Here is a 460,118-nt window from a genome sequence, read left to right on the forward strand (position 1 = left end):
GCAGTCTGTCGTAGTCACACCGCACGAGTGCGCCGTCAGCTTCTGGCTGAAACAATACCATTTCGAGTTCCACCGCTTCGGGATGCTCCGGGTCCGAGGCTGGTGCAGCGAAAATCTGCCCCTCGGCCATACCCAGCAGCGCGAGGCCTCGGTGGGATTTGATCGACAGCCCCTGCTGCCGGTCCGTGTGCTGAGGGCTGAGGCAAAGCAGGTGCTCGCGTGCGCGCCCTCCATTGACACGATAGCGAACTAGGCTGCCCAGCGTTGCCAGTTCAGGTTCAATTGCTTCGACTTCAAGAACCAAGGCGTTCTGCAGCTTTTCCAGCAGTTGACGGAAATAGGCAGGTGAACCGAGCCCACCCTGAGTGGCTATCCCGGTGAGGATGGCATGGTCGCGCCTGCTCAGCAGGGGACGCGCGGATGTGATCATGTAGTGTCTCGATGTGCGCCATGGCTGCAACGACATTGCAGCGTACGGGAACAATGAATGAAACTGTCAGAATAAAGCGACCTGGGTCGGCTCTTGCGGGTGCAGGTAGCCGAGCCAGGCTAGAAGCCTATGAGCAGGCTCCCGCGCAACATTCTGAAAAGTACATTCGAGCACATGGGCGCCATACAACCATGTTGGCACCTAAAGTCAATCTTGCCGCGGCCCTTAGTACTTGCCTCTTCATGGGAGGAACGTTGGGGCACCTGCCACACACGTCCATCTTGCGATGGTCAAACATGGCTGTCGTACGCTTGCTTCGGCTCCGAATGGGGCGTCAGGCGGGGCCAATCTCGCGCAGGATGGGGCGCGTTGCTTCGGTTATGGGGGCCTCGACGGCTTTGAGCAGGGCGATGCGGTCGAACTGCTCCGGGGCTGCGGTCAAGGACTGACGCAAAGCGGCGCCGAACACCTTGCGCAGCTCGGTGCCGATATTGAACTTGCAGACATTGGTGTTGTGGGCGAGGAACTGACGCATCTGGCCGGGCACACCGGAGCCACCGTGGATGACCAGGGGCACGTTAGTGGCCGCTTGAATGGCGCGGACCGCGTCCACATCGATTGTTGCGGCCTGTTCGGTCTGCAGGTGCACATTGCCCACGGAGACCGCCATTGCGTCCACGCCGGTCTGGCTGGCGAAACGGGCGGCGTCGGCGGCGCTGGTGCGGGCCGAAGCCTCACCTGAGGCATAGCCGACAAAGCCGATTTCACCTTCGCATGAGACACCGGCGGCATGGGCCATTTCAGCAACGGCGCGGGTCTCGGCGATGTTCTGTTCCAGCGGAAGTCGCGATCCGTCAAACATCACCGAGGTAAATCCGCAGGCGATGGCGGCCTGGCATTCATCGAGTGCGGTGCCGTGATCGAGATGGGCGACAACCGGCACGCTGGCGACCTCTGCCAGCGCCTTGAACATCGCTGCCAGCACGGGCAGGGGCGTGTGCGCCCGACAACCCGGACCGGCCTGCAGGATCACAGGCAGGTTTTCCGCTTCAGCGGCACGGACATAGGCGCGGGCATCTTCCCATCCCAGCACCACAACACCTGCCAGGGCGTAACCCTTGTCGCGTGCGGGCAGCAGGACTTCACTGAGGGTGACAAGGCTCATTTGAATTTGGCGATCATGTCTTTGATGCCGGGGATGGTCTCGATCTGGGCGGCATGGGTGGGTTGGAAATACTGCACCAGCGAGCGCTGGCTCAGCCCGCCCAGAATGGTGAAGTAGTACATTTCATAACCCGGCAGCACCGCGCAGGGATGGTAGCCCTTGTCGAGGCAGATCGTTGAACCATCAACGATGTGATAGGCGTCGCCGGGCTTGTTGTCCTCGCGCTGCAGCATCTGCACGCCAGAGCCGGTATTGGGGCGGAAGCGGAAATTATAGGTTTCGTCATGTCGCGTTTCGAGCGGCAGTCGGTCGGTATCGTGCTTGTGCGAGGGGAAGCCGGACCAGCCGCCCTGACCAACGGTGTAGAGCTCGCTGACCAGAAGCCGGCCAACCCGATCATGGTAGCGCTGGCCAAGGATGTGCTTGATCTTGCGGTGGGTCTTGGTTTCGTCCGAGCCATATTGGACAAAGTCAATCTCGTCGCTGCGCACGGCAAAGGGGGTGAGCACCTCGTCAAAGCGCGCCCCGGCGATGAAGACTTCGGCGGTTTTAGAAGTGCAGACCAGCGTGGCGCGGGTGTGTGAAGGCACATAGACGCCCTCGGGCTCACCATCCCACACATCGACGCCCCGACCGCCAATGGCGTCGAACTGCATGCCTTCAACGCTGACATCGACCATGCCGGTGGCGGGCACGATGCAGGTTTCATAGCCCGGCACGACATATTCGAAGGCCTGACCGCGGACCAGCTTGACGATGTTGAAATAGGTCAGTGGAACGCAGGCATCATCAATGTCGACAATGGGTTTGTTCTGATTGTCATAGGGGGCAATGTGCATGGCGCTCTACTCTGTTTGGGTTGGGCCAGGATGGCTGGCGATGAAATCATCCAGTTCGGCGCTTGTCGGCATGGCCGGGGCACACCCTACCTTGGAGACGACAATAGCGGCGGCTGCAGAGCCGTAGAGCACGGCCTGATGAAGCGGCCAGTCGCGCGTCAGACCGGCCAAAAATCCGCCCATGAAGGCATCGCCAGCGCCGGTTGGTTTAAGCGCGGTGACGTGGAAAATGCCGGTTCGGGTTTCGCCATTGGGGGTGATGGTGATCGCGCCAAATTCGCCCATCTTGTACACGACGATGCGGCCCTGGCGCTCGGCCAGTTCGCGGGCAAATGCCAGCCCCTTGTGCTTGCCGCCAGCCATGAAGCCGAACTCGTCGTCATTGCCCACAATGATGTCGCACAGGGCGCTGGCGCGCGAATAGACATCGGCTGCCACCGCAGCGGAAGGCCAGGAATAGGGGCGGTAATCGACATCGAATATGACCGGCATCCCGGCAGCGCGAGCGCGTTCCATGGCGGCGAAGGTCGCGCTACGCGATGGCTCGCTTGCCAGGGCCGTGCCGGCGGAAGCAAAGGCATCAACGCTCTCGAAATCGACTTGCTCGACATCGGTCAGAGTGAGTTCGAAGTCGGCAGCACCATTGCGATAAATCACCGACTGGTGGTCCTCGATCCGGCTTTCCACCACAGCCAGTGAGTTGCGGGCTTCCCCGCCGACCGGGGTCACGTATTGGGCGTCGATACCATAGTGGGCCAACTGATTGATGCAAAACCGGCCAATGGCATCGTCGGAAACGCGGGTCAGCAGCGCGGCCTGCAAGCCGTGACGGGTCAGCGCCACGGCGATATTGGCCGCCGATCCACCGAGGGTAACAGCCATCTGTGTGGCGTCTTGGGTGCGGGTGCCGGGAGGATCGGGATAAAGGTCCATTCCAGCGCGACCCAGCACCAGGAATTTCTGGTGGGTACTGTTAATGAGGGTGGTCACCTCAAATTCCCTTGCGCTGGAGCAGTCGACCCGCTTCCTGTTCAAGATGGGCAGCACGCACGCTGTCATTGTCGGTGATGTGTGGCGTGCCCACTTCCCACCAGGCGTGGCCCTGTGTGGTCCAGCCCTCATAGGCATCGACCTTCATGCAGATGACATAGGTCGTCTTGCTGGCCTTGGCGCGCGCGAAGGCCGCTGCCAGATCGGTGGGGTTGGCGACGGTCTCGGCGACGGCTCCCATGGCGCGGGCATGGGCTTCGAAATCCACGGTGACGGGATTGGTCACCGTCGGGTTATCCGCGATCAGATTGTTGAACGAGGTGTTGCCGGTATTGTTCTGCAGCTTGTTGATGACGGCAAAGCCGCCATTGTCGAGCATCAGAATGATCAGTTTTTTCTCGCTCAGTACCGATGAATAGATGTCCGAGTTCATCAGCAGATAGGAGCCGTCGCCAACAAACACGATGGTGTCAGCCTCGGGCTCCTGCTCCATCTGCGCGATGCGGGCGCCCCAGCCACCAGCAATTTCGTAGCCCATGCAGGAAAAGCCGAACTCCACATCGACAGTGCCGATATCAAGGGTGCGCCAATTGGCGGTGACTTCTGCGGGCAGGCCGCCAGCGGCAACAACGACGCGATCACGGGTGCCGCAATGGGCGTTCACCACGCCGATAGCCTGTGCATAGGAAGCCGGCCGGTTACCAATGCGTACATTGTCGGCGACGTAGGCATTCCATTTGGTGCGCTCGTCCTTGGCGAAGGCCACCCACTCAGTGGGCGCGCTGTACTCTTCCAGGCTGTTGTCGAGCTCAGCCATGGCAAGCTTGGCATCGGCTACAACGGGCAGGGATTGGTGCTTGCCGGCATCATGGCGGGCGGCATTGAGCGCGATGATGCGGGCGTCCTTATCAAAGGCGGTCCACGACCCGGTGGTGAAATCCTGCAGCCGTGTGCCGATAGCGACGATAACGTCGGCCTTGCGGGCCACAGCATTGGCGCTATCGGAGCCGGTGACGCCGATTGGTCCAATATTGAGCGGGTGGGTTTCGAGCATATTGGCCCGGCCAGCAATGGTCTGCACCACCGGGATGGCATGGCGCTCTGCCAGGGCGGTGAGTTCTGACACTGCACGGGCATATTGCACGCCACCGCCAGCAATAATCATCGGGCGCTTGGCGGTTCTGAGCATTGCCACCGCGTCCGCCATTTCCTCAACATCGGGACCCTGACGGCGAATGCGATGGATCTTCTTTTCGAACAGGCTGGCCGGATAGTCATAAGCCCAGCCCTGAACGTCCTGCGGCAATCCGATAAACGCCGGCCCGCTATCGGCGGGGTCGAGCATGGTGGCCAAGGCCGATGGCAGCGACTGGATGATCTGCGCGGGGTGGGTAATCCGGTCCCAATAGCGGGACACTGATTTGAAGGCGTCGTTGACCCCCAGAGTGGGATTGTTGAAATGCTCCATCTGCTGCAACACCGGATCGGGCAGGCGGGTGATGAAGGTGTCACCGCACAGCAGCAACATGGGCAGACGGTTGGCGTGGGCCAGGGCCGCGGCGGTCAGCAGATTGGCGGTGCCGGGACCCGCCGAGGCGGTGCAGAACATGAAACGCTGGCGCAGATGCTGCTTGGTATAGGCGGCAGCCGCAAAGCCCATGCTCTGTTCGTTCTGGCCGCGATAGACCGGCAGCTCGGCGCGGTGGTCGTACAGAGCCTCGCCCAGACAGGTGACATTGCCGTGCCCGAAAATGGCAAAGCCGCCGCCACAGACACGCTGCTCGTGACCGTCAATGACGATGTACTGACTGGCCAGGTAGCGAATAATGGCCTGCGCGGTGGTCAGTCGAATGGTCTGGTCTGCGGAACTCATCGCGCCCTCGTCGGTCACTGTCAGTGCGCGCCACAGCGTTTGCCAGTTGACGCGATATCGGTGGTTAGAATACAAGTTTTGCAACCGGTTGCAAGCAAATTGCAGGTAAACACCAAACCGGATGAGGGGGTCTGGGATGACCGAAATTGGAATCGGCATTGTTGGTGGCGGCTATATGGGCAAGGCGCATGCCGTTGCCATGGCTGCAGTCGGCGCGGTGTTTGACACCGCCTTGCGGCCGCGGCTGGAGATGGTCTGTGCTGCCAGTCCGGCCAGCGCCGAGCGGTATCGCCGCGCCTTCGGCTTTGCCCGCGCCACCGCGGATTGGCCCACGCTGGTGGAAGATCCAATGGTCGAGGCCATCATGATCGCCTCACCACAGGAAACCCATCAGGCCATCGCTGAAGCGGCATTCGCACTGGGCAAGCCGGTGTTCTGTGAAAAGCCAATGGGCGCCAGCCTGGCCGAGAGCGCGTCGATGACCGCGGCCGCTGCGGCCAGCGGCGCGATCAATATGGTGGGATTCAACTATATCCGCACGCCAGCCTCGCAATTTGCCAGACGGCTGATCGCCGAAGGTCGCATCGGCACGCTCACCTGGTTCCGGGGCGAACATACCGAGGATTTTTATGCGGATCCGCAGGCGCCTGCGTCATGGCGCACGGAAGGCCAGGCCAATGGCACAATGGGCGATCTGGCGCCGCATATGATCAATGCAGCATTGGCGCTGATTGGTCCGATTGATGGCCTGATTGCAGAAGTGGAAACAGTGCATCAGAGCCGGCCTGGTCCCAAGGGGCCGGTGTCAGTGAGCAATGATGATCAGGCACAGATGATGTGTCGCTTCACCAATGGTGCCATGGGTCACATGTTCTTCAGCCGGATCGCGAGCGGTCGGAAGATGGGCTACGCCTATGAAGTGGTCGGGACCAAGGGGTCTATCCGGTTTGATCAGGAGGACCAGAACGCGCTCTGGCTCTATGACAGCGCCGACCGGGAGGCCGAACGAGGCTTTCGCAAGATCCTGATCGGGCCAAGCCATCCGGACTATCTGGCGTTTTGTCAGGGGCCGGGACACGGCACGGGCTATCAGGACCAGATCATCATCGAGGCGCGCGACTTTCTCAAGGCGATCGACACCGGCAAGCCGGTCTGGCCGACCTTTGCGGACGGGCTCGCCGTCAACCAAATCGTTGCGGCGGCGCATGTGTCGAGCGCGAACAAGAAATGGGTTTCTGTACCGGCGGACTGACGCCTGGGAGAGGTTTAGTCATGACTATCAAAATCGCCAATGCGCCCTGTTCCTGGGGCATTGAATTTGCCGATGGGGCGGGCAATCCGCCCTGGCGCAAGGTGCTGCAGGAATGCGCGGAAGCGGGCTATAAGGGCATTGAGCTGGGACCGGTCGGCTATATGCCCGAAGACCCTGCTGTACTGGGCGCGGCGCTTGATGAGTTCGGTCTGGAACTGGTGGGTGGGGTGGTCTTCCGACCCTTCCACGATCCGGCTGCATGGGATGAAGTGCAAGACGCAGCCGTTCGGACCTGCAAGGCGCTTTCGGCGCATGGGGCGCAGCATCTGGTGCTGATCGACTCGATCTCGCCGCGGCGTGCTCCCACCGCAGGTCGCGCTGGTGAGGCCGAGCAAATGGATGCGGCTGAATGGGTTGCCTACCGCGACAAGTTCGCAGCCATCGCGCGCATGGGGACGGAGGAATACGGGCTCACGGTTGGTATCCACGCCCATGCGGCGGGCTTTATGGATTTTGAACCAGAGCTTGAGCGCCTGCTCGATGAAGTCGACGAGAATATTCTCAAGATCTGCTTTGATACCGGGCATCATTCCTATGCCGGGTTTGACCCGGTGGCCTTTCTCAGGCGCCATATCGGACGGGTGTCCTATATGCACTTCAAGGATATCGACCCGGTGGTGAAGCGCGATGTCATCGCCAACCGCACGGGTTTTTACGATGCCTGCGGGCAAGGGATTTTCTGCAGTCTGGGGCAGGGGGATGTGGATTTTCCAGCTGTGCGTGACATCCTGTTGCAGAACAATTTTGATGGCTGGTGCACGGTGGAGCAGGATTGCGATCCGCTCGGTGACACGCTGCCCATCAAGGACGCTCAAGCCAATCGCCAATATCTGGAATCCATCGGGTTCAACTAGGGAATAGTTACATGAAGAAGCTGAACTGGGGCATGATTGGTGGCGGGCAAGGCAGCCAGATCGGCCCTGCCCACCGGCTGGGTTCGGGGCTGGACGGGGCGTTTTCCTTTGTCGCTGGCGCGCTCGATCACAATGCCGATGCCGGACGCGCCTATGCGCAGACCTTGGGTATCGCGCCTGATCGGGCTTATGGCGACTGGCGCGAAATGCTGGCCGGCGAGAGCGCGCGCGAAGACCGCGTTGATCTGGTCACCGTGGCGACGCCCAACGCGACGCATTACGAAATCACCAAGGCGTTTCTTGAAGCCGGTTTTCACGTGCTGTGCGAGAAGCCAATGACCATGACGGTGGCGGAGGGCGAAGATATCGTCCGCACTGCCGCCGCGTCGGGCAAAATCTGCGCGGTCAATTACGGCTATACCGGGTATTCGCTGGTGCGCCATATGCGGGCCATGGTGGCTCGCGGCGATCTGGGCAAGGTTCGGCTGGTGGTTGCCGAGTTCGCGCATGGCCATCACGCCAACGCCGCCGATGCCGACAATCCCCGGGTGCGCTGGCGCTATGATCCAGCGCAGGCTGGCGTTTCGGCGCAGTTTGCCGATTGCGGTATCCATGCGCTGCATATGGCGAGTTTCGTTACCGGCCAGGAAGTCGACAAGCTGTCGGCCGACTTTGCCTCGTGCATCGAGTCACGCGTTCTGGAAGACGACGCGATGGTCAATTTCCGCATGAATGGTGGTGCCGTGGGCCGGTTGTGGACATCGTCGGTGGCGATCGGCCGCCAGCACGGCCTGACCATCCAGGTGTTCGGCGAAACCGGCGGCTTGCACTGGGCGCAGGAGCAGCCCAATCAACTCTATTGGACGCCCCTTGGAGGTCGGGTGCAGATCATCGAGCGGGGCGAGGCCAATCTGTCCCCGGAGGCTGATCGCTCAAGCCGGGTCACTGTCGGGCACGCCGAGGGTATGCCGCTTGCTTTTGCCAATATTTACTCGGACCTGGCCGAGATGATCAGCGCGACCAAGGAGGGGCGTGCGGCCGATCCTGCCGCTTCACTGTGTCCACTGGCAGTGGATGGTTTGCGGTCCATGGCAGCTGTTCATGGGGCCGTTGTGTCGGCCAAGGGGCAGGGCGAGTGGGTTGATGCGCGGCCGCCCATGTTTCGCGATTAGGTGAACTTTCAAGTGCGGGGTCGCAAGGTCCCGCGCTCTACAATCCGACAGGCAAAGGTGCGCGCCTCGGGGCGTCGATCCGGGTTTGCCAGCAAGGACTCGATCAGCTCGATCGAGGAATTGACGATGTCTTCGACGGGCTGATGAATGGTGGTCAGGTTGACCGATTCCCAGCCGGCTATTTCCATATCGTTCAGGCCCAGTACGCCAATATCGTGGGGTACGCGCAGCCCAGCGTCGCGCATGGCGCTCAGAGCGCCCAGCGAGATGACGTCGTCGGCACAGAAATAGGCCTGTGCTGGTTTCTCTGCGAGCAGTTTGGTCATCGCTTCGCGTCCCGCGGGAAAGCTATAGGCCTTTGCGTAAGTGCAGGACGCCCTGACATTGGTGTGTTTGCGCAGCTCGGTGGCGAAACCCTGCCAGCGATCCCTGGTCGATGAGGCCGTCTCGGGACCGCCCAGAAAGCCTACATTTGTGTAGCCACGCGCCAGGAATTCCTGGGCGGCCATCTGGCCGCAATATTCATTGTCGATGCCCACGACATGAACTTCGGGCGATCCCGACTTCTGCCCGAAAGTGTGCACGACCGGTATTGCCGCAGCGCGGAACGCCTTGGCGAAATCCTGGGGCAGTGTGGACGATGCAACAATGACGCCGTCTACTGAGTATTGCCGCAGCATCTGTACAGAGTGTGCCGGGTCGGTCTCATTGGATAGGTTTACCAGCAGCGGCCTCAGGCCTCGTTCCTGGAGTCCCAGGGTGAACAGGTCGAACACCTGCAGGAAGAACGGGTTCTTGAAGTTGCTGACCACCAGACCGATGAGCTTGGTGCGGCGGGTGGTCAGGCTGCGCGCCAGAAAATTTGGGCTGTAGCCAAGTTCGGCGGCGGCCTTCTCAACCTTGATGCGCATCTTCTTGGAGACCGACGCGCCTTCGGTGAAGCAACGCGAGACGGCCGAACGGGAAACCCCGGCGCGTTCAGCCACGTCCTTGAGCGTCGGTATCATTGCGTCATCTCCACACGAACTAAGCCCACGCTACTTACAGCAAAACTCCCGACGGGTTCAGTATCGATAGTATGAGAAATTTTGCAACCGATTGCAAATACGGTTCCGGTGTGTATTACTGATTAACAGAAGGTGGAGAAACGCTGCCTTCCCTGGACGGAACGCCGAAGAAAATTCTGGGAGGAATTTATGAAGTCGATGTTTAAGGCCCTCGCGCTGACGGCCCTGGTTGCGGTTGCCCCACTCGCCTCAGCGACTGTGGCGCAAGCCGAAGGTGAGAAGTACATTCTGGTCAGCCATGCACCGGACTCCGATAGCTGGTGGAATACAATCAAAAATGGCGTGGCGCTTGCGGGCGAGCAGATGGGTGTTGAGGTCGAGTACCGCAATCCGCCAACAGGCGATCTTGGCGACATGGCCCGGATCATCGATCAGGCCGCTGCCTCAGGGCCCAACGGGATCATCACCACACTGGCCGATTATGACGTGCTCAGTGGCCCCATCCGTGCCGCGGTCGATCAGGGCATCAATGTCATCATCATTAATTCAGGCTCTGCAGAACAGGCACGCGAAGTTGGCGCGCTGATGTTTGTGGGGCAGCCTGAGTACGATGCGGGCTATGCTGCCGGTCTGCGTGCCAAGGGCGATGGTGTTGAGAGTTTCGTCTGTGTGAACCACGTGATCTCCAACGCTGCGGTGGCTGAGCGCTGCCGTGGATTTGCTGATGGTCTTGGTATTGATCTGGGCGAGTCGATGATCGACGTTGGCCAGGATCCAGCTGAAATCAAGAACCGCGTGATGGCCTACCTTTCGGCCAATCCCGGCGTTGATGCGATCATCACGCTTGGCCCAACCTCGGCTGATCCGACAATCCTGGCGCTTGAAGAAAACGGCATGGCTGGCGAAATCTACTTCGGTACTTTCGATCTGGGCACCGAAATCGTCAACGCCATCAAGTCCGGCGTTATCGAGTGGGGTATCGACCAGCAGCCCTTCCTGCAGGCCTACCTGCCAGTGGTGATCATGACCAATTATGATCGGTATGGCGTTCTGCCAGGCAATAACATCAATTCGGGCCCCGGTTTTGTCACCAAGGACGGCCTCGAAATGGTTGAAAAGTACGCTGGTGAGTACCGCTAGCTATCGAGATGGGGCGGCTATTGATTAGCCGCCCTTTTCATATTGGGGAGGGTTAGCATGTCGGATCCGGTACAATCTGGTTCAGACGACGAACGCGTCAAATCTACGTCGCCTTTGCGCAAGGCACTGCTGAGGCCTGAACTGGGCGCCATATTTGGCACCATGGTGGTATTCGCTATGTTTGCCTTGCTGGCTTCCGATTCAGGGATGTTCTCGGCGGCGGGCATTTTGAACTGGTCCACCGTGTCAGCGCAGTTTGCCATTATCGCGGTAGGCGCCTGCCTGCTGATGATTGCGGGTGAGTTTGACCTGTCGATTGGCTCGATGATCGGTTTTGCCGGCATGTCGATCGCGCTGTTGGCTGTCACCTTTGGTTGGCCCATGTGGGCCGCGATCCTGGTGACATTCGGGGTCTGTCTGGCTATTGGCGCGCTGAACGGTTTCATCGTGGTCAAGACAGGGCTGCCCAGTTTCATCGTTACGCTGGCGCTGTTGTTCATTCTGCGTGGCTTTACGATTTTCGTGCCACAGACGCTCGAGCGTAAAACCATCATTGGTGGCATTCGCGAGGCGGCGGAGGGCGATTGGGTTGCCTCGCTGTTTGGGGGTAAAATCCTGCAGCCGCTCTTCTCGTGGATGGGCGATAATGGCTGGATCGAGGTCTATGACCGCGGGATCAATGCCGGAAAACCCATTGTGGACGGGATTCCCGCACTGGTTGTGTGGGCCCTGGTGTTGATCGTGTTTGCTCATGTGCTGCTGACTCGCACCCGTTTCGGCAACTGGATCTACGCTTCTGGCGGTGACGCCCGGGCGGCCAGCTATGTTGGTGTGCCGGTCAATCGCGTCAAAATCCTGATGTTCGTTTTCACGGCCTTCTGCGCCACCGTGCTGGCAACGTGTCAGGTCATGGAGTTCGGTTCTGCGGGCGCCGACCGCGGGGTGCTCAAGGAGTTCGAGGCGATTATTTCAGTGGTGATCGGCGGCGCTTTGCTGACCGGCGGCTATGGCTCGATTATCGGGGCAGGGCTTGGCGCGCTGATTTTTGGCGTCGTGCAGCAGGGATTGTTTTTTGCTGGCGTCGAAAGTTCGCTGTTCCGGGTGTTCCTGGGCCTTATTCTTCTGCTGGCTGTGGTGTTGAACACCTATATCCGCCGCCTGATTACCGGGGAGCGCTAGGATGACCAAACCCGTTATCGAGATGAAGAATATCGAGAAGCACTTTGGCCAGATTATCGCTCTGGCCGGGGTCTCGCTTGAGGTGATGGCCGGCGAATGTCATTGCCTGCTTGGGGACAATGGGGCCGGCAAGTCGACCTTCATCAAGACCATGTCTGGAGTGCACAAGCCAACCAAGGGCGAGATCCTGCTCGATGGTGCGCCGATGAACTTCACCACGCCACGCGATGCCATCGATGCCGGCATCGCCACTGTGTATCAGGATCTTGCGATGATCCCGCTGATGTCGATCAGCCGCAACTTCTTCATGGGCAACGAGCCCCTGACGGGGCGGGGGCCTTTCAAGTTCTTCGACCATGATCTGGCCAATGAGGTCACCATGAGCGAAATGCGCAAGATGGGCATCAATCTGCGCGGGCCGGATCAGGCGGTGGGGACGCTTTCGGGTGGCGAGCGCCAGACCGTAGCAATCGCGCGCGCGGTATATTTCGGCGCCCGGGTGCTGATCCTCGACGAACCGACCTCGGCGCTGGGTGTGCGGCAGACCTCCAATGTGCTGGCGACCATCGACAAGGTGCGCAAGAAGGGCGTGGCTGTGGTGTTCATCACCCATAATGTGCGCCACGCGATGGCCGTTGGGGACCGGTTCACCGTCCTCAACCGCGGCAAGACGCTCGGCACCGCGCCGCGGGGTGAAATCAGCTCCGAGGAGTTGCAGGACCTGATGGCTGGTGGGCAGGAACTGGCTGTGCTCGAAGGTTCATTGAGCGGCACTGTCTGAGCTGCAAGGCACGCACTACGAATAGCGATGGGTCCCACACCGTTCAGCGATGGTGTGGGGCCTTTTTGTTGGGTGGTGAGAAGGTATCAAGAGGTCCGCAGCACGGCTCTCGGTGCTGCAATTGGAGGGGCGTTCAAAGCGAATGTGACCTCAACCATCTGATCGCAAACATCAAAATCGGTGCCGGATCCGGAGGGAGTGCCGAAATGCAGTGTCGGCCGTGAATGCGCGTTTGGTTTCTTAATGGTGATAATGCGCGGCATATTTGGTTTCGATTGACACTCGATTTGGTTTCGTATTAGCTCGGATTGTGCTCGAGATGACTGGATAACCAGCGCCGGGCGGCCGGGAGGAATTAATGGTTTGCACTTGCGCCCATGGCGTATTTGCCGATGGTGACGCCGTTGTCGGGTGTTCCAGTCCGGCGCGGCCAAGGCCGGCTGTATCGCCCAATGTCAGGGTCTTCACATTTCGCATTGCGGCTGTCGTCAAGTCCGCTGCTCAGGCGTATGGTTTGATTGATCTACCCGACCCCGCACGCTTGGCACCTTTTGGCGCTGCGGCGAACGCCGTGTCGGAACTTGCTGCAGACCACGGTGATCCTGGCCAGCATTTTGGACCCGATCTCAGTGCAGATGACATGCGTTCCGCGGTTGCCCGGGGATGGGCGCAGATCCGCGAAACGATTGTAAGCCGCCTCCGGCCTGGCACATCGGACACGATGGGCTGCGCCGCGTAACTCGACTGCTACCTGGCACTGATTGGCGTTTGCGACGCCGGCCTAGCTGGTTGGAAAGGATCAAGAGCTTGCTCGAACTCGACAGCATTACCAAGGTGGTCGGCGCACAGACCCATATCAGCGATGTGTCGCTAAAGCTTGAGCGCGGGACGCTGAACGTGCTGCTGGGCCCGACATTGTCGGGCAAGACCAGCTTGATGCGCCTGATGGCAGGGTTGGACAAGCCTACACATGGCCGACTGAGCTTTGACGGTGTCGATGTGACGGGGGTGCCACCACAGAAGCGTGACATCGCCATGGTGTTTCAGCAGTTCATCAACTACCCCACCATGACGGTCTATGAGAATATTGCCTCGCCGATGCGCGTGGCCGGGGCCGACAAAAAGGCGATCGACGAAGCGGTACAGAGCGCCGCCGAACTGATGAAGCTGACACCCTACCTGCAGCGGACACCGTTGAACCTGTCGGGTGGTCAGCAACAGCGCTGCGCGCTGGCGCGTGCCATTGTCAAGAATGCCGGTCTGGTGCTGCTTGATGAGCCACTTGCCAATCTCGATTACAAATTGCGCGAAGAACTGCGCGCGGAACTGCCGCGCATCTTTGCTGAGGCTGGCACGATCTTCGTCTACGCTACGACCGAACCATCGGAGGCGCTCTTGCTGGGCGGCAATACGGCCACCCTGTCGGAGGGGCGTATCACCCAGTTCGGCAAGACCATCGATGTTTTCCGGCAGCCGCGTGACCTGATCACAGCGAAGACCTTTTCCGACCCGCCGCTCAATATCATTACCATGCGCAAGGCGGGCACGTCGTTTCAGATTGAGGGGGGCTTCGGCTTTGCCGTGCCGCCGCATCTGGTGAGCATCCCTGATGGTACCTACACGATTGGCTTCCAGCCACATCATTTATCGCTGACCCCCGCCAATGCCGCATCGGTGGCAATCAAGGCCAGTGTGACGGCCATGGAAATTACCGGATCAGAGAGCTTTGTGCATTTGCGCTATGCCGATGCGCGCTGGGTCATGCTGACCTCGGGTGTCCATGACTTTGATGTCGATTCACAGATTGAAGTCTTTCTGGACCCGCAATTGCTGCTGGTCTTCGACGAGCAGGGGCGTTCCGTGACCACCAGCCAACCAGACGCTACAGGGGAGGCATGCAATGGCACGAATTGATCTCGACCATATCCGCCACTCCTATCTCCCCAACCCCAAAAACGATGCCGACTTTGCGCTCAAGGAAGTCCATCACCAATGGGATGATGGCGGCGCCTACGCCCTGCTCGGTCCCTCAGGGTGTGGCAAGACCAGCCTGCTGAACATTATTTCGGGGCTGGTTCACCCCTCGCGCGGCCGTATTCTGTTCGACGGCAAGGATGTGACGGCGCTGACGCCTGAACAACGCAACATCGCTCAGGTTTTCCAGTTCCCCGTGATCTACGACACCATGACGGTGTACGATAATCTGGCGTTTCCGTTGCGAAACCGGCGGTTCGCCGAGGACGATATCAAGCGCAAGGTCACCGAGACGCTTGAGATGATCGATCTGTCTGATCTGGCGCATCGGAAGGCGCGCGGCCTGACCGCTGATCAGAAGCAGAAAATCTCGCTGGGCCGTGGTCTGGTGCGCTCTGACGTCAACGCCATCCTGTTCGATGAACCACTCACGGTGATCGATCCGCACATGAAATGGGTGCTGCGCAGCCAGCTCAAGCAGCTGCACAAGCGCTTTGGCCACACCATGGTCTATGTCACCCACGATCAGACCGAGGCGCTGACCTTCGCTGACAAGGTGATGGTGATGTATGAAGGAGTTATCGTGCAAATCGGCACGCCGTCGGAACTGTTCGAGCGCCCAAGCCATACCTTTGTTGGTTATTTCATCGGCTCGCCCGGCATGAATGTGTTTCCGGTAGCCTTGGACGGCGCCGTGGCGCGCCTTGGCAATCAGAGCGTTGATCTGCCCGGCTCAGCCAGGGTCGAAGCGGGTGCAAAGACCGAACTCGGTGTTCGACCGGAGTATGTCCAAGTTGGGCGCCAAGGGCTGCCGATCACGATTCATGCGGTGGAGGATATCGGTCGCCACAAGATCGTGCGGGCCCGGCTCGACGGTCTCGATCTGGCCGCCATAGTTCCTGAACACGGTGAGATCCCTGCTGATCCACACATCACCTTCGATCCGAAGGGCATCAATATCTACGCCAATTCCTGGCGCCAGGAATTGAGGGGCTGATCATGGAAAGAAGCTGGAACAACAGAGCCTGGTTTCTGGTGCTGCCGATGCTGGTGCTGGTGGCATTCTCGGCGATCATTCCGCTGATGACGGTGGTCAACTATTCGGTGCAGGACACTTTCGGCAATAACCAGTTCTTCTGGGCGGGGCTGGAGTGGTTTGAGGAAGTGCTGCACTCGGATCGCTTCTGGAATGCGCTGGGGCGCAATCTGATTTTTTCCGGTCTGATCCTGGCCATTGAAGTGCCGCTGGGCATCCTGATTGCGCTCAACATGCCCAAAAAGGGTCTGGGGGTGACGGTCTGTCTGGTGCTGATGTCGCTGCCATTGCTGATCCCGTGGAACGTGGTGGGGACCATCTGGCAGGTATTCGGCCGTGTCGATATTGGCTTGCTTGGCCATACGCTGGCTGGGCTGGGTATCGACTACAACTATGTGCAGGACCCTTTTGATGCCTGGGTAACGGTGGTGCTGATGGACGTCTGGCACTGGACCAGCCTTGTCGTACTGCTTTGCTATGCCGGTCTGGTCTCGATCCCGGATGCCTATTACCAAGCAGCCAAAATTGATGGCGCCTCGCGCTGGTCGGTCTTCCGGTTCATTCAACTGCCCAAGATGCAACGCGTGCTGCTGATCGCCGTGCTGCTGCGCTTCATGGATTCGTTCATGATCTACACCGAGCCCTTCGTGGTGACGGGCGGCGGGCCGGGCAATTCGACGACCTTCCTGTCCATTGATCTGGTGAAGATAGCAATTGGGCAGTTTGACCTTGGCCCTGCTGCCGCGATGTCGCTGATCTACTTCATGATCGTGCTGCTGATGAGCTGGGTGTTCTACACCGTCATGACCAATCTGGGGCAGGGAGACGACCGATGAGTGATCCTGCAATGGGCGCTGCCGCCCCGATGAGCAATGCTGCCTTGGACCAAACGCAACAGGGTGGTGGCGTTATCAGTCGCCGTCCGCGGACAGTCAGCTATTCCTGGCTGATCCCCACCATCTACATCGTGTTTCTGCTGCTGCCGATCTACTGGCTGGTCAATATGAGTTTCAAGACCAATCAGGAAATCACTGCATCCTTCACCTTGTTTCCCAACGAGTTCACCTGGCACAATTACGCCGTGATCTTCACCGATCCGTCCTGGTATTCGGGCTATATCAACTCGATCATCTATGTGGCGCTCAATACGGTGATTTCCTTGCTGGTGGCGCTGCCGGCGGCCTATGCCTTCTCGCGCTACCGCTTTTTGGGCGACAAGCACCTGTTCTTCTGGCTGCTGACCAACCGCATGGCCCCGCCTGCGGTGTTCGCGCTGCCGTTCTTCCAGTTGTATTCATCGTTCGGTCTGATCGACACCCATATCGCGGTGGCGCTGGCGCACTGCCTGTTCAATGTGCCTTTGGCGATCTGGATCCTTGAGGGCTTCATGTCGGGCGTGCCTAAGGAAATCGACGAGACCGCCTATATTGACGGCTACTCGTTCCCGCGTTTCTTCATCAAGATTTTCATGCCGCTGATTGCTTCGGGCATCGGTGTGGTGGCTTTCTTCTGCTTCATGTTCTCCTGGGTCGAACTGCTGCTGGCCCGCACGCTGACCACCACGGACGCCAAGCCGATTTCAGCGATCATGACTCGAACGGTTTCGGCCTCGGGGATGGATTGGGGGGTGCTGGCAGCAGCCGGGGTTCTGACCATCATCCCGGGTGCTTTGGTCATCTATTTCGTACGCAACTACATCGCCAAGGGCTTTGCCCTCGGGCGGGTTTAGGAGGGCGCTATGGACTTCTCATGGATGGCCTGGACCTGGCCGACGGCGTTGTTCTTTTTCACCATTTTTGCGCTGCTGGTCGGTATGGCCATCTGGGAATATCGCGTTCCCGGCGGCAGCCCTCGCGTGGGCATTCTCAGGTTCGAAACAACGCGCGGTGATCGCCTGTTCGTGTCGCTGCTGGGCAGTGCCTTTATCAATCTCGCATGGCTTGGGCTGATCGGGCCCAACCTGTGGTGGAGTCTCGCCGTGTCGGTGGTCTACGCGATCTGCGTGTTCCGCTTTGTCTAGGCGAGGGGATGGGGGGCGGCCCCGCATGGTGGCCGCTTTCAGACGAAAATCAAAAGACTAGGGAGGACTACAATGCGACTGAACTTGCTTACATCGACTGCAACGCTCGCCCTGATGCTTGCAGGCACACCGGCTTATGCCGGCATGGCGGAGGCGGAGGCATTCCTTGACGCTGAAATCGGCGAGATGTCGACGCTGTCACGCGCCGACCAGGAAGCCGAAATGCAGTGGTTCATCGACGCCGCAGCGCCATTCGCAGGAATGGAAGTCAAGGTGGCCTCGGAAACCCTGACTACGCACGAATACGAGTCCAAGACGCTGGCACAGGCGTTCTTCGATATCACCGGTATCAAGGTCACCCATGACCTGATCGGCGAAGGCGACGTTGTCGAAAAGCTGCAAACCCAGATGCAGTCGGGCGAGAACATCTATGACGCCTATATCAATGACAGCGATCTGATCGGCACCCACTGGCGCTATCAGCAGGTCCGCAATCTGACTGACTGGATGGCTGGTGAGGGCGCTGCCGTTACCAATCCTGGTCTGGACCTCGAGGACTTCATCGGTTCCTCGTTTACGACGGCACCTGATGGAAAACTCTACCAGTTGCCCGATCAGCAGTTTGCCAATCTGTACTGGTTCCGTGCTGACTGGTTCGCCGATGAAGCCAACAAGTCGGAATTCAAGGCCAAGTATGGCTACGATCTGGGCGTTCCGGTGAACTGGTCGGCATATGAAGATATCGCCGAGTTTTTCACCGGTCGCGAAATCGACGGCGTGGAAGTCTATGGCCACATGGACTACGGCAAAAAGGATCCTTCGCTGGGCTGGCGCTTCACCGATGCCTGGCTCTCCATGGCCGGCAATGGCGACAAGGGCATTCCCAACGGCCTGCCCGTCGACGAATGGGGCATCAAGGTCAACGATAAATCCCAGCCTGTTGGGTCTTGCGTCGCCCGTGGTGGTGACACCAATGGACCGGCAGCTGTCTATTCGATCCAGAAGTATCTCGACTGGCTGAAGGCTTATGCGCCACCAGAAGCGCAGGGCATGACGTTCGGTGAATCCGGCCCCGTGCCATCGCAGGGCAATATTGCCCAGCAGATCTTCTGGTACACCGCCTTCACCGCCGACATGGTCAAGCCCGGCCTGCCAGTGATGAACGAAGACGGCACGCCCAAATGGCGTATGGCGCCTTCGCCACACGGCGTTTACTGGAAAGACGGCATGAAGCTTGGCTATCAGGACGTGGGGTCCTGGACACTGATGAAGTCGACCCCGGTTGACCGCGCCTCGGCTGCCTGGCTGTACGCGCAGTTCGTGACCTCCAAGACCGTGGACGTCAAGAAAAGCCATGTTGGCCTGACTTTCGCTCGCGAAAGCACGATCCGTGACCAGAGCTTTACCGATCGCGCTCCACAACTTGGTGGTCTGGTCGAATTCTATCGCTCGCCTGCCCGTGTGCAGTGGTCCCCAACCGGTACCAACGTTCCTGACTATCCAAAGCTGGCTCAGCTCTGGTGGCAGGCGATTGGTGATGCTGCAGCAGGCGCAAAGACACCTCAGGAAGCCATGGACTCGCTGTGTGAAGAGCAGGAGAAGGTGATGTCGCGCCTCGAACGCGCTGGCATTCAGGGCGAATTCGGCCCCGTGCTCGCTGAAGAGCATGATCTGGCCTACTGGAATGCCGATGCAGTCGCCAACGGCAATCTGGCGCCACAGCTGGCAATCGCTGATGAAAAAGAGCAGGGCATGACCGTCAATTACGACGATCTGCTCAAGAGCTGGGCTGACGCTCAGCAGTAACCGCACGTCTCTCCCAACAGAGGCAGGCGTCGGACCGGGTAATGCCTGGCCCGGCGCCATTTCTTTGGTCTCAATAGGATTGAAGAGGCTGCGAGGAGCTCTTGGCCTCTATCATTGGTTTTCAAAACCGCGAGACGTTTGATGCAGGTCAAAAGCCTTGCTTCAGTCTCTTCTAGGCTTCTGATCGGTCGGCAGTGCGTCGATCCAGTTCGGGAGTTGTCGAGTGCCAACCAAAACCGCTGAGATCGAATCCATACTGCGTCAGGCCAAGCCGCAACACAGATGGGTCTGGCCGACCGTGATTGTGGTTGGGCTGGCTGCGGTTGCTGGCGGGGCATGGATTTGGTGGCAGGGCGCAGTTGGCGAGAGCGCGCCGTCATATGTGACGCAGGTCATCGATAGTGGCGACGTGACTGTCACGGTCACTGCCACCGGTTCGGTGGAGCCCACAAACACGGTGCAGATATCGACAGAATTGTCTGGCACGGTTCGATCGGTCAATTTTGACTTCAACGACATCGTCAAATCCGGCGATGTGCTGGCCCAGCTTGATACGGCAACCCTTGAGGCCAACCTTACCCGTGCACGGGCCAATGTTGACGCTGCACAGGCCCGGGTGGCCGAAGCCCGGGCAACGCTTGATGAGACCGATCAGGCCTATGAACGCTCGCTGCAACTGGCCGACAAGGGCGTAGCGTCCGATCAGGTGCTGCTGAGCGCCAAATCCAATTTCGCCCGTGCAACTGCTGCACTGCAAAGTGCGGCTGCCAATGTCGCGATTGCGCAGGCCGACCTGGCGCTTAACGAAGCCAACCTGACCAAAGCCTGCATCTGCGCTCCCATTGACGGGATCATTCTTGATCGCAATGTCGAAGTTGGCCAGATTTTGGCAGCGTCTTTCTCCGCCCCAACACTGTTCACGCTGGCCGAAGACCTCTCGCGCATGCAGTTGCAGGTCGACATCGACGAGGCCGATATTGGGCTGGTGTCCGAAGGCGATCGGGCCAGCTTTACGGTCGAGGCATTTCAGAACATGTCGTTCCCGGCCGAGATTGCCGAACTGCGCTTTGCGCCACTGACCGTCAACGGCGTGGTGACCTACAAGGCCATTCTAGCTGTCGACAATTCTGATCTCCTATTGCGCCCCGGCATGACGGCAACGGCCTCTATCATTGTGGCGGAGTCCGCAGGTGTGTTGCGGGTGCCCAATGCGGCATTGCGGTTCACCCCAGACACACCAATAACACCACCTTTGGAGCCAGCAGGGCAGCGAACGGTGTGGGTTCTGCGCGGTGATCAAGCGGTGCCCGTTCTTATGCAGCCCGGCAGTAGTGATGGCAGCTTTACGGTCGTTCTGGATGGCGAGCTTGGCATTGGCGATCGGGTGATCGTTGATGCGGGCCCGGCCTGATGCCTGCCCCCACTGAGATGCCGCACGCCCCGGACGTGGCTGAGACCCTTATTGAACTGCGCGGGATCACCAAGGTCTTTGGCACTGGTGAGGCCGAGGTGCATGCCTTGCGCGGCATTGATCTGACCATTGCTCGGGGGGAGTTTGCCGCCATTATGGGCCCAAGCGGCTCGGGCAAGTCGACAGCCATGAACATAATCGGTTGCCTCGATAGCCCAAGCGCGGGCAGCTATCTGTTCGGTGGCGTTGACGTCGGCTGTATCGGACGCAATCAGAGTGCGCTGCTGCGGCGCAATTTCCTCGGATTTGTGTTCCAGGGCTATAATCTGTTGGCGCGCACGTCAGCCCTCGACAATGTGGAACTGCCGCTCATCTATCAGGGTATTGCTGCAGGCCAGCGACGACGCATGGCGCTCGAAGCGCTGGCAAGGGTCGGTTTGAGCGGGCGCGAACATCACGACCCATCGCAGTTGTCTGGCGGTCAGCAGCAAAGAGTGGCCATAGCGCGCGCCATAGTCAGCCGGCCCGATGTGGTGCTGGCGGACGAACCGACCGGCAATCTTGATACGGCAATGGCGGGCGACATCATGGAGTTGCTGGTCGCGCTCAATCGAGACGAAGGAATCACCATTGTCATGGTGACCCACGAGCCGGACATGGCGGCGTACGCCGATCGGCTAATTAGCTTTCGCGACGGTCGTATCGAGTCCGATGTGGTGACCAAGGGGCGTCTCAATGATACTTGAAACCGGTCGATTGGCCATTCAGGCGATCTTTCGCAATGCCCTGCGCTCATCGCTTACCGTGCTGGGCGTGGTGATTGGTGTGGCGGCGGTCATTGCCATGGTGACACTGGGGCAGGGCACCACCGCCAGGGTCGCCACAGAAGTCGCCCAGCTGGGCAGCAATCTGTTGATGGTCATGCCGGGTCAAGAGGCCGGTGGGCCCGCCTCCGGCGGCGGTAGCGCGGCCAGCTTCACCATTCGCGATGTGGACGCGGTTGCTGATCAAATTCCGGGCGCACTGACAGCCGCTCCCTTTGCCTCACGCACGATGACACTGGTTTTTGGAGCGCAAAATCACAGCTCTGCGGTGACGGGTACCGATAACCGCTATTTCATCGCCCGCGACTGGCCCATTGAATACGGACGGGATTTCTATGAAAGCGAGCTGCAGGCCGGTAGTGCCGCATGCGTCATTGGCGACACGACCCGCAGCCTGTTCTTTGGAACAGGTGACCCGATCGGGGAGACTATTCGCGTCGGCCAGATTTCCTGCCGGATCATTGGCGTGCTCGTGTCACGTGGCAGTTCGAGCTTCGGCTCTGATCAGGATGATATCGTCATCATGCCGCTGCGCACCTTTCAGCGCCGCATTGCCGGCAATGCCGACGTGAACATGATCTATGTCGCGGTGCGGGAGGGGTTCTCGACCGCCAAGGTCATTCGCGACATTGAGCTACTGATGCGCGAGCGTCGTCAGATCGCCACGGGCGAAGAAGACGACTTTAATGTTTTCGACATGGAGCAGGTCGCTTCCATGCTATCGACCGTGACTGGCATTTTGACGGGTCTTCTGGCCGCGGTGGCCGGCGTCAGTCTTCTGGTGGGCGGTATCGGCATCATGAACATCATGCTGGTTTCGGTGACCGAGCGCACCAAGGAGATCGGCATTCGACTGGCGATTGGCGCCTCAGAGCGCCAGATCTTGATGCAGTTCCTCGTCGAGGCGATCGTGTTGTCGCTGTTCGGTGGCATTATTGGCATTGGTCTGGGCCTGGCTCTGGCGGCCATTGCCGGCAGTTTTCTCGATGTGCCGTTCATCATCGACCCGCTCGTGGTGTTTGGCGCCTTTGCTTTCTCTGCAGCCATTGGTGTGATCTTTGGATATTTCCCGGCCCGACAGGCTGCGCGTCTCAACCCCATAGAAGCACTCCGTCGGGAATGAGGTCGCCCTGAAAGCGCGCCGCCTAACGTTGCTGCAGCGGGTGGGCGCGGATTACTTAGGTGGGTCCTGACGGGGCTCATCGTCCTCGTAGAGAATACGTTGGGCGGCGCCGTCGAGGTCGTCATATTGGCCATCGCGCAAGGTCCACAGGAAGATTGCCAGACCGGCAGCCCCCAGTACGATCGAAACGGGTATGAGAAAGAAGAAATCGCTCATGTCAGTGCTGACGCAGGACGGCTCGACACGATGGGCGGCCGCTTGAACTGCGGGTAACCGCGCCAGCCAAGACGCAGCGCGTTCAGTACCACCACGATCGACGAAAGCGACATGGCGATTGCGGCGAGGAAGGGGGTGACCAGACCGGCCAGAGCGACGGGCAGGGCGACCACGTTGTAGAGAACCGAAAGCGCCAGATTCTGTTGCACCAGCTTGCCCGCGTCACGGGCAATCGCCAGTGCCAGTGGGATGGCGCTGAGATCATCATGCAGGAAGACGAAATCCGCCGCACTACGTCCGACATCGGCAGCACTGGACGGTGCCATTGAGGCGTGAGCCGCAGTGAGAGCTGGGGCATCATTGAGGCCGTCGCCCACCATCAGTACCCTGCGTCCCTGCGCAGCCAGCGCTGCAATAATTTGGGTCTTGCCGCCGGGCAGTATATCGCTGGCGAAGCGGGGAATGCCCAGCGCTGTGGCGACGCTTGCCACTGGCGCCGTGCGGTCGCCCGAAACGATCTCAAGCTGCAGGCCCCGACCCTGCAATGCAGCGACGGCATCTATGGCCCGCGGGCGAAGGGTCTCGGTGAAATTGAAGTTGTGCACGGCAAAACCATTGCAGCTCAGGACTGTACCGCTGATCTCTGTGTTGTCCGCTATGGCCCATTCGGCGCGACCGAGGCGAAAGGTGTCGCCATTCAAGGTGCCTTTGATGCCCGAGCCGGGGTGCTCGGTCACATTGTCAAAGACAATGCCGGACGATACCTTTTTGCCGGCCTGGGCGATTGCCTGAGAGAAAGGATGCCGGGAATAGCTGGCCAGGGCTGCGGCGCGGCCAAGTAGAGCTGGTTCGATATGTGCCGGATCCTGCAATTGGGGCGTGCCCAGGGTCAGGGTGCCGGTCTTGTCGAAAATGATGGTGTCGATTTCCGCCAGCCGTTCAAGGGCCGAGCCATCCTTGACCATGATGCCAGCATCGAACAGGCGGCGGGCGGCCACGACCTGCACCATGGGCACGGCCAGACCGAGCGCGCAGGGGCAGGTGATGATCAGCACGGCAATGGCCACAGTAACAGCGTTATGCAGATCGCCATTGATGACCATCCAACCCACAAAAGCAGCCAATGCCGCAAGGTGCACCACGGGCGAGTAGAATTCGGCTGCGCGGTCAGCAATGCGCCGATAGCGGTTGCGCCCGCTCTCGGCGGCTTCCATCAGTCGGACCATCTGCGCGAGCGTGGAATCCTGTTCGGCGGCTTGGGCCCGAAGGGTGAGGGGGCCGGTCAGATTGAGCGTTCCCGCTTCAAGCAGGAGGCCTTCCGATGCGGCGACAGGCAGGCTTTCCCCATTGATCAGGCTGCGGTCGAGGTCCGAGCGACCGCTCAGGACGACAGCATCGACGGGGACGCGTTCGCCTGCGGCCAGCAGGATGGTCATGCCGGGGATGATCTCGCGCAGAGGCAGGTATTCGCGGTTGCCGTCTTGAGTGAGGACCAACGCGCCGCGCGGCGCCAGCTTGATCAGGCCCTTGACCGCATTGCGAGCGCGCTCGCGCATGACGTGATCAAGCGTGCGGCCAATAAGCAGGAAGAAGATCAGCGAGACCGCGGCGTCGTAATAGACCTGATCGCCCTGAAAGATGGTGTCATAAAAGCTCAGGGCGAACGCCAAGGTGATGCCGATGGTGATGGGCACGTCCATATTGGTGCGGCCATGTCGAACAGCGTTCCAAGCCGAGACATAGAAGATACGGCCTGAATAGAGCATGGCAGGCAGGGCCAGAGCCGCGCAGATCCAGTGCAGCACGTCGCGGGTAGCATCATCGGCGCCAGCCCAGACCGAACCGGATAGCATCATGATGTTCATCGAAACAAAGGCTGATACCGCCAAAGCGCGCAACAGGCCAGGCAGGGTGCGGTCTGCCTGCTCTTCCTGGGTTTCAAACAGATTAGCGGGGTACCCCAAATCGGCCAGTGTCCTGACCATGGGTGGTGGTGCGGCGGTATCGCGCCAGCGCACGGCCACGCGTTTGGTCGACAGGTTGACCCGGGCCGAGACGATGCCCTCGATGCCGCTCAGGGCTTTTTCGATGCTGCGAATGCAGCCGCCACAATGGATCGAGGGCACGGACAAATCGGTCTGGCGCAGGCCATCGCCGATATCGCGACTGGCCAGGCGCAGTTCGTTATCGCCCGGGCCAGGCTGAGTGGGTCCCGCGACAGCCTCGATGAACTCTGGCGGCGGCAGGCAACACGTCATGTTTTTAGTCCCGCACGGCTGCGTAAGCGTGCCAGGTGGCATGGCCCAGCAGTGGGAAGATGATTATCAAGCCAATCAGGGCGGTGCCAAGGCCAACGGCCGTCAGTGCGAGCACGATTGCGCCCCACAGCAGCGCTGCAGGCAGGTTGTTCCAGACAAAGGACATGGACAGGCCCATCGCCGAGAAGGCGTCCAGACGCCGGTCCAGCATCATGGGGATGGAAAAGGCGCTGATCGCAAATGCAAAGGCAGCAAAAAGGCCGCCGATTGCCGTACCGACCAGCAGCATGGCAATGCCGGTAGGGGTGGTGAACAGCGTGTTGATGATCTGGTCAAAGCCGGGGAACGGGCGCACGCCGAAAAACAGGGCATAGAGGAGCACTGCGGCGCGCACCCAGATCAACATCAGCATGAGCAAAATAGTGCCGACATAGAGCAGGTGCGTTCCGCCACCGCGGCGGGGGAAGACCATTGCCCAGAAGGAGACCTTTTCGCCGGCTTCAATACGGCGGCTTTTTTCATAGAGCCCTGTCGCGAGCAGTGGCCCGACCACGAGAAATCCAGCCAGGGCAGGAAACAGGATCTGGGCCCAGCCAAAGTTGACCATGGCGCCAATCACCAGCAGGGAGAGCAGCGCGATACCAAGGCCATAGAGCAGGCTGGGAAGGGGCTGTGTCCACAGATCACGCCAGCCCAGAGAGAGCCATTTAAGGGCGTCGGTCGCGGGTAGATGGCGATTATGATCGACGGCCTTGGGCAGCGCCGGGACGGTATCGGGAATGGGGAGCAGTGTCTTGGCCATGATGCGATCCGATATTGGCTGTCTCAGCAAGCTGACTTGGCGGCGCGATAAGTGCCGTTTTCACCAGCGTCCTGAAGATGGGTGATGCAGTCGGGCTGCGAGGAAAAAGCCACGTAGACCAGGTGCGCATTGGCGGCCAGCAGGACGCCGATGAGCACAAAGGCCACGGCCACCATCATGCGGCGTGTGTCGCTCGGACGAGTGTCGACGCCCTTTAGGTGACCGGGCACAGTCATTGCGCGTTGGCCCGCAGATCGAGGACATAAAGCGTCAGCAGCTTGATGTCGGCGGGCGTCAGGCGCCCCTCCCAGGATGGCATGACGCCTGCGCGGCCGGCAAAGACCGAGTGGCGGATGGCAGCGCGGTCGCTACCATATATCCAGAAAGCGTCTGTCAGATTGGGGGCCCCGGTATCAGTGAGGCCCTTGGCCGTCTCGCCATGACAGGCGGCACAATTTTCAGCAAAAATGGTCGCGCCCGTTGCCAGGAGTTCTGGATCGGTTGCCGCTGCCAGATCGGGCTGTGACAAGGCCTGCACATAGGTCACGACCGTGTTGATGTCTTCGCTTTCGAGCATCTGGTCGCGTCCAAACGCCAGCATCTGGGCATAGCGCGTGTCGTCGCTGGAGCCATTGATGCCCACGCGAATGGTTTCGGCGATGATCTCTGGATCGTCGCCCCACATGGTGGGGGCCTGGGTCAGATTGGGGAAGCCGGGATTGCCAGTTGCGCTGGTGCCGTGACAGGCGGCGCAGTTGTCGCCAAACAGCGTATTGCCCGTCTCGCGTACAATGGTCATCAGGGCTGGATCAGCCTGAATTGCAGCATAGTCCCCAGACACAATTCGATCCGTCCAGGTTGCCCTGTCCATTTGTGCCTGCTGCACCACCTCGGCTACTTCTGCCTTCTGGTCAACGCCCAGAAGGCCGCGGAAATAGCCATTTATGCCAGGCCAGCTAGGATTGAGGATGGTCCAGATGACAGCAAAACAGACCGCGATCGTCAGAACGATATAGAGAATTTTGGGAACGGGTGTGTTGAGTTCCTTGATGCCATTCCATTCATGCCCGGTGGTCATCTGCCCCGAGATCTTGTCGCGTTCACCTACCGCCATGGCCGGTCCTCCTCTTCAAGGATCGGCATTTTGGCAGCTTCATCAAACCCCTTCTTGTTGGACGGCCAATAGGTCCACACCAGTGCAATAATGCTCAGGGCGACGAGGTAAAACAGGCCGAACGACTTGGAAAAGCCGACGATTGTCTCGTGATCGAAGGGCATCTATTCGGCCTCCGCCTGGTTGGGTTGGTGAGCGGCATTGGTCAGGTTGCCGAGGATCTGGAGATAGGCCACCAGCGCATCCATTTCGGTGAGACGTTCGGGAACGCCATCAAAAGTGCGAACATTGGTGGCGTCGCCATAGCGTTCAAAAACGCCATCGCCTTCTGGCGTATCGGGATTGGCCTGTCCAAAAGCGTCCAGGCTGGCGTTGACGATCTGTTCGTCGCTATAGGGTACCCCCACGGTACGTAGCGCGGTCAGGTGTTCACCCAGATCGTCGGTGCGCAACGAGTTGCGCAGCAGCCAGCGATAAGCCGGCATCTTGGATTCAGGCACCACGTCACGTGGGTTGTTCAGATGAAGGGTCTGCCAGTCATCTGAGTACTTGTTGCCCACGCGGGCAAGGTCAGGACCTGTACGCTTGGAGCCCCAGAGCATGGGATGGTCGTAGCTGCTCTCCACGGCCAGCGAATAAGGTCCGTAGCGTTCCACTTCATCGCGCAGGGTTCGGATCATCTGGCTGTGGCAGGCATAGCAGCCTTCGCGGATGTAGATGTTGCGCCCCGCCACTTCGAGCGGTGTGTAGACGCGCATGTCGGGCGCCTCTTCGACGGTCTCGTCGATAGAAAACAGGGGGGCGATCTCGATCAGGCCGCCAATCGATGCGACGATGACGATGAAAACAACAAGCCCAATGGCGCTGCGTTCTAGATTGTAGTGAAGGCCGAACATCAGGCTATTCTCCGGCTTGCAGTGCAGGGGTTTCGAGATCGATGGTGTCGGCCTCCGTCGCGGGCATGCGGATTGTCATGACCACGTTGTAGAGCGCGACCAGGGCGCCAAGCAGAAACAGCAGGCCACCGAAAGCACGCGCGATATAGTAGGGGTGCATCTCCACCAGGCTGTCGATGAACGAGTAGCTCAGCGTACCGCTCTCGGTGTAGGTGCGCCACATCAGGCCCTGGATGACGCCCGAGTTCCACATCGCGAAGACGTAGATAACCGTGCCCGACAGGGCGAGCCAGAAATGCACTTCGACCAGCTTGTTGGAGTACAGGCTCGGTTTCTTCCACATTGATGGCACCAGGGCATAGAGCGAGCCGAAGGTGATCATCGCGACCCAGCCGAGCGCGCCAGCGTGAACGTGGCCAATGGTCCAATCGGTATAGTGCGAGAGTGAGTTCACCGCACGAATGGCCATGAACGAGCCTTCGAAAGTGGTAATGCCGTAAAAGATGGCCGCCAGCGCCATGAAGCGCAGAACAGCGTCATCGCGCACCTTGTGCCAAGCGCCGTTCAGCGTGAGCAGGGCGTTACCGGCGGAAGCCCAGGATGGGACCAGCAATACCAGCGAGAAGGCCATGCCCAGCGTCTGCACCCAATGGGGCAGGGCTGTGTAGTGCAGGTGGTGCGAACCAGCCCACATATACATGAAGGTGATGCCCCAGAAGCTGATGATCGACATGCGATAGGAAAAGATGGGCCGGCCGGCCCGCTTGGGCAGATAGTAGTACATCATGCCCAGAAAGCCGGCAGTGAGGAAGAAGGCCACGGCGTTATGGCCATACCACCACTGGGTCATGGCGTCCTGAACGCCGGAGAACAGCGAGTAGGATTTGGCACTGCCAAACGAGACCGGTACAGCCAGATTGTTGACGATATGCAGAATGGCCACGACCAGAATGAAGGCCATGTAATACCAGTTTGCCACATAGATATGGGGCTCCTTGCGGCGGGCCAGTGTGCGCATATAGATCAGGAAATAGACGACCCAGACGACAACCAGCCAGATATCGGCGTACCATTCGGGCTCGGCATATTCCTTGGACTGCGTAAGGCCCATGAGATAGCCGCTGGCAGCGATCACGCAGAACAGATTATAGCCGAGCAGCACAAACCAGGGACTGATCTGATCGGGCAGGCGAGCACGGGTGGTGCGCTGCAACACATGAAATGAGGTGGCGATCAGGGCATTGCCGCCAAAGCCGAAAATGACGCCGCTGGTATGGACCGGACGCAGGCGGCCAAAGCTGGCCCAGGCTGCGTCGAATGTCATGTCTGGCCAAGCCAGCAGGGACGCGACCCAGAAGCCTACGCCCATGCCCACAACGCCCCACAACAGGGTCAGGATGATACCGACGCGCGTTGGTGCGTCGTAATACTCATTGAGACGGTCACCGCTGGGTTCGGGCGCGTCCTTGCCGCTCATCACGATAAAGAACCCAATTAGCCCAGCTGCCATTACGATCCACCCGTGGATGCCAATCAGGTCGTCACGACCTGCCACTGCCATTGCCAGCCCGACAATGCCCAGCCCTCCCAGGATGAGCATTGCCCAGAGCCGTTCGGCTCGTGTCAGATCTGCAATCATTATTGTTGTGCCCCAACGTCGGATACAGGCAAGTTTGCCCAGTTAGGTCCAACCCCTAGCGAAAAAAATACGGGCGTCTTTGATCTGGCGCAAAGACGGCGTCCTTCATGGGGAGTGAGCGTCGAATACATGTGGCGTTGCACGGACTTATTTGCGCGCCGACAAAGTTGCCCGTTCAGCCTGCGGTTAGCTTAAGGCCGAGGGAGAGCCGCCAAATCTGGATGAGGAGGATACGCTGTGGATGATCTTGAGCTCGATGTGCGCCCGATTCTTGCCAGTGGCGGAGAGCCGTTCGGCGCCATAATGAGTGCAGTAAATCAGTTGATCGGTGGCCAGAAACTCAAGCTGATTGCGGGGTTTCGACCCGACCCCTTGTTCAAGGTTATGGCTGAAAAGGGCTTTTCGGCGACCAGCACGCCGCTGGACAGTGGCGACTGGCAGGTCGTGTTCACGCCGATGCCGGTTTCAAATCCTGCCAGACCCGAAACCTGGCCTAATCCCATGGATTATCTGGACTGCAGTGGTTTGGAACTCGTCCCGGCGCAGCAGAGCGTTGAGGTCGCACTGGCTTTACGTAGCGAGGGCGACGTGTTGTTCGCACTGTTCTCCGAAGAACCGCTGGCGCTGTATGCGCGGTTGAAATCGAACGGGCACGCCTGGGTGGGGGATTTTGACGATACCGGAGAGGCGTATCGTTTGATGATACGCTGTGGACATGGCTGAGCGGGTTCAGCCACGCTCGCGTCGTTGCCGCGACAGCACAGGGCCATATTCGAAGACGTAAAGCCCGAAGGCGAAGATCCAGCCCATACCAGCGACTGTGAGCAGTTCCATGTGTGCGGCTGGCCAAAAACTGGTCATTGGACGTGAAACTGCTGCGATCAGTAGTGCGGCATAGCTTACGATCGTGGTTGGCGACGCTGCCAGCGGCAAGCCGGTATGCCCCCGTGTTGCGCGGGTCATAATAGCCAATGTCATAACCCCAATAACCCCGACCGTGAAAACATGAAGTGCTGCGACGGGCTCAAACCAGCCGAGTTGGGCCAAGGCAATCAAGCCAAAGCCGAACGGTACGAAACCGTAGCCAAGATGCAGAATCAGTACGAGCTTTTCGTCCCAGACCTGCCAGCCGCGCCAACGCAACAGCCGTGCCAGATGTAACAGTGCCGCTGCGCCGCACGCCAGCGCGGACCACATCGTTTCCGGCATCAGGACCCATAGTGTCAATGCTGCCAGACTCACCAGCAAGACCAGGGCATCAAAGCGGTTATAGGAGACGGGCAGGCGGTCAACATGGTGTTTGGACAGCCAGTTCCGGGTGAAGCTGGGAACAACCCGCCCACCCATGATCGATACCAGCATCACATAGGCGCTGACCGCCAGACGGTTGGCCAGGCCAACGTCGCCACCGGTGGCAATCAGCGTGTGGAAGCCGATATTGGCCAGCGCCAAGGCCGCGATGCCGCCGAGAATTTTGAGATCCTTCCACTTTTTTCCGGCAATGATCTCGCGCGCACAGATCGCCAGCAACATGGGGAGGAAGCTGGCTTCAATCAGCAGCGATGGCAGCAGTCCCAGGGCATCGGGCGCCAGCATGGTGAGGCGACCTGCGCACCACAGGGCGAACAGAAACGCCAGCGGCGTGCCAGATACCGGCAGGCGAGCGGTCCAGTTGGGCACGGCGGTGAGCAAAAATCCGGCCAGCGCCGCTGAGCTGTATCCAAACAGCATTTCATGGGCATGCCAGTAAGCGCCGCCATAGCTGCCGCCAATTTCCCAGCTCGCTATCAGAGCGCCGATCCAAAGGGCCATGGCGGCAATCGCCCAGATGCCAGCCGCCAGAAAGAAGGGTCGGAATCCGTAGGAGAATAGCACTGGACCGGTGCGGGCAATGCCGCGGGGAATCGGTTGGCGTTTGCTTGCCGACGGATTGCTGCCTGCCATATTAAATCTCCATCGAACCAATTGGCTCAACAGGCGTCTAGTGGCTCAGCGCACCGGCGTCATTGCGATGGCGCAATCAGCGCTGTTTAGTCGGTGCTGCCTTCGGCCAAAAGACGCAGTGCCGTGGCGTCGCGGACCAGCAGCTTCTGTCGTCCACCCTGGACCAGCCCCTTGGTTTCCCATGCGCTCAGAATTCGGGACACGGTGTGCAGGGTGGTGCCGGTCATCTCAGCGATGTCCTGGCGGGAGATGGGGAAGTCAATACGGATGCCGGCACTCTCGATCTTGCCGGCCTGTTTGATCAATCGAAGCACGGCGTGTGCGACGCGGCGTTCGACTTCTTCGGTCGCCATTTCGCGAATACGCGTATGGGCTTCCTGCAGGCGCTCGCCGATGGTCCGCATGGCGTTGACCGCCAGATGCGGGTTCTTTTCGACGAAGAGATCCCACACCTCCGTTGGCCAGCAGATAACCACGCTTTCAGCCGCTGCTGTGGGTGTGCCGGGATAATCCTGCCGTTGCAGGGCCTTGGCAAAGCCGAAGATATCGCCGGGGTGAACAACCCGGACGATGATCTGCTGCCCGTCGGCGGTGACCTGGGTCACCTTGAGGCGTCCGTGCAGCAGCAGGAAAAAGTGTGTTGCGGCAGCGCCCTGTTCGAAGACTGCTTCGCCAATGGCAAACCGGTGGAGTGAGGCTTGCGCCAGCAGGTCGTCAAGCTCGCTGTCGCTGAGCTTGTTGAACAGTGGCAGGGCGCGCACCAAACTTCGGTCTATTCCGGCCAAGATCACCGTCCCATCGTGTCGTTGGCTTTGCCTATCACGATTGACGGCTTTGGGGAGTACAGCGAAATCAGATGTGCAGCATGGTCCGCAGTTGCTCGGTCCAGCTGGGACGGCGCACGAGGCGGAAGCCGAAGTTGGCAGGCGGGGTGCCAACCGAGCATCCACCGCTCTTGGCGTCGCGCACAAATACACTCATTGGTGCACGGTGCTGGCCATCCAATACGCGGATTGAGCAGGCCGGCGTCTCAGTCAGGATAATGCCGGCCGCATCGATTTGCACACGGCGGTGGCAGGTCTGGGTCCATTCCCACACATTGCCAGCGATGTCGGCAACGCCGTGTTCGTTCGTGCCAAAGCTACCCAGCGGCAGTGGCATACGGCCGCTGGCGGTTTTCCGTTTGGCTTCCAGTTCATAATCAGCCAGCCAGCGCAGTGCTGGATTGGCGCTGTCGTCGACGCCGAGGGCCTCGTCGGGCCGGTTAGCACCGGCCGCGAATGCCCATTCCCGATCCGTCGGGAGGGTCCAGGTCTGACCGGTCTGGCGAGACAACCATGCCGCATAGCGGATAGCGTCCTCATAGTTGACACCCGTCACCGGGATATCGCCTTGACCGACATTTTGCGGTGCCGCCGGCGCACAAGCGCCCTGGGTGACGCAACGTGCGTAATCGGCATCGCTGACCTGGAACTGCATGATGGTGAGGGGCGCGGGCAAGCGGGTTTTCAGCAGTGGCGCGTCAATCGCGTTGCCCTCGCGGACAAAGCTGCCGTCAGGGCGATAGATGAAATCTGCCGGGGCTAGCGTAGCGATCGCCGGACCAGCCATGGCAGCAGATCGGCCAGTCATATCTGGCAGGTTCAGTTGCAGGCCTATCAGCACCACGCCGACGAGTAGCAACCCTGCGGGCAATGCCATGGAATTGGCGATGGCGGTCAAGGGGCGGGGCAGGGCGAGCATTGTGGCGCTCCAGGTGGGGGTGTGATGCGGCACACCAATGGCGCCGCACCCATGTTTGGGTATTTCAGATCAGATTGGGCTGGGGGCCATGACACCGGTCATCAGGTCGTCATCCCATTCGCCGGTCACCTTGAAGTGGCCTGCAGCGCCCAGTTCGAACGCCTCGATCAGGTTGTGGTTGACGTAGGCGTAGATGCCGGGTTGCAGGAAGGTGTAGAGGGCGACGCCCGCAGCACCGCCAGCGACGAACCAGGTCTCGAGGCCGACGTCAGGCTGATTGCCGAACTTGCCACCGGGCCAGACAAAGTCGCCGTGGCCACCAATCAGGTGCGGGCGGGTGTCTCGGTTGGCCTGGGAATGGACCACGAGTACGCGTTCACCCACAGCGGCCGTCATGGCATTCTCGCCCGTCAGCGCGCCGACCTTGCCATTAAACACAACATGGCTGGGTTTAAGTGTGCGCATCACCTCAAGAGTGTCAGCATAACCGTCACCAATGCTCTCGTAGGTGATGTAATTGCCGTCTGTGTCCTTGGGGACATAGAAGTCCTGCTCGCCGACATAGTAGACGCGGTCGTAGCCAAGGGCATTGCCCTTGCCGTCATTCAGGCCCTCGCGTGGCAGCACCATGATGGCGCCGTTCATGCCGGCGGTGACATGCCAGGGGACCATGCCGGAAGGCGCGCAATGGTAGACGAAGGCGCCGGTCTTGGTCGCCTTGAAGCGCAACACAGCCTTTTCGCCAGGGTTTACCTCGGTCAGTTGGGCGCCGCCCAGCGCGCCCGTGGCGGCGTGGAAGTCGATATTGTGCGCCATCAGATTGGTGTCGGGATTGATCAGCGTCAGTTCGACGTAATCACCTTCGTGAACAACCATTAGCGGCCCTGGAACCGTGCCATTGAACGTCATCGCCCAGATGGTGGTGCCATCTTCATCGACTTCGTGCACTTTTTCTTCGATCACCATGGTGAATTCGACGATCTTGGGACCGCCTGTAGCCACCTGTTCATGCGTATGCACGAAGGGTGGTGCCACCAGCTCGACCTTTACCCGTTCCAGCGTGGACACATCAACGACCGGCGCCATTGCTGCTTCAGCGGTCGCAGGCAATACTGTGGCAAGCTGAACTGCGGCGCCTATTGCTGTGGCGCCAACAAGTAGATTGCGGCGCGAAATCCCATTATTGCTTGTCATGATACTTTCCTTAATTCCGGGCTCGGCCTGTCAGTGCCGGTACGGTTTCGGGATAGGCCCAATAACATTGCCTCTCTTTGATCAAGCGCAAATTAAGATCATATTTTCGGCCGCGGAATTTTTATAATTATTTGATTTGGGACAAAGATAGACGAAGGGCTTGCGCCTAGAAGGTCGCCAACGGGACCGCTCTGGCCCCATTTCTCAAGGAGACCGAAGATGAGCAATGTCCTCAAAGCCCTGATCGCAGCCGCCGCAATTGCCGGCTTCGCGGTTGTGCCAGCCATCGCTGCCGATTTCGAGATGCATATGCTCAACAAGGGGGATGCTGGCGCAATGGTATTTGAACCTGCTTTTGTTCAGATCCAGCCCGGCGATACCGTGACATTTGTACCCACTGACAAGGGGCACAACGCCGAAACTATCAAGGACATGATCCCTGAGGGTGCAGAGACCTTCAAGAGCAAGATCAATGAGACCCTTACCGTCACTTTTGATGTTGCCGGTGCCTATGGCATCAAGTGCACACCACACTACGCAATGGGCATGGTCGGTATGATCATGGTCGGTGACGACCTGGCCAATCTGGACGCCGTCAAGGCCGTCAAGGTTCCCAGGAAGGTTGGGGAACGCTTCGATGCCGTTTATGCCGAACTTGGCCTGTAGGCCACACCGCATCAACACAAAGCCCGCAGGGTCACCTGCGGGCTTTTTTGTCTCCGGCTAGCCCGTCACCGGCCGCAGCGATCTCGGTACTATCAGACCAACGAAGCTAGACGTATTGGCGCCAGTTATGCTGTTCCTTGAAGCCGAGGACGTCACGGATCTTGCGATTGGAGATCGGTGCTTCTGTTGTACCCATCGGCCGGGTAACCGGGGTATTTGGTGCCCATTTGGCAAGGAACTCTGCGGTCGGCTGATCAGCCGTGATCTCGTCGTTCACCGCATTGAATACCTGATAGCCGAGGCCATCCTTTTTCACGCAGAGATCAACGATCTGGCCCAGATCACGGGCATCGATATAGCTCCAGGCATTGCGTTTGCGCGAAGCCGGGTTGGCGATGAAGTCGGGGAACATAGCGTATTCATGTGGCTCGATCACATTGCCGATACGCAGGGCATAGATGTCGATACCGCTGCGCATGGCGAAGGCGCGTGCCGTCTTTTCATTGACCACCTTGGACAGGCCGTAGCTGTCCATTGGATCGCTGTCATAATCTTCCTCAAGCGGGAAGCTGTGATAGTCCTTGTCGCCCTCGGCAAAGCACACCCCATAGGTGGTCTCGCTGGATGCGATGATGACCTTCCTGATCCCCAGCTTTACCGCCGCTTCGATGACGTTATAGGTCGAGATAACGTTGGCACTGAAGGTGGTGTTGTCCGGGCGTAGCAGCACGCGCGGCACCGCTGCAAAGTGGACGAGGGCGTCAACTGGTGCTGGGCCGGCGCCGGTGGTGAAGCCATCGAAATCAAAGTGCATCGAGAATGCGTTGAAGGCCTGTCCACTCTCAGTCAGGTCTGCGGTCAACGTGTTTACGCCGGGATGGTCCAGCGGCACCAGATCGACGTTGAGAACGCTGTGGCCCTGATCGAGCAGGTAGGGCACGACATGGCGCCCGGCCTTGCCGCTGCCGCCGGTGAAGACAATTCGCTTGCTCATGATTGCAGTCCTTCAGTGAGAGTTAGCGCGCCGACCAGATAGGGCTGGCGCTAAAATCCGAGGTTCTGGCGCCAGGCCAGGCCGGCGAGCGTGTCGCCCGCGGGGCGATATTCGAGGCCGACGAAACCGTCATAGCCACTGGCATCGAGGTGACGCAGGATGCGGCCGTCATCGAGCTCCCCGCTGCCTGGTTCGTGGCGGTCGGGAACGGCAGAAATTTGCACGTGCCCGATCATGCCGATCAATGCGTCGATGCTGCGGATGATGTCGCCGTGCAAGATCTGCCGGTGATAAATATCGTATTGCAGTTCGAGATTGGGCAGACCGAGTTCAGTGACGAGGTCGGCCGCAAAGCCAAAATCACTGAGAAAATATCCCGGCATGTCGCGCGCATTGATTGGCTCGATGACCATGGTCAAGCCATGCTCAGCCGCGCGCTGACAGGCATGCGTAGTGTTTTCGCGGTAGGTCGCGACCGCTTGAGGATCCGTCCTGTCGGCTAGCCCGCTCATCATGTGAAGGCGATGGGGGCGCAGGACGCTGGCATAGCGTAACGCGGCGCTTACCGATTGTTCGAAGTCGTTTCTACGCGCGGGCAGGGCCGCCATACCGCGGTCGCCAGCCTCCCAATCGCCTGGCGGCAGGTTGAAAAGGGCGAGTTGAAGACTATTGCGCTCCAGCTGTTCAGCAATCTGGTCTGGCTCATGGGCGTAGGGAAACAGGAACTCGACCGCTGAGAAACCAGCCGCCGCGGCTGCGGCGAAGCGGTCCAGAAACTCAAGTTCATTGAACATCATCGACAAATTGGCGGCGAGTTTGACCATTGCCTAGTGCTCCTTGGTCTGAGGAAGTTTGATGCCGGTTATCTGGGCGATGAGGCGGGCGGGCGATGCGTCATCATCGCGGCCCATGCCCGCAGCGGCGGTGGCCAGAAAGAGTTGCAGTGCGGAAGCGGCAATCGGCAGGGGAAATGTCTCCGTTCGTCCGATATCGCTGACGATGCCAAGATCCTTGGTGAAGATGTTAACGGCGCTTTTGGGTGCGTAGTCACCTTCGAGGATGTGTGGAACGCGGTTCTCGAACATCCACGAATTGCCAGCAGAGGCGGTGATAACCTCATAGACCTTGTCGATATCCAGGCCGAGTTTGCTGGCAAAGGTGATGGCTTCGCACGCGGCGGCGATGTGGACCCCCGCGAGCAGTTGGTTGACGATCTTGAAGGAGGCGCCGATGCCGGGCGCTTCGCCGAGTTCGTAGACCTTGCCAGCCATGGCATCGAGTGCGGGCCGCGCAACGGCGAACGCGTGCGGAGATCCCGATGCCATGAAGGTCAGTTCGCCCGTGCCGGCGCGCGCAGCGCCCCACTCATGGGGGCGTCGAGGTAGTGGATGTCGCGTTGACTGCATCGTTCTGCCAGGGCGCGAACCGCGTCAGGAGCCATGGTAGCGCAGGAAATCACCACGCCGCCCGGCACCATCGCCGGCACAATGCCGTTGTCGCCAAACAGCACTGCTTCGGTCTGCGCTGCGTTGACCACAACAACCACCGCGATTTGTGCGCCTTTGGCCGCATCGGCTGGACTGGTACAGGCCCGAGCGCCCAAGTCACCGAGTGCGGCGGTCGCCGATGCGGTAACGTCATAGCCACTCACCGTATGGCCAGATGCCAGCAGCGATTTGGCCATGCCAAGTCCCATGGACCCAAGTCCGATCATCGCCACAGCGAGGCTGGTTGTTTCTGTCATTGGAGGGCTCCGCGTGATTATGGTGCGCTGGAGTATTCGGTCGTTTCAGAGATTGCGATCCCCGGAAATGCCAATTATGTTAGCGCTGTCATGTTGCTTGATCATGGCTACTGTCGGATAGGAGTCAATGAAGTCAGATCAGCCCAAGTTGACGTCGTCGGTAGGCAAACGACTGGCGCAGCGGCGTCAGGGTGTCACGCTCGCGGACGTTGCGCGCATAGCAAAGGTCAGCGAAATCACGGTGTCGCGGGTTTTGCGGCGTCAAGGTGCCATTGCCGAGTCGACGCGTGAGCGGGTCTTGGATGCGGTTCAACATGTCGGCTATGTGCCCAACCGGCTGGCAGGAGGACTGGCATCTTCGGGATCGAAGCTGGTGGGCGTAATCGTGCCGTCGCTGACCAATATAGTGTTTCCCGAGGTGCTGGACGGTATTCGGTCGGCGCTGGCCGATACCGGGTTTCAGGCCGTTATCGGCGTGAGCGACTATGATTTGAACACCGAGGAAGAACTGGTGGCGTCCTTGTTGGCCTGGCGCCCCGAGGCGATGGTCATTGCTGGCGTCGAGCACACGCCCGTGGCGCGGGCCATGCTTGAGGGCAGCGGCGTGCGGATTGCCGAAATCATGGAAATTGACAGCCAGCCCATCGATCTGGCGGTTGGCCATTCGCATCGGCAGGCCGGCTATGACACGGGCCGGTATCTGATCGACAAGGGGTATCGCCGCTTTGGCTATGTCGGTCACGACTGGACAGCGGATCGGCGCGCGCAGCTTCGCCATGATGGCCTGGTCATGGCGCTCGCCGAGGCTGGCCTCGAGCTGATTGACCGATCTCTGCACGATGGACCGAGTTCGACAGCATCTGGCCGTAGCGTGCTGGCCGCACTTCTGTCGCGCCAGAGCGCGCTTGATGTCGTGGTATTTTCCAATGACGACATGGCCACGGGTGGCGTGTTTCACTGTCTGAGCGCGGGCATTGTTCCCAAGGTCGATCTTGGCCTGTTTGGCTTTAACGGCCTCGATATTGGCCAAGCGCTGCCCACACCGTTGTCGACACTGCGGTCAAACCGTTTTCTGACGGGCAGGACGGCGATCGAAATGCTGCTCAGGCAACGTGATCGACCTATGCAGCCGGAGATCATCGATACCGGCTACCAAATCCTTCCCGGCGCCACAGCTTGAGGGCCACATGACCAATTCCATCCTGCTCGGCGCGATTGCCGACGATCTGACCGGGGCCACCGATCTGTCGCTGATGCTGGCGCGCAACGGCATGAAGACCGTGCAGGTGATCGGTGTTCCTCAAGAGGGCGCTGATTTCGGTGATGCCGAGGCTGTCGTGGTGGCGTTGAAGTCTCGGACGATTCCGGCTGATCAGGCTGTTGCCATGGCGCTGGCGTCAGCTTTGGTGCTGCGTGCCGCTGGCACCGAACAGTTCCTGTTCAAATATTGCTCGACCTTCGATTCGACAGATGCGGGCAATATTGGCCCGGTCGCCGAAGCGCTGATGGAACTCCTCGATGTGCCCATTGCAATCGCTTGCCCGGCTTTTCCCGCGGCCGGGCGATCGGTTTACCAGGGGCACCTGTTTGTCGGATCGTCGCTGCTCTCGGACAGTGCGATGCGAGATCATCCTTTGACTCCCATGCGCGATCCCAATCTGGTGCGGGTGCTGCAAGCCCAGTGCGCGGCCCGCGTTGGACTTCTGCCACTCGATATCGTTTCGGCCGGGGCCGAGGTGATCAATGCGGTCCTGCACAAGGCGCAGCAAGCTGGCTTCCGTCTGATGATCGCCGATGCGGTTCGGGATGCAGACCTTCGGGGTCTCGGCAAGGCGCTGGCCGGAGCCAGGCTGATCACCGGTGGGTCTGGTATCGCCATGGGATTGCCTGAGAACTTCCGCTTGCAGGGGCGGATTGGTAGTGCGGCGGTACCAGAGAAAATGGCAGCCCCTGCTGGCAAGTCGGTCATTCTTGCGGGCTCCTGCTCGGAGGCAACGCGAGGGCAGGTAGACGAGGCGATCGCGGCTGGTCGCCCAGCCCTGAAGATCGTGCCAGCTGATGTGGCAGCTGGTAGCCAAACGGTTTCCGATGTCGCCAACTGGGTGCTGGCCAATACCGGTGCCGGGCCCGCGCTGGTTTACTCCAGCGACGAGCCTGATGCGGTGCGCGCGGTTCAGGATAAACTCGGCAAAGACGAGGCCGGGCTGCTGGTTGAGCATCTCTTGGCCAACCTTGCTGTCATTCTGCGCGATAACGGCTTTTCACGATTCATCGTGGCCGGGGGCGAGACTTCAGGCGCGGTTGTTGCCGCGCTGGGGGTGTCCAGCTTACGGATTGGTCCGGAGATCGCGCCAGGGGTGCCGTGGACCCGTAGCGTTGGTGGGCCCGATCTGGCGCTGGCGCTGAAGTCGGGCAATTTCGGCGCGCCTGACTTTTTTCAGACGGCCTGGGACTTGCTCCAGGACTGAGCTCTCAATTCAACGCGAACAATGGCGCTGCACAAGCAGCGGGAAAGGACAATCCAATGTCTGAGGAGACAATCGAGCGCGAGGCCGTGGGCTTTATCGGGCTAGGCATGATGGGGCACGGCATTGCCAAAAATATCGTCGAAAATGGCCATCCTTTGTCGGTCATCGCGCACCGCAATCGCAAGCCGGTCGAGGACCTTGTCGGGCGCGGCGCTGTTGAGGTGACCTCATTGGGTGAGTTGGCTAGGCAATCGAATGTGGTCTTCTTGTGTGTAACCGGTTCGCCGGAGGTTGAGGCTGCCGTGCGCGGGCCGGACGGACTGTTGAACAATCTGCGGCCTGGTTCGGTCGTGGTGGACTGTTCCAGTTCTGATCCGACATCGACTGCCATGCTCGCGGCAGAGTTGAAGGCCAAAGGGATCGATTTTGCTGATGCGCCGCTGAGCCGGACGCCGAAAGAGGCCTGGGAGGGTACGCTCGACACCATGGTGGGGGCGGATGATGCGGTGTTCGCTCGGTTGCAGCCAATCCTGGATACCTGGGCGGGCAAGATCGTGCATATCGGTGGGGTTGGTGACGGCCATCGAATGAAGCTGCTCAACAACTTCATTTCGCTTGGCTATGGAGCCATCTATGCCGAGGCTCTGGCACTTGCCGAGCGGGTGGGCATTTCGGCCGAGCGTGTTGATAGCGTGATCAGCGGGGGGCGCATGGATTGTGGCTTCTACCAGACCTTCATGCGCTACACGCTTGAGGGAGATCGCGATGCCCACAAGTTCAGCCTGGCCAATGCCTTCAAGGATTTACGTTATCTGGAATCGATGGCCAATGGGGCAGGTCTGGTCAACCCAGTGGGCAATGCAGTGAAGAATTCCTATGCCGCAGCCGTGGCAGCAGATGGTGCCGGCGACTACGTGCCCATGCTGCCCGCCTATATCGACAGGCTAAATGGCGGCAAGTCCAAATAGGGACGACCCGAAGCCCCCGATCGGGGCTTCGGTCAGCAAAGATGCTGGTCAGGGATTGGTAAAGTCGAACGGGGGCGCCCGCGTTCGACTTTAGCCGATATACCAGATCATACGCGGGTCGTCGGGAGCTCGCTGATAGTTGAATGCGTCATCGACCAGTCGCGCCATGTCGTAGCGCGGATGCCAGCCCAGAAGTTGCCGCGCCTTGGCATTATCGAGCCAGTTGGAATGAAACGGCGTCTCTATTGTCACGCTGGTCAGGTTGCGCGTCTGTTTCAGGTGCTCGGCCACGGCGCCATAATCAACCGGTTGGTTCATCGCAATGTTGAACAGGTTCTGGCGACTTGCGGGATCGTCGAGCGCAGCGAGCATGGCATTCACCAGATCAGTCACATGGATGAAGTTGCGCTTTAAGGTTGCGCCGGCGCTATCGAGCAGAATTGGAACCTTGCTGGTGGTGGCGTACTCAGTTCGTTGCGCGGACGTCAGCAATTGGTCCCAATCGGGACCGCCGAACTGTTGGTCAAAATCCAGGACATGGCGGAAATCATCCTTTTCCATGATCCAGGGTGCCCGCAGGCAGCAGCCATTAATGCCGTACTGGACGTAGTACTGCTCCAGCATCACTTCTTCGAGCACTTTGGATAGGGCGTAGACGCCGGGGTAGGGCTTGCGGGGCGAGTTTTCCGTAATGGGGGAGTCGTAGCTGTTGATGATGTGGCCGACGACGCAATCGCCCCCAATCAACATGAACTGACGCGCCGTGGGGCTCTGACGATAGCTTTCCAGCATCCAGAACATGCCTTTGACCGACACATCCATGGCGGACAGAGGGTCTTCCTTGACGGTTGCCATGTGGATGACATGGGTCACACCAGCCATGGCCTGCTCGACAGCCTCGCGGTCAGCGATAGAGCCGCGCACCGATTCGAGACGGTCGCGCGCGGACAGGGTGCGATTGTGGCATAGGGCGCGGATGCGCAGGTCAGGCCAGCGGGGGTCTGCAAGCAACTGATCAAGAAGTACGCGGCCGACCTTGCCTGTCGCGCCGGTTACCAGAACGAGCATTGCGATAGTCCCTTGATTATACGCGCGCATTTCGCGCGGGTTCTGTCGTCATCGGGCAATGCTAACGCATGAAACGCAAAAGAACGACCGTGTTGTTGATGGTTCTTTAGGCGTGACCTGTCCGACGCTTTCCCCGGAATTGCGGGCCTGAACGGACATCTGTCTGCATAATTCCCCTTGCCAATCACAACGTAGTTGATAACGTTATGACGTAATTGATCGGGTAGCGTCAAAAATGGCGACCGGTCTATGGGAGGAGAAATCGATGACTGTATCCATCAGAATTCCGTCTTCTATCCGTCGCCGTGCCATCCTGGCTGGCGCGACCGCTGCGCTGCTTGCAAGCGTGGCACCGCACGTTGCATTGGCGCAGGACCTCAGTGGGGAATTGTCCATTCTGCAGTGGCAAACCGGCACCGATGGCAAGATGTGGCAGGAGATCGGTGAGAAGTTCACCGAAATGCATCCAGGCGTGACCATTCGCGAATTTCTGCCGGCTGGTACCCAGGGTGATCCGCGCGCCGGCATTCGTACCGCAATCATGAGCGGCGAGGTGGTCGACGTGATCATCAATACCTGGCCGGCCTTCCGGGCAGAACTGGTTGACGCCGGCATTTTGCGTCCGATCGATGATGAGTGGGCGCAGTTTGGCTGGGACGACAAGCTGAACCAGTCGTGGCGTGATCTGGGGTCGATTGATGGCACCACCTATGGCCTGACCTACACGTACGGTGATCGCTCGGGGATCTGGTACAAGACCGCGCATATGGAGAAGGCGGGTATTACTCCACCAAAGACCTGGGATGAGTTCCTCGCCAGCTTCGAAAAGCTCAATGCGGCAGGCTATGGAACCGCTGTTGCAGTGCCTGCCAAGTTTTGGGCACACGCAGAGTGGTTTGAATCGCTTCTGCTGCGCACGGCAGGGGTCGAGACTGCCGCGCAACTGGCCGCACACGAGATCGCCTGGACCGATCCCAAGGTAAAGGGTGCGCTGGTCAAATTCGCCGAGATGCTCAATGCGGGTTGTTGCGGTGATCCAGCGGTAATGTTCGCCAATGATCTGGGTGAGTCCTACGCGCAGATATTCCGCGCCGATGAGGCCAACTACATGCTGATCGGTATGTGGACCAATTCGCTGCTGAAGAACGATTACGGCCTAACCGAAGGCGAGGACTACTCACTGCTGCAGTTCCCGGCTCTGGGCATGGGCTTTGACGACACCTCCAGTGTCGACACCAAAGAGCTCAACGTGACGACCAATGGTAGCAATCCCGAGGCCGCTAACGCCTTCCTCGACTTTATCGTTAGTGCAGAAGCGTCCAATATCATGGCCAGCTATGGCTATGCGTCGCCGAGCAAGGCAGCCGATGCTTCTCTATTGGGGCCGGTACAGCAGATTGCGACCGAAGCGGTCGCGCAATCCAAGGTTCAGTTTGTGCTTGGCGATTTGCTGCCGGGTGACCTGGTCGATGAATATCGGGTCCAGTTGCAGAAGTTCCTGGCCGATCCGTCTGAAGCCAATATTGACGCGGTGTTGACCGCTATCGAAGCCAAGGCAATGGAAGCCTACTGATGGCACAACCCGTCGCTCCTTTTGCGCCAGTCGCGACGGACAAGGGTTCCTCCCCCTGGGTGGTGGGCAGCGCGAGCTGCTTGCCACCCGCGGGTGGCGGCTCAAGGACACGCCTGCGGCCTGGTTGCTGATCGCGCCGGTGTTGATCCTGTTCGGTATCGCGGTGGTTTATCCGCTGATCGAGACCATCCGCCTGTCGTTCTTTGACATCAAAGGGCTGGGCAAGCCGAAATATACCGAATTTGGCAATTACATCAGGCTGTTCTCCGACCCGGGGTTCCGCAGTACGCTGACGACAACGCTTATATTCACTGTTGGAACCGCCGCGATCTCGGTGACGCTGGGCTGGATTCTGGCAATGCTTTGCGCCTTCGCGCCCCGCGAGACACTGCCATTTCGCGTCATGATTTTTGTGACCTTTGGTATATCCGAGGCGGTCTCGGGCTATATCTGGATCAATATCCTGCGGCCCGACTCGGCGGGACTGCTCAACAGCGTCATCGGCATTTTCTCGCCGGGCTTTACCCATCCGTGGTTGGGGGACGCCAATACTGCTCTGGCATCACTCATATTTGTTGTCGCCTGGAGCGGTGTGGGGCTGCCGCTCATGCTGTGTTTTGCCGCGGTGCAATCGATCCCAAAAAGCGTATTGGAGGCCGCCTATATGGATGGTGCCAAGCCGCTGTCAATCATGCGCCACATCATGGTGCCGCTGTCGCTCCCGGGCGTGCGGGTGGCTATTTTCATCAACCTTCTTGGCGCCTTGCGCGCCTTTGACATCATTTATGTGCTGACTGGTGGCGGACCTGTTCGTGCCACTGAGACGGTGGGCTTTTTTATGTACCGGGAGTCCATGACGCAGTTCAAACTTGGCTACGGCGCTGCGGCGACCGTGGTGTTGCTGGTTGCCGTGTTGATCGTTTCAACGCCGGCCATCATGCAGCGTACGGCAGGTGCGAAATGAACGGTCGAGTTCCGTATGGGATCGTTGCGCTGGTTGGCGTATTCGCCGTCATCTGGCTGATCCCTGTGGTGGGCATTGTCGTCACGTCGATCCGACCGCCGTCCGAGATTACCTTGGGTTGGTGGCGGCTGGATGAGGTCAGTTTCACTCTGAGCGCGTGGATCCGGGTGTGGGAGGAGTACCCACTGGCCAATGCCTTCTGGTTTACGGCACTCTTGGCCGGAATTGCGACGATCAGTACGATGCTGCTGACGCCGGCGGCGGCCTATGCATTCCACTTTCTCAAGTTTCCATTCCGCCGCCTTTTGCTGGTGCTGATCATCAATGCCTTCGTCCTGCCGCAGCAGGTGGTGATCATTCCGTTATTCCAGTTGTGGCGGGACCTCGGGCTGATCGACAATATCGCCGCCGTGCTGATCCCTTATGTCGGGCTGAGCTTTGCCTGGTCGATCTTCCTCGTGAAGAACTTCCTTGAGGACTTTCCCAAGGAACTTATCGAGGCAGCCCGGATCGACGGTTGCGGCGCAATCTCTTCGCTACTGCATGTGGTGCTGCCCAATGCCCGCAGCCCGATCTTTGCGGTGGGTATTCTGCAGTTTCTTTGGACCTGGAATGCGCTGCTGCTGCCCATGCTGTTCCTGCGCAGCAATGTGCCGCTGCCGGTACTGCTGACCAAGGTGGCAGGTACCTATGAGTCCAATTGGGATCTGCGCTCGGTCGCCGCGATTGTCACCACCATCGTTCCATTGCTGGTCTTCATGATTTTTCAGCGTCAGTTCGCAGCCGGGTCGCAAACCCGTAGCGGCGCCAAGGAGTAGTTATGCCCACACGTACCAATAAGCCGCTGCGATACCGCCAGATCCATCTTGATTTCCACACTTCGGAGCACATTCCCGGCATCGGTTCGGCATTCGATGCGGAGGACTTCGTTTCGACCTTCAAGGCTGCTCATGTTGACTCGGTGACCATCTTCGCCAAGTGCCATCATGGCTGGTCCTATTACCCCACAAAGGTGGGCGAACAGCACCCGCAGCTGACGCGCGATCTGATGGGTGACATGGTCACGGCCCTGGTCGCGGCAGATATCGAGTGCCCGATCTACATCTCGGTGCAATGGGATGAGCGGAACGCGCGGCTACACCCCGAATGGCGCGCGCGCTCAGCGACCAAGAACCGCTTTGATCCCAGCCAGCTAGAGGCGGGCTGGCACACATTGTGCCTGAACCACAAGGCGTATCGAGACGAGTTGCTCGAGCAGGCGCGCGAGGTGGCGCGAAACTATCAGACGCCCGGTCTGTTCTTCGACATCGTGCTGACGCCCGATTGCGTTTGCGAGCAATGTCTGGAGACAATGGACGAGCAGGGGCTTGATGCCACCAAACACGCTGACCGCCTCAAAAAGGATGAGTGGGTCAATGAGGTGTTTCGCAGCGAGATGAGTGCGGCGCTTCGCGAGGAGTTTCCCGGGCTGCGCGTCTTCTACAATTGTGGTCACATCCACAAGCAGGGACCGCAGCGCTTTGAGCCTTACAGCCATCTTGAACTGGAGAGCCTTCCGACCGGTGGCTGGGGGTATGACCACTTTCCCTCCAGTGCGCGCTATGCGGCGACGCTTGGGCTCGATTTCCTCGCCCATACCGGGAAGTTCCACACATCGTGGGGCGAGTTTGGCGGCTTCAAGCATCCAGACGCGCTTGAATATGAGACGGCGCAGATGGTGGCGCTTGGCTCCAAGTGTCTTGTGGGCGACCAGTTGCATCCCAACGGGGCGATCAACCCTGATACCTACGCGTCGATCGCCCCGGCCTATGCGCGGATCGAAAAGCTGGAGCCGTTTCTAGACGGGGCCAAGCAGATATCGGAAGTGGCCATCCTGTCGGCCGAGTACTTCCATCCGGTTGGCGACCGCAACAACCATGCTGACGATGGCGCAGCGCAGATGTTGCTTGAGCTGAAACGGCCTTTTGATGTGATTGATCCAAGCGCGGATTTTGGCAGTTATCGGGTGATCATCCTGCCTGACACGGTCCCGGTGGATAGCGTGCTGGCTCACCGGCTTGATGGCTATCTAAAGCAAGGCGGCAAGCTGCTACTGTCAGGGTGTTCGGCTCTTGGTGCCGATGGCGAATTCGCTGTGCCGACAGGCGTACGTAGTGGTGGCGTAGTTGGTTTCGAGCCGTCCTATCTCAGGGCTGGCAAGGCGCTTGATGCAAGTATGACCGAAACGCCGTTCGTCGTTTATGGGACCGCACAGGAGATCGAGTCTCAAGGAGCTCAGGTGCTGGCCGATGTTGTTCGCCCCTATTTCAACCGCACCTATCAGCACTTCTCATCTCACGCCCATGCGCCGGATGATCCGGATGCCAAGCCGCTTGGTGCGGGTGTGACGCTGCATAATGGCGTGGGCTATGTGGCCTATCCAATCTTCTCGATCTACCACGCCATGGGGCAGCCACTGTACAAATATGTCGTGCGTGGGCTTCTGGACAAGTTGCTGCCAGACCCCGCATTGCTGACCGACTTGCCATCGGCGGGGCGGGCCACACTGGTGCGGCAGGTCGAGCACGGACGGCACATGGTGCACTTGCTTTACGGTCCCCCCCAGGTGCGGGGCAAGGCCGTCCCCACCGATGAGGGGAGCCGCGTCATGGAGATGATCGAGGATATTCCAGCCATTGGACCGGTCTCGGTCCGCGTGCGCCTGCAAGAACGGCCAGGTCGCGCCTACGAAGCACTATCCGGTGCTGAGTTGCCCATCACGGATTTCGGCGACGGGTACTATGGCGTGTCCGTGGACAAGCTGAGAATCCATACCGCGGTTGTGTTTGAGGATCGCGCCTAGAGCGACTTTGGTTTGGCTTGCGGCAGTGACAGGCAGGCTAAACCATGACTATGCAGAAAGAAGGCGCCCGACTGCACGAGTATGGGGGCATTCATGCGGAACCAGTAGAGTTATGACAGAGATCAGCACCAAGCCCCGACCCGCCACCATTGTCGACGTCGCCCGCGAGGCTGGCGTGGCGGTTGGTACGGTGTCGCGCTACATTAATGGCTTGCCAATCCGGGGCGGCAATCGCGAGCGGATAGCCAAGGTCATCGATGATCTGGGCTATCGGCGGAATAGTGCTGCAGCCTCGATAAAGACCAAGACCACCCACATCGTTGGTATGCTGGTCCCCGCAGTCAGTGAGTTCCACGCGGCTTTGCTGGACCAACTGGCGCGCCGTATGCGCCAGACTGGGCGAGCCGTTGTGTGTTTCTGCCACGATACCGAGCCAGAGGCCATTGTTGATGGTCTGGAGTTCTTTGCGGGTCACCGTGTCGACGCGGTGGTGATGGATGGCAATGAAGAATTGCGGCAGCGCCTGGCGCCGTACATTGAGCAGGGCATGCTCGTGGTTCTGTACGACAATGACCTGCCAAACCTGGCGGCTGACCGGGTGTTTGTGGACAATCGCCGGAGCAGCAGACGGCTGGTGGACCACCTGCTGGACCTGGGTCACGAGCGCGTTGCCATTATTCACGGCAATTTGCGCGACTCCGTCGGACGCGATCGCCTTGAAGGCTATCGAGACGCGCTCAAGGCCCATGGCGTGCGGGAGTACCCCGAACTGGTGATGGACGGGGGCTGGAGCGACCAGCGCGGCTATACCAGCATGGGCGATTTGATGAGCCTGTCTGAGCCCCCAACGGCCGTGTTTGGCGCCAATTACAATATGAGCATTGGCGCACTGCGCTGGTTGCGCGAGCACGACATGACCATTCCCGATGATATTTCGCTGGTGAGCTTTGACGACGTTCCGGCGTTCTCGGTGCACCAGCCCGGCATTACGGCGGTCGGGCAGCCGGTTGAGAAAATCGCGGAGTCCATCGTGTCTGTTCTGGCCGAGCGGCTGGGCCAAAATGATCCGCTGGGCAAGCGAACAGTGCGCATTGATGCAAACATCATACTGAGAGGCTCGACCCGCCGTTTGAGGCGTTAGCGAGCCGCCCGAGGAGGCAAGAGAATGGCCGATGTGGTCCTGAGCAATGTCGACAAGTCCTACGGTGCCCTCGAGGTGATCGGGGGGCTCAATCTGAGCATAGAGGACGGCTCATTCACCGTATTTGTCGGACCCTCAGGCTGCGGGAAATCCACGCTGTTGCGGATGATTGCCGGTTTGGAGCCAATTTCAGGCGGTGAGGTGCAGATTGGTGGTCGACGGGTCAATGAGGCCGAGCCGATCGAGCGTGGCGTTGCGATGGTGTTTCAGAACTATGCGCTCTATCCGCATATGAGCGTGGAACAGAATATAGGGTTTTCCCTGCGGATGGCTGGGCTCAACCGGTCACAGATAGCAACCCGGGTGGCCGCAGCAGCGGCGAGCCTGCAGCTCGAGCCATTGATGAAGCGCAAGCCGGCAGAATTATCCGGCGGCCAGCGGCAGCGTGTGGCGATCGGGCGGGCGATTGTACGCAATCCCGAAGTATTCCTGTTCGACGAGCCATTGAGCAATCTGGACGCTGAACTGCGCGTCTCCATGCGCGTTGAGATCGCCAAGCTGCACCGGCAGTTGGGATCAACCATGATCTACGTGACCCATGACCAGACCGAGGCCATGACACTTGCGGACAAGATCGTGGTGATGCGGGCGGGAAAGATCGAGCAGGAAGGCACCCCCGAGGCCCTCTACGAGGATCCGGTGAACATGTTTGTCGCCGGGTTCATTGGATCGCCGCGGATGAATTTCCTGCCGGGTACGGCAGGAGATGGCCAGGTGACGCTGGCAGACGGCACGTGCTTTGCCGTTGCCGGGCTGGCAGCAAAGGGCCCGGTTACGCTCGGGATCCGGCCAGAGCATTTTGTCGTCGCGCAGGGCGGCGAAACGCCCATGGAAATGGTTGTTGACGTGGTCGAGAACCTCGGTGGGACCCGGTTTCTTTATGGTGCGCTAGCCTCGGGGGAAGCCCTGGTCATTGAGGCCCGTGATCAGGCCGGCATTCGCTCGGGGGACAAGGTGGCCATTGGCGTCCAACCCGACAGAGCCTTTGCCTTTGACGGTGACGGCAATCGGCTACGCGCAAACAGCTAAAGACCATTGGAGACTATGATGAGTGATCTTGAGCTCTGGTACAAAACACCAGCGGCGGAGTGGACCGATGCCTTACCCCTGGGCAATGGCCGCCTGGGCGCCATGGTATTTGGCGGCGTTCCGCGCGACGAGTTCCAGCTCAATGAGGACACGCTGTGGAGCGGCGGGCCATATCAGCCAGTCAATCAGGACGCACGGGCTCATCTGGACACTGTTCGGGCGCACATATTTGCTGGCCGATACGCGCAAGCGCAGTCCTTGGCCAACCAGCACCTGATGGGACGTCCCTATCTGGAAATGTCCTATCAGCCGGCGGGCCATCTCTATCTGGATGTGGCCCACGATGCGCTGTTTGAGAATTACCGGCGCTCGCTGGATCTCGACACGGCAGTGACGCGCACGGTCTACCAATCGGGCGGCGTGGCATTCAGGCGTGATGCCTTCGTATCGGCGGCCGATGGGCTATTGGTTGTGCGGATCTCCGCTGATGCACCGGGAGCCGTCAATGTAGGTGTGGAATTGACCAGCCCACAACATGGGATCTCGTCGGCTGACCCGGATGGTAGTGTGCGGTTCGCCGGGCATAACCGAAGCGAACATGGCGTTGATGGCGCTTTGCGGTTTGCGATGCGAGCCAAGGTGCAAGCGGAGGGTGGCACAAAGTCAGTGGTCGGCGCTCAATTGCGCGTAAGCGATGCAGATTCCGTGTTGATCCTGCTCGACATCGCCACCAGCTTTGTGCGCTACGACGACGTCTCGGGTGATCCTGAGATGTCGATTGATGCCCGCATGGATGCCGCGGGAGGTAAGAGCTTCGATACGTTGCTCATGGCCCATATTGCCGAGCACCAGTGCCTGTTCCGGCGCATGGGCATAGATCTGGGGCGCACTGAATCCGCCGACCTGCCGACCAATGAACGTATTGCCGGTTTTGCTGAAGGGGACGATCCCGCTCTGGCGTCGCTCTACGTCCAGTATGGCCGGTATTTGATGATTACCAGCAGTCGCCCCGGAACCCAGCCGTCAACCTTGCAGGGTATCTGGAACCAGGAAACCCGGCCGCCCTGGGGCAGCAAATACACCACCAATATCAACCTGCAGATGAACTACTGGTTGCCCGATCGCGCCAATCTGGCGGCGTGTTTTGAGCCGGTACTGGCGTTGCTGGAGGATCTTGCAGTCACCGGGCAGGTGATGGCGCAGAGCCATTACGGGGCGCGTGGCTGGGTACTGCACCACAATACTGATTTGTGGCGGGCGACGGGACCGGTCGATGGTGCTCAGTGGGGGCTGTGGCCAACAGGCGGCGCGTGGATTTGCGCGCAGGCCTGGGAGCATGTCGCCTATGAGGGCTTTCCAGCTGAATTGGTAACGCGCCTGTATCCAATTCTTAAAGGCGCCGCTGAATTTTTCGTCGACACGCTTGTCGAGCTGCCGGGCACCAGTCACCTCGTGACCAATCCTTCGCTGTCGCCTGAAAATGTCCATCCGATGGGCGCGTCGATCTGTGCAGGACCCGCAATGGACGGTCAGATCTTGCGCGATCTTTTCGACGCAACAATCGCAGCAGCGGGGCGGCTTGGCGTTGATCGGGAGTTGGTCGAGACCCTTGGAGCGACACGTGACAGGCTACCGGAAGACCGGATCGGTGCGGCAGGGCAATTGCAGGAGTGGCTGGAGGATTGGGATATGGATGTGCCCGAGATTCACCATCGCCACGTCTCCCACCTTTACGGGCTATATCCGAGCCACCAGATCACTGCGGAAGAGACCCCCGCACTGTTTGACGCCGCGCGGCGGTCGCTGGAAATCCGAGGCGACGATGCCACGGGCTGGGGGATCGGCTGGCGGATCAATCTGTGGGCGCGCCTGCGCGATGGTGACCAGGCTCATGATGTGTTGCGGCGACTGTTGCATCCCGAGCGCAGCTATACCAATCTGTTTGACGCGCATCCTCCGTTTCAGATCGATGGCAATTTTGGTGGAGCCGCCGGTATTCTCGAGATGATCGTGCAATCATCCAAGAAGGGCATCCGGCTTCTGCCCGCTTTGCCGAGTTGCTGGCCTGCGGGAAGTCTTCAGGGTATGCGGGTTTATGGTGGCATCGAGCTTGATATGGCCTGGTCGCGGGGCAAGGTCACAGCGCTCTGTTTGACGTCGCAAGCTGACCGGGACGTGGTTGTCGCCGTTGGCGACGCGATGCAGACCTTCAAGCTGGCGGCGGGTGTCTCAACTGATTGCGTGATTGCAGGATAACGCCGGAGCGCGACTACTGCACCGTTGCAGTCGGCTGGCCTGTGACAATGATTGACGCAGATCAATAGGCGCCTGCTACGGCGGTCTATGCTGTGCCTGCACAACGGCATCGGTTTGAACTGCGCTGATTGGCTCGGGACTGTCGATGCTGCCATGATCAATGCACCGAATTGGTGCTTGGTCGTGTTGCAGGAAAAGGTCCGCAACGTTTGAACAAGCCATCTGCCCATGAGCGCGTATCTGAAGCAAACACCGGCGTGGTCACCGCCGTGCGTGGTAGCGTGGTGGATGTGCGGTTCGACGACCGCTTGCCCGGGATTCATTCGGTCTTGCGCATCGCGGCCACCCAGCCTGTTGTTCTTGAAGTTCTCGCGCAGCGCGACGCCCACCATGTGCGATGTATTGCTCTGACGCCCACACAGGGGCTGGCGCGGGGCATGAGCGTTGCTGACAGCGGCGGTCCCTTGCTCGCACCGGTCGGTAGGTCGGTTCTGTCGCGCATGTTTGACGTGCTGGGCAATGCGATTGACCGCAAACCCGCACCTGACGATGTGACCTGGCGATCCGTGCACAATGCACCGCCGCCGCTTTTGCAGCGGATCACCAAGGCTGAAGTCTTTGAGACCGGGATCAAGGTGATCGACGTTCTCGCGCCGCTGGAACGCGGTGGTAAGGCCGGGCTGTTTGGTGGGGCAGGGGTCGGCAAGACGGTGCTGCTGACCGAAATCATCCACAACATGATCGGCCATCACGATGGCGTCAGCATTTTCTGCGGCATCGGCGAACGCTCCCGAGAGGGCGAGGATCTCTATCGGGAAATGGAGCAGGCTGGCGTTCTGGCCAATATGGTGATGCTGTTCGGGCAAATGAACGAACCGCCAGGCGCGCGTTTTCGGATTGGGCATGCTGCGCTGACCATGGCGGAGTACTTCCGCGACGACGAGCATCGCGACGTGCTCTTGCTGATCGACAACATATTCCGGTTTATCCAGGCGGGCTCGGAAGTGTCTGGATTGATGGGGCAGATGCCGTCGCGTCTTGGCTATCAGCCCACCATGGGGACTGAGTTGTCTGGACTTGAGGAGCGTATCGCCAATACAGCGAGCGGTGCCATTACCTCGATCCAGGCTGTCTACGTACCCGCCGATGATTTCACGGACCCTGCTGCCGTTCATACTTTTTCACATCTCTCAGCGTCGCTGGCGCTATCGCGCAAGCGGGCTAGTGAAGGGCTGTTTCCGGCGGTCGATCCCCTGCAATCGAATTCGAAGATGGCAACGCCGGGTATTCTGGGAGAGCGGCATTTCCAGCTCGCGCAGGCAATCCGGCGGACATTGGCGCAATATGCCGAGCTCAAGGACATCATTGCCATGCTGGGGCTGGAGCAGCTCTCGCCGGATGATCGCAAGATTGTTGCGCGGGCGCGTCGGCTGGAACGGTTCCTGACCCAACCTTTCTTCACCACTGAACAATTCACGGGCATCAAAGGCCGGCTCGTATCGCGCGCCGATGCTCTCGATGGCTGCGAGCGCATTCTGAACGACGAGTTCAAGGATTACCCCGAAAGCGCGCTGTACATGATCGGCGCTATCGATGAGGCCAAGGAGAAGTCCCCCGCCTCGACAGAGACTGCAGGGGGGATGCATGCGACTTAAAATCCTGCTGCCATTTGGAGTATTCGCCGATCTTGAAGCCGTTGAGCGCATCGTGGTCACGACAACGGCCGGTTCACTGGGCATTCTTCCCAACCGGCTGGACTGCGCTGCGGCCATTGTGCCGGGCATCGTGGAGTACCAAACTGCCGCCGACGGCGTCCGTTATGCCGCGCTTGATGAGGGCGTGATGATCAAGACCGGTCGCGAAGTGGTCATTTCCGTACGCCGCGCCTTTGCCGGTGATGGTCTTGATCGGCTGCAGGCGCAATTGGAGCGCGAGTTCCTGACCCAAACGGGTGCTGAACAGGAAGCCCGCGCCGTCTTGGCCAAGCTTGAGAGCGGGTTCCTGCACCGGTTTGTGGACGTCCGCCATGAATGACCCTGACCGGGACAAAGGCTCGGGGCCGACAGGATTTGTCGATCGTGTCGGGCGACAGGCCAGACGTCGCCTGAAAGTCCAGCGTGATGGCGAGCAGAACGTCTGGTTTGGCCTGGGCATGATGGGTTTGATCGGTTGGTCGATCGTGGTGCCAACCCTGCTTGGTGCCTTGTTAGGCCAGTGGCTGGACAGCCAGAGCGTGGGGGGCCGGTCATGGACGCTGGCCTTGCTGGTCGCCGGGCTGGTGCTGGGCTGCTTGAACGCGTGGCACTGGGTATCCAACCAAGACAGAACGATGCGCGAGGAGGACCACAATGACCATGAGTGATGCAGCGCCTGCAATTCTGTCGGCTTTGGCCGGCGCAGCATTGGGCGCGGTGTTCTTTATCGGGCTATGGTGGACAGTGCGGCAGCTGTTGACGGCGTCACAACCAGCCTTGCTGATGCTGGCAAGCATGCTGGGTCGGACGGGTCTGGTTTTGGGCGGGTTCTATCTGGTTGCCGACGGTTCCTGGCAACGTCTGTTGTTTTGCCTGGCGGGGTTTGTCGTGGCTCGCATGGTGGCGACACGATTACTGCCAGTGGAAACGCCGGCCAACGCAGCGGGGCACCGCGATGCGGCTTAGTCCCGACGAACTGGTGCTCTGGACCGTGGCGGGCGTCAACATCAATGCGACGCTGGTTTGTACCTGGGCTCTCATGGCGGTGCTGGCCCTGGGCTCGTTTGTCGTGACCCGAACGCTGACGACAGGCGAAGAACGGTCAAACTGGCAGAACCTGCTCGAAATTCTGGTCACGGGAATTCTGGATCAGATCCGGGAAATCGGACTGGAGCACCCGCGCAAGTACCTGCCTTTTCTGGGCACGTTGTTCCTGTTCATTGCGGCATCGAGCCTGTCGAGTATCGTTCCGATGTTCGAGCCGCCAACGGGATCCCTGTCGACGACCTTTGCGCTGGCATTGTGCGTGTTTCTCGCCGTGCCGCTCTATGGCATTTCCGCGCGCGGTCTGGGGGGATACCTCAAATCCTATATCGAGCCGACGGTGATCATGTTGCCGTTTAACGCCATCAGTGAAGTATCGCGCACCCTGGCACTGGCGGTGCGCCTGTTCGGCAACATGATGAGTGGGGCGATGATCGTCGGCATTCTGATCAGCATCACCCCTTTGCTGTTCCCCATTGTCATGACGGCGCTGGGACTGCTCACCGGCATGGTCCAGGCGTACATCTTCAGCATCCTGGCCGCGGTCTATATCGCAGCCGCCGCCAACCAACCTCAATCGTCAAAACAGCCACCGCCCGTCGCATCAAACGCGGTCTAGGCGCACAGGAACGAAAGGACTTTCCATGGACTATCTCGGTCTCGTCGCCATTGTCTCGATTGCCGTCGCAGGGATCACCACAGGGTTTGGAACCATGGCGCCTGCGCTGGCGGAAGGCCGCGCTGTCGCTACGGCGATGACGGCACTCGCCCAGCAACCCGATGCATCCCCGACCATTACCCGAACCCTGTTCGTTGGCCTGGCCATGATCGAGTCGACAGCCATCTACTGTTTCGTGGTTTCCATGATCTTGGTCTTTGCCAATCCGTTCTGGAATTATGCGCTGGCGATGGCTGCCGCCCAGGCAGCGGGGAACTAGCCGATGGAGATCGACTGGTTCACCATTTGTGCACAGATAGTCAACTTTCTGGTCCTGGTGTGGTTGCTTAAGCGGTTCCTCTACCAGCCCGTGCTCAACGCCATTGATCAACGCGAAAAGCGGATCGCAGCGGCCTTGGACGATGCAGCGTCAAGCAAGGCCGAGGCCGCCATTGAACGGGACGCGCTACAGGCCAAGAGTGCCGAGCTTGAGAATCAGCGGGCAGGCCTTCTCGCGCAGGCTGTCGCGGATGCGGATGCAGAGCGCACGCGCTTGTCCAACGCTGCTCGGGCCGAGGTTGAGGCCACCAAGAAGCAGCAACGTTCTGCTCTGGTTCTGGACGCTGCAAACCTGAGCGCGGAGATAGCCCGGCGAGCGCAGAACGAGGTATTTGCCATTACGCGCAAGGCTCTGGCGGATTTGGCGGACGAGACGCTGGAGGCACAACTGACCGGCCTTTTCGTCCGCAAGCTAGAGGCCCTCGACAAGGCCGAAACGGCGACCGTGGCACAAATGCTTACATCAACTCGGGCGCCAGCGGTGATCCGATCCGCCTTCGCGCTTACGAGCGCTCAGAAGGCCAGGATCGGCAAGGCATTCTCGGCAGCACTAGGTATAGACGCACAACTTGAGTTCGAGATCGACGCGGATCTGATCAGCGGCATTGAACTGGTCGGTGGTGGGCAAAAGCTGGCCTGGAGCGTGGCTGACTATCTCAAAACGCTGGAGAAGAGTGTCGGTGATTTGATGGGCCGCGATGCCCTGGGGACTGGAGGGGCGGCATGACGCTGCGTGCTCAAGCCTCCCCGTCAATTGATGTGTCAGCTGCCTTTGCCGCGCTGGCGGATGCGCGGAAGCACTTCGTTCCGGATTTTTCGGCTCGCGAGATTGGGCGCATTATGCGGGTTTCAACCGGCATCGCATCAGTTTCCGGCCTGTTCAGCGTCGGCGCTGAAGAGATGCTGGCGTTTTCCGGCGGGGCTTTTGGCATTGCCTTCAATGTCGACGAGACCGAAATCGGCGTTGTGCTGCTGGACGATTATGCGCACCTGCATGCCGGCGATATGGTCGAACGCACGGGGCGGGTGATGGATGTCGCCGTTGGATCGGGCCTGTTGGGCCGGGTGATCGATCCACTGGGCCGTGCTGTCGACGGTCTGGGGCCGGTCATCGCGGACAAGCGTCTGCCCATTGAACGGCCTGCTGCGGCCATTATGGACCGGGCGCCGGTGTCGGAGCCCTTGCAGTCGGGTCTGAAGGTGATCGACGCGCTCATTCCCATCGGACGTGGGCAGCGCGAACTGATCCTGGGTGATCGGCAGACTGGCAAGACCGCGATCGCCATCGACACCATTCTCAACCAGGCCGGCAAGGATGTGGTCTGCGTCTATTGCGCCATTGGTCAGCGCGCCGCCGGGGTCGCCGCGGTGATCCAGGAGCTGCGTGCCCATGGCGCCATGGAGTATACAACCGTTGTGGTTGCAGAGGGCAACTCACCACCCGGGCAAATCTACATCGCGCCCTATGCCGCAACCAGTATTGCCGAGCATTTCATGGAGCAGGGCCGGGATGTGCTGATCGTCTATGACGACCTAACGCAACACGCGCGCGCCTACCGTGAACTGTCTTTGCTATTGCGGCGCCCGCCGGGTCGTGAAGCCTTCCCTGGTGACATCTTCTATATTCATGCCCGGCTACTGGAACGCGCGACGCACCTGCGAGAGGGCCTTGGCGGCGGCTCGCTGACGGCGCTGCCCATTATCGAGACTGAAGCGCAAAATATTGCCGCGTATGTCCCAACCAACCTGATCTCCATCACTGACGGCCAGATCTACCTGTCGCCGTCTTTGTTCGAACTCGGTGTGCTGCCTGCGGTGGATGTGGGGCGGTCGGTGTCACGTGTTGGTGGCAAAGCGCAGCGTGCGGCCTTCAGGGCGGTCTCGGGTGATCTCAAGCTGGCTTATGCCCAGTTTGAGGAACTGGAGAGTTTCGCGCGCTTTGGCGCACGTCTGGACGCTGATACGCAAAAGACGATCGAGCACGGCGAACGCATTCGCGCCTGTCTCAAGCAGAATGAACTCAGTCCGGAGACAGTGCCGCAACAACTGACCATTCTACTCGCTTTGGCGGCCGGCTTGCTTGATGCGGTGACTGTTGCCTCCATGGTCGAGGCGCAAGATGCGCTGCGGGAAGCTGCGCGAGACATGCCGGCGGATGTGGTCGCGCGACTGGAAACGGCATCGCGCCTGAGCGCCGAAGACCGGGCAATTATCGTAGAGTTGGCGCGCACAGCTTTGCACAACTGGTCCGGGTCGCGCCTGGTCGGTTCGGTGCAATGAGCTCGACGATTGCAGGGCTGCGCAGGACGATCGACAGTGCCCAGGACCTGCACGCCGTTGTGCGCACCATGAAGGCGCTCGCCGCGTCCAGCATCATTGAATACGAGCAGTCGGTGCATGCGCTCGATGATTATTACCGGACAGTTCAACTGGGGCTGGGAGTTTGCATCCGCAATGGGGGCGACGCGGTGTTGCCATTGAAGCACCATCAGGGCGTTGCCGCTGTTGTGGTTTTTGGCTCGGATCAGGGATTGGTCGGTCGCTTCAATGACGTTGTCGCTCATCAGGCGATTTCGTCATTCGGTAATAGCCCGCATACGCGGTTCTGGGCTGTCGGAGAGCGGGCTTCCGAGCCGCTAAAGGATGCGGGCCTGACGGTGGATAGGCTGTTTGGGGTACCTGTGTCGGTCAGCGCAATTGGGTTGCTGGTTACAGAAATACTGGGGCACTACGAGGCAGCGTTCAGCCGTGGCGAGATCAATCAGTTGCATGTCGCCTATAACAAGGCCGGGTCGGGTGTGGCCTTCGCACCATTGGCCGAGAAGGTGCTGCCGCTTGATGAAAACTGGCGTAAGACGGTTAGCGCCTGTCCATGGCCATCGGGTACCTTGCCCGAAGAAATCGGCACAGGCCCCGCAACGTTAAGCGCTTTCGTGCGCGAATTTCTGTTCGTTTCGCTCTTTCGGGCCTGCGCGGCTTCGCTGGCGAGCGAAAATGCCAGTCGGCTTGCGGCGATGCAGCGTGCCGACAAGAATATCGACAGCTTGCTGGGTGAGCTCACCAGCCAGTTTCATCGAATGCGGCAGGATGGCATCGATGAAGAATTGTTCGACGTCGTCGCAGGCTATGAGGCGCTGAACGAGAGTTAGCCGCGCAGCGCCCGAGGGTCGACTAGCCGTGCATGCGATCAGCGCCATTGAAATAGGTGCGCGCGGCAGCCACGATCTGGGGATCAGTGGGATGGTCCATCGGCTGGTTGTCCCACACATTGGCCGCAATGGCCGGATGAGATTTTTCGAGAAAACGCATCAGTTCGATGCGGGCCTGTCCCGGGCCAGCGAGCAGAATGGCCCGCGCGCCCACCAGCGTATCGGCAATATCGGTCATGAAGGCAGGTTCGAGCGCGGTTTTTCCCAGTCCTAGGTGGTCTGCCTTTCGATGCACGTGATGGTTGGGGACGCCATTGTGCACGGCATCCTTTTCAACGTCCTGGGTGGTGAGATGGAAGATTTTGGCTTCCTGGTGATCGATCCAGACGGCTGCGTGATAGGTCATTGGTATTCCTTGAGGTGTTCAGTGGGTCGTCAGGATCGGCAGTCGCGTATGCTCGAGAATGGAGCGGGTTGCGCCGCCTAGAACCAGTTCGCGCACACGGCTGTGGCCATAAGCGCCCATCACCAGCATGTCTGCGCCGGCTGCCAGCGCGGCAGCCTGCAATGTCTCGCCCACCGGGACGGTGCCGCGTGAGCGAGTCAGCAAGCGGGAGGCGATGCCGTGGTGACCCAGCCAATGGCTAAGAGCCATGGCGCTTTTGCCCTCGATTGCCTTGTCATCATCTACAACGACGATGCTGACATCCTTTGCGGCCTTGAGGAACGGCATGGCATCGCGAACAGCGCGCGCGGCGGCGCGACCGCCATCCCATGCGATGCAGACGCCAAATACTGCATCTGTGGCAGGCACCTCGATGTCGGGCACGATCAGGGCGGGGCCGCCATTGGCAAAGACCAGATCGATGACCATGGCTTCCTGCTGGTCACTGCCGGGCGCGGCAAGAATGGTGAGATCGTTGGTGCGGGAGGGAACGATCCAGTTGTCGATCAGGTCCTCGGGGCGACACCGAATTCGCTGAATGGATATTGGTTTTGCCAGTTCGTCGGCCTGTTGCTTGAGCCATTGCGCCATCACGCCAGCGGTTGTCTTGCTGTCGGCTTCGGCGCGTTCTGACATGGCGGTCACATTGATTGCCATATCCGCCAGAACATTGCTGACGGGCGCGATATCGACCTCGTGCACCGAAGCGCAAAAACGTGCGTCGATCCGTGCAGCGATTGCCATCCCCAAAGAGATTGCCTGCCGGGGCGTGGCATCTGGAAAGGTCGCTATTGGTAGAAAGCAATCGTAGCTCATGATGAAGTCGCTCCTCGTCCTTGATGGCAAGAGTATGGACCGTAGCGGCGTTGCGGCTGTTGACCGGGATCAATTTGAGCGCCGAATGCGCCGCGGGGAATTGTCCTCAAGTTGCGCGAGATCAAGAACAAGGGCGTGTGGGCATGATCTGAGTTGGCATCGGAATTAGGACGAAGCTGCGTGGTTGTCATTGCGCCCGCAATCGACCTTCAGGTCCCTCAAGGAGATTTTGCTATGCCTTATGATTTCAAGGACAAAGTTGCTGTCGTCACCGGGGCGGCTTCGGGTATCGGTGAAGCGATTGCGCAGCTTTTAGCGGCATCAGGCGCCAAAGTGCTGGTGGCCGACCTAAATGAGGATGGCGCCCGCAGCGTGGCTGAGTCGATCACCGCAAAGGGTGGTGTGGCCAAGGGTATTGCGGTCGATGTGAGTGATGCTGTCGAGGTGGAAGCCATGGTGGCAGCGGCGCAGCGCGAGTTTGGTGCGCTGCATCTGGCGGTCAATAATGCAGGCATCTCCGGTGCAGCGGCGACAACGGGCGAGTATCCGCTCGACAGTTGGCACAAGGTTATCGCGACCAATCTGAACAGCGTGTTTTATGGCTTGCGATACCAGATCTCGGCCATCATTGCGTCGGGTGGCGGCTCCATCGTCAACATGGCCTCAATCCTCGGATCGGTCGCCTTCGCGACCGCGCCAGCGTATGTCGCGGCCAAGCATGGCGTCGTCGGGCTGACCAAGACTGCCGCCATCGAATATGCAAAGCACGGCATTCGCATCAACTCGATCGGCCCTGCATTTATCGACACCCCATTGTTGAGCAATCATCTCGATGCCGCGACACTGACCGCTATCGCCGGAATGCACCCGGTTGGTCGGCTGGGCACCTCCGCCGAAGTTGCCGCATTGACTGCGTTCCTGTTGTCCGAGGACGCCTCCTTTATCACCGGCAGCTATCATCTGGTGGATGGCGGTTACACCGCGCAGTAGCGGGAGCGACCTGATCATGACCAAAGCACCACTGTACCGCATTGAGCTCGAACTTGCCCGCGAACCGGGTCACCCGCAGGGCGATCAGGCGCATAGCTATCGCCTGTATTTTCCGCTCACACCGGAGGGACACATCGATCCCTCCGCCTATCGCGACACGCCTGACTGGTGTCGCGTGGTCCGGCGCAGGCCGGGCGAGGAAGAGGCTCGTGGGCGCATTGTTCGGGGCCCCAACAATAGCTGGGTCTTCGATTACGTCGAGGAGACCACGACCGATGATGAGGTCGGGTTCAGGCTCGCAGAGGAACGCTTCGTGTTGGGCGAGTACATATCGATCCGCGAGGATGACGGCAAAATGCACGTATTTCGTGTTATTTCCGTTCGACCGGACTGATCGTCTGTTGCCGACGTTCAGTCGTACCCCCACCAGAGTAGCGCCGGATTTTTTGATGACGAACACGAGCCTGAACCATGCCTTGGCCCCTCGATCCGTCGCCCTGATCGGGGCGTCTAAACGCCCCGGTTCGCTCGGTGCGCTGGTGCTGTGCAATATCGTGACTGGCGGCTTTAGCGGCGCGGTCTATCCGGTCAATCCAAAATATACCGAACTGGGCGGCTTGCCGTGTGTGGCGCGGGTGGGGGACCTGCCTGCGGTCCCCGACCTGTGTGTCATCGCAACGCCGGCGCACACGATTCCGGATTTGATTGCCGAAATCGGCGCTGCCGGCGGACGCTCCGTGGTCATCATTACAGCGGGTATCGGCAAGGAGGATGATTTGCGCGAGCGCATGTTGGCAGCAGCTGCCGAACATGGCGTCAGGATCATTGGACCCAATACCATTGGACTGCTGGCGCCTCTGGTCGGGCTTAACGCGAGTTTCACCCATATTCCCGCCCGTCCGGGATCGCTAGCACTACTGTCGCAATCCGGCGCGATCATTTCCTCGGTCATTGACTGGGCGGAGGCCGAGGGCATCGGTTTTTCCCAGATCGTGTCGCTGGGTGACATGGCCGATCTTGATGTCAGCGACTTTCTGAGTGTGCTGGCGGAAGACGCCAATACGTCGGCGATTTTGATGTATCTGGAGTCCATTCCCGACGCGTCCAGGTTTATGGCGGCGGCGCAAGCGGCCGCGCGACGCAAGCCGGTCATCGCGATAAGACCAGGGCGCCACGAGGCGGCCGCGCGTGCTGCCCAAACCCATACCGGGGCTCTGGCCGGCGCGGACAGTGTGGTGGATGCCGCGCTGCGTCGTGCGGGGGTCATACGCGTGCAGCATCTTGAGGACCTGTTCTCAGCGGCCGAAATCTGTGCGCGCTTTGCGCCATTGGAGCGCGGTCGGGTTGGTATTGTAACCAATGGCGGTGGGGCTGGCGTACTGGCAATTGACGAGTTGATCGATCGTGGGTGCGAGATTGCCGAGCTGTCGCAAGAAACGCTATCGACCCTGGAACAGGTCCTGCCGGCCAATTGGTCGCGCGCCAACCCGGTGGATATTATCGGGGATGCCAAAGCAGAGCGCTACGTTGCGGCTCTGCGCGCAGTTGCTGCGGATCCTGGGGTCGACGTGGTCCTGGCGATGAATTGCCCGACGGCGCTCGCTGCGCCCAGCGATGCCGCGCAAGGCGTGGTATCGGTGGTTGAGCACGGCCTGATCAATGGCAAGCCGGTGTTGGCAACATGGCTCGGAGAGCACGCTGCTGCCGGTGCCCGCAACCTACTCAACGGGGCAGGCGTGGCCACTGTGAACACACCTTCAAAAGCCGCTGATGCCGTTGAAATGCTGACCCGATGGCACCGCGCCAGCCTGTTGCTGCAGCGCGTTTCGACAGATTTGGTTGGTTCGGATGATCGGGCCAGCGCGGCCGCCGTTTTGGAGGGAGCTGCGAGACAGTGCCGCAGCATGCTGACTGAACCCGAAGCCAAAACCGTTCTGGCGGCCTATGGCATTGCCGTGCCGCACACCATGACAGTGCTGCGTGTCGACGATGTTGGGGAGGCGGCGACGCAGTTGCTGGCTGGCGGTGGGCAGGTTGCCGTCAAAATGCTGTCCTCCACGCTGACCCACAAGTCTGATCTGGGCGGTGTCGTCCTCGGTCTTGCTTCTGCAAAGGAGGCCGTTGCTGCTGCGCAGGAAATTGCCGACAGGCTTGCCGATCTCGGGGTTGGCGCTGAACTGGAAGGATTCAGCGTTCAGGAGATGATCGTCCGGCCCCGCGCCGAGGAGCTTTTGATCGGTATTACCACAGATCCGGTATTCGGACCGGCGCTGATGTTCGGGGCAGGGGGTGTTTCGGTCGAGGTGGTGCGCGATACCACCATGGAGCTGCTACCGGTGGACCGTGCACTGGCTGCGGACATGATTGATCGCACACGCGTCAGTGCTTTGCTGGCGGGCTATCGCGACAGGCCGGCGGTGGATCGCGATGCGATTGTCCTTGTGCTGATGGCTGTGTCGCGGCTGGTCACGGATTTTCCGCAGATCAATGCGATCGATATCAATCCGGTGCTGGCCGATGCAGACGGCGCTGTCGCACTCGATGCCCGGATCGAGCTCAACCTCGACGCCGATCCACCACGCTGATTTTCCAGTGGGCCGCTGAGTTGATTTGGGTCAAGGCGTCGCGGGCACATCTGCTGCATGGTTCCGATATCGACAGATAGCGGGACGGGACGCATGAATTTCCTTGGGTTGACCGCAGGCTACAGTTTTATCACCTCAAGCAATCGCTCTTGGTCACCACTCATCTTGCTGCCCGGGTGTGGGCATGGGTGAGGCACAGCGAGACCACTTTCTGCTTGCGATCAATGCTGGTTCGTCGAGCCTGAAGTTCGCCGTCTTTCGGCAGACAGACCTTGTCCAAACGGCCGGTGGCGCAGTCAATCGTATTGGACAGTCTGATAGCCGGCTGACAATTGATGGAGGTGACATTGGTCCCGTACCATCAGCCACCCATGCTGAAGCGGTTGAACACGCGCTGGCCTGGATAGACCGGGCCTTTGGCATTGGGTCCCTGGTGGCCATCGGGCATCGCATTGTGCATGGCGGTGCCGCCTACCGTGAACATTGTGTGGTCGATGAAGCCGTCATTGCCGAGCTTGAACGCATCGTCGACTACGCACCCGAGCATTTGCCGTCAGAGATTGCGATTGTCAGGCTGTGTCGCGCGCGGTTCCCGAACGTGCCGCAAATTGCGTGTTTTGATACCGTTTTCCATCGGGACATGCCGCTTGTCGCCAGACAATTATCAATACCGCGTCGGTTCACTGAAGTCGGCGTTGAACGGTATGGTTTTCATGGGCTTTCTTGTAGCTACGTGCTTGAGGTTTTGAACAGGCTCGACCCTGATCGCGCACGAGGCCGGGTCGTTCTGGCCCATATCGGCAATGGGGTCAGCCTGAGCGCAGTGCGTGCTGGCCGCAGCATTGATACAACGATGGGGTTTACGCCTGCAGCGGGCGTTCCCATGGGAACCCGTAGCGGTGACATCGACCCTGGACTGGTCCGCTATCTGACCAAGACGGAGCGGCTGGACGCAGACGCATTCGACCATCTGGTCAATCACCAATCGGGCCTGCTCGGCATGTCGGAAATCAGCGCCGATGTGCGCATCCTGCTGGACGCAGAGACGCAGGATAGCCGGGCAGCAAAGGCGCTTGGTGTCTATTGCTATCGCATTCGGCAAGCCATTGGCGCTCTCGCTGCAAGCCTCGGCGGTCTTGATGCGCTCGTCTTTACAGGCGGTGTTGGGGAGAATGCTGCTGTTATTCGCGAGCGCGTCTGTGCCGAGCTTGAGTTTCTTGGAATCGCGCTCGATCCCACCAGCAACCAGGCCAATGCCATCACCATTTCGACCGATACTGCCCGTGTCGGCGTACACGTTATTCCGACGGACGAGGAAGCGGTTATCGCCGCGGCCGTTATCCGATTGCTCAAGCAGGAGACTTTCGCGTCATGACCAACCCACTCTCAGCTGACCTGCTAGCCCGTATGGACGCCTACTGGCGCGCTGCAAACTACCTTTCGGTGGGACAGATCTATCTGCGCGACAATCCACTGCTGCGCGAGAAACTGACGCTGGATCACGTCAAGCCACGGCTGCTTGGGCACTGGGGGACGACCCCAGGACTGAATTTTATCTATGCCCATCTCAATCGCGTCATCAAGGAGCGCGATCTGGATATGATTTACGTAACCGGGCCAGGGCACGGTGGCCCAGGGCTGGTAGCCAACACCTATCTTGAGGGCACCTATAGCGAGTTCTATCCCGAGATTGGGGAGGATGAGGCTGGCCTTACCACGCTGGTCCGGCAGTTTTCCTGGCCCGGTGGCATTCCCAGTCATGTGGCTGCGGAAACGCCCGGGTCGATCAATGAGGGAGGCGAGCTGGGTTATTCACTGATGCATGCCTATGGGGCGGCGTTTGACAACCCGGAGTTGATCGTGACCTGCGTCGTGGGTGACGGGGAAGCAGAGACCGGTGCTCTTGCGACCAGTTGGCATTCCAACAAGTTTCTCAACCCGGCGCGTGATGGCGCAGTGCTGCCAATTCTGCACCTGAACGGCTACAAGATCGCCAGTCCCACCATACTTGCCCGGATCAGCCATGACGAACTTGATGCGTTACTGCGTGGTTACGGGTATGCGCCCCATTTCGTGGAGGGCCACGATCCCGAGCTGATGCATCAGGCCATGGCATCGGCCATGGATAAGGTGATGGACGAGATTGCGGCCATTCAGCTCGCAGCACGCAGCGGGGTGGAGGTGCCGCGGCCGGCCTGGCCGATGATTGTGTTGCGCTCGCCCAAGGGCTGGACCGGACCCAAGGAAGTGGATGGTAATCCAACCGAGGACTCCTGGCGTTCCCATCAGGTTCCTCTGTCCAAGCTTGCCGAGGTTCCCGGCCATCTCAAAGTGCTTGAGGACTGGCTACTCAGCTATCGCGCTGAAGAACTTTTTGATGATGCAGGTAAGCTCCTCCCTGAATTGGCCGCGTTGGCGCCGAGCGGCAACCGCCGCATGGGCGCCAATCCGCATGCCAATGGCGGACTGCTGCTCAAGGATCTCAAGCTACCTGATTTCCGCGATTATGCGCTTGATGTGTCATCGCCTGGAGCTGTTGAGGGCGAGTCGACACGCGTCGCCGGGGCGTTTCTGCGCGATGTCTTGAAGCTCAACGATGGCGCGCAGAATTTTCGGGTATTCGGTCCCGATGAGACGCAGTCAAACCGGCTCGGGGCTGTGTTTGAAGTGACCGACCGGGTCTTCATGGGAGACCTGATCGAGACGGACCGACAGATTTCACCGGATGGCCGCGTAATGGAAGTGCTCAGCGAGCACCTCTGTCAGGGATGGCTGGAGGGATATCTGGTTACGGGCCGGCACGGATTTTTCTCGTGCTACGAGGCTTTTATCCATGTGGTGGATCTGATGTTCAATCAGCACGCCAAATGGCTCAACGTCTCCAAGAGCGTGCCGTGGCGTAAACCGATTGCCTCGTTGACCTATCTGTTGACGTCGCATGTATGGCGTCAGGACCATAACGGGTTCAGCCATCAGGATCCGGGCTTCATCGATCACGTCATGAACAAGAAGGCTGGTGTGGTGCGGGTCTATATGCCGCCCGACGCCAATACGCTGCTATCGGTCGTCGATCATTGTCTGCGCAGTCGTGACTACATTAATGTGATCGTGGCGGGAAAGCAGCCCGAGCCGCAATGGCTGGACGGCCCTGCTGCTGAGGCGCATTGCGCTGCCGGACTGGGCGTCTGGGAATGGGCCTCAAATTGCGGCACTGAAGAACCCGATGCCGTTGTGGCATGTGCCGGGGATGTGCCGACGATGGAAGCGCTGGCGGCGGTAGCGCTACTGCGAGAGCAAGCGCCCGATATCAAGCTGCGCTTCGTCAATGTGGTTGATCTGATGGCGCTGCAGCCACCCAGCATCCATCCGCATGGCATTGATGATGCAGCGTTTGATGCCATGTTTACAACCGACAAGCCGGTGATTTTCGTTCATCACGGCTATCCAGCCCTGATCCACCGACTGACTTATCGGCGGAGCAATCATGACAATTTCCACGTCCATGGATTTCAGGAGGAGGGGACGACCACCACACCTTTTGACATGGCTGTGCTCAACCAGATTGACCGGTTTCATGTCGCCAAGGACGTGATTGACCGGGTGCCGCGTCTGGCAGACCGACGTGAGGCATTTGCGGATCTGGTTGCCAGCAGGCTTGCGGAACACAACGACTATATTCGTGAGAACGGCGAGGACTTACCGGAAATCCGCAACTGGGTCTGGCCTGGTTAGAGGGCAGTGACCGGAGCCGGCATCGTTCATAACAACGTGATGCGGGTGATCTGAGGTAACCAAACGGCCATATAATGCGAACTGAGGAGCAGATAGCTCCAACAAAGGTACACTCATGTCCAGAACTCTTGCCCTATCAGCCAGTCGCCAGAACGGGTGGCGGGTCACCGTCGCCTCCTTGCTGCTGCTGCCCGCCATGGCATTGGGGTTTTTCAATCAGCCTGTTGCCGCACAGGAAGCGCCCGTCGTGATCCCTGCACCGGCGCTCGATCTGACTGAAACAGGCAGCAGCGCAACCGCGATTTTCGCTGGCGGGTGTTTTTGGGGTGTTCAGGGCGTGTTTCAGCACGTCAATGGCGTCACCATGGCGGTGTCTGGCTATTCCGGCGGCGCTGCTGAGACGGCAACTTATGAGCTCACCGGTAGCGGAACGACCGGTCACGCTGAAGCCGTTCAGGTGAACTATGACCCCGCCATCATCAGCTATGGCGAACTGCTGCAGATCTATTTCTCGGTGGCACACAATCCTACCCAGCTCAATTATCAGGGGCCAGACCGCGGGACGCAATATCGTTCGACGATCTTCGCGGTGAACGATGAGCAGGCCGAAACGGCCAAGGCCTATATTGAACAGCTTGATGCCGCAGATCGCTTTGAGGGGCCGATCGTGACCACCATTGAGCCGTTTGAGGCGTTCTATGCTGCTGAGCAGTATCACCAGGACTTTCTGACGCTGAACCCGTCATGGCCCTATATCGTGGTTCATGACCTTCCCAAGATCGCTGCGCTCGAGGCGATCTTTCCCGATTCCTTCAGGGAAGACCCCGTGCTCGTCGGAAGTCTCTAGCCGAAGCTGGTAGCCACAGGCGGCTAAAGTCGCCTGTGACACATATGCAACGCTGAACGGTGCTGTTGCGTACAGAGCGGAACGGGTTCGAAAAGGGCGCGTTCTGGCTGCAACGCTTCAATACCTGCAAGGAGAACGGCAATGCGCATGTTCAACACTATCGCTATCACCGCACTGGCCACCTCGCTCAGCCTGGGCACGGCAATTGGTGCCGATCTGATCACCGTGCCGACCAGCAGTACCGCTGACATCCCCGTCTACGAGGACGCCGGCTTTGACTGGAATGGCTTTTACGGCGGCCTCTATGGCGTTGCGCAGAACAGTGAAGTTGCCGGCACGCAATATGGCCTGGGTGTTCAGGCTGGCGTGAACGCGCAGTTTGATTTCTACCTGCTTGGCGCTGAAGTTGCCGTGCATGGCCTGACCGGCGATGCGGGAAACACCAGCTATGGTCAGCTTCTGGGCCGTGCCGGCCTGGTGGTGACTGACGACGTGGTTGTCTACGCGGCCGGCGGTTATGGAATCGATCTGGGCGTGCCCGAAGAAGATGACGCTCTTCTGGGTGGCGGTCTGGAGGTCGCGCTGACCGACAATGTGTCGATCGACGCACAATATCTCCGGAGTTTTCCGCTGAGCGGTGATAACGCCAAAGACCAGATTTCAGTGGGGGCCAATTTCCACTTCTAGCCTAGAAACCCTGGGTTTTCAGCCCGCAGTTAAAGGTCCGAAATCCAAACAGCTCCGCCTTGGCGGGGCTGTTTTTGTTGGTGGGGTGGCGCAATTATGGCGAAGGTGTGGCTTGACGGAGCGACTCAGTCATGAACACATGTGCGCCACTTCGTCGCCCTCTTCTGCAGGGTGATTGGTGGGATTTGTATCAAATTGGGCCAAATGCGCGACATTGGCGCAACACCTCCCCCCAAATGGTCATGGAATGTTATCCGCACCGCCTAATTTCGATAGGCGGAGGCTTGCCACGCGCGTTGTGCTGATGCATCTAACGGTGGACTACGGTTAACTCTATGGGAGTGCAAGATATGTTTGTACGTTCGCTTTCTCTCGGTGTGGCTGCTGCCGCGCTGCTCGCTGGTGGTGCTCAGGCCGCCGATCTGATCATCCCAACGACCCCAATGCCGATCTATGAGTCGGCTGGTTTCAGCTGGGAAGGTCTCTATGCAGGCGTTAACGCTGGTGGCGTGTTCACCAACGCAAACGGTCTGACCAATCTGCAGGCTAGCACCTCGCAGTTTTCGGTTGGTGGTGCTGTCGGCGTGAACTTCATCGCCTATGACCCAATCCTGCTCGGCCTCGAAGTTCAGGGCGACTACGTGTTCCAGGACGGCGATGACGCCGGCATGTTCCTGGCACTGGCTCGCGTTGGCGCAGTCGTGACCGATCAGGTCATGGTCTACGCTGCTGGCGGTGTTGGCATGACCAGCCGTTCGGGCACCACTGAAAACATCTATGCCATCGGTGGTGGTGTTGAAGTTGCAGTGACCGAATCTGTGTCGGTTCGTGGTGAAGTTCTGGGTCTCGGCGATTTCTCGAGCGCCGCTGGCGACCAGTTCTTTGACGGTGCCAAGGCAACCGTCGGCGTGTTCTACCACTTCTAAGATTTGCAATCGGGAAGGGCGGTTCGCCGCCCTCCTGACCTAGCGTCTTGCAAACCCAATTCGGCGAACCGCTCTGCGGTTCGCCGTTTTGCTTTGCAGCGGGGTCTCGCTTCTGGCGCGGCCCTTTTTTGTGCGCTGTGGCCCGCGAATCTTGCAGCGCGATTCTGATGTTGCGGGGCGCAGGCCGTTTGATGGTCCGATCATTTGACCGCGAATGCTGCGACGCACATAGGCAGTGAGCGACGCTCAGGCCCGTGGAGCCGGGGTATGATATATGAATATTTTTGTCATATTTTCTTTCCCTTGAAACACGATAGGCAAAGGTCTAAGCCCAACCCATCATCTGTCGCGTCGGTTCGCTGGCCCCAATTGCCTGTGATGCTCACGTGACGCCGGTCGCCCGACCGGACTAGAAAACAGGCTGCCGCATGACTGATTTGCTCAGCGATTATCTGCCCATCATCATTTTCCTTGGCTTGTCTGCCGTTATCGGCCTCGCCTTGTTGGTGGTTCCTTTTCTCGTCGCCGTGAAGAACCCAGATCCGGAGAAGGTGTCTGCCTTCGAGGCCGGCTTCGATGCGTTCGACGACGCGCGCATGAAGTTCGATGTCCGATTCTATCTGGTGTCGATCCTGTTCATCATTTTCGATCTCGAAGTGGCGTTCCTGTTCCCTTGGGCAGTTGCGTTTCAGGATGTGGGTTGGTTCGGCTTCTGGTCGATGATGATCTTCCTGGGCGTGCTGACGGTCGGCTTTATCTATGAATGGCGGAAAGGGGCCCTGGAATGGGATTGAGCGATAACGAAACGCTTGTCGCGCCGCGCCCGACGGGCCTGATCGATCCGCGGACCCAGCAGGTTGCTGGTGCCAATGATCCATTCTTCACCGATGTGACGGACGAACTGGCTGACAAGGGTTTTCTTGTCTCCACTGTGTCGCAGCTGGTGACATGGGCGCGCACTGGTTCGCTGATGTGGATGCAGACGGGTCTGGCTTGCTGCGCCGTTGAAATGATGCAGATGTCGATGCCACGCTACGATATCGAGCGCTTTGGTACGGCGCCGCGCGCATCGCCACGCCAGTCAGACGTATTGATCGTCGCCGGCACGCTGACCAACAAGATGGCGCCAGCTCTGCGCAAGGTCTACGACCAGATGCCTGAGCCGCGCTATGTCATTTCGATGGGTAGCTGCGCCAATGGTGGCGGCTATTACCACTATTCCTATTCGGTGGTTCGCGGTTGTGACCGTGTGCTGCCGGTAGACGTCTATGTCCCTGGCTGCCCTCCGACGGCTGAAGCGCTTCTGTACGGCATTTTGCTGTTGCAGAAAAAGATTCGCCGTACCGGCACCATCGAACGTTAGGACCGCTGAATATGGATGAAGCCATTCAGGTTGATCCGCTTGTGGACCTTGGCCAGCATATCGCTGGTGCATTGGGTGATGCGGTTGTTGATCAGAAGGTCACCTTTGGCGAGCTGACGCTTACGGTCGATCGCGAGTCGATTGTCGCTGTCGCGACGTTCCTGCGCGACGACCCGAAGTGTCGCTTTGTCAGCTTTGTGGATGTCTGCGGCGCTGACTACCCGGAGCGCGATGAGCGATTTGACGTCGTCTACCATTTCATGAGCCCTTATCTGAACCATCGGGTGAGGGTGAAGCTGAGTACCGATGACGTTACACCTGTGCCGAGCATTACCGGTGTGTTCCGCGGTGCTGACTGGTTCGAACGCGAGACTTACGATCTCTACGGCGTGCTGTTCTCGGGTCATAACGATCTGCGACGCATTCTGACCGATTATGGTTTTGACGGCCATCCGCTGCGCAAGGACTTCCCGGTCTCGGGCTTTGTGCAGGTGCGCTACGACGAAGAGCGCAAGCGCGTGGTCTATGAGCCCGTGCAATTGATGCAGGAATTCCGCACCTTTGACTATTTGTCGCCCTGGGAAGGTACCGATTATGTGCTGCCCGGTGACGAGAAGGCCAAGCAATGACCGTTGAAGCCAATGTTCGCAATTTCACCATCAATTTTGGCCCGGTCCATCCGTCTGCCCATGGTGTGCTGCGCCTCATTCTCGAACTCGACGGTGAAGTCGTCGAGCGCGTAGATCCGCATATCGGTCTGCTGCACCGCGGTACTGAAAAGCTGATTGAGTCAAAGACCTATCTGCAGGCTGTTCCGTATTTCGATCGTCTGGACTATGTGGCCCCGATGAACCAGGAGCATGCATTTGCTCTGGCCGTCGAGAAGCTGCTGGGCTTGGAAGTGCCGCGCCGTGGCCAGTTGATCCGGGTGCTGTATTCGGAGATCGGTCGTCTGCTGGCGCATCTGATGAACGTGACCACACAGGCCATGGACGTTGGTGCGTTGACACCGCCGGTCTGGGGCTTTGAGTGGCGCGAAAAGCTGATGATCTTTTATGAGCGTGCTTCGGGCGCGCGCATGCATGCTGCTTATTTCCGTCCCGGTGGTGTACATCAGGATCTGCCACACGCTCTGGTCGATGATATCGACACGTTCTGCGACGAGTTCCTGGTTTTCGTGAAAGACCTCGATACGCTGCTGACTGACAACCGCATCTTCAAGCAGCGCAATGTCGACATCGGCGTTGTGAAGCTGGAAGACGCCTGGAACTGGGGATTCTCCGGCGTGATGGTGCGTGGTTCCGGCGCGGCTTGGGATTTGCGCAAGAGCCAGCCCTATGAATGCTATGACGAGATGGAATTCGATATTCCAATCGGTAAGAACGGCGACTGCTATGACCGCTATCTGATCCGTATGGAAGAGATGCGTCAGTCAGCCAAGATCATGAAGCAGTGTGTGGTCAAGCTGAATGCTGCTGATGGCAAGGGTCCGGTGTCGTCGCTGGATGGCAAGGTTGTGCCGCCCAAGCGCGCCGAAATGAAGCAGTCGATGGAAGCGCTGATCCATCACTTCAAGCTCTATACCGAAGGCTACAAGGTTCCCGCTGGCGAGGTATATGCCTGTGTGGAAGCGCCAAAGGGTGAGTTTGGTGTGTATCTGGTCAGCGATGGCACCAACAAGCCATACCGTTGCAAGATCCGCGCGCCGGGTTTTGCGCATTTGTCGGCCATGGATTTCCTCTGTCGCGGCCACATGCTGGCTGACGTCTCGGCAATCCTTGGCTCGCTCGATATCGTGTTCGGAGAGGTTGATCGCTGATGGTTTCGCGTCGCCTGGCTGACGAGTCGGTTCAACCGACGTCGTTCGCATTTAGTGCTGAGAACGCCAAATGGGCGGAATGGAAGATCGGTTTGTACCCGACCGGCCGTCAGCAGTCTGCCGTTATCCCGCTATTGATGCGGGCGCAGGATCAGGATGGCTGGGTCAGCCGCGCTACGATCGAAACGATCGCGGACATGCTTGGCATGGCCTACATTCGTGTTCTGGAAGTGGCAACGTTCTATACCCAGTTTCAGTTGCAGCCCGTTGGTACGCGCGCCCACATTCAGGTATGCGGCACCACGCCGTGTATGCTGCGTGGCGCAGGCGATCTGATTGCGATCTGCAAAAGCAAGATCCATCACGACCCGCACCATCTCAATGCTGATGGCACCATGAGCTGGGAAGAGGTCGAGTGTGCTGGTGCGTGCGTGAATGCGCCGATGGTCACGATCTATCATGACACCTACGAAGATCTGACGGGCGAGCGCTTCGAAGAGATCGTGGACGCTTTTGCTGCAGGCAAGGGTGACACGATCAAGCCGGGTCCCCAGATTGAGCGTTTGCATTCCGCGGCCGAAGGTGGACAGACCACACTGCTGGTGAAGCCGACTGCTAAACGTGAAAAGTTCATTCCGCCAGCTGCGCCGGAAGACGCTGCCGCTGCTGCGCCGGCCGCCAAGCCGACAACTGCTGCCAAGCCCAAGGACGTGACTGCAGAGTCTGCGCCTGCCATCAAGGGTACGCCCGATGCGGCCAAGGTCTCGCAGGGCAAGGCAGAAGCCGAACGCAAGGCTGCCGATGCGGCTGCAAATGCCAATGGCAAACCGAACAACGCCATGCGTCCCAAGGCGACTGGTGCAGAATCCGATGCGGGCAAGGTTGATGGGGGCAGGGCTGCAACCAAGACGCCGAAGCCACGTCAAGCTGATGCTGCAGAGGCGCCAGCCAAGAAGAGCCGCACGATCATTGCGCCCAAGGCCAATCCGGCCGAGGTCAATCCAGTGGCCGAGAAGGGTGGCGCTGCGCCGCTGTTCAGCGCGCCTGCTGGTAGTGCCGATGATCTCAAGCTGATCTCTGGTGTTGGACCGGTGCTAGAGCGCAAACTCAATGCGCTGGGCATCACCAAGTGGAGCCAGGTCGCGGCGTTCAGCGCTGATGATGTGGCCAAGGTAGATGACGCGCTCAGCTTCAAGGGTCGTATCACCCGTGATGACTGGATCAAGCAAGCTGCCGCTCTGGCCAAAGGCGGTGAGGCAGAATATGCCCGCGTCTTCGGCAAGAAGCCGCGATAGGAGTGTGAAGAGTGCTCGCTGATAAAGATCGCATTTTCACCAATCTGTACGGTCAACACGACTGGACGCTGGCTGGCGCGCGCGAACGCGGCGCCTGGGTCGGCACCAAGGAATTCATTGATTCCGGCCGTGACTGGATTACCAATGAAGTCAAAGCTTCTGGCCTGCGCGGCCGCGGAGGTGCGGGTTTCCCACTGCGTTGAAGTGGACCTTTATGCCCAAGGTCAGCGATGGCCGGCCGCATTACCTTCTGGTCAATGCCGATGAGTCCGAGCCTGGTACCTGCAAGGATCGCGATATCCTACGGCATGATCCGCACCATCTGGTCGAGGGTTGCCTGCTGGCGGCCCGCGCGATGGATGCGCATCTGGCCTTTATCTACGTGCGTGGTGAGTTCATCCGTGAGCGCCAGCATCTGGAACGCGCCGTCGAGGAGGCCTATGAGGCCAAGTTGATCGGCAAGGATAATATCCACGGCTGGGATCTGGACATCATCGTCCATCACGGCGCCGGCGCTTACATCTGCGGCGAAGAAACCGCGTTGATGGAGTCGCTGGAAGGCAAGAAGGGTCAACCCCGTCTCAAGCCGCCATTCCCGGCTGGCATGGGTGTCTACGGCAATCCCACGACCGTGAACAACGTCGAGTCGATCGCGGTTGTACCCGAAATTCTGCGCCGCTCGGGCGCCTGGTTCTCCTCGATTGGTCGTGCCAACAATACTGGTACCAAGCTGATGTGCGTGTCAGGCCATGTGAATCGGCCGGCGACTTTCGAAGAGGCCATGGGCGAAAGCTTCAAGGACATCATCGAGAAGCATTGCGGCGGTATTCGTGGTGGCTGGGACAATCTGCTTGCGGTTATTCCGGGTGGTGCGTCGGTGCCATGTGTGCCCGGCGAGCGTATTCAGGACGCCATTGTCGATTTTGATGGTTTGAAGGAAGCCGGCTCATCGCTGGGCACCGCGGCTATCATCGTGATGGACAAGCAGACCGACATCATCAAGGCCATCTGGCGCCTGTCGGCTTTCTACAAGCATGAGAGCTGTGGGCAGTGCACGCCATGCCGTGAAGGCACAGGCTGGATGATGCGCGTGATGGAGCGCATGGTCGAAGGCCGCGCCCAGAAGCGCGAAATCGACATGCTGTTCGAAGTGACCAAGCAGATTGAAGGTCACACTATCTGTGCTTTGGGCGACGCCGCTGCGTGGCCGATCCAGGGCCTGATCCGCAATTTCCGTCATGTGATCGAAGAGCGGATCGACCAGTATACATATTCATCCACCAGCGACGGCGCCGTGCCGTCGATCGCGGCGGAGTAGGGCTGATGGCAAGTATCAAAGTTGACGGCCAGCTCGTCGAAGTTCCTGACTACTACACGCTGATGCAGGCGGCCGAAGCCGCTGGCGCGGAAATTCCGCGCTTCTGTTATCACGACCGCCTGTCGGTCGCCGGTAACTGCCGCATGTGTCTGGTCGAAGTGAAGGGTGGTCCGCCAAAGCCGACCGCCAGTTGCGCCATGGCGGTCAAGGACATGCGTCCGGGCCCCAATGGCGAGCCGCCTGAAATGTTCACCAACACGCCAATGGTCAAAAAGGCCCGTGAAGGCGTGATGGAGTTCCTGCTGATCAACCACCCGCTGGATTGCCCGATCTGCGATCAGGGCGGCGAGTGCGATCTGCAGGACCAGGCCATGGCCTATGGCGTGGACAAGAACCGGTTTGCGGAAAACAAGCGCGCCGTCGAAGACAAGTATATTGGCCCACTGGTCAAGACCTCGATGAACCGCTGCATTCACTGCACGCGCTGTGTTCGGTTCACTACCGAAGTGGCCGGCATTGCCGAAATGGGCCTGCTGGGTCGCGGTGAAGACGCCGAGATCACCACCTATCTCGAACAAGCGCTTAGCAGTGAGTTGCAGGGTAATGTGATTGATCTGTGCCCGGTGGGCGCACTGACCTCCAAGCCCTACGCGTTCAATGCGCGCCCCTGGGAATTGACCAAGACGGAATCCATCGACGTGATGGATGCTGTTGGCTCCAACATCCGCGTTGATAGCCGCGGTCGCGAAGTGATGCGCATCCTGCCGCGCGTCAATGAGGCGATCAATGAGGAGTGGATTTCTGACAAGACCCGCTTTGTGTGGGATGGGCTCAAGAGCCAGCGTCTGGATCGCCCCTATGTTCGCAAGGGTGGCAAGCTCAAGGCTGCCAGCTGGGATGAAGCACTCGCTACTGTTGCGGCACGCGTCAAGAAGGCCGGCAGCAAGGTTGGCGCGATCGCCGGTGATCTGGCGGCTGTCGAAGAGATGTACGCGCTCAAGAGCCTGCTGGCTTCAGTTGGCTCAGGCATGACTGACGTGCGGCCGGCAATGTCGGGGATTGATCCTTCGATGCCGCGTTCGGCCTACATGTTCAACCCGACTATTGCCGGGATCGAGCAGGCTGATGCGATTGTCATCATTGGTGCCAATCCCCGTCTTGAGGCGTCGTTGGTCAATGCGCGTATTCGCAAGACCTGGCGCGCGACCGGCCTGCCAATCGCCCTGATCGGTGAAGCGGCAGACCTGACTTATGAATACACCCATTTGGGTGCGGGCTTTGAAACGCTGGCCGATCTGGCCGCGGGCAAGGGCCACTTCGCCGAGATCCTGGGCAATGCCAAACGGCCGCTGATCATCGTCGGTGAAGGCGCAGTCTCGCATGCTTCGCTTGGCAAGCAGGTTGGCCGTGACACCATTGCGCTGGCCGCCAAGCTGGCGACTGCTGGCAAGGACGTCGAAGCGGACTGGAATGGCTTTGCGCTGTTGCACAATGCTGCCAGCCGCGTCGGCGGTCTCGATATTGGCTTCGTGCCGCATGATGGCGGCGTCTGCTCGGCAGACCAGATCGCGCTGGCCGGTAAGGGCGAGCTTGATGTGCTGTTTATGCTGGGCGCTGATGAGTATGACATGTCGGAAACCGGCAAGGCTTTCGTGGTCTATATCGGAACCCATGGTGACGCTGGTGCGCACCGTGCTGACGTGATCCTGCCGGCGGCGACCTACACCGAGAAATCGGGGACTTACGTGAACACCGAAGGGCGGGTTCAGGTGACCAACCGTGCGGTGTTCCCGCCGGGTGATGCCAAGGAAGACTGGGCCATTATCCGCGCCCTGTCGGGTGCCATGGGCAAGCCGTTGCCGTTCAATTCGCTGACCCAGTTGCGTGCAGCCATCTACGCTGAATTCCCGCATCTGGCGCGTATCGATCAGATCGCACCTGGCGCGGTTGCCGATGTGGCCAAGCTAGCCAAGGCCGTTATCAAGACCAAGTCGGCGCCGTTCGGTTCGGTGATCTCTGAGTTTTATCTCAGCAATCCAATCGCTCGCGCTTCGGCGGTCATGGGTGAATGCGCAGCTACCGCAGCCGGTCTCCGGCAGGCCGCGGAGTAGGGGAGCACAATGGACTTTTTCTCGCTGCTCTCGACTATCTGCTCGGTATCCCGCCCTTGGGCTGGGGTGTGCATGTCGGTTTTGTCTACAAGGCATTGCTGCTGCTGGTGAGCTTGCTGGTCTTTACCGCGTTCATCCTGCTGGCTGACCGCAAGATCTGGGCTGCCGTGCAGTTGCGCCGCGGTCCCAATGTGGTGGGGCCGTTTGGTCTGCTGCAGAGCTTCGCCGATCTGATCAAGTTCGCGCTCAAGGAACCTGTCATTCCGGGCGGTGCGGACAAGATCCTGTTCCTGCTCGCGCCCTTGCTGACGGCCACGCTGGCTTTGACCGGCTGGGTTGTTGTGCCCGTGGGTGAAGGCCTGGCGATTGCCGATATCAATCTTGGCATCCTGTATCTGCTGGCGATCTCATCGCTGGGCGTTTACGGCGTCATCATTGGTGGATGGGCCTCGAACTCGAAGTATCCGTTTCTTGGGTCGCTGCGTGCGGCGGCTCAGATGGTGTCCTATGAAGTGTCCATTGGCCTGGTGATCATCACTGTGCTGCTGTGCGTGGGTTCGCTGAACCTGACCGACATCGTGATCGCCCAGAAGGAAATGGGGCTGGCCAATATGATCGGCCTGCCGCAGCTGACGTTCCTGAACTGGTTCTGGCTGCCGCTGTTTCCAATGTTCGTGATCTTCTTTATTTCGGCGCTGGCTGAGACCAACCGCCCTCCATTCGATCTGGCCGAAGGCGAGTCCGAGCTGGTGGCCGGTTTCATGACCGAGTATTCGGCTACGCCATACATGCTGTTCATGCTGGGTGAGTACATCTCGATCCTGCTGATGTGCGCCATGACCACCATCCTGTTCCTGGGTGGTTGGACGGCACCAATTGATCTGCCACCGTTCACCTGGATTCCGGGTGTGGTGTGGTTCGTGATCAAGGTAAGCTTGGTGTTCTTCATGTTCGCCATGGCCAAGGCAATCGTGCCGCGCTACCGCTATGACCAGTTGATGCGCATTGGCTGGAAGCTGTTCCTGCCGCTGTCGCTGCTGATGGTCGTTATTGTTGCTTTCGTTCTTCAGCTCACCGGCTGGGGCTGGCATGGAGGGATGGCTTGATGCGCGTCGCCCAGTTTTTTAACACGCTGCTGCTCACCGAACTGGTGAAGGCCTTTGGCCTGACGATGCGGTATTTCTTTTCGCCCAAGCCAACCATCAACTACCCCTTCGAAAAGGGGCATGTGAGCCCCCGTTTTCGTGGTGAGCATGCATTGCGTCGCTATCCCAATGGCGAAGAGCGTTGCATTGCGTGCAAGCTGTGCGAGGCGATCTGCCCGGCACAGGCCATCACCATCGAAGCGGGCCCACGCCAGAATGACGGTACCCGTCGTACCATCCGGTACGATATCGACATGGTGAAATGCATCTATTGCGGCTTCTGTCAGGAAGCTTGTCCGGTTGATGCCATCGTCGAAGGGCCGAACTTCGAGTTTGCGACTGAAACGCGTGAAGAGCTGTATTTCTCCAAAGAAAAGCTGCTCGCCAATGGCGATCGTTGGGAGCGAGAAATCGCTGCCAATCTGTCCGCCGACGCACCGTATCGCTGAGAGGGAAGACGATGACGCTTCCACTATTCTTCTTCTATCTGTTCGCAGCCATCGCTGTGGCGTCGGCGTTCATGGTCATTTCGGCCAAGAACCCGGTGCATGCCGTGCTGTTCCTGATTTTGACGTTCTTCAACGCGTCGGGCCTGTTCATGCTCGCCGGGGCCGAGTTCCTGGCACTGATCCTGATCGTGGTTTATGTCGGCGCTGTGGCGGTGCTGTTCCTGTTCGTGGTGATGATGCTCGACGTGGACTTCGCCTCGTTGCGGCAGGGCTTCCTGCAATACGCGCCTGTCGGGGTGGTGGTCGGCGTGATCCTGCTCCTCGAACTGCTGCTGCTGGCGGGCAGCTTCGTGGTGTCGCCGGAGGTGACCAGTTCGGCTGTACTGCCAATGGATGGCGGCGTGGACAATATCCGGGCTATCGGCCAGGTGCTGTACACGCGTTACGTCTTCCTGTTCCAAGGTGCGGCCGCCGTGCTGCTGGTGGCGATGATCGGCGCGATCGTGCTGACCCTGCGTCACAAGAGCAACGTCAAAAGGCAGGACCCGATCAAGCAGGTCGGCCGCCGTCCATCGGAAACGCTGGAAGTCGTCAAAGTCAAAAGTGGTCAAGGGCTGTAGGGGGCAAATATGGGCACCGGTATCGAGCTTGGTCACTATCTGACCGTTGGCGCCATTCTGTTCACGCTTGGCGTGTTCGGCATCTTCATCAACCGCAAGAACATCATCGTCATTCTGATGTCGGTTGAATTGATCCTGCTGGCAGTGAATTTGAATTTCGTCGCGTTCAGCGCGCAGCTAAATGACCTTCAGGGTCAGATCTTTGCGCTGCTGATCCTGACTGTGGCTGCTGCCGAAGCGGCCATCGGGCTGGCCATTCTGGTCATTTTCTATCGCAACCGTGGTTCGATCGCGGTTGAAGACGTCAACATGATGAAGGGCTAAGAACCACCGCTATGATCCAAGCGATTGTTTTCCTGCCCCTTATCGGCGCGCTAATTGCCGGTCTGTTGGGGCGTACCATCGGCCACCGGAACAGTGAGTACATCACCACCGGTCTGCTGATTCTGTCAGCTGTTCTGAGCTGGGTTGTATTCCTGCCCGTCGCCTTTGGCGGCGGTCTCGCGGGTGCCGAAGTTGACGGTCATACCGCTGTCCTCAAGATCGAGCTGATGCGCTGGATCCAGGTCGGCGATATGGACCTGCGCTGGGTGCTGCGCGTTGATACGCTGACGGCCATCATGCTGGTGGTGGTCAATACGGTCTCGGCCTTGGTGCATGTCTATTCGATCGGCTACATGGCCGACGACCCACATCGCAGCCGGTTCTTTGCCTATCTCTCGCTGTTCACCTTCGCCATGCTGATGCTGGTGACGGCTGACAACTTCCTGCAGATGTTCTTCGGCTGGGAAGGTGTGGGTCTGGCGTCCTATCTACTGATTGGTTTCTGGTACACAAAGCCATCCGCCACTGCGGCGGCAATGAAGGCCTTTGTGGTCAACCGCGTTGGTGACTTCGGCTTTGCCCTGGGCATTTTCGGCGCCTTCATGGTGCTGGGTCATATTGACTTCGACGGGGCGTTCCACGCGGCTGAAGGTTTTGCCACAACTGGCCTGCCAGTTATGCAGTTCCTAGGCTGGCAGCTCGATGCCATGACCGTGGTTTGCCTGCTGTTGTTCATGGGTGCCATGGGCAAGTCGGCGCAGTTCCTGCTGCACACCTGGCTGCCGGACGCCATGGAAGGCCCGACACCGGTGTCGGCGCTGATCCATGCGGCTACCATGGTGACAGCTGGTGTGTTCATGGTGGCGCGTCTGTCGCCACTGTTTGAAACATCGCCTGCGGCCATGACCTTTGTGCTGGTGATCGGTGCCATTACGGCGTTCTTTGCGGCGACGGTTGGTCTGGTTCAGAACGACATCAAACGCGTTATCGCCTATTCTACCTGTTCGCAGCTGGGCTATATGTTCGTTGCGCTCGGGGCAGGGGCCTACTCGGCCGGCGTATTCCACCTGTTCACGCATGCCTTCTTCAAGGCCTTGTTGTTCCTGGGAGCTGGCGCGGTCATCCACGCCATGCATCACGAGCAGGACATGCGGAATATGGGTGGCCTGCGCCACAAGATCCCGGTGACCTATGCCATGATGCTGATCGGCACGCTGGCCCTGACTGGTGTTGGTATCCCCGGTAGCGAGTGGTTGGGTTTTGCCGGCTTCTTCTCCAAGGATTCCATTATCGAAGCGGCTTATGTCGTGGGCGGTAATACCGGCATGTTCGCCTTCTGGATGCTTGTGATCGCAGCACTGTTCACGAGCTTCTATTCGTGGCGGCTGATCCACCTGACCTTCCACGGCGCGCCACGTCCAGCTGCTCATGGTCATGATGATCATGCAGCGCATGACGATCACGGTTCGGCCTATGATCACGCCCATGAAGCACCCAATGTGATGCTGGTGCCACTCTATGTGCTGGGCGCCGGTGCTGTGCTGGCGGGTGCGGTGTTCTATTCGATGTTCTTCCACGATGTGGGCCATATCGAACACTTCTTTGCCGGTGCCGTTGTTGTCGACCACGAGATCATCGAGGCCGCCCATCACGTGCCGGTCTGGGTCAAGTGGAGCGCGACGATTGCCATGATCCTCGGCTTTGTCGCCGCCTACTGGATGTATATCCGTCGTCCGGAAATGCCTGCTCGACTGGCCGGCACCAATCCGGGGCTCTACAAGTTCCTGCTCAACAAGTGGTACTTCGACGAACTTTACGACACGATCTTCGTCAAGCCAGCCTTGTGGATCGGACGCGCCTTCTGGAAGGGTTTCGATGACTGGCTGATCGATGACAAGATTACCGAAGGCCTTGGCCGCCGGGTGCAGAACGTGACCGGTTGGGTCACCAAGCTTCAGTCCGGCTATCTCTACCACTATGCATTCGCCATGCTGATCGGCATTGCGGCACTGCTGACCTGGGCCATTGTGGCCGGGGGACTGATCTGATGAACTTCGACAATACCATCCTCACAGTCCTTACCTGGTTGCCGCTTGTCGGCGCTGCGGTGATCCTGTTCATGCCTCGGACGGCTCTTGAGGCCATTCGCTGGACGACCTTTGCGGTCACGGCCCTTGTGCTGGTGCTGTCGCTGATAATGTGGCAGGCATTTGATCCATCCAATGCCGGTTTCCAGTTCGTTGTAAACTACGCCTGGATTGGCGATACGATTGGGTATCGCGTCGGCGTGGACGGCATTTCGGTGTTGTTCGTGGTGCTCACCGCGCTGCTGATGCCATTTGCCATTCTCGCCAGCTGGACTGTCGAGAAGCGCGTCAAGGAATACATGATCGTCTTCCTGATCCTGGAGACGCTGATGGTCGGTGTGTTCACCACGCTCGATCTGGCGATGTTCTATGTGTTCTTTGAAGGCACGCTGCTGCCGATGTTCCTGATCATCGGTATCTGGGGGGTACTGCCCGCATCCAGGCCAGCTACAAGTTCTTCTTCTACACCTTTACCGGCTCGGTGCTGATGCTGCTGGCCATCATGGCCATGTACTGGAATGGCGGCACTACCGACATTACCAAGCTGCTGACCCACGAGTTCCCGTTGTCATGGCAGCCTTGGCTGTGGTGGGCGTTCTTCGCTTCGCTGGCCGTAAAAATGCCAATGTGGCCGTTCCATCGCTGGTTGCCTGAGGCGCACGTGCAGGCGCCGACGGCTGGTTCGGTGATCCTGGCGGCAATTCTGCTTAAGCTGGGTGGCTACGGCTTCCTGCGCTTCAGCCTGCCCATGTTCCCCGATGCTTCGGCTCAGTTTGCCAACATCATTTTCTTCCTGTCCGTTGCTGCCATCATCGTGACCTCGCTGGTTGCCCTGGTGCAGACAGACATGAAGAAGCTGATCGCCTATTCCTCTGTGGCGCATATGGGTTTTGTCACCATGGGTATCTTTGCGGGCAATGCCCTGGGTATTCAGGGTGCGATGTTCCAGATGATCTCGCACGGTATCGTGTCGGGGGCGCTGTTCCTGTGTGTCGGCGTGATCTACGACCGCATGCATACCCGTGACATCGAAGCCTATGGTGGTCTGGTTGAACGCATGCCGCGCTATGCCCTGGCGTTCATGGTCTTCACCATGGCCAATGTGGGTCTGCCGGGTACGTCGGGTTTCGTTGGTGAATTCCTCACCATGATGGGCGTGTTCCAGGTCAATACCTGGGTGGCGTTTGGCGCAGCCTTTGGCGTGATCTTTTCGGCCTGCTACGCGCTGTGGCTCTATCGCCGGGTGATCTTCGGCGCGCTGACCAAGGAAAGCCTGAAGGGTATTCTTGATCTGGATCTGCGCGAAAAGGTCATGCTCTACCCGCTGATCGTGCTGACCATCGTGTTTGGTTTCTACCCGGCGCCGATTCTGGATACGACTGCCGCTGCGGTCGATAATCTGGTGTCGCATTATGCCGTATCGGTTGGGCTTGATCCTGCCGTATCGCTGGCCGACGCACAGGCGCCACTTGTTTATGCCGAACCGGTTGCTGGCGCGGAAGCGCCTGCTGCCGAGCCTGCTGCTCACTAGGAGAGTCCCGTGAACTCAGACGTTATCGATTTCGCGAGCCTGGCTCCCGCTTATCCGGAAATGCTGCTGGCCATTGGTGCCGTGGTATTGCTGATGCTGGGCGTGACCATCAACAAGGAGCGTTCGCTCCTGGTCTCTTATGGCGCCGTGCTGCTTCTGCTCGTCGTTGGTGCGCTGGTGATGTTTGCGCCGGCGGATGGCGTGTTGTTCAACGGCGTTTTCGTCGCTGACAGCTTTGCGCGCTACATGAAGGTGCTGGTGCTTGGCGGCTCGGCGTTCTCGCTTTTGCTGGCCCTGCCGCGGGCAGAAGAGAATGGCACGCACAAGTTTGAATACGCCGTTCTTGTCCTGCTCGCCACGCTGGGCATGATGATGATGGTGTCGGCCAACGACCTGATGAGCCTCTATGTCGGCCTGGAGCTACAATCGCTATCGCTCTATGTGCTGGCGGCCATCAAGCGCGACGACAGCAAGGCAACAGAGGCCGGGCTGAAGTACTTTGTGCTCGGTGCGTTGTCCTCGGGCATGCTGCTATATGGCGCTTCCTTGGTTTACGGCTTTACCGGCCACACCAATCTGCAGGAAATCGTCCTGGCCGTTGCTGAAGAAGGTCGCTCTATCGGGCTGATCTTTGGTCTGGTGTTCCTGTTGGCAGGCGTTGCGTTCAAGATTTCCGCCGTGCCGTTCCACATGTGGACGCCGGACGTCTATGAGGGTGCACCAACGCCGGTAACAGCGTTCTTTGCGACCGCACCCAAGGTTGCCGCCATGACGCTTATGGTGCGCCTGACCATGGATACCTTCCAGGGTATTACGCAGGATTGGCAGCAGATCGTCATCTTCCTCTCGATTGCCTCGATGGTGTTGGCGGCCTTTGCCGCTATCGGTCAGAAGTCGATTAAGCGCCTGATCGCCTATTCCTCGATTGGTCACGTGGGTTTCGCGCTGGTTGGTCTGTCGTCGGGCACACAGGTGGGTGTTGAGGGTGTGGCGATCTACATGGCGATCTATGTGGCCATGACGATTGGGCTGTTTGCCTGCATCCTGGCGCTGCGTTCAGATGGCAGCTATGTCGAGAACATCAGTGATTTTGCTGGCGTGGCGCAGAAGCGTCCGTTTGTTGCGGCAGTGATGGCCGTGGTGATGTTCTCGCTGATCGGTATGCCGCCACTGGCCGGTTTTTTTGCCAAATGGCATGCCTTCCTGGCCGCCATTGACGCCCAGCTCTACGTGCTGGCGGTGATTGGTGTTCTGGCCTCGGCTGTCAGTGCGTTCTACTACCTGCGCATCGTCAAGGTGATGTATTTCGACGAGCCAACCCGCGAGTTCGAAGCTGTGCCGATGGAGCTTAATGTCATCATGGCGGTGAGTGGCTTCTTCGTGGTCACCTACTACTTCACAATTGGTGCCCCGCTGGCCAATTTTGCCCATGTTGCGGCTGGAAGCCTGTTCTAGGTGAACGACTTCTCGCTCGGGCCCAAGGCACGCGCAGCCGGCTATCGGCTGCGCGGCTTTGACAGCGTGGGTTCGACGAACACCGAAGCGCTGGAAGCGGCAGCAGCAGGAGATCCTGGCGGCATCTGGTTTGCTGCTCGTCAGCAGTTGTCGGGCAGGGGCCGACGGGGGCGCCAGTGGGAGAGCGCCTATGGCAATCTCGCTGCCACGCTGTTGATTGTACCCGATTGCGACCCCACATTATCGGCAACGCTGGGTTTTGTGGCTGGCGTTTCCCTCAATCGGGCCCTGTCGTCGATCCTGCCGCAGGGGCTGGTTCGAATTGGCATAGACGGCGCGGATGGGCAGGACGGCCAGTCGCGTATTGCCCTCAAATGGCCAAACGACGTGCTGGCGGATGGTGCCAAGCTGGCCGGTATTCTTCTCGAAGCCAATAAATTGCCAGATGGCCGGCAGGCCATTGCTATTGGTCTGGGTGTCAATGTGGTTGCCGCGCCGCAAGGCTTGCCCTATCCCGCAACCAGCCTGAATGATTTGGGTGTCTCTCGGGACGCCAATGAAGTCTTTGAGGCGCTGAGTGATTCCTGGACAGAAACCTTTGGTCTGTGGAATGACGGTCGCGGTATCGGTGATGTTCTCAAGCAGTGGCGCGCATCGGCGGCCGGCATCGGGGCTCCCGTTGCGGTGACGCAGAATGGCGATGTTCTGCGGGGCATATTTGAATCTATCGACGACGTGGGGCGCTTGATCGTCCGCGCCGAGGATGATCGTCGGATCGCGATTACAGCGGGCGACGTGCATTTTGGGGCAACGGCCAGCGCCCGAAGCTGACCATTAATCGCACAGGCGACCGGCGACCAAAGATCGTGACGGCGTTGTGCTCGAAAGGACTGAACTGACCCATGGCTAAAACCCAAAGGGATGAACTTGTCTTCGTGCCGCTTGGCGGCGTCGGCGAGATCGGCATGAATATGGGCGCGTACGGCTTTGGGCCGGAAAAGTCGCGCAAGTGGATCGTGGTCGATTGCGGCGTGACTTTTGGTGGCCCGGATCTGCCCGGCATTGAGTTGATCATGGCCAATCCCGAATTTCTCGAGGAACGCGCTGATGACGTGCTGGGTCTGATTCTGACCCATAGCCACGAAGATCACTATGGTGCTGTGCTCGATTTGTGGCCCGGCTTTGAAAAGCCGGTTTTTGCCACCCGCTTCACGGGTGCAATGCTGGCAGCAAAGCGGGCTGGTGACGGCATTGTCGAAAATGTCGATCTCAAGATCATGACGCCGGGTCAGCCTTTTGACCTTGGCCCATTCACGATCGAGGCCATCAATGTTGCGCACTCGATTCCTGAATCGAATGCCCTGCTGATTTCAACGCCCATTGGCCGCGTGCTGCATACGGGTGACTGGAAGCTGGATCCAACCCCGGTCGGCAATGCGCCTACCGATGTGGAGCGGCTCAAGAAGATTGGCGAGGACACTTCCACACCACTCGCGCTGATCTGCGACTCGACCAATGCGCTCAAGGACGGCGAGAGCCCCAGCGAGGCTGAAGTTGCAGCCAATCTGGCGGCGATGATTGCCGAAGCGCCCAATCGCGTTGCGGTAACAACCTTCGCCTCCAATGTGGGCCGGGTGATCTCGATTGTGCGCGCAGCCGAAAAGGCTGGCCGTCAGGTGGTGATGTCGGGTCGTTCGCTGCACCGGATCATGGGCATTGCCCGTGAACTGGGAATGCTCGAGGGCCTGCCGCCGTTGCTTGATCAGGATGCCTACCGTTCGATTGCCCGCAACAAGATCGTGCTGATCTGCACGGGCAGTCAGGGCGAGGCCCGTGCGGCGATCGCGCGCATTGCGCGTGGTGATCACCCCGTAATCGCGCTGGCGTCTGGTGACCGGATGATTTTCTCGTCCTGGGCCATTCCCGGCAATGAGCGTGAAGTCATCGATATCCAGAATCAGCTGATTGATCAGGGCGTTGAGGTAATCACGGCCAATGATGGGCTGGTTCATGTGACGGGCCACCCACGGCGTGATGAAGTGCGGCAGCTCTATAGCTGGGTGAAGCCCGATGTTCTGGTGCCGGTGCATGGCGAGGCCGTGCATCTGCAGGCCCATGCCAAGCTTGGTCGCGAGTCGGGCATCGCCAAGGTGTGCGAAGCGCGTAATGGCGACATGGTACGCCTGTTCCCCGACACCACGCTGATGCCAGCCGAAGTGCGTACCGGCGAACTTTATCTTGATGGGCTGGTACTGTGCACGCCTGAAGAGTCTGGTGTGAAGGGTCGCCGGCGCCTGTCGTTTGGTGGCCATGTCGTGGTCAGCCTGTGCGTCAATGGCGGCGGGCAGGTGGTCTCGGGTCCCGATCTGGTGATCGATGGCCTGCCGGAAACGGAAGACGAGTCGTTGAGTGATCTGGTCGAGGACACCATTGCTGGCGTTCTCAAGTCGATGCCGCCCAAGCGCCGCAGCGATACCGAAGTGCTCAATTCCGCGTTGTTCAAGGCGATCCGCAACGAGGTCAACGCCTATTGGGGCCGCAAGCCCAATGTGTCGGTGTTCGTGCACCGCGTCTAAGACCGAAATTGTCGCGGCCGGTGCCCAATGGCCGCGACATCATTCCAGCTTTCGCCTGCGGGGTCGGATGGAGTAGGGCTAGAGCAGCATTTTGCTCGCCAACACTTTCCGGGGACATCTCATGCAGATTGGTTCGATGATCGCCGTGTTCTTTGTGCTGTGGTGGATCAGCTTCGTGGCTGTGCTCCCCATAGGCAATAAGAGCTTTCATGAAGCAGGCGAGAAGATCGTCGCCGGCGGTGATCCGGGTGCGCCTATCGCGCCGCGCCTGTGGCGCAAGGTGCTGATGGCCACGGGCCTGGCGATCGTTTTGACCCTGCTGCTGATCTGGGGCCTGTCCAATGAAACGCTGCATCACTACTGGAATCGCTAGGGGTCAGTAGCGCTGAGCGACGCGGTCAGTTTGGCTGACATTAAAGGCCAAGTTTTCTGGATATCTCGGGACAACAAAAAAGCGGGGCACCAGGGCCCCGCTGAATAAGTTTGTTCGACAATACGCTGGTCTTAGGCTCGCTGTTAAAGCGCGCAGCCAACGCTCCTCCCTTGACGTTGTCGACGTCCGGCGGTTTGTAACCACCTGTGCTTTATTGAGACGGACCCTAACAAGGGATTGGGTGGCTGTCACGTAGATTCTGCATGCCTTCCATGCTTGCATCGGATGGACGAGTAGGATTTGAGTGGGCATCAACAAAAGCCTTGAGTCGACGGACATTTCGGGAGTTCACATGCGCCTGTCTCGCTATTTTTTGCCGGTGCTGCGCGACGTCCCCAAGGACGCTGAAATCGCTTCGCATCGCCTGATGCTTCGAGCCGGTATGATCCGTCAGCAGGCTTCGGGTCTCTATTCCTGGCTGCCTTTGGGCTACAAGGTCCTGATGAAGGTGCAGAAGATCATCGAGGAGGAGCAGAATCGCTCCGGCGCAGTGCAATTGCTGATGCCAACTATCCAGTCGGCTGATCTGTGGCGCGAAAGCGGGCGCTATGAGGCCTATGGCAAGGAAATGCTGCGTATCGAGGATCGCCATGAGCGCGAATTCCTCTACGGCCCGACCAACGAGGAGATGATCACCGACATCTTCCGCAGCTATGTGAAGTCCTACAAGGACCTGCCGCTGAACCTCTACCATATCCAGTGGAAGTTCCGTGATGAGGTACGTCCACGCTTTGGCACCATGCGCAGCCGCGAATTCTTGATGAAGGACGCCTATTCGTTCGACCTGAGCAAGGAAGATGCGGTCAAGGCGTATGAGCGCATGTTCGTGGCTTATCTGCGAACCTATGCCCGCATGGGGCTGACCGCGATCCCCATGCGCGCCGATACAGGCCCAATTGGTGGTGATCTCAGCCATGAGTTTATCGTTCTGGCCGATACGGGCGAGAGTGCGGTATTCTGCGACAAGCGGTTGCTCGACAAGCCTATTCCGCCGCAGGACACGGACTTCCAGGGTGATCTGAAGCCTATCTTTGAAGACTGGACCTCACACTATGCCGCGACCGAGGAAATGGTCGACATGGGCGAGTATGAGGCCACCGTTTCCGAAGAAAACCGGGTTTCGGCGCGTGGCATTGAAGTTGGTCATATTTTCTACTTCGGCACGAAGTACTCCGAGCCGATGAAGGCGACTGTGACCGGTCCCGATGGCAAGGAAATTACCGTGCATATGGGCTCGTACGGGATTGGGCCGACCCGCCTGGTGCCAGCAATCATTGAAGCGTTCCACGATGATGATGGCATTGTCTGGCCGGTGTCGGTTGCGCCTTTCGAGGCCGTGTTGATCAACCTCAAGGCTGGCGATGATGCCTGCAATGCGGCATGTGATACCCTTTACGCCGATCTGAACGCGGCTGGCCTGGACATGCTCTATGATGATCGTGACCAGGGGGCAGGCGCCAAGTTCACCACGGCTGACCTGATCGGTATTCCCTATCAGATCATCATCGGGCCACGCGGACTCAAGAACGGCGAAGCCGAGATCAAGCATCGCAAGACCGGTGAGCGCGAGACACTGCCGATCAGCGAGGCGGTCGCCCGCCTCAAGAGCTTGATCGAACCTCAGAGAAAGACTGACATTTGACCGACACGGCGCAGCCTGCACTGAACAAGGGCACGCGCGCCTTTTCGCGCTTTGAATGGATGGTGGCCGGGCGCTATCTGCGTGCCCGGCGCAAGGAGGCGTTCATTTCGGTGATCGCCAGCCTGACCATGGTCGGTGTGGCGATCGGCGTGGCGACGTTGATCGTGGTGATGTCGGTCATGAATGGCTTCCGAGCCGAATTGCTAACCAAGATCCTGGGCCTGAACGGCCATTTCACCGCATTTCCGATTGAACGCGAATTCACCGACTACAAGGAGACCATCGCTGCGCTGGAGCAGATCGACGGTGTGAGCTTCGCGGTCTATTTCGTTGAAGGTCAGGTACTGGCGTCCGGTCGGGGGAGTTCGACGGGTGTTACCGTGCGGGGTATGGACGCGGAAAACCTTGAGAAGCTCGAACTGCTGTATGATTCAGCGGAGCAGGGCGGTTGGGATGAGTGGGACACCTCGAACGGCGTCGCGATCGGTTACCGGTTGGCGCAGACGCTGGGCGTATCGCTGGGCGATCAGGTCCAGATCATCAATCCAGATGGGGCGATGACGCCGTTTGGCTCGACGCCACAGATCAGAAGCTATCCGGTCAATGTGATCTTTGATCTGGGCATGGTCGAGTTCGACAGCTTTTTCATGTACATGCCGCTGGAGCCGGCTCAGACCTACTTCAAGAAGTTTGAAGAAGTGCTCAAGCCGGGTATGGGCCCGCTGGATCCATTGGCGAGTGATGCCGAAATTGATGCCGCCTATGAGCGGATCAATCAGGTCTCGGCGGCCGAAATCTTTATCGATGATCCGGACAATGTCACCGAGATGCGGCAGCGGCTGCAATCTGACCCGTCGACGCGACCGTTGGTGCTGACAGACTGGCAGCAACGCAATGAGACCTTCTTCTCGGCGCTGCAGGTCGAGCGGGTGGTGATGTTCACGATCCTGTCGATGATCATCCTGGTGGCGGCGTTCAACATCATTTCCAGCCTCATCATGCTGGTAAAAGACAAGAGTTCCGATATTGCCGTGCTGCGGACCATGGGAGCGACGCGCGGGGCGATCATGCGCATTTTCTCCATCACCGGGACCACCATCGGGGTTATCGGCACGCTGACTGGCGTGGTGCTGGGCCTTATAGTCGCCGCCAATGCGGAACCCCTGCGCGCCTTCATTTCCAACACGCTGGGCGTGGCGATCTTCCCGCCCGAGGTGTTCTTCCTGTCCTCGCTACCCTCCAAGACAGACCCGGTGGAAGTTGCCGTGGTCGTGGGGCTCGCGCTGGGATTGAGTTTCCTGGCGACGCTATATCCCGCCTGGCGAGCGGCCCAATATGATCCGGTAGAGGCATTGCGCTATGAGTAAGCCACATCTGGTTCTGACCGATGTCCATCGCCATTACGGCCAGGGCGACAAGACGGTGCGGGTTCTCGAAGCTGCCAATCTGAGCGTGGCGAGCGGTGAGCTCGTTGCGCTTGTCGCGCCGTCGGGTGCGGGCAAGTCGACCCTGCTGCACCTCTCAGGACTGCTGGAGAGCCCTCAGAGCGGCGAAGTGGAACTGATGGGGATCAAGACCAGCCATCTGGGCGATCGCGGTCGTACGCAGCTGCGTCGCTCCACAGTGGGTTATGTCTATCAGTTCCATCATCTGCTGCCCGAGTTCACGGCGCTGGAGAATGTTTCCATGCCGCAATTGATCGCCGGCAAGTCCCCGGCCGAGGCCGACAAGCGCTCCATGGAATTGCTGGAGCTGCTGGGGATTGCCGCGCGGGCCAGTCACCGTCCGGCGGAGTTGTCCGGCGGCGAGCAGCAACGTGTGGCCATTGCCCGCGCCGCGGCCAATCATCCCAAGGTTATTCTTGCCGATGAGCCTACGGGCAATCTTGATCCGGAAACCAGCGATATCGTCTTCGGGGCGCTGGCTGATTTGATCAAGAATGAGGGCGCAGCGGCGCTGATCGCCACGCACAACCACGATCTGGCGCGACGTGCCGATCGGATCGTCACACTCAAAGGTGGATTGGTGGTCGATCACACGCTGTGATCGCTGCCTGCCTGCTATAGATGGGCCGCGATGGCCTTGGCGTGTTCTGCCAGTTCGGCATTGTCAGCCTGGCCACGGCCATGGGCGCCCAATGGCACGCCTTCAAACACCGGTATGACGTGGAAATGCAGATGGAACACCGTTTGCCCGGCCGGCGCTTCGTTGAACTGGGCGACGCGCACGCCATCGGCACTGAATGCGGCCTTGGCGGCGTTGGCGATGCGCTGAACCAGCGGCATGAGCGCTGACAGGGTTGCCGGGTCGGCGTCCAGCAAATTGCGCGATGCGGTCTTGGGGATGATCAGCGTATGGCCGCGTGACTGGGGAAATATGTCCATCATCACCAGTGCCGTATCGTCTTCGAACACCTTGTGGGACGGGATCTCGCCAGCGATGATCTTGGCGAAGATGTTGGATGGATCATAGGTCATGGGTTCACTCCGCCGGCTGGGCAATATCCGGCTGGCCCTTTTGAAAGAAACGGAAGCGGAAATAGTTCAACACGGCCAGACCGGTGAAGGTGACCGGCACATAGCGAAAACCGCGGCGAATGAAGAACAGGGCAATGCTGGCTGCGGTAGCAGCGCTCATGGCGCCTTTGCCCATCGCGGAGGTGAAGGACGATGGCACTATGTGCCGATAGATCAGCGCATCTGAGCGATAGAAATCTAGCGCCTTGGCGGCAAAGGCCCGCTTTGAAGCGGCATAGGCCTTGAGTTCATCCAGCCCCATATCGCCATGAAACTCGACCTCAGAACCCAGCGCCCAGACTTCGGGCGGCGCCAGGCGGGTCTTGCCGATGTCGGTAAAGAGGTTGGTCAGATCGCGGAAGGTGACGAAGTTGGCGTTCCAGCAATCATCGGTCTTGGCACCATGGGCCAGCACCAGCACATCGGCGGCTTCGAGCTTGGCGCGCATGGCGGTGTAGTCGCCTGCGGTGAAATCAACGCCGGACTTTGCCGTCTCGACGATCCCGCCAGCCCGCGCGAGTTTTTCGATCATCGCCGATCCAAAGGCGCCGCTGGCACCGGTGACGAGGAATTTGCGCCCCCTGATCTGGCAGGTTGTGCCGGCGATCAGGTCAAAGACGTTGGCGAAGGACGAGAAGAAATTGTGCGGGTAGACGTGGTGCATGGCGTGGTAGTTATTATCCACCCAGAGCAGGCCCTGTTGTGCGCCGACCCGGTCCATTGACATGTGGTTGTAGTCCAGACCTTCCTCACGCAGGGTCATCACCAGCATGACCGTACGGATGGCGGCGACCAGGGCGATTGGCGGCCAGGGCATTATTGGCAGAAAGATCAGCGTACCGGCCATCGAGGTGAGGTATTCGGGCAGGATGTGATACCAGATATTGGCCCGCGCATAGGCCGGGTTGATCTGCATGTCGAGGCCGAGAAACTTGTGATGGACCCAGTGCCAGGACGAGAATTTGCGCAGCAGGGGAACTGAAGAATTCTCCCACTTGTGCAACGTCCAGTGCAGCGCATCAAACAGCGCGGTCGAGACCACGAAGACAAGAGCGGCCTGCAGCAGAAAAACCAGAATATCCCAGATCATGGTTACCTACATAGTGCCCGCGGGCGTCGGGGAAAGTGGCGATTGCCCTGATGCCGCATCAGCGGTCGGTCCGCTCGCCTTTGCGAAACGGGGTGAACTGGTCGAGCATGTCCTGATTGCGTTCTACGGCCCGGCGCTCTTGCTCAAGATAATCGGCAACAGCGGACCGCAAGCCGGGGTGAGCAAGCCAGTGCACTGAATAGGTGGTGGACGGCGCATAGCCACGGGCCAGCTTGTGTTCGCCCTGCGCGCCAGCTTCGACAACTGCCAGCTTATGGGCGATGGCGTAATCGATGGCCTGATAGTAGCAGAGCTCGAAGTGCAAAAACGGCACGTCGCGGGTGCAGCCCCAGTTACGGCCGAAGATGCGATCCTTGCCCACAAAATTGATGGCGCCTGCGATCGGCTCGTCGCCGTCATAGGCCAGCATCAAGACGATTGAGTCGGACATAGTGGCGCTGATGCGCGAGAAAAATTCGCGGTTGAGGTAGGGGCGGCCCCATTTACGGGCGCCGGTATCCTCATAGAAATCGTAGAAGGCGTCCCAGTGGTGTTCCTGCAGGTCACTGCCCGAGAGCCACTTGATGGTTAGACCATCGATCAGCGCATCACGGCGTTCGCGCCGTATGGTCTTGCGCTTGCGCGAGGAGAGCGTTTCAAGGAAATCGTCAAAGCTGGCATAGCCGTCATTGTGCCAGTGGAACTGGGTGTCGACCCGTTTGAGCCAGCCATCAGCCTCGATCTCACTGGCTTCAGCTTCAGGCACAAAGGTGGCGTGTACTGACGAAGCATCGCGCTGCAGCGCGAGCTGCTGGGCGGTTGAGAGCAGCGCTGCACGGATGTCAGGGCTACCCGATGGCACCAACAGTTTGGGGGCCGTGGCGGGTGTGAATGGCACCGAGCATTGCAGCTTTGGATAGTAGCTGCCGCCAGCGCGCTCAAGGGCATCGGCCCAACCATGGTCGAATACATATTCGCCCATGGAGTGCGACTTGAGAAACAGCGGCATCAGGCCGACCGGCTGCTCGTTCGCGTCGGTTAGCACAATGTGCTGGGGCTGCCAGCCGGTGCGTGCCGTGGCACAGCCCGATTCTTCGAGCGCAAGAAAGAAGGCGTGGTCTAGGAAGGGGTTATCGACCTTGCCCTCAGTTGAGGGGGCAAGCGCGTTCCACACGGCCGCCGGGATGCTGGCAGTCGAGGGATGGATGGTGGCCGTGTAACCGCTATCGGGCAATGTCGGGATTGAAACCTTCGAAGACGATCTGATCCATATGGGGCCGAGCGGCCGCCGCTTCAACCTTGGACCGAATTGTCCACGCCGTCACGGGCTTTCCCAGTGCTCGCCAGAACTTGATCGCGGGCAGCTCCAGCGCCAGATGATGGCAAGAAATGAAATCGAACTGGGTTTCGTGCCAGTGCAGCAGATGACGCAGGGTGTAGCGCTGCTCATCGCTCAACTGGCTGGTTTCGGCGTCGTCAGGATAGGCATAGGTGATGATGCCGCGTGGCCCACCGAATCCACACTCGCGGATGGCGGTAAGCAGCGCCGGATCAAATGATTCGATGGTCACCGGACCCGCGTAGTCGGCCAGGCTTTCTGCAACGCTGCGTGCCAGCAACTGGGTACTGGTAGCATCGCGTTGCTGCTTGAGCTCGATCTGCAGCAGCGTGCGGCCGCTGATCTGGGCGAGGAAGTTGGTGAAGCGTTGCGGCTTGTCGCCCGCAGCGCTGCCCAGCAGGGCTGTGCCGGTGACCTGATCAGTGCTGGCGTCGGCGATCGGGCCAGGCAGGCCAATCAGGCGTTCCATCGCATCGTCGTGGAACACGACCGGCACGCTATCGCGGGTCAACTGGACATCGCACTCAATGGCGAAATCGCCGGCAATTGCAGCCTCAAAGGCTGATGCACTGTTTTCGATGATGCCCGCGGCCTTGTCATGCAGGCCGCGGTGCGCGATTGGGCGGGGAAACAGGGTGTCGGTCATACTGGCTCTCGTCGAATATTGAGTGCCCCAAGTGACACCAGAGTGTGACGAGCGTGTAACGCCCTAGACCTCGACTACCGCTTCGATTTCTACCGCTGCGCCGAAGGGCAGGGAGGCGACGCCGAAAGCGGCCCGGGCGTGCTTGCCCTTGTCGCCCAGAACGGCGACCAGCATGTTGGAGCAGCCATTGGCTACCAGGTGCTGTTCAGTAAATTCGGGGGTCGATGCCACCAGAACCGTAATCTTGACGATACGCTTGATGTCTTCGAGCGGTACGCCGGCGCCGTGGACGATCTGCGACAGGATGTTGAGTGCAGCTAGTTCGGCGGCGTTGCCGCCCTGAACCACATTCATGTTGTCGCCGAGCAGACCGGTCACCACGCCAGTTTCATTGGCCGAGAGCTGACCGGACACATAAAGCATGTTGCCGCTGCGATTGACCGGGACATAGCTGGCAACGGGCGCCTTGGGGGCGGGCAGCTCGTAGCCAAATTCGCGGAGTTTTTCGATCGGGCTGGTCATTTGGTCTTGCCTTCGGTTTGATCGTCTTCTGGGTCCGTCGGCGGCGCCGGCGGATGTTTGTAAAGTTTGCCGCGTACAACGGCCTCGCGGCCAAAGCGGGAGCGGACACGGTCCATGGCGCGTTCTGCCGCTGCCTTGCGAGCCACAGCCGGTTCCAGCAAATCAGCGGGATCGCTGCCATCGGCGGCATCGATACCCGAAACGCCGATTCCAATCAGCCGAAAAGCTGTGCCATCAATCTCGCGTTCGAGCAGGGACAACCCTGTTTGATAAATGACATTGGCAAGTTGGGTGGGGATCATCAAGTGCCGCGCACGGGTGCGCAAGCGGAAACCCGCCGATTTCAGCTTTAGGGTGACAGTATCCCCCACCACATTCTTGGCCTTGAGCCGTTCCGACAGGCGCTCGGTGACCTTGAGCAATTCGGTGGACAGCGCGTCCAGCGAAGCCATGTCGGTGTTGAAAGTGGTTTCGGAGGAGATGGTCTTCATTTCGCCACTGGTCGAAATGCGGCGGCTATCCTCGCCGCGGGATAGCCGGGCCAAACGTGCGCCGGTCTCGCCATAGCGACGCATCAGGCGTTCCGGGGATACGTTCTGGAGCTGGCCGATGGTCACCAGCCCGTCCTTGCGCAGATTTTCGGTGAGTACCTTGCCCACACCATAGATCAGGCTGATGGGCTTGGGCGCGAGGAAGGCTACCGTCTCAGCGGCGCCGATAACGGCAAAGCCGCGTGGCTTGTCGAGATCGGAGGCGACCTTGGCGAGAAATTTGTTGTGGCTGAGGCCCACGGAGATGGAGACACCGATTTCGGTGGCTACAGTGCGGGCAAACCGGGCCAGCACCACGGCTGGTGGCGCCTTGTGCAATGATTGGGTGCCCGCCATGTCGAGAAAGGCTTCGTCGATCGAGATTGGCTCGACCAACGGAGTCAGGGCATCCATGTGGGCGCGGATCTGCCGACTGACGTCGACATATTTGGCCATGTTGGGCTTAATGATGACCGCGTCGGGACACAGTTCGCGCGCCTTGAACATTGGCATGGCGGAGCGGACGCCCGACTGGCGGGCGATATAGCAGCAGGTCGAGACGACGCCACGGGTACCACCACCGATAATCAGCGGCTTGTCGCGCAGGCTGGGATCATCGCGCTTTTCGACCGAGGCATAAAAGGCATCGCAGTCGACATGGGCGGTGCTGAGCGAAAACAGTTCATCGTGGCAGCGCAGGCGCGGCGAGCCGCAGGCCGGACAACGCGTTGGCGCGCTCTCCAGTGTGCCATGCTCAAGGCAGTCCCGACAAAGCCAATCGAGCGCCAATCAATACTCCGTCCGGTTGATCTGGTGAAAGACGCGCATGAAGTCTTCGGGTGAAATGGCAGAGTTTGCGCATAGAGCGAGTAGAATCGGTTCGTTTGATGCAAAATACTCAACAAGGCCGCGCTGCAGGGCCGGTGTGCCCACGGCATTGCGCAGGGCATCGGGGTCCATGCCGGCGTTCTGCATGAAGGCCAGCAGTTCCTCGGGGTGTTCGGCCAGATAGCCCAGGCAGGTATCGGCGAGGGAGGCCAGAGACGACTCGACATTCTCGGAACGGGGCAAGACAGGCTCTTTTTGATGATTTGTAAGCGTTTGGATGGTAGCTGAAGAGAGCGGCAAAGCGAAGTGCCGCCAGCGCCTTAGCGGCGCGAGGAAGGATCAATGCCCAAGACAGTGATGATCGTTGAAGACAATGAGCTCAATATGAAGCTCTTCAATGATCTGCTTGAATCGCGTGGATATGCCGTCATCCAGACCCGCAATGGTATGGAAGCGCTTGATCTTGCGCGTGCGCACCACCCTGATTTGATCCTGATGGACATCCAGTTACCCGAAGTTTCCGGGCTGGTGGTGACCAAATGGCTCAAGGATGATGATGAGCTGGCTCACATTCCCGTCATCGCCGTGACTGCATTTGCCATGAAGGGCGATGAAGAGCGGATTTTGCAGGGTGGTTGTGAGGGATACATCAGCAAGCCGATCTCCGTGCCTCACTTTCTGGAAACTATTGCCCGCTACATTGGCCCGGCCTGATCACCAGCAAGCGGCGTATGCTTGTGAGTGATCAGCCCGCTCGACGCTGATGGTGGACGCCATTGGCCGGCGAACTGGTTTCCGGGGCTGATAGTGACCGCACGCGTTCTGATCGTTGACGACATCCCAACCAATGTCCGCCTTCTTGAGGCGCGACTGAGTGCCGAATATTATGATGTCGTGACGGCGTCGTCGGGCCGTGAGGCCCTGGCGATCTGCGATCAGCAGGACATTGATATCGTCCTGCTCGACGTGATGATGCCCGAAATGGACGGCTTTGAGGTCTGCCAGCGGCTCAAGGGCAATCCCAAGACCCAACACCTTCCCGTTCTGATGATCACCGCGCTCGACCAGGCTTCAGACCGGGTGCGCGGGCTTGAGGTGGGAGCCGACGATTTTCTCACCAAGCCTGTCGATGATGTGCAGCTGATGGCGCGCGTCAAAAGCCTGGTGCGGCTGAAGAGCCTCACAGACGAATTGCGGGCCCGGGCGATGACCGGCCAGCAGATTGCCATCGAAGACGCATTGCGCGCGATGGACAAGATCAACACGACCGGCGGCGCCATTCTGGTAATCGATACCGATGAGCGGCACGCCGAGCGTATCAAGAGTTATCTCACGCCTGAACACGACGTAGATATCCTGACTAACCCTGCCGATGCAGTGTTCCAGGTCACGGGTGCGCAATATGAATTGGCGCTGGTGTCGATGTCGCTGAGCGATTTTGATCCGCTGCGGGTGTGCTCTCAGATGCGCACGCTCGAGCATACGCGCAATCTGCCGATTATTCTGATCGCCGATGATGCGGATAAGCCCAAAGTGGTGCGGGCGCTGGATCTGGGCGTCAATGATTTCATCTCGCGGCCCGTCGAGCGCAACGAGCTTGCCGCCCGGGTGCGTACGCAAATCCGGCGTCAGCGCTATGCGCTCGAGCTGCGACAGAGCGTCAATAACACCATGGCGCTGGCCGTTACCGACGACATGACCGGGCTCTATAATCGCCGCTATTTTGATCGCCATCTGGGTGTGATGCTGGGCAAGGCGCAGGAGCTCAAGCGCGATATGGCGCTCATGATTCTGGACATTGACCACTTCAAATCGGTCAATGACAGCCATGGCCATGACATTGGCGATGCGGTGCTCAAGGAGTTCTCTGTTCGCTTGAAGAGAAACATCCGTGGCGTTGATCTTGCTTGCAGATTCGGCGGCGAGGAATTTGTCGTGCTGATGCCGGATATCGATATCCGCCAGGCTGAAGCCGTGGCGGAGCGGGTACGGCAGTCGATTTCTGACCGTGGTTTCGAAGTGGGTTCGGCGCGGCCGCTATCGGTGACGGTGTCGGCCGGGGTCGCGCTCAATGAGAGCGCTGCGGATACCCCTGAGTCGCTGATCAAGCGGGCCGATGTGGCGCTGTATCGCGCCAAGCGTGAAGGTCGCAATCGGGTGGTCTTCGACGCCGCCTAGGCGATCGCTGCAATTGGACCTATTAGGGTTATCTGTTATAATTAACAAACGGTTGCCGGGCTGAGAGGCCCGGTTTTCCTTGTGTTTTAAAGGCTTGAGAGTAGGTTGCCTTCAACACCAGCACGGCGCTCCCCAGGGGCGCGGCTGATGGTTCCCTACGGCTCGTCTCAGGTCCGCCGCAACTCCTGAGCCCCGTAGGGCGGTTGGTCCGGACGCGGACAGAGTGGCCTCTTCGACATGCCGCTCCGGACCAGCCACTCCTCACTCAAAAGATACCGCACATGGCCACTACTGGCTAGCAGACTGTTCACGTTGAGCGTGGTGGTTGGCCCATAGCTGTGACTAACGGGTACAAAAAAGCCCCGCATCGGAGATGCAGGGCTTTTGATTGGTCGTCGAACAGGCGCCAGATTACTTGATCTTGGCTTCCTTGAACTCGACGTGCTTGCGCACTACGGGGTCGTACTTGTTGTACGACAGCTTCTCGGTCTGCGTGCGGGCGTTCTTTTTGGTGACGTAGAAGAAGCCAGTATCAGCTGTCGACACGAGCTTGATCTTGACGGAAGCAGCTTTGGCCATGTTGTAGTCCTTCACAAAGCGAAAGGCGCCGTGGATTCCCCGGCGCCGGAATTTGGGCGCAACCTACGGATTTGCCGCAGATTGTCAAGCCAGCTCGCGCGATTCAGGCGCGGATGGTTCAGTCAGTCTGGCCGGTGCCAAAGCCATACATGCCATTGGCCCATTGCAGGCCGACAATGGCGCCCTTGATCGAGGGCAGCAGCGCCAGAGGCAGGATCACCGCCAGCGGGATCATGGTGTAGAGGTAGGTCAGTGGATTGACGTGCCAGACCATGTCCATGTGCAGCATGATGCCGACCAGCAGATGGCCCACGATCATGATGGCAATATAGGGCGGGAAGTCGTCTGCACGGTGCAGATCGAGCTGTTCGCCACAGGTGTCGCAGTGATCGGCGACCTTGAGATAGGCCCGGAACATCTTGCCCTGACCGCAATGAGGGCACTTGCACAGGGCGCCGCGCCACATGGCCTGACCAACCGAACGCTGCGGGATTGCCTTTGTCTTGCCGACTGCCATCACATCACCTCTTCTTGCGCCCCTTGGGGCCGTAAGACTTAGATGGGCGCTTCTTGGTGCGTCTGACAGATGACGGATTGACGCGTTCGCCTTCCGAAAGCAGTTCGAAGCGCAAGGCGCCGGCAACCGGGGCGGCTTCAAGCAGGCGGACGGTGACGCGATCGCCCAAGGTGAACTTCTCCCCGGTGCGTTCGCCGATCATCGACTGGCGCTCTTCGACATAGCGGTAGAAGTCCTTGCCCAGGGTCGACGCCGGGATGAAGCCGTCGGCGCCAGTCTCGAACAGGCGCACGAACAGGCCCGAACGGGTGACGCCGGAAATGCGGCCCTCAAAGCGTGCGCCAATCTTGGTCGCCAGGAACTGGGCCAGCAGGCGGTCGGCAGTTTCGCGTTCGGCCCGCATGGCCCGGCGCTCGGTCGCCGAGATGTGCTGAGCGATTCCAGGCAGATGCAGCATTTCGCTTTCGCTGAGTCCATCGCTGCCCAGGTTCAGGGCGGCGATCAGCGCGCGGTGCACGATCAGATCGGCATATCGGCGAATGGGCGAGGTGAAGTGGGCGTAGCGGTCGAGGTTGAGACCGAAATGGCCGTAGTTCTCTGCACTGTATTCTGCCTGCGCCTGGCTGCGCAGCACCATCTCGCTGACCTGCTCGACATTGCCGGCCTTGCGCGACTGGGCGAGGATGCCGTTGAAATCGGCGGCGCGGACGCTGTCGGACTTCTTGACCGCGATATCGAGTGAGCCAAGGAAGTCACGCAGGGCCTGCAGCTTTTCCGAGGATGGCTCGTCATGCACGCGATAGAGCAGGACAGTCTTCTTCTGTTCCAGCGTTTCAGCGGCCGCGACATTGGCGGCGATCATCATTTCCTCAATGAGGCGATGCGCGTCGAGCCGTTCGGGCACGCGGATGTCGCTGACCATGCCGTTGGCATCGAGCACGATCTTGCGCTCGGGCAGATCGAGGTCGAGGGGGCCGCGATGGTCACGGGCCTTGGACATGGCGGCATAGGCGGCGTAGAGGGGCCGCAGAATGGTGTCGAGCAGCGGGCCGGTCTGGTCATCAGGGTGGCCATCAATGGCTGACTGGGCCTGCTGGTAGCTCAATTTGGCGGCCGAGCGCATCAGGATGCGATGGAAGCTGTGGCTGCGCTTGCGGCCGTCGGCGCCAAAGATCATGCGGGCGGCCAGCGCCGCGCGCGGCACGCCCTGTTTCAACGAACACAGTTCATTGGAAATGCCCTCTGGCAGCATAGGCACCACGCGGTCGGGGAAATAGACCGAATTGCCACGGACATAGGCTTCACGGTCCAGCACCGAACCGGGTTGGACATAGGCGGCGACGTCGGCAATGGCGACGGTGACGATATGGCCATCGGGATTGGCCGGATCGGTGTCGGGCTGGGCATAGACAGCGTCGTCGTGATCCTTGGCGTCGGCGGGATCGATGGTGATCAACGGCACGTCGCGCCAGTCTTCCCGACCCTTGAGAGTAGCTTCCCTGGCCTCTTCTGCCGCGCGGATCACCGATTGGGGGAAGCGATAGGGAATCTCGAGATTGTGGATGGCGATCAGGCTGACCGCCCCTTCGGACATGGGATTGCCGATGACTGCGGTAACCTTGGCGCGCGGGATCATCAGGCGGCCGGAAAGCTTGACCTCGACTTCGACCAGATCGCCGTCTGCCGCATCGAGCAGATCACCCTGCGGGATCCGCATTTCCTTCTGCTTGCGATCAACCGGGATCAGGCGGGCGCCATCATCGTCCATGCGCACAATGCCGATCTGGCCGCGGCGTGGCTTGTCGAGGATCTTCATCGCCTTGGCGGTGTAGACGGGAACCTCGGCGTCACCGGCATCAATGCGGGCCAGAATTCGATCACCGGGTGCCGGGGCGACACGGGCATCGCGACCGCCCAGAACGGAGACGCGGGGCTTTTCGCCTTCTTCCTCGTTCCACTGAGCCGGATAGGCGTGCAGATCGTCGGGGTCAGCGTCGGTGGGGATGTCGAGCACGGTGACGTGGGGCAGGGCAGCGGTGCGGCGGAGCGCCTTGCGGGTGCGGGTGATGACACCCTCGCCCTCAAGTTCAGCCAGCATGGCCTTGAACGGGCGGCGCATGTCGCCACGAATGCCGAACACCTTGGCCAGATCGCGCTTGCCCTTGATGTCGGTCTGCTGCGCCAGAGCCTCAAGCAATTGCTCACGTGTGGGCAGGGCATCAGCCGCTGGTTTGCGCGTGCGTTTGGGACCGGAGAGATTTTTGGGTTTTGAGATTGGAGGCCTGGCCATTTGGTCGTTTCTAAAGAGGTCCCGGATAGATACGGCAATCTGCGCCGGATTGCCAATTTGCATTGCGAACGCATGGTTGGCGGGATCGTTGCGGGTTGCGTGTCGACGAGATGCAGCCCGGCTCAATCGTGTTTGCATCCTGATGCACGCGGCGCGATGATCGGGGGCTGGTTCAACGGCGGGAGGGCCTGACCAGTATCCTATTGCAGGTTCAGGGGAGGATGCCGTGCAGGAACTGACAATGAGTGTGAACTGGATCGCCGTAATTGTGGGGGCGGTACTGGCCTTCGGTCTGGGCAGCGTGTGGTTTTCGCCGATGATGTTCGGCAAGAGCTGGTCGCGCGGGGTCAAGATGGACGCTGGCGCGCCGACAGGTATGGGGCCCGCGCTGGTGCTGCAGGCGCTGGGTACTTTTGGCTTCGCCTGGGTGGTGGGCATTACCGCAGCTGCCGGCCATTTGCTGACGGTCCTGCTGATCGCGGCCAGTATGGCGTTATTGCAGGCCGGCACGGCGGCGTTTTCCCAGCACGGTCGCGGCGCGGTGCTGGCCGAGGCAGGCTATGTGATCACCATCGCGATCATCATGATCGGGGTGCATGCCGTTGTGTAGCAGGGGGCGCGCATGGCGGGCGGCGCGTCGGGCGCACCTGCCGCGCGCCGCGGGTGCTGCCAAGATGGGCGATAGTGTGGGACGCTGCGCACCTGTTGTTGCGATTCCCTTCCTGGATATTTCATGCCCAGCATTCCCTTTTTCGACGGCCATAACGATACGCTGCTCAAGCTGCTGGAGGCCGAGGGCGATCCGACACAGCTGTTCATGGATGGCATGGACAAGGCCGATATCGATCTTCCGCGCGCCAGGGCCGCAGGCATGGCGGGTGGGTTCTTCGCGATCTTTCCACCGCCGCTGAAGGGCAATCTGGGGTCTGTGGTGGCTGGTGCGGGCAATAATCGCGGCGGCCTGCCGGCCGAACTGGGACTGGCGGATGCACAAGCGGTGACACTGGACATGGCGTCGATCCTGATGCGGATCGAGCGCGCCGGTGGCGTGGCCATCTGTCGTGATGCAGCGGCGGTGCGTGCGGCCATTGCGCAGGGCACGCTGGCCAGCGTGCTGCACATTGAGGGTGCCGAGGCCATCGATACCGACTTCAGGGCGCTGGACGTGCTCTATGCGGCCGGGTTGCGCTCAATCGGGCTGGTATGGAGCCGGGCCAACGCCTTTGGTACCGGCGTGCCGTTCCGCTATCCGTCTGACGCCGACATTGGTCCCGGGCTCAGCGATGCGGGCAAGGCTTTGGTGCGCGAGTGCAATGACCGGGGGATCATGATCGATCTGTCCCATCTCAATGCCGCCGGGTTCCGTGACGTGGCAACCATTAGCGACAAGCCGCTGGTGGCCACGCACTCCAATGTGCATGCGATCAGCGCTCATGCCCGCAATCTGGTGGACTGGCAGCTGGCCGCGATTGCCGAGAGCCAGGGCGTTGTGGGGCTGAATTTTGCCACCGGGTTTTTGCGGCCGGACGGCAAGATGCGCGTCGACACCGAGATCGAGGTGATGGTGCGCCACATTGATGCGCTGGTTGAAGCGCTGGGTGAGGATGGTGTGGCGCTGGGTTCGGATTTTGATGGTGCCATGGTGCCAGCGCCGATTGGCGATGTGACCGGGGTGCCCAAGCTGCTGCAGGCGCTGCTCGACAAGGGCTATGGCGAGGCGCTGGTGCGCAAGATCGCGCTGGAGAACTGGCTGAGCATGATCGATCGCTGCATCGGGTAAAAGCCCCGCCAGCCTCCCCCTGAGCGGGGAGGCACAGCGCGGTGTGGTTCCCGATGCTGGCCACTGTGCGAGCAGCAGCGTTACGGGGCGCCGTGTCAGCGCCCCATGGTGCCTAGAACGGCACGTCTTCGTCGGAGACGGTCTTTTTGGCCGGCGCTTTTTTGGCAGCGGGCTTCTTTGCTGCGGCTGTTTTGGCTGGCGCCTTCTTGGCTGCAGGCTTTTTGGCGGCTGCCTTTTTGGCCGGCGCCTTCTTGACCTTCTTGCCGGTAGCTTCGGCGCGCGCCGCGATCCACTCGACAGCCTGCTCAAGCGTTACCGCTTCGGGCTGGATGTCCTTGGGGATGGTGGCGTTGATCTTGCCCTGATTGACATAGGGGCCATAGCGTCCGGCGCGGACGGTGATGGGGCCATTGTCGTGCTCGAAGGTCTGGATGGCCGCCACTGTGCCGCCGCGCTTGAAGCCGCCAGCGGCTTTTGGGCCAGCAGGTCGACGGCGCGGTTGAGGCCGACGGTGAAGACTTCCTCGACATCGGGCAGGTTGGCGTATTTGCCATCGCACAGGATGAACGGGCCATAGCGGCCAAGGCCCGCCGTGATGGGCAGACCGGATTCGGGATGCAGGCCGACATCGCGGGGCAGGGAGAGCAGCTTGAGAGCGCTTTCGAGCGTCGTGGCAGCAGCGTCCCAACCCTTGGGAATGGAGCTGCGCTTGGCTTCCTTGCCGCCGGCATCACCAAGCTGGACATAGGGGCCGAAGCGCCCGGTCTTGAGGAAGACCTCCTCGCCGGATTCCGGGTCGGTGCCGAGCACGCCGTCACCAGCGGCGGCTTCGGGCGACTGCCCGCTGGCCGCGTCGGAGAGCTGCATGGTGTGCTTGCACTCGGGATAGTTCGAGCAACCGATAAAGGCGCCAAACTTGCCCAGCTTGAGCGAGAGCTGACCTTCACCACAGGTGGGGCAGCGACGCGGATCGGAGCCATCTTCCTTGGGTGGGAAGATGCGGCTGGCCAGGGCGTCATTGAGGACGTCGAGCACCTCTGAAACGCGCAGATCCTTGATCTCGGTGGTGGCGGCGGTGAAATCCTTCCAGAAATCACGCAGCACCTGCTTGTATTCCAGGTGGCCGGCCGAGATTTCGTCGAGCTGTTCCTCGAGGCCGGCGGTGAAGCCGTATTCGACATAGCGATTGAAGAAGTTCTCGAGGAAGGCGGTGACGATGCGGCCGCGATCTTCGGGGTGCAGCGCCTTGCCCTCAAGCCGGACATAGTCGCGGTCCTTGAGCGTGGTCAGCGTGGCCGCATAGGTGGAAGGACGGCCAATGCCGAGCTCTTCCATCTTCTTGATCAGGCTCGCTTCGGTATAGCGGCTGGGCGGCTGGGTGAAGTGCTGCTCGATATCCACAGCCTGCAGGTCGGGCTTGTCACCCACGGCCAGTGGTGGCAGTTCGCGGCTATCCTCGTCTTCGGTGTCCTCGTCCGATTTGACCTCGACACCATAGAGCTTGAGGAAACCGGGGAAGCTGACGACCGACCCGACGGCGCGCAGTTCGACAGCGCGGCCGGGCACGTTGACGGCGATATCGACCGTGGTGCGATCGATCTCGGCCGATTTCATCTGGCTGGCCAGGGTGCGGCGCCAGATCAGGCCGTAAAGCTTGGCCTGGTCGGCATCAAGGCTGAGGTTTTCGGGCCGCTTGAACATGTCGGTGGGCCGGATGGCCTCATGGGCCTCCTGGGCATTTTTCGCCTTGGTCTGGTAGATGCGGGCCTTTTCGGGCAGGTATTCCTCGCCAAAATACTTGCCGATGACCGAGCGGGCCATGGCGATGCCCTCGGGGGCCATCTGCACCGCGTCGGTACGCATATAGGTGATCAGACCGTCCTCGTAGAGCCGCTGGGCAATCTGCATGGTGCGGCTGGGCGACAGGCTGAGGCGCGATGAGGCGTCCTGCTGCAGGCTCGATGTGGTGAACGGCGCATAGGGATTGCGCTTGGTCGGTTTCTTGTCGACGGCTGAGACGTTGAACTGGCCGGCCTCGATGAGCTTTTTGAGTTCAGCGGCATTCTCGCCATTCTGGATGGCGAGCTTGTCGGTCTTTTTGCCATCAACCGAGAGCAGGCGCGCCAGAAAGCTCTTGCCGGCCTGGGCCAGCTTGGCTTCGACGGACCAATACTCATCGGGCTTGAACTTTTCGATCTCGGATTCGCGGTCAGAGACCAGACGCAGGGCAACCGATTGCACGCGGCCGGCCGAACGGGAGCCGGGCAGCTTGCGCCAGAGGATGGGCGAGAGCGTAAAGCCCACCAGGTAATCGAGGGCGCGGCGGGCCAGATAGGCATCGACCAGTGGCATGTCGATTTCGCGCGGCACCTGCATGGCCGCCAGAATGGCGTCCTTGGTGATGGCGTTGAACAGCACGCGGCGGACGGTGACGTCCTTCTTGATGGCCTTTTTCTGCCGCAGGACATCGAGCACGTGCCAGGAAATGGCTTCGCCTTCGCGATCCGGGTCAGTCGCCAGGATCAGTTCGTCGGCGCCCTTGAGCGCGTTGGCGATATCGGCAATGCGCTTCTTGGAGGCCGTGTCGACCTCCCAGGACATGGCGAAATCTTCGTCCGGACGCACCGATCCGTCCTTGGCCGGCAAATCGCGGACATGGCCGAAGGAGGCCAGGACATGATAGTCCGAACCCAGATATTTGTTGATTGTCTTGGCTTTAGCCGGACTTTCAACGACAACGACCTTCATGACGAACCTGTTCCGCAACCGCTTTAAGAGAAATGGCGCAACATGGTGAACCCTCGATGGACTGTCAACGGGCTGTAATTGGCTGGCCCGCGCCTCCCCTTCGGGGAGAGATATCTTGCATGGATAGCCGGACGGGTGCAGACTTGGGTTGTGCGCAGTTCTGCGCTCGACCCATTTCCATTGTGACCGACATCGTTGTGGCTGCGCCGTTCGCGCCGCTTTTGGTTGTCCGTCGGGTCGATTCATGAGGAGATTTGATTATGGAATACCGCAAACTCGGTAATAGCGGTGCCGTTGTGTCGGCCTATGCGCTGGGCACAATGACCTTTGGCGCGGAGTCCGACGAGGCCACCTCGTTTCAGCTGATGGATGATTATGTCGCCGCTGGCGGCAATTTCATCGATACCGCCAATGTGTACAGCGCCGGCGTTTCGGAGGAAATCGTCGGGCGCTGGCTCAAGAGCAAGCCAGGCGTGCTGCGTGATCTGGTGATCACCACCAAGGGGCGTTTTCCCATGGGGCAGGGGCCAAACCATCTCGGCCTGTCGCGCAAGAGTCTCAATGAAGCGCTGGATGCCTCGCTCAAGCGGCTCGGTGTCGAGCATATCGATCTCTATCAGATGCACGCCTGGGACGCGCTGACGCCAATCGAGGAAACGCTGCGCTTTCTCGATGACGCGATCGGTAACGGCAAGATTGCCTATTATGGCTTTTCCAACTTCCTGGGCTGGCAGATGACCAAGGCGGTGTGGACGGCCAAGGCCAATGGCTTTGCGCCGCCGGTAACGCTGCAGCCACAATATAATCTGCTGGTGCGCGACATCGAGCATGAGGTGGTGCCCGCCGCGCTCGATGCCAATATCGGGCTTCTGCCGTGGTCGCCACTGGGTGGTGGCTGGCTGAGCGGCAAGTACAAGCGCGACCAGATGCCGACCGGGGCAACGCGGCTGGGCGAAAATCCCAAGCGTGGCATGGAGGCGTTCGAGAAGCGCAACTCCAATCTGATGACCTGGGAGGTGATTGGCGCGGTTGAGGACATCGCCAAGGCACGCGGCGCCAGCATGGCGCAGGTGGCACTGGCCTGGGTCTGTGCCCGTCCGGCGGTCACGTCGGTGATTCTGGGGGCGCGCACCACCGCGCAGCTCAAGGATAATCTGGGTGCTGCCGATCTGGTGCTGAGCAGCGATGAGATGGCCACGCTGACCGCGGCAAGCCAGCCGGAAATGAGTGACTATCCATACGGGACCGGCGGCATTGATCAGCGCCATCGCAAGATTGGCGGCGGTCGCTAAAGGTCTGATTGGGAGGGGGCACCCCTCCCATCTTCCCCTGGATGAAGGAGGTCACCGCGTGGTCGGGGCTGGATCTGCTAGTGCCGCAATGCCACCAATTGGCCGCTCGACCATTCGATCTGGTCGGCCAGGTCGAGTTCGAGCAGCAGCATCTGCATAGTGGCGGCCGATATGCCGACCTGTCGGACCAGTTCATCGACGTCGATCGGGGTGACGCTGAGAGCGGCGAGCAGTCGGGTCTTGTCGTCGTCGCTGGGCGGCGGGGCATCGGGGACGCTGTCGGGCTCCCAATCGCGGTCGAACAGGGCATTGCGCGACGGATCGGCGCTGCCCAGGGTTTCGAGAATATCAGCGGCGCCCGTGATCAGTTTGGCGCCTTGCTGGATCAGCGCATTGCCACCTTCAGCGCGGGGATCGAGTGGCGAGCCGGGTACGGCGAAGACGTCGCGGTTTTGCTCGAGGGCCAGTCGGGCGGTGATCAATGAACCACTGCGCTTGGCCGCTTCAACCACGACCACCCCCAGCGACAATCCCGAAACCAGACGGTTACGCCTGGGGAAGTCGCGGGCGCGTGGCTCCCAGCCCAGCGGCATTTCAGTGAGCAGGGCGCCGCCATTGTCAAGAATGTCGTGGGCCAGAGGGATGTTCTCGGTGGGGTAGATCTTGTCGAAACCACCGGCAAGGACGGCGATGGTGCCGCTGAGCAGCGTTGCCTTGTGCGCCGCTGCATCGATGCCGCGGGCCAGACCCGAAACAATGGTATAGCCCGCTTCGCCCAGATCCGTCGCCAGCAGGCGGGTCATCTTGACCCCGGCCGCCGAGGCATTGCGCGCCCCGACAATGCCCACCGTGCGGCGCCAGTCGAGATTGGGGCCACTGGCCATGGTGATCAGCGGCGGTGCGGCCGGGATATAGTGGAGCAGGGGTGGATAATCGGCATCGCTGCTGGTGACGAGGCGGGCGCCGTAACGTGACAGACCGGCGATCTCATCTTCAGCTTCGGACTGGCTGGTAATACGGACCGGTCTGCCGGTGCGGCGCGTCAGGGACGGCAGGGCCTCAAGGGCGGCCTGTGCCGAGCCGAAGCGGTTGAGCAATCGGCGGAAGGTGGCCGGGCCAATGTTTTCGGTACGTAGCAGACGCAACCAGGCAAGGCGCGTGACCGGATCAAGTGCAGCAACACCCTGATCCGGCGGCACGGATCAGGCCTTCTTTTTCTCAGAGCCGATCCTGGGCTCGGTACCCGCAATCAGCCGAGCAATGTTTTCGCGGTGCTGGAAGAACAGCAGCAGGGCCATCACGGCCGCAGCACCGGCCAGGTATTCGTTGACCACGACATAGGCAAAGATTGGCGCCGTGGCTCCTGCTGTCAGGGCAGCCAGAGACGAGAATTTCCGCGCCACCGCGATGAACAGCCAGACCGCGCAGAAGATCAGCCCGACAGGCCAGCTCAGCGCCAGCAGTGAACCAATGAAGACGGCGACGCCCTTGCCGCCCTTGAAGTTGAGCCAGACGGGAAAGCAATGGCCCAGAAAGGCGCCAATGCCCGCGATCATGGCTGCTTCTTCGCCCCACAGGCCGCGCGCAAGCAGAACGGGCACGGCGGCCTTGGAGGCGTCGAGCACCAGAGTGGCAAAAGCGATCCAGCGATTGCCGGTGCGCAGCACATTAGTGGCGCCGATATTGCCCGAGCCGATGTCGCGAATGTCGCCCAGCCCGGCCGAACGAGTGAGCAGCAGACCAAAGGGAATGGAGCCAAACAGATAGCCCAGAACGACAGCATAGAGCAGCGGGAGAACGTCAATCGACATCGGGGCTTGGTATCCTTTGTGGCGTTTAGGCGCGAAAATACCCTCCTCCCAACCTCTCCCGCAAGGGGGCGGTGCAGTTGGGTGGGGATGACGGACCGGTGGTCGTTGGTGTTTGGGGCTAGTCGATGTGGGTGTGGACGGTCTCGCCAGCGACGATAGTGCGCATGACCTTGCCCGCCAGACGCGCGCCTTCGAAGCTGGTATTGCGCGACTTGGAGCGGATGTCGGTCTCGCTGACCTGCCAGGGATAATCGAGATCGAACAGGATCAGATCGGCGGGTGCGCCCTTGGCAATGCGGCCTGATGGCAGACCCAGAATGTCAGCGGGGCGGCTGGTCATGGCGCGCAGTACGGTCAGCAGGTCGACATCGCCGGAATGAACCAGACGCAGGGCCGCAGCCAGCAGGGTCTCCAAGCCAATGGCCCCGTCGGAGGCTTCGGCGAAAGGCTGGCGCTTTACCTCGGTATCCTGGGGATCGTGATCGGAATGGATGGTGTCGATGGTGCCGTCGCGCAGGGCCTGGATCATGGCCTGGCGATCATCTTCTGAGCGCAGCGGCGTGGAGAGTTTGAAGAAGGTGCGATAGCGGCCAATGTCGTTTTCGTTGAGCGCCAGATTGTTGATCGAGATGCCAGCCGTAACGGCCCTGTTGCGCTTCTTGGCCGCTGCCACCAGTTCGACCGCGGCCGCGCAGGAGATCTGGGCGGCGTGGTACTTGACGCCCGTCAGTGCGGCCAGTTGCAGATCGCGGGCCAGCGGGATCGTCTCGGCTTCGCGCGGAATACCCTTTAGCCCCAGAATGGTGGCAAACAGGCCCTCGTTCATCACGCCGGTACCGGTCAGATCGGTGTCGGAGACGTGGTGGACGAATGTCAGACCGTAATTTGCGGCGTAGCTCATGGCCGTGCGCAGCATGGAGGGCGACTGGATGGAATGGCGACCATCGGTGAGGCAGACCGCACCGGCTTCCTTGAGCAGGCCATATTCGGTCATCTCAGTGCCGTTGAGACCCTTGGTGATCGCGCCTGCAGGCAGCACATTGACCTTTGAAGTGGCCCTGGCGCGGCGGATCAGGAAGTCCACCAGCGCGCCATCATCCACCACGGGCGTGGTATCGGGCATCATCACGAAGCTGGTAATGCCCCCGGCTGCAGCGGCTTCGCCAGCCGATTGCAGGGTTTCGCGATACTCCTTGCCCGGCTCGCCCGTGAAGACGCGCATGTCGATCAGGCCGGGCGCCAGTACCAGACCCTTGGCATTGATCACCTCGGCACCGTCTGGAACGCCAATAGGCGCGCCGATGGCAAGTTCGGCAATAATGCCATCTTCGATCAGCACAGCGCCGAGATGATCGGTGCCGGTTGCCGGATCGACGATGCGGGCGTTCTCGATGAGTGTGGCGCGGGTCATGACGCGTCTCCCGACGACAGCAGGGCATCGAGCACGGCCATGCGCACAGCTACGCCCATTTCGACCTGATCGGTAATGACCGAAGCCGGGCCATCGGCAATGGCTGGATCAATCTCGACGCCACGATTCATGGGACCGGGATGCATGACGATGGCATCGGGCTTGGCGTGGCTGAGCTTTTCGGCATCGAGCCCATAGAAATGGTAATATTCGCGGACCGAGGGGATCATGCGGCCCTGGGCGCGTTCGTGCTGCAGGCGCAGCATCATGACAACGTCGGCGCCAGCCAGACCCTCGCGCATGTCGGTGAAAACCTCGGTAGCGAGGTTTTCGATGCCGGCGGGCAGCAGGTTGCGCGGAGCAATGACGCGGGTGCGCACATTGAGCGCGCCAAGCAAAAGCAGGTTTGAGCGCACCACGCGCGAATTGGCAATATCGCCACAGATGGCGACGGTCAGGCCCGAAATGCGGCCCTTGTGATTGCGGATAGTCAGGGCATCAAGCAGCGCCTGGGTGGGGTGCTCATGGGCCCCGTCACCGGCATTGATAACGGCGCAGCCAACCTTCTGGCTCAGTAGCTCGACCGCCCCGGCCGCCGAATGGCGCACGACGATAACGTCGGGACGCATGGCGTTGAGCGTGGCTGCGGTATCGATCAGGGTTTCGCCCTTGGAGACCGAGCTGGTCTTGACCGACATGTTCATGACCAGGGCGCCGAGGCGTTTGCCGGCGATCTCGAAGGAGGCCTGGGTGCGCGTGGAGGGCTCGAAGAACAGGTTGATCTGGGTCTTGCCCGAGAGCGTGGGGTGGGTTTTCCGTTCCTGGCGGGAAATCGGCACCATGGCTTCGGCGCGATCGAGCAGCTGAATGATCTCATGCTGCTGCAGATCGGCTATCGAGAGCAGATGGCGCTGACTGAAAGGAGGAAAATCACCGGTGGCACCGGCGGATGAATTCGAGGCTGTGCTGGCGCGAGCTTGGGCCATGCGCTCCCATTCCCTATGATTTGCAGCGGTCTAGCCGAGGGAAAGCGGAGGGGCAAGGCCCAAGCGGGGAATATCAACGGCTGGGGCGTGCCGTTGGGAGCGGTGTTGGCGCTGGCCGCGACCGTGTCTGCCACCAGATCAGAGACAATCCGACAAGACCCAGGCCCAGCTCAACGGCGCCTGCGACGATGAACCCGTCATGGGGCAGCCCATCGACGGCAAAGCCCAGCAGCCGCGACAACCCGTAGCTCAAATTGAACAGGCTGCCGAGCCAGATGGCCGGCTGTTGAAAATCGGTTCGGATAACGCCCAGTGTACAAAAGCCTGCCAGGCCCAGCATGAACAGGCCGGGCGCTCGCAACTCGTTGAGCAGGTCTACCTTGCCGCTCAGGTCCAGACCATAACCGGCATAGAAGTTGACGGGCATGAACAGGATCATGGCCCCCAGGGCCAGAGTCAGGACGGCAATGACCGTGAGGTAGAGGCGGATGGCGCTTGTGATCTTCATGCTGCGCGGTGCCAGATGCCCGAAGCGGCGGTCGCCGTGACGTAATCCGCGAAGTCGCGCGGCGGTCGGCCCAGAGCGCGCTGCACACCATCGGCAAGCGATTCGTTGCGGCCATCAAAGACTTCCTGGCAAAGCCTGGTCAGCAGATCGGCATAGCGCTGACCCAGCTCAGGCAGCAGGGCAGCGTGGAACTGCTCAAGCGTGATGGGCAGGTATTGCAGTTCGATCCCGGCGGTTGCTGCGATGACGGCGGCGGCCTCGGCGAAGGTGAGCAGGCGCGGGCCGGTGATTTCATAGCGCTGGTTGGCGTGGCGCGGATCGGTCAGGGCTGCCACGGCGACATCGGCGACATCATCGGCATCGATGAAGGGTTCGCGACGGTCGCCGGCGGGCATGGCAATCGTGCCAGAGAGGACGGAAGGCAGCAGAGTGCCTTCGCTGAAATTCTGGAAGAACCAGCTGGCGCGGACAATGGTGGTCTCGATGGGGGCTGCCATGAGGATGTCTTCGCTGCGCAGGGCATTGGTCTCGCCGCGGCCCGAGAGCAGGACGAGGCGTTTCAGGCCTGCGGCGACTGCCAGATCGGTAAAAGCCTGAATGGCTTGGGGGGCGCCGTCTTCAGCCAGGTCGGGGACATAGCTGACAAAAGCTGTTTCGGCACCGGCAAGCGTGGCGGCCCAGGTGGTGCGGTCGTCCCAGTCAAAGGCCGGAGTGGATCTGCGCGAGGCGGGGCGAACGGGATAGCCGGCCTGGGTCAGGCGGGCGGCGACGCGACTGCCGATCTTGCCGGTAGCGCCGATGACGAGGATGGGGATGCTGGACATACTGAAAATCCTTGGGTGTTTGCGATGTCCAGAAGATGATCGGATGCAGCGGGACTAACAATGACTATTTGTCGCTCTGAATATGCGGGTCGTCCAGAAGTGTGGACGTTTTGCTGCTTTTGGGCTAATCGTCCTGCATGAGTGATGTGCATTTCCAACCGCCGCCATTGACCGATCCGCTGGGTGAGGTGCTGCATATGCTGCGCCTGACCGGGACATTGTATTGCCGTGCCGAGATGACGGCGCCGTGGGGTATCGAGATGCCCCAGCTGCCTGGGGCGATGCTGTTCATGATCGTCACTTCGGGGCGGGGCTGGCTGCGCATGCGCGATATGCCGCCGCAAATGCTGGAGCAGGGCAGCATGGTGTTGCTGCCGCATGGCACGAGCGTGGAGCTGGCCAGTTCGCCGGGCGCTGCAACCACGCCGCTGTTCGATATTCCCTCGACCAAGGTCAGTGAGCGCTATGAATTGATGCAATGGGGCGGCGGCGGTGCGCTGATGCGGGCGACCACCGGGGTGGTGCAGTTTGATCATGTGGCGGCGCAGCGCCTGATTTCGCTGTTGCCACCGGTGATCCGGGTGGATGCTTGGGATGAGGACGTCGATAGCTGGATGCAGAGCACGCTGCGGCTGATCGCGCGCGAAGCGGCGGCATTGCGACCCGGTGGCGAGACCGTGATGACGCGCCTGGCCGATATCATGGTGATTCAGGCGCTGCGGCGCTGGCTGGATACGGCCCCAGAGGCCAATCTGGGCTGGCTGGCAGCGTTGCGCGACCCGCAGATCGGGCGCGCGCTGGCGCAGATCCATCGCGGCGCAGCAGAAGACATCAGCGTGGCGGGGCTGGCCGATATCGCCGGCATGTCACGCTCGGCGTTTTCGGCGCGGTTTACCGACATGGTGGGGCAGCCGGCCATGCAGTATGTCACGCAATGGCGGCTGCATCTGGCGCGTGCGGCATTGCTTGAGAGCGGGCAGCCGGTCGGGGTGATCGGCGCGCGGGCAGGCTATAATTCGGAGGCCGCGTTTGGGCGGGCGTTCAAGCAGTTCTTCGGGGTGTCGCCGGGCGCGGCGCGGCGCGAGGCGATTGCACGCTAGTCGTGGCGCAGACGATCCAGCGCACCCTGCAGGATGTAACTGGCGGCCAGTTTATCGACGACCTCGGCGCGGCGGTCGCGGCGCATATCGGCCTCGATCATCATGCGGGTGACGGCGCTGGTCGAGAGGCGCTCATCCCAGAAGGCGATGGGCAGGGTAATGCGTTGGGCCAGGCTGCGGGCAAAGGCGCGGGTCGACTGCACGCGCGGACCTTCGGAGCCGTCCATATTGAGGGGCAGGCCCAGAATGATGGCGACAATGGTGTTCTCGGCAATGAGTTCGTCGAGCCGGATGGCGTCGACAGTGAACTTGGTGCGCTTGATGGTTTCGAGCGGGGTAGCCGAGTAGCGCATGCCGTCCGAGACAGCCACGCCAATGGTCTTGGTGCCCAGGTCGAGGCCCAGAATCTTGCCCCGGGGGAATCGCCGCCAGTGGATTGGCGTATTCTTCGGTCATGTCGTGCTCGCTTGCCACAATGGTGGTGTCCTATAGGGTGCGGCGGCATTTGGCGACTGGAAAGCGGCGATGAAACTCACCTGGTTCGGCGGCACGACCGCCCGCATTCACATTGGCGGCGTGATTCTGGTGATCGACGCCGCCGGGGCACCGGCACAGATTGTCGCTAGCGAACTGGTCTCGGGCGCCGACTGCGTCGTGGAGAATTTCGGCGCTGGGCTTGAGGCGGTCGATAGCGCCCAATGGCGGCCCCGCAAGGCGCAGCGTCCGCTGGATGAAGAAGCCACAGAGCCCGCGGTGGCGTGCTGGCAGGCGGGACCGGGGGCTCTCCTGGTCGAGGCACCCGGGGAGCCGGTGCTGTTGCTGATCAAGGGCCCTGTGCCCGAACTGGGCCGCTGGGCCGATGGGGCCGTGGTGGTGTTGTTTGGCGATGGGGAAGCCTTGAGCGGTGCCGGGCAGACGGTGCTGGCGGGGCGCGGGCTGCGCCTATTGGCGCTGGCCGGTGACGAGGCGGCACTGGATCAGGCAATAGGGGCGTTACGCGATGTGTTGGACGGTGCGGCCCTGCTGGCGCTGGAAGCCGGGTTGGCCGTAGAAATCTGATCCGACGCATCAGCCATTTTCATTGTCTTTTGTGCCGCACGGTTGTTATTGAAGCGGCAAATACGATCCTTGTGGAGTTAGCTATGTCCGTCGACGCCAAGACCGTTAAGCGCATTGGGAGCCTGGCGCGCATCCGCATTGAAGACGATGAGGTTGGCGCCTATCAGGAAGAGCTCAATGCGATCCTGGGTTTCGTCGAGCAGCTGAGCGAAGTCGATGTTGAGGGTGTGGCCCCGATGACCTCGGTAATGCCGATGACATTGCGCCTGCGCGACGATGTGGTCAGCGACGGCGAGTACCCCGAAAAGATCGTCGCCAATGCGCCACTGAGCGAAGACAATTTCTTCATGGTGCCCAAGGTGATCGAATAGATGAGCATCAGCATCGCCCTTGAGACGGCGTTGCAGGATGACGTGCGCGGGCTTGTGGCCCAGCTCAATGAGCATCTGCTGCCGCTGTCACCGCCCGAATTCCAGTTCAAGATGAGCGTGGAACAGATGTCGGGTGTCGATACCAGCGTTTTTGTGGCGCGCGATGAGGCCGGCACGGCAGTAGGCATGGGGGCTCTGAAGGTGCACTCGTGCGCACTGGGTGAGGTCAAACGCATGTTCACCCTGCCAGAAGTGCGCGGCCAGCGTGTGGGTTCGGCCCTGTTGGCGGCCATTATCGCGCTGGCGCGCGACAAGGAGCTGGCCACGGTGATGCTGGAAACCGGAACCGGCCCAGGTTTCGATGGTGCGCACCGACTTTACGAGCGCAGCGGCTTTGTGGCTCGCGGCCCGTTTCTGGACTATCCTGACAGCGAATGGTCGGCGTTTTTTGAAATGCCGCTGACCGTGGCGCAACCGGCCTAAGCCGACCTGACGACGACCAATTCATCCGGCGCGATTGCGCCGAACCGCTACGACCTTTCTGAGCGAGATCCGTTTTGACTGACCTGACCAAACTGAGCCTGGCCGCCGCCCGCAAGGGCCTCGTCGACAAGAGCTTCACCTCGAGCGAATTGACCGGGGCGTATCTGGGCGCGATCGATAAGGCCAATCCCAGCCTGAACGCCTATGTGGCGGTCACGGGTGAGCAGGCGCTCGAGATGGCCAAGGCCAGCGACGAGAAGCTGGCCAAGGGGCAGGGCGGCACGCTTGAAGGCATTCCGCTGGGCATCAAGGACCTGTTCGCCACCAAGGGTGTGCACACCCAGGCTGCCAGCCACATTCTGGATGGCTTCAAGCCGGAATACGAGATCGACCGTGACAGCCAATCTGTGGCGCGACGGCGCGGTGATGCTGGGCAAGCTGAACATGGATGAGTTCGCCATGGGCTCGTCCAACGAAACCAGCTATTACGGCAATGTGATCAACCCGTTCCGCGCCGAAGGCAGCAATGCCAATCTGGTGCCTGGTGGGTCTTCGGGTGGTTCGGCTGCGGCCGTGGCTGCCTGGCTGTGCGCTGGTGCGACGGCGACTGATACCGGCGGTTCGATCCGCCAGCCCGCAGCCTTTACCGGCACGGTCGGTATCAAGCCGACCTATGGCCGTTGCTCGCGTTGGGGCACGGTGGCGTTTGCTTCCTCGCTCGATCAGGCCGGCCCGATTGCCCGCTCGGTTGAAGATGCGGCGCTGATGATGACCTCGATGTCCGGTTTCGACGCCAAGGATCTCGACCAGTGTGGATATGGCCGTGCCTGATTTTGCCGCTGCCGTTGAGCGTGGCGTAAAGGGTCTGACCATTGGCGTGCCGCGCGAATACCGCCTTGAAGGCATGCCCGCCGAGATCGAAAAGCTGTGGCAGCAGGGCCTGGACTGGCTCAAGGCAGAGGGTGCCACGGTCAAGGATATCAGCCTGCCGCACACCAAGTATGCCCTGCCAGCCTATTACATCGTGGCACCCGCCGAGGCGTCGTCCAATCTGGCGCGCTATGACGGCGTCAAGTATGGCCTGCGCGTTACCGGCAAAGACATTACCGACATGTATGAGCTGACCCGCGCTGCCGGGTTTGGCCGCGAGGTGAAGCGCCGCATCATGATTGGCACCTATGTGCTGTCCGCCGGCTATTTCGACGCCTATTACGTCAAGGCGCAGCAGGTCCGCACGCTGATCAAGAAAGACTTTGAAGACGCCTTCCACGCTGGTGTCGACGCCATTCTGACCCCAGCCACACCCTCTGCCGCGTTCGGCATTGGCGATGAGGCGATGGCCAATGATCCGGTCAAGATGTACCTCAACGACATCTTCACGGTGACGGTGAACATGGCTGGTCTGCCCGGCATTGCCGTGCCGGCGGGCAAGGATGGTCAGGGGCTGCCACTGGGTCTTCAGCTGATCGGCAAGCCGTTTGATGAAGAGACGCTGTTTGCCACGGCGCGGGTCATCGAACGCAGCGCCGATATGGATTTCTCCCCCAAGCCCTGGTGGTAGGCCGCAAAGGCGCTACTTGATCGTGGGGCTGTTCCACCTTATCTGGCGCAGATGCACAAACTGAAACTGGTAGTGACGCCGCCGCGTGCGGCGTCGGGGCCAACAAGAGTATCTCCGATGGCCACTGACGTTTTCACGACCCAGGACTGGTCCGAACCACCCAAGGATCTCTCCATGCCGCTGCAGGCGCTGTGGTGGCTCAAAAAGGGCGAGTTGCGGGTTGGACCCGAGTGGGAACAGGCGCACAATATTGTCCAGGCGATGGAAGGGGTGCAGGCGTTCGACTGGGTGCATGCCCTGATGCACTGGATTGAAGCCGATATGGGCAATGCCGACTACTGGTATCGCCGGGCTGGCAAGAAGCGTGCGACCGCGAGCGTGGCCAGCGAGTGGGAACACATCGCAGCGGTGCTCAGCGATATCACGAAGCACTAAAGCGCAGCTTGCCGCGCAGGATCAGCGCGCCGGTGACGATATACCAGAGCGTTTGTGGCCAGGCGGCCAGCCGTTCGACAGTGCCGCGCCCCCCAGATAGATCTCCGCCACATAAAGCACGAAGCCGAGCAGGGCCAGAACGCCTGTGGTCAGGCTATAGATGGCGAATGCACGGTGCGTCTGCCAGACGACCTTGGCCATCAGCATGAAGCCGAAGCAGGCCAGCCCCAGCGCCAGGGCAGCGCCAATCACATGCATCGCCGGGATGGTGTCGAGCGGGAAGGCGCCCGCCAGCATGGTGCCGTCGCCGCCCAGCGCGAGCAGCCATAATGCAGCAATCTTGAGTTTTGTCTGGGGCCAGAGATCGCGGGTGAACCAGACGCCGAGCACGACCAGTACACCGTTGAGCGCCATGCCCAGATTGAACACCAGGCTGAGCGGAGAGCAGACCGGCATGATGCCGTCAGGCGCCGGATTGAGATAGGTGCCGCATCTGGTGACGCCGAGCAGGCTGATGTCGTTGGTGAGCATGGAATAGCCCGGCCACGCCGCCTGGGCGACGAACTGGGCAATGAAGAACTCGACGGTGAGCAGCCAGAAAATGGCGCCTAGGCGAGATCTGGCCGGGCATGAGGGTCTCCGTGTTGTGCGGAGTGGGCCGGGCCGCACGGGCAAAGTCAAATCACGAGCTTGATGGAGGGCACCCAGAGCGGCCCTCGGAACTGGTCCGAGGGCTCTTTGGTAACGCTGAGGCTACCGGTTGTCATATTCACTGCGGACCAGTTCCAGGCCGCGTCGGGTGATTCGGTAGGGCTGCCCATTGCAGGATTTGATGGCCTTCCTGGCCTTGAGTTTTTTGAACAGCAGCATGGTGCAGGTGTTCATCAACCAGCCTTCGCGGTTGAACATTTCTAGGCCTACTGTCTTGCCAGCCTGGTTGCGGGTGAGCGCAATACAGCCACCCTGAGCGAGGGCATGGAGCACCCGCTGTTCGTCTCTTGAGATATCCATTGAACGTCTGTCGCCAAATGGCGCGGCAGTACAGCCACGCATAAACGCTATCAGCGGCCGGCATCACGCTCGGCGGCTGACTGGTTCATTTATGCCTCGTCACAACTGGACGAGGCTTTAGCGGGCTTCAGACTGAGTAGACATGCGAGTTTGATATAGGAGCAGGCTTATTTTGCACAAGTAGGGCGGTTGAAATCATCGCCCGGTCGGTGCAAACCAGCAACAGCCCAAGAGGACTGGAACCTGCCGTGACCACTCAAGCCGCCCCTGCCGACTGCCAGACCAAGGACGATGTCCGCGCCGAAATCGACCGGATCGACGGTCTGTTGCTGAACCTGTTTGCCGAGCGGCACCGCTATGTGACGCGGATGGCCGAGATCAAGACGGATCCCCATGAGGCGCGTGATCCAGCGCGCATCGAGGCGGTGATCGGTAAAATCCGCGAGCGCAGTTTGGCTCTTGATCTTGATGAAGATCAGGCCGAACTTGTATGGCGGACCCTGATCGACTGGAACATCAATTACGAGAAGGGCATCATCGCGGCGCGGCGCCGCGGATAGCGGAGGTCACCATGCCAGGCATCACCATTCGCAAAGCGGACAGCGCGGATGCCAGGAGACTAGCCGATATTGCCTTTCAGGCCTGGGAACACGGGATTTACCCACTGCTTGCGGCGCAGCCGGGGCTGCGCGAATCCGAAAAGTACCGGCTGACCCAGGTGGTGGCCGAAACGATCAGCCGGATCATCGTGGCCGAGGTTGACGGGATCGTGGTGGGCTGGTGCTCGCGGGCGGCGCGGCGAAGCTACATTCCCTATCTGTTCGTAATGCCCGAATTGCAGCGCAACGGGCTGGGCTCGGCGCTGCTGCGGCGCATGGAATCAATGCTCGAGCTGGCTGGCGCCGAGCGGGTCCATCTGGAGACCCCAGCGGACAATGTACCGGCGGTGCGGTTTTACGAAAAGCAGGGCTACCGCATTCTGGCGCTGCGCTCGGATGGTCGCGACGCACATGAGCCGTTCATGAGCGTGCATCTGGAAAAGCGGCTGCTGCCCTTTGATGGTGACCTGGGACACGAGGATTAGCGCAGCCAAAGGCGCTCAAACCATTGCATCAACACGGCTCAGGCTCTATGCGTTTGGCATCGTTTCGCCTTGCCTCGCAGGATGCTCAATTGACCCTCATCGACACGCGCACGCCCAATCCCAAGAGCTTCATTGCCGGTTCGACCGGTGACTGGGAAGTCATCATCGGTATGGAAGTGCACGCGCAGGTCACTTCCGAGAGCAAGCTGTTCTCCGGTTCGTCGACGGCCTTTGGCAATCCGGCAAACGCCAATGTCTCGTTTGTGGACGCGGGCATGCCGGGCATGTTGCCCACCATTAACATCGAATGCGTGCGTCAGGCCGTGCGTACCGGGTTGGGCCTGAAGGCCAAGATCAACAAGCGCAGCGTGTTTGACCGCAAGAACTATTTCTATCCCGACCAGCCGCCGGGTTACCAGATCTCGCAGTACAAGGATCCGATTGTCGGCGAGGGCGTGGTGGCGCTCGACATGAATGGCGATCAGGTCGAGATCGGTATCGAGCGCGTGCATCTGGAAACCGATGCGGGCAAGTTGCTGCATGACCAGCACCCCAATATGAGCTTTGTCGATCTCAATCGTGCCGGCGTGGCGCTGATGGAGATCGTCAGCAAGCCCGATTTGCGGTCGTCCGAGGAAGCCAAGGAATATCTGGCCAAGCTGCGCTCAATCTTGCGCTATCTGGGCACCTGCGACGGCAATATGGAGCAGGGCTCGATGCGCGCCGACGTCAATGTCTCGGTGCGCCGCCCGGGCGGTGAATTCGGCACGCGCTGCGAGATCAAGAATGTGAACTCGATCCGTTTTGCCGGCCAGGCCATCGAGTTCGAGGCGCGGCGCCAGATCGATATTCTTGAAGATGGCGGCACCATCGACCAGGAAACGCGGCTGTATGACCCCAAGGCGGGCGAGACGCGCTCAATGCGCTCCAAGGAAGATGCGCAGGACTATCGCTACTTCCCCGATCCTGACCTGCTGCCGCTTGAATTCGACGATGCGTTCGTGTCGGCGCTGGCCGATGGCCTTCCCGAGCTGCCAGACGAGAAAAAGGCGCGTTTCATCAGCGATTTCGGCGTGACGCCCTATGATGCGATGGTGCTGACGCTCGACCGCGAAACGGCGGATTACTTCGAGTCGGTTGTGGCCTTTGGTGGCGCCAAGCGCGATGGTAAGGCCGTAGCCAATATGCTCAATGCCGACGTCGCCGCGTTTGCCAACAGCCAGGGCCTGGCGATCTGGGAGACCCATTTGCAGCCCAGCCAGATTGCAGGGATTGTTGATCTGATGGCGGCAGGGACGATTTCGTCCAAGGGCGCCAAGGACCTGCTGCAGGTGATCATCGCCGAGGAGCCCGAGGGTGAGCCAGCCGAGATCGTCGAGCGTCGCGGCATGAAGCAGGTGACCGATATGGGCGCCATTGAAGCGATCGTGGATGAGATCATTGCCGCCAATCCCGAGCAGGTCGAAAAAGTCAAAGCCAAGCCGACCATGATTGGCTGGTTTGTCGGTCAGGCGATGAAGGCCTCGGGCGGCAAGGCGAACCCGCAGGCACTCAATGAGCTGATGAAGAACAAGCTCGGCATCGAATAGCGCCAGGCGCAGCAGATACGAAAGCGGCCAGTGGAAACACTGGCCGCTTTTTTTCTCAGGGATTGGGATCGTGGCCCGGTTCGGGCGGCAGCTCGGGCTGGATGGTGGGCTGCGGCTCCTCGACCGGCGAGGCCACGGGCAGCTCGCGCGGCTGCGGCGGTACCGGATCGACCGGCTGCGGCTGAGGCGGCTCGGGCTGCGGGGTGACCTCCGGGGTCGTGGTAGGATCGATATCGGGGGTCTGATCGGGGTCGGACTGGGTCATCAAGATGCTCCTTTGGACAAGGAACGTGTGATGGCCCGGCTTGTTCCGATCAAGTGGCGACGCGGCGCCAGAGTTTGCCGATGCGGCCATCGATCAGCAGCAGGCCGGTAAAGATGACGAACATGCCCAGAATCTGGATGGGCAGGACCGTTTCGCGCAGCACTGTCACGCCCAGAATTACCGCCGAGATGGGGGCGATGAAAGTGGTCGTGGCGAAATTGGTCGGGCCGACGCGCGGCAGGATGCGATACATGACCTGGAAGGTGAAGGCTGTCGACATCAGGCCGATGGCAATGGCCGCCAGCCAGGTTTCGGGGCGCACCATGACGGGCGTGCCCTCGGTGATGAAGGCGACCGGAATGGATACTGCAGCGGCGCCAGTGAGCGCGATGGAGGCCAGCGCCGTGGGTTCTATGGCCTTGAAGCTGCGGGTGATGTTGAGCGAGAGCGCGTAGCACAGCGTGGCCAGCAGGCAGGCGCCAATAGCCCACAGGCGCGAATCGCCGCCCGTGGAGAGGGCGGGCCAGGCCAGAATGAAGGCCCCGGCAAAGCCGACGGTGACGCCGGCCATCTTGATGCGTGAGGCCTTTTCGCCGCCGAGCCAGAAATGGCTGACGATGACGGTGACCAGCGGGGTCAGCGCATTGATGATGGCGGCAACACCACTGGCGAGATTGGCCTGGGCGAGCGGGAACAGGGCGAAGGGAATGGCGTAGGCCAAAATGCCCAGCCCACCCAGCTTGATCCAGAGCATGGGATCGCGGGGGATGGGCTTGCGCCGCAGCAGCAGGAAGACCCAGCAGCCAATGGCGCCAATGCCAACGCGGAACGAGGTGACCCAGATGGGGCCGATTTCGCGGATCAGCACCGCATTGAAGATGAACGAGCAGCCCCAGATGGCGCCGAGCATTATGATCAAGAACCAGTCACGGCGTTCCATTGCGGTCTCCTTCGCGGGGGCACGCTATGCCCGCAGGGAACAAAGGTCGAACCGATTTTGACGATACAGCCATCAATTTTGGTGATGGGTCCGCCGGGGCGGGATGGCTCAGGACAGCGCGGCGATCTGGCCGGAAGCGAGCAGCCGCAGCGCTTCGGGGTAAATGCGGTGCTCCTGGAACAGTACGCGCGCTGCAAGGCTGTCGGGGGTGTCACCGGGCAAAACGGGCACTTCGGCCTGCAGGATGGGCGCGCCTTCGTCGAGACCGGGGGTGACGAAGTGGACAGTGCAGCCATGGGTGGCGGCCCCATCGGCAAGGGCCCGTGCGTGGGTGTCCAGACCCTTATAGAGCGGCAGCAGCGAAGGGTGGATGTTGATCATCCGACCGGCCCAGTGATTGACGAAGTCCGCGCCCAGAATGCGCATGAACCCGGCCAGACAGACATAGTCGACGTCCCAGCTTTCCAGCGTCTGGGTCATGACGTCTTCGAACATGTCGCGGCTGGGAAATTTGCTCTGCGCCAGCGAGGCCGTGGCGATGCCGTGTTCGGCTGCGGTCACCAGACCTGGCGCGGCGGCGCGGTTGGACAGCACACCGACGATTTCGGCGGGGTAATCGGGGGCCTGAGCGGCGGCAATCAGGGCGGACATGTTGGAGCCGCGGCCCGAGATCAGAATGCCGACGCGCTTGCGGGTCACAGCGAGAGCGCACCTTCGAAGGTCACGGGCTCATCCGTGCGGTCGGTAAGCTTGCCAACCACCGCAGCGATTTCGCCAGCAGCGTTGAGATGGGCGACCAAATTGTCGGCATCGGCGGGGTCAACCGCCACCAGCATGCCGACGCCGCAATTGAAGGTGCGCAGCATTTCGTGCTGATCGACACCGCCGACCTTGCTGAGCCAGCCAAAGACCTTTGGCACGGTGATGGCGCTCAGGTCGACATGGGCGGCGAGATGGTCGGGCAGCACGCGGGGGATGTTGTCGATGAAGCCGCCGCCGGTGATGTGGGCCAGTGCCTTGATGCCCAGACCGGCCTTGAGGGCCGAGAGCAGGGACTTCACATAAATGCGGGTCGGGGTCAGCAAGCCTTCCGACAGCGGGGTGCCCGGTGCGAACGGCGCATCAGCGCTCCAGTCGAGGCCGGAAAGGTCGACGATCTTGCGGACCAGCGAATAGCCATTGGAATGGACGCCCGAGGAGGCGATGGCGACCAGCGTATCGCCAGCGGCAATGTCGGGGCGGGGCAGCAGGGTGCCACGCTCGGCGGCGCCAACGGCAAAGCCCGCCAGATCATAATCCTTGCCCGAATACATGCCAGGCATTTCAGCGGTTTCGCCGCCGATCAGCGCGCAGCCGGACAGGCGGCAGCCCTCGGCGATGCCCGAGACGATGGCGGTGCCCTGTTCGACGTCCAGCTTGCCGGTGGCGAAGTAGTCCAGGAAGAACAGCGGCTCTGCGCCCTGCACGATAATGTCGTTGACGCACATGGCCACCAGGTCCTGCCCGATGGTGGAATGGTTGCCCGTATCAATGGCGATCTTGAGCTTGGTGCCGACGCCGTCATTGGCTGCAACCAGCACCGGATCGGTGAAGCCGGCGGCCTTGAGATCGAACAAACCACCAAATCCACCGATCTCGCCGTCGGCGCCCGGGCGACGCGTGGAGCGTACCGCTGGCTTGATGGCTTCGACCAGTGCATTGCCGGCATCGATGTCGACGCCTGCCTGCTTGTAAGAAAGTCCGTTTGATGTCAGGTTTTGCTTGTCAGACATGGACTTCGGACCTCTATGGGGAAAGCGTGCGCAAAGCCGTCACCGGATGAGCAAGGCGGTTGCCAACTCCGGAGCCGGAAGTTAGACGGCCTGATAGCTTCTCCACCACAGCGACGCAAGGGCCGCACATCACCATGACCCTGAGAAATCAAGTCCTGATCTGGATTGCCTTCCTTGTTGTGCTGATCCTGCTGTTGTGGTTGTTCCGCGGGATCATGCTGCCATTTGTAGTTGGCGCGGCGCTGGCTTATCTGCTCAACCCGCTGGTCAATCAACTGCAGCGCTGGCATTTCAGCCGCGGCTGGGCCACGGCCGTCGTGCTGCTCAGCGTGATCACCATATTTGTCGGCCTGTTCTTCATGTTCGTGCCGCTGGTCGGCCAGCAGATCATTGGCCTGCTGCAGCGCCTGCCGGGCTATGTTTCGGATCTGCAGGGCCTGATTACCGAATGGTCGCCCTCGATCAATGAGTGGCTGGGTCCCGAGCGCGCTGCGCAGTTCCAGACCTCGATCAATGATCTGGCGCGCCAGGCGCTGGGCTTTATCGCGACGCTGCCAGCCGAGCTGGTCAATATCGGCTATACCGGCGCCGCCGTGATCGGCGTGACCATCCTGACCCCTGTGGTGGCGTTCTATCTGCTGCTGGAGTGGGAGGGCATGGTGCGTGGGCTTCAGGGCCTGCTGCCACGGGACCACAAGCCGGAGATCAATGGCATTCTGAGCGATATCGACAAGTCGATGGCCGGGGTGATCCGCGGACAGGGCGGTGTGTTGCTGATTGACGCGGTCTATTATGCGACGGCGCTGAGCCTGATCGGCCTGAATTTCGGGTTGGCCGTGGGGTTGATTAGCGGCTTGCTGAGTTTTGTGCCGTTCATGGGATTTGCCTTTGGCTTCTCGCTGTCGATCGGCATCGCCCTGGTGCAGTTCTGGCCCAATTACTGGATGGTAGTGGCCGTTGCGGCCATTTTCATGGTCTGGCAGTTCATCGAGGGCAACATCCTATATCCCAAGCTGGTTGGCTCGAGCATCAACATCAATCCGGTGTGGCTGATGTTTGCCTTGCTGGCCTTTGGCGCGCTGTTTGGCTTTGTTGGCCTGTTGCTGGCGGTGCCGTTGGCGGCAATTGTGGGTGTGCTGGTGCGCTATGGCGTGAGCAAGTACAAGGCCAGCAGCCTTTATCTGGGGCATAATGGCGGGCTGATCGTGCCCGAGCACAATGGTGACACCAATGACACCACCAGTGCTCCCTGAAGGCGCCGGAACGACCCGTCAGCTGGCCCTGGAGCTCGACCACACCCCAGCGCAAGGCGAAGCTGACTTTCTGGTCGGTGAAGGCAATAGTCTGGCCCATAGCCGCATCATGGCATTTCCCGAATGGTCCGAGCCGGTAACGCTGCTGGTGGGACCCGCCAAATCGGGCAAATCGCATCTGGCGCGTATCTTTGCCGACCGCAGCGGCGCGCGCGTGGCGGGAGTGGACGACCTGCAGGCCTTGGCGACCCAAGGCGGCCGCGATCCGCTGATCGTCGAGGATGTGGACCGGCTCGGTTATGACGAGGCGGGACTGTTTCACCTGCTCAACCAATCGCTGCGCGATGGGCGACCGATCCTGCTTACCGCGCGTGAAGAGGTTGCGCAGTGGCCGCTGGCGACCGATGATGTGCGCTCGCGGGCCCGGCGGGCCACGGCATTCACGCTGGAGATGACGGACGACATCCAATTGTCACAGATGTTCGTGAAGTTGTTCGGGGATCGCCAGATCAAGGTCGATCCCAAGATAATCGGCTATCTGGTGGCGCGCATGGAGCGTTCCGCCGAAGAAGCCGTGCTTCTTGCCGATCTGATGGATAGGCTCGCCTTGGCAAAGGGCAGCGCCATTACCCGCAGTATCGCCGCCGATGCACTCGATCGCCGCAGCGCCGAAAATGGCGAGATGCGCGATGAACAGGACTGGGATATCGAAGCCGATGAATGACATGAGCGAGTTTTCCGACACTGACGGTTCAGCGCCTGACAGCGAGGCGCTGCGCACGAGCCCGGCGCGGTTCGTCAATCGCGAGGTCAGCTGGCTGCAGTTCAACATGCGGGTGCTCGAAGAGGCGGGCAATGTGCATCACCCGTTGCTGGAGCGGCTGCGCTTTGTGTCGATATCGGCCAACAATCTCGATGAATTCTACATGGTGCGTGTGGCGGGGCTGAAGGGCCAGCTGCGGGCAGGGCTGTCCAAGCAGAGCGCCGATGGGCTGACGCCCGGCGAGCAGCTGGAGGAAATTGCCACGCTGGCGCAGCATCTGCAGCTGGAACAGCAGGATCACTGGCAGGAGCTGCGCGAGGAACTGTTCGCGCAAAATGTGGTGATTCACGAGCAGGATGATCTGACGCCTGATCAGGTGAGCTATCTCGAAAAGCTGTTCCGCGAAGAGATATTTCCCGTCCTGACCCCGATTGCCGTCGATCCGGCTCATCCGTTCCCGTTCATCCCCAATCTGGGTCTGGCGCTGGCGTTTGAACTCAAGCGACCCGATAGCGATCAGCCTTTGACCGCGCTGGTGCGTATTCCAGGCAATCTGGATCGCTTCATCAACCTGCCGGGCAGCCTGGTATCGGAGGGGCGCAGCGAGGTCGTGACCATCGACACGCTGGTCAAGCTTTTCTTCCACAAGATGTTCCCCGGCCATACCGTGGCCGGTTCGGGCGCCTTCCGGGTGATCCGCGACAGCGAAATCGAAATCGACGACGAGGCAGCCGATCTGGTGGTGGAATTTGAGAGCGCGCTGCGGCAGCGGCGGCGCGGTCAGGTGATCCGCATGGAGATCGAAAGCTCGACGCCCCGGGCCCTGAAACGACAGATTGGCGAGCAGCTCGGCGTCAAGGAAGTCGACGTGTTCGAGGTGCAGGGTTTTCTGGGACTGGCCGATGCGAGCAAGGTCTGCGATGTGGACCGGCCTGATCTGAAGTTCACGCCCTATCACGCGCGCTTTCCCGAGCGGATCCGCGACTATAATGGCGACAGTTTCGCCGCCATTCGCGCCAAGGACATTCTGGTGCACCACCCGTTCGAAAGCTTCGACGTGGTGGCGCAGTTCCTGATGCAGGCGGCGCGTGACCCCGATGTGGTGGCGATCAAGCAGACGCTGTATCGCACCTCGGCGGACAGCCCGATCATCAAGGCGTTGGTGCTGGCGGCTGAAGCGGGCAAGTCGGTGACCTGTCTTGTCGAGCTCAAGGCGCGGTTTGATGAAGAGGCCAATATTCGCTGGGCGCGCGATCTGGAGCGGGCCGGGGCACAGGTGGTGTTCGGCTTTATCGAGCTCAAGACCCACGCCAAGCTGAGCCAGGTAGTGCGGCGCGAAAAGGGCAAGCTGGTCAGCTATTGCCATATCGGCACCGGCAATTATCACCCGATCACCGCCAAGATTTATACCGATCTGAGCTATTTCACGATCGATCCGGCGATCACGCGGGACGTGGCACGGGTGTTCAATTTCATCACCGGTTATGCCCGGCCGACCGAGCTTGAGACCATTGCGGTGTCGCCGGTCAATCTGCGCCAGCAATTGCTCGACGATATCGATCACGAGATCGAGCTGGCCCGTGGCGGGCAGGCTGCCAGCATTCTGCTCAAGATGAACTCGCTGGTGGATCCGCAGATTATTGACGGGCTCTACAATGCCAGCCAGGCCGGGGTGAAGGTGGATCTGATCGTGCGCGGCATCTGCTGCCTGCGGCCGGGTATTCCGGGGTTCTCGGATAATATCCGGGTCAAATCGGTCGTGGGCCGGTTCCTTGAACACAGCCGCATCTATTGCTTTGGCAATGGTGAGCCGATGCCCAATCCGCGCGCCAAGGTCTATATTTCCTCAGCCGATCTGATGGGCCGCAATCTCGATGGCCGGGTCGAGGTGATGGTGCCGATTCTCAACAACACCGTGCATAAGCAAATCCTCGATCGAATTCTGGTTGCCTATCTGCGCGACAACCAGCAGAGCTGGGAAGTGCTGCCCGATGGCAGTTCGCATCGCGTGCGTGTGGGTGAGGGCGAAGAGCCGTTCAATGCGCATGACTACTTCATGACCAATCCTTCGCTGTCCGGACGCGGCAGTGCCGGCATGGTCGAGGCAGATGAGGACTAGGCTTGAACAAGTTCTGGGGCGTTGATGCCGACCCGACAGCACAAGGCCGGATCAAGGGCGCCAAGCCCGTGGCGGTGCTCGATATCGGCTCCAACTCAGTTCGTCTGGTCGTTTATGAGCGCCATGCACGCGCGCTGACGCCGCTTTACAACGAAAAATCCGCCTGCGCCCTGGGGCGCGGGGTTGGTCAGACGGGCCGACTGGCCGATGCCAATATGGCGCAGGCGCTGAACGCGATTAAGCGGTTTGCGCTGGTCAGCCGGATGATGCGGGTGGGCAAGGTGTTCATCCTGGCCACATCAGCGGTGCGTGATGCGGCCAACCGCGAAGAATTTGTCAGCACGGTCGAAGCGCTGATGGAAAGCGAAGTGCAGGTGCTCAGCGGCGAGCAGGAGGCCCACTACGCGGCGCTTGGCGCGGTAGCGGGCATTTCCAATTTTGCCGGTACGGTTGGTGATCTGGGCGGGGGAGCCTTGAGCTCTCCAACATCCTCAACGGCAATGATACCGATGGGCAGTCGTTCGAGCTGGGCGTGATCCGCCTGCAGGACGACAGCAATGGCTCGCCCAGCAAGGCGGCAAGCATTGTGCGGGAGCGGCTCAAGGATTCGGTGCTGTCCAAGGCCAGCAAGGGGACCTCGTTTGCGGCCATTGGTGGCACCTGGCGTGCGCTGGCCAAGTTGCATCAGATCGTGCGCAAATATCCGCTGCACATGGTGCAGCACTACGTGGTTTCGGCCGAGGAAATGCTGGAATTCTGCGGCGAGATTGTCGGCGCCAGCTCGCTCAAGGGCTATGAGGGGGCCGATCAGGTCAGCTCGTCGCGGCGCGAACTGGTGCCGTTCGGTGCCGCCGTGCTGGCCGAAGTGCTCAAGGCCGGCCAGTTCAAGGATGTGGTGTTTTCAGCGCTGGGTGTGCGTGAGGGCTATCTCTACGGCATGCTGGACAAGCGCGAGCAGGCGATTGATCCGCTGATCCAGGGGGCCGAGGAGCTTTCGGTACTGCGCTCGCGCTCGCCGGCCCATGCCAATGACCTGATCGAGTTCACCGGCCAGTTTCTGGCCGTAACCGGTGTGCAGGAAAGCAGCGAGGAAGCGCGGTTGCGCACAGTGGCGTGCCTGCTGGCTGATATTGGCTGGCGCGCGCATCCCGATTATCGCGGCTCGCAGAGCATTGATGCTGTGGCCTATGGCTCGCTGAGCGGTGTGGATCATCCCGGTCGGGCGTTCCTGGCCCAGATCATCGCCATTCGCTATGACGGCCCCAAGAGCAAGGCCGCGGCATCGCTGGTAAAGCTGGGCAGTGCCGAGCTGACGCAGCGGGCGCGGGTTATCGGAACGTTGTTCCGGGTCGCCTATCCGATGACGGCGGCCATGCCGGGCGTGTTGCCGCGCATCCGGTTCGAGCTGGATGATGATGCACTTTGGCTGGTGCTGCCGAGCGATCTCGCCTTTCTGGACGGCGAGCATCTGCAGAACCGGCTTGAAACCTTCGCTGGTGTGGCGGGCTTCAAGACAGCCAGGATCGTGGTGCGCTAGGGCCTATTCGGCGGCAGCGGATTGCTTGGGTTCTTTGACTTCGATCTCGACAATACCCTTGCGGGTTGCCACCAGACCGATGCGGCCGTGCTTGATGGCCAGCGCCTTTTCACCAAACAGCTTGCGGCGCCAGCCTTTGAGGGCGGGCACGTCGGCCTCGTCATCGAGGACCAGTGCGTCGATTTCGTCTGAGGTGGCAATGATGCGGGCGGCGACGCCATTCTGCTCGGCCACGGCCTTGAGCAGAACGCGCACCAGATCACCGACAGCACCCTTGGGCGAGGGGCCGCGATAGCGCTCGGGCATGCTGGGCAGCTCGGACTTGGGAATGTCCTCGACCTGCTTGAGCAGGGCCATGATGTCGCCAGCGGCCGAACTGCGGCCAAAACCGCGCGGCACCATGCGCAGGCGCTCAAAAGCATCGGGGGTAAGTGGGCGCTGCATGGCCAGTTCGAACAGCACATCGTCCTTGAGCACGCGGCTGCGCGGCTGATCGGTATCCTGTGCGCGCTGCTCGCGCCAGGCAGCCAGCTTTTTCAGCGCTGCCAGATCGCGGGGGCGGTTGATCTTCATCTTGAGGCGCACCCAGGCCTGTTCAGGCTGGACGACATAGGTGTCGATGCTGCGCAGGACGCCCATTTCATCTTCCACCCAGTCGCCGCGCCGTGTGGCTGCTACCTGCTTACGCAGTTCGCGATAGATGTCGCGCAAATGGGTGACGTCGGCGATGGCGTATAGGCGCTGCTTTTCCGAGAGCGGACGGGCCGACCAGTCGGTGAAGCGGCTGGATTTGTCGAGTTCGACACTGGTGATGGAGCGCACCAGATTGTCATAGGAGACACTGTCGCCAAATCCGCAGACGCTGGCCGCCACCTGGGTGTCGAAGATATTGGCAGGGACCTGACCCGTGGCCTTGACGAAAATCTCGACATCCTGCCGGGCGGCATGGAAAACCTTGGTCACATCGGGATTAGCCAGCAAATCATAAAACGGGCTGAGATCGAAATCCGGCGCGAGTGGATCAATCAGTACGGCCTCGTCATCGGTCGCGACCTGGATGAGACAGAGTTTTGGCCAGTAAGTGGTTTCCCGGAGGAACTCTGTATCTACCGTCACAAAATCGAACTTGGCAGCGCGCTCGCAAAAATCGGCGAGCACATCTGTTGATACTATGAGGTCCATACGAGCGTCCGTCTCAAATTCGTCACCAATGGTAGTAGCAGGTGCGACAGATGCACTCCATACCGGATTTGTTAAGTGGTTGACGCCACTTGGGTGGATGGGAGGCCAATCGCGCCGTCAGGACCCGTTCAACTTGACAATTGGGGGCTCCCATGCGCTTTTCCGCCCCAAGATTCCGGCCTTTTTGCAGAGCTTTTTCACATGACCTCACATCGCTACCGCTCGCACACCTGCGGGGCCCTGACTGCCAAGGATGCGGGCGAGACCGTCCGTTTGAGCGGCTGGGTCCATCGTATCCGCGACCATGGCGGATTGCTGTTCATCGACTTGCGCGACCATTACGGTCTCACCCAGTGCGTCATCGACCCCGATTCGCCGGCCTTTGCGGCTGCCGAGCAGGTGCGTTCGGAATGGGTCATCCGCATTGATGGCGAGGTCAAGCTGCGCGCCGATGCTGCAGTGAACCCAAACCTGCCCACTGGCACGATCGAGATCTTCATCCGCGAGATCGAAGTGCTCTCGGCTGCCAAGGAACTCCCGCTGCCGGTGTTTGGCGAGCAGGAATATCCTGAAGATGTGCGGCTGACCTATCGTTTCGTGGATTTGCGCCGCGAAAAGCTGCATGCCAATATCGTCAAGCGCACCAAGATCATCAGCGCCATGCGTAACCGCATGGGTGAAGCCGGGTTTGGCGAGTATTCGACGCCAATCCTGACGGCCTCATCGCCCGAAGGCGCCCGTGACTTCCTGGTGCCAAGCCGCATCCATCCGGGCAAGTTCTTCGCGCTGCCGCAGGCACCCCAGCAGTACAAGCAGTTGCTGATGGTGGCGGGCTTTGACCGCTACTTCCAGATTGCGCCGTGCTTCCGTGATGAAGATCCGCGCGCTGACCGCCTGCCAGGCGAGTTCTATCAGCTCGACATGGAAATGAGCTTCGTCACCCAGGAAGACGTCTGGGATACCATGACGCCGATCATGTCCGGCATCTTTGAAGAGTTTGCCAATGGCAAGCGCGTCACCAAGGACTGGCCGCGCATTCCCTATGATACCGCGATCCGCAAGTATGGTTCGGATAAGCCCGATCTGCGCAACCCGATCGAAATGCAGGCTGTTACCGAGCACTTCGCCGGTTCGGGCTTCAAGGTGTTCGCCGGTCAGATCGAAGCCGACGACAAGGTGGAAGTCTGGGCCATCCCGGCCAAGAACAAGGCTGGCAATGAGCCGATTGGGCGTGCGTTCTGCGATCGCATGAATGCCTGGGCCCAGGGCGAAGGTCAGCCTGGCCTTGGCTATATCTTCTTCAAGGACGGGCAGGGCAGTGGTCCGATCGCCAAGAATATCGGCGAAGAGCGCACCGCAGCCCTTAAGGCCGAGCTTGGGCTTGATGACGGCGATGCGGTGTTCTTCGTTTGCGGTCGCCCTGCCAAGTTCTACAAGTTTGCAGGCGACGCGCGCACCAAGGTCGGCACCGATCTCGATGTGATCGATACCGAACAGTTTGCGCTGTGCTGGATCGTGGACTTCCCATTCTACGAGTGGGACGAAGAGAACAAGCGCGTCGACTTCGCGCATAACCCGTTCTCGATGCCTCAGGGCGGCATTGACGCGCTGAACAACCAGGACCCGCTGACAATCAAGGCCTATCAGTATGATGCGGTCTGCAATGGCTACGAGATCGCCTCAGGGTCGATCCGTAACCAGCTGCCAGACACCATGGTCAAGGCGTTCGAGCTGACCGGCAAGAGCCGGGCCGAGGTCGAAGAGCAGTTTGGCGGGCTTTATCGGGCATTCCAGTATGGCGCACCGCCGCATGGTGGCGCGGCCTTTGGTGTGGACCGTGTGGTGATGCTGCTGTGTGGCGTGCAGAACCTGCGTGAGATCACGGCGTTCCCGATGAACCAGCAGGCCGAAGACCTGTTGATGGGCGCGCCAAGCGCGGCGCCAGCGTCGCAATTGCGCGAGTTGAGCATCCGGCTGAACGTGCAAGACAAGAAGTAGCGCTGGAGCCTATTGCCAGTCTGGGCGGTCGCTGTTCGCAGCGGCCGCCTTTTTGTTGGGTGCTGCAACAGAAGGTTTCCGGGAATTAACCAGCGTTAATGATCCGTTAAATGCTGGCGGTTACCGATGAGGGGTCACTTAGCCGGCTCGGATTCGCCAATTGAAATCTCGATACTCCCATATCCTGATGTTGCTGGGCGCCATTTTGGCGTTCCTGCCCATTGTGGCAGTGGATTATCTGCTGGACGCTTATGTGCGCGTTCGCGAAAGAGATAATGCGTTTCAATATGTTGGGACGATAACCTCACAAATTGCTGTCGGATCGCACGACGCCATCGCCTCGCTGCGGACGATTTTGGCGGACAGCCCCTCGCTGTGCACGCCGACGTTTGTTGCCAATGTGCAGGTGGCGATCGAAAACAGTCTCAATATGAAGCAGGTCTTGGTCGAGAATGCCGACGGCGTGCAGTATTGCGACGCGTTCGGGCGCAATGTTTCGTTCTCGCCACTCTCCAAGGCGCTGCCGGTCCCGGGCCGCACCGAGACCATTACGCTGGTCCAGTTCGGTGAAATGGACATGCCGGCGCTCAAGATCACCCAGTCGTTTGGTGAGTTGCGGCGGGTATCGGCGTTTGTGCCGCTCTTGGGCCAGACCAAGGGTTCGCTATCCGAGGGGATTGATGCAGGCGGGATGCTGCGGGTCTCGCTGACCGATGGCACCTCAATCATGACGATTGGCGATCCGACCGGGTTTGACCGGCGGACCGAGTCGACCGAGTTCATCTTTGCCCAAGGCTTTGCCGGGGAGATGCCGCTCAAGGTGGAATATGCCATGCCGTTCGCCATGGCGCGCGCGGGATATGCCGATCTCGATGTCAGCTTCACCATCGTGGCCTGCCTGATGAGCGCGGCATTTCTGATTCTGGCGCTGAACTATGTTCGACGCTCGCGGGTGCCAGCATTTGATCTGGAGCGCGCCATCGCGCGCGGTGAGATCAAGCCGTACTACCAGCCGGTGATCAATCTGCGAACCGGGGGGCTGGTTGGCTGCGAGGTGCTGTGTCGCTGGGAGAAGAAGAACGGCGAGATTGTGCCGCCCGGTGCCTTTATCGATTATGCCGAGGTAACGGGTCTGGCTATTCCCATGACGCTGTCGCTGATGCAGCAGGTCAAGTATGACCTGAGTGATCTGTGCACGCTGATGCCGGACATGAAGGTGGCGATCAATCTGTTTGAAGGCCACTTCCGTGACGACAGCATTGTTGCGGACGTGCAAGGAATATTCGGCAATTCGCCGGTCAATTTCCGCCAGCTGGTGTTTGAAATCACCGAGCGCCATCCGCTGGCCAATTCAGGTGTCGCCAATAGCGTGATCGCCGGTCTGCACGCGATGGGCTGCAAGCTGGCCATGGATGACGCCGGCACGGGCCATTCCAATCTGGCCTATCTGGGCACGCTGGGTATCGACGTGATCAAGATCGACCGGATCTTTGTCGACATGATCAAGCCCGGCACCACGCAGGTGCCCGTACTGGACGGTCTGATTGCCATGGCCAAGGATCTTGATTGCGAGATCGTGGCTGAAGGCGTGGAAACCGAAGCGCAGGCGCTATACCTGCGGGCGCGCGGCGTGGTGCAGGCCCAGGGTTTCATTTTTGCCCCGGCGCTGAAAAATTCGGCATTCAAGGAACTGGCCATGGCGCTGCATGCCAATATGGCCGAAACCACCCAGATTGAAGCGGTTGTCGCCAGCGCGGCGTAAAGCTGCGACCATAGTTGCAGGCATTGGCGGACTTAGCCCCTTTTCTTCGATGGCAATTGGTGGCACCAACACGGTCATGTACCGGTGCATTGGCTTGTCTTAAGTGAATGCTGAAGAGGAGATCTTAGGTGTCCACTGACGTCAACGAACAGCGGAAAGCCCTGCGCGACGCGGCGCTGCACTTCCATGAATTCCCCAAGCCCGGCAAGCTCGAGATCCAGCCAACCAAGCCGCTAGGCAACCAGCGCGATCTGGCGCTGGCCTATTCGCCTGGCGTGGCAGCGCCATGCGAAGAGATTGCTGCCAACCCCGACGCCGTGGCGCGCTATACCTCGCGACAGAATCTGGTGGCGGTGATTTCCAACGGTACGGCTGTTCTGGGACTGGGCAATATCGGTGCGCTGGCTTCCAAGCCAGTGATGGAAGGCAAGGCGGTTCTGTTCAAGAAGTTCGCCGGCATTGACGTGTTCGACCTGGAAATCGACGAGACCGATCCGCAGAAATTCATCGACGCCGTGGCGCCGCTCTGGCCGACCTTTGGCGGCATCAACCTGGAAGACATCCGCGCGCCCGATTGCTTTGAAATCGAAGAGACGCTGCGCGAGCGGATGCCGATCCCGGTGTTCCATGATGACCAGCACGGTACCGCGATCATCGTGGGTGCTGCTGTGCTCAACGGGCTGGAGCTCAAGGGCAAGAAGATCGAGGACGTCAAAATCTGCGCGTCCGGGGCAGGGGCTGCTGCCATTGCCTGCCTCAATGTGCTGGTGGCGCTCGGCGCCAAGTACGAAAACATCTGGGTCGCCGACAAGGACGGCCTGGTGACGCACAAGCGCAATGACATCAATGACAAGTGGCGGGGCCAGTTCCGCCGGGTCAGCGAGGCAACCAGCCTGGCCGAGGTGATCGAAGGCGCCGACGTGTTCCTGGGGCTGTCGGCCGCGGGTGCGCTCAAGCCCGAAATGCTGGCCAAGATGGCGCCCAAGCCACTGGTGCTGGCGCTGGCCAATCCGAACCCCGAAATCCTGCCAGATCTGGCCAAGGCCACACGGCCTGATGCCATGGTCTGCACGGGGCGGTCTGACTTCCCCAATCAGGTCAATAACGTGCTGTGCTTCCCCTTCATTTTCCGTGGGGCGCTCGATGTGGCTGCGACCACGATCAATGAGGAAATGAAGCTGGCGGCCGTACGGGCGATCGCCAAGCTGGCGCGCGAGCCCGGCCTGGAAGTATCTCCGTCGGGAGCGCCGGCGGTTTATGGTCCCGATCACATCATTCCCAATCCATTCGATCAGCGCCTGATTCTGCGCATTGCGCCGGCCGTGGCACGGGCTGCGATGGAAACGGGTGTGGCCAAGAACCCGATTACGGACTGGCCCGCCTATATGGATAGCCTGAACCGGTTCGTGTTCCGGTCGGGCTTGGTGATGAAGCCGATCATTGATCGCAGCCATGGCCAGAACAAGCGTATCGCCTTTGCTGATGGCGAGGACGAGCGCGTGCTGCGGGCTACCCAGGTTCTGCTCGAAGAGCGCATTGCCCGACCGATCCTGATTGGCCGTCCCTCGGTGATCGAGGCGCGTATCGAGCGGTTTGGTCTGGGCCTGAAGCCCGGTCAGGACTTTGAGGTGATCAACCCCGAGGACGATCCCCGCTATCGCGACTATGTCAGCCTGTTCCACTCGCTGGTGGGTCGGGACGGGGTGACGCCGGATACGGCGCGACAGGTGGTCCGCACCAATCCGACAGTGATCGGCGCGCTGGCCGTACGGCGCGGCGAGGCCGATGGGCTGATCTGCGGGCTGCAGGGCCGGTTCATTCGCCATGTCCGTGACATCCGCTCGGTGATCGGTCTGCAGGACGGCGTCAGTGATGTTTCGGCGCTATCAATGTTGATCATGCCGCGTGGCGCGTTCTTCCTGGCAGACACCTACGTCAATATTGATCCGTCACCTGATGAGATCGTGGGGGTGGCCTTGCAGGCGCGCAATCACCTCAAGCGCTTCAACATCGAAGCCAAGGTGGCGTTGCTGAGCTATTCGAACTTTGGTTCGCGTGATGGCGACAGCGCCTACAAAATGCGTGAGGTCTACAAGAAGCTCAAGGTGATCGCGCCCGAGATGATTGTGGAAGGCGAGATGCAGGGCGATCTGGCGCTGAACCAGGATCTGCGCGAGCGCTATGTGCCGGATTCGGTGCTGAGCGGCGAAGCCAATCTGTTGATCTTCCCCAATCTGGACGCTGCCAATCTGTCGATGACGCTGCTCAAGGAAATGAACAATGCACTGTCGGTCGGGCCGATCCTGATGGGGCCGAAATCGCCGGCGCATATTCTGGCGCCCTCGACCACCAGCCGCGGCATCGTCAACATGGCCGCCATTGCCGCGACCGAAGCGATGGGGTCTGACGCGTGATCCGGCACACGGTGGCGTTCACGCTCAAGCACGCCGCGGGATCGGCCGAGGAGGCCGCGTTTCTGGGTGACGCCAAGACTATTCTGGCGGCTATTCCCGGCGTGCAGAATTTCGAGCAGTTGCGTCAGATCAGCCCGAAGACCGATTTCGCCTTTGGTTTTGCGATGCGGTTTGCTGATGAGGCGGCCTATAACGCCTATAATGACCACCCCGATCACACTGCTTTCGTGCGCGATCGCTGGCTGGTTGAAGTCGAGCGTTTCATGGAACTCGACTACCTGTCGCTCTAACCTTCGAACGGGGAGGGATTTTCCCGACTTCTATTGCAGCGCCATTTTTGGTGTTTTGTCCGGGGAAGCACGTGATGCGTGTTTACAGACAAACAATATCAAGAGGTGCGTTGTGTTGGGAAAAATGTACGAGAGCCTTGTGGGTCGCGGGACCAATGCCGGTGCGGGCGTTGCCTGGCTGCGAGAGCGGCCATTTCTGGTGATCATGGTGCTGGCAGCCCTGTGCTGGCTGTTCGTAGCCGCCGTACTGGTGGGCGTATTCCCGTCGGGTCTGTAACGACTTGACTGCGCCGACTGCGTGCTGCGACGCATTTGTCGGTTCGCAACGGGGCGTTAAGCCCTTGTCGGGCAAAGTGGGAGCGTTCAATTCTGGTTCGCCCCTTATGTCCACCACTCGCCTCAAACGCCCTGCCATCTGGCGCCCACTTGCCTTGACCGTCGCGCTGCTGGGGTTTCAGGGTTATCTGGGCTTCTCGGCCATTGGCGGGCAGTTCGGTATTGAGAACCGTGCCGAGATCCTGCTCGATATCGATCAGCTCAAGGCGAAGTCCTCGGCGCTGCAGGCCGAAATCGATGATTACCGCCACCGCGCCACACTGATGGACCCGCGGCGCCTTGATCCCGACATCGTCACGGAAAGGGCACGTTCCCTGCTCAATATGGCGAATGTGGACGATATTATCGTCATGGTTGATCCGCGCAGCGGTAAACCCATTTCCAGTAAATTCCAAGAATTAGCCACAGACGAGTTAACAGCTATAATCGAAGCGGATTCAACGCTTTAGGCTTTTCTGTGGGTGATGCAAGAGCATTGCTTTTTCTCGCTCGCTTGCGTTAGGGTGCGCATCTGTGGCCAAACTGGCCGAAGCGGCAATTTCATTCCGATGCGGAGCGTTCTCTATGGCGCGTAAAGCTGTGGCTACCAAAGCCAAGACGCAATCCAATGTCCCCCAGTTCACGCCAGAGCAGGAGCTCGAAGCGTATCGCGAGATGCTGCTGATCCGGCGTTTTGAAGAGAAGGCCGGCCAGATGTATGGCATGGGCCTGATCGGTGGGTTCTGTCACCTCTATATCGGCCAGGAAGCTGTGGTCACCGGTATCACCATGGCCTCCGAAAAGGGCAAGGATGCTCAGATCACCGGCTATCGTGACCACGGACACATGCTGGTGATGGGTCTTGATCCCAAGGGTGTGATGGCTGAGCTGACCGGTCGCCAGGGCGGACTGTCGCGCGGCAAGGGCGGCTCGATGCACATGTTCTCCAATGAACATCGCTTTTATGGCGGTAACGGCATTGTGGGTGCGCAGGTTTCGCTGGGCACCGGGCTGGCCTTTGCGGCCAAGTACCGTGGCGACAATTCGGTGTCGCTGGCCTATTTCGGCGACGGCGCGGCCAATCAGGGCCAGGTCTATGAGAGCTTCAACATGGCCAAGCTGTGGAAGCTGCCGGTCGTGTTCATCATCGAAAACAACAAATATGCCATGGGCACATCGATCGAGCGCGCTGCGGCGGCGACCGATTTCTCCATGCGCGGCGCGTCGTTCGATATTCCGGGCGAGCAGGTGGACGGCATGGATGTGCGCATGGTGCATGATGCTGCCCAGCGCGCCATCGAATATGCCCGGTCGGGCAAGGGTCCGTACATTCTCGAGATGCTGACCTATCGCTATCGTGGTCACTCAATGTCCGATCCGGCGAAATATCGCACCAAGGACGAAGTGACCAAGTACCGGCAGGAACGCGATCCCATCGAGCAGGTGAAGGCTCGCCTGCTCGAATCGGGTGCGCAGACCGAAGAATCGCTCAAGGCGATCGAGGTCGAGATCCGGGCCATTGTGACCGAGGCTGCCGAGTTCGCGACCAATGATGCCGAGCCCGATCCCGCGGAACTGTGGACTGATATCACTATCAGCGCCTAAGGGACCAAAAGATGAGCGTGCTGCTTGGTGTCATTGCAGTCTTTGCCATTCTGTCACTATTGGTGGCGATCTGGCAGGCCGTGATGATGGTGCAGCAGGCGCCCGTGGGTGAGCGTTTGGGTTCATTCATGGTGCTGGGGTGGTGGAAGTTCGCTGCCGTGCAGGCCAAGGCTGGTCCGGCTGCGGCAAGCAATGTCGAGATCTACAAGCGTGCCGCCATCGCCTTTCTTGTTTTCATCGTGCTGGGTGTGATGCTCAGCGGATGGGCGGTCAATCAGGGTTCAGGAGCGCAGGCTTCCATCACGTCCCGGCTGATCAACGATCCGCGGATCAATCCCGCCGAATACGCCTTCAATACTGACCTTCGCCGTGTGGCCATGCCCGGCGTTCCTCTTTCGGAGAGCTGATATGCCTCAAATCCTGATGCCCGCGCTGTCGCCCACGATGGAAGAGGGAAAACTCTCCAAATGGCTGGTCAAGGTCGGTGATACCGTCGCGCCCGGCGATGTGCTGGCTGAGATCGAGACCGACAAGGCGACTATGGAAGTCGAGTCGGTCGATAGCGGCGTCGTCAAGGAATTGATGATCGAGGAAGGCACTGAAGGCGTAAAGGTCAATACACCGATCGCTCTGGTGCTCGGTGAAGGCGAAGAGGCCGGGGAAACAACGCCCAAGGTCGCTGAACAGACAGCGTCGGCTGATCCCAAGGCCGAGAGCGCCGCCAGCGAACAGGCCAGCGTGCCCGCTGAAGCCAAGGCGCCGGCTGCGGCCGAAGCCCCCAAGTTCGTGGCCCAAGATGATCCCGATTTGCCCGAAGGCGTCGAGATGGTCGAGATGACCGTGCGCCAGGCGCTGAACGAGGCGATGGCCGAAGAGCTGCGCCGCGACAAGGACGTGTTCGTGATGGGTGAGGAGGTCGCTGAATATCAGGGCGCCTACAAGATCACCCAGAACCTGCTGCAGGAATTCGGTCCTGAGCGCGTTATTGACACGCCGATTACCGAGCACGGCTTTGCCGGTCTGGCTGTTGGTGCGGCGTTTGCCGGTCTTAAGCCAATCGTTGAATTCATGACCTGGAACTTTGCCATGCAGGCAATCGACCAGATCATCAACTCGGCTGCCAAGCAGCTTTACATGTCGGGCGGTCAGGTGACCGCGCCCATGGTGTTCCGTGGTCCCAATGGTGTGGCATCGCGTGTTGGCGCGCAGCATAGCCAGGACTATTCGAGCTGGTATGCGCATGTGCCCGGTCTGACAGTGATCGCGCCCTATAGCGCGGCTGATGCCAAGGGCCTGCTCAAGGCGGCCATTCGCTCGCCCAATCCGGTGATCTTCCTCGAAAACGAGATTTTGTACGGTTCAACCGGACTGGTGCCCAAGGTCGATGACTTCGTATTGCCAATCGGCAAGGCGCGCATTGCCCGCAAGGGTGCCGATGTGACCATCGTATCGTTCTCCATGGGTATGCGTTATGCGACCCAGGCCACCGAGAAGCTGGTGGCGGCTGGTGTCGATGTCGAATTGATCGACCTGCGCACGCTGCGGCCGCTGGACAGTGATACGGTCATCGAGTCGGTCAAGAAGACCGGCCGTCTGGTGACGGTTGAAGAGGGCTGGCCACAGGGTGGCATCGGCGCCGAGCTGTCTGCGCGGGTGATGGAACAGGCGTTTGACTATCTGGATGCGCCCGTGATGCGCGTGACCGGCAAGGATGTGCCGATGCCCTATGCTGCCAACCTCGAAAAGCTGGCGCTGCCCAATGTCGATGAAGTCATCGCGGCGGTGAACGCCGTCACCTACCGTTCGTAAGGAGATTTGGGATGCCGATTGATATCACCATGCCGGCGCTCTCTCCCACGATGGAAGAGGGCAAGCTTGCCAAGTGGCACGTCAAGGAGGGCGACAGCGTCTCCTCGGGTGACGTGATCGCCGAAATTGAGACCGACAAGGCCACCATGGAAGTCGAGGCCGTCGATGAGGGTAAGATCGGCAAGATCATGGTTGCCGAAGGCACTGACAATGTGAAGGTCAATGCCGTGATTGCTGTGCTGTTGCAGGAAGGCGAAAGCGCCGACGACATGGCTGCTGCGCCCAAGGCCGAGGCTCCCAAGGCTGAAACGCCGAAAGCTGAAGCCCCCAAGGCGGCAGAACCTGCCAAGGATGCCGGCACGATCATGCGGGCAGATGCGGCTACCCAGACCGCGCCCACGGCCAAGGCCGACCCTGCGCCGGCTCCCGCCAAGCCGGCTGGTGGCAAGGTGTTCGCCTCGCCGCTGGCGCGCCGTCTGGCCAAGGAAGCGGGGATTGATGTTGCCGCCGTTTCCGGCACCGGTCCCAAAGGTCGCGTGGTCAAAACGGACGTGGAAGCGGCCAAGTCGGGCAAGACCCCGCTCAAGGCTGCCGCGTCCGCTGCTGGCGCTTCGGTTGGTGCGGCTGCACCTGCCGGTGGCATGAGCAAGGAACAGGTTATCGCGCTGTATGAAGAGGGCAGTTACGAACTGGTGCCCAATGATGGTATGCGCAAGGTCGTTGCTGCGCGCCTGACCGAATCCAAGCAGACCGTGCCGCACTTCTACCTGACGCTGGATTGCCGGATTGACGCGCTGCTCGACGCGCGGGCGCAGATCAATGCACAGGCGCCCAAGAGCAAGGAAGGCAAGCCTGCCTACAAGCTCTCGGTCAATGACTTCGTGATGAAGGCGTGGGCCGTCGCGCTGCAGCGCGTGCCGCTGGCCAATGCGACCTGGGCTGGCGACAGCATTTTGTATCACAAGCGCAGCGACGTTGCGGTTGCCGTGGCGGTGCCCGGTGGGCTGTTCACGCCCGTGGTCAAGAGCTGCGATACGCTCAGCCTGCGCGAGATTTCCGACAAGGTGAAAGACCTTGCAACGCGCGCGAAGTCCAAGAAGCTGGCGCCGCATGAATATCAGGGCGGGGCTTCCTCGGTGTCCAATCTGGGCATGTTCGGGATCACCAATTTTGCGGCAGTGATCAATCCGCCCCATGGTACGATCCTGGCCGTGGGCGTTGGCGAAGAACGCGTTTTCCCCGACAAGGGTGAGATCAAGATCGGCAACTTCATGACGGTGACGCTGAGCTGCGATCACCGCGCGGTTGACGGGGCTCTGGGCGCTGAACTGCTCGGCGTGTTCAAGGGGCTGATCGAAAACCCCGTCATGATGCTGGCCTAGGGGCAGGGACATGAAAACCATTCTGGCCTATGGCGACAGCCTGACTTTCGGGGCCAATCCGACTGGTGGTCCGCGGCACGCTTTTACGGATCGCTGGCCCAGCGCGCTTGAAGCCGGCCTTGCCGGCAAGGCGCGGGTGATCGCCGAAGGCCTTGGTGGTCGCACGACGGCGTCGGATGACTGGTACGCCAATGCGGACCGCAATGGCGCCCGCATTCTGCCCACGCTGCTGGAAAGCCACAGTCCGCTGGACCTGGTGATCATCATGCTGGGGACCAATGACCTCAAGCCTGCCATTTGCGGCTCGGCGCTAGAAGCCTCGTTTGGCATGCGCCGGCTGGTGCATGTTGTGCGTGGTCACTACGCGGGCAAGGGCGAAACGGCCCCCAAGATCATGCTGGTGGCGCCACCGCTGGTTTGCGAGAGCGAGAACGCCGACATGATGGGTCACTTCGGTGGCTATACGCACGGGCTCGAACAATCGAGCCAGTTTGCGGCCCATTATGCGCGGCGGGCCGAAGAGCTTGATACCGGCTTTTTTGACGCTTCGACGGTGGCCGTTGCCGATCCTGAAGACGGCGTTCATCTGGACGCAAAGAATACGCGGGCGATCGGCGAGGCCCTGGTGCCTGTCGTTACATCCATGTTGGGTCTCTGACCCGCTTCATCGACTATTCTGGAGGCCCAAATGGCTGACCAATACGACCTTCTCGTTATCGGCGCCGGTCCCGGCGGTTATGTTGCCGCGATCCGTGGCGCGCAGCTGGGCATGAAGGTGGGCATTATCGAGCGCGAGCATATGGCTGGCATCTGCTCGAACTGGGGCTGTATCCCGACCAAGGCGCTGCTGCGCTCTGCCGAAGTCTATGGCCATATGAGCCATGCCAAGGATTACGGGCTGACCGCCGAGAAATTCGGCTTCGATATTGACGGTGTGGTCAAGCGTTCGCGCGCCATTGCGGCGCAGATGAACAATGGCGTGCAGTTCCTGATGAAGAAGAACAAGATCGACATCATCTGGGGCGAGGCCGAAATCACCAAGCCTGGTGAGGTCAAAGTCGCGCCGACCAAGAAGAAGATCGTCGAGCCGCAGGGCCCTGTGCCCAAGAATGCGCTGGGCGAAGGCACCTACAAGGCCAAGAACATCATTATCGCAACCGGTGCGCGGCCCCGCGTGCTGCCCGGTATCGAGCCTGATGGCGACAAGATCTGGACCTATTTCGAAGCCATGAAGCCCGCCGCGATGCCCAAATCGCTGGTGGTGATGGGTTCGGGCGCCATTGGCGTGGAGTTTGCCTCGTTCTACCGCTCGATGGGCGCCGAGGTGACCATCATTGAATTGCTGCCGCAGATCATGCCGGTCGAAGACGCCGAAATTTCTGCCCTGGCCCGCAAGCGGCTGGAAAAGCGCGGCATCAAGATCATGACCGAGGCCAAGGTTGCCAAGGTTGAAAAGACCAAGGATGGCGTGATTGCCCATGTCGAGCTGAAATCAGGCGAGAAGCAGCAAATTGCTGGCGACAAGCTGATCTCGGCGATTGGCGTGATGTGCAATATCGAGGGTATCGGCCTGGAGAAGGTCGGGGTCAAAACCGAGCGCGGCGCCATTGTTATCGACGGCTACGGCAAGACCAATGTCGATGGCATCTGGGCGATTGGCGATGTGGCCGGTCCACCCATGCTGGCGCACAAGGCCGAGCATGAGGCCGTGATTACAGTCGAAAAGATCGCCGGCATGAAGGTGCACGGGCTCAACAAGCTGCTGGTGCCTGGTTGTACCTATTGCGAGCCGCAAGTGGCCAGCGTCGGTCTGACCGAAGCCAAGGCCAAGGAAGCCGGTCGTGAGATCAAGGTTGGCCGCTTCCCGTTCATCGGCAATGGCAAGGCGATTGCGCTGGGCGAGCCTGACGGGCTGGTCAAGACGATCTTTGATGCCAAGACCGGCGAATTGCTGGGTGCCCACATGATCGGTGCCGAAGTGACCGAGTTGATCCAGGGCTTTGTGGTGGCGATGAACCTCGAGACCACCGAGGAAGAACTGATGCACACCATCTTCCCGCATCCCACGCTGAGCGAGACGATGAAGGAAAGTGTGCTGGATGCCTATGGTCGCGCGCTGAACATGTAGCGCCCGACGTTTTCCACTGCCTATCCACAGGTTTTCAGAAAGTTATCCACATGGTCAAAGCGATACAAATCGGTCTGGGACACTGGGGATTCAGCTGGACCAAGGACGTTATCCCCAATGTTCCCACTGTTGAGATGGTGGGGTATGTGGATTCTAATCCTGACGCCACCAATCGGGTACAGGACGAACTGGGGATCGACGCCAAGAGCTGCTTTTTGAGCCTGGACGATGCGGTCGCGGCAGTTGATGCGGATCTGGCGATCTGCACGCTGCGGACCGAAGCGCACTATCCGGTGGTCAAGCAGGCCCTGGAACTGGGGCTCAATGTGCTCGTGGAGAAGCCGTTCGCCTCGACCATCGCCCAGGCAAAGGAACTGGTGGCATTGGCCAAAGCCAAGGGCCGGGTGCTGATGGTCAGCCAGAACTATCGCTTCCAGTCTGCACCCATCGCCGTGGCCGAGCTGATCGGGGCGCAGAAGTTCGGGCCGGTCAATCTGGTGTCGATCGACTTCAGGCGCCATGCGCCCAGCCAGGGCTATCGCTACTGGGATATGCCTGATCCGCTGCTGGCGGACATGTCGATCCATCACTTCGATCTGATGCGCATGGTGCTCGGTGACGAGCCCAAGCGCGTATCGTGCCGCACCTGGAACCCGCCCGCCAGCCCGTTCGGGCATCATCCGATCGGGGTGGCGACGCTGGAATTCGAAAAGGGGACGATCGTTTCCTATCGGGGGTCGTGGATGAGCAGCGGGCCGGTGACACCGTGGTCGGGGGAGTGGACCATGGATTGCTCTGATGGCGAGATCATCTGGAGCTCGCGCGATCATTTCATGGGCAAGGCGGGGCCGGACCGGCTGGCGCTGCGCGAACGGGATGGTGATGCGGTGCCCGTGGCACTGGCCGATGTTGCGCTGGCAGACCGCATGGGGACGCTGGGAGCGATCGCCAAGACCATCGAGACGGGTGCTGCGCCGGCGCGGTTCAGCTCGGGCGAGGACAATCTGCATTCGCTGGCGCTGGTGCAGGCGACCATCCAGTCGGCCGCACGTGGCGGCGAATGGATTGAAATCGCCGACGTCATGGCCTCGGCGTAGCGCAGGTAAACATCTGGGAAGCCTTGAAGCAGGGCAGGCGAGACGCAATATCTCACCGACAACTTCAGGGGGACTGAATATGGCACTACCGGAACGACAAACCACAGGCGGCGGCTTTACAATGGGTCAGAACAATAATCGATCGGCGCTGATGTTTATCGGCATCGGCCTGCTGGCAGGGTTTCTGGCCAGTCTGATCGTTGGTGGCGGCGGGCTGATCACCTATCTGGTGAGCGGTGTGGTCGGTTCCTTCGTGGGGGGATATCTGTTCAACGCGCTGCGGATCAATCTTGGTATCCGCAACGAACTGCTGCGGCAGATCGTGACCTCAACGGTCGGCGCCATCATAGTCGTGCTGCTGGCACGGCTGATTGCTTAGAAGTCAGGACATCCCTTGGTCACACTGATCGACAATTCCGCGCTCAAGCCACGCCACCCCGAAAAGGCCAACAGGCCTGACAGCGTGGTGCTGCGCAAGCCGGACTGGATCCGCGTCAAGGCGCCGGGTTCGCCGGTTTACAAGGAGACCCAGCAGATCGTGCGTGAGCACGGGCTGGTGACGGTGTGCGAGGAGGCCGGCTGCCCCAATATTGGCGAGTGCTGGAGCAAGAAGCACGCGACCATGATGATCATGGGCGAAATCTGCACGCGCGCCTGCGCCTTCTGCAATGTGCGTACCGGCATGCCCGGTCCGCTCGATGCCAGTGAGCCGGAAAAGGTCGCCAGTGCGGTCGAAAAGCTTGGGCTTGAGCATGTGGTGATCACCTCGGTGGACCGGGATGACCTGGCCGATGGCGGGGCGCAGCACTTTGCCGACGTGATCCTGGCGATCCGGGCCCGTAATCCCAAGACCACTATTGAAATCCTGACACCGGACTTCCTGCGCAAGGATGGTGCGCTCGAAGTGGTGGTGGCGGCCAAGCCAGACGTGTTCAACCACAATCTGGAAACCGTTCCCTCGAAATATCTCAAGGTGCGCCCTGGCGCGCGCTATTTCCACTCAATCCGTCTGCTGCAGCGGGTCAAGGAACTCGACCCCACCATGTTCACCAAATCGGGCATCATGGTCGGGCTGGGCGAGGAGCGGAATGAAGTGCTGCAACTGATGGATGATTTGCGCTCTGCAGAGGTGGATTTCCTGACCATCGGCCAGTATCTGCAGCCCACCAAAAAGCATACGCCGCTGATCCGCTTTGTGACGCCGGACGAGTTCAAGTCCTATGCGACGGTGGCGACGGCCAAGGGGTTCTCGCTGGTTTCATCGAGCCCGCTGACCCGCTCTTCGCATCATGCCGGTGAAGACTTTGCCGCGCTCAAGGCGGCCCGGATGGCAAAGCTGGGTCACTGATGAAACGCTTCTTCGAGCGGCATGTGCCGCATCTGCCGCAGCGCATGTTTCAGATCGTGTCAGATCTGCCGGACTATCCGCGCTTCATCCCCAACTGCAAGGCGATGGACGTGCGGCCAGATCCGGCAGCGGGATCGCCCAATGTGCAACTGGCCAAGATGACGTTGAATTTCGGACCTATCACCCAGGCCTATACCAGCCGGGTGACCAGCGATCCCGAGGCACTGACCATTTCGGCCAAGGCCGTCGATGGCCCGTTTTCCTATCTCGATAGTGTCTGGCGCTTTGAGGCCGAGGGCATGGGCACGCGGGTGCGCTTCGAAATCGACTTCAAGATATCCAATCCCTTCGTGGCAGCCGTGGCCGAGCCGGCCTTTGCGGCCAAGCAGGAAGAGATCATGCAGGCGTTCTGCGACGAGGCAGACCGGCGCTTCGGGAACTAGCCCCGAGCGCGGCTGGGCCCGTTTAGTCCTGCGTTCCGGTGAGAACCTCGACCACCAGATCAAGTGCGGCATTGACGCTGGCCTGGCGAATTTCGGCGCGTCCGAGATCGCCAAAACGGTGTTCGATGACCACGGTGGCCAGTTCGGACGAGACCGCCACATAGACCAGACCGACCGGCTTCTTTTCAGAGCCACCATCGGGGCCGGCAATGCCGGTGACCGCGACGGCGAAATCGGCGTGGGCGGTGTTGCGGGCGCCGTCGGCCATGGCACGGGCGACCTGGTTGCTGACAGCGCCATAGTCACGGATCAGGCGGGCCTGCACATGGATCATGCGGGCCTTGGCGTCATTGGCGTAGGTAATGTATCCGCCAAAGAACGCCTTTGAGGCGCCGGGCACATCGGTGAGCGCGGCGGCGACAAGGCCGCCAGTGCAGCTTTCGGCCGTCACAATGGACTTTTTGGCGGCCGTGAGCAGTTCGATGACCTGCTGTGCAGGGTCAGTGGGTGTTGCGGCTGTTTTGGTTGTCATCAGTCAACCCTCGGCACTTCAATGCTTGCGCTTGCCATAGCCACGATACCTTCCTCCCGCCCGGTGAACCCGAGCTTCTCGCTTGTCGTTGCCTTGACCGCGATCCGCGATGACGCGATCCCAAGTGTTTCGGCAATGACAGTGCGCATTGCCGGCACGTGTGGCGCGATCTTGGGTCCTTCGCAGACAATTGTCACGTCGAGATTGACGATGCGGCCGCTGGCCTTGGCGACCAGTTCGCCAGCGTGCTTGAGGAACAAGGTGGAGGCTGCGCCTTTCCACTGCATATCGGAGGGTGGAAAGTGCACGCCGATATCGCCAGCGCCGATGGCGCCATAAATGGCGTCCGTCAAGGCATGCAGGGCGACGTCTGAATCGGAGTGGCCGTTAAGCTTGAACTTGTAGGGAATGCGGACGCCGCCGAGCCAGACATGGTCGCCGGGTTCAAATGAGTGCACGTCAAAGCCGGTGCCGATGCGGGTTTCCATAGCGAGGTCTCCAGTCAGAATACGTTCGGCGTGGGCGAAGTCGTCGGGGTGGGTAATCTTGATATTGCTGCGCTCGCCGGCGACCATGGCGACACGCAGGCCGGCCCATTCGGCAATCTCGGCATCGTCGGTAAACTGGCGCGGCACGGTGGCGGCGCGCATATGGGCCGAAAAGATCTGGCCGAAACGGAAGCCCTGCGGGGTCTGCGCGGCAAAGAGCTGGTTGCGGTCTTCGGTCGTGCTGACCTGAGTGCCATCAAGCGAGCGCTTTATGGTGTCGGTGACGGGCAAGGTGGGCAGGGCACCCTCAGACTGGCTGAGCGCGGCAATGACATCACCAATCAGCCTTGCGCTGGCAAAGGGGCGTGCAGCGTCCTGAATCAGCACCAGATCAGGCCGGGCTGGCGCCAAGGCCTTGAGCCCGGCCAGTACCGAGGCCTGTCGCGATGCCCCGCCGACTACGGGAGGCAATAAACGGTCATCCTTAAGGCCAAGCGCGGCATAGCGGTCACCATGATCGGGATGGATGATGGTGACGATCTTGGTGACTTCCGGCACCGCGAGAAAGGCCGCAATGGTGCGGGTCAGGACCGGTTTGCCGCCAATGGTGCGATATTGTTTGGGATCGGGGATGCCGGTCGCTGCGGCGCGTTCGCCCTTGCCGGCAGCCACGATGATAACGGCAATTGTTTTTGGACGCATGGCGGGCAGAAACTCGGACAAGAAGCAGTCACATTAAGGTGGTCTAGCGTCGGTGGTCCTATGCGGCAAGTGCAGGGCTGCTGAACGCTGGCAATGCCCAGATAAGGGATTGCGCGGGCATGGGTTTTGACTATTGTGCGGGCATATTTGTAACGATGATCATTTCTGGGGCAGTGTTTTGTCGGTAGATGCCTGCAAGTTGAGCATCGGCGGCCATTCGGTCCGCAATAATGCTTTTCTCGCGCCCATGGCCGGGATCACTGACCGGTCATTCCGCAAGATGGCCGAGCGCTATGGCGCGGGTATGGTGGTGTCGGAAATGATCGCCAGCAATGCGCTGGCCACCGGCAACAAGGATATGGCGCGCCGCCTGGGCAAGCCGGAAAAGCTGCCGCATATGGTGCAACTCGCCGGTTGTGAAGCCGAGTGGATGCGCCGGGGCGCCAAGCTGGCCCAGGATGCCGGGGCCGATATCATCGACATCAACTTCGGCTGCCCATCCAAACGGGTGACCAATGGCTTTGCCGGGTCTGCCCTGATGCGGGTGCCCGATCACGCCATGACGCTGGTGGACGCCGTGGTTTCAGCAACGCCATTGCCGGTCACGGTCAAGATGCGACTGGGATGGGACGATGACAGTCTCAACGCGGCCGAGATGGCCCGCCGGGCGGTCGATGCTGGCGTGCAGATGATTTCGGTGCATGGGCGCACCCGACAGCAATTCTACAAGGGACAGGCGCGCTGGGAACTGGTGCGGGCCGTTGTAGAGGTCGTGAACGTGCCTGTGGTGGTCAATGGCGACATTACCGACCCTGATGCGGCGCAGGAGGCCCTGCGGCTGTCTGGTGCGGCAGCGGTCATGCTGGGACGCGGCGCTCAGGGACAACCCTGGCGGGTGGGGGCTATTGGCGCCCGGTTGAGTGGACACGATGTGCCCGAGCAGCCTCGGGGTGAGGTGCTGACGGCGCTGATCTGCGAGCAATATGAAGACATGCTGAGCGAGTATGGCACTGGCGTGGGACTGCGGGCTGCGCGCAAGCATCTGGGCTGGTATCTCGATGCCGCCGGGATCGTGCTGGACAAGCCCAGCCGCACAGCCTTCCTCAACAATGAGACCCCCGCGGAGGTTCTGACCATGATCCGCGAGATTTTTTCGGGCGACTGGAAGGCCGCAGCATGAGTTCTGAACAAGCGAAACAAGCTGCAGCATCCGTACCATCGGCTGCGGTCATTCAGGCGCTGCCGCAGCCCATTATCGTGTGTGACGATAATCGACAGATTGTCTTCGTGAATTATGCCGCAGAGGCGTTCTTTGGCGCTTCGCTGAGTGTGCTGACGCGGCAGCGGCTCGATGATCTGATCGCCTTTGGCTCGCCGATCATCAGCCTGGTTGAGACGGTGGCATTGCGCCGGGCGCCAATGACCGAATACCGCGTCCGTGTCGGTTCCTCGCGCTTTGGCGATGAGCGGATTGCCGATGTGTTCGCCAGTCCGCTTTCGGACAGTGATGGCCGGGTCGCCCTGCTGATTCAGGAACGCACCATGGCCGACAAGATCGATCGGCAGATGGTGTCGCGGGGCGCGGCGCGCTCGGTGACGGGGCTGGCGTCGATGCTGGCGCATGAAATCAAGAACCCGCTATCGGGTATCCGAGGCGCAGCGCAACTGCTCGAGCAGACCGTGAGTAGCGACGAAATTCCGCTGGCGCGCCTGATCCGCGAAGAGACCGACCGGATCGTGCATCTGATTGATCGGGTGGAAGTGTTTGGCGACGAGCGGCCGATGGAGCGCGAGCCGATCAATATCCACGTCATTCTGGATCGGGTGAAGCTGCTGGCGCGCAATGGCGTTGCGCGCGGAATTTCGTTCTCCGAAGAGTATGATCCATCGTTGCCACCGGTGTTCGGCAATCGTGATCAACTGATCCAGGTCTTCCTCAATCTGGTGAAGAATGCCTCGGAATCCCTTGATCGTACACAGAATCCCGAGATCAAGTTCTCTACTGCATTTCGTCCGGGCATCCGTATCAGCGTTATGGGCGTGTCGGAACGCATTTCACTGCCGCTCGAGATTGTCATCGAAGACAATGGGCCGGGCGTGCCAGCTGACATCCTGCCGTTCCTGTTTGATCCGTTCGTGACAACCAAGCAGAACGGGTCGGGGCTTGGGCTGGCGCTGGTGGCCAAGATCGTCGGTGACCATGGCGGCGTGATCGATTGCGATAGCCGGCCGGGTCGGACCAAATTTCGTATTCTGCTTCCCGTTGCGAGCGGGGCCTTTCAAGTTCCAGAAGAAGAGGGAATGGCACCATGAGCCATGTCGTCCTGCTCGCCGATGACGATGCCGCCATCCGCATGGTGCTCAACCAGGCGCTGACACGTGCCGGCTATGAGGTGCGCCCCACGGGCAATATCTCGACCATGTGGAACTGGGTCAGCCGTGGTGAAGGTGACATTCTGATCACCGACGTGGCGATGCCCGATGGCAACGCCTTTGAGGTGATGCCCAAGATCAAGAAGCTGCGCCCCGATCTGCCGATGATCGTGATGAGCGCGCAGAACACCTTCATGACCGCCATTCGGGCGTCTGAGGTAGGGGCCTATGAATATCTGCCAAAGCCATTCGACATTACCGAAGTGCTTTCGGTGGTGGCGCGGGCACTGGCCGATGCGAAGAAGCCGACCAAGGCCGAACGTCATGCCGATGAAGCCGGTGAAACCATGCCGCTGGTGGGTCGCTCCACCGCGATGCAGGACATTTATCGTGCGCTGGCGCGGCTGATGCAGACCGATCTGACGGTGATGATCACCGGCGAGAGCGGCACGGGCAAGGAACTGGTGGCGCGGGCGCTGCATGATTTCGGCAAGCGCCGGAACGGGCCGTTTGTGGCCATCAATATGGCAGCCATTCCGCGCGACCTGATCGAAGCAGAACTGTTCGGGCACGAGAAGGGTGCCTTTACCGGTGCCAATACACGCTCTTCGGGGCGTTTTGAGCAGGCGGAGGGGGCACGCTGTTCCTCGACGAAATCGGCGACATGCCGATGGATGCCCAGACCCGTCTGCTGCGCGTGCTGCAGGAAGGCGAATACACGATGGTCGGCGGGCGCAGCTCAATCAAGACCAATGTGCGCATCGTGGCAGCGACCCATCGTGATCTGAGCCAGATGATCCGCCAGGGCCTGTTCCGCGAAGATCTGTACTATCGCCTCAATGTGGTGCCGATCCGGTTGCCACCGCTGCGCGAACGCATTGACGATGTCGGTGATCTGGCGCTGCACTTCCTCAAGGTTGCGCAGCGCGAGGGCGAGCCGGTGAAGTCGATTTCGCCCGAGGCCATCAAGCTGATGCAGAACTATTCCTGGCCGGGCAATGTGCGCGAGCTGGAGAATCTGGTTCGGCGGCTCTCGGCGCTGTACGCCGATGAAAGCATTTCAGCCGAGATCGTGCAGAACGAACTCAATATTGCCGATCGTCCGACGGCCACAGGGTCCTCGGGACCGGTGGATGTGTCGATGGCCGTGGAAACCCATGTGGGTGATGTGCTGCGCGAATATGAGCCCAATCTGCCGCCGCCCGGCCTTTATCAGCGGGTGATTGACCGGGTCGAGGCGCCGTTGATCGCCATGGCGCTCAATGCCTGTGGGGGCAACCAGATCAAGGCGGCGGACCTGCTCGGGCTCAACCGCAATACGCTGCGCAAGAAGATCCGCACGCACAGCATCGAGATCGTCAAGCACAGCCGCCGCAATTAGCGCGGGTGGCCCGGCGCTGGCAACAGTGCCGGACCCGTTGTGATCAAGACCGGATGAAGGCCAGCATGTCAGGGTTGATGATATCGGCATGGACGGTCATCAGTCCGTGTGGATAGCCCGGATAGACCTTGAGTTCGGCACCGCTGACCAGCTTTGCTGACAGGTGTGCCGAGTTGCCGATCGGCACGATCTGGTCGTCATCACCATGCACAATCAGTGTCGGGACGCTGATAGCCTTGAGGTCGTCGGTAAAGTCGGTTTCTGAAAAGGCCTTGATGCCGTCATAGTGCGCCTTGGCGCCGCCCATCATGCCCTGTCGCCACCAATTGCGGGCCAAGGCTGTATCCACAACCGCATCAGGCCGGTTGAAGCCATAGAACGGGCCGCTGGCCAGATCGTCGTAGAACTTGCTGCGATTGGCGGCCAGTTGCGCCCGCAGGCCGTCAAAGACTTCCATGGGCAGGCCGTCGGGATAGGAGTCGGTCTTGACCATGATGGGTGGGACAGCGGCGAGCATGATGAGCTTGGCAACGCGCCCATTGCCGCGTCTGGCCACATAGGCTGCAGCTTCACCGCCTCCGGTCGAGTGACCGATATGGACGGCGTTGCGCAGGTTCAGTTTTTCCGTCAGTGCGGCAATATCGGCCACATAGTGTTCCATGTCGTGGCCATCCGATACTTGTGTAGACCGCCCATGGCCGCGACGGTCATGGGCAATGACCCGATATCCCTGGCTGTGAAAATACAGCATCTGGGTATCCCAGTCGTCGGACGAGAGCGGCCAGCCATGGTGGAATACGATGGGCTGTGCGTCGCGCGGACCCCAATCCTTGTAGAAAAGTTCGACGCCGTCTGGAGTGGTTATGAAGCTATTGGTCATTGCAAAAGGCTCCTTGAAAACGGCACAACGCCGTTGATGCAGGGCCCGTCAGTGACGGAAGCAAGATACGCGGGATCAAGGGATTGGGGCCGGGCGTGGTACCAAAGACAGAACAGACCCAGAGGCCAGCAAAACTCAAGTCACGTGCGGCTTGCTCTCCCCGTTATGCTGTTTCAAATCAAACGCCTGACGGGCCATGGCAGGTATTGTGTAGCAGCTTTGGGGCGACGGAATTGTGGCAGTTTCAGCGGGGCTGATCTGCCCAAGGTGAGTGGCTCGATGGCGGGGGACCGGTCGCTACGCATTCGTTCAGTCAGAGTGGCTTGTGGTCAGTGTCACATTTTGGCAACATTTATCTTGAAGGGTCCGCCGAATTGCGTCAGGCTCGCGGCTTGCGGCGGATATGGAGTGCCCCCGGCATTAATGAGTGACATAGCCACGATCGAAGACGAGCCAGAGCGCATCTCACACGATGCCGGCAAGAGTGCGCGCGCGCCATTGTTCAACATGCGGAACAATCGGCCCCTTCGCGTGCTGGGCTTTGTCGTGGTCGTTGCATCGGTGCTGATGTCCTCGATCTCGTTCCTGATCCTGTCGGGCACCACCAATATCGAGCCATCGACCACAGTGTGGACGGTAATCTGGATTGTCACCGGCGTGCTGGTGCTGCTGGTGATCGCACTGGTGGTCACCGAAGCGGCGTTGCTGTTCCAGGCGCGCATGCGCAAGCAGGCCGGCGCGGGGATGCAGATCCGCATGGTGACGATGTTTGCCCTGGTCGCGGCCATTCCTGCGGCAATCGTTGCCGTGGTGGCGACAATCGCACTCAATCAGGGGCTGGATCAGTGGTTCAGCGAGCGCACACGCGCCATGGTTGAGAGCTCGCGGCTGGTCGCTCGCTCCTACATGCTCGAACACGCTCAGGTGCTGCGCGATGATATCATCTGGACGGCGACCGAGCTGGAACAGGCCAAGGATACCTACGACAGTGATCCTGAGCGGTTTCAGCGTATTCTGACCGCGCTGGCCGTGACCCGGTCATTGCCCTTTACCTCGCTGGTAAACGGGCAGGGGGAGACCCTGGCCCGGGCGCAGATCGCGGTGCAGGGGGCCTATCCCAAATTGCCCGAGGGGATCACGGTCGGGCTGGTCGAGGGCATCCCGGCGGCCATTGCGCCGGGGCGGGTCAATCTGGTCGGCTCTGTGATCAAGCTGCGTGGCTATGACGACACGTTCCTGTTCGTGGCGCGACCGGTCGAAGCCGAAGTGCTCGAATATATGCGGCTGACCGACGAGAACATCACCGAGTACCGGCAATACGCCTCGAACCGGCTGGTGTTTCAGATCACCTTCACCATCATGTATGTCGGTCTGGCCGTGGTGCTGCTGCTGGCAGCACTGTGGATCGGTATTGCGCTCGCCAACCGGTTTGTTGATCCCATTCGAAACCTGATGATTGCCTCGACACGGGTGCGTGGTGGTGATCTTGATGTGCAGGTGCCGGTGCAGGAAGGCAAGGGCGATCTGCGTGATTTGTCCAACGGTTTCAACCTCATGACGCTGCAGCTTAAACATCAGCGTGATGCACTTCTGGCTGCCAATGAAATGAACGAGAAGCGGCGACAGTTCACCGAAGCCGTGGTGGAAGGTGTGTCGGCGGGCATTATCGGACTGGACCCGTTTGGTACGGTGACGCTGGTCAATGCCCGGGCCTGCGAGATGCTGGAGCGCGACGAAATCGGGCTGATGGGGGAGCGGATCGAAGTGGCAATGCCGCAGCTGGCGCCCATTCTGGAGCGGGCGCGTTCGGCGCGGCGTGGTCAGGTACGCGACCAGATTCATCTGGGCAATGAAACCGACCGCCGCACCTATCAGGTGCAGCTGACCCGCGAGGGTTCGATTACCGAGTCCAAGGGCTATGTGTTGACCTTTGACGACATTACCGATCTTGAGTCAGCGCAGCGCACCAGTGCCTGGGCCGACGTGGCGCGGCGCATTGCACACGAGATCAAGAACCCGCTGACTCCCATTCAGCTATCGGCCGAACGCCTGCGGCGCCGCTATGGCTCCAAGCTGGAGGATGATCGCGAGGTGTTCGACAAATGCATCAACACCATTGTGCGGCAGGTGGGCGATATCGGACGTATGGTCGACGAGTTCTCGGCCTTTGCGCGCATGCCTGAAGCGGCGCCGGAGATCTCGGATTTGTCCGATATCGTGCGCCAGGCGGTGTTCCTGGAAAGCGTGCGGCTGCCCGAGATCACCATTGAAACCACGCTGCCCGAAGAGGCGATTCATGCCTGGTGCGATAACCGGCTGATTTCGCAGACGCTGACCAATCTGATCAAAAATGCCGTGGAGGCATTCGAGATGGTTGATCGCAGCGAGGATCTGCAGCCCAGGATTCTTGTGGACGGGCATATTGAAGGCAATCATGCCCGGGTTTCAGTGTCCGATAATGGCAAGGGCTGGCCCAAGGAAAACCGGCAACGGCTGCTTGAGCCCTATATGACCACCCGCGAAAAGGGCACCGGTCTGGGTCTGGCGATCGTTGCCCGGATCATCGAGCAGCATGGCGGCATCGTCGAGCTGGTTGACGCCGAACCCGATGCAACCGGGCGCATCGGCGCCTGCGTTACGTTCACACTGCCTTTGCAGTCTCCCATCAAGACGTCAGCGGCAGAGGAGGGGGCTGAGTCGCCCGCTCAATCTGCCCAACAGGAGGAGTCGCTCATTTCAGCGGCTGATCAGAAGTAATGGCACTCGATATTTTGATCATCGACGACGAAGACGATATCCGCGATCTGATCGCCGGCATTCTGGAGGATGAGGGTTTTGAGGCGCGGCAGGCGCACGATGCCGATAGCGGGCTGAATGAAATTGCCCGTCGCCGGCCCAGCCTGGTGTTTCTCGACATCTGGATGCAGGGGTCGCGGCTCGACGGGTTGCAGCTGCTTGATGTGTTTCAGAGCCAGCACCCCGACATGCCGGTGGTGATGATATCGGGCCATGGCAATGTGGAGACCGCCGTGTCGGCGATCCGGCGCGGCGCGTATGACTACATTGAAAAGCCGTTCAAGATTGATCGCCTGTTGCACATTACCCAGCGTGCCATGGAGGCGACGCGCCTGCGTACCGAAGTGGCCGAACTCAAGGAGCGGTCGGCCACCAAGAGCGCCGACATGGTGGGAACGTCCACGGCGCTGCAGAACGTCAAAGGCATTATTGAGAAATCGGCGCCGACCAATTCGCGGATATTCATTTCCGGCCCATCGGGAGCGGGCAAGGGACTGGTAGCGCGGCTGATCCATCACCGTAGTCCGCGCGCTGAATCGCCGTTTATCGAGATCAATGCGTCGCTCTATGCACCCGAGGAAGTGCCGGTCGTGCTGTTCGGGCGCGAAACGCGCGACAAGAGCGGCATTCTTAATGTCGAGGTCGGTGCACTGGAGCGGGCACATGGCGGCACGCTGTATTTGTCTGAGGTGACGACACTGCCAGCCCAGACGCAGGCAGCACTACTGCGCACGCTGGTGGAAAACCGGTTCAACCGGGTGGGCGGTACCCAGGCCGTGCCGATTGACGTGCGGATCATCGCCTCAAGTTCGCAGAACGTCGCGGCGCAGGTGGAAAGCGGAGAATTCCGCTCCGATCTGTTCCATCGCCTGTCGATCGTGCCATTGCCGCTGATCCCGCTCAAGGAGCGTCGCGAGGACGTGCCACCGCTGGTCAATGTGTTCATCGAACAGGTGGCGCGGATGCACAATCTGCAGCGTCTGGTGGTGGGTGATGATGCGATGGCCGTGTTGCAGGCCCAGGAATGGCCCGGCAATGCGCGGCAATTGCGCAATTCCATCGAGCGGTTGCTGATCCTGATGAAGGACCAGCAACCTGAGGATGGCGTGATTACCGCCGCCATGCTGCCATCGGATATTGGCGAGGTGCTGCCAACCGTCGGCGATACCGATGCCTCGGCCCATCTGATGAGCCTGCCCTTGCGTGAGGCCCGCGAAGTGTTCGAACGGCAATATCTGCTGGCGCAGATTGAACGGTTCGGGGGCAATATCTCCAAAACTGCCGAATTTGTGGGGATGGAGCGCAGTGCTTTGCACCGCAAGATCAAGTCGCTGGGTCTCTAGACAAGGCCCAATTTTTAGACCCGGCCATGCAGTTGGTCGGGTAGGCACGAAAATGCATCTGTGCCATAGTGCTTAATGTGTGGTGAATGCACACCGGTGCGGACTGGGCGGCAGTTCGATTGCCGGTAGGCGAGCAAGCGCAACGACAACAGCGACAAGTAATGCCGCGAATTAGAGGCCTCAATGCCCAGCGAAAAGCAGCAAAACCTGCAGGATTCCTTTCTCAATCACGTGCGCAAGCAGAAGGTGCCAGTCACGATTTTCCTCGTGAATGGCGTCAAATTGCAGGGCGTGATTACCTGGTTCGACAATTTCTGCCTGCTGCTGCGCCGTGATGCGCAGTCGCAGTTGGTCTACAAGCATGCTATCTCGACGATTATGCCGGGGGCACCGATCCAACTGTTCGATCCCGAGCAGAACCAAGACAGCGACTAACGAGTTTTCATGAGCGAATTCGACGATGAAGGGGCCGTCCAGAAGGGCGGCCCAAAGGCGTTTATTGACCAGCGAGACCAGCCATTCCGGGTGGGTATTGTTGTGCCGGATGTGCGCGGGCATTTTTCGCAGCACTCCATTGAAGCGCGACAGGCCGAATTTGAGGGACTGGCCGGGGCCATCGGCCTGGATGTTCAGTTCTCCGAAGTGGTCAAGGTGCGCGAGATCAAGCCGGCGACATTTATCGGTGGCGGTCACACCGAAACGCTGGCCGGCAAGGTCAAGGAAGACAAGATTGACCTGTTGCTGATCGATGCGCAGCTGACTGCCATTCAGCAGCGCAATCTGGAGAAGGAAACCGCGGCCAAGGTGCTGGACCGGACCGGGTTGATCCTTGAAATCTTTGGCGACCGGGCCGCCACGCGTGAAGGCGTGTTGCAGGTCGAGTTGGCGCATCTGAACTATCAGAAGGGTCGTCTGGTACGGTCCTGGACCCACCTTGAACGCCAGCGCGGCAGTGGCGGCAGCGGCTTTATGGGGGGGCCGGGTGAAACCCAGATTGAAAGCGATCGACGCCAGATCATGGATCGTATCGTGCTGCTTGAAGACCGGCTGGAGAAGGTCAAAAAGACCCGCATGCAGCAGCGTTCACAGCGCGAAGGCACACCGATCGTGGCGCTGGTGGGCTACACCAATGCTGGTAAATCGAGCCTTTTCAACGCAATGACGCGCTCGGAAGTGTTTGCCAAGGACCTGCTGTTCGCGACGCTGGACACCACGGTGCGCAAGCTGGCGCTGCCGCATGGGCGCGAGATCATGCTAAGTGACACGGTGGGCTTTGTGGCAGACCTGCCAACCGATCTGGTGGCCGCTTTCCGCGCGACGCTGGAAGAGGTGATCGACGCCGATGTGATCCTGCACGCGCGCGACATAGCCAACCCGGACCATCTGGCGCAGGCGCAGGACGTTATCAGTGTGCTGGGCGATCTGGGCGTGCTGGCCGAAACCACGCCGATCATTGAGGTGTGGAACAAGATCGACCTGTTGGGGCAGGGCGGTCTGGCGCTCGAAGACGCACTGGCCAGTATTGCGCCGGCCAGCAAGGTTGCCGCCGTTGTGCCGGTTTCCGCGCTAACCGGGCAGGGGCTTGATGCGCTGGCGTTGGCGGTCGAGACGGCACTGGGCGAAAAAAGCCGCAGCTATCACGTGCATGTGCCGCATAGCGCCGGTGGCGATATTGGCTGGCTGCATTCGCATACCGAAGTGATTTCGCGCGACGAACCCACCGAGCAAGGCACCGGATTCATGGTGCGGGTCGAGCCACGCCACAAGACGGCGTTCCTGGAACGCTTCAACGGCCGGATCGACAGCTCAGACGCCTAGAGCTTGTCGGCGGCGCGGATTTCATTCCAGTAGCCGTCCAGACGGTCGAGCCCGGCATCCTTGGGGTCAATGCCATCTTCACGGCAGCGCTGCTCGACGTGATGAAAGCGGCGGGTGAACTTGAAGTTGGCGTCGCGCAGGGCGCCCTCGGCATCGACACCGGCCTGACGGGCCAGATTGGCGACAGCAAACAGCAGGTCGCCAATTTCCTCGTGCACCGCCGCCTGATCCTGGCTCTGGTGCGCTTCGCTCACTTCGGCCAGTTCCTCGGCGACCTTGGCCTGCACGGACGCGAAATCGGGCCAGTCAAAGCCCACTTTGGCCGCGCGCTTGGTCAGCTTTTCGGCACGGGCCAAAGCCGGCAGGACATGGGGCACATCGTCAAGAAGGGAAGGGGTGATATCACCCTTGCGGGCCGCTTTGGCGGCGCGCTCCTCGACCTTGATGGCTTCCCAGCGACCTTTGGCCATTTCAGCGCCCTGAGCGGCGTCTTCCCCAAACACGTGTGGATGGCGACGGATCAGTTTCTGGGTGATGCCGAAGATGACGTCACCAATGTCGAAATGGCCAGCCTCGGTGGCCATCTGGGCGTGGTAGATCGGCTGCAACAGCAAGTCGCCCAGTTCCTCGCGCAGATCATCATAATCTTCGCGCTCGATAGCGTCTGAAACCTCATAGGCTTCCTCGATCGTATAATGGCGAATGCTGGAGAAATCCTGCTCCAGATCCCATGGGCAGCCACCATCGGGGTTGCGCAGGGCGGCCATGATTTCGATCAGGCGTGAGATGTCGCGTGAGGGCTGCATGGGGACGCTTTCACTGGCGTTGGAATCACAACGCGACGGTAACGCGTCGAGGACGGTGATGTCGCCAATCTTGCCGGGTGGTGCGAGCGAAAATTGCCGCTGTGCAGTTGCTAAGCCTGATTGTTTCGCCACGACTCCCGGTTTTCAGTGCCTGCGTGCTGACATGCAAATTGCTCAGTTGCTCACAGGTTCCAACCCGCTATGACCACGCTGACACCGGCAAAGAATGTCGGGCGTTCGATGCACGGCAGGCAAAGATCCAGTCCGTAGCGCCGCGCTGTCGCGTCTAATCGGACAGTTCCGTACGGGCACAGTTAGGTGATGGGGTCGGTGGCGTCACCGGGGCCAACAATTCGGCCTGAGCGCAAGACTAGTAACAGGTGACCGGGCGTGCGTGTATACCGGGCACACAATTCAGATACCCGGTATTCGCATAATATATATTATGGAACTTACGCGGATTTGGAAACGGGCCAGAAGGCAGCAATTTGCGTGGCTTTTTATCAGTTCGTGCCAAAATGTACGAATCCGATGGACAGATTTGACCGTTTGGTCAAAACTCGCTGCCACGACATGACCAGCCATGGCTGCCAAGGAGGACGATGTGCGTTTCGGATACAAGGCTTCTGCTGAGCAATTCGCGCCCAACACGTTGCTGAAATTCGCCATCGAGGCCGAGCAAGCCGGGTTCGACTCGGTGTTTGTCAGCGATCACTTTCAGCCCTGGAAGCATACCGACGGGCATGCGCCGTTCGCGCCCGCCTGGATGGCCGCAGTGCTGGCCAAGACCGAACGGATCATATTGGGCACGTCGGTGCTGACACCGACATTCCGCCTGCATCCGTCGGTTGTGGCGCATGCCTTTGGTACGTTGGGTTCGATGTTTCCCGGCCGGGTCATTCTGGGCGTCGGTACCGGCGAGTCGCTCAACGAGGTGCCATCGACCGGCATGGTTTGGCCCGAACTCAAGGAACGGTCGGCCCGTATGCGCGAAGCCGTGGCCTTGATCCGACAGCTGTGGAGCGAGGATCGCGTGACGTTCGAGGGCGAATACTACAAGACGCAGAACGCCACGATCTATGACAAGCCCGACGAAATGGTGCCGATCTATCTAGCCGCTGGCGGGCCGCTGAACGCGAAATACGCTGGTCGCGCCGGCGATGGTTTCATCTGTACATCGGGCAAAGGCGAAGAGCTTTACGTCGACAAATTGCTGCCCAATGTGGCGCTTGGCCGCGAAGAATCCGCGTTGGCTGACAAGCCTTTCGAGCGGATGATTGAAGTGAAAGTCTCGTTCGATACTGATCCTGAGGCGGCGCTGGAGAACACGCGTGGCTGGGCGGCGCTATCGCTGACGGCGGAGGAAAAACACTCGATCGAAGATCCTGCGGAAATGGAGCGGCTCGCGTCCGAACTGCCGATTGAGCGTATTGCGAAGCGCTGGATCGTCTCGAGCGATCCGGATGAGCATGTGCGCGCCATCAAGACCTATATGGATTATGGCTTTGACCATCTGGTATTCCATGCACCAGGTGATGATCAGAGCCGCTTCCTGGCGCTCTATGCCAAGGAAATTCTGCCGCGCTTGCGCGCATTGGCGCCAGCTGGGCAGTAGCCCCCTGCCCTCGATACGGGAAGATGCGATGAGTTTGCCGCGATTTACGGTATGGGGCGTTACCGGTGTCCCCGAAATTGGTGCGGGTGATGATTTGGTCAGCCACATCCTGCAGGCCGTCGCCGCGCAGGAAGTGGACGATCCAGAGGCAGCACTGCGCGATGGCGATATTCTCGTGGTGACCAGCAAGATCGTTTCCAAGGCGGAAGGTCGGCAATTTCCTGCCGCGGATCGCGAGAAGGTCATTGCGCAGGATACGGTGCGCGTCGTGGCCGAACGCGTGCATCCCGGTGGCGTGACGCAGATCGTCGAGACCCGTCATGGCCTGATAATGGCTGCTGCAGGCGTGGATACGTCCAATGTGCCTGATGGAATTGCCCTGCGGCTGCCAGAGGATCCCGATGCTTCGGCACGGGCGATGTGTGCTGGCCTACGGGAGCGCCTGGGGATCACGCTTGGCGTCATCATCACCGACACCATGGGGCGGCCTTGGCGCGTCGGTCAGACCGATGTGGCTATTGGCGCTGCTGGCGTGATGGTTACAGATGACATGCGCGGCGGCGTCGATGCCAATGGGCGTCCGTTGCAGGTGACCATTACAGTGTTGGCTGATGAACTGGCCGGCGCCACCGATCTGGTCAAGGGCAAGGCCACAGGCATTCCCATTGCCGTGGTGCGCGGTTTGGGTCGTCTGGTCACCGATGTCGATGCGCCTGGCGCCCGTACGCTGGTGCGTTCGGTCGATGATGACATGTTCCGCTTTGGCTCTGCCGAGGCTTATCGCCTGGGTTATGAAGCCGCGCTGGCCGAGCTGCGCGATGGCGGCCAGACCACCTCAAAACGCGTCAAACAACGGCAGGATTAAAGCCATGCGTGCCTCTTTCTATCTCGCGGCATTTGCCGCCGTGTCGCTGTCTGCCGCGCCAGTGCTGGCCCAGACCAGCTATCCCTTGAGCATCGAGAACTGCGGCGTGTCCGTCGTGTTCGACGCAGCGCCCAAGCGCGTGGTGACGATCAAGTCGACAGCCACTGAAATGTTGCTGGCCCTTGGTCTGGGCAACAGGATTGTCGGCGTGGGTTTTCAGGATGGTCCGGTGCCACAGGCCTGGGCGGTCGGCGCTGGGGCGCTGCCGGTGCTGGCTGAAAAGCTGCCATCGCAGGAAGTGGTGCTCGAAGTGGAGCCCGACCTCATCTATGGCGGCTGGGAAAGCAATTTTGCGGCGGACGGCGCTGGCGAACGGGCCAGCCTGGCCAGCCTGGGTGTCGCCAGTTATGTCTCGCCGGCTGCCTGTCGCTCGATCAAGCCGGCCAAGCTGAGCTTTGACGGCCTGTTTGCCGATATCGCCGAGATGGGCGCAATATTTGATGCGTCTTCGGCAGCAGACGCGCTGATTGCCGAACAGCAGGCAGCACTCGCCGCCATCCCCGCCGACGATCGTGGGCTGAGCGTGCTGTGGTATTCGTCAGGCACCAAGGCGCCCTATGTCGGGGCGGGCAGCAATGCGCCGGCCATGATGATGGCAGCGCTGGGACTGAACAATATCATGGGTGATGTCGACGAAGGCTGGGTTTCGGCCAGCTGGGAAGCCATTGTCGATGCCAATCCCGACGTGATCATCCTGGTTGATGCGGCGTGGAATTCGGTGGATCAGAAGAAGCAATTGCTCGCCGAGAATCCGATTACCAGTCAGCTCGATGCGGTCATTCACGAGCGGTACCTTGTGGTGCCGTTCCCGGCCTCCGAGGCCGGGGTGCGCAATGTCGGGGCAACAGCCGATATGGCGGCGCAACTGGCGGCGTTGTCCATCTCGCAATGAGTTTGACCCGCGGCCCTCGGATAGCGCTTGGCGCCGGGCTGTGGGCGCTATTGCTGGCGAGCGTGGTATTGGCGGTGACCTTTGGGCCCGCCGATATAGCGCCGCAGGAGGTCTGGCAGACCATTGGGCATCATATCGGCTTGCCGATGGAGAGCCCGGTGACGCGGCTGCGCGATGCGATCATCTGGGAATTGCGGCTGCCACGCGTACTGGTTGCCGCCGGGATTGGCGCGGGGCTGGCGCTATGTGGCGCCATCATGCAGGCGCTGACCCGCAATCCGCTGGCGGATCCCTATCTGCTGGGCCTTTCGTCCGGTGCCTCGTTCGGGGCCGTGGTGTTTTTGCTAGCCGGGGCGGCCTTGCTGATGCCGATCGGGGCGTTTCTGGGTGCCGGGGCCGCCATGGCGCTGACGTTGCTGATCACAAGGCTTCTCGGTGGCGCCACGCCGTCGCGGGCCATTCTGGCCGGCATTGCCATTTCGGCACTGGCGGCAGCAGGAACATCCTTTTTGATCTTCTGGTCGGCGACGGGTGATTCCTATCGTGAAATCCTGAGCTGGTTGATGGGGTCGCTCAGTGGCACTGGTTGGGGTGATGCGGGCATCGTGCTGAGCGCCGTCGTTTTCCTCGGTGTGCCGATGCTGGTGAGTGGCCGCTCGCTTGATGCCTTTGCCTTTGGTGACGCGGCGGCGGCGACGCTGGGAATCGATGTGGCCCAGTTGCGCTGGGTGCTGCTGGGTGCCACGGCGCTGCTGACCGGTGCGCTCGTTGCCATTGGTGGCGCGATCGGTTTTGTGGGCCTGATCATTCCTCATGTGGTGCGCCTGGGGACAGGTTCGCGCCATCGGGTGCTGTTGCCTGTGACCATGCTGGTGGGTGCCATCTTCATGGTGTGGACCGATACCGCAGCGCGCAGCCTGTTCTCGCCGCGTGAATTGCCAGTGGGGATCATCACCGCTCTACTGGGCGCGCCGATCTTTCTGCTCGTACTGTTGCGCTATCGGCGGGTGACATGAGCGCGGGGCTGGCGTTCAGCGAAGTGGTGGTGCGCGCCGGGCAAAGCACGCTGCTTGATGGCGTCAGCTGTGCAGCGCGCGCAGGCCGATTGACCGGTCTGATTGGCCCCAATGGCGCCGGGAAATCGACATTAATGCGGGCGGCTCTGGGGCTCGTTGCCATGGATAGCGGGTCAATTCGCTTTGGTGACGCTGATCTGCCTGCCATGCCGCGGCGGGATCGCGCGCAAATGAGCGCGTTCGTCGAACAGAGCGGCGCGAGCGAGGTGCATCTGAGCGCCCGCGAAGTGGTGATGCTGGGCCGCATTCCGTTTCAATCGGTCTGGCAATCAACGGCAGGCCCGCAGGATGATGCCGCAGTCGATGTGGCGCTGGCTGCCGTGGGCATGACCGGCTTTGCCGAGCGGCAGTACCAGACGCTTTCGGGTGGCGAACAACAGCGTCTGCAGGTGGCGCGAGCCTTGGCCCAGCAGCCGCAATTGCTGATTCTGGATGAGCCCACCAATCACCTCGATGTGCATGCGCAATTGAGCATTCTCAACCTGCTGCGGCAGCGGGCGCAGGCCGGCGCGACGGTTTTGCTGGCTTTGCATGATCTCAATCTGGCGGCAGCGTTCTGTGACGAGCTGGTGGTCCTCCATCACGGCCGGCAAGTGGCTCAGGGTTCACCCCAGGCGGTGTTGACCCCTGCCCTGCTGGCCGATGTCTATGCCGTCAAGGCGAGCGTTCTGGCGCATCCGCATTCAGGACGGCCCATGATTGCCTATGATCTGCCATCTGATTGAGGGACGTTGCGCAAATGCGATTGACATTAGCGTCGGCCCCGACCAAAATTTTGATCAGCTGGTCAAATTTCTGATCGATCGATAGTCGGAGGGCTCTATGGAATTCGGAATCACCTTCAAGGGTTTCATTGAACCCGAACGGGCGCGTTACCTGGTGCGCGCTGCTGAATATGCTGGCTTCACCTATTGCTGGTTCTACGATTCACACATTCTGTGGCGCGACTGTTACGCCGCCATTGCCATGTGCATGGAACACACTACCGATATGCGGTTTGGTCCCCTGGTGACCAATCCCGATGTGCGCGACTGGTCGGTGGCCGCGTCGCTGTTCGGTTCGCTGTCCAAGCAGAGTGGCGGACGCTTTGATCTGGCTGTTGGTCGCGGCGACAGTTCGCGCCGGGTGATGGGCAAAAAGCCAGCCAAGCTGGCCCGTGTTGCCGAATTTATCGAAAAGACCCGCGCCATGGTTCGCGGCGAGGCTGTCACCTATGATGACATCCCCGAGCCTGTCCAGTTCCCGTGGGCCGTTGGTCACGACATGCCGAGCTGGATTGCCGCCTATGGTCCGCTGGCGTTGAAAACTGCCGGTGAACATGCCGATGGCGTGGTGCTGCAGCTGGCAGATCCCGGGCTATGCAAATGGTTCACGGACCAGTGTCTGGATGCGGGCAAGGCCGCAGGCAAGGATATGAGCAATTACCGCTCCATGGCTGCTGCCCCCGCTTATTTCGGCGACAAGGCCCGCGCTATCGAGGCCACAAAGTGGTTCCCCGCCATGGTGGGCAATCACGTGGCTGATATTGTCGAGAAATATGGCGCCGACAGCGATCAGGTGCCAGCCAGCCTGACCAGCTATATCGAAAAGCGTCGCGGCTACGACTATTCCAAGCATGGTCAGGCCGATAACCCGTTCCTGGATTTCATCACGCCTGACGTGGTGGAGAACTTCTGTGTGCTGGGCGAGCCCGAGGAGCACATTGCCAAGATGCATGCGCTCAAGGCTGCGGGCATCACGCAATTCAACATCTATCTCGATAGTGGCGACGAGGAAGAGATCATTGCCGGCTATGGCCGACACGTGATCCCGGCGTTTCGCTAACAGGCGGACCGCTTAGCGATTGAGGATGGTGCCGGTTACGACGTCAATTCTCATGCCATCGAACGCCGGCGTTATGTGCGCCGGCGTTTCCGCGTCGAGCCGGGCATAGTCGAGGTCGATATGCATATCGGTCAACACGGCCTGGCGCGGCGCAAAGCGCTCGATCCAGTCCAGCGTTTCGGGCAGGCTGAGATGGCTGGGGTGCGGCGTGGGCCGCAAGGCATCCACGATCCACAGATCAAGACCGGTCAGGGCAGCGTGGGAGGCATCTGGAAAGCCGGACAGATCGCAGGAATAGGCAAGTCCAGCAATGCGGAAGCCGAGCGAGTTGATATTGCCGTGCTCCTGCTCAAAGGCGGAAATATCAAGAGTACCGCCCGGACCATCGATGCTCAGATGCTGGCCTGCCACGATTTCATGGGCATTGAGAATGGGCGGATAGTCGCTGCCCTTGGGGCTGGAAAAGCAATAGCCAAAGGCTTCGCGAATACGGTCGCCCGCCGCCTGCGTGAAATAGACATCGACCCGGCGACGATTGTGCAGCGCCAGAACGCGCAGATCATCAATGCCATGGGTGTGGTCGGCATGTTCGTGGGTATAAAGCACGGCATCAACGCTATCGACGCCGGCATCAAGCAATTGTTCGCGCAGATCGCATCCGGTGTCGATCAATACACGCGTGGGCACCTCGCTGCCATCGGTCCAACCCTCGATCAGCAGCGAGCAGCGCCGACGCCGGTTGCGGGGTTCGTCAGGGTCGCAGGCGCCCCAGACATTGCCAATGCGCGGCACGCCGCCCGATGAGCCGCAGCCCAGAATGGTCGCAATGATCCGTTGCGCGGCCGGCATGAGTCAGGCCAGTCCGGTTTTTGAGAATAGACGCGCGAAATTGGCGGTCGTCTCGGCGCCGAGTTGTTCAAGGCTGACACCGCGCACCTCGGCAACCTTTTCTGCTGTGTGACGGACAAAGCTGGGCTCGTTGGATTGGCCGCGATGCGGAATGGGCGCCAGATAGGGAGCATCGGTTTCGACCAGATAGCGATCAGCTGGCACGAATTTGGCGACGTCACGAATTTCTTCGGCGTTCTTGAAGGTGATGATGCCCGAGAAGGAGATATAGCCACCCAGATCCAGCGCGGTTCGGGCGAGATCCGTGCCGGCGGTAAAGCAGTGCAGCAGGAAGGGGAATGCCCCCTGCCCGCTTTCGTCCTTGAGGATCGCCGCCATGTCGTCGTCGCACTTGCGGCTGTGGATAACCAGTGGAAGACCGGTAATGCGCGCAGCGGCAATATGACGACGCAGCCCGGTGGCCTGAGCCTGGCGCGGGGCGTTGTCATAGAAGTAGTCCAGGCCGGCCTCCCCGATGGCAACGCAGCGTGGGTGGGCCGAAAGCCGCACCAGATCGTCGGTCTGGATGTGCAGCTCTTCATCGGCGTGGTGCGGGTGGGTGCCGACGGAGCACCAGACATTGTCGAAGCGTTCGGCCAGCGCGGTGTATGTGGAGAACTTTTCCACATGTGTGGATATCGTCACCATTTCGGTGACGCCGGCGGCGGCGGCACGCGCCATCACACCGTCGATGTCATTGGTCAGGGCTTCGAAGTCCAGATGGCAGTGGCTGTCGATCAACATGGCCTAGTCTGCCTTGCGCTCGATGCGGGCAAAAACGCCCTGCGGTGCCGGCAGTTCGGTGCCAGGCTGCAGCTTGTTGTGCTCCAGCGCATGGGCCAGCAGGCGCTCGCCCTGGGGCACCATCAACTGGTCGAGCAGGCGCTCGGCCGAAGCCGGCACGAAGGCAAGCATGGGAATGGTCAGGCGGCGTACGGTGTCGGCCGTGACGTAGAGTACCGTGGCCATGCGCTCTGGATCCGTCTTCTTGAGAGCCCAGGGTTCCTGGCCGGCAAAGTAGTTATTGGCCGAGCTCAACGCCGCGACGATGGCGCCGCTCGCCTCATGCACCAATTGCTCGTCCATGGCCTTGCGGGCCTGTTCGATGGCGGCGTCGACTTCCTGGATCAGCTCAAGATCGGCCGGGGTCATGTCACCGAAGCTGGGGACCTTGGCGTCGCAATTCTTGTTGATCATCGACAGCGAGCGCTGCGCCAGATTGCCCAGATTGTTGGCAAGGTCGGCATTGACGCGGTTCACCAGCTTGTCGCGGCTATAGTCGCCATCCTGACCGAAGGAGACTTCGCGCAGCAGGAAATAACGCAGCGCGTCCGGGCCAAACTCCTCGATCAGCGCGAAAGGATCGATCACATTGCCCAGTGACTTGCTCATCTTCTGGCCGTCCACGGTAAGGAAGCCATGGGCAAAGACGCGATGGGGGACGTCGATGCCGGCGCTCATCAGGAAAGCGGGCCAGTAGACCGTGTGGAAGCGGATGATGTCCTTGCCGATCACATGCAGATCGGCGGGCCAGAACTTCCTGAACAGTTCGGCTGCTTCATCGGGGAAGCCCAGACCACTGATATAATTGGTCAGCGCATCGACCCAGACATACATGACGTGGCCGGGGGCATCGGGCACCGGAATGCCCCAGTCAAAGGTGGTGCGCGAGATCGAGAGATCCTTCAGCCCGCCTTTGACGAAGGAAATGATCTCGTTGCGGCGCTCTTTGGGCGCGATGAAATCGGGGTTGGCCTCATAGAGTGCCAGCAACTTGTCCTGATAGGCGGACAGGCGGAAGAAATAGGTCGGCTCCTCGACCCATTCGACCTGGGCGCCCGAGGGGGCAAAGCGCTTGCCATCCTTCTCGGTCAGTTCGTCTTCGTCGAAATAGGCCTCGTCCCGCACGGAGTACCAGCCCTTGTAGGTGGACTGGAAGATGTCGCCATTGTGGGATGCTGCCATCTTTTGCCAGATGGCCTGGCTGGACTGGTGGTGGCGCTCTTCGGTAGTGCGGATGAAGTCGTCATTGGAGACGTTGAGCTCACCGGCCAGTTTCTTGAACTCGGCAGCATTTCGATCCGCCAGTTCGCGCGGCGTGATGTCCTGCGCAGCGGCCGTCTGGACCATCTTGATGCCATGCTCGTCGGTGCCGGTCAGGAAATAGACCTCACGGCCTTCAAGCCGCTTGAAACGGGCAATCGCGTCGGTCGCAATCATCTCGTAGGCGTGGCCGATATGGGGCACGCCATTGGGATAGGAAATCGCGGTCGTGACGTAAAAGGGCTTTGAGGTCATTGGGTCTCGGCAGAAATGGGGATGGTCGTGGACACATGCTTCCTGATCGCATCGAAGATGGCGATGAGGGTCTGTTTCATGTCCAGATTGATCGCATCAGCATCGGCTAACAGGCTGTGGGCCTTGTCCCATAGCTCGTTGGCCGAGGCAAGGCGCATCCGCGCACCGGGCTGCATGGCGGCGTTGCGGGCTTCATCGGCAATCCAGTCGTCGAGCATTTCGCGGGCGAAGGACAGTTCGGGACTTTGCGCATCGGCGCCCAGCGCTTCGGCCAGTTTGAAAGCGACGCCGGGCGCATGTTCGCCTGGATTGCTCAGCCAGGTTTGCAGCGCCCCCAGTGCAGAATCCTTGCCCAGAGCCAGGGTTTCAAAGGCACGCCGCGGGCGTCCCCCTGACAGGGCGATGGCGCGATCAAGCTCATCGACGGCCAGCGTGGCGTCGTGTTCACTCAGGATGGCGCGCACTTCGTCGGCGGCGACGGGTCTGAGCGCCAGATTGTGGCAGCGCGACTTGATCGTGGGCAGCAATTGGCCGGGGCGGTGCGACACCAGCAGGAAGGTGGTGTCGGCCGGTGGTTCCTCAAGCGTCTTGAGCAGCGCATTGGCGGCTGACGGGTTGCAGTCATCAATGCTGTCGATGATGGCGACGCGGTGCCCTGCCCGACCCCGGGTGTGATGCAGGCTATCGCGCAGGCTACGAATGTCCTCGACGCGGATGACAGTGAAGTAGCTCTTGGCGTCCTTGGGCCGGCGCCGCAGCAGGAAGATATTGGGGTGCGATAGCGCGGCGACCTGTTCCTCGACGCGATGGGCTGGCTCGTCGCCCGTGGCCGTCAGAATGGCGGCAGCGAGTTCGAAGGCGAAAGTTGCCTTGCCGATACCCATGGGGCCGTGCAGCAGAATGGCACCGGGCAGACGGCGATCGGTGATCTGGCTGGTAATGGCGGTACGGGCGGCATCATGGCCGCGGGCCTTCTGGCGGCGCTCGGGGGCCAGAACGTCATCAAGGGCATTGGGGTCCGTCACGCCTGCGACCCGGCGAGCAGTTCGGGAAAGCGCTGGCTGACGGCTTCCCAGATAGCGGTCTCAAGGGCTTCTTCATTCTGGGCGGCGGAAATGACGATGCAGCGATCCGGGTTGGCCCTGGCGATAGCGAGGAAACCGTCGCGCAGGCGAATGTGCCAGTCGAGCTCTTCCTTTTCGAAGCGATCGCCGGTCAGTGCCAGTCCGTCCTCGACTGCGCGTTCGGCAACCCGCTTGAAGGCAGCTTTGGGATCCATGTCGAGCACGATGGTCAGATCGGGTGCGTGACCGTCGAGTGCCAGGCTTTCAAGGGCCGCAATGAGCTTGTCGTCCACGCCACCGGTCAGGCCCTGATAGGCGCGGGTGGAATCGTGGAAGCGATCGGACAACACCCAGACACCATTGGCCAGATTGGGGGCGATCAGTTGGTTGACGTGATCCAGCCGGGCAGCCGCAAACAGCACAGCTTCGGCCCCTGCCCCCAGCTTTCCGAGCGTCCCTGCAGAATGAAGGAGCGGATGGCCTCGGCCTTGGGCGTACCGCCCGGCTCGCGGGTGCGCACGGCCTGCACAGAATGCTGTTGCAGATTTTGCAGCAGGCGCTTGACCTGCGTGGACTTGCCGACGCCTTCACCACCCTCAAAGGTGATGAAGCGGGCACGATTGGCTTTGGGCGATTCGAGCATGATGAGCGTTGTATCCGAGTCTCAGAGCCAGCCAAGAGCCAGTTGTCGCAATGCATCGGCCGCCTTGCGGGTGATGCCGCCTTCCAGCACGGTTTCAGCCGCGTAGAGAGGCGCGACCTGAACCAGCCGGTCGTCACAGAACACGCGCAGTTCAGCGATCTGGTCGCCGGCCAGCACGGGGGGCGCAATGGTGCATTGTACTGCACTTCGGCGCTGAGGCATTTGCGCGAGCCGCGCGGCAAGTAAAGCGCTACCTCGCCGTTACCGATCAGGCCGACACTGCCGCTTTCTCCGCCATAGACACTGGCATAGGCGACAATCGCACCGTCGGCATAAGCGGCGACGCGTTCAAAGGCGCGGGCGCCCCAGGTAATCAGCTTGCGACCTTCTTCGGCGCGTTGGGACATCGAGGTCAGGCCATGAATGACGCCAATGAGGCGGCGGCCGCCCTCTTTGGTGGAGATGACAGAGCCGTAGCCGGCTGCTTCGGTATGACCGGTCTTGAGACCATCCACGCCAATACCCAGTTCAACCAGCGAGTTGCGATTGCCCTGCTTGATGCCGTTCCACTCCATATCCGGTTCGGAGAAGTAGTGGTAATATTGGGGGTATTCGCGGATCAGATAGCGGGCCAGATCGGCCAGGTCACGTGCGGTTACGCGCATGTCGGGATCGGGCAAGCCGGTAGGATTGGTGAAATAGGAGCCCGTCAGGCCGATATCCTCGGCCAACTCGTTCATCATCGCGGCAAAGCTGGCTTCCGAGCCGGCAATGCCTTCGGCCAGAATGATGGCGGCGTCGTTGCCCGACTGGATGATCACCGAACGGATCAGGTTCTCGACCGAAATCTTGGAATTGAGTTCGGCGAACATGGTCGAGCCGCCCGAAGAGGCGCCGCCAGTGCGCCAGGCGTGTTCTGAGACGAAAAACTCATCGGAAAAACTGAGGCGGCCGGTGCGGATCTGGTCAAAGACCACCGCTATGGTCATCAGCTTGGCCATGCTGGCCGGCTCCATGGGCAGGTCAGCATCCTTCTGGAAGATGACGGTGCCGGTCTCATGGTCCATCAGAACGGCAAATTTGGCCTTGGTGTCGAAAGTGGCCTGCGCCCAAACCGGGGCCGCCATTGCCAGCAGCACTGCCAGTATATATCCGAGCCGTTTCACGCGCGCCTATCCCTCCATTGTCGGCCAATTTGCCGACAAATAGAACTAATAGAGACTTATGTCGTTCAGGCCAAGTTGCCGCGCCATATCAAGGGCATCAACTTTGGAAACACCGGGTTTGAGATGGGTCAGGACGAGCCGGGTTGCGTCCCGGCCATTAATGGTGACGGGCTCTTCGTCGACGGCGCCTAGCAAGGCGAACTGCTCGGCCAGCGCGATGGCATTGTTGCGATCAGCAAAGACACCAAGGCCCATCTTGATCTGACGGGCATCGACATCGACCGACTGAACCCATTCGTCGAGCGCTGTCGAGCGGGTTGCCATGGCCGTTGCCGCGGCGTGTGCGGTGCCGATGGCGATATCCTGCTCCTGCGGTGTAGTGTCTGCATAGGAGAACAGGCCGCCAATGAAATTGCCGGCAATATCGGCAAGGCTATTGGTGTTGTCGGCATAGGCGTAGCGGGTATTGCTGCTGCCGCCGAAATCGGCGGGGCCGGAATAGCTGGCCACCAGCATGCGGGTATCGTCACCCTCAAGCGGCGCGCGGCCGACATATTCGGCACGAATCTGGGCGTGGCCATTGTTCACATAGCCAAGCATTTCCGCGGCACGATGCGAGAGATCCATGATGCGACCGGCGACATAGGGGCCGCGATCATTGACGCGAACGATGACCGAGCGACCGTTTTCCTGATTGGTAACACGGACATAGCTGGGCAGCGGCAGCGTTGGATGCGCGCCCGTTATGGCGTTGGCCGAGAAGATTTCACCATTCGCCGTGCGGCGTCCATGGAAGTCAGAACCATACCAGGACGCTTCGCCACTATCGGCGTAGCTGGGGTTTTCCTGGGGCACATAGACCTTGCCGCGCACCGTATAGGGCTTGCCGACCTGATAGCGACCGCCACCCTTGGGCGGATTGGGGTTGGAGGTGACTCGTGGCGAGGCGTTGACGCCATATTCCTTGGAAGTGAAGGCCGAGCGCTTCACGGTGGCGCCCAGATCGCCCATACCGCAAGCCGCGATCATCGGCGCGATCAGGGTCGCCAGAGCGACAAGGCGGATGGCATGGCGCCAGGGTGTCGTCACGGTATGCATACTCATAGGCTGACCTTACTGCGAATGCCGATGGTAACGTGACCAGAGGGCAAGGTCGCGCAAAGAACAGTTTTCTGGTTTAGGGGAGGTTAAGGACAACAGACTGTTAGCATTGAGCATCGCATTTAGATGCAATGTGCGAATGACAGGCCTGGCGCGCATTCAGCCGCCCCTGACCTTGCGCTTTCGATGATATAAAGATATCTTTATGTCAATTCTGACGACCGTATGAACCGAGGTGAACGGCGATGAGCCTTTCCGAGCAGCAGCCCCCTATTCCCGACTGGAACGAAGTGCGCACCGCGTTGGCCGATGCCATGCGTGAGCGCATCCTGATTCTGGATGGCGCGATGGGCACGATGCTGCAGCGCCGCAAGTTCACCGAGGAGAACTTCCGGGGCGAGCGGTTCAAGGACTGGGATCTGCCATTGCAGGGCAATAATGACCTGCTGGTGATCACCGAGGCGCAGGCAGTCGAGGATATCCATCTCGAATATTATCTGGCCGGTGCCGATATCGTTGAGACCAATACGTTCTCGGCGACCTCGGTGGCGCAGGCGGATTATGGTTGCGAAGACGCGGTCTATGACATCAATTTCCAGGGTGTGGCGGTTGCCCGGCGGGCTGCGTTGCGGGCTGAGGCGGAAGATGGCCGGCGGCGTTTCGTGGCTGGTGCCCTGGGGCCAACCAACAAGACCTCGTCCATGTCGACGGACGTCAACAGCCCCGGCCACCGCTCGATCACCTTTGATGAACTGGTTGTGGCCTATGGCGAAGCCATTCGCGGTCTGGTTGATGCGGGCGCCGATCTGCTGCTGTTCGAGACGATTACCGATACGCTGAACACCAAGGCGGGCATTTTTGCGGCGCAGCGGCTGTTTGAAGAGCGCGGCATTGATGTGCCGATCATGATCTCGGGCACGATCACCGATCTGTCGGGGCGGACGCTGTCGGGTCAGACGCCGTCGGCATTCTGGTATTCGGTGCGCCATGCCAATCCGATCACCATCGGGCTGAACTGTGCCCTGGGCGCTGATCTGATGCGCGACCATATTGCGGAGCTGTCAGGCGTCGCCGACACTTTCATCTGCGCCTACCCCAATGCCGGCTTGCCCAATGAATTTGGCGGCTATGACGAAACACCCGAGATGATGGCAAGCCAGCTGGATCAGTTCGCCAGCGAAGGTCTGCTCAATATCGTGGGCGGTTGCTGTGGTTCGACGCCCGATCATATCCGGGCCATCGCCGAGACGGTCAGCAAGTATCAGCCGCGTGTGGTGCCCGAGATCGAGACCAGGCTGCGGCTGGCCGGACTTGAGCCCTTTACGCTGACTGCCGAAATTCCATTCGTGAATGTGGGTGAGCGCACCAATGTCACCGGCTCGGCCCGGTTCCGCAAACTGATCACGGCGGGCGATTATCACGCGGCACTCGAAGTGGCGCGCGATCAGGTGGCCAATGGTGCCCAGATCATCGACATCAACATGGATGAAGGGTTGATCGACTCCAAGCAGGTGATGATCGAGTATCTCAACCTGCTGGCAGCCGAGCCCGACATCGCCAAGGTGCCGTTGATGATCGACAGCTCCAAATGGGAGGTGATCGAGGCGGGCCTGAAGTGCGTCCAGGGCAAGGCACTGGTCAATTCGATCTCAATGAAGGAAGGCGAAGAGGCCTTCCTCAAGTCAGCCCGGCTGGTGCGGGCCTATGGCGCCGCCGTTGTGGTGATGGCGTTTGACGAACAGGGTCAGGCCGACACGTTCGAGCGCAAGGTCGAAATCTGTACCCGTGCCTACAAGCTGCTGACTGAAGAGGTGGGCTTTCCGCCCGAAGACATCGTGTTCGACCCCAATGTGTTCGCCGTGGCGACGGGCATTGAAGAGCATAATGGCTATGGCGTGGCCTTTATCGAAGCGACCAAGCAGATCACCGAGACCCTGCCCCATGTCCATATTTCGGGCGGCATCTCCAATCTGAGCTTCTCGTTCCGCGGCAATGAGCCGGTGCGCGAGGCCATGCACGCGGTGTTCCTGTATTATGCCATCCAGAACGGCATGGACATGGGCATCGTCAATGCCGGTCAGCTGGCCGTGTACGAGTCGATCGATCCCGAACTGCGCGAGGCCTGCGAGGACGTGATCCTCAATCGCCGCGATGACGGCACGGATCGTCTGCTGGAGATTGCCGAGCGCTATCGCGGTACCGCCGGCAAGGAAGCGGCCGCCAAGGATATGAGCTGGCGCGAAAAACCGGTCGAAGACCGCATTGCGCATGCGCTGGTCAACGGCATTACCGAATTTATCGACGCCGATACCGAAGAAGCGCGCCAGAAGGCCGCTCGGCCGCTGCACGTTATTGAAGGCCCGCTCATGGCGGGCATGGGCATTGTGGGTGACCTGTTCGGCTCGGGCAAAATGTTCCTGCCCCAGGTGGTCAAGTCAGCCCGCGTGATGAAGCAGGCCGTGGCACTGCTGCTGCCCTATATGGAAGCCGAAAAGAACGCCGACGGCAATGCCACGGGCCGCAAGAGCGCGGGCAAGGTGCTGATGGCGACGGTGAAGGGCGATGTGCACGATATTGGCAAGAACATCGTGGGCGTGGTGCTCAGCTGCAATAATTACGAAATCATCGATCTGGGCGTGATGGTCCCCACCGCCAAGATCCTGCAGACGGCCAAGGACGAGAACGTCGATATTATCGGCCTGTCCGGGCTGATCACGCCGTCGCTGGACGAGATGGTGCATGTGGCCGCCGAGATGGAGCGCGAAGGGTTCGACATTCCGCTGCTGATTGGTGGGGCGACCACCAGCCGCGTGCACACGGCAGTCAAGATCCACCCGCGCTATGAGCGGGGCCAGGCGGTGCATGTCAACGACGCCAGCCGCGCCGTTGGGGTGGTGGGCAATCTGCTCTCGGCCGACACCAAGGTGGCGTTTATCGACGACATAAAGGCCCAGTACGCCAAGGCTGCGGCGGCGCATTTGCGCGCCGAGGAAGACAAGAAGCGTCTGCCCCTGACCACCGCGCGCGCCAATGCTTTCAAGCCTGACTGGGAAGGCTATGAGCCCCCCAAGCCGAGCTTTTTGGGCACCAAGGTGTTCGCGGATTTTGATCTGGCGGAACTGGCTGAATACATTGACTGGACGCCGTTCTTCCAGACCTGGGAGCTCAAGGGACGTTATCCGGCCATTCTGCAGGACGAACGCCAGGGCGAAGCCGCGCGGGCGCTGTTTGACGATGCGCAGCGCATGCTCAAGCAGATCATTGACGAGAAATGGTTCGTGCCACGCGCCGTTGTGGGGCTGTGGCCAGCCAATGCGGTGGGCGACGATATCCGCCTGTTCACCGATGAAGGCCGCAAGGAAGAGTTGGCAACCCTGTTCACCCTGCGCCAGCAGTTGAGCAAGCGCGATGGCAAGCCCAATATGGCGCTGAGCGATTTCGTGGCACCGGTTGATAGCGGCAAGGCCGACTATATGGGCGCCTTCGTGGTCACCGCCGGGCTTGAAGAAGTGGCAATTGCCGAGCGGTTCGAGAAGCAGAACGACGATTATTCGTCCATTCTGGTCAAGGCGCTCGCGGATCGCTTTGCCGAGGCACTGGCTGAAATGATGCATGCGCGGGTGCGGCGCGAGCTGTGGGGTTATGCTGCCGACGAAACGCAGACCCCCGAAGAGCTGGCACAGGAAACCTATCGCGGCATTCGCCCGGCGCCGGGCTATCCAGCCCAGCCCGATCACACAGAAAAGACCACGTTGTTCAAGCTGCTGGACGCTGAAAAGAATGCCGGCGTCACGCTGACGGAGAGCTTTTCGATGTGGCCCGGCTCGTCGGTGTCAGGCTTTTACTACGCGCATCCCGATGCCTATTACTTCGGCGTGGCCAAGGTGGAACGCGATCAGGTGCTCGATTATGCCGCCCGCAAGGGCATGCCGGTCGAAGAGGTCGAACGCTGGCTCGGGCCGATCCTGAACTACATTCCCGGCCCGGCTATCGTGGCGGCGGAGTAAGCATGGCCAGGGTTGAACCCATCCCGGTGACCGTCGTGACCAAGGCAGGGCAGTTGCTGGCGCTGGACGCCGATACCGCCCTGCTCCGCCTGCCTGCCAATAGCGGGCATGGCCACCCCGATGGACAGCATTGCGTGGCCTGCGCGACGCGTACCGATGTGCGCGCGATGCTCTATGATCTGCTTGAAAGCGCCAAGCGGGGGCTGCGACCGGCCTTCACGCGGGTAGTCGTCGACGCCAGCGCAGTGCCGGATCCCGCCGTTGTCGTGGCGGCGCTGACCGGCAAGCTACCGGCACAGGCGCTGCGCGATCATACCGTGGCGCGGCTGTTCTATCTGGCGGATGCGGCCTAGCGTCTCTTTCCCCGGCTGACGCCCTCGCCTATCGTGGGCAAAATAGCGTTGGGAGATCGATCATGGCCAAACCATCCATTGCGCTGGCGCTGGGCAGCGGCGCAGCGCGCGGCTGGGCCCATATTGGCGTGCTCGATGTGCTGACCGAGGCTGGCATCAAACCCGACATTGTCTGTGGCACCTCAATGGGCGCGCTGGTCGGTTCGGTCTATGCCAGCGGACGGTTGGACGCGCTGCGCGACTGGGCCATGGGTGCCGACTGGCGTGCCGTGGCGGCGATGATCGATGTGGGGCTGCTGGCCGGCGGGCTGGTGGATGGCGTTCACATCGTGAAGTGGCTGACCGGGCTGGGCCTGCCCGACAAGATCGAAGACCTCAAACTCCCCTTTGCGGCAGTGGCGACCGATATCAGCACGGGCCGGGAAATCTGGCTGCAATCGGGGTCGCTGGCGACGGCGGTGCGCGCCTCTATCGGCATGCCCGGCCTGTTCAGCCCCACCAAGCTGGACGGGCGCTGGTTGTCCGATGGCGGGCTGGTCAACCCGATCCCGGTCTCGGTGTGCCGGGCCATGGGCGCCGACTTCATCATTGCGGTCAATCTGAATGAGGACCTGTTGGGGCGTCGTCTGGTGATGGAAGCCGATCCAGCGGCCGATGATGCCAACAGGTCGGACACGGTGGCCAAGCCTGAAAGCCTGATGGAATTGATCGCGTCTATCCCCACCTCGGTGCAGTCGAAAATGTCGTCGCTGAGCTTTTTCGGGACGGGTAGCCCGACACCGGGTTATTTCGACGTGCTGACCAATGCCATCGACATCATGCAGGACCACATCACCCGCTCACGGCTGGCGGGCGAGCCGCCGCACGCCATGGTCATGCCGCGGGTGGCCGATATCGGGCTGATGGATTTCCACCGGGCGGGCGAATCGATCGCCGAGGGCCGTGCAGCGGCCGAACAGGTGCTGCCGGTCATCGAAGCCAAGCTGAAGGGCCGCAGCCGGCTCTAGCCGATCGTGAAGCGGCGCAGCGGGGTGTCGGCGCGCAGATAGAGCGGATGCTTGGGTGAACCGTCGGCATTGGTGCCAAAGCACCAGAGATCGGTGCCGTCGGCCTGAAGTGCCGCCACCAGTGCCCTGCCCGCTGGTGCCAGCGCCTTGTTGAGCTTGCCGTGACACAGCACCACCAGGGCCGCGTCCGCCGCGACCTGACGGATGGTGGGCAGGTTGTCTGGCGACACGGCCTCGACGCCCGGCGCCAGCAGCATTTTGGGATCGGTGGCGCGATAGTCGCCGACATTGGCCTTGACCATGGCGGCATAGCCTTCGCGCTGGGTGAAGCTCCACTCGCGGGCGCAGGTGGGATCATTGACCTCGGCGTCGGCGGTGCTGGGGTTCATGCCGATGAACAATACGTAACGATCAGGGAACGCATCGCCGGTCCAGCGCCGCATTAGCTGGCGATAGCGGCCGTCGGCGCTGAAGCGCGCATCGCCGCGCACGCCCGGCATCAATGCCAGGCGCACCTTGCCGCCGGGATCGTGACTGGCTGCACTCACCGGACGGACCTTACGCGGTCAGATCGCTGGGGGGCACCAGACCATTGATCAACGAGGCCGTGGTGACGGTATTGGCCAGCAGGCAGGCAATGGTCATGGGGCCAACGCCACCCGGGACCGGGGTAATGGCACCGGCGACTTCCGACGCCTGTGCGAAATCAACGTCGCCGAGCAGGCGTGTCTTGCCCTCGCCGCGCTCGGGGGCGTCGATGCGGTTGATGCCAACATCGATCACGGTGGCCCCCGGCTTGATCCAGTCACCCTTGATCATTTCGGGACGGCCGACAGCGGCGATGACAATATCGCCCTGGCGCACGATGGATGGCAGATCCTGGGTGCGTGAATGGGCCATGGTGACGGTGCAGTTCTCGCGCAGCAGCAATTGGGCAATGGGCTTGCCCACCAGATTGGAGCGACCCACCACCACGGCGTGCTTGCCCGAGAGGTCACCCAACTGGTCGCGCAGCAGCATCAGGCAACCCAATGGGGTGCAGGAGACCGGGCCCGGCAGGCCAATCGCCAGCTTGCCGACACTGGCGGGGGTGAAGCAGTCGACGTCCTTGGCGGGATCGATGGTTTCGATGATCTTCTTGGAATCGATATGATCGGGCACCGGCAATTGCACGAGGATGCCGTGGATGGCGGGATCGGCATTGAGCTTTTGCACCAGCGCCAGCACCTCGGCCTCGCTGACGGTTTCGGGCAGTTCGTATTTTTCCGAATGCATGCCCACGGCGACAGTCTGCTTGGCCTTCTGGGCGACATAGACCTGGCTGCCCGGATCGTGACCAACAATGACCACGGCCAGACCCGGGGTGATGCCGTGTTCGGTCTTGAGGCGTTCCACATGGTCGGCAATGCGACCGCGCAGACCTTCGGCGAAGCTCTTACCGTCGATGATCTTGGCTGCCATGTGACACCTCCATAGGGTTCAATCAGTGTTGGGATCGGCCGGTTGGACCGTTGGGCGCAGCAATAGGAAATGCGGAGACGCTCGTCTATGGTTTTGCCAGCAAAATGGGAGGGAGCCAGCCATGCCGGAACAGAAGACCAGACCGCATAGTGGTGACGTCGACGCCTTCATTGCACAGGTGCCCGATGCGACCAAGCGCGCCGATAGCGAAACGCTGATCGCCATGATGGGTGAGGTGACGGGCGAACCGCCCGTGCTGTGGGGTACCATGGTGGGGTTTGGCCAGTATCACTATCGCTATGCCAGCGGACACGAGGGAGACACGTTTCTGATCGGTTTTGCCCCGCGCAAGGCTGCGTTCAGCCTTTATCTGATGGGCTGTTCCGAAGACGCCGATGCGGCGGAAATCACCGCATTGCTGGCCCGGCTGGGCAAGCACCGTATGGCCAAGGCGTGCTTGTACGTCAAGCGGCTCGCCGATATCGACCTGAGTGTACTGGAAGAGTTGGCGCGGCGGTCGGTGGTGGCAACCAAAGCGCGTTATGTTGAGCATTGAAAGGGCCACCGGAACATCTCTGTCCTGGTGGCCCTTGGGAATGCCGGCCTACCGCACTGTTGAGGGCTTGGGGGACAAGCGGCCAACGCGGCACTCCTGGCTCACCGGTTGCATGGGTCGTTTGCTATGCCAGTGAACTGATCCTCAAGATGGTGCGCAATTGCGGCGAGAAAAGTGGCAATCACTCCGATGTGAAAAGACCGCGATGTCAGGGCTGGAGTTGAAGCGGCGTCGAGAAGCTGTCATCAGGAAAGGCTAATCGTTGCCGGATGCGCAACACGATTCCGCCGACGGGGGTTCAATCCGGAGCCCGCGAGATGAAAGAGCAAGAAAATGACCATCAGCCCACCACGTGCCGAAACGCGATCCTTCACCGATCCTGAGAAGGCGTGGGCCTATCTGGCCGAGCTCTATCACCGCAATACCGGCTTTATCCGCGAGCATCTGGCGGCGCTGACCAAGGGAACCGTGCCGGCCAAGCGGGTGCGGGCCTGCTATCCGCAGATTGAGGTGCGTTCGACAAGCTACAGCCGCAGCGAGAGCACCCTGCCCTATGGCTTCCTGCATACGCCGGGCATCTATCGCACCACGGTCACGGCACCGGACCTGTTCCGCACCTATTTTATCGAGCAGTTCACGGTGATCCTGAAAAACCATGGCGGCACGATCGATATTGGCGAGTCGGACACCCCGATCCCGCTGCACTTTGCCGTGCCGGCCAATGAACGGATCGATGGCGAAGCGCTCAATGCGCTCAACATTCCGCTGCGCGATGTGTTCGATGCGCCCGATCTGGGCAATACCGATGACGAAATCGCCAATGGCACCTTCGTGCCGCCGCGCGGCGGACCCTATCCGCTGGCAGCGTTTACGGCGCCGCGCGTCGACTATTCTCTGTTCCGGCTCAGCCACTACACCGGCACCGATGCCAGCCATTTTCAGAACTTCGTGATCTTCACCAATTACGCGTTCTACATCGATGAGTTCTGCCGCGTCGCCAAGCAGTACCTGGCTGACGGGCATACGCATTACGAGAGCTTTATCGAGCCGGGCAATGTGGTCACGGACAATGCGCTGACGGGCGGCAAGGTCGAGGGCACCTCGCCGGCGCGTGCACCGCAAATGCCGGCCTATCACCTGACCGCGGCCAATGGCCGGGGCATCACCATGGTCAATATCGGCGTGGGGCCGTCCAACGCCAAGACGATCACCGACCACATTGCGGTGCTGCGGCCCCATGCCTGGATCATGCTGGGCCATTGCGCGGGCCTGCGCAATTCGCAGGAGCTGGGCGATTACGTGCTGGCGCACGCCTATGTGCGTGAAGATCACGTGCTCGACGCTGATCTGCCACTGTCGGTGCCGATCCCGGCGCTGGCCGAAGTGCAGGTTGCCCTTGAGCAGGCGGTGCACGAGATCACCGAGACCGAGGGCATCGAGACCAAGAAGATCATGCGCACCGGCACAGTGGCGACGTTTGATAATCGCAACTGGGAACTGCGCGATCAGGCCGAGATCACCCAGCGGCTGAGCCAGTCGCGTGCCGTCGCGCTGGACATGGAATCGGCGACCATCGCCGCCAATGGTTTCCGCTTCCGCGTGCCCTATGGCACCCTGCTCTGCGTCTCCGACAAGCCGTTGCATGGTGAGCTCAAACTGCCCGGCATGGCCTCGGACTTCTACCGCACCCAGATCAACCGGCATCTGCAGATTGGCCTGCGCGCCATGGAAATCCTGCGTGATCAGCCGGCAGAGCGCTTGCATTCACGCAAGCTGCGCAGCTTTGCCGAGACCGCGTTCCAGTAAGGGCGCGGTTACGGTTGCTGGGTCGCGTCGTCCTGAAAAACGGATTCGATGGGTTCTCCGAGCAGACGCGCGATCTTGAAGGCCAGAGGGAGCGACGGGTCAAACCTGCCGCTCTCTATGGCGATGATGGACTGCCGGGATACGTCGAGCTTTTCTCCCATCACCGCCTGCGACCAGCCCTGCGCCGTGCGCAACTCCTTGAGGCGGTTCCTCAAAGTGGGGCTCCTTCGCGGCGCGAGAAGACCATCGCCGCACAGGAATAGGCTATCCAGTAGATCGGGTTGAGCCAGAACATGGGTAGCGTGGGGGCGTCGACATAACGTTCGAGATAGCCCCAGCTTGATACCAGGATCAGGATGACGGCCAGGCCGACGAAGATCGCCTTGATCTGAATGCTGCGCAAGAACTCATCTATTTCAGTGACAAAACGCCAATGTGCCCAGAGGGTTGTCAGCAAAGCAGCAATCGGGACCAGGCTTGCGGCCCACAGGATTGGCGCGGCCAGTTCAAGGTTTCTGTTGCTCCAGTCGATCAGCAGGCTGAACAGCAGGAACAGCGCCATGGCACTCATCATCACCGTGAGAAAGCGTCTGTTGGCTTGCTTGTACATCATGGTCATCCCCGTGACTTGTAAAGTGTGCTTTACATAGGCGCGGTTCGAAATTGTGTCAAGCGTGCTTTACAATTCGAGATTTGCGACGAGGTTTTGGCGCTTCGCGTGGAAGGCATCGCGTTCGCGATGCCAGTGATCGAAGTGACCGTCCAGCTGTAGGCGCGCGGCGACGGCAGGGCCGACCATGGCTGTCGCGAATGTCGGGGCGCCCATGTCATGCAGCACGGCTGCAACCCAATCGAGAAGCGCGGTATCGGTGGCGACGCCATAAGCCTGGCAGAATGCCTTGAGACGACGGGAGCCTTCAGCGAGATCGCGCATGGCAGGGGCGCGCATATCCCCTGCTCCGAACGAGAGCGGCACCATCCAGTAGGCGGCGTAGGCCAGATCACGCAGGCGCGGCCCAGGTCCCACCAGATCGAAATCGATGGCGGCGATGGGCATGCCGTCGGCAAAGACCAGATTGTAGGGCGCAAAGTCGTTGTGGCTGATGACCTCGTGTCGGGTCGGATCGGGATGGCGATAGGCCCACACATCGTCCGGTCCGGAGACAAAATCAGCTGTCGCATCATGATAGGCGCGCAGCAGTCTGGCGCCTGCGAGTAGCGGCGGATCTTCAGTCCAGAGGTGCGCGGTGTCGTTTACGGCGCCGGCAATGAAGGAGAGCGTTTCGCGGCCCTGTGCATCAATGCCGCGGAAGCGTGGGGCGCCAGTGAAGCCCTTGGCCTCCAGATGGCGCAGCAGCCGGTGAATGGCGGGGCTGGCGGGCGTCTGTGCGCGTCGGACGGTATCGCCGACGCGCACGACAGATTGGTTGACGTTGCCGCCGGTAAGGGCGACCTCGTCATCGTTCATACTAGCGGCCCTTGACGACCGAATAGCCGGCATATTTGGCCGAAGAGCCAAGCTGCTCTTCGATGCGGATCAGCTGGTTGTACTTGGCCAGACGATCCGAACGGCTCAGCGAGCCGGTCTTGATCTGACCGCAGTTCAGCGCGACCGCCAGATCGGCAATGGTGGAGTCTTCGGTTTCGCCCGAACGATGTGACATCACCGAGGTGTAACCGGCGCGGTGCGCGGTATCGACGGCGTTGAGGGTTTCCGAGAGCGAGCCGATCTGGTTGACCTTGACCAGGATGGAGTTGGCAACGCCCATCTTGATGCCCGATACGAGGCGCTCGGTATTGGTCACGAACAGATCGTCACCGACCAGCTGCACCTTGTCGCCAATGGCGTCGGTCAGGGCTTTCCAGCCTTCCCAGTCGTCTTCGCCCATGCCGTCTTCGATGGTGATGATCGGGTAGCGGGCAGCCAGATCGGCCAGGAAGCGGACATTTTCTTCCGAGGAGAGCGACTTGCCCTCGCCGACCATCTCGTACTTGCCGTTCTTGAAGTATTCGGTTGCCGCGCAATCGAGGCCGAGGAACACGTCCTCACCGGGCTTGTAGCCGGCTTTTTCGATCGAGCGCATGATGAAGCCGAGGGCTTCGTCAGCCGATTTCAGATTGGGTGCGAAGCCGCCTTCGTCGCCAACGGAGGTGTTGAAGCCTTCGGCAGAGAGACCCTTTTTGAGGGTGTGGAAGATTTCCGAACCGATGCGGACGGCATCAGCCAGGTTTTCCGCGCCCACGGGCAGGATCATGAATTCCTGCATGTCGATGGGGTTGTCGGCATGCTCGCCCCCATTGATGATGTTCATCATCGGCACGGGCAGCACATGGGCGTTCGGGCCACCGATATAGCGATAAAAGGGCAGCTCGCTCGATTCAGCAGCGGCCTTGGCCACGGCCAGCGATACGCCCAGAATGGCGTTGGCGCCCAGGCGCGACTTGTTGGGGGTGCCATCAAGGTCGATCATGGCCTGGTCGACGGCCAGTTGATCAAGCGCATCCATGCCCTGGATTTCGTCGAAGATGGCGGTGTTGACGTTCTCGACGGCCTGGGTCACGCCCTTGCCGGAGTACTTCTTGCCACCATCGCGCAGCTCGACGGCTTCATGGGCACCGGTAGACGCGCCCGAGGGCACAGCGGCGCGGCCGAAGCTGCCGTCGTCAAGCACCACATCAACTTCTACCGTGGGGTTGCCGCGGCTGTCATAGATCTGGCGGCCGTTGACGTGGATGATTGAAGACATGGAAAGCCCTTCTTGTATGGGTTCGCTCGATTGGTGGCTCTCTGTTAGCCCTCAGCTATGACAAGGAAAAGAGGGCAGCCGGAAAAAATGCGACTTTAGTCGGTGTTTGGGCGGCAGTTTGGCGCATATCCGATTGTCTGACCGTCGGATTATCGTTAATACCATTTGCAACACATGGAGGAGCCGGAATGGCCAAATCGTTCATCAAGCAGGTGGCACATGCCTGTATCTTCGCCCACGATCTTGCGGCCACCGAGGCTTTCTATCGCGACGTGCTGGGTATCCCGACCGCCTTTACCTTCATGCGGGCTGAAGAACGGATCGGCTATTACCTCGATCTGGGCGCCCGAACCTTCATCGAGGTGTTCAGCAAGGCCAATTCCAGTTTCGACGAGACCAATCAGATCAACCATATCTGCCTCGAGACCGAAGATATGGACGGGTTACTGGCCCATGTGCGCAGCCAGGGTGTGACCATCACCGACAAGAAGCGCGGCGTGGACGGGACCTGGCAGGCCTGGATGGCCGACCCCAATGGCGTCAAGCTGGAGATCTTCGAATACACCGCTGACAGCCTGCAGTTCAAACCGCATGGCAGCGTGTGCGCGGTGAACTGGTAACGGCTAGCTGACCTGCGTGGTGACCTGTCCATCGCTTATGAGCCAGGTCACCGCTTCCTGCACGGCCTCGAGCGAGGTGTAGCGCGGGGCGTAGCCGAGCAATCGCCTGCCCTTCTCGATCGAGCAATTGGGCGAGCGGGCAATATGCTCGCGCGTGGCATGAGCCTCGTCGGGATTCTGATCGGCGGCCCATTGAGCAAAGGGGGCGAAGTCCAGATTGGGCTCGTGACCGAACCAGCGATACATGGCTTCGGCATAGCCGCGCAGGGTCAATGCCCCTGAAGAGACCGCGTGGAAGCTCTCGCCCATCGATGCGGCATGATTGTCCATGGCGCCCAAAATCACCTGGGCAACATCATCGGCATGGACGTGGTGGACGGTTTCAAGCCCGAAATTGGGCAGGCTCAGTGTCTGGTTGGCGGCGATGGCGGAAAACACCGCCGGATTGAAATGGCCAGCCGGATTGAGCGGCGCCCAGCCCGGACCGACGATATGGCCGGGATGAACGATGCTGACGGGGAAATTGCGCCGATGGGCGCGGCGCAACAGGTCAGCCTCGATATCGGCCTTTTGTACCCCGTAGTCACCGAAGGGATATTTGACCGCTGATTCCGGCGTGGGCACGACCGCAGCGGTCCCGTGGGTCCAGATGGTGCCGACATGGATGAAATGGCTGACATTGTGCTCCAGTGCATCAGCAAGCTGGTCGCTGCTGGCGCGGGTGAAACAGATCAGGTCGATGACGATATCGGCATTCAGATTGGCAATGGTGGTGCCGAAATTGCCCTTGGCCTCTTCGGCCTGCCGGTCGATCTGCAAGGTCTCGACATGGGACCAGACCGCATTGGCCTGATAGGGCCTGGCGACGCCGCGACTGACAGCGATGACCTGATGGCCTGCCATGGCAAGACGCGGCACCAGATAGGTGCCGATGTGACCGGTGGCGCCAATAACGACAACCTTGCTCATGGTATTCTCCCTAGTCTTCGTCGTCGCGCTTGTGGCCGTCAATGCGCTTGTCGGCCAGCGCCTGTTCGGCGGCGGTCAGTTGTTTTTCGGCCTTGGTGCGGCCGAACTTGATGCGGTTCTGCTCGGCCTGTTCGGCCTTGTCAGCCCGGGCGCGTTGCTTACGTACCTTTTGCAGATTGATGATCTCGGCCATTGGTGTCTCCACGGGTTCGACACCCTTGGCTAACATGGCGTCCGCCAGGGCGCCAAATACTCAGAGCGGCACATGTGGCCGCGGCAATGCCAGATAGATGCTGTCGCACCATTGCTCGCCCAGCAGGAACGTGTTGGCAGCCCGACCGGTTTCAACAAAACCCAGGCGCGCCAGGACATGTAGCGAGGCGGCATTGCGCGGATCGACATCGGCCTGCAGATCGGACGTGTCGGTGACAGCGAAGATGTGGCTGATCACTGCGCGGGCGGCCTCGGTGGCGATCCCCTGCCCCCAGAAATCGGGATGGAGGATGAAACCGAAATCGGGCGGGCGCCAGCTGCCCACTTCGCCTACAATCCGGTCATCAAGCAGGATGAGGAACTGATGGCCTTCCGACTGGTTGTTGGCGATCATCCGCTCGAGCCAGGGCCGGGTCACCTCGATGCTGGCGTGCGGCAGCGTAGACCAAAACCGCATGGCGGCGGGGTTGGACATGATCTCGAACAGCGGCCCGAGATCATCCCGTGTTGGGTGACGAAGCGTGAGGCGCTCCGTCTGCAGTTCCATCAGACCAGGCGGCTCTGATCCATGGCTGCCGCGATGAAGCTGGCGAACAATGGATGGGGCTCAAACGGCTTGGACTTCAGTTCGGGGTGGAACTGCACGCCAATGAACCAGGGATGGTCGGTGCGCTCGACAATTTCGGGCAGCTTGCCATCGGGCGAAACGCCGGAGAACAGCAGGCCATTCTTTTCGAGCAGCTTGCGGTAATCCATGTTCACCTCGTAGCGGTGACGATGGCGCTCGGAAATGCGCGTGGTGCCATAGATGTCGGCGACGCGGCTGCCACGGGTGAGCTGCGCGGGATAGGCGCCCAGACGCATGGTACCGCCCAGATCGCCTTCGGTGGCGCGCTTTTCGGTGTCATTACCCTTCACCCATTCGGTCATGATGCCGACGATGGGCTCCTTGGTGGGGCCGAATTCGGTCGAGGATGCGTTCTTGATGCCAGCGGTGTTGCGGGCAGCCTCAACACAGGCCATCTGCATGCCGAAGCAGATGCCGAAATACGGGACATCCTTGACGCGGGCAAAGCGGGCCGCTTCGATCTTGCCGGCCGAACCGCGCTCGCCAAAGCCGCCGGGCACCAGAATGCCGTGGACGTGCTCGAGATAGGGTGCCGGATCGTCGCGCTCGAAGACCTCGGAATCGATCCACTGCAGGTTGACCTTGACCTTGTTGGCAATGCCACCGTGGTTGAGGGCTTCGGACAGCGACTTATAGGCGTCCTTGAGGCCGGTATACTTGCCCACGATGGCGATGTTCACTTCGCCTTCGGGGTTGTGCAGACGGGCCGAAACTTCTTCCCAGGCCTTGAGCTGTGGCTCAGGCGCGTCCTTGATGCCAAAGGTGGCCAGGATTTCGCGATCAAGGCCCTCATGGTGATAGGCCAGCGGCACATCATAGATCGAGCTGACGTCGAGCCCCTGGATAACGGCGCTTTCACGCACGTTACAGAACAGCGACAGCTTCTTCTTTTCGCCTTCGGGGATCGGCCGATCGCAGCGCACCAGCAGCACGTCGGGTGCGATGCCGATCGAGCGCAGTTCCTTGACCGAGTGCTGGGTTGGCTTGGTCTTAAGCTCGCCCGCCGAGGGAATGTAGGGCATCAGCGTCAGATGCAGATAGCAGGTGTCGCCGCGCGGCAGATCATTGCCCAGCTGACGGATGGCTTCAAAGAATGGCAGGCCTTCAATGTCGCCAACCGTGCCGCCGATCTCGACCAGCACGAAGTCAAAATCCTCATTGCCCTCAAGCACGAAGTTCTTGATGGCGTCGGTCACATGGGGAATGACCTGCACGGTGGCGCCGAGATATTCGCCTTTGCGCTCACGCGCCAGAATGTCGGAATAGATGCGGCCGGTGGTGATGTTGTCGCGCTTGTTGGCCGCACGACCGGTGAAGCGCTCATAGTGCCCCAGATCCAGATCGGTTTCGGCACCATCGTCGGTGACAAAGACTTCGCCGTGCTGGGTGGGCGACATCGTGCCCGGATCGATGTTGAGATAGGGGTCAAGCTTGCGCAGGCGAACCTTGTAGCCGCGCGCTTGCAGGACCGCGCCGAGCGCTGCCGATGCAAGACCTTTACCCAATGAGGAGACCACGCCTCCGGTGATGAATACGTACCGAGCCATGGGCGCTCACCTTAATCACATCAGCATCGATTCGTAGAGGCCACGTGCGGCTCTACACAAAAGAAGAAGGGGATGTTGCCATCCCCCTCAATCGTCGTGCCTTGCGGCAGTTAGTTCGTCGCCGGAGCTGCCGGCGTTTCGGCAGGTGCATCGGGCACCGGCAAGCTGGAATTGCTGTCGGTCGCAGCGGCAGGTTCTGCCGGCGCAGTCTCGGCAGCAGGGGCCGCTGGCGTTGTTTCAGTGGTCGGCACTGGCAGATCGCTGGTGTCGTCACCCTGCAGCGAATTGAGCGCATCGAGCACACTGCCCGGAGCTTCTTCGCCGTCAGTGGTCACTGCACGGTCCAGAATGCTGGAGGTGCCGCGATCAAGTTCGCTCAGTACCGTCAGGCCAATCGCTGTTGCAAAGAACAGGGCCGCCAGGATGGCCGTAGTGCGGGTCAGCAGATTCGCCGAGCCGCGGGCCGTCATCAGGCCGCCGCCGCCGCCACCACCGCCAATGCCCAGCGCGCCGCCCTCGGAACGCTGCAGCAGGATAACTGCAATCAGCGCCAGAACGATCAGCAGATAGGCCACAATCAGGACATTCGCCATGGTGTCTCAGTCTATTGGTCTGTCAAAAGATGGCGCGTCATACACGCCTGCGTCCGCAAATGCCAGAGGCCGGGCGGAATTTCCGACCAGCCCTTGGCGCTCACGGCGTCATACGGCGGAGATAATGGTGTAGAAGTCTTTTGCCAAGAGGCTGGCGCCACCAACGAGCCCACCATTGACGTTTTCCACGGCCAGGATTTCGCGGGCGTTCTGCGGCTTGAGCGAACCACCATAGAGAATGCGAATGGATGGGCCCTTTTCGGCGAAGCGCGCCGTGAGTTTTTCGCGGATCGCGGCGTGCATGCTGGCAATGTCTTCAATGGTCGGGGTGCGACCGGTGCCGATGGCCCAGATGGGTTCATAGGCAATGATGACTTCATGCTGGCTGGCGGCCTCGGGGATCGAGCCGGCAAGCTGAGCGGCCACGACGTTTTCCGCGTCGCCGCTGTCACGCTGGGATTCGGTTTCGCCGACGCAGATGATCGGCTTGAGGCCTGCACCGATGGCGGCTTCGGCCTTGGCACAGACCTGGGCGTCGGTTTCGCCATGGTCGGCGCGGCGCTCGGAATGACCGACGATGACATATTGTGCACCAGCGTCAGCCAGCATGCCGGCGGAGATATCGCCGGTATGGGCGCCGTGGGATTCGGTGTGGCAATCCTGACCACCGGCCAGAATGCCCGCTGTGGCGCCTTGATGGACCACTTCGGACAGGATTGTTGCGGGTGGGCAGATCACCACCAGCGCGCGGGGCGCTTCACCGGTGGTCAGCATGCCGGCAAGGGCTGTCAGCTCGTCCAGCGAGCCACGCAATCCGTTCATTTTCCAGTTGCCTGCGATAAGCGGCGAGATTGTCGTGGTCACTGTTTGCTACTCCTGCCTCTTGCACCGGAACGGGCTTTGCCCTAACCCCGGCTGTCAAAATGGATTACTAATGCCCTGCCGCCATTGCGGTAAAGGCCCAAGTCTCTGAAACGGAACGTCCGATATGCTCGATAGTTTGCGCGGTTTTGCAAAATCCTGGCCCGGAAAGATCATGGGGGCGTTCCTTCTGGTTGGTGTAGCCGGATTCGGCATCAACAATGTGATCACTGATCTGGGCACCAATACGGTGGCCCGCGTCGGCGACGCGGAGATCAATTCGCGGACCTTCCTGCGCGCCTATCAGCGTCAGATCAATCAGGTAGCACAGCAGCTCGGTTCGGTGCCAACTGCCGAGCAGGCCGTCAATCTGGGTATTCCCTCAATGGTGCTGCAGGATCTGGCGCAGGATGCGGCGCTCGATCAGATGGCGAGCACGTTCGGTCTGGGCGTTTCGGAGGATAAGCTCAGCGAAATGCTGCGGGCTGATCCTTCCTTCCAGGGCACGCTGGGCACGTTCGATCCAAACGCCTTTACCCAGGTATTGCGCCAGAGCGGGCTGACGGAAGCTGAATATTTCCAGGATCAGGGCGATGCTGCGCGTCGCCAGCAGCTGATTTTGAGCCTGTTTGGTGACACTACCCTGCCCGAGACTGCCTCCAAGCTGATCAATCGCTATGTGGGTGATCAGCGTACGATCGATTTCTTCGTGCTGGGTGACACCAATATCGAAACGCCGGCAACGCCGAGCGAAGAGGAACTGGCAGCCTATCTCGAAGAGAACCAGGTCGAGTTCCGCACTGTTGAGACACGCACCGTTCAGATGCTGCGCCTGTCGCCAGCCGATCTGGCAGCAACCAAGACCATTGCAGCGGACGCCATTGCCGCCGAATATGAGCGCACCAAGGACGGGTTGACCAAGCCAGAGCGCCGCACAATCGAACAGGTCGTGCTTAATGACGAACAGGTCGCCGCGTTTGAAGCTGGTCAAGCCGCTGGCACACCGTTTGAAACGCTGCTGGCCGATAATGGCCTGAGCGCAACCGGTCTGGGCACACTGGCCGAGAGCGAAATTAATGACGGCAATCTGGCCCGTGCCGCCTATGGCGTCAGCGAAGGTGGCTTTGCCATCATCGATGGCGTGACGGGCAAGCGTGCGGTGCATGTTTCGGCCATCGAGCCGGGCGGCGTGCCGAGCCTGGATGAAGTCAGCGAGCAGATTGCACAGGGTCTGGCGCGTACCCAGGCCCGCAACGAGATCGCCGATGTGCAGGATCAGGTGGAAGAGCTGCGCGCAGCGTTCCGTCCGCTGACCGAAATTGCGGATCGCTTTGGCCTTGATCTCTATCAGGCTGATGTGACCGCCAGCGGTACCGAGTTGAACATCCTGCCGGATCTTGCCAGTGAAGATGCCGGGCGTATCAGCCAGGCCATCTTCAAGGCCGAGGAAGGTCAACTGACAGCGGCCATTCCACTGGCTGGCAGTGGCAACCTCTACTTCGACCTGACGGCGATTGAGCCGGCGCGGGACCAGACACTGGATGAAGTCCGCGATGCGGTCGCCGCTGCCGTGACCGCGCAGCGCACCAATGACGCCCTGCTGGCGGCCCGTGCTGATGCCGTGGCCAAGCTTGATGCCGGGACGCCGCTTGCCGATGTTGCGGCCAGCTACAATGTGTTCCCTCAGCTGAGCTCGCCGTTTACGCGATTTGGTGCTGCCGATGGCAGCGTCGACAGCGTGGTGGCCGCCGCAGCCTTTGCCGGCGGTGCCGAGCATCATGGTTCGGCGTTGAACCAGTCGGGCGAGCATATCGTGTTCCAGGTGGTCGCTGCGACCCCCGCCGAAGGCCCGCTCGACCCCGGTGCCCAGGCAAGCCTTGAGAACGAGGCGCGTATCGGCATCTATGGCGACTTCGTCACAGCCATCCGCGATGATGCCGGCCTGCGGATCAATCAGCAGGCCCTGCAGCAGACGCTGGCTCTCACTTCCGGCCTGTAAATCAGGCCGGATCAACTCGAAACTGGACATATCACGATGGGCGACGACGATTTTCAGCGCTTCTCTGAGCAATACAATGCCGGGAAATCGCAGATCGTCTGGCGGCGCATCGTGGCCGACCTCGAAACGCCGATTGGCACCTATCTCAAGCTCGCCGAGGGCCGCAAGAACACGTTTCTGCTGGAATCCGTGCAGGACGCGGCCGTGCGTGGGCGCTACTCGATCATTGGTACCCAGCCCGATGTGATCCTCAAGGTTGAGGCCGGGGCGGCCACGATGAACCGGAGCGCGCAGCTCGACGAGACCAGCTTTGAGCCGGTTGACGCGCTGCCCCTGGACGCCTTGCGCGAGCTGGTCGCAGGCAGCCAGATCGACATGCCCAAGGGATTGCCGCCGCAGTCGGCCGGCGTCTATGGTTATCTGGGCTATGAGATGGTGCGCTATATGGAAGTGCTGCCCGACAGCAATCCAGACCATCTGCAGACGCCTGAAGCTGTGTTGATGCGCCCATCGCTGCTGGCGATCTTCGACACGCTCAAGGATGAGCTGTATCTGACCGCGCCGGTCTATGTGCGTGACGGTGTTTCGGCCCGTCAGGCTCATGAAGCGGCCCAGGCGCGGATCGACGACGCGATTGCGCGTCTGGGTCGGGCCATGCCCGCCACCCCTGCCCTGCCCGATCTGGAAAGCATTGCGGTCACCAGCAATACCAGTCGCGATGAATATTTCGCCATGGTGGCGCGGGCCAAGGAATACATCACGGCCGGCGATATCTTTCAGGTGGTGTTGAGCCAGCGTTTTTCGGCCGACTTCAACCTGCCGCCCACAGCGCTGTATCGCGCCCTGCGTCGGACCAATCCCAGCCCCTATATGTACTTCCTGGATTTCGGCGATTTCGCTGTCGCCGGATCGAGCCCGGAAATTCTGGTCCGGGTGCAGGATGGCGAGGTCACCATTCGCCCGATCGCGGGGACGCGCAAGCGTGGCGCAACGCCGAGCAAGGACGCGGAGATGGCGGCCGAGCTGATGAGCGACCCCAAGGAGCTGGCCGAGCATCTGATGCTGCTTGATCTGGGCCGCAATGATGTGGGGCGCGTGGCCAAGATCGGCACGGTCAAGGTCACCGACAAGTTCTTCCTCGAATACTATTCGCACGTCATGCACATCGTCTCCAATGTGGTGGGCGAGCTCGACCCGCAATACGATTTCGTTGACGCCCTGTCGGCGGGCTTTCCGGCGGGTACGGTATCGGGGGCGCCCAAGGTGCGCGCGATGGAGATCATTGACGAGCTGGAGAAATCCAGGCGCGGTATCTATGGCGGTTGCGTGGGCTATTTTGGTGCCGATGGCACCATGGACACGTGTATCGTGCTGCGCACGGCGATCCTGAAAGATGGCAAGCTGCATGTGCAGTCCGGCGCCGGTATTGTTGCCGATAGCCAGCCAGCGCTTGAGCAGATGGAATGCGAAAACAAGGCGCGGGCCCTTTTCAGCGCGGCAGAGGAAGCGCTACGCTATGCTGGCGAGGCAAGGATCGGACAATGATGCGGCAGGTATTTGACAGGCAGCGATGGCGGGGCGGCTTCTGACCGTGGCGCCCGATGGGGCCGCCGGAAGTTGACAAAAACCTGCCAGGAACCAGACCATGACCCGCACTCTCGTCATCGATAATTACGACAGCTTTACCTACAATCTCGTCCATTTTCTGGGCGAGCTGGGCGCCGATGTTTCGGTGGTCCGTAACGACAAGATTACCCTTGAAGACATCGCCGCGCGGGCGCCCGACGCCATTGTGCTGTCGCCAGGCCCCTGCACGCCCAATGAAGCCGGCATCTGTCTGGCCGTGATTGAGCGCTTCCAGGCCGAAATTCCGATGCTGGGTGTCTGTCTGGGGCATCAGGCTATTGGCCAGGCCATGGGTGGACAGGTGATCCGCGCGCCGCATCTGGTGCATGGCAAGACCTCAAAAATCAATCATACCGGCAAGGGCCTGTTCCGCGGGCTCAATGCGGGGTTTGAGGCTACGCGCTATCACTCGCTGACGGTGCGGCCGGAAACCCTGCCCGATGTGCTCGAGGTCACCGCGACCACCGAGGATGGTCTGATCATGGGCATGCAACACAAGACGTTGCCCGTTCATGGCGTGCAGTTCCATCCCGAGAGCATTGCCTCGGAAAATGGTCATGCCTTGCTGCAGAACTTCCTGAACATCGCCCGCGACTTCAACCAGAAGAGGGCCGCGTGATGGATATCAAGACCGCACTGAGCCAGATTGCCGAGCGCAAAAACCTGACGGGCGAAGAGATGCGCGATGTGATGCGCGTGATCATGGCTGGCGAGGCCACACCAAGCCAGATCGGCGCCTTTTTGATGGGCATGCGGATCAAGGGCGAGACCGTTGGCGAAATCGCCGCGGCGGTGTCGATCCTGCGCGAGCAGATGGTGCCCGTCGAGGCGCCCGCCGATGCCATCGACATTGTCGGCACGGGCGGCGACGGCATGGGCACGCTGAACATTTCGACCGCCGCTGCCATCGTGGTGGCTGCAGCCGGTGTGCCAGTGGCCAAGCATGGTAATCGCGCGCTGTCGTCCAAATCGGGTTCGTCGCAGGCGCTCGAAGCGCTGGGCGTCAAACTTGACCTCGAGCCCTCTGGCATTTCGCGCTGCATCAACCAGGCCGGCATCGGCTTCATGTTCGCGCCCAGTCACCATCCGGCAATGCGCCATGTGGGGCCATCGCGCGCCGAAATGGGCGTGCGCACCATGTTCAACCTGCTCGGTCCGCAGTCCAACCCGGCCGGTGTGCGCCGTTACATGCTGGGCGTTTACGCGCGCGAATGGGTCGAGCCCGTCGCCGCGGCGCTATTGGCCAACCGCGCCATCAAGGCCTGGGTGGTGCATGGCAGCGACGGGCTGGACGAGATTACGGTGACGGGCCCCAGCTTTGTCGCCCAGATTGCCAATGGCGATCTGCGCAGCTTTGAAGTGAGCCCGGAACAGGCCGGCCTGAAACAGCACGATCCCAAGGATCTGCTGGGTGGCGATCCCGAATACAATGCCCAGGCCATCCACGCCCTGTTTGACGGGCAGAGCGGCGCCTATCGCGATATCGTGCTGCTCAATGCCGGCGCGGCGCTGATTGTGGCCGACAAGGTGGCCGATCTGCGCGAAGGTGCAGCGGCGGCGGCCGAGCTGATTGACAGCGGCAAGGCCAAGGACACACTGACCCGCCTGGTGGCGGTATCGAATGGACGCGATGCATGACCGATATTCTCAAACAGATCGAAGCCTATAAGCGCGAGGAAATCGCCGCTGCCAAATCCATGCGGCCCTGGGCCGAAGTGGTGGCCCAGGCACATGATCAGGCGCCGACGCGCGGCTTTATCAAGGCGATCAAGGCCAAGCGGGCCAAGGATGAATATGCGCTGATCGCCGAAGTGAAGAAGGCCAGTCCGTCAAAGGGCCTGATCCGGGAGAACTTCAACCCGACCGAAATCGCCCTGGCTTATGAAGCAGCCGGCGCCGCGTGCCTGTCGGTGCTGACCGACCGGCCCAGCTTTCAGGGCTCGCCGCGCTTTCTCAAGGAAGCCCGCGCGGCGGTCAAACTGCCCGTGCTGCGCAAGGATTTTCTGTTCGAGACCTATCAGGTGGCCGAGGCGCGCGCCTGGGGGGCGGACTGCATTCTGATCATTCTGGCCGCCGTGGGCGATGATGTAGCTCGCTACCTGCTCGATGCCGCCGAAGAGTGGAAGATGGATGCGCTGGTGGAAGTGCATGACCAGCTTGAGCTTGATCGGGCGGTGGCGCTGGGCGCCGAGTTCATCGGCATCAACAATCGCAATCTGCGCACCTTCGAGACGACGCTGGAAACCTCGGTCAATCTGGCCGTTGGCGTGCCCAAGGGGACGCTACTGGTCAGCGAAAGCGGTATCGTCAATCACGAACACCTGCTCAAGCTCGACCATGAAGCCGGTATCGGCAGCTTTCTGGTTGGCGAGAGCCTGATGCGCCAGGACGATGTGACCGCGGCAACCAGAGCGCTATTGCATGGCGCCGCGCAGGCTACGCCCTGATGGCCGACGGGCTCACCCATCTCAATGCCCGGGGCGAAGCCCATATTGTCGATATCGCCGACAAGCCCGCAACAAGGCGGCGCGCCGTGGCACAGGCCCGTATTGTCGGGCAGCCGCAGACGATTGCCACCATTATGGGCGGCAGCCTCAAAAAGGGTGATGCGCTGGCGGTAGCGCGGATTGCCGGTATCATGGCGGCCAAAAAGACCGCCGAGCTGATCCCGTTGTGCCACCCCATCCCGCTGACCAAGGTCAGCGTGGAGATTGCCGAACATGGCGAAGATGCCATCCTGATTGTGGCGACGGCTGAAACCACCGGCCAGACCGGGGTCGAGATGGAAGCATTGGTGGCTGCCTCCACGGCGGCGCTGACATTGTATGACATGGCCAAGGCGATTGATCGCGCCATGGTGGTGACCGATATCTGCCTGATGGAAAAATCGGGCGGCAAGTCCGGGGATTTCGTGCGCGCATGAGCCTGCTCCCCGTCGAAGAGGCCATTGCGGCCATTCTCAAGCGCGTGCCGACGCCGGTCGGCGAAACCGTGTCGCTGGATGCGGCGGCGGGTCGGGTCTTGCTCGAACCGGTCAAGGCCCGCCATGACCAGCCGCCCTTCAATGCCAGCGCCATGGATGGCTATGCCGTCGGTGCCGCTGACATCATGGAAGGTCACAGCCTCAAGGTCGTGGGGACCTCGCAGGCCGGGGCCAGTTATGCCGGACGTCTGGGCCCGCACGAAGCGGTCAGGATTTTTACCGGTGCGCCGGTGCCCGAAGGGGCCGATGCCGTCATCATGCAGGAACAGGCCCAGCTCGACGGCGATCAGGTTTCGTTCAGCATCGAGCCCTTGCCGGGGCGCAATATCCGGGCCCTGGGCAATGACTTCACCACAGGCCAGACGCTGATCGAGGCTGGCGTCCGACTGACCCCGATGCAGATTGCCGTGGCCGCGGCAGCCAATACCCCGACGCTGACCGTGGCGCGACGGCCGCGTATTGCGCTGCTGGCGACGGGTGATGAACTCGCCCTGCCCGGCGCGGCGCTGGGGCCTGACCAGATCATTGCTTCCAACAGCTTCGGGCTGGCGCCCATGCTGGCCCCCTATGCCCATACCATGACCGATCACGGCATTGCCCGCGATGACCGGGAAGCCCTGCGCGACAAGCTCAGCGCCATTCTGGCCGATGCACCGGACGTGCTGATCACGACCGGGGGCGCCAGCGTTGGCGACCACGATATCGTGCAGGAAATTCTCGTTGAACTGGGCGTGACGCTGGATTTCTGGCGCATCAATATGCGCCCGGGGAAGCCCCTGATGTTCGGCACGATCGGCAAGACGCTGGTATTTGGCCTGCCGGGCAATCCGGTTTCGGCGATGGTCACGGCGATTGTTTTCATCAAACCGGCGCTGCGACACTGGCTGGGCCTGACGCCGCAGACGCCCTGGCACCTGCCACTGGCTGCCGCGACCCCAGCCAATACGGCGCGACGGCATTTCATGCGGGCACAGTTGCAGCAGACCCCCAATGGTCCAATGGCGCTGCCAATTTCCCAGACCGATAGTGGGCATACTTCATCCATGGCGCTGGCTGACCTGTTGATTGTGCAGCCCGAACAGGCCCCTGGACAGGCGGCGGGCACGCTGGTCGAAACCATTGTGGTCGACGCCTTCTAGGTTTCGGGCCGCCCCATTTGCAGGAAAATCGTCGGGGATATTGCAGAACATAACTGGAACACATATAGTCGTTCTGTCTATGTTCCGATTCTCACCCCGAGGGGCCTATGCTGACGCGCAAACAACACGAGCTGTTGATGTTCATCCATGAACGGATGAAGGAAAGCGGCATTCCGCCATCGTTCGACGAGATGAAGGATGCCCTCGATCTGGCGTCCAAGTCGGGCATTCACCGGCTGATCACTGCGCTGGAAGAGCGCGGTTTCATCCGCCGCCTGCCCAATCGGGCCCGGGCGCTGGAAGTCGTTAAGCTGCCGGATTCGATGAACCCGTCGCTTGGCGGCCGTAAGGCGCGCTTTGAGCCATCGGTGATCGAAGGCAATCTTGGCAAGGTGGCGAGCCCGCCATCGCGTGTCGCCGCCGATGATGATGGCGTGCGCTCAATTTCCATCCCGGTGATGGGCCGAATTGCAGCGGGTACGCCGATCGAGGCCATTCAGAGCCATTCCCACACCATTATGGTGCCGCCTGAAATGCTGGGCAGCGGCGAGCATTACGCACTGGAAGTGCGCGGTGACTCGATGATCGATGCCGGCATTTTTGATGGCGACACGGTATTGATCAAGAAGCAGGATGCGGCCAGCACCGGCGAGATCATCGTGGCGCTGGTGGACGATGAGGAAGCGACGCTCAAGCGCTTGCGCCGCAAGGGCAATACGGTGGCACTTGAAGCCGCCAACCCGGCTTATGAAACCCGCATTTTCCCGCCTGACCGGGTCAAGGTTCAGGGCCGGCTTGTCGGGTTGCTGCGTAAATATTGATGGGGGCGGCGACGCCCGAAGCGTTGATCGCGGCCTATGGCGAGGCGATCAACACGCATCGCTTCGCGGTCGTCGCGCCCTTGATCGCCCAGGATGCCAGTTTCTGGTTCAATGATGGCTCTCATCTTGGCATTGCAGCGATACGCGATGCCTTTGAAGCCACTTGGGCACGGCTGGTTGACGAACGCTACTGGCTGGAAGACCTGATCTGGATCGTAAAAGGGCAGGATATCGCGGCCTGTCGCTATCGGTTCTGCTACACGGCGGTTGTGAACGGAGATGTTCAATCTGGTGCCGGTCGCGGCACCTGCATTGTCGAGCGGCGCGTGCAGGGCTGGGTCATCGTTCACGAGCATCTGAGCGCCTTGGCCTAGCGGCGAGCGGTGCGTGACTTCGGGAGTCACGGGCGATCAATGCCGGTATTGGCGTTCAGGCCGGACCGGTGGTCTTGATGCGCAATGTGGTGACCCACTTGTCAGGATCGGGTTCCTGCTCCGGGTCGGTCTCGTAGATTTCCAGACGACAGGCAAAGTGATGACCGTCGGACTGGGTTGCGCTATCCCATTCAATGCCCCGCTCCTTGGCCCAGCCGATCAGCATGGCTGTGGCATCATACAGATCGTCATAGGGGCCGGTATGGGTGGTCCAGACGTAATGCCCCGCCGGTAGTTGCGAGAATTTGACGGTGTCGTCACCCGCTGCCGCGCGGTCCACCGGGACCCCGGCTTCCACTTCAAGCGTTCTGGCCATATCGATGCGGTTATATTTGTAGAATGGCGCGCCGGTCGGCGTAATGCCATTGGCGGATAGCCAGGAAAATAGCGCCGGAAAGCCCTCATTTGCGGGCTGCGCCATTTCGGCCATCGATACGGTAAAGCTGATATAGGCGTAGGTCTGGACCGGCAGGTCCTGGAAACGTGGAACAGTCAGCATAAGGCGCTCCTCCCGCAATATCATGCAGTCGCGCAGTTCAGCCGCCTGCATCAATGCCGGTGACATTAGAATGGCGCGCGTCAGCGGGCCAGTACCATTGAGAGAATCAATCGCGCGCGTCTGGCGGCGGTACGTCGGTGCTGGTGCGGCACTCGATCAGCCACACATCATAGACCGCGTGATCGACGGCGTTGAGCGCTGGGCTGTCGGCGAACATCCAGCCGGTAAAGATGCGCTTGGATGTGCCGGTCAGGCTGCGCTGATCGACTTCGAGAAAGGCCGATGTCCGCTGGGTCTCGGTGGCAGCGCGATTGTAGCAGGCGCGCGGGGTGATCTCGAGCGCGCCGAACAGCACGGTTTCATCGATATAGACGTCGAAGCGGGTGATGCGGCCGGTGATCTTGTCGAGCCCGGCAAAGGTCGCCACCGGATTGGCAATGGGCTGGGCCGATACGGGCGCTGCAACGCCAAAGACGCCCAGCGCCGCGAGCGGCGCCAGGGTCATCATCATGCGGGCAAGAGTTTTGAGATGGCGCAAGGCGCCGTCCTTATTCTGGCGACCAGGCGTCGTAGTCACCGGTCACGCGGGGGCGTTCGCCCTTGTTGAGCAGGCTGCCATCGGGACGATAGGCGGCTGCCGTGCCGGTCAGGTTCTGCTGATGGGGCAGCTCCCAGCTCTTGGCGACATAGTTGGCCTTGGTTGGCACGATGTCGGTGCGATAGTGCATCCAGCCGTGCCAGCCCTGACCAATGGTCGAGGCGTCAGCGGGGCCGGCATAGGTCACATAGCGCCGATCAGCCTTGCGATCCTGGAAATAGCGATTGCCGAATTCGTCGCTGCCGACATAGTCGCCGAAGCGCCAGATCCACAGACGGGTGCCCCAGGTCTGACCACCCCACCAGGAGAAGATTTCGCTCAGGAACTGCTTGATACCGGATTTAGCCAATTGTCGATTCCGCCGTCGATAGCTGCGAGTGCGCCGGGTGTAACATGCGTGGTCAGATCAGCCTAGTGTTTGGCGGGTTTTTCGCGCGCTGTTTTCGTGCCTCGCTCACCCTTCTATAGGAGGGGCATCGGGGCCAGCTTTGCAGTGAGTGCCACCCTGCCCTGCACACAGCATCTGGTAGTGGGTCACAGGCAGATCACCACAAGCACTGGTAGTGGGCGCATTGTGGATTTCGCGTAATTTTTCTGCGCTTGACAGCTTTGTGACGGTTTGATTCGACGGTGTTGGTGGCATGGTTAGCCCATTGTAAACACCCGCCTGGCGGAGAATTTAGCCGTGGAATCTCGGCACTTTAGCGGGGCTTGTTCGGCTCACATATGCGCCGTTCACGTGATGCTCCAGCCTGCATAAAAGGGGGCGGCCAAGTCCGCGTTTTCCTTGCAGTTTGTCCCCACTATCCACATAATGAGCCTACTAGTGGTTGTCTGAACCACCCCTCCAACCACTAGACCTTGTGATTTCTTGCGTTGACGCATCGTTTGAATCGGCAGATGTTTTGGACAGGCCGACAACACACCATGTCGTCGGCTCAAGACCCCTGCTCAAAGCACTGGCATCAGACCGGCGCCATACAGGGGCACAGGCAAGTTTTTCGAGCCCGGCCACGGGCTCGGTTGGTGACGCGTCAAAACAGATTTGGGTGAGAAGCCGGGTTTTTCGGCTCGCGGGCATTTGTGTGCCCGTTACATTGGGGACTAAGACGACTATGCGCATTGAACGCCGGTTTACCAAAGCCAATGAAGACCGCTACGCCGGTCTCGAATTCCGCTCGGCCACGAGCGAGATTCGCAACCCGGATGGCTCGGTCGTCTTCAAGCTCGAAGATATCGCCATCCCCAAGAGCTGGAGCCAGGTTGCGGCTGACATCATTGCTCAGAAATACTTCCGCAAGGCCGGCGTCGCCAAGGCCCTCAAGAAGGTTGAAGAGAACTCCGTGCCGTCCTGGCTGTGGCGCTCCGTCCCCGACGAAGCTGCGCTCGCCAAGCTGCCGGAAGATGAGCGCTATGGTTCGGAAATGGACAGCCGCCAGGTGTTTGATCGCCTGGCTGGCACCTGGACCTATTGGGGCTGGAAGGGCGGCTATTTCGACAGTGAAGAAGATGCGCGCACCTTCTTTGACGAACTGGCCTATATGCTGGCCAGCCAGCGCGTGGCGCCTAACAGCCCGCAATGGTTCAATACCGGTCTGCACTGGGCCTATGGCATTGATGGTCCGGGCCAGGGTCACTTCTATGTGGACCCCTTCACCCACAAGCTGGTGAGCTCCAAGAGCTCGTATGAACATCCCCAGCCCCATGCCTGCTTCATCCAGTCGGTCAATGACGATCTGGTCAATGAAAACGGCATCATGGATCTGTGGGTGCGTGAAGCGCGCCTGTTCAAATATGGTTCGGGCACCGGCACCAATTTCTCGGCCCTGCGCGGTTCGGGCGAAAAGCTCTCGGGCGGCGGCAAGTCCAGCGGTCTGATGAGCTTCCTCAAGATTGGTGACCGGGCGGCCGGCGCCATCAAGTCGGGCGGCACCACCCGTCGCGCCGCCAAGATGGTGGTGCTGGATATCGATCACCCCGATGTCGAGGAATACATCAACTGGAAGGTCAAGGAAGAGCAGAAGGTTGCCGCTCTGGTGACCGGCTCCAAGGTCGTCTCCAAGCACCTCAAGGCCATCATGAAGGCTGCCGTCAACTGCGAAGGCAGCGGCGATGACTGCTTTGATGTGGCGATGAACCCCGCGCTCAAGCGCGAAGTGCGCGCTGCCAAGAAGGCTCTGGTGCCCGAGAACTACATCTTCCGGGTCATCCAGTTCGCCAAGCAGGGCTATACCGATATCGAATTCCCGGTCTACGACACCGATTGGGACAGCGAAGCCTACCTGACCGTTTCGGGCCAGAACTCGAACAATTCGGTGCGGGTGAGCGACGAGTTCCTGCGCGCCGTTGAAGGCGATAGCGACTGGGATCTCAAGGCACGCCAGTCCGGCGTTGTCACCAAGACCCTCAAAGCCCGCGATCTGTGGGAACAGGTGGGCTATGCCGCCTGGGCCTCGGCCGATCCCGGCATTCAGTACCACACCACCATCAATGAGTGGCACACCAGCCCCGAGGCCGGTCCGATCAATGCATCGAACCCCTGCTCGGAATACATGTTCCTTGATGACACCGCCTGCAATCTGGCATCGGTGAACCTGCTGCCCTATCGCAACCAGGATGGCTCGTTCAACACCGCTGCCTATGAGCACACCGTGCGTCTGTGGACCGTGGTGCTGGAAATCTCGGTGATGATGGCGCAGTTCCCATCCAAGGCGATTGCCGAACGGTCGTTCGAATACCGCACGCTGGGTATCGGTTACGCCAATATTGGCGGCTTCCTGATGACCTCGGGCATTCCCTATGACTCCAAGGAAGGCCGCGCCATTGCCGGTGCTGTCACCGCCATCATGACCGGCGTGAGCTATGCGACCTCGGCCGAAATGGCCAAGGAGCTGGGACCGTTCAAGGATTACAAGCGCAATTCCAAGCACATGCTGCGCGTCATCCGCAATCACCGCAATGCCGCCCACGGCAATGCCGAAGGCTATGAAAAGCTCTCGATCACCCCCGTGCCGCTCGATCATGCTTCGCTGATCGACAGCGAATTGAGCGAACGCGCCAAGATCGCCTGGGACAACGCGCTCAAGCTGGGCGAAAAGCACGGCTACCGTAACGCCCAGGTTTCGGTTATCGCCCCGACCGGCACGATCGGTCTGGTGATGGATTGCGACACCACCGGCATCGAGCCAGACTTTGCGCTGGTCAAGTTCAAGAAGCTCGCCGGTGGCGGTTACTTCAAGATCATCAACCGCGCCGTGCCACCTGCCCTGCGCACGCTGGGCTATTCGGAAGCCGATATTGCCGAGATGGAGGCCTATGCGGTCGGCCATGGCAATCTCAACCAGGCACCGGGCGTCAATCCATCCACGCTCAAGGCCAAGGGCTTTACCGATGAGAAGATCGCCGCGCTGAACGCTGCGACCGCATCGGCCTTCGACATCAAGTTCATCTTCAACCAGTGGACACTGGGTGCGGACTTCCTCAAGACGCTGGGCGTCACCGATGAGCAGCTGGGCGATTTCTCGTTCGACCTGCTCAGCTTCCTGGGCTTTTCCAAGAAGGATATCGAGGCGGCCAATATCCACGTCTGTGGCGCGATGACCCTGGAAGGTGCCCCGCACCTCAAGGCCGAGCATCTGCCCGTGTTCGATTGCGCTGCGCCTTGCGGCAAGATCGGCAAGCGCTCGCTGTCGATTGAATCGCACATCCTGATGATGGCCGCCGCACAGCCTTTCATCTCGGGCGCGATTTCCAAGACCATCAACATGCCAAACGACGCGACCGTCGAGGACGCCAAGCAGGCCTATATGCTGTCCTGGCGCCTGGCCTTGAAGGCCAATGCGCTCTATCGCGATGGCTCCAAGCTCAGCCAGCCGCTCAATTCATCCGTGCTGGCTGCGGCCGACGAGGATGAAGACGAGGATGCTGCCGAGGAAATGGCGGCGATGTCGTCTGCCGCCCGCGTGCCGCAGGTTGCCGAAAAGATCGTCGAGCGCATCGTTGAAACGGTCATTCGTGACCGCGAAAAGATGCCTGATCGCCGCAAGGGTTACACCCAGAAGGCCGTCGTTGGTGGCCATAAGGTCTATCTGCGCACCGGCGAATATGATGATGGCCGTCTGGGCGAAATCTTCATCGACATGCACAAGGAAGGCGCAGCCTTCCGCGCGATGATGAACAATTTCGCCATCGCCATCTCGCTGGGCCTGCAATATGGCGTGCCGCTGGACGAGTATGTGGAGGCCTTCACCTTCACCCGCTTCGAGCCTGCCGGCATGGTCATGGGCAATGACCGGATCAAGAACGCCACCTCGATCCTGGATTACGTGTTCCGCGAACTGGCCGTGTCCTATCTCGATCGGGACGATCTGGCCCACGTCAATCCCGAAAGCCCGACCTCGCTGGGCAAGGGAGCCGACGAAGACAAGGCAACCGGGCGTCCCGCTGCCAACACCCCGGCCCCCATGCCTGCCGACAAGTTCGTGTCGCGAGGCATGACCCGTGGTCGCGTCAGCAATAAGAGCCTGATGATCGTTTCGGGCGACCATCACCTGAACCCGGTTCAGGCGATGCAGACCTCAACGGTCACCGCGCTCAAGGCGGCAACGGCGCTCAAGCCCGACAGCCAGGTAGCCCCCGCGGCCTTCCCGGCCGCCGAACTGAGCCCCCTGCCCAGCCCGCCACCGAGCAAGGATACCGGCCTGCTGCGCGCCGAAGCCCAGATGAAGGGCTATACCGGCGACCAGTGTACCGAGTGCCATAATTTTACAATGGTCCGGAACGGCACGTGCTTGAAGTGCGATACTTGCGGGACGACGACTGGGTGTAGTTAGTATAGTCTCGCAGAAATAGTTGTGTCGCCCGCCATTGTTTTGGCATTTTGGCGGAATGTCTTGGCACTATTGAGAGCATAATATTGGCACCTAAAATAGAAAAGCCCGGGAAACCGGGCTTTTTGCATATGATGGGCAGCGTCGGCGTGAGACCAAACTGGAAAGGCTTCGGCACCACCATCACACGGGCTATTTCTGAAGCTAGTTTTGAACGACTGTTTTGGGGCCGTGAGTCGTCGTGCAGCTTTTGCCGGCCGCCCGACGATAGCCGACACTCGGAGTGCTTCGTGCCCAACGGCTAAAATGGGGCCGATTGCGGACTGTCCGCCTTTGGGGGCTGCATTAAGGGAAGCAGCTATAGAGCACGCGGCCGGTCCAACGGCTTATTGGGGCCGGAAGCCGTCCATCCCGCCCACCTCTTCGCTTACCGGAGATGGGCCATGACAGCTAACGAGGCCAGTTTTTCTGGCCCAGCACTGCATCCTTGAGCTCGCTCCAGGCACGTGTCTTCAATGACCTTCCGACAACGCGAGCTGGGAGGCAGGTCATTTCGCTGAGCGGAGGGCAATGACGAGCAGGGCAACTCCGGCGAGCGAGCCGAAAACCATGACGCCAATGCCCGAGAAGATCCAGAAAACGTCCATCTCTTGGCTCCTTGTTTGTGGGGCGAGAACGCCCGGGGCAAGACCGGGTATCCGTCCGCTGCTGCGCGGCTAAGACTGCACCTGGGCGACGGCCGCGCGGGCGTGCACCGAAATGAACCTCCGGTGCACCCGCCCGCCCATGATCGTTAGCCACAGGCACGTGGCGATCTCCGCGAGCGCTGCAGGGATCACGGCTAACGGCGAGACCATCGGCTCGAGCTCAGGGGCGAGGAAGACCACGAACAGGTCGGTCCAGTAGCCGGCGAGCGCCAGCATCATCACGATACCGAGCAGCTTCGGCACGAAGCCTGAGCGGTAGAACAGTAGACCGATGGTGAAGCACCATGCGCCAAAGAAGATGCCGTTCGCGGTGTAGCCGTAGGCATGCAGGTTGAGCAGGAACTGGATGAGGTCCTGCACCTGCTCCGGCGGGAAGGACGGCAGCGCACCGTTGACGAGGAGCAGCACGCCGAAGTGATAGACGACGTTGGCGCCCATCCACGGCAGTCGCAACAGGTTTAGAAAGAGTGCGAGCAGCGCGAGGTTCTTGTCGACCTGCTTCAGGAGCACCCAGAAGGCGAGACCGAGGAAGGCGTCGAGCAGCAGCACGATAAGATCGGCGATACCTGCCAGCGCGTAGGTGGTCTGGTCGGCCGTAATTGCCGACATCGTGGCCGCCGCGTCGCCCTGTACGACCATGCCGGTCCTCACGGAGAATTCGGCGAAGCCGGCGAGGATAGCCACGCCAAGATAGGCGAGACCGGCCGCACGGGCCCAATTAAAGCGCGTCGTTTCATTGGCAGTGTTGGTCATGGAACTCTCCGATTTGGCAAGGCGGTGACGGTCGCCGGCCGCAACCAGCGGCCGGTGGGATGACGGTGGGCAAAGGCGCGAGCGCCTTCGCGTGAGATTGGAACGGAGGCGCTAGGCGGCAGCGCGTACCGGGAGGGGCATGGCGACGTTGACCACGACCGCGCCCACCTTGTGCCGCTCGGAAACCCGCCGATACGCGTCGGCAATGCCAGTCAGCGGCTCGATGCTGTCGATCACCGAGCGGACGACGCCGCTCTCGACGAGGTCAGCGAGGACAGCCAGGTCCGCGGCGCTGTCGCCGTTGACGCCGATTACGATCCTGCGGCCCTGCGGGTCGGTACGCATCGAGCGAAGGATGTCCGGAACACCAAACTCAAGCGGCACGAAAAGTCCACCAGGTGACAGGACGCGCGCGGCCTCGCGGAAGCTCGATACCCCCGCGGTATCAAAGATGACGTCGTAGGTTTCTTTGCCGCGTGTGAAGTCGACTCGCTTGTAATCGATGATGTGGTCAGCCCCCAGCGACCTGACCAACTCCACATTGTCGGTGCTAGTGAGCGCAGTAACCTCCGCACCGAGGTGCTTGGCAATTTGTACGCCGAACACGCCAACCCCGCCCGATGCGCCTGTGACCAGCACCTTTTGGCCGGACTGAACCTTGGCGAAATCGCGCAGGAAGACCAGGGCCGAGAGGCCACCGAAGGGCAGCGCCGCCGCTTCGCCATAGCCAAGGGTTTCCGGTTTCTTGACGATGGTTTTGTCCTCGGCAATGGCGATGTACTCGGCGTGTGCGCCGGCCCCAACAACGCCGAAGACCTCGTCGCCCATCTTGAAGCGTGTGACCGAAGCGCCGACCGCAACGACACGGCCCGAAAAGCTACCGCCCTGGATCGGATTGCGTGGGCGGAAAAGGCCGAAGATCATCCGCGCCGGAATCTGCAGCACGCCGCCGGCATTCATTTCGACCATGCGCCAAGCGCCGGTCGAGACCGACGTGGCGTAGACTTTGACGAGGACCTCTTCGTCATTGATTTCAGGGCGCGCTACCTCGGCGATGTGCACCACCTTCTCTGCCGGTCCGTAGTCCTTGTTCACTGCAGCTTTCATTGTAATTTCCTCGATCCACGTGGTTGCTGTTTGAATGAGGGAGTTCTAGGCGTCCCTGTTCCCATTAGAAATTGACTGAATTCTTTCTTTTGGTATGCGTATCCGTATGGATTGGCGGTCAGTAAAGTTCGACTGGAACAGGGCGCGCGCATTCCTCGTCACGGCCGAGGAAGGCTCGCTCTCTGCCGCGGCGCGGGCGCTCGGCATGACCCAGCCGACGCTCGGCCGCCAAGTCGACGCATTGGAGGAAGAGCTCGGGGTGGTGCTCTTCGAACGGGCAGGACGGGGGCTGGTCCTGACGCCATCCGGGCTGGAACTGCTCGATCAGGTCCGCAGGATGGGCGAAGCAGCGACCGGCGTGTCGCTGACCGCTTCGGGGCAGACGCAGTCGGTTGAGGGAAGCATTCGCATCACCGCCAGCGAGATCGAGGCGCTGACCCTCCTGCCGCCGATTATCGCCAAGCTTCGTTGTGAAGCTCCCGGCATCAACATCGAGGTCCTCGGTTCCAATGTCGCGGCCGACCTGCGGCGGCGCGAGGCTGACATCGCCATCCGCAGCTTCCGTCCGACCGAGCCCGAACTGATTGCGAAGAAGATTAGCGAAAGTACCGCCCGGCTCTTCGCCTCTAGTGACTACTTAGACAGGCTGGGCCGTCCGGTAACGCTGGAGAAGGTCAACGGCGCCGACTTCATCGGCTACGAACCGCCGGATACATTTGTTCACAGCCTCAATGAGATGGTCGGCCTGTCCGTGAGCCGGACCAACCTGAAGGTGATCAGCCCGAGTACGGCGATGCACTGGGAGCTGGTGAAACTCGGGGTCGGCCTGTCCGTCATTCCTGATCGGCTGGGAGACGCGGAACATGGGGTCGAACGGGTGCTGGACGGGGTTGCCAAGCCGCTCGTCTTTCCGACCTGGCTGACGACGCACCGCGAACTCAACACCTCGCGGCGCGTGCGTTTCGTGTTTGACTTTCTTGCCGACGAGTTGGCAGTTCCGGCGGCGACTTCTACCCCCGCGAAGAAGCCTCGCCGCTGACGTCGAGCACCACGATGCCGGTCTTGGCGCCGCTTTCGACATAGCGATGCGCATCGATCGCGTCTTCGAGAGGAAAGGCCTTGTCGACAACAACCTTGAGCTTGCGGTCGGCTATCTGTTGTTTGAGGAAGTCGAGGTCCTCGACCGGTTCGCCTGCGAGCTGAAACAGCACTTTCACGCGTCCGCGACGGTTCTCGACCAGCCCCCTCAGCATCTGGCGCGTGTGCGGATTGCCCAAGAAGTAGCGTCCTCCATCATTGAGTGCGGTGACACTTGGTCCAAATGGGCTGAGCCCGACAACGTCTATGATCGCGTCATAGCATTCGCCGGTTCGCCAGAAGTCGGTCGACTCGTAGTCAATGACCTTGTCGGCGCCGAGGTCGCTGAGCATCTGATGCTTGCTCACCCTGTCGACCGCGGTCACCTCAGCGCCCGCCTCCTTGGAGAGTTGCGTTGCGAACATGCCGATCGAGCCGCCAGCGCCGTTGATCAAGACCTTCTCGCCCGGCTGCGGATCGCACTTGCGGACGAAGTGCAGGCCGTTGAGACCGCCGGTCGGAATTCCCGCTGCTTCGGCATAGCTCAGCGTCGGCGGAATGGTGGTCAGGCTGCCAGCCTCCGGTATGGTCGCATACTCGGCATAAGCCCCCATACCGAACCCTGTTGGACCGAAAACCCGGTCCCCCACCTTGAAGCACGTGACGCCTTCGCCAAGCGCCTCGACAACACCTGCCACCTCCATGCCGAGCACCGGCTGCCGCGGCCGGGTGATGCCAATCGCCAGACGTGCCGGTACCCAAACCCAGCTGACCATCTTGAAGGCGCGGACCTCGCAGTCGCCCAGCGTTATGCCCGCAGCGTGGACCCGAACTAGCACCTGGCCCGGCTTTGGTTCTGGCTTGGGCACGTCCCGAAGCTCAAGGACATCGGGCGGGCCGTAGCGCGTACAGTAAACAGCTCTCATCACTCCCCACCATAGCGAAGGCGATCTCGATGACAACCACGACGGGGCCGGCCCATCTTGGCGCAAGACAGCGGAAAGCCTTAAATGTGTAGGGTTCCCAGCAGTTTTGATGCGGGAGAGAGGCCAACCAAACCGACCGCTTTCAGAAATTCGAAAAGCCTGCCCGAAGGGCAGAAATGGGGCGCCTTTCAGCCTGGCCGCTGTCGACCCCTTTTTGGTCATTGATGCTCACTTAGCCATTGGCTAAAAGCGGACATGGGAACAAAATCCAGCGCTCAAGACGCCAGCGCATATGAAGCATTGGACCGGCTCCTCTTTCGCGAGTGGGATCCTATCGGCGTTTACGCGATCGACGGGCCAGAGGATGAGTACCGGGCTTATCTGCCCGAGTTTTGGAACTTGGTGTCATCGGGGGTCGACGTGACGCTGGTCGCTGACTATCTCGGCCGAATTGAGAGGGATCGCATAACGCTGGAAACGTCCCACGAGCATCGGCTCGACATATGCCGGAAGGCCGCAGCCTTGGTGGCGGCGTGGCGAATTCAGGTTCGAAGCTAGAAGGCCAGTGCTGTCTAAGTAGCCCATCTTCTTTCCATCCCAATGTTTGCTGGCAAAAAAACGACCCCGTTTCTGCCGGTCGTGGTCCGACCGAAAGATCCAAATAGCAGCCGTTCGTCAGTGCTAAGGGCTCCGCCGACGCTTGATCATAAACGCTTTAGTGGCAGCAATCAGAACAAAAAACAGACTGGCCGCAACGACGATCCCGGTGATTGGCCCAATTCCAATATCGTGTCCGGACGGGCACGCATCCCCGCAATTCAGGGTCGACCAAAAATCGACCCAAAGTCCTATAAGGCACACGGCGCCAGGCAAGAGCACGAGTAAGAACAGCAGCCAGTTGCGAGCGGACAGAAGAAAGCCTGATGCGACTAGGGTGCCAGATGCCCAGAAATAGATGTTTTCCACGTGGCGGCCTCTCTGGCATGGGACACTCTGGGCCTAGCCGGCTAGAGCCCAACTTCAAAGTCGTATCTTGCAGGTGCGGCAGCTAACGCTTCGTGTGAACCAAAACCAGACCGTCTCCTTCCCACCCCATTATTGCCATTCCCGACCTCTCGGCGGAACGACCGCTTTCAGGAAATCGAAAAGCCTGCCCGAACGGCAGAAATGGGGCGCTTTTCAGCCTGGCCGCTGTCGACCCCATTTCGGTCGAGAAACAGAACTCAGCGAAAGCCTGAAAGCGGACATCGCTATCGCAGAGTAAGCCGCGAAAACAGCTTCGCATTCCGCGATCACATTCCTTGCGATACCGACAGTCTTTCACACTTCGGAAACCATATTTCGAGATCGTAAAGTCAACGATTTGTGAGATTCTTTATGTTCCGACTAACTCTCTTGAGCTTGTTTTCGGTATCGTTGGCCATGGCACTCCCGGTTGCGGCGGCGCCTATGCCCGTGTTGCCACCTTTGCCTCCGTTGCCAACTGATTTTATTCCGGTCAGCGACGATCGTGACGGTTTCTACTCGGGCATATTGGGGGGCAGCACCCTCAGTCCAGATGAAATGATGGACGGCAATTTTGGCCTTCTTGCAGGACACACGACTTCTCTGGGCAGCCTGCGCCTGAACATCGAGACATTGGCCACGGCGGGCCTGCGGGGGCGCTTCACAATCGAAGCTGGTGGATATGCAGGCTTCGCTTTCAACGACACCATTTCCGCATTTGGTGGTTTGAGTTTGGGCCACGATACCTCCACCGGTCTGTATGCCTCCACGGGAGCTGCGATCGAACTTGCCGCTGGGGAGGCGACAGCTATGCGGATCGACTATCGCTATAATTTTGATCTCTCTGGCGAGCCAAACTCGCAACGACTGCTCACCGGGATATTGTGGAGATATTGATGCCGATCTTAAGGCTTTAATATCTCTAGCAATGTCAAAAAACACAAAGCGTCAGATCTGTAATAGCAATTGGAGGCACCGCAATGCGGTCCGCTAAAACCTGTGCCTTCTTGGCTGTGTTGGCGCTCGGCACAACATCAGTATGCGCTGATGACTGGACCGCCGTGCGGTTGCGTGGCGGTGTATTCGTTTTGACGGACGGGGCTTGGGAGCAACTGCAGCGGGGCAGTGTCGTTTCGGATGACCGGGTAATCAAGAGTGCGCCAAATAGTCGTGCTACATTTGTGCGTGGCGCCGAAACTATCGAAATTGGTCCGGAAAGCACCGTCCAGATTGCTGATGCCCCTGGCTTCACGACAGTGTTCAATCATGCGGGTTCAGTTGGCGTAGATGCAGAAGCGCGCAACGTCCAACATTTCTCAGTGCAGACCCCGTTCCTCGCGGCAGTGGTCAAAGGTACTGCCTTTACCGTGCAATCCGACGCTAACGCTTCGACCGTCGCTGTGTTTAGAGGCGTGGTCGAGGTTGAGGATGGCGATAGTGGGGGTGGTGATAGCGGTGGTAATGGCGCTGTAAGCGTCCAAGCCGGCCAGCAGGTGTCCACTGGCGCTGGGAAAATCAGCTCTGCAACTATTGAGCCGGTCGCCGCTACCGCGCCTCCGCCACCAGCTCCCGCCGCTCAGCAACCAGTTATTACAGCGAAACCTACTTCAGGCGGCGGAACACAGCAGTCGGTTGCTGCTAGCTCGAACACTCCAGTTTCACCAGTCGCGAGCGGGGCTTCGCCGACAAGCGGTGCTGGAAACGATGCCAAGCCCGAGAAAGAGCCGAAGCCCGAGAAAGAGCCGAAGCCTGAGAAGGAACCGAAGCCCGATAAGGAACCGAAGCCCGAAAAGGAACCGAAGCCCGATAAGGAACCGAAGCCCGAAAAGGAACCGAAGTAGAATTACGAGCGGAGTTTCGATCCATCAAGTCAGTGCGGCATGAGATGCTTGGCGGTGAGTGTCCGTTTGGCAAGAGTTATATCCGAAAGCAGCCAGTCCGCTCTCCACCCCGAATGTGCCGATCTGCAGTCGCCCCTGTTGCACTCGTCAGATAAACTAGGAGTGAAGCACAAGGCCGATGATCGCATCCTGTTGTATGCGGTGTCACTAGCAGCGGATGTCCGCAGCCACTCAACTGGAGGGAGTTTCGGCTTGCAAGTCAAAATCTGTATTCAGGCCCTGTGGATCACGCGGCGTCTTTTTTTGACCATTTTGATTTTTGGTCTGTTTGGAACGACAACGGTTATTGCTGAGAATTTCGACATTCAAAGGAGCTACCTGGATGTTGCTTTTACATCGGAATTTGAAGGTATAGAGTTAAGCGTAGATCGCCTAAAGAAGCGCATTGTTGGCCGACCAATAAGCGTACTCACAGTGCCCTTGGCGCCTGCTCCGATCGAAGAAACGTTGGCTGCGGTGAGAGCCGTGACATCTGTTTTGGACGAACACTCGCCGCTATTGGAATTGGTGTTCGTTGAGCCCAGTCGATATAAGTCTATTTTATCTCTTTCCGCAGAAGACGCCGATGAGTTTTTCGACGATTCAATCACAGTTTACGTCGGTCCACGTCACGAGATTGTTGAATCAGTTCGAAAGTTGGGCGAAAAGGCATTCGCGACTTTTGGTAGCTTTGCTCAGAATGCGCCGTTAAATCGCTCTTGTTTCGGTCTCGCCTATGGCCACGGGAATGGAGAGTACTTCATCGGGAAGGCTTTCGTTTTCATAGAGTACTCCAGTAGCGATCGGCTATATGCTTGTCTCTACGAAGAGATCATGCAGACATTTGGTATTCCTGGAGATCTTGTTTTCGGATCTTACTCTATATTCAACGATGACGACGTTTATTCAATTCCGACAGAACTCGATTGGGCGATGTGGGACCTGCACAACAATATAAAATTGCAAGCTGGCATGAGTCAGTCTGAGGTAATCGGCAAATTGGGAGCAATACTAGGCACTGGACAGCCAAATGAATGAATTGGACGGTCACGAGCAGCGCTTGCGGGCTCCCGCCTGTCCCTGAGATTACCGCCAGTATTGTGAATGCGTGTTCGATGTCAACGTGAGGGGATGTTCAACAATCGACCCCCATTGCGGCCCTTGGACATTGGTCGTCAGGCTCCCAAAAGCGGACTTGCTTGCCGACCTTTAGGGCTGAAACAGTAGGTCGTAAGCCTCGACGTGGTGTGGAAACAATTCGTCGTATGGAGGTGAACTGATCCCCAGCACCTCGACCTCGCAAGTATGTTTATCTTTGAGGTCGTAGCGGATACAGACGCCGGCACATTGGAGCACGACGCCTTGGGAGGTCCTCGCCGCGAGCCTATTCCATATCTGCACGCGGTCTCCATCGGTGATGTCCGGGGGAACTGTGCGGACGAACGCGTCGAAACCTTCGGCGGGAGTGAAGCGGCCGAAGGCGACGCCCATTGGTGGATCACCTTGCTCTAATTCGGAATACCCAAGGATCTGACCATCCGAAATGATCGCGAACATTGAATTTCCTTCCGTTTGTCGACGCCCAAGCAAGCGCAGCGAGCCCTTATCGACGGCAGCTTGATCACCATGGTAGCTAAAAGCAGCCAGTCTGCAATCCACCCCCTTTCGGACGCCGGCAAGACAACGACCGGACCGTCCGCTTTCAGGAAATCGAAAAGCCCGCCCTAACGGCTGAAATGGGGCGCGAAGCTGCCCCACTGAAGTCATGTTGTATAGCTGTCGAGGTCCAAACCTATTGGTTGCCTTCCCCTGCGCCTAATTCCCACAGCAATGCGCGGCAAGTTTGCTCTCGTTCATCGGCACACTCGGCTTCCCGTCGTGCTTCTGGAATCTTTCGAAACCCATCGAGATCGCGCTGCAATTTCGCTATTAGCCGGTGACGTTCCGCCATCTTGGGACCGGTATCAGGCGGCCGACTGGCTGGCGCGCTTATGTGGGGAGCATTTTCGATCGCCTGGCGGATGCGTTGGCTAATGAGCGAGAAAATACCAACCACAAGCATGGCTCGTTCGGCATCCGTTCGGCCCAGCTCAGCTGGTAAACTCAGTTTGAAATCCTGGACCGTCTGATCACGGCGCAAGCGGAAACTGGTGTGAAATTCAACCTGGCCGTTCTCGCTCCACAACTGAACTTTTAGGTCACGCGCATAGTGCCGAAATCGCTCTGACAGCTCCGCGGTCATTCGATCGACCTGTGCCTTCATGGCCGTCTCTCCTCGAAGACTTGTCCCTCAAATCCCCCCGCCACTGGCGCTGGTATTCTGTCAGCAGGGTAAGGAGATCAAAATGCCAAAAGGGCGAGATAGCAAGCGCGTGGCGTCGCAGTTCCTGAACGGCCTCGCTGTCGCGGTCTTCAGCGTGGGTTTGCTCGGCCCACTAGTCCAAGGAGACACGGACACTACCAGTCTCATGTTGGCTATCGTGGTTGCAGTGGCATTGCACGGGCTCGCGCAGTTCATCAGTTGGCGCTGAGTTGGATTGAGACCTGAGAAGCTCATTTGCCGCGCACTGCTATGTGCTGCGCTGCACCTTGGTGGCATCGATTGAGCTCACTATTCTGCCCGGGCAATAGAATGTCTTCCGCTATGATCTCTACAATCAGTCACGATGAGCCTGCATGACAGTTTACCAGTGGACCACCGATGATGATGAGGTGGCATTTGATGCCATCACAGTTGGCATTGGGGCGCCGCCAAGGGGCTTTGATCCGGTGGAGCTGACAGCAAGCGTCTATTGGCCAGATTGGATTACCCAAGGCGATAAAGTCAGAGGTTCGATGGAAGGCCCCTACTCTATCGACGATGCCCTTCGCCGCGCAGAATCCCTGCGCACAATCTGGGCATTCAAGCGTGTTGTGATCGCCATTGAAGAGCGCGAACTCTGGCAGCCCGAATGGGGCGAGCTGGCCGAATTTGAAGGTTTTGACTGATGTGCAATCTCTACTCCCACACCAGTAATCGGCAGGCGATCATCGACTTCGTCAAAGAGGTCAACCGCATCCACGACAGTGTTGGCAATCTCGAACCTCAGCCGGGCATCTTTCCAGACTATGCAGCGCCCATCGTGCGCAATACCGCCATTGGCCGCGAGCTGGCCAAGGTTCGCTGGGGCATGCCTTCCAGCCAGTTCGCCTTGATGCAGAGCGCCAAGAAGCGCGCGGCAAAGCTTGAAGATAAAGGGCAAGTGGTGGACTTCGCCGAATTGCTCAAGCTCGAGCCAGATAGCGGCACAACCAATGTGCGCAACATCTTTGATCCGGTCAAAGGCCGCTGGAACCAGCACTGGAACCGCTGGATGGGTGTCGAGAACAGATGCGTCGTGCCCTTCACATCGTTCTCAGAGTTCGATGGCACCATGAATGATGGCAAGAAGCGGGGCGACACCTGGTTTGCCCTGGATGAAAGCCGGCCACTGGCCTTCTTTGCAGGCATCTGGGTCGAAGGGTGGACCAGTGTGCGCAAGGTCAAAACCGGAGTCGAAACAGCGGACTATTTCGGTTTCTTGACCTCAGAGCCCAACGACGTTGTCGGGGCCATCCACCCCAAGGCCATGCCGGTTATTCTGACCAAACCTGAAGAGGTCGAGATATGGCTGTCGGCGCCCAAGGATGAAGCCATCCAGCTGCAACGCCCCCTGCCCGATGGCGTACTCGATATCGTGGCTGTTGGCGTCAAACAGGACGGCGCCTAAAGGTCATCCTCAGGCACATACCATCTCAGCCCGAACATTCGGCCACCACAGCATGGTGCATTGAGCTTGGCTGCCAACCTGTTGATCTCGAAATTGTAGCCCAGCACCGCTACCAGCGTTGGAAGGTCAAGCTCGGCCTCTACCCCACAGGGCTTTGCCTGCTTGAGGCCTTGATGGTGCCGCTGGCACTCGATGAAGCCACGCCATTTCTCATGCATGGCCTTGCCAATTGTTGGCGGAATGCGGCCCTGCGGCTCATCAAGACGGATCTGGCATCGATCGTTCGCATAGTTGATCGAATTGATATCTGGCGGGTTCAAGGCTTTGCGGCATTTGCCGAGCCTGCCAATTGCCCTGAGCGTGTCAGGTCCGGTGACATCGCCCACCATGCCCAACAGTCTGTCAGCCCGATATGCGCCACGGCGGCTACATTCATCGCAGCGCACGCGGATCACTCTTTGGCCCATTTTGGACAGGGTCACAGGTTGTGACGACATCGATCGAGATTGACTCCAACAGGCAGCAGTTCCTATTTTGTTCTCATTCTTCGCGACAAGAGTCGAGAGGGATCCGTGTCAATGTGATGGGAGAACTGACATGCTGACGGTTCAGAAGCCGGATATCAAACCAACCAGCCTGATCGTGCTGCTGGCATTTATCCGCGACGAAGAAGGCGAGTTGCAAACCGCTTTCGAGCCCCGAGAGGTGCCGTCAGAAGACAAGGCCAAGATGGATGCGCGACGGATGGCAGCACTGGGCACCTATGCTGGTGTGATTGCCTGGTCTCGGACAGCGGACCTGGTCAATGGTGTGTTCGGAGATCCGGTTGTGATCTTTCAGGACGGCGACGTTCCTGACTTGGAGTGACCACTTCAAACTGCCACCATGTGTGGCTTGAGACAATGGCACCCCTGCCCCTTGGTTAGCCCCGCTCACACGCCCAGCCATCGCCATCACGATCCAACTGGTACACGTCGGGCCCAACCACGCGAACTGGCCCACTGACATATGCTGGCCCGTTTCCCGATCCACCTGCACAATCGACGTCACTGGCTATTGGCACGCATTTGCCTTCATAGCTGGGGTGACATTCCTGCCCGACAGAGTGGCTGACCAGTACCAGTTGGACTGCCAGACATCCTAAGCCAAAAACGCGTAACCCATTACTGACCATACCCATCCCCCTTCACTAGGCCGACAATGCTGTGGCTTAGCTATTTTTCAAGTATACGAGCAGTTTAAGAATTTGAAACTGGTCTGCCGCTACTTGGTGAACGAGTATCAGTTGCCCGATGAGGAGAACGGCCAGTATGTCGCGACAGAAACCATGGATAGCTGGTTGCATTCTTGCCATTTCCGCGTTGGTGCCCTCGATTGCTTCTGCACAGTCCTATTCCAATCTGGAGATGTGCGGAAACAGACCAAACACAGCGCACAAGACCTGTGTCGTGGATGGCGACACCCTCTGGCTCGATGGCGAGAACATTCGTCTGAAAGACTTCGACACACCCGAGCCGCAAACGCAGATCTGTGGTGGCGGACGCGAAGTCGCACTGGCAATAAGAGCGAGCTCAAGGCTTCTTGATCTGCTCAACCACAATGATTGGACAATCGAGCGCTTCGGACTGGACAGCACCAGAAGCAAGCGCAGACTTGCGACCATCCGTATCAACGGTAGAGATGTCGGAGACATCTTGATCAGCGAGGGCTTGGCACGTCGTTGGCCTGACGGAGACGAATTCTGGTGTTGATAGTGTTTTGGAAGGTTGGAAAATTCAAACGTGCGACCTAGTTGCTATAAGCGCTAGGTCTGAATTGGGGTGGTTTGCGGACAGGCAGCTTTTAAGCGAGCAATGGCCGAAAGCGGAAACAATCTTGAAGGTTCAAGCCCGGCCGGTTTCGGACCGTCCGGTCGAGGCTGAGCGGTAGTCGGAGGAGGATTCTCAGCGTTCGGACCCAGGAATTTGGCAAAACTCTCGATCTGCAATGTAAAACGATCGTTTTACATTGGCTCGATGGTCGTTTATACCGATGTCCATGGATAAGACCGATGCGCTGACTTTCGCCGCCGAACGGCTCTTCGACAGAAACGGCTATACTGCGACAGGAATGGACAGGCTGACGCAGGCTGCCGGTATGTCGAGCCGGACGCTCTACAAACATGTCGGTAGCAAGGCGGCGCTCATGGGCCGGGTCCTCGCGACGCGCGACCGTCGGTTCATGGAAAGCATAGAGGTGAAAAGCGTCGATGCGCTTTTCTCCGCGATTGGGGACTGGGTGCGGGCAGAGGGGGCGCGGGGATGCCTGTTCCTACGCTCACTGGCCGAAACCGGAGGCGAGACGCCCGAAATCGCTGCGGCTGTCACCGCGCACAAGACGGCCTTCCGAAGACGGATCCATGAGATCGTCGCCGTGGACCTCGGCCACGACGACCAGGTTCTTGCCGAACAGATCCTGGTTCTGGCCGAGGGAGCGACGCACGCTGCGGTGTATCGCGGCGTAGCGGCCGTATCATCTGCCCGCTCCGCCGCGTGTCTTCTGGTGGAGGCGCGACGATGAGCCCGGCGCTTCGGATCGGCGCGACCGGTTTTGGCCTGATTGCGCTGTGCTACGGCTTCGCACGGTTCGCATTTGGCCTATTCCTGCCGCAGATCGACGCCGAGCTGAATCTTGGCCCATCCCTGAGCGGCGTGATCTCGGGAGGGTCGTTTGCGGGCTACTGTATTGCCATCATCGCTGCGGCCGCCCTGACCGAGTGGTTCGGCGCGCGCACCGTGGCGATGGCGGCGGCGACGATGGCCGCGATCGGCATGGCGGGGATCGCGCTGGCGCCGTCGCCCACACTCTTGGCTGTAGCCGTAATTGTGGCTGGGACCAGCACGGGTCTCGCCTCTCCGCCTATGGCGGCTGCCGTGGCTGCTGCCGTGCGCCCCGACCGGCAGGATGCGACAAATACGATTATCAATGCGGGAACGAGCGCGGGCGTCGCCCTTTCCGGCCCGATCGCCCTTGCCGTGAACGGGCAATGGCGCACGACATTCGCGGTCTTCGCGGGAATGGCGATCGCTCTTGCGATTGGCGCCGCTCTCGCTCTGCCTCCCTCGCGCGACAGCCGTCCCTCAGGCGGTCTGCCGAGGATCACAGGGCCGCTCGGGCGTCTCATCGTCGCCACGTTTCTGGCCGGTGTGGCAAGCACCGCGATATGGTCTTTCGGCGGGCAGCTCGTATCGCGAAGCCTGGGTTGGGGAACAACCGAAACCGCTATCTTGTGGAGCTGCATTGGCGCGGGCGGCATCGCAGGGGCGTGGGCGGGCAGCCTCATGTCACGCTTCGGTCTGAGGCGCGTCCACCTCCTGTTCTGCGGTATCCTGGCGGCTACAATCGTCGCGGTCGGGTCCGGCTTGGCAATCGCCGGCGTAGTATTGGCGGGCGGAGCGCTTTTCGGCGCGGCTTACGTGATGCTGACCGGCGTTTATCTCGTCTGGGGTGTCCGTGCCCTGCCAGACCGACCTGCTACCGGCTTGACGATTGGCTTCTTGACGCTCGCCATCGGCCAGACCGTCGGCGCGCCAATCTTTGGCCTGCTGATGGGTGGCCCTGGTATGCAAACCGCGATTATTGCCTATGCCGCCTTCGCGCTGTTGGCAGGGGTGGTCCGACCCGGGTTCGCCTCCGGTCGAGCATGAGCGCGCCGCGGCCATCAACCAATCGGCGGTGTTCCGCATAGTCTGCTTTTGCGACGATATTCCAGGTGGATGAACGACCGTAAAGGGGTCGGTTTCAGACGGGCAGCAAAGGGGACTGAGAGCCTCTGCGCAGATACGTCGGAAAGCGGACGCTAGCCTTTGAGCTATTGCGGTGCGGCCTCAGATTTACCGCGCGAGGGGTCAGCCATTGACCCCATTCAGCACGGCGCAAACCATTGTGCTGCCTTCGTATAGTCCGGACCGCATCAGACCACGGAATTGAGCGCTCTCAGAGCTGTTCAGACGCTCGGACTCCGCCTGAAATACCCAATCCCGGAATACGCGGTTCTTCTCCGAATTGTCCATGCCCTCGGATATCAGGGCAAAGCTCTTCAATACCACATCCGCCGCCAACTGCTTGACGGGGGCCGTGGTCCAGTTCACCCGAGCCTGTGGCGGAAGGCACTGATGCAAACCGGCCACCAGGTGGTTTCTGGCATCCTCCGGGTGCCGTTCAGCTATCCCGACAAATGCCTTTGCGAAGCTCTCGGCCATAATATCGGCCGTTTCGGCAGCGTCGAACGACCTTCCCTTTAAGAGCTTAGCGCTTTCCTCTAACCATGTGACATTGTCCGCTGCGTTGGAGGGGAGCTTTGAATTAGAGCTTGGCGAAGACTGGAACACAAAAAAACCAGCAGCGACTAAAAGGGCCGCAAGTCCGCCGAATGCCCACGTGACCATACCAGTGCGGTGAGGGGCAGACGCTTGCGATTGCAATATCGGGGCTGCGTTTCGCTTGCCAAATGTTGCCCTAGTGCTGGACATATCGAATCCCTTCTCAATCTGCAAAAGGGCTTAATACCTGTCGATTGATGTTCCGTTTATCGTAACCGGCGAAATGCAGCTTTCATTGCGGCGGCCCTATTATCTTTCACTCCAACGCCGCCTGGTATTTGGACGATGATGGCAGGGGCCGAACGGCAGATATGGGGTCGGCTGCTGCCGGGCAGAAACGCGCCCCATTCAGGACGTTCCTCAAGCATTTGCGATCGCACAAAAGCGGACATTGCCGGACCGAGAGCTGAATGAACAGATCGGTGTGGTTAACAGCCTGTCCGCTCTTCAGCGGACAATCCGAAAGCAGTTCTAAATCGCATGCGCCTTTGCCAATGGGCAGACCGCCAAGGGGCGCACCGAGTAGCTCACAGCACGCGCCGATGTTCTAGTCTGAGCGGACACCTAGTGGGCTGGCCGGTCCAAAATTGGTATGGAACGGCTATGCGAAGGGCGCTTTTGTCAGGATCGAAGCGCCCTGAACGATGATTGTGCACCAACGCTTCGCCCGAGTGACCGCGTTGTACAGAAGGCGGCGCTTCTGGTCAGCGTCGCCTGCAACCGAAAATGGCCAAAGGACGATAACGCCATCGAACTCGCGGTTTTTCGCTTGGTGCACGGTCATCGCCGCGAAGCGCCGTGGGGCATTTCCTCCCTGCTGACGGCGAAGCGTCACAAAGCGCCCGATTACCTCTTCTATCTCCACCCTAGTGAATCCAACACGCCCCACAGCACTAATCTGTCGAAGCACCCAATGCCTAGCGTGTTTGACCGGCCCAACGTTAGGCATTGCCTGCAGCGCGAGAAAAGTCTCGAGCGCTGTTGCCTCGTCGCTCATCTCCAAGCCGGCGAGGATGACCCGCTTGTCATCGTCATCAGACCCCTCCCAGACGACGGAGTAAGGGCCATTCCCCTGATTTGACGCTGTGGACACGACGCGGTCAACAACCTGTTGGGCGAATCCTCCCGATCTCGACGGGGTTATAATGGCGACATTTTGTGTGTTATAGTTCCAGCCGATTGCATTGCTTGCCAATGTGGAAGCGAGAGGGACACTCTTCCCATCAAAAATCTTGAAGTGTTGACCCGAGTTCACCGGAGGTTGGCCGCTTCGGATGGCCGTCGCTGCGTTCAAAAGTCCTCCGACATTGGTGCGCCTCACCTGCGTCAAAACATCTGGTTCTGCTGCCTCGTTAATCCAGGTCACCAAGGGATTCGGCCGCAAATCCGATGAAAGACATTGGAACTCATCAGCGGCCACGAAGACATCGGTGGTTGCGGTCAATGCCTTGAGTATTCTCAACCGCTCCGGGTGCAAATCTTGCCCTTCATCGACCAGGATGACTGGGAAGCTGGCCGCCACCCACGATGCTACCCCATCCTGTTCCAACAAGGCTCCTGCGGCATCGCAAACGGCATCAAACTCACTCTCCGCCAAATCAGGAATGTTGAGCGCAGTTGCAAGGCCTCGCCATCGCCTAACCAGCCGCCAAGCAAACCCATCGACTGTGCTGCACTCAAACCTCCCGTTCAGTCCCGGAACTGAGGCCAGCCTGTCCGCCAAGCGTCGCCTTGCTCCATGCATGAAGGTTAAGGCTAAGACACGTTGCCCAACCGCTAGCTGAGGATTGCTGAGCCTGTCGGCTAGCAACGCCATCAGCCGATAGGTCTTGCCACACCCGGCAGCTCCTTCTAGAGCCGAAAGGGTCACGGTTGGAAAATCCACACAGCTTGATTGTTCGGATCCTGAGCAAACCGGGCGGTGGGCTGCCTCCGTTGAACGATTACAAGACCTTCGAGCAGGTCGAGCGCTCTCGCCCTGCAGGCATTGATCGACCCGATCGCATCGACGACCGCTTCATAGCTGCTTATATCAGTTTTGAGGCCGCCCGCCGGTCTGTCTGGCGACTTGAGGCGCTGGACGAGATCTGCGCATGTCGCAGGCGGGTTTTCCATGACTATGTCAGCGATGCAAGCTTCCGGATTGGCGTCGACGACCCAGCCGATGGCATCTTCTATGGTCCATTCGTTCGGCCATCGGATTATGACGCCAGAGTTTGGCTGGCCAGCATCACATAGCTTCTGCACATACTCTAGGCCGGCGGCATCACCATCGACCAGGGCGGCGATTTTGGGGTGAAGTTCCCGAAGCGCCTCGACCGTTGCAACGACAGCGCTATCGTGGGTTGGAACAATGCCGACATAAGACCCGAAGCTGCAGTTCTGCGGCGCCTGCCATGCCTGATGCAGATCAACCGCTTTAGACAAAAGCCCAAGCAATTCAAAATCCATCCGGCCCTCAGGAACCAGAACAAATTCGTGCATTATGGCTGCTATGGTGTCGACCCTATTGACCTGGAAAAGCTTCCTTATGCTGTTCGGGGTATTCGCCGGCATCGTCGTAGCGCGCAATGGCACTGTGGTTAGCACCCCATTGTCGTTTCGCACGATCTGAACGCCGGCAGGATCGGACAGCGCCGCCACCATGGGAGAGTGGGTGGTGACGAAGGTCTGCGTGGAAAGGGACTGGATGCGGCTTACAAGCCGCCTCTGCATCGCCGGCGGCACATGCAGTTCCGGCTCCTCAAGGGCCATCCAGAAACCTTCATGGTTTTCACTGCGGATCCGGCCAAACTGCAACAGAAGCAACAAATGCTGCAGCGACAGCATTCCGCTGCCATGGCGTCTGGCTGGAAGGGGCAGTGCCATGTCCTCCCTTGCGTAGTGTGGTATGACCGCCTCCAGGAGACCGTCGCTGTCGGTAGAGGTGACACGAAGATGAAGGCGAGGCATACCCCTGAAAAATCCCTGCAGTTCCTCGTTCAGCCGGGCAACAATTGGGGAGAGGTTCTCGTCGTTTTCGAGTGATGCTTCTGGCTGACGCAGACGATCGCGCTCACCGAGAACTGACGCTGAAGGTTGACCGCCACCCGCCGCCACTACCCGACGGAAGAGCTCAGATCCGAAAGAAAGGGTCCTGTCCCATGTTCTAGAAGCAGGAACGAGGAACAGGCCAATTTCGCGGACGAGGTGACCTGGAAATGCGATGGCGACGTCGTCGGTGAACACGTCCCCTACCCCATCGTCATCATGGAAATATCGAGCTGTTTCGACCTCAAGGCTGTGCCGGTCAAATCTAGCCGTAAACGCCACTTGGCAGGCAAGGCGCCATTGCGGATCGGCCCTCTGCGGGTGGACGCTGTCGTCGACAGAGTTCCACCACTTCGGGATACCCCTGCCATCACGAAACCAATCCAGATGCTGAGCAGGATCGTCACCGGTAAAGTCCACAAGCGTGGCGATCAACCGGATTCTGTCAGGCGCTTCTGGATTACTCCCAAAGAAGTCGTGTTCCGTTAGGGCGCGAACCATTCGATCGCGACCAAATAGAAGCGCCAACGCCTCAAGGATTGTCGTCTTTCCCGCATTGTTTGCGCCGACAAAGACCGTGTGGTTTGCAAAAGAAACTGCCCCCTCGCGAATACCGCGAAAGTTCTCAATCCTTAATGTAGCGATTCGCATCTTGTCCTGCCCCCGGAACGAGGCTACGAGAGGCTGGGGTTGTTGTGCAATGCCTTGTGGGGGGCAATTACGATGGATTTTGGCGGCAGCTTGGGGGAAGTCTGGCGTCAGGGAAAAATCCCTGTCGTGCTGCGTCGAACGGGCCCCGGCGAACGACTGCGGCTAAGAATACCATTGGCTCTTTCGCCCGGCTATTCGTGGCTCGAAAAGCTGGGCCGGCACCATCCAATGTGGTCTGGAGCTCCCACCTATTACTGGGAGGTTCCAAAGTCGTGGTTTGATGACTTTGTCGACGCGGCCCTCAGGTCGTTCGGCAAGGTCTATATTATCCAACCCTATCGGGAGCATGAAGTCTGTGCTTACAATTGCCGTCATGCGAAAGGGCATGAATGTCAGTGCTCGTGCATGGGCGCAAACCATGGATCGGAACACGACGAAGGCTGGTTCGACGTTACGGAGGCCTTTGCCGTTAAAGCTGGCGAGCGGCAATTGGCCTGCCGCCTGCTGCAGGCCAAACGTAGCTGACGACCCATTCACCCTCGAGAGTACCTCACATGCCGTATAGAAGTGACCTTGCAAGTTTTCATTTTGGCAAATGCTGCCAAATGATCGCGGGCTGAGGACGATGGGCTGGTTCGGATTTTCTTGAGCAATGTCGAGATCTAGAGAATTTTTGCAGTTACTCAAGAACGATCCCACGCGGATCTATGTCATTCACTATTCATCGCAATCGCTGTACGACGCCGAGGTCGGTGCGCTCTCCCCAAGGATCACCTCCGTTGTCGTTAGGCATTACGTCAGCGGCCAGACGGTCAGTTTCGCCACACACACTGTTGCCGAGACGCTCGGCATTGGCCTCGATGAGGTCGAGGAGAAGTATGACCAGATCGAAGGCACGATGCTCTCCCAATTCTATGAATTTGTCAGAGATCGGCGGTCCATGGTCTGGGTACATTGGAACATGCGAAACATCACCTTTGGCTTCGAGCACCTAGAGCATCGATATCGAGTCCTCACGGGCAACGAGCCACCGAGCATTCCGGTCGAAGTCCGCCATAACCTTAACGATCTGCTGAAGGATCGTTATGGATCTGATTACGCTCCTGACCCGCGCATGACATCGCTCATGGAACTGAATGGGCCACGCGTGCAAGGGTTTCTAACTGGCGCCGAAGAGTCCGAGGCTTTTAAGGCAAAGGACTTCATCCGCATGAATGCCTCCACAATTGCCAAGGTGGGGTTCTTCAGTTTCGTTATCACCAGGATGAAAGAGGGCAAGCTCAGGACCGCAGGCCATAGGCTGTTAAACTTCTTTGACAGGCTTCTCGACGGTCGGCCGGCTAGGTTGATCGCTGCCCTCGCGGCGGTGGTCGGAATTTTGGTCGGAATAGTCCAGGCTGGCTTGTGGTTAGTAAACCTTCTGAGCAAGGGTGCAATCGGTTAATTGAAGGTGGGTATGAGAATAGGTTGGTAGGTCGCCGTGCGGCGGGAAAAGCCATACAACCTCTCATAAAGTGCCGCTTAGCCGACTACTGGCCAAACCGCAGACTAAGACAGCTTACGGCTCAACCGCCCCAAATGCCGTCAGTCCGCTTCCGGCCCCATTCTTGCTATTGCCCGGACTCCGATAAACGGCTGAATGGGAGCCTGGAGCGGAAGATGAGCTTTTGACCAAGCGCTGCCAAAAGCAGACATGAGATTGTTACCCCTCGGTATCTCATGATGGCCCGTTACCTGGCAGATAGGTTTTGGCGACTCCATGCGAGAACCGGACAAGTTAACCCGAATTCTGACCTGCGATGGAGCGAAACGCGCTGTTCCGCATTACAGGCATGCATTCGGAGAGCACTGATGCAGAAAGCAGGCAAAGGTCCCTGGGTTGACCCTCTTTTCCAACAAAAGGTGCGGCACACAGCATACTTTCTATGGGAGCAGGACGGGAAACCCAATGGCCAGGAACAACAGTACTGGTTTGGAGCTCTCGAGCGGCGCCTTAGGGTAAGGGAAGCAGATGTAATGCTTCAAAGGCCTCCTCTGGCTTTGCCAGGAGGCCAATTCTAATGTCGCATTGGAGTGTAAAGCAAATAGGCGCGCAGTGGCGGGCTAGGTTATGGTCGCCTTCTGCTAACGCTGTATCCATTGCGGTCGGCAAAGGGCGGCCAATGCGCATGGATCGCGGCGACGACGGTTTCTGGGAAACCGCATTCTCTGCTGAAGAAGGTGAACACTACAGCTTCATCGTTGATGAAATCCGCTATCCGGATCCAGCCAGCCGCCTGCAAGTCTCAGACGTCCATGGGCCTTCACGCCTAGTTTCGGGCGCGGATTTCGAATGGGCACCTTCATGGAAAGCGCGTCCCTTCAACGAATATGTCCTATATGAACTGCACATAGGCACATTCACCCCGGCCGGAACATTCCGCGCCGCGGCCGACAAGATGGGCGAGTTGGCAAAACTCGGTTTCACCGCAATCGAGATCATGCCGGTCAGTCAGTTTTCCGGGTCGCGAGGCTGGGGTTACGACGGAGTACTGCCCTTTGCGCCACATCCAATCTATGGCTCGCCCAACGATCTGAGGCATCTCGTCAACACTGCTCAGCACAATGGGATATGCGTCGTTCTCGACTTGGTCATGAACCACTTCGGTCCAGATGGCGCCTATCTCCACACGATCACACCGGAATTCTTCGACCCCGACCGGCACACACCGTGGGGTGCCGCCATCGACTTTTCGCGAAAAGCGGTGCGTCAGTTCTGGATCGACTGCGCACTTATGTGGTTGGAGGAGTACCGGCTCGATGGGCTGCGGCTCGATGCCGTCCATCAGATCCGGGGTGAAGGGGCAGCCAAGTTCTTGATGGAAGTGGGCGAAGCTGTTCGGAAACAGGACCTGGGCAGGCCTCTTCATCTCATTGTGGAGGATGAACGCAACGAGCCCACGCTGCGCGGATCAGGGCTGTATGCGGCCAGCTGGAATGATGATTTTCATCATGCGGTGCATACAAGCCTGACAGGCGAGAGCCAGGATTACTATGTCTCCTTTGCACAAGACCCGATTGGAGATCTGGCCCGTGCGCTGGAGCGTGGCCATATCGAGGAAGGCCAGCCGCGAGAGGGGCGCGACACGCCACGCGGTTCGGACTGCGCCTACTTGCCGGTCACCAGCTTCATCAATGCCATCCAGACCCATGATCAGGTCGGCAACCGCGCCAAGGGCGAACGGCTCCTGACGCTGGCCGACGAAAACGCCGTAAAGACGGCGTATGCCTTGTTGCTCACGGCTCCCTATACGCCCATGATATTCATGGGAGAGGAACGCGGGTCGTTGTCCCCATTCCAGTTCTTCGCTGACTACGAAGGCGACTTCGCTGACGCCCTGCGCAATGGCCGCGTCGGGGAATTTGCAGGTATCGCCGCGCTTGGGGAGGCGGTGCCCGACCCGATAGATCCAGCGACCTTCCAACGCTCCCGGCTGGATTGGTCCTCATCTCCTGCTGCTGACGCCTGGCTGCGGCTCACTCAGCAGGTCCTCGCATTTCGTAAGGCTTGTATATTTCCCCTGACCGCCACCTTGCGCCAGCACAGTACGGCTCATGTCGTCGGCGAAAAGGCCTTGACTGCACACTGGGAGTTTGAGGCGGGCGAGTTGATCATCGATCTCAATTTTGGAGAAATAGGCCAGCATGCGCCAAGGGCGCGCGAGCCTGACTTTGCGCTCTTCGATCTACAGCGCGATCCCTACGCCCTTGCCGCCTGGAGCAAACTGACATGATGCAGTAAGCCCCCACCTCCACATACCGGGTACAGAAATGGGAGGGCGTCGATTTCGACAATCTTGCCCGCAGCTCGACTACGTAGCCGGGCTGGGTATGTCTCATCTTTAACTGTTGCATCTCCGGATCGGCATGCAGGACGACCGATCTGATTGGGAACGTGACGCCGGTTCAGGCATTGGCCTTTTCACTGAGAAAAGAGGCCCATCATGACAGACCGTTTCACCATGCAGGATCCAAGGCACCAGTATCCCGCTCCCCCATTTCCCCGTCAGCAGCAATCGCCGCCAGGCTTGGTCAGCCAGATGAAGCCGAGGCCCGATCACGGCGAAGAAAGTTATGCCGGGTTCGGGCGCTTGCTGGGCCGCAAGGCGCTCATCACTGGCGGTGACTCAGGAATTGGCCGCGCTGCGGCCATCGCATATGCACGCGAAGGTGCCGATGTGGCGATCAACTTCCTGCCCGCCGAGATTGAGGATGCCAGTGACGTCATGGGTTATATCGAAAAAGCGGGCACAAAAGCCGTAGCGCTGCCGGGTGATATTTCTCAGGAGCAGACCTGCAAAGACATTGTAGCCCGAGCCGTGGAAGAACTGGACGGGCTTGATATTCTGGTCATTAACGCTGCCCGGCAGCAAGCCCGCAATTCCGTTGCTGAAGTCAGCAGCGAAGATTTCGATCTGACCATGAAAACCAACCTTTATGCCATGCATTGGCTTACTCAGGCCGCTCTTCCGCATTTGCCGCCTGGCGCAGCTATCATCAATACCGCCTCTATTCAGGCGTTCGAACCGTCTGCGCACCTACTTGATTATGCAACATCGAAGGCCGGTATTGTTGCCTATACGAAGGCGCTTTCCGCCCAGGTTATGGAAAGAGGCATCCGCGCTAATGCAGTGGCACCCGGACCGTTCTGGACTGTGTTGCAGCCAAGCGGCGGACAATTCCCAGAGAAGGTCGGGAACTTCGGCGAGGGCAGCGCCTTTGGTCGGCCCGGGCAACCAGTTGAACTGTCTGCGATCTACGTGCTGCTCGCTTCCCAAGAAGGCAGCTACATCACAGGTGAGGTATTCGGCGCAACCGGCGGCAAGGGAGTGGTCTAGGAGGGTCGTATGAACATGGAAATAACCGGTGAACAGCTGCGGGCCGATATCGATCCGGGGCGCACCGGCGACAAGGTATTTCATTCCGACCTGGTCGCGGCGCCGCTGGGAACTGATGCCGAGTTGGGTGGCGCTTTTGGATTTTGACCCATGCTAGTTGATCGGGTCGATCACATTTCCACCTCTACCGGAACTGCTATTCGTTAAAAAAACTTGACGCAGAGCCACCGTAGCGGTCCGCACTTGGCGCGCTCCGCGCCCATCTCGGGCCGCTGCTTTTTTTCAGATTTCAGAAGGAAACCAGGATGTTTCATCATCGATCGAAATTGCAATGCCCCAGCTCCAATTACGCTTTAGCCCCAGTTTTGTGAAAGCCCTATTGGGGCCCTTGAACACGCGAACGGAAACCGGAGGGCTGCAAAAGCGTTATTTGGCGTGAGGCCCCAATGCCTAGAGACTTGGTGTGAATGGGGAGACCACAATTGTCTACCAGCGTCGCTTCCGGGAGCTGTTCGCTAGATCCGACTGTGCATTTGCTGGGACGTCATAGGGCTTTGTTAGGCAACCAGCCCTACCCGAATAATTTGCGTCAGCCCTTATCTCACTCGCGGCACAGACCATCATTCGGGGGGCGGTCCACCCGTTGTTTTTGACAACCAGAGTCGCGGATAATGGAACAACCAGCACAAGGGATTGATCTGATCCGGATTTTCGTGGGCGACCAGGGAGCCTGGATTTACCTCGAAATCCTGTTCCGTACCTTGATTGTCTATGGCTATGGCCTGCTGCTTTTGCGCTGGCTGGGTAGCAGGACCATCGGGCAGTTGTCGACCGTCGAATTCCTTCTGGTGATCGCGCTGGGCTCGGCCGTTGGCGATCCCATGTTCCAGCCCGATGTGCCGCTACTCCATGCCATGGCGGTAATCACCATTGTCGTGCTGGCCAACCGCGGCCTGGATATGCTGATCGCGCGATATAAGCGCGTCGAACGGCTGGTGGATGGCAAGCCGCGCCAAATTGTTGACCAGGGCGTGCTGAGCGAAGTCACGGGCGATGCTGAACTGGGCGCCAGCGAGATTTTCCAGAAATTGCGGCAAGCCGGGGTCAAGCAACTGGGCGAAGTGAGCAGCGCCTTCGTTGAGCCCAATGGTGCCATGAGCATTTTTCAGCATGACGGCACGCCCCTCTGGGGCCTGCCCATTGTACCGCCATGGGAAATCGTGGCGCCGCAGGTGATCGCAGCTGATCACCTCGTGGATCACCAGATGCATCTATCCTGCTGTCGCTGCGGGACCACAATTGCGGTGGGCGTCGGCCAGGGCCCCGGCACCTGCCTGCGTTGCGGGCATGACCGCTGGACACCGGCAACGCGCTGACAGCACCAATCGAGCCAGTTGAAGGCAAGCCCTCCCACGGGGCACCGATTTCGATGCAGCCACCGGTCTTTGATCCAGGAGTCGCGCTATGCTCATCTCAGGATGACGGCCTTCACCACCACCAAGAATTGCCAATAGAACGGTGTCAAACCGACACCACCCCGGACATGGTCCGGGGGTGGTGATGCACGGATGCAGGCCAGCAAGGCCGGAAGCCGGCCTTACCGTTCCGATTGGTGCTATCTGGCGAGATCTTCGGGCAGCGCGTAGGCGATGTAGTAATCCCCGATCGGGGTATCCATAAAGTCGTGACCACCGGCATTGATCACCACGATCTGGCGACCCCGGGCCTTATAGGTCATCGGCGTTGCCTGCCCCCCGGCCGGCAGAGCGACCTGCCAGACCTCTTCGCCGGTCCGGATATCGATTGCGCGGAAGATGTCGTCGGTGGCTGCCCCAATGAAAAACAGGCCCGACGCCGCGATGACGCCTCCGCCATTGGTCGGCGTGCAGATATCGATCGGCAACATGGACGGAATGCCGAAGGGGCCATTCTTGCGGGCCGAGCCAAAGGGGCGATCCCAAAGCACTTCGCGGGTTTTCGCCGCTACTCCGACCCCAGTTCGCAATCACGTCCAACCGTTCTCAAGACGCCCGGACCAACTCCGCGCCCAATTGGTCGATGTTTACCTGGTGCACTAGAGGCCAAATGCCCACGGCTCTCATTACACCCTTGGCGTGGTTGGATGGATCTGACATCGATTGTCTGGAATTGTGTCAGACTGTTTCAGGGAAGCGGCTTGAGTACCAACAGTTTGAGAGCTGCCCTGCGCGAGCACACCGCGGAAAGCCATGCCCGCCTCGACGCGGCAATCGGCCCATTCCACGATATCGAGAGCTATCGATCCTTCGTCCTGAACAGCTATCTGTTTCGCAGCCTTGTCGAGCCTGAGTGCGACGCGGTTGCCGCCTGGCCGGTATTGCCTCTCGTAGCGGCGATGCAAGCGGATATGGATGATTTGAAGATTGCATCGGCTCCTCAGCCTCTTGCCCCGATTGCACTGCCCGACTGGTCGACCAAATTGGGGGCGCTTTATGTTCTCGAAGGCTCCGGCGTGGGAGCGCGATTGCTTTTCCGGCGCGCGCAAACCCTTGGCCTCAGCGCCGAATTCGGTGCACGGCACCTTGCCATCCAGGTTGAAGACATGCACCGTTGGCCCGCATTCCTAGCGATTTTGGAGGCAGCCGACACCGAACCAGCCTTCGACCGGTCGGCTGCCTTGGCGAGCGCGCAAGTGCTCTTTGAAAGAGCACTGGAAATCTATCGGAGTTAGTGTTGGACGAGACGAACCAAATGGACCTGACCAGCTGTGATCTGGAGCCCATCCACATCCCGGGTTCAATTCAGCCTCACGGCATCATGCTTATTTCCGATCCGCGCTCAGGTCAGGTCGTAGGCTGCGCCGGTGAGCTGGCCGACCCTTCAGAAATTCTGGGCCGCACGCTTGAAGAGCTGGTCGGGATCGACTGTCAGGTGGTGCAGGATTCATTGCCCGGAACGGGCATTCAGGTTCTTGGCGAGCTCGTGTTCGCCAACTCATCATGGGATGCGGTGGCCTATGCCAGTGGGGCGCACATTATTGTCGAGCTGACCGGCAAAGCCGATGGTCACACACCGGACGGCGCGTTTCTCGCTGAGCTTGATGCGCTTGAAGCCCAACTGGACCGGGCGACCTCGCTACTTGATTTGGCCAATGAAGCGTCGCGCGTGTTTCAGCGCCTGACTGGCTATGGAAGGGTGATGGTCTATCGGTTCGTCGACGATGAGGCCGGAGTTGTCGTGGGCGAGAGCATCGCTGACAATTCGCCCAGCTTCATGCGCCACCACTTCCCCGCCACTGACATTCCCAAACAGGCGCGTGACCTCTACGTCCGCAACAAGGTCCGGGTCATTGCTGATGTGCATTATCAGCCCTCGCCAGTCGTCAGCGCCAGTTCTGATCTGCAAACGATCGATATGAGTGACTCGACAATTCGGAGCGTCTCTCCGGTTCATATTCAGTATCTCAAGAATATGGGCGTGGCGGCGTCAGCCTCAATGTCTATCGTCAAGGATGGCATATTGTGGGGGCTGGTGGCCTGCCATCACCACCAGCCGCGGCCGCTGCCGCTCAACATCCGCCTGGCCTGCCAGAACATGGCCTCCAATCTGGCGCGGGTGATCAAGGCGCGCGAAGATAGCGAGCTCTATCGCGAGCGCATCGCATTGCGCGCGCAGGAGGACAGAATCCTCCGACTGGTCGGCGAGGACAGCAACCTGAGCCAGTTCTTTGCCCGAACCGGACGGGATCTGGCTGAACTGCTCAATGCCCATGGCTTTGCGGTGCTGCAGGGCGACAAGCTGGTGCAGTTTGGCAGCTGCCCCGCGACCGACGATATCCACGCCATCAGCGACTATGTCCGCGCGATCAGTTCGAGCCAGCCTGTGGTGACCCGTCAACTATCTGCAAAATTTCCTCCGGCCATGGCCTTTAAGGACAAGGCCAGTGGATTGATTGCGGTCAAAATGGCCACCGATGTGCCAACTGTGCTGATGTGGTTCCGCGCCGAAGTCCTGCAGACCATCAAGTGGGCAGGCAATCCGCACAAGGAGGGCGCGCAGGACCCCAACACGGTACTCACGCCCCGCGCATCCTTTGACGAATGGTCCGAACAGGTCAGCGGCAAGTCGGAAGACTGGAACCTGGCACAGATCGAATCTGCAGGGCGCGTTGTGCGTTCGCTGCACGAGGCCCGCAACAATAGCCGGATCCGCCTGCTCAATAGCGAACTGAGCCGCTCGCTCAATGACAATGTCAGCCTGATGCAGCAGAAGGACGTGCTGTTGAGAGAGGTTAATCACCGGGTTCAGAACAGCCTGTCGCTGGTGGCCACCTTTCTTCGCATGCAGGGGCGCGGCGCTTCCCAGGAGGTCAAATCCAGCCTTGAACAGGCTGAGCATCGACTGATGGCCGTTTCACTTGCCCACCGGCGGCTCTATCAGGACGATAGCGTCGAAATCATCGATCTGTCCCGATATATCGGGGAACTGGTTGCTGAGCTCCTGGCCACCATGGACAGCGAATGGGGGCCCCATCTCCACCTTGATCTGGCCCCGGTATTGATCAAGACCGACGACGCCGTTACCGTCGGGCTGGTGGTCAATGAGCTTTTCACCAACCTTGCCAAATACGCCTATGACGGGCGCCCCGGGTCGGCGACGATCAAGATCGAACAGATTAGATCAAACCTGCGGGTGACCATTTCTGATTCCGGCAAGGGCATCTCCGGCCCGGTCAATGGAACCGGCTTTGGCACCAGAATGCTGAGTGCACTGGTGAGCAATTTGAAGGGCAGTATCGAGTTCGAAGACAATTCTCCAGGTACCCGGGCTGTCGTCGTCGCTCCGATACAAAGCCGTGGGTACGAGGCGTAATGTTGTAAGTTTTTCTGACCCTGGGGAGGTGTCCGGTCCCAACATTTGTTCCGGCCTTTTGTGGCCGTTCAAACTCCGTCTGTGAAACGGCAGCCAGCTTGTTAGCTACAGCTCGCTAGGTTGAGCAATGGGCGCAATCACTTAAGGCATTTTAGCGCAGCGCTCTAACGTCAGCTTTCGTCGTTCAGGTCCTAAAAGCCGCCGGTCCGCTATCGGCCCCAGATCAGACACCTAGCAATGCCAATTCTTGCGGACTGCTGGTCAATGGAGAATTTGAGAACATTCGCTGTCCAACCGGCTCTGTTGAGCATTTCGTTCGCTCCGATCTAGTTCACCCACGTTGTCGAGCAATATCGAGCTAGCTCTGTTCAGAGCAGACTCAATCCGTCTCCGGACAGCCGCTGTGATCGCAGGTGACAGCGCAGACCTCTCGTCGATGTCGCCTAGATAGACGGTTCCCATTTCGCCAAATCCAGTCTTCAACTCCAGCTCTCTTGCAACGGCAGTTGCAGTGGCTAGATCGGATTCCGAGTTCCCCGTCCCGAATAACGACACATCACCGAACACGATTTCCTCCGCGGCTCGTCCAGCCAGAATGACTGTGAGGACGTCGTTGCAAACTTGTTCGGTCGGAAGTCGTTCGCTGGATAGCCCGTTGCCCAACAGGCTTCGCAGGTTTTGGTGTCGATGGCCCGGCATCATGTCTGCGAGCCCCAGGACCTGAGCGACAATTTTTTGACCATTCCGGTAAGCGGCAATCCGACGGCGATCGTTAGGTGGCATTCCTTCGAACGGGTCTTTGATCTGGGCGTTTAGATCTCCAGCTGAGAACATCCTCCCTGCCCTGCGTGCCCCGGCTTTGGCTGCTCGAACTAACATTTCGATATCCGCGCCCGACTGGCCGACGAGGCGCTCGGCTAAATCTGGAAGTTCAGGGACAGGAATACTGAGACCTACATAGCGCTGCAAAATCTGGGCAATCGCTTCAGCGTCAGGCAATTCAATGCGGATGACCTGATCAAGGCGGCCCGACCGCAGTAAGGCCGGATCAATTCGTTCGACATGATTAGTGGCGCCTACGATCACAACGCCCTCGGTTAGAAGAGCCTTTGTGACGAGCTCCAGCATCCGATTGACTAGTTGTATCCAGTACTCGCTGTAGTGGCCCCCAACGGCATTTCGGCTCGATATGCCATCCAGTTCATCGATGAACAGCACACATGGCGCTTGAGCAATCGCCTGGTCGAAAATCGCCTGCATGCCTTTTAGGGCGCCGGACAAATGATCTCGACCATTCCATTCCGCCACGCTGGTCGCAACTAGCGGTATGCGCAAGGTGGCAGCGAGCACAGATGCAAACGAGGTCTTGCCAGTTCCCGGCGGGCCAGTGAGCACGACTGCCCGGTGGTCCACATCGCCCCAGGTTATAAGACCCTTCCGCCAATCAGTCATGTCAGCGCTGAGCTCGAGACCCCAGGTTTTGGCTTCGCCGTATCCTGCAAGATCGTCGAGCAATATCGCACTGGCAGGCTGTACTACACGGCGAGCACGAACTGATTTCTCTAGCCCTGCAAGACAGTCGGCTGCGCCCCTACCGAGACGAATATGTGAGACCAAGTCCTCTATCGTCAGCTCCTCTGCCAAAGTAAAATTGCCAAGCTGAGATGGGACTTCATTGTGTGAAGCCTCAAAGAGCAATTGCAGCATTTGGTTGGTCAGCTTTGGCAGGGTCAGATCTAGATCTACGCCGGTAAAAATTGCTGGCGTGTCCCCATCAAAGCGGCGGGGTGTGAGACTGCCTGGAGCCAGCGCACTGGCCTGTACACCGTTGTCGCAGACGGCGGTTACATTTCCGCCGAGATGCGTGCCGCGGTGTCAGAGGCACGGGCTACATTCGAAAACCCAATCGCCGGCGCTGCATGGTTGCGGCCGATAGTCGAGCGGATCTTCCGCACCGTAGCCACGCGGCTGATGGCTCGTCTCAAAGGGAAGACATTCTCCGATATCATAAAGCGCGGTGATTATGACAGCGAAGGCAACGCGTCGCTCACGGTCGATGAACTTGCATGGATACTAGTGACCTGGGTGGTCGATATCTACCACCAAACCGAGCATGAAGGGCTCGGCGGACTCACTCCAGCGCAGGCGTGGACTAATGCCGAAGACAAGTTCGGCATCCGCCCTTGGCGCGATAGCCACGGTCGGCGCACCGCATTCGGCGTCCGATTGGAGCGCGCTGTTACCCCCCAAGGTGTAGAGGTTCTTGGAAACTATTATCGCGATGATAGCCCGGAGGGTCTGCGTCTCCTGCGAAAAATGCGGAACACTGATCTTGCAACTGTGATGGTGGACGTGGCCAATCTCGGCGCCATCTCGATCGTCATTGATGAAATCGCTTATGCCTTGCCTGCCCGCGATAAAACACTGGAAGGCACGCGCGCGGTTGATTGGATCGAGACGACCAAGGTCCTGCGACAGCAGTACGCTGCCAACTCTATAGTGCCGCGGTCAATAGCTTATCGGGCACTGGGCCGGATCATCGAGAAAAACGATGCGGCCGCAGAACGTGCAACTGTTGTGTCGACGGTCTATTCGACGACCGACCTGGACTACTTCGAGCAGGGCCTATTCAAGCGGATCCGTTACGCCGATCCTGTGCCGAACGAGGCTTCATTGCCCATTGGGGAGACAGTTCAGGCTATCGAGCAGGACGACACGTTGCCGACGGGATCTGGCCCGCTTTCTGCCGAAGGCGACGCGGACAGGCATCCCGCCGTCCAGTCGCCTCCCAAACGCAAATCCAAATGGTCAACCTCGAAGTAAAGCCATGTCTTTCTCGTACTCCCCTCTCCCCTACTACCCTGAAGTTCGTGTCAATGAAGTCGTCGACCGCATGCAGCCCGTTAGGACCATGCACGTTCGCACAGATATTGACGCCCGCATCGAACAGCACCTGTCCACGTTGCTGGCCAACCGCGCCCAAAACCTGCGGGAGCCGGGCAGTCGAGAGAAGATGGGGCTGGTGATTTATGGGGACTCGGGTGCCGGAAAGTCGCGTCTGATTGACCGACATGTCGTCCCGCACCCGAAGCTTCACAACGCAACCAAGTCAGACAAGCAATTTATAAGTCTGCGGTTGAAAAGCCCAGTACGACTTCGGTCCGCGGGATTTCAGACCGTCCGCGCCCTAGGCTACAAGACCGTCAACTTCAACGAAAAGAGGGACTATTGGCCTACCGCCGACAGCATGATCCACGAGCTCGGGACCATCGCCATTCACTACGACGAAGTCCATGACATCTTCATTTCCGCTACTGCGAATGACGCTCGCCAGATCCTGTCGACGATGAAGGGGCTCATGGACCGCCCCGATCATCCCGTGATCCTGATTTTGACCGGAACCTACGAGCTCAAGCGTCGAATGAAGTCGGCCGAGACGAACCGCCGTTTTCTTCCGATTACCATCCCTCCTGTCGACGTCGAGACTGATCTGGACGCAGTCATCGAACAGGTGAACGCATTCTGCGACAAGGCCGGACTGTACAACGGTTTGGAAGATGAGGACTACCTGCGCCTTGTACACTCCGCTGACTACCAGTTGGGTTTGACCTTCGCTCGCGCCATGGACGGCATCGAAGAGGCTATGTTGGCTGGTGAAGACTCTCTCCGACGCATGAACCTCGCACATGCCTACCACCGGAATATGGATCGGGAGGAGGAGCTGAACGTGTTCGTCGTCGACAATTTTCGCATGCTGCGGCCCACCATGCACGAGGACGAACCGGAGGTCGACGAAGAGATCAGGCCCAAGCGCAAGGCACCGAAAAGGAGAAGACAAATTACTAGTCGCCTTGCCCTAATCGTCGATCACCGCCCCGATCAGAGCTTGACCTCGTTCGTGTCGTCACTTTCGCGCCGTAATTTCTGCGCTAACGCGCGAGCTTTCGCCCACGACATGGACATACCGTTCTCCGATATCAGAGATGGTACCGACCTCGCCCTGGCCTCGCTTGCTGCTCTGACAGACGTGGCCCCAGAACAGCTCGCGCACTCCGCTCTTCGGCGGACAGCCGGGCGCAACTTCACACTGGCCGGGCAGGAACTGACGGGCCCTGCTCTGCGACGCCATTCAGCGGTAGTATGCCCGTGTTGCCTTATCCAGGACGCGGAGACCGGCCGCTTCGGAAATGGGCTGGATATGTATCAGCGTTCGGCATGGGAGGTGGTGCATATCAGGACGTGCTCGCTCCACTCCGTTCCGCTTCTCGACCTGAAGGCGGCGGCCAACAACCACTGCGCTTTCGATTTTTTGTCCCAGTTGGATGGCCGTTTCGATCAGATTGAGACGGCGGCTAAGCGTGTCGCGCATCGAAAGGCGTCCGACTACGAAGCCTATCTACTGGAGAGGATAGCGGGGGAGCACAAGACGATGAACGGCTGGTTGGACACCCTGCCTTTTTGGCTCGCTGCAAAGCTGTGCGAGGTGATCGGTGTGCTTATATTGTTCGGTCGCACGCCCAGCCTTAGGTCGCTAACCGAACACGACTGGGCGCAGGCGGGGTCGGCGGGCTTTGACATCGTTAAGTACGGTGTCGACGCCCTGACCGACTTCCTCACCCATCTGCAGTTAAGCTCAAATTTCACCGGCGGAGCCGGTCCCAAAAATGGTATGGTCGCCTATATGAGTGGCTCGCCTCGACAGAGAGCGATCTCGATTTGGAGCCGGTCAGAAGTGTCGTCCGGGCGCATATCGTGGCCACGGCGCCCGTCGCCCCCGGTGAAGTAGTCCTGGGACAATTTGTCACCGAGCGACGCGTGCATTCCGTTTTCAGTGCCTCTCGAGCGTTTGGAATACACGCTTTGACCATCCGCAAGATACTTGCGGCCGCGGCGTTGTTACCTGCGAACCATCAGACGGTGGCGGACAATCAGCTGACTTTCGCTGTCGAAGCCGCTGAACAGCTACTCAAGGACATCGCAGACGGAATTCCGGCCAAGGACATCGTCGACTACCTTTCCATGACAAGAACACAGGTGAAGACTATGAAACGCGTGTTCTTTCGCCCCATTCTTGAACATCCAGGAATCGAACCCCTCTATAGAAAGACCGATCTCGACCGGTTCATGGCACGCCTGCTGGAGGGTGCCGTTGAAGTGAAAAGTGGATCCCTTGAGCAAGGCCAGCTCTCCAGGATGTCCATAGCGAACGCGACCGCTCGCGCGAACTGCAAGGTGCAAGACGTAGTCCAGCTGGTCCTCGAACGTCGCCTAAGCTGGACAGGACGTGATGCTTCGCTCACCGGATTTGCAAGTGTTATGGTCGATTTGGAAGAACTGAAGTCATTGGTTCGTCTAAACCCACTCGATGGTGTTCCGACGAGGGCATTCGCTGATTCATTTGGCCTTACAGATCGCGCTGCGACCCAGTTGATCGCCAACGGACTTATTTCTGGCACGCAAGCAATAAATCCGATCAATCGATGCCCTGTAACAATAGTTACGACAGCGGTCGATAACGAACTCCGCAAGGAGTTTGTTTCCTTGCGTGATCTTGCCAGAGAGAAAAATCTAAACTCTAGGCGACTTCGCCGGGAGCTGGAGGAGAATGAGGTCTTCCCGGTTCCAGATTGGCTGGAGTGCGGTGCAATCGTGTACCGCCGAGAACATCTGGTTCGATAACAAACTTGAACTATCAATTCCCAGCGCCCCGGGGTTTCCCGGGGCATTTTTTTGTCCACGGCAACGTTTGTTCGTCCAACTGGCGCTATAGGACCAAAACTGTGGTAATTCCAGACCCAAGATTGTGATCTCGTCAATACCAGCCGTTCTGACGTATTGCAAAAGGCGCACTCATATAAATCAAAGGGTTAGCGCCCTATTCAACACCTGAACTATGGCGAACGGCACAATAGTAATAATCATCGAACTAATGGCCGCCTTCAGCGGCCATTAGTCTTTCGGGTATTAAATTCCATGGCTCAAAAAATATTTCATGTATTTGTTAGCTCTACATATTCCGATCTCACAGAAGAGCGCAAGAAAATAAGCGAGGCTATAGCCAAGGCGGGGTATGTCCCGGAAGGGATGGAACTATTCCCCGCCTCTAGCCAGAAACAATTTGAGTTTATTAAGAGAGTAATTGATCGGCGCGACTACTACGTAGTTGTTATTGGCGGCAGATATGGCAGTCTTGCTGACGATTCTGTTAGCTATACTGAAAAGGAATACGAATACGCTCAGAAAAAAGGGATACCCGCGCTAGCATTTCTTCATAAGCACCCGGACGCAATATCCGCTTCAAAGACAGATAGCAGTAATCCGGATCATGTGGCTAAGCTCGCTGCATTTCGCACCAAGCTGAGTGCGAGCGCTATGGTGGATTTTTGGGACAACTCCGCAGATTTGGCCACGAGCGTTGTTATTGCGTTAGGCCAAGAGGCCACGCTTAATCCAGGTTTGGGATGGGTGCGAGGAGATCAGGCGGTCGATCCCAAAATTTTCGAGGATCTGGCGTCGGCGCGAGCCCGAGTGGAATACCTACAAACTCAGCTCGCCAATTCCGTATCAGAAGAAGTCAACTTCCCGAGAAACATTGCCTCTATTGAATCCGAAATTGAAGTGGAATATTCGGTAGATCACTTTGAGCGACAGAAAGAAGGTGAGGAATACAAGGCAGTAAGTACGGAGGACGGAATCACTACAACTTCATCGTGGAAAGAAGTGTTTCTTCTGCTACAAAGCTACATCCACAAGAAATTTAATGAGCGGAGGCTAGCCATAGAGCTTCCTGAGCAATTGGCTATCTCCCACGGCATTGATCACCTGAGTGACTCATTTCCAGCGTTCAATATTTATTCACTAGTATCGCCGACAAAAGAGCAATTCCGCCATCAGTTTGAGGCCCTCGGATTGATATATGCGGATTATGTTGTATCGACTAATTCGGCTGGAGTGGACACTTCAGATTACATATGGATGCTGACTGAAAAAGGTCGTCGATTTGTGGCGCAATCTTTGGCAGAGAAGTCTCCATATTAGCGGTTCAAGCGAGCGTTAGCTGTCCGTGCGCGTGGATAAACCTCAGGATGGACCCCGGCCTGCGCCGGGGTGACACCGTGGGTGCGGAAATAGCCGCGTCATAGCCCCACATCAGCTGAGAGATCGCGCCAGTCCGGGTTCATGGCTTCGATCAGCCGGTCCTTCCAGGGACGGTGCCAATCCTTGATGCGCTTTTCGCGGGTGATGGCGGCCTCAGGATCGTCATGCACCTCGTACCAGACCAGCTTGTCGCAGTCGTAGCGGTCGGTGAAGCTACCCTTGAAGACATGGTTCTTGTGCTGCCAGACACGGCCTGCGGGATCACTGGTCACGCCGGTATAGATCGTGCCGTGCTTGCGATTGGCCATGATGTAGACGAGAAAAACCTTGTCCATGCGACTGAGAATGGCTTTGTCGCTGAGAACCTTCAACACTCTCGGTGTCATTCCGGCGCAGGCCGGAATCCATCCTGAGAGAGCCCAACGTTCATAATGCGTGGAAAGACCTCAGGACGGCGCCAGCCGGAACCTGTCTTCGGGCGCGAAGCGAGGCGGCGGTCGGAACTTCACCGTGTGCGGGGATCCACTGCTCCCGCAAACTTATCCCCGCCCCCACTGCCCCATGCCATCATGTCCCCGTTCCCACCAGTCACCGGTTCCAACGCAGGATCGGGTGGGCGGTCCGGGGGATGGGGGCGCCTGTCCAGTGGGGCAAGCGGCAGTCGCGTCTGAAATACCGGCGCAGGCTGAACCGACCCTCGCGCAAAACCGGTTCGTGACGGGCGGCCCTTGGCTCCCCACCACACACTACCCCTTGGCCGGGTCAACGGCCGCCCGTTACCCGTGTACCCGCGAGGCCAATCCGGCCGGGCGGCGCATCGTCATGCGGATTTGCCTGTGCCTTCTGCCAGTCGCCGAATTTGCGCGTCCAAGCCGGGCGTCAGCCAAACCGTCCCGCAGCCTGCGGTAAGCTTGACGCGTCTGCCGTGCCGGTAACGGCCAGGCCCTACCAGTTGGTGAAGGAGCCGTCGCGGCGGCGCAGATGGGGGGCTTCGCTGAAGGCAAAGCTCTGTCTGGCTACAAGGGCCTCATTGACCTCCACGCCCAGGCCGGGGGTGTCGGGGACGATATAGACGGCCCGGTTCAGCTCGGGTTTGACGGGGAAGAATGCGGAATCGTCAAAACCGAGATGGGTCTCGGCAGGCGAGGCGCGGGTTTCCAGCCAGGCAAAATTGGCGACACAGGCCGAGAAGTGAATGGTGGCGGCAGTGCAGATGGGCCCCAGCGGGTTGTGCGGCATCATGTCGACATAGTGCGCCTCGCTCCAGCCGGCGATCTTCATCGCCTCGGTCAGCCCACCCACATTGCAGACATCGAGCCGGTTGAACTGGTGGATGTCGCGCTCGATGAAGGGCAGGAACTGCCACTTGCTGGAGAATTCCTCGCCGATGGCGAAGGGAATATCGGTCAGGCGCCGCAGGGCTTCATAGGCGGCGGGGCTTTCGTCGCGGATCGGTTCTTCGAGGAAATCCAGCGTGCCGCGCGGCATTTTCTGGCAGAAGCTGGCAGCCTCGGCGACACTGAGCCGGTGGTGATAATCAATGCCGAGCACGATGTCCGGGCCCAGCACTTCGCGTGCCCTGGTGCACCACTTGGCTGAGGGCGCGATGTGTTCGCGCGGCTCGTAGATGTCCTTGTTTTCATGGCCTGAAGGCGATAGCCGCATCGCGGTCCAGCCAGCATCAACCAGCATCTGGGCCTGTTCGATCATGGCCGGTCCGGGCTCGCCAAACGTGCTGGCAAAGGTCGGGATATGATGGCGCTGCTTGCCGCCCAGCAGCTGATGGACCGGCACGCCAAGGGCCTTGCCCTTGATGTCGTAGAGCGCGATGTCGATCGCCGAAATGGCCGCGGTGAGCACGCGGCCGCCTTCAAAATACTGGCTGCGGTACATTTCCTGCCACAGGGCGCCGATGGCAAAGGGATCCCTCCCGATCAGGAATTCGGCAAAGTGCTCAATAGCGCCAACGACGGCCTTTTCCCGGCTCGAGAGCCCGCTCTCGCCCCAGCCGTAAATGCCCTCATCGGTCTCGACCTTGACCAGCAGCTGGTTGCGCACCCCGACCTTGACGGCATAGCACACGATATTGGTGATCTTCATTCTGGGCGTCCTTGCCGGTCGGTGATTGTCCTGCGCGGTTTGAGCATAAACCCGATGTTGGCTGCGGCCAAAGCCTGGCGCAGAACCCAGGCGAAAGACGACAGCGCCCGGCCGATGGGATACCGGTCGGGCGCAGGAGGGGTGATCCGTGTTGTGGCTATCGGAGCCGGACGACGAGCACCCCGCGTGGCGGCAGCGTGACGCTGGAACCCTCAAGCACCGTCCCCTCATCGATCCAGCTTGGCGTATCGAAACCGGCAGGCGCCTTGTCGCCGATAGTGACGCTGCTGGTCTGGGGCACGCGGGTGTGGTTTATCATCCACAGATAGCTGCCGGTGGCGTCGTCATGCAGGCGTGCCTGCACCGCATTATTGCCCAGCGTGACATGCTGGGTCTTGCCCAACCAGGCAAAGACCGCCGCGAAATACTCACGATTGGCGTCAGTCGAGGTACGGAAATAGGTGATGGAGGGATTGCTGCCCACCAGCAGGGTCTTACCTGTGCCCGCCTGATGCTCGACAATGGCGAGGCGCCCATCGGTAAAGCGCGCGCGCTCCACACCGCCGGCCAGTTCATAGGCCTGCAGGAAGCCGCCCCCGGTGACCGTGTTGCCATCGAGATCGAAGGCCACGCGGTCGCCAATATCGGGCATGAACTCGACCTCGGTTTCGCGGGCGCCAAAGATGGCGTCGAGCCCGTTATTGGGCTGCACGGTGCCGACCTTGCCGCGATCACCGAAATAGCCCGGGCAGGCTTCGCTGATCAGCTTGCCGCCGGCCTTCACCCATGCTGCCAGACGTGCTGCATTCTCCGAGTTCAGCGAGATCGGGTATGGCGCGTAGATGGCGTCATAGTGCGCAATGTCGTCGATATGAACCCAGTCGGCCTGAATGCCATTGTCGAAGAACCCGCGATAGGCACCCCACATGGCATCCCCATAGGTGGTAGGCTGATGCCTGTGGTTGAGCAGGTAATCCCAGGCCTGGGCCTCCGGAATGACCAGAATGCCGATATCACCCTTGCGCGGCCGCGCCTTGAACACGGCGGCCTGCTCGGGGGCATTGGCCCATTTGGCCATGCCGCTGGCCATGTCGGAGCGCGGTGTGCGCGAGCCGTCCATGCCGTAGGAGCCGAAGGCGCCAAACAGCGACCCATCGAGCAGGGGGCGATAGCGCAGGTTGAGTACGCCCGTGGCCCCGGCGGCAAACGACGTCATGGTCCAGACCTTGATATCGTCAGGCTCGGCGACGCGCCCATCATCCTTGTCGCGGCCAAGTACCTGTGGCTGCATCCATAGCGGGCCACCCTGGCGCTCGGCATGCCAGAACGGCTTGCCCCGCGATGCGGCGCGGGTCAGGTCGGCGCCAAAGAAGTTGCGCCATGGCTGGTTGCCCTTGCGCGCTGGGATCCAGGTCATGCCATAGAGCTCGACCTTGGAGGCGGCGAGCCAGTCATCGCAGCCGCCAGAAATCATGTTGGGGATGGCGCCGGCAATGCCATGGGCGGCGATCAGGCAATCGGGATCAATGCTCCGCACCAGATCGATGCGCCACTGCATCTGTTCGTAGAAATTGTCGCGCTTGAAGGTCACCCAGTCCAGGCTTTCGGGATAGGGACCAATCTCTACCGGTGGCTCGACATCGAGCCAGTCAGCGTGGCTGTAGCGGTACCAGGCCTGGCTGAGGGTTTCGAGATCGCCATACTTGGCCTTGAGCCAGTCGCGAAACGCCTGCTTGGTGAACTCGGAATAATCCACCAGTGGCGAGTAATTGCACTCGTTCCAGACGTCATAGCCGAGCAGGCCCTTGTGCCCCTTGTAGCGGGTCACCAGCGCCTTGAGGAAGTTGCCGGCGGCTTCCTTGACCTCGGGGCAGTTGAGGGTCAATGCCCCTGCCCCGCCGCCATTATTGGCGAAGCCGCCAGTGGCTGACGACTGGCCCATGGTCGAGGGCAGCGGCGTGCCGTCGCCGCGCAGCTGGCGTGCATGGGCAAATTTGCGCATCGCCCAGTCCGGCACACTGTGGATCAGTTCGGCGATAATGGTCTTGATGCCGTTCTCGGCCGCCAGATCGAGCTGGCGGTCGAATTCGGCCCAGTCATATTGGCCCGGCTTGCGCTCAATGGCGCTCCACATGAACCAGTGACGGAAGACATTCAGGCCATCCTGGCTGGCGACCCCGTAATCGCGCTCCCAATCCTCGCGGGGTGGGTTGGACTTGCGGAAATATACCGCCCCAAATGGGACTTGAGGGACATCTTTCAACGACATTTCTTGGCTCCTTGAGGCAAAGTTCAAGCGTTCGGCAAAACGGGGTTTTGCCGTCAGGAATGGATTGGGTCGCGATACGTTGGTCGGCTAGCCGGTCTGGCCGGCCAGGGCTTCCAGGGTCAGGATCAGGGCGGAGTGGTCCTTGTCGCCATCGCCGCGGGCGATCGCTGAATTCATCAATTGCTGGGTTGTCGCGGTGTTGGGTAGCGCCAGGTTCAGCGCCTTGGCGCCGTCAACGGCCAAACCCAGATCCTTGCGATGCAGGCGAATACGGAAACCGGGATCGAATGTGCGGTTGATCATGCGTTCGCCATGCACCTCGAGAATGCGCGAGGCGGCAAAGCCTCCCATCAACGCTTCGCGGACCTTGGCCGGATCGGCTCCAGCTGCCTTGGCGAAGGTCATGGCCTCGCTGACCGCGGCGATGGTCAGGCCGACGATGATCTGGTTGGCGACCTTGCAGGTCTGGCCAGCGCCAACGTCACCGACGAGCGTAATGTTCTTGCCCATCAGTTCGAGCAGCGGCCGCGCGCGTTCAAAAGCAGCTGTCGTGCCGCCGCACATGATGGTCAGCGCGGCGTTCTTGGCGCCAACTTCGCCACCGGAGACCGGAGCGTCGAGGTAGTCACACCCCAGATCGGCAAGCCTGGCGGCAAAGGCCTGGGTTTGGACAGGCGAGATCGAACTCATGTCGATCACCAGCTTGCCCTTGCTCAGACCTTCGGCGACGCCATTGGGTCCGAACAGGACAGCGTCGACGTCCGGGGTGTCGGGTAGCATCAGGATGATGATATCCGCGGCCTGGGCAACAGCCCTGGCACTGTCGAGCGGAGTGCCGCCCTGCTCCACCAGATGTTGGCAAACCGGCTTGACCCGATTGAGGAAGACGCTGTGCCCGGCGGCAATCAGGTGGCCCGCCATGGGGGATCCCATGACACCAAGGCCGATAAATCCGATGTTCATTTTGACGTCCTCACAGATAAGGTTTCATCCAGCCCAGACCGGCACTGGTGCCAGCCAGAGGCTTGTATTCGCAGCCGATCCAGCCGGCATAGCCGAGCTTTTCGAGGGTCGCGAAGATGATTGGATAGTTGATCTCGCCAGTTCCGGGTTCGTTGCGGCCGGGATTGTCAGCGATCTGGATATGGGCGATCCGCTCACGCAGCCGCTCATAGGTGGCCAGCAGGTCACCCTGCATCACCTGGGTGTGGTAGATGTCATATTGCAGGAACAGATTGTCGGATCCCACGGCCTCGAAGACGGCTTCGGCATGATCGGTCGTGGAAACAAAAAAGCCCGGAATGTCCCGCAAGTTGATGGGTTCAAGCAGTAACTTGATGCCTGCATCAGCCAGTCTGGGTGCGGCATAGGCGAGATTTTTCACCAGCGTATCCTGCAGCACACCATGGTCAACGCCTTTGGGTGCAATTCCCGCCAGGCAGTTGATCCTGCTGCAGTTCAGTGCCTTGCCATATTCAATTGCCGTAGCAATCCCAGCCTGAAATTCCTCGATGCGATCTGGCAGGCAACCAATGCCATGTTCGCCACCCGCCCAGTCGCCCGCAGGCAGGTTGAACAGCGCCTGTTCAAGCTTGTGCTTGACCAGTTGTGCGGCAATGGCCTGGGGATCTTCTGCGTAAGGACCGACATATTCGACAGCGCCGAAGCCGTCGCGGGCGGCTGCCTCGAAGCGGTCGAGAAACGGCAGGTCGGCGTAGAGAAACGATAGATTGGCAGCAAAACGTGGCACTGGATTATCCCTGTTTGTTGAACCGCGTGCGGTGCATCATGCGCTTATGACGCGGGTTCGGGTTGGGCACGGCAGAGATCAGGCTCTGCGTGTAAGGTTGTTGCGGTGTGGTGCAGATCTGCTCGGTGTCGCCCAGCTCGACAATCTTGCCGCGGTGCATAACGGCGACCCGGTCGCAGAAATAGCGGACCACCGAGATGTCGTGCGAGATGAAGATGAAGCTCAGCGACAGCCGCTGTTGGATCTGCAGCAACAGATCAAGGATCTGGGCGCGGATCGAGACATCGAGTGCCGCCGTCGCCTCATCGGCGATGATTACCTTGGGATCCAGAGCCAGAGCGCGGGCAATGCCAATACGCTGACGCTGGCCGCCGGAGAAGGCGTGCGGATAGCGCTCCATGGTCAGCGGATCGAGCCCCACCAGTTCGAGCAGTTCGGCAACCCGATCATCGAGCTCTGCGCCATGCATGGTGCCACTGACGATGAGGGGATCGGCAACGATCTGGCGCACCGTCATGCGCGGATTGAGCGAGGCAAAAGGATCCTGAAAAATCAGGCGAACATCGCGATGGAAGTCTCTCAGGCCGCCCTTGTCGAGCGAAGTCACCTCAAGCGCATCGGCGCCGTCATTGCGGTGATAGAGCACCGAGCCCGATGTGGGTTCGACAGTCCGCAAAATGAGACGGCCAAGCGTTGTCTTGCCCGATCCGCTTTCGCCTACGATGCCGAGATTTTCCCCAGGCATCAGGTCAAAGCTGACCTCGTCCACCGCCTTGAGCGCATAGCTGTTTGAGCCCAGCCAGCCGGTGGTGGCTCCATAGACCTTGGTTAGGTCGCGTACCTGCAGCACGGGGGTAACGCCATCACGCGCAGGCTTGGCGGCGCGCTGCAGGTGCCCCTGTTCGAGCTTGACCGTCGCGGCCAGCAGCCGCTTGGTATAGGGATGCTGGGCGTCGTGGAAAATGTCGTCTACCCCGCCCTGCTCGACAATGCGCCCATAATGCATGACGGCCACAGCATCGGCCACTTCGGCGACGACCCCCATATCATGGGTGATCAGCAGCATGGCCATACCGCGGCTGACCTGCAGTCGGCGGATCAGATCCAGGATTTCAGCCTGGGTGGTCACATCCAGTGCTGTGGTGGGCTCGTCTGCGATCAGGATTTCCGGATCGGCTGCCAGCGCCATCGCGATCATCGCCCGCTGGCGCATGCCCCCGGAAAACTCGAACGTATAGCGGTCCACCATTTTGTCGGGGTCGGGAATTTCCACCTGGCGCAGCAGCGCGATGGCTTCATCGCGGGCTTCCTGCTTGCTCATGCGTCGATGCAGTTGCACCGCCTCAATGATCTGAGAGCCAATGGTGTGGACGGGCGAAAGCGAGCTCATCGGCTCCTGAAAGATCAGACCGATGCGGCCGCCGCGAATGTGCAGCAGTTCACGGCTGCGTTCATTGAGCGGCGCGATATCGATTTCCGCTTCCTTGCCACGCAGCAGGATCTTGCCGCTGGTGATCGACCCATTGCGATCGAGAATGCGCAGCAGCGCCCGTGCCGTGACGCTCTTGCCAGATCCACTTTCACCGACCAGACACAGGGTCTGACCACGGCGCAGCACGAAGCTGACATCGCGCACGGCGTGCAGAATATTGGTGCGCAGACGGAAGTCGAGGCTGAGGTTCTCAACCGACAGGACAATATCGGCATCCTCGGTGGAGATGTTGGCGTGCGGCTGTTGAAGCGTATCTTGCATGGTCATCAGCCTCAGCTTTCGTACGGATCGGCGGCATCACGCATGCCATCACCGAGGAAGTTGAAGGACAGCACCGCGATCACCACGGCACCGGCGGGCCAGATCAGCAGCCAGGGCGCAGTGGCAATCGTGCGCACGTTCTGGGCGTCCTGCAGCAACACGCCCCAGGAGACGACCGGCGCCTTGAGCCCGATGCCAAGGAAACTCAACGCCGTCTCGGCGACGATCATCGTTGGTAGTGCCAGGGTGACCACAGCCAGGATGTGGCTGGTCAGTGATGGCAGGATGTGGCGGAATATCAGGCGACGTTCACGCGAACCATCCAGACGCGCGGCAGTAACGAAGTCTTCGCTGCGCAGCGCGAAGAACCGTCCACGGACCTCTCGCGCCAGCCCGGTCCAGCCAAACAGCAACACGATAAGGGTGATGATGAAGTACACTTGAAGAGGCGACCACGTGATGGGGATCGCTGCCGCCAGCCCCAGCCATAATGGAATGGTTGGCATGGAGCTGATGATCTCGATGCCCCGCTGAATGGTCATGTCCACCCAGCCGCCATAAAAGCCTGACAGGCTGCCCAGGGTGACACCAAAACAAAGGCTCACCAGCACGCCGACCAGGCCGATCGACATCGATATACGGGTGCCATAGATCAGACGGCTCAGCAGATCACGGCCCAGCTTGTCGCTGCCCATCAGATACATGGTGTCGGTGGCCTTGAGCGGCCCCATCAGGTGCAGATCTGCCGGGATCAGACCCCAGAGCTTATATTCCGGGCCGCGCACGAAGAATCCGATGGGCACGATCAGCGTGTCATCGACCACGAAAGTCCGGCGCAGCGATTCTGGATCCACACTCTGGGTGTACCCTTTGACATGTGGCAGGAAACGGCTTGAGCCATCCTCGGCCGGTGCGAACAGCGAAATCGACTGCGGTGGCGCGTAGGTGAACTGCGGCCGCGATGCCTCGGGCAAGGCGGGCGCCAGAAACTCGGCGAACAGCCCGATAAAGTAGAGCATCAGGATAAGGCTGCCGGCAAAGACCGCCACCTTGTTGCGGCGAAACTTGTGCCAGATCAGGGTCCATTGGCCTGCGGCCGCCATGTTCTCGGGTGCGGTGCCGGTTGCCAGTGCGCTGGTGGCCGGGGCGCTTTCGAGATCATCGGTGATAAAGCTGTGCGCGGTCATCAGTTGAACCTTATTCTTGGGTCAAGCAGGGCCAGAAGAATGTCCGAGATCAGCATGCCCACCAGGGTAAGCGCGCCCATCAGCAGGATGAAACTGCCGGCCAGATACATGTCCTGCGACACCAGGGCGCGCAGCAGCAGCGGCCCGGCGGTTGGCAGATTGAGCACGATGGCGGTGATGGTGACCCCGGAGATCAGCTCGGGCAGCACCCAGCCAATCGCGGAAACAAAGGGGTTGAGCGCGATACGCAGCGGGTATTTCAGCACGACCTTGTATTCGGGCAGCCCCTTGGCCTTGGCCGTCACGACATAGGGCTTGTTCAACTCGTCAGTGAGATTGGCGCGCAGGATGCGGATCAGCGCCGCGGTGCCGGAGGTGCCGATCACGATGACCGGGATCCAAAGATGGGCCAGCAGGTCAAGAAACTTGGGCATCGACCAAGCCGCGTCGATGAATTCCTGCGATTGCAGGCCGCCAACATTCTGCCCCAGATACTTGTAGGACACATACATCAGCGTCAGGGCCAGAATGAAGTTGGGAATGGCCAGGCCAATGAACCCGAACAGCGTGGCGACGTGATCGCCCACGGAGTGACGGCGCATGGCTGAAAAGATGCCGATGGGCAGTGCCACGGCCCACACGAACAGCAGCGCGGCAACCGATATGGCCAGGGTCGAGCCCATACGTTCCCAGATCAGTTCCGAAACCGGCCGGTTCCAGTCGAAGGAATAGCCAAAATCGCCACGGAACAGGATGCCACTGATCCATTTGCCATACTGGACCCAGATCGGGTCATCGAAGCCATAGACAGCGCGCAACTGCGCGATCTGGGCGGGGTCGACATTCTCGCCATTCTCGCTCATGCGGGCGATCAGCGAGGTAAGATAATCGCCCGGCGGCAGCTGGATGATCATGAAGGCGATCATCGAGATGCCGAACAGGGTCGGGATCATGTAGAGCAGTCGCTTGATGATGTATTTCAGCATTTGTGTCCGGCCCAAGCCGCTCCTATGCCCAAACGACGTGTACGACTTCGAGCAGGTCAATATCGGGGACCGTAATGGTCACCCGTCCCTGGCTCACCGTTGCAGCCGCTGTGGTGCCGCGCACCAGCAAATGCGCACTCGCCAACTGTCTGCCCGTCGGAATTGCAATGCTCACGGTCTGCTCGCCCACGGGGTAGAACTCGCGGATCGGGCCCTTCATCATCATCGGATTGGTCAGATTGAACAGCAGCACAGCGCGTTCATCGGCATTGTCGCGGATGGCGACGTCCAGCACGGAGGCCCCGCTCAGTTCCACCTCGGGCCGACCACCGAGTGCCCAGCGCACCGCATTGGTCATCATGCGGCTATGGTCGAGAGCCTGTACGTCGTGAAAGATCGCGCCGATATTCCACGGAATGAACACGGTGCGGCCGCCACTATCATGCTCGCGCACGACCATAGCAGCGCCCTGGGGCTCCTGACGCGGGTAGACTTCTTCCATCGGCAGGTCAGGAAAGTCGGGCACGTAGAGCACAGGCGCTGTGGCGCCCGAGATGGGCTCAACCGCCATCAGATGCGTGCCGCCAATGATCCGCTCGGCCCCGTCAAAACCTGCATTGATCGGGTGATCTCCCGCAAAGGAGACATAGGTGTTCTTGACCGGTCCCCGCATGGCGTTGAGGCGGTTCGCGCCCAGCACGTCACCCAGACCAAGGGCATTGCGCGGCTCGTTATTGGCATTGCGGGTGGCGGTCTCGTTAGCCGCCACCAGACTGCCACCGCGGGCCACATAGTCTGCCAGCATGGCGCATTGCGCATCTGACAGGCAGACCGCATTGGCCAGAATGATGACCTTGAACTTGTCCAGCATAGCCGGCGTCATCGCCTGATCGGAGACCAGTTCAAACGGTAGCTTGGCTTCGACCAGAGCCTGATAAAACCCCAGATCATCGGCCTCGGCGGCGCGGCGCGTATCCTGGCCGTGATGCCGCAACGTGGTTGCGGGATCGAGCAATGCGATCTGGGAGGTGGGCGTCAGTTTGGCCAACACCGGTTCGAGCCGGGCATGCAGTCCAAAACTGTCGGCGACCGGCTGGATCCAGCGCTGGTCAGGCACCACGCCATTGAACTTGGTGAACCAGGGCAACATGCCGTGGGTTGCGCCATTGGTGATCCATGACTGGATTTCGGGTCCCGTGGTCACTGAATCCTTCCAGCGATGTTCTTCTTCGGGGCCAATCGAGGTGATCAGGATGGCAGGACGCTCGCGGAACGTGGCGCGCATGCGCTTGCCGTTGCGACCGGCCATCCAGATCGATTCCGTGCCCCGGCGCCCCTGATCGTCGACCACCAGGAATGGGCAGTGCTTTTCGATCAGACCGAGATCGAACTCGGTCAGCGAGACGCCGCCCATATTGGGAATGAAACTGGCATTGGGGCGGATGGATTTGACCAGATCGTCCCAATCGACAACCAGTTGCGTCAACACCTGGCGGCGCCACGCGGTCCACCCCATCCAGGCCGGATCGTCCAGGCTTGAGGTTCGCGGCAGGTCCAGGCCGGTCGCAGTCTTGAAACGGGTGGTGCAGCTATCACAGTAACACACGCCATGGCCCTGCCAGCGATTGGCGAACACGGCGTCAATGTCATAGTTCTCGACAATCTCGCGGATCACCTGCGGCATGAATTTCTGGTTGTAATCGCCATAGGCGCAGGTCACCCAGACATCGGGAAAGGCCCAGTGGCGGCGCTTGTTGCCGTCGCGATCGACGGCGATCCATTCGGGGTGCGCGTCGGCGGCATCCTGATGGATGGCATGTGGGTCCACGCGCGCCATGACGTGCATGTTCAGGCTGCGCGCGCCCTCGACCAGTGCGCCAAAGGGGTCGCTATCGCCGATAAACTTGGAGACATAGTGATAAGGCACCTTGCTGGGGTAGTAGGCGACATATCCACCAGCGCTCAGACAGGTCGCGTTGGACTGGGTGCGCTTGAAAATATCGATCCACTGATCGGGGTCGTATTTGACCGGATCATCTTCAGCCAGCGTCAACTGCGTCCAGCGCGTTGCGGAACGATACCAGTCGGGCTGGCGGAGATGAGAATTGGTCGGCGTTGCAAGAGCGTCCATGCCAGCCTCTGAATGCGAGATACAGGGAGCCCGCGCTGACCCTTGCGGGCCAGCGGGGAAATCATCGTCAAAGCGTCGTTCAGGACTTGAAGAACTGCTCGGGCCGGGTTGGCCCCGGGGTTGGCCAGCCGAACGAATTGGGCATGGTCTTGGTCACGTTGACCATGTCGTTCTTGACCACGCCGTAGCCGTCCGGTGGCAGGCTGACGCCGAACACCAGGAACTGGTCTGCAGCGTTTTCCAGCAGTTCTGACATCAGGGCGTTCTGCTTTTCCGGATTACCTGTCGCCAGCAATTGGCGGTACAGGTCCTGCTGCGCCTTGATCTCGGCAGTCGGTTCGATTGCCTGCGGATTGGTCGGCTCGGTGTAGTAGAGGTTCCAGCCCGGCGCGTAGAGCGCATTGGAATTGAACGGCACGAAGTAGCGGGCATCGAGCATGGCCGCGACGCCGCCATTGGCACCGAACTGATGACAGGTAGCATCAAACTCACGGCCGTTGCGGACGCGCGTTTCCCAGAGCGAGCGATCCATGGTGCGGACCTGGGCATCGATGCCAACGGCCTGAAACATCGGAATGGCCAGTTGCAGCATGTCGGTGAAGGTCGTGCGGCTCTGGTCGATCTCGAAGATGATCGAGAGACGCCGACCTTCGGCATCCAGTCGATAGCCACTGTCGTCCTTCTCGGGCACCAGCGTGTCGAGCAACGCGTTGGCTGCGTCCGGATCATACTCGGTGTGCTGGGTCGCCAGCCGCTCATTGTAGAGCGGATCATCGGGGTTGATGCTTGGCTGGGCCGGAGATCCCTGCCCCACAAACACCGCGTCGATCAGCGCCTGGCGATCCACGGCCACCGACATCGCCTCGCGGAAGGCGCGGGTATTGAACAGCGCATTCTTGGTGGCGTCGGTGTGGTTCAGGTTGAGCTGGAACACCATGACATTGGCGGCGGTTTCCTTGAGCGTATAGAAGCCGTAATCGCCGCTTTCCTGCCCATCAAACAGCACCGGCTTGTTGGTCGGTGTGGCGATGTACTGGTCCATCATGTCGATCTCGCCCTGCAGGGTCTTGAGCAGCAGGACTTCTGGGTCGGCGACCATCTGGTACACGACGCGATCAAAATAAGGCAGTTGCGTGCCCGCAGTATCGATCTTGAAATAATAGGGGTTGCGAACAGCGATCGCCTGCTCGGTATTCTGACCCGGCGCGGATTGCCAGGTCCAGGCCATCAGCGTGGGACGCTCGGAATTGGCGAAGAAGGTATTGTCGTCATCCAGACCGTTTTCGCGCTGGAACAGAGCAATCCAGCTTTCCAGGCCGGCTTCCTTGGCCAGCTGGTCGGCATCGGGATTGTACTTGATGTGGAACTTCTCGAGGTAGTGGCGCGGTGCCTGCGTGGTGTGATCATCACGGGCCCAGGCCATACGCTGGACAAAGAAGCCGTTGGGGCCCTTGAACGTCACCTTGAAGTTGAAATCGTCGATGATCGTCAGCTTGCCAAACTCGCCATCCACTTTCCAGAAACTTGATCCGCCCTTGGAGACGTCGGTGTCGGTCAGGATGTCGTCATACCAGAACTGAATATCTGCGGTGGTATAGGGCGCGCCGTCTGACCACTTCAGCCCCTTGCGGAGGCGGAAGCTATATTCGGTTGAATCATCGTTGACCTCATAGCCCTCGGCCACATTAGGCGTCAGACCGGACCAATCGGGCGTGAAGCGGATCAGTGGCTCATAGCCTTGATAGCGCACGATCATCGACAGCGAACCGCCGCCAACCAGAGCATGGCGCCAGTCGCCGCCCTGTTTGCCGGGGCGCTCGGTCGGGGTGATGACCAGGGGATTTTCAGGCAGACGCTGGTCAATGGGTGGCAATGCGCCGCTATCAACCTGGGCCTGCAATGACGGGGATTCTACTGCCTCCTGAGCGCGGATCAGTCCAGGGACTGCCATCGCACCCACAAAGGCGGAACTGGCAGCGACAAACGCGCGTCGGCTTATTCTAACCATATCGAACTCCTCCTCAGCCGCGCTGTTTTGTAACATGTTAGCGGCTAGCTGCAGGCTTGCGTATAGCTTTTGTTAGGTAAAGCGTTATGTGCAAAAAAATTGCCGAATGTGCGTAAGTTGGTCAGCCATACTGCCTTACCCGCCAGACATAAACACACCTTTAGTGCCAACTATTGCGGTTTCATATAAACCATTCTACCTAACGTTATGTCGCTGATAGGTGAGCGAGGAGCAGACGATGGCCAAAATCACGCTGTCCAAAATTGCTGCGGTGTCCGGGCTGTCCAAGTTCGCTGTTTCGCGGGCACTTGCCGGAAAATCCGGCGTTAGCGAGGACACCAGAAAGCGCGTCGAGCAGATTGCCGCTGAGCTTGGCTATCAGAAGGCCACGCCCAAGGGCGAAGCCCCGACCATTGGCGTGATCTTCCACGATGCTGATCTGATCAACAGCGAACTGCATCTACTGGTTCAAAACGGCGTTCAGGCTGAGGCACACCGACTGGGCTACCGTACCAGCATGCGCTGGACACATGATCCCGCCGAGATGGAAACGCTGATCGCCAGTTGCAGCGGCGCCATCCTGGTCGGCACCCATGATCGCCAATGTCTGGATCGGGCCTACGCTGTTGGTAAGCCGCTGGTCCGTACCGGTTGGCTGGATGCGCTCGAACAGGTCGACCAGGTTTGCTCGACGGACCATGAAGCGGGCTCCGCAGTGGCGCTGTATCTGCTTGGACTGGGGCACCGTTCGGTGGCCTATGTTCAGGGCACCCCGGGCTATCGGGGCCGCGTTGAGCGCCACTATGGCGCCCGGGAAGTGTTCGAGCGACATGGTGACGTCGAGTTCACCAACCTAAAGTTCGATGCCGAGAACCGCTTCTCTGAAGTGCTCGCGGCGCTGCATGAGCAGGGAACCGTGCCCACCGCCTTTTTCTGCGCGCATGACGGACTGGCGGTGACCGTCATTTCCGAACTGCTGCGTCTTGGCTACCACATTCCCGACGATGTCTCGGTAATAGGCTTTGGTGACAATTCCGCTGCCCAGCAGATTTCTCCAGCGCTGACGACCGTGAAAGTCCATGGCTACAGCATCGGCACCGCAAGTGTGCGGATGATTGATGACCGGGTTGTCGGGCGATTGCCTCCTGCCCCGGTCCGGTTGCAGATTGCCAATGCCATTGTTGAGCGCCAGTCGGCGGGTGTCGCCAATCCCAGCCGCGCGCTCCATAGAATGGGACGTCGCCAGAGGCAGTGACTGACAGTGGTCGTCTCTAAGCCTGTTGCTCATGGTCCTGGGTGCCGGAGCGAACCCACAAACTTATCCCCGCCCCCGAAATTCCATGCCATCATGTCCGCGTTCCCACCAGTCACCGGTTCCAACGCAGGATCGGGTGGGAGGTCCGGGGGATGGGGGCGCCTGTCCAGTGGGGCAAGCGGCAGTCGCGTCTGAAATACCGACGCAGGCTGAACCGACCCTCGCGCAAAACCGGTTCGTGACGGGCGGCCCTTGGCTCCCCACCACACACTACTCCTGGCCGGGTCAACGGCCGCCCGTTACCCGTGTACCCGCGAGGCCAATCCGGCCGGGCGGCGCATCGTCATGCCTGCTATCGGGGCTCCTGCCGATTTCGGGCATAGCACCGCGTGCCGGCAAATTCGGGCAGCCAGTGCGCGCGCCGGACCGTCCACAGTTCATAGTCTGGCGTGAACTGTTCGGGGTCATCGAGCGCGCCCAGATGCACCTCAACCTCATCATCGCTGCGCGCGAAGACCGAGGAGCCACATTGGGGGCAGAAGTGACGGCCCTGATAGTCCCGCGTCTCGCCGCTGATGGTCACCGCGTGGGCCGGAAAGATCGCGGCTGCAAAGAACAGCGCGCCGTGATGCTTGCGGCAGTCCATGCAATGGCAAAGCCCCACTCGGTCCGGCTGGCCGCGCGCCACCAGCCGCACTGCGCCACACAGACATCCACCGCTGAGCTGATCCATAGAGGCCTCCCTTGGTGACGCGTTTTGGCTAGGCTGAACCGCGCCGGACGATCTCAAAGCCGATATCGTGCACTGCCTGCAGTGGCTCAGCCGAGCGGAAACGATCGACCAGGGCGTTGGCAGCCACCTGCCCCAGCACCTGACGATCAATGCGGATGCTGGTCAGGCCCGGCTCGGTGCTGGCGGCAAACTCCTGATCGCCAAACCCGATCACGGCCAGATCTTCGGGGATTTTCAGCCCGCGTTTATTGGCTTCGATCAGCACGCCCTGGGCGAACTGGTCCGAACTGCAGAACACCACCGAGCGGGGTGGCAGCCCCTGCTCCAGCAATTGGATCAGGGCATCGCGACCAAGGCCAAGCGAGGCGGAAATATCGTATTCGACACGGCCCACACTCGTACCGGTCCGCTTGGCAAAGCGGCTGGCAAAGGCATCGCGTCGGCGTACGGCGCGCTCATCGCCCGCAGTGATGGTGGTCGCGTTGAGATAGCCCGCATCAACGGCGTAGTCGGCCGCGGCCAGTCCGGCTTCGGCATGGGAAAACCCGACGCAGCAATCGATCGGCGTATCGGAAATGTCCCAGACCTCGACCACCGGAATGCCCGCATTATGCAGCATGCGGCGCGCGCCGGCGCTGTGGTGCTTGCCGGTCAGCAGAATGGCGTCGGGCCGGCGCGAGAGATGGGTGGCAATGGCCTGCTCCTCACGGCCCAGATCAAACCCGGTTTCGGACAGCATGATCTGATAGCCGTGCCCCCACATGATATTGGAGAAGGCGTGGAGCATGCTCGAATAGACAATATTGGTCACCGAGGGCACCAGCGCCGCAATCAGATTGCTCTTGCTCGACGCCAGGGCGCCGGCCACCGCATTGGGCACATAGCCGGTGCGCTCGATCGCATCATGGATGCGTTGCAGCGTTTCGGGCGAGACCTTTTCGGGCGCCGAAAGCGCGCGCGACACGGTCACCTGTGAGACGCCGGCCAACCGGCCGACTTCGGCCATGGTGACACCACCCCCTGAGGGGCGACGGGTGTTTGAACTGTCCTTGGAGCGAATTCCCATGTCAGTTCAATACCCTGCAAAACCGGCAACGGGAAGCGGGCTTGGCCTCAGATCGTGTCCCTGTTCCGGCGCGCCATGAGGATGGACAGGCCAATCGAGGTAGCGATCAGCACCCAGAGCACCATGGCGATCCAGCTCTTGGTGAAAAAGATGGTCAAATCACCGAACGATTCGAGGCTTTTGACGAAGTAGATTTCGGCCGATGGTCCCAGAATGAAGCCGATAATAAAGGGGGCGATCTCGAGCCGCAATTTGGTGGCAAGCCAACCAAACAGCCCGAAGATCAGAAGCGTCCAGACATCGAACATGATGCCGTAATTGATGGTGTAGGCGCCGATCACGCACATCATCAGGATGACCGGAAACAGGATGTGTTTGGGGACCGCCACCACCAGCGCAAACCAGCGGATGGCAAAATACATCATCAGGAACATGGCAATGTTGGCGATCACCATGGCCACAATCATGGCGTCCCAGGTGGGACCATTATTGCCGATGAAAAGCGGGCCCACCTGAATGCCCTGCAGTGCGAAGGCGCCAATCAGTAAGGCTGTAGTGGAATCGCCGGGGATGCCCAGCGATAGCAGCGGCACCAGTGCGCCGCCGGTCAGCCCATTATTGCCGGCTTCGGATGCCATGATGCCGGCCGGCTCGCCCTTGCCGAAGCGCTCGGGGTGCCGGGATGTCGTCTTGGCCGCCGTATAAGCCAGAATGGAGGCCGCCGAGCCGCCCACGCCGGGCAGGATGCCGACAAAAGTGCCGATGCCCGAGGACCGCAGCAGATTGCCGATCTGGCCCTTGAAGACAGAGAAGGAGAAGCGCGATGAGGCCCCCACCTCTATCTCGCTGAGCGACATGCCCTTGCGCATGCCCTTTTCGGCCTCGCTGAGAATGGTCGCCAGACCGAACAGTGCGATGAGCACGGGCAGCAGCGAGAAGCCGCCTTCCAGCCAGTAATCGAGCCCGGGCGGGATGAGGCGGAAATGGCCGTTGCCACCATCGGTGACGTCATAGACCCCGATCAGGCTGACGAAGATGCCCAGAAAGCCCGAGAAAATGCCCAGCAGCATATTGCTCGACAGCGCCGCCATCACCGTCAGGGCGAACAGGATGATCAGGAATTTTTCGACATAGGAAAACTTGATGGCGAAATCGGCCAGGGCCGGCGCAAAGAAATAGAGTGCGGCCAGCGACACCAGACCGCCCACCAGCGACGCCACGATGCCGATGCGCATGGCTTTCTCGCCCTCGCCGCGCTGGGCCATGGGGTAGCCGTCAAAACAGGTGGTGATCGATGAGGGGGTGCCGGGAATACCCAGCAGGACGGCCGGGACCAGCCCGCCGGAGATACCGCCGACATAAAGCCCCAGCAGCAACGCCAGGCCATTCTCGAGCCCCAGCGAATAGGTGAGCGGCAGGCAGATTGCCACCGCCATGGTGGCGGTCATGCCGGGAATGGCGCCGAAAATGATGCCCACCAACGTGCCGCCAACGGCCAGCGAAACAAAGAGCGGGGTGATGAATTCGAGGACTTCCATGGTCGCAATCCTCCGCGCTCAAGGCAGGGTCAGGTAGAAGATTTCGGTAAACAGCCACCACACCAGCACCGGGCCGAGTATGGCGACGATGGCGACGGGAATGAATTTGGCCAGCGTGCGCTGCTGCATGAAGAGCAGCCCGGTCAGCGCCAGAAACGGCACCGAGCACAGCAGGAACCCCAGACCGGTATTGGGCCAGAAGTCGCCGACCGGCACCATCAGTGAGAAGTAGAGGATGGTCAGCCCCAGCGTGCCGAAAAACCGCAGCTTGTCCATTTGCGCAAACGTTTCGCGCCACATGGTGCCTGACGCCAGGATGTCCCGCCGCTGCGTGACGAGAATGGCCAGGCCCAGGATCACCAGGATGATCCCGATCAGCGTGGGAAAGATCATGTGGGAGGTCGGAAAATCGACCGTGACGCGGGTCAGTTCACCCATTGTGGTGGTCCATCTCTGGTAAACGGAACTGCGCCCCGGCCGCGAACGGCCGAGGCAAGGTAATGGGCGCTATTCAGCCTTGAGCTGATCGACAATACCACTGATGCGATCGCGCTTGGCGCTGAGATGAGCCAGGGCCGCTTCACGGGCCTGGAAGTTCGGGATGAAGAAAGCCGCGGCCTGCTTCTGCTGGATCGAGCCTTCCGCATAGATTTCAGCCAGAGCGGCGTCGATGGTGTCCATCAGGGCCGGATCCATGTCCTTGTTGTAGAGCAGGAAGAACTCCTTATCGAAGGCGAAGTCCTCGCTGCCATCGAGCGTCACGCTGGTGGCCGGGCTGGCGAACTGCATGAAGTCGTCGCGCGTCGTGTCGCCCATACCGGCCTCGGGGGCCTGCTCAAGCGTCGCGGGGCGTGCGGTGATCCAGACAAAGCGCATCGCCTTGGCATCGTCGGCGGGCAATTGGGTGAACTGCTCATTGGCCTGGATCGAGCCATTGATCACATCGGCCAGCCCATCCCACATGGCCTGGTTCTTGTCGGCCTGTGAGCCAGTATTGACTGCTACGACATTGGCTTCTGAGCCCGGGGCGTTGACCCGGGCGGCGTTCTGCATCGCCGTGAAGCCGATTTCCGAGACACCGCCGGGCTGAATGGCAACGCGTACGGGCGTGCCCGCTTCAGCAGCGGCCAGAATGTCTTCCATGGTCTGGTATGGCGAATTGGCCGGCACGAGGAAGGCATTGCCGGGATTGATCGCGACGGTCGGCCCAATCACGTAATTGGCGAATGGATCATCATTACCCGGGACGCCATAGACGTGGGACAGATAGATCTGGTCATGGTGCAGCATGATGGTTGTGCCACGGCTATCGCGGTCAAGGGCCTTGAGCCCTTCACTGGTGCCTACCGGATCAACCTTGATGTTGACGCCTAGGTGTTCAGCCAGCGCTTCGGCCACAATTGCCGAGTTCTGATAGGTGTCGCCGCCCGTTGAGGTGGAGCCAATGACCATGCGGATATTGCGGGGCAAGTCCTGGGCCGAAGCGGTTAGCGGTGAAGCGGCCAGCGCCACGGTGCCCAAGGCCGCCAGAAGTGTTCTGCGGTTCAGTGTCATAGTGTCCTCCCATTGCCGCTTAGCGGCGTTCGCGAAAGTGGCGGACCTTCTCCCCGTCCGGCCACATCGATCCACATACGTAATGTATGCGCATTCATTCTGATGCATCATTCTTTCGGCCCTTGTCAACCGCACAACATGCGATTGGAACGTAATGCTCAAACTCACTCGCGAACGTGTTGACACTATCAGATGCATGCGCATACATCTGCGGCATTGAATTGGAGGAACGTCATGACCGAAGGTACCCGCAAAGACGCGGCATCGCTGCGCTCAGCGCGCTGGCTCGCGCCCGACGACCTGCGCAGCTTTGGACACCGTTCACGCTTGATGCAGCTGGGGTTTTCCGAGGAAGATTTTGCCGGAAAGCCGGTGATCGGCATTCTCAACACCTGGTCCGAGCTCAATTCCTGCCACAGCCACTTTCCGCAGCGGGTCGTGGACGTCAAGCGCGGCATTGCGCAGGCCGGTGGCTTTGCCGTGGAACTGCCTACCCTGTCGGTCGATGAGAGCTTCACCAAACCCACCTCCATGCTTTACCGCAATCTGCTGGCCATGGAGACCGAGGAAATGATCCGCTCGCACCCGCTGGACGGTGTGGTGCTGATGGGTGGTTGTGACAAGACCACCCCGGGATTGGTAATGGGTGCAATCACCGCTGGCGTGCCCATGATCTATCTGCCAGCGGGCCCGATGCTGCGCGGGCATTATGCCGGCACTGTTCTGGGCTCGGGCTCAGACGCGTGGAAATACTGGGACGAGCGTCGTGCCGGCAATGTCAGCGACGAGCAGTGGCGTGGCCTGCAGGGCGGCATCGCTCGTTCAGCGGGCGTTTGCATGACGATGGGCACAGCCTCAACGATGACGGCGATTACCGACGCAATGGGGATCACGCTGCCCGGAGCCTCGTCGATTCCTGCGGTGGATTCGGCCCATTCGCGCATGTCGGCCAGTTGCGGTCGCCGGATCGTTGACATGGTCTGGGAAGATCTGACCCCGGACAAGATTGTCACCGACGCCGCCCTGCGCAATGCCGCCATCGTCGCCATGGCTACAGGGTGCTCCACCAATGCGGTGGTGCATCTGATTGCGATGGCGCGCCGCGCTGGTGTTGCTCTGGGTCTGGACGATCTTGACGCGCTGGGCCGGGTGACACCGCTGCTGGCCAATGTCCGTCCATCGGGCAAGGACTATCTGATGGAGGACTTCTACTTCGCTGGTGGGCTGCTGGCCTTGATGAAGCAGATCCAGGATAGGCTCGACACCGCGTGTCTGACAGTGAACGGCAAGACGCTGGGCGAAAATCTCGAAGGCGCCGAGGTCTATAATGACGACGTCATTCGTCCGCTCTCCAACCCCGTATATCACGAAGGCTCGCTGGCGGTGCTGCGCGGCAATCTGTGCCCCGATGGCGCGGTGATCAAACCCGCCGCATGCGACCCGAAATACTACCAGCACGAAGGCCCCGCGCTGGTTTTTGACAGCTATCCGGAGATGAAGAAGGCGGTGGATGACGAAACGCTCGACATCACCCCAGACCACGTCATGGTGTTGCGCAATGCCGGGCCACAGGGTGGTCCGGGAATGCCCGAATGGGGCATGCTGCCGATCCCCAAGGCCCTGATCAAAAAGGGGTTCCGCGATATGTTGCGGATATCGGATGCGCGTATGTCGGGCACCTCCTACGGCGCGTGCGTGCTGCATGTGGCACCGGAATCCTTTGTTGGGGGCCCGCTCGCACTGCTCAAGACGGGCGACATGATCCGCTTGGATCTGGTCAATCGACGGCTGGATATGCTGGTGGCCGAGGATGAACTTGAGCGCCGCCGCGCCGCCTGGACGCCACCCGCGCCGCTGTTTGAACGGGGTTGGGGCTGGATGTACTCCAAGCATGTCACGCAGGCCGACAAGGGCTGTGACTTCGATTTTCTTGAACGCGATTTCGGCGCTGCTGCCGGCGAACCCGACATCTACTAGAACAAGGTCCATATCATGACGTTGACTCTCGACCAGGCCCTGACCGGCATTTCCGGCATTCTCGTCACCCCCTATGACGCCGCGGGTGAGGTGGCCCCTGCCCGGCTGGCCCCAATTCTTGATCGTGCGCTGGGCGCAGGCCTGCATATGCCGGTGGTCAACGGCAATACGGGCGAGTTCTATGCCCTGACAACCGATGAAGCCTCGGTCATGGTGCGCGAAGTTGCTGAGTTGGTTGACGGGCGGGCGCCGCTGCTGGCAGGGATCGGACGCGGCATTCGGGATGCCATGGCGCTGGCAAAAGTGTCCGCACAGGCGGGCGCAGCAGCTCTGATGGTACACCAGCCACCGGATCCCTTTGTCGCGCCCCGCGGTACCGTGGATTATCTCAAGGGGATAGCCGACGCGTCGGGTGGCCTGCCGATGATGCTCTATCTGCGCAACGACGCCATTGGGACCAAGGCGATCACCGAGCTTTGCGCCATACCGGGCGTCAAAGGCGTCAAATGGGCCACCCCAAATCCGCTCAAACTGGCCGAGGCCAAGGCAGCGTGCGACCCCTCCATCGTCTGGGTTGGCGGACTTGCCGAGGTCTGGGCACCAGCGCTGTACGCTGTTGGTGCACGCGGCTTTACCTCTGGACTGATCAATGTCTGGCCTGAACGCTCACTCGCCATTCATGCTGCGCTTGAGGCCGGGGATTACGGACTGGCCAATGAACTTATCGCTGGCATGAAAGCCTTCGAGGATATTCGCGCGCAGGAAATGAACGGCACCAATGTGACCGGGGTCAAGGCAGCTCTGTTGGCACTGGGACGCGACTGCGGACCAACACGCCCACCCTCGGCCTGGCCGCTAACCAATGCGCAGCAAACCCAGCTCGACGCCTTTATTGCCCAGAACAAGCTGACCTAAGGATACCTGCAAGATGGATGAGACACTGCGCGACAAGCTCGCGACCATATCCGTGGCGACGCTGGCCACAGCCCTGTACAAGCGCGGCCTGCGCAACCAGGTCATTCAGGACGTGCACCCTGTGCAGCGCAAGCGGCGCAATATGGTCGGCCCCGCCTTTACGCTACGCTATATTCCGGCCCGCGAAGATCGCAATCAGTTGGTCGAATTCCGCAATCCCGAGCATCCGCAGCGTGTCGCCGTCGAGACCTGTCCTGCCGGCCATGTGCTGGTGATGGACAGCCGCAAGGATCCCCGCGCTGCCTCCGCCGGCGATATCCTGGTCACGCGCATGATGGTGCGCGGCGTTGCCGGGGTGGTCACCGATGGCGGTTTCCGCGATGCGGCGACTATTGGTGAGTTGGACATCGCGGCCTATCACAATCGCCCATCGAGTCCGACAAACCTGACGCTGCATGAAGCACTGGACCTCAATATCCCCATCGGATGCGGCGACGTTGCTGTGTTTCCCGGCGATATCGTCGTCGGCGACGACGATTCCGTGATCGTCATCCCCCAGGCCATTGCCGAGGAAGTCGCTGATGAGGCTGTCGAGATGACTGCCTACGAGGACTTTGTCGTCGAAAAGGTCAAGAATGGCACGCCGATCATTGGTCTCTATCCCCGGACGCAGGAACATTTCGCCGAAGAGTTCGCCATCTGGCGCAAGCGCGTGAAGCGCTGAGGCGTAGCGACATCGGGGTCGCCCCCGGTCAGTTGCATATGCAGAAGCGACGTCTGCTTTCTCTATATTGATGCGGAAACACGGCTCGCTGGCGCGAAGGCGCCAAGGCCCTGGGTCGCGAAGCCATCGGCGCTGGCGGTTATCAATATAGCGTCCAAGGCATTGGCGGCGCAGAGCCGTGGAGCATCGGTCTCGCCGGCTACCATCAGGGCCGTGGCCCAGGCATCGGCGAGGACGCAATCGGGGGCACGAACGGTAACCGACAGCAAACCGTTTTCGACTGGCTGTCCTTTGCCTGGATCAATGGTGTGACTGAGCCAGCGCCCCGCCACGAGGCGACGATGCCGGTAATTGCCCGAGGTGGCCAGCGATCCATTGTGCAGCAATATGCGGGAGACGATCTCCCGTTTATTGGCCACCGGGGCCTCCAACGCGATGGACCAGGGTTGCCCATCGCCGCGATAACCGCCGGCCTGCAGTTCACCATCTATCGAAACCAGATAGTTGGCTACGCCATGGTCTTCCATGCACCGCGCCATCAGATCCACCGCAAAGCCCTTGGCGATGCCGGAAAGATCAAAGCTGACCGGCGCGAGGCGCCGGGCGCGCAGGCCTCGCATGTCGAGTTCGAGCTGCGATTTGAAGCGCGGGTTGCCAATTCTGGTTTGGTCGCCCGTCTCCCCCGAGGGACCGAAGCCCCAGGCATTGGTAGCGTCCAGCACGGCCATATCGAAGCGTCCGGCTGATTGCTGGCGTACGCCCTCACCAAGCGCCAGAACATTGGCCAGAGCGTCAGGGATCGCATGCCAGTGTCCGACAGGCGCAGCGTTGAGGCGCATCAGATCGGAGCGTGGTTTCCAGGTCGACATCTGGGTATCAACAAGATCACAGGCTGCAGCCAGGGCTGCCTGCAGCGCTGCCGGTTCTACGCCACTAGGTGGATAGGCGATGGCAGACCACCGCGTTCCCATAGCTGGCCCGTTCAGCGCCACTCGGGGTTGCGTTGCAGTAGCCGCATTCATGCTAATAGACATCTTCGGCATATCGACCCGCACTTTGCAGACGCTCCACGCTTAGGTCGAGGGGCGCGAGCACATTGTCGAGCGAGGCACGTACGCCGTCCCCCATGGCTGCGCTGCCACACACCATGAAGCGTGCGCCTTGCCGCACCAGACTACGCAACTGCTCGGCCTCATCCAGCAGGCGATGCTGGACGTATCGCCCGCCCATTACGCGGGAGAATACCGCAAATAGACAAGTCAGACGGCCGGCGTCCAATTGCGCTTGCAGTTCCTCGCGATAGAGGAAATCAGAGGACGGGTCGCGCCCGCCAGAGAACAGATAAACCGGCCGGTGGCGACTATTTGCTCTAACGAAACCAACTAGCGGCGCCACGCCGGCGCCTGCACCGATCAGGATCAAGGGTTGGCGTCCGGTATCCGGGCGGAAATCCGGATTTGGGCGGACAAACGCCTCAACACTATCGCCGGGGCGCAATCCAAACAGGTAGTCTGAGCACACCCCGCCCTGCAGCTTGCGCACGCAGATTTCCAGAATGCCATCGGCAGAGCGCGAGGCGATGGAATAATAGCGCGGGATCGGGTCCGTGGGCGGCATGATCCCGGCCAGATCGCCAGCGAAAAAGCCATCCAGTCCAAGGCGGCTTTTGAGGGCCTGCGTCCAACTCGATGCCGCAGGAATCGCGAAGCGCAGCAAGACCGTGGGGGCCTGAACCTCAATGCCGTAGTCGTGCCGTTCGATCAGTTTGTAGGACTGGGTTTTCGGTTGGGTCGGCTGATGCAGCAACTCCAGCGTCTCCCCCATGGCGGCGCCCAGTCTGCGACCATTGGCCAAAGGCCTGAGCAGACTGGCGGTCAATGGGTTCAAAGCCCGTGAGCGGCTTGAGCCCGCGCGCCGCCATGGCATGCTCCACCGTCTCGGCATAGGCGCAAAAGTGCCTGAACTTTCGATCACCAAAGCCCAATACGGCGTAGCCGATACCGGTGCCTTGCAAACTGGCGAGCCGCTCAATGAACCGACTGGCATTGGCCGGGGCTGTGCCATTGCCATAAGTGGCGGCAAGCACCAGTACCCGGCTAGCGCTGGGATAGGACACGCGCAGGCCGTTCATGGGCGCCACATGCACGGCATGCCCGTTCTTTGCCAGTGCTGTCCGCAGGGTGGCGGCAAATGACCAGGTGGTATTGCTCTCGCTGCCCACCAGGATCACCGTGTCGGCCTTGCGCCATCCAGCGTCGCCGGGCATGCGTGGCATGCTGGTGCGGCGGCGCAGCCAGATCAGCGTGCCTGTGATCATCAGTACCGGCACGGCCAGGCTGGCTAGGCCAAGCAGCACACCGAGCCACCAATACCCCTGCCCCGTGTGCAGCGTATAGATTGCCTCGTAAAGCGTCTGCATCGGTGCATTGGGGGTGAAGTCTAGCAGTGCGCCGCTGGCCTGATCCACGTAACCCGTGCCAGCGCTGGTGGTCACTGTGAACACATCCTGGGTGTCATCTGCCATTGGCAAAATTATCGAGCGCAGGTCGCTGATCGGTACAGCCTGCAAAGCGGAAAGGCTGGCAATTGGGGCTGGCATCTCGCCGCTGCCGTAGGGCGGAAATCCGAAGCCTTGCCCGCCGTCGCTGACTATGCCGAACGTGACCAATGTCAAGTAGACGCCAGTCATTGCCGATAGTAGCAGGCAGATGACGGTCAGGCGCACCAGTTCGACGTGTAAACGCTGCGAGAGCGTGCCGCGAGCGGTTGCGAAGAGTTGCTTCCAGCCACCCATGCGGTTGATCAGCAGCGCTATGCCGCTGGTAGCCAGAATGACCATGGCGACCGCAGCCACACCGGCAACCACACGACCGCCATCGCCCAGAAACAGCGAACGATGCAGCTCTGTGAAGAAAGTGAAAAGTGCCGAGTGCTCGACCGGGCCCATACTTGCACCGGTAACGGGATCGATACCAATGCCAAGATTGGCTACATAGGCTGTCACTGCACCCGACGCTGAGCGAACGACGCTCTCGGTCTGGGGGTGATGCGCCAATACACGATCAACGAGCGTGGCGACACTCATCTCGTTTCCCGCCGGCGCGAAGACGCGCTCGACCAGAGGCTGCAGCGACAGGACTGCACCCGTGGTGGCCATGAAACTGACCACCAGTGCGGCGAGCAGCCCGGGAATGGAGTGGAGACGGCGGAGCATGGCAAAAACCTCGCGCTACATGTTGACGCTTGCAGAGCCAATGAAGCCCTGGCCGGACAGGGCATTGCCGGACTGACCGCTATCGAGGGCGAGCACCACATCGTCGGCGGCTGATCCCTGATGTTCCACCGCGCTGTCGATATGGATGGTGTACCCGGCGTCGATCAACGCATCGGCCAGGGACAGATTGATGGAAAAGCTTTTGCCGCTGCCGATGCTGGCACCGGTGATGCCATCCAGGCTCAGTGTTGCGTCCCGCGCAGCGAGGCGCGCCCAACCGCTGAGATCACGATAGTATCTGGACTTGCGCCCGGCCACGTAGAGGGTGGCGTCATAGCTGCCATCGGGCTTTGCCAGATATACGGCCAAATAGGCCTCGGGCCCGCGATAACTGCTCATCTGTCCCTGAATGGTGACGTCGCGAGCATAGGCCGCCACAGGCGCGACGAGTGCGGTGCCGAGCAGGAGGATGGCGAGAAATCTCTTCATGGCATTGGCCTGTGTTGAGTGACTGCACACCAAATGCCATGCCAAGCTGACGCCAGACTGAAGCCATAGTCCGCCCGCGTTCAGCCCCGTGTAAGGTTTGGGGTATTGATGTGGCGACCAAGCTCGGGGCAGACATGCGCATATTGTTAGTTGAAGACGACCACGTGCTAGGTGCGGCCATTCGCGACCACCTGACGTCTGGCGGTCACGGCGTGGACTGGGTGCAGCGGCTCGATGATGCGCAATCAGCTCTCGATACCGTCAGCTATGAATTGATGCTGCTCGATCTCAACCTGCCCGATGGGCGGGGGCTTGACCTGCTTCGGCGCTTGCGGCGCGGCGGCGACCTGTTGCCGGTCATCATCACCACGGCGCAGGATCAGATCGCCGTGCGGATTGAGGGGCTTAATTCGGGGGCTGACGACTATCTGGTCAAGCCGTTCGACCTCAGTGAGATGATGGCACGCATTGCCGCTGTTGCTCGGCGCTACGGTGGACAGACTGCGACGCAACTGGTTCTGGGTGATGTTGAAATCGATCAGGCACGGCGCGTGGTACTGGTGCGGGGAGAGAGTGTGGCCCTGAGCGCGCGCGAATGGGCGGTGCTGGAACGTTTGGTCAGTCGCCCTGGCGCCATTGTGAGCAAGGCAGAGATTGAGGAATCGCTCTATGCCTTCGGCGCAGAAATCGAAAGCAATGCCGTGGAAGTCTATGTAAGCCGCCTTCGCAAGAAGCTCGGGCGTGATCTGGTTCAGACCATTCGTGGGCTGGGCTATCAGGTGTCGGTATGAAGCGGCGCTCTCTGACCTGGCAATTGGCGATTGGGCTGTCCCTGATGACGGGGCTGCTGTGGCTGGGCGCTGCTGCAATCTCGGCGACGGTCATGCACCATGCGGTCAATGAGGCTTACGACTACGCGCTGCGTGAATCCGCAGATCGCTTGTTGCCGCTAGCCCTGCACGATCTGCGCGAGCCCGGGGAACGCCGACGTCCCGTGGAAGCGGTGGACGAGGATGGCGGCGACTTCAGCTACATCATCCGCAACCGCGCAGGCGCAATCGTGCTCAATGATGGCGATCTGCCCGATGACATCCTTCCGCCCGTGGGCGAACATGGCTATTTCGACACAAGAGCGGGTCGCATCTATGCAAATGCCGACCGCCGTTCCGGCGTTGGCATTGTGGTGCTGGAAGGTGAGAGCGAACGCAGTGAAGCGCTGATGGACGGCACCTTTGGTCTGATTGTCCCGCTAGCGGGGCTGCTGCCGCTGGTCATATTGGGTGTCTGGTTTGCGCTACGTCTGGCACTGACCCCGCTAGAGCGGTTGCGCCGCGATCTTTCCGAGCGTGGCCGGCACAATCTCGAACCCCTCGATCCCGATAGCTATCCGCCCGAGCTGGCGCCGATCGTGGCTGAAACTGCAAACCTGCTGCACAGACTGCAAAAGGCGCTCGACGCGGAACGGGCATTTGCAGCAAGCAGCGCCCATGAATTGCGCACGCCGATCGCCGGAGCCCTGGCGCAAACCCAGGTCCTGGCCCAGGAGTTGCGCGACCATCCCGCTGCCCTTCGGACGGCTGAGATCGAGCGGGCGCTGCGCCGTTTGAGTTCGCTAGCGGAGCGGCTGCTGCAATTTGCGCGGCTTGAGGCGGGCTTCGCCCGCAGCGATATCCATGTATCGCTGCTGCCGATTATCACGTTGATCACCCGGGACTTCCAGGCCATGGGCACGCCGCTTTCGCTGGAAGTTGCTCCTGGTGCCGACCCCACTGGCTTGGTCAATGCCGATGCCTTCGCGTTGGTGCTGCGCAATATGATCGACAACGCCGTGCGTCATGGCACACCGGACAGCGAGATCAGCGTTATCGTCGCCAAAGATGGCACGATCAGTGTCATCAACGCGGGACCGGTTGTCGCCCCCGAGACGCTGTCCAGTCTGGGACGACCGTTCACACGTGGGCACACAGCAGCGTCAGGGGCAGGTATCGGGCTGTCGATTGTCTGCTCGGTCATCGAGCAGACCGGCGGCTCTCTTTCATTGGCTTCACCGGCGATCGGTGCGGTAGATGGCTTTGAGGCCCGCATTCGGTTTGACCAGCAAAACCGCGTCTGAGCGGGATGCCGACCCGACCAGAAACTACAGTCTTTGCAGCAGCGGAATTTCCTGAAAGCGGCTCTGTTTTTGCGATTTTCCGAATGTGCTGGTAAATAATGGTTCGCAAATTGGTCAGGCTTAGAAATGATAGGCAATGCCAATTATTGACCCGTTATATTCACTCGCTGGCTTTGTGGTTGGGTCAATAGTTGGGGTGACCGGTGTTGGCGGCGGCTCATTGATGACGCCCTTGCTCATCCTGTTGTTTGGCGTTCATCCAACGACAGCCATCGGCACAGATCTGTTGTTTGCGGCCGCAACCAAGACTGCCGGATCGACCATTCATGGGTTACGCAGATCCATAGATTGGGGTGTGCTCGCATTATTGGCCTTGGGCAGTATCCCTGGGGCCTTGGTCAGTGTTTGGGCACTTTCTTCAAGTGACTTGGATATGGAGGGGCGAGCGCGCTGGCTCTCGACAGTTCTCGGCATCATGCTTTTGATCACCGCGGCGACTATTCTCTTTCGCGACCGACTACTCTCTGTTGGACAAAGCGGCAAAGCCCGACCCCGACATGAGCGAGTTTTCAGCACCATAATATTTGGCTTCGTGATTGGCGTGCTGGTCTCAATTGCTTCAATTGGTGCGGGCGCTATCGGGGTAGCGGTGCTGATGATAATCTACCCACGAATGCCAATCTTGCGCATCGTCGCCACTGATATCGCTCACGCGGTCCCTCTGACCCTGGTGGCAGGTATTGGACACTGGGCAATTGGCAATGTCGATTGGTCGATGCTGGTCTCCCTATTGGTGGGGTCAATCCCAGGCATTCTGATCGCCAGTCATTTTGCGCACAAAATTCCTGACCTCGTCATAAGATGGACATTGAGTACCGTCTTGGCGGTGGTTGGGTGCAAACTCCTTTTCAGTTAGCTCTGTTGTGAACGATACCGTTGGCGCGCTTTACTTTTCATGCTGTAAGCTAGGGAGTGCTGTTTTGGCATTTCTACGGGAGCTCGAAGAATTCAACACTTTGTCGCAAAGAGCGCGATGTTCTTGGCCGTCTCTGCTGTATGCATCTCGACGGCCATTGGCGGCGCATGGGCCATGTATCGAGAAGTTCAGCCCATGGGGCTGGGGTTTTCATCGCTTGAACGAGTGGTCTCAATGCAGGATGCACACTCTTTGCAGGGCTTATCCATCGCCAGTAAAAATCAGGCACTACTCGATTGCGCCAACACGCTAAAAGCGCTGCGATCGTTGGCCATGCGCTATCGCTCCCCTGAAGAACGGGCGCAGATTGCACCTAAATGCCGATCGATGGCTGACGACATTGTAGAGCGTGCGCCCAGCAATGCGTATGGCTGGTATGTTGGTGCGCTGGCCAGCGCAGAGCTTCTGGATTGGGATGGTTTTAACAAGCGTCTTGAGATGTCATGGCGAGTAGGGGCAACTGAGCAATGGATCGGTGAACTACGTGTTGCATTGGCCGAAGACAATTTTTCTCGGCTAAATGATGCGATGATGGCCGCCAACGATGCCGACTTACATATGTTAGTGCTTAGTAATCGCGGCGTTCGCACAATTGCTCAACGCTATGTATCTAATCCCGAATTCCGAGAGCGCATTACGCAGATCGTTGAGACCATGCCCGCACAGAACCAGACCAGGTTTGTCAACAATGTTCGGCGGTATGCCAATGCAAGTGGGCGCGGCAGATGAGCCAGATCGAAATCAGTTCTGCCAATGCCACAGAAAAAGGCGAGCGGGCGACTACGCGATTGAGCCGGCTTAACGAAGTGACTTTTTGGGTCATGCTTGGTGTTGTGGCGCTTGCTCCAATTCCCTTCGGAAGTGCGAGGGGCTTCTTTTGGGGACTTTTGGCCTTTATTATCGGAACATGGGCGCTGATTTACACAATCGGCGTGGTCGCAATTCGGCAAGGCCTAAGGATCGGCTTTGAGCGATTTGGACTACAGGTGTTGCTCATGGGTATTTTTTGTTTGTGGCTGGTTGTCCAAATCCTGCCGCTTGACCTTGTTCCGCTACAATTAAGAGATGGGGTGTCTGTGCCCCTATCCACCATCAGCGTCGCGCCGGATGCAACGTCCCTTATGTTGGTCCGGCAACTAACTTACGGGCTATTTTTTGTCCTTGTCTTGCAGGCGTGTGCCAACGAAACACGGCGAAGCCTGATGTTTGATGTGCTCTTGGTGATCACGGTTGCCTACGGGGTTTTTGGCCTGGTCAGCCTTCAGTCAGGTGACACAATCCTGGGGCTCGAAAAGTGGGCCTATCAGGGCTATGCCACCAGCACATTCGTCAACCGCAATTCCTTTGCGACGTTCCTGGCAATGGGCGGCGCGCTCGCGGCTGCACGAATAGGGAAATTGATCGCAGATGCATCTTTGCATCACGTCAATGATGGCCGACCGCGCAATGTGCGCAGCAATTTAATAATGTACGGTCTGGCCTATCTCTTTTTGGTAACGGTCGTGCTGTCGACTGGCTCACGCATGGGCTTGTTTGTAACGATCATTGGGGGAGCCATCAGCGCAACGATAGCGGTGCGGCGGTCCAAGCGTCTGGCGCATCTTGCGCTTGCCATTCCAACCGCTCTGGCAATCGTCGTCCTGGCATTTGTGTTCTATGGCTCGCGGGTAGTAGAGCGACTTGGCGGTTTGGAATCCAGTGCAGACGTCAGATCAGACCTATATTGGCAAATTTTGGAGATGGTGCGCGAAAGACCTTTTTGGGGCTATGGCGGGGGCACCTTTGAACTTGCCTTCCCTATTGTTCATCAGGCTCCAGTCAGCTCGGATGTGGTGTGGTCCATGGCCCACAATTCCTATTTGGCCCTATGGGTAGAAGCTGGTCTGATATTTGGCTCGCTCCCAATCATTGCGATCGGCGCGATTGCCATAAAGATAATTACGGCAGTAATTCGCAGGCGTGGAAACCTGGAAACACAGGCAATTGCATTGGGCGTCATAGCTATCGGGGCTATTCATTCGTTGGTTGATTTCAGCCTGGAAATCCCGGCCAATACATTCGTTTTTTTGGCCCTTCTGGCAGCGGGAACCGCATCTACCGTCAATCTTAAAGTGACCAAATAGCAGGCCCAAGTGCACGGTTTTTTGCAGTCTATTTTTGGGACGAAGCCACATTGTCCGCCTCGTCAACATCTTTCTGCCCCAACATTACCGAGCGCTATCTACGCTATTGGTGATGTGCATGGTTGCCTTGCGCTGCTGCATCTTCTGCATAAACGTATTTTGGCGGACTGTGCCGATATTCCAGGTGAAAAATGGCTTGTGTATCTGGGGGACTATGTCGACCGTGGACCCAATTCAGCTGGCGTGTTGGATGAACTGCTATCGCCCCTACCCTCTGACGTTCGAAAGATAACTTTGGCAGGAAACCACGAAATTATGATGCTGGAGTTTCTCGACAATCCCGCTCCCAAGAGCCGTTGGCTGCAGTTCGGGGGCACTGAAACACTCGCTTCATATGGTATTGATGCCAACGCATTAATGGCCCGTTCTAAAAAAGACCGACAGAGCCTTCTTGCAAGTCATATTCCCACTGAACATGTCGAGCTCATGCGCACACTGCCTCTTACGTTGTCGGTTCCCGGGACAGTATTTGTGCATGCTGGTCTTCGGCCTGGTGTTCCCGTACATCAGCAATCTGAAGATGACGCACTCTGGATCCGTGAGCAATTTCTGACTGCCCCGGCGGTCGAAGGGCGCACAGTTGTGCATGGGCACACTCCAGGGGCTGACCCCGTTGTTGAGCCAGGCCGCATCTGCGTAGATACTGGTGCTTTCGCAACTGGCGTTCTTACCGCTGCAAAGTTAACCCCTACCGAACCCATCCGATTTATACGTACCTGATGGGTTAGGATTGGGCGTGTAACTGTGTTTGTGCATGGCACTTGGCGTTTAAACCATTCCAATCTACAGGGTGTGTAATGTCCGCCGAAATCGCGTCTAAGAAGTTGGGACCTAAGTGAATGGAAGAATCTGAGATCGACCTTCGCGGCTTGCTGGGCGTGCTTCGTCGTCAGCTTCGCCTGATCCTTGTCACTCTGGTCGCAGTGGTTGCAGCAGCAGTCATTGGCGCGTTTGCGTTGACGCCTGTGTTTTCCGCTTCGGCACTTATTCTTGTTGATCCAAGTGGTAAAAATCTACTGGACCCTCAATCCGAATTCTCCAGCGCCGGTGCAGATAGCGCACGTATAGACAGTGAAGTGGAAATACTGCGTTCGGACAGTATTCTTTTGCGTGTAGTTTCATCTCAGCAGCTTGTCGCTGACAGTGAATTTGGTCCCTCTCTGGGCTGGCGTGAGCGCCTAATGGCTTTCTTGCGTCTTTCAGATCAGCAGCTGCCAACAGGGGAAGATGCTCTCAATGGCACGCTATCCAAACTTCGCAACGCAGTGCAAGTGCAGCGGCGTGGACTGACATACCTGATCTCAGTGCAGGCAAAGTCTACAAATCCCGAGACTTCCGCGCGCCTCGCTAACGCTCTGGCCGATGCGTATATCTCGGAGCAGCTGAACTCTAAGATCGGTAGCGTCTTAGCATCTCGAGACATCTTGAACGCCAGGGTGAATCAAGCCCGCGCGGCAATCGTGGATTCCGAGAGCTCGTTCGACGGTTTCATCGAAGGCAATATTGATCGGATCAGCAAAGAGAGTGGGTCCGCAAATCTCGCCCAGATTCAACGCGAAATTGAAGCGTTGTCTGCAGCTCGGCAGAACGACTCTGCGTTGGCCGCTGCTGCTCGGGCAAGCCTTGAACAAGAGGATTTCCAAACTCTGGTCGCAACACTGCAGTCTGATGCACTATCCAGTCTGCAAGCCCAACGCGAACAGCTTAGCGCTACATTAGCTAATGCAGATTCAGATTCGCCCGCCGCTGCTGACTTGCGCAACCAACTCGCTCAGATCAACGAAAGCCTCCTAAATGAAGCACGCTCTCAGGTAGATAACCTGCAAAGCACTGTATCGCTTTCTGAGCAACGAGAAGAATCTCTTCGCCAAGACCTGCGAAGTCAGGTGCTTAGGACAAATCTGTCTGCAGACGTATTGACTGAAATCTATAGTTTGCAGCAAAGCTCCGAAATAGCTCGCGCCCAGTACCAAACGTTGCTGTCTCGTGTTCAAGATCTGGACACCCAAGCCAATCTCCAAGTTGCAGACAGCCGTATTGTGTCCCCTGCTCTCTCACCCCAATCGCCTGCGTTCCCCAATCGCAGGCTGATTATTGTCTTGGCTGGTCTGTTCGGTCTGGGCCTCGGTGTCGCCTTGGCCTTCTTGTATGAAAACTTGATTGGTGGCTTTACAAGCGAAGAGCAAATCGAAGCAGTCCTTAAAACCCGATTTGCATCAGCAGTGCCGCTTCAGAACAACAAGGGTGACAATCAGAGCTATGCAGATCTGCTGATTGACAAGCCACTTTCCATCTACGCTGAATCGATCAGGCGAATTCGGCTCACACTTGACAAACCTGGTGCGCGAGCACTGGGCATCCGCAACGGCACTCAATCCAAACACGCCAAATGTCAGGTGGTCATGGTCAGCTCAGCGGCGCCGAATGACGGCAAAAGCACAGTGGCACTGGCCTTGGCTCGCTCCTATAGCCTCACCGGACAAAGCACACTTTTGATTGACTGCGACCTTCGCAAGCCCAGTCTCCATCGCCATCTAAATCTTAGCCCATCAAAAGGCTTACAGGAGTTTTTGGGCTCATCGGACGAAGACAATCAAGTCATCAAAGAAATTATGGCCACTGACCCGCTACTGCCAAGCCTTAACGTGATCCTGGGCGACCGGCAGAACCAGCTGCCGACCGACCAATTGCTGGCGGGCGTCACATTCGGACGATTGATTGAGGCCGCACGCAAAACATTTGATGTCGTGATCATCGACACCCCACCAGTTGGTCCGGTAGTGGATGGGCTTTATATCGCCCCATTTGCTGACGTCATTGTCTTTGTGGCGCGATGGGCTGCGACTTCCCAGACAGACGCAAAGAGAGCGATCGAAAGCTTGCGCGCTTCAAAAAACCCGGAGACGGAAATTGTAGCTGTGCTTAATCAGCAAAATGAATCCAGATCCAGCTACAAGCAAAAATACGGGCAGTATTACACTGCCGCATACTAACGACGCGTTGCCCTAGCTTCTGGCCAACTAGAGACCCGCAATACTGGGTACGTACGCCGCCATTGTGACGTTGGCATGGTGAGTCCTGTGTTTGGGTGGGTTTGGTGCTGCATATGACGGTCAGCGGTGCCCGATAGGTTCGCGGACTGATATCGGGGAGACTCATGCCGTAGCGGCGGACATTTCTTGGAAAACGAGGCGCTCGAAGTTGTGGCTAGATTGGTCAGGGTGAGTTTCGCTTCGGCCCGCGTGATGCCAATTGTGCGGATGAACGGCAGAATGGGTTCTTTTGATGGGCGGGACGTGCTCCGTCCTTGCCCAGATCCCAGTCGTGGCGGCATTGGCCAGCGCCGGTTGCTATTGGCATCGCCATGCCCTTGGATGCGGCTGGTAAGCGTATGCTGGGCCAGCCAAGCTTTCTTGCTCTTTGAGAGGAAAGCGCTTCCTGTCGAAATCTCGCTGCCCGTGTTCTGATGGTCAACGGTCTATCGCAGCATCCGGCCATCTGGATAGGTTGCCGAAGTCACTGCTGCAGTCCGGATCCAGCTACAGCGCCTGTCGACGCAGCTTTGGCTTTAGTAGCCGAACCCTGAGAAGGAGGTTACGGGCTGCTGTCTGATCGATATCGTATCGTGTCACCATTTTTTCAGAGTCTATCGCGCGCTGGTGTCCTTCTACGCTGCCCTGGCTGGTTCGCTCAGCCAAGTCTGCTGCCCCGTTCTGCCGGCTTTGATGGCGTTCCGCTCGCCATCGTATTGCGCTGCGTGGGTGTAGAACCAGTCAGGCGGCCACAACTGCCCAGACATTGGGATGCACCCCTCCTTGTGCAGTTGCCAGCGGACGGCTTTCGTCGCGTTTGAGCCCTGCTGTCTCGATAATGCTATTGCAAATTTGGCGGGCGGTACTCCCATCAGGTGTTTGGTCCCCAGCGAAAATCCCAGTAACCGTATCAAATTCGAGTGGCCCTAGATTTTGCCCTCTATGCAGGCACCTACCAGGTTGAGCGGGACCTGCAGGATCAGACTCTTCAACATGTCCCCCGGATCAACAGGCGGTCTGCGCACTCGTTGCCGTCAACATTACCAAGCGCTTTGACTGACCTGGACCTGAAATACAACAAATCCGCTGTCGGCTACAACCTCGAGCGGATCGCCAATATGGCTCAAGGCTGCAAAGATGATCGTGCAGCCCGAAAAGTGAATGCGGATCCATTATGGCGTTGCACGGCCGGGCAACACATATGCGTTTTGACTACAGCAACGGCGCGACGGATTTTGCGGTTTTCCCGCTCAGCTACCAGTTCCGCGCAGAAACTCCTGGACCACAGTCTTGGCAATAATGCGCAAGTCCAGCAAGGCGGAAAAGTTTTGGATATAGGCAAGATCATGGTCAACGCGAGCCCGGGCTAAGGCAGGATCGGATGCGTCGCCCCTATATCCATTTGCCTGTGCCCAGCCCGTTATCCCTGGCTTCATAGCAAGACGATAATCGTAGTATGAGACCAAATTCCGATAGGTTTGATTGGAAGACATCATATTGGGAACATGCGGCCGAGGTCCCACGATTGACATGTCCCCCCTTATTACGTTGATCAGTTGTGGCAGCTCATCAATGCTCGTGCTCCGCAAGAACCTACCCACTTTTGTAATGCGTGGATCGCCTGATCGCGTGTGATTGATACCTGTCTCGTCGCATTCGTCTATGCGCATCGAGCGGAATTTAAACGCCGTAAAGGAGCTGCCATCCAGGCCTTCTCGTGGCTGCTTAAAGAAAACTGGTCCCCGGCTTTCGAGGCGAATAGCAACAGCAACAAGCAAGAAGAGGGGGGTAAGCAAAGCCAAACCGAGCACGGACGCGAACAGGTCAATTGCCCGTTTGATCAGCAGTTGAAAACCATAGGTCGGGTTTTCAACATGTGGCACCGGGATATCGCACCTCATCGCGAGCGGCAGCCCACTATGAAGGGTAATTCTGTATTCATCAGCAAATTTTACTGGATGCAAGGCTACGGCAGAAAAATGCGGCACTGCTACCTGATCACTAGATTTGATCGACTGGGCAATGTTTGCGAATTCGTGATTGCCCATAATACCCACCTAAAAATCTATAAGCTCTACTTTTGGCACCACACAAGAATAGCTAATTTAGAATGTACGGCAATATTGAAAATCCGCAGAGCTGCAATGGGGGTTAATTTCAGCTCCAGCGACCGGTAAATTTGCACAAATTCTCTATAACTACCGATAAAAAAACATCTGCAATGAGTGATACCAGTTACATTGATTAGCAGCTGCCGTGGAATGCAAAGAATTCCGGTCTTATTATCCATTCTGCTCGACTTCTAGATCGCACGATCGTCGGTGCTCCGATCATATGGTCTAGCGGAGTGCCTCCAGCTCGCCGTGCGACACGTCAGATACCTCTGACGCGTGCGCTTGCATCGATCTACCTAAAATGGGCTGGCTGCATTGCCCAGAGCGCCAGAGTCTGGCAGCAAGAGTTCAAACAGCGCATCGATTTCAGCCTGAAAATCCTCATCTGCAGCGTTAGCGGCAAAAACTTCCAAGCGAAGGGCGATAAATGACGCATTGGCCACTTCCAGATCGACAGCCGAAGCAAGGGCGCCCGCATAAGCATTGATAGCTGTTTCGCAGGTCGGCACCGTTCCCGCTGGAAGCGTGCACGATGCAAACACAGTCGAGTAAAGGCCTTCATAGCCTGCAACGGGGGCAGCGGTCGAAGTTGACATGGCTGCCATACCGAACACACCAGCCGCCGCAATAGTCGTGATCAGCTTACGCATCTGACATTCCTGTAGTTACACCGCGCACAAACTGCTGGTGTTACTCGCTAATAGCTGTGGAGCCGAATTCGGTCAAGTCGATGTTGAGGCCTTGTTTACCGTAAGGTGGCGAGCAGGTTCGGAAGCGCAATTACCTATTGCCCGCAGATTACCAGAAACAGCCCTTCCCGGTAGTTTACCTCGTTGTAGCGCACTTAAGCTGCAGGACAGACAAGCGCTCACTGCATAGATGAGGTCGGAATTTCACTTCGTTTTGAATGGCGGAAACCTGAGGATCAGACAATCCAGTCGAGAACCGATGCACGTCGTTGCTTTGCTACCCAACGAAAAATGGCCAGCATTGATCGTAGGGAAAAGAACAAAGGCGACGCCCTCCCCTTCCTCCCCCGCTAACCACAACATGATTCAATAATGCTCGATTATTGCGCGGCTCCGTTTTTCGGTAATACTTGGCGCAACATAGTTCATGTTTATCAGCACGGAGAGATACCTTTGTCCAAACGCGTCAGAACGGCCGTATTTCCGGTAGCCGGTCTCGGAACCCGATTCCTGCCCGCCACCAAGGCAATGCCCAAGGAGATGCTGACCGTTGTGGACCGACCGCTCATTCAATACGCGGTCGATGAAGCGCGCGAAGCGGGCATTGAGCATTTTGTCTTTGTTACCGGCCGCAATAAGGGCGTGATCGAAGACCATTTCGACCGCCAGTTCGAGCTCGAAACCACGCTGGAAGCGCGTGGCAAGACCGAGGCTCTCGACGAGCTCCGCAAGGATTTGCCTTCGGCCGGCCACAGCAGCTTCACCCGCCAGCAGGAACCGCTGGGTCTGGGCCACGCTGTCTGGTGCGCCCGCGAAATCGTCGGCAATAACCCCTTTGCCCTGCTGCTGCCCGACATGATTTTCCGCGCGCAGCCCGGTGTCCTGCGCCAGATGATCGACGCCTATGAGGACGAACAGAACGGCGGCAATGTTATTGGCGTGGAGGAGTGCGCGTGGGAAGACGTATCCTCCTACGGCGTAGTCGTGCGCGGGGAGGGCCCCGATACCGGCTTCACCATCAATGGCATGGTCGAAAAGCCCAAGCGTGAAGAGGCGCCATCGAACCTGTTTATTTCGGGTCGCTATATTCTGCAGCCGGAAATCTTTAACCTGCTGGCCGACCAGGCCAAGGGCGCTGGCGGAGAAATCCAGCTGACCGACGCCATGCAGGTGCTGATGCAGGAGCAGCGTTTCACCGGGGTAAAATACGAAGGCAAGGTCTTCGACTGCGGTTCAAAGCTGGGTTTTTTGACGGCCAATGTGCTGTTCGCCCTAGACCGGGACGATATCCGCGACGGCTTCATCAAGGAACTGCGCAATCTCAATCTGGGCGATCAAATAGCTGAACATTGAGGCACCTCAGCGTTGGAGCCGTTCGGACATCCGAGCAACGCCAACGCGGGCACACAAGCTCGACTTGCTCATGGATCCATGGTCATCGGTATTCATCCAATCCAAAACCTGAGTGCTCAGGTGGAATAATGGATCACGCGATAAAGGCGGGTAAATTGGTTGGCGATATAGATCGCCGCTGGCATCAGAACTCTCGATGCTGCCGCTCTGAACACAAGGTCATTTTAGAGAAATACTCAGGTGATGCCGCTCAAAGCCGAATATCGAAACCACTGGCACCGCGCAGATGGTTCTACCTGGCGTGTGAGCAATCAAAGTCTACATCTGGATATCGCTCTTTGCGCATCCTGGGCTCTTTGGTAAGTACCTGTGCATCAATGAATATGGGCCGTGGAACACATGACCAGCCTCAAATTTGGCACCAGTGGATTGCGAGGCCTGGCTACAGACCTCATCGGAACAGAGGCGCGACGCTATACGACTGCGTTCTTGCGCCATCTGGACCAGATTGGCGAAGCTGCTGATACTTTGTATCTTGGTCGAGACCTGCGTTCGAGCAGTTCAACCATACTTGCAGACTGCGCAAATGCCGCATCAGCCTTGGGTATTGAAGTTGTTGATTGTGGCGTATTGCCAGCGCCCGCACTTGCCTTACATGCTATGGCGGCAGGCTCCCCAAGCCTCATGATTACTGGCAGTCATATTCCTGCTGATCGCAACGGGCTGAAGTTTTACCGTGCCGCCCGAGAGATCAGCAAGGAGGACGAAACCGGTATTATACGGCAATTAGGGGACTTTCGATTTTCTGACATTTCCGCATCCACGCTGGATAATACCGCTGCGGCTTTTGATCGCTATCTGAATAGATACAACGGATTGTTGCGCGCTGACGCGTTGAAGGGCTGGCGAGTTGGCGTTTACGAGCACTCGAGCGCGGGAAGAGAAGCTTTAGCAAAAGTCTTTGCGGCTTATGGTGCCGAGATCGTTAGGCTCGGGCGCGTCGACGACTTTGTGGCCGTTGACACTGAGGCATTTACCGATGCGGTATTTGCCCCCTTAACAGGTTGGCTCGAGCAACACCGCCTTGATGCGATTATATCTGCAGACGGGGACGCGGATCGACCACTCTTGATGGACAATCAGGGGGAGTTCGTTCGTGGCGATGTTTTGGGACTGTTGGCGGCTCAGTTCTTTAAAGCTGACACAGTGGTAACGCCAGTCACCTCCAACACCGCCATCGAAGCGAGTGCCCTGTTCCCAACTGTGATCCGTACAAAAGTAGGTTCACCCTTCGTCATCGAAGGGATGGAGAAAGCGTTGGCGAGCGGCGGACACCGTGTCTTTGGCTTCGAAGCCAATGGAGGGACGCTGTTGGGAAATGATCTTGCCACTGACGGCGAAACCCAACTGACCGCCCTTATGACGCGTGACGCCATCTTGCCATTGATTGGGGTTTTTGCTTTGGCAGCAGAACAATCATGCTCAATCTCAGACTTGGTCAAACAATTGCCATTGCGCGTCGCACTGAGTGGGCGATTGGAAAATTTCTCAAGCCAAAAGAGCAGCGCGTTGTTGGAGAAGTTGATGGTTCCACAGTCAGCAACAGCTTTTTTTGCAGCGCGTGGATCAATCGTGCGGATGGAAGCGATCGATGGACTTCAGTTCTTCCTCTCAGACGACACCATGGTCCACTACCGCGCTTCGGGCAACGCACCAGAGTTACGATGCTACGTCGAGGCCAGCACATCCGCCCAAGCTGATAGCGCCCTGCAGTGGGGGTTGGATGCAGCAAGAATAGGAATAGCGCAGTAAATCGAGAAGATGTTGATCGCTAATGGATCGTCTGCTCTTCACCCCCCTCTCGTGCTGTTCACACTATGACGCTTTTTGAGGCCTGAATTTCCCGCCAGCCTACAAGCGAAATCCACTAACTTTGCTTTTAGCCTTGATGCTATTCTCAGGCTCTAACGGCCGCGTTGCCCGGTAAGAGGCTGCCTAAAACATGAAATCATGAGCAAAGACTAGCCGAAGAGTTTTCCAAACGGCCGTTCCCTTCCATGTTGGTCTATCCATTTCCGCTTAACCAGGCATGCAGCTGGTCGGCCAGGATTGTGGGTTCGTGTTCGGCGCCGTGCAGGATCAGTTCGGGCTGGCTGGGTTCTTCGAACGGGCTGTCAATGCCGGTGAAATTGGCGATCTCCCCGGCGCGGGCGCGCTTGTACAGTCCCTTGGGATCGCGCGCTTCGCACACCTCGATGGGCGTGTCGACATAGACCTCGACAAAGTCGATATCGCCGGCAATCTCGCGCGCCAGCCGCCGCTCATTGCGGAACGGCGAGATGAACGAGACCAGCACGATCAGGCCGGCATCGGCCATCAGCCGGGCCACTTCGGCCACGCGGCGGATGTTTTCCACGCGCGCCGCTTCGGTAAAGCCCAGATCCCGGTTCAGCCCGTGCCGCACATTGTCGCCATCCAGAATATAGGCGTGGCGGCCTTCGGCGGTCAGCCGCTTTTCCAGCAGATTGGCGATCGAGGACTTGCCCGAACCTGACAGTCCGGTAAACCAGACGATGCGGGCGGTCTGCCCCTTCATGGCAGCGCGCACATCGCGGTTCACATCGAACGACTGATAGGTCAGGTTCTGCGCCCGGCGCAGACCAAAATCGATGGTCCCGGCCCCCAGCGTCGCATTGGTCAGCCGGTCCACCAGAATGAACCCGCCGGTCAACCCATTGCTGGCATAGCTGTCAAAGGCGATGGGCTTGTCCGTGGCAATGGTCAGCGTGGCCACTTCATTGAGGTCGACCTTGGTCGCTGCGGTCTGCTCGAGCGTGTTCACATTGGTGCGGAATTTGAGATCGGTAATGGTGGCCGGCACCATTTGCGCGCCCACCTTGAGCAGATAGGAGCGCCCCACAAACGCCGATTCCTCGGCCATCCACACCACGCGGGCCTGGAACTGGTTGGAATATTCCGGCGTCTCGCCGGGACGCGACAGCACATCGCCGCGCGAGATATCGACCTCGCGATCAAGCACCAGCGTCACCGCCTGCCCCGCCTGGGCATGGTCCAGATCACCATCCATGGTAACGATGCGACTGACCACGGCCGGTTTGCGCGAGGAGGCAATCAGCACCTCATCGCCCACGGCAATGGCGCCTGACGCCACCGTTCCCGAAAAGCCGCGGAAATCCAGATTGGGCCGGTTGACCCATTGCACCGGAAAGCGGAACTGCTGGGCGCTGCGGTCTTCGCTGACATCAATGGCTTCAAGATAGGGCACCAGCGCTGCGCCATCATACCAGGGCGTGCGCGGGCTTTGGCTCAGCATGTTGTCGCCGCGCAGCGCCGAGACCGGAATGGCCTCCAGCGTCTTGAACCCCAGCGGCGCGGCAAAGGCGCGATATTCAGCAACAATACGGTCAAACACGCCCTGATCGTAATCGACCAGATCGATCTTGTTGACCACCAGCACCACATGCTTGACCCCGATCAGCGACAGGATGAAGCTGTGTCGGCGGGTCTGGGTCAGCACGCCCTTGCGCGCATCGATCAGCACCAGCGCCAGATCGGCATTGGACGCCCCGGTCGCCATATTGCGGGTATATTGCTCATGGCCCGGCGTATCGGCGACGATGAACTTGCGCTTGTCGGTGGAAAAGAACCGATAGGCCACGTCAATGGTGATGCCCTGCTCGCGCTCGGCGGTCAGCCCGTCCACCAGCAGCGAGAAATCGATCCCCTCATCGCCCACATGGCGGTTATGGCTTTCCTTTTTCAGGCTCGCCAACTGGTCATCCAGGATCAGCTGGCTGTCATAGAGCAGCCGCCCGATCAGCGTGGACTTGCCATCGTCTACGCTGCCGCAGGTCAGAAAGCGCAGCATCGACTTGTCGGTCTGCTGGCGCAGCCACAGGGCGATATCGGTATCGGGTGTCACTGAGATATCCATCAGAAATACCCTTCCTGCTTCTTCTTTTCCATCGAACCCACGCTGTCGCTGTCGATCAGCCGCCCTTCGCGCTCCGAGGTCCGGCTGGCCTGCATCTCCATGATGATCGAGGCCAGATCGGCCGCATCGGAGCGGATAGCCCCGGTCAGCGGATAGCAGCCCAGCGTGCGGAACCGCACCATTTCCATGCGCGCAGTCTCGCCCGGCTCCAGTGGCATGCGCGCGTCATCGACCATGATCAGCGTGCCCGAGCGCTCCACCACAGGGCGGGGCTTGGCAAAATACAGCGAGGGCAGTTCGATCCCCTCGGCATAGATATAGGTCCACACGTCCAGCTCGGTCCAGTTGCTGATCGGGAACACCCGCATGCTCTCGCCGGGGTTCAGCCGCGTGTTGAACACCCGCCACAGCTCGGGCCGCTGGTTCTTGGGGTCCCAGGCATGGCTGGCATTGCGGTGCGAGAAGATGCGCTCCTTGGCCCGGCTCTTCTCCTCGTCGCGCCGCGCCCCGCCAATCGCGGCATCATACTGCCCGGCGTTGAGCGCCTGACGCAGCGCCTGGGTCTTCATGATGTCGGTATAGCGCGAGGAGCCATGCTCGAACGGATTGATATTGGCCGCCAGACCCTCGGGATTGGTATGGCTGATCAGCTCGAAGCCATGCTTGTCCGCCATCGCATCGCGAAACGCGATCATCTCGGCGAACTTCCAGGTGGTGTTCACATGCAGCAGCGGAAACGGGATCTTGGAGGGATAAAACGCCTTGCGCGCCAGATGCAGCAGAACGCTGGAATCCTTACCGATCGAATACATCATCACCGGCCGCTCAAAGCTGGCGGCAACCTCCCGCAAAATCTCAATGCTCTCAGCCTCGAGAGACTGCAAATGGGTTAGTGCACCAGTTAGCAACGCTATCAACTCCAATCGACAGGCCGCCACGAGTAGCCTGAACACGGCCAGTTGGTAGGCTGCATGGATTTTTCGATCAAGGCGAAATGGCCTGAAAGCGACGCCGCTTTGGGCCGAAAGGCACAATAAACTCAACGACTTGCGTTACCCGCCATTGAACACTGCGAGCAATTCGTACATGCGCAGGAAAGTGCGTGCGAACACCGCTGAGGAGAAAAAAGTTTATGGAACCAGCTTCAACCTCGGTTGGCCTGCCTCCGCTCAATTCCGTTCTCATCGGCGAGCCATGCACCAGATGCAAATCTGCCTATTCAGACAGTTTCACAGCGCGTTGGGGCATTAATCAGTATTGTGTTTTTCGGCACGCCCGACTTCAATAAAATTACTTTGAATGGTAATTGACGCCGCATCTAATTGTTAATTGAGCCGGGGATTTAATTGATGTCGGATTTGATCGTTCCAGTCATTCTGGCGGGTGGACAGGGCACTCGGCTCTGGCCGATGTCTCGAGCTGCACGCCCAAAACAGTTCCTGTCTCTGGTCGGCGACGTCAGCTTGTTCCAGCAGACGCTGCAGCGCGTCAACGACCAGTCGGTCTACGCACCGCCGGTGGTAATTACCAATGCAGACTACCGATTCATTGTAGCGGAACAGGCCGCAGAACTCGAACTGGCACTGCACGCTACACTTCTCGAGCCGCTCGCACGCAATACCGCCGTCGCCATTGCCGCGGCCGCGGCCTTTGTGAGTGCCAGCTTTGGCCCAGAAGCAATCATGCTCGTCTTACCCTCTGACCATGATGTGTCCATTGATGAAGGCTACCGCCACGCCATTCAGCATGCGGCACACGCTGCCCGAAACGGCAGTTTGGTCACATTTGGCCTTGTGCCTACACATGCTGAGACTGGCTACGGCTATATCAAAGCAAATGCTTCCCCGGGTGACGGCGCGAAACCAATTGATGCTTTTGTCGAGAAGCCTGACCTAAAGCGTGCCCAGCAAATGCTAGCAGAAGGCGGATACTTCTGGAATTCAGGGATGTTCATGCTCGGCGCGGGCGCCTTTATGCGCGAATGCGCAAGTCTGGCCCCTGAAACTTTCTCTGCAGCTGAGGCCTCTGTGACAACGGCCAAATCTGATCTGGATTTCGTACGTCTTGACGAGGCAAGCTTTTCACAAGCTCCCAACATATCGGTTGACTACGCCATCTTTGAGAAGACCAAGCTTGCGATGGTGACACCAGTCAACTTCGGCTGGTCTGACTTGGGCAGTTGGGATGCAGTTTGGAAAGCCAGTTCGAAAGATGCCAACAACAATGCAAGTCAGGGCAACGTTACGATGAATGACGTTTCCAACTCACTCGTTGTAACCGACCACGCACATGTGGCTGTTGATGGCCTGGACAATGTCGCTGTCATAGCAAGCAATGACGCTATCTATGTTGGAAAGTTGTCGGAGGCACAGAAGGTCGGAGCAATGGTCAAAGTGCTTCGCGCCGACAAAAAAACATCAGGTCTCACAGAAATCCATAAGACAGCATACCGCCCTTGGGGTGGGTATTCCTCAATATTGGCGGGCGATCGTTTCCAGGTCAAACGGCTCTTCGTTAAACCAGGTAAAAAACTGAGCCTGCAGAAGCATCATCATCGTGCAGAACATTGGATTGTGGTTCGAGGCACAGCCGATGTGACAATCGACGGAGTGGTTACAACACTAAGTGAAAACCAGTCGATCTACTTACCACTTGGCTGTACCCACCGGCTTGCTAACCCTGGAAAGATCGAACTCGAGTTGATCGAAGTGCAGACGGGGTCCTACCTGGGTGAAGACGACATCATTCGCATTGAGGACGAGTTTGGTCGTGCTTGAGCGCATCGCTGCAGTATCGACGACAGCCAAGTATTCTTAGGGCAATAATGCTCGCCCTGCCCCATTGCAGGGCAAGCACTTCGATGCTAAACGACGGCCCGTGCCGATATAGCTCAGTTGGTAGAGCACCTGATTTGTAATCAGGGGGTCACGGGTTCGAACCCTGTTGTCGGCACCACAAGTCCCTACATTTTGGTTTTCTTGCCTGCATCATGCCGGCGGTGGTATTTGCGCGTCTGTCACCGCAGATAGGTAGCAGTTTCACCGATAGTGCACGGATCCTGTGTCACGGCCTCAAATCATGCTTTTTGCGATCTTGATTGTGAATGACTGTATTCTAACTGATAGCCTTAGCGTGGCGGCTGCGTGCAGACACCAAGTTCGCCGAATTTGCGCCAGTAGCCTTGGGAGAGGCTGGCTGTAACGAACAGAACGTCGACGGCATCAGTGGAGAGGAGAGTAAGCGGTGACCATCAAATTTGAGCCGTCAGAACTGCCCGGTTGGCCGGCGGCGATGAGCCAGCAAATGGCCGCTTCTTACTGCGGCCTCTCAGTAGGAACCTTCGCTTCTGTGTGCCCCGTCGTCCCGATCTCGATAACAGCGTCCAAGGCAGGCCAAAGGTATCTCAAGTTGCGCTTGGATGAATGGCTTTTATCGCTCGATATCAACGAGCCCAGTCCAAATGCGGGAATTGAGCGCACGAGCCGCGTTCGCCAAGTGAGAACCCAAGCCCGAAGAATACTGAGGACGCGGGGCGCCAACTACTAGGGTGCAGTTAGCTTGGCAGAATGTCGGTCAGCTGCTCCCTCAAACCCAGCAATCTATGCAATTTACTCGCACGAAATGCGGTGCATGACGTCGGGCGGGCCTTACACCAAGATAAATCGGCGCAACGTGGTCCAGCAATGGTAAGCTTAATTTGCAAGTTTAGTTGATCGCCAGATGGTTGGGCATATGTTCGCGTCATGGACAATCAACTCACAAATTGGGCCAGCCTGCTCACTCTCACCGTCGCTGCCGCGGCAATTCTGTTTACGGCAGCTATCTTGGCGATCACCAAACGAAACAAGCAACAGTCCCAAACGATGATTGAGCCCGAGCACAGCCTTGTCCGTCCACAGCAGGCATCTAATGCCAACCCAGAGGTCGTTGCACGTTTCATACAGGCCTTTAACGAAAACTCCTGACAAGCATTACGCTTTGTCGCTGCTGCCAAAGGATTTTGACCGCCGCCCGTGCGAATATCACTTTCACAAATTGTGAAAGCTAATGGTCCACTCACAAACGCCCAACGACAAATCTGGGCAGTCGAACACGCTGAACCTGACGCCAAAAACCGCACTCGTTGGCTGCTCATTACCATACAACGCCTATTCGCTTGCTCCTGGTCAGCGCCACAAAGCCCCGAAACCAGCCCGATGGGCATCCTTGTGCCCCCAATAGGCCTATGAAAGACGCAGTTTCAATGCGCCATGGGCATCCCTAAAAGCTGGGGTCATAGTTGAAATAGAGCGGATTTGAGAGGGCGACCATATTCTGGCTCTGGGCCATGGAGTTTGGAACTTCGGGGTATGGGGCCTGCGGGCCTTCGATTTCCACGCGGTAGTAATTCCGTTCTCCGGTCGCCGGCGTATCGATAAACTGCCCCGAACGCATATCGGCATCGGTGATGAAGCTACCGAAATCGTCGCGATTTTTGATCACCCGCACCTTGTAACAGGCACCCGCAATGCCGCCGCCAACCAGCCGCACTTCAAACGTCACTGGCCGCCCGGTGGGTTTGAGGTTATCGCCCATCATCATGTCCATCACGCCGTCGCCATCATGATCGGCCCAGAGTTCGACACGCGGATTATAGGGGTTGGAGCTGACTGAAGCCCGCCCTGCAACCAAAGCCTCGAGCAGCGCCTGCTTGCTGCGTGACTTGGCAAAGACCCAGGTAGTTGGGGTCCCGACATAATTGCCAGTGGCTTCAATGCTCAGCGGGGTAATCTGTTCAGGGGTGTCGGGGACACCATGATGGCTATCGCTACCGCCGCGCGCGCCCAGCATCCGCCCTGACTTCAGCATGTCGTCCCAGATCCGCACGCCGGGCACATTCTTGGGCCAGACGCTGGTGTTCCATATCTCCACAGAGTCGGCGAGATCGAAAGAGTAGCCGTAGTGGTTCTTGGTGCTGGGATGGTTCGCCGACATGTGGATCCCCAGCTCCTGCTTGAGCTTGAGGATGTTCCAGTCACGGTCATCGCGGTGATCGAAAACGCGTTGGTGATCATAGGGCTCAGCGGAAAGAATATTGATGTGCCCGCGGCAGGCGGTGAGTTCGGCACCGTAGAACAGCAGGACGGTGTCGGATCTGAATTCGGGATCTGCCCAAGTATGCTGCGCGACGGCGCCCTGCACATGAACGTCGTGATCCGTGATCGCCAAATAGTCAAAACCCATCTTCTCGGCAAAGCCGATGATCTTGGCTTGAGGATTGTTCGAGGAATCCTTGCTGTGGCGCGAGTGCATGTGCCAGTCGCCCTTGAGCCAGACACCATCGATGTGACTGGCCAGCGGCGGCAAGGTTTCTGGAATGGGCGGGATCATGGCGCATCCGCCATGGTCAGGCGCAGGGTCACGATCTGAAACGGCGCCAAGCGTAACCGGACGGTTTCACTTTCGATGGACACAGGCTCAGGCGCGCGCTCGAGCAGATTGACGATCTCGACCGATTGCGTCCCGATTGGCAGGTGAACAACAGCCTCGCCCTGCCGGCCATGGGTTTCCCATAGACGGGCGATGATGGCGTCGCCAGTCTCGCTTTTCTTGATGGCTTCAAGGGTAACGCCAGAACCATCGACCTGAACAAGTGGCTGCATGTTGCTGGTAGCTTCAGCGCTACCGGCGACAAGCCTGAGTGGCAGATTGTAGGCCTCGGCTCGGGCCGGTATGTCGCTCGCCAGCAGGCCGTGATGCACGAACAGCGCATAGCTAAAGCGGTGTTCACCCTGATCGGCCTGGGCCCAGGGATAGGTGGGTGACTTCAACAGGGTCAGGCGCACCGTGCTGCCGCGAACGTCATAGCCATATTTGCAGTCATTGAAGAAAGCGACGCCGAAGTCAGGTTCGGACATATCCATCCAGCGATGCATCACGGCTTCAAAGCGCGCCTGATCCCAGGATGTATTGCGATGGGTGGGACGACGCACATGCCCAAACTGGATTTCGGCGGTGCTTTCGCGCGCCACCAGATCGAGTGGGAATGCGGACTTTATCAGGGTGTCGTGTTCATGCCAGTCGATGAAATTTTCAATATCAAGACGTTCGCTGCCGCTTTCCAGCGCCACGATCTGCACAATTCGGGAGGCTTCATAGTGCCATTCAAGACGTAGCGCTGCGCGGTAGGGACCGGTCTCGACGATTTCCAATGAAACCAGATTGTCGATCTCCCAGATCTGATCCTCAAAGCTCTCATCGATGTCCCAGGCGTCATATTCGACCGGGGTATCGCGAAAGGCCTGCAGCCGGTTAGCGGGGCTGCCAGCGATGATGGTCTCACGCTGACAACGCTTGTCGAACAGCGACACGATGCGGCCCTTGTCGTCCAAACGGACCGAAATCAGCGCGTTTTCCAGATGTCGTTCCGACACACTCAAGTCAGTCAGCCCGGCGGCGGCCGTGCCCGGCACGAGCCCGACCGGAGTAACACTGGTGGGCGCCAGACCTTGAACCGGCACGCCCTGGCTGATGCTGCCATCGGCATGGCAGATGCGCTGAGTAGCGCGCTGTTGACCGTCTAGGGTTACCAGCTGCGGCTGATCAGCGGCTATCTCAAGCAGCCCGTCGCGCGGCCGACCCAGCACGTTGAAAATGCCATGCTTGTCCTGTCGGGTCAGGCGCGCCGTCAGGTCGGTTCGCATTGCCTCTGCCTGGCTGAAGAAGCGGGCATAGTCGCGATCGCTATCCTCGAACACGGCGCCGATGGAGGTGCCGGGCAAAATGTCGTGGAACTGGTTGAGCAGAACGATGCGCCACAAATCGTGCAGTTCCGCAGCCGGGTATGGCCGGTCCAGATTTCGCTCCGCCAGCACAGCGAGCACTTCGAGTTCGCGCAGGGCCTGTTCGGCCAAACGGTTATAGCGCTTGTTCTTGGCAACCGAAGTCAGTGTGCCACGATGGTATTCGAGATAAAGTTCGCCCACCCATGTAGGAAAATCATCGGGATGCGCATTCATGCGGGCGAGCAGGCGCTCGAAATAGGGGCGCATGGGTTCGTGCCGGACGGCCGGGCAGCCCGGAATACCCTTCTCCATACGCCGGATGTTCTCCAGCATTTCGCGTGTAGGGCCGCCGCCCCCGTCCCCATGGCCGTAAACCAGGAACAGTTCGCTGTTGAGATCCTGCTGGCTGTGGCGCCGCCACGTGCCCATCACATGGGTGGGCTTGAGGTCCGGGCAGTAGGTAGTGCCAAAACCATTGGCCGTGTAGGGCTGCGTCGTCAGGAAATAAGCGGCAACGGTGCTGCCATCAATGCCTTCCCAGTGGAACGTCTCATTGGGCATGCGGTTGGTGTCATTCCAGCTCAGCTTATGGGTGACAAAAACATCTACATCGGAGAGTTTCATCATCTGCGGCAGCGCTGCTGAATAGCCGAATGTATCGGGAAGCCAGAAGATCCTGGGCGTCACGCCAAAGGTCTGCTCGTGATAGGCCACCCCATGCAGGATATGCCGGGCAAAAGACTCGCCATTGGTGATGTTGGCGTCGGGCTCCAGCCACAGCGCGCCCTCGATCTCAAAGCGCCCGCCCTTTACCTGCGCCTGCAGCCGTTCGAACAGCTCGGGATAATCCTCTGACAGATAGTCGAGCAGGACGCCCTGATTGTACATGAACTGGTAGTCGGGATATTGCTCCATCAGCGCCAGTGCGGTCGCCATGGAGCGTGCCATTTTCTGCCGCGTTTCGCGAATACGCCAAAGCCAGGCGACATCGATATGGGTGTGGCCGGTCACGGTGACAGTCGGCTTGTTCTCAAAATCATCGGCCTCATAGATGGCCTTGGCCAACTGTTCGGCCTGCCGCAACGACGCTGTAAACCGCGCTGCATCGCCGGGGCGGAAATCAATCGCCTTGAGCGCGTCGTCAATCGTGTTGAGGATGAAGTGTCGCCGCGCGTCATCGGCGGCAAGCAGCCGCGCCACATTGAGTGGGACGCTGAGGTCGTAGAACACCTGTTCAACCAGCGGGTCGTGCAGCATCAATGACATGGCCATGCCATGCTGGCGCCGGTCTTCGATCGTGCCGGCTTCAAGCAGGATGTCGAAGCGCTCTCCAGGTTTACCCTCTGTCGTCAGCAGCAATTCGCGGTGATTGCCATCGGCGCCCTGGGCGATCTTGCCGTTAACGCGGACCAGGCATTGGGGATCAGAACGACCGCGGGTGTTGCCGAACTGTGCATCCACCTTGAGGTAGACACGGCGATCCCTGGCCGCGTCCGGCAGTTCGACCGACGTCGCGAACCAGAAGTAGCTCTCCGGCTCACCCCAGACCAGAGACGGCTCGACCTGCTCCCAGGCGTTCGGAGCCTGGGTAACAATCTCCGCCCGCTCTTCGGGCAGACCGCGCCGGAACCGTAGCGGCAGGGCCACATCCATGGGGGAGAAAATCTTCTGCTGCAGACGGCTCAGGAGGTGGTCGAGTTTCTCGATACGCATCAGACTATTCCTGAACACGAAGTTGGGTGACGGCAATTTCTGGCTCAACGCCGGAATTGGGCGAGGTCTGAGCGACTTGATCGATCAACAGACCCTGTTGCCAGTCAAGCACCAGTTCTGAAACCGAGGGGCGTCGCAGCACAAGAACATCGGCCCCATCAAAGGTCAGCTGACATTGCTCAACATAGCGGGTGAAAACCTGCAGCGACTGGCCTTGAGCAACAATAATGGCCCAGCCATGCTGCGCGCCATGGCAGCGATATTCAACGCCCTGCCCCGGCCCCGCTTCGATCGCTTCAAGCGGCCCGGTTGCCTTGTAGGCGACAAGACCCTCGCCGCCCTGCAGGATTAGCGTATCGCCCGACAGCGTGTGGGTCAGCCCGGAACGTGCGGCGTACACATGGGAGAACTGCAACCGTTCGCCTTGCCCTAGGCGATAGTGGACCAGAGCAACGTTTTCATGCTGTCCGACACGTGGCAGAGCGCCATTGCCTGCCCAGTAAGACGGGCGCTGCTGCCCCCACGGATCGTCTTCACCGGGGTGGTTTAGCCAGCTGCGGGCCATGGGGTGGCTGGCAAAGCGCAGATCGAGCACGTGCTGCTGGTGGCCATAGCCGCCTGCGTTGGCGCCGCTATTGGTCGAGAGCTGGATGTGTCTGGTCTTGTAGAGGTTAAGCAAGGCCGCTGGCCCATAGCCCTGGAAATAGCGCGCACTGACAACTTGCCCCTGCGCAGGCTCGACGTAGGTGGCAATGCTCGAGGGCGGCTGATATCGGCTGGCAGCGAACAACGGCAGCGAGGCCACGCCCTTGTTGAGCCAGCCCTGCCCGAACGCGACGGCCGCAAACGGCGCCAACTCCGTCAATGGCCCGGCGCGCAACTCCTTGTCGTAAGCGCGTCCCATTGACCCTGCCGGGACCCCGGCGAGGGTGTGCAGGGCTATCATGGTGAAGATGCGGTCACTAAGCGCCGATGCGCGCGCGGCGATTGACGCGGGACCCAACTCAGCAAGCGTCAGCAGACCGATGAAGTCGACTGGATAATAGGCGGCCGAATTCCACTCGGCCAATCCATCGTCTTCGACTGCGTCGAACCATAAATTCAGCCGTTCCGTGGCCAAGGCGGCTTGCTCTGCGCCCTTCCGCCCCGAAGTGACAAAGACCTCTTCAGGGAAACTCTGACCAGCAAGGAGCTGTGCAACATGGAAGCACAAGGCGTGGTTCTCGCTCCAGAACCACATCGCATCATTGCCGGGCTCGTCGACCCAATAGCGGAATTGAGTGAAGGTGAGGCGGATCCGCTCCGCAAGATCGCCGGGCAAGGCCGACCCATGTCGTATCCAGGCCCATAACAGCGGCACCGCGACGAAGTCGGAACAGTCGCGCCGCTCCTCCATGGACAGCAGTGTCTCTTCGATAATGGGACGGATCCGCGGGTCGTCGACCCGGCCCGTCTCCAGCAGCGCAACCGCGGTGCCCATCCGCATTTCGCCAAAGCGAACCGCATGTTCCAGCGCCTGCTGCTTGCGGCTAGCCAGATCACCTGCAAGTTTTTTGGGCGTCGCATCGTGCAGGACTGCGCAGCCAATGCTGCGGTCCACATTACTGTCACCTGCAGTAAAGGTCACCGCCAGATCGTGATAGCCCTGAGGAAGGTCGCCTCCCTTGCACAATGTCAGTTCGGTGGCGCCTGCGGGTAAGTGAAAGCTCTGATCAAGGAATGTTGCTCGGGTATGCGAGGTGGACGCCAGTCGAGCGTGAATGTCTACGGCGATAGCCACCGGCGTATCAAAAACCAGTGTGACCTCGTCGGTGGCTTCGACCACGTCGCCGCGTGTCCTCACCTGGCTAGACAATGCCTTGAGTGCTTCAACATCGGCGCCCAGCTTGGCGCCGGGCAGGAAGACATCAAGCGCGACGCTGTCGAGCAGCACCAGTTCGAAGAACCAGTTGGTGTCGCGCTCGGCCATATCCTCCGTCAGGACAATGACTTCGCTACCAGCTGCCCTGATCGGCAGGTGAACAACGGTCTGCTGGTCAGTATTGCGGGTGAACGGTTCAAACCGTCCTGCCAGCTCGCCGTCAACCCAGATGTGCACCCCGCCGCGCGTGTGCAAGCGGAATGAGCAATAGCGATTTTGTGGCGCTGCGATGCGGGTACGGCACCAACGCGCAAGCCTGGTGGGGCGATGACGGAACTGGCTGAACTCTACCCGTCGGTTATTGCCTGGCAGGTACAGCGCCTCGACCGGCCAGTCGGTCCGCAAAACAACTGCGCGGCTCGCCACGTCTTTCCAGGTCGCAGCGCGGCACGGAAGGTCCCCTACGTCGACGAAGCCGTTGACGTACTTGTAGTTTTGCGGGTCGTTTGCGGGCGCCGGCTCGCCGGGGAAATAGTGCGCCTCGACCGGAGAAAGTTCCCAGGCAGTGAGGCTGTCGCCTCGAGCGATGGACAGCAATGGCGTCGACATGGGTAGGCCTTGGTCTAGGTGTCAGTCCGACGATGGGGTCGGTTCGCGGAACCGCAGCAGCGGCTCCAGTTGATCGATCAGGCCCGGCAATTGTGCCGGGGAGGTAACCCTGTAATCGGGCACCTCATCGCGGTCAGCGGGTGTATGTGCCCGAAGGGTCGACCATGACATAAAAATCGAGGTGATCCCCAAGGCGTTGGCGCCCTTGATATCGCGCGACAGGTTGTTGCCGACCATCACGCAGCGCCAGGCGTCTGCCCGTGTCAGTCCCGCGGCCGTCAACGCAGCGTCGAACATGCGCGCATCGGGCTTGAGGACCCCGACATCCTCGGAAATTACGTGAGCGTCGAACAGGCCCCACAAATCGTGCTGGGTCAGCAGATTGACGAAGGTCTGTCTGGGGCCATCCGCTACAAGTACCAGCTTGTGCCCGGCTGCCTTCAGCGCCTGCACCATATCGCTCGCGCCGGGAATAAGGTCGCCACTGAGTACTACATCACTGCCGGCCGTTTTAACTTCGCTGCGCTCATCGACCAGCGTGTCGCCACAATCGAGAAAAATGGCGCCAAAATGAATATTGCTGGCGGCAAGTCCGGCCATGATCTGCTTGATACGTTGGGGGATTAGATCGGCCAATTGCGACCATGACATCAGTTCAGGCCGGCTTTGCACCGGGACATAATCATGGCTGGGCACGAATGCATCATGGCGCATTTTCAGGCGAGCCAGCCGGTGATCGCGCTCACTGGCCTGATATAGGCCGCTCTTGGCAAAGGGGTTGCCGAGGTGAACCCCCTCAAGGCCGGCAAGTGCCCCGCAGAGCGCCGACAGTTGCTGGCGATCCACCACGGGCATCTGCCGGGCCATGGCCCAATGGGCATGCTTGCCGGCCTCGACATAAACCACCGGACGACCGTCCAGCATTTCGGCCTGCCCTGCCCCGGCATCCATGATCAATCGGCCGCCATGTGAGGATGCCTCGACCTTGGCAATTGCCCCATCGAGGCCGACATGCACCCAGACATGCTCCAGATCATAGAGATGGCCAATGTCCCAGTCGTAATAGATGGCGTATTCGATTGCCAAAGCACCGTCAGGTTCAACGCGAAATTTTGACGATGGCGAAGCTTCTGGTGCGCGAAACACCGTGTAGCCGAACGCCACCGGCTGATAGGGTTCAGCGCGATCCAGCATCAACTGCGGCGCATACCGGCCCGCCAGTTCGGCGTCGGGCGCCGATAAACCAGAACTCATACGGTCACCCCGATCAGCGATAGTTCTTCGGCAAAGTGGCAGCGCACCTGCCGGTCACCGGCAACGCTGCGGAGCGCGGGGACTTCGGCGCTGCATTTGGGCTGCGCGTAAGGGCAGCGCGGGTGGAAGCTGCAACCGCTCGGCGGATTGGCCGCATTGGCAATCTCGCCCTTCAGAGGGACACGCTTGCGCGTCCTGTTGCCGCGAGGGTCGGGCTGCGGCACAGCGGCCATCAGTGCTTCGGTATAGGGATGCAGCGGCTTGGCAAAGAGCTTGTCGGTCGGTGCTGTCTCCATCAAGCGTCCCAGATACATCACGCCGACCCGATCCGAGATGTGCTCGACCATGCCCAGATCATGCGTGATGAATAGATAGGTCAGCCCGAACTTCTCCTGCAGGTCCTGCAAGAGATTGATGTTCTGGGCAGCAACAGACACGTCCAGCGCCGATACCGCCTCGTCTGCAGCAATAAAGCTGGGGTTGAGCGCCAACGCACGGGCGATACCGATACGCTGGCGCTGCCCGCCGGAAAAGGCGTGGGGGTAGCGGTTGATGTATTCGGGCCGCAGACCGACCACCTGCAGCAATTCGGCGACGCGGTTGCGAATTTCCGCTGGCGTGCCGACGCCGTGGATCTTGAGCGGTTCACCCACCAGCTCGAGCAGCGTCATGCGGGGATTGAGCGATGAGTATGGGTCCTGGAAGATCATCTGCATTTCGCGCCGCATGGTGCGCATCTGACGATCGGTCAGGCTCGACAGGTCGGTCACGGAGCCATCAGAGCCGCGGAACAGGATCTGCCCATCCGTCAGCGAATACGCGCGCAGCATCAGCCGGGCGACGGTGGATTTACCCGAACCGGATTCCCCCACCAGACCGAAGGTCTCGCCCTTGCGGATATCGAGCGATACATCGTCGATCGCCTTGATCTGCCCAACCTGTTTTTTCAGCCAACCAGCCGTGATCGGAAAGTATTTCTTGAGATTGCGGACCGAAATCAGCACGTCATCAGGCATTTCAGGTACATTGATTGGAGCGTCAGACATGGGTTGGCTCCTGGGCAAACTGGTCGGCGATATGGCAGCGCGACATCTGATTGCCAAAACGCTTTTCGGGCGGCGCCTGCGTATCGCACAGGCCGGTTATGGCGTGGCTACAGCGTGGATTGAACGAGCAGCCGCTCGGCACGCTGAAGGGATCGGGCACCATGCCCGGAATGGTGGGGAGCCGACGTCCCTGGTCGACACCAAGGCGTGGAATGGAACGCAGCAGCGCCTGAGTATAGGGATGCTTGGGCGCGTAGAAAATGTCGTCCACTGTCGCCGTTTCGACAATACGGCCCAGATACATCACCGACACGCGGTCGGCGATATCAGCGACCACGCCGAAATTGTGGGTGATGAAAATGATCGCCATGCCCAGTTCGGACTGCAATTGCTTGAGCAGCTCGAGAATCTGGGCTTCGGTGGTCACGTCAAGCGCGGTCGTTGGTTCGTCGGCAATCAACAGGCTCGGATTGCACGAAATGGCTAACGCAATCATGGCGCGCTGACGCATGCCACCCGATAATTGATGCGGAAAGGCATCGACCAGTTCGGTCGGGCGCGGCATCTGCACCTTTGCAAGGAGATCGATGGCGCGCTCGCGGGCGGCCGCTCGGCTTAGCCCCATGTGCAGTTGCACCGTGCGCATGATCTGCGCGCCGATGGTGTGCACGGGCGACAGCGCCGTCATGGGCTCCTGAAAGATCATGCCAACATGTTTGCCACGCACCTGCCGGATGGCGCGGCTATTGCGCTTGAACGATGACAGTTCAAGATCTTCGCCCGTGTTCAGGCGCATCTGCACCCGACCGCCGGCGTCAACAGCCCGCTTGGGCAAGAGGCGCATGATGGCACGGGCGGTGATGGACTTGCCGGACCCGCTTTCGCCAACGATGCCGAGCACTTCGCCCTTGTTGACGTGGTAGGAGACGCCGTCGACGGCCTTCACCAGCCCTTCGCGCATGGGAAAATGAACCTGCACGTTCTCAACGTCGAGCAGTCGTTCTGCGGGCATGTTTTGCTTGGTCATAGGATCACTGCCCATAGGGGTCGGCCGCATCGCGCAGGCCATCGCCGAGAAAATTGAAGGCAAGCACGGTCAGCACAACCGCCCCACCAGGCGAGAGGAGCCAAGGCGCCAGCGAGATGGAGCGCAGGTTTTGGGCGTCCTGCAGCAGCACGCCCCAACTAACAACGGGTGGGCGAAGGCCCAGGCCGAGGAAGCTCAGCGCGGTTTCACCCAGGATCATCTCCGGGACCGCCAGTGTCAGTGCCGCGATGATGTAGGAGGTCATCGATGGCAGCATGTGCCGAGTGATGATGCGGGTTTCGGTGGCGCCAGCCAGGCGCGCGGCCATCACAAAATCTTCGTTTCGAATGGCCAGAAACTGTCCACGGACCACGCGAGCCAGATGGGTCCAGCCGATCAGCGCCAGAATGAGCGTGATGAGCACATAGACGATGATGGGGTCCCAGGCGATAGGCAAGGCCGCAGCCAGCCCCATCCAGAGTGGGATGGTGGGGACCGAGCGGATCAGCTCCATCAGGCGCTGGATTGAGGTGTCGATCCAGCCGCCGAAATATCCGGAGATCGAGCCCAGTGTCAGCCCGAGCACAAAGGCAAAGATGACGCCGATCAGACCAGCCGACAAGGTGACCCGACCGCCGTGCATCAGGCGCGAAAAAACATCGCGTCCCAGATCGTCGGTGCCGAGCAGATTGATCTGCTCGCGGCGGTCGTTCACCCCGAACAGGTGCACATTGGATTTGAACAGGCCGAAAAAATTGTAGTCATCGCCCTGATAGAAAAGCTGAATCGGCAGAACCTTGTCGGTATCGACCGCGTATTTTACACGCGCCGTTTCAAGATCGCGTTCGCGCGACCAGCCATAGACGAATGGTCCGACGAACTGTCCATCGTCAAACAGGTGAATGGCCGTTGGCGGCGCTAGCGTGCGCAGGCGTTGCACCTCAAATGGGGCATAGGGTGCCACCATATCGGCGAACACTGCGCATAGCGCCAGGATCGCCAGGAACCACATCGAGATCACGGCCAGGGCGTGCTTGGAAAAGCGCCGCCAGATCAGCTGGGCCGGCGTGGCCGTGTAGAGATCTTCTTTGCGGTCCTTGGGGGCATCCGCGGCAGTGTTGATTGTCTGCTCTGTCATGGCTGAACCCTCACGCGTTACGGATACGTGGATCGAACCACGCCAGAAGGATGTCGGAGATCAGCGTGCCCACGACGGTGAAGACGCTGAGAATGAGGATGAAGCTGCCTGCCAGATACATGTCCTGCATCTTGAGTGCCTGCAGCAGCAAGGGGCCGGTAGTGGGCAGGTTGAGCACCACGGCGGTGATTACGTCGCCCGAAAACAGCGCCGGCAATGCCCAGCCCACTGTCGAAATGAAGGGGTTAAGCGCCACACGGACCGGATAGGTCCAGACGACGCGAGCTTCGCTCAGACCCTGCGCATAGGCGGTCTCGACATAGGGTTTGCCCAGCTCGTCGAGCATATTGGCGCGCATAACGCGGATCAGACCTGCTGCGCCACCCGTCGCCAGCACCACGAGCGGGATCCATAGATGGGTGAGCAGATTGCCCAGCTTGCCCAGGCTCCAAGGGGCGTTCTGGTACTCGGGCGAGAACAGGCCACCCACGTCGAGGTTCAGATAGGCGAAGCTCAACCACATCAAGATCAGGGCGAGCAGGAAGTCCGGGATACCCTTGCCCAGAAAGCCGAACACCGTGAACAGGTGGTCGAGCAGCGAATATTGCCGCGTCGCTGAATACACACCGACAGGGATTGCGATGGCCCAGGTCAGCACCAGGCTGGCCGAAGAGATGGCCAGGGTCAGCATCAGACGATCCCAGATCAGGGTCGATACCGGCGCATTCCATTCGAGCGAATAGCCAAAATCACCGCGCAGCACGATATCGCTGATCCAGCGCCAATACTGCACGATCAGTGGGTCGTTGAGACCGAACTGCTCGCGCATGGCAGCTTCCTGAAGCGGCGAGATATACTCACCGGCATGGCGCAATTGCGCGGCATAGGCGGTGACGTAGTCCCCCGGCGGCAACTGGATGATCACGAAGGATATGAACGAGATAAAGATCAGCGTCGGAATCGCCAGGAGGGCGCGGTGTCCGATGAAGGCGAGCATGGTGTGTTTCTCCAGGAGCAGGCGCGCGCATGGGTATGCGGTGCCAGCAGCGATCCGGGACGGGCGGACCCGCCCCGGACACTATGTGTAGCTATTCCTGTTCAAGCCAGAACTGCTGGGTACGGGCCAGACCCACACCGCGGAAGATGTCGTCCTGCACCAGGTTTGGCTGCACGTTGTGCATCTTGTTGGAGACGATGTTGACCACCGTGCCCTCACCATAGACACCGATTACCCAACCCTGCGTGGCAAAGATCTCGGCCATCTGCTTGACGTAGCCATCAGCCACTTCAACCGACGCAGACTGCGATGCCTGATCCCACAGATCGTAGATTTCCTGCATCTCTGCAGTGGGCTCCATGCCTTCGACGCCGTTGGTGTTGTAGTATTTGAAGCTCTGGTTGGCGTAGCCGTCCGAACCCATAATGCGACGCGGATCGGCAGGAACGTAGGTCAGTCGATCAAACGGAATCCAGTGCATCTGGAAATCGTTATTGGCGCGGTTGTTGTCCCACTGGGTGCGATCGATGACGCGTGGCAGGAATTCGATGCCGATATCAGCGAAGTTTTCTGCCAGCAATTCGAGCGTCTTTGCATGCACCGCGTCATTGGCTTCGACAACCAGACTGAAACGCTGACCATCAGGACGCAGACGGAAATCGGCACTGTCGCGTTCGCTCAGACCAGCCTCATCAAGCAGTTCGTTGGCCAGGTCTGGGTCGTATTCAACCCAGTGCTGGGACAGCTCGTCGCTGTGATAGGGCGAGCCGGTCACGGGCGCGGTCTGCAAAGGCTTGGCCAGTGCGGACTGGGTCAGTTCGTTGATCAGCTCGCGATCAACCGCAACAGACATGGCATGCCGCACAGCTTCGGTCTCGAACAGGCCGCGCAGCACTTCGTCCTTGCTGTTCATATTGGGAACAAGCGACCAGACATTGGAGTCCAGCCCAGGGACGATGTGATAACCGCCACGCTCTTCGTTTTCCTTGTAGAAGGTGTAGTTGTCCAGGCTCATATAACGAGCCTGCATATCGATCTGGCCCTGCGCCACCATCAGGTTGAGCGTTTCCGGATCCTGAAACAGGCGATGCTCGATGCGGTCGATATAGGGAAGCTGGTTCCCCTCTTGGTCAACCGCATAATAGTAGGGGTTGCGAACCATGACGACGGTTTCAGCCGGCGCCGGGGTCTCAATCTTCCAGGCGGTGATCACGGGCAGATCTGGATTGTTCCACCAGCCCGTCAACGCACCCTTGGAACCCCAAAGATCTGTCCAGGCTGCGACGTTGTACTTGTCAGCGGCTGCAGCGAGCTCTTCCTCGCTGGCATACTTGTCGTTGAACTGGCTCAGATAGTGCTTGGGAAAAGGAAGCTGGGACGATCCAGGCTTGGCTCGCCAGTAGAATCCTTGGCCAGGATCTGCAGGAAATACACATATGGCTGGGCGAACTTGATGGTGAAAGTACGCTCATCGGCGATATCGAGCTCAAGCGGCACGCCACCTGGCGCGAAGGTCGGATCGATCGTGGGAACCAGCTTGGGGTTCATAAAAACGTCATTGTACCAAAAGGCTACGTCATCGGTGGTCACTGGCGCGCCGTCCGACCACTTCAAGCCTTCGAGCAGAGTGAAGGTGAATTCAGTCGAATCCTCATTGACCGAATAGCTCTCGATATAGCCGGGCGTCAGAACAGCGGTGCCATTCTCATCGGCGGTCCATTTCAACACCCGCTCTTCCATGAGCTTGGTGGGCCCCCAACGGTCGCCAGGACCGCTATAGGCGCGACGCCAAACGCCGCCGTATTCGCCCACTTCAAGTGCGTTCACGACAGTCGGATCTGTTGGCAGGCGTTCATCGACGGCTGGCAGATTGCCCGCCTCAACCATCTCGGTGAGCATCGGGGCTTCCTGAAAAGCCCAGGCTGCGGTTGTCAGCGCGGTGGTCGATAGCGCCGTGATCGCGAATGACGCGATCCATTTCTTTGCGTTCATTGACTTCTTCCCTCTCATTAGCGGCCCCAATGCACCAACCGGTTACTTGGCGACCAGTGATCCTCAGCAGAAATGACAGGATGCAACGCACGAAAATGTTTTCATCGAATCCTCCCGTCCTCCTGTAGCAGCACTCCCGATCGCAATTTTCTCGCGTATTCTGGGCCGTCTTGCTGTTACATGAGCTATCTTTGCGACAGTTTGACTGCGATGCAATATGAAACAATTTGCACGAGATGAAATGGAAGGCGGGGGAACCTCGGCAACCCACCAAACGCGGTCGAAGATAGGTAGTGAATTCAACAGCCTAGAGGAAAGTGTGTGACGATGGTTCTGGCCGATGCCCGCATTCAGACAAATTCCCAAACCGGTTACTTACGTGTTCTGGTCGAGGCGCTGATGGATTCACCTGGCCTCCAGCGCCCGGAACTATCGCGAAAAATCGGTCTCCCGCGGATCGCTGTTTCGGACCTACTGGCGAATCTAGAAATTCGCGGCATGGTTCAGGTTGCCGGATCGATCAATGGTATGCCGGGGCGTTCGCAACAATTCTACACCTTGCGCAACACTGCAGCGCTGGCGCTGGGCTTTGATGTCGGCGGCACCAAACTGGCCGGTGCGCTTTGCGACATGCGCGGAAATATTCTTGCTGAACGCACGGTGCCAACAACGCGAAACGGTGCCGCGGCATTGGTTGACCAGATAGTCACCATGGCCAACGCCATGTGCGCAGACGCCGGTTTGCCCCGTGCACACGTGCGGCACACGGCAATTGGCCTTCCCGCAGCTGTTGACCCTGTACAAGGCAGTCTGAGCATGGCCGGCAATTTACCGGGGCTCGAGGGAGTGGCGCTGCTGGAGCCGCTGTCCTTGGCTTTGGGTTGCGCTGTGCATCTGGACAATGACGTGAACTTGGCGCTGATTGCCGAACTCGCCCATGGCAGCGCTCAGGGAGAGGACAATGTGGCGTTTGTTGCGCTGGGTACCGGCATTGGTGGCGCCCTGCTTATCAACGGCCACTTGCTGCGGGGGGCATTTGGTGGGGCTGGGGAGATTGGCTACATGCCGCTTTGGCAACTTGAAATGGCGGGGTTGCCAGCGTTGGAAAACCGCGTCGGTGAAGCGGGCATTCGACACCTCTATCGTTCAGCCGGTGGCGCCACCGAGCACAGCGTACGCGACATCTTCGATGCGGCTGCCGCAGAAGATGTTGCTGCGTGCTCCGCTCTGGACAGCTCGGCCGAAACGGTGGCGCGCGGGCTGGTCTGCCTACTATCGCTCGTTGATGCCCGGGTCGTCGTGCTGGGCGGCAGCATTGGCGCGCGGCAGGAATTTATCGACAGGGTGCAGACCCGTATGGCCCAGAGCTGGATACGCCCCGTGCAGATCCGCCGTAGCGATGCGGGCGGACGCGCTGGACTGCTGGGGGCTCTCGAACTGGCACGGCAGAGCATGCTGGAGAACCTGTTTGGTCCGCTACCCAAGAGCTAGTCGAGTCGCCGAACGCTACCGCGAATTGTCAGTCGGCAGCCCAGTTCAAGTCGGTGCGCTGGCGGTGCGCCAGCAGCATTGACGATACGTTGTTCGAGCAAATGCAGGGCGGCAATGCCCATGTGGTCGAGCGGTACGCTGACCGTGGAGAGGGCGGGCGAGGTCAGTTCGCCAAGCGCCACGCCGTCAAAGCCCACCACCGAGACATCCTGGGGCATGGAGACCCCTGCCCTGCGCAGCGCCGCCATGGCGCCCAGCGCCAGATTGTCCGCAGCACAGAAAATCGCGGTTACACCACCCATGCCCTCGTGCTTGGCAATCCAGCGATCAATGGCCGCGGCGCCCATGTCAGGGAGATAGCCCTCTGCCTGCTGCACATAGGCGGTTTCGAGCGACAATCCGTTGGTACGGAAGGCATCGAGAAAGCCGTCACGCCGACGCCGGATCGTGCTGCGGCCTTCCCATGTGAGGTGCAGGATGTTGCGATGGCCCTGCTCGATCAGCCAGTTGGTGGCGTATCGTGCACCGAAGCGATTGCCGGGTGTGACACTGTCGATCTGCATTTCATGGTCTTCACCATTCATCAGCACGGCGGGGATGCCAGAACGGGCAATGTCGTGCAGCAGATCGGCGCGGTCCTCGTTGAGCAGCAGGATACCGTCCACAGCGGCCGCCCGCGCCTGTTCGACCAGCCGCGCGCCGCTGACCGATGGCTTGTCCACCTCCATAGGGATCACACGGATCGACCGACGCTCGCATTCGCGCATCAGTGTGCTGAGCAAAGTCCAGGAATAGTAGTTGTGCTCGTTATGGGGCAGCGTATCGCTGGGCACCGCCAGCATGATGGTGCGCAGAACCGCGATGGTCGCCTTGTCGCGGCGTTTGGCGAGATAACCCAGTGCGCCAGCTGCCTCAATGACGCGGTTGCGAACTTCCTCTGATATCGGCGCGGTGCCATTGAGCACATGGGACACCGTCGAAACAGCAACATCGGCGCTGTCGGCGATGTCCTTGATGCCGACTTTTCTGCCCGGTTCTCGCTTCACACCGTCCCCAATCGTCCCTACTGCGCCATGCAGCTGTTTTCCGTCACTCTGCGGTCTGGCGCAAGTCGTGGCAGCACACCGGGCTTCTCAAAGTGTCACTGACTGATCTTCTGCCACCATTGGCCAACCGTGTCTGCGTCGAGCCGGGTGGCGGGGTGGCCCGGTCCGCTAAGATAATGCGCAAGCGCATTGCGAAATGCGCGGGCAACCGGTCGGGTGTCCAGATCATCGACCAGATCAGGCGCACACAGGAACAGGCGCCCCGCTCCGATGCGCGCCTCGGCCAGTAGCAAGAGATCGCGATTGGTGTTCCAGTCGTCGATCACCCGGACGATTGGCGCGAAATCGATCCCGGCCACGTCGAAGGCGCGACGGTGGAATGTCATCTCCCACCAATGCCAGTCGGTGTGAGACTGTGTGGGAAAGTCACGGAAGACCGGATGGGTGTTTTCGATCAGCAGACCCAGTGTGTGCGGTTCCTGTCCGTCGGTCCACAGCGTATTCCAGAAGGCCGCCGTATGGCCCATGACCGCGTTGGGCTTGAGGGTGTCTGGTGATGGTGCCAGCACCATGGTCTCGCCGGCGCTGATGCGCGCCAGCGCAGCCGCGTCGAGGCTTGTCACGATTGGCAGGTCGGGCACGGCTGCGGCGGGAGGCATGACCCAGAGCGACCAGCGATTGCGGTATTGGGTACCTGTCAGACTGACGACCAGTTCGTAACGGGCGGAAGTGGGCAAATCTGCAGTGGCGATGGTGATTTCGCCCAGTGTATGCAGGGCGCCAGCGGTGATATCTGCGGCGGTGATCAGCCCCATGCGCAAGGTTTGCCCGTCCTCGGCCCTGAGGGACCAGTTCAGTTCTGCGCTGGGCAGATCATGGGGGCCGAACTGCGCCAGTTGCAGCCTAGCGACAAAATCTTCGCCCTGGGTCACGACAAAGCGGGTGGCGCGGAGGAGCGGGACGATGGGGGCGCAGAACTCCCGGAATCGGGCCGGCGTGACATAGCGCTTTTCATCCCAGAAGGCGTCAACGACGCCAACCAGTGCGGTGCCCTGCCCCGGAAAATCCTGCAGCCCGAGCAGTTGAACGCCAGCCAATCCGTCGGTGCGCAGCGCCGCTTCCACTTCTTCCTTGTAGAGCTGGGTCTGCAGCGCGCCGCTGGCCATCAGGTAATCTTTTGCCAATGGCAACAAGCCCTTGGCGGCCAAGTCTTCGCGCACGCGCTCGAAATTGCGTGCTTCGAGGACGCCGGTGTATTTGTCGATTTCGGTCAGATCAGGGAAGACGCACCACTGGCCAATCTCGTGGCTGACCAGCGGTTGCGGGATGCTGTCGCGCCATTCGGACCAGTCGGTCATGGTCTCGAGCGGACGGGCGTTGAGGCGGCCGTCGAGATTTTCGCCCCAGCGCTGATTGCGCGGCTCGGGCTTGGTCAGATAGTCGGCGCGTTCGACCGTGGGCCAACCGGAGCCACCGGTGTAAATCCTTCTATTGTCTCGTGATTTCCAGCCGGCGATGAAGCGTTCGAGGAAGGCGTGGGTGCCAGCGCCGTTCACTTCATTGCCGACGCAGAACATGACAAAGCTGGGGTGATTACCGTAGTCGCGCATGATGCGTTCGGCTTCGGCGTGGATGTAGCGGTCCAACGCGGGATCGGCGCCTAGCACCGGCCAGACCGGGGTCTCGACATGGAGCAGCATGCCCATCTCGTCGGCGACCTCAAAGGCTGCTTCGGGTGGGCACCAAGAATGATAGCGGATGTGGTTGAGGCCGTAAGCCTTTGCGGTTTCAAAGACTTTTCTCCAGCCGGCTGTGTCGGTGGGCGGGTATCCGGTGAGTGGAAAGATGGCGCAATCAAGCGTGCCGCGCAGGAAAACCGGGCGGCCGTTGAGCGTCAGGCTGCGGCCTGCGCGGGCGAATTCGCGAATGCCGAAGCGGGTTTGGCGGCGGTCGAGTTCGATGCCATCGCGTTTCCAGATGACCGTGGCGGTGTGCAGGACCGGGTTGAATTCATCCCAGAGGGCAGCGGTTTCGGGCAGCGAAAACGCCACCGATCTGGTGGTGAAACCGCTCGAAACTGTCAGCAGACTGTTGGCATTGAGCGTCACAGTTTGCCCGCTCAGGGCGATTTCGACCAAGAGTTCGTCGCGATGCTCACCGGAGAAGAAAGTGGGCCAGCGATTGTCGGCGTCAAAGGCATCGAGTTCGATGTCGATGGTGATGTCACGACTAAGCGCATGAACGTCCAGACGGGCGATCGAGGCGCGGGCCGCTTCGATGCGCAGATAGCCAACGACCCCATTCCAGTTGGTCTGGGTGTGCTCGGTGGTTGAATGGGCCACGGCGCCCATCAGGGCACTATCGCGAATGATCGCCTCGCCCACGGCCTCAAAGCGCTCATTGTCGATCATCATGACCAGGCTGTGCTCGCCGGGGGCGAGTTTGCCGATCAGCATGCGAACAGCGGTCGACAGGCTCTCATCGCGCCCCAGCTTGTAGCCATCGAGCCAGACATTGACCTCGCCGTGCGGACGCTCGAGCGCCAGATGATAGAAATGATCGTCGCAACCTTCTGGCACGGTAAAGCTGCGGGCGTACCAGGCCTTGCCGACATAGGGATGACGGCGGCTGAGATGGGCCATGGTGCCACCAGTGGTCAGCGGCGTCTTTTGCGCCTCATCGACACTGCCGGGCAAAGCGATGGTGTCGTCCAGCGCCTTGGCAAACCAGCATTCGCGTTCACCCCTATTGTCGGGATCCAGAGCAAATGACCATTGGCCTTGAAGGGGAATGGAAAACAGCATGGTAGTCCCTGACTGGTCGTGACGGTGTTTCGGACGCCGGCACTGACTCAACACGTCCACGCCCATCCAGCTTAATAATCTGATGTTTGAACGCAGTGTCAACCCGAGATAGCGCCTTGACCAAGCCCATAGGCGCCTCATAATGTTTAATCATCTGATGTATGAGGCTGGTCACGTGAAGATAACTGCCATCAAGACCCGCGTGGTCAATGCCGAGATGCGCAATTGGGTTTTTGTGAAGGTCGAGACCGACGAGCCGGGCCTGTTTGGCTGGGGCGAGGCCACGCTGGAATGGAAAACCCGTGCGGTGGTCGGCGCGATCGAGGATCTGGCGCCGCTGCTGATCGGCCGCGATCCGCGCGATATCGAGCAGGCCTATCGGGCCATGACCAAGCAGAGCTTCTGGCGGCTGGGTGCTATCGGCATGAGTGCGGTATCGGGGATCGAGCTGGCGCTGTGGGACATTCTGGGCAAGCATCTGAATGTGCCAGTCTGGCGCCTGCTGGGTGGCAAGGTGCGCGACAAGGTTGGGGTCTATACCCATCTGGGGATGGGCGACATGCGCGCGGTTTACGAGACCAACGATGTTGAACCATTGGTGGAGCGCGCACGCGAAGTGGTCGACTTTGGCTACAAGGCATTCAAGGCCGTGTTCATTCCCTATACCCATTATCACGCGCCGCTGCCCGAGGTGGACAAGGTGGCCCGCATGATGCAGGCGATGCGCGAAGCGGTTGGCGACAGCATCGAGATCATGGTGGATTTCCATGGCCGCCCCGCGTCAGCGGGTGCAGCGCTGGCCTATATCGAGGCGCTGGCGCCCGGCCGCCCGATGTTTGTCGAAGAACCGGTCCCGCCCGGCGATTTTGCCAATCTGGCCAAGCTGGCAGGCCGTAGTTCGGTGCCACTGGCTACCGGCGAGCGGCTGATTGAGCGGACCGAGTTCGACGCGCTGTTCGCCAGCCAGGCCATCGACATTGTGCAACCCGATATCTGCCATTGCGGCGGGTTGATGGAAGCCAAGAAAATTGCCGCGCGGGCCGAAGCCCTGGGCATCGGGGTGGCACCACACAATCCGCTGGGGCCGATTGCCGGTGTCGCGGCGCTGCACTTTGCGGTGTCGACACCCAATCACGTCATTCAGGAAGAAATGGTTGGGGCTGTGCCTTGGTATTTCGACGTCGTGCAGGGACCGATCAAGCGGGTGGATGGCTATTGGCAAGTGCCCGAGGCACCGGGCCTGGGGATCACGGTTGACGAAGATGCCTGCGCCAAGCATCCGTTTGTGCAGGAGGTGATGCACACCCAGAACGCCGTGCTCGCCGATGGCACGCTGGTGGACTGGTAGATCATGCGCCTGAAAGACAAGATAGCAATCATCACCGGCGCGGGGCGCGGCATTGGCGCGGCCATCGCCGAGGCCTTTGTGCGCGAAGGTGCCGAGGTGGTGATTGCCGAACAGGACGCCGAAACCGGCAGCGCTACGGCCACCCGGCTGGGCGCCTGGTTCGTGCCGACCGATGTAACCGATCAGAGGTCGGTGGATCTGCTGGTCGCCGCCGTGGTGGCCAAGTATGGCCGCATCGACATTCTGGTCAATAATGCCGGGATCAACGTCTTTCACGAACCGCTGGAAACCAGCGACGCGGAATGGGCGCGCTGCATGGCGGTGGATCTCGAGGGGGTCTGGCGCCTGTGCCGGGCCGTACTACCCACAATGCTCGCCAATCAGGCTGGCAGCATCGTCAACATCTCCTCCTCGCACAGTACCAGCATCATTCCGGGCAGCTTCCCCTACCCCGTGGCCAAGCATGGTTTGCTGGGTCTGACGCGGGCGCTGGGGATCGAATATGCCGCTCGCAATATACGGGTAAACGCGATTGCGCCGGGCTATATCGAGACGCAGTTGGCGATTGACTACTGGGCCAGCTTCCCCGATCCGGCGGCCGAACGGCAGCGCACCTATGATCTGCATCCGCCCAAGCGCATCGGCACGCCCGAGGAAGTCGCCATGACGGCGGTGTTTCTGGCGAGCGACGAAGCCCCCTTCATCAATGCCACCTCGATTGCCATCGATGGCGGACGCTCGGTGCTCTATCATGAGTAGCGCGCCATGACGGACGACCCACTGGCGCGAACACTGGTGAAGCCGCGCGTGCATCGGCACGTGGTCAAGACGCTGGCGCAGCGCCTGCTTGGCGGTGCATTCCAGCCCGGCGACGTGTTGCCGCCCGAGCCCGATATGTGCGCTGATTTCAAGGTGAGCCGCAGCGCCGTGCGTGAAGCGATCAAGGTGCTCGACAGCAAGGGCATGGTGACCACCAGACCGCGTATCGGCACGGTCGTCCGGTCGCGCCATGAGTGGAACCTGCTTGATCCGGATCTGCTGGCCTGGTCGATCGAATTGCAGCCCAGCGCCGAACTTGTGCTCAGCCTGATCGAAGCGCGTCAAGTGATCGAGCCGGCCGCGGCACGCTTTGCGGCCCTGCGCGCCACCGCAGCAGATCTGGCGCCAATGGAAGATGCCTTTGCCCGCATGAGCAAGGCCAAGCAGAGCCTGGACTTCAGCACCTTCAATCAGGCCGACATCGATTTTCACACCGCCTTGCTACGGGCCAGTGGCAATATCGTGTTCCAGCAGTTGTCCAACACCATTGGGGCTGCACTGGCCTATTCGTTCCGGTTGACCGTGGAGCGGGCCCGTGAGCCCGGCGCGTCCCTGGCCAATCATGGCGAAGTGATCGAGCGTATCCGCCATCGCGACAGCGAAGGCGCTTATGCCTCAATGGCCCGCCTGCTCAATATTGCCATTGTCGATCTGGGCCTGAGCGGCATGCAGGACAATAGCCGCCAGCTTTGACCCAGACTATCTGGTGCGCGCACCCTCGGCCCATTTGAGGATATCGCTGGACGACATGGCGCCCGAAACACGGGCCACTTCCTTGCCATCTTCAAACAGCAGCATGGTGGGAATGCCGCGAATGGCCAGACGCGTGGACAGCTCCGGGGCTTCATCGGAATTGAGTTTGAGGAACCGCATGCCCGGTTCGGCCTTGCGGGCGGCTTCGGCAAATTGCGGGCTCATGACCCGGCACGGGCCGCACCAGGGCGCCCAGACATCGACCAGCACGGGAATGTCGGTCTTGGCGATCTGGCGTTCGAGCTTGCTGGCCGACATGTCTGCCGGGGTGCCATCAAACAGCGCGGTTGCGCACTTGCCGCACTTGCCGGCGGCGGCATTCTTGTCGGTGGAGACGCGGTTGATCGCACCGCAGGCGGTGCAGACTACGTGACTGGATTGGCTCATGGCGTTTGGTCCTGAAGGCGTGGGTTGAGGCTAGCTGACCACTTGCATGCGCACCAGCTTGGCCGCGAGCAGCAGCCAGGGCACGCCATGAAGCGCCATGTCGAAAATGTCCATTGGCCTGGTCAGCGTGCCGTTGAACAGCATGCGTATCTTTTCGACCAGATGAGGCTCTGGCAGGAAGGGCGCCAGACCCAGTGTCAGCGCCAGCAGGATCAAGGGAGTGAGCGGCAGGCTGTCGAGCCAGTCCATGGTGCACCTCAGTGTTTACTTATATTAGCACTATCTAATGTATATTGCTGCGCGGTGCAAGGGATGGCGTTGGCGAGAATGCGATGCTCTTGCCATCACGGATCGAGGCATGAAAATCCGCAAGACGCCCGAAATTGGCCAAGCCATAGCCAGACACCAGCGGGGCGGGTGCACTAGAGTGCGCGCAATCTAGGAATATGGAGTTTCGAGCATGCGTTTTGCACTGTTTGCCGCCGCTGCGGTTTTGAGCGTTGCCAGCATGGCAACATCCGTCCAGGCCGAGCGCCTTACCGATGCGCCGCTGGTTGATGCAAACTGGCTGGAAGAGCATCTGGGCAATGAAAGCCTGGTCGTGTTGGACGTGCGCAATCCCGTTGAGAACGTACAGCCTTACGACACCGCACATATCCCCGGCGCCATCTCGGCACCGTATGGCAGCGCTGGCTGGCGCAATGAAATCCAGGGCATTCCCGGCCAGTTCCCCGGCGTGGAAGCCACCTCGGCCCTGATCAGCAGCCTGGGCATCAGCAATGACGACCACGTCGTCATCGTGCCGAATGGCGACAATTCGTCGGAATTCGGTGGCGCGACCCGCGTGTACTGGACGTTCAAGGTTCTCGGCCATGACGCCGTGTCGATCCTGGATGGCGGCGCCCGCGCCTGGGATGCCGCCGGCGGCGAAGTGACCGACGTTGCCACCGTGCTCGAGCCCACCACCTTCAACGCTGATTTCCAGCAGCATCTGCTGGCCACCACGGCAGACGTGGAAGCGGCTATCGCCAACGGCACCAAGCTGGTCGACGGTCGTCCGGTCGCGCAGTATCGGGGCGAGAACAAGAGCCCGGTTGCCCGCGTTGCCGGCACCATTCCCGGTGCAGTCAATATCGACAATGGCCAGCTCTATGACGCTGACGGCGCCTCCTATGTGAGTGCCGAGACGGTCGCCCAGCTCGCTTCAGGCGTTGGCCTCGGCGCTGATGAAGCCAACATCGCCTTCTGCAATACCGGTCACTGGGCTTCGGTTGTCTGGTTCGGTCTGTCCGAAGTGCAGGGTAACAAGAACACCCGCATGTATGACGGCTCGCTGGCCGAGTGGACTGCCGATGAATCGCGCCCGGTTGCCAACGGCATCTAATCGCGACTTGCCCTGAACGATACCAACAATGTCCAGAGCTCCGGTTCTGGACATTGTGCGTTTGGGCCTCCATTAGTCGAATAGGTTTTCCAAGGGGGCGTGCGCGCCATGAGTCAGATTTCTGCAACCAGTCCGGGCCCTGCACCGGCCGCCGCCGGCCTGAACGTCGACAAGGGCGTCGTGCTCGTCGTGGCGTTGGCCATGGTGATTGCCGCACAGGTTATCGGCCAGCTGATTGATCCCCGTCAGTCGCTGCTGTTCCTGATTGGCGGCCTGCTGGGCGCCACGCTGTATCATGCCTCGTTCGGGTTCACCGGCGGCTGGCGCCGCATGGTGGTGGAACGCCGTGGCCGGGCCATGCGCGCCCAGATGCTGATGATCGGTGTTACCGCAATCGCCTTCCTGCCCCTGTTGGCCATGGGCAATGTTTTCGGCCAGCCGCTGGTCGGCGCGACAGCGCCGGTCGGTGTTTCGGTGCTGGTCGGCGCGGCGATGTTTGGTCTGGGCATGCAACTGGGCGGCGGCTGTGGCTCGGGCACGCTGTTCACGGTGGGCGGCGGCAGCGCCCGCATGCTGGTGACGCTGCTATTCTTCATCATCGGGGCGGTCGCCGGCACGGCACACCTGCCCTATTGGCTGACCTTGCCCTCACTGCCCCCCACCAGTCTGGGAACGGTGCTGGGCGTGCCCGGCGGCATTGCAGTGACACTGATCGCCCTGGCGGCAGTGGCAGGGGTGACTGCGCTGGTTGAACGCGCCCAGCACGGGAGCCTGGAAGCGGCACCGCGTCCGGCGCGCAAGGGGCTTGAACGCCTGCTGCATGGTCCCTGGCCACTGGTTGGCGCCGGGCTGGCGCTGGCGGGGCTGAATCTGGCGACCCTGGTGGTGGCTGGTCATCCGTGGTCGATCACCTATGGCTTTGGCCTGTGGGGCGCCAAGATTGCCCAGGCGGTCGGCGTGCCGGTCGCCAGCTGGGAATTCTGGACCTGGCCTGCGCAGGCGCAGGCGCTCAACGATTCGGTGCTGGCCGACACCACTTCGGTGATGAATTTCGGCATCATTCTGGGCGCCGCGCTGGCGGCAGGGCTGGCCGGCAAGTTCGCCCCCAAGGTCGCAGTACCCCTGCTCTCGCTGGTGGCGGCTGCGCTGGGCGGCCTGCTGATGGGCTATGGCGCCCGGCTGTCGTTTGGCTGCAATATCGGCGCGCTGTTCTCGGGCATTGCCTCGGGCAGCCTGCATGGCTGGTTGTGGTTCGCTGCCGCTTTTGCGGGTAGCTTTGCCGGCGTGTTTGCACGCCCCCTCTTTGGTATGGACGGGTTCAAACGCTCATGAGCAATCGCAATACACTTCTGTTCGGCGCGGCACTGGTCGCGGCCACTGGCGCCGTTGCGGCAGATCACGTGGCTCATCGCGTGGCGGCACCGGCGGCCATAGCCGCAGCAGCGCAGAGTGCGGCGCCCTGCTCGGCAGCACCTTGCTCGGCTGCTCCGTGTTCCGCGGCACCATGTTCCGCGGCACCATGTTCCGCAGCCCCAGCGGCATCGCCGTGCTCGGCCGCGGCACCCTGCTCTGCGGCACCGGCGGCTGCGCCCTGTTCGGCAGCGCCCGCAGCGGCACCCTGTTCAGCAGCAAGCCCTTGTGCGGCCGTAGCACCGTGTTCGGCAGCACCGGCACCTGCGGCGGCGCCGTGTGCAGCAGCGGCGCCTTGCGCGGCGGCCGGGCAGTAGGCGGCGCGCATGGACGCGTTGCGCCGGGCAGCTCAGGAAGCGGTGTTCTGCGAAACCATTCTCGCCAAGTCCGGCGACAATGTTCTGCTCGACACGCTGCGCGGCGCGGCGCCCGTGACCTGGACCCATTACCCTCCCGGTGACGTGTTTGATCGTGAGAGTGGTGCGCAGTGGTATTATCACTGCCACGACACGGCTTCGGACGCGGGCGAGCATGGGCATTTTCACTGCTTCATCCGCCCGGCGGGCAGTGAGGGGCCCATTCACCATCTGGTCGCTGTGGGGGTGGATGCCTATGGCACGGCGATCCGGCTGTTTACGGTCAATCAGTGGGTGGTCGATGATGTGTGGGCCGATGCGGACGCCACCATTGCGCTGCTGGAGCGGTTCGACATGCAGATGGCGCGGCCGTCCTATCTGGTCAATCGCTGGCTGACGGCGATTGTGGGCTTGTACCACGACGAAATTGCGGCTCTGATCACCCAACGTGATGCCGTGCTTGGCGCACACACGCCGCCTGAAGGGACACAAACCCTGCAGGACCGGTCGCTTGAGGTGGTTTCCGAATGCGCGATCGATCTGAAGGCGCGCGCCGCCGAGCTTGGTATATAAGTCCGTTCTGACCCAAGCCGGGTCCGCCAGTGGAGATCTGCGTGACCCGTTCGCCGCCCAGCCACGCCACCCCTCTGCAACGCGCGCTGAGCCCGCAGGTGATCCGCAAATCCCTGCTGGTTGCTTTTATCGTGGGCTCGGTGCTCAATCTGATCAATCAGGGCGATGCCATGATGAGCGGTCAGGGCGTCAGCGTCTTCAAGATCGTGCTGACCTATTGCGTGCCGTTTCTGGTGTCGACCTATGGCGCCTGGAGCATGGCCCGGCTGATCAAGCCGGACGCGGACTGACCCAAGGAACGCTTGGGTCATCGGGGCGTTGGGTTAGCAGCGTCAACAAACAAGGATTTTCGAGCCATGGATCACTCCCAGCATACTCCCCTGAGCAGTCACGAACTGACTCCAGAGACACTGCAGGGCGCGACAATTTACGGCGCCGATGACGAATCTGTGGGCCATGTCTCGCATCTGCATGGCAGTGGCGCGGCCTGTCAGGTGATTGTGGATGTCGGTGGCTTTCTGGGACTGGGTGCCAAGCACGTTGTAGTTGGGCTGGGACAGCTGGAATTCATGCGCGACGAAAACGGCAAGGTGCATGCAGTAACCGGCTGGACCAAGGATCAGCTCAAATCCATGCCTGAGCACGAGGACTAAGCGTAGCCATCAGGTTACGCTTTACATTTATGACTGAAGCCGGGCATCGCGCCGGCATTTGATCCGGATCAAGGCAAGTGCCTGCGGCAAGGCTAAGATGCCCCCATTCGCCATGGGAGATCTGAGATGGAAATTCGCAATATCGTAGTCGGCCTGACCATCGATGCGGTCGATGCGGATCTGGTCGCACTCGCTGTTGATCTGGCGCGGCACCACAAGGCCAGCCTGACCGGCTTTGTCGCCGCTCAGCCGCCCGTTGTGGCCAGCATGGGCGCCGGCGACGTGGCAGGCGTGCTCTATACAGAGCAGCTCAACGAGATCGAGGCCTCGATCAAGGATGTGCGCGACAAATTCAAGGCGCAGGTGCCGGCCAGCATCAAGGCAGACTTTGCCGGGCGCGTGCAACAACCCGCGATCGGGTTGATCGATGTGGCCCGCAAGGCGGATTTGATCATCATCGGCTCGGCTGGTGAGGCCCGTGATGATGGCTTCCGCAGTATTGATATTGGCGAGGTACTGCTCGGTGCCGGACGCCCGGTTCTACTGGTGGCGCAAGGCGCAAGCAAGCTCAAGGCCGACAAGATCGTTGTCGCCTGGAAGGATACCAAGGAAGCGCGTCGGGCTATCGTGGATGCTCTGCCGCTGCTCAAGGCCGCCAGCGACGTGCAGGTCGTGGTGATCGACGAAGGCAATCTGGGGCCGGAGCGCGAAAGCATGCTGGATGCCGTTGCCTGGCTGGAGAGCCATGAGGTCAAGGTACGCGGCGACGTGCTGCCTGATGAGGACGGGGCTGCGAACGCGATCACCAAGGCAGCGAAAACAGCTGGCGCGGACCTGATCGTCAGTGGCGCCTACGGCCATAGCCGGCTGCGGGAATGGCTCGTTGGCGGGGTGACGCGGGACCTTCTGGCCACACCCGGGATCCATCGTTTCCTGTCCAACTAGACTCTGCCGATTCTGACTGCTGTGGCTTTTTCCACAGCAGCACCAGCCGTTTAGAAACCCTCTTGCGTTTGCCATCGAAATCGGATTGTCTGCTCGCCATCCACAGGGGTGCTCCGTATAGCCGGGGCTGAGACGCGGGCGACATGCCTGTAAACCCTTCAAGCTGATCTGGGTAATACCAGCGGAGCGAGGCGGGCTATGTATTTCGGCGCACAAATTTCCCTATACCCCATGACCGACAATTTCGTCGGCGTGATCATGAGCGCATTGGGCGCGCTCGATCCCTATCGTGAGCAGTTGCGCATCGAGACCGACGATCTCTCGACGCTATTGGTGGGCCCGCCCGAGGCGGTGATCCCGGCGATGCGCGACATGTTCGTGGCAGCGGCCAAGTCCGGTGTGCATTGCACGCTGTCCGCCACTATTTCGCGCGGTTGTCCGGGCGAGCCCCATGACAGCCGTTGCGATTCACCGCAGCTTGATGGGCCGGTTGCGCCGCTTGCGGAACGGCAGGCCCATGCGCTGCAGGCGGTGCTGCAGGCGCCCGATCTGGCCTGTGAGATCGCCGCGCAGTTCTCGCTCTATGTGATGGGCACTGACGATCACATGGATGAAATCTACGGCTGCATCGACTTCCTCAAGCAGTCCGGCGTGCTGGATCGACCCAAGAACTTCTGCACCCGACTGGGGGGCGATGCCGGGGCAGTGTTCGCCGCGCTGGAGGCCGCGATCTGCAGCTTCGGGCCGCCGCAGGGTCACGTGACGATTGACCTGACAGCCTCGGCCAACAGTCCGACGCCGCGCTAAGCCGGTTCCGTTCTGTCTGCGCCATAGCGCGCCTCCATCAGGATCAGTCATGTCCAAAAACGCAGAATTTGCGCGCGCCCTGGGCCGCGTTGCCCCAGCCGTTATCTCGGTGGGCGCCATCATCATGGCTTGGGAGCTTTACGCCCAGTTTGCCGATATCGCGCCGACGACGCTGCCGCCGCCTTCGCGTGTGGTAACCCAGGCGGTGCAGCATCGTCAGGCGCTGTGGGACAATACCGTGCCCACTCTGACTGCAACGCTGGCGGGGTTCGCCTGCTCACTGCTGGCCGCCTTTGTGTTCTCGGTGCTGATCGACTTCTTCGAGCCGCTGCGCCGGGCGCTGTTTCCGGTGTTCATCATCAGCCAGACCCTGCCGCTGGTGGCGATCGCGCCGCTGATCGTGCTGTGGTTCGGCTTCGGTCTGGCGCCCAAGATCATGCTGGTGGCGCTGGTCACCTTCTTTCCGATGCTGGTAGCGCTGGTTCAGGGCTATGCTGCCACTGACCGAGACATCACCGCGCTGCTGGCCTCGATGGGTGCGGGGCGGGGCCGCATCTTCGTGCTGGCGCGGCTGCCGACGGCCCTGCCTTATTTCTTCGCCGGGCTGCGCATCTCGATCACCTATGCGGTGGTGGGCGCCATCTTTGCCGAATATGCCGGGGCCGCCAGAGGGCTGGGCATCTACATCCTGAATTCCAAGAACAATTTCCGGCCCGATCTGGTGCTGGCTGCGGTGCTGGTCAGCGCCAGCCTGACGCTGATGCTGTTCGGGGTGACGGTGCTGATCCAGCGCCTCGCCATGCCCTGGGCGCGGTTGAACCAAGGGGCAAAACCATGAGCGCGCCACGCCTGGAACTGCGCGGTATCGCCAAGCGCTTTGATGGGCTGGCAGTGCTGGACGAGATTTCACTGCATGTCCGCAAGGGTGAGTTCGTCTCCATTCTGGGGCCGTCAGGGGCCGGCAAGTCGACCATTTTCAAACTGCTGACCGGGGGTCTGGCACCCGATGCCGGCAGCGTCGCCTTTGACGGCGCGCCGCTATTGGCAGAGCGGCGCCCCTTCGCTTTCATGCCCCAGCATGACGCGCTGATGCCGTGGCGGCGGATCATCGACAACACCACGCTGGGCCTGGAAGTCCAGGGCATGTCGCGTAGCGCAGCGCGTGAGCGGGTGATGACGCTGTTTCCCGAATTTGGCCTGGCCGGGTTCGAGCAGCATTGGCCCGCCCAGCTTTCGGGCGGCATGCGGCAACGCGCGGCACTACTGCGCACAGTTGTGCAGGAACGCGACATGCTGCTGCTCGATGAACCCTTTGGCGCGCTGGACGCGCTGACCCGTGCGGGTATGCAGCGTTGGCTGCAGACCATGTGGGAGCGCCACAGCTGGACCACGTTGCTGATTACCCATGATGTGCGCGAGGCCGTTTTCCTGTCGGACCGTATCTACGTGCTGACCGATCGCCCCGCCCGGGTGCTCACCGAAATTTCCGTATCCCTCCCCCGCCCGCGACTGGATCTGGCCTCTGCTCAGGCCAGTGCCATCGAGGCGGACCTGCTGCACACCCTGCTCAACTCGACTTCCGAACAAAGGAACCGACCATGTTTGACTGCCGTCATCTGATCATCGCCACCCTGGCGCTGGGTCTCGTTACACCGGCGCTGGCGCAGGCCACCCCCGTCAAGGTAGCGCTGGACTGGACGCCCAACACCAATCACATCGGGCTCTATGTTGCCCAGGCCAAGGGCTTTTACGAAGAGGCCGGGCTGGCGGTGGACATCCTGCCCTATACCGACACCTCGGCTGGCACGCTGGTGGCCAACCAGATTGCCGATTTCGGCATTATCGGCCCGCTGAGCCTGTTTACCCAGCACACCGCCGGCGCTGACCTGATCGGGGTTTATGCTGTGGTGCAGCACGAAACCGGGCGGCTGGTGTTCAATGACGAGCGCAGCGACATTCAGAGCCCGCGCGATCTGGACGGGCTGACCTATGGCGGGTTTGGCACCAATTGGGAGAATGCCCTGATCGGTTCGATGATCCGCGCCGATGGCGGTACGGGCGACTTCGAGAACGTGACACTGGGCACCTCGGCCTATGAGGCGCTGGCCAATGGCGCCGTGGACTTCACGCTGGAGGTCTATACCTGGGAAGGCATCAAGGCCGAACTGGATGGCGATGCGCAGCGGGCATTTGTCTATGCCGATTACGGCGTGCCGGATCAGCACACGACCATGCTGGGCTCCAGCCAGGCCTATCTCGATGCGCATCCCGATGAAGCGAAGGCATTTCTGGCGGCCACACAACGCGGCTATGCCTATGCGACCGAGCACCCCGATGAGGCCACCGACATCATCATTGCCGCCAGCAATGACATGCTGACCGATGCGACCTTTGTACGGGCGTCGCTGGGCAGCCTGATTGATGGCGATTATCTGGTGGGCGCCGACGGGGCCATCGGCACCATGGATGGCGCGAAGATGGCGGCGTTGGGCGACTATCTGCTGGACATCGGCATGCTGGTGGATGGCGATGGCGCAACGCTGGAAAGTGGGCCTGATTACAGCCGCTATTTTACCAACGCCTATCTGCCGCAGTAGTCGCTGCAGCACAGAGATTGTGTCCCCCTTTTTGGGGACACAATGCCCGGTCATGGCGTTTCGGAGGGAGACGCTGCGGCCGGGTTCATGCGTTGAAGGTCAGACGCTCCAGAAGCGCGGCCAATAGACGTCGCTGTCGAAGTCCTGCGGGATCGGCGACAAGCGGGATATGGCCGTGGCAGCGAATTCGACCTGCAGGGCATAGTGGCGGACATCTTCGGGCATTGGTTGCCCGGTGATGAACTCACGTGTGCGCCATTCATGGAGCTTGATCGCTCGGAGGCGTCGGCGGGCTTCTGCCTCAACATCCTCGACCAAAACTGACACCGACGGAGACTGCGAACCCTGCCAGGCTGGCTCGGTCCATTCTCTGCTACCCTCGATTACCGCGAAACGCACTGTGTCCTCTGCTCTCTGGCGCCGTGCCGGTGTGGCCACGCCTCAATTTATCACAAATATCACGCACGCCTTACCGAAGCGGTAACGAAGCGGCTTGGCAAGGCGATCGGCTATGTTAGATTCTGCAAGTATGAGCATCCTCTATGTCATGGCTGCGCAGGCCGAATACGGCCCGCACCTGCAAGCCAAAATCAAACCCTTGATGACCGGGGTCGGTCCGGTTGAAGCGGCGGTGACCGTCACCCGGGCGCTGGCTGAGGCACGCCCCCTGCCGCGTGTGGTGGTGTCGCTGGGATCAGCCGGGTCGCGCGTATTGCCGCAATGCGGCGTGTTTCAGGCCGTATCGGTGAGCTATCGCGATATGGACGCCTCTGCGCTGGGCATCCCCAAGGGCCAGACGCCGTTTCTGGAGCTGGCGCCGGTGCAGCCATTATCGCCGCGCATTGCGGGGCTGGACGGGGCAACGCTATCGACCGGCGCCAATATCGTGTCGGGCGCGGCCTATGATGGGGTCGATGCCGATATGGTGGATATGGAAACCTATGCAGTGCTGCGCGCTTGTCAGGCGTTTGGCGTGCCGCTGGTGGCGCTGCGCGGCATCTCGGATGGTGCAGCCGAACTCGCCCATGTCGATGACTGGACGCAATATCTGCACATCATTGATGAGAAGCTGGCGGCGGCCGTGGATCTGATCGAGGTCGAAATGGCAACGGGTCGAATCTAGAGCTTGCCGGCCTTCTTGTCGCGCCGGGCACGGCGCCAAATGCTCCATTTGCGCATGCCGCGCAGGATGGCGGTGTTGACCGGGCCCTGCAGGAAGGCAAGATCAAGTGCCAGCAGCAGAAGGCCCAGCGGCAGCATCCAGATGCCGAGCACCGGCAAAAAGCTGAAAATGCCGCCCAGAACCAGCACAATCCCCAGTGGAATGCGGAACCAGCGCGCACCGGGCCGACGCAAATGTGCCAGAATGCCCGATGATTGGGGAATCTGGCGTTGAATGCGGTCGAACTGGCGGTCCAGCCTGGCGCGGCTCTTGACCATTAAGGTCCCCTCGGGTCGGCAAAGATGTGTGTCTGATGTAGTGCGCGCGCGGGTCAACTCCAAGGGCCTTTCTGCAGTTCTATGGCGCCAATAGGCTCTTGCGCCGATGATCTGCGCCCCAGGCGGAACTTCCATGCTCAGCCAGAGTTGAGATGACATCACCGACAAACGGAGCATTTCAATGGCAACGGCAACTTCACGTGCATTGCAGAAGGCCGAAAACACCGGCGAGGCGATTTCGGACAACCTGACCCATCAGATTGCCGCCCTGCGCAAGCAGGTCGATCAGCTCTCCCATTCCGTGCACTCCTATAGCGACCATTCGATGAGCGACCTGCAGCACAATGCCGTGGCGATCGCGCGCGAAGTTCAGCATCAGGGTCGTGCGGTCGCACGCCAGGTCAGCAAGCAGGCCAATGCAACCGGCGAAGCCGTGCGCGAAAACCCGGTACCGGTCGTTCTGGCTCTGGGCACGATTGCCCTGCTGTCGGCGCTGGTATTCACGCGCCGCTGAGCCGCTGCCGGGCGTTAGCGATTTGCTAACCGTCCGGCTCAGACCTTCCTTAAGCCTGTTGGGGCATTTTCTCTGTCGACTGCACTGATCGACCAAGAGAGACGGACCATGGGAAAATTACGCGCGACTGCCTTGCGGGCCATGGCTCTGGTTGTGGTTGGCACCGGTCTGGGTGGCTGCAGCCTGTTCGGTATCGGCTTTGGCACGGCCCAGCTGAGCGCCAAGGAATGCATGATGCGCGCGATGTATTTCGAATCCAACCGCTCCAGCCCCGAAGGCATGCTGGCCGTGGGGACGGTGGTGATGAACCGGGTCGATGACACGCGCTATCCCAAATCGATCTGTGGCGTGGTGGGTCAAAAGAACCAGTTCGCGCAGGGCGTGCTGACCCGCAAGATGACCGATAGCGGCGCCGTACTGGCCTCACAGATGGCCGATCAGGTGATCAATGGGGCGCGTCATGCCGGGGTCCGCAGTGCGCAGCATTTCCATACCGCGGGCCTGCGTTTTCCCTACAACAACATGCATTACGTGCTCGAAGCGGGCGGCAACGAGTTCTACGAAAAATACTGATTGGTGACGGCGGCGCTAGAAATCGCCGCCGATATCAAAGCCCCCATCCCCGAAATCATCGCCGCCGGCGTCGATATCAGCATTGCTGACATCGGCTTCCCCGGCATGGGCGCTGCCTGAAAACAGGCCGCCAATGGCGTTGAACAGAAACATGCCGCCGGCCACGCCGAGTGCTGTTTCGGCGGTGCCTGCCAGAAAGCCACCCTGCCCGGCGCGCTGGTCACGGCCAGCCCCTTGCTGGTCCCATGGCCCGCGCGGGCGCTGTGCCTCCAGTTCGGCAATGCGCTGCTCGGCCTGCCGTAGCGCCTGCTCCTGCATCACCACGGTCTGGGCGAGATAGTATGGCGCAGGCGGAAATTCGCGCAGTCGCTGCTGGATCTGGAGTTCGGCATCAGCATCGCGGGGCGCGCTGGTACGGGCAACATTCTCTATGCGATCGAACAGGCCGTCGATAATGTCGTGGTCTTGCTGATTGGGCATGAGGTGGCTCCGTGCTTGCTGCGTCTGTCTTACACATGGGGAGCATCGGGCGCGGTGCAATAGCGCTGGGCCAATCAGAGCTTTGTGCTAGTGCGCAGGACGTAGCCGATCACCACGGCCACGGCCTCATAAAGCTCATGGGGAATGGTATCGTCGATCTCGATGCCGCTCAGGGCCTGGGCCAGCACGGGGTTGGTCTCGATGATCACCCCGTTTTCCCGAGCTAGGTCGACAATGCGTTCGGCGACGACGCCATGCCCCTTGGCCACCACACGGGGGGCCTCGCGTGTGCCCTTCTCGTATTGCAGCGCGACGGCGAGCGAGCGCTCGGGGGCCTGTTTGGGGTCATCGCTCATCGGCGCGAATCCACGATATGGCCGGCGCTGGCTGGTTTTGGTGGTGCCGGTGGTGCGCCGTGCCGGACGATGACGGCGCCAGGCTCCAGACCTGCCTCCACCAGCGTATCGCGCAAAGTGTTGATGTCAGCTTCCAGCGCTTGAGAAGTAGAGCGCTCCTCGGCCCAGAGCATGACACCGGTGGCACTGCCGCGCAACGAGACCTGGGCGCCGACCTCCCCCATGCCGGGCAGGTTGATGGCAAAGCGCATCTGCCAGCCACGTTCGCTGGCCTCTTCGCTGGCACTGTGTTCATCGCGGTGGATCGCCAATTGCAGCAGGGTCTGCTGTCCGCCGATCACCACGGGCAGATCAACGCTCCAATCGGCCCCTTTGATGGTGGGATCAGGCAGGGAGGCGTGCTGGTGCAGGCGCACCCGCGACAGCGCCGACTCGGTGCGCTCCAGCAGGTGCTTGCCGACAGTTTCGGCGCCCTCGGCGGGATCGACCGGCTGGATTTCGAGCGCTTTGACGCGGGGGATCTGACCACGCAGCGGTGGGGCAATCTGGGAGACCGGGGCGACCAGCGGGGTCTGCTGCCCCAGCCAGGTGGTCAGGGTCTGTCGCAGGGCCAGCATGGCCGCTTTCATGTCGGCCTGCGGGGCCAGCAATGGCGCGCCGGGACGGGCCAGACCGGCCTCCTGAAAGGTGCCTGAATTCATGAAGGCTTTTTGCAGAGTCGCTCCATTGAGCTTGCCACCATCAAGATTGACCTGATTGGCGAGGACCTGCTGTGCCGCGCGTGCGACGGGCTCGGGCAAGGCCACCTTGCCGGCGATATTGGTCAAGGCCGCCGTCAGGCTGGCAATGCTGTTCTGCTGTGGCAGGGCCGCCTGCACCATCTGCGCCAATGCCGCCTGTGGCGTGCTGGGCATATTGGGCGCAGCCGCTGGGGTGGCTGTGGGCGTGGTGTTGACCACCGGTGTCGCTGTTGTGACGCGAGCGGCGGACGCTGCGGCCGTAGCGGGCCCGGACGTGGCAGCATTGGCAGTTGGGCTGGTGGGCGTCGAGGCCGCGTAAGGAGAGGCCGGGCGTATGCTTGCGGCAGCAATTGGTGCGGCGGCCGGCGGCGCTGTCCCGGTTGTGATAGCGGCTGATGCCCCCGCAGGCACAGGTGCTATGGGCGCGGTCTGGCTAGCTGCGGGTGCCCCAGGGGTGGCGACCGGCGCTGATTGTGGCACCGAGATGCCAGCCGGTGCGGCGGTTGGCGCAGATGCCGTGGCGGCAGCGGGTGGGCTGGCGGGGACTGTGGCTGCTGGCTGGGTTGCCTGACCTTGCGGGGTTGAGGCTGCGGGCGGCGGCGGGGAACTTGCCGCTGTCTGGGGAGCGCCAGCTGGTGGCTGGGCAGTCGCGCTGGCGGGCGCAGGACCCGCTGGCTGAGCTGATGCGGGCGTGGGCGCATTGGCGATCGGTGCCGGCAAAGCCTGCTTGCCTGCTGCGACCTGCAGCGCCAGGCGCACCTGTGCGCCACTGCCCTGAACTTCAAAACGAAGGGTATCGCCGGCCTTGGCGGCCTGTGGCAGAACCAGATTGAGCAGCTTGCCCTCGATCTGCACCTGCGTGCCGCCATTGGGAGCAGGCCCCAAGACCCGACCATCGAGGACCTGACCAGCCTGCAGCGCAAGCGCCTGCAAGGCCCCGCCGCGCGCGGCCGTTACGATCTGGGGTAGCTGGTTGGGGATAATCATGGTGGACCCGACCCCGCCGCGCCATGCGGCTGCGCTAGTCTAGCGCAGGGACAGCATCGGATGATTCTGTGTCGCTTGGGAAACTTAACAGCGTGTGACCAACGCGGTCACGCCCAGACCCAGTTTGCCGCTAGTCGGGGCGGATGTCGGTATAGTCTTTGGTGACGGGCTTGCCGCGAAAGGTCACCCAGAAAAAGTTGAGCGTATAGGTGCCCGCAGTGCGAAATACGCCTTCCTTTTCCAGCCGACGACCCGAGGTCTTCATCTTGAGCCCGAATGTCCATTTGACGCCACCGACCTTGGAGAGCCGAACCGCCACATCGGTATCCTCGCCGAAGAAGTCGATGGAGCGATCATAGCCGCCTACCTGTGCCCAGGCGGCGCGCTTGAAGACGAAATTGCCACCCTGCACCACCGAACCAACGTGCAGGATGTAGCGGTTGAGAATGTAGATCACATAGGTCAGGCCATAGAACATGTTCACCAGGAACCGGCTCCAGGGGCTCATGTCGTAATAGACATAGGGGCCGCTGAGGCAGACCAGCTTGGGATCGCGCTGGAATTCGCTGAACACGGTATCAAGCCAACCGACAGGCACAATTGTATCGCTGTCGATATTGGCGACCAGATCAAAGCCTTCACTGGCGGCAAAGCCCGCATCGCGGGCGTTGACCAGACCCTTTTTGGGCTCATCAACGACCCGGACCGTTGGAAAGCTGCGGGCAATCTCGCCGGTCCGGTCAGTCGAGGCATTGTTGACCACGATGATTTCGGCGTCGACGCCCGCGCGCGCGATCTCGGCCACCACTGATTCCAGGCATTTGCCGATCAGCGCCTCTTCATTATAGGCGGGTATGACGAATGCCAGTTTCATTGCTGCCTCATGCCGGGCCGGAACGGACCTTGGTCGCTGCAAATAGCGCCTCGGATTGGCTTGGGCAACACAAAGCGCCGCTTTTCAAGCGCTTTGCGTGCCGTCAGGCGCGCGAATCGGCCCCGGCGATGTAGTCGCGCTTGCCAATCGGCGCCCCATTGGCCCGCAGGATGGCGTAGGCCGTGGTGACGTGAAAGTAGAAATTGGGCATGGCGAACTTGGTGAGATAGTCCAATCCGCTCAGCGGCATATCGTTGTCACCAAGTTTGAGCACGACTTCACGCGTGTCGCTGTCGGCAAGGTCCTCTGGCCGGGTTGAGGCCAGCAGATCGAGCGCCTTGGCGATGCGGGCGCGGAGTTCCTCGAAGGTCTTTTCGGTATCGGGCCAGACCGGAATTTCGCGACCAGCCAGACGTGAGATGCAGCCTTTGACGTGATCGGTGGCGATCAGAACCTGGCCACTGAAGGCAATCATATCGGGCGCCAGGCGGGCCTGGGCCAGCACCGATGTGTCGAACTTGCGCTCGGTGGCATTGGCCTCGGCCTTGTCCATGACCACCAGCAGATTGTTCAGCATGCGGGTAAAGACTGGCACGGTCAGATCATAAACGGCGATCGTCATGGAGAGACACCTTGATTGTCGGAACGCTAACGGGAAGAGTTTACTTGTGCCTGTGGTAGCAGGATGACAAGTGAGTTGGGTATGCACAGCGATAAAGACAAGCCGGCAGGCGAGGACGAAGACCGGCACAGTGGTTACTCGCGGCTGCGATCCAAGCTGCGGCTGCTCTACCACAGCCAGTCTCCCAAAGCGCAACGGTTTCAGTTTTCGGTGCTGGTTGTCGATCTGGCGATCATCGTGTTCTTCATCGCCTCGCCACTGCTGCGCGAGAACGACTCGTTTCTGTGGATCGACTACTCCATCGCGCTGTTGCTGGCGGTGGACCTGACGGCGCGCGCGCTGGCGTCGACCGACATCAAACGCTGGTTGCGACAGGTACCGGTGATCCTCGATGTCTTCATTCTGGTGACGCTGCTGGCCCCGACCTGGTTCTTCAACCTGGGCTTCCTGCGGATCCTGCGGCTATGGACGATGACGCGCAGCAGTACCTTCTGGCGCCCGCTGAACCGGCGCGGCTATGCCGAATATCGCGAGACGATCCAGGCGGTGATCAACCTGCTGGTGTTCCTGTTTGTGGTGACCGGCTTTGTCTATACGGCCTTCGCCAATCGCGGCGCCGAAGGCATTGCCGGCTATGTCGACGCGCTCTATTTCACCGTGGCCACCGTTACCACCACCGGGTTTGGCGATATCACCCTGCCCGGCACCTGGGGCAAGCTGGCCTCGATCAGCATCATGATCGTTGGCATCTCGCTGTTCGTGAAGCTGGCGCAGTCGATCTTCCGGCCCAATAAGGTGCACTTCCCCTGCCCGCAATGCGGCCTGCAGAATCACGATCCGGACGCGGTGCACTGCAAGGCGTGCGGGCACATCCTGAACATTCCCGATCCCGGCAATTATTAGCGGATAACGTCGAGCCGCACGCGGAAGCAGGCGCCCGGCAACGGGCCCTGCACCAATTCGAGCGTGCCGTTCATGCGGGCCACGATCTGGCGCGAAATCGCCAGGCCCAGCCCGGCACCACTCTGATCGCTGGAACCATGCTCGCCGCGCGAGAATTTTTCAAAGATCAGTGTGCGTTCGCCCTTGGGAATGCCGGGGCCGTTATCGGCGATCTCGACCACATAGCTGCCTGCCTTGACCGCTGAGGTGACCCGCACAACGGGGTGTTCGGCATCGTTATATTTGACGGCGTTGGACACCAGATTGATGAAGACCTGACATAGCCGGTCAGCGTCGCCCTCAACCATGGTCGGGCGGGCGCGCTCGCCCAGTTCCACGCGCATGCCGCGCTGTCGTAACAGGGCGTCGCAGACGCGCAGTGCGCGGTCCAATGCATCTTCGGCATCGGTGGGCACATTGTCCCAGGCCCGTTCGCCGCGCTCGAGCGCGGAGAGATCAAGGATCTCATCGAGCAGCTTGGTCAGGCGCAGGCTTTCCTGATGAATGGTGGAGACGAAGTGATGACGCTGGCCTTCATCAATGCCGTCGGGCTCAAGCAGGATTTCGGAGAAGGATCGAATCGAGGTCATGGGTGTACGCACCTCATGGCTGACCTGGCTGAGAAATTCGTCCTTCTGGCTGTCGAGCTCGCGCAACTGCACATTGGCGTCCTCGAGCTTTTGCGCGGTGGAGCGCAGTTCGGCCGAGGTCTTCTCCAATTGCTGGGAATACTCGATGACCTGCTGAGTCTCGTCAGCCATCTGCATCACTTCTTCGAGCGAAACGTCGGAGCCCGACACCACCTTGGAGAGCATGACGTGGGCCGATGCGGCGCCGATGGAGCCCGCCAGTTCGCGCTCAAGCCGGCCGATGAATTCCGACGAGGGCTCAAGCCGGTCAGGATCAACGCCGCTCTCGCGCGCGGCCGTCTCGAACAGCGCGGCGGCTCGCCGCTCGCCCAGCACGCGCTCGGCCACAAAGAACAGATCATTGGCGGTGGCCGAGCCGCGCACGAAATTGCCCTGCGCGACGTGGCCTCGGCGGAAAACATCGACAAACAGTGTGGCCTGGATCCGTTCGAGCGCCGACTGGGTGGTCAGCAGCGACACCACGGTCAGGGTCAACACATTGATGGTCAGGCTCCAGAACGCGGCATGGCTGAGCGGATCAAGACCATCAAGTCCGAACAGCGCTTCGGGGCGCAGCCAGGCAATGCCCCAGGGGCCATTGTCGAGCAACATGGCAACCTGCGGCGACACCGACTCGAACGAAGGCAGGAAGCTGCACCAGACCCAGACGACGAAACCGGCCGCAATGGCGGCCGTGGCTGCCTTGAGCGAGGCATCGCGCCAGAACAGCGCCGCCAGCACGGCGGGGAAGAACTGGGCAATGGCGGTGAAGGAGATCAGGCCGATAGGCGCCAGCGCGTTGGAGTCGCGGGTGAAGAAAAAGTAGAAAAAGCCCAGCGACAGGATCAGCACGATGGAAAAGCGCCGCGCGACCAGTAGCGAGCGGCTGACGCCCTGCCCGTCGCCGCTGGGTTCGCCCGAGCTGAAGCGCAGCACCAGCGGCATCACGATATGGTTGGAGACCATGATCGAGAGCGCGATGGATTCCAGGATGATCATCGAGGTGGCCGAAGAGAAGCCGCCGATAAAGGCAAACAGCGCCAGCGCGTCCTGTCCGGCTGCCATGGGCAGGGTGAGCGCGAACATGTCCGGATTGGAGCCCTCGGGCATGGAGGTCAGCCCGAACATGGCGATGGGCAGGATGAACAGGCTCATCAGCAGCATGTAGGCAGGAAAGGCCCAGCTGGCGACGCGCAGATGGTTCTCGTCGGAGTTTTCGACCACGGTCACCTGAAACTGGCGCGGCAGACAGACAATGGCGGCGACCGACAGGGCGAGCGTGGTCAACCAGCGATCGTCAAAGCTATTGCCGTCCTGTGGCCCCACGCCCATCTCTGCAGCGCGGCTGAAAATGCCTTCAAAGCCGCCACCGGCATAGACCACAAAAACCCCTACGGCGAGCAAGGCGGTGAGCTTGACCACGGCCTCAAAGGCGATAGCTGCGACAACGCCGTGGTGCTGTTCCTTGGCGTCGACATGGCGCGTACCAAACAGGATGGTGAAAACCGCCATGGCGGCGGCAATGCCGAAGGCCAGACCCACATCGTCAATGCCAGCCAGACTGCCCTGCCCGAATTCGGACGCCCCGGCGACAGTCTGGATAGAGGACGTCACGGCCTTGAGCTGCAGCGCGATATAGGGGGCGATGCCGATCACGGCGATGCAGGTGACCAGCACAGCCAGCCGGTTGGACTTGCCAAAGCGCGAGGACAGCAGATCGGCCAGCGAGGTGATGCGCTGATTGTGACTGATGCGCACCAGCCGGCGCAGCAGGAACCACCAGCCGACAAAGACCAGGGTGGGTCCCAGATAGATGGTGAGGAATTCAAGGCCACTGCGCGCGGCATTGCCGACGGCGCCATAGAACGTCCAGCTGGTGCAATAGACCGAGATGGACAGCGTATAGACCGCCGGGGAATGCAGGAACGACTTCTTGTGCGCGCGGGCCCGCCTGTCGCCGAAAAACGCCAGCACGAAGAGCAGGCCGACATAGCCGATTGCGGTGGCGATGACGAAATCGGCCGAAAGCATCAATCGGCCTCCGGCCCGTTTGTGGTGTCACCGGTTTCGGGTGGCAGGAGATGGGTCAGCATCGCCGTACCCATGATCAGCAGCAGCCAGACCACAAACAGGTAGATGACCACCTGCGGCACGCCGAAATGGGTGATGGGCTGATTAAAGACATAGACCAGCGGCGGCACCAGCAGCAGGGCGCCGAAAATGGTGAGCACCAGCATGCTGGCAATGAGTTTACGCCGCTCCGCCATGCCCACCCAGCAATTGCCGCACCGCGCCGACCACATCGGCATTGGCGTAGGGCTTGGTGACGAAGCCGTCAGCGCCCAGTTCCTCGGCGGTGCGCCGATCCTGCTGCTGGCCCTTGGCCGTCAGGATGAGCACGGGCATGCCGCGCAATTCGACATTGGCGCGGATCTGCTTGAGCACGTCGAAGCCGCTGCGCTTGGGCAGCATCACATCGAGCACCAGCATACGCGGCTGCAGTCGGCGCACAGCATCAATGACAGCGTCGCCGTCGGTGACCGCGCTGATGGAAAAGCCCGCGCGGCGCAGGATGAAGTCGAGCGATTCCAATATGCTCGGTTCGTCCTCGGCAATGAGAATATCGATCGCCAAATTCCCCCTGAAACATGCGCGGTCTCCCCTCCGCCCATGTGCCCTCACTTAAGCGCAATCAGCCCTGATCGCCAAGCGCAAATACCGTTGGCAGCAATGGCGCGCGGGTGCGCGAGGCCCCGGCATCGGGCGACAGGGTCTCTTCCTGACGGCTGGCACAGTCGCGCCGGGTGCACAGGCGGCAGCTGGGACCGACCGGGATATCGGCGGACAGATCGCTCAGGTCGAGCCCAGATGCATAGATGGTGCGATCGGCATGCAGCACATCACAGGCCAGCATGACCGAGGACGAGACAATCTGCTCGCGGAAGGCCGCTGTGCGGCGCTGCACGGTGCGCGCCAGGAACAGATAGCGCGAGCCATCAGAGAAGCGCACAACCTGGCGTAAGGGCGCGTCGGGGACCCTGAAGGCGCCGTAGATCGCCCAGAGCGGGCAGGCGTGACCGCTATTGGGCAGCAGCAGACCGGGCAGCGGGAAATGCTTGGTAAGCCGACCCGCAGGGTCCGAGCGCAGAAAGCCAAAGGGCACCCCCTCTTCGCCGGGACGGCGCAGGGTCACCAGACGATGGGCCACCTGTTCGAAGCTGGCATTATAGACCTGCCGGAGATGGTCGATGTCATAGGCACTCGATTCTGCGTCGGCCAGCATGCGCTGATAGGGGAACACCATGGCGCCTGCCAGATAGGAGCCGACGGCGCGGGCCGCCAGCCGCCGGGCGGTGGGCGTCGAGAGCACGGCGCTATCGAGCGTTTCGGCCAGCGCATCGCCAGCCGCCAGCTCGCCATAAAGCCGGGCCAGTTGAAACTGCCTTGTGGCCAGGGTCGCGGTGCCCTGGAACCACATGCGGCGGGTCAGGATGTCAAAACGGTACTGGCCAGGAAAATCGGGCTCATCAGGCAAACCGCCAAAGGCAACGGTTACAGCGAAGTTCTTGCGCAGCAAATCGGTGAGCGTGGCAACGTTGAAGGCCCCTGCCCGCTCGATCTCGGCGCGTAACGCATCGGCTACGGTTTCAAGGCCGGGGAAATGGTTCTGGCGCTCAATGATGAGATCGTCGATTTCGCGGGCGGGCGAGACATTGCGGCTGATTTCGCTGGAGGTATCAAACTGGCCGATGAGATTGCGCGACACATCGGACAGGGTAAGGGTTTCGCGACTAATGGCCCCCAGGAAGCGCTGCCGTTCGGCTTCATCAAGGTCAGGCACATCATCAAGGATTTCGGCGCTAGAGCGAATGGCGGTGACGCCTGATAGGATCTGGTGCAGCAACTGGCTCAGTAGCGGATCGGAGCGCAGGCGGTCCGCATAGGCGTCGGCGTTCGAGACGGCGTCCGTATAGGCGCGATGCAGGCGCGCAAGGGCCGCAGCGCTGGCGGGGTATTGCGCCACCAGATCGCGGCGCTCATCGGGACGGAAGGGCAGCGACTCAACCACCGGGTCGGCAAAGGCCTCTTCAAGGTCCTGCAGCAGCTTTTGCTCGGTCCGTCCGGCCAATTCGTCGACATCAATGTCCAATTGGGTGGCGACACGGTTGAGCAACGCCCCGCCAATGTCGCGCTTGTTGTTTTCAATCAGGTTCAGATAGCTGGCCGAAATCCCGACCAGTCGCGCCAGTGCGGCCTGGGAAATCCTCAGTGATTTCCGTCTGTTGCTGATACGAAAACCGATTGGCGCACGCATTGAACGGCCCTCCCCATTTCGACGCCCTGTCAACGAATTGACAATAGCCACAGTCCATAAGAACAATAATTTACAGAATATCTCAACAATTACAACGACCTATTGCCGTCGTTTTCTCCAGAGTGAATACTCACGGGGCGGTGAGCTGTCGGCTATGTATCGACTGCCCCGCGCCAAAAGGAGGAAATCAATGACACTTTTGAAGCGCGGCCTTAGCCGCCGTAAGGTGCTGCAAACCGGCGTTGCCGGCGTTGTTGGCGCGGGCGTTGCGCCCATGATGTTCACCAAGGGCGCCTGGGCCCAGGAATTCTGCAACAATCCAACAGGTGACACTGTCACTATTGGTCTGAACGTGCCGCTGACCGGTGCCTATGCTGAAGAAGGCGCAGACGAACTGCGCGCATACCAGCTGGCCGTCAAACATCTGAACGGTGAAGGCGATGGCGGTCTGCTCAATGTGCTGACCCCAACAGCTCTGACCGGCAAGGGTATTCTGGGCAAGAAGGTCGCTTATGTGACCTCGGACAGCCAGACCAAGGCTGACGTGGCCCGTGCCGGTGCGACCCGCATGATCGAGCGTGATGGCGCGCTGATGATCACGGGTGGCTCGTCTTCGGGTGTGGCTGTTGCCGTTCAGGGCCTGTGCCAGGAAATGGGCATCATCTTCATGGCCGGCCTGACCCACTCCAATGACACCACGGGCAAGGACAAGCGTCGCTACGGCTTCCGCCACTTCTTTAACGCTTACCAGTCCGGTGTGGCTCTGGGCCCCGTGCTCGGCCAGGAATATGGCAATGACCGCAAGGCCTACCATCTGACCGCTGACTACACCTGGGGCTGGACCCAGGAAGAGTCGATGAAGAACGCCACCGAGGCGCTCGGCTGGGAAACCACTGCTGCCGTTCGCACCCCGCTTGGTGCTGGCGACTTCTCGCAGTTCCTGACGCCTGTGCTCAATTCGGGCGCTGACGTGCTGGTTCTGAACCACTACGGCAACGACATGGTCAACTCGCTGACCCAGGCCGTGCAGTTCGGCATGCGTGAGCGCGAAGTCAACGGCAAGAAGTTCGAGATCGTGGTTCCACTGATCTCCGAGCTGATGGCCAAGGGCGCCGGCCCCAATATCAAGGGCATTTACGGCACCTCCAACTGGCACTGGAACCTGCAGGATCCAGGGACCGTGGCCTTCACCAAGTCGTTCGGCGCCGAGTATGGTGCCCCACCATCGCAGGCGGCTCACACCTGCTACGTGCAGACGCTGCTGTATGCAGATGCCTGCGAACGCGCCGGTACGTTCTATCCGCCTGAAGTCATCAAGGCCCTTGAAGGCCATGAGTTCGACGGCATGGGCAATGGCCGCACGCTGTACCGCGCCGAAGATCACCAGTGCATGAAGGACGTGCTCGTGGTGAAGGGTAGCGAAAACCCAACCAGCGAGTACGACGTGCTCGAAGTCGTTCAGGTCGTTGGCCGCGATGCGGTTGATTACGATCCAGCGATCTTTGGCGGCGATCTCGGCCCTGCCGAGCCAGCCCCTATCTGCTGATTACTTGGTCCGCCCCGTTGAACGGGGCGGACCTCGCCTAAGTTTTCAGCTCGGAGCACACAATGTTTGATGCGATTTTTCTACAGTTCCTGAACGGGCTGGATAAAGGCGGGGCCTATGCGTTGATCGCATTGGGTCTGACGCTGGTTTTTGGCACCCTTGGTGTCGTCAATTTTGCGCATGGCGCGCTGTTCATGCTTGGCGCCTTCTGTGCAGTGCTGTTTCGACAGCTGATTACGCTGGAATCGGTCACGCTCGACCCCGAAAAGCTCTCACCCTGGGGGGCGCCACTCGAAATTCGCGCGCCGCTGGTGCAGACATGGTTCGGTGATTTCGGCGCCGTTCTGGTGGACTATTCAGTTCCATTCTCGATCCTGCTCACCATTCCCGTGATGCTGGTGATCGGCATCGCGCTCGAGCGCGGCATCATCAAACATTTCTACAAGCGCCCACACGCCGATCAGATTCTGGTGACGTTCGGTCTGGCCATCGTGGCCCAGGAAATCATCAAGTCGATCTTTGGCGCCAATCCCATTCCCCAACCCATGCCCGAAGCTGTGCAGGGCGCCAGTGATATCGGCGCCTGGTTGGGCATGCAGGCCAATGTGATCACCTACCCGACCTGGCGCCTGATCTACTTCCTGTTCGCCGCCGTGGTGATCGGCGGGGTGTTCGCTTTCCTGCAGTTCACCACATTCGGCATGGTGGTACGCGCCGGCATGGCCGATCGCGAAACCGTGGGCCTGCTGGGTATCAATATCGACCGCCGCTTCACCATTGTCTTTGGTCTGGCGGCCGTCGTGGCCGGCATGGCTGGCGCGATGTACACGCCGCTACTCCCGCCAAACTACCATCTGGGCATGGACTTCCTGGTGCTCAGCTTCGTGGTTGTTGTGGTGGGGGGCATGGGCTCACTCACCGGCGCGGTCGCCGCAGGCTTCCTGCTGGGCATCGTGCAGTCCTTCGCCTCGATGACGCAGGTCAAGGATTTCCTGCCCGGCATCGATCAGGTGATCATCTATCTGGTTGCCGTTGTTATTCTTTTGGTTCGTCCGCGTGGCCTGATGGGTCGCCGCGGTGTGATGGAGGCCTGACATGCTAGCCATGCCTCGCAAAGATCTGTTCCTGCTGCTCGGCTTCAGTGCCGCAGTGCTCACCATGCCGATCTGGCTGCAGCCCTTTGGCGCCGCCTATCCCGATCTGCTCAATCGCTTCGCGATCTTCGCGATCCTGGCGGTTGGCTTCAACATCCTGTTCGGGTTGACCGGCTATCTCAGCTTCGGCCATGCCGCCTTCTTTGGCGTGGGTTCCTATGCTGCGGTCTGGTCATTCAAGCTGCTGACCATGGACGCCCTGCCCGCCTTGCTGTTTGCCATCATCATTTCAGGCGTGTTCGCGCTGATGATCGGTTTTGTCAGCCTGCGCCGGTCTGGCATCTACTTCTCGATCCTGACACTGGCCTTCGCGCAGATGAGCTACAATCTGGCCTATTCGGTGTTCACACCGATCACCAATGGTGAAACGGGTCTGCAGCTGAGCCTGAACGATAGCCGTTTCATCGACCGGATGTTCTTCGAGGCTGCTCCCGGCCTGCCCTCGCCGACCATTCTGGGTATGCCGCTAACCGGCTACACGGCGTTCTACTTCTGCGCCGCGTTCCTGATCGTAACCTTCTTCATCGCCCAGCGCATCACCGGCTCGCCCTTCGGCATGATGCTCAAGGGCATCAAGTCCAACCAGGTCCGGATGAACTATACCGGCTTCAACACGCGGCCCTATACGCTGGCAGCATTCGTGATCTCGGGCATGTATGCCGGTCTGGCCGGTGGCCTGCTGGCCATTACCGATCCGCTGGCTGGTGCCGAACGCATGCAGTGGACGGCCTCGGGCGAAGTGGTGCTGATGACCATTCTGGGCGGCGCCGGGACACTGGTGGGGCCCGCTATCGGGGCCTGGATGATCAAGTATTTCGAGAACATCCTGTCGGCACTGAACGAGCAGATCCTAACCAATTTCTATAGCTTCCTGCCCGAAGGGTTTGGCGAGGTGATGGTCAAGATCACCAGCAAGTTTGTCGGCGAAGGCTGGCACCTGACCCTGGGTCTGGTATTCGTGCTCATCGTTATCTTCCTGCCTGGGGGGATCATGGAAGGCGTCCGCCGGATTGCTGCGGCAATACGGCCGTCGGACAAGCCCGGTGCGAAATCCCAACAAACCCAACCAGCAGAGTAGGACGCGTTAGATGAGTGTAGCCAATGTCGTCCTGCATGTTGCTGACGTGCACAAACGCTTCGGGGGGCTGCATGCCCTGGCCGATATCGATCTGGAAGTCGAAGAAGGCCAGACGCATGCGATTATCGGCCCCAACGGGGCCGGCAAATCCACCCTGCTCAACGTCATCATCGGCAAGCTGGCGCCAACCAGCGGCCAGGTGGTGTTTGACGGGACCGTGCTGACTGGGCGCAAGCCCTATCAGATCAACCAGCTGGGCATTGCCCGGGTGTTCCAGACGCCGGAAATCTTCGCCGACCTGTCGGTGTTGCACAATGTGATGATCCCCGCCTTGGCCAAGCGCGATGGCGCGTTCAAGCTGAACATGATGGGCTCGCTGGCCTATGAAAAGAAGATCCGCGAGGAAGCCGAACACATGCTCGAAGATGTGGGCATGCTGAGCAGCCGCGAGGATCATGCGGGCAGTCTCAGCCGAGGTGACAAGCGCCGGATGGAGCTGGCCATGTGCCTGATCCAGCACCCGCGCCTGCTGCTGCTGGACGAGCCGACTGCGGGCATGAGCCGACATGACACCAACACCACGATCGAACTGCTCAAGAAGATCAAGAGCCGCGGCATGACCAAGGTCATCATCGAACACGACATGCATGTGGTGTTCTCGCTGGCCGACAAGATCTCGGTGCTGGCGCAGGGCCGCATCATTGCCGATGGCACGCCCGATCAGGTGCGTGGCAATCCCAAAGTGCAGGAAGCCTATCTCGGAGGGGAAACGGAATGAGTACCATGGCTATGGATACCCAGATCGGCAGCGGCAGCCAGGCTGCAGCGACCGAGGCCGCCAAGCCCTTCTTTTCGGTGCGCGACGTGCACGCCTATTATGGCGAAAGCTATATCGTGCAAGGCGTATCGCTCGACATTCGCAAGGGTGAAATCCTGGCGCTGCTGGGCCGCAATGGCGCAGGCAAATCCTCGACATTGCGCACCATTGCCCGCACCGACGATCCACAGATGCGGCAGGGCGAAATCTGGCTTGATGGCGACCCCATCCACCAGATGAAGAGCTATCAGGCCGCCCAGGCCGGCATCCAGCTCGTGCCCGAAGACCGGCGCATCATTTCGGGGCTCACGGTGGAAGAAAACATCTTCCTGGCCCAGGTCGCCCCCGGCACAGGCTGGGGCCTCGATCAGATCTACGAGAGCTTTCCGCGGCTGGCGGAACGCCGCAAGCAGGAGGGCGTCACCCTCTCAGGCGGCGAGCAGCAAATGCTGGCCATCGCCCGGGCGCTGGCGCGCAACCTCAAGCTGCTGCTGCTCGACGAGCCCTATGAAGGGCTGGCGCCGGTGATCGTGCACGAGATCGAGCGCATCCTGCATTCGATCAAGCCGCTGGGCATCACCACCATCATCGTGGAGCAGAATGCAGTGGCCGCGCTCAAGCTGGCCGACCGTGCCGTCATTCTCGACACTGGTGAAGTGGCCTTTTCCGGCACCGCCAAAGAAGTGCTCGACAATGCCGAGCTGCGCCAGGAATACCTGGCCATCTAGGCCGACCCGTTTTCGGTCCCCGCACCGATCCGCCCTACCCTGGGTCTTTTGACTAAAGGCATTCCGCCGATCTCACCTCTCCCCGTTAAGAGGCCCAGGGTAATTTCTAATCCTTCGGCATTTCCGGCGCATTGGCGGCGATGGTGATGCCGTCGCCCTCCAGCGCGTCGCGCACTTCGCGCGCCAGATCGACAGCGCCCGGCGTATCGCCATGCAGGCAGATCGAGCGCGCCGCCGATTGTATCACCGTGCCATCGATAGCCACCAGTTCGCCGGCCTTGGCCAGGCGCAGGCAGCGGGCAATGACGGCATCGACATCATGGATTACCGCGCCCTCCTGGCTGCGGGGCACCAACAGCCCATCAGCGGTATAGGCACGGTCGGCATAGGCTTCGCGGATCAGGGGCATGCCGACAGCCCGGGCCGCCCGCACCTGCTGGCTATTGTCGAGCGCCAGTGCGGCCATGGACGGCGCCATGCCCTGAATGGTGGCGAAAATGCCCACGGCGAAAGCCAGTTCCTCAGCTGTCTGATTGGCCAGCGCACCATGCAATTTGACGTAAGAGAGCGGATAGCCGACCTCGTCGGCGATAAAGCGCACGAGAAACAGCTGCTCGCGGATCTGACCGAGCAATTTGTCGAGTGGCATGACCAGACGAAACCGACCGAAGCGCTTGGGGTCGACATAACCCGGATGGGCCCCGGCACGCACGCCGCGCGCCTGACAGACCTTGAGGATGTGGCGAATGGTCGGGGCATCGCCCGCATGGCCGCCACAGGCAATTGAGGCGCTCGACACGATCTCGAGCAGATCATCGTCATGGCCGGTGCCTTCGCCCAGATCAGCATTGAGGTCGATCGAGATCATGGTTGGCGGTTCCGCAGGAGCTGGTGCGCGTGGTCGACACTGACCGGGGCGAATTCGACCGTACTCTCGGGGCGCAATTGGGCAAAGCGATCCAGATCGGCTGTGATGATGGTGCCAATGCGTGGATAGCCCCCTGTGGGCTGGTGGTCGCGCATCAGCACGATGGGTGTGCCATCGCCCAGGATCTGGATGTCACCGGGCACGATGGCATCGGAAACCAGTGAGAGGCTGGTGGCGTCGGCAAAGACACCCGCGGCATCATCCAGCCGCACGCCCATGCGATCAAGGCGACGCGAAATGCCAAAGGGCGTGCTGGCGAAGCGCTGGCGGATTTCTGTGGCGAACAGGTCGGCATGCAGACCCCAGACAAAGCGGATTGGCCCGTCCTGCGGCTCGGGCAAGGCGACGGGACCGGGCGCGGCGCCGCTGGCGCCATGCAGTTCGAGAACATCGCCAACCTGCAAGGGACGCCCGTTGAGCCCCCAAGGCGCGCACGACTGCTGGTGGCGCGGCTGCCCATGACTGGCGGCAGGCCCAGTTCGCCGTCAAAGCGCAGATAACCGTAATTGCCAGCCGCACCCGGGGTGATGGTCAGTTCATCGCCGGTTTCCAGCACCACGCTGCCAGGCCAGTCGAGGATATGCTCATTGTGACGAGCCACAAAGAGCCCGCCCGCCAGACCGATCCGGCAACGCCCGGACTGCAGTTTCAGCGCCATTCCCGCCATGGTGATTTCGAGCCCGGCATGATCGGCGCCGGCCAGCGCGCCGGCCAGTTGATAGGCCATCGCATCCATGGGGCCCGAGGCGCTGATGCCATCGGCCAGGTGGCCAAAGCGGCCTGCATCCTGCGCCGTGAGCAGAGGTCCCGCGCGGGTAATCGCCAAAATCGTACTCATGAAGCCACCACAAAATGCAGCTGATCGCCGGGCGCCAATTGCGTGGGTGCGGCAGCGGCCGGATCGAAATTGTCAAAATCGGTGGAGCCAATAATGTGCCAGCCGGTGGGCAGTTCGGTGGCGGTGATGGCGGTCTGTCCGGCCGCGAACAGCACGGTGCCCGGCGGCACCATGGGCCGCACTTCGGTGCGGCGCGGCACCACCAGATTATCGGGATGCATGCCGCAATAGACAAAGCCCGGGGCGAAACCCGTCGCCAGCACGCGCACAGGCCGGGCATTGTGCGCGGCAATGAACTCGGCGCTGCTCAGGCCCAGATCAGCCGCCACACTATCGAGGTCGGGGCCATCAAAATGCACGGAAATGGTCCAGTCACGACCGGCGGACACAGCCGCGGGGTCCAGCGCGAACAGCCGCAGGCGCAGCTCGCCCACAATGTCAGCGCGGCGCGATTGCAGCGGGTCATAGCGCAACAGCACCGAGACCAGATTGGGCACGACTTCGAGCACACCGGCGAGCGGCTCGCGCTTGAGTTGGGTCGCCAGCGCAATCGCTGCCCGGTTGGCCGGTTCAGTCAGTGCCGTGCCAAAGCGCACCAGCAGAGCGCGATCACCCAGCGTTACGATGGTCGGCGTCGGGAATGTTTCGATGACGGGCGAGCCAGTCATGAGGCTGCCTCCTGGGCGCAACATGCGGCTATTCCTGTCGGACCAGCCCGGGTCAGTCAATCCGGTCCATAAGTGCAGGCGCCTTGCCCCACTCGGAAGACCGTTTGAAGGTGCCGGTATCGCATGGCGATAGCGGCCAGATTGACCTGCCGGGTCAGGTTCGTCGTCCGGCTCTAGTTCGGGTCCCTGCCGTCCTGTTCGATGACAGCGTCAAACAGCTGCCGAGCCTGCCCTGCACCGATTGCCTCAATGGCAACAGTGGCAATGGCAGCGAACAATTCTGCAATTTCCTGAGGGTCAGTGATTTCGGCGTCGTCGTCTTCTACGTCGGCGTTGATCAGAGTAAACACAAGAACGCGCCTCCAAAGGTAGCCAATGGAGCGAGTGTGACGCGATTCCTGTTACAGAATAAATAATGAAATTTGCCCGCTGGCTGGAACACGCCGATTGCCAAAAAGGTCAGGAAAGCTTACTCTTCGCCCGCTTCGAGTTCTTCGACATAATGCTCGATCTGCTCGAATGTCGCTGAAAACGGCAGCGGCTTGTCCCCAAAAATGATCTTGAAGCTTTCGTCCTCGCGGATGGCGTGACCGCCCTTGCCCATCTTGGCCGTCAGCTTTTCAGCCGTCAGGATGGTCAGGCCATGGCGCCCGGCGATCCGCTTGAGGCGGCGCATCTTCGAGGCTTCAAATTCCTTGCGGCTCACAGCTCTTCCTATCGTGCAAACGCGGCGTAGCGGCGCCCGTTATGGCGCCAGCGACCGCTCGCGGCAACGGATACATGATTGTGGCAAACCGGTCCAGACGAACGCAGGGTGCAGCTGCTGATCGCAGCTAGAACCGAATAATCTGCCAGCGCCTGCCATTGCTGCGCTTGTGATGCAGCAGTCAAGCGTTAGAAATCTCTACGCGGCCAAAGCTCCCCACTCTGACGCGCATGGGCTAGCCACAACTTGCGCCGTGCACCCGGCGGCTCCAGATGGCGATACTTGCCACCAGAAAACTTTGGCCAGTCCAGGGCCAGGCCGCTGCTAACCAACTCAGCCGCTAGGTCGCGTCCGTCAGGTAAGAAGCACTCTGCGACCAAGCGATCATACGAAAGCTCGGGCTTAAGCACGGCGGTTACCGTCTGGCCCTTACACAGCTGGACCGGGCCCATTTCGATTGCTTTCCCCAGGGGTGATCGAGTTCTGGCGCTTCGATGCCGGCGAGTCGAACGCGAGACTTTCCAATCACGATGGTGTCCCCGTCAATCACCCAGCAACGCCCCTGAATGGCGGTCGCTGCTTGGGGGCGACTAGTTGGTTTGGGTGAAAACACCTGCGGCCAGCGCGCGCGCCAAGGCCACCGGCGCCGACGACGCGTCTGCCGTATTGGCGCGGGTCTCCTTACGGAAAATAACCGCACCAATAGCCGAAAAAACCTCATACTCCCCCGCAACAACTAGCATTACCCGCCAGAAATCAGCGCCTCTCCAGCACCTTACGCAATCTGGCACGAACGGAAAGAGGTGTGAGCACTGATGCTGCTGTGCAGTTTGAAAAATTTCCGGTGTCAGCGTTGGAGTCGCCAGTCAGGTCCACTTGGCTCGACGCTCAAGCCGCAGCGCTCGGCAGCGCGGCGTGATTCCCGTTTACTGGAGAGCATGGCGGGTGGGGAGGGATTCGAACCCCCGGGACGCTTGCACGCCCGCCGGTTTTCAAGACCGGAGCAATCGACCACTCTGCCACCCACCCGACGAGTGAGCCTTTAGCGGCAGAGTGGCGGGCTGTCCAGAGTGTCAGGGGATCAGAACGACCGAGCCTGTGGTTTGCCGGCTTTCAAGGGCACGATGGGCATCGGCGGCCTGCGCCAGTGAGAAGCTGTGATTGACCTGCACCTTGATGGCGCCACTGGCGACCGCTTCGAACAGCGCCTTGGCGCCCTCGAGCAGCTCGGCGCGCTGGCTGAAATAGTGCGCGCCGGTCGGCCGGGTGACGTAGAGCGAGCCCTTGCGCGCCAGCACGGTGATATCGGGGATGGCAACCACACCCGAAGCATTGCCGAAGCTGGCCAGCAGACCGCGCGGTCGCAGGCAGTCCAGCGACTTCTCGAAGGTGGCCTTGCCAACGCCGTCATAGACCACGTCGACGCCGCGTCCATCAGTGATCTCGCGGACGCGCTCAGCGAAATCCTCGGTGGTGTAGTTGATTACGTGATCGCAGCCATGCGCGCTAGCCAGCGCGGTCTTGTCGTCGCTGCCGGCGGTACCGATGACGGTGGCGCCCAGCGCCTTGGCCCATTGCGTGGCGATCAGCCCGGTGCCGCCTGCCGCCGCATGCCAGAGGATGGTCTCGTCCCTGGCCACGGCCCAGGTCTTGAACAGCAGGTAATAGGCCGTCAGTCCCTTGAGCAGGATGGCGGCTGCAGTCTGATCATCGACGGCATCTGGGATCGGCACCAGTCGGTCCGCAGTGACCAGACGTTCCTGGGCATAGGCCCCGACCAGGCCCTGATAGGCAACGCGGTCGCCAATCTTGAAATCGGTGACGCCGTCGCCCAGTGCGGTCACCACGCCGACAGCTTCATTGCCGGCCACGAAGGGCAGTTGCACCGGATAGAGCCCGGCGCGCTGATAGGTGTCGATGAAATTGAGCCCGATGGCAGTCTGGTGCAGGGCCACCTGCCCGGCGCCCGGCGCGCCGACGGCATGATCTTCAAAGCTCAGCACCTCTGGCCCGCCGGTTTGATGAACGAGAATGGCTTTGGTCATGGCAGGGTCCTTGATTGGGTGTGGTCTCCCAGCAAAGGCACCACACACGGAAAGTCTGAGTTGATCCTGTTTAGGCCGGGATTGGCGCGGGCAAAAGCCTTTGCAGCAGAGTTTTCCTCCACCTGCGGCGTTGCGCAGCACAAAGCGGTCGCCGCATCGCTGGCATCAGCCCACCTGGCAATGATACTCTGGCGGGCAATCGAGTTGAGAAGAGAACTTCATGGAATCGTTTACGCCACTGACCGCCGCTATCGGTGGCAGCCTGATCGGTCTGGCCACAGCCGTGCTGTGGTTGGGCAATGGCCGCATCGCCGGCATCTCCGGTATTTTCGGGCAATTGCTGCCGCCAGCGCAGACCGTGGTCTGGCGGCTGGTATTTCTGGTTGCCATGGTGGGCTCCACTTTCGTGGTCGCCAAGCTGTTCCCACAGGTGGGCATGGGTGGCTCGGTTCCCGCAGCACTGGTCGAAGCGCCAGATGGCTGGGGCATCGCTACACCGGTCTGGCTCGTCATCGCGGGTCTGTTGACCGGCATCGGCACCAAAATCGGCAATGGCTGCACTTCGGGGCATGGTGTGTGCGGTCTGGCGCGGTTGTCGCGACGCTCGCTGGTGGCCGTTCTGGTGTTTTTCGGCGTGGCCATGGTCACTGTCGCTGTGACGGGAGTCGTCTGATGCGCGCCCTTAAACTCCCTTATCTCGCAACCGCAGCGGTAAGCGGCGCCCTGTTTGGCGCGGGTCTGTATGTCTCGCAGATGGTTGACGCCAACAAGGTGCTGCGGTTTCTCGATGTTACCGCCATCCCTTCGGGTGGTTGGGACCCGAGTCTGGCGTTTGTGATCGTGCCCGCCATCGTGGTGATGTTCATTGCCGTGCGGTTCAGCCGCGGGCGGCTGGCGCCGCTGTTTGATCTGCAATTTCACGAGCCCGAATATGACCGCGTCGATAAGCGGCTGATCGGCGGTGCGGTGATGTTCGGCATTGGCTGGGGCATGGCGGGCATCTGCCCAGGCCCTGCAATCTCGCTGATCGCCTTTGTGCCCGATGGTCTGTGGCTGTTCCTGCTGGCCATGCTGGTGGGCTCCTATGCCGGTAGCCTGATTGTGCCGAGCGGCCACGCCAAGCGCCTGGCAGACGCCAGATGAGCGGGTTCGACGCCGATGCCATCGTGGTGGGCGGTGGCCTGGCCGGCGTGGCTGCGGCTATCGCGGTCGCCAAGGCCGGATTGCGCACAATCCATCTGGCGCCGAGCGCACCGCCGGATCGGCGCACATCGGCCCTGATGATGCCCAGCGTGGATTATCTGCGCAGGGCCGGTCTGATCGAAACGCCTGCAGCATTGGGCCATGCCCTGACCCAGATCCGCATCATCGACGCCACCGGGCGGCTGATCCGGGCACCCGAGACACTGTTTGATGCGGGCGAAGCCGGGCTGGAAGCCTTTGGCTGGAATTTTGCCAACCGCACCCTGCTGGAGCGCTTTCACGCCGTTGCGGCAAGCCTGAAGACACTGGAGACCCGCGCCGTGGGCGCCAAGGCGCTCGACCGGGACGCCGCTGGCTGGACAGTGACGCTGACCGATGACACCCCCCTGCGCGTGCCGCTGGTGGTGGGCGCCGATGGCAAGAAGTCACTGGTGCGCAGTGCAGCTGGCCTGCGCGCGAGCGAACGCCAGTTCGACCAGTCGGCCCTGGTGTGCGATCTTGATTTGGGCCGCCCGATTGGTGGCACCTCAATCGAGTTTCACTATCCCAAGGGGCCATTCACCCTGGTTCCAGCGGGCGGCAATCGCGCCAATCTGGTGTGGATCGATGATGCCGCGGTGCTGGGCGAAGCGCAGGCTGGTGGCACCAAGGCCCTGCTGGCGATCTTTGCCGAAAAGTCCCAGCGACTGTTTGGCACTATAGCCATGGCGACGCCGTCCTTTGTGTTCCCGCTGAGCACGCTGAGCGTTATCAGAGCGGGCCAGGATGGCGTGGTGCTGGTCGGCGAGTCCGCGCATGCCTTCCCGCCCATCGGGGCGCAAGGGCTCAATCTGGGCCTACGCGACGTGGCTGATCTGGCTGCCGTGCTGGACGGCGCTGATCGCGATCAGGCTGACTGGGCCGATCAACTCAGCGTCGATTATGCCAGACGGCGCACCACTGATCTGGCACAGACCGGCGGCGTGGTGGACACGCTGTTCCGCTCCCTGCTCGCCGACATGGTGCCAGCACAGGCGCTGCGCGCCGGCGGATTGTGGGCGCTCAAGCTCGCGCCCAATCTGCGGCGGCAGGCGTTCGATGTGGGCATGGGTCGGCGCTAGCCAACAAAAGGGCGCGGTTGCCCGCGCCCCTTTCAAAACATGCTGATACGATCAGCTTACTGAGCAGCGGGCTCTGCTGGCGCGTCGGCGGCTGGCGTCTCAAGCTGCTGGCGCAGCTCTTCGGCGCGGTCCTGCAGCACCTGCTCAAGGGCGTTCTCGCCGGAGGTTTCCTTGCGGAACTCGTCAAAGGTGATCGCGGTTTCGCCGTCATAGGTGGCGGTGAAGCCAGCCAGATCGATCTCGATGGTAAGATCCTGATTCTGGCGGTTCTTAGCGGTCAGCTTGAGCGTGCTGCCCTTCTTGAGCGAGTTCACATACTGCTCGTTGATCACCAGCTGGGTGGCGCACGAGGTCGGGTCGCACAGCATGTAGGGCACGCGGACGGGCTTGGAGCCGTCAATCTGCCATGTCAGGCCGAATGGCAGCAGCACGCCAAGCGGCACGGCGGCCACAGCCAGCAGACGGCTTTCCTGACCCGGATCATCGCGCAGCAGGAACGAGCCGAGGAACTGACCATTGGCCAGGACAACCTGGCGCATGATGCAGGCCTTCTGGCCGTCTTCGAGCGGATCACAGACCTTGAGCCAGTTGGTGGACGGTACGCCAGCGCCTGCGGTTGCAGCGGCAACGGCGTCGTCAGCGACGGCGGGGGTCTCGGTAGCAGCTGCGTCCGGAGCGGGCGTTGCTTCTTGTGCGAAAGCCGACAACGGGGACAGCATGAGCGCAGCCACCGCAAAACCGGCGACGAGAGGTTTCCTGAAGTTCATAGAATTTCCTTGGCTTCCTTGGCAGTCCCGGTGACTTAGCGCCACCTTGAGATATGAACTGTCCTTCAAGTGCTGAATTCGGGCAATAACATGACCAATAGCCCATACCAAAGCAATATGACCAGACAGGGTTGATGCGGGTGGCCTAAGAAGCGGTTTCTGCCAGTTTTGCTAGGCGCGACAGAATACCGGCGGCACCCTTGAGTCGGTCATTTGGCGTGGGCCAGTTGCGGGCGAACACGAGCTTCTGATCGGGTTTGATGCGCACCTGGCTTGCCGGATCGCTGACCATCCTGACCAAACCGGCCGGATTGGCGAACTCGTTATTGCGCAGGGTGATGACCGCGCCCTTGGGACCGGCATCGACTTTTTCGACATTGGCCTGACGGCACAGCGCCTTGACCAGAATCACCTTGAGCAGCGCTTCTACCTCCTCGGGCAGTGGCCCGAAGCGATCGATGAGTTCGGCACCGGCGGCATCTATATCGCGGATATCGGTCAGATCGCCCAGGCGGCGATAGAGCTGCATGCGCAATTGCAGATCGGGCACATAGCTCTCGGGAATCATGACCGGCATGCCCAGCGAGATCTGCGGGCTCCACTCATTGGTGTCCTCGTAATCGCCCTCGCCGGATTTGAGGTTGGCCACGGCTTCTTCGAGCATGGACTGATAGAGCTCGAAGCCGACTTCGCGGATGTGACCGGACTGCTCGTCGCCCAGCAGATTGCCGGCGCCACGGATATCGAGATCGTGACTGGCCAGCTGGAAGCCGGCGCCCAGGCTTTCAAGCGATTGCAGCACGCCCAGACGGCGTTCAGCGGTGTCGGTGAGCTTGCGGTCGGCGGGCACAGTGAACAGCGCATAGGCACGGGCCTTGGCCCGCCCGATGCGGCCGCGGATCTGATAGAGCTGGGCCAGACCGAAATGGTCGGCGCGATGCACGATCAGCGTATTGGCGTTGGGAATGTCGAGCCCGGATTCAACGATGGTGGTGGCCACCAGCACGTCGAACTTGTTGTCGTAGAAGGCGTTCATGATGTCGTCGAGCTCGCCCGGCGCCATCTGGCCATTGGCCACGACATAGGAGACTTCGGGCACGTGTTCCTTGAGGAACTCGGCGATTTCAACCTGATCGCGAATGCGCGGCACGACATAGAAGCTCTGGCCGCCGCGGTATTTTTCACGCAGCAGCGCTTCGCGCACCGACAGGGCGTCAAAGGGCGAAATGAAGGTACGGATGGCCAGACGGTCGACCGGCGGGGTCGCCAGCAGGCTGAGATCACGCACGCCGGTCAATGCCAACTGCAGGGTGCGCGGGATTGGCGTGGCAGTCAGCGTCAGCACATGGACATTGGCCTTGAGCTCCTTGAGGCGCTCCTTGTGGCCAACGCCAAAGTGCTGCTCCTCATCGATGATGAGCAGGCCCAGATCCTTGAACTTGATGGTCTTGGACAGCAGGGCATGGGTGCCCACCACGATATCGACCTGACCGTCGGCAATGCCTTCCTTGGTGGATTTGAGCTCAGCGCTCCCGACCATGCGGGAGGCCTGGCGCACGCGTACGGGCAGCCCGGCGAAGCGCTCCGAGAAGGTCTTGAAGTGCTGGCGTGACAGCAGCGTGGTCGGCACGACGACGGCAACCTGCTTGCCGCTCAACGCCACGGCGAAGGCGGCGCGCAGGGCTACTTCGGTCTTGCCAAAGCCCACATCGCCACACACCAGGCGATCCATGACGCGGCCCGAGGTCACATCATCAAACACCGCCTCGATGGCGGCCATCTGGTCTTCGGTTTCCTCATAGGGGAAACGGGCGGCAAATTCGTCATAAGCGCCGGGATTAATCTCGACCACGTCGGCGCGTGTCAGTTGGCGGGCGGCAGCGATCTTGATCAGCTGTTCCGCCATTTCGCGGATGCGCTGCTTAAGCTTGCCCTTCTTGGCCTGCCAGGCGACACCACCGAGCTTGTCGAGCGTGGTATTGCCTTCGTCGGAGCCGTAGCGGGTCAGCAGCTCAATGTTCTCAACCGGCAAATAGAGCTTGGTGTCACCACCATATTCGAGCTCGACGCATTCATGGGGTGCGCCGCCGGCCTCGATGACCTTGAGGCCAAGGAAGCGGCCGATACCGTGATCGACGTGCACCACCAGATCGCCGGCGGCCAGGCTCGCGGCTTCGGTCAGCGCGTCGCTGGCCTTTTTCTTGCGCTGGGGCCGCAGGATGCGCTCACCCAGAATATCCTGCTCGGACAGCACGAGCAGATCTTTGGTTTCAAAGCCGCTTTCAAGTGGCAGCACAACCAGCGACGTGGTCGCTGCGCTGGTGGTTTCTGCATCGCGCCAGTTTTCCGCCATGCGCGGATTAGTCAGGCCGTGATCCTTGAGCACCTGCACCATGCGGTCGCGCGTGCCCGTGCTCCAACACGCCACAATGGTGCGGCGTCCGGCCTTGCGCTCGGCCAGCAGGCGATCAACGACCGACTGGAACAGATTGGTGTCGGTGGCCTGACGTTCAGCGGCAAAGCTTGGCGCAATATGGCCGCCCGCGTCGTCATTGGCCTTGGTATCGGGCGCCATGAACTGGGAAAGCTGGATGACCGAGGCCCCGGCCAGTGCATAGGGGTGTTCATCTACCGCGTAGAGCAGCTCTGGCTTGATCGGCTTATAGGGTGCCCCTGCCCCCGCCACTGTCGGCAGCAGGCGCGCCGATTCGCGGGCATCGTAATAGTCGCGGATCTGTTCGACGCGGTCGCCATAGGCTTCGGCGGCCTGTTCATCGAAGACAAAGGGTGCATCGCCGACATATTGGGCCAGCGTATCGAGATGGTCGTAAAAGAAGGGCAACCAATGCTCGGTGCCGGAATAGCGCGCGCCGCCGCTGACCGAGGCATAGAGCGAGATCGTCGACCGTATTGCCGCCGAAGGCTGCGGTGTATTTCTGGCGGAAGCGGCGAATGGTCTCTTCGGTCAGGACCACTTCGCTCATCGGCGTCAGCGCGATGGATTTCAGCGTGCCCGTGGTGCGCTGGCTATCGGGATCAAAGGTGCGGATCGATTCCAGCTGGCTGCCGAAAAAATCAAAGCGCAACGGGGCTTCGGCGCTGGCGGGAAACAGGTCGACCAGCCCGCCGCGTACGGCAAATTCGCCGCTTTCGCGCACGGTGGGGACGCGCAGATAGCCGTTATTGGCGGCCCAGGCGATCAGCTTTTCGCTGTCGACAATGCGCCCGGCGGCGGCCGAGAACGACATGGTCTCAACAACGTCGCGTGGCGGCAGGCGCTGGATCAGGGCATTGACCGCTGTGAGCACCACAGCGCCCTTGCTGCCTGTGGTCAACGCCGCCAACGTGCTCATGCGCGCGGCGATGGTCACATTGTTGGGCGAGACGCGGTCATAGGGCAGACTGTCCCAGGCGGGCAGCGTCAGCACCGGATGGCCGGGCAGCATGGCGCTGAGAATATCGGCCATGCGCTGCAGGCGCCGGCCATCGCGGGCCACAAAGACGATACTGGCGGCATCGTCCGGGGCTGCCTCGATGCGCTGCTGGATCAAGCGTGCCAGCACCATTGGCTGCATGCCGTCCGGCACATTGGCGATGGTGCGTGTGGGCTTTTGCTGGACGACGTCGTTCATTTGGCCAGCCGCGCGTGATGGTCGGCTATGACCTGAGCCAGGAAGTCGCGATCAATGTGCTCAGGTGGCTCGACCTGCCCCATCACCCAGGTCAGGAGCGGCGGATCCTCCTCGCTCATCAGCGCTTCAAGCTGATCAAGCTGGACTTCATTCATGGCCTCGGTATGGGCGTCGGCAAACGGGCCCAGAACGAGGTCCATTTCGCGCGTGCCCCTGTGCCAGGCACGATAGCGCAGCTTCTTGCGGCGCATGGCAATGTCTTCACCGGCAGTCATTTGACGCGCCATGATCCTGAAAGGTGGTTGATTGGGTTTGCTGTGTACGCCCATTGCCGAGCGATGTCAGCCCTTACATCGTCGCAGGGCGATGCTGCATTGGCTCAGGACAGAAGAGAAAAGAACAACCAGACCAGACCAATCACCGGCAACCAGGCCAGAACAGCCAGAACAAGGATCACCCACAGGCGATGCCGACGCAGCCAGTCGACGCCCTGTCGGGGGTAGCCTATCGCCAATAGCCAGCCAAATGCGCGTTCCATGGAGCCTCCCGGACATCCCCGCACCACTGGCCTATTCGCGCTAATCAAGTCCTGCGCAAATCCCGACAATTGTAACTTCCACAGGACCCTCACCCCGGTGAATTGTCGCGCATGCCAGATATTTAGGGCGTCCGATCTTCGGTCAGCGGATGGCTGCCACGCTCGATTGGCGGCTACCGCGCGCGGCGATTTGGTTGCCTAATCAGCTGATCTCGGGCGCTGGTGGAGAGCGGCAATGGCCTGGATGAGTTTTAGAACGCGCGGTGGTGTGTTGAAGATCAAGCCACGCTGGCAAATGCGCTGGGCTGAAAGAACGCGGCAGGTGTGGGTGCTGGACCTGGGTGTCGTGGTGATCAGCTGGTGGTCGGTGCAGGACCTCGAACGGTTCTAAGGGCGGATCGCTGCATCGGCTCAGCTGCTTGTGGTCGGGGTCGGACAGAAGCTTCAATCACGCACGGCTGAGCTGTACCCTGCGGGCAGGAGAATCACCCGCGTGTCTCGCCCCGATAGTTTATCGCCACTGTTTCGTTCGCTGCACTCGATCAAGGGTGTCGGCGACAAGCTGGCTGCCCTGCTGACCAAGTTCTTCGGCGCGCCCGACGGGCAGGAGGCTATTGCCCTGGACATCCTGATGCACATGCCCTCGGGGGTGGTGGATCGCCGGCGTCAGGTGGGGATTGTCGATGCGGGCCTGAACCAGATCGTGACGCTGCTGCTGCATATCGACCGGCATCAACCGCCGCCGCGCGGCAAGCCGCATGTGCCTCATCGGGTATTTGCCCATGACGAAACCGGCGAGATGCAGCTGGTATTCTTTCGGGCGCAGGGCGGCTGGGTGGAAAAGGCCCTGCCCGTCGGCGAAGAGCGCTATGTGTCGGGCACGATCGGCTTCTTCAATGGCGAAAAGCAGATCACCCACCCCGACTACATCGTAGAGCCGGAAAAATTCGCCACCCTGCCGCTGGTCGAGCCGGTCTATCCGCTGACTCAGGGGCTGAGCTCCAAGGCGCTGGCCAAGCTGGTGCGTCAGGTGATCGAAAGCGTCCCAGCGATTCCCGAATGGATTGATGGGGCGACGCTGGATCAGCGCAAATGGCCCAGCTTTGTTGACGCCATGCGCATGGTGCACCTGCCCGACGCGCCGGGCGAGGCGGAGCTGTGGTCCCCTGCCCGCCAGCGGCTGGCCTATGACGAATATTTCGTGGGTCAGCTGACGCTGCAGTTGATCCGCTCCACCATGGTGGCAGATCGCGGTATCAGTCGTGAGTTTACCGGGGAGGTCACAGACCGGGTCAGCGCCCTGCTGCCGTTCGCGCTGACGGATGGGCAAAAGACCGCCATTAATGAAATCCGGGCCGATCTGGCCTCACCGGATCGTATGTCGCGACTGCTGCAGGGCGATGTGGGTGCCGGCAAGACCGTGGTGGCGTTGATGGCGATGGCCGCCATGGTCGAGAGCGGTGCCCAGTCGGCGATGATGGCGCCCACAGAACTGCTGGCGGCGCAGCACTTCAAGACTCTCAAGCCGCTCTGCGACGCTGCCGGGTTGGGATGCGAGCTGCTCACCGGCAAGATGAAGGCTGCCGAGCGGCGGGCCAAGCTGGTCGGAATTGCCGATGGCCAAACCAATATCGTGGTGGGCACGCACGCCTTGTTTCAATCCGGCGTGGAGTTTCACAACCTCGGTCTGACCGTGGTGGATGAACAGCATCGCTTCGGGGTGCATCAGCGCCTTGCCCTGTCGGGCAAGGGCAAGCACACCGATCTGCTGGTGATGACTGCCACGCCCATCCCCCGCACCCTGGTGCTGACCCATTTTGGCGATATGGAAGTCAGCATCCTGCGCGAAAAGCCCAAGGGGCGGCAGCCAATCGATACTGCCGTGCTTTCGATTGGCGAATATGATCGGGTGATCGCCCGGCTGCAGGCGCGGCTGCATGAAGGTGCGCAGGCATTCTGGGTCTGCCCGCTGGTCGAGGAAAGCGAGCATCTTGACGTGGTCGCTGCCGAAGACCGTTTCGCCGAACTGCAAAAGGTGTTCGGCGATCAGGTCGCCCTGGTGCATGGCCGGATGAGTGCGACCGCCAAGCAGGAGGTTATGGCGCGCTTTGCTGCCAATGAACTCAAGCTGTTGGTGGCCACCACGGTAATCGAAGTGGGCGTGGATGTGCCCAATGCCTCGATCATGATCATCGAACATGCCGAGCGCTTCGGGCTGGCACAGTTGCACCAGTTGCGCGGTCGTGTCGGACGCGGGTCCGCCCGCTCATCCTGCCTGCTGCTGTTCAAGGGTAACCTGAGCGAAACCGCCCAAGCCCGTCTGGATACCATCAAATCCACCGAGGACGGGTTCGTGATTGCCGAGCGCGATCTGGAACTGCGTGGTCAGGGCGATGTGCTGGGTACGCGGCAATCGGGCATGCCCGGCTATCGCCTGGCCGTGCCAGATGTGCACCGGCACCTGCTCGATTTCGCCCATGACGACGCCAAGGCGCTGCTCTCGCGTAACCCCAGCCTGACCGGTCCCGACGGGGAGGCTGCGCGCACTGCGCTCTACCTGTTCCGCAAGGATCTGGCTATTCCGCTGATCCGGGCAGGATAGCGGCGCAAAGCTGCCGGACCAGCGCAACCGTGTCGCTGCCATCAAGCGGCAGGAAACACCGCGTCTGCCAGTTCTGGGTAGCAATGGCATCTCTGGCAATTGGCCTGGTCCAGGGTGGATAGACCCTTATGGCACGCTTGCCGCCCACCCCCGCGCGCGACATGATCCCGCGCTGCAGCAAAGTCGCCCTGTCGAAGACGAATTGGCCCTGCGGCGCCCCGTCAGAGACCGCGATAATCGCCAGTTCGATATCACTGGCGCTGTCGAGCGGTGCAATAGGTCCGGCGGGATCGCGGCGGTGCCAGAGGGTGACGAACTGGCCAATCTTGGTCGGCGTGGTTCTGGCAGCGCGATAGACGACGCTGGCGCCGTTCAGCGCCAGGCGAAACGCGTGGTATTGGGCACTCTCGGGCTCGGCCAATGGCCCGGCCGTCAGATGCAGTCCGGCCGGGGCATAGATCGTGTCCAGAGCCTGCTGCAAGGGGGCAGTCAGCCCCCTATTCCACAGTGACCGACTTGGCCAGATTACGCGGCTGATCGACGTCGGTGCCCATAAAGACCGCCGTGTGATAGGCGAGCAACTGCACCGGGATGGTGGCCAGGATCGGCGCCACAAAGCTCGACACATGCGGGATCAGGATCACGTCTGCAACGCCTTGCCCGACAGTCTGCGCGCCCTCGGGGTCGGTGATCAGGATGATCTTGCCGCCACGTGCGGCCACTTCCTGCATGTTGGACAGGGTCTTGTCGACCAGCTCGTCGGAGGGCGCGACCACGATGACCGGCATGGCTTCATCCACAAGGGCGATGGGGCCATGCTTAAGTTCACCGGCTGCATAACCTTCGGCGTGGATGTAGCTGATTTCCTTGAGCTTGAGCGCGCCTTCCATGGCGATGGGGAACATCGGGCCCCGACCGAGATAGAGCACGTCCTTGGCTTTGCTCAAGCGCTTGGCAATATCCATGATCTGGTCTTCGGTGCCCAGCGCTTCGGATACCGCTGTGGGCAGGCTGATCAGTGCGCGCACCAGTTCGGTTTCCTGCTCGGCACTGAGAACGCCACGGGCCCGGCCCGCCGCAATCGCCAGGCTGGCCAGGGCGGTCAGCTGAGCGGTCAGCGCCTTGGTCGACGCCACGCCGATTTCGGGGCCGCAGAGAATGGGAAACACCACGTGTGATTCCCGGGCAATGGTGGATTCCACGGTATTGACCAGAGAGGCGACATGCTGGCCCTGGCTGGCGCAGTAACGCAGGGCTGCCAGCGTGTCCGCTGTTTCTCCAGACTGAGAGATGAACAGCGACAGGCCGTTCTTTTCGAGCGGCGGCTCGCGATAGCGGAATTCGGAGGCCACATCGATATCGACCGGCAGCCGCGCATAGCGTTCGAACCAGTATTTGGCCACAGCGCCGGCCAGAAAGGCCGTGCCGCAGGCGCTGATGGTCAGGCGGCTGAGATCGGCGAAGTCGAACGGCATCTGCTCGCGGACCGAGACCTGTTCGGTGCCCATGTCCACATAATGGCTGAGCGTATGACCGATGGTTTCGGGCTGCTCGTAGATTTCCTTGGCCATGAAGTGGCGGTGATTACCCTTGTCGACCATCAGCGCCGAGGTCTGCGAGATCTGCACATCGCGTTCGACAATGGCGTCCTTGGCGTCGCGAATGGTCGCGCCGGTATGGGTGATCACGGCCCAGTCGCCATCTTCGAGATAGCTCAGGCGGGAGGTGAACGGGGCCAGTGCCATGGCGTCGGAGCCCAGATACATCTCGCCATTGCCATAGCCGATGGCCAGCGGCGCGCCGTGTCGGGCCGCGATCAGCAGCCCCTCATCGTCGCGGAACATGAAGGCCAGAGCGAAGGCGCCGCGCAGCTTTATGAGCGTATTGGACACGGCCTGTTCGGGCTGAGCGCCCCTGGCCAGTTCGCGCGACACCCAGAGCGCCACGGCTTCGGTATCGGTCTGGGTGGTGGGCTGATAGCCATCCTTGGCCAGATCGATCAGCATGTCGCGGTAGTTTTCGATAATGCCGTTATGCACCACACCAACGCGATCGGTGGTGTGTGGGTGGGCATTGAGCTCAGTGGGGGCACCATGGGTGGCCCAGCGGGTATGGCCAATGCCGATCGTGCCCGCCAATGGTTCGGCCGCCAGTTTCTGGGCCAGATTGCCCAGCTTGCCCTCGGCGCGGCGGCGGGCGATATCGCCATCAGCCAGCGTGGCGACGCCGGCGCTGTCATAGCCGCGATATTCCAGGCGCTTGAGCGCATCCACGAGGCGTTCGGCAACCGGTTGATTGCCAACAATACCAACGATACCGCACATGGCTAAAGGCCCTTCTTGTTGAGTTTTTCGGCCTTGGCTGCGGCAAAGATATCCTTGGCGCGACCGGGCTTGTTGACCTGACGACCGCGTGCTAGCGCCAGGGCGTCTGCTTCTACATCGTCGGTAATCACACTACCACTCCCTACCAGAGCGCCCGGGCCCACATTGACCGGAGCGATCAGCGACGTGTTGGAGCCGATAAAGGCGTTGTTGCCGATAACGGTCTGGTGCTTGTTGTAGCCATCGTAATTGACGGTGATGACACCGGCGCCGATGTTCACATCGCTGCCAATGCTGGCGTCGCCGATATAGCTGAGGTGGCTGACCTTGGCGCCCTTGCCGATATCGGCCTTCTTGACCTCGACGAAATTGCCGATCTTGGCGCCCTCGCCCAGATTGGCGCCGGGCCGCAGCCGCGCGAAGGGACCCACCGACGCATTGGCACCGACATGGGCGCCTTCGAGATGGCTGAAGGCGTGAATAACCGCGCCAGTGTCGATTTTCACGCCGGGACCAAACACCACATTGGGCTCGATGGTGACGTCCTGGGCAATTTCGGTGTCGTAGGAGAACCAGACGCTTTTGGGATCATGCAGGGTCACGCCAGCGGCCATGAAGTCGGCGCGGCGCAGTTCCTGGAAGGTTGCCTCGGCCTGCGCCAGCTTGGAGCGATCATCAACGCCAACCACTTCGGCAGGGTCAGCCTCGACATATTCGACGCGGCGACCATCGGCATTGGCCAGTTCGACAGCGTCGGTGAGATAGTATTCGCCCTTGGCATTGGCATTGCCGATACGATCGATGACGCCGCGCAAGGCGTCGGCCTTGAAACCCATAATGCCCGAATTGCACAGATCGATCTTGCGCTCCTCCTCGCTGGCATCCTTGTGCTCCCGAATAGCCACCAGGCGACCATCCAGGGTCAGCAGGCGCCCCAGATTAGTCGGATCGGCCGGACGATAGGCCACGACGACGATGTCGGCACCGTCATCAAGACGTTTGGCGATCTCGGCCAGGGTTTTGGGCGACACCAGCGGGTTGTCGGCATAAAGCACGATGACATTGCCCTTGGCGGTGGCGTAGGCCGCCTGAGCCTGTCGCACGGCATGGCCCGTGCCCAGCCGCTCATGCTGCTCGGACACCAGTGCATCGGGCGCAGCGGCCATGGCGGAAGCCCGCACGCGCTCGCTGGAGGCCCCGACCACCAGAGCGATGCTGGACGCTCCAGCCGACTGGGCGGTGCGCAGCACATGACCGATCATGGGCAGTCCGCCCACCTGATGCAGAACCTTGGGTGTGCTCGAGCGCATTCGCGTGCCTTCACCGGCAGCCAGAATGATCGACAATAGTTCCGTCATGGCGTTTCTCCGCTTCGCATTCTCTATTCGTGCGCATTTTCACAGATTTATGGCAGCCAAGAGTTGGCGAACCGCTAATCAGGGCCTCATGGTTCTTTCATTGCGCAATACCTGATTCGATTGCGCCCTCGAGGTTTTTGACATTGGCCAAGGCATCGGAACAGTTCCGGCAATCGGATGTAACCACCTGGGGCATCGTTGCGCTGGTATTTGGCGCCATTGCGGTGCTGGGCGCAAATGTATCCGCGGTTATTCCATCAAGCATTCTGGGCGGGCTGCACAAGACCCGCATTGAAGGCGCGTCGATCGACCAGCTGCGCTTGCAGGTTGCCGATCTGCGCGAAGCCAGTCTGCAGCTCAAGCGAGACAATACAGTTCTGGCCAATCGCTTTGCGCTTGAAGAGCAGCAGGGCAATGCGGTGCGCCAGCGCGTCGGCGCACTCGAAGTCAGCCTGCCCCGTCTGCTTGAGGCCCTGCCGGCGGGCGCCAAGATCGACCGCTCATCGCTGACCGCCTCGATTGGCGAAGCGCTGATCTATGACGCCGATGGCGGTTCGGTACTGATACGCCAGCAGCCCATGGCGGAAGCCGCGCCCACACAGGGTCAGGAACAGCCCCTGCCCGCACCGGTGCAAACAGCCAGTGCCGCCATACCGAATGAAATTGATTTCGGCATTGCTCTGGGCACCTCGGTGCCGTTCGAGCAGGCGCCACAAACCTGGAATGATCTGTCCATGAAGCTGGGGCCATTGCTGTTTGGCCTATCGCCCCTGCTGGTGGATGAAGCCAATAGCGACAACAAACGTATCGTAGTCGGCCCGATTACCGAACTGTCCGAAGCGACCGCGCTTTGCAGCCGTCTGGAGCGGATTTCGATTTCGTGTCTGCCCATGCCATTTGTGGGAACTCCGCTGAGCTATTGATTAGCGGCGCAATTGCGGTTGACAGCGTTGGGAACGTGGCTATGTTCCGCCGCGACGCCAGCGGCGTCAATCTTGGTGAGCGCCGGTAGCTCAGTGGTAGAGCATTCGACTTTTAATCGAATGGTCGTGGGTTCGACCCCCACCCGGCGTACCAAGACCTCTTTTCTTGACTGATAAGGCCGCTGTTGTGTCTCAGGATATCATCGATCTGCTCAAGGTGCTCGCGGCGACGCTGGTGACCTTTGCTGCCAGCACGCTGGTGATGCTCTATGTCATTTACCTGCTGGCCCAGTACGGTGCCAACCTGCCGATGATCGGTGCGGTGCCCCTGAGTGCACCGCCCGAAATGGTGCCCCTCCTGGCCCGCAACCAGATTTTGCCGACCCTGGCGGCGGTTCATGTCACCGCAACCGGGCTGGCGCTGGTGTTGAACGCCCATACCATCGACATGGCACTGTTGATTACCGCCAAGGCGGTGACCGTGGTGGTGACCGCGCTGCTGGGGTTTGTGGTCGGTCACATGATCTATCTACAGCTGACAGAAGGCGCCGCGATCCAACTCGGACCGCTCAGTCCGGTATTTATCGCGCTGCTGGGTTTTCTGGTGCTGTCGTCCTGGCTCAGCGTGCCGAATCTGCGCCCGCTGGGCAATCTTCGCTTCATCGTCGCCGCCGGCATGATCCTGCTCGGACCATTGCTGCTGGTCTGGCTTTAGCGAGTCAAAACAGCTTCTTAGGCGATTAGGTTCGCATTCCAGAATCAACTGTTCAGCGTGACCACAATGGCGCCGCGCGGCGCGGCGATCACCGTGTGCTCATATTGCACGCAGGGCGCGGGTGGGTTGCTGATCAGGGTCCATTCATCATCGGCCGATTTCTGGTCAGCCAGACGGCCACCCAGCGACAGGAACGGCTCGATGGTGAATACCATCCCATCGGTCATGCGCCGACGTTCGGACTTGTCGGGCCAGGTAGCTATTTCCTCGGGCGCATCGTGCAGGCTGTCGCCCACGCCGTGACTGGCTAGATTGCGGATCAGCGTATAGCCATTCTTCTTGGCGAACTTGCCGATGGCATTGCCGATATCGCCCAGCGGCGCACCCGCTTTGACCGCCCGAATGCCGGCCCACATCGCCTTCTTGCCATCGCGGCACAGCGTGGTGAGCTGGCTGGCTTCAGGCGGGATGATGAACGAGGCGCCGGTATCTGCAAAGACGCCGTCCTTTTCCGCTGACACATCGATATTGATCAGGTCACCCGCTGCCAGCACCCGGTCGCCGGGAATGCCATGGGCAATTTCCTCATTGACTGAAATACAAGTGGCGCCGGGGAAATTATAGGTGACCTCAGGCGCCGAACGGGCACCATGCTCGGCCAGCAAGGCGCGGCCGATCTCGTCGAGTTCCATTGTGGTCATGCCCGGACGCATGGCCTGGGCCATGGCGTCTCGGGTCAGCGCGCAAATGCGTCCGATCGCCTTGAGGCGCTCGAACTGCTCATCGGTGGATATGATCAAGCCATCAGCCCTTATTGGCGAGGTAGTAGGACAGCAGGCCCTGGGTGGAAGCGTCGTGCCCTTCCCCGCTCTGGCTACCCTCGACCTTTGGCAGCAAGGCCTTGGCCAACTGCTTGCCAAGCTCAACGCCCCACTGGTCATAGGAATTGACGTTCCAGATCACGCCCTGGGTGAACACCTTATGCTCATAGAGCGCGACGAGCGAACCCAGGGTCTCGGGCGTCAACTGCTCATAGAACAACGTGTTGGACGGCCGGTTGCCAGGGAACACCTTGTGCGGGGTCAATGCCTTGATCTCGGCCTTGCCCAGCCCCTGCGCCTTGAGTTCGCCGACCACTTCATCGGCGGTCTTGCCCAACATCAGCGCTTCGGACTGCGCCAGCACATTGGCGACCAGCTTGTCGTGGTGCGGCGGCAGGTTTTCATGCGGCCGGGCGGCAATCAGAAAATCGCAGGGAATGACGTCGGTGCCCTGATGGATCAGCTGATAGAATGCGTGCTGACCATTGGTGCCCGGTTCGCCCCAGACGATGGGGCCAGTCGACCAGCCCACGGGCTTGCCCGCCAGCGTGACGGACTTGCCATTCGATTCCATGTCCTGCTGCTGCAGATAGGCCGCAAAGCGGCTCATGCGCTGGTCATAGGGCAGCACGGCATGGGTCGAGAAACCCCAGACATTGCGATACCAGACGCCGAGCACGGCCATGATGACGGGCAGGTTTTCCTCGAGCGGGGCCGACAGGAAATGCCGGTCCATCTCATCTGCACCCTGAAGGAACTTGGCGAAGTTCTCATATCCGACGGCCAGTGCGATAGGCAGACCAATGGCTGACCACACCGAATAGCGGCCACCGACCCAGTCCCAGAAGCCGAAGATGCGGTCTTCGCGGATGCCAAACTTGGCGCAGGCGGGGATATTGGTCGAGACGGCCGCAAAATGGTTCGGCACAGCTTCTTCGCCCAGCGTATCGGCGATCCAGTCGCGCGCCGAGCCGGCATTGGTCATGGTTTCGTCGGTGGTGAAGGTCTTGGACGCGACGATGAACAGCGTCGTCTTGGGATCGAGACGCTTGAGAATGTCGTGAATATGGGCGCCATCAACATTGGAGACGTAGTGGGCGCGCAAATCGGCGCGGGTATAGGGCTCGAGCGCCAGCGTCACCATGGCGGGACCGAGGTCGGAGCCGCCAATACCGATATTGACGATATCGGCAAACTGGGCGCCGCCATGGCCGCGAATGGCGCCGCTGCGGATATCGTCGGTATAGCTCTCAATGGCGGCCAGCACGGCGCGCACATCTGGCATGACGTCCTTGCCATCGACCGGCACGGGCTTGTCGCCCTGATAGCGCAGCGCCATGTGCATCACGGCGCGGTCTTCGGTGATGTTGATGTGCTCGCCTTCGCACATCTGGTCACGGCGTTCCTCGACACCGGCAGCGCGCGCCAGATCGAACAGCGCAGCCATGGTGTCTTCGTCGATGCGGTTCTTGGAATAGTCGAGCATAATGCCCGCGCCGGTAACCGAAAAGCGCTTGAAGCGGTTCGGGTCGACAGCGAACTGCACGCGCATGGGCTGCTCTTCGAGCCGCTTGCGGTGTTTGCTCAGGTTCGAAAAACTCGCCTTGCGTCCAGCTTTAGCCATGTCGAAGAACCCTTTCAGGAAATCAGAGAACCGGCAGGTCGCCCGCGGCCCAGGCCGCACGCGTCTCCGCCGCAAAATCAGTAAATCGGCCGCCTTCGATTGCACCGCGGCAGCCCTGCACGAGTTCTTGATAATAGGCCAGATTGATCTGGGAAAGGATCATCGCGCCCAAAATCTCTTCTGTCTTAACGAGATGGTGCAGATAGGCACGGCTCCAGCGGCGGCAATTGGGGTTGGGCGAGGCCTCATCGATGGGCCGGTGGTCATCCCTATGCCGGGCGTTTTTCAGATTGATGACGCCAAAGCGGCTATAGACATGGCCGTGGCGACCGGCGCGCGTGGGGTGGACGCAATCGAACATGTCGATGCCCCGGCCAATGGCGCCCAGAATATCGTCGGGCTTGCCGACCCCCATCAGATAACGCGGTCGGTCGGTCGGCAGTTCGGGGGTGATCTGTTCGAGCACGCGGAACATCACATCCTGCGGTTCACCGACAGCCAGACCGCCCACGGCATAGCCGTCAAAACCGATGGATTTGAGCCCCTGGGCCGAACGCAGGCGCAGATCGGCGTCGTCGCCGCCCTGGACAATGCCGAACAGCGCGCGGTTCTGCTGATTGTTGAAGGCGGTCTTGGAGCGGTCGGCCCAGCGCAGCGAGAGCTCCATGGCGCGCTCGATCTCCTTGCGTTCGGCAGGCAGCTTTATGCACTCGTCGAGCTGCATGATGATATCGCTGTCGAGCAGGGTCTGGATCTCGATGGAGCGCTCGGGCGTCAGTTCGTGGCTGGAGCCATCGATATGGGATTTGAAGGTCACGCCCTTTTCGGTCAGCTTGCGCAACTGCGCCAGCGACATGACCTGAAAGCCGCCGCTATCGGTCAGGATGGGGCGCTGCCAATCCATGAAATCATGCAGGCCACCCTGGCTGGCGACGCGTTCGGCGCCCGGGCGCAGCATCAGGTGATAGGTATTGCCCAGCAGGATATCGGCGCCAGTCTCGCGCACCTGCTCGGGATACATGGCCTTGACGGTGCCTGCCGTGCCCACCGGCATGAAGGCCGGCGTCTGGATATCGCCCCGTGGCGTGTCGATGTGGCCGCGCCGCGCCAGACCATCGGTGGCTGAAAGGGTAAAGGTGACTTGTTTGCTGGTCGTGCTCATGGCGCGGGTTCTAGCGGGTTGGCCGCGAGCACACAACTGGCGGTGTGCGGGCGCCATGGAAACGGCTGCGGCTGGTTACCGCTCCCCTCCCAGCGTCCCCCAATCAAGGGGGAGATGCCGCGTGGTGCCATGGACACAATCCAACCACCCCAACAAGTTCACCTCCCGCTTGAAAGGGAAAGCCGCAGGGGTGAGTTTGGTCTAGGTGTGCGTTGCTACTCAGCGCGCAGCAGCAGCGATGAGTCCCCGTACGAATAGAACCGGTAACCGTTGGCTATCGCGTGGGCATAGGCCGTCTTCATCGTCCCGAACCCGGCAAAGGCGCTGACCAGCATGAACAGGGTGGATTTGGGCAGGTGGAAATTGGTCATCAGCACGTCGACGGCAGCGAACTTAAAGCCCGGCGTGATGAAGATGTCGGTGTCGCCGCTGAACGGCGCCAGCGTTCCTGTCGCCCGGGCTGCGCTTTCGAGCAGGCGCAGGCTGGTGGTGCCCACAGCAACGACCCGGCCACCGGCGGCACGGGCGGCATTGATGCGCGCCACCGTGTCGGCGTCGATCTCGCCCCATTCGGCATGCATGACGTGGTCGTCGGTATTGTCGGCTTTCATGGGCAGGAATGTCCCTGCCCCGACATGCAGGGTCACCCGCTCAATGGTGACACCCATGGCCTCGATCTTTGCCAGCAGCTCATCGGTGAAATGCAGCCCAGCCGTGGGCGCGGCGACCGCGCCGTCTTCGGTGGCGTAAACGGTCTGGTAGTCGGTCTTGTCGCGCTCTTGGAGGCCGCGCTTGAGCCCGATATAGGGCGGCAGCGGCATGGCGCCGTGTGATTTGATGGCTTCGTCGAGTGCTGCCCCGCCCAGATCGAAGGTCAGGGTGACTTCGCCGGTGTCGCCTCGCGCCGAGACCTTGGCTGTCAGCGCGTCAGCCTGGCCATTGCCCAGCTCAAGCCGGTCATCAATAGCCAGTTTCTTGGCCGGACGGGCAAACGCCTTCCAGCTATGGGCGTCGACGCGCTTGTGCAGGTTGAACGAGACATTGGCGCGATACTCGCCGCGTACCCGGCTGCCGCGCAGTTCGGCGGGCAGCACGCGGGTGTCGTTGACCACCAGCACATCGCCTGGCCTGAGCTGGGTCAGCAGGTCGGGAATATGCAGATCGCTGAGGCCATTGGCTGGATCGACCAGCAATAGGCGCGCGCTATCGCGGGGCTCGACTGGGTGTAGGGCGATGAGCTCTTCGGGCAGCTCGAAATCGAAGTCTGAAACTAGCATGGGTCGTCCCCTAGCATGGCCGTTTGGCGGCCGAAACTCAAACCTGTGCTTAGAGCAGGCGGATCATCATGGCGCCCACCAGCAGCAATATCGCGCCGGTTACCCGCCCCAGTGTCAGCTCGCGCACCGCCATGCCCATGAAACCGATGCGATCCAGCGCCAAACCGCCGATCAATTGCCCGGCCACCGAAAGCGCCATGACAGCGGCTGCGCCGATCATCGGGGTCAGCATGATGTTTGAGAACACATAGATGGCGCCGAGCACGCCACCGGCCACGAATGTCCACGGTGCCGGTGCGGCGAAGTTGATGGCAATGCCGCTACTGCGGCTATAGATCAGCGCCAGCGTCCACAGCAGCACGGCGCCCGCCACGAAGGAAACACCTGCAGCGGCGATCGGGACGCCAAGATTGCGACCGAGTTGTGCGTTGATCGGTGCTTGGGTGGCGATGCATGCCCCCGCAACGACGCCCAAAAGCGCCCACAGAATGGTGTCCATACGCAAGCGAACGTCCTTCTTCACAGCTCAGCTGGGGTAGATGCGATCCGAAGCGAGGGCGCAGATCAGTCCGCGCCGCACCGTATGGCATGGCTGGTGCTGTCCAGCACCATGGTGCCCATAAGGGGCCAATCGGCATCGTCGCCCTCGTAACGCAGGCGGATACTGACCACGATGTCCTGAAAACTGGGATCGACAAAATCTATCATGATGCCGGTGTCGTCGCCAAAGGCCTGTCCGACCGCAAAGGGCTTGCCCCCGCCCCGCTCGGGACCGGTGGAATAGGCCACCTCGCCCGCTTCGGCATGGGCGCCGATAATGTGCAGCACTGGCAAGCGTCCGGTGCCGATTTCGGCAAAGGCGTTATCGCCCTCGCACCAGATGCCGCCGCTGGCCGCCACGGGGGCGGCCAGGGTGAGGCTGGCCACAAGGGCCAGCCATGTCGCCTTAGGCAGCAATATCGGCTGCCACCTTAACCGAGACCATCTTGTCCGGGTTGATGACGGGCTCGCCGCGCTTGATCTTGTCGACATTGTCCATGCCTTCAATGACCTGGCCCCAGACAGTGTACTGCTTGTTCAGGAACGGGGTGTCGCCGAAGCAGATGAAGAACTGCGAGTTGGCGCTGTCCGGGCTCTGGGCACGGGCCATCGAGGCAGTGCCACGAACATGCGGCTCGGCGTTGAATTCCTGCTTCAGATCCGGGTATTTCGAGCTGCCGGTACCACGGCCCTGCGGGCAACCGGTCTGGGCCATGAAGCCTTCGATGACGCGGTGAAACACGATGCCATCGTAGAAGCCTTCACGCACCAGCTTCTTGATGTGCTCGACATGGTTTGGCGCCAGGTCTGGACGCATGGCGATAACGACTTCGCCCTGAGTGGTTTCGATGACGAGGGTGTTTTCGGGGTCCGCGTATTCAGCCATTGGTGTGCAACTTTCAGTTGGAATTTGTGGGCCGGATGTAAGGCCAAAGCGGCGCATGTGCAACCACTGCGCGCTCAAGAAACGCCGTGCTGGCCGCCACCAGAGGCAGCGGCAGTCGACGCAGCGGGGATGCCCACCGAAGTCACCCCCTCCCGGCCTCCCCCACCAAGGGGGAGGTGCCGATCGAGCGTGGGGCACTGTCGAGGTCTACCTACCACATGGCACCGCCCCCTTGATGGGGGAGGCCAGGCGGGGTGGAGCCAGCAGCGCTGACGAGGCGGTGCTACTCTAGAAGCTACTTGTATTCGATCTTTGCAGAAACGATCTTGTCGGGGTTTTCGACCTGACCGTTCTGTGACTGCGGACCCTTTTCGAGGGCGTTGACGGCGTCCATGCCGCTGACGACCTTGCCGAACACGGTGTACTGGCCATCAAGGAAGCTGGCATCAGCAGTCACGATGAAGAACTGCGAATTGAACGAGTTGGGATCCTGCGAGCGGGCCGCGCCGACAGCGCCGGGCTGGAAGCTTTCAGCATTGAACTCAGCATCGACGTCAGGCAGTTCCGAGCCGCCCATGCCGGTGCCGGTTGGATCGCCGGTCTGGGCCATGAAGCCATCGATCACGCGGTGAAACACGATGCCATCATAAAACCCCTGTTCGGTCAGGGTAACGATGCGCTCGACGTGGTTTGGCGCGATCTCGGGCATCAGCTCGATATCGACGGTGCCGTCTTCGAGCGTCAGGATCATGTGGGGAGTGCCGGACTGGGCGAAAGCCGGAGCAGCAGCCAGGGCGGAGGCACCGATTACGAGGGCACCAAACAGGCGACGGGTGATTGCGGTCATTTCGAGTTCAAGGCCTTGAGAACGATTTGCGGGACGAAGGCGGAAATATCGCCGCCCATCTCAGCGATCTGACGCACCAATGTGGCCGAGATATGCCGAACGGGGGGACTTGAAGGCAGGAAGACGGTCTGCAGGTCGGGCGCCATCTGCGCATTCATGCCCACCATCTGCATTTCATAATTATAGTCGGTGGTATCGCGCAGGCCGCGAATGATCAGCTTGGCACCGTGTTCACGCGCCGCGTTGACCATCAGGCCGCTGAAATCGACGATCTTGAATTCGGTATCGGTGCGCTTGCCAACCGGCCCCAGCACCTGATCGAGAATCTGCAGACGATCCTCATGCACAAAGAGCGGATTTTTCTTGCCCGGATTAATTCCGACGGCGACCACCAGCGTGTCAACCAGCTTGCAGGCACGCTCGATGACATCGAGATGGCCATTGGTCAGCGGGTCAAATGACCCCGGATAGAATCCTACCAGTCTGCTCACGCCCGCTCCCCCTTGTTGTTACAGCGGTTTTGTCATGCAGGAAGAGTCATGGCAAGGCGGGTCATGGCGTGGCATTATGCCTGCAGCCCCCTTTTGGCTGGAGCCAGCAATGAGCAACGAGACCGGTTCAGACCCGTTTGACGGCCCGCAACTGCAAGGCAAACGCTATGAGCGTGCCAATATGGCCGGATGCCATTTTGATGGCGTCGATCTGGCGGGCGCGACCTTCTATGCAGTGATGAGCGGCACCAGTTTTGTCGACACCAATCTGAGCGGCGCGCGGTTTGATGACGTCAATATGGGGGGCGCGAGCCTGACCAATGTCAATCTCTCCGGCTGCAGCGTTACCGATGCCAATTTGTCCGGGGTGACCATCAGCGACGCCAATCTTACCGGCGCCAGCATCGAGGCAGCCAACCTCACCGAGATGCGGATCAACGGCGTGCTGGTGAGTGATCTTTTCGCCGCCTATGAGGCAGTGCAGTCCTGAGAGGTCAGGCTGGACGCATCAACTCTGCGCAGGCCGACGATTGGCAAGCAACGTTGCGCCTCCCAACAGGATCAACAAGACACCGCCGGTAAAAAAGCCGAAGGCGTGCCCCAGCGTGTGGCGATGGCACTGCCGATCAGCGGGGCTGACAGCATGGTGGTGACAATCACCGCCTCCCCGCTGGCAAAGACACGGGCGATGCGGTCAGGCGGCGCTTCGGCCTGAACAATAGTGCGATAGGGCACCAGCATGAACGCTGTTGCGCCGCCCATGAAGCCCAGCGCCAGCAGGAAAGCGGGCAGTTGGATGGCCAAGCTGAGCATGGCGGTGATGGCGATTATGCCCGTCGCCAGCCCGGAGGTCACCGCCGCCAATGCCATCGAACGCATGGGGTGGTTGCCTGCAATGCGACCTGCCAGCAAGGCGCCGAGCAGTCCGCCCAGACCCGAGGCGGAGATCGACAGGCCAAAGGCCGTCGCGTCAAAGCCAAAACCCTCGGCCAGCAGTGCGATCAGCGCGTCATAGAGAAAGAACGAGAAGTAGGCGCTGGCCGAGAAGATCAGCGCAATGCGCAGGCGACGGCTGCGTCTGAATTCGGCAGAATCCGGCCATGGATCGCATGGCAAATGTTTGGGTTGTGCTGCTTGTGGCTACGCGCTCGGGTACGGACACGCCCAGAATGATGATCGCCGCAAACAACGATAGCGCGCCGTTGAACAGGAACACGCTCTGTGCTGGCCAGAAAGCCAGCAAGACGCCGCCAATGGCCGGGCCGGCAATCTTGGAGGTCTGGTTGATGGCCTGATGCAGACCCTGGGCATGGCCCAGCAACTCGGTGGGCGTGGTCGCCTGGATGGTGGCCTGACGGGCCGGCGTAAAGGCGCTGTCGATGCAGCCCCGCACAAACACCAGCCCCAGCAGCACCCAGGTGTCGCCGGTAAACGCGAAGGCGAAGGTGGCCAGCGCGCGCCCCAGATTGGTGGCAAACAGCACGCCGCGCAGGGGCGCACGGTCGACCAGCACCGCCAGCAAGGGCCCGACAATGACATAGGGCAGGCTCAGGGCCAGGGCAAACACGGCCAGCATGACGGGCCCCTGCCCCCAGCCATAAACCAGCAGCGCCACTACGGCGGCATAGTCCAGCCAGTCGGAGAAATCGGCGGGCACGCAGGCCAGCGCCAGGCGCCGCGGCATTTTCAGGCGCAACAGCGACCGGTAACCGGCACTCGACGGTTTCTCAGGCACACTCAGTACTTTGCATTGGAATTCCCCCTGCTGCGAACAAGCCATTGGGTGCGTGATTTGGCAAGGCAACGCGGTTACGGAGATGGGTGGCATTTTAGCGGGTTTGGGTACGCATTACACATGCACAGGGCCTAAAAGCAGCGCCAGTGGACAGCCATCGGGGGACGCGGATGGGCTCATATCTGGACGGAATGCTGCGCTATTTCGAGTTCTGGGGCCGCAGTAGCCGCGCACAGTATTTTCTGTTCTTCCTGTTTCAGCTGCTGCTGGTCTGTGCCGGCATCGCCATCGACTACAAGATGCACGGCGGCTTTGGCCGCAGCCTGACGCAGATGCCCTACACGTTGTTCATGGTGCTGATCCATATCGTGCCCGCCGTCACGGTCCAGGTGAGGCGCCTGCACGATATCGGCAAATCGGGCGCGTGGTTTCTGCTCAGCTTTGTGCCGCTGGGCTCGCTGGTGCTGCTGTACTGGGCCTTCCAGCCCTCTGATGGCCAGCAGGATTATGCCGAGAACAACGCTGCCCGGCCCCGGCAGCGCGCCCGCTCGACCATTCCAGCCGGCGTGCGGATGGGCAATAGCGGTCGGCTCTCCAATGGTGGTCCGGACCTGAACGAAGGCCGCTTCATCTGACATGACAAGGGGCGCCGCAGCGCCCCTTCACATATTCAATGATCGCCGCGATCAGTCTTCGGTCGGTGTCTCAGGGGCGTCTGGTGCCTCGGGCGCATCGGGTGTCTCAGGCGGCGTGGTGCCTTCAGTCCCCTCGATAGCCTGGGCGCCCTCGTCGCCCTCGTCTTCCTCGACCGCTTCGGGCTCGCGGATATGCTCGACCGACATCACCTTTTCATCAGCGGCCGTATCGAACACGATCACGCCCTGGCTGCCACGGCTGACGATGCGGATCGGCTTGTCACCGCCGACGGGCAGACGAATGGTCTGGCCGCCATCGCTGATCAGCATGATCTGGTCTTCGTCTTCCACGGGGAAGCTGGACACCAGATTGCCGTTCCGCTTGTTGACCGCCATGGCCACAATGCCCTTACCGCCGCGGCCGGTGATCCGGTATTCGTGGCTCGAGGTGCGCTTGCCATAGCCGTTCTCGGAAATGGTCAGGATGAACTGCTCAATAGCGCTCATCTGGGCGTAGCGTTCCTGCGGCAGATCGCCGGCAACCACATCCGCCTCGTCCGAACCGGCATCTTCGGCCTGTTCTTCACCGCGCACCGCACGGCTCATCTTGAGATAGGCGGCCCGCTCTTCGGCGGTCGCGTCGGAGTGGTTGATAACCGCCATCGAGATAACGACGTCATCCTTGGCCAGATTGATGCCGCGAACACCCATGGAATCGCGCCCCTTGAACAGGCGCACATCATCGGTGCGGAAGCGGATCGCCTGGCCCATGGCGGTAGTCAGCAGCACGTCATCATTGATCGTTGCCGTCTCGACGCCGACGATCTGGTCGCCCTCATCGAGCTTCATGGCGATCTTGCCGTTCTGGCGTACTTCAATGAAGTCGGCCAGCGAGTTGCGGCGGACCGTGCCGCGCGTGGTGGCGAACATGATGTCCAGATTTGCCCAGCTGGTCTCGTCCTCGGGCAATGGCATGATGGTGGTCAGCCGTTCACCCTGCTCAAGCGGCAGGATGTTGATCAACGCCTTGCCCTTGGCATTGGCCTGCGCCAATGGCAGGCGCCAGACCTTGAGCTTGTAGGCAATGCCGCGGCTGGTGAAGAACAGCACGGGCGTATGGGTATTGGCCACGAACAGGCGGGCGACGAAATCCTCGTCGCGCGTGGCCATGCCCGAGCGCCCCTTGCCGCCGCGGGCCTGGGCCCGGTAGGTTGAGAGTGGCACGCGCTTGATGTAACCCTCATGAGACACGGTCACGACCATGTCTTCGCGGGCAATCAGATCTTCGTCGTCAAAGTCGCCCAGCGCCTCGGAGATTTCCGTTCGGCGTGGGGTCGCGAACTGTTCCTTGATCTCGAGCAGTTCGTTGCGAATGATCTCGACCACGCGCTCACGGCTGCGCAGAATATCGAGATAGTCCTCGATCTGCCCACCTAGGCCGTTGAGCTCTTCGCCGATTTCGTCACGGCCCAGCGCCGTCAAACGGGCCAGACGCAGTTCGAGAATGGCGCGGGCCTGTTCTTCGGACAGATTGAAGGTGCCGTCATCATTGATGCGGTGGCGGGGATCATCGATCAGCGCGATCAGCGGCGCCACATCCTGTGCGGGCCAGCGGCGGGTCATCAACTGCTCACGCGCGGTCGCCGGATCGGGCGCGGTGCGGATCAGGGCGATGACTTCATCGATATTGGCCACGGCAACAGCGAGGCCCACCAGAATGTGGGCGCGATCGCGGGCTTTGTTGAGCAGGAAGCGGGCGCGACGGGTAACCACCTGATGACGGAAGTCGATGAAGGCCTGCAGCATTTCGCGCAGGTTCATCAGCTGTGGCTTGCCACCATTGAGCGCCACAAAGTTGCAGCCAAAAGAGGATTGCAGCGGCGTGAAGCGATAGAGCTGATTGAGCACCACTTCGGGCAGCGCGTCTCGCTTGATCTCTACCACCACGCGCATGCCGTTGCGATCGGACTCGTCGCGCATATCGGCAATGCCTTCGATACGCTTGTCGCGCACCAGTTCGGCAATCTTTTCGACCATCGAGGCCTTGTTCACCTGATAGGGAATCTCGGTGATGATGAGCGCTTCGCGCTCCTTGCGAACCTCTTCGATGGCGACGCGGCCGCGCATCATGACCGAGCCACGACCAGTCTCGTAAGCCGAGCGGATGCCGGCACGGCCCAGGATGATACCCGCGGTGGGGAAATCAGGACCGGGCATGACTTCGAGCAATTCGTCGAAAGTCACCGATTCATTGTCGAGCAGCAGCAGTGCGGCGTCGATTGTCTCGCCCAGATTATGGGTCGGGATATTGGTGGCCATACCCACCGCGATACCGCCGCCGCCATTGACCAGCATGTTGGGATAGCGCGCTGGCAGAACCGTGGGCTCATGCTCGGAGCCATCATAGTTGTCGCGGAAATCGACCGTGTCCTTGTCGAGGTCATCGAGCAGGGAATTGGTGATCTTTTGCATGCGCACTTCGGTGTAACGCATGGCAGCGGGCATATCGCCGTCGACAGAACCGAAATTGCCCTGCCCTTCGACCAGCATTTCGCCCATGGAGAAGTTCTGCGCCATGCGCACCAGGGCCATGTAGACCGCCGTGTCGCCATGGGGATGGTACTTACCAATCACGTCGCCCACGACACGCGCCGATTTACGGTACGGCTTGTTGTACTCGTAGCCGTTCTCGCTCATCGAAAACAGGATGCGGCGATGCACAGGCTTGAGCCCATCGCGCACATCTGGGAGAGCGCGGCTCACGATCACGCTCATGGCGTAATCGAGATAAGACTTCCGCATCTCGTCAGTGATGGAGATCATCGAAATATCGGAGGGCGGCAGCGCGCCAGTTCCGTTGTCTGTCGTATCGGTCACTGGGGTGATTCTATGTTGGTTTTGTTCCCCGATTGATAGGCGATTCCGGGCGCAAATGCTAATTTAGGTCACAGGGAAGCTGTGGACACCTTTTGCGCGGTTTCCGGGCACGTCAGCAATGACGCGACACGCTTTGATTACGCGACGTTGCAGGCTAACAATATCAGTACACACCGCTTGCGAGGGAGAAGCATGCGCCCTGTTCAGACCGTTAGCCTGAGAGCCGGCGATTTTGATCCTGCCGTGCGCGTTGATGCCTTCAAGGAAGCTGTAGCCGCCATTTGTCGGCTCGACTTTACACCAGCTGATCCGGCCGGATTTCAGTCAGAAACCAGTATTGGGGTGCTGCCTACCCTGGTTACGGGACATGGGGCGCATTCATCGTGCAATGCCAACCGCACCGTGCAACTGGCGGCGGACGCGCAGGACAATGTGATGGTGCACCTGCCGCTGCAGGGCGGGTTCACCATGCAACAGGTCGGCGGGCAGTCGATCGAATGTGCTCCCGGCATGATTTATGTCGATCCCAACGAAGTCCCCGGCGAGGTGAGCTTTCATGGGGACCGGACGGACGTCTTTTATGTATCGATACCGCGCGGCGTGCTGGCACCGGCCACCAAGGGGCTCAATGCGCTGATGCGCAACGGGGCTGCCTTGACACCGCAATGGCGCCTTTTCGCCCGCTATGCGCGGATGTTGCACGAGGAACTGGGCGAGTTGCCGCCCGACCAGGCGTTGATCTGCGCCAGCCATGTGCACGATCTGGCCCTGATGGCCCTTGAGGGCGAGACCGCTCACGGCGTTGAGGGACATCATGGGGGCGTCAAGGCTGCCCGATTAACGCTTATCAAGAGCGATATAGAAGACAATCTCAGCTCTCCCCGGCTGTCTCCGGGCTGGATCGCGGGACGTCACGGAATTTCCGAGCGCTATCTGCGCAGCCTGTTTGCCAGCCAGGACACCAGCTTCCAGGATCATGTCTGCAAGCGCCGCCTGCTGGCTGCCTATCGCCGGTTGAGTGATCCCCGCCATGTGGGTCAGAGCATCAGCCAAATTGCGCTTGATGTGGGTTTTGGCGATCTGAGCTGGTTCAACGCCCAGTTCAAACGCAATTTCGGCCACACGCCCTCTGAACTGCGGGCCCGCACCGCCGTCTAGGCAGCTTTGGCTCGCTGGACGCAGAGCTAGTGCCGCCCACCCTGCATGGTGTGCCGTTCACCCCAAGCATAATGGATTGCGCATCCCTATTGTCGGATCGGTTCGCCGCGCTTGCGCGTGGGCCGGTGCAACAGAAGCGAGATGTAACCCGATGTGGGATTTCAGTATTTCCAAGTCCATTGGCCTGATGGCGCGTACCGCGCCCTATGTGCTGTTCCGCATGGCGGTCTATTTCGGCATTGCGGTCGCCTATGTCCTGATCACCGGTACGGGCGCCGGCATCGGCTACGGGATCGGTGCCTTTGGAGATCAGGATTTCCAGATCTCCTCGTCGTTCTGGGGCGGCATCATCGGGTTTGGCGCCACGGCTGGTGCGGTTTATCTGGCCCGTGAGTACATTCTGTATGTGGTCAAGGCGGGTCACATTGCCGTTCTGGTGGAACTGATCGACGGCCGCGCGCTACCCGAGGGTCAGGGGCAAATCGCCTATGGGGCCGATGTCGTACGCGAGCGTTTCGTGCAATCGAGTGTCCTGTTTGGCCTGGATCAACTGATCAAAGGCGTGATTGCGGCTGTCACAGGCTTGATGCAAGGCATCGCCAACTTCCTGCCCATACCTGGTCTGCAGCCGCTGGTAAGTATGTTCCGCGCCTTCCTCAAGGTTGCTGTGGGCTTTGTTGATGAGGTGATCCTGGCCCATGCCATGCGCACCCGCGCGGACAATCCATGGGCGGCAGCAGAAGAGGCGCTGGTGCTGTACGGGCAGAACCACCGGCAGATGATCAAGAACGCGGCGTTTATCGCGGTGGTGGTCTATGTGCTCTCATTCCTGGTGTTTCTGGTGATGCTGGCGCCCGCGGCGCTGGTTGTCTATCTGATCCCCGGCAGCTGGAGCGCGGGTGGCTTGGTGTTTGCGCTGCTGTTCGCCTGGGCCGTCAAGGCCGCCCTAATCGAGCCGCTGGCGATCTGCTGCATGCTGCAGGCCTTCTTCACGGTTACCGATGGCCAGACGCCTGATCCTACCTGGCGTGACCGGCTCAACGAGCTGTCCCGGAAATTCAAATCCATTGGCGAGAAGGCCCAAAGCTGGGTTGGCGGCACGTCGCCTGCACAGACCATCTCTGGCGCTCAGGGAGTGCGACCATGAAAAGAGTATTTGCAGTATTGCTCGCGGCAGCGATGGGCCTGTGCGCACAAGCTCCCCAGGCACAGGAGAGCCCCCGCACGGTCATTGTCATGGATGGCTCGGGCTCGATGTGGGGACAGATCGACGGCCGACCAAAGCTTGAAATCGCCCGCGAGACCGTGGGCAAGGTATTGGCTCAGATCCCTGCCGAGCAGGAGATCGGTCTATTGGCGTACGGGCATCGACGCAAAGGCGATTGCGGCGACATCGAACTGGTCGTTGAACCAGCAGCGGGTACCGGCGGACTGATCACGGACAAGGTCAATGGCATGCGCTTCCTGGGCAAGACGCCTCTGTCACAGGCCGTTCTGGTTGCGGCCGAATCCCTGCGCTACGGCGAAGAGGCGGCCACCGTTGTGCTGGTCACGGACGGCATCGAGACCTGTCAGGCGGATCCATGCGCCCTGGGGATGGAGCTCGAAGCCAATGGTCTGGACTTTACCACCCATGTCATCGGCTTTGGGCTCTCGCAGGAAGAAGGCGCCCAAGTTGCCTGTCTGGCCGAGAACACAGGCGGACGCTACTTTGAGGCTCGCAATGCCGATGCCCTGATTGATGCGCTGAGCCAGACCGTGCTGTCCGACGGCCCCGCCGCCAAACAGGCCCCAGTCCCGACGCCGAAGGCAAGCCTTGACGGCCCCGAGGCAGCGGCAATCACCACTGAAATCAATGTCGACTGGACCGGGCCGGATTCCGTGGAGGACTATCTGGAAATCGTCCCTGCGACCGAGACGGCCGCCACCAGCGGCAGTCGCAACTACGCTTACACAAAGGATGGGTCACCGGCCAAGCTGATCGTACCTGCTGATCAGGGAGATTATCTCATCCGCTACATCTGGCAGGGCCCGAACGGCCGCGAGGTGATTGCAACGGCGCCCCTGACGGTGACAGATTCCGAGTTTGCCATCAGCCTGCCCCCGGGCCCCATTCAGGCAGGATCGGTGATTGCCGTAGATTGGAAAGGTCCCAATGGACCGCTCGACTACCTTGCGATCCGGACGGAAGCCAGCACCGAAGCAGCCGATATCACCTACGCCTATACCGGCGACACCAACCCGCTCGAGATGGTGACACCCAACGAACCGGGCACTTATAGCGTTCTATATATTGTGGAGGGAACGGGCGAGCGGCGGATCGGGGTGTCGGTGCCATTGAGCGTTGTTGAAGGCACGATCGACCTGCGGGCACCCGCTGCAGTGCGACCCGATACCGGGTTTTCGGTCGCCTGGGCAGGACCGGGCAGCAGTCAGGACTATATCGACATTGTCCCCGCCGGCTACATCGAGACCTATGGCGAACTCAAATATGCCTATATCGGCGGCGAAGGCCCCGGCCCGCGCGAACTTTCGGCGCCATCTGACGCCGGGGCGTACTGGATCCGCTATATTTCCGAAGGCGCAGGTGGGCGCAAAGTACTGCATCAGATCGAGCTAAGCGTTGATCCAGATGCTCCGGACGTACCGACCAGCCTGTTGGTGGCGGCCACCTTTGACGTGCCTGCCGACTTCGCCGGGACACCGGTACAATGGTCGGCGGTGCCCCTTGAAGGTCAGGCAGTGAGCATGGACGCCTGGGCCATGAATGAGTTCGCGACGGGTCCCGTCTCGGGCAATTTCGAGCCCGGGGTCTATTCGGTACGCGGCGATGCAACTGACGTGGTGTTCACCGGCGCGGTGACGATCAGCGCCGACGGCGATAACCGCTTCACCATTCTGCCCGACGAGACCCTGTCGCCCACAACCACGCCCGACATGGCCGACGGCCATGGGCCCGACGATGGGGCAGATGGCACGCCGTGGGCCGACTATGCCTATAGCTGCCTGGGGGATCAGAACTGTCCACACACGGATGCGGCCAGCGGTCTGTCCTTCACCCTGCCCGCCGGCTGGGTCGCGACCAGCCCGGACATGACGCCCGCAAGCGCCGGCGCACAGGCTGCCGGAGAGCAGCTTGAGCATCCCTATGTCGAGTTTTATGAGGCGGGGGGCAATATGAATGCGCTCTATCTCAATCCGCGCCAGTGGATCGCGGACAATGGGCCCTGCCAGACCACGGGCGCGGGCGAACTCTGTCTGTTTCGCAATGACGCCGCGCCCAATGATCCGGCGGCCTTCATGGCGATGGGTGCGCTGCAGGCCAGCCTGATCCACGCAGCCCCGGCCGCCGCCGCAGCGCTGTCGGCGGACGAGGTCGAAAGCCTGCTCGACAGGCTGGCGCCCAACCGTATCCCGGCCAACTAGTCCACCCTCTCGCGCGCGGGCCATCGCCATCGCGCCCCTCTGGAGTATCGCCATGAAACTGCTCGCCCTTGGTGCGTTCGTCATCAGCCTGGTATCCGCCAGCACAGCCGTCGCCCAGTTCAACCCGGTCATTGCCAAATGCACCGGCAATGGTGCCGATTTCTATCTGTCAGAATCGCCGGTTGACGCGCTGGTCGGCTCGGTCCCGGAGCCCCTGCCGACCAACAAGGATACCATTCTGGTGGTCGATCAGAAAAAGGGCATGTACTGGTCGAACCAGTCGCGCGCGGCGATCGATCGCGCCTGTGGCGGCCAGGGCAATGAGGAAATCGCGCTGTTTGATGGCGTACAGCCGCGTTCGGGTCTGTGGCAGGCCAGACTTGGCGAAACCCGACCGGAAGGGTGCCCGGCAATTTTGGCGTCGATGTTCGGCCCCGGCCTGCCCGGTCATATGCCGGCCGAACTCAGCACGCCGCGCCAGTTGACGTTCGGCGTGCCGTTTCATCCCGATCAGCTTGAGCTGACCAAAACCCTGGCGGCCAGCGGCATTTCAGCGGTCGACTGGCGCGCAGTGGGGGAGGATAGCTGGCAGGCCGATATCATGAGCGATATTTTCGCCCAGATCCCCGGCGGCCCGGGCAAGGGCAGCGGCATGGCGTGGCGGCTGACGGTGACGTCCAAGGATCGCATCGACCACAATGTGACGGTCACCATCGCGCTGCCTGCCGAAGCGGCCGCGTTGATGGGGATGAGCGGAGATTGCCGCGTCACCAGCGACAACCAATGGGTGCGGGTGGGCGATTAGCCGTCGACGGCCTCAGCGATTTCGAAGGCCAGATCAACCGGATCGAAATCCTCGCCATTGGCGAGAATGACGACGCTGGTGCCGGTGTCCAGATTGCGCAGATAGACAGTCGCCGTGCCCATCCAGCTCCCGCTGTGATAGGCGATGGCATCGCCCTGCCCGCTCATGACGCTCCAGCCAAAGCCGTAGCCTTCTTCCTCCAGCACGCCGATGGCCGTCCCGTCATCGAGCTGACCGTCGACGAACAGCTCGGCCGTTGCTGCCGTGCCCAGCAGTGAGCCGGTGGCCAACGCCTTCTCATAGCGGGCCAGATCAGCGATCGAGGTGTAGACGCTGCCATCCCCCTCGGCCACGGTCATGAATTGCGAGGGTTCGAAATCGCCATCGCCGCCGGCATAGCCGGTAACCGCAGCGGTCGGATCGACCGGTGCGCCGAGCCGGGTCTTAGCCATGCCCAGGGGCGACCAGACGCGGTCGTGCAGCACCGCCTCCAGCGTTTCCATTTCAGCCGCCGCCGCGACCAGGCTGCCGAGGGTGACGTAACCGCTATTGGAATAGTCGAACTGGGTGCCGGGGGTGGGCTGGGGCGGCCTGTGCCAGCCAGGCGATGATCTGGGCATTGCTGGTATCGGCCTGATAGTCGAACAGGGTTTCGTCGAGATAATCTGGCAGGCCGCTGACGTGATAGATCAGATCGCCCACCACCACGGGCCGTTGTCCGGCGCCATAATGGGCAAAGTCAGGCAGAAATTCGCTGATTTCGGTAGCGCGGTTGAACAGATCGTCCTCGATCAGCAACTTCGCCGCCGTGCCGGTAAACTGCTTGGAGACCGAGGCCAGATCAAACACGCTGTCGGGCGTCATGGGAGCCTTTGTGTCCAGATCGGCATGGCCATAGCCCGCCAAATGCCGCACAGCGCCCTGCCCGGTCACCAGCACCGTCATGCCGGGGGTATCGCTGCCAATATAGGGGGCGACCAGATCATCAATGACCGGCAGGTTCTGCGCCGCGGCCGGCACCGCCAAGACGAGCGTAAAAAAGCCGATGAATGCTGTCGAGCGCATGAATCCCCCTGTTTCTGCTGGCGGAACCTAGCCAGCACGACCCGTTCAGGCAACCGCCTCCGGCAAGTCTGCGTCTCGGTGATAGTTGGCTAGGCCGCCGAAGTCTGGTCCAGGGCCAGTTCGATGGCGAAGCTGGGGCGACCGAAAAGGTAGCCCTGGCCGACGTCACAGCCGACAGAGGCCAGATAGTCGCGCTGCTGTTTCGTCTCGACACCTTCAGCGATCACCGTCTTGCCCAGACGCTGCGCCATGATGATGGTGGTCTCGATGATCACCTCGCTCTGGGCGTTGGGCAGATTGCGCACGAAGGACTGGTCGATCTTGATCTTGTGGATGGGCAGGCTGTGCAGATAGCTCAGCGACGAGTAACCCGTGCCAAAGTCATCCATCGCGATCCTGACACCCATGTCCGAGAGCTGGTGCAGGATTTCGAGATTGGCCGGGTCGCTGGCAATGTTCATGGATTCGGTGATCTCGATATCCAGCCGGTGTGGCGGCAGGCCCGAGGCCACCAGAGCATTGTGCACGGCGGCGACCAGATTGCCCTGCTGGAACTGCACTGCCGAGACGTTGATCGAAATACGCCCCTGCCAGCGCCATTGGGCGACCTGACGGCAGGCTTCGTGCAGGATCCATTCGCCGATCTGCACGATCAGGCCGGTTTCCTCGGCAAGCGGGATAAAATCGGCTGGCGAGACAATACCCAGCTCGGGGTGGCGCCAGCGCAGCAAGGCTTCAAGCCCCACCATCTCGCCGCTCTTGAGATCAATCTGGGGCTGATACAGCAGGTAGAATTCATCGCGCTTCAGGGCCTGCCGCAGCGCGAGATCGAGCAAACGGCGGTCGCGGATCTTCTGGCCGTGTTCGGGCTCGTAGCGTACCAGGCGCGCTTGTGCGGTCTGGGCCACCGCCAAGGCTATTTCGGCCTGCTGCAGCAGTTCCTCGCCATCAGCGTCAGCCTGATTGGCGCTGCCAAAGACGGTTTCGAGCATGATTGTGTGGCCGGCGATCTCATAGGGCGCTTCGAGCACCGAGGTGACCATGGCAATCGAGGGGATCATGGTGCCACCAAAGCGGCCGTGGCGCACTGAAAAAGCAAAGATGTCGCTATCAAGACGGGCGGGCAACGTATCGGTCAATTCGTGCAGACGCGCGGTAACTTCGCGGGCGACCATGTCATAGACCTCGTTGCCAAGACTGGCATTGAGGGCATCCAGACGCAGCAATCTGACAGCGATCAAGGTGCGGTTCAGCCCGTCGTCAGGCGTCCCGGCAAGCGCTTCGAGCATGGCGTGGCGCGACAGGGCGCCGCTGGGCTCATCGTGGCGGGCCAGATAGGCCAGTTGCGCCTGTTGCCGACGGCTCTGGCGCCAGCGTCGGGCGCGCTCATCGAGAAAGCATATGGCCAGCGTGCCACTTACCATGGCGTGAAAGACCATGGTGTCGATTACGATGGCGGCCTGAGACAATGCCTGCCACGCGGCCAGTTCGAGGCCCAGGCTCGCAATCAAGACCACCAGCGCCCGCTGTGGCACGGTAAAGCGTTTGCGCATCAGCATCACCAGCGCGGTGATCAACAGGCCGGCCAATGCAGCGGGAACAAACCCCAGATCGCTCAGCGCCCTGTCGGCCTTGAGTGTTTCGGTGGCGGCGATCTGAACCACAGCGCCCGAGAGCACGCCGAAGCGAGGCACACGGAAGAAGTCGCGCAGTTCGATGGCGCTCGCACCGATCACGACCTGCTTGTCGCGCAGAATGGCCGGATCGACCGTTCCTTCGAGCACCGAGATCGCCGAAACGCTAGGGACGGCGCTCAGGTCGATGCCGTAGTCGATGGTGATCGACGGCGCGGCTGGACCGGCCTGCGGCACCAGAGCATAGGCCAGCGCGGGAATGGACTGGATTGCCGAGGGCACAGATTCGAGCAGCGCTGTCCCGTCACCATCGACATTGACGAGGACGGCCGGAGCCTGCGCTTCAAAGCGTGGCAGTGGTCGGCTCAGCACGATTTCGCCTTTGGTGCCGGTCTGCTGGAAAGCGGCAAGATAGGCATAACCACCCGCGCGGGTCAGCGCCGCTTCAAATGCGCCGTCTGCCTGGGGTGTGGAGGCGGCGCTGAAGTCGATATCGAAAACAACTTCGAGCGCGCCCAGTTCAATCAGCCGGTCAAGCAGCGCTGCATGGACAGTACGTGGCCAGGGCCAGACACCCACCGCCTGCAGGCTGGTGGCGTCGATTTCAACAAACACCATGTCGCCGCTGGGCGCGCGTGACGTGCCGGCGAAGCGCTGCCCCTGCAGTTCCTGGTCCGGCGGCTCGAACGCACCCAGCCATGCCGACGCCAGAACGGCGCCGACAAGCACAAGTACACTGATGAGCCGCACGACGGCCCGCATCAGCGCGCCGTCGTCAGCACGTGCCGCCCATTACTTGTTGAGGCCATTGGCATTGCCCTTGCCGTTGCCGCCCGCATTGTTGGTCTTGGCGCTATCGTCGTCGTCACTGTCAGCGCTATTGCCGTTACCGTTACCATTACCGCCGGCATTGCTATTGCCGTTGCCGCCGGCATTGCTGTTGCCGCTATTGCCGTTGCCGTTGCCGCCAGCATTGCTGTTACCGCTATTGCCGTTGCCATTGCCGCCAGCATTGCTGGAATTGCCGTTGGCGCTGTTGTTACCGTTGTCCTTGGTCAAGCCGAACGCGTTGCCATTGCCATTGCCGCCAGCATTGTTGCTCTTGCTGGCCTGCGCTGCAGCTTCAACGTTTTCAGCCGTGGCTTCGATCGTTGTGCCGTTGATGACCGGCTTACCGGAAAAACTGAAAACAGCCACGGCCCCGCGGCCTTCCACTAGCAGTGGCGCCTGCTTGGTCACGGTTGCATCCTGACCGGGGCGGACATCGACAACCAGATCGTTGACGGTGTCCTGCACCTGGACCACGCCGCGATCGACCTCAACGGTGGCACCGCTATTGTCCGAACGTACGGTGAAGCGCGTGCCCTTGACGACGGCTGCCAGAAACGGGGTCTGTACTGAAAAATGCTGGACGTTGCGGCGCTCTGCCTCGATGGAGACAACACCGAAATCCTGCAGAACCGTTGTCATCAGATCGGCGCCTGCATCCTTGATCCGGATCTGGGTATTGGCTTCCAGTTCGATAGTTTCGCGACCACGGATCAGCCCGACCCGGCCATTCTCGGACGTACGGACATATCGATTGGTAGGGATGATTTCACCGCGACTGACCTGACGCCAGGTCCCGCCGATCTGCTGGGTGACTTCACCGCGCACCCTGTTCACCTGCCAATCATCGGCGAAAACCGGCGCAGCAGCCAAGAATATCAGCAAAAACAGAACGATTCTCACAACGCATACTCCGCAACTTATTCAAGATGCAGGATCGACCAGCGCGCTTGCCAAACCGTTACAGCGCCCGATCACAAATGCACAATCGCAGCCTGGTGATGCTGATGGTAAAGGAATTACCGCGCAATTACCGGGGATTTGACAATGACGGGGTCGTACTCACCCGGGGTCTGAGGGCGTATCAAAGACTGCGCGCGCCTGGTCAATGTGGGGATGATTGTCATTGGCCCATCGGATCAAATGCCCGAACGGGACGATGATCGAGTGACCAAGCGGTGTCAGGCTGTACTCCACCGCAGGCGGCTTGGTGTCATACACCTTGCGCGACACCATGCCGTCGCGCTGCAGTTCGCGCAGTGTCTGGGTCAGCATTTTCTGAGATATATCAGGGATATCGCGCCGCAACTGATTGAAGCGCTTGGGCCCGCTGGCCAGCGTCATGACCAACAGCATGCTCCATTTATCGCTGATCTTGTCGAGCACGCCGCGCACCGGGCAGTTCCCGACAGGCTGACCGGCATTGCTGTTCCAGCCATCCATAATGGCACTGAACTGATCCTGTTCGCTGTTCATGGTGGTTACCTCACGGTGCCGTTGTTCCAACAAGGTGCCTCCTTACCAACTGGTTCAAGGTCTACTAGATAGCACTCTCCGTTCGATACTTACTCTCCATCGGCATGCGCTGCAAGGAGATGCGAACCACTCAAAATGGAGAGACAGACATGACAAAGTTTAAAGACCAGACCCTTCTGGTTACCGGCGCTTCGGGCAATCTAGGTCGCCTTGCCGTCGAGAACCTGCTTGCTCGCGGCGCAACCAAGGTCATCGCCGGTACACGCGATCCATCCAAGCTGGCCGATCTGGCGGCCAAGGGTGCCGAGGTGCGTGCGCTCGATTTCGGCAAGCCCGAGACCGTTGCTGCTGCGCTGACCGGTGTTGATCGGCTGCTGATCGTGAGCACCGATGCAATTGGTGGTCGTCTTGACCATCACAAGGCCGCCATTGCCGGTGCCAAGTCCGCTGGCGTCAAGCACATCGTCTATACATCAGCGCCAGCGCCCCGGCCCAACGCCGATGGCGGCGCGGTGATCGAGCATTTCTGGACCGAAGTCGAACTGGTCAATAGCGGCATCGAATTCACCGTGCTGCGCAACAACATGTATGCGGAGAACAATTTCATGGATGCCGCACAGGTGATCCAGTCGGGCCAGTTGTTTGGGCTGATTGGCGATCGCGGCGTGTCCTATGTAGCCCGTGCCGACGCTGCTGCAACGGCGGCGGGCGCCCTGTTGAGCGCTGAAGGCTCCACCATTCAAGACGTGACCGGTCCCGCACCCGTTACCAATGTTGAACGCGCTGCGCTCTATGCCAAACTGAGCGGCAAGCCCGTCACCAGCATCGCCTTGCCAGACGCCGACCTGCAGGCGGGCATGGTCGCAGCCGGTCTGCCTGCATTCCTCGCCGACATGTTGATCGGCTTCCAGAAGGATGCGCGGTCGGGTCATCAGGGTGTCACCACCGATGCCGTTGAGCGTTTTGCGGGTCACAAGCCGCAGGCGTTTGCCGAGTTCCTCGCGGCCAACCGCGCCGCGCTGGGTCTGTAGGACCATTCGGCCCCGCAGCCATGCTGGGGTCACCACTCTGTCGGGGGCGCGCCCTGTACGCGCCCCCTGCCCTGGTCTGACGCTTTGCTGACAAACCCCACGGAATCGCGCACGGTTGAATCCTTGCCTGGGGGAGTCAGATTCGGTGCGTGAGGAAAGTTGGGTCAACCGCCTGTGGAGGCGGATCGCGTTTGACCGTTCGATCGGTTTTGGATTTGAACATGTCGGCCTGACCACACTTCGCTTTCCCCGCATCATGGCGCTGATCGCGCTGGCCTTCACCATTCTGTGCTTCACGCAATTGCCGCGCGCCAATGTTGATGGCGACCTGATGCGGGTCTATGCGCATTCGGGCCATTACTATGAAGCCTATGAGCGCCTGTCCGAGACCTTCGGCACCTTCGAAAACGACATCTATGTGCTGGTCAATTCGCCCAGCCTGACCGACCCCGCGACGCTGGAAAAAGTGCGCGAGCTCGCCTTTGATCTTGAGCTGAACGAATTCGCCGTCGGCAGTATGTCGCCGTTCACGCTGCGCAAGCCCAGTGGCGAGGGCGGTTCTGTGCCTGCCGTGCCCGAGGGCATGACCGATTTTGCCCAGGTGGCCCGCGCGCTCAGCGATCTGCAGCAGAATGATCCGATGATGCGCAATCTGATCACGCCGGACCTGACCGGAATGGTGCTGATCATGTTCCCGAATCAGGCCATGACCAAGGGTGATGGCACCAAGGCCATGCTCGCCAGCCTGCGGGAGATGCTGTCCTATTATGAGGGCGATGATCTGCAGATCGAGCTGACCGGGCCGCCGATCTGGACCTCGGAAATGCTCAATGCGGCTGTCGACGACCAGATCAAATTCACCGTCTACGGCTTTGCGCTGGGCGCGCTGATTGCCCTGCTCGCCCTGCGTTCGCTGACGGGCGCGCTGCTGGTGGCTGCCACGCCCTTCGTGGCCGTGATGTGGTCGATGGGCTCGGTGATCATGATGTTCGGCTCGTTCTCGTTTCTGACCATCATCGTGACCACGCTGGTAATCGTGATGGCGTTCGCGGAGTCGATGTTCTTCATCTTCAACTGGCTGGCCTATTGGCGCGACGGCATGGAGCCGCACAAGGCGGTCGATGCCACGCTCAAGCTGGTGGGTCCGGCGACGGCGCTGACCACGCTGACCACGCTGGTGGCGTTCGTTTCGCTATATTTCTCGCCCGGTCAGGGTGTGCAGGAGTTTGCCATTGCCGGGGCGATGGGCTGCTGCATCGTGTTTCTGTGCCTGATGACGGTGATGCCGCTGCTGCTCAAGATGGCGTTGCAGCTGGGGTTCAGGCTGCCGCGCACCCCCAGCTTCGCGCTGAACGCGCCCGTGCCTGTGGCCTGGAAGCTGGCAACGAAATTCGGGCGGCCGATTACCGTGCTGTCAGTGGTGCTGGTGGGGCTGCTGTTTGTGCCCTATTTCCTGATCCAGCCACGGTTCTCGCTGCAGGATTTCATGGCGCGCGGCTCCGATGCAATGAGCGCAGCCGAAGAGATCGATCAGGGCGTAGGTGGCGTCGCCCCGCTTTATGTGCGGGTGCCGCTGGCCGACAATGATCCCAATCTGAGCACGCGCGATTTCGAGACCCTGCGCACCGTGCATGAGATCATCGAGGGCGAGCTGGGCGAGAACAAGGTGATCTCGATCGCCAGCATGTCCAACTACACCGATAACGGCTTCAGCCGTGAGGACGTGTTCGACGCGGTGGGACCATTCATGAAGCGGCGCTTCATTACCGAAGACGGCACGCAGGGGCTGGTGACCGGCTTCATGGCGACCATTATCGAGAGCGATGCGCTCAAACAGATGGTGGCGCGAATCGATGACAAGCTGGCCGATGCGGGCATTGCCGGCGCCGAGATTGGCGGCTTTCGCGTACTGACCACATTTGCCACCGACGACATCGTGCGCTCGCTGCAGATCTCGCTGTCGATCAGCGTGGTCATCAACATCTTCCTGATCGGCTTCGCCTTTGGCTCGATGCGGGTGGCCGTGGCGTCCATCGTGCCCAACATGTTCCCGATTCTGGGCACCGAGGCCTATCTCTGGCTGAGTGGCTCGGGGCTGCAGCTGACCACGGTGATCGCACTGACCATCGCCTTTGGCATCGCGGTCAACGACACCATCCATTTCCTCAGCCACTATGTGCATGGGCGGCGCGAGGAACATCGCGACCATCTCGGCTCGGTGAAAAACACCATGGAGCGCATCGGTGGGGCCATCGTGGCGACCACGGTTATCCTGTGCGTGGGCACCATCATCGTGGCATTTTCCGAGCTGCCGCAGGTGGCGCTGTTCGGCACGCTGTTCGTGCTGTCACTGGCGCTGGCGCTGATCGGCGATCTGTTCATGCTGCCGGCCATTCTGGTGGCAGGGGCAAAGTTCTTTGCGCCACTGGGCCGGATCCGCGTGCGCACCGCCGACCATGATCCCACACCCGATGATCCCACCGGCGACACACTGACCGGGCGCGGCCCCTATCCGGTCCGCCCTGAACCATGAGCGCGCTTGTAAGAGTTTGCCGGGCACGGCTAGATTGCCCCGGCTTGATTCTGGGGTGCCATCCCGATCATGCAATAAATCTGCCGGGGGGCATGATTTTCTTGGAGGCCTAAGGCGATGAAGTGTTTCGGACGGCTGGCGCGCGGCGCCGCGTTGACGGGTCTGCTGGTGATGGGTGGCGCAGCCCCCGCCTTTGCCGGCCCCGCCGAGGTGGCGTTGCTGCAAACCTATATCGGGGAATGGCGTGGCCGGGGCACGCTGACCGGCGCCAATGTCGAAACGGTGGTCTGCCGCCTTTCGCTCAAGCAGGGCAATCAGGACAAGGTCAATTACAGCGGCCGTTGCAGCCTGGCGGGCACCCAGCTGACCGTGGCGGGCACCATGGCCTATATCGCGGCCAGCAAGCGCTATGAAGCCGTGATGAGTTCAAACGCCACCTTCCGCGGCGTCGCTGTGGGGCAGAAGCGCGGCAGCAATCTGATCTTCAATCTGCAGGAACGCGACGAGGATGAAGATGGCAAGGAACTGGCCATTTCAGCACAGATCAATCTGCAGTCCGACGCCATCAAGGTGGTGTTCGATGTGATCTATGTCGAGAATGGCGACAGCCTGCGCGCCGAGGTTCCCTTCACCAAATAATCCAGACGCCGGCGCGCTGGGCGCAATGCGCCCGGCTCATCCCAGTTGCAGAAAGTCTTAACCGGCGATCGACTAGAATAAGCGCGACAACCGAGTATTTGGGTCGCGTAATTTGAGCAGCCTTGCCGCCACGACTATCCGGCGCCCGCGCACAACCGAAAAGACTGCCACCGATCCGGTGTTGGCGGTGCTGTCGCGGCTATGTGCACTGCTCGATATCGACAGCGTCACCCTCTCCCGCATTGAGACCGATGGGTTTCGGCTGCTGGCCGCCAGTGGTGCCAGCCCGGATACGGGACTTCTCGGCCCCTGGATGAAGCGCGCCGTGGCCAGTGACGGCCCGCTGATCGTCGTCGATATCGCCCGCAGCCAGGGTAGCCCTGCCGCGCTGGGCTTTTATGCCGGCATGGTGCTGTCAACGGGCGACGACAAAATCAAGCTACTGCTCAGCCTGAGCGATGCCCGCCCCCGCAGCGAGGCCATGGCGCATCGGCTTGCCGGGTTGGCCATCGAGGTCACCAGCGACGCCACCATCAACCGGCTGGCCCGCCAGATCGCGCAGCACAAGGCTCAACTCGCGCTTGAACAGAACCAGTTCGAACGCGCCTCACAGACAGCCAAGATCGGCATCTGGTCCTGCGACCTCGCCGATGAATCGCTGAACTGGACGGACAGCGTCTACGACCTGTTCGAGTTGCCACGCGGCAGCGAGCTGAGCCGTGACGTCACGCTACGGCACTATACGGACCAATCCCGGCAGACGATGGAGGCCGCGCGCGCCCAAGCCATCGCCAATTGCAGTGATTTCACGGTCGATGCGGAAATCATCACCGCCAGTGGCGCCCGCCGCTGGATGCGCCTGACCGGCAATGTGGAAGCCCGCAATGGCGTCGCCGTCCGTATCTTCGGAATGAAGCAGGACATTACCGAGGAAAAGCTGCTGGCGGACAAGACCCGCTATCTGGCCGAAACCGATGTGATGACCGGGCTGGCCAATCGCAGTCAGTTTCAGACCCGGCTCGGTAATCTGGCGGTTGCGCCGATTGGCGGCCTGCTGCTGGTGGATCTGGACGGTTTCAAGCAGATCAATGACAGCTTCGGCCATGCGCTGGGCGATCAATGCCTGCGGGAAGCTGCAAGGCGTTTGACGGCGTGTTGTGACCAGGCCAGCCTGCTGGCTCGCATTGGCGGGGATGAATTCGCCGTACTGATGGGCCCCAAGCAGACCGAGAGCGAAATCTCGGCGCTTGGCGATCGTATCGTGCAGGCCGTGGGTCAGCCCTATAAGCATAATGGTCACGCCATCGCGCTGAGCGCATCGGTCGGGGTGGCATGCCACCGTCGCGGCACGGCCGACGATCTGTTCCATGATGCAGATACCGCGCTCTATGCCGCCAAGGCTGCCGGACGCAATACAAGCCGCACCCACAAGCACTGACCGCATCTATCAGGCCACAAAAAAGGGGCTGCTTGCGCAACCCCTTTGAGCATTCCGGTATCGACGCGTTCGCGCCTTAGAACGGGATATCGTCGTCCATGCCGCCGGGCTCGAAAGCCGGAGCATTGGCCTGGGGCCGACGCGCACCGCCGCCGCCGCCACCATTATTGTTGTCGCGGGCGCCGCGGAAACCGCCGCCATCGCCGCCACCTGCATTATCGCCATCGCCACGACCGTCAAGCAGGGTCATGGTCGAGTTGAAGCCCTGCAGCACGATCTCGGTGGAGTATTTGTCCTGACCGGACTGATCCTGCCATTTGCGGGTCTGCAACTGGCCTTCGATATAGACCTTGGAGCCCTTGCGCAGATAGCTTTCGGCGACGCGCGCCAGACCTTCCGAAAAGATCACCACGCGGTGCCATTCGGTCTTCTCACGGCGCTCGCCAGTGTTCTTGTCTTTCCAGTTCTCCGAGGTGGCGATGGACAGATTGACCACCTTGCCGCCGCTGGGGAGATTGCGGACCTCTGGATCCGCGCCGAGATTGCCGACCAGGATCACCTTGTTGACACTGCCTGCCATCGCTCATTCCTTTTTCAATTCAGCCCCGGACTGCCTGGTTGCGGGGCGCTTACTTACGGTTGTGCAGACCCTACCCACCCAGCGCGTGGGCTTATTGATCAGGGGCTGCAGAGATAGGTGGTTATAGCGCTTCACTTGACCGGGCGCGCGCGGGAACAGCGTGTTTTAAACACATAAGAAAGGCGCTGCACCGGTCGTGCTCAGCATATGTTCACATTATGTTCCGGGCGCCAAATTTGTCAAGCGCCCCGAGGTTGTGTGCCTCGAGGCGCTGGACTGGGCAGGATCAGGCGTCGGCGAGCGCCAGTGCGCAGGCATTGGCCAGATCGCGATTGGGGTCTTCTGCGCCAAGCGGTGTCGCCCAGCCCGACTTCTCGATGATGCCGCGGCGCGAATAGGTCGAGGCTTCCTTGAGGTCGGCCAGAACGGTGACGCGATTGGCTGCCGAGGTCGACTGCTGCACGCAATAAGGGGTCAGCGCTGTCGCGACGTCGGAGGCCGACTGGGTCGATGCCATCTCTTGGGCGCTACCGCCAGTGACCCAACCGCCCCAGTTAAAGCCGACAATGGCAAGGGCAATGGCGCCGGCTGCCGCGCCGTAAAGCGCAGGTTTCGTCCATACGGGGATGTGCATAAAAGTCCGATCTGTCTCGGGAGAGGCCCGCAGTATTGCAGGCCCGAACGTCAGCCTAACACGTGCTGGCGCCCCTAGGGGAACCGATTGCCCTCGCTCGCGCTGACTGCTGCTGACACATCCTGTCAGCAGCATTGCACCAAACCAATGCGATCCAATCGGGCACCTGGCGCGTTGCAGTTTGGAACGGTGCGCGCATTGGCGTGTTCCATAACTGGGCGGATGCAAAACGGTCGAACTTGACCGAATCTGTTGCGTTCCGTTTATGTTCCGATTGCGATATGCGACGTGGCAAGGGTGAGCGGACACGCTAAGGTGAATGTGGTGCCGGGCCGCCATGCGTGAGGCCGGCTTGCGGCAAGGGCCTGCCGCGCCTATTTTCCTGTTCTTCCCGCCCTGCCGAATGACCGTTTGACCGCTGTGCAGCCACTCTGGCGCACCGAGCCATGGACTACAATGATGACGCCAAAGCCCAGCCTGAACCGAGAGATCATCGTACGCGGTGCCCGCGAACACAATCTCAAGGGTATCGACGTGAAGCTGCCACGCGACAGCCTGATCGTCATGACGGGCCTGTCGGGGTCAGGTAAATCGTCGCTGGCGTTCGACACCATCTATGCCGAAGGGCAGCGCCGGTACGTGGAATCACTGTCCGCCTACGCCCGGCAGTTCCTCGAAATGATGCAGAAGCCCGATGTTGAGCATATTGAGGGGCTGAGCCCCGCAATCTCCATCGAGCAAAAGACCACCAGCCGCAACCCGCGTTCCACCGTGGGCACGGTTACCGAAATCTATGATTATCTGCGCCTGCTGTTCGCGCGCGTCGGCGTGCCCTACTCGCCCGCCACCGGCCTGCCCATTGAAAGCCAGACCGTTACCCAGATGGTCGACAAGACCCTTGAACTGGCCGAAGGCACAAGGCTCTACCTGCTGGCGCCCATCGCCCGCGGTCGCAAGGGTGAATACAAGAAGGAACTCGCCGACCTGATGCGCAAGGGCTTCCAGCGCGTCAAGATTGATGGCGAATACCACGAGATTGAAGACGCCCCGGCGCTCGACAAAAAGCTCAAGCACGACATAGAAGTGGTCATCGACCGTCTGGTCATCGGGCCCGATATCGCGGGACGACTGGCCGAAAGCTTTGAAACCGCGCTCAAGCTGGCCGATGGCATTGCACTGATCGAGTTTGCCGACGAGAAGAACGAGGATGGCACGCCGCGCCAGCAGACTTTTTCGGAAAAGTTCGCCTGCCCTGTTTCCGGCTTCACCATTGCCGAGATCGAGCCACGCCTGTTCTCGTTCAACAACCCGTTTGGCGCCTGCCCGGTCTGTGATGGCCTGGGCACCGAGCAGAAGATCGACTCCGATCAGATCGTGCCCGATCCGACGCTGTCGCTGCGCGATGGCGCCATTCTGCCTTGGTCCAAGACCAGCGCACCCTATTACAAGCAGACACTGAGCGCCGTCGCCAAGCACTTTGGCGCATCGATCGGCACCGCGTGGAACGAGCTGCCCTTCGATGTGCAGCACGCCGTGCTCTACGGCACGGGCAAGACCAAGATTGATTTCGTCTATGAGGACGGTTTGCGCCAGTACAAGACCAGCAAGGTTTTTGAAGGCGTGATCGGCAATCTCGAGCGTCGTTATCGGGAAACCGAGAGCGCCGGCATGCGCGAAGAGATCGAGAAGTACATGTCCGCCAAGCCCTGCGTGGCCTGTGGCGGCTATCGCCTGAAGCCGGAATCGCTGGCAGTCAAGATTGACGGGCTGCATGTCGGTCAGGTCACTGAGAAGTCGATCCGCAGCGCGGCGGAGTGGTTCGAGGCCCTGCCCGAGCGCTTTACCGACAATCAGAAGCTGATCGGCGAGCGCATTCTCAAAGAGATTCGTGAGCGCCTGAACTTCCTGATCGATGTGGGACTGGACTATCTGACCATGGCCCGCAATTCGGGAACGCTGTCGGGCGGCGAGAGCCAGCGCATCCGTCTGGCCAGTCAGATCGGCTCGGGCCTGACCGGTGTGCTCTATGTGCTTGATGAGCCCTCGATCGGTCTGCATCAGCGCGACAATGCCCGACTGCTTGAAACCCTGCAGCGGCTGCGTGATATCGGCAATACGGTCATCGTGGTCGAACATGACGAAGATGCCATCATGACGGCGGACTATGTCGTCGACATCGGCCCCGGCGCGGGTGTGCATGGCGGCCATATCGTGGCTGAAGGCACGCCGCAGGACATCCTCAATCACCCCGATTCGCTGACCGGCAAATATCTGTCGGGCCGCATGGGCATTGCCATGCCAGCCGAGCGCCGCACCGGCAAGCCGGGCAAGGCGCTCAGCATCAAGGGCGCGACGGGCAATAACCTTAAAAACGTTTCGGTGGATGTGCCGCTGGGCATGTTCGTGGCCATTACCGGTGTGTCGGGCGGCGGCAAGTCCACCCTGATGATCGACACCATGTATCAGGCCATTGCGCGCCGGCTGAATGGCGCCCGCGTGGTGCCAGCCCCGCACGAATCCCTGACGGGCCTCGAATTCCTCGACAAGGTCATCGATATCGACCAGTCGCCGATTGGCCGCACGCCGCGCTCCAATCCAGCAACCTATACCGGCGCCTTCACGCCGCTGCGCGAGTGGTTTGCCGGTCTGCCCGAAGCCAAGACACGTGGCTATGGTCCGGGCCGGTTCAGCTTCAACGTCAAGGGCGGGCGCTGCGAGAAATGCCAGGGCGATGGCGTGCTCAAGATCGAGATGCACTTCCTGCCCGACGTCTACGTCACCTGCGACGTGTGCAAGGGCAAGCGCTACAACCGCGAAACGCTTGAAGTGCAGTTCAAGGGCAAGTCGATCTCCGACATCCTGGACATGACGATCGACGAAGGCGTCGATTTCTTCTCGGCGGTGCCGACGATTCGCGACAAGTTTGCCACGCTGCAGCGGGTGGGGCTGGGATACGTCAAGATCGGCCAGCCAGCCACCACGCTTTCGGGTGGTGAGGCGCAGCGCGTCAAGCTGTCCAAGGAATTGTCCAAGCGCGCCACCGGTCGCACACTCTATATGCTCGATGAGCCGACCACGGGTCTGCATTTCCACGATGTGGCCAAGCTGCTCGAGGTGCTGCACGAGTTGGTTGAGGGCGGCAATACCGTTGTGGTGATCGAGCACAATCTTGAAGTCATCAAGACCGCCGACTGGGTCATCGATCTGGGACCAGAGGGCGGCGATGGTGGTGGCGAGATTGTGGCAGTAGGTACGCCCGAGGATGTGGCGGCCAATGCGCGTTCCCATACCGGCCACTTCCTCAAGGAGGTGATCGGCCGTCGGCCGCATTTCGCGACCGAGGCTGCCGAGTAGGCCAAAAACGCAGGTAAGTGCATGTCAGTGCTAGCAGTCTGTTAGCCGATAGGTTTCTCTGGTGGCTGGACGCGGTGTGTCCTCCACCGAGCCGAGCCGCCGCATGGCCTGACGCCAAAGTGGCACCAGCACGACAAATTTGTGAAATTGATATGCGCTCTCTGCATGATGCAGTTGACGTTTACGACATGGCGCTTCCGTCCAAATCACCCCATCTTGGACCTGTCTACAAGACAGCCAAAAGGGAATACGCCGATGTTTGTGAGAGCCGTCTGGCGCGTCAAGCGCCTGGTCGACATCAAGCAGACGTTGCGGGAAATGGACGTTCCCTCAACGCGTGATGCCGATCTACTGGGGATCTCAGGTCCCGACTTTTCGAAAATGACCCGGTCGCTGTTTGATCGCTAGGCTTTTTCGAGCCACCGAATTTGCGATGGCCGCCAAGACGCCATCCGGCGGCCATCCGTGTTTTGCACGGGTTAGAGTTTTGGTAACCACAATTTGCCCAGCCCCGCACAGAACGCATAGCTCATTTGACCATTATCCCACTGCTCATTCTGGTGGCACTGCCCTAAATATAAGCTCGTAAACCAAGGAGACTTCCAAATGAACATTCGCAATACCTTCAAGAAATGGGCCGCTTACCAGCAGACCGTTCGTGAACTCGCCGCTCTCGACAACCGCCAGCTCAACGATCTGGGCATCTCGCGCACCGATATCAATCGCGTTGCACGTGATCATGTCAGCTCGCTCTAAGTCGTCGATTTCAAACCTCCAAGTCGACCCAAACCGAACACCCGCTTCTCCTTGAGATGCGGGTGTTTTGTTGTCCGCGATAGCGTGATCACAAGCCTGAAAGGGCTGGAACTCCTGCAATCCTGACCCGTTGAGCCCGACAACGAACAGGAGTGACCAATGCAGAACCTTTCCGGGAAAAACATCGCCATCCTTGCCACCAACGGCTTTGAACAATCCGAGCTGGAAGTGCCGCTGAATACGCTGCGCGATGCAGGTGCCACTGTGCATGTGATTTCGCCAGAGACCGGCGAGATCAAGGGCTGGGACAAGACCGACTGGGGCGATAGCGTGCCAGTGGACAAGGCGCTCTCGAATGCTTCGGCCGACGATTACGACGCCATCGTGCTGCCTGGCGGACAGATCAACCCCGACCTGTTGCGCGTCGAACCCAAGGCAATAGAACTGATCAAAGCTTTCTGGGAACAGAAGAAAGTCGTTGCCGCCGTGTGCCACGCCCCTTGGCTGCTGATCGAAGCCGGTGTGGTGTCGGGCCGCAAGGTGACCTCATATCCATCGATCAAAACCGACGTGATCAATGCAGGTGGTCTGTGGGAAGACAGCGAGGTTGTTGTCGACAAGGGGCTGATCACCAGCCGCAAGCCTGACGACCTGCCTGCCTTCTGTGACAAGATTGGCGAAGAGATCCTCGAAGGCAAACACGAGAGCCGCGCCGCCTAATAGGCGCGCCGACCAATCAATTCCTCATAACTGACCATTACGGCCTGGCGAAAGCCGGGCCGTTGCTGCAGGCGCGCGTACCAGTGTTCAATGCCGGGCATGGAGGGGCGATCGATGTCCATTGTGAACCAGCGAAACAGCGCAACGCCGGCCACGATGTCGGCATAGCTCAGCCTGTTGCCGGCCACAAATGCATTGGCGGCGAGATGGTTGTCCAGTTGCAGCATGGCGGCGACCGTCTCGGCATAGGCCGCCATAATCGAAGACACGTCGTGATCGGTCTGCGGGGTGCGTACGACAAGCCAGAACAGCTTGATCCAGGCGGGCTGGAAGGTCGTGGCAGTCCAGTCGGTCCATTGATCCACAATGGCCCGTCGGGCGGGATCTGGTGGCCAGGTCCCGTCATCGCCATAAGCCGCGGCCAGATAACGCACGATGGCATGGCTTTCCCATATCGCCAGCTCGCCATCCTGAAGCGTGGGCACCAGACCATTGGGGTTGAGCGCGCGATAGGCGGGATCGTCGAGACCGCCATGCTCGCCACCAAGTTCGACATGCACATAGAGCAGTTGCAGTTCTTCGAGCGCCCAGATCACTTTCTGGACATTGCACGAGCTTCTGCGCCCCCAAAGTACCAGCTTTCTGGCCATCAACAGCGTCCCCCTGCATGGGACCATAACACTGCACCCGGGGCAGACCACAGGTCTGTGTTGCGCAGTTCAACGGCGCTTGCTATCTGGCGCTCATGTCCACATCAGAACCTATTCATATCATCGGCGGCGGTCTTGCCGGCTCGGAAGCAGCATGGCAGGCAGCGGAGGCTGGCGCACAGGTCATTCTGCATGAAATGCGACCCGTACGCGGCACTGACGCGCACCAGACCGACAGCCTGGCCGAGTTGGTCTGTTCCAACAGCTTCCGCTCTGACGACCATGAGCACAACGCCGTCGGCTTGCTGCACGAAGAGATGCGGCGCTGCAATTCGGTAATCATGGCGTGTGCCGACAAGCACCAGATCCCTGCTGGCGGCGCATTGGGCGTTGATCGGCACGGTTTTTCTGCCGCGGTCACCGAGGCTATCGAAAACCACCCCAACATCACCATGGCGCGTGAGGAAGTGGCCGGCATGCCGCCCGAAGACTGGCGCAATGTGATCATTGCGACCGGCCCTCTTACCTCACCGGCGATGGCGGATGCGATTCTGGCCAAGACGGGTGAAGATGCGCTGGCCTTCTTCGACGCCATCGCACCGATTGTGCATTTCGACAGTATCAATATGGACATAGTCTGGGCGCAGTCGCGCTACGACAAGGCCGGTCCGGGCGGCACGGGTGCCGACTATCTGAACTGTCCGATGAACAAGGAGCAGTACTACGCCTTTGTCGAGGCGCTAAAGACTGCTCCGCTGCATGAATTCAAGGACTGGGAAAAGGTCCCCTATTTCGATGGCTGCCTGCCGATTGAAGTGATGGCGGAACGCGGCGAAGAAACACTGCGGCACGGCCCGATGAAACCGGTCGGATTGACCAATCCGCGCGACCCGCAGGTCAAGAGCTACGCCATCGTGCAGTTGCGTCAGGACAATGCACTGGGCACGCTGTGGAACATGGTGGGGTTCCAGACCAAGATGCGCTACGGCGTTCAGGCGGAAATCCTGCGCATGATCCCGGGCCTCGAGAATGCGCAGTTTGCGCGTCTGGGGGGGCTGCATCGCAATACCTTCCTCAATTCGCCCAAAGTTCTAGGGCCGGACCTGAAACTGAAAGCTGATCCGCGAATTCGTTTCGCGGGTCAGGTCACCGGCGTTGAGGGCTATGTGGAAAGCGCCGCTGTAGGGCTGATCACCGGTCGCCTCGCGGCAGCTGAAGCGCGTGGTGAGACCATGGCCACGCCGCCAAATACCACTGCATTGGGCGCTCTGGTTGCCCACATCACCGGCGGACACATCGAGTCCGAGAGTTATAGTGGCGCGCGCAGCTTCCAGCCAATGAACGTCAATTTCGGTCTGTTCCCACCGGTCACGGTTACCAAACCGGAAGGCGTCACCCGTTGGCGCGGGCCGGAAAAGACGCAGGCAAAGCGCAGGGCGATCACCTCGCGGGCGCTTGAGGATCTGAAAGCCTGGGCATGACACCGGCAGAGCTCGAAACCTATCTGCACGATCATATCCCGCTTTCTCGGGCGATGGCGGTGCGGGTGGTTGCGATTGCCGATACGAGCGTGACGCTGGGCGCGCCGCTGGCACCCAATATCAACCACCGGGACACGGTGTTCGGTGGCAGTGCCTCGGCCGTAGCGATCCTCTCAGCCTGGTGTCTGCTGCACTTGCGCCTGACAGCTGCGGGTCGACCAAGTCGCGTTGTCATCCAACGCAACACGATGGATTATCTGGCCCCCATTGCCGGAGACTTCACGGCGCGCTCGGCACTACCACCAGATGCCGATTGGGACCGCTTCTCGCGCCTGTTGGCGCGTCGCGGCGTGGCGCGGATCAGCGTTGATGCAGAACTTGATTATGAGGGCGCCGTAGCGGGTCGTCTGTCCGGCGACTTCGTCGCATTCGGCAATCAGCGCCTTTAGCGGTTGCGCCAAGCCCACCAGGCCAGTCGGGTAATCTTGCGCCAATCTGCGTCGTCTGGTGCGGCCGCAAACGGCGCCCGCGAGCGTTGCTCGAGAAGCCGATACTGCGCCTTGAGCACTGCAATTGGCGCGAAGGCTGGCTTGAGATGGGCCGGCAAATTCGCAATGGCCGTCTCGGCCTTGATCAGATGGCCAGAAGCCAGTTCAGAAATCTGGCCCAGCGCCTCTGAAAGCCCCTCGCTGTCCGTGCCAGCGAATATCTCGCCTTCCTGCACGCCATTGGCCGCGAAAATGGTCCAGGGCAGCATGATGCGCCCCTGAGCGGCGAAGTGGCCAAAACCGCGCAGATGACCGATCATCGCATGAGCGACGCCTAGATGCCCCGCCGCGTCGCCGGTCTCGATGGTCTCGCCATCATTGAGGATCATGGCGGCCAGTTGATACAGCGTGGATACCGTCTCCCCAGCATAACCCTCAAAGCTCTCAAGATCGGGCATCGGGTCATCATATAGATCGAAACGTCGCGCCCCCAGCAGACGCAACAGCGTGCCGGCGGGTATGTTGTAGCGGGCAATGGTATCGAGCAGCGCATCAGCTACCGGATTTTGCCGAACCGCCCCGTGGCCCTCGCCATCGAGCGCATCACTCCACCATTGCAGCCGGATTTCGCCAGGCGCCGGATCCGACACGCGCTCGCGCGTGGAGGCGACATCGGCGTTAAAGGCGTAGAGCGCGGTGACGGCGTCGCGATGTGCACCAGTTAGCACCAGTGTCGAAAGGTAGCGGTCACGATCCCCGCTGCGCAGGGCGTCCGCAGCGTGAACAAAGCTCTCAGCACTCATCTCAGCGGACCTTGTCGACCGCAATCAACGCGGCCGCCACGGCACGATGCTCGGCCAGCAAGACATTATAGGTGCGTACGGCGCTGCCGGTTGTAATGGCCTCGACAATGATACCCTGCTCGCGCAGTGCCGCCCGAACATCGGGCGACAGTCCGGTGATGTCGTGTCCCAGACCAATCATGAGTACATCGATGTCGTCAGCGGCGGTCAACACCGGTGCCAGGCTTTCCAGCGTGATCTCGGCCGGGGTAGCGACACTCCAGCCGAGCATGCCGGTGGGCAGGCAGAGCAACGAGCCACGGTGCGACATCTCGGCAAAGCGGAACCCGCTATTGCCATAGGCGTCGATGCCGACCTGATCGGGAAAGTGGCCGGGTGTGGTTTCGGTCATGAGAGCCTCAGACCGCCGCGCCATCCGTGGGATCGGTCAACTCCGTGCCATCCTTGTCGCCAGCCTGATCCAGACGGGTGGTAACACCGAGATAGATCAGGATCGGTGCGGCGATGAAGATCGACGAATAGGTACCGACCAGCACGCCCCAGGCCATTGAGATGGTGAAGCTGCGGATCACATCGCCACCAAACACCACCAGAGCCATCAGTGCGATGAAGGTGGTCGATGCTGTCAGGATGGTACGCGGCAGCGTCGAGTTGATCGAAATATCGATGATCTCGGGCAAGCCGATCTTCTTGTACTTCATGCGGTACTCGCGGATGCGGTCGTAAATCACGACGGTATCGTTGAGCGAGTAACCGACAATGGTCAGGATCGCGGCGATGCTGGACGCGTTGAACTCCAGCCCGACAAAGGCGAACAGGCCGATGGTAAGGATCACGTCGTGACCCGTCGAAATGATCGCTCCAACCGCGAACTGCCACTCAAAGCGGAACCAGAGATAGACTAGAATGCCAAGCAGCGCGACACCAAGGCCGATGGCCCCGGTGATGGCCAGTTCGCTCGATACCGTAGGGCCAACGGTTTCCGTACCGCGAGTCACGTAGCCAGCATCCTCGATGGTCTGCTGCACCAAATTGACAGCATCCTGCTGGGCAGATGCGCCGCCGTCCTGGGTCTGAACGCGCACCAGTAGCCGGTCGGTCTCACCAAAGCCCTGCACCTGGATTTCACCAAGATCGAGCGCCGAGAGCGCTTCGCGGATCGCACCGGGTTCGGCTGTGCCGTCGGTGGCCTGGATTTCCATGGCGGAACCGCCGCGGAAATCAATGCCGAGATTGAGGCCGTGATAGCCAAACCAGCCCAGCGACAGGATCGAGGTGATGATCGAGAAAGCAATCGCGTATTTGCGAATGCCCATGAAGGAGATCTTGGTGCCGTCCGGGATCAGGCGCACCAGCTGAATGCGCAGGGTCTTGGGGCGAGCCCAGTTGTACCAGCGACCAACGATGAACAGGGTCACCATATAAGCAGTGAACAAGGTCGTCAGAATACCCAGAGCCAGCGTGACGGCGAAGCCCTGAACCGGACCAGAGCCGAGGTAGAACAGAACCACGGCAGCAATCAGCGTGGTAATGTTGGCATCCAGAATGGTGGCCATGGCGCGCTGGAAGCCCGCTTCAATAGCGGAAATCTTGCTCCGTCCGGCAGCCAGTTCCTCACGTATGCGCTCGAAGATCAGCACATTGGCGTCAACGGCCATACCGATGGTCAGAACGATACCGGCGATGCCGGGCAGCGTGAGCGTTGCACCAAGCATGGACAGAGCAGCCAGGATCAGCACGACATTGAGCATCACTGCAATGTCGGCAAACACACCGAACAGGCCATAGGCGATGACCATAAAGACGATCACGGCGATCGCGCCGATGATACCGGCGGTGACACCTGCACGGATAGAATCCGCGCCAAGACCGGCACTGACCGAGCGCTCTTCAACGATATCGAGGCTGGCGGGCAAAGCACCACCACGCAGCAGCACGGCAAGGTCGTTGGCGGTAGCGGTGGTGAAGCTGCCGCTGATCTGGCCCGAACCACCGGTAATGGGCGACTGGATCACAGGGGCAGTGATAACCTGGTTGTCGAGCACGATAGCGAAACGCTGGCCGACATTGTTCGAGGTGATCTGGCCGAAGGCGATGGCGCCGCGGGTGTCGAAGCGGAAGCTCACGACGGGCATGGCGCGCTGCTGGTCATAGCTGGGCTGCGCGTCCACCAGGGATTCGCCACCAAGGGCGATGTCTTCATAGAGCAGTTCGCTGCCGCCATCCTGGCTGGGCAGGATCATGGTGCCGGCAGGCAGACCCTGGGCATCGGCCTGCGCGGCTGTCATGCCTGGATAGACCATGTGGAAGGTCAGGCGCGCAGTGCGCGAAATAATGTCCTTGAGACGCGTGGAGTCGCCAAAGCCTGGGACCTGCACCAGAACACGATTATTGCCCTGACGCTGAATGGTCGGCTCTGTTGTGCCCAGCTCGTCAATACGATTGCGGATAACTTCGATCGACTGCGCGACCAGAGCAGACATGCGGTCGTCGATACCCTCCTGGGTCAGCGCCACGGTGATCCGTCCGTCAGCAGCGGGCTCGATTGTCAGTTCCTGGACGCCGGACGTCGAGAACAACGTACCCCCAACCGAATTCTGCAGGCCTGCCAACGCGGTCAGCGCAGTGTCAGCCTGTGTCGGGTCGGTCAGTTCGATCGAAATCGAGCGCGAGACCTCGTCGGTGGTGATCAGATTGCCGATGCCATTGTCATTGGCCAGAATGCTGCGGGCGTCGCGGCGAAGGTCCGCCAGGCGCTCGGTGACAATGCCATCCTGATTGACCTCCAGCAGCAGATGCGAGCCGCCCTGCAAATCAAGGCCCAGGACGATGGTCTGCGACGGCAGCCAGCTCGGCCATGCGTCCCGCACGGTTTGCGGCAAAAAGCTCGGCAGGGCGAAGAAGAAGCCCAGCAGAGTGACAGCAATGATGATGGCGGTACGGACCGGCGAGAACTGCATTTAAGTCGTCCTGGAAGGAAAAAGCCGGAGCCCTTAGGCTCCGGCAACATTCGGGAGCCTGTTATCAGGCTGGCTTGTTGTCGTTGACCGGCTCAGCCTTGGAGCGGACATCAGAGACCATGCCGCGCACGATCTTGACCTTCACGCCCGAGGCGATCTCGACTTCAAGATCTTCGCCATCAACAGCCTTAGTGACCTTGCCGATGATACCGCCGGTGGTGACCACGGTGTCGCCGCGACGGATCGCTGCCAACATGGCCTGCTGGGCTTTCAGACGCTTCTGCTGTGGGCGGAAGATCAGGAACCAGAAGATCACGACCAAGAGCAGAATCGGCATCAACTGAATGAAGATGTCACCGATGCCACCGGTACCGGCGGCGCCGGCTGCCTGGGCGTAAGCGGGCGTTACAAACATAGCGAGTTCCTTGAGTTTTTCTTGGTTTGGGAGGGACTGCGCCAGTCAATCCACAGCGCTGCGCGAGGCACTGGACGCATGTGGGGCTGGTTGCACTTGCGCCCCGGTCAAAATCGGGCGGACTATACATTTGCGACCCAGTGATTGCAAAGGCATTCCGGACGCCGCAAATTGCCGCGCCGAGCTTGAGGATAGACAGCGTTGAAGAGCAAAGACCACCTAGCCGAAATCAGTGCCAAACTAGATGCGATTGCCCAGGCATTGCAGGCGCTGGCGCCCGATAAAACACCACAGGCCCCTGCCCTGGGCACGGCCAATGCCTATCACTGGGATGGCGATTCGGGAGAACTGCTGGCCGTACCGCAGGTCAGTCGCGTGCCTTTGGCCATGCTCAAGGGCATTGACGCAGTGCAGGACATCTTGCTGCGCAATACCGAACAGTTTGCGCGCGGTCACGGCGCCAACAATGCGCTGCTATGGGGCGCACGCGGCATGGGCAAGAGTTCGCTGGTCAAAGCGATTCACGGGGACATCAGCGAACGAAGCGAGGATGGCTTTGAACGACTGGTGCTGATCGAGATTGCGCGGGAAGACCTTGAGACCCTGCCCGTCCTGATGCGCCACATCGCCAATGAGCGCGCGCGTTTCATCGTCTTCTGCGACGATCTGAGCTTTGATACCGGCGAGACCAGCTACAAATCGCTCAAGACCATTCTTGATGGCGGACTGGAGGGGCGGCCGAGCAATGCCCTGTTCTACGCCACATCGAACCGGCGCCATCTGATGCCACGGGACATGATCGAAAACGAGCGTTCGACGGCCATCAATCCCGGCGAGGCCGTCGAAGAGAAGGTGTCGCTATCGGACCGCTTCGGTCTGTGGCTGGGGTTCCACAATTGCGATCAGCCGACCTTCCTGACCATGGTGCAGGCCTATGCGACCCATTACGGTCTGGAACTGGACGAGGAAACCCTGCGCGCACGGGCCATTGAGTGGGCCGCAACACGCGGCGCGCGATCGGGTCGCGTCGCCATTCAACTTGTCCGCACTCTGGCTGGTGAAATGGGCAAATCCGCCACCTAAAGCAAAAGCCCCCGCAATTGCGGGGGCTTTGTATTGTCAGACGATCAGTGCCTAGCTGGCGAGCAGCGGAACCGGGTCGACCGGTGTCGCACCCTTGCGCAGCTCAAAGTGCAGCTGCGGCTTGGTCACCGAGCCGGTCTTGCCCGCAGCGCCGATGGTATCACCGCGGCTAACATTGGTGCCCTTGGCAACATTCATTGAACCGAGATGGGCGTAGGCCGAGACGTAGCCATTGGGGTGGCGGATCAGGATCAGATTGCCATACCCCTCAACGCCCGAACCGACATAGATGACGGTGCCGTTTTCGGCGGCCTTGATCGAGGCACCCTCTGCAGCTTCAATATTGATGCCGGTGCCCTTGGATGCAGCGAAATCAACCAGTACACGGCCACTGACGGGCCAGCGGAACTTGTCACTGCCGGACATGACTGGTTCTGCGGCAGGTGCTGCAGCAACCTTGACGGGTTCAGCCGTGGCAGGGGCCGCAACTGGAGCAGGAGCGGCAGCTGGGGCCGTGGTGGCCTGCAATGTATTGGGCGCAGCCTGTGGCAGGGTCTGCTGGGCCGGAACAGGGGCGATTGTCTCGCTGGCCGACGCCGTTCTGGCGACGGGAGCCTTGGTCGAGAGCAGATCGGCGCGACCCGGGATGATCACCTTCTGACCAACGACGATCTTGTCGGGTGATTCCAGGCTATTGGCCTGAACCAGCGACTGGGTCGTCACCTCATAGCGGCGGGCAATCGTATAGAGCGATTCACCGCTGGCGATGGTGTGGGTAAAGGTCCCACTGGTAGCCGGCGCTGATGGCGTCACCGCAGCCAGCGTTGGCACCGAATTATTGGTCGGCATGCTGCCAAGGGCAGCGGGAGACGGCATGGTAGCCGAAGCGACGGCGGGCTGTGCTTGCATGGCTGGAACGGACCCCTGGGGCGAAGAACTCAGAACTGGTAGATTTTGCGACTGAACGGTAGGCGCAGCACCGCCGCTCGCCATGGGCGTGATCGGCTGGCTGAATGCGGGTTGTGTCGGCTGACCCCAGAGCGGCTGAACCGTTCCGGACTGCCCCATTGAACCACCGACATTGGCCGGTGGCAGGAACTGGGCGTCAGCCACCATGTTCTGCGGCGCGCCAAGGCTGGCCGGCATGGGCTGATTAAATGATTGGGGAGCGGCCTGCGGGAGCGCGCCAGTCGTGGTGGGGTCGCCAAAGGCGCGACTACCCAGACTGGAACACCCGGACAGGGCAACGGCAGCAACCAGAAGGCCAGCCATCGCAACGGCACCCTTGGGTGCCCGACGGGATACGCGGATACTCATCAGCTTACTCGTACGCAGGTACTCAACACGAATTTGAGACTAGGCCGGTAAGGTAAAGACGAGTTTAAGGCCGATGCGATTTGAGCAAAATCGAACAGCATCGATTCCGGATTGAGTAAGGTTAAGAACGCGGGCCTGTGCAAATCGCCTGCCAACCCGCGCTTTGCGCTAGAGTGTCAGCGTGCCATTGAGGCGCTCGGCCAGCCCCATATCCGTCTGCTGCAGCAGAAGCGGCGTGACGGTGACATAGCCGTCGCGGCGCATGGTTTCAAAATCGGCGCCGCGATCGAGCGGCAATGGAGTCTGTGGAATGGCCACGAAGAACTTGCCGGCATTGTCGCTGGGATAATAGCTGAACGGCGACCGTGAGAAGCGCTGCAGCGGCACTACGGCGATGCCCTTGGTGGTGGCGGGGTCACAGAACGGGAAGTTGACGTTGTAGTAGTGCTCCCGCCCTTGTGCGGCAGCAATGACCGCGCGGGCAGCAGCCAGACCATGTGCCTTGGCATTGGACCAGTCGACATCGCGACTGATCTCGTAATCGACCCCCTGACTCATGGCAATGCCGATGGCGCCCTGCATGGCGCCCTCACGGGCTCCCGCTGCGGTGCCCGAGCAATTGACGATGTCACCAAGGTTCTGCCCCGCATTGACGCCAGAGAGCACCACATCGGCGGGCCGGTTACCCAGCAGGTGGGTCATGCCGGCCACCACGCAGTCGGCGGGCGACCCGCCGACCACGGCAAAGGTGCGGGCGTCGCGCTGGTCGATTGTCAGTTCGTGGCCAAAGCTGAGCCGGTGCCCTGCCCCTGACTGATTGCCATCCGGGGCAACAATCCAGACGTCGTCACTGAGCGCCCGCGCGATGTCGGCCATGATGGCGATGCCGGGCGCATCCACACCATCGTCATTGGTGATGAGGATGCGCAGGCCCATTACTGGCCGCCAATCGAGGTCAGACCGCCCATATAGGGCTGCAGCACGTCCGGCACGCGAACGGAGCTATCTTCCTGCTGGTAGTTTTCCAGTACGGCAATCAGGCAGCGGCCAACAGCAGTACCCGAGCCATTCAGGGTATGGACAAAGCGCGGCGCCTGCTTCTCACCAGCGGGACGATAGCGAGCGTCCATACGGCGTGCCTGGAAGTCACCACACACCGAAACCGACGAAATCTCGCGATAGGCATTCTGGCCCGGCAGCCACACTTCGAGATCGTAGGTGCGCCTGGCGCCGAAACCGACATCACCGGTGCACAGGTCCATGACCCTGTAATGCAGGCCGAGCTTTTGCAGCACGGCTTCTGCACAGCCCAGCATGCGCTCATGCTCCTCAATCGAGGTTTCCGGGGTGGTGATGGAGACCATCTCGACCTTGTTGAACTGGTGCTGGCGTAGCATGCCGCGCGTATCACGACCGGCAGATCCGGCTTCGGAACGGAAGCACGGGGTCAGCGCCGTCATGCGCAGCGGCAGTTCGTCTTCGGACAGGATCGCTTCGCGCACCAGATTGGTCAGCGGCACTTCGGCAGTAGGGATCAGGGCAAGGCGCGAGTCGCCATGCGGGGTGAAGAACAGATCGTCTTCAAACTTGGGCAGCTGGTTGGTGCCGAACAGCGCTTCGTCGCGCACCAACAGTGGCGGCTGGACTTCAATATACCCATGCTGGGTGGTGTGCAGGTCTAGCATGAACTGGCCCAGGGCGCGTTCAAGCCGGGCGATCTGGCCCTTGAGCACGACAAACCGGCTACCCGAGAGTTTGGCCGCAGCTTCAAAGTCCATGTCGCGCGCGGCGACGCCAACCTCGTAATGCTCCTTGGGCGTGAAGCTGAAGCTGGGCTTTGGCGCGCGCTGCCTTGCGGCCGTTTCGGCCGTGCCATTGGCACCAAAATACTCGACATTGTCGGTTTCATCGGCGCCATCGGGCACGTCGTCGAACACCAGATTGGGAATGACGGCGAGGGCATCGTGCAGTTCGCGCTCCACGGCGCGCTCATCGGCTTCACCCTGCGGGATGAATTCCTTGAGCTGGGCTACCTCTGCCATCAGTGCCTGAGCCTTGGCTTCGTCTTTTTGCGCCTTGGCCTGACCAATCTGCTTGGACAGCGCATTGCGCTGTTCCTGGGCTTCATTGAGACGCTGGATAATCTCGCGCCGCCGATCATCGATGGCGAGCAGTTCAGACGCACTGGCAGAGCCTCCTTTGCGCCGTGATACGGCAGCGTCGAAGGCTTCGGCGTTGGCTCTGATCCACTTGATATCGAACATGGCTGTTACGGGCACCGCCCGCCTCTGATTGGTACAGGCTAAAAGCTGGCTCGTGGCGCGCCTGCGAGGCCACGAGGGATACTACCCCCCGGCCCCGGACAGGCTGAGGGTCTATTCGGACGATGAGCCGGAGGTTTCCGCTTCCTGCTCGGCCAAAGCCGCGGCACGGCGGCGCTCGACCATCCGTACGGACAAGATCGAGAGTTCGTAGAGCAGGTACATAGGCAGGGCAAGGCCAAGCTGGGAGATCGGATCGGGCGGGGTGATGAAGGCAGCAAAGGTCACGATTGCCACGATAGCGTAGCGACGGCCCTTCTTGAGCAGTTCAACATTGACCAGATCGATCTGCGCCAGCAGCGTCAGCACGACAGGCAGTTGGAAACAGATTCCGAACGCCAGAATGAGCAGCATGGCCAGACCGAGATATTCGCTGACGCTCGTCAGCATCTCGATATCGTCGGTCTGCATACCGGCAAAGAAGTGCAATGCCATGGGCAGCACGACCAGATAAACCAGCGCCGCACCGGCGAGGAAGAAGATCGGGGTCGCTACAAGATAAGGGATAAACGCCTTGCGTTCATGCTTGTAGAGGCCGGGCGCCACGAACATGTAAATCTGGCTGGCAACAAAGGGGAAGCCCAGGAAAATGGCGCCGAACAGGGCGACATTGAGATAGGTGAAGAACAGCTCCTGCGGCGCCGTGAAGATCAGATTGGCGCCCGGTACGGAGCGCTTATAGGGGATAAGCAGCCACTCGTAGATGGTGCTGGCGAAGATGAAACAGAATGCCATCAACACCACGATCGCGATGGCCGAATAGATCAGCCGCTTGCGCAGTTCGACCAGATGCTCGAGCAAAGGCGCTTCGCTGCCTGCGAGTTCGTCCGGGGTTTCGGCGCTCTTGTCTTCAATCTGCTTGGGATCGGCCATGGTCTATTCGTCCCCGGCCTTGGCGGCGGTTTTCGGTGCGGCCTTGGGCGTTGCGGCAGCCCTGGATTTGGCCGGAGCGCGCTTTTTCGGCGCCGACTTGGCGGGGGTGACGTCGGCGTCAGCCCCGGTCGCGGCAGCCTTAGCAGGCGCAGTCTTTTTAGCTGCTGGCGCCGCCTTCTTGGCAGTGGGCTTCCTGGCGGGTGTCGGCTTTTTAACGTCAGCAACGGCTGGCAGGTCACCGCTGGTCACAGGGCTGGTCGGCGCTGCCTTGGCCTTGGCGGGGGCCTTGCGGGCCGCTTTTGGCTTTGCTGCAGGCTCGTCAGCGGCCGTCGCAGGCTCATCGGCCTTGGCGGCTGGCTTGCCAAAGGTTGCCGAAGAGGTCTTGGGCGCCGGGCCGGCAGGCTTGAAACCGGCTTCCCTGGCAATTTCGTCGGCTGTCTTTGGCTTGGCGGGCTCGCTCATACCAGCCTTGGCCTTGATCTCGTCAACGACGCTTTCCGCATCGGGATCGGCTGGCTTGATGACGCCGGACGGCTTGGCGCCAGTCGGCGTCATCGCGTTGAATTCCTTGCGGATTTCATCAGACGTCTTTTTAAGCGGCGCGGTGATCGAGTTGCGCAGATTGCGCACCTCGTCCAGCCCCGTGGTCTTGTTGATCTCGCGCTGGAACTCAGTGCCCATACGCCTGATCTGACCCGCGACCTTGCCAATACGGTTCATCACCACTGGCAGGTCTTTCGGCCCGATCACAATCAACGCCATGACGCCGATCACCAGCATCTCTGTCCAGCCCAAGCCGAGCATAGTCTTTATTCCTCAAAGCAAAGGCGCGACGGTCAGGAACGTCCTAGACGTCCTTTTTTTCAGGCTGAGCAGTCTCAGTGGTCGTCGCGACACGCTCAACAGGCTTGTCGTCGTCGTCCTTCATGCCCTTCTGGAAGGCTTTGATGCCCGAGGCAACTTCACCCATCATGCCGGAGATCTTGCCGCGACCAAACAGCAGGATCACGACGACGGCAACAACGAGAATACCCCAAATTCCTGGCGCGTGCATTTTCAACTCCCTAAAACTTTTTCAGAACGCGTTACACGCGAAGATATAGGCCAGAAATAGGTTCAAACGCGGGGAAACACAAGAACGTGTTCCGGGTTAAGGGTCACGAAGACGTCGTGACCGACGGCCAAAGCAGCACTGGCGGGCTGGCGAACACCCAATGGGATGTCGAGGCCGGCGACTTTGACTTCGCAGATGTCCTCGCCGATTGCATCGCGCTTGCTGGTGATGCGACCCGGGGTGCCCGGCCCCGACTGGCGAATACGCGCACCGCCGGCCGGCCGGATGGCGATGGTGACATGACTGCCGTCGATCAGGCCTGGCGTGGCGACGTCGCCCAGCGGCGTCTGGACCTGTTCATCTCGCACCACGCACTCGATTTCGCTGAGCGGCGAAAAGAAGCGCGCGGCGCTCAAATCCACCGGATTGCGGTAGATTTCGGCCGCTGTACCGATCTGTGCGATGCGGCCCTGGCGCAGCAGCGCGACGCGGTCGCCCAACACCATGGCCTCTTCGGGATCATGGGTGACGATCAGGCTGGTAACATTGGTTTCGCGCAGGACGGCCAGAGTTTCCTCGCGCACGGTTTCACGCAGTCGGGCGTCCAGGCTGGAGAATGGCTCGTCGAGCAGCAGCACGCCGGGACGCGGGGCGACGCTGCGTGCCAGGGCCAGACGCTGCTGCTGGCCACCTGAAAGCATGTGGGGATAATCGGCTTCACGATCGCCCAGACCGACGCGGCGCAGTGCAGCGCGGGCTTGCCCCAGTGCGGCATCACGCCCCAGGCGGCGCAGGCCAAACAGAACGTTCTGCAGCACCGTCAGGTGCGGAAACAGCGCAAAGTCCTGAAACATCAGGCCAACACCACGTCGATCCGCTGGCACGGTGAGGCCGGGCGCGGAGACGGTCTCGCCGTTAATGCGGACGGCACCGGCGTGGATTGGCTGAATACCGGCGGCTACGCGCAACGCGGTAGATTTGCCTGAGCCCGATTCGCCGAGCAGGCAGACGATCTCGCCGGGGCGCATGGTGAGGCTGAACTGGTTGAGCACCGCCCTGCCCCCAAGGCGGACGTCAACGGCATCAAATTCGAGGGTGGCGGCGAAGCTGACACCAGTGGTGCCGCGCGTTCCCCAGCCTGCAAGTTCTTCAGTCATCAGGCGTTTTCGTCCTCGCCGTCGAGATCGTCGGGGTCCAGTGGATCCTCGTCATCGCGCAGTGCGCCGTCAAAGGGAAGCGGGATCTGCATGGTGGACGGCAAACGCCCCGACAACAGGCCGGCGCCCTTGAGCTCGTCGAGGCCCGGAAGATCGCTCAGGCTTTCGAGCCCGAAGTGATCGAGAAAAGCGTCGGTGGTACCGTAGGTTACCGGGCGCCCGGGGGTCCGGCGCCGGCCGCGCATGCGGATCCAGCCGGCCTCCATCAACAAATCAATGGTGCCCTTGCCCGTGGCGACGCCTCGGACCTCCTCGATCTCCGCCCGGGTTGCGGGCTGGTGGTAAGCGATGATGGAGAGGGTTTCGAGCGCGGCGCGGGAAAGCGGGCGGGTCTCGTTTTCCTCACGACGCAGCAGAAACCCAAGATCTTCGGCGGTGCGGAAGGCCCATTTGTCGCCGCGCTGCACCAGATTGACGCCGCGACCGGCATAGCGCTGCTGCAGGGTGATGAGCAGGTTAGCAATGTCGGCGCCTTCCCCCACATAGGCTAACAGACTGTGCACATCGAGCGGCTCAACAGAGGCGAAAAGTACCGCTTCGAGCACGCGTAGATTGCGCTCGTTGACCTGGCTAGTTTCGTCTGGATGGTCGTTCACGTGTCCTCGCCCCGGTGACGTCGGACAAAAAGCGGCCCAAAGGTCTGGGTCTGCCGGATATCGATCTGGCCCTGGCGCACCAGTTCGAGACTGGAAGCAAAGGTCGAGGCGCGAATGGTGGCGCGTTCGGCGGGCGTGGCCAGATAGTCGATCAGATAGGTATCCATCGGCACCCAGTCAAAACTATCACCGATCAGGCGCTGGAGGATATCGCGGGCGTCCTGCAGTGACCAGACCGTGCGCTGGATGGGCGCGTAATCGGTTACCACGCCCTTTTCACGCTGGGTGGAATAGGCCTTGAGCAGATCGTAGAGCGAGGCTTCCCACAGGCTGCGGGTCTTGATCTCGATGGGTTCGGGCATGCCGCGCGCATAGACCTGAAAACCCAGACGGGGACGGTTCATCAACTGACTGGCAGCGGCACGCATGGCCTCAAGACGCTTGAGACGGAACTGCAGCATGGCGGCGAGCATCTCGCCGGAGGGCTCATCATCAGAAGCGCTCTGCGGCACCATCAGGCGGCTTTTGAGGTAGGCCAGCCAGGCGGCCATCACCAGATAGTCGGCAGCGACCTCAATGCGCTTCTCGCGCACCTTTTCGATGAAGCGCAGATATTGCTCAGCCAGCGCCAGAACAGAGATGGAGGCAAGGTCCACCTTCTGGCGGCGGGCCAGATCGAGCAAGAGGTCAAGCGGCCCCTCATAGCCATCGACATCGACATACATGACGTCGTCATCAGCAGGCGGGGCCGGCGTATCAAACCAGTCGGTCTGGGCGGTGGTCATCAAAGCATGCCGGGCTGCGGAAACATCGCGTCATCCTTGGCCGCTGACCGGGCGAGCGTCAAGCGTGGCAGGGGCGCCGCAACACCCCTAAAGGGTGAAGCAGTCGCCGCCCGCTGCCTTGACGTTGGTGCAGATCATATTGGCCTGTTCAATCGAGTTGGCCGGCACGCGCACGCGGTAGTAGATGCCCTTGACGCCCAGATCTACACGCTGGACTTCCAGATTGGCTCCACCGAACAGCGGGCCATAACGGGTGACCATGTTCTGGGCCGACTGGCGGGCATCGGCTTCGCTGCGCTGCGAGGCCAACTGCACATAGGCAGGCGCCGTGTCTGCCAGAGCGGGAACCTCGGTGGCACCGGGAATGCTCAGGGAAGGTTCAACCGCCGGAGCAATCGGTGTTGCCTGCACGGCTGAGGCCTGTGTGGCTACTGGCAGGGTCAAGCCGGGTGGACGGATGCGGGGCACGACAGCGGTCTTGCCGGCAATCGGATTGCCCTGGGTATCAACAGCAGGAACGGTCGAGCCGGGTTCAACCGGTGTGACTGTAGCTGCGGGTGCTGCTTCAGCTGGTGTCGGTGTGGCGGGTTCGACATTGGCCAGAAGCTCAGGCGTTGCTGTTTCAGCGCCGGGGACTGCTGGCACATTGGGCCGGTCAACGGGCAGAATGGCACTGCCAGCCACACTATCGTCGCCGCTGACAATGGTGCCATCGGGACGAACCTTGACCGTGCGTACCTTGCGGTTTGCCAGTCCCTCTTCGCTCAAATCGGTCGGTACCGCGGCCACCTGCGTGACCTCGTTGACGTCGGCCTGATCGCGCGAGACCAATTGCTCGTCTGCGCCAGCGGAAACGCCGTCCATTTCGTTAAAGACAATGGACTGCGTGCCAGCATCATCCTCGGCTGAAGCGGCAGGCGCCACTTCCTTGACCGGGCTCTCATCAGCCACCAGCAGCGGTGCCGGACCTTCTTCGCGACCGCCCAAACCCAGAACCCAGTACAGGCCAAAGCCAGCGGCCAGAAGCAGTGTGATGGCGACCAACGGCCCAGCGAGGGCGCGCGAAATGCCCGCACCAGCACGCTGCCGCGGAGCAGCTGCATAGGCTTCGGGCTCAAATTCTTCAGTTTCGGGGGCGTTGACCCAGCCGACCTTGGCACCCGTGGCTTGCGCGGCTGCAAAAATGGTCTGATCGGCCGCTGACATATCCTGGGCATGGTCAACCGACGGCGTCGGCGTGGCCAGGCTGCGCAATGCCGGACTTGGCACCGGCCTTGCTGGCTTGGCAGCCGGTTCAACCGGCGCAGCGACGGGCGCGACCGCAATGGCCTCCGGCTCGGGTGCCGGGGCTGGTTTGGCCTGCGCATCATCTTCGGGCAGATCAAATTCGACCCGCATTGCCCGACCAATCAGGCTTTCGATTTCGTCGATCGGGTCGAGGCCGACAGAATCATCAGCAGACGGCGCCGGTGGCGCAACAACAGCGGGCTCGGCAGATTGTGGCAACACCTGATGGGCCTGGACCGGCTCGGCCTTGGGCGCTGGTGCGGCAACGGGTGCAGGATTGGCTGCTGGCGCGGTGCGGCCCGCTGAGGAGCCCAGACCGAATACTGGTGGCACCTTGAAGCGATCATTATCGGTGCGCGGCGCGCCGATGCTCTCGCGGCTCTGCCCCCCAAGGCTGGCGGCGACAGAGGCACTCATCAATGCGGGGCCCGTGCTTGGTGCAGGCGCCGCAGTGGGAACTGCTGGCGCAGGCTCGGCCGGTTGCGGCTGCGGCGCAGGACCGGGATCAGCTGCCAGCTCGGCTGAAATCAGATCGGCAATACTGTCATGTTCGTCAGGGTGCGGCGCCGGGGCCGCCTGCTCGGGTGCGGCAGGCTGGGCTGGAGCATCCTCGACGCCGGTGGCAGGCATGTCCTCGGAACGGAAATCGAAGTCAAAGTGGAACGGCACATGTTCGGGCTCAGCAGGAGTCGCGACTGGCTGAGGTGACGATGGCTGATCTGGCGCCACACTGGCGGCATTCCGGGGCTTTGCGGGTTCAGCAGCCGTCGCGGAAAATGAGCGCAGAAACTCGGCCGGCCCCTTGGCTGCAGCCTTGGGGTCGCTATCGCCGGGAATACGCACGGGCATGACGGGAGCGGGCTGAGCCGGCGAACCAGAGACTGGTCCCTGACGGTCATCCTGCGCATCCTGCGCCATCAGCTTTGCGAGTTCCGCGATCAGGTCGTCTGCGGCTTCGGATTGTCCGGCCATTCGCTACGATTTCGCTAGCATAAAGCAGCGCCTCTAGGTTCCTGCAACGGCGCCCAAAGCGGGCTAATTTGCGCGACTCAACACAGTATTACGCCCGAATTATGAAAGCTCCGTCGGTGCGGAGACCCCCAGAATTCCCAACGCGTTGACGATGACCTGACGGACAGCGTCAACCAAGGCGAGTCGGGCTAAAGTCAGCTTTGGGTCGTCAGAGTTAACAAAACGTAACTGCGGGTCATCCTTGCCCTTAGCCCAGAAGCCATGGAACGCCGCAGCCAACTCATGCACGTAGAATGCAATACGGTGCGGTTCATGCGCAATAGCGGCTGCAGTGACAGTGCGCGGCCAGGCGGCGAGCACCCGAACCAGGTCGAGTTCTTCAGGCGTGACAATACGTTCGATCTCGGCAGCGGCGAGCGCTGCGGGTGATGTATCGAGCGCCGGCAGGTCTCGGGTCGCGGTCTTGAAGATCGAATAAGCGCGGGCGTGAGCGTACTGGACGTAGAATACGGGATTGTCCTTGGTCTGCTCTTTTACCAGGGCAAAATCGAAATCCATGGACGCGTCATTGCGTCGATACATCAGCATGAAGCGAGTCGCGTCGGCGCCAACTTCCTCAACCACATCGGCCAGCGTGACCAAATCGCCGGAGCGTTTGGACATCTTGAAGGGTTCGCCGTTCTTGAGCAGGCGCACCAGCTGGCAGATACGAACATCCATATCAGCGGCGTTCAGCGAGACAGCCTTGGTAGCGGCCTGCAGGCGTTTGACATAGCCGGAATGGTCGGCGCCAAGCACATTGATCATGTGGTTGAAGCCGCGCAGGAACTTGTTGCGGTGATAGGCGATGTCGGCGGCAAAATAGGTATAGGAGCCGTCGGACTTGATCAGCGCGCGGTCGGTGTCGTCGCCAAAGTCGGTGGCGCGGAACAGCGTCTGCTCGCGATCTTCCCATTCCTCGGGCGTCTTGCCCTTGGGCGCTTCGAGACGCCCTTGATAGATCATGTCCTTTTCACGCAACCACTGCAGGGTGAGGTCGATATCGCCCCCCTGCCCGTGTAGCTGGCGCTCCGAGAAGAACACGTCGTGATGGATGCCCAGCAGTGCCAGATCTGCCTTGATCAGCTCGAGCATGGCAACAAGCACCCGCTCCCTGACGATGGCCAGCGCTTCCGCTTCGGGCTTGGCCAGCAGGCTGTCGCCAAACTCGACCTTGAGTGCCTCGCCGACGGGCACAAGATAATCACCGGGATAGAGACCGGGCGGGATCTCGATGGTTTCGCCCAGAGCCTCGCGGTAGCGCAGCATGGTGGAACGGGCCAGCGTGTCGATCTGGCTGCCAGCGTCGTTGATGTAATATTCGCGGGTCACCTCATAGCCCGAATAGGCCATGAGCGAGGACAGGGTGTCGCCAAAGACGGCGCCACGGGTATGGCCCACATGCATGGGCCCGGTCGGATTGGCCGAAACATATTCGATATTGACCGCCGCGCCGCCGCCGAGCGTGGAGCGGCCGTAATCGGCGCCCTGCTGGGAAATGGCGCGCAGCACCTGATGCCAGACCGGCGCATCGAGCCGGAAGTTGATGAAGCCGGGGCCGGCCACCTCAACGCTGGTGACGTCGCTATCGTGCCTGAAGTGATCGACCAGAGCGGTGGCCACTTCGCGCGGGTTCTTGCCCAGCGGCTTGGCCACGACCATGGCCGCATTGGTGGAGAGATCACCATGGGCCGCGTCGCGCGGTGGCTCAACCACGATGCGGGCGAGCAGATCGGCACCAATCTCGGGGTAGAGAACATGCATCGCATTGGCGACACGCGCGGAAAACAGAGCGAAAACGTCCATGATAGACCTGACTATTGAAGTGGGCCGGGGTTAACGGAAATCCGGGCGAGCGTCAAACAGCCGGGCATACTCATCGAGCGCATAGGGATCGGTCATGCCGGCAATGAAATCGGCCACCACGCGTGCCAGTGCGGAGTCGCTGTCAGCGGCCTGCGCCGCAACGCCCCAGCGCCCCGGCATGTCGCGGGTTTCCATATAGTGCGCAAAGATGTCGGAGACGAGTTTTTCGCTCTGACGCACCGACACCATTACCGATTCATGGCGATAGACGCGCTGGAACAGGAATGTCTTGAGACCGGCAACCGCCTTGGCAATGGCGGGCGAGAACGCCACCAGCGTCTTGCCCGCCATGCGCACGTCTTCGGCGGAGGTGACGCCAGCGGTGCGGATATTGGCTGCAGTGGTGCTGATAACATCCTCGATACTGCGGGTGATCAGGCGGCGCTGCACTTCATGGGCCTGCCGCTTGGGGGCCACATCGGGGTAGCGATCGAGCACTTCGCGCACGATGGGGCCGGCAAAGGGCACATCGAGCAGATCGGCCAGAGTGAGCAAGCCGGCGCGCAGTGCATCGTCAATATCATGGGCATTATAGGCGATATCGTCGGCAATCGCGGCGGTCTGGGCTTCAAGCGAGGCAAAACTGGACAGGCGCAGATCGGCGACGGCGGGAATATCGTCATAGCCGGCGGGCAAACCCTCCTGGGCATATCTGCCAAAGGGTGTGCCGTCGGGATTGGTCAGCGGGCCATTGTGCTTGAGGATGCCCTCGAGCGTCTCCCAGGTGAGGTTGAGCCCGTCATGCTCGGCATAGCGGTTCTCCAGCCGGGTGACGACGCGCATGGCCTGGATATTGTGATCAAAGCCGCCATAGGGTGCCATCGTGGCGTGCAGAGCGCGCTCGCCGGCATGGCCGAAAGGGGTGTGGCCCAGGTCGTGCGACAGGGCAATGGCTTCGGCGAGGTCTTCATTGAGATGCAGCGCCCGGGCCATGGAGCGCGCCATCTGGCTGACCTCAAGCGTGTGGGTCAGCCGATTGCGGAAATGATTGCCATCATGCTCGAAAAAGACCTGGGTCTTGTGCTGCAGCCGCCGGAACGCGGTGGAATGGATGATGCGGTCGCGATCACGCTGGAATTCGCTGCGGGTCGGGCTGGGACCGGCGCCATCAATGCGACCCAAAGAAAGTTCAGGTTTGGAAGCGTAAGCAGCAGTATCGCTCATCAGTGATGGTCGCCCAATCTTTTGGCCCTTTTCATTCCGGTGCAGAGTTCCTATTTTAGCGTGACCGTTATGACATTACGAAACGGCACGGAACTGATTATGACCGAAACCGCTCTTGCTCCCACCCAAGTCGTCCTGACCGACAGCGCCGCCAAGCGCGTGTCGCGCATCCTGTCCAAGGAAGCCGAAGGGACGGTGCTGCGCATTTCGGTGGCCGGCGGCGGATGCTCCGGATTCCAGTATGAATACAATCTCGTACAGGAAAAGCCCGGAAGCGACGACACCGTTCTGCAAAAGGGCGACGCGGTGGTGCTGATCGATTCCATGAGCCTGGAATTCATGGGCGGTTCGGAGATCGACTTCGTCGATGATCTGATCGGCCAGGCGTTCCAGATCCGCAACCCCAATGCGGTGGCATCCTGCGGCTGCGGGACCAGTTTCGCGGTCTAGCCTTTGGCCGCGCGAAGCGGCTAAGCTCCCGTCAAAGCGGGAGGAAATTTGATGAAGCTTGAGCAGGCGCTGGACGCGGTGGTCGATACGGCCATCAGCGAGAAACGCATTGTCGGCAGCGTCTTGCTGGTGCGCAAGGATGGCCGCCCGCTCTACGAAAAGGCGCATGGTCTGGCCGATCGCGAGGCCGGACGCGCCATGTCGCGCGACACGATCTTTCGCCTGTCATCGGTGACCAAGCCCATCGTCGCCGCGACCATTCTGGCGCTGATGGAAGCGGGCAAGATCCGGCTTGATGACGCGGTCACAGTCTACCTGCCCGATTTCAAGCCTGCGCTGGCCGATGGTAGCGTGCCGGAGATCACCATCCACCATTTGCTGACGCACAGCGCCGGACTGGCCAGCGGGCCGCTGCTGACGCCAGCGGAAACGGCTGCGGGGGTCAATCGCTGGCACCTGGGGCGTGAAACGATCGTGGCGCGGCTGGCGGCGCAGGAGCTGTTGTTTGCGCCGGGCACGGGGTGGGCCTATGGGCCCTCGATCGACGTGCTTGGCGTGATCGCGGGGCAATTGGTGGGCGGCACGCTCGAAGACGCCATCATCCAATACGTAACCGGGCCGTTACAAATGGACGACACGCGGTTTGGCGTGCGCGACACAAGCCGGCTGGCGGCGGCCTATGCCGATGGGACAGAGGGCGCGGTGCTGATGGGCGATCCGCATAGCGTTGCCAATAATTGGGGCGGGGTGACCACCTATGATCCGGGGCGGATTTTCGACGCGCAGGCGTTTCAATCGGGGGGTGGTGGCGCTGCCGGTACGGGCCCTGATTTCATGAGGCTGCTTGAATGCCTGCGCAGCGGCGGCGGGCCGATCCTGCAGCGCGATACCGTCGCCATGGGCATGGCCAACCAGACCCCGCAACTGGCGCATGCGGTGAGCCCGGGGCTGCAGTTCAGCTATTTCGGGGCCTGGGTTGCCGACGCCAGAGCGGCGGGGCTGCCCGTGGCGCCCGGCACCAATCGCTGGGGCGGGATATACGGGCACCACTGGTTCGTTGATCAGGCCAATGGGCTCAGCGTGGTGTCGATGAGCAATACCGGGCTGGAGGGCAGCGACGGGGCCTATCGGGATGCAGTGTATGACGCGGTTTATGGTGCGCTCTAGTGTTGCCCCCTGCCCGTTGGAGGGCTAGTTTTCGGGCAACGGAGACTCCTCATGCGCATCGCTACCTGGAACATTAACGGCATCAAGGCCCGACTCGAATTGCTGGTCACCTGGCTGAGCCAGGAAAAGCCGGACATCGTGGTGTTGCAGGAGATCAAATCGGTCGATGAGGGCTTCCCGCGCGCCGAGATAGAGGCGCTGGGCTACAATGTCGAAACCCATGGCCAGAAGAGCTGGAATGGCGTGGCCATCCTGTCGCTGCTGCCGTTTGACGAGGTCACGCGCGGCCTGCCGGGCGATGACAGCGACGAGCAGGCGCGGCTGATCGAAGGCGTGTTTTCGGTCGAAAGCGGTGCGATCCGCGTTTGCGGCATCTATCTGCCGAACGGCAATCCGGTCGAGAGCGAGAAATTCCCCTACAAGCTGGCGTGGATGCGCCGGCTTGAGGCCTATGTGGCTGAGCGCCTGCTGCTCGAAGAACCATTCATCCTGCTGGGCGATTTCAACCTGATCCCGGCGCCGATTGATGCGCATGATCCCAAGGCGTGGTGGGGCGATGCACTGTATCGCCCCGAAAGTCTGGAGCGGTTCCGGACGCTGACCAATATGGGCATGACCGACGCGCTGCGGGCCACCACATCTGAGGAAGCCTATACGTTCTGGGACTTTCAGGCTGGGGCGTGGCGGCGCAATGCGGGCATCCGCATCGACCATCTGATGCTCTCGCCACAGGCGGCAGACCGGCTTGATGATGTACGGGTGCACAGGGATGTGCGCGGCTGGGAAAAGCCCAGCGATCACGTCCCTGTCGAAGGCCAGTTCAGCTTCTGATCAAACCCGAGGCCTGGCGCCGCGGGCGGCTTAGAAACCAGCAAATTGCGGGGCGATGGACTGAGCCAGAGCATTGGCTTCGGCCTGTTCATCAGCGGTCGAGAGCGAAATGGCGTGGTTGAGCTTTTCATCCACCCAGCCTGCATCGGCCGTGCCGCTGCAGCGCTGGTGGGAAATGGTCAGCCACATCAGGCCTTCCACCGGCTGGGCTTCGATGCCCTCAACGCCATTGAAAAGCAAATCGCCGAGCTGGGCCTGGGCCGGGCAATGTCCCTTGCGGGCCGCCAGTGAGAACCAGCGCGCGCTTTGCAACGGATTCACGCCCATTTCCTCTTCCTGCATGTAAAGCAGGCCGACGCGATACTGCGCATCGGCATCGCCGAAATAGCTGGCGGCGTGCAGCAAGAGTGCGTGGGAGCGATTGGCGTCGGCGGGAATGCCAGCGTCTGGCAGACCCTGCTTGTAGTAATCACCAACCTTGACGAAAGAGCGCGCGACGATATCGGCTTCAACGCCCTTGGGCGCGGCATCGGCGTGCTGATTGGCGATCTGGGCGAAATAGCCAAACGCCTTGACCGGATCGCGGGCAACGCCTTCGCCATTTTCATACATGGTGCCGAGCTGCCACATGGCCATGGGCTGGCCGGCATCAGCGGCATTCTGCAGTGCCGCGATCAACTCGCCGCTGGACACACCGCCACCTGCCCCATCGAGCATGTTGGCCATGTTCAGCGCAGCATCGGCCGCGGTTTGTGCGTGCACGGGCAGGATTGAGGCCGAGAAGGCCAAAACGGCTGCAATCGTCACGGAAATCAGGGATTTTTCCCTAATGGCCCGCATCGTACTCCTTTTGCCCACACCGAAGCGGGCTGCGTTCTTCTCGCGAACCCGGACATCCGGGCGCTGTTGTGGGGTGTCGAGCCTAACGGCCAAAGCTGGGTGGATCGACTGGCCTACCCGCGTGACGCTGCGCGGGGAAAGCGCTGTTAGGAAACTGTTAAACTTCGTTTGTGACCGCATTGAAGCCGCGCCCATCACAAGGATGGAATTGGCATCATCTGCATAGGGCATTGGTGTCAGCTGCGCGGCAGCTATAGCGTTGGTCACGTCGAAGTCTAACCTCCCACTGTATGCCAAACCGCTGGCAAAACTGCGTTTTCACGCGATCACCGGCAATTGTGCCAAATCTCTTGAACCTGACGGGGCTGTAACAATGCGTGCGCAGACACTGTCTTGCGCGCGATTGGCCATCCGCCCCAGATGTCCAAGCCAAGCTTGTTTAGGGTGAGATTGTGGCGACAAACATCGCCAAATGGTTGCGAGTTGGCCTGATAATTTCGATTCAGACCCGCTGTTGCTGAATCGTCACATAGCGCGGCCCGTCAGTGATTCCGCTCAGGCGTCGATCTCCAGCAACCGAGCCGCGGCACCGCGACCCGATAGCAGCGCGCCATGAACCGTGGCGTGATAAGCGAAATCGGTATGTTCGCCGGCAAAGAACAGAGTTTGGGATACGGGCGTCTTGAAGGATTCGAAATCTTCGGGCGTGCTGCCAAAGCCGGCATAGCTATAGGCGCCAAGGGCATGCGGATCGGTGGACCAATGGGTGGCAATGTGGGCGATGGGTTCGGGGATGGTCTCCCCAAAGACCTCACGCAGCACGTCCATAACGTCCGACACCATTTCGGCATCGGTCATGGCATCGGCGGCAAAGGCGTAATTGCCGAAGCTGAGCGGCAACAGGATGTTCTGATCTGAAAAGGTGCGGTAGTTCAGGATATAGGGCCAGCGACCCTTCACCTCATTGAGAACGCCGAAATACTGGACATCTGTCGGCCAGAACGGCTCGGCAAATTGCAGGGCCAGCTTGGTGACGGTACCCATGGGCATACGCTCAATGGCCCGCGTCAGCCTCTTGGGCAGAGGCGGATCAAAGGCAATGGCAGCCGCCTTGAGCACACCAAGCGGCGCGGTACAGATGACGTAATCAGCCTCGTAGGCGGTGTCGCCGACATAGACCGTTGCGCCATCATCTTCTTCATAGGCCACGGCGCGAACAGCAGCTTTTAGGGCTATGTCAAAGCCGGTGCTGAGTGGGGCAAGGATCGAGTCATAGCCGCTGAGCGGTATGACATCCTCGCCTTCAAAATTTTCATCAGCCGAGAAGTAGAAGGCAGAGAGCTGCTCGACCGGGCCGCCGGCGTCAAATTCAATGGCCGCGGTGACGTACCAGCGGAACACCGGATCTTCGAGCAAGCCCGGCGACACACGATCAAGGGCCTGGGCCAGCGTGGTGTCATCGTCAAGATCGTCCTCGATCAGGGCGGCCGCGTGTTCGGCGCGTGCATCAAGCCCATCGATATGCTCATCGCCGACATCGTCGCCCTGCGCTGTATAGACCTCCAGGGAGTCATCATCGGTCACAAAGGTGGTGCCATCGACATCGGCCAGCAACTGGCTGACCGGATTGCCATCGGGGCCGTGTATCCAGCCGGCACCCCATTCGAAGGGCGCGCCCAGTTGCCAATCGGTGTGGATGCGGCCGCCAATGCGGTCGCGCGCCTCAAGCACGAGAACATCATAGCCCTGGGCCATCAGCTCGTGCGCCGCCGCCAGACCCGCCATGCCGGCCCCGATGACGATGATGTCGTAATCGGTCCTTGCAGGCGCGCTCTGCGCCATAGCCCGTATTGGGGCCGTGCCCGCCATGCCTGCCGCGGCGACAATGCGGATGAAGCTTCGGCGGCTGACATCGTTCATATGGCTCTCCCCCATTGCCCCATAGTTTCGGGCTGGCGGCAGGACCGCAAGCAAAACCGCGGAAAATGGCAACGACCAGCCCCTTTTCGTGGGGGCTGGCCGTCAGCGCATTGCAATGGTGGTCGGGTTGCCTAGCTGAGGCGCTTGAGTGCCTCGGCAATGTGGTGACGCCGCTCGATGGCGGCTTCACGGCGGGCCTTTTGCTCCTCGATCACCTCTTCGGGCGCCTTGGCGACAAACTGCTCATTGCCCAGTTTCTTGTCGATCTGGGCGACTTCGCCATCGAGCTTGGTCACTTCCTTGGACAGGCGGGCCTTCTCGGTGGGGATGTCGATGAACTCGGCCAGGGGCAGTGCCCAGGTGGCTTCGCCAACCACGAACTGCGCCGATTCGCCGGGCACATCAGACTTTGGCGTGATCTCTTCGAGGCGTGCCAGACGGGTGATCAGCGAGGTGCCAGCCACGAGGCGACGCAGGGTCGTCTCATTGGCACCCACCACCACAAGCGGCAGCTTGGCGCTGGCGGGCACGTTCATCTCGCTGCGCACCGAACGGACATTGGTGATAACATCGATCAGCCAGGTCAGATCGGCATCGGCTTCGGCATCTTCCAAGCCAGCCAGATTAGGCCACTGGGTCAGGATCAGCATGGATTCACGCGGTGCACCGAACTTGCCCGTTTCAGCCCAGAGCTCTTCGGTGACGAAGGGCATGAATGGGTGCAGGATGGTCAGAATCTGATCGAGCGCCCAGGCTGCCGTGGCGCGGGTTTCAGCCTTGGCCGCTTCGTCCTCGCCCATGAAGACGGGCTTGGCGAACTCGACATACCAATCGCAGAAGGTGCCCCAGACAAAGTCATAGGCCGCATTGGCGGCTTCGTTGAACTTGTAGTCTACAATGCCCTGGGTGACGGCGGCGGCACCGCGCGCAGTGGCCCCGACGATCCAGCGATTGAGTGGCAGCTTGTTGGCCTTGGGATCATACCCCTCGACGCGACGGCATTCGTTCATCTCCAGGAAGCGCGCCGCGTTCCAGATCTTGGTGACGAAGTTGCGGTAACCCTCGACCCGGCTCATGGAGAGCTTGAGATCGCGGCCCTGCGCAGCCATGGCCGCGAGGGTGAAGCGCGTGGCATCGGCACCATACTGATCGATCAGCGCCAGGGGATCGATAACGTTCCCCTTGGTCTTGCTCATCTTCTGGCCCTTTTCGTCACGGACCAGGGCATGCATGTAAACGGTGTGGAAGGGCTCTTCATCGAGGAATTCGAGGCCCATCATCATCATGCGGGCGACCCAGAAGAAGATGATGTCAAAGCCGGTGACCAGCACGTCGGTGGGATAATAACGGCGCAGTTCGGCCGTATCATCGGGCCAGCCCAGGGTCGAGAACGGCCACAGCGCCGAGGAGAACCAGGTGTCAAGAACGTCTTCATCGCGGCGCAGTTCAACCGGCTTGCCGTAATGAGCGTCGGCCAGAGCCTGTGCTTCTTCGGCCGAGGAGGCGACGAACGCTTCCTGATCGGGGCCATACCAGGCCGGGATCTGGTGACCCCACCACAGCTGGCGCGAAATGCACCATGGCTTGATGTTTTCGAGCCAGGCGAAATAGGTGTTTTCATACTGCTGGGGCACGAACTTCGTGCGGCCCTCGCGTACAGCCGCCAAAGCTGGCTTGGCCAGCACGTCGGCCTTGACCCACCACTGGTCGGTCAGGAAGGGCTCGATGACGACCAGCTTGGTCTTCTCGTCATGCGGCACCATGATCTTCTTGGCTTCGATGTGATCAAGGCCGCGGGTCTCATTGTCCTCAGCCAGTGCGGTCAGATCATCGACGATCGCCTTGCGCGCTGCGAAGCGCTCAAGCCCGCGGTATTTTTCGGGCACGAATTCGGCATCAATAATGTTGCCGGCTGTGGTGAAGACGTTGATCTGTTCAAGATCATTGCGAACACCAACCTCGAAATCGTTGAAATCGTGGGCCGGGGTGATCTTGACCGCGCCGGTGCCCAGTTCGGGATCGGCATATTCATCGGCGACGATGGGAATACGGCGGCCAACCAGCGGCAGATCGACAAACTTGCCGACCAGGGCGGCGTAGCGCTCGTCTTCAGGGTGCACGGCAATGCCGCTATCGCCCAGCATGGTCTCGGGACGAGTGGTGGCCACGATGATGTAATCGCGGGTTTCGTGCCCGGTGACATTGCCCTCTTCGTCCACGATCGGGAACTGGTAGGTTACGCCATCGGCCAGCGGATAGCGCAGGTGCCACATATGGCCCTTGATCTCGATGTTCTCGACTTCAAGATCGGAAATGGCCGTCTCCAGACCCGGATGCCAGTTGACCAAACGCTTGGCGCGATAGATCAGGCCACGGCTGTGCAGTTCGACAAACACCTTGGTGACGGCGCGGACCATCTGATCGTCCGGCGCGCCGTTTTCACCCATGGTGAAGCGTTCACGCGAAAAGTCAGCCGAAGCGCCCAAGCGCTTGAGCTGGTTCATGATCGTGCCGCCGCTCTCGGACTTCCACTCCCAGACGCGCTCGACGAATTTCTCGCGGCCCATCTCGCGGCGGCCGGGCTGCTGACGCTCCATCAGCTGGCGCTCGACGATCATCTGGGTGGCGATGCCGGCATGGTCGGTGCCGGGCTGCCAGAGCACGTCCTTTTTGAGCATGCGATTGAAGCGGACCAGAATGTCCTGAATGGTGTTGTTGAGCGCGTGCCCGATATGCAGCGAGCCGGTCACATTGGGTGGCGGGATGACAATGGTGAAGGTCTCGGCACCGGGCGCGGCCCCTGCCCCGGCAGCAAAGGCATCGGCCTTCAGCCAGTCGGCATAGACGCGGTTTTCGACCGCGCCGGGCTCATAGGACTTTTCAAGCATTGGTCACTCGCAACAGCAGCAACCCGCCAAGCGGCGCTTCTCATTGGAGAAAGACCTGACGGGTCGGACAAAAGGTTGGGCTGACTTCAAGCAAATGCGCGATGCGGGGTCAACCGTATCGCGCATGCAGGACCGTCAGAGATGTCTTTGACAGGCTATTCGCCGCGCGAAACGCGGGCGATTTCCTTTTCCACCATGCGCTCGACAACGGCGGGCAGATTTTCATCCAGCCATTCCTTGAGCATCGGGCGCAGCATGTCGCGCATCAGGGATTCGATAGTGGCGCCGGCATTGCCCAGCCCCAGACCATTGAGCTTGGTCATCGAGCTGCGCACGGCAGCCTGAGTGGTGGGCTCGAGCAGCTGGCTGGCCATATCGCTGGAAAGCGTGGCATCCGGCATTGGCGCGGCCTGGGCGATCGATGGCTGCGGGGCCGGTGCTTCGCTGGCCATTTCAGGCTCAGGATTGAAGGACGGCATGTCCAGATCGGCTGCGGCCTCGGGCTCTGGATTGAACGCGGGAATATCGAATTCTTCCTCGGCAACAGGCTCAGGCGCTGGCTTTGGAGCCGGCTTGGGCGCAGGCGCGGCGACCACTTCGGCGGCGGGCTTTGGCGGTGGCTCGGGGGGATCGAACGATGGCAGATCGTCGTCATCATCCTCGGCAGCAGGTGCAAAGCTGATGTCTTCCGGGTCAACAAGGCCGGGAGTAGTAGCCGCTTCGGGTTCGCTTTCTTCATCGACCGGGGTATCGGCCAGGATCGAATCGAAACTGAAGCCGGCGATATCGTCCTCGGCTTCGGCTTCATCGACGATCTGGGTGGCGCTGAGGGTCAACGGCTCGATATCGTCGAGCATGTCGCTGAGGTCACGGTCGTCGGCGCCTGCGGCTGCCGGACTGGCCGGTGCGGCCTCCATGGGATCCTCGGCCGCCTGAATGGAAGGTCGGCGCGGCACCCCCGCTGCATCATCATCCGCTATGATCTGCCGAATGGACGACAGAATCTCGTCCATCGAGGGTTCTTTGTGTGCCGGCTTGTTCATAGGTGCCTCTTACTCATGCGCTCGAACCGGAAAAATTAGGCCTCCGCCAACGCGGCCGAATCCTGATTCGTGAACAACACCTTAGACCGGACTGCAAAAATTAGGAATCATCACGGCGACCATACAAGTGGTCTTCCACTAAAACTTGTGGCCGGGCAGAGCCCGGCCACCAAGGATGGACGCCGATGTGGGTGCGTTACTCGGAAACACTGCGCAGTTCGGCCCAGACATCGTCGACAGCCTGGGTGTAGCGCACGGCCGACTTGATCTCGACATTGAGCCCGAGATCAGCGGCGGTCAGGTGGCCCATGGCCGCCAGCAGCGAGAAGGTGGCGATGACCTTGTTGGATGAGGCGTTGATCAGGGTTTCGCGGGCGCTGGTCAGTTCGGCCTGCGCATTGAGCACGTCGAGCGTGGTACGGGTGCCCAGATCGCGTTCCTGAATGACGCCATCGACCACAGTGCGACCAGCGGAAACCGCGGCATTGGCGGCCTGGATCTGCGCATCGGCACTCTGGATGCCGGCCCAGGCCGAGATCACGGCCTCGCGGATCTTGTCATAGGCGGACATGGCGTCCACTTCGGACTTGATCTGCTCGATATTGGCCTTGCGCACGCTGGCACCAATGGAGCCACCAGCATAGATCGGCACGGTGATCTGGAAGCCAATGGTGCCACTGATGCCGTCCGTTGCGCCCTTGGTGGGACCGGTTGCCTTGGTGCCGACGGAGCCATTGATGGTGGCCTTGGGGCCAAAGGCAGCCTGTGCCCCATCGCTGGTGGCCTGCGCGGCGCGGATGGCGGCCTTGGCCATCATGATGGCCGGATGACCCACTTCGGCCTCGGCAATCGCGGTGGGCAGGCTGTTGGGGATCAGGCGGGCGAAATTGTGCGAAGCGTCGAGGTTCTGCGGCGCCACACCAACATAACGCTGGAATGTCGCCTGGCTAACTTCGAGGCTGTTGACGGCGGCACGATAGGCGGCATCGCCCTGTGCGAGGCGGGCTTCGGCCTGGGCGACATCGATCCGGGTACCTTCGCCAACATCAAGGCGATCGCGCGAGGACTGCAGCTGGGCAGAGTAGAAATTGCGGTTTTCCTGGCGCAGGGCGACAAGCTGGCGACCGCTATAGACAGCCATATAGGCCTGGATGACTTCAAGCAGAACGGTCTGCTCGGTGCTGCGGATCTGATATTCGGCAGCATCGGCACCGGCGCGCGCCGCTTCGATCTTGGCTTCGGTCTGATAGTTGTCGAAAATGGTCTGGTTGTAGGACAGCCCTGTGGTCAGCGAGGTACCATCATTGAAGTTATCATTGATGATGCTCCAATTGTAATTGCCGCTGATGGAAGCCCCGATGGTGGGACGCTTGGCTGACTCGGCCAGTGCGATGTTTTCCGCGCTCGCCTTGGCATTGAGCAAGGCTGCCTTGAGGTCCGGCGCATGATCATAGGCGGCGGTCAACGCCTGCGCGATTGATTGTGCCTGTGCACCACCAACCGCAAACGCACTCACAGCCAAAGCCAGCACACTTGCGACCAATTTCCCGCGAAAACTCATGGCCCGCCTCTCCAATAACCCTCAAACTTTATGCATCGCAGGTGGGGTTCACAACCTGCTACGGCAATCCCTACCGAAGTTTAATGTGCGAAAGCTCGCGCATAGTGCCTGAGTAGCAACAGCGTGATTGTCTCACGCATCAATAGAGAAACTGTGTACTAAAAGACGAATTCGACATCAGGCTGGGCCTGATCGAGCAGTGGCAGCGTGGCGTTGAACTCACCGCGCGCGGTGATGGACTTGCCGGATTTCACAAACACATTGGCTACGGCGACGCCGCCCGTGCGGATCAGCGCAATCAGGCGACCGCCATCATTGAGCGCCGCCAGCATGGCGTCTGGCACGCTGTCGAGCGCCCCCTGCACAACGATGACATCGAACTTGCCGCGGCCGATCCAGGAGATATCGCCAGCAATGATGGTGGCATTGTCGATCCCGAGTTCCTCAAGATTGCGGCTGGCGATCTTGGCCAGCTCGGCATTGGCTTCCAGACCGGTCACTGATGCGGCCAGCCCTGCCATGACGGCGGTGCCATAGCCGGTGCCGGCGCCGATATCGAGCACGGCATCGTCATCTGAAAGCTCTGCGAGCTGCAGCAGCTTGGCGAGCGTGGCCGGCGCCATCATGAAACGGCGCTCGGGTCCCTGCCCCAGCCAGTGAATATCGTCGATATAGGCAACAGACTGGCGATCGGCGGGCACGAAGCGCTCGCGGGGCAGCTTGCCCATCTCGGCCAGAAGCGCCCATTCGGTCACACCACTGGTGCGCAACTGGTTGTCGACCATCCTTGCGCGCAACTGCTCAAACTGTGTCATCAATGTCGTCCGTCCATGCCGCGTCATATGCTGGACGTGAATATCCCCACCCCTGCACTCTTGGCAAGGCGCGATGGTGCGGCGCGACAAAATGAGCGGCGCATGGGTGCTATGTGCTGGGGAAAACTGGAGGCCACGTCCGGAATTGAACCGGAGTACGCGGATTTGCAATCCGCTGCGTAACCACTCCGCCACGTGGCCTCACGAAGGCTGTACCTATTGGACAGCAACTCCTTATGCAAGACCCCAGCTAACGGAGGATGAATTTTCTGAAACTCGCCCGTCAGAAACCGTGCCGGTTCGCTGAAATCTGTTGCGCGCTCGACCCCTGGCAGACGCCCCCGAAAGCAGACCACGCGATTTAGTATCCAGATCCCGACCGGTTCCCCGGGACGCAGCCCAAGACGTCATCGGGTAATGGGTGGCGTACCCAGTACTCTCCTTGGGTGGGGCGGCATTCACAGCCACGGCTTTGCGTATGTGAGAGCTGATTCCAGATCGGGGATTTCAGGGTGCCAGTGTTTTTCCCATTCAAGACTGACGGCAGCTGATACGGGCGGGAATTCGGTCAGCACCCTAGCCAGGCCAGCAGCGGGAAAACTACCAGTTCCGGGGAGCACGTATTGGCGTTTGCCGGCGCGCAACAGGCTGTCCTTGACGTGCAGATGCGCCAGGCGCGCACCGATAATCTCGTGGGTCTGCGCAAGCGCGTTTCCAGCAGCCCAGGTGTGATGGGTATCCCAGAGAATCGGGGCATCCCGAAAGCGATTGCAGAACGCTTCCAGCGCCTGGTTGGCACAGAGCAAGCCGTGGGTTTCGATCAGCAGTTGCGCCTTGATACCCTGCGCTGCGCGCAGGGCCTCCCATTGCTCGAAGCGCGCCTGGGCCAGGTCGAGCATTTCGCTATCAAGTGTCTCACCCTTGCCATCGAAGACGCGCAAGAAACGCGCCCCGGCGGCGTCGGCCCATTGTGCCAGTTTCTGGAGCGGCGCAAAGTCGAAGGTCTCGTCGAACAGGCGGTGGGAGCTACCCATCACCGGAACTTTTATATCTGCATCGCCCAAACAGGCTGTCAAATCCGCGGGCTGGCCGAATTCGCTGGCAAGATTTTGAGTCAGGTCATTGCTGCCCGACAGGGTCCTCACCTCAACCATGGGAATGTCGTGGGCCTGCGCAAGCTCGATAGACTGTCTGAGGGTGCGTTGCGGGCAACCCAGGGTCGAAAAACAAGTGACCAACACCATCAGGCTATCCTGTCGAGTGATTGTTCCAGAACCGGGTCAAGTGGTGGCAGGCCCGCCACAAAGCGTTCAATCTCGTTGATCGCAGCTTCTGCCAAACTGTGCAGTTCATTGCCCATGGTACCAGCGATATGAGGTGTGAGCACCAGATTGGGCAGGTCATAAAAGGGGCTGTCGGGCGGAAATGGCTCGGGATCGGGCGTATCGATCCACGCCCGGATGCGACCGCTCTGGAGCTCGGCAAGCAAGGCATCATGATTGACCAGCCAGCCGCGGGCCGTGTTGATCAGGACGGCATCGTCGCGCATCAGGCCCAGTTCGCGGGCGCCGATCATGTGACGTGTTTCAGGCAGAATGGGCGCGTGCAGGGAAACCGTGTGCGACCATTCCAGCAATTGGTCGAGCCCCATCGCCTGGGCGCCCATCTTCTCCACATCGGCAGGGCTGGCGAACGGATCGTACACAGCCACAGCATATCCCGAGCGAACCAGCATCGCGATGACCAGACGCCCAATTCTGGAGGCCCCGACAATACCAATGCGACGGCCGTAATTGCCGAGATGGGAAACATCCAGTCCGATACGCGAGCCAAAGCCCTGCGCGCCGCGCTGCTGGCGGTTGATATCGCGGATATTGATGACGTCCTTGCCGGTCATGATGATGGCCGCATAGGTGAATTCAGCAACAGGAACGGCCATCGCCGCTACCGCCGAGGTAATGGGAATGCCGGCGCGCCAGAATGCGGGGGTTGTGATCGCGCGTATCGAAGCAGCGGCATAGGCGACCAGCCGCAGGTTTGGCGCCTTTTCCAAAAGGTCTTGGTCCAGAGCTGGAGCGCCCCAGGCACCCACTATTATCTCGGCCTGCTTGAGGAGTGCGGCAGCCTCCGGCGTTTTGAAGTCGGTATAGGAGACCGGCGAGAGCACATCGGCAACGGCCTGCAGCCGGACCCATTGTTCGGCGCCAAAGATGCGCGGCACCAGGCCCTGGTTCATGGCAAAGACAAGTTTGGGTCTTGTTGGCGTATCGGACATCTCGACTCTCAAAAAACCTTGGGGCTGCTGGACGGCTGGCAGGTCTGGGCAATCAGGAACGTGGTCTCGATGTTGGTGTATCGAGCCATCAGGCAAATTCGCGCTAGTAGTTCCAGAGCGTGCCATCTTCCAGGCGAACGACCGGATGGCTACCGGGATTGTAGCTGTAGCGCGCAGCCTGCTGCTCGTTGAAATCGACACCTAGACCAGGGGCATCGCTGACATGAAACATGCCGTTTTCCATGCGGTGTTCGGAGGGGAACAAGGCGTCGCATTCGGGTGTGCCGAGCACGAGATATTCCTGAATGCCGAAATTGGGCGCCCATGCATTGAGGTGGGCCTGGGCCGCCATGCAGAGCGGTGAATGACTCGGTGCGCCGTGGAAGCCGGTGCGCACATGGTGCATTCCGGCAAGGTCGACGATGCGTTTGACGTGGGTAATGCCACCCGCATAGGTGACGGCGACGCGAATGAAGTCGATCAACTCATTCTCGATAAGCTTGTTGCAGTCCCAGATCGAATTGAAGACTTCCCCGATGGCGACAGGCACGGTGGAATGCTGGCGCAGCAGTTTGAGCGCGTCCTGATCCTCGGCCGGGGTGGGGTCTTCAAGCCAGAACAGGTTCACCGGCTCGACTGCCTTGGCAAATTCGGCGGCTTCACGGGGTAGCAGGCGCTGATGCACGTCGTGCAATATCTTGAGGTCCGGGCCGAAGCGCTCGCGGATCTGTGCCAGCGCACCGGGCATGTAGCGCATGTAGCGATCGGTGTCCCAGATCTGCACTTTGGGCCGGATGCCGCTGAAGTCGGTAATGTAGTTCCTGGTGTCACCCTTGGTCTCGGAGACGCCGTAGCCCGTGGTCGGCATGCCGGGAATGCCGCATTGAACGCGGACGGCCTTGTAGCCCTGCTCGACGTAGTAGGCGATGGAGTCCATCAGGTCTTCGAGATCGGCGCCTGTAGCGTGGGCATAGACCAGCGCGCCCTCGCGGCTCTTGCCACCAAACAGCTGATAAAGCGGCATGCCGGCCAGTTTTGCCTTGATGTCCCACAGCGCCATGTCGATGGCGCCAAAAGCAGCCATGGCAATCGGGCCGCGGCGAAAATAGGCGCCGCGATAGAAAAACTGCCAGATGTCTTCGCTATTGCGCGGATCCATGCCGATCAGATTGGGGATAAGATAGTCCTGCAGATAGGCAGCAGGCAGGGTTTCGCGATTGTTCAGAGTAGCGTCGCCCAGACCGTAGATGCCCTGGTCGGTGATGATCTTGAGCGTGACATAGTTCTTGGCGGGACCGCCGACGAACACTTTGGCACCGGTAATCTTCATGGCGACACTCTCCGTTGCGGGGGCACAAAATCAGGACAGGTGGGACACATCCGTCCAGTTCTCGTTGTTGCGGATCAGATCAATCAGCTGCTGATACTGACTGCCTTCACGGAAGGTCGGATAAGGCTCGACCGTCTCGCCGCTGATGTCTTTGACAAATTCTCGGGCCAAATAGTGCCAGCACTGCTCGGTTTCGCCGTCGACGTTCGGCACGGCATCGGCAATGGATTGGGGCAGCGCGATTTCCTGCCACTGCTTGTCCTCGCCCCACAGGTAGAGCTGGCCGCTGCCGTAGTGGCCCTTGATATAGATTGCCCCCTGTTTGCCGTAGAAGACGATGTGATCTTCATGGAAGCGTGGCACCAGGCCGCCATGTTTGAACAGGACCGATACCGGCTTGTCGGCCAGCGGGCTCAGCACCTTTGCCATCACGGTATAAGACCATTCCACATTGCTCTGGCCCCAGGTCAGCGCGGGATCGGTGATATCCTTCGGGATGAAATTTCGCCGCGTTGCGAAATTGTGCACGCCCTCGACAATGGGCGCCTTGCCCAGATCGTCGCGCACATCACCGATGATCGAGACGATCTTATCGCCGACGACGGATGTCACGATGGAGAGCGTGTGGGTGAAATTGTTATTGAGACGACCACCGCCATCTTCCTGGCGATGCGACCAGCCAAAGGGAATATCCCGCTCCAGATTGAAGTGCGAGATGCACTCAATTTCTGTGGGTTCGCCAATAGCGCCAGCGGCAACCAGTTGACGGGCATGCAGGACACTAGGCGCATAGCGGAAGCTGGCGGCGTAGGCGGTTTTGACGTTGTTCTGCTGAGCAAGCTGGTACAGCTCGACCGCCGTTTCACCGCTGGCCGTCAGCGGCTTGTCGCTGAAAACGTGACACCCGGCGGCGATGGCCTGTTTGATCGGTTCGTAATGGGCGCCGCCGGGCGTGGCGATAGAAACGATGTCCGGCTGGCAGGCGTTCAGCGCTTCCTGCCAACTGGTGCCCGAATAGGGGATGGCCAGTTTGCCAGCGACTTCGGAGACCACGCCCGCCGTTCGGCCAACAATGCCGACAATTTCGGCGCCAGCGGCACGAAACGCGTCAGCGTGCCCCTGTGCAGCGAAGCCTGTGCCAGCAATCAAGACCTTCAACTTAGGAGTCATCTGTTCACCTGAAAGTGCAGCGTGCGAAGAGGGGCCGCGCCTCTTCCGTGACGTGGTTTTGGTGTTTGTGGGGGGCGAGCGCGCAGGAGGGATCAGCGCGCTCGCGGACGATCAGGAGAACACCTGGCCGCCATTGATGTCGACGCAAACGCCCGTCATGAACGAAGACTCGTCGGAGGCCAGGAAGGCCACGAGATTGGCTACTTCTTCAGAGGTTCCCTCGCGCTTGAGCGGGGTGGCGGCAGCCACCTTGGTGCGGACTTCAGGCTTGGTGAAGATGTTGTGGAAGTCGGTGTCGATCATGCCCGGACAGACCGAGTTGACCCGAATATCGGGGGCCAGTTCCTTGGCCATGCCGCGCGTCATGGTCATGACCGCGCCCTTGGATGCGCCATAAGCCAGTGCGCCACCCCCTGCCCCGTCGCGCCCGGCCTGCGACGCCATGGTGACGATCGTGCTGCCAGCGCCCATATGCGGCGCCGAGGCTTTGACCACGCGCAGCAGCGAGGTCACGTTGAGGTCCATTACATTGTTCCAGTGCTCGACATCCATTTCGGCAATGGTTTTGCGCGCCAGAATACCGCCAGTGATGTGAGCAAGGATATCGATCTTTCCGAATTCCTTGACCGTGCGGGCGACCAGCGCGTCGACATCGGCCTGCACTGTCATGTCACCCTGCAGCGCAAACGCCCGGCCGCCTGCAGCGGTAATCTCCTCAACGGCGGATTTCGCCCCTGCATCGCTCTTGTAGTAGTTGATGGCAACAGCGGCGCCGGCCTGTGCCAGACGCATCACGCAGGCGCGGCCAATGTCGCGACCACCGCCGGTGACGATGGCGATTTTTCCATCCATGTTCATGCTCGTATTCCTAACGTTGACGTATGATTTCAGGCTTCGAATGACTTCTGGACGACGACCTTGAAGGTGCGCTGCGCCTCATCGGTGAAGTAGAAGTCGGCGTTGTATCCCTGGTCATCCAGGAAGTGGAAAACCCGCTTGGGCTGGCTCAATTTGTAGGGAACCAGCAGCGTGGCGATGCGGTGATGGCGCGACGGCGCGAAGCTCGCCCTGATATTGGAGCTTACAGGCAGACCCTCGATTTCGCTGGGGTCGACACCGTCATAACCGGTTTCCTGCGCCAGCTTGGGCATGCCCGCCGAAGACCAGACGAACTGGCCGTAAAACCCGGCCTTGTCACCGCTATAGCGGAAGGTATCGGTGCCCACCTGCATCTTGCTGTTGGCATGCAGCAGCCAGTCCAGCGCGACCGGTTCGGACGCATCGACACTGTCGACGACCAGAAAATAGGAGTCGTGGATGAAGTAGACTTCGCGCGCGACGCTGGTGACCTGGGGGGACAAGGTTGCATAGGCGGGTGTCGCATCGCCGCGGATATAGATGTGGTCACCGCGATCTTCGGCATGGGTCAACTGGCCGTTCGAACGCAGGGCAATTGACTTGTCGGCCCCGGCATACTGCCCCTGACCATTGATCAGAATGGCATTTTTGGAGCGGGTCTGGCGGCGCCAAGTCTTGTGCATGGAGCTGTTGAAGGCGACGTAATAGCCGCTCTGGATCGCCAGATCCTCGCCATAGGCCGCCATGACGAAGGCGTTCTGATCACCATGGCTGTGGCTGATCGAACCATAGGGGCTGCTCTTCATCACGAAATGGATGTGCTCGTCGGGATTATCCTCGCGCAGCTGAATGGCGGCCCAGCCAATGCCCCTGAACCATTTCAGCTTTTCCTGCTCGGACGGCGCGACCGCTTGCACCATCGGGAAGTCGTGGCGATAGACCAGCTCATCGAAATTGAGATCCCACCAGCCGTAATTGTAGAATTCCATCTCCGTGCCGGGATCGTTGCGGTTGATCTCCTCGAAGAACCACTGATAGGCGCCATTGCCCGTGACGCCGGCGAACTGGCGCAGATTGTAGCCAATCTTGAGACAGGGCAGATCACCCATGGTGGAGTCGTCGCCAAAGGTGGCCCGCCGTGTGTCAGGCGCCTTGGTGTAGAGCGGGAAGTCGCCGGTCTTCTGGAAGAAGGGGCGCTTGTAGAGGTCAAAGCCCATGAACGAGCGCAGCAGATTGGCTGCCTCGATCAGATAGGCCATGCCGGTCATCCAGTAATGTGGACCTTCGGCCCAGCCCCCGTCGCTGTCGCCCCAGGGCGAATAGAGCGTGGAGAGAAATTCGACCGTGTAGTTGAGCCAGTCTTCGGCCTCGGGTTCCTCGCCCAGCAGGGCGATACAGGCAGGTACCAGCACAGCCGAGAGCGAGCGCACGGCATGGCTGTCATAGGGGAATACGTGGATATTGGCGTGGCGCATGACGTGCTCAGCGACTTCGCGCGTGCGGGTCAGCAGCGCCTGCCGCACCGTAGTACGCTCGTCTTCGCTGAGCTGATCGTGCAGCCAGTCATACCCCCAGGCCAGCGCAACGGTGACCCGGAACGCCCACTCATCGGTATAGGTGCGCGAGGTCGTCCCAGCCGGGTCCCAGGCGGCCACGGCAAGCAGCCATTGTTTGGCGCGATCCAGCATGGCCTGATCACTGGTGACCTTGCCGCCAATCGCCAGATGGCGAATGGCATAGATCAGTTCCTGACACTGGATATAGGTGGCGCGCCAGACGGCCGGCGTGCGCTTATTGCCCGGATAGGGAGGCGGCTCGGCGATGATGTCGCGCTCCAGCCAGGGCGTCACCGAAGCATCGAAGAAGCGCTGCCAGGCGCCGTGTTCGGGGTCGTCGGATACAGCCTGGGAAAACTGCTGCAGGCTCTGCGGGTTCAGCCACAATCGGGGATGGCTCATATTGCAGTGGGCATAGCGCGTGGCACGGTCGGCCAGCGGCGTCTCGGGCAGATCCGTGCCCAGATCGAACTGGCGGACCGTGCTCCAGTCGGAATCAAGGGCGCCGCTATGGGCGTCGCAAGTCGCGTAACGCCAGAAATAGTGGCCCGGCCCCAACGCGGCGTCTGGCGTGAAGAAGTTCAGCGGAATGGGTTTGAACTCGTGCGTCGCTTTGGCGGGGAAACGCTCATCGGTCGACACCTGCAGAGTGTAGCGCGCGCCACTATCGACCACGGGCAGCCAGCTGAAGCGTGGCGGATTTTCAGTCAGCACGGATTTCTGGTCCGGCCAGTATTGCGTGGTGAGCGCAGCCGCGGCCGGTTGATCAAGATAGGTTTCGTGGGAACGCGGCGTGGCGGGGCTCATCGACACAGTGTCCTTGCAAATGGAAAAGAGGACCGGCTCGCCACCTGGGAGGATGGCGAGCCGGGACGGCCGCTGCTAGCCGCCGTATTGGCGTGCATAGGCCGAGTTCATCACCTCAATCACCTGGTCGTAGCCCATGCGGTTGAGGGTCGCGATGTAGTCATCCCAGTCGGCATCGACATCGCCGCTGCCCAGGATCCAGGCCTGCTGGCGCTCAAGCATGTAGGTGCGCAGCGAGGGCCAGTACTTGTCGTAGACCGCCTGCTCTTCCTGATTGAAGGCGACGCCCAGGAACTGGTCGATCAGCAGATCATTTGCCTGGTAAAGCGCAATACCTTCGCGGGCAGCTTCGGAGGTCCACTGGTCCTCGTAGCGATAATCCTGCCAGTAGCCGCGATAGATCTGCGCCCCCACCAGATACATCTGGCTGTTGACCGGGCTATCGCTGTTGAGCACGGCGTCGGTATAGACCGGCTGGCCGTCGATCATGTTCCAGGTCTCGCCTTCGACGCCGAAGTTGGACAGATTGCGTCCCTCTTCAGTGAAGAAGAAATCGAAGTACTTGATGGTCTCGATCGGATGCTCGTTCATGTAGCTGATGGCCCAGCCATCAGGCTTGATCGGGATGCGACGGTGCTCTTCCATCCGCACACCTGCAGCCGAAGCCGGGGGCAGGAAAGGAATGAAGTTGAAGCCGTCGATCTTGTCGGCCAGAGCGGCATTGTAGCCCGAGGTCGAGGCGAACCAGTCATGGGTCGAGCCACCAAGATTTTCGGACAGCAGGTAGTCGCGCGAGGAGGAACCGCGGGTAAAGATTTCCGCGTCGATCAGGCCTTCAGCATACCAGTCGGCGATATGGCCAAGGCCAATCCGATAGGCTTCCTGCGCGTAGGGATGGACCAGCTTGCCATCACCGTTGACGTAGAAATCGTGATAGGTATCCGAGCCCGATGAGCGCGCATCCCACAGCGTGAGCAGGCGGTTCACTTCTTCCCACTGGCGCGCGAAATAGGGAATCTCATCCTTTTTGCCGTTGCCGTTGGGGTCCTGATCGCGGAAGGCAACGAGGACGTCGTGATATTCGTCTACGGTCTGGGGCTGCTCCAGCCCCAGCTTGTCGAGCCAATCCTGACGAATGTACCAGGCCCGGCCAAACTCACCGTCAGGCAGGTAAGGGATGTAGTAGTAGTTGCCGTCATAGGCAGAAATGGCTTCCATCAGACCGGGGTGGCTATCCCAGAAAGCCTGGATATGGGGGGCATGCTCCTTGACCAGATCGTTGAGCGGCAGGAAGGCGCCTTCCGGGCCGTACTGATTGACCGGCTGCTGGATCAGGTGGCCGCCGACGATGTCGGGCATGTTGCCTTGAGCCAGCAGCAGGTTCATCGCTTCGGCAGCGTCAGTGGTATTCTTGCCGGCGGTCTGGTCGACCAGCGAAATGCCGGTCATCTCGCGAGCGGCCAGTTCGACAGGATATATCTGGGTCGTATCGCCCCCCACACCATAGCCCTGGGCACGCGGCCAGTGCATGTGGATGGTCAGCTCGAGCGGATCTTCGACGATCCGCAGATCCTGGGCCAGCGCGGGGGCGGTCAGCGCGGTCGATCCGAGCATGAGCAGCGACAAAGTCACGGGTAGAGTTCGCATGTTTTCCTCCTTGATGCGACGTTGGGTCATTCCTTCACTCCGCCCAGCAGGATGCCCTTGCTGAAGTATTTCTGGAGGAAGGGGTAGATGAGCAGGATCGGGATGATCGAGCAGACAATGATCGCCGCACTGACCGTCTCGAACGAATAGGCCGAGGTCAGCAGCGTGTTGGCGAAAGCTTCATCGTCGGACAGCTCGACGATGACGTGGCGCAGATAGACCTGCAGCGGGATCTTGTCCTGGTCCTGAAGCAGGATCATTGCCCAGAAGAAGCCGTTCCAGCGTGAGACGATGCAGAACAGTGCGACCGTAGCGATGGCCGGTTTGCTCAGCGGCATGTAGACCTTCCAGAGAACCTGGAACTCGTTGGCACCGTCCATCCGGGCCGCTTCTTCAAAGCTCTGCGGGATACCTTCAAAGAAGTTGCGCAGCAGGATGATGTTGAAGCCGTTGACCGCAAAACCGATGATGATGCCGAAATAGCTGTCGAGCAGCCCCAGATCGCGCATGTTCAGGAAGAACGGGATCATGCCGGCGTTGAACCACATGGTGAAGGCCACCATCAGGTTCCAGAACCGACGCCCCCATAGCTGCGGCCGCGACAGGGCGTAGGCACCGGGGATAATGAACACCAGGCTCATCAGCGTGCCGCCGATCGTGTAGATGAAGGTGTTCTTGTACGAGGTCCAGAACTCGGGCTCAGACAGCACACGCTTGTAAGCTTCGAGCGTGAAACCGACTGGCGTCAGGATCACATTGCCCGCCCGTGCCTCAAAGCCGGTGCTCAGCGACAGCGAGGTGATGTAGATGAACGGATACAGGGCCGACAGCGCGAAGATGGTGATCAGCACCATGTTCAGGATGACGAAGAGCTTGTCGCCGCGCGAGTACAGATTCATGTTGGTCATGGCTTGTCTCCGATCACCAGAGCGACGTGCGTGAGTAGCGTTTTGAGATGGTGTTGGCGGTCATCACCAGGACGAAGGCGACAACGGCATTGAACAGGCCGGCGGCAGCAGCGAGATCGTACTGTCCGCCCTGAATGCCCTGGCGGTAGATGAAGGTGTTGACCACGTCGGCCGTCTCGTAGGTCGCCGGCTGGTAAAGCAGGATGATCATCTCGAAGGAGACTTCGAGCATGTTGCCGATGCGGATAATCAGCATGATGATGATAGTGGGCATGATCGAGGGGATGGTGATCTTCCAGATCATCTGCCAGCGGGACGCACCATCGACCACGGCGCTCTCGTAGAGGGTCGGCGAAACCCCGGCGATGGCGGCCAGATAGGCGATCGACTGGAAGCCGGCCTCCTGCCAGATGGTGGTGCCCACAAAGATCGGCCGGAACCATTCGGGCTTGGTCAGGAAGTAGACCGAGCTGACGCCGAACCAACCCAGCACGGTGTTGACGATGCCCGCTGATGGCGCGAAGGCCGTTATGACGATGCCGGCAATGATCACCGAGGAGATGAAGTGCGGCAGGTAAACCACCGTCTGCAGGGTCTTCTTGAAGGTCTGGTGCAGAACTTCGTTGAACATCACGGCCAGAATGATCGGTACGGGAAAGCCAAACAGCAGGCTGTAAAAGCTGATGATAACGGTGTTCTTGAGTGCCCGGATGAACTGGTCATTGCTGAACAGGGTCTCGAAGTGCTCGAACCAGACCCAGGGACTGGCCGCGACACCGCGGAAGACGCTGTAATCCTTGAACGCGATCTGCAGGCCGTACATCGGCTTATAGAGAAAGATGATCAGCCACAGGATGGTGGGGATCAGCATGGCATAGAGCTGCCATTCCCGCCGGATATGATCGCCAATGCGCTGCACCCTGCCCGGACGGCGACGGCGCTGCGCTTCGCGCGCCTCAACCACCAGAGTTTCGGTTTTGGTGCCTTGAACCTGTGGGTCGATACTCATGGCGCATGGTCCTGATCAGCCAGCGCCAGACCAGTGGCAGCATCGAACACGCGGATCAGATGGGGCTCAATGGTGAAGCCGGGGACAGTCTCGTTGATCTCACGCTGCCCCATGGTCTCGGCGCGGATGACGAAGGGCTCGCCGGCAAAAGAGGCGTGGATCAACGCCTCGGAACCAAGCGTTTCGACAAGCTCAACCGCAATGCGCAGGATGCCGGGTGCATTGTCATCGACAATGGTCACATATTCGGGACGGATGCCCAGCACGACTTCGCGCCCGACGCTGTCCGCCAGGTCTGGGAGCGGCGCCAAGGTGATTTTCTGGCCGCCCACTTCGGCGACAGGCTTGTCGCCCGCCTCCACGATCGTGGCCTTGATCAGATTCATCGGCGGCGAACCCAGGAAGGCTGCAACAAACACGTTGGCGGGGTTGCGGAACAGTTCCATGGGCGAGCCAACCTGCTCGATATTGCCCTCGTTCATGATGACGATGCGGTCGGCCAGGGTCATGGCTTCGACCTGATCATGGGTGACATAAATGCTGGTGGCGCCCAGACGCTTGTGCAGCCGCTTGATCTCGGCGCGCATCTGGGTGCGCAGCTTGGCGTCCAGGTTCGACAGCGGTTCGTCGAACAGAAAAACCTTGGGGCGCCGCACGATGGCCCGCCCCATGGCGACACGCTGGCGCTGTCCACCGGACAAATCTGCGGGCCGGCGCTCAAGGTATTCCGTCAGACCAAGAATGGTGCTGACTTCCTTGATTGCCGCGTCGACCGCTTCCTTCTTCTCGCGCCGGATACGCAGACCAAATGCGATGTTTTCAGCCACGTTAAGGTGGGGGTAGAGCGCGTAGTTCTGGAACACCATCGCGACGTCGCGATCCTTTGGTGCAACGCTGTTCACGTGCCGCTCATCGATGGTCAGATCGCCATCTGAAATCTCCTCGAGACCAGCGATCATGCGCAGCGTGGTGGACTTGCCGCAGCCGGATGGCCCGACCAGCACAACGAACTCGCGCGGCGCGACTTCAAGGTCGATGCCATGCACCACCTCGAGGCTGCCATAACGCTTGACGATACCGGTAAGTGAAACTCCAGACACGTTCTATCCTCCTCAGGGACGCGGCTCAGTTCAGGCGCGTCGAACGGCGCGCATTCGCGCGTTGTTGGTATTGAGTGCTTCGATGTATTCGAGCAGTTCGGGGCGAGCGGCGAGTTCGTCGATCTCTCGTTCGAGACTGCCCAGATGCTCGGCTATGGCGGCCTCGGCCGTATCGGGTGCGCCCGAGCGGATGGCCGCAACGATGGCGCGATGCTGCTCGATCACCAGCGGGCCACGCCGGATATTGTAGATGCGCTTGAGGTGACGGATGCGATTGACATCGCCCTGGGTCAGCTTGACGGTTTCCCAGACGCCGGGGATGCCGGCCATGGTGAAAAAGGTCTCGTGCAGCTTCTGGTCGAGGTCGAAGAAGCGCTCGTAGTCATCGCTGGCAACAGCCGTGGCCTGCTGAGTCATGATGGCTTCAAGCTGCACCAGGTTGGTCACGTCGTGATTGCGCATTGCGGCGCGACGAACAGCGCCAATTTCCAGCTGCAGACGGACAAATGACGCCTCAATATAGCGGTTGATACGGATTGGCGTGACGTAGGTGCCGCTCTTGGGCACAATCTCAACCAGCCCCGAATATTCCAGCCGGATCAGCGCCTCACGAACAGGCGTCTTGCTGGCCTTGAGCGCATAGCCAAGCTCATTTTCGGAGATCATGCAGCCGGGCCGGAGACGGACCGAAACGATCAGGTCCCACAGGGTGGCATAGATCTGACCGACCAACCCCTGATCAGGATCGAGCTGCACGTCAGCAAGCAGGCGCTCAAGCGTTTCAAAAGGCACCTCCTTGATCTGATCAGCCAACATGCTCGTCACCTGTCTTCCATATTTGTAAGCCCACTAGTATCTAAGCACCCCCGGTGTTGCAATACCAAATTTTTACAAATATGTCGTTGAACGGCAATTCACTTCCCCGCCCTACGGTGACCAGCCGCAGTTTTGGGGATGAATTTGGCAGCACCAACCCGTAGAATACGAGGCACAAATGCCAGTTACAGGGAGTTTTGAACGATGATCGTGGACACACTTGCGGAGGCCACTTGGGTGGTTTCGGGCCCGGGCGCAGAGCGGCGAGATCCTGGCGCAGAACGAGGAACTGATGCTCGTCGAGTTTCGTTTTGCCAAGGACGGCAAGGGATTAGCGCATAATCACCCGCATGTGCAGACGACTTACGTTGCCAGTGGAAAGTTTGAGTTCACCGTTGCCGGCGAGACGCGGATTCTCAATCCAGGCGATGGCCTGCTGATCCCCTCCAACGCAGTGCATTCCTGCGTCGCGCTTGAAGCAGGCAATCTGATCGACGCCTTCACGCCTCGACGCGACGACTTCCTGTAGATTTGTAAAATTTGGACATCTTTGGCAGCGATGCTGCCGAAGATGCCTCAGCGTTGGCTATTGGCCCCGGCCCAGTCCTTGGCCACTGGTACGCCGCCATCAAAGATACGACGCCGGGCGCTCTCGATGTGATCGCGCATTGCTGAATAGGCGGCTGGCGCATTGCGATCGGTGATCGCCTTGAATATCCGGACGTGTTCCGTCTGCACCTTGGCAAGACGCTGCTCGGGGCTGGCGAGCGATAGCTGGCGGTTCAGCGTCATGGCCAGAACGATCTGCGCCTTCATCGAGGTGCGGGCGTTCTCGAAATAGTGGTTTCCCGACGCAGAGCAGACCGCCATGTGGAACTCTTCGTCGGCGGCGCCACCAACCTGCCCCGTCCTGACACACTCATCGAGCGCAGCCAGGGCTGCACGGATGCGTTCGAGATCTTTCTGGTCGTGCCGTTCAGCCGCCAGTGCTGCGGCCTCAGCCTCGATGGCAGCGCGGAATTCGAACGTGCGCTGAATGTCGGCGATGGAGCCGACAGGCGCGAAGTTGAGCACTACGCCATCGGGCCGTCTTTTGACGAAGGAACCAGACCCCTGGCGCGAAACCACCAGTTCGTCGGCCTTGAGCTGGCGCAGGGCCTGGCGCAGAATCGGCCGGGAAATGCCATATCGGCTGCACAGCTCCATTTCCGTGGGCAATTTCTCGCCCGCCGGAAAGTCCCCGGTGATGATCGAGGTCAGTATCTTCTCATACACCTGATCGGCGAGTTTGGGCTCACCTGTTCGCGCTGCTGGTTCGCTCGGCTGGCTAGTCTGTTCCATCATCGCCCATTGGCTGTTCTCCAGGCGGAGAATTCAGTTTTTGTCGCTGGGTTGGTCGGCGGGTACAGGCCGATAACCGAGGCACCACCCTGTACCATTTCCAACACATAGTCTTCAAACACTGTCATTTCGACCGCTTCATCAGCCACTTCATCGGCCAGATGGGCAGGCAGGCACACGACACCCTCATTGTCACCGACCAGAACGTCTCCAGGGAACACTGAAACCCCGCCACATGCGATCGGGTCATTGATGGCAACCGCGTGGTGCTTGGTCAGGTTCGTCGGCGCGCTTGGACGGCTATGATAGCTGGGCATGGAAAGCGCAGCAATTTCGGGGCTGTCGCGAAATCCGCCATCGGTCACGACGCCCGCGCAGCCCAGCTTCATCAGTCGCGTCACCAGGATGCAACCTGCCGAAGCAGCGCTGGCGTCCTGACGAGAGTCGATGACGAACACGGCCCCCTCAGGGCACTCTTCGACGCCCTTGCGCTGCGCGTGTGCGGGATCGGCGAATGATTCTATGCCATCGAGATCTTCACGGGCCGGAATGTAGCGAAGCGTATAGGCCTCGCCGACCATGTTGGGACCAGCGTTCAGGCGCTGGACGTCCTGAATGAAGATATTCTTGAAGCCGCGCTTGAACATCGCCGTCGTCAGGGTCGCCGTGCTGACCTTCATCAGCTTGGCACGTGTCTCGGGGGAAAGGCTCATGGATTTTCTCCGCAGTTTATCTGGAGTGGCCCGCGCATCTGTTCGCGCTGGCCCGCTCAATTGAGGTTGGCTGGCGTTGCCTACTTGAGCAGCGCCGGCAGTGTGAGCGACACGGCGGGCACATAAGTGACCAGCAGCAACGCCGCCAGAATGGCGAGATAGAACGGCCAGATGGTTCGAACGCAGTCCTCGATCTTGACCTTGCCGACGGCGCAGCCAACGAACAGACAGGTTCCGACCGGCGGCGTGCACAGGCCCAGCCCCAAATTGATCAGCAGCATGATGCCGAACTGGGTGGGGTCCATGCCAATACCCTTGGCGATGGGCAGAAAGATCGGGGTGCAGATCAGGATCAGCGCGGCCATGTCCATGATCATGCCCAGGATGAGCAGGATCACATTGATCATCAGCAGGATGATAATCGGGTTGTCCGAAATGGTGGTGAGCGCGTTACTGAGCAAAGCGGGCACCTGATAGAGCGCCAGCAGATAGGCAAACGAACTGGCAAAGGCGATCAGGATCATCACCATCGCGGTCGTCTTGATCGAAGAAACCACCGCCGTGATGAAGCCGCGCATGCTCAGCGTGCGATAGACCACCCCCGTCAGCACCAGGGCATAAATGGCGCCGAATGCCCCGGATTCGGTGACGGTGAAGATGCCCGAAAGCGTGCCACCAACGATGATGACAGCGGTGAACAGGCCCGGCAGCGCGGCAACCGCCGTCAACCCCAGCACCCGCCAGCCGGGGAATGGCTCGGAGGGGTAGTTGTTCTTGACGGCAATGGCGTAGGCGGCAATTGCCAGACAGACGCACATCAGGATGCCTGGCACCACGCCAGCCAGAAACAGCTGCGAGATCGAGATCCCGCCGCCGGCCGCGATGGCATAGATGATCATATTGTGGCTGGGCGGAATGACGATGCCCGCAATCGAGGAGGTCACCGTCACATTGACCGCATAGTCTGGCGAATAGCCCTTCTCCTTCATCACGGGAATCAAGATCGAGCCCAGTGCGGAGATATCGGCTACCGCAGAGCCGGAAATGCCGCCGAACAGCATGCTGGAGAAAATGTTGACATTGGCCAGCCCGCCGCGCACCCGCCCGACCAGCGCCGAGGCGAAATCCACCAGCCGCTTGGCCAGCCCGCCATGCAGCATCAATTCACCGGCAAACACGAAGAACGGGATCGCCAGCAGCGAGAAGACCGAGATGCCCGAAACGGCGCGCTGGAAGGTGATCAGCAGCGGGAAGCCCTCGAACAGGAAGGTAGTTGCCGCTGCGATACCCATCGCAAATGCCACCGGTATGCCGACCCCGACAGCCAGGGCGAATACGCCCAGGAGAATTACCAAGCCCATTTCAATTGTGTCCCTTCGCCATAGCAGGCGCAAAGTGGTCATAGACCCTCAGACCGGCGCGCATTCCGGCGAAAAGAAAGATCAGCCCGCCACAGATTGCCGAGGGCAAGGTGCGGTAGCTTTCGGGGATGTTGAGCATGGGAAGCTTGGTCGACCAGCCAAACTGGACCAGTTCGATACTGGCCAGCAGCATCACCAGTCCGAAGCCCGCCAGCACCACATCGCCCAACAGAACCAGGATGGCCTCGACGCGATCGCCAAACGCTTCGCGGATAAAAGTCACACCCAGATGGCTGTCTTCGAACACGCCAGCCGCCGCCCCCAGAAAGGTGATGTAGCAGATCAGCAGCAGGGCCAGTTGCTCCACCCAGGTCGGGGTGACGTTGAGAACGTAGCGGCCAAAAACCAGCCAGCCGAACGTCGAGATCAGAACAATCAGAGCCAGCGACGCCAGCGCGATACAAACATTGCTCAGCGCGGTCATCGTCCAATCGATGCCAGCGCGAACCGAACCAGAATTGGCCACAGCCATCCCCCTTTGCCGCCTGTGAATGCGACCCGCTTGCGCGGGTCGCTCAGTCTTGTCAGTCGGCGTTGCGGATCATGTTGACCAGGTCGGTCAGGTCCGGATTGTCAGCCAGGAATTTGTCGTAGACGCTGGCCATCGCTGCCTGGAAGGGGGCCTTGTCGGCGATAGTGTTGATTTCCGTGCCACCGGCACGCACCACTTCCATGCTGGCCGCTTCGCGGGCCTGCCACAATTCGCGCTGGTATTCCGCACTGGCGCGACCGGCCGTGTGCACGATTTCCTGCTGTTCTGGAGTCAACGCATCCCAGCTCTTCTTGCTCATGCACAGGCACTCAGGAATGATCAGGTGCTCGGACATCGAGTAGTATTTGGCCACTTCAAAGTGGTTGGTGGACTCATAGGATGGCGGATTGTTTTCTGCGCCATCAACCACGCCGGTCTGCAGCGACTGGTAGACTTCGCCGAACGCCATTGGCGTGGCATTGCCACCCATGGATTCGACCATGCCTACAAACAGGTCGTTACTCATGACGCGGATCTTCATGCCCTTAACGTCGTCAGGCGTGTTGATCGGATGCTGCGAGTTGTAGAATGAGCGGGCGCCCGCATCATACCAGCCCAGCGCCACAATGCCCTTGTCCTGCAGACCCTTGTCGATCGCGTCGCCGACCTCGCCATCCATCAGGCGATACATCTGGTCGATATTCTTGAAGATGAAAGGCAGCGAAACCACGTTGGTTTCGGGAACAGCCGGCCCCATTGGCCCGAGGCTGAAGACGCCGAAATCCATGATACCCAGACGAGTCTGCTCAATGGCGTCCGGCTGATCGCCGAGCACGCCAGCGTGGAACACCTTGCCGGTGATTTCGCCACCGGTTTTTTCGGCGACATCGGCAATGAACAGAATCCATGGCAATCGATACGGGATAATCAGGCACGTGGATGTTCCAGCCGCGCCACTCAGCGGCCTGTGCACCAAGGGCAAGAAGGCCCGAAAGTGCGACCACGGCGCTGCCGAACATCAGTTTGCTTGTTAGCTTCATATTTCTTCTCCCTACCCCTCGACCGATGGGGGCATCCGCACACCTCATAACTTGTAAAAATTTGTATCGCAAGTGTGTTTGAATTTCTCGTATGTTGTAAAATGCGCAGGATCGGCACGCAGCGCCGGGCTCCCAGCGAGCGATGGCGTTTGAGGCAGCACGACCTCGCGCAGCAGATATCTCCCCCATAAGAGCAGACGCGCAGCTCGCGTGACGCAGCCGATAGTCGCTGTTTCTCTTCCAGTCAGGAATCCAAATTTCCGTCTTGACAGAGGCGCACGGCATCGTGCTAATACGCATTATCAGCTAATACGCATTAGCACCTTAAGGAGGACGGAACGTGGCTGCGAACAAGCGCCTTACACAACGCGACATCGCCCGTTTGGCTGGCGTAAGCCAGGCAACCGTGTCCCTGGTGCTCAATGGCGCGGCGAGTGCCGAAGGCCGTATTCCGCAAGAAACCCGCGACCGTGTCCACAAGGCGATCCGCGAAACCGGCTATGTTGCAGACCCCGTCGCTCGCAAGATGGCCAAGGGCCTCAACCGTATCCTTGGTGTGTTCACTTACGAGCCAGCTTTTCCAAGTGCTCAGGCCGACTTCTTCACGCCCTTCCTGCTTGGCATCGAAGAAGCTGCACAGGATCTCGGCTATGATCTGCTGCTGCTGACCGGCGCCGCCAGTGGCACCGAACGAAAGATCTTCGGCAGCAATACCCGGCTGCGGCTTGCCGATGGCTGTCTGATACTGGGCCGGGAATTCGACCATAGAGAACTTGAGCGTCTGGTGGCCGGCGATTACCCCTTTGTCGCTGTTGGCCGACGCGATGATGCTGGTGGTCCGGTTCCCTATGTGGGTGGCGATTATGCGTCCGGCACTGCCGCGCTGGTTGATCGTGCCCGCGAGCTCGGGCACACGCGCATTGCCTATGTTGGCCCCTCTGGTGGCGCAGAGTCGATCATTGACCGTTGGGCCGGTTTCTCTGGCGCCATTGCCGGGTTGCATCTGGTTGCACACATTGAAGCGGTTGGTCAGGACGGGGCGAAGAACCTGGACTTTCTGATCGCGAGCGGCGCCACAGCCGTGTTCTTCACCGAACTTGCCGACGCCATCCAGGTTGATGCCGTCGCGCGTGAGCGTGGCATTGATGTTCCCGGCACGCTCTCCATCGTGGTGCTGGGCAATCATATCCGCGCCGCACAGACTGGACGCCGTTTCACATCTTACTCAATCCCCCGCGAGGAGATGGCGCGCGCTGCCACGCAAATGCTGGTGCGCCGGGTCGAGGACGATGCCCCAATCGAGCAGATCCTGTTGCCCTGCGAGCCCGTCGAGGGGGAAACCCTCGGCCCTGCCCTTCCGACCAAAAACTAAGACGAGACCATGACCCCAAAAGAACTCAGTGCAGATATCCTTGTTGTCGGTGGCGGCCTTGGCGGCGTCGCCGCGGCGCTCGGCGCTTTGCGCAATGGCCGCAGCGTCATTCTGACCGAAGAATTCGACTGGCTTGGTGGCCAGCTCACCAGTCAGGCCGTTCCGCCCGATGAGCATAGCTGGGTGGAGCAGTTTGGCGTCACGCGCACCTATCGTCAGCTGCGCGATGGCATTCGTCAGTTCTATCGTGACAATTATCCGCTGACGGCAGCGAGCCGCGCCTGGGGCGACCTCAATCCCGGTGCCGGCTTTGTCAGCAGGCTGTGTGCTGAGCCCCGCGTCGGGGTGGCCGTCATCAATGCCATGCTGATGCCCTATATCGGCGGCGGTCGTCTTACCCTGCTGCAACCCTATCGTCCTGTTGCGGCCGAAGTTGCAGGGGACACTGTGCGTTCGGTGACGCTGCGCCATCGTGACACCGGGGCGGAGATGACGGCTACGGCACCCTATGTCATCGACGCCACGGAGCTTGGCGATCTGCTGCCAATGACCGGCACGGAATATGTCACAGGCTTTGAAAGCCGCAGCGAGACCGGCGAGCCGAGTGCGCCCGAAACCGCGCAGCCCGACAATGTGCAGGCGGTCTCGGTATGCTTTGCCATCGATCATGTTGATGGCGATCACACCATCGAAAAGCCAGCCAATTACGACTTCTGGCGCCAATACCAGCCTAGCTTCTGGGGCGGCCCACTGCTCGGCTTCAAGGGCCCCAATCCACGTACGCTCGAAATTACCGAACGCTCGTTCACACCCAATCCGGATGACGATCCGCTGCTGGTTGACGCCGATCAGCGCCGCAACCCTGGCGATGGCAATCTGTGGACCTTCCGCCGGATCGCGGCCAGCCGCAACTTCGTGCCGGGCGCCTATGTGTCGGATGTCTGCCTCGTGAACTGGCCGATGATCGACTACATGGAAGGCAGCATCATCGACGTTAGTGAAGAGGAAAAGGCCCGACATCTGGCTGGCGCCGCGGCGCTTTCCTACTCCGTGCTGTACTGGTTGCAGACCGAAGCACCGCGCGTCGATGGCGGAACGGGTTTTCCTGGCCTCCGGCTTCGCGGCGATGTCACCGGGACCGATCACGGCCTGGCCATGGCCCCCTATATCCGCGAGAGCCGACGTATCCGCGCGGTCACCACCATCGTCGAGCAGGATGTCTCGATGGCCATTCATGGCAATGCCTTGTCGCGACAGTACCGCGACAGTGTAGGCATCGGCATGTACCGCATTGACCTGCATCCCTCGACCGGTGGCGACAACTATGTCGACGTCGAATCCGCGCCCTTCGAAATTCCGCTTGGGGCGCTGTTGCCGCAACGCGTGAAGAACCTGCTGCCGGCCAGCAAGAACATCGGCACCACCCACATCACCAATGGCTGCTACCGGCTGCATCCAGTGGAGTGGAACATTGGCGAGGTCGCCGGCCTGCTGGCAGCACACTGTCTCAATAACGGGCTCACACCGCATCAGGTGCAGGAAAACGACGCCCAGCTCGAGACATTCCAAACCCGGCTCCATGGCGAGGGGATCGAGATCCACTGGCCTGACGTGCGCGGTTACTAACAACAACAGGAGGAAAAGTTGTCCAAGTTCACTATTCTGAAATCCACGGTTGCACTGGCTGGCCTGACAATACCGCTCGCATGGAACGGCGTTGTATGGGCGCAGGATGCAGTCGATCTGCGCATGACCATCTGGAGCTCTAACGAAGCGCATCTGGCAATGTTCAACGACATTGCTGCCGGCTTCAAGGAAACCCATCCGGGCGTCAACGTGGCGTTCGAGTCGCTGCCTTTTGCCAGCTACACCACGACACTGACCACCCAGATTGCTGGCGGCAATCCGCCTGATCTTGCATGGATCCTTGAGTCAGATGCGCCCGACTTCCTGAAGTCCGGAACGCTGGCACCATTGACTGCCACGCTGTCAGCAACCGAGGGGTACGATCTGGCTGACGTGACCGAAACCGCTACGGCCCTTTGGGCCAGCGAGGGCGAATTGTTCGCCTATCCGTTCTCCACCTCGCCGCTGGGCATTTTTGTCAATAACGACGTCATTCAGGCAGCGGGTGCCAAGACGCCTGCCGAGCTCATCGCGGCTGGTGAATGGACCTGGGATAATGCCTTCGCCACGGCGTCGGCCGTCGGCAATAGCGGCAAGGCCGGTCTGGTGCTGCGCGACTTCAATTATCAGACCTGGCGCAATCTGGCGGCGGTCTGGGATGGCTGGGGCGCATCGCCCTGGTCGGAAGATGGCAAGACCTGCACCTTCACCGAAGCGCCAATGGTTGACGCGATGACCGCCATTCACAATGCGATCTTCGTGCAAAACGCCATTCCCGGCCCAGGCGAAGACATCGATTTCTTTGCTGGCGAAACCGGCATGACGACCACCCAGATCAGCCGCGCATCGCTGCTGCCCAAGGAAAACCCGTTTGACTGGGATCTGGTGCCGTTGCCAGCTGGTCCTGCTGGCACCTACGCCGTATTTGGTCAGGCGGGCGTAGGCGCCTTCGCCAACCGTCCCAACACAGACGTGGCGGTTGAGTTCATTGCCTACATGACCAACCCCGAAAACAGCCAGAAGCTCGCGCAGTTCTTCCCACCTGCCCGTGCCAGCCTGCTCAACGCAGATACTCTGGCCACCACCAACCCCCTGCTGAGCGCCGAACAGATCGAAACTGTCGTCGTGCAAGGGATTTCGACCGGCAATGTGCTGCCCAGCCACACCAATTATGCGCAGATCCAGCAGCTCATCCGCGCTGAACTGGATTCCCTGTGGCAGGCAGATGCAGACGTCGCGACCGTGATGCAGTCGGTTTGCGACAGCATCAGCCCACTGCTCGCCCGTTAAACAGGTTGGGGAGGCCTCGGCCTCCCCATACCGCACGGCCATCGAGCAGCGCTTTCAAAGTCCCCGCGCCCATCGTCGCGAACAAGATCCAAAGTGCGGAGCAATCCATGACCCTTGCCAACAATGATCCTCCACAACGACGCAGTTTCTGGACCATTGAGCGCCGCGATGCGGCAGCCGGGTACATTTTCATCGCACCACAGCTGATCGGTATCTGCATTTTCGTGCTGATCCCGCTGGGCCTGGTGTTCTGGTATTCACTGCACGAGTGGAACGTGCTGGCGAGCACCTTCAGATTCGTTGGTGCCGAGAATTATCAAACCCTGCTTAACGACAAATCCCTGCCCCAAGTGTTGCTGGCCTCGGCCATCTTTTCGGTCGGCCTTGTCATTCTGAACATGACGCTGGCGCTCCTGCTGGCCGTGCTGCTGGATCAGAAGCTCAAGGGCATGGTGATCTTCCGCACCCTGTTCTTCTCGCCTGTGGTGGTGTCGCTGGTCGCCTGGACCATCGTGTGGAGTTTTCTGCTGCAGAACAATGGCGGCATTAACGGGCTTCTTGCGATGATTGGCGTTGAGGGGCCCAACTGGCTGCGCAACCCGACCACTGCCATGATTTCGGTGATCGTTGTGCAGGTCTTCAAGAATGTGGGGCTGAACATGATCCTGTTCCTCGCCGCACTGCAGGGTGTGCCAAAGGAACTCTATGAAGCCGCGCGCGTCGACGGCGCCAGCGTGTTCAAGCAGTTCAGGCGCATAACGCTGCCAATGATCTCTCCAACCATCATGCTGACCTCGATCATCACCATCGTTGGATCGCTGCAGGTATTCGCCCAGATTGCCGTTCTGACGCAGGGCGGGCCGGGCATGAGCACAACGGTTCTGGTCTACTACCTCTACCAGCAGGCCTTCCAGTTTCACTTCTTCGGCTATGGCTCGACGCTGTCGATCCTGCTGTTTGCCATCGTTGCCATCCTGACCTTCGTCCAGTGGCAGCTTCGCAAGAGGATCGTATTCTATGAAAACTGATCTCTCCCCCCGGGTCCAGGTTGGCCTATACGGCTTGATGTGCGTGCTGCTCATCCCCTTCGTCTTTCCGACCTGGTGGATGGTCACCTCCTCGGTCAAACCGATCAGCGACGTGTTTGCCTTCCCACCCGATTTGTGGCCTCGGCAGTTCGATTTCAGCACTTACCGGCAAGTGTTCGAGCTGCAACCTTTCACCCAGCAATACTGGAACTCGGCATACATCGCTGCCATCGTTACGGTAGGAACAATGGTGATCTCTTCGATGGCCGGCTATGCCTTCGCCCGGATCCGCTTCCCGTTTTCGAACGCCATCTTCATGGTCGTTCTGCTCGGTTTGCTGATCCCTTCGGAGGTCACCATCGTGCCGCTGTTTCAGATTTTTCTGAAATGGGGAATGATCAATACACACTGGCCGCTGATCCTGGTCCCGATCTTTGGGGCTCCTTCAGTCTTCGCCACGTTCGTGATGCGCCAGTTCTTCATCGCCCTGCCGGGTGAGCTTGAAGAGGCTGCGCGGGTGGATGGATTGGGTCGGTTCAAGATTTTCTGGCTCATCGCCCTTCCGCTGGCAAAGCCCGCTCTGGGTGCCGTGGCGATCTTCACCTTCCTGCATAGCTGGAACCTTTATCTCGAACCCATCGTGTTTCTGTCCTCAAGCAGCATGTTCACCCTGCCCCAAGCGCTGACCCAGTTCACTGACGCCTATGGCGGGGCCATGTGGAACATCCAGCTCGCCGCTGCGACAATGACCGCCATCCCGGTTCTGCTGGTGTTCATCGTCGCCCAGAAGCAATTCGTCGAGGGCCTGGCCCACACTGGCCTCAAAGGCTGACAAGGATAATCAAATGGCTCCGGTAACCCTTAATTCCATCAAGAAGTCCTACGGCGAAGTCGCCGTGCTGCATGGTATCGACGTCGATATCGCCGATGGCGAGTTTGTCGTGCTGGTTGGCCCCTCGGGGTGCGGTAAATCCACCTTGCTGCGCATGATCGCCGGGCTTGAGACGATCAGCAGCGGCGACGTCTCAATCGGCGACCGCGTGGTCAACAACCTTGATCCCAAGGACCGCGACATTGCCATGGTGTTCCAGAATTATGCGCTCTACCCGCATATGACGGTTGAGACCAATATGGGCTTCTCGCTTGAGCATCGCGGTGGCACCAAGCAGGAGATCGCGGAACGGGTAAAATGGGCCGCCGACATTCTGGGTCTGACGCCCTATCTGGCGCGCTACCCACGCCAGCTGTCGGGCGGGCAACGTCAGCGTGTGGCGATGGGCCGTGCTATCGTCCGCAACCCGCAGGTGTTCCTGTTTGACGAACCCCTGTCTAATCTGGACGCCAAGCTGCGTGTGGTGATGCGCGGCGAGATCAAGAGCCTGCACCAGCGCCTCGGGATCACCACTGTCTACGTTACCCATGATCAGGTCGAAGCCATGACCATGGCCGACAAGATCGTGGTGATGAATGCCGGCAAGGTGGAGCAGATCGGTGCTCCGCTCGACCTCTACGATCATCCAGTCAATCAGTTTGTTGCCGGGTTCATTGGCTCGCCGTCAATGAATTTCATCGATGGCACTGTGACCTCCGGCGGTCTGGTCGTCCCCGGCATAACCTTGCCGTTGCCCGCTGGGGTAGATGGGAAGGAGGTTGTCTACGGCATCCGTCCAGAGCATTTCGAACTGACACCAGATGGCGTGACGGCCACTGTGTTGCTGGTGGAGCCGATGGGATCTGAAACCCAGGTTACGATGATGCTTGGCGAGCAACAGGTGATCGGTGTCTTCAGAGAACGCGTTCAGGCTCAACCGGGAACGACGATCACGGTCAAACCCGACATCCAGAACGTTCATCTTTTCGATGCGGCAACCGGCGCGCGGATAAACTGATCTGGTCAGCGCCATCGCTGTCCGGCCTCAAAACCGTAACAACGAAATCCTTGCTATGACCTCACAGTCATGGCGCGTGCGGAGTTCTGTGTGTCTGGTTGAGCGACTGCCAGTGACGTCGATGAGAGCGCCATAATCCGCCGTCGCCATGTAACTGGAAATCCATTGTCGGAGCGGTTTTGATGCGACCGAAAATTGCCTTTGCCGCCGCCGCGGACAAGACCAAGTTTGTGTTCGATGCTGAGGCATTGTCACGTCTGGAAGCGTGTTGTGATATCGTACGGGAAGAACCGCTCTCAGAGTTTTCCAGCACTTCGTCTCAAGCGGTATTGGCACAGATCGACGTCTTGATCACAGGCTGGGGCTGCCCCAAGATTGCGCCCGAAATGATCAAGGCAGCGCCTCGTCTGCGCTTGATTGCCCACTCCGCTGGGTCGGTAAAGCTCATCATAGATCAAGCTGTCTATGCTGCCGGGATCACCGTAACCAATGCGGCCGACGCGAATGCGGTACCGGTGGCCGAGTTCACATTGGCCATGATCATTCTTGCCAACAAGCGAATGTTTGAAATGCGCGACCGCTATCGGGCGGACCGCAATCGCGCCAACAGCACGGCGATGATGGATGAACCGATCGGCAACTATCATCGCACCGTCGGACTAGTTGGTGCTTCTCGCATCGGTCGAAAGGTTGCGGGCTTTCTGACCGCACTGGACGTTAAGGTGCTCATAAACGATCCGTTTGTGCAGGCGGACGATCCTGTCCTTGCTGGCGCCGAACTGGTCGATCTGGACACACTCTTGGCGCGTGCCGACGTGGTTTCATTGCATGCTCCCCTGCTGCCCGAAACACGTGGAATGATAGGCGCCGACCAGTTGCGACTTATGCGAGACGGGACGACCTTCATCAACACCGCGCGCGGCGCACTAGTGGATGAAGCGGCGCTCATCGCGGAGCTCCAGACCGGCCGAATTCATGCCGTGATCGACGTAACCTACCCCGAAGTGCCCGTCCCCAGTTCGCCACTTTATGATTTGCCAAACGTCTTCCTGACACCACACGTCGCCGGCGCCATTGGGCGCGAGAGGTTACGGCTGGGGGAGCTCGTGGTGGACGAAATTGAGCGTTTCATCGGCGGCCGACCACTAGAATTTGAGGTCGAACCAGCGCTCCTGGAGCGGCTGGCCTAGACAACGATCATATTCACATTCGCGGGCGGAAATGAAATTGTCATCTGCCTGCGGCCAGCTGGCGGCTGGCCCGGTTCAGGTTCACCGGGACAATAGGTAAGCAATACCTTCCCCCGGCCGTGGCAATGGCGGGGTAAAGCGCGGACTGGCTGCCATGCACAATCCAGTCCATAGAGGCGCACGGGCACAGTATCATCAGCGCCAAGCAGTCGCGTTTGGGCGATGCCAGGTCAGTTCAGATCACTGCGCCAATCCGAGGTCACGACGGCGTGAACGCCTGACCTTGTCTGGGGTTGGCTGCTAGAAACGAATCCACCACCGCCCTTTGGGGACACCACGGCGACTTTGAGGAGACGGATAATGCGTCACAAGTATTCAAAAACGCTGGCCTATGCGGCCATAACCATGGCGCTATCGGGCGCAGCGGCTTCCCCGATATTGGCTGAAACTTTTCGCTGGGCCAGCAATACCGACCCGCAAACGATGGACCCGCACGCCGTCAATGCAGCGCCGGTGACCTCGTTTCTGAACAATATCTATGAAGGCCTGGTGCGACGCGGCAAAGATATGGCGATCGAGCCATCACTGGCGACAAGCTGGGAAGCTCTGCCTGAGGGCGCTGGCTGGCGCTTCATACTCCGTGATGGTGTAACCTTCCAGGACGGCGCGGCTTTTACCGCGGACGACGTGCTGTTTTCCTATGAACGCGCCGCCTCCGAAGAGTCAGACGTGCGCTCCTGGTTCTCGCCGGTCTCTGAAGTGCGCGTCGTAGATGATCATACGATTGAGTTTCTGACATCGGCGCCAAACCCGCTGTTTCCCAATTCAATTGCCAATTTCATGATTCTTGATCGCGACTGGGCACAGGCCAATGCGGCCGAGCGCCCTGCCCGCGACGCTGAAAATTACGCCACGCGCAATACCAATGGCACCGGCCCCTTCGTGTTGAGCGCCCGCGACCCCGGCATTGAAACGCGTCTGGTGCCCAATCCCGACTGGTGGGGTGACGTCGAGCACAATATCACCGAAGCGATCTTTACGCCGATCGGCAATCCGGCGACCGGGCTGGCAGCGCTGCTGTCGGGTGAGATCGACATGATCTCTCCCATCCCGCTGCAAGACACCGAACAGGTGGAATCCCGTGACGGTTTCAAGATCTTTGAAGGTCTGGAAACCCGCGTCATCGTGCTCGGCTTTGGCCATAACAAGGATACGCTGAGCTATTCCAACGATGTCGAGGGCGCGAACCCGTTCCTTGATGCCCGCGTCCGTCAAGCCGCCTATCAGGCCATTGATGTCGACACCATCAATCGCGTCATCATGCGCGGCAAGGCCGAAGCAGTCAGCCAGTTGCTGCCAGCAGGCCTGAGTGGCTACTCCAACACCAATGCGGATCGCCTCGCATTTGACGATGCTGCAGCCAAATCCCTGCTGACCGAGGCAGGCTATGCTGATGGATTCTCGTTTGGCCTGATGTGCCCCAATGACCGCTACATCAATGACGAGGCCGTCTGCCGCGCCGTGGCCTCCATGTTTGCCCGCGTCGGGCTGGATGCCAGCGTCACCGCCATGCCCGTCCGCAATTACTGGGACGAACTGCGCGCCGGCAATTACGACATGTACCTGCTCGGCTGGTCGCCCGGCACGTTCGACGCCGAACACCCGATCCGCTTCCTCGCTGCGACGCCTGATGATGAAAAAGCTCGGCTCGTGGAATTTTGGTGGCTATTCCAATCCGCGCGTCGATGAACTGCTGCCGCTGATCCAGCAGGAAATCGATCCGACCGCCCGTCAGACCATGCTCGATGAAGTGGCGCAGATCCTGCAACAGGACATCGCCTATATCCCGCTCTACACCGAGCCTCTGATCTGGGCGGCCAAGCAGAATATCGATCTGGTCCAGCGTCCGGACAATTTCTTCATGTTGCGCTGGGTGACAGTCAACTAAGACAAACCATCGAAGCTGCGCCGGGGCCCAACCGCCCCGGCGTAAAATGGGTATCCCTCGATGATCGGTTTCTTGCTGCAACGCGCGTTCCAGGCCGCCATTGTGATGGTCGTTGTGGCGTTTCTGGCGTTCTTTCTGTTTCGCTTTGCGGGCGACCCCGTCGCGCAGATGGTGGGCGCTGAAACCTCGCTGGTTGATCAGGCGCGAATCCGGCAGGAACTGGGGCTGAATGACCCCTTCCCCATGCAATTCATGCGCTTTGTCGGTGACATCGCCACCGGCAATTTCGGCTTCTCGTTCCGCACAAGGCAACCGATCGGCGAGATGCTGATCAGCCGACTGCCTGCCACGATCGAACTGGGCACAGTCGCGCTGCTGGTATCGCTGCTG

Annotated in this window: 422 protein-coding genes, 4 tRNA genes, 12 pseudogenes and 1 riboswitch (2 of these 439 cut by a window edge); of the genes and pseudogenes, 230 read left to right on the top strand and 208 right to left on the bottom strand. The window is 60.3% G+C overall.

What is annotated here, in order from left to right; all coding sequences use genetic code 11:
- From AC0L37_RS07855 to iolD, 5 genes are all read right to left on the bottom strand, one after another.
- Positions 1 to 430 carry the 5' portion of a GreA/GreB family elongation factor gene (locus AC0L37_RS07855; RefSeq protein ID WP_282221517.1) on the bottom strand. 17 nt of this gene lie to the left of the window's left edge, so only the first 430 of its 447 coding nucleotides appear in the window; its start codon is at positions 428 to 430; its stop codon lies off the left edge, out of view.
- A gap of 334 nt (positions 431 to 764) precedes the next feature.
- On the bottom strand, positions 765 to 1,595 hold the full coding sequence (locus AC0L37_RS07860) for a class II fructose-bisphosphate aldolase (RefSeq protein WP_282221516.1): 831 nt from the start codon (positions 1,593 to 1,595) through the stop codon (positions 765 to 767).
- Positions 1,592 to 2,434 (bottom strand): 5-deoxy-glucuronate isomerase, encoded by an 843-nt coding sequence (locus AC0L37_RS07865; protein WP_282221515.1) that lies wholly within the window; start codon positions 2,432 to 2,434, stop codon positions 1,592 to 1,594. The genes AC0L37_RS07860 and AC0L37_RS07865 overlap by 4 nt, the downstream gene beginning before the upstream one ends.
- Before the next feature lie 6 nt (positions 2,435 to 2,440).
- Positions 2,441 to 3,424 carry a 5-dehydro-2-deoxygluconokinase gene (gene iolC / locus AC0L37_RS07870; RefSeq protein ID WP_282221514.1) on the bottom strand — a complete coding sequence of 328 codons (984 nt, stop codon included), beginning with the start codon at positions 3,422 to 3,424 and terminating at the stop codon, positions 2,441 to 2,443.
- 1 nt (position 3,425) lies between these two features.
- Complete coding sequence (gene iolD, locus AC0L37_RS07875; RefSeq protein ID WP_282221513.1) at positions 3,426 to 5,297, bottom strand: 3D-(3,5/4)-trihydroxycyclohexane-1,2-dione acylhydrolase (decyclizing); 1,872 nt, start codon at positions 5,295 to 5,297, stop codon at positions 3,426 to 3,428.
- Between the two features lie 136 nt (positions 5,298 to 5,433).
- On the opposite strand from iolD, the gene AC0L37_RS07880 reads away from it, so the two are divergent.
- Genes AC0L37_RS07880 through AC0L37_RS07890 form a run of 3 tightly spaced genes read left to right on the top strand, consistent with a single transcriptional unit; the run spans position 5,434 to position 8,635 of the window.
- Positions 5,434 to 6,549 (top strand): Gfo/Idh/MocA family protein, encoded by a 1,116-nt coding sequence (locus tag AC0L37_RS07880; RefSeq protein WP_282221512.1) that lies wholly within the window; start codon positions 5,434 to 5,436, stop codon positions 6,547 to 6,549.
- Positions 6,550 to 6,569: 20 nt separating this feature from the next.
- Positions 6,570 to 7,463 (top strand): TIM barrel protein, encoded by an 894-nt coding sequence (locus AC0L37_RS07885; RefSeq protein ID WP_282221511.1) that lies wholly within the window; start codon positions 6,570 to 6,572, stop codon positions 7,461 to 7,463.
- Between the two features lie 11 nt (positions 7,464 to 7,474).
- Positions 7,475 to 8,635: a Gfo/Idh/MocA family protein gene (locus tag AC0L37_RS07890; protein ID WP_282221510.1), complete on the top strand. Its 1,161-nt coding sequence runs from the start codon at positions 7,475 to 7,477 to the stop codon at positions 8,633 to 8,635.
- 8 nt (positions 8,636 to 8,643) lie between these two features.
- Here the strand turns inward: AC0L37_RS07890 and AC0L37_RS07895 are convergent, their stop codons facing one another.
- Positions 8,644 to 9,642 (bottom strand): LacI family DNA-binding transcriptional regulator, encoded by a 999-nt coding sequence (locus tag AC0L37_RS07895; RefSeq protein ID WP_282221509.1) that lies wholly within the window; start codon positions 9,640 to 9,642, stop codon positions 8,644 to 8,646.
- 189 nt (positions 9,643 to 9,831) lie between these two features.
- On the opposite strand from AC0L37_RS07895, the gene AC0L37_RS07900 reads away from it, so the two are divergent.
- From AC0L37_RS07900 to AC0L37_RS07955, 12 genes are all read left to right on the top strand, one after another.
- Positions 9,832 to 10,782, top strand: coding sequence for a sugar ABC transporter substrate-binding protein (locus AC0L37_RS07900; RefSeq protein WP_282221508.1), 951 nt, complete (start codon positions 9,832 to 9,834; stop codon positions 10,780 to 10,782).
- 57 nt (positions 10,783 to 10,839) lie between these two features.
- Positions 10,840 to 11,961: an ABC transporter permease gene (locus tag AC0L37_RS07905; RefSeq protein WP_269368557.1), complete on the top strand. Its 1,122-nt coding sequence runs from the start codon at positions 10,840 to 10,842 to the stop codon at positions 11,959 to 11,961.
- A 1-nt stretch (position 11,962) separates the two neighbouring features.
- A complete protein-coding gene (locus tag AC0L37_RS07910; RefSeq protein ID WP_282221507.1) occupies positions 11,963 to 12,742 on the top strand; it encodes an ATP-binding cassette domain-containing protein in 780 nt (259 codons plus the stop codon).
- A gap of 807 nt (positions 12,743 to 13,549) precedes the next feature.
- Positions 13,550 to 14,656 (top strand): ABC transporter ATP-binding protein, encoded by a 1,107-nt coding sequence (locus AC0L37_RS07915; protein WP_473315007.1) that lies wholly within the window; start codon positions 13,550 to 13,552, stop codon positions 14,654 to 14,656.
- Complete coding sequence (locus AC0L37_RS07920) at positions 14,643 to 15,713, top strand: ABC transporter ATP-binding protein (RefSeq protein ID WP_282221506.1); 1,071 nt, start codon at positions 14,643 to 14,645, stop codon at positions 15,711 to 15,713. Before AC0L37_RS07915 ends, AC0L37_RS07920 begins: the two co-directional genes overlap by 14 nt.
- A gap of 2 nt (positions 15,714 to 15,715) precedes the next feature.
- Positions 15,716 to 16,588: a carbohydrate ABC transporter permease gene (locus AC0L37_RS07925; protein ID WP_212657845.1), complete on the top strand. Its 873-nt coding sequence runs from the start codon at positions 15,716 to 15,718 to the stop codon at positions 16,586 to 16,588.
- A complete protein-coding gene (locus AC0L37_RS07930; RefSeq protein ID WP_427857057.1) occupies positions 16,585 to 17,481 on the top strand; it encodes a carbohydrate ABC transporter permease in 897 nt (298 codons plus the stop codon). Before AC0L37_RS07925 ends, AC0L37_RS07930 begins: the two co-directional genes overlap by 4 nt.
- Positions 17,482 to 17,490: 9 nt before the next feature.
- Positions 17,491 to 17,772: a DUF2160 domain-containing protein gene (locus tag AC0L37_RS07935; RefSeq protein ID WP_269368553.1), complete on the top strand. Its 282-nt coding sequence runs from the start codon at positions 17,491 to 17,493 to the stop codon at positions 17,770 to 17,772.
- A 72-nt stretch (positions 17,773 to 17,844) separates the two neighbouring features.
- Positions 17,845 to 19,578, top strand: coding sequence for an ABC transporter substrate-binding protein (locus AC0L37_RS07940; RefSeq protein ID WP_212657847.1), 1,734 nt, complete (start codon positions 17,845 to 17,847; stop codon positions 19,576 to 19,578).
- A gap of 223 nt (positions 19,579 to 19,801) precedes the next feature.
- Complete coding sequence (locus AC0L37_RS07945) at positions 19,802 to 20,989, top strand: efflux RND transporter periplasmic adaptor subunit (RefSeq protein ID WP_269368551.1); 1,188 nt, start codon at positions 19,802 to 19,804, stop codon at positions 20,987 to 20,989.
- Positions 20,989 to 21,735 carry an ABC transporter ATP-binding protein gene (locus tag AC0L37_RS07950; protein WP_473315017.1) on the top strand — a complete coding sequence of 249 codons (747 nt, stop codon included), beginning with the start codon at positions 20,989 to 20,991 and terminating at the stop codon, positions 21,733 to 21,735. The genes AC0L37_RS07945 and AC0L37_RS07950 overlap by 1 nt, the downstream gene beginning before the upstream one ends.
- Positions 21,725 to 22,936, top strand: coding sequence for an ABC transporter permease (locus tag AC0L37_RS07955; RefSeq protein WP_282221505.1), 1,212 nt, complete (start codon positions 21,725 to 21,727; stop codon positions 22,934 to 22,936). The genes AC0L37_RS07950 and AC0L37_RS07955 overlap by 11 nt, the downstream gene beginning before the upstream one ends.
- A gap of 51 nt (positions 22,937 to 22,987) precedes the next feature.
- Here AC0L37_RS07955 and ccoS read toward each other — a convergent pair whose 3' ends face one another.
- The 8 genes from ccoS to ccoN are packed head-to-tail and all read right to left on the bottom strand — an operon-like array spanning position 22,988 to position 29,861.
- On the bottom strand, positions 22,988 to 23,152 hold the full coding sequence (gene ccoS / locus AC0L37_RS07960; protein WP_282221504.1) for a cbb3-type cytochrome oxidase assembly protein CcoS: 165 nt from the start codon (positions 23,150 to 23,152) through the stop codon (positions 22,988 to 22,990).
- Entirely contained in the window at positions 23,149 to 25,410 is a 2,262-nt protein-coding gene (locus AC0L37_RS07965; RefSeq protein ID WP_282221503.1) for a heavy metal translocating P-type ATPase, read from the bottom strand. Before AC0L37_RS07965 ends, ccoS begins: the two co-directional genes overlap by 4 nt.
- A gap of 4 nt (positions 25,411 to 25,414) precedes the next feature.
- Positions 25,415 to 26,212: a DUF2189 domain-containing protein gene (locus AC0L37_RS07970; RefSeq protein ID WP_282221502.1), complete on the bottom strand. Its 798-nt coding sequence runs from the start codon at positions 26,210 to 26,212 to the stop codon at positions 25,415 to 25,417.
- A gap of 23 nt (positions 26,213 to 26,235) precedes the next feature.
- Positions 26,236 to 26,448 (bottom strand): hypothetical protein, encoded by a 213-nt coding sequence (locus AC0L37_RS07975; RefSeq protein ID WP_269368547.1) that lies wholly within the window; start codon positions 26,446 to 26,448, stop codon positions 26,236 to 26,238.
- Positions 26,445 to 27,326 carry a cytochrome-c oxidase, cbb3-type subunit III gene (ccoP, locus tag AC0L37_RS07980; protein WP_282221501.1) on the bottom strand — a complete coding sequence of 294 codons (882 nt, stop codon included), beginning with the start codon at positions 27,324 to 27,326 and terminating at the stop codon, positions 26,445 to 26,447. The genes AC0L37_RS07975 and ccoP overlap by 4 nt, the downstream gene beginning before the upstream one ends.
- Positions 27,317 to 27,490, bottom strand: coding sequence for a cbb3-type cytochrome c oxidase subunit 3 (locus tag AC0L37_RS07985; RefSeq protein WP_212657854.1), 174 nt, complete (start codon positions 27,488 to 27,490; stop codon positions 27,317 to 27,319). The genes ccoP and AC0L37_RS07985 overlap by 10 nt, the downstream gene beginning before the upstream one ends.
- The gene (ccoO, locus tag AC0L37_RS07990; protein ID WP_212657855.1) at positions 27,491 to 28,222 is read right to left on the bottom strand and encodes a cytochrome-c oxidase, cbb3-type subunit II; all 732 of its coding nucleotides are present in this window, start codon (positions 28,220 to 28,222) and stop codon (positions 27,491 to 27,493) included.
- A gap of 4 nt (positions 28,223 to 28,226) precedes the next feature.
- Positions 28,227 to 29,861 carry a cytochrome-c oxidase, cbb3-type subunit I gene (ccoN, locus tag AC0L37_RS07995; protein ID WP_282221500.1) on the bottom strand — a complete coding sequence of 545 codons (1,635 nt, stop codon included), beginning with the start codon at positions 29,859 to 29,861 and terminating at the stop codon, positions 28,227 to 28,229.
- 237 nt (positions 29,862 to 30,098) lie between these two features.
- On the opposite strand from ccoN, the gene AC0L37_RS08000 reads away from it, so the two are divergent.
- Positions 30,099 to 30,584: a DUF2249 domain-containing protein gene (locus AC0L37_RS08000; protein ID WP_282221499.1), complete on the top strand. Its 486-nt coding sequence runs from the start codon at positions 30,099 to 30,101 to the stop codon at positions 30,582 to 30,584.
- 6 nt (positions 30,585 to 30,590) lie between these two features.
- Here AC0L37_RS08000 and AC0L37_RS08005 read toward each other — a convergent pair whose 3' ends face one another.
- The 4 genes from AC0L37_RS08005 to nirK form a co-directional block, all read right to left on the bottom strand.
- Positions 30,591 to 31,805 carry an NnrS family protein gene (locus tag AC0L37_RS08005; RefSeq protein ID WP_473315025.1) on the bottom strand — a complete coding sequence of 405 codons (1,215 nt, stop codon included), beginning with the start codon at positions 31,803 to 31,805 and terminating at the stop codon, positions 30,591 to 30,593.
- 86 nt (positions 31,806 to 31,891) lie between these two features.
- Entirely contained in the window at positions 31,892 to 32,590 is a 699-nt protein-coding gene (locus AC0L37_RS08010) for a Crp/Fnr family transcriptional regulator (RefSeq protein ID WP_282221498.1), read from the bottom strand.
- 67 nt (positions 32,591 to 32,657) lie between these two features.
- Complete coding sequence (locus AC0L37_RS08015; RefSeq protein ID WP_282221497.1) at positions 32,658 to 33,548, bottom strand: SUMF1/EgtB/PvdO family nonheme iron enzyme; 891 nt, start codon at positions 33,546 to 33,548, stop codon at positions 32,658 to 32,660.
- A 69-nt stretch (positions 33,549 to 33,617) separates the two neighbouring features.
- Positions 33,618 to 34,742 carry a copper-containing nitrite reductase gene (gene nirK / locus AC0L37_RS08020; RefSeq protein ID WP_282221496.1) on the bottom strand — a complete coding sequence of 375 codons (1,125 nt, stop codon included), beginning with the start codon at positions 34,740 to 34,742 and terminating at the stop codon, positions 33,618 to 33,620.
- Positions 34,743 to 34,961: 219 nt separating this feature from the next.
- On the opposite strand from nirK, the gene AC0L37_RS08025 reads away from it, so the two are divergent.
- Positions 34,962 to 35,408, top strand: a complete 447-nt coding sequence (locus tag AC0L37_RS08025) for a pseudoazurin (RefSeq protein ID WP_282221495.1) — start codon at positions 34,962 to 34,964, stop codon at positions 35,406 to 35,408.
- A gap of 106 nt (positions 35,409 to 35,514) precedes the next feature.
- Here AC0L37_RS08025 and AC0L37_RS08030 read toward each other — a convergent pair whose 3' ends face one another.
- From AC0L37_RS08030 to ltnD, 3 genes and pseudogenes are all read right to left on the bottom strand, one after another.
- Positions 35,515 to 36,402: an NAD-dependent epimerase/dehydratase family protein gene (locus AC0L37_RS08030; protein WP_282221494.1), complete on the bottom strand. Its 888-nt coding sequence runs from the start codon at positions 36,400 to 36,402 to the stop codon at positions 35,515 to 35,517.
- 50 nt (positions 36,403 to 36,452) lie between these two features.
- Positions 36,453 to 37,226, bottom strand: a complete 774-nt coding sequence (otnI, locus tag AC0L37_RS08035) for a 2-oxo-tetronate isomerase (protein ID WP_282221493.1) — start codon at positions 37,224 to 37,226, stop codon at positions 36,453 to 36,455.
- Between the two features lie 3 nt (positions 37,227 to 37,229).
- A pseudogene (ltnD, locus tag AC0L37_RS08040) lies at positions 37,230 to 38,146 on the bottom strand (L-threonate dehydrogenase).
- A 127-nt stretch (positions 38,147 to 38,273) separates the two neighbouring features.
- On the opposite strand from ltnD, the gene AC0L37_RS08045 reads away from it, so the two are divergent.
- From AC0L37_RS08045 to AC0L37_RS08055, 3 genes are read left to right on the top strand one after another with little or no spacing between them, the layout of a single operon-like run.
- A complete protein-coding gene (locus AC0L37_RS08045) occupies positions 38,274 to 39,326 on the top strand; it encodes a LacI family DNA-binding transcriptional regulator (RefSeq protein ID WP_269368539.1) in 1,053 nt (350 codons plus the stop codon).
- Between the two features lie 7 nt (positions 39,327 to 39,333).
- Positions 39,334 to 40,614: a 3-oxo-tetronate kinase gene (gene otnK / locus AC0L37_RS08050; RefSeq protein WP_282221491.1), complete on the top strand. Its 1,281-nt coding sequence runs from the start codon at positions 39,334 to 39,336 to the stop codon at positions 40,612 to 40,614.
- Between the two features lie 56 nt (positions 40,615 to 40,670).
- Positions 40,671 to 41,582 carry an NAD(P)-dependent oxidoreductase gene (locus AC0L37_RS08055; RefSeq protein ID WP_282221490.1) on the top strand — a complete coding sequence of 304 codons (912 nt, stop codon included), beginning with the start codon at positions 40,671 to 40,673 and terminating at the stop codon, positions 41,580 to 41,582.
- 90 nt (positions 41,583 to 41,672) lie between these two features.
- On the opposite strand, the gene AC0L37_RS08060 is transcribed toward AC0L37_RS08055, so the two are convergent.
- On the bottom strand, positions 41,673 to 42,650 hold the full coding sequence (locus tag AC0L37_RS08060; protein WP_282221489.1) for an NAD-dependent epimerase/dehydratase family protein: 978 nt from the start codon (positions 42,648 to 42,650) through the stop codon (positions 41,673 to 41,675).
- A gap of 265 nt (positions 42,651 to 42,915) precedes the next feature.
- On the opposite strand from AC0L37_RS08060, the gene AC0L37_RS08065 reads away from it, so the two are divergent.
- The 16 genes from AC0L37_RS08065 to AC0L37_RS08140 all read left to right on the top strand — a co-directional run bounded on the left by AC0L37_RS08065 (position 42,916) and on the right by AC0L37_RS08140 (position 59,399).
- Entirely contained in the window at positions 42,916 to 44,223 is a 1,308-nt protein-coding gene (locus AC0L37_RS08065; RefSeq protein WP_269368535.1) for an ABC transporter substrate-binding protein, read from the top strand.
- Between the two features lie 124 nt (positions 44,224 to 44,347).
- A complete protein-coding gene (locus tag AC0L37_RS08070) occupies positions 44,348 to 45,187 on the top strand; it encodes a carbohydrate ABC transporter permease (protein WP_282221488.1) in 840 nt (279 codons plus the stop codon).
- On the top strand, positions 45,184 to 46,005 hold the full coding sequence (locus tag AC0L37_RS08075; protein ID WP_282221487.1) for a carbohydrate ABC transporter permease: 822 nt from the start codon (positions 45,184 to 45,186) through the stop codon (positions 46,003 to 46,005). Before AC0L37_RS08070 ends, AC0L37_RS08075 begins: the two co-directional genes overlap by 4 nt.
- 2 nt (positions 46,006 to 46,007) lie before the next feature.
- The gene (locus tag AC0L37_RS08080; RefSeq protein WP_282221486.1) at positions 46,008 to 48,029 is read left to right on the top strand and encodes an alpha-L-fucosidase; all 2,022 of its coding nucleotides are present in this window, start codon (positions 46,008 to 46,010) and stop codon (positions 48,027 to 48,029) included.
- A gap of 112 nt (positions 48,030 to 48,141) precedes the next feature.
- Positions 48,142 to 49,170, top strand: coding sequence for a LacI family DNA-binding transcriptional regulator (locus tag AC0L37_RS08085; protein ID WP_282221485.1), 1,029 nt, complete (start codon positions 48,142 to 48,144; stop codon positions 49,168 to 49,170).
- 24 nt (positions 49,171 to 49,194) lie between these two features.
- Complete coding sequence (locus AC0L37_RS08090; RefSeq protein ID WP_282221484.1) at positions 49,195 to 50,259, top strand: ABC transporter ATP-binding protein; 1,065 nt, start codon at positions 49,195 to 49,197, stop codon at positions 50,257 to 50,259.
- A gap of 18 nt (positions 50,260 to 50,277) precedes the next feature.
- On the top strand, positions 50,278 to 52,515 hold the full coding sequence (locus AC0L37_RS08095) for a glycoside hydrolase family 95 protein (RefSeq protein WP_282221483.1): 2,238 nt from the start codon (positions 50,278 to 50,280) through the stop codon (positions 52,513 to 52,515).
- Positions 52,516 to 52,724: 209 nt separating this feature from the next.
- Positions 52,725 to 54,170, top strand: a complete 1,446-nt coding sequence (gene atpD / locus AC0L37_RS08100) for a F0F1 ATP synthase subunit beta (protein WP_282221482.1) — start codon at positions 52,725 to 52,727, stop codon at positions 54,168 to 54,170.
- Positions 54,160 to 54,549 carry a F0F1 ATP synthase subunit epsilon gene (locus AC0L37_RS08105; RefSeq protein WP_282221481.1) on the top strand — a complete coding sequence of 130 codons (390 nt, stop codon included), beginning with the start codon at positions 54,160 to 54,162 and terminating at the stop codon, positions 54,547 to 54,549. Before atpD ends, AC0L37_RS08105 begins: the two co-directional genes overlap by 11 nt.
- Entirely contained in the window at positions 54,542 to 54,877 is a 336-nt protein-coding gene (locus tag AC0L37_RS08110) for an AtpZ/AtpI family protein (RefSeq protein WP_269368530.1), read from the top strand. The genes AC0L37_RS08105 and AC0L37_RS08110 overlap by 8 nt, the downstream gene beginning before the upstream one ends.
- The gene (locus AC0L37_RS08115) at positions 54,864 to 55,175 is read left to right on the top strand and encodes an ATP synthase subunit I (protein WP_282221479.1); all 312 of its coding nucleotides are present in this window, start codon (positions 54,864 to 54,866) and stop codon (positions 55,173 to 55,175) included. Before AC0L37_RS08110 ends, AC0L37_RS08115 begins: the two co-directional genes overlap by 14 nt.
- On the top strand, positions 55,165 to 55,872 hold the full coding sequence (locus tag AC0L37_RS08120; RefSeq protein WP_282221478.1) for a F0F1 ATP synthase subunit A: 708 nt from the start codon (positions 55,165 to 55,167) through the stop codon (positions 55,870 to 55,872). Before AC0L37_RS08115 ends, AC0L37_RS08120 begins: the two co-directional genes overlap by 11 nt.
- 25 nt (positions 55,873 to 55,897) lie before the next feature.
- Positions 55,898 to 56,191: a F0F1 ATP synthase subunit C gene (locus tag AC0L37_RS08125; protein ID WP_212657881.1), complete on the top strand. Its 294-nt coding sequence runs from the start codon at positions 55,898 to 55,900 to the stop codon at positions 56,189 to 56,191.
- Positions 56,192 to 56,194: 3 nt separating this feature from the next.
- On the top strand, positions 56,195 to 56,977 hold the full coding sequence (locus tag AC0L37_RS08130) for a F0F1 ATP synthase subunit delta (RefSeq protein ID WP_282221477.1): 783 nt from the start codon (positions 56,195 to 56,197) through the stop codon (positions 56,975 to 56,977).
- Positions 56,974 to 58,530 carry an alternate F1F0 ATPase, F1 subunit alpha gene (locus tag AC0L37_RS08135; RefSeq protein ID WP_282221476.1) on the top strand — a complete coding sequence of 519 codons (1,557 nt, stop codon included), beginning with the start codon at positions 56,974 to 56,976 and terminating at the stop codon, positions 58,528 to 58,530. Before AC0L37_RS08130 ends, AC0L37_RS08135 begins: the two co-directional genes overlap by 4 nt.
- Before the next feature lie 68 nt (positions 58,531 to 58,598).
- Positions 58,599 to 59,399 carry a F0F1 ATP synthase subunit gamma gene (locus tag AC0L37_RS08140; RefSeq protein ID WP_473315051.1) on the top strand — a complete coding sequence of 267 codons (801 nt, stop codon included), beginning with the start codon at positions 58,599 to 58,601 and terminating at the stop codon, positions 59,397 to 59,399.
- 22 nt (positions 59,400 to 59,421) lie between these two features.
- Here AC0L37_RS08140 and AC0L37_RS08145 read toward each other — a convergent pair whose 3' ends face one another.
- Both AC0L37_RS08145 and AC0L37_RS08150 read right to left on the bottom strand, forming a co-directional pair.
- Positions 59,422 to 59,805, bottom strand: a complete 384-nt coding sequence (locus AC0L37_RS08145) for a hypothetical protein (RefSeq protein WP_282221474.1) — start codon at positions 59,803 to 59,805, stop codon at positions 59,422 to 59,424.
- Positions 59,806 to 59,823: 18 nt separating this feature from the next.
- Positions 59,824 to 60,588 (bottom strand): universal stress protein, encoded by a 765-nt coding sequence (locus AC0L37_RS08150; protein WP_282221473.1) that lies wholly within the window; start codon positions 60,586 to 60,588, stop codon positions 59,824 to 59,826.
- A gap of 306 nt (positions 60,589 to 60,894) precedes the next feature.
- Here AC0L37_RS08150 and AC0L37_RS08155 point away from each other — a divergent pair, with 306 nt between their 5' ends.
- The 28 genes and pseudogenes from AC0L37_RS08155 to AC0L37_RS08290 all read left to right on the top strand — a co-directional run bounded on the left by AC0L37_RS08155 (position 60,895) and on the right by AC0L37_RS08290 (position 92,641).
- Positions 60,895 to 61,650 (top strand): SDR family NAD(P)-dependent oxidoreductase, encoded by a 756-nt coding sequence (locus AC0L37_RS08155; protein ID WP_282221472.1) that lies wholly within the window; start codon positions 60,895 to 60,897, stop codon positions 61,648 to 61,650.
- A 16-nt stretch (positions 61,651 to 61,666) separates the two neighbouring features.
- Complete coding sequence (locus AC0L37_RS08160; protein WP_212657888.1) at positions 61,667 to 62,044, top strand: hypothetical protein; 378 nt, start codon at positions 61,667 to 61,669, stop codon at positions 62,042 to 62,044.
- Between the two features lie 55 nt (positions 62,045 to 62,099).
- Positions 62,100 to 64,235: an acetate--CoA ligase family protein gene (locus AC0L37_RS08165; protein ID WP_282221471.1), complete on the top strand. Its 2,136-nt coding sequence runs from the start codon at positions 62,100 to 62,102 to the stop codon at positions 64,233 to 64,235.
- 184 nt (positions 64,236 to 64,419) lie between these two features.
- A complete protein-coding gene (locus AC0L37_RS08170) occupies positions 64,420 to 65,610 on the top strand; it encodes an acetate/propionate family kinase (protein WP_282221470.1) in 1,191 nt (396 codons plus the stop codon).
- On the top strand, positions 65,607 to 67,967 hold the full coding sequence (locus AC0L37_RS08175; protein WP_282221469.1) for a phosphoketolase family protein: 2,361 nt from the start codon (positions 65,607 to 65,609) through the stop codon (positions 67,965 to 67,967). The genes AC0L37_RS08170 and AC0L37_RS08175 overlap by 4 nt, the downstream gene beginning before the upstream one ends.
- Before the next feature lie 115 nt (positions 67,968 to 68,082).
- A complete protein-coding gene (msrA, locus tag AC0L37_RS08180; protein ID WP_473315062.1) occupies positions 68,083 to 68,814 on the top strand; it encodes a peptide-methionine (S)-S-oxide reductase MsrA in 732 nt (243 codons plus the stop codon).
- 141 nt (positions 68,815 to 68,955) lie between these two features.
- Positions 68,956 to 69,501, top strand: coding sequence for an outer membrane protein (locus AC0L37_RS08185; RefSeq protein ID WP_212657893.1), 546 nt, complete (start codon positions 68,956 to 68,958; stop codon positions 69,499 to 69,501).
- 350 nt (positions 69,502 to 69,851) lie between these two features.
- Complete coding sequence (locus tag AC0L37_RS08190; RefSeq protein WP_212657894.1) at positions 69,852 to 70,427, top strand: outer membrane protein; 576 nt, start codon at positions 69,852 to 69,854, stop codon at positions 70,425 to 70,427.
- 428 nt (positions 70,428 to 70,855) lie between these two features.
- On the top strand, positions 70,856 to 71,221 hold the full coding sequence (locus AC0L37_RS08195) for an NADH-quinone oxidoreductase subunit A (protein ID WP_212657895.1): 366 nt from the start codon (positions 70,856 to 70,858) through the stop codon (positions 71,219 to 71,221).
- The gene (locus tag AC0L37_RS08200) at positions 71,212 to 71,790 is read left to right on the top strand and encodes a NuoB/complex I 20 kDa subunit family protein (protein ID WP_212657896.1); all 579 of its coding nucleotides are present in this window, start codon (positions 71,212 to 71,214) and stop codon (positions 71,788 to 71,790) included. The genes AC0L37_RS08195 and AC0L37_RS08200 overlap by 10 nt, the downstream gene beginning before the upstream one ends.
- An 11-nt stretch (positions 71,791 to 71,801) precedes the next feature.
- Complete coding sequence (locus AC0L37_RS08205; protein WP_282221468.1) at positions 71,802 to 72,419, top strand: NADH-quinone oxidoreductase subunit C; 618 nt, start codon at positions 71,802 to 71,804, stop codon at positions 72,417 to 72,419.
- On the top strand, positions 72,416 to 73,609 hold the full coding sequence (locus AC0L37_RS08210) for an NADH-quinone oxidoreductase subunit D (protein ID WP_282221467.1): 1,194 nt from the start codon (positions 72,416 to 72,418) through the stop codon (positions 73,607 to 73,609). The genes AC0L37_RS08205 and AC0L37_RS08210 overlap by 4 nt, the downstream gene beginning before the upstream one ends.
- Positions 73,609 to 74,904 carry an NADH-quinone oxidoreductase subunit NuoE gene (gene nuoE, locus AC0L37_RS08215; RefSeq protein ID WP_282221466.1) on the top strand — a complete coding sequence of 432 codons (1,296 nt, stop codon included), beginning with the start codon at positions 73,609 to 73,611 and terminating at the stop codon, positions 74,902 to 74,904. The genes AC0L37_RS08210 and nuoE overlap by 1 nt, the downstream gene beginning before the upstream one ends.
- Positions 74,905 to 74,915: 11 nt before the next feature.
- Positions 74,916 to 76,222: pseudogene (gene nuoF / locus AC0L37_RS08220) on the top strand (NADH-quinone oxidoreductase subunit NuoF).
- Positions 76,223 to 76,227: 5 nt separating this feature from the next.
- Positions 76,228 to 78,333, top strand: a complete 2,106-nt coding sequence (nuoG, locus tag AC0L37_RS08225; RefSeq protein WP_212657901.1) for an NADH-quinone oxidoreductase subunit NuoG — start codon at positions 76,228 to 76,230, stop codon at positions 78,331 to 78,333.
- A complete protein-coding gene (gene nuoH / locus AC0L37_RS08230; RefSeq protein WP_282221465.1) occupies positions 78,291 to 79,439 on the top strand; it encodes an NADH-quinone oxidoreductase subunit NuoH in 1,149 nt (382 codons plus the stop codon). Before nuoG ends, nuoH begins: the two co-directional genes overlap by 43 nt.
- Positions 79,439 to 79,927 (top strand): NADH-quinone oxidoreductase subunit NuoI, encoded by a 489-nt coding sequence (gene nuoI, locus AC0L37_RS08235; protein WP_212659133.1) that lies wholly within the window; start codon positions 79,439 to 79,441, stop codon positions 79,925 to 79,927. Before nuoH ends, nuoI begins: the two co-directional genes overlap by 1 nt.
- 11 nt (positions 79,928 to 79,938) lie before the next feature.
- Positions 79,939 to 80,547: an NADH-quinone oxidoreductase subunit J gene (locus AC0L37_RS08240; protein WP_212657903.1), complete on the top strand. Its 609-nt coding sequence runs from the start codon at positions 79,939 to 79,941 to the stop codon at positions 80,545 to 80,547.
- A 21-nt stretch (positions 80,548 to 80,568) separates the two neighbouring features.
- Complete coding sequence (gene nuoK / locus AC0L37_RS08245; RefSeq protein ID WP_269368821.1) at positions 80,569 to 80,871, top strand: NADH-quinone oxidoreductase subunit NuoK; 303 nt, start codon at positions 80,569 to 80,571, stop codon at positions 80,869 to 80,871.
- 11 nt (positions 80,872 to 80,882) lie between these two features.
- The gene (nuoL, locus tag AC0L37_RS08250) at positions 80,883 to 82,919 is read left to right on the top strand and encodes an NADH-quinone oxidoreductase subunit L (protein WP_282221464.1); all 2,037 of its coding nucleotides are present in this window, start codon (positions 80,883 to 80,885) and stop codon (positions 82,917 to 82,919) included.
- A pseudogene (locus AC0L37_RS08255) lies at positions 82,919 to 84,489 on the top strand (NADH-quinone oxidoreductase subunit M). Before nuoL ends, AC0L37_RS08255 begins: the two are co-directional and overlap by 1 nt.
- A gap of 60 nt (positions 84,490 to 84,549) precedes the next feature.
- The gene (nuoN, locus tag AC0L37_RS08260) at positions 84,550 to 85,944 is read left to right on the top strand and encodes an NADH-quinone oxidoreductase subunit NuoN (protein WP_473315378.1); all 1,395 of its coding nucleotides are present in this window, start codon (positions 84,550 to 84,552) and stop codon (positions 85,942 to 85,944) included.
- Positions 85,945 to 86,775, top strand: a complete 831-nt coding sequence (locus AC0L37_RS08265) for a biotin--[acetyl-CoA-carboxylase] ligase (RefSeq protein WP_282221462.1) — start codon at positions 85,945 to 85,947, stop codon at positions 86,773 to 86,775.
- 71 nt (positions 86,776 to 86,846) lie between these two features.
- On the top strand, positions 86,847 to 88,520 hold the full coding sequence (locus tag AC0L37_RS08270; protein ID WP_212657909.1) for a ribonuclease J: 1,674 nt from the start codon (positions 86,847 to 86,849) through the stop codon (positions 88,518 to 88,520).
- Positions 88,521 to 88,641: 121 nt separating this feature from the next.
- On the top strand, positions 88,642 to 88,893 hold the full coding sequence (locus AC0L37_RS08275; RefSeq protein WP_269368508.1) for a DUF1467 family protein: 252 nt from the start codon (positions 88,642 to 88,644) through the stop codon (positions 88,891 to 88,893).
- A gap of 352 nt (positions 88,894 to 89,245) precedes the next feature.
- The gene (gene proS / locus AC0L37_RS08280; RefSeq protein ID WP_282221461.1) at positions 89,246 to 90,595 is read left to right on the top strand and encodes a proline--tRNA ligase; all 1,350 of its coding nucleotides are present in this window, start codon (positions 89,246 to 89,248) and stop codon (positions 90,593 to 90,595) included.
- A complete protein-coding gene (locus tag AC0L37_RS08285) occupies positions 90,592 to 91,962 on the top strand; it encodes an ABC transporter permease (RefSeq protein WP_435905464.1) in 1,371 nt (456 codons plus the stop codon). Before proS ends, AC0L37_RS08285 begins: the two co-directional genes overlap by 4 nt.
- The gene (locus AC0L37_RS08290; RefSeq protein ID WP_212657912.1) at positions 91,955 to 92,641 is read left to right on the top strand and encodes an ABC transporter ATP-binding protein; all 687 of its coding nucleotides are present in this window, start codon (positions 91,955 to 91,957) and stop codon (positions 92,639 to 92,641) included. Before AC0L37_RS08285 ends, AC0L37_RS08290 begins: the two co-directional genes overlap by 8 nt.
- A 14-nt stretch (positions 92,642 to 92,655) precedes the next feature.
- Here AC0L37_RS08290 and AC0L37_RS08295 read toward each other — a convergent pair whose 3' ends face one another.
- From AC0L37_RS08295 to AC0L37_RS08325, 7 genes are all read right to left on the bottom strand, one after another.
- Positions 92,656 to 93,072, bottom strand: coding sequence for an HIT family protein (locus AC0L37_RS08295; RefSeq protein WP_282221460.1), 417 nt, complete (start codon positions 93,070 to 93,072; stop codon positions 92,656 to 92,658).
- Positions 93,073 to 93,076: 4 nt separating this feature from the next.
- Complete coding sequence (locus AC0L37_RS08300; protein ID WP_282221459.1) at positions 93,077 to 94,201, bottom strand: hypothetical protein; 1,125 nt, start codon at positions 94,199 to 94,201, stop codon at positions 93,077 to 93,079.
- Positions 94,202 to 94,259: 58 nt separating this feature from the next.
- Positions 94,260 to 95,435 (bottom strand): GNAT family N-acetyltransferase, encoded by a 1,176-nt coding sequence (locus AC0L37_RS08305; RefSeq protein ID WP_282221458.1) that lies wholly within the window; start codon positions 95,433 to 95,435, stop codon positions 94,260 to 94,262.
- Positions 95,425 to 96,186: a glycerophosphodiester phosphodiesterase family protein gene (locus AC0L37_RS08310; RefSeq protein WP_282221457.1), complete on the bottom strand. Its 762-nt coding sequence runs from the start codon at positions 96,184 to 96,186 to the stop codon at positions 95,425 to 95,427. The genes AC0L37_RS08305 and AC0L37_RS08310 overlap by 11 nt, the downstream gene beginning before the upstream one ends.
- 63 nt (positions 96,187 to 96,249) lie before the next feature.
- Positions 96,250 to 96,708 carry a RidA family protein gene (locus AC0L37_RS08315; protein WP_212657917.1) on the bottom strand — a complete coding sequence of 153 codons (459 nt, stop codon included), beginning with the start codon at positions 96,706 to 96,708 and terminating at the stop codon, positions 96,250 to 96,252.
- Entirely contained in the window at positions 96,705 to 98,027 is a 1,323-nt protein-coding gene (locus tag AC0L37_RS08320; protein ID WP_282221456.1) for a DNA polymerase IV, read from the bottom strand. Before AC0L37_RS08320 ends, AC0L37_RS08315 begins: the two co-directional genes overlap by 4 nt.
- The gene (locus tag AC0L37_RS08325; protein WP_212657919.1) at positions 98,028 to 98,309 is read right to left on the bottom strand and encodes a DUF3572 family protein; all 282 of its coding nucleotides are present in this window, start codon (positions 98,307 to 98,309) and stop codon (positions 98,028 to 98,030) included.
- A 99-nt stretch (positions 98,310 to 98,408) separates the two neighbouring features.
- On the opposite strand from AC0L37_RS08325, the gene AC0L37_RS08330 reads away from it, so the two are divergent.
- Positions 98,409 to 98,780, top strand: a complete 372-nt coding sequence (locus AC0L37_RS08330) for a response regulator (RefSeq protein WP_108459298.1) — start codon at positions 98,409 to 98,411, stop codon at positions 98,778 to 98,780.
- 93 nt (positions 98,781 to 98,873) lie between these two features.
- On the top strand, positions 98,874 to 100,244 hold the full coding sequence (locus tag AC0L37_RS08335) for a PleD family two-component system response regulator (protein WP_269368501.1): 1,371 nt from the start codon (positions 98,874 to 98,876) through the stop codon (positions 100,242 to 100,244).
- A 411-nt stretch (positions 100,245 to 100,655) separates the two neighbouring features.
- On the opposite strand, the gene rpmG is transcribed toward AC0L37_RS08335, so the two are convergent.
- The 3 genes from rpmG to rnr all read right to left on the bottom strand — a co-directional run bounded on the left by rpmG (position 100,656) and on the right by rnr (position 103,630).
- Complete coding sequence (gene rpmG, locus AC0L37_RS08340; RefSeq protein ID WP_193336018.1) at positions 100,656 to 100,823, bottom strand: 50S ribosomal protein L33; 168 nt, start codon at positions 100,821 to 100,823, stop codon at positions 100,656 to 100,658.
- 118 nt (positions 100,824 to 100,941) lie between these two features.
- Positions 100,942 to 101,340 carry a DUF983 domain-containing protein gene (locus AC0L37_RS08345; protein WP_282221455.1) on the bottom strand — a complete coding sequence of 133 codons (399 nt, stop codon included), beginning with the start codon at positions 101,338 to 101,340 and terminating at the stop codon, positions 100,942 to 100,944.
- A gap of 4 nt (positions 101,341 to 101,344) precedes the next feature.
- Positions 101,345 to 103,630, bottom strand: coding sequence for a ribonuclease R (rnr, locus tag AC0L37_RS08350; RefSeq protein WP_282221454.1), 2,286 nt, complete (start codon positions 103,628 to 103,630; stop codon positions 101,345 to 101,347).
- A 226-nt stretch (positions 103,631 to 103,856) separates the two neighbouring features.
- Here rnr and AC0L37_RS08355 point away from each other — a divergent pair, with 226 nt between their 5' ends.
- Together AC0L37_RS08355 and AC0L37_RS08360 are read left to right on the top strand one after the other, a co-directional pair.
- Positions 103,857 to 104,240, top strand: a complete 384-nt coding sequence (locus AC0L37_RS08355; protein ID WP_282221453.1) for a DUF1761 domain-containing protein — start codon at positions 103,857 to 103,859, stop codon at positions 104,238 to 104,240.
- 123 nt (positions 104,241 to 104,363) lie between these two features.
- Positions 104,364 to 105,410, top strand: a complete 1,047-nt coding sequence (locus tag AC0L37_RS08360) for a dipeptidase (protein WP_282221452.1) — start codon at positions 104,364 to 104,366, stop codon at positions 105,408 to 105,410.
- Between the two features lie 112 nt (positions 105,411 to 105,522).
- On the opposite strand, the pseudogene topA reads toward AC0L37_RS08360, so the two are convergent.
- Positions 105,523 to 108,158 (bottom strand): annotated as a pseudogene (topA, locus tag AC0L37_RS08365) (type I DNA topoisomerase).
- 260 nt (positions 108,159 to 108,418) lie between these two features.
- Here topA and AC0L37_RS08370 point away from each other — a divergent pair.
- The gene (locus tag AC0L37_RS08370; protein WP_282221451.1) at positions 108,419 to 109,450 is read left to right on the top strand and encodes an aldo/keto reductase; all 1,032 of its coding nucleotides are present in this window, start codon (positions 108,419 to 108,421) and stop codon (positions 109,448 to 109,450) included.
- Positions 109,451 to 109,527: 77 nt separating this feature from the next.
- On the opposite strand, the gene dprA is transcribed toward AC0L37_RS08370, so the two are convergent.
- The 6 genes from dprA to AC0L37_RS08400 form a co-directional block, all read right to left on the bottom strand.
- Positions 109,528 to 110,649 (bottom strand): DNA-processing protein DprA, encoded by a 1,122-nt coding sequence (gene dprA, locus AC0L37_RS08375; protein ID WP_282221450.1) that lies wholly within the window; start codon positions 110,647 to 110,649, stop codon positions 109,528 to 109,530.
- A gap of 3 nt (positions 110,650 to 110,652) precedes the next feature.
- Entirely contained in the window at positions 110,653 to 111,261 is a 609-nt protein-coding gene (plsY, locus tag AC0L37_RS08380; protein WP_282221449.1) for a glycerol-3-phosphate 1-O-acyltransferase PlsY, read from the bottom strand.
- A gap of 118 nt (positions 111,262 to 111,379) precedes the next feature.
- Positions 111,380 to 112,672: a dihydroorotase gene (pyrC, locus tag AC0L37_RS08385; protein WP_212657929.1), complete on the bottom strand. Its 1,293-nt coding sequence runs from the start codon at positions 112,670 to 112,672 to the stop codon at positions 111,380 to 111,382.
- A complete protein-coding gene (locus AC0L37_RS08390; RefSeq protein ID WP_269368495.1) occupies positions 112,669 to 113,658 on the bottom strand; it encodes an aspartate carbamoyltransferase catalytic subunit in 990 nt (329 codons plus the stop codon). The genes pyrC and AC0L37_RS08390 overlap by 4 nt, the downstream gene beginning before the upstream one ends.
- 73 nt (positions 113,659 to 113,731) lie before the next feature.
- Complete coding sequence (locus AC0L37_RS08395) at positions 113,732 to 114,166, bottom strand: DUF4345 domain-containing protein (protein ID WP_282221448.1); 435 nt, start codon at positions 114,164 to 114,166, stop codon at positions 113,732 to 113,734.
- Positions 114,163 to 114,990 (bottom strand): SDR family oxidoreductase, encoded by an 828-nt coding sequence (locus tag AC0L37_RS08400; RefSeq protein ID WP_282221447.1) that lies wholly within the window; start codon positions 114,988 to 114,990, stop codon positions 114,163 to 114,165. The genes AC0L37_RS08395 and AC0L37_RS08400 overlap by 4 nt, the downstream gene beginning before the upstream one ends.
- A gap of 137 nt (positions 114,991 to 115,127) precedes the next feature.
- Here AC0L37_RS08400 and AC0L37_RS08405 point away from each other — a divergent pair, with 137 nt between their 5' ends.
- Positions 115,128 to 116,090, top strand: coding sequence for an AraC family transcriptional regulator (locus AC0L37_RS08405; protein ID WP_282221446.1), 963 nt, complete (start codon positions 115,128 to 115,130; stop codon positions 116,088 to 116,090).
- On the opposite strand, the gene ruvX is transcribed toward AC0L37_RS08405, so the two are convergent.
- A complete protein-coding gene (gene ruvX / locus AC0L37_RS08410; protein WP_282223001.1) occupies positions 116,087 to 116,527 on the bottom strand; it encodes a Holliday junction resolvase RuvX in 441 nt (146 codons plus the stop codon). The genes AC0L37_RS08405 and ruvX overlap by 4 nt on opposite strands.
- Positions 116,528 to 116,615: 88 nt before the next feature.
- Between ruvX and AC0L37_RS08415 the strand changes: the two genes are divergently transcribed.
- The 5 genes and pseudogenes from AC0L37_RS08415 (at position 116,616) to AC0L37_RS08435 (ending at position 119,999) form a co-directional block, all read left to right on the top strand.
- A complete protein-coding gene (locus AC0L37_RS08415) occupies positions 116,616 to 117,149 on the top strand; it encodes a hypothetical protein (RefSeq protein ID WP_282221445.1) in 534 nt (177 codons plus the stop codon).
- 83 nt (positions 117,150 to 117,232) lie between these two features.
- Entirely contained in the window at positions 117,233 to 117,520 is a 288-nt protein-coding gene (gene gatC, locus AC0L37_RS08420; protein ID WP_212657936.1) for an Asp-tRNA(Asn)/Glu-tRNA(Gln) amidotransferase subunit GatC, read from the top strand.
- A complete protein-coding gene (locus AC0L37_RS08425; protein WP_282221444.1) occupies positions 117,521 to 118,003 on the top strand; it encodes a GNAT family N-acetyltransferase in 483 nt (160 codons plus the stop codon).
- Between the two features lie 74 nt (positions 118,004 to 118,077).
- A pseudogene (gatA, locus tag AC0L37_RS08430) lies at positions 118,078 to 119,564 on the top strand (Asp-tRNA(Asn)/Glu-tRNA(Gln) amidotransferase subunit GatA).
- 117 nt (positions 119,565 to 119,681) lie between these two features.
- Complete coding sequence (locus tag AC0L37_RS08435; RefSeq protein ID WP_212657939.1) at positions 119,682 to 119,999, top strand: hypothetical protein; 318 nt, start codon at positions 119,682 to 119,684, stop codon at positions 119,997 to 119,999.
- A 21-nt stretch (positions 120,000 to 120,020) separates the two neighbouring features.
- Here AC0L37_RS08435 and AC0L37_RS08440 read toward each other — a convergent pair whose 3' ends face one another.
- A complete protein-coding gene (locus tag AC0L37_RS08440) occupies positions 120,021 to 120,530 on the bottom strand; it encodes a DUF998 domain-containing protein (RefSeq protein ID WP_473315113.1) in 510 nt (169 codons plus the stop codon).
- A gap of 222 nt (positions 120,531 to 120,752) precedes the next feature.
- Positions 120,753 to 121,010 (bottom strand): YjhX family toxin, encoded by a 258-nt coding sequence (locus tag AC0L37_RS08445; RefSeq protein ID WP_212657941.1) that lies wholly within the window; start codon positions 121,008 to 121,010, stop codon positions 120,753 to 120,755.
- A gap of 248 nt (positions 121,011 to 121,258) precedes the next feature.
- On the opposite strand from AC0L37_RS08445, the gene AC0L37_RS08450 reads away from it, so the two are divergent.
- The 3 genes from AC0L37_RS08450 to gatB all read left to right on the top strand — a co-directional run bounded on the left by AC0L37_RS08450 (position 121,259) and on the right by gatB (position 123,683).
- The gene (locus AC0L37_RS08450; RefSeq protein ID WP_212657942.1) at positions 121,259 to 121,570 is read left to right on the top strand and encodes a chorismate mutase; all 312 of its coding nucleotides are present in this window, start codon (positions 121,259 to 121,261) and stop codon (positions 121,568 to 121,570) included.
- 11 nt (positions 121,571 to 121,581) lie between these two features.
- On the top strand, positions 121,582 to 122,094 hold the full coding sequence (locus AC0L37_RS08455; RefSeq protein WP_212657943.1) for a GNAT family N-acetyltransferase: 513 nt from the start codon (positions 121,582 to 121,584) through the stop codon (positions 122,092 to 122,094).
- A gap of 89 nt (positions 122,095 to 122,183) precedes the next feature.
- Positions 122,184 to 123,683: an Asp-tRNA(Asn)/Glu-tRNA(Gln) amidotransferase subunit GatB gene (gene gatB, locus AC0L37_RS08460; RefSeq protein WP_212657944.1), complete on the top strand. Its 1,500-nt coding sequence runs from the start codon at positions 122,184 to 122,186 to the stop codon at positions 123,681 to 123,683.
- A 55-nt stretch (positions 123,684 to 123,738) separates the two neighbouring features.
- On the opposite strand, the gene AC0L37_RS08465 is transcribed toward gatB, so the two are convergent.
- The 4 genes from AC0L37_RS08465 to purM form a co-directional block, all read right to left on the bottom strand.
- A complete protein-coding gene (locus AC0L37_RS08465) occupies positions 123,739 to 123,948 on the bottom strand; it encodes a hypothetical protein (protein WP_282221442.1) in 210 nt (69 codons plus the stop codon).
- A 49-nt stretch (positions 123,949 to 123,997) separates the two neighbouring features.
- Positions 123,998 to 124,888 carry a DMT family transporter gene (locus AC0L37_RS08470; RefSeq protein WP_282221441.1) on the bottom strand — a complete coding sequence of 297 codons (891 nt, stop codon included), beginning with the start codon at positions 124,886 to 124,888 and terminating at the stop codon, positions 123,998 to 124,000.
- 108 nt (positions 124,889 to 124,996) lie between these two features.
- Positions 124,997 to 125,587 carry a phosphoribosylglycinamide formyltransferase gene (purN, locus tag AC0L37_RS08475; protein WP_282221440.1) on the bottom strand — a complete coding sequence of 197 codons (591 nt, stop codon included), beginning with the start codon at positions 125,585 to 125,587 and terminating at the stop codon, positions 124,997 to 124,999.
- A complete protein-coding gene (gene purM / locus AC0L37_RS08480) occupies positions 125,584 to 126,660 on the bottom strand; it encodes a phosphoribosylformylglycinamidine cyclo-ligase (protein WP_282221439.1) in 1,077 nt (358 codons plus the stop codon). The genes purN and purM overlap by 4 nt, the downstream gene beginning before the upstream one ends.
- 134 nt (positions 126,661 to 126,794) lie before the next feature.
- Here purM and AC0L37_RS08485 point away from each other — a divergent pair, with 134 nt between their 5' ends.
- From AC0L37_RS08485 to AC0L37_RS08505, 5 genes and pseudogenes are all read left to right on the top strand, one after another.
- On the top strand, positions 126,795 to 127,913 hold the full coding sequence (locus AC0L37_RS08485) for an AI-2E family transporter (protein WP_212657949.1): 1,119 nt from the start codon (positions 126,795 to 126,797) through the stop codon (positions 127,911 to 127,913).
- Positions 127,891 to 128,637, top strand: coding sequence for a P-loop NTPase family protein (locus AC0L37_RS08490; protein ID WP_282221438.1), 747 nt, complete (start codon positions 127,891 to 127,893; stop codon positions 128,635 to 128,637). Before AC0L37_RS08485 ends, AC0L37_RS08490 begins: the two co-directional genes overlap by 23 nt.
- Complete coding sequence (locus tag AC0L37_RS08495) at positions 128,630 to 130,795, top strand: RNA degradosome polyphosphate kinase (RefSeq protein WP_212657951.1); 2,166 nt, start codon at positions 128,630 to 128,632, stop codon at positions 130,793 to 130,795. Before AC0L37_RS08490 ends, AC0L37_RS08495 begins: the two co-directional genes overlap by 8 nt.
- A 74-nt stretch (positions 130,796 to 130,869) precedes the next feature.
- Positions 130,870 to 131,684 (top strand): annotated as a pseudogene (locus AC0L37_RS08500) (Ppx/GppA phosphatase family protein); the annotation flags it as partial.
- A 48-nt stretch (positions 131,685 to 131,732) separates the two neighbouring features.
- A complete protein-coding gene (locus AC0L37_RS08505) occupies positions 131,733 to 132,332 on the top strand; it encodes a hypothetical protein (RefSeq protein WP_473315384.1) in 600 nt (199 codons plus the stop codon).
- Positions 132,333 to 132,335: 3 nt separating this feature from the next.
- On the opposite strand, the gene rnd is transcribed toward AC0L37_RS08505, so the two are convergent.
- A complete protein-coding gene (rnd, locus tag AC0L37_RS08510) occupies positions 132,336 to 133,514 on the bottom strand; it encodes a ribonuclease D (protein WP_212657953.1) in 1,179 nt (392 codons plus the stop codon).
- A 201-nt stretch (positions 133,515 to 133,715) separates the two neighbouring features.
- Between rnd and aspS the strand changes: the two genes are divergently transcribed.
- From aspS to AC0L37_RS08590, 16 genes are all read left to right on the top strand, one after another.
- Positions 133,716 to 135,512 (top strand): aspartate--tRNA ligase, encoded by a 1,797-nt coding sequence (gene aspS, locus AC0L37_RS08515; protein WP_282221436.1) that lies wholly within the window; start codon positions 133,716 to 133,718, stop codon positions 135,510 to 135,512.
- A 160-nt stretch (positions 135,513 to 135,672) separates the two neighbouring features.
- Positions 135,673 to 137,274, top strand: a complete 1,602-nt coding sequence (locus AC0L37_RS08520) for an EAL domain-containing protein (protein WP_212657955.1) — start codon at positions 135,673 to 135,675, stop codon at positions 137,272 to 137,274.
- Between the two features lie 128 nt (positions 137,275 to 137,402).
- Positions 137,403 to 139,688 (top strand): NADP-dependent malic enzyme, encoded by a 2,286-nt coding sequence (locus AC0L37_RS08525; RefSeq protein WP_282221435.1) that lies wholly within the window; start codon positions 137,403 to 137,405, stop codon positions 139,686 to 139,688.
- Positions 139,685 to 139,978: a Dabb family protein gene (locus tag AC0L37_RS08530; protein ID WP_282221434.1), complete on the top strand. Its 294-nt coding sequence runs from the start codon at positions 139,685 to 139,687 to the stop codon at positions 139,976 to 139,978. The genes AC0L37_RS08525 and AC0L37_RS08530 overlap by 4 nt, the downstream gene beginning before the upstream one ends.
- A gap of 112 nt (positions 139,979 to 140,090) precedes the next feature.
- On the top strand, positions 140,091 to 140,255 hold the full coding sequence (locus tag AC0L37_RS08535) for a hypothetical protein (RefSeq protein WP_282221433.1): 165 nt from the start codon (positions 140,091 to 140,093) through the stop codon (positions 140,253 to 140,255).
- A 154-nt stretch (positions 140,256 to 140,409) separates the two neighbouring features.
- On the top strand, positions 140,410 to 140,763 hold the full coding sequence (locus AC0L37_RS08540) for an FtsB family cell division protein (protein WP_282221432.1): 354 nt from the start codon (positions 140,410 to 140,412) through the stop codon (positions 140,761 to 140,763).
- A 115-nt stretch (positions 140,764 to 140,878) separates the two neighbouring features.
- Positions 140,879 to 141,898 (top strand): pyruvate dehydrogenase (acetyl-transferring) E1 component subunit alpha, encoded by a 1,020-nt coding sequence (pdhA, locus tag AC0L37_RS08545; RefSeq protein WP_473315146.1) that lies wholly within the window; start codon positions 140,879 to 140,881, stop codon positions 141,896 to 141,898.
- A gap of 11 nt (positions 141,899 to 141,909) precedes the next feature.
- Positions 141,910 to 142,305 carry a hypothetical protein gene (locus AC0L37_RS08550; protein WP_282221431.1) on the top strand — a complete coding sequence of 132 codons (396 nt, stop codon included), beginning with the start codon at positions 141,910 to 141,912 and terminating at the stop codon, positions 142,303 to 142,305.
- 1 nt (position 142,306) lies between these two features.
- On the top strand, positions 142,307 to 143,707 hold the full coding sequence (locus AC0L37_RS08555) for a pyruvate dehydrogenase complex E1 component subunit beta (RefSeq protein WP_282221430.1): 1,401 nt from the start codon (positions 142,307 to 142,309) through the stop codon (positions 143,705 to 143,707).
- Positions 143,708 to 143,718: 11 nt separating this feature from the next.
- On the top strand, positions 143,719 to 145,089 hold the full coding sequence (locus tag AC0L37_RS08560) for a pyruvate dehydrogenase complex dihydrolipoamide acetyltransferase (RefSeq protein ID WP_282221429.1): 1,371 nt from the start codon (positions 143,719 to 143,721) through the stop codon (positions 145,087 to 145,089).
- A 10-nt stretch (positions 145,090 to 145,099) separates the two neighbouring features.
- Positions 145,100 to 145,747, top strand: a complete 648-nt coding sequence (locus tag AC0L37_RS08565) for an SGNH/GDSL hydrolase family protein (RefSeq protein WP_269368477.1) — start codon at positions 145,100 to 145,102, stop codon at positions 145,745 to 145,747.
- Between the two features lie 30 nt (positions 145,748 to 145,777).
- Positions 145,778 to 147,217: a dihydrolipoyl dehydrogenase gene (gene lpdA / locus AC0L37_RS08570; RefSeq protein WP_212657965.1), complete on the top strand. Its 1,440-nt coding sequence runs from the start codon at positions 145,778 to 145,780 to the stop codon at positions 147,215 to 147,217.
- A gap of 50 nt (positions 147,218 to 147,267) precedes the next feature.
- On the top strand, positions 147,268 to 148,314 hold the full coding sequence (locus AC0L37_RS08575) for a Gfo/Idh/MocA family protein (protein ID WP_282221428.1): 1,047 nt from the start codon (positions 147,268 to 147,270) through the stop codon (positions 148,312 to 148,314).
- Positions 148,315 to 148,435: 121 nt separating this feature from the next.
- Entirely contained in the window at positions 148,436 to 148,693 is a 258-nt protein-coding gene (locus AC0L37_RS08580) for a GlsB/YeaQ/YmgE family stress response membrane protein (protein WP_212659135.1), read from the top strand.
- A 15-nt stretch (positions 148,694 to 148,708) separates the two neighbouring features.
- Positions 148,709 to 149,662: a lipoyl synthase gene (gene lipA / locus AC0L37_RS08585; protein ID WP_212657967.1), complete on the top strand. Its 954-nt coding sequence runs from the start codon at positions 148,709 to 148,711 to the stop codon at positions 149,660 to 149,662.
- Entirely contained in the window at positions 149,662 to 150,105 is a 444-nt protein-coding gene (locus tag AC0L37_RS08590; RefSeq protein ID WP_282221427.1) for a type II toxin-antitoxin system RatA family toxin, read from the top strand. The genes lipA and AC0L37_RS08590 overlap by 1 nt, the downstream gene beginning before the upstream one ends.
- A gap of 22 nt (positions 150,106 to 150,127) precedes the next feature.
- On the opposite strand, the gene AC0L37_RS08595 is transcribed toward AC0L37_RS08590, so the two are convergent.
- Positions 150,128 to 150,637, bottom strand: coding sequence for a CinA family protein (locus AC0L37_RS08595; RefSeq protein WP_212657969.1), 510 nt, complete (start codon positions 150,635 to 150,637; stop codon positions 150,128 to 150,130).
- The gene (locus AC0L37_RS08600; RefSeq protein WP_348984703.1) at positions 150,637 to 151,848 is read right to left on the bottom strand and encodes a bifunctional 2-C-methyl-D-erythritol 4-phosphate cytidylyltransferase/2-C-methyl-D-erythritol 2,4-cyclodiphosphate synthase; all 1,212 of its coding nucleotides are present in this window, start codon (positions 151,846 to 151,848) and stop codon (positions 150,637 to 150,639) included. The genes AC0L37_RS08595 and AC0L37_RS08600 overlap by 1 nt, the downstream gene beginning before the upstream one ends.
- 178 nt (positions 151,849 to 152,026) lie before the next feature.
- On the opposite strand from AC0L37_RS08600, the gene dusB reads away from it, so the two are divergent.
- From dusB to ntrC, 3 genes and pseudogenes are all read left to right on the top strand, one after another.
- Entirely contained in the window at positions 152,027 to 153,007 is a 981-nt protein-coding gene (gene dusB, locus AC0L37_RS08605; RefSeq protein ID WP_282221426.1) for a tRNA dihydrouridine synthase DusB, read from the top strand.
- Positions 153,004 to 154,140: a two-component system sensor histidine kinase NtrB gene (locus AC0L37_RS08610; protein WP_212657971.1), complete on the top strand. Its 1,137-nt coding sequence runs from the start codon at positions 153,004 to 153,006 to the stop codon at positions 154,138 to 154,140. The genes dusB and AC0L37_RS08610 overlap by 4 nt, the downstream gene beginning before the upstream one ends.
- Positions 154,137 to 155,581: pseudogene (gene ntrC / locus AC0L37_RS08615) on the top strand (nitrogen regulation protein NR(I)). Before AC0L37_RS08610 ends, ntrC begins: the two are co-directional and overlap by 4 nt.
- A gap of 43 nt (positions 155,582 to 155,624) precedes the next feature.
- Here the strand turns inward: ntrC and AC0L37_RS08620 are convergent.
- On the bottom strand, positions 155,625 to 156,461 hold the full coding sequence (locus tag AC0L37_RS08620) for an alpha/beta fold hydrolase (RefSeq protein WP_282221425.1): 837 nt from the start codon (positions 156,459 to 156,461) through the stop codon (positions 155,625 to 155,627).
- Between the two features lie 423 nt (positions 156,462 to 156,884).
- Between AC0L37_RS08620 and AC0L37_RS08625 the strand changes: the two genes are divergently transcribed.
- From AC0L37_RS08625 to hflX, 4 genes are all read left to right on the top strand, one after another.
- Complete coding sequence (locus AC0L37_RS08625) at positions 156,885 to 159,218, top strand: sensor histidine kinase NtrY-like (protein ID WP_282221424.1); 2,334 nt, start codon at positions 156,885 to 156,887, stop codon at positions 159,216 to 159,218.
- A complete protein-coding gene (gene ntrX / locus AC0L37_RS08630; RefSeq protein ID WP_212657975.1) occupies positions 159,218 to 160,600 on the top strand; it encodes a nitrogen assimilation response regulator NtrX in 1,383 nt (460 codons plus the stop codon). The genes AC0L37_RS08625 and ntrX overlap by 1 nt, the downstream gene beginning before the upstream one ends.
- 183 nt (positions 160,601 to 160,783) lie before the next feature.
- Positions 160,784 to 161,035, top strand: coding sequence for an RNA chaperone Hfq (gene hfq, locus AC0L37_RS08635; RefSeq protein ID WP_046138466.1), 252 nt, complete (start codon positions 160,784 to 160,786; stop codon positions 161,033 to 161,035).
- Between the two features lie 9 nt (positions 161,036 to 161,044).
- A complete protein-coding gene (gene hflX / locus AC0L37_RS08640) occupies positions 161,045 to 162,418 on the top strand; it encodes a GTPase HflX (protein WP_212657976.1) in 1,374 nt (457 codons plus the stop codon).
- Here the strand turns inward: hflX and mazG are convergent.
- Positions 162,415 to 163,224: a nucleoside triphosphate pyrophosphohydrolase gene (gene mazG, locus AC0L37_RS08645; protein WP_269368812.1), complete on the bottom strand. Its 810-nt coding sequence runs from the start codon at positions 163,222 to 163,224 to the stop codon at positions 162,415 to 162,417. The two genes, hflX and mazG, sit on opposite strands and share 4 nt — an antisense overlap.
- Before the next feature lie 583 nt (positions 163,225 to 163,807).
- On the opposite strand from mazG, the gene fgd reads away from it, so the two are divergent.
- From fgd to AC0L37_RS08675, 6 genes are all read left to right on the top strand, one after another.
- Positions 163,808 to 164,839, top strand: a complete 1,032-nt coding sequence (gene fgd, locus AC0L37_RS08650; protein ID WP_269368473.1) for a glucose-6-phosphate dehydrogenase (coenzyme-F420) — start codon at positions 163,808 to 163,810, stop codon at positions 164,837 to 164,839.
- A 28-nt stretch (positions 164,840 to 164,867) separates the two neighbouring features.
- Entirely contained in the window at positions 164,868 to 165,704 is an 837-nt protein-coding gene (gene cofE / locus AC0L37_RS08655) for a coenzyme F420-0:L-glutamate ligase (protein ID WP_269368472.1), read from the top strand.
- A gap of 4 nt (positions 165,705 to 165,708) precedes the next feature.
- Positions 165,709 to 166,656 carry a putative F420-0 ABC transporter substrate-binding protein gene (locus AC0L37_RS08660; RefSeq protein WP_282221422.1) on the top strand — a complete coding sequence of 316 codons (948 nt, stop codon included), beginning with the start codon at positions 165,709 to 165,711 and terminating at the stop codon, positions 166,654 to 166,656.
- A complete protein-coding gene (locus AC0L37_RS08665) occupies positions 166,653 to 167,672 on the top strand; it encodes a putative F420-0 ABC transporter permease subunit (protein WP_282221421.1) in 1,020 nt (339 codons plus the stop codon). Before AC0L37_RS08660 ends, AC0L37_RS08665 begins: the two co-directional genes overlap by 4 nt.
- Entirely contained in the window at positions 167,669 to 168,457 is a 789-nt protein-coding gene (locus AC0L37_RS08670; protein ID WP_282221420.1) for an ABC transporter ATP-binding protein, read from the top strand. The genes AC0L37_RS08665 and AC0L37_RS08670 overlap by 4 nt, the downstream gene beginning before the upstream one ends.
- Before the next feature lie 97 nt (positions 168,458 to 168,554).
- Complete coding sequence (locus tag AC0L37_RS08675; protein ID WP_212657983.1) at positions 168,555 to 169,556, top strand: TIGR03842 family LLM class F420-dependent oxidoreductase; 1,002 nt, start codon at positions 168,555 to 168,557, stop codon at positions 169,554 to 169,556.
- Between the two features lie 12 nt (positions 169,557 to 169,568).
- Here the strand turns inward: AC0L37_RS08675 and AC0L37_RS08680 are convergent, their stop codons facing one another.
- The 8 genes and pseudogenes from AC0L37_RS08680 to AC0L37_RS08715 form a co-directional block, all read right to left on the bottom strand.
- Positions 169,569 to 170,405: an MBL fold metallo-hydrolase gene (locus AC0L37_RS08680; protein ID WP_212657984.1), complete on the bottom strand. Its 837-nt coding sequence runs from the start codon at positions 170,403 to 170,405 to the stop codon at positions 169,569 to 169,571.
- Between the two features lie 3 nt (positions 170,406 to 170,408).
- On the bottom strand, positions 170,409 to 171,188 hold the full coding sequence (locus tag AC0L37_RS08685) for a TatD family hydrolase (RefSeq protein ID WP_282221419.1): 780 nt from the start codon (positions 171,186 to 171,188) through the stop codon (positions 170,409 to 170,411).
- Between the two features lie 3 nt (positions 171,189 to 171,191).
- Positions 171,192 to 172,742, bottom strand: coding sequence for a methionine--tRNA ligase (gene metG / locus AC0L37_RS08690; protein WP_282221418.1), 1,551 nt, complete (start codon positions 172,740 to 172,742; stop codon positions 171,192 to 171,194).
- Positions 172,739 to 173,767, bottom strand: coding sequence for an AAA family ATPase (locus AC0L37_RS08695; RefSeq protein ID WP_282221417.1), 1,029 nt, complete (start codon positions 173,765 to 173,767; stop codon positions 172,739 to 172,741). The genes metG and AC0L37_RS08695 overlap by 4 nt, the downstream gene beginning before the upstream one ends.
- Positions 173,764 to 174,449: pseudogene (gene tmk / locus AC0L37_RS08700) on the bottom strand (dTMP kinase). The gene AC0L37_RS08695 and the pseudogene tmk overlap by 4 nt, the downstream one beginning before the upstream one ends.
- 21 nt (positions 174,450 to 174,470) lie before the next feature.
- Positions 174,471 to 174,671, bottom strand: a complete 201-nt coding sequence (locus tag AC0L37_RS08705) for a hypothetical protein (protein WP_282223035.1) — start codon at positions 174,669 to 174,671, stop codon at positions 174,471 to 174,473.
- Between the two features lie 257 nt (positions 174,672 to 174,928).
- A pseudogene (locus AC0L37_RS08710) lies at positions 174,929 to 175,576 on the bottom strand (D-alanyl-D-alanine carboxypeptidase family protein); the annotation flags it as partial.
- An 84-nt stretch (positions 175,577 to 175,660) separates the two neighbouring features.
- Complete coding sequence (locus tag AC0L37_RS08715) at positions 175,661 to 176,719, bottom strand: septal ring lytic transglycosylase RlpA family protein (RefSeq protein ID WP_269368463.1); 1,059 nt, start codon at positions 176,717 to 176,719, stop codon at positions 175,661 to 175,663.
- 242 nt (positions 176,720 to 176,961) lie between these two features.
- Here AC0L37_RS08715 and metH point away from each other — a divergent pair, with 242 nt between their 5' ends.
- From metH to AC0L37_RS08730, 3 genes are all read left to right on the top strand, one after another.
- Positions 176,962 to 180,723: a methionine synthase gene (gene metH, locus AC0L37_RS08720; protein ID WP_282221416.1), complete on the top strand. Its 3,762-nt coding sequence runs from the start codon at positions 176,962 to 176,964 to the stop codon at positions 180,721 to 180,723.
- 2 nt (positions 180,724 to 180,725) lie between these two features.
- Positions 180,726 to 181,076: a hypothetical protein gene (locus tag AC0L37_RS08725; RefSeq protein ID WP_269368461.1), complete on the top strand. Its 351-nt coding sequence runs from the start codon at positions 180,726 to 180,728 to the stop codon at positions 181,074 to 181,076.
- Positions 181,077 to 181,138: 62 nt separating this feature from the next.
- Positions 181,139 to 182,083, top strand: coding sequence for a patatin-like phospholipase family protein (locus AC0L37_RS08730; protein WP_212657991.1), 945 nt, complete (start codon positions 181,139 to 181,141; stop codon positions 182,081 to 182,083).
- On the opposite strand, the gene AC0L37_RS08735 is transcribed toward AC0L37_RS08730, so the two are convergent.
- Both AC0L37_RS08735 and folD read right to left on the bottom strand, forming a co-directional pair.
- Positions 182,080 to 182,631: a DUF1643 domain-containing protein gene (locus AC0L37_RS08735; protein WP_212657992.1), complete on the bottom strand. Its 552-nt coding sequence runs from the start codon at positions 182,629 to 182,631 to the stop codon at positions 182,080 to 182,082. The two genes, AC0L37_RS08730 and AC0L37_RS08735, sit on opposite strands and share 4 nt — an antisense overlap.
- Positions 182,632 to 182,641: 10 nt before the next feature.
- Positions 182,642 to 183,544 carry a bifunctional methylenetetrahydrofolate dehydrogenase/methenyltetrahydrofolate cyclohydrolase FolD gene (folD, locus tag AC0L37_RS08740; RefSeq protein ID WP_282221415.1) on the bottom strand — a complete coding sequence of 301 codons (903 nt, stop codon included), beginning with the start codon at positions 183,542 to 183,544 and terminating at the stop codon, positions 182,642 to 182,644.
- A gap of 121 nt (positions 183,545 to 183,665) precedes the next feature.
- Here folD and AC0L37_RS08745 point away from each other — a divergent pair, with 121 nt between their 5' ends.
- Positions 183,666 to 184,100, top strand: a complete 435-nt coding sequence (locus tag AC0L37_RS08745; protein ID WP_282221414.1) for a DUF1801 domain-containing protein — start codon at positions 183,666 to 183,668, stop codon at positions 184,098 to 184,100.
- Positions 184,101 to 184,433: 333 nt separating this feature from the next.
- A complete protein-coding gene (locus tag AC0L37_RS08750) occupies positions 184,434 to 185,906 on the top strand; it encodes an AMP nucleosidase (RefSeq protein WP_282221413.1) in 1,473 nt (490 codons plus the stop codon).
- Between the two features lie 8 nt (positions 185,907 to 185,914).
- On the opposite strand, the gene AC0L37_RS08755 is transcribed toward AC0L37_RS08750, so the two are convergent.
- The 4 genes from AC0L37_RS08755 to eno all read right to left on the bottom strand — a co-directional run bounded on the left by AC0L37_RS08755 (position 185,915) and on the right by eno (position 188,653).
- On the bottom strand, positions 185,915 to 186,121 hold the full coding sequence (locus AC0L37_RS08755) for a helix-turn-helix transcriptional regulator (protein WP_269368457.1): 207 nt from the start codon (positions 186,119 to 186,121) through the stop codon (positions 185,915 to 185,917).
- Positions 186,118 to 186,519 carry a hypothetical protein gene (locus tag AC0L37_RS08760; protein ID WP_212657997.1) on the bottom strand — a complete coding sequence of 134 codons (402 nt, stop codon included), beginning with the start codon at positions 186,517 to 186,519 and terminating at the stop codon, positions 186,118 to 186,120. Before AC0L37_RS08760 ends, AC0L37_RS08755 begins: the two co-directional genes overlap by 4 nt.
- Before the next feature lie 66 nt (positions 186,520 to 186,585).
- Positions 186,586 to 187,374: a phosphotransferase gene (locus tag AC0L37_RS08765; protein WP_282221412.1), complete on the bottom strand. Its 789-nt coding sequence runs from the start codon at positions 187,372 to 187,374 to the stop codon at positions 186,586 to 186,588.
- 1 nt (position 187,375) lies between these two features.
- Complete coding sequence (eno, locus tag AC0L37_RS08770) at positions 187,376 to 188,653, bottom strand: phosphopyruvate hydratase (protein ID WP_212657999.1); 1,278 nt, start codon at positions 188,651 to 188,653, stop codon at positions 187,376 to 187,378.
- Between the two features lie 188 nt (positions 188,654 to 188,841).
- On the opposite strand from eno, the gene AC0L37_RS08775 reads away from it, so the two are divergent.
- Complete coding sequence (locus AC0L37_RS08775) at positions 188,842 to 189,273, top strand: VOC family protein (RefSeq protein ID WP_282221411.1); 432 nt, start codon at positions 188,842 to 188,844, stop codon at positions 189,271 to 189,273.
- Positions 189,274 to 189,276: 3 nt separating this feature from the next.
- Here AC0L37_RS08775 and AC0L37_RS08780 read toward each other — a convergent pair whose 3' ends face one another.
- From AC0L37_RS08780 to tpiA, 6 genes are all read right to left on the bottom strand, one after another.
- Complete coding sequence (locus tag AC0L37_RS08780) at positions 189,277 to 190,242, bottom strand: NAD-dependent epimerase/dehydratase family protein (protein WP_282221410.1); 966 nt, start codon at positions 190,240 to 190,242, stop codon at positions 189,277 to 189,279.
- A gap of 10 nt (positions 190,243 to 190,252) precedes the next feature.
- On the bottom strand, positions 190,253 to 190,435 hold the full coding sequence (locus AC0L37_RS08785; protein WP_269368453.1) for a DUF4169 family protein: 183 nt from the start codon (positions 190,433 to 190,435) through the stop codon (positions 190,253 to 190,255).
- Positions 190,436 to 190,495: 60 nt separating this feature from the next.
- Positions 190,496 to 191,002 (bottom strand): GNAT family N-acetyltransferase, encoded by a 507-nt coding sequence (locus tag AC0L37_RS08790; RefSeq protein ID WP_282221409.1) that lies wholly within the window; start codon positions 191,000 to 191,002, stop codon positions 190,496 to 190,498.
- On the bottom strand, positions 191,002 to 192,630 hold the full coding sequence (locus AC0L37_RS08795; RefSeq protein ID WP_212658004.1) for a CTP synthase: 1,629 nt from the start codon (positions 192,628 to 192,630) through the stop codon (positions 191,002 to 191,004). Before AC0L37_RS08795 ends, AC0L37_RS08790 begins: the two co-directional genes overlap by 1 nt.
- A gap of 110 nt (positions 192,631 to 192,740) precedes the next feature.
- Positions 192,741 to 193,223: a preprotein translocase subunit SecG gene (gene secG / locus AC0L37_RS08800; protein WP_282221408.1), complete on the bottom strand. Its 483-nt coding sequence runs from the start codon at positions 193,221 to 193,223 to the stop codon at positions 192,741 to 192,743.
- A 108-nt stretch (positions 193,224 to 193,331) separates the two neighbouring features.
- Positions 193,332 to 194,087 (bottom strand): triose-phosphate isomerase, encoded by a 756-nt coding sequence (tpiA, locus tag AC0L37_RS08805; RefSeq protein ID WP_269368450.1) that lies wholly within the window; start codon positions 194,085 to 194,087, stop codon positions 193,332 to 193,334.
- A gap of 124 nt (positions 194,088 to 194,211) precedes the next feature.
- Here tpiA and AC0L37_RS08810 point away from each other — a divergent pair, with 124 nt between their 5' ends.
- From AC0L37_RS08810 to AC0L37_RS08850, 9 genes are all read left to right on the top strand, one after another.
- A complete protein-coding gene (locus tag AC0L37_RS08810) occupies positions 194,212 to 196,083 on the top strand; it encodes a peptidylprolyl isomerase (RefSeq protein ID WP_282221407.1) in 1,872 nt (623 codons plus the stop codon).
- 36 nt (positions 196,084 to 196,119) lie between these two features.
- Entirely contained in the window at positions 196,120 to 197,628 is a 1,509-nt protein-coding gene (trpE, locus tag AC0L37_RS08815; protein ID WP_282221406.1) for an anthranilate synthase component I, read from the top strand.
- A 100-nt stretch (positions 197,629 to 197,728) separates the two neighbouring features.
- Positions 197,729 to 198,328, top strand: coding sequence for an anthranilate synthase component II (locus AC0L37_RS08820; RefSeq protein ID WP_282221405.1), 600 nt, complete (start codon positions 197,729 to 197,731; stop codon positions 198,326 to 198,328).
- Positions 198,325 to 199,347 carry an anthranilate phosphoribosyltransferase gene (gene trpD, locus AC0L37_RS08825; RefSeq protein WP_282221404.1) on the top strand — a complete coding sequence of 341 codons (1,023 nt, stop codon included), beginning with the start codon at positions 198,325 to 198,327 and terminating at the stop codon, positions 199,345 to 199,347. The genes AC0L37_RS08820 and trpD overlap by 4 nt, the downstream gene beginning before the upstream one ends.
- Positions 199,344 to 200,156, top strand: a complete 813-nt coding sequence (gene trpC, locus AC0L37_RS08830) for an indole-3-glycerol phosphate synthase TrpC (protein ID WP_282221403.1) — start codon at positions 199,344 to 199,346, stop codon at positions 200,154 to 200,156. The genes trpD and trpC overlap by 4 nt, the downstream gene beginning before the upstream one ends.
- The gene (gene moaC / locus AC0L37_RS08835) at positions 200,156 to 200,632 is read left to right on the top strand and encodes a cyclic pyranopterin monophosphate synthase MoaC (RefSeq protein ID WP_282221402.1); all 477 of its coding nucleotides are present in this window, start codon (positions 200,156 to 200,158) and stop codon (positions 200,630 to 200,632) included. Before trpC ends, moaC begins: the two co-directional genes overlap by 1 nt.
- Positions 200,629 to 201,831, top strand: coding sequence for a molybdopterin molybdotransferase MoeA (locus tag AC0L37_RS08840; protein WP_282221401.1), 1,203 nt, complete (start codon positions 200,629 to 200,631; stop codon positions 201,829 to 201,831). Before moaC ends, AC0L37_RS08840 begins: the two co-directional genes overlap by 4 nt.
- A gap of 107 nt (positions 201,832 to 201,938) precedes the next feature.
- A complete protein-coding gene (gene lexA, locus AC0L37_RS08845) occupies positions 201,939 to 202,652 on the top strand; it encodes a transcriptional repressor LexA (RefSeq protein WP_212658014.1) in 714 nt (237 codons plus the stop codon).
- Positions 202,652 to 203,026, top strand: a complete 375-nt coding sequence (locus tag AC0L37_RS08850; RefSeq protein WP_282221400.1) for a YybH family protein — start codon at positions 202,652 to 202,654, stop codon at positions 203,024 to 203,026. The genes lexA and AC0L37_RS08850 overlap by 1 nt, the downstream gene beginning before the upstream one ends.
- Before the next feature lie 55 nt (positions 203,027 to 203,081).
- Here the strand turns inward: AC0L37_RS08850 and AC0L37_RS08855 are convergent, their stop codons facing one another.
- From AC0L37_RS08855 to AC0L37_RS08865, 3 genes are all read right to left on the bottom strand, one after another.
- Positions 203,082 to 203,585, bottom strand: a complete 504-nt coding sequence (locus AC0L37_RS08855; protein WP_212658016.1) for a GyrI-like domain-containing protein — start codon at positions 203,583 to 203,585, stop codon at positions 203,082 to 203,084.
- A gap of 106 nt (positions 203,586 to 203,691) precedes the next feature.
- Positions 203,692 to 204,096, bottom strand: a complete 405-nt coding sequence (locus tag AC0L37_RS08860; protein WP_212659139.1) for a DUF2155 domain-containing protein — start codon at positions 204,094 to 204,096, stop codon at positions 203,692 to 203,694.
- A 37-nt stretch (positions 204,097 to 204,133) separates the two neighbouring features.
- Entirely contained in the window at positions 204,134 to 204,517 is a 384-nt protein-coding gene (locus AC0L37_RS08865; RefSeq protein WP_212659140.1) for an NADH:ubiquinone oxidoreductase subunit NDUFA12, read from the bottom strand.
- A gap of 781 nt (positions 204,518 to 205,298) precedes the next feature.
- Here AC0L37_RS08865 and AC0L37_RS08870 point away from each other — a divergent pair.
- Positions 205,299 to 209,015 carry a vitamin B12-dependent ribonucleotide reductase gene (locus tag AC0L37_RS08870; RefSeq protein WP_212658017.1) on the top strand — a complete coding sequence of 1,239 codons (3,717 nt, stop codon included), beginning with the start codon at positions 205,299 to 205,301 and terminating at the stop codon, positions 209,013 to 209,015.
- A gap of 713 nt (positions 209,016 to 209,728) precedes the next feature.
- Here AC0L37_RS08870 and AC0L37_RS08875 read toward each other — a convergent pair.
- A complete protein-coding gene (locus tag AC0L37_RS08875; protein WP_282221399.1) occupies positions 209,729 to 210,472 on the bottom strand; it encodes a DUF4386 domain-containing protein in 744 nt (247 codons plus the stop codon).
- Positions 210,473 to 210,583: 111 nt separating this feature from the next.
- Positions 210,584 to 211,579, bottom strand: coding sequence for an NAD(P)-dependent alcohol dehydrogenase (locus tag AC0L37_RS08880; protein WP_282221398.1), 996 nt, complete (start codon positions 211,577 to 211,579; stop codon positions 210,584 to 210,586).
- A 106-nt stretch (positions 211,580 to 211,685) separates the two neighbouring features.
- Between AC0L37_RS08880 and AC0L37_RS08885 the strand changes: the two genes are divergently transcribed.
- Positions 211,686 to 212,618 (top strand): LysR family transcriptional regulator, encoded by a 933-nt coding sequence (locus AC0L37_RS08885; protein WP_212659141.1) that lies wholly within the window; start codon positions 211,686 to 211,688, stop codon positions 212,616 to 212,618.
- On the opposite strand, the gene AC0L37_RS08890 is transcribed toward AC0L37_RS08885, so the two are convergent.
- Positions 212,590 to 213,582: an NAD(P)-dependent alcohol dehydrogenase gene (locus tag AC0L37_RS08890; protein ID WP_282221397.1), complete on the bottom strand. Its 993-nt coding sequence runs from the start codon at positions 213,580 to 213,582 to the stop codon at positions 212,590 to 212,592. The two genes, AC0L37_RS08885 and AC0L37_RS08890, sit on opposite strands and share 29 nt — an antisense overlap.
- A gap of 1,377 nt (positions 213,583 to 214,959) precedes the next feature.
- Here AC0L37_RS08890 and AC0L37_RS08895 point away from each other — a divergent pair.
- The 3 genes from AC0L37_RS08895 (at position 214,960) to AC0L37_RS08905 (ending at position 217,505) form a co-directional block, all read left to right on the top strand.
- Positions 214,960 to 215,484 (top strand): hypothetical protein, encoded by a 525-nt coding sequence (locus AC0L37_RS08895; protein WP_282221396.1) that lies wholly within the window; start codon positions 214,960 to 214,962, stop codon positions 215,482 to 215,484.
- An 83-nt stretch (positions 215,485 to 215,567) separates the two neighbouring features.
- Positions 215,568 to 216,428 carry a FecR domain-containing protein gene (locus AC0L37_RS08900; RefSeq protein ID WP_282221395.1) on the top strand — a complete coding sequence of 287 codons (861 nt, stop codon included), beginning with the start codon at positions 215,568 to 215,570 and terminating at the stop codon, positions 216,426 to 216,428.
- A 54-nt stretch (positions 216,429 to 216,482) separates the two neighbouring features.
- Positions 216,483 to 217,505, top strand: a complete 1,023-nt coding sequence (locus AC0L37_RS08905) for a DUF2927 domain-containing protein (protein ID WP_282221394.1) — start codon at positions 216,483 to 216,485, stop codon at positions 217,503 to 217,505.
- 171 nt (positions 217,506 to 217,676) lie between these two features.
- Here the strand turns inward: AC0L37_RS08905 and AC0L37_RS08910 are convergent, their stop codons facing one another.
- Both AC0L37_RS08910 and AC0L37_RS08915 read right to left on the bottom strand, forming a co-directional pair.
- A complete protein-coding gene (locus AC0L37_RS08910; protein ID WP_282221393.1) occupies positions 217,677 to 218,024 on the bottom strand; it encodes a hypothetical protein in 348 nt (115 codons plus the stop codon).
- Between the two features lie 235 nt (positions 218,025 to 218,259).
- Positions 218,260 to 218,730 (bottom strand): hypothetical protein, encoded by a 471-nt coding sequence (locus AC0L37_RS08915; RefSeq protein WP_282221392.1) that lies wholly within the window; start codon positions 218,728 to 218,730, stop codon positions 218,260 to 218,262.
- A 413-nt stretch (positions 218,731 to 219,143) separates the two neighbouring features.
- Between AC0L37_RS08915 and AC0L37_RS08920 the strand changes: the two genes are divergently transcribed.
- Positions 219,144 to 219,455, top strand: a complete 312-nt coding sequence (locus AC0L37_RS08920; RefSeq protein ID WP_212658036.1) for a hypothetical protein — start codon at positions 219,144 to 219,146, stop codon at positions 219,453 to 219,455.
- The gene (locus AC0L37_RS08925) at positions 219,455 to 220,216 is read left to right on the top strand and encodes an SOS response-associated peptidase (RefSeq protein WP_282221391.1); all 762 of its coding nucleotides are present in this window, start codon (positions 219,455 to 219,457) and stop codon (positions 220,214 to 220,216) included. Before AC0L37_RS08920 ends, AC0L37_RS08925 begins: the two co-directional genes overlap by 1 nt.
- Here AC0L37_RS08925 and AC0L37_RS08930 read toward each other — a convergent pair.
- The gene (locus tag AC0L37_RS08930; protein WP_282221390.1) at positions 220,213 to 220,605 is read right to left on the bottom strand and encodes a hypothetical protein; all 393 of its coding nucleotides are present in this window, start codon (positions 220,603 to 220,605) and stop codon (positions 220,213 to 220,215) included. The genes AC0L37_RS08925 and AC0L37_RS08930 overlap by 4 nt on opposite strands.
- 208 nt (positions 220,606 to 220,813) lie before the next feature.
- On the opposite strand from AC0L37_RS08930, the gene AC0L37_RS08935 reads away from it, so the two are divergent.
- The 4 genes from AC0L37_RS08935 (at position 220,814) to AC0L37_RS08950 (ending at position 223,902) form a co-directional block, all read left to right on the top strand.
- Positions 220,814 to 221,083 (top strand): hypothetical protein, encoded by a 270-nt coding sequence (locus AC0L37_RS08935; protein ID WP_282221389.1) that lies wholly within the window; start codon positions 220,814 to 220,816, stop codon positions 221,081 to 221,083.
- A 443-nt stretch (positions 221,084 to 221,526) separates the two neighbouring features.
- A complete protein-coding gene (locus tag AC0L37_RS08940; RefSeq protein WP_282221388.1) occupies positions 221,527 to 221,967 on the top strand; it encodes a thermonuclease family protein in 441 nt (146 codons plus the stop codon).
- Positions 221,968 to 222,253: 286 nt separating this feature from the next.
- Positions 222,254 to 222,775 carry a TetR/AcrR family transcriptional regulator gene (locus AC0L37_RS08945; RefSeq protein ID WP_282221387.1) on the top strand — a complete coding sequence of 174 codons (522 nt, stop codon included), beginning with the start codon at positions 222,254 to 222,256 and terminating at the stop codon, positions 222,773 to 222,775.
- Positions 222,772 to 223,902: an MFS transporter gene (locus AC0L37_RS08950; protein ID WP_282221386.1), complete on the top strand. Its 1,131-nt coding sequence runs from the start codon at positions 222,772 to 222,774 to the stop codon at positions 223,900 to 223,902. The genes AC0L37_RS08945 and AC0L37_RS08950 overlap by 4 nt, the downstream gene beginning before the upstream one ends.
- Positions 223,903 to 224,103: 201 nt before the next feature.
- On the opposite strand, the gene AC0L37_RS08955 is transcribed toward AC0L37_RS08950, so the two are convergent.
- The 3 genes from AC0L37_RS08955 to AC0L37_RS08965 form a co-directional block, all read right to left on the bottom strand.
- Complete coding sequence (locus AC0L37_RS08955; RefSeq protein ID WP_282221385.1) at positions 224,104 to 224,727, bottom strand: hypothetical protein; 624 nt, start codon at positions 224,725 to 224,727, stop codon at positions 224,104 to 224,106.
- Positions 224,728 to 225,178: 451 nt separating this feature from the next.
- The gene (locus AC0L37_RS08960; RefSeq protein WP_282221384.1) at positions 225,179 to 226,447 is read right to left on the bottom strand and encodes an ATP-binding domain-containing protein; all 1,269 of its coding nucleotides are present in this window, start codon (positions 226,445 to 226,447) and stop codon (positions 225,179 to 225,181) included.
- Positions 226,444 to 228,258, bottom strand: coding sequence for an ATP-dependent nuclease (locus tag AC0L37_RS08965; protein WP_473315223.1), 1,815 nt, complete (start codon positions 228,256 to 228,258; stop codon positions 226,444 to 226,446). The genes AC0L37_RS08960 and AC0L37_RS08965 overlap by 4 nt, the downstream gene beginning before the upstream one ends.
- A 72-nt stretch (positions 228,259 to 228,330) precedes the next feature.
- Here AC0L37_RS08965 and AC0L37_RS08970 point away from each other — a divergent pair, with 72 nt between their 5' ends.
- The 7 genes from AC0L37_RS08970 to AC0L37_RS09000 all read left to right on the top strand — a co-directional run bounded on the left by AC0L37_RS08970 (position 228,331) and on the right by AC0L37_RS09000 (position 234,511).
- Positions 228,331 to 228,783: a hypothetical protein gene (locus tag AC0L37_RS08970; protein ID WP_282221381.1), complete on the top strand. Its 453-nt coding sequence runs from the start codon at positions 228,331 to 228,333 to the stop codon at positions 228,781 to 228,783.
- A gap of 148 nt (positions 228,784 to 228,931) precedes the next feature.
- The gene (locus tag AC0L37_RS08975) at positions 228,932 to 229,702 is read left to right on the top strand and encodes a hypothetical protein (RefSeq protein ID WP_282221380.1); all 771 of its coding nucleotides are present in this window, start codon (positions 228,932 to 228,934) and stop codon (positions 229,700 to 229,702) included.
- Positions 229,703 to 230,109: 407 nt separating this feature from the next.
- Positions 230,110 to 230,319, top strand: coding sequence for a DUF2934 domain-containing protein (locus AC0L37_RS08980; RefSeq protein WP_282221379.1), 210 nt, complete (start codon positions 230,110 to 230,112; stop codon positions 230,317 to 230,319).
- Between the two features lie 101 nt (positions 230,320 to 230,420).
- Positions 230,421 to 232,031, top strand: coding sequence for a malto-oligosyltrehalose trehalohydrolase (gene treZ / locus AC0L37_RS08985; protein WP_473315227.1), 1,611 nt, complete (start codon positions 230,421 to 230,423; stop codon positions 232,029 to 232,031).
- A 210-nt stretch (positions 232,032 to 232,241) separates the two neighbouring features.
- Positions 232,242 to 233,135, top strand: coding sequence for an SDR family oxidoreductase (locus AC0L37_RS08990; protein ID WP_282221377.1), 894 nt, complete (start codon positions 232,242 to 232,244; stop codon positions 233,133 to 233,135).
- 9 nt (positions 233,136 to 233,144) lie between these two features.
- A complete protein-coding gene (locus tag AC0L37_RS08995) occupies positions 233,145 to 233,282 on the top strand; it encodes a hypothetical protein (RefSeq protein ID WP_282221376.1) in 138 nt (45 codons plus the stop codon).
- A gap of 524 nt (positions 233,283 to 233,806) precedes the next feature.
- The gene (locus AC0L37_RS09000; RefSeq protein ID WP_282221375.1) at positions 233,807 to 234,511 is read left to right on the top strand and encodes a DUF421 domain-containing protein; all 705 of its coding nucleotides are present in this window, start codon (positions 233,807 to 233,809) and stop codon (positions 234,509 to 234,511) included.
- 239 nt (positions 234,512 to 234,750) lie between these two features.
- Here the strand turns inward: AC0L37_RS09000 and AC0L37_RS09005 are convergent, their stop codons facing one another.
- Positions 234,751 to 235,101 (bottom strand): hypothetical protein, encoded by a 351-nt coding sequence (locus AC0L37_RS09005; protein WP_473315231.1) that lies wholly within the window; start codon positions 235,099 to 235,101, stop codon positions 234,751 to 234,753.
- A 210-nt stretch (positions 235,102 to 235,311) separates the two neighbouring features.
- Between AC0L37_RS09005 and AC0L37_RS09010 the strand changes: the two genes are divergently transcribed.
- Together AC0L37_RS09010 and AC0L37_RS09015 are read left to right on the top strand one after the other, a co-directional pair.
- A complete protein-coding gene (locus tag AC0L37_RS09010; protein WP_282221373.1) occupies positions 235,312 to 235,845 on the top strand; it encodes a biliverdin-producing heme oxygenase in 534 nt (177 codons plus the stop codon).
- 20 nt (positions 235,846 to 235,865) lie between these two features.
- Positions 235,866 to 237,986: a histidine kinase dimerization/phosphoacceptor domain -containing protein gene (locus AC0L37_RS09015; RefSeq protein WP_282221372.1), complete on the top strand. Its 2,121-nt coding sequence runs from the start codon at positions 235,866 to 235,868 to the stop codon at positions 237,984 to 237,986.
- A gap of 261 nt (positions 237,987 to 238,247) precedes the next feature.
- On the opposite strand, the gene AC0L37_RS09020 is transcribed toward AC0L37_RS09015, so the two are convergent.
- A complete protein-coding gene (locus AC0L37_RS09020; RefSeq protein WP_282221371.1) occupies positions 238,248 to 239,693 on the bottom strand; it encodes an AAA family ATPase in 1,446 nt (481 codons plus the stop codon).
- 264 nt (positions 239,694 to 239,957) lie between these two features.
- On the opposite strand from AC0L37_RS09020, the gene AC0L37_RS09025 reads away from it, so the two are divergent.
- From AC0L37_RS09025 to AC0L37_RS09040, 4 genes are all read left to right on the top strand, one after another.
- Positions 239,958 to 240,809, top strand: coding sequence for a hypothetical protein (locus AC0L37_RS09025; RefSeq protein WP_282221370.1), 852 nt, complete (start codon positions 239,958 to 239,960; stop codon positions 240,807 to 240,809).
- A gap of 4 nt (positions 240,810 to 240,813) precedes the next feature.
- Positions 240,814 to 242,772, top strand: coding sequence for a TniQ family protein (locus AC0L37_RS09030; RefSeq protein ID WP_473315241.1), 1,959 nt, complete (start codon positions 240,814 to 240,816; stop codon positions 242,770 to 242,772).
- A 74-nt stretch (positions 242,773 to 242,846) separates the two neighbouring features.
- Positions 242,847 to 243,665 carry a hypothetical protein gene (locus AC0L37_RS09035; protein WP_473315245.1) on the top strand — a complete coding sequence of 273 codons (819 nt, stop codon included), beginning with the start codon at positions 242,847 to 242,849 and terminating at the stop codon, positions 243,663 to 243,665.
- Positions 243,666 to 243,959: 294 nt separating this feature from the next.
- A complete protein-coding gene (locus AC0L37_RS09040; RefSeq protein WP_282221368.1) occupies positions 243,960 to 245,024 on the top strand; it encodes a DUF4062 domain-containing protein in 1,065 nt (354 codons plus the stop codon).
- Positions 245,025 to 245,122: 98 nt separating this feature from the next.
- Here the strand turns inward: AC0L37_RS09040 and AC0L37_RS09045 are convergent, their stop codons facing one another.
- The 10 genes from AC0L37_RS09045 to AC0L37_RS09090 form a co-directional block, all read right to left on the bottom strand.
- Entirely contained in the window at positions 245,123 to 245,458 is a 336-nt protein-coding gene (locus AC0L37_RS09045) for a GIY-YIG nuclease family protein (protein ID WP_348984701.1), read from the bottom strand.
- Between the two features lie 571 nt (positions 245,459 to 246,029).
- The gene (locus tag AC0L37_RS09050; RefSeq protein WP_282221367.1) at positions 246,030 to 247,184 is read right to left on the bottom strand and encodes a mandelate racemase/muconate lactonizing enzyme family protein; all 1,155 of its coding nucleotides are present in this window, start codon (positions 247,182 to 247,184) and stop codon (positions 246,030 to 246,032) included.
- Between the two features lie 157 nt (positions 247,185 to 247,341).
- Positions 247,342 to 249,453, bottom strand: a complete 2,112-nt coding sequence (locus AC0L37_RS09055) for a beta-galactosidase (protein ID WP_282221366.1) — start codon at positions 249,451 to 249,453, stop codon at positions 247,342 to 247,344.
- Between the two features lie 87 nt (positions 249,454 to 249,540).
- A complete protein-coding gene (locus AC0L37_RS09060; RefSeq protein ID WP_282221365.1) occupies positions 249,541 to 250,416 on the bottom strand; it encodes a 2-hydroxy-3-oxopropionate reductase in 876 nt (291 codons plus the stop codon).
- A 10-nt stretch (positions 250,417 to 250,426) separates the two neighbouring features.
- Complete coding sequence (otnI, locus tag AC0L37_RS09065; RefSeq protein WP_282221364.1) at positions 250,427 to 251,203, bottom strand: 2-oxo-tetronate isomerase; 777 nt, start codon at positions 251,201 to 251,203, stop codon at positions 250,427 to 250,429.
- A gap of 4 nt (positions 251,204 to 251,207) precedes the next feature.
- Complete coding sequence (locus AC0L37_RS09070) at positions 251,208 to 252,956, bottom strand: ABC transporter ATP-binding protein (RefSeq protein WP_282222996.1); 1,749 nt, start codon at positions 252,954 to 252,956, stop codon at positions 251,208 to 251,210.
- 11 nt (positions 252,957 to 252,967) lie between these two features.
- The gene (locus AC0L37_RS09075) at positions 252,968 to 254,059 is read right to left on the bottom strand and encodes an ABC transporter permease (RefSeq protein ID WP_282222995.1); all 1,092 of its coding nucleotides are present in this window, start codon (positions 254,057 to 254,059) and stop codon (positions 252,968 to 252,970) included.
- An 83-nt stretch (positions 254,060 to 254,142) separates the two neighbouring features.
- Positions 254,143 to 255,129 carry an ABC transporter permease gene (locus AC0L37_RS09080; protein WP_212658053.1) on the bottom strand — a complete coding sequence of 329 codons (987 nt, stop codon included), beginning with the start codon at positions 255,127 to 255,129 and terminating at the stop codon, positions 254,143 to 254,145.
- Between the two features lie 22 nt (positions 255,130 to 255,151).
- The gene (locus AC0L37_RS09085) at positions 255,152 to 257,260 is read right to left on the bottom strand and encodes a family 10 glycosylhydrolase (RefSeq protein ID WP_282221363.1); all 2,109 of its coding nucleotides are present in this window, start codon (positions 257,258 to 257,260) and stop codon (positions 255,152 to 255,154) included.
- 79 nt (positions 257,261 to 257,339) lie between these two features.
- Positions 257,340 to 259,268 carry an ABC transporter substrate-binding protein gene (locus AC0L37_RS09090; protein ID WP_282221362.1) on the bottom strand — a complete coding sequence of 643 codons (1,929 nt, stop codon included), beginning with the start codon at positions 259,266 to 259,268 and terminating at the stop codon, positions 257,340 to 257,342.
- A 238-nt stretch (positions 259,269 to 259,506) separates the two neighbouring features.
- Here AC0L37_RS09090 and AC0L37_RS09095 point away from each other — a divergent pair, with 238 nt between their 5' ends.
- Positions 259,507 to 260,523, top strand: a complete 1,017-nt coding sequence (locus AC0L37_RS09095) for a LacI family DNA-binding transcriptional regulator (RefSeq protein ID WP_282221361.1) — start codon at positions 259,507 to 259,509, stop codon at positions 260,521 to 260,523.
- Between the two features lie 352 nt (positions 260,524 to 260,875).
- Here the strand turns inward: AC0L37_RS09095 and AC0L37_RS09100 are convergent, their stop codons facing one another.
- The 5 genes from AC0L37_RS09100 to AC0L37_RS09120 form a co-directional block, all read right to left on the bottom strand.
- Positions 260,876 to 261,256: a GFA family protein gene (locus AC0L37_RS09100; protein WP_269368439.1), complete on the bottom strand. Its 381-nt coding sequence runs from the start codon at positions 261,254 to 261,256 to the stop codon at positions 260,876 to 260,878.
- Between the two features lie 28 nt (positions 261,257 to 261,284).
- Complete coding sequence (locus AC0L37_RS09105; protein WP_282221360.1) at positions 261,285 to 262,262, bottom strand: LacI family DNA-binding transcriptional regulator; 978 nt, start codon at positions 262,260 to 262,262, stop codon at positions 261,285 to 261,287.
- 107 nt (positions 262,263 to 262,369) lie between these two features.
- A complete protein-coding gene (locus tag AC0L37_RS09110; RefSeq protein ID WP_212658059.1) occupies positions 262,370 to 263,860 on the bottom strand; it encodes a tripartite tricarboxylate transporter permease in 1,491 nt (496 codons plus the stop codon).
- Positions 263,861 to 263,878: 18 nt separating this feature from the next.
- Complete coding sequence (locus AC0L37_RS09115) at positions 263,879 to 264,298, bottom strand: tripartite tricarboxylate transporter TctB family protein (protein ID WP_282221359.1); 420 nt, start codon at positions 264,296 to 264,298, stop codon at positions 263,879 to 263,881.
- A 69-nt stretch (positions 264,299 to 264,367) separates the two neighbouring features.
- Complete coding sequence (locus AC0L37_RS09120) at positions 264,368 to 265,414, bottom strand: type 2 periplasmic-binding domain-containing protein (protein WP_282221358.1); 1,047 nt, start codon at positions 265,412 to 265,414, stop codon at positions 264,368 to 264,370.
- A gap of 234 nt (positions 265,415 to 265,648) precedes the next feature.
- Between AC0L37_RS09120 and araD the strand changes: the two genes are divergently transcribed.
- From araD to AC0L37_RS09135, 3 genes are read left to right on the top strand one after another with little or no spacing between them, the layout of a single operon-like run.
- A complete protein-coding gene (araD, locus tag AC0L37_RS09125) occupies positions 265,649 to 267,391 on the top strand; it encodes an L-arabinonate dehydratase (protein WP_212658062.1) in 1,743 nt (580 codons plus the stop codon).
- Positions 267,392 to 267,406: 15 nt separating this feature from the next.
- Entirely contained in the window at positions 267,407 to 268,306 is a 900-nt protein-coding gene (locus tag AC0L37_RS09130) for a dihydrodipicolinate synthase family protein (protein WP_282221357.1), read from the top strand.
- Between the two features lie 13 nt (positions 268,307 to 268,319).
- Entirely contained in the window at positions 268,320 to 269,030 is a 711-nt protein-coding gene (locus AC0L37_RS09135; protein WP_282221356.1) for a ribonuclease activity regulator RraA, read from the top strand.
- 62 nt (positions 269,031 to 269,092) lie between these two features.
- Here AC0L37_RS09135 and AC0L37_RS09140 read toward each other — a convergent pair whose 3' ends face one another.
- The 4 genes from AC0L37_RS09140 to AC0L37_RS09155 are packed head-to-tail and all read right to left on the bottom strand — an operon-like array spanning position 269,093 to position 272,733.
- Positions 269,093 to 270,073 (bottom strand): FAD:protein FMN transferase, encoded by a 981-nt coding sequence (locus AC0L37_RS09140; protein ID WP_473315265.1) that lies wholly within the window; start codon positions 270,071 to 270,073, stop codon positions 269,093 to 269,095.
- Positions 270,054 to 270,836, bottom strand: coding sequence for an FAD-binding oxidoreductase (locus tag AC0L37_RS09145; RefSeq protein WP_473315267.1), 783 nt, complete (start codon positions 270,834 to 270,836; stop codon positions 270,054 to 270,056). Before AC0L37_RS09145 ends, AC0L37_RS09140 begins: the two co-directional genes overlap by 20 nt.
- A complete protein-coding gene (locus AC0L37_RS09150) occupies positions 270,766 to 272,244 on the bottom strand; it encodes a PepSY domain-containing protein (protein ID WP_282221353.1) in 1,479 nt (492 codons plus the stop codon). The genes AC0L37_RS09145 and AC0L37_RS09150 overlap by 71 nt, the downstream gene beginning before the upstream one ends.
- A gap of 15 nt (positions 272,245 to 272,259) precedes the next feature.
- The gene (locus tag AC0L37_RS09155; protein WP_282221352.1) at positions 272,260 to 272,733 is read right to left on the bottom strand and encodes a DUF2271 domain-containing protein; all 474 of its coding nucleotides are present in this window, start codon (positions 272,731 to 272,733) and stop codon (positions 272,260 to 272,262) included.
- A gap of 134 nt (positions 272,734 to 272,867) precedes the next feature.
- Between AC0L37_RS09155 and AC0L37_RS09160 the strand changes: the two genes are divergently transcribed.
- From AC0L37_RS09160 to AC0L37_RS09190, 7 genes are all read left to right on the top strand, one after another.
- Positions 272,868 to 273,524, top strand: coding sequence for a response regulator transcription factor (locus AC0L37_RS09160; RefSeq protein WP_282221351.1), 657 nt, complete (start codon positions 272,868 to 272,870; stop codon positions 273,522 to 273,524).
- Complete coding sequence (locus tag AC0L37_RS09165; RefSeq protein ID WP_282221350.1) at positions 273,521 to 274,846, top strand: ATP-binding protein; 1,326 nt, start codon at positions 273,521 to 273,523, stop codon at positions 274,844 to 274,846. Before AC0L37_RS09160 ends, AC0L37_RS09165 begins: the two co-directional genes overlap by 4 nt.
- 136 nt (positions 274,847 to 274,982) lie before the next feature.
- Positions 274,983 to 275,762, top strand: coding sequence for a sulfite exporter TauE/SafE family protein (locus AC0L37_RS09170; RefSeq protein ID WP_282221349.1), 780 nt, complete (start codon positions 274,983 to 274,985; stop codon positions 275,760 to 275,762).
- A gap of 117 nt (positions 275,763 to 275,879) precedes the next feature.
- Entirely contained in the window at positions 275,880 to 276,551 is a 672-nt protein-coding gene (locus AC0L37_RS09175; RefSeq protein WP_212658069.1) for a hypothetical protein, read from the top strand.
- On the top strand, positions 276,548 to 277,945 hold the full coding sequence (locus AC0L37_RS09180; protein ID WP_282221348.1) for an O-antigen ligase family protein: 1,398 nt from the start codon (positions 276,548 to 276,550) through the stop codon (positions 277,943 to 277,945). The genes AC0L37_RS09175 and AC0L37_RS09180 overlap by 4 nt, the downstream gene beginning before the upstream one ends.
- 9 nt (positions 277,946 to 277,954) lie before the next feature.
- Positions 277,955 to 278,725 carry a metallophosphoesterase family protein gene (locus tag AC0L37_RS09185; RefSeq protein ID WP_282221347.1) on the top strand — a complete coding sequence of 257 codons (771 nt, stop codon included), beginning with the start codon at positions 277,955 to 277,957 and terminating at the stop codon, positions 278,723 to 278,725.
- Between the two features lie 119 nt (positions 278,726 to 278,844).
- Positions 278,845 to 280,998, top strand: a complete 2,154-nt coding sequence (locus tag AC0L37_RS09190) for a GumC family protein (protein ID WP_282221346.1) — start codon at positions 278,845 to 278,847, stop codon at positions 280,996 to 280,998.
- A 1,289-nt stretch (positions 280,999 to 282,287) separates the two neighbouring features.
- Here the strand turns inward: AC0L37_RS09190 and AC0L37_RS09195 are convergent.
- Positions 282,288 to 283,085 (bottom strand): sugar transferase, encoded by a 798-nt coding sequence (locus AC0L37_RS09195; RefSeq protein ID WP_473315273.1) that lies wholly within the window; start codon positions 283,083 to 283,085, stop codon positions 282,288 to 282,290.
- A gap of 362 nt (positions 283,086 to 283,447) precedes the next feature.
- Entirely contained in the window at positions 283,448 to 283,801 is a 354-nt protein-coding gene (locus AC0L37_RS09200) for a hypothetical protein (RefSeq protein ID WP_282221345.1), read from the bottom strand.
- 492 nt (positions 283,802 to 284,293) lie between these two features.
- Between AC0L37_RS09200 and galU the strand changes: the two genes are divergently transcribed.
- Both galU and AC0L37_RS09210 read left to right on the top strand, forming a co-directional pair.
- The gene (gene galU / locus AC0L37_RS09205; RefSeq protein WP_282221344.1) at positions 284,294 to 285,193 is read left to right on the top strand and encodes a UTP--glucose-1-phosphate uridylyltransferase GalU; all 900 of its coding nucleotides are present in this window, start codon (positions 284,294 to 284,296) and stop codon (positions 285,191 to 285,193) included.
- A 399-nt stretch (positions 285,194 to 285,592) separates the two neighbouring features.
- Positions 285,593 to 287,005 carry a phosphohexomutase domain-containing protein gene (locus tag AC0L37_RS09210; RefSeq protein ID WP_282221343.1) on the top strand — a complete coding sequence of 471 codons (1,413 nt, stop codon included), beginning with the start codon at positions 285,593 to 285,595 and terminating at the stop codon, positions 287,003 to 287,005.
- Positions 287,006 to 287,258: 253 nt separating this feature from the next.
- On the opposite strand, the gene cysN is transcribed toward AC0L37_RS09210, so the two are convergent.
- Both cysN and cysD read right to left on the bottom strand, forming a co-directional pair.
- Entirely contained in the window at positions 287,259 to 289,148 is a 1,890-nt protein-coding gene (gene cysN, locus AC0L37_RS09215; RefSeq protein ID WP_282221342.1) for a sulfate adenylyltransferase subunit CysN, read from the bottom strand.
- The gene (cysD, locus tag AC0L37_RS09220) at positions 289,148 to 290,056 is read right to left on the bottom strand and encodes a sulfate adenylyltransferase subunit CysD (RefSeq protein ID WP_473315283.1); all 909 of its coding nucleotides are present in this window, start codon (positions 290,054 to 290,056) and stop codon (positions 289,148 to 289,150) included. The genes cysN and cysD overlap by 1 nt, the downstream gene beginning before the upstream one ends.
- A 441-nt stretch (positions 290,057 to 290,497) precedes the next feature.
- On the opposite strand from cysD, the gene AC0L37_RS09225 reads away from it, so the two are divergent.
- From AC0L37_RS09225 to AC0L37_RS09235, 3 genes are all read left to right on the top strand, one after another.
- Positions 290,498 to 291,925 (top strand): mannose-1-phosphate guanylyltransferase/mannose-6-phosphate isomerase, encoded by a 1,428-nt coding sequence (locus AC0L37_RS09225; RefSeq protein WP_282221341.1) that lies wholly within the window; start codon positions 290,498 to 290,500, stop codon positions 291,923 to 291,925.
- Between the two features lie 102 nt (positions 291,926 to 292,027).
- A tRNA-Thr gene (locus AC0L37_RS09230) sits at positions 292,028 to 292,103 on the top strand.
- Between the two features lie 788 nt (positions 292,104 to 292,891).
- Entirely contained in the window at positions 292,892 to 293,113 is a 222-nt protein-coding gene (locus AC0L37_RS09235) for a hypothetical protein (RefSeq protein WP_282221340.1), read from the top strand.
- Between the two features lie 295 nt (positions 293,114 to 293,408).
- Here AC0L37_RS09235 and AC0L37_RS09240 read toward each other — a convergent pair whose 3' ends face one another.
- From AC0L37_RS09240 to AC0L37_RS09285, 10 genes are all read right to left on the bottom strand, one after another.
- Positions 293,409 to 294,518, bottom strand: coding sequence for a CehA/McbA family metallohydrolase (locus AC0L37_RS09240; RefSeq protein WP_282221339.1), 1,110 nt, complete (start codon positions 294,516 to 294,518; stop codon positions 293,409 to 293,411).
- Entirely contained in the window at positions 294,515 to 297,625 is a 3,111-nt protein-coding gene (locus tag AC0L37_RS09245) for an alpha-mannosidase (protein WP_282221338.1), read from the bottom strand. Before AC0L37_RS09245 ends, AC0L37_RS09240 begins: the two co-directional genes overlap by 4 nt.
- A 4-nt stretch (positions 297,626 to 297,629) precedes the next feature.
- A complete protein-coding gene (locus AC0L37_RS09250) occupies positions 297,630 to 300,095 on the bottom strand; it encodes a hypothetical protein (RefSeq protein ID WP_282221337.1) in 2,466 nt (821 codons plus the stop codon).
- Between the two features lie 21 nt (positions 300,096 to 300,116).
- A complete protein-coding gene (locus tag AC0L37_RS09255; protein ID WP_282221336.1) occupies positions 300,117 to 301,349 on the bottom strand; it encodes an HAD family hydrolase in 1,233 nt (410 codons plus the stop codon).
- Positions 301,346 to 302,395 (bottom strand): ABC transporter ATP-binding protein, encoded by a 1,050-nt coding sequence (locus AC0L37_RS09260; RefSeq protein WP_282221335.1) that lies wholly within the window; start codon positions 302,393 to 302,395, stop codon positions 301,346 to 301,348. The genes AC0L37_RS09255 and AC0L37_RS09260 overlap by 4 nt, the downstream gene beginning before the upstream one ends.
- Positions 302,388 to 303,422 (bottom strand): ABC transporter ATP-binding protein, encoded by a 1,035-nt coding sequence (locus tag AC0L37_RS09265; RefSeq protein ID WP_282221334.1) that lies wholly within the window; start codon positions 303,420 to 303,422, stop codon positions 302,388 to 302,390. Before AC0L37_RS09265 ends, AC0L37_RS09260 begins: the two co-directional genes overlap by 8 nt.
- Positions 303,423 to 303,426: 4 nt before the next feature.
- A complete protein-coding gene (locus AC0L37_RS09270) occupies positions 303,427 to 304,560 on the bottom strand; it encodes an ABC transporter permease (RefSeq protein ID WP_282221333.1) in 1,134 nt (377 codons plus the stop codon).
- Between the two features lie 10 nt (positions 304,561 to 304,570).
- Positions 304,571 to 305,557, bottom strand: a complete 987-nt coding sequence (locus AC0L37_RS09275; protein ID WP_212658103.1) for an ABC transporter permease — start codon at positions 305,555 to 305,557, stop codon at positions 304,571 to 304,573.
- Between the two features lie 91 nt (positions 305,558 to 305,648).
- Positions 305,649 to 306,770: an ABC transporter substrate-binding protein gene (locus tag AC0L37_RS09280; protein WP_473312807.1), complete on the bottom strand. Its 1,122-nt coding sequence runs from the start codon at positions 306,768 to 306,770 to the stop codon at positions 305,649 to 305,651.
- 134 nt (positions 306,771 to 306,904) lie between these two features.
- The gene (locus AC0L37_RS09285) at positions 306,905 to 307,549 is read right to left on the bottom strand and encodes an ABC transporter substrate-binding protein (RefSeq protein WP_473312808.1); all 645 of its coding nucleotides are present in this window, start codon (positions 307,547 to 307,549) and stop codon (positions 306,905 to 306,907) included.
- A gap of 498 nt (positions 307,550 to 308,047) precedes the next feature.
- On the opposite strand from AC0L37_RS09285, the gene AC0L37_RS09290 reads away from it, so the two are divergent.
- Positions 308,048 to 309,040, top strand: a complete 993-nt coding sequence (locus AC0L37_RS09290) for an ROK family protein (protein WP_473312809.1) — start codon at positions 308,048 to 308,050, stop codon at positions 309,038 to 309,040.
- Here the strand turns inward: AC0L37_RS09290 and AC0L37_RS09295 are convergent.
- Positions 309,037 to 310,086: a LacI family DNA-binding transcriptional regulator gene (locus tag AC0L37_RS09295; protein ID WP_282221331.1), complete on the bottom strand. Its 1,050-nt coding sequence runs from the start codon at positions 310,084 to 310,086 to the stop codon at positions 309,037 to 309,039. The two genes, AC0L37_RS09290 and AC0L37_RS09295, sit on opposite strands and share 4 nt — an antisense overlap.
- Before the next feature lie 95 nt (positions 310,087 to 310,181).
- Complete coding sequence (locus AC0L37_RS09300; protein ID WP_282221330.1) at positions 310,182 to 312,890, bottom strand: glycoside hydrolase family 2 protein; 2,709 nt, start codon at positions 312,888 to 312,890, stop codon at positions 310,182 to 310,184.
- Positions 312,891 to 313,032: 142 nt separating this feature from the next.
- Between AC0L37_RS09300 and dgoD the strand changes: the two genes are divergently transcribed.
- From dgoD to AC0L37_RS09315, 3 genes are read left to right on the top strand one after another with little or no spacing between them, the layout of a single operon-like run.
- Positions 313,033 to 314,238 carry a galactonate dehydratase gene (gene dgoD, locus AC0L37_RS09305; RefSeq protein WP_282221329.1) on the top strand — a complete coding sequence of 402 codons (1,206 nt, stop codon included), beginning with the start codon at positions 313,033 to 313,035 and terminating at the stop codon, positions 314,236 to 314,238.
- Positions 314,239 to 314,241: 3 nt separating this feature from the next.
- Positions 314,242 to 314,997, top strand: coding sequence for an SDR family oxidoreductase (locus AC0L37_RS09310; RefSeq protein ID WP_282221328.1), 756 nt, complete (start codon positions 314,242 to 314,244; stop codon positions 314,995 to 314,997).
- A 6-nt stretch (positions 314,998 to 315,003) separates the two neighbouring features.
- Positions 315,004 to 315,750: a FadR/GntR family transcriptional regulator gene (locus tag AC0L37_RS09315; RefSeq protein ID WP_282221327.1), complete on the top strand. Its 747-nt coding sequence runs from the start codon at positions 315,004 to 315,006 to the stop codon at positions 315,748 to 315,750.
- Positions 315,751 to 315,756: 6 nt separating this feature from the next.
- Here AC0L37_RS09315 and trxC read toward each other — a convergent pair whose 3' ends face one another.
- Both trxC and AC0L37_RS09325 read right to left on the bottom strand, forming a co-directional pair.
- A complete protein-coding gene (gene trxC, locus AC0L37_RS09320; protein ID WP_282221326.1) occupies positions 315,757 to 316,197 on the bottom strand; it encodes a thioredoxin TrxC in 441 nt (146 codons plus the stop codon).
- A 30-nt stretch (positions 316,198 to 316,227) separates the two neighbouring features.
- Entirely contained in the window at positions 316,228 to 316,446 is a 219-nt protein-coding gene (locus tag AC0L37_RS09325) for a hypothetical protein (RefSeq protein WP_212658112.1), read from the bottom strand.
- A 211-nt stretch (positions 316,447 to 316,657) separates the two neighbouring features.
- Here AC0L37_RS09325 and AC0L37_RS09330 point away from each other — a divergent pair, with 211 nt between their 5' ends.
- Together AC0L37_RS09330 and AC0L37_RS09335 are read left to right on the top strand one after the other, a co-directional pair.
- Positions 316,658 to 317,581 carry a sulfurtransferase gene (locus AC0L37_RS09330; RefSeq protein WP_282221325.1) on the top strand — a complete coding sequence of 308 codons (924 nt, stop codon included), beginning with the start codon at positions 316,658 to 316,660 and terminating at the stop codon, positions 317,579 to 317,581.
- A gap of 108 nt (positions 317,582 to 317,689) precedes the next feature.
- On the top strand, positions 317,690 to 318,913 hold the full coding sequence (locus AC0L37_RS09335; protein WP_282221324.1) for a YeeE/YedE family protein: 1,224 nt from the start codon (positions 317,690 to 317,692) through the stop codon (positions 318,911 to 318,913).
- Positions 318,914 to 318,986: 73 nt separating this feature from the next.
- Here the strand turns inward: AC0L37_RS09335 and AC0L37_RS09340 are convergent, their stop codons facing one another.
- The gene (locus AC0L37_RS09340; RefSeq protein WP_282221323.1) at positions 318,987 to 319,319 is read right to left on the bottom strand and encodes a hypothetical protein; all 333 of its coding nucleotides are present in this window, start codon (positions 319,317 to 319,319) and stop codon (positions 318,987 to 318,989) included.
- On the opposite strand from AC0L37_RS09340, the gene AC0L37_RS09345 reads away from it, so the two are divergent.
- From AC0L37_RS09345 to AC0L37_RS09380, 8 genes are all read left to right on the top strand, one after another.
- Positions 319,318 to 319,920, top strand: coding sequence for a DUF6969 family protein (locus AC0L37_RS09345; protein ID WP_282221322.1), 603 nt, complete (start codon positions 319,318 to 319,320; stop codon positions 319,918 to 319,920). The two genes, AC0L37_RS09340 and AC0L37_RS09345, sit on opposite strands and share 2 nt — an antisense overlap.
- A gap of 41 nt (positions 319,921 to 319,961) precedes the next feature.
- Positions 319,962 to 320,210 (top strand): nitrate/nitrite transporter NrtS, encoded by a 249-nt coding sequence (gene nrtS, locus AC0L37_RS09350; protein ID WP_282221321.1) that lies wholly within the window; start codon positions 319,962 to 319,964, stop codon positions 320,208 to 320,210.
- A 66-nt stretch (positions 320,211 to 320,276) separates the two neighbouring features.
- Positions 320,277 to 320,573: a PRC-barrel domain-containing protein gene (locus AC0L37_RS09355; protein ID WP_212658116.1), complete on the top strand. Its 297-nt coding sequence runs from the start codon at positions 320,277 to 320,279 to the stop codon at positions 320,571 to 320,573.
- 126 nt (positions 320,574 to 320,699) lie between these two features.
- Positions 320,700 to 321,518, top strand: coding sequence for a universal stress protein (locus tag AC0L37_RS09360; RefSeq protein WP_282221320.1), 819 nt, complete (start codon positions 320,700 to 320,702; stop codon positions 321,516 to 321,518).
- 94 nt (positions 321,519 to 321,612) lie between these two features.
- Positions 321,613 to 321,726, top strand: a riboswitch (TPP riboswitch).
- Positions 321,717 to 322,325 (top strand): YkoF family thiamine/hydroxymethylpyrimidine-binding protein, encoded by a 609-nt coding sequence (locus AC0L37_RS09365; RefSeq protein ID WP_282221319.1) that lies wholly within the window; start codon positions 321,717 to 321,719, stop codon positions 322,323 to 322,325. Its footprint overlaps the riboswitch before it by 10 nt.
- Positions 322,326 to 322,374: 49 nt before the next feature.
- Positions 322,375 to 323,163, top strand: coding sequence for an ABC transporter permease (locus AC0L37_RS09370; RefSeq protein ID WP_282221318.1), 789 nt, complete (start codon positions 322,375 to 322,377; stop codon positions 323,161 to 323,163).
- Positions 323,160 to 323,945, top strand: coding sequence for an ABC transporter ATP-binding protein (locus AC0L37_RS09375; protein ID WP_212658120.1), 786 nt, complete (start codon positions 323,160 to 323,162; stop codon positions 323,943 to 323,945). Before AC0L37_RS09370 ends, AC0L37_RS09375 begins: the two co-directional genes overlap by 4 nt.
- Positions 323,924 to 324,922 carry an ABC transporter substrate-binding protein gene (locus tag AC0L37_RS09380; protein WP_282221317.1) on the top strand — a complete coding sequence of 333 codons (999 nt, stop codon included), beginning with the start codon at positions 323,924 to 323,926 and terminating at the stop codon, positions 324,920 to 324,922. The genes AC0L37_RS09375 and AC0L37_RS09380 overlap by 22 nt, the downstream gene beginning before the upstream one ends.
- A 99-nt stretch (positions 324,923 to 325,021) precedes the next feature.
- Here the strand turns inward: AC0L37_RS09380 and AC0L37_RS09385 are convergent, their stop codons facing one another.
- Positions 325,022 to 325,147, bottom strand: a complete 126-nt coding sequence (locus tag AC0L37_RS09385; protein ID WP_269369944.1) for a hypothetical protein — start codon at positions 325,145 to 325,147, stop codon at positions 325,022 to 325,024.
- A gap of 286 nt (positions 325,148 to 325,433) precedes the next feature.
- Here AC0L37_RS09385 and AC0L37_RS09390 point away from each other — a divergent pair, with 286 nt between their 5' ends.
- Positions 325,434 to 326,045, top strand: a complete 612-nt coding sequence (locus AC0L37_RS09390) for a 5'-methylthioadenosine/S-adenosylhomocysteine nucleosidase (protein WP_473312810.1) — start codon at positions 325,434 to 325,436, stop codon at positions 326,043 to 326,045.
- On the opposite strand, the gene AC0L37_RS09395 is transcribed toward AC0L37_RS09390, so the two are convergent.
- Entirely contained in the window at positions 326,042 to 326,362 is a 321-nt protein-coding gene (locus AC0L37_RS09395; RefSeq protein ID WP_212658123.1) for a hypothetical protein, read from the bottom strand. The genes AC0L37_RS09390 and AC0L37_RS09395 overlap by 4 nt on opposite strands.
- A 181-nt stretch (positions 326,363 to 326,543) precedes the next feature.
- Here AC0L37_RS09395 and AC0L37_RS09400 point away from each other — a divergent pair, with 181 nt between their 5' ends.
- Together AC0L37_RS09400 and AC0L37_RS09405 are read left to right on the top strand one after the other, a co-directional pair.
- Positions 326,544 to 326,876, top strand: a complete 333-nt coding sequence (locus AC0L37_RS09400) for a hypothetical protein (protein WP_212658124.1) — start codon at positions 326,544 to 326,546, stop codon at positions 326,874 to 326,876.
- Positions 326,877 to 326,984: 108 nt separating this feature from the next.
- Positions 326,985 to 327,449, top strand: coding sequence for a cell wall hydrolase (locus AC0L37_RS09405; protein WP_282221315.1), 465 nt, complete (start codon positions 326,985 to 326,987; stop codon positions 327,447 to 327,449).
- A 15-nt stretch (positions 327,450 to 327,464) separates the two neighbouring features.
- On the opposite strand, the gene AC0L37_RS09410 is transcribed toward AC0L37_RS09405, so the two are convergent.
- From AC0L37_RS09410 to AC0L37_RS09430, 5 genes are all read right to left on the bottom strand, one after another.
- Positions 327,465 to 327,929 (bottom strand): DUF2076 domain-containing protein, encoded by a 465-nt coding sequence (locus AC0L37_RS09410; protein ID WP_282221314.1) that lies wholly within the window; start codon positions 327,927 to 327,929, stop codon positions 327,465 to 327,467.
- A 74-nt stretch (positions 327,930 to 328,003) separates the two neighbouring features.
- A complete protein-coding gene (locus tag AC0L37_RS09415) occupies positions 328,004 to 328,285 on the bottom strand; it encodes an EscU/YscU/HrcU family type III secretion system export apparatus switch protein (protein ID WP_212658127.1) in 282 nt (93 codons plus the stop codon).
- Positions 328,282 to 330,012 (bottom strand): flagellar hook-length control protein FliK, encoded by a 1,731-nt coding sequence (fliK, locus tag AC0L37_RS09420; RefSeq protein WP_282221313.1) that lies wholly within the window; start codon positions 330,010 to 330,012, stop codon positions 328,282 to 328,284. The genes AC0L37_RS09415 and fliK overlap by 4 nt, the downstream gene beginning before the upstream one ends.
- Positions 330,013 to 330,142: 130 nt before the next feature.
- Positions 330,143 to 330,886 carry a glycosyltransferase family 2 protein gene (locus AC0L37_RS09425; RefSeq protein WP_473312811.1) on the bottom strand — a complete coding sequence of 248 codons (744 nt, stop codon included), beginning with the start codon at positions 330,884 to 330,886 and terminating at the stop codon, positions 330,143 to 330,145.
- A gap of 103 nt (positions 330,887 to 330,989) precedes the next feature.
- The gene (locus AC0L37_RS09430; protein ID WP_282221312.1) at positions 330,990 to 331,508 is read right to left on the bottom strand and encodes a DUF1993 domain-containing protein; all 519 of its coding nucleotides are present in this window, start codon (positions 331,506 to 331,508) and stop codon (positions 330,990 to 330,992) included.
- Between the two features lie 81 nt (positions 331,509 to 331,589).
- Here AC0L37_RS09430 and AC0L37_RS09435 point away from each other — a divergent pair, with 81 nt between their 5' ends.
- Positions 331,590 to 332,411 (top strand): ion channel, encoded by an 822-nt coding sequence (locus AC0L37_RS09435; protein WP_269369924.1) that lies wholly within the window; start codon positions 331,590 to 331,592, stop codon positions 332,409 to 332,411.
- Here the strand turns inward: AC0L37_RS09435 and AC0L37_RS09440 are convergent.
- The 4 genes from AC0L37_RS09440 to AC0L37_RS09455 are packed head-to-tail and all read right to left on the bottom strand — an operon-like array spanning position 332,408 to position 337,394.
- Positions 332,408 to 335,110, bottom strand: a complete 2,703-nt coding sequence (locus AC0L37_RS09440; RefSeq protein ID WP_212658132.1) for a sensor histidine kinase — start codon at positions 335,108 to 335,110, stop codon at positions 332,408 to 332,410. The genes AC0L37_RS09435 and AC0L37_RS09440 overlap by 4 nt on opposite strands.
- Complete coding sequence (locus AC0L37_RS09445) at positions 335,110 to 335,346, bottom strand: hypothetical protein (RefSeq protein WP_269369920.1); 237 nt, start codon at positions 335,344 to 335,346, stop codon at positions 335,110 to 335,112. Before AC0L37_RS09445 ends, AC0L37_RS09440 begins: the two co-directional genes overlap by 1 nt.
- Positions 335,330 to 335,713, bottom strand: a complete 384-nt coding sequence (locus AC0L37_RS09450; RefSeq protein ID WP_212658134.1) for a response regulator transcription factor — start codon at positions 335,711 to 335,713, stop codon at positions 335,330 to 335,332. Before AC0L37_RS09450 ends, AC0L37_RS09445 begins: the two co-directional genes overlap by 17 nt.
- 58 nt (positions 335,714 to 335,771) lie before the next feature.
- Positions 335,772 to 337,394, bottom strand: a complete 1,623-nt coding sequence (locus tag AC0L37_RS09455; protein ID WP_282221311.1) for a helix-turn-helix domain-containing protein — start codon at positions 337,392 to 337,394, stop codon at positions 335,772 to 335,774.
- 190 nt (positions 337,395 to 337,584) lie between these two features.
- On the opposite strand from AC0L37_RS09455, the gene AC0L37_RS09460 reads away from it, so the two are divergent.
- From AC0L37_RS09460 to AC0L37_RS09480, 5 genes are all read left to right on the top strand, one after another.
- A complete protein-coding gene (locus AC0L37_RS09460; RefSeq protein ID WP_212658136.1) occupies positions 337,585 to 338,940 on the top strand; it encodes a substrate-binding protein in 1,356 nt (451 codons plus the stop codon).
- A 62-nt stretch (positions 338,941 to 339,002) separates the two neighbouring features.
- A complete protein-coding gene (locus tag AC0L37_RS09465; RefSeq protein WP_212658137.1) occupies positions 339,003 to 340,034 on the top strand; it encodes a branched-chain amino acid ABC transporter permease in 1,032 nt (343 codons plus the stop codon).
- Position 340,035: 1 nt separating this feature from the next.
- A complete protein-coding gene (locus tag AC0L37_RS09470) occupies positions 340,036 to 341,172 on the top strand; it encodes a branched-chain amino acid ABC transporter permease (RefSeq protein WP_212658138.1) in 1,137 nt (378 codons plus the stop codon).
- Between the two features lie 10 nt (positions 341,173 to 341,182).
- Positions 341,183 to 341,950 carry an ABC transporter ATP-binding protein gene (locus tag AC0L37_RS09475; protein WP_212658139.1) on the top strand — a complete coding sequence of 256 codons (768 nt, stop codon included), beginning with the start codon at positions 341,183 to 341,185 and terminating at the stop codon, positions 341,948 to 341,950.
- A gap of 11 nt (positions 341,951 to 341,961) precedes the next feature.
- Positions 341,962 to 342,717 (top strand): ABC transporter ATP-binding protein, encoded by a 756-nt coding sequence (locus tag AC0L37_RS09480; protein ID WP_249327791.1) that lies wholly within the window; start codon positions 341,962 to 341,964, stop codon positions 342,715 to 342,717.
- Between the two features lie 106 nt (positions 342,718 to 342,823).
- Here the strand turns inward: AC0L37_RS09480 and AC0L37_RS09485 are convergent, their stop codons facing one another.
- Both AC0L37_RS09485 and AC0L37_RS09490 read right to left on the bottom strand, forming a co-directional pair.
- Positions 342,824 to 343,585 (bottom strand): 5-oxoprolinase subunit PxpA, encoded by a 762-nt coding sequence (locus tag AC0L37_RS09485; protein WP_282221310.1) that lies wholly within the window; start codon positions 343,583 to 343,585, stop codon positions 342,824 to 342,826.
- Positions 343,582 to 344,348: pseudogene (locus AC0L37_RS09490) on the bottom strand (5-oxoprolinase subunit C family protein). The gene AC0L37_RS09485 and the pseudogene AC0L37_RS09490 overlap by 4 nt, the downstream one beginning before the upstream one ends.
- Between AC0L37_RS09490 and AC0L37_RS09495 the strand changes: the two are divergent.
- A complete protein-coding gene (locus AC0L37_RS09495; RefSeq protein ID WP_282223034.1) occupies positions 344,235 to 344,507 on the top strand; it encodes a hypothetical protein in 273 nt (90 codons plus the stop codon). The pseudogene AC0L37_RS09490 and the gene AC0L37_RS09495 overlap by 114 nt on opposite strands.
- Here AC0L37_RS09495 and AC0L37_RS09500 read toward each other — a convergent pair.
- From AC0L37_RS09500 to AC0L37_RS09520, 5 genes are all read right to left on the bottom strand, one after another.
- Entirely contained in the window at positions 344,480 to 345,151 is a 672-nt protein-coding gene (locus tag AC0L37_RS09500) for a 5-oxoprolinase subunit B family protein (RefSeq protein ID WP_282221309.1), read from the bottom strand. The genes AC0L37_RS09495 and AC0L37_RS09500 overlap by 28 nt on opposite strands.
- Before the next feature lie 173 nt (positions 345,152 to 345,324).
- Positions 345,325 to 345,501 (bottom strand): hypothetical protein, encoded by a 177-nt coding sequence (locus AC0L37_RS09505; RefSeq protein ID WP_212658144.1) that lies wholly within the window; start codon positions 345,499 to 345,501, stop codon positions 345,325 to 345,327.
- A gap of 119 nt (positions 345,502 to 345,620) precedes the next feature.
- Complete coding sequence (locus AC0L37_RS09510; RefSeq protein ID WP_212658145.1) at positions 345,621 to 345,857, bottom strand: hypothetical protein; 237 nt, start codon at positions 345,855 to 345,857, stop codon at positions 345,621 to 345,623.
- 939 nt (positions 345,858 to 346,796) lie between these two features.
- Positions 346,797 to 346,886 (bottom strand) — tRNA-Ser (locus tag AC0L37_RS09515).
- A gap of 44 nt (positions 346,887 to 346,930) precedes the next feature.
- Positions 346,931 to 347,902 carry a quinone oxidoreductase family protein gene (locus tag AC0L37_RS09520; protein ID WP_282221308.1) on the bottom strand — a complete coding sequence of 324 codons (972 nt, stop codon included), beginning with the start codon at positions 347,900 to 347,902 and terminating at the stop codon, positions 346,931 to 346,933.
- 220 nt (positions 347,903 to 348,122) lie between these two features.
- Here AC0L37_RS09520 and AC0L37_RS09525 point away from each other — a divergent pair, with 220 nt between their 5' ends.
- From AC0L37_RS09525 to AC0L37_RS09535, 3 genes are read left to right on the top strand one after another with little or no spacing between them, the layout of a single operon-like run.
- Complete coding sequence (locus tag AC0L37_RS09525; RefSeq protein ID WP_282221307.1) at positions 348,123 to 348,575, top strand: YeeE/YedE family protein; 453 nt, start codon at positions 348,123 to 348,125, stop codon at positions 348,573 to 348,575.
- Positions 348,575 to 349,045 (top strand): DUF6691 family protein, encoded by a 471-nt coding sequence (locus AC0L37_RS09530; RefSeq protein ID WP_282221306.1) that lies wholly within the window; start codon positions 348,575 to 348,577, stop codon positions 349,043 to 349,045. Before AC0L37_RS09525 ends, AC0L37_RS09530 begins: the two co-directional genes overlap by 1 nt.
- Positions 349,042 to 350,205 (top strand): FAD-dependent monooxygenase, encoded by a 1,164-nt coding sequence (locus tag AC0L37_RS09535; protein ID WP_282221305.1) that lies wholly within the window; start codon positions 349,042 to 349,044, stop codon positions 350,203 to 350,205. The genes AC0L37_RS09530 and AC0L37_RS09535 overlap by 4 nt, the downstream gene beginning before the upstream one ends.
- Positions 350,206 to 350,261: 56 nt before the next feature.
- Here the strand turns inward: AC0L37_RS09535 and AC0L37_RS09540 are convergent, their stop codons facing one another.
- The 4 genes and pseudogenes from AC0L37_RS09540 to AC0L37_RS09555 form a co-directional block, all read right to left on the bottom strand.
- Entirely contained in the window at positions 350,262 to 350,972 is a 711-nt protein-coding gene (locus tag AC0L37_RS09540; protein ID WP_212658151.1) for an invasion associated locus B family protein, read from the bottom strand.
- A gap of 145 nt (positions 350,973 to 351,117) precedes the next feature.
- Positions 351,118 to 354,604 (bottom strand): annotated as a pseudogene (mfd, locus tag AC0L37_RS09545) (transcription-repair coupling factor).
- Positions 354,601 to 354,879, bottom strand: a complete 279-nt coding sequence (locus AC0L37_RS09550; RefSeq protein ID WP_249327612.1) for an FAD assembly factor SdhE — start codon at positions 354,877 to 354,879, stop codon at positions 354,601 to 354,603. The pseudogene mfd and the gene AC0L37_RS09550 overlap by 4 nt, the downstream one beginning before the upstream one ends.
- Positions 354,880 to 354,983: 104 nt before the next feature.
- Entirely contained in the window at positions 354,984 to 355,142 is a 159-nt protein-coding gene (locus AC0L37_RS09555; protein WP_282221304.1) for a hypothetical protein, read from the bottom strand.
- A 235-nt stretch (positions 355,143 to 355,377) separates the two neighbouring features.
- Here AC0L37_RS09555 and AC0L37_RS09560 point away from each other — a divergent pair, with 235 nt between their 5' ends.
- Positions 355,378 to 355,533, top strand: a complete 156-nt coding sequence (locus AC0L37_RS09560; RefSeq protein WP_212658155.1) for a hypothetical protein — start codon at positions 355,378 to 355,380, stop codon at positions 355,531 to 355,533.
- 102 nt (positions 355,534 to 355,635) lie between these two features.
- Positions 355,636 to 357,744: an ATP-dependent DNA helicase RecG gene (gene recG, locus AC0L37_RS09565; protein ID WP_282221303.1), complete on the top strand. Its 2,109-nt coding sequence runs from the start codon at positions 355,636 to 355,638 to the stop codon at positions 357,742 to 357,744.
- Here recG and AC0L37_RS09570 read toward each other — a convergent pair.
- The 3 genes from AC0L37_RS09570 to glmU are packed head-to-tail and all read right to left on the bottom strand — an operon-like array spanning position 357,719 to position 361,426.
- Positions 357,719 to 358,225, bottom strand: a complete 507-nt coding sequence (locus AC0L37_RS09570; protein WP_282221302.1) for a MepB family protein — start codon at positions 358,223 to 358,225, stop codon at positions 357,719 to 357,721. The two genes, recG and AC0L37_RS09570, sit on opposite strands and share 26 nt — an antisense overlap.
- Before the next feature lie 16 nt (positions 358,226 to 358,241).
- Positions 358,242 to 360,068 (bottom strand): glutamine--fructose-6-phosphate transaminase (isomerizing), encoded by a 1,827-nt coding sequence (glmS, locus tag AC0L37_RS09575; RefSeq protein ID WP_282221301.1) that lies wholly within the window; start codon positions 360,066 to 360,068, stop codon positions 358,242 to 358,244.
- 2 nt (positions 360,069 to 360,070) lie between these two features.
- Positions 360,071 to 361,426 carry a bifunctional UDP-N-acetylglucosamine diphosphorylase/glucosamine-1-phosphate N-acetyltransferase GlmU gene (gene glmU / locus AC0L37_RS09580; RefSeq protein WP_282221300.1) on the bottom strand — a complete coding sequence of 452 codons (1,356 nt, stop codon included), beginning with the start codon at positions 361,424 to 361,426 and terminating at the stop codon, positions 360,071 to 360,073.
- Positions 361,427 to 361,569: 143 nt separating this feature from the next.
- Here glmU and AC0L37_RS09585 point away from each other — a divergent pair, with 143 nt between their 5' ends.
- The 3 genes from AC0L37_RS09585 to AC0L37_RS09595 all read left to right on the top strand — a co-directional run bounded on the left by AC0L37_RS09585 (position 361,570) and on the right by AC0L37_RS09595 (position 363,064).
- Positions 361,570 to 362,349: a hypothetical protein gene (locus tag AC0L37_RS09585; RefSeq protein ID WP_212658160.1), complete on the top strand. Its 780-nt coding sequence runs from the start codon at positions 361,570 to 361,572 to the stop codon at positions 362,347 to 362,349.
- Positions 362,350 to 362,428: 79 nt separating this feature from the next.
- Positions 362,429 to 362,503 (top strand) — tRNA-Lys (locus tag AC0L37_RS09590).
- Between the two features lie 12 nt (positions 362,504 to 362,515).
- The gene (locus AC0L37_RS09595; protein WP_212658161.1) at positions 362,516 to 363,064 is read left to right on the top strand and encodes a hypothetical protein; all 549 of its coding nucleotides are present in this window, start codon (positions 362,516 to 362,518) and stop codon (positions 363,062 to 363,064) included.
- A 44-nt stretch (positions 363,065 to 363,108) separates the two neighbouring features.
- Here AC0L37_RS09595 and map read toward each other — a convergent pair whose 3' ends face one another.
- From map to coaD, 9 genes are all read right to left on the bottom strand, one after another.
- Positions 363,109 to 363,864: a type I methionyl aminopeptidase gene (map, locus tag AC0L37_RS09600; RefSeq protein ID WP_282221299.1), complete on the bottom strand. Its 756-nt coding sequence runs from the start codon at positions 363,862 to 363,864 to the stop codon at positions 363,109 to 363,111.
- A gap of 4 nt (positions 363,865 to 363,868) precedes the next feature.
- Positions 363,869 to 365,509: a glucose-6-phosphate isomerase gene (gene pgi, locus AC0L37_RS09605; protein ID WP_282221298.1), complete on the bottom strand. Its 1,641-nt coding sequence runs from the start codon at positions 365,507 to 365,509 to the stop codon at positions 363,869 to 363,871.
- 22 nt (positions 365,510 to 365,531) lie between these two features.
- A complete protein-coding gene (gene tgt, locus AC0L37_RS09610; RefSeq protein ID WP_282221297.1) occupies positions 365,532 to 366,671 on the bottom strand; it encodes a tRNA guanosine(34) transglycosylase Tgt in 1,140 nt (379 codons plus the stop codon).
- A 215-nt stretch (positions 366,672 to 366,886) separates the two neighbouring features.
- On the bottom strand, positions 366,887 to 367,948 hold the full coding sequence (queA, locus tag AC0L37_RS09615; protein WP_282221296.1) for a tRNA preQ1(34) S-adenosylmethionine ribosyltransferase-isomerase QueA: 1,062 nt from the start codon (positions 367,946 to 367,948) through the stop codon (positions 366,887 to 366,889).
- A gap of 49 nt (positions 367,949 to 367,997) precedes the next feature.
- Positions 367,998 to 368,447, bottom strand: a complete 450-nt coding sequence (locus AC0L37_RS09620) for a DMT family transporter (RefSeq protein WP_282221295.1) — start codon at positions 368,445 to 368,447, stop codon at positions 367,998 to 368,000.
- Between the two features lie 65 nt (positions 368,448 to 368,512).
- Complete coding sequence (locus AC0L37_RS09625; RefSeq protein WP_282221294.1) at positions 368,513 to 368,875, bottom strand: hypothetical protein; 363 nt, start codon at positions 368,873 to 368,875, stop codon at positions 368,513 to 368,515.
- Between the two features lie 19 nt (positions 368,876 to 368,894).
- The gene (locus AC0L37_RS09630) at positions 368,895 to 369,374 is read right to left on the bottom strand and encodes a peptidylprolyl isomerase (protein ID WP_212658168.1); all 480 of its coding nucleotides are present in this window, start codon (positions 369,372 to 369,374) and stop codon (positions 368,895 to 368,897) included.
- A gap of 295 nt (positions 369,375 to 369,669) precedes the next feature.
- Positions 369,670 to 370,221 (bottom strand): peptidylprolyl isomerase, encoded by a 552-nt coding sequence (locus AC0L37_RS09635; protein ID WP_212658169.1) that lies wholly within the window; start codon positions 370,219 to 370,221, stop codon positions 369,670 to 369,672.
- Positions 370,218 to 370,703 carry a pantetheine-phosphate adenylyltransferase gene (gene coaD / locus AC0L37_RS09640; RefSeq protein WP_212659152.1) on the bottom strand — a complete coding sequence of 162 codons (486 nt, stop codon included), beginning with the start codon at positions 370,701 to 370,703 and terminating at the stop codon, positions 370,218 to 370,220. The genes AC0L37_RS09635 and coaD overlap by 4 nt, the downstream gene beginning before the upstream one ends.
- Before the next feature lie 118 nt (positions 370,704 to 370,821).
- Here coaD and AC0L37_RS09645 point away from each other — a divergent pair, with 118 nt between their 5' ends.
- Entirely contained in the window at positions 370,822 to 371,202 is a 381-nt protein-coding gene (locus AC0L37_RS09645; protein WP_212658170.1) for a pentapeptide repeat-containing protein, read from the top strand.
- Between the two features lie 71 nt (positions 371,203 to 371,273).
- Here AC0L37_RS09645 and AC0L37_RS09650 read toward each other — a convergent pair whose 3' ends face one another.
- Together AC0L37_RS09650 and AC0L37_RS09655 are read right to left on the bottom strand one after the other, a co-directional pair.
- Entirely contained in the window at positions 371,274 to 371,828 is a 555-nt protein-coding gene (locus tag AC0L37_RS09650; protein ID WP_473312812.1) for an MFS transporter, read from the bottom strand.
- The gene (locus AC0L37_RS09655) at positions 371,722 to 372,447 is read right to left on the bottom strand and encodes an MFS transporter (protein WP_473312813.1); all 726 of its coding nucleotides are present in this window, start codon (positions 372,445 to 372,447) and stop codon (positions 371,722 to 371,724) included. The genes AC0L37_RS09650 and AC0L37_RS09655 overlap by 107 nt, the downstream gene beginning before the upstream one ends.
- Positions 372,448 to 372,617: 170 nt before the next feature.
- Between AC0L37_RS09655 and AC0L37_RS09660 the strand changes: the two genes are divergently transcribed.
- Positions 372,618 to 373,082 (top strand): DUF805 domain-containing protein, encoded by a 465-nt coding sequence (locus tag AC0L37_RS09660; protein ID WP_282221292.1) that lies wholly within the window; start codon positions 372,618 to 372,620, stop codon positions 373,080 to 373,082.
- A gap of 51 nt (positions 373,083 to 373,133) precedes the next feature.
- Here the strand turns inward: AC0L37_RS09660 and gyrA are convergent, their stop codons facing one another.
- On the bottom strand, positions 373,134 to 375,959 hold the full coding sequence (gene gyrA, locus AC0L37_RS09665; RefSeq protein WP_473312814.1) for a DNA gyrase subunit A: 2,826 nt from the start codon (positions 375,957 to 375,959) through the stop codon (positions 373,134 to 373,136).
- 192 nt (positions 375,960 to 376,151) lie between these two features.
- Between gyrA and AC0L37_RS09670 the strand changes: the two genes are divergently transcribed.
- The 4 genes from AC0L37_RS09670 (at position 376,152) to AC0L37_RS09685 (ending at position 381,348) form a co-directional block, all read left to right on the top strand.
- Positions 376,152 to 377,117 carry an AraC family transcriptional regulator gene (locus AC0L37_RS09670; RefSeq protein ID WP_212658173.1) on the top strand — a complete coding sequence of 322 codons (966 nt, stop codon included), beginning with the start codon at positions 376,152 to 376,154 and terminating at the stop codon, positions 377,115 to 377,117.
- A gap of 151 nt (positions 377,118 to 377,268) precedes the next feature.
- Complete coding sequence (locus AC0L37_RS09675; protein ID WP_282221291.1) at positions 377,269 to 378,264, top strand: hypothetical protein; 996 nt, start codon at positions 377,269 to 377,271, stop codon at positions 378,262 to 378,264.
- Positions 378,261 to 380,543 carry a vWA domain-containing protein gene (locus tag AC0L37_RS09680; protein ID WP_282221290.1) on the top strand — a complete coding sequence of 761 codons (2,283 nt, stop codon included), beginning with the start codon at positions 378,261 to 378,263 and terminating at the stop codon, positions 380,541 to 380,543. Before AC0L37_RS09675 ends, AC0L37_RS09680 begins: the two co-directional genes overlap by 4 nt.
- A gap of 52 nt (positions 380,544 to 380,595) precedes the next feature.
- Positions 380,596 to 381,348: a hypothetical protein gene (locus AC0L37_RS09685; protein ID WP_282221289.1), complete on the top strand. Its 753-nt coding sequence runs from the start codon at positions 380,596 to 380,598 to the stop codon at positions 381,346 to 381,348.
- Here the strand turns inward: AC0L37_RS09685 and AC0L37_RS09690 are convergent.
- The 4 genes and pseudogenes from AC0L37_RS09690 to AC0L37_RS09705 form a co-directional block, all read right to left on the bottom strand.
- Positions 381,345 to 382,413: pseudogene (locus tag AC0L37_RS09690) on the bottom strand (serine hydrolase domain-containing protein). The gene AC0L37_RS09685 and the pseudogene AC0L37_RS09690 sit on opposite strands and share 4 nt — an antisense overlap.
- An 89-nt stretch (positions 382,414 to 382,502) precedes the next feature.
- Positions 382,503 to 384,797, bottom strand: a complete 2,295-nt coding sequence (locus AC0L37_RS09695) for a putative bifunctional diguanylate cyclase/phosphodiesterase (RefSeq protein ID WP_282221286.1) — start codon at positions 384,795 to 384,797, stop codon at positions 382,503 to 382,505.
- Positions 384,798 to 384,839: 42 nt separating this feature from the next.
- A complete protein-coding gene (locus tag AC0L37_RS09700; protein WP_282221285.1) occupies positions 384,840 to 385,778 on the bottom strand; it encodes a FecR domain-containing protein in 939 nt (312 codons plus the stop codon).
- A 159-nt stretch (positions 385,779 to 385,937) separates the two neighbouring features.
- Positions 385,938 to 386,351 (bottom strand): winged helix-turn-helix transcriptional regulator, encoded by a 414-nt coding sequence (locus tag AC0L37_RS09705; protein ID WP_269369880.1) that lies wholly within the window; start codon positions 386,349 to 386,351, stop codon positions 385,938 to 385,940.
- Positions 386,352 to 386,500: 149 nt separating this feature from the next.
- Between AC0L37_RS09705 and AC0L37_RS09710 the strand changes: the two genes are divergently transcribed.
- The 4 genes from AC0L37_RS09710 (at position 386,501) to AC0L37_RS09725 (ending at position 391,992) form a co-directional block, all read left to right on the top strand.
- A complete protein-coding gene (locus AC0L37_RS09710) occupies positions 386,501 to 387,382 on the top strand; it encodes an NAD(P)H-binding protein (protein WP_282221284.1) in 882 nt (293 codons plus the stop codon).
- A 145-nt stretch (positions 387,383 to 387,527) separates the two neighbouring features.
- A complete protein-coding gene (locus AC0L37_RS09715; RefSeq protein WP_282221283.1) occupies positions 387,528 to 389,915 on the top strand; it encodes an efflux RND transporter permease subunit in 2,388 nt (795 codons plus the stop codon).
- A 117-nt stretch (positions 389,916 to 390,032) separates the two neighbouring features.
- Entirely contained in the window at positions 390,033 to 390,554 is a 522-nt protein-coding gene (locus AC0L37_RS09720) for a hypothetical protein (protein ID WP_212658183.1), read from the top strand.
- Between the two features lie 112 nt (positions 390,555 to 390,666).
- Positions 390,667 to 391,992 carry a sensor domain-containing diguanylate cyclase gene (locus AC0L37_RS09725; RefSeq protein ID WP_282221282.1) on the top strand — a complete coding sequence of 442 codons (1,326 nt, stop codon included), beginning with the start codon at positions 390,667 to 390,669 and terminating at the stop codon, positions 391,990 to 391,992.
- A 76-nt stretch (positions 391,993 to 392,068) separates the two neighbouring features.
- Here AC0L37_RS09725 and ssb read toward each other — a convergent pair whose 3' ends face one another.
- Together ssb and AC0L37_RS09735 are read right to left on the bottom strand one after the other, a co-directional pair.
- Complete coding sequence (gene ssb / locus AC0L37_RS09730; protein ID WP_212658184.1) at positions 392,069 to 392,572, bottom strand: single-stranded DNA-binding protein; 504 nt, start codon at positions 392,570 to 392,572, stop codon at positions 392,069 to 392,071.
- A gap of 286 nt (positions 392,573 to 392,858) precedes the next feature.
- A complete protein-coding gene (locus AC0L37_RS09735) occupies positions 392,859 to 393,206 on the bottom strand; it encodes a hypothetical protein (protein WP_212658185.1) in 348 nt (115 codons plus the stop codon).
- A 459-nt stretch (positions 393,207 to 393,665) separates the two neighbouring features.
- Between AC0L37_RS09735 and uvrA the strand changes: the two genes are divergently transcribed.
- From uvrA to AC0L37_RS09755, 4 genes are all read left to right on the top strand, one after another.
- Positions 393,666 to 396,560, top strand: a complete 2,895-nt coding sequence (gene uvrA / locus AC0L37_RS09740; RefSeq protein WP_212658186.1) for an excinuclease ABC subunit UvrA — start codon at positions 393,666 to 393,668, stop codon at positions 396,558 to 396,560.
- A 255-nt stretch (positions 396,561 to 396,815) separates the two neighbouring features.
- Positions 396,816 to 396,968, top strand: coding sequence for a hypothetical protein (locus AC0L37_RS09745; protein ID WP_212658187.1), 153 nt, complete (start codon positions 396,816 to 396,818; stop codon positions 396,966 to 396,968).
- Positions 396,969 to 397,166: 198 nt separating this feature from the next.
- A complete protein-coding gene (locus AC0L37_RS09750; protein WP_212658188.1) occupies positions 397,167 to 397,316 on the top strand; it encodes a DUF1127 domain-containing protein in 150 nt (49 codons plus the stop codon).
- Between the two features lie 159 nt (positions 397,317 to 397,475).
- The gene (locus AC0L37_RS09755; RefSeq protein ID WP_282221281.1) at positions 397,476 to 398,036 is read left to right on the top strand and encodes a type 1 glutamine amidotransferase domain-containing protein; all 561 of its coding nucleotides are present in this window, start codon (positions 397,476 to 397,478) and stop codon (positions 398,034 to 398,036) included.
- Here AC0L37_RS09755 and AC0L37_RS09760 read toward each other — a convergent pair.
- A complete protein-coding gene (locus AC0L37_RS09760; protein ID WP_282221280.1) occupies positions 398,033 to 398,686 on the bottom strand; it encodes a glutathione S-transferase family protein in 654 nt (217 codons plus the stop codon). The genes AC0L37_RS09755 and AC0L37_RS09760 overlap by 4 nt on opposite strands.
- Positions 398,687 to 398,781: 95 nt before the next feature.
- On the opposite strand from AC0L37_RS09760, the gene trmFO reads away from it, so the two are divergent.
- Complete coding sequence (gene trmFO, locus AC0L37_RS09765; protein ID WP_282221279.1) at positions 398,782 to 400,167, top strand: methylenetetrahydrofolate--tRNA-(uracil(54)-C(5))-methyltransferase (FADH(2)-oxidizing) TrmFO; 1,386 nt, start codon at positions 398,782 to 398,784, stop codon at positions 400,165 to 400,167.
- A complete protein-coding gene (locus tag AC0L37_RS09770) occupies positions 400,164 to 400,616 on the top strand; it encodes a YiiD C-terminal domain-containing protein (RefSeq protein ID WP_282221278.1) in 453 nt (150 codons plus the stop codon). The genes trmFO and AC0L37_RS09770 overlap by 4 nt, the downstream gene beginning before the upstream one ends.
- Here the strand turns inward: AC0L37_RS09770 and AC0L37_RS09775 are convergent.
- The 4 genes from AC0L37_RS09775 to yajC form a co-directional block, all read right to left on the bottom strand.
- Complete coding sequence (locus AC0L37_RS09775; protein ID WP_212658193.1) at positions 400,613 to 401,458, bottom strand: phytoene/squalene synthase family protein; 846 nt, start codon at positions 401,456 to 401,458, stop codon at positions 400,613 to 400,615. The two genes, AC0L37_RS09770 and AC0L37_RS09775, sit on opposite strands and share 4 nt — an antisense overlap.
- Before the next feature lies 1 nt (position 401,459).
- Positions 401,460 to 401,849, bottom strand: a complete 390-nt coding sequence (locus AC0L37_RS09780; RefSeq protein ID WP_282221277.1) for an Mth938-like domain-containing protein — start codon at positions 401,847 to 401,849, stop codon at positions 401,460 to 401,462.
- A 7-nt stretch (positions 401,850 to 401,856) separates the two neighbouring features.
- Positions 401,857 to 404,418 (bottom strand): protein translocase subunit SecD, encoded by a 2,562-nt coding sequence (gene secD / locus AC0L37_RS09785; protein ID WP_212658195.1) that lies wholly within the window; start codon positions 404,416 to 404,418, stop codon positions 401,857 to 401,859.
- Between the two features lie 64 nt (positions 404,419 to 404,482).
- The gene (gene yajC, locus AC0L37_RS09790; protein ID WP_212658196.1) at positions 404,483 to 404,833 is read right to left on the bottom strand and encodes a preprotein translocase subunit YajC; all 351 of its coding nucleotides are present in this window, start codon (positions 404,831 to 404,833) and stop codon (positions 404,483 to 404,485) included.
- Positions 404,834 to 405,034: 201 nt separating this feature from the next.
- On the opposite strand from yajC, the gene AC0L37_RS09795 reads away from it, so the two are divergent.
- Positions 405,035 to 405,916: an ATP-binding protein gene (locus AC0L37_RS09795; protein ID WP_282221276.1), complete on the top strand. Its 882-nt coding sequence runs from the start codon at positions 405,035 to 405,037 to the stop codon at positions 405,914 to 405,916.
- A gap of 51 nt (positions 405,917 to 405,967) precedes the next feature.
- Here AC0L37_RS09795 and AC0L37_RS09800 read toward each other — a convergent pair whose 3' ends face one another.
- The 12 genes from AC0L37_RS09800 to AC0L37_RS09855 form a co-directional block, all read right to left on the bottom strand.
- The gene (locus AC0L37_RS09800; RefSeq protein WP_282221275.1) at positions 405,968 to 407,233 is read right to left on the bottom strand and encodes a peptidoglycan DD-metalloendopeptidase family protein; all 1,266 of its coding nucleotides are present in this window, start codon (positions 407,231 to 407,233) and stop codon (positions 405,968 to 405,970) included.
- A gap of 168 nt (positions 407,234 to 407,401) precedes the next feature.
- Positions 407,402 to 408,169 carry a 5'/3'-nucleotidase SurE gene (gene surE, locus AC0L37_RS09805; RefSeq protein ID WP_282221274.1) on the bottom strand — a complete coding sequence of 256 codons (768 nt, stop codon included), beginning with the start codon at positions 408,167 to 408,169 and terminating at the stop codon, positions 407,402 to 407,404.
- Positions 408,169 to 409,497, bottom strand: a complete 1,329-nt coding sequence (gene serS / locus AC0L37_RS09810; RefSeq protein WP_282222992.1) for a serine--tRNA ligase — start codon at positions 409,495 to 409,497, stop codon at positions 408,169 to 408,171. Before serS ends, surE begins: the two co-directional genes overlap by 1 nt.
- 111 nt (positions 409,498 to 409,608) lie before the next feature.
- The gene (gene tatC / locus AC0L37_RS09815) at positions 409,609 to 410,427 is read right to left on the bottom strand and encodes a twin-arginine translocase subunit TatC (RefSeq protein WP_212658200.1); all 819 of its coding nucleotides are present in this window, start codon (positions 410,425 to 410,427) and stop codon (positions 409,609 to 409,611) included.
- 3 nt (positions 410,428 to 410,430) lie between these two features.
- Complete coding sequence (gene tatB, locus AC0L37_RS09820; RefSeq protein WP_282221273.1) at positions 410,431 to 411,231, bottom strand: Sec-independent protein translocase protein TatB; 801 nt, start codon at positions 411,229 to 411,231, stop codon at positions 410,431 to 410,433.
- Between the two features lie 43 nt (positions 411,232 to 411,274).
- Positions 411,275 to 411,481 (bottom strand): twin-arginine translocase TatA/TatE family subunit, encoded by a 207-nt coding sequence (gene tatA, locus AC0L37_RS09825; RefSeq protein WP_212658202.1) that lies wholly within the window; start codon positions 411,479 to 411,481, stop codon positions 411,275 to 411,277.
- Between the two features lie 62 nt (positions 411,482 to 411,543).
- Positions 411,544 to 412,638, bottom strand: a complete 1,095-nt coding sequence (locus AC0L37_RS09830; RefSeq protein WP_282221272.1) for an ABC transporter ATP-binding protein — start codon at positions 412,636 to 412,638, stop codon at positions 411,544 to 411,546.
- A complete protein-coding gene (scpB, locus tag AC0L37_RS09835; protein ID WP_282221271.1) occupies positions 412,638 to 413,294 on the bottom strand; it encodes an SMC-Scp complex subunit ScpB in 657 nt (218 codons plus the stop codon). The genes AC0L37_RS09830 and scpB overlap by 1 nt, the downstream gene beginning before the upstream one ends.
- Complete coding sequence (locus AC0L37_RS09840; RefSeq protein ID WP_269369854.1) at positions 413,291 to 414,079, bottom strand: segregation and condensation protein A; 789 nt, start codon at positions 414,077 to 414,079, stop codon at positions 413,291 to 413,293. Before AC0L37_RS09840 ends, scpB begins: the two co-directional genes overlap by 4 nt.
- 87 nt (positions 414,080 to 414,166) lie before the next feature.
- Positions 414,167 to 416,338: an SPOR domain-containing protein gene (locus tag AC0L37_RS09845; protein WP_282221270.1), complete on the bottom strand. Its 2,172-nt coding sequence runs from the start codon at positions 416,336 to 416,338 to the stop codon at positions 414,167 to 414,169.
- A 99-nt stretch (positions 416,339 to 416,437) separates the two neighbouring features.
- The gene (gene argS / locus AC0L37_RS09850) at positions 416,438 to 418,183 is read right to left on the bottom strand and encodes an arginine--tRNA ligase (protein ID WP_212658207.1); all 1,746 of its coding nucleotides are present in this window, start codon (positions 418,181 to 418,183) and stop codon (positions 416,438 to 416,440) included.
- Positions 418,184 to 418,213: 30 nt separating this feature from the next.
- A complete protein-coding gene (locus AC0L37_RS09855) occupies positions 418,214 to 419,407 on the bottom strand; it encodes a deoxyguanosinetriphosphate triphosphohydrolase (protein ID WP_282221269.1) in 1,194 nt (397 codons plus the stop codon).
- 99 nt (positions 419,408 to 419,506) lie between these two features.
- Here AC0L37_RS09855 and AC0L37_RS09860 point away from each other — a divergent pair, with 99 nt between their 5' ends.
- The 3 genes from AC0L37_RS09860 to xth are packed head-to-tail and all read left to right on the top strand — an operon-like array spanning position 419,507 to position 421,855.
- Positions 419,507 to 419,857: a HesB/IscA family protein gene (locus tag AC0L37_RS09860; protein ID WP_212658209.1), complete on the top strand. Its 351-nt coding sequence runs from the start codon at positions 419,507 to 419,509 to the stop codon at positions 419,855 to 419,857.
- Between the two features lie 51 nt (positions 419,858 to 419,908).
- A complete protein-coding gene (locus tag AC0L37_RS09865; RefSeq protein WP_282221268.1) occupies positions 419,909 to 421,024 on the top strand; it encodes a serine hydrolase domain-containing protein in 1,116 nt (371 codons plus the stop codon).
- A 51-nt stretch (positions 421,025 to 421,075) separates the two neighbouring features.
- Complete coding sequence (gene xth, locus AC0L37_RS09870; protein WP_282221267.1) at positions 421,076 to 421,855, top strand: exodeoxyribonuclease III; 780 nt, start codon at positions 421,076 to 421,078, stop codon at positions 421,853 to 421,855.
- Positions 421,856 to 421,885: 30 nt separating this feature from the next.
- On the opposite strand, the gene AC0L37_RS09875 is transcribed toward xth, so the two are convergent.
- From AC0L37_RS09875 to AC0L37_RS09960, 18 genes are all read right to left on the bottom strand, one after another.
- Positions 421,886 to 422,695, bottom strand: a complete 810-nt coding sequence (locus AC0L37_RS09875; RefSeq protein ID WP_212658212.1) for a tetratricopeptide repeat protein — start codon at positions 422,693 to 422,695, stop codon at positions 421,886 to 421,888.
- Between the two features lie 555 nt (positions 422,696 to 423,250).
- Entirely contained in the window at positions 423,251 to 424,615 is a 1,365-nt protein-coding gene (locus AC0L37_RS09880; RefSeq protein ID WP_282221266.1) for a flavin monoamine oxidase family protein, read from the bottom strand.
- 131 nt (positions 424,616 to 424,746) lie between these two features.
- A complete protein-coding gene (locus AC0L37_RS09885) occupies positions 424,747 to 427,503 on the bottom strand; it encodes a valine--tRNA ligase (protein ID WP_282221265.1) in 2,757 nt (918 codons plus the stop codon).
- Between the two features lie 155 nt (positions 427,504 to 427,658).
- Positions 427,659 to 428,546 (bottom strand): DUF2497 domain-containing protein, encoded by an 888-nt coding sequence (locus AC0L37_RS09890; RefSeq protein WP_282221264.1) that lies wholly within the window; start codon positions 428,544 to 428,546, stop codon positions 427,659 to 427,661.
- Positions 428,547 to 428,742: 196 nt separating this feature from the next.
- Positions 428,743 to 430,107, bottom strand: a complete 1,365-nt coding sequence (locus tag AC0L37_RS09895) for a TolC family outer membrane protein (protein ID WP_212658216.1) — start codon at positions 430,105 to 430,107, stop codon at positions 428,743 to 428,745.
- 158 nt (positions 430,108 to 430,265) lie between these two features.
- Complete coding sequence (locus tag AC0L37_RS09900; RefSeq protein WP_212658217.1) at positions 430,266 to 430,922, bottom strand: protein-L-isoaspartate O-methyltransferase family protein; 657 nt, start codon at positions 430,920 to 430,922, stop codon at positions 430,266 to 430,268.
- Positions 430,923 to 431,049: 127 nt separating this feature from the next.
- Positions 431,050 to 431,123, bottom strand: a tRNA-Cys gene (locus AC0L37_RS09905).
- A 257-nt stretch (positions 431,124 to 431,380) separates the two neighbouring features.
- Complete coding sequence (locus AC0L37_RS09910; protein ID WP_282221263.1) at positions 431,381 to 432,166, bottom strand: sugar phosphate isomerase/epimerase family protein; 786 nt, start codon at positions 432,164 to 432,166, stop codon at positions 431,381 to 431,383.
- Entirely contained in the window at positions 432,166 to 433,197 is a 1,032-nt protein-coding gene (locus tag AC0L37_RS09915; protein ID WP_282221262.1) for a hydroxyacid dehydrogenase, read from the bottom strand. The genes AC0L37_RS09910 and AC0L37_RS09915 overlap by 1 nt, the downstream gene beginning before the upstream one ends.
- Positions 433,198 to 433,300: 103 nt before the next feature.
- Positions 433,301 to 434,527 carry a D-mannonate dehydratase ManD gene (manD, locus tag AC0L37_RS09920; RefSeq protein WP_282221261.1) on the bottom strand — a complete coding sequence of 409 codons (1,227 nt, stop codon included), beginning with the start codon at positions 434,525 to 434,527 and terminating at the stop codon, positions 433,301 to 433,303.
- A gap of 30 nt (positions 434,528 to 434,557) precedes the next feature.
- Positions 434,558 to 435,697 (bottom strand): Gfo/Idh/MocA family protein, encoded by a 1,140-nt coding sequence (locus AC0L37_RS09925; RefSeq protein WP_282221260.1) that lies wholly within the window; start codon positions 435,695 to 435,697, stop codon positions 434,558 to 434,560.
- 111 nt (positions 435,698 to 435,808) lie between these two features.
- Positions 435,809 to 436,555: an SDR family NAD(P)-dependent oxidoreductase gene (locus tag AC0L37_RS09930; protein WP_282221259.1), complete on the bottom strand. Its 747-nt coding sequence runs from the start codon at positions 436,553 to 436,555 to the stop codon at positions 435,809 to 435,811.
- Between the two features lie 29 nt (positions 436,556 to 436,584).
- Positions 436,585 to 438,918, bottom strand: a complete 2,334-nt coding sequence (locus AC0L37_RS09935) for a DUF4962 domain-containing protein (RefSeq protein WP_282221258.1) — start codon at positions 438,916 to 438,918, stop codon at positions 436,585 to 436,587.
- A gap of 75 nt (positions 438,919 to 438,993) precedes the next feature.
- Positions 438,994 to 440,565 carry a type 2 periplasmic-binding domain-containing protein gene (locus AC0L37_RS09940; protein WP_282221257.1) on the bottom strand — a complete coding sequence of 524 codons (1,572 nt, stop codon included), beginning with the start codon at positions 440,563 to 440,565 and terminating at the stop codon, positions 438,994 to 438,996.
- A 26-nt stretch (positions 440,566 to 440,591) separates the two neighbouring features.
- Positions 440,592 to 441,473 carry a carbohydrate ABC transporter permease gene (locus AC0L37_RS09945; protein WP_212658224.1) on the bottom strand — a complete coding sequence of 294 codons (882 nt, stop codon included), beginning with the start codon at positions 441,471 to 441,473 and terminating at the stop codon, positions 440,592 to 440,594.
- A gap of 13 nt (positions 441,474 to 441,486) precedes the next feature.
- Positions 441,487 to 442,482, bottom strand: a complete 996-nt coding sequence (locus tag AC0L37_RS09950; RefSeq protein WP_282221256.1) for an ABC transporter permease — start codon at positions 442,480 to 442,482, stop codon at positions 441,487 to 441,489.
- Complete coding sequence (locus AC0L37_RS09955; protein WP_282221255.1) at positions 442,479 to 443,582, bottom strand: ABC transporter ATP-binding protein; 1,104 nt, start codon at positions 443,580 to 443,582, stop codon at positions 442,479 to 442,481. Before AC0L37_RS09955 ends, AC0L37_RS09950 begins: the two co-directional genes overlap by 4 nt.
- Before the next feature lie 30 nt (positions 443,583 to 443,612).
- The gene (locus AC0L37_RS09960) at positions 443,613 to 444,398 is read right to left on the bottom strand and encodes a GntR family transcriptional regulator (RefSeq protein WP_282221254.1); all 786 of its coding nucleotides are present in this window, start codon (positions 444,396 to 444,398) and stop codon (positions 443,613 to 443,615) included.
- 292 nt (positions 444,399 to 444,690) lie between these two features.
- Here AC0L37_RS09960 and AC0L37_RS09965 point away from each other — a divergent pair, with 292 nt between their 5' ends.
- Positions 444,691 to 444,927 carry a cupin domain-containing protein gene (locus AC0L37_RS09965; RefSeq protein ID WP_473312815.1) on the top strand — a complete coding sequence of 79 codons (237 nt, stop codon included), beginning with the start codon at positions 444,691 to 444,693 and terminating at the stop codon, positions 444,925 to 444,927.
- A gap of 47 nt (positions 444,928 to 444,974) precedes the next feature.
- Here AC0L37_RS09965 and AC0L37_RS09970 read toward each other — a convergent pair whose 3' ends face one another.
- The 5 genes from AC0L37_RS09970 to AC0L37_RS09990 all read right to left on the bottom strand — a co-directional run bounded on the left by AC0L37_RS09970 (position 444,975) and on the right by AC0L37_RS09990 (position 449,258).
- Positions 444,975 to 445,739 (bottom strand): FadR/GntR family transcriptional regulator, encoded by a 765-nt coding sequence (locus AC0L37_RS09970; protein WP_212659157.1) that lies wholly within the window; start codon positions 445,737 to 445,739, stop codon positions 444,975 to 444,977.
- Positions 445,739 to 446,452 (bottom strand): ribonuclease activity regulator RraA, encoded by a 714-nt coding sequence (locus AC0L37_RS09975; protein ID WP_212658229.1) that lies wholly within the window; start codon positions 446,450 to 446,452, stop codon positions 445,739 to 445,741. Before AC0L37_RS09975 ends, AC0L37_RS09970 begins: the two co-directional genes overlap by 1 nt.
- Positions 446,453 to 446,532: 80 nt before the next feature.
- On the bottom strand, positions 446,533 to 447,813 hold the full coding sequence (locus AC0L37_RS09980) for a TRAP transporter large permease (protein WP_212658230.1): 1,281 nt from the start codon (positions 447,811 to 447,813) through the stop codon (positions 446,533 to 446,535).
- 1 nt (position 447,814) lies between these two features.
- Positions 447,815 to 448,339 (bottom strand): TRAP transporter small permease, encoded by a 525-nt coding sequence (locus AC0L37_RS09985; RefSeq protein WP_282221253.1) that lies wholly within the window; start codon positions 448,337 to 448,339, stop codon positions 447,815 to 447,817.
- Positions 448,340 to 448,397: 58 nt separating this feature from the next.
- Complete coding sequence (locus AC0L37_RS09990; RefSeq protein ID WP_282221252.1) at positions 448,398 to 449,258, bottom strand: TRAP transporter substrate-binding protein; 861 nt, start codon at positions 449,256 to 449,258, stop codon at positions 448,398 to 448,400.
- Between the two features lie 467 nt (positions 449,259 to 449,725).
- On the opposite strand from AC0L37_RS09990, the gene AC0L37_RS09995 reads away from it, so the two are divergent.
- The 10 genes from AC0L37_RS09995 to AC0L37_RS10040 all read left to right on the top strand — a co-directional run.
- A complete protein-coding gene (locus AC0L37_RS09995; RefSeq protein WP_282221251.1) occupies positions 449,726 to 450,757 on the top strand; it encodes a LacI family DNA-binding transcriptional regulator in 1,032 nt (343 codons plus the stop codon).
- A gap of 9 nt (positions 450,758 to 450,766) precedes the next feature.
- Positions 450,767 to 452,383 (top strand): FAD-dependent oxidoreductase, encoded by a 1,617-nt coding sequence (locus AC0L37_RS10000; protein WP_282221250.1) that lies wholly within the window; start codon positions 450,767 to 450,769, stop codon positions 452,381 to 452,383.
- An 18-nt stretch (positions 452,384 to 452,401) separates the two neighbouring features.
- Positions 452,402 to 453,673, top strand: a complete 1,272-nt coding sequence (locus AC0L37_RS10005) for an extracellular solute-binding protein (RefSeq protein WP_473312816.1) — start codon at positions 452,402 to 452,404, stop codon at positions 453,671 to 453,673.
- Between the two features lie 107 nt (positions 453,674 to 453,780).
- Entirely contained in the window at positions 453,781 to 454,701 is a 921-nt protein-coding gene (locus tag AC0L37_RS10010; protein WP_212658234.1) for a carbohydrate ABC transporter permease, read from the top strand.
- Positions 454,691 to 455,533 (top strand): carbohydrate ABC transporter permease, encoded by an 843-nt coding sequence (locus AC0L37_RS10015; RefSeq protein ID WP_282221249.1) that lies wholly within the window; start codon positions 454,691 to 454,693, stop codon positions 455,531 to 455,533. The genes AC0L37_RS10010 and AC0L37_RS10015 overlap by 11 nt, the downstream gene beginning before the upstream one ends.
- Positions 455,534 to 455,546: 13 nt before the next feature.
- Positions 455,547 to 456,590, top strand: a complete 1,044-nt coding sequence (locus tag AC0L37_RS10020; protein ID WP_282221248.1) for an ABC transporter ATP-binding protein — start codon at positions 455,547 to 455,549, stop codon at positions 456,588 to 456,590.
- Positions 456,591 to 456,769: 179 nt separating this feature from the next.
- Entirely contained in the window at positions 456,770 to 457,780 is a 1,011-nt protein-coding gene (locus AC0L37_RS10025) for a hydroxyacid dehydrogenase (RefSeq protein ID WP_282221247.1), read from the top strand.
- A 360-nt stretch (positions 457,781 to 458,140) separates the two neighbouring features.
- On the top strand, positions 458,141 to 459,529 hold the full coding sequence (locus tag AC0L37_RS10030; protein ID WP_473312817.1) for an ABC transporter substrate-binding protein: 1,389 nt from the start codon (positions 458,141 to 458,143) through the stop codon (positions 459,527 to 459,529).
- Positions 459,471 to 459,728 (top strand): hypothetical protein, encoded by a 258-nt coding sequence (locus AC0L37_RS10035; protein WP_473312818.1) that lies wholly within the window; start codon positions 459,471 to 459,473, stop codon positions 459,726 to 459,728. The genes AC0L37_RS10030 and AC0L37_RS10035 overlap by 59 nt, the downstream gene beginning before the upstream one ends.
- A gap of 60 nt (positions 459,729 to 459,788) precedes the next feature.
- A protein-coding gene (locus AC0L37_RS10040; protein ID WP_282221244.1) for an ABC transporter permease crosses the window boundary here: on the top strand, positions 459,789 to 460,118 show its start. Its footprint extends 645 nt past the window's final position; 330 of the gene's 975 nt are visible here — the first part of the coding sequence; the start codon lies at positions 459,789 to 459,791; its stop codon lies off the right edge, out of view.

The organism is Devosia sp. J2-20 (assembly GCF_055808475.1).

Bases quoted from the DNA above. Each gene is read 5' to 3' on its own strand.
- AC0L37_RS07860 (WP_282221516.1), bottom strand. From the start codon at position 1,595: ATGAGCCTTGTCACCCTCAGTGAAGTCCTGCTGCCCGCACGCGACAAG.
- AC0L37_RS07865 (WP_282221515.1), bottom strand. From the start codon at position 2,434: ATGCACATTGCCCCCTATGACAATCAGAACAAACCCATTGTCGACATT.
- iolD (WP_282221513.1), bottom strand. From the start codon at position 5,297: ATGAGTTCCGCAGACCAGACCATTCGACTGACCACCGCGCAGGCCATT.
- AC0L37_RS07880 (WP_282221512.1), top strand. From the start codon at position 5,434: ATGACCGAAATTGGAATCGGCATTGTTGGTGGCGGCTATATGGGCAAG.
- AC0L37_RS07885 (WP_282221511.1), top strand. From the start codon at position 6,570: ATGACTATCAAAATCGCCAATGCGCCCTGTTCCTGGGGCATTGAATTT.
- AC0L37_RS07890 (WP_282221510.1), top strand. From the start codon at position 7,475: ATGAAGAAGCTGAACTGGGGCATGATTGGTGGCGGGCAAGGCAGCCAG.
- AC0L37_RS07895 (WP_282221509.1), bottom strand. From the start codon at position 9,642: ATGATACCGACGCTCAAGGACGTGGCTGAACGCGCCGGGGTTTCCCGT.
- AC0L37_RS07900 (WP_282221508.1), top strand. From the start codon at position 9,832: ATGAAGTCGATGTTTAAGGCCCTCGCGCTGACGGCCCTGGTTGCGGTT.
- AC0L37_RS07905 (WP_269368557.1), top strand. From the start codon at position 10,840: ATGTCGGATCCGGTACAATCTGGTTCAGACGACGAACGCGTCAAATCT.
- AC0L37_RS07910 (WP_282221507.1), top strand. From the start codon at position 11,963: ATGACCAAACCCGTTATCGAGATGAAGAATATCGAGAAGCACTTTGGC.
- AC0L37_RS07920 (WP_282221506.1), top strand. From the start codon at position 14,643: ATGGCACGAATTGATCTCGACCATATCCGCCACTCCTATCTCCCCAAC.
- AC0L37_RS07925 (WP_212657845.1), top strand. From the start codon at position 15,716: ATGGAAAGAAGCTGGAACAACAGAGCCTGGTTTCTGGTGCTGCCGATG.
- AC0L37_RS07930 (WP_427857057.1), top strand. From the start codon at position 16,585: ATGAGTGATCCTGCAATGGGCGCTGCCGCCCCGATGAGCAATGCTGCC.
- AC0L37_RS07935 (WP_269368553.1), top strand. From the start codon at position 17,491: ATGGACTTCTCATGGATGGCCTGGACCTGGCCGACGGCGTTGTTCTTT.
- AC0L37_RS07940 (WP_212657847.1), top strand. From the start codon at position 17,845: ATGCGACTGAACTTGCTTACATCGACTGCAACGCTCGCCCTGATGCTT.
- AC0L37_RS07950 (WP_473315017.1), top strand. From the start codon at position 20,989: ATGCCTGCCCCCACTGAGATGCCGCACGCCCCGGACGTGGCTGAGACC.
- AC0L37_RS07955 (WP_282221505.1), top strand. From the start codon at position 21,725: ATGATACTTGAAACCGGTCGATTGGCCATTCAGGCGATCTTTCGCAAT.
- ccoS (WP_282221504.1), bottom strand. From the start codon at position 23,152: ATGAGCGATTTCTTCTTTCTCATACCCGTTTCGATCGTACTGGGGGCT.
- AC0L37_RS07965 (WP_282221503.1), bottom strand. From the start codon at position 25,410: ATGACGTGTTGCCTGCCGCCGCCAGAGTTCATCGAGGCTGTCGCGGGA.
- AC0L37_RS07970 (WP_282221502.1), bottom strand. From the start codon at position 26,212: ATGGCCAAGACACTGCTCCCCATTCCCGATACCGTCCCGGCGCTGCCC.
- AC0L37_RS07975 (WP_269368547.1), bottom strand. From the start codon at position 26,448: ATGACTGTGCCCGGTCACCTAAAGGGCGTCGACACTCGTCCGAGCGAC.
- ccoP (WP_282221501.1), bottom strand. From the start codon at position 27,326: ATGGCGGTAGGTGAACGCGACAAGATCTCGGGGCAGATGACCACCGGG.
- AC0L37_RS07985 (WP_212657854.1), bottom strand. From the start codon at position 27,490: ATGCCCTTCGATCACGAGACAATCGTCGGCTTTTCCAAGTCGTTCGGC.
- ccoO (WP_212657855.1), bottom strand. From the start codon at position 28,222: ATGTTCGGCCTTCACTACAATCTAGAACGCAGCGCCATTGGGCTTGTT.
- ccoN (WP_282221500.1), bottom strand. From the start codon at position 29,861: ATGATTGCAGATCTGACACGAGCCGAACGGCTCTGGGCAATGCTCATC.
- AC0L37_RS08005 (WP_473315025.1), bottom strand. From the start codon at position 31,805: ATGGCAGGCAGCAATCCGTCGGCAAGCAAACGCCAACCGATTCCCCGC.
- AC0L37_RS08015 (WP_282221497.1), bottom strand. From the start codon at position 33,548: ATGCTCGCCCTGCCCCGCCCCTTGACCGCCATCGCCAATTCCATGGCA.
- nirK (WP_282221496.1), bottom strand. From the start codon at position 34,742: ATGACAAGCAATAATGGGATTTCGCGCCGCAATCTACTTGTTGGCGCC.
- AC0L37_RS08025 (WP_282221495.1), top strand. From the start codon at position 34,962: ATGAGCAATGTCCTCAAAGCCCTGATCGCAGCCGCCGCAATTGCCGGC.
- AC0L37_RS08030 (WP_282221494.1), bottom strand. From the start codon at position 36,402: ATGAGCAAGCGAATTGTCTTCACCGGCGGCAGCGGCAAGGCCGGGCGC.
- otnI (WP_282221493.1), bottom strand. From the start codon at position 37,226: ATGGTCAAACTCGCCGCCAATTTGTCGATGATGTTCAATGAACTTGAG.
- AC0L37_RS08045 (WP_269368539.1), top strand. From the start codon at position 38,274: ATGAAGTCAGATCAGCCCAAGTTGACGTCGTCGGTAGGCAAACGACTG.
- otnK (WP_282221491.1), top strand. From the start codon at position 39,334: ATGACCAATTCCATCCTGCTCGGCGCGATTGCCGACGATCTGACCGGG.
- AC0L37_RS08055 (WP_282221490.1), top strand. From the start codon at position 40,671: ATGTCTGAGGAGACAATCGAGCGCGAGGCCGTGGGCTTTATCGGGCTA.
- AC0L37_RS08060 (WP_282221489.1), bottom strand. From the start codon at position 42,650: ATGCTCGTTCTGGTAACCGGCGCGACAGGCAAGGTCGGCCGCGTACTT.
- AC0L37_RS08065 (WP_269368535.1), top strand. From the start codon at position 42,916: ATGACTGTATCCATCAGAATTCCGTCTTCTATCCGTCGCCGTGCCATC.
- AC0L37_RS08075 (WP_282221487.1), top strand. From the start codon at position 45,184: ATGAACGGTCGAGTTCCGTATGGGATCGTTGCGCTGGTTGGCGTATTC.
- AC0L37_RS08080 (WP_282221486.1), top strand. From the start codon at position 46,008: ATGCCCACACGTACCAATAAGCCGCTGCGATACCGCCAGATCCATCTT.
- AC0L37_RS08085 (WP_282221485.1), top strand. From the start codon at position 48,142: ATGACAGAGATCAGCACCAAGCCCCGACCCGCCACCATTGTCGACGTC.
- AC0L37_RS08090 (WP_282221484.1), top strand. From the start codon at position 49,195: ATGGCCGATGTGGTCCTGAGCAATGTCGACAAGTCCTACGGTGCCCTC.
- AC0L37_RS08095 (WP_282221483.1), top strand. From the start codon at position 50,278: ATGAGTGATCTTGAGCTCTGGTACAAAACACCAGCGGCGGAGTGGACC.
- AC0L37_RS08105 (WP_282221481.1), top strand. From the start codon at position 54,160: ATGCGACTTAAAATCCTGCTGCCATTTGGAGTATTCGCCGATCTTGAA.
- AC0L37_RS08110 (WP_269368530.1), top strand. From the start codon at position 54,542: ATGAATGACCCTGACCGGGACAAAGGCTCGGGGCCGACAGGATTTGTC.
- AC0L37_RS08115 (WP_282221479.1), top strand. From the start codon at position 54,864: ATGACCATGAGTGATGCAGCGCCTGCAATTCTGTCGGCTTTGGCCGGC.
- AC0L37_RS08120 (WP_282221478.1), top strand. From the start codon at position 55,165: ATGCGGCTTAGTCCCGACGAACTGGTGCTCTGGACCGTGGCGGGCGTC.
- AC0L37_RS08125 (WP_212657881.1), top strand. From the start codon at position 55,898: ATGGACTATCTCGGTCTCGTCGCCATTGTCTCGATTGCCGTCGCAGGG.
- AC0L37_RS08130 (WP_282221477.1), top strand. From the start codon at position 56,195: ATGGAGATCGACTGGTTCACCATTTGTGCACAGATAGTCAACTTTCTG.
- AC0L37_RS08135 (WP_282221476.1), top strand. From the start codon at position 56,974: ATGACGCTGCGTGCTCAAGCCTCCCCGTCAATTGATGTGTCAGCTGCC.
- AC0L37_RS08140 (WP_473315051.1), top strand. From the start codon at position 58,599: ATGAAGGCGCTCGCCGCGTCCAGCATCATTGAATACGAGCAGTCGGTG.
- AC0L37_RS08145 (WP_282221474.1), bottom strand. From the start codon at position 59,805: ATGACCTATCACGCAGCCGTCTGGATCGATCACCAGGAAGCCAAAATC.
- AC0L37_RS08150 (WP_282221473.1), bottom strand. From the start codon at position 60,588: ATGGCAATCGCTGCACGGATCGACGCACGTTTTTGCGCTTCGGTGCAC.
- AC0L37_RS08155 (WP_282221472.1), top strand. From the start codon at position 60,895: ATGCCTTATGATTTCAAGGACAAAGTTGCTGTCGTCACCGGGGCGGCT.
- AC0L37_RS08160 (WP_212657888.1), top strand. From the start codon at position 61,667: ATGACCAAAGCACCACTGTACCGCATTGAGCTCGAACTTGCCCGCGAA.
- AC0L37_RS08165 (WP_282221471.1), top strand. From the start codon at position 62,100: ATGACGAACACGAGCCTGAACCATGCCTTGGCCCCTCGATCCGTCGCC.
- AC0L37_RS08170 (WP_282221470.1), top strand. From the start codon at position 64,420: ATGGGTGAGGCACAGCGAGACCACTTTCTGCTTGCGATCAATGCTGGT.
- AC0L37_RS08175 (WP_282221469.1), top strand. From the start codon at position 65,607: ATGACCAACCCACTCTCAGCTGACCTGCTAGCCCGTATGGACGCCTAC.
- msrA (WP_473315062.1), top strand. From the start codon at position 68,083: ATGTCCAGAACTCTTGCCCTATCAGCCAGTCGCCAGAACGGGTGGCGG.
- AC0L37_RS08185 (WP_212657893.1), top strand. From the start codon at position 68,956: ATGCGCATGTTCAACACTATCGCTATCACCGCACTGGCCACCTCGCTC.
- AC0L37_RS08190 (WP_212657894.1), top strand. From the start codon at position 69,852: ATGTTTGTACGTTCGCTTTCTCTCGGTGTGGCTGCTGCCGCGCTGCTC.
- AC0L37_RS08195 (WP_212657895.1), top strand. From the start codon at position 70,856: ATGACTGATTTGCTCAGCGATTATCTGCCCATCATCATTTTCCTTGGC.
- AC0L37_RS08200 (WP_212657896.1), top strand. From the start codon at position 71,212: ATGGGATTGAGCGATAACGAAACGCTTGTCGCGCCGCGCCCGACGGGC.
- AC0L37_RS08205 (WP_282221468.1), top strand. From the start codon at position 71,802: ATGGATGAAGCCATTCAGGTTGATCCGCTTGTGGACCTTGGCCAGCAT.
- AC0L37_RS08210 (WP_282221467.1), top strand. From the start codon at position 72,416: ATGACCGTTGAAGCCAATGTTCGCAATTTCACCATCAATTTTGGCCCG.
- nuoE (WP_282221466.1), top strand. From the start codon at position 73,609: ATGGTTTCGCGTCGCCTGGCTGACGAGTCGGTTCAACCGACGTCGTTC.
- nuoG (WP_212657901.1), top strand. From the start codon at position 76,228: ATGGCAAGTATCAAAGTTGACGGCCAGCTCGTCGAAGTTCCTGACTAC.
- nuoH (WP_282221465.1), top strand. From the start codon at position 78,291: ATGCGCAGCTACCGCAGCCGGTCTCCGGCAGGCCGCGGAGTAGGGGAG.
- nuoI (WP_212659133.1), top strand. From the start codon at position 79,439: ATGCGCGTCGCCCAGTTTTTTAACACGCTGCTGCTCACCGAACTGGTG.
- AC0L37_RS08240 (WP_212657903.1), top strand. From the start codon at position 79,939: ATGACGCTTCCACTATTCTTCTTCTATCTGTTCGCAGCCATCGCTGTG.
- nuoL (WP_282221464.1), top strand. From the start codon at position 80,883: ATGATCCAAGCGATTGTTTTCCTGCCCCTTATCGGCGCGCTAATTGCC.
- nuoN (WP_473315378.1), top strand. From the start codon at position 84,550: ATGCTGCTGGCCATTGGTGCCGTGGTATTGCTGATGCTGGGCGTGACC.
- AC0L37_RS08270 (WP_212657909.1), top strand. From the start codon at position 86,847: ATGGCTAAAACCCAAAGGGATGAACTTGTCTTCGTGCCGCTTGGCGGC.
- AC0L37_RS08275 (WP_269368508.1), top strand. From the start codon at position 88,642: ATGCAGATTGGTTCGATGATCGCCGTGTTCTTTGTGCTGTGGTGGATC.
- proS (WP_282221461.1), top strand. From the start codon at position 89,246: ATGCGCCTGTCTCGCTATTTTTTGCCGGTGCTGCGCGACGTCCCCAAG.
- AC0L37_RS08290 (WP_212657912.1), top strand. From the start codon at position 91,955: ATGAGTAAGCCACATCTGGTTCTGACCGATGTCCATCGCCATTACGGC.
- AC0L37_RS08295 (WP_282221460.1), bottom strand. From the start codon at position 93,072: ATGACCTATGATCCATCCAACATCTTCGCCAAGATCATCGCTGGCGAG.
- AC0L37_RS08300 (WP_282221459.1), bottom strand. From the start codon at position 94,201: ATGATCTGGGATATTCTGGTTTTTCTGCTGCAGGCCGCTCTTGTCTTC.
- AC0L37_RS08310 (WP_282221457.1), bottom strand. From the start codon at position 96,186: ATGACCGACACCCTGTTTCCCCGCCCAATCGCGCACCGCGGCCTGCAT.
- AC0L37_RS08315 (WP_212657917.1), bottom strand. From the start codon at position 96,708: ATGACCAGCCCGATCGAAAAACTCCGCGAATTTGGCTACGAGCTGCCC.
- AC0L37_RS08330 (WP_108459298.1), top strand. From the start codon at position 98,409: ATGCCCAAGACAGTGATGATCGTTGAAGACAATGAGCTCAATATGAAG.
- rpmG (WP_193336018.1), bottom strand. From the start codon at position 100,823: ATGGCCAAAGCTGCTTCCGTCAAGATCAAGCTCGTGTCGACAGCTGAT.
- AC0L37_RS08345 (WP_282221455.1), bottom strand. From the start codon at position 101,340: ATGGCAGTCGGCAAGACAAAGGCAATCCCGCAGCGTTCGGTTGGTCAG.
- rnr (WP_282221454.1), bottom strand. From the start codon at position 103,630: ATGGCCAGGCCTCCAATCTCAAAACCCAAAAATCTCTCCGGTCCCAAA.
- AC0L37_RS08360 (WP_282221452.1), top strand. From the start codon at position 104,364: ATGCCCAGCATTCCCTTTTTCGACGGCCATAACGATACGCTGCTCAAG.
- AC0L37_RS08370 (WP_282221451.1), top strand. From the start codon at position 108,419: ATGGAATACCGCAAACTCGGTAATAGCGGTGCCGTTGTGTCGGCCTAT.
- plsY (WP_282221449.1), bottom strand. From the start codon at position 111,261: ATGTCGATTGACGTTCTCCCGCTGCTCTATGCTGTCGTTCTGGGCTAT.
- pyrC (WP_212657929.1), bottom strand. From the start codon at position 112,672: ATGACCCGCGCCACACTCATCGAGAACGCCCGCATCGTCGATCCGGCA.
- AC0L37_RS08390 (WP_269368495.1), bottom strand. From the start codon at position 113,658: ATGGCCCAAGCTCGCGCCAGCACAGCCTCGAATTCATCCGCCGGTGCC.
- AC0L37_RS08395 (WP_282221448.1), bottom strand. From the start codon at position 114,166: ATGAAGATCACAAGCGCCATCCGCCTCTACCTCACGGTCATTGCCGTC.
- AC0L37_RS08400 (WP_282221447.1), bottom strand. From the start codon at position 114,990: ATGTCCAGCATCCCCATCCTCGTCATCGGCGCTACCGGCAAGATCGGC.
- AC0L37_RS08405 (WP_282221446.1), top strand. From the start codon at position 115,128: ATGAGTGATGTGCATTTCCAACCGCCGCCATTGACCGATCCGCTGGGT.
- AC0L37_RS08415 (WP_282221445.1), top strand. From the start codon at position 116,616: ATGAAACTCACCTGGTTCGGCGGCACGACCGCCCGCATTCACATTGGC.
- gatC (WP_212657936.1), top strand. From the start codon at position 117,233: ATGTCCGTCGACGCCAAGACCGTTAAGCGCATTGGGAGCCTGGCGCGC.
- AC0L37_RS08425 (WP_282221444.1), top strand. From the start codon at position 117,521: ATGAGCATCAGCATCGCCCTTGAGACGGCGTTGCAGGATGACGTGCGC.
- AC0L37_RS08435 (WP_212657939.1), top strand. From the start codon at position 119,682: ATGGCCACTGACGTTTTCACGACCCAGGACTGGTCCGAACCACCCAAG.
- AC0L37_RS08440 (WP_473315113.1), bottom strand. From the start codon at position 120,530: ATGCTCACCAACGACATCAGCCTGCTCGGCGTCACCAGATGCGGCACC.
- AC0L37_RS08445 (WP_212657941.1), bottom strand. From the start codon at position 121,010: ATGGATATCTCAAGAGACGAACAGCGGGTGCTCCATGCCCTCGCTCAG.
- AC0L37_RS08455 (WP_212657943.1), top strand. From the start codon at position 121,582: ATGCCAGGCATCACCATTCGCAAAGCGGACAGCGCGGATGCCAGGAGA.
- AC0L37_RS08465 (WP_282221442.1), bottom strand. From the start codon at position 123,948: ATGACCCAGTCCGACCCCGATCAGACCCCCGATATCGATCCTACCACG.
- AC0L37_RS08470 (WP_282221441.1), bottom strand. From the start codon at position 124,888: ATGGAACGCCGTGACTGGTTCTTGATCATAATGCTCGGCGCCATCTGG.
- purM (WP_282221439.1), bottom strand. From the start codon at position 126,660: ATGTCTGACAAGCAAAACCTGACATCAAACGGACTTTCTTACAAGCAG.
- AC0L37_RS08485 (WP_212657949.1), top strand. From the start codon at position 126,795: ATGACCCTGAGAAATCAAGTCCTGATCTGGATTGCCTTCCTTGTTGTG.
- AC0L37_RS08490 (WP_282221438.1), top strand. From the start codon at position 127,891: ATGACACCACCAGTGCTCCCTGAAGGCGCCGGAACGACCCGTCAGCTG.
- AC0L37_RS08495 (WP_212657951.1), top strand. From the start codon at position 128,630: ATGAATGACATGAGCGAGTTTTCCGACACTGACGGTTCAGCGCCTGAC.
- AC0L37_RS08505 (WP_473315384.1), top strand. From the start codon at position 131,733: ATGCTGGACAAGCGCGAGCAGGCGATTGATCCGCTGATCCAGGGGGCC.
- rnd (WP_212657953.1), bottom strand. From the start codon at position 133,514: ATGGACCTCATAGTATCAACAGATGTGCTCGCCGATTTTTGCGAGCGC.
- aspS (WP_282221436.1), top strand. From the start codon at position 133,716: ATGACCTCACATCGCTACCGCTCGCACACCTGCGGGGCCCTGACTGCC.
- pdhA (WP_473315146.1), top strand. From the start codon at position 140,879: ATGGCGCGTAAAGCTGTGGCTACCAAAGCCAAGACGCAATCCAATGTC.
- AC0L37_RS08550 (WP_282221431.1), top strand. From the start codon at position 141,910: ATGAGCGTGCTGCTTGGTGTCATTGCAGTCTTTGCCATTCTGTCACTA.
- AC0L37_RS08555 (WP_282221430.1), top strand. From the start codon at position 142,307: ATGCCTCAAATCCTGATGCCCGCGCTGTCGCCCACGATGGAAGAGGGA.
- AC0L37_RS08560 (WP_282221429.1), top strand. From the start codon at position 143,719: ATGCCGATTGATATCACCATGCCGGCGCTCTCTCCCACGATGGAAGAG.
- AC0L37_RS08565 (WP_269368477.1), top strand. From the start codon at position 145,100: ATGAAAACCATTCTGGCCTATGGCGACAGCCTGACTTTCGGGGCCAAT.
- lpdA (WP_212657965.1), top strand. From the start codon at position 145,778: ATGGCTGACCAATACGACCTTCTCGTTATCGGCGCCGGTCCCGGCGGT.
- AC0L37_RS08575 (WP_282221428.1), top strand. From the start codon at position 147,268: ATGGTCAAAGCGATACAAATCGGTCTGGGACACTGGGGATTCAGCTGG.
- AC0L37_RS08580 (WP_212659135.1), top strand. From the start codon at position 148,436: ATGGGTCAGAACAATAATCGATCGGCGCTGATGTTTATCGGCATCGGC.
- AC0L37_RS08590 (WP_282221427.1), top strand. From the start codon at position 149,662: ATGAAACGCTTCTTCGAGCGGCATGTGCCGCATCTGCCGCAGCGCATG.
- AC0L37_RS08595 (WP_212657969.1), bottom strand. From the start codon at position 150,637: ATGACAACCAAAACAGCCGCAACACCCACTGACCCTGCACAGCAGGTC.
- AC0L37_RS08610 (WP_212657971.1), top strand. From the start codon at position 153,004: ATGAGTTCTGAACAAGCGAAACAAGCTGCAGCATCCGTACCATCGGCT.
- AC0L37_RS08620 (WP_282221425.1), bottom strand. From the start codon at position 156,461: ATGACCAATAGCTTCATAACCACTCCAGACGGCGTCGAACTTTTCTAC.
- AC0L37_RS08625 (WP_282221424.1), top strand. From the start codon at position 156,885: ATGAGTGACATAGCCACGATCGAAGACGAGCCAGAGCGCATCTCACAC.
- ntrX (WP_212657975.1), top strand. From the start codon at position 159,218: ATGGCACTCGATATTTTGATCATCGACGACGAAGACGATATCCGCGAT.
- hfq (WP_046138466.1), top strand. From the start codon at position 160,784: ATGCCCAGCGAAAAGCAGCAAAACCTGCAGGATTCCTTTCTCAATCAC.
- hflX (WP_212657976.1), top strand. From the start codon at position 161,045: ATGAGCGAATTCGACGATGAAGGGGCCGTCCAGAAGGGCGGCCCAAAG.
- mazG (WP_269368812.1), bottom strand. From the start codon at position 163,224: ATGCAGCCCTCACGCGACATCTCACGCCTGATCGAAATCATGGCCGCC.
- fgd (WP_269368473.1), top strand. From the start codon at position 163,808: ATGGCTGCCAAGGAGGACGATGTGCGTTTCGGATACAAGGCTTCTGCT.
- cofE (WP_269368472.1), top strand. From the start codon at position 164,868: ATGAGTTTGCCGCGATTTACGGTATGGGGCGTTACCGGTGTCCCCGAA.
- AC0L37_RS08660 (WP_282221422.1), top strand. From the start codon at position 165,709: ATGCGTGCCTCTTTCTATCTCGCGGCATTTGCCGCCGTGTCGCTGTCT.
- AC0L37_RS08665 (WP_282221421.1), top strand. From the start codon at position 166,653: ATGAGTTTGACCCGCGGCCCTCGGATAGCGCTTGGCGCCGGGCTGTGG.
- AC0L37_RS08670 (WP_282221420.1), top strand. From the start codon at position 167,669: ATGAGCGCGGGGCTGGCGTTCAGCGAAGTGGTGGTGCGCGCCGGGCAA.
- AC0L37_RS08675 (WP_212657983.1), top strand. From the start codon at position 168,555: ATGGAATTCGGAATCACCTTCAAGGGTTTCATTGAACCCGAACGGGCG.
- AC0L37_RS08680 (WP_212657984.1), bottom strand. From the start codon at position 170,405: ATGCCGGCCGCGCAACGGATCATTGCGACCATTCTGGGCTGCGGCTCA.
- AC0L37_RS08685 (WP_282221419.1), bottom strand. From the start codon at position 171,188: ATGTTGATCGACAGCCACTGCCATCTGGACTTCGAAGCCCTGACCAAT.
- metG (WP_282221418.1), bottom strand. From the start codon at position 172,742: ATGACCTCAAAGCCCTTTTACGTCACGACCGCGATTTCCTATCCCAAT.
- AC0L37_RS08705 (WP_282223035.1), bottom strand. From the start codon at position 174,671: ATGCCTCAGCGCCGAAGTGCAGTACAATGCACCATTGCGCCCCCCGTG.
- AC0L37_RS08715 (WP_269368463.1), bottom strand. From the start codon at position 176,719: ATGAGTATGCATACCGTGACGACACCCTGGCGCCATGCCATCCGCCTT.
- metH (WP_282221416.1), top strand. From the start codon at position 176,962: ATGAGCCTTTCCGAGCAGCAGCCCCCTATTCCCGACTGGAACGAAGTG.
- AC0L37_RS08725 (WP_269368461.1), top strand. From the start codon at position 180,726: ATGGCCAGGGTTGAACCCATCCCGGTGACCGTCGTGACCAAGGCAGGG.
- AC0L37_RS08730 (WP_212657991.1), top strand. From the start codon at position 181,139: ATGGCCAAACCATCCATTGCGCTGGCGCTGGGCAGCGGCGCAGCGCGC.
- folD (WP_282221415.1), bottom strand. From the start codon at position 183,544: ATGGCAGCCAAGATCATCGACGGTAAGAGCTTCGCCGAAGGTCTGCGC.
- AC0L37_RS08745 (WP_282221414.1), top strand. From the start codon at position 183,666: ATGCCGGAACAGAAGACCAGACCGCATAGTGGTGACGTCGACGCCTTC.
- AC0L37_RS08750 (WP_282221413.1), top strand. From the start codon at position 184,434: ATGACCATCAGCCCACCACGTGCCGAAACGCGATCCTTCACCGATCCT.
- AC0L37_RS08760 (WP_212657997.1), bottom strand. From the start codon at position 186,519: ATGATGTACAAGCAAGCCAACAGACGCTTTCTCACGGTGATGATGAGT.
- AC0L37_RS08765 (WP_282221412.1), bottom strand. From the start codon at position 187,374: ATGAACGATGACGAGGTCGCCCTTACCGGCGGCAACGTCAACCAATCT.
- eno (WP_212657999.1), bottom strand. From the start codon at position 188,653: ATGTCTTCAATCATCCACGTCAACGGCCGCCAGATCTATGACAGCCGC.
- AC0L37_RS08775 (WP_282221411.1), top strand. From the start codon at position 188,842: ATGGCCAAATCGTTCATCAAGCAGGTGGCACATGCCTGTATCTTCGCC.
- AC0L37_RS08780 (WP_282221410.1), bottom strand. From the start codon at position 190,242: ATGAGCAAGGTTGTCGTTATTGGCGCCACCGGTCACATCGGCACCTAT.
- AC0L37_RS08785 (WP_269368453.1), bottom strand. From the start codon at position 190,435: ATGGCCGAGATCATCAATCTGCAAAAGGTACGTAAGCAACGCGCCCGG.
- AC0L37_RS08790 (WP_282221409.1), bottom strand. From the start codon at position 191,002: ATGGAACTGCAGACGGAGCGCCTCACGCTTCGTCACCCAACACGGGAT.
- AC0L37_RS08795 (WP_212658004.1), bottom strand. From the start codon at position 192,630: ATGGCTCGGTACGTATTCATCACCGGAGGCGTGGTCTCCTCATTGGGT.
- secG (WP_282221408.1), bottom strand. From the start codon at position 193,223: ATGGCGAATGTCCTGATTGTGGCCTATCTGCTGATCGTTCTGGCGCTG.
- AC0L37_RS08810 (WP_282221407.1), top strand. From the start codon at position 194,212: ATGCTCGATAGTTTGCGCGGTTTTGCAAAATCCTGGCCCGGAAAGATC.
- trpE (WP_282221406.1), top strand. From the start codon at position 196,120: ATGGGCGACGACGATTTTCAGCGCTTCTCTGAGCAATACAATGCCGGG.
- AC0L37_RS08820 (WP_282221405.1), top strand. From the start codon at position 197,729: ATGACCCGCACTCTCGTCATCGATAATTACGACAGCTTTACCTACAAT.
- trpC (WP_282221403.1), top strand. From the start codon at position 199,344: ATGACCGATATTCTCAAACAGATCGAAGCCTATAAGCGCGAGGAAATC.
- moaC (WP_282221402.1), top strand. From the start codon at position 200,156: ATGGCCGACGGGCTCACCCATCTCAATGCCCGGGGCGAAGCCCATATT.
- AC0L37_RS08840 (WP_282221401.1), top strand. From the start codon at position 200,629: ATGAGCCTGCTCCCCGTCGAAGAGGCCATTGCGGCCATTCTCAAGCGC.
- lexA (WP_212658014.1), top strand. From the start codon at position 201,939: ATGCTGACGCGCAAACAACACGAGCTGTTGATGTTCATCCATGAACGG.
- AC0L37_RS08850 (WP_282221400.1), top strand. From the start codon at position 202,652: ATGGGGGCGGCGACGCCCGAAGCGTTGATCGCGGCCTATGGCGAGGCG.
- AC0L37_RS08855 (WP_212658016.1), bottom strand. From the start codon at position 203,585: ATGCTGACTGTTCCACGTTTCCAGGACCTGCCGGTCCAGACCTACGCC.
- AC0L37_RS08860 (WP_212659139.1), bottom strand. From the start codon at position 204,096: ATGATGATGACCCTGGCGCCGCTCGCGGCGCTGGGCGTCTTTGGCGTT.
- AC0L37_RS08870 (WP_212658017.1), top strand. From the start codon at position 205,299: ATGCGCATTGAACGCCGGTTTACCAAAGCCAATGAAGACCGCTACGCC.
- AC0L37_RS08875 (WP_282221399.1), bottom strand. From the start codon at position 210,472: ATGACCAACACTGCCAATGAAACGACGCGCTTTAATTGGGCCCGTGCG.
- AC0L37_RS08880 (WP_282221398.1), bottom strand. From the start codon at position 211,579: ATGAAAGCTGCAGTGAACAAGGACTACGGACCGGCAGAGAAGGTGGTG.
- AC0L37_RS08885 (WP_212659141.1), top strand. From the start codon at position 211,686: ATGGATTGGCGGTCAGTAAAGTTCGACTGGAACAGGGCGCGCGCATTC.
- AC0L37_RS08890 (WP_282221397.1), bottom strand. From the start codon at position 213,582: ATGAGAGCTGTTTACTGTACGCGCTACGGCCCGCCCGATGTCCTTGAG.
- AC0L37_RS08895 (WP_282221396.1), top strand. From the start codon at position 214,960: ATGTTCCGACTAACTCTCTTGAGCTTGTTTTCGGTATCGTTGGCCATG.
- AC0L37_RS08900 (WP_282221395.1), top strand. From the start codon at position 215,568: ATGCGGTCCGCTAAAACCTGTGCCTTCTTGGCTGTGTTGGCGCTCGGC.
- AC0L37_RS08910 (WP_282221393.1), bottom strand. From the start codon at position 218,024: ATGTTCGCGATCATTTCGGATGGTCAGATCCTTGGGTATTCCGAATTA.
- AC0L37_RS08915 (WP_282221392.1), bottom strand. From the start codon at position 218,730: ATGAAGGCACAGGTCGATCGAATGACCGCGGAGCTGTCAGAGCGATTT.
- AC0L37_RS08920 (WP_212658036.1), top strand. From the start codon at position 219,144: ATGACAGTTTACCAGTGGACCACCGATGATGATGAGGTGGCATTTGAT.
- AC0L37_RS08925 (WP_282221391.1), top strand. From the start codon at position 219,455: ATGTGCAATCTCTACTCCCACACCAGTAATCGGCAGGCGATCATCGAC.
- AC0L37_RS08930 (WP_282221390.1), bottom strand. From the start codon at position 220,605: ATGGTGGGCGATGTCACCGGACCTGACACGCTCAGGGCAATTGGCAGG.
- AC0L37_RS08935 (WP_282221389.1), top strand. From the start codon at position 220,814: ATGCTGACGGTTCAGAAGCCGGATATCAAACCAACCAGCCTGATCGTG.
- AC0L37_RS08940 (WP_282221388.1), top strand. From the start codon at position 221,527: ATGTCGCGACAGAAACCATGGATAGCTGGTTGCATTCTTGCCATTTCC.
- AC0L37_RS08945 (WP_282221387.1), top strand. From the start codon at position 222,254: ATGGATAAGACCGATGCGCTGACTTTCGCCGCCGAACGGCTCTTCGAC.
- AC0L37_RS08950 (WP_282221386.1), top strand. From the start codon at position 222,772: ATGAGCCCGGCGCTTCGGATCGGCGCGACCGGTTTTGGCCTGATTGCG.
- AC0L37_RS08955 (WP_282221385.1), bottom strand. From the start codon at position 224,727: ATGTCCAGCACTAGGGCAACATTTGGCAAGCGAAACGCAGCCCCGATA.
- AC0L37_RS08965 (WP_473315223.1), bottom strand. From the start codon at position 228,258: ATGCGAATCGCTACATTAAGGATTGAGAACTTTCGCGGTATTCGCGAG.
- AC0L37_RS08970 (WP_282221381.1), top strand. From the start codon at position 228,331: ATGGATTTTGGCGGCAGCTTGGGGGAAGTCTGGCGTCAGGGAAAAATC.
- AC0L37_RS08980 (WP_282221379.1), top strand. From the start codon at position 230,110: ATGCAGAAAGCAGGCAAAGGTCCCTGGGTTGACCCTCTTTTCCAACAA.
- treZ (WP_473315227.1), top strand. From the start codon at position 230,421: ATGCGCATGGATCGCGGCGACGACGGTTTCTGGGAAACCGCATTCTCT.
- AC0L37_RS08990 (WP_282221377.1), top strand. From the start codon at position 232,242: ATGACAGACCGTTTCACCATGCAGGATCCAAGGCACCAGTATCCCGCT.
- AC0L37_RS08995 (WP_282221376.1), top strand. From the start codon at position 233,145: ATGAACATGGAAATAACCGGTGAACAGCTGCGGGCCGATATCGATCCG.
- AC0L37_RS09000 (WP_282221375.1), top strand. From the start codon at position 233,807: ATGGAACAACCAGCACAAGGGATTGATCTGATCCGGATTTTCGTGGGC.
- AC0L37_RS09015 (WP_282221372.1), top strand. From the start codon at position 235,866: ATGGACCTGACCAGCTGTGATCTGGAGCCCATCCACATCCCGGGTTCA.
- AC0L37_RS09020 (WP_282221371.1), bottom strand. From the start codon at position 239,693: ATGCTGCAATTGCTCTTTGAGGCTTCACACAATGAAGTCCCATCTCAG.
- AC0L37_RS09025 (WP_282221370.1), top strand. From the start codon at position 239,958: ATGGCTCGTCTCAAAGGGAAGACATTCTCCGATATCATAAAGCGCGGT.
- AC0L37_RS09030 (WP_473315241.1), top strand. From the start codon at position 240,814: ATGTCTTTCTCGTACTCCCCTCTCCCCTACTACCCTGAAGTTCGTGTC.
- AC0L37_RS09040 (WP_282221368.1), top strand. From the start codon at position 243,960: ATGGCTCAAAAAATATTTCATGTATTTGTTAGCTCTACATATTCCGAT.
- AC0L37_RS09050 (WP_282221367.1), bottom strand. From the start codon at position 247,184: ATGAAGATCACCAATATCGTGTGCTATGCCGTCAAGGTCGGGGTGCGC.
- AC0L37_RS09055 (WP_282221366.1), bottom strand. From the start codon at position 249,453: ATGTCGTTGAAAGATGTCCCTCAAGTCCCATTTGGGGCGGTATATTTC.
- AC0L37_RS09060 (WP_282221365.1), bottom strand. From the start codon at position 250,416: ATGAACATCGGATTTATCGGCCTTGGTGTCATGGGATCCCCCATGGCG.
- AC0L37_RS09070 (WP_282222996.1), bottom strand. From the start codon at position 252,956: ATGCAAGATACGCTTCAACAGCCGCACGCCAACATCTCCACCGAGGAT.
- AC0L37_RS09075 (WP_282222995.1), bottom strand. From the start codon at position 254,059: ATGGCGGCCGCAGGCCAATGGACCCTGATCTGGCACAAGTTTCGCCGC.
- AC0L37_RS09080 (WP_212658053.1), bottom strand. From the start codon at position 255,129: ATGCTGAAATACATCATCAAGCGACTGCTCTACATGATCCCGACCCTG.
- AC0L37_RS09085 (WP_282221363.1), bottom strand. From the start codon at position 257,260: ATGGACGCTCTTGCAACGCCGACCAATTCTCATCTCCGCCAGCCCGAC.
- AC0L37_RS09090 (WP_282221362.1), bottom strand. From the start codon at position 259,268: ATGGTTAGAATAAGCCGACGCGCGTTTGTCGCTGCCAGTTCCGCCTTT.
- AC0L37_RS09095 (WP_282221361.1), top strand. From the start codon at position 259,507: ATGGCCAAAATCACGCTGTCCAAAATTGCTGCGGTGTCCGGGCTGTCC.
- AC0L37_RS09100 (WP_269368439.1), bottom strand. From the start codon at position 261,256: ATGGATCAGCTCAGCGGTGGATGTCTGTGTGGCGCAGTGCGGCTGGTG.
- AC0L37_RS09105 (WP_282221360.1), bottom strand. From the start codon at position 262,262: ATGGCCGAAGTCGGCCGGTTGGCCGGCGTCTCACAGGTGACCGTGTCG.
- AC0L37_RS09110 (WP_212658059.1), bottom strand. From the start codon at position 263,860: ATGGAAGTCCTCGAATTCATCACCCCGCTCTTTGTTTCGCTGGCCGTT.
- AC0L37_RS09115 (WP_282221359.1), bottom strand. From the start codon at position 264,298: ATGGGTGAACTGACCCGCGTCACGGTCGATTTTCCGACCTCCCACATG.
- AC0L37_RS09120 (WP_282221358.1), bottom strand. From the start codon at position 265,414: ATGACACTGAACCGCAGAACACTTCTGGCGGCCTTGGGCACCGTGGCG.
- araD (WP_212658062.1), top strand. From the start codon at position 265,649: ATGACCGAAGGTACCCGCAAAGACGCGGCATCGCTGCGCTCAGCGCGC.
- AC0L37_RS09130 (WP_282221357.1), top strand. From the start codon at position 267,407: ATGACGTTGACTCTCGACCAGGCCCTGACCGGCATTTCCGGCATTCTC.
- AC0L37_RS09135 (WP_282221356.1), top strand. From the start codon at position 268,320: ATGGATGAGACACTGCGCGACAAGCTCGCGACCATATCCGTGGCGACG.
- AC0L37_RS09140 (WP_473315265.1), bottom strand. From the start codon at position 270,073: ATGCCGAAGATGTCTATTAGCATGAATGCGGCTACTGCAACGCAACCC.
- AC0L37_RS09150 (WP_282221353.1), bottom strand. From the start codon at position 272,244: ATGCTCCGCCGTCTCCACTCCATTCCCGGGCTGCTCGCCGCACTGGTG.
- AC0L37_RS09155 (WP_282221352.1), bottom strand. From the start codon at position 272,733: ATGAAGAGATTTCTCGCCATCCTCCTGCTCGGCACCGCACTCGTCGCG.
- AC0L37_RS09160 (WP_282221351.1), top strand. From the start codon at position 272,868: ATGCGCATATTGTTAGTTGAAGACGACCACGTGCTAGGTGCGGCCATT.
- AC0L37_RS09165 (WP_282221350.1), top strand. From the start codon at position 273,521: ATGAAGCGGCGCTCTCTGACCTGGCAATTGGCGATTGGGCTGTCCCTG.
- AC0L37_RS09170 (WP_282221349.1), top strand. From the start codon at position 274,983: ATGCCAATTATTGACCCGTTATATTCACTCGCTGGCTTTGTGGTTGGG.
- AC0L37_RS09175 (WP_212658069.1), top strand. From the start codon at position 275,880: ATGTTCTTGGCCGTCTCTGCTGTATGCATCTCGACGGCCATTGGCGGC.
- AC0L37_RS09180 (WP_282221348.1), top strand. From the start codon at position 276,548: ATGAGCCAGATCGAAATCAGTTCTGCCAATGCCACAGAAAAAGGCGAG.
- AC0L37_RS09190 (WP_282221346.1), top strand. From the start codon at position 278,845: ATGGAAGAATCTGAGATCGACCTTCGCGGCTTGCTGGGCGTGCTTCGT.
- AC0L37_RS09195 (WP_473315273.1), bottom strand. From the start codon at position 283,085: ATGGGCAATCACGAATTCGCAAACATTGCCCAGTCGATCAAATCTAGT.
- AC0L37_RS09200 (WP_282221345.1), bottom strand. From the start codon at position 283,801: ATGCGTAAGCTGATCACGACTATTGCGGCGGCTGGTGTGTTCGGTATG.
- AC0L37_RS09210 (WP_282221343.1), top strand. From the start codon at position 285,593: ATGACCAGCCTCAAATTTGGCACCAGTGGATTGCGAGGCCTGGCTACA.
- cysN (WP_282221342.1), bottom strand. From the start codon at position 289,148: ATGGATATCTCAGTGACACCCGATACCGATATCGCCCTGTGGCTGCGC.
- AC0L37_RS09225 (WP_282221341.1), top strand. From the start codon at position 290,498: ATGTCGGATTTGATCGTTCCAGTCATTCTGGCGGGTGGACAGGGCACT.
- AC0L37_RS09235 (WP_282221340.1), top strand. From the start codon at position 292,892: ATGGACAATCAACTCACAAATTGGGCCAGCCTGCTCACTCTCACCGTC.
- AC0L37_RS09240 (WP_282221339.1), bottom strand. From the start codon at position 294,518: ATGATCCCGCCCATTCCAGAAACCTTGCCGCCGCTGGCCAGTCACATC.
- AC0L37_RS09245 (WP_282221338.1), bottom strand. From the start codon at position 297,625: ATGCGTATCGAGAAACTCGACCACCTCCTGAGCCGTCTGCAGCAGAAG.
- AC0L37_RS09250 (WP_282221337.1), bottom strand. From the start codon at position 300,095: ATGTCGACGCCATTGCTGTCCATCGCTCGAGGCGACAGCCTCACTGCC.
- AC0L37_RS09255 (WP_282221336.1), bottom strand. From the start codon at position 301,349: ATGAGTTCTGGTTTATCGGCGCCCGACGCCGAACTGGCGGGCCGGTAT.
- AC0L37_RS09260 (WP_282221335.1), bottom strand. From the start codon at position 302,395: ATGTCTGACGCTCCAATCAATGTACCTGAAATGCCTGATGACGTGCTG.
- AC0L37_RS09265 (WP_282221334.1), bottom strand. From the start codon at position 303,422: ATGACCAAGCAAAACATGCCCGCAGAACGACTGCTCGACGTTGAGAAC.
- AC0L37_RS09270 (WP_282221333.1), bottom strand. From the start codon at position 304,560: ATGACAGAGCAGACAATCAACACTGCCGCGGATGCCCCCAAGGACCGC.
- AC0L37_RS09275 (WP_212658103.1), bottom strand. From the start codon at position 305,557: ATGCTCGCCTTCATCGGACACCGCGCCCTCCTGGCGATTCCGACGCTG.
- AC0L37_RS09285 (WP_473312808.1), bottom strand. From the start codon at position 307,549: ATGAACGCAAAGAAATGGATCGCGTCATTCGCGATCACGGCGCTATCG.
- AC0L37_RS09290 (WP_473312809.1), top strand. From the start codon at position 308,048: ATGGTTCAGGTTGCCGGATCGATCAATGGTATGCCGGGGCGTTCGCAA.
- AC0L37_RS09300 (WP_282221330.1), bottom strand. From the start codon at position 312,890: ATGCTGTTTTCCATTCCCCTTCAAGGCCAATGGTCATTTGCTCTGGAT.
- dgoD (WP_282221329.1), top strand. From the start codon at position 313,033: ATGTTTAATCATCTGATGTATGAGGCTGGTCACGTGAAGATAACTGCC.
- AC0L37_RS09310 (WP_282221328.1), top strand. From the start codon at position 314,242: ATGCGCCTGAAAGACAAGATAGCAATCATCACCGGCGCGGGGCGCGGC.
- AC0L37_RS09315 (WP_282221327.1), top strand. From the start codon at position 315,004: ATGACGGACGACCCACTGGCGCGAACACTGGTGAAGCCGCGCGTGCAT.
- trxC (WP_282221326.1), bottom strand. From the start codon at position 316,197: ATGAGCCAATCCAGTCACGTAGTCTGCACCGCCTGCGGTGCGATCAAC.
- AC0L37_RS09325 (WP_212658112.1), bottom strand. From the start codon at position 316,446: ATGGACTGGCTCGACAGCCTGCCGCTCACTCCCTTGATCCTGCTGGCG.
- AC0L37_RS09330 (WP_282221325.1), top strand. From the start codon at position 316,658: ATGCGTTTTGCACTGTTTGCCGCCGCTGCGGTTTTGAGCGTTGCCAGC.
- AC0L37_RS09335 (WP_282221324.1), top strand. From the start codon at position 317,690: ATGAGTCAGATTTCTGCAACCAGTCCGGGCCCTGCACCGGCCGCCGCC.
- AC0L37_RS09345 (WP_282221322.1), top strand. From the start codon at position 319,318: ATGGACGCGTTGCGCCGGGCAGCTCAGGAAGCGGTGTTCTGCGAAACC.
- AC0L37_RS09340 (WP_282221323.1), bottom strand. From the start codon at position 319,319: ATGCGCGCCGCCTACTGCCCGGCCGCCGCGCAAGGCGCCGCTGCTGCA.
- AC0L37_RS09355 (WP_212658116.1), top strand. From the start codon at position 320,277: ATGGATCACTCCCAGCATACTCCCCTGAGCAGTCACGAACTGACTCCA.
- AC0L37_RS09360 (WP_282221320.1), top strand. From the start codon at position 320,700: ATGGAAATTCGCAATATCGTAGTCGGCCTGACCATCGATGCGGTCGAT.
- AC0L37_RS09365 (WP_282221319.1), top strand. From the start codon at position 321,717: ATGTATTTCGGCGCACAAATTTCCCTATACCCCATGACCGACAATTTC.
- AC0L37_RS09370 (WP_282221318.1), top strand. From the start codon at position 322,375: ATGTCCAAAAACGCAGAATTTGCGCGCGCCCTGGGCCGCGTTGCCCCA.
- AC0L37_RS09375 (WP_212658120.1), top strand. From the start codon at position 323,160: ATGAGCGCGCCACGCCTGGAACTGCGCGGTATCGCCAAGCGCTTTGAT.
- AC0L37_RS09380 (WP_282221317.1), top strand. From the start codon at position 323,924: ATGTTTGACTGCCGTCATCTGATCATCGCCACCCTGGCGCTGGGTCTC.
- AC0L37_RS09385 (WP_269369944.1), bottom strand. From the start codon at position 325,147: ATGCCCGAAGATGTCCGCCACTATGCCCTGCAGGTCGAATTCGCTGCC.
- AC0L37_RS09390 (WP_473312810.1), top strand. From the start codon at position 325,434: ATGTTAGATTCTGCAAGTATGAGCATCCTCTATGTCATGGCTGCGCAG.
- AC0L37_RS09395 (WP_212658123.1), bottom strand. From the start codon at position 326,362: ATGGTCAAGAGCCGCGCCAGGCTGGACCGCCAGTTCGACCGCATTCAA.
- AC0L37_RS09400 (WP_212658124.1), top strand. From the start codon at position 326,544: ATGGCAACGGCAACTTCACGTGCATTGCAGAAGGCCGAAAACACCGGC.
- AC0L37_RS09405 (WP_282221315.1), top strand. From the start codon at position 326,985: ATGGGAAAATTACGCGCGACTGCCTTGCGGGCCATGGCTCTGGTTGTG.
- AC0L37_RS09410 (WP_282221314.1), bottom strand. From the start codon at position 327,929: ATGCCCAATCAGCAAGACCACGACATTATCGACGGCCTGTTCGATCGC.
- AC0L37_RS09415 (WP_212658127.1), bottom strand. From the start codon at position 328,285: ATGAGCGATGACCCCAAACAGGCCCCCGAGCGCTCGCTCGCCGTCGCG.
- fliK (WP_282221313.1), bottom strand. From the start codon at position 330,012: ATGATTATCCCCAACCAGCTACCCCAGATCGTAACGGCCGCGCGCGGC.
- AC0L37_RS09425 (WP_473312811.1), bottom strand. From the start codon at position 330,886: ATGAAACTGGCATTCGTCATACCCGCCTATAATGAAGAGGCGCTGATC.
- AC0L37_RS09430 (WP_282221312.1), bottom strand. From the start codon at position 331,508: ATGACGATCGCCGTTTATGATCTGACCGTGCCAGTCTTTACCCGCATG.
- AC0L37_RS09435 (WP_269369924.1), top strand. From the start codon at position 331,590: ATGCACAGCGATAAAGACAAGCCGGCAGGCGAGGACGAAGACCGGCAC.
- AC0L37_RS09440 (WP_212658132.1), bottom strand. From the start codon at position 335,110: ATGCTTTCGGCCGATTTCGTCATCGCCACCGCAATCGGCTATGTCGGC.
- AC0L37_RS09445 (WP_269369920.1), bottom strand. From the start codon at position 335,346: ATGGCGGAGCGGCGTAAACTCATTGCCAGCATGCTGGTGCTCACCATT.
- AC0L37_RS09455 (WP_282221311.1), bottom strand. From the start codon at position 337,394: ATGCGTGCGCCAATCGGTTTTCGTATCAGCAACAGACGGAAATCACTG.
- AC0L37_RS09460 (WP_212658136.1), top strand. From the start codon at position 337,585: ATGACACTTTTGAAGCGCGGCCTTAGCCGCCGTAAGGTGCTGCAAACC.
- AC0L37_RS09465 (WP_212658137.1), top strand. From the start codon at position 339,003: ATGTTTGATGCGATTTTTCTACAGTTCCTGAACGGGCTGGATAAAGGC.
- AC0L37_RS09470 (WP_212658138.1), top strand. From the start codon at position 340,036: ATGCTAGCCATGCCTCGCAAAGATCTGTTCCTGCTGCTCGGCTTCAGT.
- AC0L37_RS09475 (WP_212658139.1), top strand. From the start codon at position 341,183: ATGAGTGTAGCCAATGTCGTCCTGCATGTTGCTGACGTGCACAAACGC.
- AC0L37_RS09480 (WP_249327791.1), top strand. From the start codon at position 341,962: ATGGATACCCAGATCGGCAGCGGCAGCCAGGCTGCAGCGACCGAGGCC.
- AC0L37_RS09485 (WP_282221310.1), bottom strand. From the start codon at position 343,585: ATGATCTCGATCGACCTCAATGCTGATCTGGGCGAAGGCACCGGCCAT.
- AC0L37_RS09500 (WP_282221309.1), bottom strand. From the start codon at position 345,151: ATGACTGGCTCGCCCGTCATCGAAACATTCCCGACGCCGACCATCGTA.
- AC0L37_RS09520 (WP_282221308.1), bottom strand. From the start codon at position 347,902: ATGACCAAAGCCATTCTCGTTCATCAAACCGGCGGGCCAGAGGTGCTG.
- AC0L37_RS09525 (WP_282221307.1), top strand. From the start codon at position 348,123: ATGGAATCGTTTACGCCACTGACCGCCGCTATCGGTGGCAGCCTGATC.
- AC0L37_RS09530 (WP_282221306.1), top strand. From the start codon at position 348,575: ATGCGCGCCCTTAAACTCCCTTATCTCGCAACCGCAGCGGTAAGCGGC.
- AC0L37_RS09535 (WP_282221305.1), top strand. From the start codon at position 349,042: ATGAGCGGGTTCGACGCCGATGCCATCGTGGTGGGCGGTGGCCTGGCC.
- AC0L37_RS09540 (WP_212658151.1), bottom strand. From the start codon at position 350,972: ATGAACTTCAGGAAACCTCTCGTCGCCGGTTTTGCGGTGGCTGCGCTC.
- AC0L37_RS09550 (WP_249327612.1), bottom strand. From the start codon at position 354,879: ATGACTGCCGGTGAAGACATTGCCATGCGCCGCAAGAAGCTGCGCTAT.
- AC0L37_RS09555 (WP_282221304.1), bottom strand. From the start codon at position 355,142: ATGGAACGCGCATTTGGCTGGCTATTGGCGATAGGCTACCCCCGACAG.
- AC0L37_RS09560 (WP_212658155.1), top strand. From the start codon at position 355,378: ATGGCCTGGATGAGTTTTAGAACGCGCGGTGGTGTGTTGAAGATCAAG.
- glmS (WP_282221301.1), bottom strand. From the start codon at position 360,068: ATGTGCGGTATCGTTGGTATTGTTGGCAATCAACCGGTTGCCGAACGC.
- glmU (WP_282221300.1), bottom strand. From the start codon at position 361,426: ATGACGGAACTATTGTCGATCATTCTGGCTGCCGGTGAAGGCACGCGA.
- pgi (WP_282221298.1), bottom strand. From the start codon at position 365,509: ATGGCTAAAGCTGGACGCAAGGCGAGTTTTTCGAACCTGAGCAAACAC.
- tgt (WP_282221297.1), bottom strand. From the start codon at position 366,671: ATGAGCACGACCAGCAAACAAGTCACCTTTACCCTTTCAGCCACCGAT.
- queA (WP_282221296.1), bottom strand. From the start codon at position 367,948: ATGCTAGTTTCAGACTTCGATTTCGAGCTGCCCGAAGAGCTCATCGCC.
- AC0L37_RS09620 (WP_282221295.1), bottom strand. From the start codon at position 368,447: ATGGACACCATTCTGTGGGCGCTTTTGGGCGTCGTTGCGGGGGCATGC.
- AC0L37_RS09630 (WP_212658168.1), bottom strand. From the start codon at position 369,374: ATGGCTGAATACGCGGACCCCGAAAACACCCTCGTCATCGAAACCACT.
- AC0L37_RS09635 (WP_212658169.1), bottom strand. From the start codon at position 370,221: ATGACCGCAATCACCCGTCGCCTGTTTGGTGCCCTCGTAATCGGTGCC.
- AC0L37_RS09645 (WP_212658170.1), top strand. From the start codon at position 370,822: ATGAGCAACGAGACCGGTTCAGACCCGTTTGACGGCCCGCAACTGCAA.
- AC0L37_RS09660 (WP_282221292.1), top strand. From the start codon at position 372,618: ATGGGCTCATATCTGGACGGAATGCTGCGCTATTTCGAGTTCTGGGGC.
- AC0L37_RS09670 (WP_212658173.1), top strand. From the start codon at position 376,152: ATGCGCCCTGTTCAGACCGTTAGCCTGAGAGCCGGCGATTTTGATCCT.
- AC0L37_RS09675 (WP_282221291.1), top strand. From the start codon at position 377,269: ATGTGGGATTTCAGTATTTCCAAGTCCATTGGCCTGATGGCGCGTACC.
- AC0L37_RS09680 (WP_282221290.1), top strand. From the start codon at position 378,261: ATGAAAAGAGTATTTGCAGTATTGCTCGCGGCAGCGATGGGCCTGTGC.
- AC0L37_RS09685 (WP_282221289.1), top strand. From the start codon at position 380,596: ATGAAACTGCTCGCCCTTGGTGCGTTCGTCATCAGCCTGGTATCCGCC.
- AC0L37_RS09705 (WP_269369880.1), bottom strand. From the start codon at position 386,351: ATGAACAGCGAACAGGATCAGTTCAGTGCCATTATGGATGGCTGGAAC.
- AC0L37_RS09710 (WP_282221284.1), top strand. From the start codon at position 386,501: ATGACAAAGTTTAAAGACCAGACCCTTCTGGTTACCGGCGCTTCGGGC.
- AC0L37_RS09720 (WP_212658183.1), top strand. From the start codon at position 390,033: ATGAAGTGTTTCGGACGGCTGGCGCGCGGCGCCGCGTTGACGGGTCTG.
- ssb (WP_212658184.1), bottom strand. From the start codon at position 392,572: ATGGCAGGCAGTGTCAACAAGGTGATCCTGGTCGGCAATCTCGGCGCG.
- AC0L37_RS09735 (WP_212658185.1), bottom strand. From the start codon at position 393,206: ATGCACATCCCCGTATGGACGAAACCTGCGCTTTACGGCGCGGCAGCC.
- uvrA (WP_212658186.1), top strand. From the start codon at position 393,666: ATGACGCCAAAGCCCAGCCTGAACCGAGAGATCATCGTACGCGGTGCC.
- AC0L37_RS09745 (WP_212658187.1), top strand. From the start codon at position 396,816: ATGTTTGTGAGAGCCGTCTGGCGCGTCAAGCGCCTGGTCGACATCAAG.
- AC0L37_RS09750 (WP_212658188.1), top strand. From the start codon at position 397,167: ATGAACATTCGCAATACCTTCAAGAAATGGGCCGCTTACCAGCAGACC.
- AC0L37_RS09755 (WP_282221281.1), top strand. From the start codon at position 397,476: ATGCAGAACCTTTCCGGGAAAAACATCGCCATCCTTGCCACCAACGGC.
- AC0L37_RS09760 (WP_282221280.1), bottom strand. From the start codon at position 398,686: ATGGCCAGAAAGCTGGTACTTTGGGGGCGCAGAAGCTCGTGCAATGTC.
- trmFO (WP_282221279.1), top strand. From the start codon at position 398,782: ATGTCCACATCAGAACCTATTCATATCATCGGCGGCGGTCTTGCCGGC.
- AC0L37_RS09770 (WP_282221278.1), top strand. From the start codon at position 400,164: ATGACACCGGCAGAGCTCGAAACCTATCTGCACGATCATATCCCGCTT.
- AC0L37_RS09775 (WP_212658193.1), bottom strand. From the start codon at position 401,458: ATGAGTGCTGAGAGCTTTGTTCACGCTGCGGACGCCCTGCGCAGCGGG.
- AC0L37_RS09780 (WP_282221277.1), bottom strand. From the start codon at position 401,849: ATGACCGAAACCACACCCGGCCACTTTCCCGATCAGGTCGGCATCGAC.
- secD (WP_212658195.1), bottom strand. From the start codon at position 404,418: ATGCAGTTCTCGCCGGTCCGTACCGCCATCATCATTGCTGTCACTCTG.
- yajC (WP_212658196.1), bottom strand. From the start codon at position 404,833: ATGTTTGTAACGCCCGCTTACGCCCAGGCAGCCGGCGCCGCCGGTACC.
- AC0L37_RS09800 (WP_282221275.1), bottom strand. From the start codon at position 407,233: ATGAGTATCCGCGTATCCCGTCGGGCACCCAAGGGTGCCGTTGCGATG.
- surE (WP_282221274.1), bottom strand. From the start codon at position 408,169: ATGGGCCTGCGCATCCTCATCACCAATGACGATGGTGTGGATGCGCCC.
- serS (WP_282222992.1), bottom strand. From the start codon at position 409,497: ATGTTCGATATCAAGTGGATCAGAGCCAACGCCGAAGCCTTCGACGCT.
- tatC (WP_212658200.1), bottom strand. From the start codon at position 410,427: ATGGCCGATCCCAAGCAGATTGAAGACAAGAGCGCCGAAACCCCGGAC.
- tatB (WP_282221273.1), bottom strand. From the start codon at position 411,231: ATGCTCGGCTTGGGCTGGACAGAGATGCTGGTGATCGGCGTCATGGCG.
- tatA (WP_212658202.1), bottom strand. From the start codon at position 411,481: ATGCACGCGCCAGGAATTTGGGGTATTCTCGTTGTTGCCGTCGTCGTG.
- AC0L37_RS09830 (WP_282221272.1), bottom strand. From the start codon at position 412,638: ATGACTGAAGAACTTGCAGGCTGGGGAACGCGCGGCACCACTGGTGTC.
- AC0L37_RS09840 (WP_269369854.1), bottom strand. From the start codon at position 414,079: ATGACCACCGCCCAGACCGACTGGTTTGATACGCCGGCCCCGCCTGCT.
- AC0L37_RS09845 (WP_282221270.1), bottom strand. From the start codon at position 416,338: ATGGCCGGACAATCCGAAGCCGCAGACGACCTGATCGCGGAACTCGCA.
- argS (WP_212658207.1), bottom strand. From the start codon at position 418,183: ATGGACGTTTTCGCTCTGTTTTCCGCGCGTGTCGCCAATGCGATGCAT.
- AC0L37_RS09855 (WP_282221269.1), bottom strand. From the start codon at position 419,407: ATGAGCGATACTGCTGCTTACGCTTCCAAACCTGAACTTTCTTTGGGT.
- AC0L37_RS09860 (WP_212658209.1), top strand. From the start codon at position 419,507: ATGACCGAAACCGCTCTTGCTCCCACCCAAGTCGTCCTGACCGACAGC.
- AC0L37_RS09865 (WP_282221268.1), top strand. From the start codon at position 419,909: ATGAAGCTTGAGCAGGCGCTGGACGCGGTGGTCGATACGGCCATCAGC.
- xth (WP_282221267.1), top strand. From the start codon at position 421,076: ATGCGCATCGCTACCTGGAACATTAACGGCATCAAGGCCCGACTCGAA.
- AC0L37_RS09875 (WP_212658212.1), bottom strand. From the start codon at position 422,695: ATGCGGGCCATTAGGGAAAAATCCCTGATTTCCGTGACGATTGCAGCC.
- AC0L37_RS09880 (WP_282221266.1), bottom strand. From the start codon at position 424,615: ATGAACGATGTCAGCCGCCGAAGCTTCATCCGCATTGTCGCCGCGGCA.
- AC0L37_RS09885 (WP_282221265.1), bottom strand. From the start codon at position 427,503: ATGCTTGAAAAGTCCTATGAGCCCGGCGCGGTCGAAAACCGCGTCTAT.
- AC0L37_RS09890 (WP_282221264.1), bottom strand. From the start codon at position 428,546: ATGAACAAGCCGGCACACAAAGAACCCTCGATGGACGAGATTCTGTCG.
- AC0L37_RS09895 (WP_212658216.1), bottom strand. From the start codon at position 430,107: ATGAGTTTTCGCGGGAAATTGGTCGCAAGTGTGCTGGCTTTGGCTGTG.
- AC0L37_RS09900 (WP_212658217.1), bottom strand. From the start codon at position 430,922: ATGACACAGTTTGAGCAGTTGCGCGCAAGGATGGTCGACAACCAGTTG.
- AC0L37_RS09910 (WP_282221263.1), bottom strand. From the start codon at position 432,166: ATGGTGTTGGTCACTTGTTTTTCGACCCTGGGTTGCCCGCAACGCACC.
- AC0L37_RS09915 (WP_282221262.1), bottom strand. From the start codon at position 433,197: ATGTCCGATACGCCAACAAGACCCAAACTTGTCTTTGCCATGAACCAG.
- manD (WP_282221261.1), bottom strand. From the start codon at position 434,527: ATGAAGATTACCGGTGCCAAAGTGTTCGTCGGCGGTCCCGCCAAGAAC.
- AC0L37_RS09925 (WP_282221260.1), bottom strand. From the start codon at position 435,697: ATGACTCCTAAGTTGAAGGTCTTGATTGCTGGCACAGGCTTCGCTGCA.
- AC0L37_RS09930 (WP_282221259.1), bottom strand. From the start codon at position 436,555: ATGAACATGGATGGAAAAATCGCCATCGTCACCGGCGGTGGTCGCGAC.
- AC0L37_RS09935 (WP_282221258.1), bottom strand. From the start codon at position 438,918: ATGAGCCCCGCCACGCCGCGTTCCCACGAAACCTATCTTGATCAACCG.
- AC0L37_RS09940 (WP_282221257.1), bottom strand. From the start codon at position 440,565: ATGCGAACTCTACCCGTGACTTTGTCGCTGCTCATGCTCGGATCGACC.
- AC0L37_RS09945 (WP_212658224.1), bottom strand. From the start codon at position 441,473: ATGACCAACATGAATCTGTACTCGCGCGGCGACAAGCTCTTCGTCATC.
- AC0L37_RS09950 (WP_282221256.1), bottom strand. From the start codon at position 442,482: ATGAGTATCGACCCACAGGTTCAAGGCACCAAAACCGAAACTCTGGTG.
- AC0L37_RS09960 (WP_282221254.1), bottom strand. From the start codon at position 444,398: ATGTTGGCTGATCAGATCAAGGAGGTGCCTTTTGAAACGCTTGAGCGC.
- AC0L37_RS09965 (WP_473312815.1), top strand. From the start codon at position 444,691: ATGCTCGTCGAGTTTCGTTTTGCCAAGGACGGCAAGGGATTAGCGCAT.
- AC0L37_RS09970 (WP_212659157.1), bottom strand. From the start codon at position 445,739: ATGGAACAGACTAGCCAGCCGAGCGAACCAGCAGCGCGAACAGGTGAG.
- AC0L37_RS09975 (WP_212658229.1), bottom strand. From the start codon at position 446,452: ATGAGCCTTTCCCCCGAGACACGTGCCAAGCTGATGAAGGTCAGCACG.
- AC0L37_RS09980 (WP_212658230.1), bottom strand. From the start codon at position 447,813: ATGGGCTTGGTAATTCTCCTGGGCGTATTCGCCCTGGCTGTCGGGGTC.
- AC0L37_RS10000 (WP_282221250.1), top strand. From the start codon at position 450,767: ATGACCCCAAAAGAACTCAGTGCAGATATCCTTGTTGTCGGTGGCGGC.
- AC0L37_RS10010 (WP_212658234.1), top strand. From the start codon at position 453,781: ATGACCCTTGCCAACAATGATCCTCCACAACGACGCAGTTTCTGGACC.
- AC0L37_RS10015 (WP_282221249.1), top strand. From the start codon at position 454,691: ATGAAAACTGATCTCTCCCCCCGGGTCCAGGTTGGCCTATACGGCTTG.
- AC0L37_RS10020 (WP_282221248.1), top strand. From the start codon at position 455,547: ATGGCTCCGGTAACCCTTAATTCCATCAAGAAGTCCTACGGCGAAGTC.
- AC0L37_RS10030 (WP_473312817.1), top strand. From the start codon at position 458,141: ATGCGTCACAAGTATTCAAAAACGCTGGCCTATGCGGCCATAACCATG.
- AC0L37_RS10035 (WP_473312818.1), top strand. From the start codon at position 459,471: ATGATGAAAAAGCTCGGCTCGTGGAATTTTGGTGGCTATTCCAATCCG.